The sequence below is a fragment of the Wolbachia endosymbiont (group B) of Sphaerophoria taeniata genome (assembly GCF_947179355.1).
In the GTDB taxonomy this organism is placed as follows: domain Bacteria; phylum Pseudomonadota; class Alphaproteobacteria; order Rickettsiales; family Anaplasmataceae; genus Wolbachia.
This window is the reverse complement of sequence record NZ_CAMXAW010000002.1, coordinates 1-461,373: the sequence shown is the minus strand read 5'-3', so window position 1 is coordinate 461,373 and position 461,373 is coordinate 1. Positions and strand designations below refer to the sequence as shown.

The 461,373-nt window shown below is 34.3% G+C and carries 389 protein-coding genes, 4 tRNA genes, 1 other RNA gene and 43 pseudogenes (1 of these 437 only partly in view); 182 read left to right on the top strand and 255 right to left on the bottom strand.

The window, feature by feature from the left end; translation table 11 throughout:
* Nucleotides 1–332 carry the 3' portion of an ankyrin repeat domain-containing protein gene (locus ONG75_RS03335; protein WP_264375773.1) on the top strand. It extends 1,627 nt beyond the left edge of the window, so the window shows 332 of its 1,959 coding nt (coding positions 1,628–1,959); the start codon falls outside the window, past its left edge; it ends in the stop codon at nucleotides 330–332.
* Nucleotides 333–654: 322 nt separating this feature from the next.
* Entirely contained in the window at nucleotides 655–1,479 is an 825-nt protein-coding gene (locus ONG75_RS03330) for a hypothetical protein (protein WP_264375772.1), read from the top strand.
* Nucleotides 1,480–1,540: 61 nt separating this feature from the next.
* On the opposite strand, the pseudogene ONG75_RS03325 reads toward ONG75_RS03330, so the two are convergent.
* Nucleotides 1,541–1,672, bottom strand: a pseudogene (locus ONG75_RS03325) (IS256 family transposase); the annotation flags it as partial.
* A gap of 105 nt (nucleotides 1,673–1,777) precedes the next feature.
* Here ONG75_RS03325 and ONG75_RS03320 point away from each other — a divergent pair.
* A pseudogene (locus tag ONG75_RS03320) lies at nucleotides 1,778–2,613 on the top strand (IS982 family transposase).
* Nucleotides 2,614–2,665: 52 nt separating this feature from the next.
* Here ONG75_RS03320 and ONG75_RS03315 read toward each other — a convergent pair.
* Both ONG75_RS03315 and ONG75_RS03310 read right to left on the bottom strand, forming a co-directional pair.
* Nucleotides 2,666–3,625 carry an IS5 family transposase gene (locus ONG75_RS03315; RefSeq protein ID WP_264375556.1) on the bottom strand — a complete coding sequence of 320 codons (960 nt, stop codon included), beginning with the start codon at nucleotides 3,623–3,625 and terminating at the stop codon, nucleotides 2,666–2,668.
* Between the two features lie 130 nt (nucleotides 3,626–3,755).
* A pseudogene (locus ONG75_RS03310) lies at nucleotides 3,756–4,743 on the bottom strand (IS256 family transposase); the annotation flags it as partial.
* A gap of 219 nt (nucleotides 4,744–4,962) precedes the next feature.
* Here ONG75_RS03310 and ONG75_RS03305 point away from each other — a divergent pair.
* Nucleotides 4,963–5,985 (top strand): IS110 family RNA-guided transposase, encoded by a 1,023-nt coding sequence (locus ONG75_RS03305; RefSeq protein WP_264375440.1) that lies wholly within the window; start codon nucleotides 4,963–4,965, stop codon nucleotides 5,983–5,985.
* A 123-nt stretch (nucleotides 5,986–6,108) separates the two neighbouring features.
* Here the strand turns inward: ONG75_RS03305 and ONG75_RS03300 are convergent, their stop codons facing one another.
* The 24 genes and pseudogenes from ONG75_RS03300 to ONG75_RS03185 all read right to left on the bottom strand — a co-directional run bounded on the left by ONG75_RS03300 (nucleotide 6,109) and on the right by ONG75_RS03185 (nucleotide 24,846).
* On the bottom strand, nucleotides 6,109–6,237 hold the full coding sequence (locus ONG75_RS03300) for a hypothetical protein (RefSeq protein WP_264375439.1): 129 nt from the start codon (nucleotides 6,235–6,237) through the stop codon (nucleotides 6,109–6,111).
* Between the two features lie 583 nt (nucleotides 6,238–6,820).
* A complete protein-coding gene (locus ONG75_RS03295; RefSeq protein WP_264375438.1) occupies nucleotides 6,821–8,314 on the bottom strand; it encodes a recombinase family protein in 1,494 nt (497 codons plus the stop codon).
* Nucleotides 8,308–8,742 (bottom strand): DUF2924 domain-containing protein, encoded by a 435-nt coding sequence (locus ONG75_RS03290; protein WP_264375437.1) that lies wholly within the window; start codon nucleotides 8,740–8,742, stop codon nucleotides 8,308–8,310. The genes ONG75_RS03295 and ONG75_RS03290 overlap by 7 nt, the downstream gene beginning before the upstream one ends.
* A 4-nt stretch (nucleotides 8,743–8,746) precedes the next feature.
* A complete protein-coding gene (locus ONG75_RS03285) occupies nucleotides 8,747–9,211 on the bottom strand; it encodes an ankyrin repeat domain-containing protein (RefSeq protein ID WP_264375436.1) in 465 nt (154 codons plus the stop codon).
* A 32-nt stretch (nucleotides 9,212–9,243) separates the two neighbouring features.
* The gene (locus ONG75_RS03280; RefSeq protein ID WP_264375435.1) at nucleotides 9,244–9,948 is read right to left on the bottom strand and encodes an ankyrin repeat domain-containing protein; all 705 of its coding nucleotides are present in this window, start codon (nucleotides 9,946–9,948) and stop codon (nucleotides 9,244–9,246) included.
* 167 nt (nucleotides 9,949–10,115) lie between these two features.
* Nucleotides 10,116–11,276, bottom strand: coding sequence for a phage tail protein (locus tag ONG75_RS03275; RefSeq protein WP_264375434.1), 1,161 nt, complete (start codon nucleotides 11,274–11,276; stop codon nucleotides 10,116–10,118).
* Nucleotides 11,261–12,052 carry a baseplate assembly protein gene (locus ONG75_RS03270; RefSeq protein WP_264375433.1) on the bottom strand — a complete coding sequence of 264 codons (792 nt, stop codon included), beginning with the start codon at nucleotides 12,050–12,052 and terminating at the stop codon, nucleotides 11,261–11,263. The genes ONG75_RS03275 and ONG75_RS03270 overlap by 16 nt, the downstream gene beginning before the upstream one ends.
* Before the next feature lie 2 nt (nucleotides 12,053–12,054).
* The gene (locus ONG75_RS03265) at nucleotides 12,055–12,390 is read right to left on the bottom strand and encodes a GPW/gp25 family protein (protein ID WP_264375432.1); all 336 of its coding nucleotides are present in this window, start codon (nucleotides 12,388–12,390) and stop codon (nucleotides 12,055–12,057) included.
* Nucleotides 12,391–12,392: 2 nt separating this feature from the next.
* On the bottom strand, nucleotides 12,393–12,647 hold the full coding sequence (locus ONG75_RS03260; RefSeq protein ID WP_264375431.1) for a PAAR domain-containing protein: 255 nt from the start codon (nucleotides 12,645–12,647) through the stop codon (nucleotides 12,393–12,395).
* Nucleotides 12,644–13,108 carry a phage baseplate assembly protein V gene (locus ONG75_RS03255; RefSeq protein WP_264375430.1) on the bottom strand — a complete coding sequence of 155 codons (465 nt, stop codon included), beginning with the start codon at nucleotides 13,106–13,108 and terminating at the stop codon, nucleotides 12,644–12,646. The genes ONG75_RS03260 and ONG75_RS03255 overlap by 4 nt, the downstream gene beginning before the upstream one ends.
* Nucleotides 13,095–13,571 (bottom strand): hypothetical protein, encoded by a 477-nt coding sequence (locus tag ONG75_RS03250; RefSeq protein WP_264375429.1) that lies wholly within the window; start codon nucleotides 13,569–13,571, stop codon nucleotides 13,095–13,097. Before ONG75_RS03250 ends, ONG75_RS03255 begins: the two co-directional genes overlap by 14 nt.
* Nucleotides 13,568–14,077: a phage tail protein gene (locus ONG75_RS03245; RefSeq protein WP_264375428.1), complete on the bottom strand. Its 510-nt coding sequence runs from the start codon at nucleotides 14,075–14,077 to the stop codon at nucleotides 13,568–13,570. The genes ONG75_RS03250 and ONG75_RS03245 overlap by 4 nt, the downstream gene beginning before the upstream one ends.
* Nucleotides 14,070–14,381 carry a head-tail joining protein gene (locus ONG75_RS03240; protein WP_226080688.1) on the bottom strand — a complete coding sequence of 104 codons (312 nt, stop codon included), beginning with the start codon at nucleotides 14,379–14,381 and terminating at the stop codon, nucleotides 14,070–14,072. Before ONG75_RS03240 ends, ONG75_RS03245 begins: the two co-directional genes overlap by 8 nt.
* Complete coding sequence (locus tag ONG75_RS03235) at nucleotides 14,381–15,385, bottom strand: major capsid protein (protein WP_264375427.1); 1,005 nt, start codon at nucleotides 15,383–15,385, stop codon at nucleotides 14,381–14,383. Before ONG75_RS03235 ends, ONG75_RS03240 begins: the two co-directional genes overlap by 1 nt.
* 37 nt (nucleotides 15,386–15,422) lie before the next feature.
* Nucleotides 15,423–15,797: a head decoration protein gene (locus tag ONG75_RS03230; RefSeq protein ID WP_264375771.1), complete on the bottom strand. Its 375-nt coding sequence runs from the start codon at nucleotides 15,795–15,797 to the stop codon at nucleotides 15,423–15,425.
* A 74-nt stretch (nucleotides 15,798–15,871) separates the two neighbouring features.
* The gene (locus ONG75_RS03225; protein WP_264375770.1) at nucleotides 15,872–16,915 is read right to left on the bottom strand and encodes a S49 family peptidase; all 1,044 of its coding nucleotides are present in this window, start codon (nucleotides 16,913–16,915) and stop codon (nucleotides 15,872–15,874) included.
* On the bottom strand, nucleotides 16,902–18,320 hold the full coding sequence (locus ONG75_RS03220; RefSeq protein WP_264375842.1) for a phage portal protein: 1,419 nt from the start codon (nucleotides 18,318–18,320) through the stop codon (nucleotides 16,902–16,904). The genes ONG75_RS03225 and ONG75_RS03220 overlap by 14 nt, the downstream gene beginning before the upstream one ends.
* Entirely contained in the window at nucleotides 18,317–19,021 is a 705-nt protein-coding gene (locus tag ONG75_RS03215; protein ID WP_236514948.1) for a glycoside hydrolase family 25 protein, read from the bottom strand. Before ONG75_RS03215 ends, ONG75_RS03220 begins: the two co-directional genes overlap by 4 nt.
* The gene (locus ONG75_RS03210) at nucleotides 19,018–19,242 is read right to left on the bottom strand and encodes a gpW family protein (RefSeq protein ID WP_264375769.1); all 225 of its coding nucleotides are present in this window, start codon (nucleotides 19,240–19,242) and stop codon (nucleotides 19,018–19,020) included. Before ONG75_RS03210 ends, ONG75_RS03215 begins: the two co-directional genes overlap by 4 nt.
* On the bottom strand, nucleotides 19,235–21,055 hold the full coding sequence (locus ONG75_RS03205) for a phage terminase large subunit family protein (protein ID WP_264375768.1): 1,821 nt from the start codon (nucleotides 21,053–21,055) through the stop codon (nucleotides 19,235–19,237). The genes ONG75_RS03210 and ONG75_RS03205 overlap by 8 nt, the downstream gene beginning before the upstream one ends.
* Nucleotides 21,052–22,545 (bottom strand): ankyrin repeat domain-containing protein, encoded by a 1,494-nt coding sequence (locus ONG75_RS03200; protein WP_264375421.1) that lies wholly within the window; start codon nucleotides 22,543–22,545, stop codon nucleotides 21,052–21,054. The genes ONG75_RS03205 and ONG75_RS03200 overlap by 4 nt, the downstream gene beginning before the upstream one ends.
* 24 nt (nucleotides 22,546–22,569) lie before the next feature.
* Nucleotides 22,570–23,037: a hypothetical protein gene (locus ONG75_RS03195; RefSeq protein WP_264375767.1), complete on the bottom strand. Its 468-nt coding sequence runs from the start codon at nucleotides 23,035–23,037 to the stop codon at nucleotides 22,570–22,572.
* A gap of 28 nt (nucleotides 23,038–23,065) precedes the next feature.
* Nucleotides 23,066–24,286, bottom strand: coding sequence for a DNA modification methylase (locus ONG75_RS03190; protein ID WP_264375766.1), 1,221 nt, complete (start codon nucleotides 24,284–24,286; stop codon nucleotides 23,066–23,068).
* A gap of 103 nt (nucleotides 24,287–24,389) precedes the next feature.
* Nucleotides 24,390–24,846 (bottom strand): annotated as a pseudogene (locus ONG75_RS03185) (crossover junction endodeoxyribonuclease RuvC).
* A 2,545-nt stretch (nucleotides 24,847–27,391) separates the two neighbouring features.
* Between ONG75_RS03185 and ONG75_RS03180 the strand changes: the two are divergent.
* The 10 genes from ONG75_RS03180 to ONG75_RS03135 all read left to right on the top strand — a co-directional run bounded on the left by ONG75_RS03180 (nucleotide 27,392) and on the right by ONG75_RS03135 (nucleotide 41,973).
* A complete protein-coding gene (locus ONG75_RS03180; RefSeq protein ID WP_264375765.1) occupies nucleotides 27,392–29,506 on the top strand; it encodes an AAA family ATPase in 2,115 nt (704 codons plus the stop codon).
* Nucleotides 29,507–30,076: 570 nt separating this feature from the next.
* The gene (locus tag ONG75_RS03175; protein ID WP_264375764.1) at nucleotides 30,077–30,826 is read left to right on the top strand and encodes an NTP transferase domain-containing protein; all 750 of its coding nucleotides are present in this window, start codon (nucleotides 30,077–30,079) and stop codon (nucleotides 30,824–30,826) included.
* Nucleotides 30,827–30,951: 125 nt separating this feature from the next.
* Nucleotides 30,952–31,905, top strand: coding sequence for an NAD-dependent epimerase/dehydratase family protein (locus tag ONG75_RS03170; RefSeq protein ID WP_264375763.1), 954 nt, complete (start codon nucleotides 30,952–30,954; stop codon nucleotides 31,903–31,905).
* Nucleotides 31,862–34,189 (top strand): glycosyltransferase, encoded by a 2,328-nt coding sequence (locus tag ONG75_RS03165; protein ID WP_264375762.1) that lies wholly within the window; start codon nucleotides 31,862–31,864, stop codon nucleotides 34,187–34,189. The genes ONG75_RS03170 and ONG75_RS03165 overlap by 44 nt, the downstream gene beginning before the upstream one ends.
* Complete coding sequence (locus ONG75_RS03160) at nucleotides 34,150–35,826, top strand: WG repeat-containing protein (RefSeq protein ID WP_264375761.1); 1,677 nt, start codon at nucleotides 34,150–34,152, stop codon at nucleotides 35,824–35,826. The genes ONG75_RS03165 and ONG75_RS03160 overlap by 40 nt, the downstream gene beginning before the upstream one ends.
* Before the next feature lie 4 nt (nucleotides 35,827–35,830).
* Nucleotides 35,831–36,820: a phytanoyl-CoA dioxygenase family protein gene (locus ONG75_RS03155; protein WP_264375760.1), complete on the top strand. Its 990-nt coding sequence runs from the start codon at nucleotides 35,831–35,833 to the stop codon at nucleotides 36,818–36,820.
* On the top strand, nucleotides 36,821–38,614 hold the full coding sequence (locus ONG75_RS03150) for an ABC transporter ATP-binding protein (RefSeq protein WP_264375759.1): 1,794 nt from the start codon (nucleotides 36,821–36,823) through the stop codon (nucleotides 38,612–38,614).
* Nucleotides 38,598–39,647 carry a threonine aldolase family protein gene (locus ONG75_RS03145; RefSeq protein WP_264375841.1) on the top strand — a complete coding sequence of 350 codons (1,050 nt, stop codon included), beginning with the start codon at nucleotides 38,598–38,600 and terminating at the stop codon, nucleotides 39,645–39,647. Before ONG75_RS03150 ends, ONG75_RS03145 begins: the two co-directional genes overlap by 17 nt.
* Nucleotides 39,644–40,687, top strand: coding sequence for a threonine aldolase family protein (locus ONG75_RS03140; protein ID WP_019236558.1), 1,044 nt, complete (start codon nucleotides 39,644–39,646; stop codon nucleotides 40,685–40,687). The genes ONG75_RS03145 and ONG75_RS03140 overlap by 4 nt, the downstream gene beginning before the upstream one ends.
* Before the next feature lie 140 nt (nucleotides 40,688–40,827).
* Complete coding sequence (locus ONG75_RS03135; RefSeq protein ID WP_019236557.1) at nucleotides 40,828–41,973, top strand: MFS transporter; 1,146 nt, start codon at nucleotides 40,828–40,830, stop codon at nucleotides 41,971–41,973.
* A gap of 17 nt (nucleotides 41,974–41,990) precedes the next feature.
* Here the strand turns inward: ONG75_RS03135 and ONG75_RS03130 are convergent, their stop codons facing one another.
* The 4 genes and pseudogenes from ONG75_RS03130 to ONG75_RS07810 form a co-directional block, all read right to left on the bottom strand.
* A complete protein-coding gene (locus tag ONG75_RS03130) occupies nucleotides 41,991–43,298 on the bottom strand; it encodes a UDP-glucose dehydrogenase family protein (protein WP_264375758.1) in 1,308 nt (435 codons plus the stop codon).
* A gap of 47 nt (nucleotides 43,299–43,345) precedes the next feature.
* Complete coding sequence (locus ONG75_RS03125) at nucleotides 43,346–44,245, bottom strand: DMT family transporter (RefSeq protein ID WP_264375757.1); 900 nt, start codon at nucleotides 44,243–44,245, stop codon at nucleotides 43,346–43,348.
* A 425-nt stretch (nucleotides 44,246–44,670) separates the two neighbouring features.
* Nucleotides 44,671–45,320: pseudogene (locus ONG75_RS07815) on the bottom strand (IS256 family transposase).
* A gap of 34 nt (nucleotides 45,321–45,354) precedes the next feature.
* Complete coding sequence (locus ONG75_RS07810) at nucleotides 45,355–45,822, bottom strand: transposase (RefSeq protein ID WP_405197623.1); 468 nt, start codon at nucleotides 45,820–45,822, stop codon at nucleotides 45,355–45,357.
* A 198-nt stretch (nucleotides 45,823–46,020) separates the two neighbouring features.
* Between ONG75_RS07810 and ONG75_RS03115 the strand changes: the two are divergent.
* The 3 genes and pseudogenes from ONG75_RS03115 to ONG75_RS03105 form a co-directional block, all read left to right on the top strand.
* Nucleotides 46,021–46,644: pseudogene (locus ONG75_RS03115) on the top strand (IS110 family transposase); the annotation flags it as partial.
* Nucleotides 46,645–46,760: 116 nt separating this feature from the next.
* Nucleotides 46,761–47,720 carry an IS5 family transposase gene (locus ONG75_RS03110; RefSeq protein ID WP_264375556.1) on the top strand — a complete coding sequence of 320 codons (960 nt, stop codon included), beginning with the start codon at nucleotides 46,761–46,763 and terminating at the stop codon, nucleotides 47,718–47,720.
* A 40-nt stretch (nucleotides 47,721–47,760) separates the two neighbouring features.
* Nucleotides 47,761–48,171, top strand: a pseudogene (locus ONG75_RS03105) (transposase); the annotation flags it as partial.
* A gap of 123 nt (nucleotides 48,172–48,294) precedes the next feature.
* Here the strand turns inward: ONG75_RS03105 and ONG75_RS03100 are convergent.
* The 9 genes and pseudogenes from ONG75_RS03100 to wmk (ONG75_RS03060) form a co-directional block, all read right to left on the bottom strand.
* Nucleotides 48,295–48,423, bottom strand: a complete 129-nt coding sequence (locus ONG75_RS03100; protein WP_264375441.1) for a hypothetical protein — start codon at nucleotides 48,421–48,423, stop codon at nucleotides 48,295–48,297.
* Between the two features lie 79 nt (nucleotides 48,424–48,502).
* Nucleotides 48,503–49,411 (bottom strand): WO male-killing family protein Wmk, encoded by a 909-nt coding sequence (wmk, locus tag ONG75_RS03095; RefSeq protein ID WP_405197639.1) that lies wholly within the window; start codon nucleotides 49,409–49,411, stop codon nucleotides 48,503–48,505.
* Nucleotides 49,412–49,448: 37 nt separating this feature from the next.
* Nucleotides 49,449–50,363, bottom strand: coding sequence for a WO male-killing family protein Wmk (gene wmk / locus ONG75_RS03090; RefSeq protein ID WP_264375755.1), 915 nt, complete (start codon nucleotides 50,361–50,363; stop codon nucleotides 49,449–49,451).
* A gap of 65 nt (nucleotides 50,364–50,428) precedes the next feature.
* Nucleotides 50,429–50,893 (bottom strand): annotated as a pseudogene (locus tag ONG75_RS03085) (hypothetical protein); the annotation flags it as partial.
* Between the two features lie 92 nt (nucleotides 50,894–50,985).
* Nucleotides 50,986–52,740, bottom strand: coding sequence for a reverse transcriptase domain-containing protein (locus ONG75_RS03080; RefSeq protein WP_214303292.1), 1,755 nt, complete (start codon nucleotides 52,738–52,740; stop codon nucleotides 50,986–50,988).
* 255 nt (nucleotides 52,741–52,995) lie between these two features.
* Nucleotides 52,996–53,127: a hypothetical protein gene (locus ONG75_RS03075; protein WP_255521118.1), complete on the bottom strand. Its 132-nt coding sequence runs from the start codon at nucleotides 53,125–53,127 to the stop codon at nucleotides 52,996–52,998.
* Between the two features lie 35 nt (nucleotides 53,128–53,162).
* Nucleotides 53,163–53,939 carry a hypothetical protein gene (locus ONG75_RS03070; RefSeq protein WP_264375737.1) on the bottom strand — a complete coding sequence of 259 codons (777 nt, stop codon included), beginning with the start codon at nucleotides 53,937–53,939 and terminating at the stop codon, nucleotides 53,163–53,165.
* A gap of 274 nt (nucleotides 53,940–54,213) precedes the next feature.
* On the bottom strand, nucleotides 54,214–54,882 hold the full coding sequence (locus ONG75_RS03065; protein WP_264375736.1) for a JAB domain-containing protein: 669 nt from the start codon (nucleotides 54,880–54,882) through the stop codon (nucleotides 54,214–54,216).
* 186 nt (nucleotides 54,883–55,068) lie between these two features.
* Nucleotides 55,069–55,983, bottom strand: a complete 915-nt coding sequence (gene wmk / locus ONG75_RS03060) for a WO male-killing family protein Wmk (protein WP_264375735.1) — start codon at nucleotides 55,981–55,983, stop codon at nucleotides 55,069–55,071.
* A gap of 227 nt (nucleotides 55,984–56,210) precedes the next feature.
* On the opposite strand from wmk (ONG75_RS03060), the gene ONG75_RS03055 reads away from it, so the two are divergent.
* Together ONG75_RS03055 and tnpC (ONG75_RS03050) are read left to right on the top strand one after the other, a co-directional pair.
* Nucleotides 56,211–57,137, top strand: a complete 927-nt coding sequence (locus tag ONG75_RS03055; protein WP_264375754.1) for a hypothetical protein — start codon at nucleotides 56,211–56,213, stop codon at nucleotides 57,135–57,137.
* 45 nt (nucleotides 57,138–57,182) lie between these two features.
* Nucleotides 57,183–58,565 (top strand): IS66 family transposase, encoded by a 1,383-nt coding sequence (gene tnpC, locus ONG75_RS03050; RefSeq protein WP_264375454.1) that lies wholly within the window; start codon nucleotides 57,183–57,185, stop codon nucleotides 58,563–58,565.
* A gap of 135 nt (nucleotides 58,566–58,700) precedes the next feature.
* Here the strand turns inward: tnpC (ONG75_RS03050) and ONG75_RS07885 are convergent.
* Together ONG75_RS07885 and mutL are read right to left on the bottom strand one after the other, a co-directional pair.
* Nucleotides 58,701–59,141 (bottom strand): annotated as a pseudogene (locus tag ONG75_RS07885) (helix-turn-helix domain-containing protein); the annotation flags it as partial.
* Nucleotides 59,142–59,209: 68 nt separating this feature from the next.
* Nucleotides 59,210–60,988, bottom strand: a pseudogene (gene mutL / locus ONG75_RS03040) (DNA mismatch repair endonuclease MutL).
* A 239-nt stretch (nucleotides 60,989–61,227) separates the two neighbouring features.
* Here mutL and ONG75_RS03035 point away from each other — a divergent pair.
* Nucleotides 61,228–62,121, top strand: coding sequence for an Rpn family recombination-promoting nuclease/putative transposase (locus ONG75_RS03035; protein ID WP_264375753.1), 894 nt, complete (start codon nucleotides 61,228–61,230; stop codon nucleotides 62,119–62,121).
* On the opposite strand, the gene ONG75_RS03030 is transcribed toward ONG75_RS03035, so the two are convergent.
* Nucleotides 62,105–70,810, bottom strand: coding sequence for an ankyrin repeat domain-containing protein (locus tag ONG75_RS03030; RefSeq protein ID WP_264375752.1), 8,706 nt, complete (start codon nucleotides 70,808–70,810; stop codon nucleotides 62,105–62,107). The two genes, ONG75_RS03035 and ONG75_RS03030, sit on opposite strands and share 17 nt — an antisense overlap.
* A gap of 790 nt (nucleotides 70,811–71,600) precedes the next feature.
* On the opposite strand from ONG75_RS03030, the gene ONG75_RS03025 reads away from it, so the two are divergent.
* From ONG75_RS03025 to ONG75_RS03015, 3 genes are all read left to right on the top strand, one after another.
* Nucleotides 71,601–72,788: an ATP-binding protein gene (locus ONG75_RS03025; RefSeq protein ID WP_264375751.1), complete on the top strand. Its 1,188-nt coding sequence runs from the start codon at nucleotides 71,601–71,603 to the stop codon at nucleotides 72,786–72,788.
* An 852-nt stretch (nucleotides 72,789–73,640) separates the two neighbouring features.
* Nucleotides 73,641–75,677, top strand: a complete 2,037-nt coding sequence (locus tag ONG75_RS03020; protein ID WP_264375750.1) for a coiled-coil domain-containing protein — start codon at nucleotides 73,641–73,643, stop codon at nucleotides 75,675–75,677.
* A 43-nt stretch (nucleotides 75,678–75,720) separates the two neighbouring features.
* Nucleotides 75,721–76,446, top strand: a complete 726-nt coding sequence (locus ONG75_RS03015; RefSeq protein ID WP_264375749.1) for a hypothetical protein — start codon at nucleotides 75,721–75,723, stop codon at nucleotides 76,444–76,446.
* Here the strand turns inward: ONG75_RS03015 and ONG75_RS03010 are convergent.
* From ONG75_RS03010 to ONG75_RS02935, 16 genes and pseudogenes are all read right to left on the bottom strand, one after another.
* A protein-coding gene (locus tag ONG75_RS03010; RefSeq protein WP_264375461.1) for an IS5 family transposase occupies nucleotides 76,441–77,233 on the bottom strand; the annotation gives its coding sequence in 2 pieces (ribosomal slippage) (nucleotides 76,441–76,968 and nucleotides 76,970–77,233; 792 coding nt in all). The genes ONG75_RS03015 and ONG75_RS03010 overlap by 6 nt on opposite strands.
* Before the next feature lie 59 nt (nucleotides 77,234–77,292).
* Nucleotides 77,293–77,454 (bottom strand): annotated as a pseudogene (locus ONG75_RS03005) (baseplate assembly protein); the annotation flags it as partial.
* Nucleotides 77,455–77,456: 2 nt separating this feature from the next.
* Complete coding sequence (locus tag ONG75_RS03000) at nucleotides 77,457–77,792, bottom strand: GPW/gp25 family protein (RefSeq protein ID WP_264375748.1); 336 nt, start codon at nucleotides 77,790–77,792, stop codon at nucleotides 77,457–77,459.
* A gap of 7 nt (nucleotides 77,793–77,799) precedes the next feature.
* Nucleotides 77,800–78,837 (bottom strand): PDDEXK nuclease domain-containing protein, encoded by a 1,038-nt coding sequence (locus ONG75_RS02995; protein WP_264375747.1) that lies wholly within the window; start codon nucleotides 78,835–78,837, stop codon nucleotides 77,800–77,802.
* Between the two features lie 37 nt (nucleotides 78,838–78,874).
* On the bottom strand, nucleotides 78,875–79,129 hold the full coding sequence (locus ONG75_RS02990; protein ID WP_264375746.1) for a PAAR domain-containing protein: 255 nt from the start codon (nucleotides 79,127–79,129) through the stop codon (nucleotides 78,875–78,877).
* Nucleotides 79,130–79,594, bottom strand: coding sequence for a phage baseplate assembly protein V (locus ONG75_RS02985; RefSeq protein WP_264375745.1), 465 nt, complete (start codon nucleotides 79,592–79,594; stop codon nucleotides 79,130–79,132).
* Entirely contained in the window at nucleotides 79,581–80,057 is a 477-nt protein-coding gene (locus ONG75_RS02980) for a hypothetical protein (RefSeq protein WP_264375744.1), read from the bottom strand. The genes ONG75_RS02985 and ONG75_RS02980 overlap by 14 nt, the downstream gene beginning before the upstream one ends.
* Complete coding sequence (locus ONG75_RS02975; RefSeq protein WP_264375839.1) at nucleotides 80,054–80,551, bottom strand: phage tail protein; 498 nt, start codon at nucleotides 80,549–80,551, stop codon at nucleotides 80,054–80,056. Before ONG75_RS02975 ends, ONG75_RS02980 begins: the two co-directional genes overlap by 4 nt.
* Nucleotides 80,551–80,862, bottom strand: coding sequence for a head-tail joining protein (locus ONG75_RS02970; protein WP_264375743.1), 312 nt, complete (start codon nucleotides 80,860–80,862; stop codon nucleotides 80,551–80,553). Before ONG75_RS02970 ends, ONG75_RS02975 begins: the two co-directional genes overlap by 1 nt.
* A complete protein-coding gene (locus ONG75_RS02965) occupies nucleotides 80,862–81,866 on the bottom strand; it encodes a major capsid protein (RefSeq protein ID WP_264375742.1) in 1,005 nt (334 codons plus the stop codon). The genes ONG75_RS02970 and ONG75_RS02965 overlap by 1 nt, the downstream gene beginning before the upstream one ends.
* 56 nt (nucleotides 81,867–81,922) lie before the next feature.
* Nucleotides 81,923–82,267: pseudogene (locus ONG75_RS02960) on the bottom strand (head decoration protein); the annotation flags it as partial.
* A 46-nt stretch (nucleotides 82,268–82,313) separates the two neighbouring features.
* Nucleotides 82,314–83,393 (bottom strand): S49 family peptidase, encoded by a 1,080-nt coding sequence (locus tag ONG75_RS02955; RefSeq protein WP_264375741.1) that lies wholly within the window; start codon nucleotides 83,391–83,393, stop codon nucleotides 82,314–82,316.
* A gap of 14 nt (nucleotides 83,394–83,407) precedes the next feature.
* On the bottom strand, nucleotides 83,408–84,820 hold the full coding sequence (locus tag ONG75_RS02950) for a phage portal protein (RefSeq protein ID WP_264375740.1): 1,413 nt from the start codon (nucleotides 84,818–84,820) through the stop codon (nucleotides 83,408–83,410).
* Entirely contained in the window at nucleotides 84,820–85,851 is a 1,032-nt protein-coding gene (locus ONG75_RS02945; RefSeq protein WP_264375739.1) for a PDDEXK nuclease domain-containing protein, read from the bottom strand. The genes ONG75_RS02950 and ONG75_RS02945 overlap by 1 nt, the downstream gene beginning before the upstream one ends.
* A 26-nt stretch (nucleotides 85,852–85,877) precedes the next feature.
* Nucleotides 85,878–86,093, bottom strand: a complete 216-nt coding sequence (gpW, locus tag ONG75_RS02940; RefSeq protein WP_264375738.1) for a gpW family protein — start codon at nucleotides 86,091–86,093, stop codon at nucleotides 85,878–85,880.
* 13 nt (nucleotides 86,094–86,106) lie between these two features.
* Nucleotides 86,107–87,450, bottom strand: a complete 1,344-nt coding sequence (locus ONG75_RS02935) for an IS110 family RNA-guided transposase (protein WP_264375423.1) — start codon at nucleotides 87,448–87,450, stop codon at nucleotides 86,107–86,109.
* A 352-nt stretch (nucleotides 87,451–87,802) separates the two neighbouring features.
* Between ONG75_RS02935 and ONG75_RS02930 the strand changes: the two genes are divergently transcribed.
* Nucleotides 87,803–88,595, top strand: a protein-coding gene (locus ONG75_RS02930) for an IS5 family transposase (RefSeq protein ID WP_264375461.1) whose coding sequence is annotated in 2 segments (ribosomal slippage) — nucleotides 87,803–88,066 and nucleotides 88,068–88,595 — 792 coding nt in all. Because the reading frame shifts where the segments join, the coding sequence is not laid out codon by codon here.
* A gap of 7 nt (nucleotides 88,596–88,602) precedes the next feature.
* Here the strand turns inward: ONG75_RS02930 and ONG75_RS02925 are convergent.
* The 10 genes and pseudogenes from ONG75_RS02925 to wmk (ONG75_RS02880) form a co-directional block, all read right to left on the bottom strand.
* On the bottom strand, nucleotides 88,603–89,946 hold the full coding sequence (locus tag ONG75_RS02925) for an IS110 family RNA-guided transposase (RefSeq protein WP_264375423.1): 1,344 nt from the start codon (nucleotides 89,944–89,946) through the stop codon (nucleotides 88,603–88,605).
* A 244-nt stretch (nucleotides 89,947–90,190) separates the two neighbouring features.
* Nucleotides 90,191–90,862: pseudogene (locus tag ONG75_RS02920) on the bottom strand (terminase gpA endonuclease subunit); the annotation flags it as partial.
* 223 nt (nucleotides 90,863–91,085) lie between these two features.
* Nucleotides 91,086–92,030, bottom strand: a complete 945-nt coding sequence (locus ONG75_RS02915; protein ID WP_264375534.1) for an IS110 family RNA-guided transposase — start codon at nucleotides 92,028–92,030, stop codon at nucleotides 91,086–91,088.
* Between the two features lie 91 nt (nucleotides 92,031–92,121).
* Nucleotides 92,122–93,504, bottom strand: a complete 1,383-nt coding sequence (gene tnpC, locus ONG75_RS02910) for an IS66 family transposase (protein WP_264375454.1) — start codon at nucleotides 93,502–93,504, stop codon at nucleotides 92,122–92,124.
* Between the two features lie 246 nt (nucleotides 93,505–93,750).
* Nucleotides 93,751–94,527: pseudogene (locus tag ONG75_RS02905) on the bottom strand (IS110 family transposase); the annotation flags it as partial.
* A 77-nt stretch (nucleotides 94,528–94,604) separates the two neighbouring features.
* The gene (locus ONG75_RS02900) at nucleotides 94,605–96,359 is read right to left on the bottom strand and encodes a reverse transcriptase domain-containing protein (RefSeq protein WP_214303292.1); all 1,755 of its coding nucleotides are present in this window, start codon (nucleotides 96,357–96,359) and stop codon (nucleotides 94,605–94,607) included.
* A 255-nt stretch (nucleotides 96,360–96,614) separates the two neighbouring features.
* Nucleotides 96,615–96,746: a hypothetical protein gene (locus ONG75_RS02895; protein ID WP_255521118.1), complete on the bottom strand. Its 132-nt coding sequence runs from the start codon at nucleotides 96,744–96,746 to the stop codon at nucleotides 96,615–96,617.
* A gap of 35 nt (nucleotides 96,747–96,781) precedes the next feature.
* Nucleotides 96,782–97,558 (bottom strand): hypothetical protein, encoded by a 777-nt coding sequence (locus ONG75_RS02890; protein WP_264375737.1) that lies wholly within the window; start codon nucleotides 97,556–97,558, stop codon nucleotides 96,782–96,784.
* 274 nt (nucleotides 97,559–97,832) lie between these two features.
* Complete coding sequence (locus ONG75_RS02885) at nucleotides 97,833–98,501, bottom strand: JAB domain-containing protein (protein ID WP_264375736.1); 669 nt, start codon at nucleotides 98,499–98,501, stop codon at nucleotides 97,833–97,835.
* Between the two features lie 186 nt (nucleotides 98,502–98,687).
* A complete protein-coding gene (wmk, locus tag ONG75_RS02880) occupies nucleotides 98,688–99,602 on the bottom strand; it encodes a WO male-killing family protein Wmk (RefSeq protein WP_264375735.1) in 915 nt (304 codons plus the stop codon).
* Between the two features lie 128 nt (nucleotides 99,603–99,730).
* Here wmk (ONG75_RS02880) and ONG75_RS02875 point away from each other — a divergent pair, with 128 nt between their 5' ends.
* The 3 genes from ONG75_RS02875 (at nucleotide 99,731) to tnpC (ONG75_RS02865) (ending at nucleotide 103,204) form a co-directional block, all read left to right on the top strand.
* Complete coding sequence (locus ONG75_RS02875) at nucleotides 99,731–100,630, top strand: Rpn family recombination-promoting nuclease/putative transposase (protein ID WP_264375734.1); 900 nt, start codon at nucleotides 99,731–99,733, stop codon at nucleotides 100,628–100,630.
* 583 nt (nucleotides 100,631–101,213) lie between these two features.
* Complete coding sequence (locus ONG75_RS02870) at nucleotides 101,214–101,771, top strand: OTU domain-containing protein (RefSeq protein ID WP_264375733.1); 558 nt, start codon at nucleotides 101,214–101,216, stop codon at nucleotides 101,769–101,771.
* A gap of 50 nt (nucleotides 101,772–101,821) precedes the next feature.
* Entirely contained in the window at nucleotides 101,822–103,204 is a 1,383-nt protein-coding gene (gene tnpC / locus ONG75_RS02865; protein ID WP_264375454.1) for an IS66 family transposase, read from the top strand.
* A 45-nt stretch (nucleotides 103,205–103,249) separates the two neighbouring features.
* Here tnpC (ONG75_RS02865) and ONG75_RS02860 read toward each other — a convergent pair whose 3' ends face one another.
* Entirely contained in the window at nucleotides 103,250–104,524 is a 1,275-nt protein-coding gene (locus tag ONG75_RS02860) for a M16 family metallopeptidase (RefSeq protein ID WP_264375732.1), read from the bottom strand.
* Nucleotide 104,525: 1 nt separating this feature from the next.
* Nucleotides 104,526–105,134 carry a superoxide dismutase gene (locus ONG75_RS02855; RefSeq protein ID WP_264375731.1) on the bottom strand — a complete coding sequence of 203 codons (609 nt, stop codon included), beginning with the start codon at nucleotides 105,132–105,134 and terminating at the stop codon, nucleotides 104,526–104,528.
* Between the two features lie 134 nt (nucleotides 105,135–105,268).
* On the opposite strand from ONG75_RS02855, the gene ONG75_RS02850 reads away from it, so the two are divergent.
* Together ONG75_RS02850 and tnpC (ONG75_RS02845) are read left to right on the top strand one after the other, a co-directional pair.
* Complete coding sequence (locus tag ONG75_RS02850) at nucleotides 105,269–105,802, top strand: hypothetical protein (RefSeq protein WP_264375730.1); 534 nt, start codon at nucleotides 105,269–105,271, stop codon at nucleotides 105,800–105,802.
* Nucleotides 105,803–105,965: 163 nt separating this feature from the next.
* Nucleotides 105,966–107,348 carry an IS66 family transposase gene (gene tnpC / locus ONG75_RS02845; protein WP_264375454.1) on the top strand — a complete coding sequence of 461 codons (1,383 nt, stop codon included), beginning with the start codon at nucleotides 105,966–105,968 and terminating at the stop codon, nucleotides 107,346–107,348.
* Nucleotides 107,349–107,534: 186 nt separating this feature from the next.
* Here the strand turns inward: tnpC (ONG75_RS02845) and dusB are convergent, their stop codons facing one another.
* Nucleotides 107,535–108,485, bottom strand: coding sequence for a tRNA dihydrouridine synthase DusB (dusB, locus tag ONG75_RS02840; protein ID WP_010402373.1), 951 nt, complete (start codon nucleotides 108,483–108,485; stop codon nucleotides 107,535–107,537).
* Between the two features lie 12 nt (nucleotides 108,486–108,497).
* Nucleotides 108,498–109,985, bottom strand: a complete 1,488-nt coding sequence (locus ONG75_RS02835; RefSeq protein ID WP_405197634.1) for a hypothetical protein — start codon at nucleotides 109,983–109,985, stop codon at nucleotides 108,498–108,500.
* A gap of 127 nt (nucleotides 109,986–110,112) precedes the next feature.
* On the opposite strand from ONG75_RS02835, the gene serS reads away from it, so the two are divergent.
* Nucleotides 110,113–111,393, top strand: a complete 1,281-nt coding sequence (gene serS, locus ONG75_RS02830) for a serine--tRNA ligase (RefSeq protein WP_264375838.1) — start codon at nucleotides 110,113–110,115, stop codon at nucleotides 111,391–111,393.
* Nucleotides 111,394–111,424: 31 nt separating this feature from the next.
* Nucleotides 111,425–112,696, top strand: coding sequence for a phosphoribosylamine--glycine ligase (purD, locus tag ONG75_RS02825; protein ID WP_264375728.1), 1,272 nt, complete (start codon nucleotides 111,425–111,427; stop codon nucleotides 112,694–112,696).
* A gap of 60 nt (nucleotides 112,697–112,756) precedes the next feature.
* Here purD and ONG75_RS02820 read toward each other — a convergent pair whose 3' ends face one another.
* Nucleotides 112,757–113,254, bottom strand: coding sequence for an RDD family protein (locus ONG75_RS02820; RefSeq protein ID WP_264375727.1), 498 nt, complete (start codon nucleotides 113,252–113,254; stop codon nucleotides 112,757–112,759).
* Between the two features lie 137 nt (nucleotides 113,255–113,391).
* On the opposite strand from ONG75_RS02820, the gene icd reads away from it, so the two are divergent.
* From icd to nth (ONG75_RS02805), 3 genes are all read left to right on the top strand, one after another.
* Entirely contained in the window at nucleotides 113,392–114,819 is a 1,428-nt protein-coding gene (gene icd, locus ONG75_RS02815) for an isocitrate dehydrogenase (protein ID WP_264375726.1), read from the top strand.
* Between the two features lie 66 nt (nucleotides 114,820–114,885).
* Complete coding sequence (locus ONG75_RS02810) at nucleotides 114,886–116,187, top strand: molecular chaperone DnaJ (protein WP_264375725.1); 1,302 nt, start codon at nucleotides 114,886–114,888, stop codon at nucleotides 116,185–116,187.
* 21 nt (nucleotides 116,188–116,208) lie between these two features.
* Nucleotides 116,209–116,847 (top strand): endonuclease III, encoded by a 639-nt coding sequence (nth, locus tag ONG75_RS02805; RefSeq protein WP_264375724.1) that lies wholly within the window; start codon nucleotides 116,209–116,211, stop codon nucleotides 116,845–116,847.
* Between the two features lie 289 nt (nucleotides 116,848–117,136).
* On the opposite strand, the gene alaS is transcribed toward nth (ONG75_RS02805), so the two are convergent.
* Complete coding sequence (alaS, locus tag ONG75_RS02800; protein WP_264375723.1) at nucleotides 117,137–119,710, bottom strand: alanine--tRNA ligase; 2,574 nt, start codon at nucleotides 119,708–119,710, stop codon at nucleotides 117,137–117,139.
* A 218-nt stretch (nucleotides 119,711–119,928) separates the two neighbouring features.
* Between alaS and ONG75_RS02795 the strand changes: the two genes are divergently transcribed.
* The 7 genes from ONG75_RS02795 (at nucleotide 119,929) to fmt (ending at nucleotide 125,581) form a co-directional block, all read left to right on the top strand.
* Nucleotides 119,929–120,885: a hypothetical protein gene (locus ONG75_RS02795; protein ID WP_264375722.1), complete on the top strand. Its 957-nt coding sequence runs from the start codon at nucleotides 119,929–119,931 to the stop codon at nucleotides 120,883–120,885.
* 528 nt (nucleotides 120,886–121,413) lie between these two features.
* The gene (locus ONG75_RS02790; protein ID WP_264375534.1) at nucleotides 121,414–122,358 is read left to right on the top strand and encodes an IS110 family RNA-guided transposase; all 945 of its coding nucleotides are present in this window, start codon (nucleotides 121,414–121,416) and stop codon (nucleotides 122,356–122,358) included.
* 337 nt (nucleotides 122,359–122,695) lie between these two features.
* Nucleotides 122,696–123,331 (top strand): hypothetical protein, encoded by a 636-nt coding sequence (locus ONG75_RS02785; protein ID WP_264375721.1) that lies wholly within the window; start codon nucleotides 122,696–122,698, stop codon nucleotides 123,329–123,331.
* A gap of 211 nt (nucleotides 123,332–123,542) precedes the next feature.
* The gene (locus ONG75_RS02780) at nucleotides 123,543–123,986 is read left to right on the top strand and encodes a PAS domain-containing protein (protein WP_264375720.1); all 444 of its coding nucleotides are present in this window, start codon (nucleotides 123,543–123,545) and stop codon (nucleotides 123,984–123,986) included.
* A gap of 98 nt (nucleotides 123,987–124,084) precedes the next feature.
* Nucleotides 124,085–124,291, top strand: a complete 207-nt coding sequence (gene rpmI, locus ONG75_RS02775; protein WP_010402777.1) for a 50S ribosomal protein L35 — start codon at nucleotides 124,085–124,087, stop codon at nucleotides 124,289–124,291.
* 21 nt (nucleotides 124,292–124,312) lie between these two features.
* The gene (gene rplT, locus ONG75_RS02770) at nucleotides 124,313–124,669 is read left to right on the top strand and encodes a 50S ribosomal protein L20 (RefSeq protein ID WP_063630562.1); all 357 of its coding nucleotides are present in this window, start codon (nucleotides 124,313–124,315) and stop codon (nucleotides 124,667–124,669) included.
* Nucleotides 124,670–124,681: 12 nt separating this feature from the next.
* Nucleotides 124,682–125,581, top strand: a complete 900-nt coding sequence (gene fmt, locus ONG75_RS02765; RefSeq protein ID WP_064085375.1) for a methionyl-tRNA formyltransferase — start codon at nucleotides 124,682–124,684, stop codon at nucleotides 125,579–125,581.
* 87 nt (nucleotides 125,582–125,668) lie between these two features.
* On the opposite strand, the pseudogene ONG75_RS07880 reads toward fmt, so the two are convergent.
* Nucleotides 125,669–125,798 (bottom strand): annotated as a pseudogene (locus tag ONG75_RS07880) (WPE palindromic element domain-containing protein); the annotation flags it as partial.
* Nucleotides 125,799–125,959: 161 nt separating this feature from the next.
* Between ONG75_RS07880 and purH the strand changes: the two are divergent.
* Both purH and ONG75_RS02750 read left to right on the top strand, forming a co-directional pair.
* Nucleotides 125,960–127,480, top strand: a complete 1,521-nt coding sequence (gene purH / locus ONG75_RS02755; RefSeq protein ID WP_264375719.1) for a bifunctional phosphoribosylaminoimidazolecarboxamide formyltransferase/IMP cyclohydrolase — start codon at nucleotides 125,960–125,962, stop codon at nucleotides 127,478–127,480.
* A 476-nt stretch (nucleotides 127,481–127,956) separates the two neighbouring features.
* Nucleotides 127,957–128,028: transfer RNA gene (locus ONG75_RS02750), tRNA-Asn, on the top strand.
* 54 nt (nucleotides 128,029–128,082) lie between these two features.
* Here the strand turns inward: ONG75_RS02750 and tnpC (ONG75_RS02745) are convergent.
* The 3 genes from tnpC (ONG75_RS02745) to rsmA form a co-directional block, all read right to left on the bottom strand.
* The gene (gene tnpC / locus ONG75_RS02745; protein ID WP_264375454.1) at nucleotides 128,083–129,465 is read right to left on the bottom strand and encodes an IS66 family transposase; all 1,383 of its coding nucleotides are present in this window, start codon (nucleotides 129,463–129,465) and stop codon (nucleotides 128,083–128,085) included.
* A gap of 122 nt (nucleotides 129,466–129,587) precedes the next feature.
* Nucleotides 129,588–131,075 carry an IMP dehydrogenase gene (gene guaB, locus ONG75_RS02740; RefSeq protein WP_012481851.1) on the bottom strand — a complete coding sequence of 496 codons (1,488 nt, stop codon included), beginning with the start codon at nucleotides 131,073–131,075 and terminating at the stop codon, nucleotides 129,588–129,590.
* Nucleotides 131,076–131,198: 123 nt separating this feature from the next.
* A complete protein-coding gene (gene rsmA, locus ONG75_RS02735; protein ID WP_264375718.1) occupies nucleotides 131,199–131,993 on the bottom strand; it encodes a 16S rRNA (adenine(1518)-N(6)/adenine(1519)-N(6))-dimethyltransferase RsmA in 795 nt (264 codons plus the stop codon).
* Between the two features lie 77 nt (nucleotides 131,994–132,070).
* Between rsmA and ONG75_RS02730 the strand changes: the two genes are divergently transcribed.
* From ONG75_RS02730 to ONG75_RS02705, 6 genes and pseudogenes are all read left to right on the top strand, one after another.
* A tRNA-Thr gene (locus ONG75_RS02730) sits at nucleotides 132,071–132,143 on the top strand.
* A gap of 24 nt (nucleotides 132,144–132,167) precedes the next feature.
* On the top strand, nucleotides 132,168–132,878 hold the full coding sequence (locus tag ONG75_RS02725; RefSeq protein WP_264375717.1) for a triosephosphate isomerase: 711 nt from the start codon (nucleotides 132,168–132,170) through the stop codon (nucleotides 132,876–132,878).
* 150 nt (nucleotides 132,879–133,028) lie between these two features.
* The gene (gene murD, locus ONG75_RS02720; protein WP_264375716.1) at nucleotides 133,029–134,561 is read left to right on the top strand and encodes a UDP-N-acetylmuramoyl-L-alanine--D-glutamate ligase; all 1,533 of its coding nucleotides are present in this window, start codon (nucleotides 133,029–133,031) and stop codon (nucleotides 134,559–134,561) included.
* An 18-nt stretch (nucleotides 134,562–134,579) separates the two neighbouring features.
* Nucleotides 134,580–135,170, top strand: a complete 591-nt coding sequence (locus ONG75_RS02715) for a COQ9 family protein (protein ID WP_264375715.1) — start codon at nucleotides 134,580–134,582, stop codon at nucleotides 135,168–135,170.
* 339 nt (nucleotides 135,171–135,509) lie between these two features.
* Nucleotides 135,510–135,959 (top strand): annotated as a pseudogene (locus ONG75_RS02710) (helix-turn-helix domain-containing protein); the annotation flags it as partial.
* A gap of 110 nt (nucleotides 135,960–136,069) precedes the next feature.
* On the top strand, nucleotides 136,070–137,410 hold the full coding sequence (locus ONG75_RS02705) for an ankyrin repeat domain-containing protein (protein WP_319606830.1): 1,341 nt from the start codon (nucleotides 136,070–136,072) through the stop codon (nucleotides 137,408–137,410).
* Between the two features lie 922 nt (nucleotides 137,411–138,332).
* On the opposite strand, the gene ONG75_RS02700 is transcribed toward ONG75_RS02705, so the two are convergent.
* A complete protein-coding gene (locus tag ONG75_RS02700) occupies nucleotides 138,333–139,361 on the bottom strand; it encodes a class I SAM-dependent methyltransferase (protein WP_264375713.1) in 1,029 nt (342 codons plus the stop codon).
* 95 nt (nucleotides 139,362–139,456) lie between these two features.
* Here ONG75_RS02700 and ONG75_RS02695 point away from each other — a divergent pair, with 95 nt between their 5' ends.
* Nucleotides 139,457–139,828, top strand: a complete 372-nt coding sequence (locus ONG75_RS02695) for a hypothetical protein (protein ID WP_264375712.1) — start codon at nucleotides 139,457–139,459, stop codon at nucleotides 139,826–139,828.
* Complete coding sequence (locus ONG75_RS02690; protein WP_007302102.1) at nucleotides 139,829–140,110, top strand: DUF2610 domain-containing protein; 282 nt, start codon at nucleotides 139,829–139,831, stop codon at nucleotides 140,108–140,110. It abuts the gene before it with no gap.
* Here ONG75_RS02690 and dapD read toward each other — a convergent pair whose 3' ends face one another.
* A complete protein-coding gene (dapD, locus tag ONG75_RS02685) occupies nucleotides 140,111–140,953 on the bottom strand; it encodes a 2,3,4,5-tetrahydropyridine-2,6-dicarboxylate N-succinyltransferase (RefSeq protein WP_264375711.1) in 843 nt (280 codons plus the stop codon).
* Between the two features lie 38 nt (nucleotides 140,954–140,991).
* Here dapD and ONG75_RS02680 point away from each other — a divergent pair, with 38 nt between their 5' ends.
* A complete protein-coding gene (locus tag ONG75_RS02680) occupies nucleotides 140,992–141,402 on the top strand; it encodes a zinc-ribbon domain-containing protein (RefSeq protein ID WP_007302100.1) in 411 nt (136 codons plus the stop codon).
* Nucleotides 141,403–141,610: 208 nt separating this feature from the next.
* Nucleotides 141,611–143,410: a succinate dehydrogenase flavoprotein subunit gene (gene sdhA / locus ONG75_RS02675; RefSeq protein ID WP_264375837.1), complete on the top strand. Its 1,800-nt coding sequence runs from the start codon at nucleotides 141,611–141,613 to the stop codon at nucleotides 143,408–143,410.
* Here the strand turns inward: sdhA and ONG75_RS02670 are convergent.
* From ONG75_RS02670 to ONG75_RS02645, 6 genes are all read right to left on the bottom strand, one after another.
* A complete protein-coding gene (locus tag ONG75_RS02670; RefSeq protein WP_264375710.1) occupies nucleotides 143,382–145,718 on the bottom strand; it encodes an ankyrin repeat domain-containing protein in 2,337 nt (778 codons plus the stop codon). The genes sdhA and ONG75_RS02670 overlap by 29 nt on opposite strands.
* 243 nt (nucleotides 145,719–145,961) lie before the next feature.
* Nucleotides 145,962–146,570 (bottom strand): guanylate kinase, encoded by a 609-nt coding sequence (gene gmk / locus ONG75_RS02665; protein WP_010406904.1) that lies wholly within the window; start codon nucleotides 146,568–146,570, stop codon nucleotides 145,962–145,964.
* 35 nt (nucleotides 146,571–146,605) lie between these two features.
* The gene (locus ONG75_RS02660; protein ID WP_264375836.1) at nucleotides 146,606–148,372 is read right to left on the bottom strand and encodes a pentapeptide repeat-containing protein; all 1,767 of its coding nucleotides are present in this window, start codon (nucleotides 148,370–148,372) and stop codon (nucleotides 146,606–146,608) included.
* Complete coding sequence (locus ONG75_RS02655) at nucleotides 148,356–149,330, bottom strand: ankyrin repeat domain-containing protein (protein WP_264375709.1); 975 nt, start codon at nucleotides 149,328–149,330, stop codon at nucleotides 148,356–148,358. The genes ONG75_RS02660 and ONG75_RS02655 overlap by 17 nt, the downstream gene beginning before the upstream one ends.
* 660 nt (nucleotides 149,331–149,990) lie before the next feature.
* Nucleotides 149,991–150,878, bottom strand: a complete 888-nt coding sequence (locus ONG75_RS02650) for an aspartate carbamoyltransferase catalytic subunit (RefSeq protein WP_264375708.1) — start codon at nucleotides 150,876–150,878, stop codon at nucleotides 149,991–149,993.
* Nucleotides 150,879–150,958: 80 nt separating this feature from the next.
* A complete protein-coding gene (locus tag ONG75_RS02645) occupies nucleotides 150,959–151,975 on the bottom strand; it encodes an extracellular solute-binding protein (RefSeq protein WP_264375707.1) in 1,017 nt (338 codons plus the stop codon).
* A gap of 276 nt (nucleotides 151,976–152,251) precedes the next feature.
* Here ONG75_RS02645 and ONG75_RS02640 point away from each other — a divergent pair.
* A protein-coding gene (locus ONG75_RS02640; protein WP_264375461.1) for an IS5 family transposase occupies nucleotides 152,252–153,044 on the top strand; the annotation gives its coding sequence in 2 pieces (ribosomal slippage) (nucleotides 152,252–152,515 and nucleotides 152,517–153,044; 792 coding nt in all).
* On the opposite strand, the gene ONG75_RS02635 is transcribed toward ONG75_RS02640, so the two are convergent.
* The 3 genes from ONG75_RS02635 to rpmE form a co-directional block, all read right to left on the bottom strand.
* Entirely contained in the window at nucleotides 153,039–154,208 is a 1,170-nt protein-coding gene (locus ONG75_RS02635; RefSeq protein WP_264375706.1) for a hypothetical protein, read from the bottom strand. The two genes, ONG75_RS02640 and ONG75_RS02635, sit on opposite strands and share 6 nt — an antisense overlap.
* 83 nt (nucleotides 154,209–154,291) lie before the next feature.
* Nucleotides 154,292–155,077 (bottom strand): NAD kinase, encoded by a 786-nt coding sequence (locus ONG75_RS02630; protein WP_264375705.1) that lies wholly within the window; start codon nucleotides 155,075–155,077, stop codon nucleotides 154,292–154,294.
* A gap of 21 nt (nucleotides 155,078–155,098) precedes the next feature.
* The gene (gene rpmE, locus ONG75_RS02625; protein WP_006013575.1) at nucleotides 155,099–155,311 is read right to left on the bottom strand and encodes a 50S ribosomal protein L31; all 213 of its coding nucleotides are present in this window, start codon (nucleotides 155,309–155,311) and stop codon (nucleotides 155,099–155,101) included.
* Nucleotides 155,312–155,436: 125 nt separating this feature from the next.
* Between rpmE and fabD the strand changes: the two genes are divergently transcribed.
* Nucleotides 155,437–156,402, top strand: a complete 966-nt coding sequence (gene fabD, locus ONG75_RS02620) for an ACP S-malonyltransferase (protein ID WP_179951429.1) — start codon at nucleotides 155,437–155,439, stop codon at nucleotides 156,400–156,402.
* A gap of 413 nt (nucleotides 156,403–156,815) precedes the next feature.
* Here fabD and gpmI read toward each other — a convergent pair whose 3' ends face one another.
* Nucleotides 156,816–158,312, bottom strand: a complete 1,497-nt coding sequence (gene gpmI, locus ONG75_RS02615; protein WP_264375704.1) for a 2,3-bisphosphoglycerate-independent phosphoglycerate mutase — start codon at nucleotides 158,310–158,312, stop codon at nucleotides 156,816–156,818.
* A 195-nt stretch (nucleotides 158,313–158,507) separates the two neighbouring features.
* Here gpmI and ONG75_RS02610 point away from each other — a divergent pair, with 195 nt between their 5' ends.
* Together ONG75_RS02610 and tnpC (ONG75_RS02605) are read left to right on the top strand one after the other, a co-directional pair.
* Nucleotides 158,508–159,242, top strand: coding sequence for a leucine-rich repeat domain-containing protein (locus ONG75_RS02610; RefSeq protein WP_264375703.1), 735 nt, complete (start codon nucleotides 158,508–158,510; stop codon nucleotides 159,240–159,242).
* A gap of 140 nt (nucleotides 159,243–159,382) precedes the next feature.
* Entirely contained in the window at nucleotides 159,383–160,765 is a 1,383-nt protein-coding gene (gene tnpC / locus ONG75_RS02605; protein ID WP_264375454.1) for an IS66 family transposase, read from the top strand.
* Nucleotides 160,766–161,010: 245 nt separating this feature from the next.
* Here the strand turns inward: tnpC (ONG75_RS02605) and rho are convergent, their stop codons facing one another.
* The 5 genes and pseudogenes from rho to ONG75_RS07875 all read right to left on the bottom strand — a co-directional run.
* Entirely contained in the window at nucleotides 161,011–162,423 is a 1,413-nt protein-coding gene (rho, locus tag ONG75_RS02600) for a transcription termination factor Rho (protein WP_264375702.1), read from the bottom strand.
* A 194-nt stretch (nucleotides 162,424–162,617) separates the two neighbouring features.
* On the bottom strand, nucleotides 162,618–163,223 hold the full coding sequence (locus ONG75_RS02595; RefSeq protein ID WP_010402270.1) for a cell cycle transcriptional regulator TrcR: 606 nt from the start codon (nucleotides 163,221–163,223) through the stop codon (nucleotides 162,618–162,620).
* Between the two features lie 114 nt (nucleotides 163,224–163,337).
* Nucleotides 163,338–163,452: pseudogene (locus tag ONG75_RS02590) on the bottom strand (IS5/IS1182 family transposase); the annotation flags it as partial.
* A 279-nt stretch (nucleotides 163,453–163,731) separates the two neighbouring features.
* Nucleotides 163,732–164,379: an endonuclease III gene (nth, locus tag ONG75_RS02585; RefSeq protein WP_264375701.1), complete on the bottom strand. Its 648-nt coding sequence runs from the start codon at nucleotides 164,377–164,379 to the stop codon at nucleotides 163,732–163,734.
* Between the two features lie 21 nt (nucleotides 164,380–164,400).
* Nucleotides 164,401–164,541 (bottom strand): annotated as a pseudogene (locus ONG75_RS07875) (molecular chaperone DnaJ); the annotation flags it as partial.
* Between the two features lie 57 nt (nucleotides 164,542–164,598).
* On the opposite strand from ONG75_RS07875, the pseudogene ONG75_RS02580 reads away from it, so the two are divergent.
* Nucleotides 164,599–165,295: pseudogene (locus ONG75_RS02580) on the top strand (IS5 family transposase); the annotation flags it as partial.
* Here ONG75_RS02580 and ONG75_RS02575 read toward each other — a convergent pair.
* Nucleotides 165,178–165,950 (bottom strand): annotated as a pseudogene (locus ONG75_RS02575) (IS5 family transposase). The pseudogenes ONG75_RS02580 and ONG75_RS02575 overlap by 118 nt on opposite strands.
* 189 nt (nucleotides 165,951–166,139) lie before the next feature.
* Between ONG75_RS02575 and ONG75_RS02570 the strand changes: the two are divergent.
* The 5 genes from ONG75_RS02570 to trpS all read left to right on the top strand — a co-directional run bounded on the left by ONG75_RS02570 (nucleotide 166,140) and on the right by trpS (nucleotide 171,022).
* Nucleotides 166,140–167,939, top strand: a complete 1,800-nt coding sequence (locus ONG75_RS02570) for a peptidylprolyl isomerase (protein ID WP_264375700.1) — start codon at nucleotides 166,140–166,142, stop codon at nucleotides 167,937–167,939.
* A 134-nt stretch (nucleotides 167,940–168,073) separates the two neighbouring features.
* Complete coding sequence (gene rpsP, locus ONG75_RS02565) at nucleotides 168,074–168,388, top strand: 30S ribosomal protein S16 (RefSeq protein WP_006015540.1); 315 nt, start codon at nucleotides 168,074–168,076, stop codon at nucleotides 168,386–168,388.
* Nucleotides 168,389–168,398: 10 nt separating this feature from the next.
* Nucleotides 168,399–169,385: a polyprenyl synthetase family protein gene (locus ONG75_RS02560; protein ID WP_264375699.1), complete on the top strand. Its 987-nt coding sequence runs from the start codon at nucleotides 168,399–168,401 to the stop codon at nucleotides 169,383–169,385.
* 62 nt (nucleotides 169,386–169,447) lie between these two features.
* Nucleotides 169,448–170,008, top strand: coding sequence for a nucleotide exchange factor GrpE (locus tag ONG75_RS02555; RefSeq protein ID WP_264375698.1), 561 nt, complete (start codon nucleotides 169,448–169,450; stop codon nucleotides 170,006–170,008).
* 15 nt (nucleotides 170,009–170,023) lie between these two features.
* Nucleotides 170,024–171,022: a tryptophan--tRNA ligase gene (trpS, locus tag ONG75_RS02550; RefSeq protein WP_264375697.1), complete on the top strand. Its 999-nt coding sequence runs from the start codon at nucleotides 170,024–170,026 to the stop codon at nucleotides 171,020–171,022.
* 60 nt (nucleotides 171,023–171,082) lie between these two features.
* On the opposite strand, the pseudogene ONG75_RS07795 reads toward trpS, so the two are convergent.
* Nucleotides 171,083–171,732, bottom strand: a pseudogene (locus tag ONG75_RS07795) (IS256 family transposase).
* Nucleotides 171,733–171,766: 34 nt separating this feature from the next.
* Nucleotides 171,767–172,234: a transposase gene (locus tag ONG75_RS07790; RefSeq protein ID WP_405197623.1), complete on the bottom strand. Its 468-nt coding sequence runs from the start codon at nucleotides 172,232–172,234 to the stop codon at nucleotides 171,767–171,769.
* Between the two features lie 198 nt (nucleotides 172,235–172,432).
* On the opposite strand from ONG75_RS07790, the gene ONG75_RS02540 reads away from it, so the two are divergent.
* Nucleotides 172,433–173,455, top strand: a complete 1,023-nt coding sequence (locus tag ONG75_RS02540) for an IS110 family RNA-guided transposase (protein ID WP_264375440.1) — start codon at nucleotides 172,433–172,435, stop codon at nucleotides 173,453–173,455.
* A 123-nt stretch (nucleotides 173,456–173,578) separates the two neighbouring features.
* Here ONG75_RS02540 and ONG75_RS02535 read toward each other — a convergent pair whose 3' ends face one another.
* Together ONG75_RS02535 and ONG75_RS02530 are read right to left on the bottom strand one after the other, a co-directional pair.
* Entirely contained in the window at nucleotides 173,579–173,707 is a 129-nt protein-coding gene (locus ONG75_RS02535) for a hypothetical protein (RefSeq protein WP_264375441.1), read from the bottom strand.
* 61 nt (nucleotides 173,708–173,768) lie between these two features.
* Nucleotides 173,769–175,136: a hypothetical protein gene (locus ONG75_RS02530; RefSeq protein WP_264375696.1), complete on the bottom strand. Its 1,368-nt coding sequence runs from the start codon at nucleotides 175,134–175,136 to the stop codon at nucleotides 173,769–173,771.
* 393 nt (nucleotides 175,137–175,529) lie between these two features.
* On the opposite strand from ONG75_RS02530, the gene ONG75_RS02525 reads away from it, so the two are divergent.
* Complete coding sequence (locus ONG75_RS02525; protein ID WP_264375695.1) at nucleotides 175,530–178,205, top strand: 2-oxoglutarate dehydrogenase E1 component; 2,676 nt, start codon at nucleotides 175,530–175,532, stop codon at nucleotides 178,203–178,205.
* A gap of 152 nt (nucleotides 178,206–178,357) precedes the next feature.
* Nucleotides 178,358–178,651 (top strand): hypothetical protein, encoded by a 294-nt coding sequence (locus ONG75_RS02520; RefSeq protein ID WP_264375694.1) that lies wholly within the window; start codon nucleotides 178,358–178,360, stop codon nucleotides 178,649–178,651.
* Between the two features lie 213 nt (nucleotides 178,652–178,864).
* Here the strand turns inward: ONG75_RS02520 and ONG75_RS02515 are convergent, their stop codons facing one another.
* The 3 genes from ONG75_RS02515 to ONG75_RS02505 all read right to left on the bottom strand — a co-directional run bounded on the left by ONG75_RS02515 (nucleotide 178,865) and on the right by ONG75_RS02505 (nucleotide 181,964).
* Nucleotides 178,865–179,458, bottom strand: coding sequence for a TIGR02217 family protein (locus tag ONG75_RS02515; protein WP_010405410.1), 594 nt, complete (start codon nucleotides 179,456–179,458; stop codon nucleotides 178,865–178,867).
* 53 nt (nucleotides 179,459–179,511) lie between these two features.
* Complete coding sequence (locus ONG75_RS02510; protein ID WP_264375693.1) at nucleotides 179,512–181,032, bottom strand: OTU family ubiquitin thioesterase; 1,521 nt, start codon at nucleotides 181,030–181,032, stop codon at nucleotides 179,512–179,514.
* 191 nt (nucleotides 181,033–181,223) lie between these two features.
* On the bottom strand, nucleotides 181,224–181,964 hold the full coding sequence (locus tag ONG75_RS02505; protein WP_264375692.1) for a DsbA family protein: 741 nt from the start codon (nucleotides 181,962–181,964) through the stop codon (nucleotides 181,224–181,226).
* 339 nt (nucleotides 181,965–182,303) lie between these two features.
* Here ONG75_RS02505 and ONG75_RS02500 point away from each other — a divergent pair, with 339 nt between their 5' ends.
* The 4 genes from ONG75_RS02500 (at nucleotide 182,304) to ONG75_RS02485 (ending at nucleotide 186,920) form a co-directional block, all read left to right on the top strand.
* Nucleotides 182,304–184,187 carry a DUF3857 domain-containing protein gene (locus tag ONG75_RS02500; RefSeq protein ID WP_264375691.1) on the top strand — a complete coding sequence of 628 codons (1,884 nt, stop codon included), beginning with the start codon at nucleotides 182,304–182,306 and terminating at the stop codon, nucleotides 184,185–184,187.
* Nucleotides 184,188–184,234: 47 nt separating this feature from the next.
* Nucleotides 184,235–185,725 (top strand): UbiD family decarboxylase, encoded by a 1,491-nt coding sequence (locus ONG75_RS02495; RefSeq protein ID WP_264375690.1) that lies wholly within the window; start codon nucleotides 184,235–184,237, stop codon nucleotides 185,723–185,725.
* A gap of 40 nt (nucleotides 185,726–185,765) precedes the next feature.
* A complete protein-coding gene (locus tag ONG75_RS02490) occupies nucleotides 185,766–186,293 on the top strand; it encodes a phospholipase D family nuclease (protein ID WP_007301949.1) in 528 nt (175 codons plus the stop codon).
* Between the two features lie 84 nt (nucleotides 186,294–186,377).
* A complete protein-coding gene (locus ONG75_RS02485; protein ID WP_064085547.1) occupies nucleotides 186,378–186,920 on the top strand; it encodes a hypothetical protein in 543 nt (180 codons plus the stop codon).
* A 214-nt stretch (nucleotides 186,921–187,134) separates the two neighbouring features.
* Here ONG75_RS02485 and lgt read toward each other — a convergent pair whose 3' ends face one another.
* The 3 genes from lgt to ONG75_RS02470 all read right to left on the bottom strand — a co-directional run bounded on the left by lgt (nucleotide 187,135) and on the right by ONG75_RS02470 (nucleotide 189,382).
* A complete protein-coding gene (gene lgt / locus ONG75_RS02480) occupies nucleotides 187,135–187,926 on the bottom strand; it encodes a prolipoprotein diacylglyceryl transferase (protein ID WP_010402205.1) in 792 nt (263 codons plus the stop codon).
* 6 nt (nucleotides 187,927–187,932) lie between these two features.
* Nucleotides 187,933–188,382 (bottom strand): SsrA-binding protein SmpB, encoded by a 450-nt coding sequence (smpB, locus tag ONG75_RS02475; RefSeq protein ID WP_015587785.1) that lies wholly within the window; start codon nucleotides 188,380–188,382, stop codon nucleotides 187,933–187,935.
* A gap of 88 nt (nucleotides 188,383–188,470) precedes the next feature.
* Complete coding sequence (locus tag ONG75_RS02470) at nucleotides 188,471–189,382, bottom strand: ankyrin repeat domain-containing protein (RefSeq protein WP_007301945.1); 912 nt, start codon at nucleotides 189,380–189,382, stop codon at nucleotides 188,471–188,473.
* Nucleotides 189,383–189,485: 103 nt separating this feature from the next.
* Between ONG75_RS02470 and ONG75_RS02465 the strand changes: the two genes are divergently transcribed.
* Nucleotides 189,486–190,007: a Na+/H+ antiporter subunit E gene (locus tag ONG75_RS02465; protein ID WP_006015458.1), complete on the top strand. Its 522-nt coding sequence runs from the start codon at nucleotides 189,486–189,488 to the stop codon at nucleotides 190,005–190,007.
* Here ONG75_RS02465 and ONG75_RS02460 read toward each other — a convergent pair.
* Complete coding sequence (locus ONG75_RS02460) at nucleotides 190,000–190,416, bottom strand: hypothetical protein (RefSeq protein WP_007301944.1); 417 nt, start codon at nucleotides 190,414–190,416, stop codon at nucleotides 190,000–190,002. The genes ONG75_RS02465 and ONG75_RS02460 overlap by 8 nt on opposite strands.
* Nucleotides 190,417–190,682: 266 nt before the next feature.
* Here ONG75_RS02460 and purN point away from each other — a divergent pair, with 266 nt between their 5' ends.
* Complete coding sequence (gene purN, locus ONG75_RS02455; protein WP_010402201.1) at nucleotides 190,683–191,249, top strand: phosphoribosylglycinamide formyltransferase; 567 nt, start codon at nucleotides 190,683–190,685, stop codon at nucleotides 191,247–191,249.
* On the opposite strand, the gene ONG75_RS02450 is transcribed toward purN, so the two are convergent.
* Genes ONG75_RS02450 through ribF form a run of 4 tightly spaced genes read right to left on the bottom strand, consistent with a single transcriptional unit; the run spans nucleotide 191,243 to nucleotide 195,293 of the window.
* Entirely contained in the window at nucleotides 191,243–192,565 is a 1,323-nt protein-coding gene (locus ONG75_RS02450) for a M16 family metallopeptidase (protein WP_264375835.1), read from the bottom strand. The genes purN and ONG75_RS02450 overlap by 7 nt on opposite strands.
* On the bottom strand, nucleotides 192,552–193,883 hold the full coding sequence (locus ONG75_RS02445; protein WP_264375689.1) for a M16 family metallopeptidase: 1,332 nt from the start codon (nucleotides 193,881–193,883) through the stop codon (nucleotides 192,552–192,554). Before ONG75_RS02445 ends, ONG75_RS02450 begins: the two co-directional genes overlap by 14 nt.
* Before the next feature lie 4 nt (nucleotides 193,884–193,887).
* A complete protein-coding gene (gene lspA / locus ONG75_RS02440; RefSeq protein WP_007301940.1) occupies nucleotides 193,888–194,364 on the bottom strand; it encodes a signal peptidase II in 477 nt (158 codons plus the stop codon).
* A complete protein-coding gene (gene ribF, locus ONG75_RS02435; protein WP_264375688.1) occupies nucleotides 194,361–195,293 on the bottom strand; it encodes a riboflavin biosynthesis protein RibF in 933 nt (310 codons plus the stop codon). Before ribF ends, lspA begins: the two co-directional genes overlap by 4 nt.
* 68 nt (nucleotides 195,294–195,361) lie before the next feature.
* On the opposite strand from ribF, the gene ONG75_RS02430 reads away from it, so the two are divergent.
* Both ONG75_RS02430 and ONG75_RS02425 read left to right on the top strand, forming a co-directional pair.
* Nucleotides 195,362–195,733 (top strand): glutaredoxin, encoded by a 372-nt coding sequence (locus ONG75_RS02430; RefSeq protein ID WP_006015443.1) that lies wholly within the window; start codon nucleotides 195,362–195,364, stop codon nucleotides 195,731–195,733.
* A gap of 95 nt (nucleotides 195,734–195,828) precedes the next feature.
* On the top strand, nucleotides 195,829–196,701 hold the full coding sequence (locus tag ONG75_RS02425; protein WP_007301937.1) for a hypothetical protein: 873 nt from the start codon (nucleotides 195,829–195,831) through the stop codon (nucleotides 196,699–196,701).
* 63 nt (nucleotides 196,702–196,764) lie between these two features.
* Here ONG75_RS02425 and tnpC (ONG75_RS02420) read toward each other — a convergent pair whose 3' ends face one another.
* The 20 genes and pseudogenes from tnpC (ONG75_RS02420) to ONG75_RS02325 all read right to left on the bottom strand — a co-directional run bounded on the left by tnpC (ONG75_RS02420) (nucleotide 196,765) and on the right by ONG75_RS02325 (nucleotide 217,432).
* On the bottom strand, nucleotides 196,765–198,147 hold the full coding sequence (gene tnpC, locus ONG75_RS02420) for an IS66 family transposase (RefSeq protein ID WP_264375454.1): 1,383 nt from the start codon (nucleotides 198,145–198,147) through the stop codon (nucleotides 196,765–196,767).
* Between the two features lie 51 nt (nucleotides 198,148–198,198).
* A pseudogene (locus ONG75_RS02415) lies at nucleotides 198,199–198,888 on the bottom strand (patatin-like phospholipase family protein); the annotation flags it as partial.
* 21 nt (nucleotides 198,889–198,909) lie between these two features.
* Complete coding sequence (locus ONG75_RS02410; RefSeq protein WP_264375687.1) at nucleotides 198,910–199,137, bottom strand: hypothetical protein; 228 nt, start codon at nucleotides 199,135–199,137, stop codon at nucleotides 198,910–198,912.
* Nucleotides 199,138–199,203: 66 nt separating this feature from the next.
* Complete coding sequence (locus ONG75_RS02405) at nucleotides 199,204–199,701, bottom strand: ankyrin repeat domain-containing protein (RefSeq protein ID WP_264375686.1); 498 nt, start codon at nucleotides 199,699–199,701, stop codon at nucleotides 199,204–199,206.
* Between the two features lie 37 nt (nucleotides 199,702–199,738).
* A complete protein-coding gene (locus ONG75_RS02400) occupies nucleotides 199,739–200,689 on the bottom strand; it encodes a contractile injection system protein, VgrG/Pvc8 family (RefSeq protein ID WP_264375685.1) in 951 nt (316 codons plus the stop codon).
* Nucleotide 200,690: 1 nt separating this feature from the next.
* Nucleotides 200,691–200,900 carry a tail protein X gene (locus ONG75_RS02395; RefSeq protein WP_063631168.1) on the bottom strand — a complete coding sequence of 70 codons (210 nt, stop codon included), beginning with the start codon at nucleotides 200,898–200,900 and terminating at the stop codon, nucleotides 200,691–200,693.
* On the bottom strand, nucleotides 200,897–201,235 hold the full coding sequence (locus ONG75_RS02390; protein WP_319606829.1) for a phage tail protein: 339 nt from the start codon (nucleotides 201,233–201,235) through the stop codon (nucleotides 200,897–200,899). The genes ONG75_RS02395 and ONG75_RS02390 overlap by 4 nt, the downstream gene beginning before the upstream one ends.
* An 8-nt stretch (nucleotides 201,236–201,243) precedes the next feature.
* Nucleotides 201,244–203,097, bottom strand: a complete 1,854-nt coding sequence (gene ltrA / locus ONG75_RS02385) for a group II intron reverse transcriptase/maturase (protein WP_264375516.1) — start codon at nucleotides 203,095–203,097, stop codon at nucleotides 201,244–201,246.
* Between the two features lie 425 nt (nucleotides 203,098–203,522).
* Entirely contained in the window at nucleotides 203,523–205,973 is a 2,451-nt protein-coding gene (locus ONG75_RS02380) for a phage tail tape measure protein (RefSeq protein ID WP_264375683.1), read from the bottom strand.
* Nucleotides 205,974–206,082: 109 nt separating this feature from the next.
* Nucleotides 206,083–206,340, bottom strand: coding sequence for a phage tail assembly protein (locus ONG75_RS02375; protein ID WP_264375682.1), 258 nt, complete (start codon nucleotides 206,338–206,340; stop codon nucleotides 206,083–206,085).
* 133 nt (nucleotides 206,341–206,473) lie between these two features.
* Complete coding sequence (locus ONG75_RS02370) at nucleotides 206,474–207,361, bottom strand: Rpn family recombination-promoting nuclease/putative transposase (RefSeq protein WP_264375681.1); 888 nt, start codon at nucleotides 207,359–207,361, stop codon at nucleotides 206,474–206,476.
* A gap of 95 nt (nucleotides 207,362–207,456) precedes the next feature.
* Nucleotides 207,457–207,963 (bottom strand): phage major tail tube protein, encoded by a 507-nt coding sequence (locus ONG75_RS02365; RefSeq protein WP_264375680.1) that lies wholly within the window; start codon nucleotides 207,961–207,963, stop codon nucleotides 207,457–207,459.
* A 15-nt stretch (nucleotides 207,964–207,978) separates the two neighbouring features.
* Nucleotides 207,979–209,163 carry a phage tail sheath subtilisin-like domain-containing protein gene (locus tag ONG75_RS02360; protein WP_264375679.1) on the bottom strand — a complete coding sequence of 395 codons (1,185 nt, stop codon included), beginning with the start codon at nucleotides 209,161–209,163 and terminating at the stop codon, nucleotides 207,979–207,981.
* A complete protein-coding gene (locus ONG75_RS02355) occupies nucleotides 209,156–209,707 on the bottom strand; it encodes a hypothetical protein (protein WP_264375678.1) in 552 nt (183 codons plus the stop codon). Before ONG75_RS02355 ends, ONG75_RS02360 begins: the two co-directional genes overlap by 8 nt.
* A gap of 29 nt (nucleotides 209,708–209,736) precedes the next feature.
* Nucleotides 209,737–211,581, bottom strand: a complete 1,845-nt coding sequence (gene ltrA / locus ONG75_RS02350; protein ID WP_264375677.1) for a group II intron reverse transcriptase/maturase — start codon at nucleotides 211,579–211,581, stop codon at nucleotides 209,737–209,739.
* A gap of 442 nt (nucleotides 211,582–212,023) precedes the next feature.
* Complete coding sequence (locus ONG75_RS02345) at nucleotides 212,024–213,409, bottom strand: hypothetical protein (RefSeq protein WP_264375676.1); 1,386 nt, start codon at nucleotides 213,407–213,409, stop codon at nucleotides 212,024–212,026.
* On the bottom strand, nucleotides 213,406–213,600 hold the full coding sequence (locus tag ONG75_RS02340; protein ID WP_264337301.1) for a hypothetical protein: 195 nt from the start codon (nucleotides 213,598–213,600) through the stop codon (nucleotides 213,406–213,408). The genes ONG75_RS02345 and ONG75_RS02340 overlap by 4 nt, the downstream gene beginning before the upstream one ends.
* Nucleotides 213,601–213,604: 4 nt before the next feature.
* Nucleotides 213,605–214,786, bottom strand: a complete 1,182-nt coding sequence (locus ONG75_RS02335) for a hypothetical protein (RefSeq protein WP_264375675.1) — start codon at nucleotides 214,784–214,786, stop codon at nucleotides 213,605–213,607.
* 11 nt (nucleotides 214,787–214,797) lie between these two features.
* Entirely contained in the window at nucleotides 214,798–216,732 is a 1,935-nt protein-coding gene (locus ONG75_RS02330; RefSeq protein WP_264375674.1) for a DUF4815 domain-containing protein, read from the bottom strand.
* A 16-nt stretch (nucleotides 216,733–216,748) separates the two neighbouring features.
* Nucleotides 216,749–217,432: a hypothetical protein gene (locus ONG75_RS02325; RefSeq protein WP_264375673.1), complete on the bottom strand. Its 684-nt coding sequence runs from the start codon at nucleotides 217,430–217,432 to the stop codon at nucleotides 216,749–216,751.
* Between the two features lie 146 nt (nucleotides 217,433–217,578).
* Between ONG75_RS02325 and ONG75_RS02320 the strand changes: the two genes are divergently transcribed.
* Genes ONG75_RS02320 through tnpC (ONG75_RS02310) form a run of 3 tightly spaced genes read left to right on the top strand, consistent with a single transcriptional unit; the run spans nucleotide 217,579 to nucleotide 221,184 of the window.
* The gene (locus ONG75_RS02320; RefSeq protein ID WP_264375672.1) at nucleotides 217,579–218,814 is read left to right on the top strand and encodes a hypothetical protein; all 1,236 of its coding nucleotides are present in this window, start codon (nucleotides 217,579–217,581) and stop codon (nucleotides 218,812–218,814) included.
* The gene (locus ONG75_RS02315) at nucleotides 218,774–219,751 is read left to right on the top strand and encodes a hypothetical protein (RefSeq protein WP_264375671.1); all 978 of its coding nucleotides are present in this window, start codon (nucleotides 218,774–218,776) and stop codon (nucleotides 219,749–219,751) included. The genes ONG75_RS02320 and ONG75_RS02315 overlap by 41 nt, the downstream gene beginning before the upstream one ends.
* Nucleotides 219,752–219,801: 50 nt before the next feature.
* On the top strand, nucleotides 219,802–221,184 hold the full coding sequence (gene tnpC, locus ONG75_RS02310; RefSeq protein ID WP_264375454.1) for an IS66 family transposase: 1,383 nt from the start codon (nucleotides 219,802–219,804) through the stop codon (nucleotides 221,182–221,184).
* 594 nt (nucleotides 221,185–221,778) lie between these two features.
* On the opposite strand, the gene ONG75_RS02305 is transcribed toward tnpC (ONG75_RS02310), so the two are convergent.
* The 4 genes and pseudogenes from ONG75_RS02305 to ONG75_RS02290 form a co-directional block, all read right to left on the bottom strand.
* The gene (locus ONG75_RS02305) at nucleotides 221,779–222,279 is read right to left on the bottom strand and encodes a hypothetical protein (protein WP_264375670.1); all 501 of its coding nucleotides are present in this window, start codon (nucleotides 222,277–222,279) and stop codon (nucleotides 221,779–221,781) included.
* Nucleotides 222,280–222,312: 33 nt separating this feature from the next.
* Nucleotides 222,313–222,675: pseudogene (locus tag ONG75_RS02300) on the bottom strand (AAA family ATPase); the annotation flags it as partial.
* Between the two features lie 65 nt (nucleotides 222,676–222,740).
* Nucleotides 222,741–224,210 carry a group II intron reverse transcriptase/maturase gene (gene ltrA, locus ONG75_RS02295; RefSeq protein ID WP_264375419.1) on the bottom strand — a complete coding sequence of 490 codons (1,470 nt, stop codon included), beginning with the start codon at nucleotides 224,208–224,210 and terminating at the stop codon, nucleotides 222,741–222,743.
* A gap of 450 nt (nucleotides 224,211–224,660) precedes the next feature.
* Nucleotides 224,661–225,944 (bottom strand): annotated as a pseudogene (locus ONG75_RS02290) (AAA family ATPase); the annotation flags it as partial.
* Between the two features lie 230 nt (nucleotides 225,945–226,174).
* Between ONG75_RS02290 and ONG75_RS02285 the strand changes: the two are divergent.
* The 15 genes and pseudogenes from ONG75_RS02285 to wmk (ONG75_RS07725) all read left to right on the top strand — a co-directional run bounded on the left by ONG75_RS02285 (nucleotide 226,175) and on the right by wmk (ONG75_RS07725) (nucleotide 240,878).
* Nucleotides 226,175–226,669, top strand: a complete 495-nt coding sequence (locus ONG75_RS02285; RefSeq protein ID WP_264375668.1) for an RNA polymerase sigma factor — start codon at nucleotides 226,175–226,177, stop codon at nucleotides 226,667–226,669.
* A gap of 52 nt (nucleotides 226,670–226,721) precedes the next feature.
* Nucleotides 226,722–227,531 carry an ATP-binding protein gene (locus ONG75_RS02280; protein ID WP_264375667.1) on the top strand — a complete coding sequence of 270 codons (810 nt, stop codon included), beginning with the start codon at nucleotides 226,722–226,724 and terminating at the stop codon, nucleotides 227,529–227,531.
* Nucleotides 227,532–227,554: 23 nt separating this feature from the next.
* Nucleotides 227,555–227,998, top strand: a pseudogene (locus ONG75_RS02275) (AAA family ATPase); the annotation flags it as partial.
* 450 nt (nucleotides 227,999–228,448) lie between these two features.
* On the top strand, nucleotides 228,449–229,918 hold the full coding sequence (gene ltrA / locus ONG75_RS02270; protein ID WP_264375419.1) for a group II intron reverse transcriptase/maturase: 1,470 nt from the start codon (nucleotides 228,449–228,451) through the stop codon (nucleotides 229,916–229,918).
* Nucleotides 229,919–229,926: 8 nt separating this feature from the next.
* Nucleotides 229,927–230,760 carry a helicase RepA family protein gene (locus ONG75_RS02265; protein WP_264375665.1) on the top strand — a complete coding sequence of 278 codons (834 nt, stop codon included), beginning with the start codon at nucleotides 229,927–229,929 and terminating at the stop codon, nucleotides 230,758–230,760.
* An 886-nt stretch (nucleotides 230,761–231,646) separates the two neighbouring features.
* Nucleotides 231,647–233,065, top strand: coding sequence for an AAA family ATPase (locus ONG75_RS02260; protein WP_047759169.1), 1,419 nt, complete (start codon nucleotides 231,647–231,649; stop codon nucleotides 233,063–233,065).
* Nucleotides 233,066–233,134: 69 nt separating this feature from the next.
* Nucleotides 233,135–233,986 carry a BRO family protein gene (locus ONG75_RS02255; protein WP_264375664.1) on the top strand — a complete coding sequence of 284 codons (852 nt, stop codon included), beginning with the start codon at nucleotides 233,135–233,137 and terminating at the stop codon, nucleotides 233,984–233,986.
* Between the two features lie 901 nt (nucleotides 233,987–234,887).
* Entirely contained in the window at nucleotides 234,888–235,364 is a 477-nt protein-coding gene (locus ONG75_RS02250) for a Holliday junction resolvase (RefSeq protein ID WP_264375663.1), read from the top strand.
* A gap of 102 nt (nucleotides 235,365–235,466) precedes the next feature.
* On the top strand, nucleotides 235,467–236,681 hold the full coding sequence (locus ONG75_RS02245; RefSeq protein WP_264375662.1) for a DNA modification methylase: 1,215 nt from the start codon (nucleotides 235,467–235,469) through the stop codon (nucleotides 236,679–236,681).
* Nucleotides 236,682–236,918: 237 nt separating this feature from the next.
* Nucleotides 236,919–237,026 (top strand): annotated as a pseudogene (locus ONG75_RS02240) (IS110 family transposase); the annotation flags it as partial.
* 62 nt (nucleotides 237,027–237,088) lie between these two features.
* Entirely contained in the window at nucleotides 237,089–237,220 is a 132-nt protein-coding gene (locus tag ONG75_RS02235; protein ID WP_255521118.1) for a hypothetical protein, read from the top strand.
* 255 nt (nucleotides 237,221–237,475) lie between these two features.
* On the top strand, nucleotides 237,476–239,230 hold the full coding sequence (locus ONG75_RS02230; RefSeq protein WP_214303292.1) for a reverse transcriptase domain-containing protein: 1,755 nt from the start codon (nucleotides 237,476–237,478) through the stop codon (nucleotides 239,228–239,230).
* Nucleotides 239,231–239,292: 62 nt separating this feature from the next.
* Complete coding sequence (locus tag ONG75_RS02225) at nucleotides 239,293–239,838, top strand: hypothetical protein (RefSeq protein WP_264375661.1); 546 nt, start codon at nucleotides 239,293–239,295, stop codon at nucleotides 239,836–239,838.
* Nucleotides 239,839–239,922: 84 nt separating this feature from the next.
* The gene (locus tag ONG75_RS02220) at nucleotides 239,923–240,216 is read left to right on the top strand and encodes a helix-turn-helix domain-containing protein (RefSeq protein ID WP_264375660.1); all 294 of its coding nucleotides are present in this window, start codon (nucleotides 239,923–239,925) and stop codon (nucleotides 240,214–240,216) included.
* Complete coding sequence (gene wmk, locus ONG75_RS07725) at nucleotides 240,213–240,878, top strand: WO male-killing family protein Wmk (RefSeq protein ID WP_319606833.1); 666 nt, start codon at nucleotides 240,213–240,215, stop codon at nucleotides 240,876–240,878. Before ONG75_RS02220 ends, wmk (ONG75_RS07725) begins: the two co-directional genes overlap by 4 nt.
* 66 nt (nucleotides 240,879–240,944) lie before the next feature.
* On the opposite strand, the gene ONG75_RS02210 is transcribed toward wmk (ONG75_RS07725), so the two are convergent.
* Nucleotides 240,945–241,880, bottom strand: coding sequence for a patatin-like phospholipase family protein (locus ONG75_RS02210; protein ID WP_264375659.1), 936 nt, complete (start codon nucleotides 241,878–241,880; stop codon nucleotides 240,945–240,947).
* On the opposite strand from ONG75_RS02210, the gene ONG75_RS02205 reads away from it, so the two are divergent.
* The 3 genes and pseudogenes from ONG75_RS02205 to ONG75_RS02195 all read left to right on the top strand — a co-directional run.
* Nucleotides 241,879–242,193 carry a phospholipase D-like domain-containing protein gene (locus tag ONG75_RS02205; RefSeq protein ID WP_405197630.1) on the top strand — a complete coding sequence of 105 codons (315 nt, stop codon included), beginning with the start codon at nucleotides 241,879–241,881 and terminating at the stop codon, nucleotides 242,191–242,193. The genes ONG75_RS02210 and ONG75_RS02205 overlap by 2 nt on opposite strands.
* Nucleotides 242,194–242,293: 100 nt before the next feature.
* Complete coding sequence (locus ONG75_RS02200; protein WP_264375556.1) at nucleotides 242,294–243,253, top strand: IS5 family transposase; 960 nt, start codon at nucleotides 242,294–242,296, stop codon at nucleotides 243,251–243,253.
* Between the two features lie 38 nt (nucleotides 243,254–243,291).
* Nucleotides 243,292–243,513 (top strand): annotated as a pseudogene (locus ONG75_RS02195) (phospholipase D-like domain-containing protein); the annotation flags it as partial.
* On the opposite strand, the gene ONG75_RS02190 reads toward ONG75_RS02195, so the two are convergent.
* From ONG75_RS02190 to ltrA (ONG75_RS02165), 6 genes are all read right to left on the bottom strand, one after another.
* Nucleotides 243,504–243,722 (bottom strand): hypothetical protein, encoded by a 219-nt coding sequence (locus ONG75_RS02190; protein WP_264375658.1) that lies wholly within the window; start codon nucleotides 243,720–243,722, stop codon nucleotides 243,504–243,506. The pseudogene ONG75_RS02195 and the gene ONG75_RS02190 sit on opposite strands and share 10 nt — an antisense overlap.
* Nucleotides 243,723–243,788: 66 nt before the next feature.
* Nucleotides 243,789–244,319: an ankyrin repeat domain-containing protein gene (locus tag ONG75_RS02185; RefSeq protein ID WP_264375657.1), complete on the bottom strand. Its 531-nt coding sequence runs from the start codon at nucleotides 244,317–244,319 to the stop codon at nucleotides 243,789–243,791.
* A 33-nt stretch (nucleotides 244,320–244,352) separates the two neighbouring features.
* Nucleotides 244,353–245,303, bottom strand: a complete 951-nt coding sequence (locus ONG75_RS02180) for a contractile injection system protein, VgrG/Pvc8 family (protein ID WP_264375656.1) — start codon at nucleotides 245,301–245,303, stop codon at nucleotides 244,353–244,355.
* Entirely contained in the window at nucleotides 245,304–245,513 is a 210-nt protein-coding gene (locus ONG75_RS02175) for a tail protein X (RefSeq protein ID WP_264375655.1), read from the bottom strand.
* The gene (locus ONG75_RS02170) at nucleotides 245,510–245,857 is read right to left on the bottom strand and encodes a phage tail protein (RefSeq protein WP_319606828.1); all 348 of its coding nucleotides are present in this window, start codon (nucleotides 245,855–245,857) and stop codon (nucleotides 245,510–245,512) included. The genes ONG75_RS02175 and ONG75_RS02170 overlap by 4 nt, the downstream gene beginning before the upstream one ends.
* A gap of 39 nt (nucleotides 245,858–245,896) precedes the next feature.
* Nucleotides 245,897–247,750: a group II intron reverse transcriptase/maturase gene (gene ltrA / locus ONG75_RS02165; protein WP_264375516.1), complete on the bottom strand. Its 1,854-nt coding sequence runs from the start codon at nucleotides 247,748–247,750 to the stop codon at nucleotides 245,897–245,899.
* Nucleotides 247,751–248,205: 455 nt separating this feature from the next.
* Between ltrA (ONG75_RS02165) and ONG75_RS02160 the strand changes: the two genes are divergently transcribed.
* From ONG75_RS02160 to ONG75_RS02100, 13 genes are all read left to right on the top strand, one after another.
* Nucleotides 248,206–248,889: a hypothetical protein gene (locus ONG75_RS02160; protein WP_264375653.1), complete on the top strand. Its 684-nt coding sequence runs from the start codon at nucleotides 248,206–248,208 to the stop codon at nucleotides 248,887–248,889.
* A gap of 16 nt (nucleotides 248,890–248,905) precedes the next feature.
* Nucleotides 248,906–250,840: a DUF4815 domain-containing protein gene (locus ONG75_RS02155; RefSeq protein WP_264375652.1), complete on the top strand. Its 1,935-nt coding sequence runs from the start codon at nucleotides 248,906–248,908 to the stop codon at nucleotides 250,838–250,840.
* Between the two features lie 11 nt (nucleotides 250,841–250,851).
* Nucleotides 250,852–252,033, top strand: a complete 1,182-nt coding sequence (locus ONG75_RS02150; RefSeq protein WP_264375651.1) for a hypothetical protein — start codon at nucleotides 250,852–250,854, stop codon at nucleotides 252,031–252,033.
* A gap of 4 nt (nucleotides 252,034–252,037) precedes the next feature.
* A complete protein-coding gene (locus tag ONG75_RS02145; RefSeq protein ID WP_264375650.1) occupies nucleotides 252,038–252,232 on the top strand; it encodes a hypothetical protein in 195 nt (64 codons plus the stop codon).
* Nucleotides 252,229–253,686 carry a hypothetical protein gene (locus ONG75_RS02140; RefSeq protein WP_264375649.1) on the top strand — a complete coding sequence of 486 codons (1,458 nt, stop codon included), beginning with the start codon at nucleotides 252,229–252,231 and terminating at the stop codon, nucleotides 253,684–253,686. The genes ONG75_RS02145 and ONG75_RS02140 overlap by 4 nt, the downstream gene beginning before the upstream one ends.
* A gap of 24 nt (nucleotides 253,687–253,710) precedes the next feature.
* Entirely contained in the window at nucleotides 253,711–254,271 is a 561-nt protein-coding gene (locus ONG75_RS02135) for a hypothetical protein (RefSeq protein ID WP_264375648.1), read from the top strand.
* Nucleotides 254,264–255,421: a phage tail sheath subtilisin-like domain-containing protein gene (locus ONG75_RS02130; protein WP_264375647.1), complete on the top strand. Its 1,158-nt coding sequence runs from the start codon at nucleotides 254,264–254,266 to the stop codon at nucleotides 255,419–255,421. Before ONG75_RS02135 ends, ONG75_RS02130 begins: the two co-directional genes overlap by 8 nt.
* Nucleotides 255,422–255,435: 14 nt before the next feature.
* Nucleotides 255,436–255,936 (top strand): phage major tail tube protein, encoded by a 501-nt coding sequence (locus ONG75_RS02125; protein WP_264375646.1) that lies wholly within the window; start codon nucleotides 255,436–255,438, stop codon nucleotides 255,934–255,936.
* Between the two features lie 16 nt (nucleotides 255,937–255,952).
* Entirely contained in the window at nucleotides 255,953–256,204 is a 252-nt protein-coding gene (locus ONG75_RS02120) for a phage tail assembly protein (RefSeq protein ID WP_015588509.1), read from the top strand.
* Between the two features lie 112 nt (nucleotides 256,205–256,316).
* Nucleotides 256,317–258,488 (top strand): phage tail tape measure protein, encoded by a 2,172-nt coding sequence (locus ONG75_RS02115; protein ID WP_264375645.1) that lies wholly within the window; start codon nucleotides 256,317–256,319, stop codon nucleotides 258,486–258,488.
* Between the two features lie 3 nt (nucleotides 258,489–258,491).
* Complete coding sequence (locus ONG75_RS02110; RefSeq protein ID WP_264375644.1) at nucleotides 258,492–258,917, top strand: phage tail protein; 426 nt, start codon at nucleotides 258,492–258,494, stop codon at nucleotides 258,915–258,917.
* On the top strand, nucleotides 258,898–259,101 hold the full coding sequence (locus tag ONG75_RS02105) for a tail protein X (RefSeq protein WP_264375643.1): 204 nt from the start codon (nucleotides 258,898–258,900) through the stop codon (nucleotides 259,099–259,101). The genes ONG75_RS02110 and ONG75_RS02105 overlap by 20 nt, the downstream gene beginning before the upstream one ends.
* Before the next feature lies 1 nt (nucleotide 259,102).
* On the top strand, nucleotides 259,103–260,092 hold the full coding sequence (locus ONG75_RS02100; RefSeq protein ID WP_264375642.1) for a phage late control D family protein: 990 nt from the start codon (nucleotides 259,103–259,105) through the stop codon (nucleotides 260,090–260,092).
* On the opposite strand, the gene ONG75_RS02095 is transcribed toward ONG75_RS02100, so the two are convergent.
* Nucleotides 260,058–260,594, bottom strand: coding sequence for an ankyrin repeat domain-containing protein (locus tag ONG75_RS02095; RefSeq protein WP_264375641.1), 537 nt, complete (start codon nucleotides 260,592–260,594; stop codon nucleotides 260,058–260,060). The two genes, ONG75_RS02100 and ONG75_RS02095, sit on opposite strands and share 35 nt — an antisense overlap.
* Nucleotides 260,595–260,716: 122 nt before the next feature.
* On the opposite strand from ONG75_RS02095, the gene ONG75_RS02090 reads away from it, so the two are divergent.
* Entirely contained in the window at nucleotides 260,717–260,935 is a 219-nt protein-coding gene (locus ONG75_RS02090; protein WP_264375640.1) for a hypothetical protein, read from the top strand.
* 4 nt (nucleotides 260,936–260,939) lie between these two features.
* Complete coding sequence (locus ONG75_RS02085) at nucleotides 260,940–261,860, top strand: patatin-like phospholipase family protein (RefSeq protein WP_264375833.1); 921 nt, start codon at nucleotides 260,940–260,942, stop codon at nucleotides 261,858–261,860.
* A gap of 201 nt (nucleotides 261,861–262,061) precedes the next feature.
* On the opposite strand, the gene ONG75_RS02080 is transcribed toward ONG75_RS02085, so the two are convergent.
* Complete coding sequence (locus ONG75_RS02080) at nucleotides 262,062–262,205, bottom strand: hypothetical protein (protein WP_226079608.1); 144 nt, start codon at nucleotides 262,203–262,205, stop codon at nucleotides 262,062–262,064.
* 528 nt (nucleotides 262,206–262,733) lie between these two features.
* Between ONG75_RS02080 and ONG75_RS02075 the strand changes: the two genes are divergently transcribed.
* The 7 genes from ONG75_RS02075 (at nucleotide 262,734) to ONG75_RS02045 (ending at nucleotide 279,735) form a co-directional block, all read left to right on the top strand.
* Nucleotides 262,734–265,334 (top strand): ankyrin repeat domain-containing protein, encoded by a 2,601-nt coding sequence (locus ONG75_RS02075; RefSeq protein ID WP_264375639.1) that lies wholly within the window; start codon nucleotides 262,734–262,736, stop codon nucleotides 265,332–265,334.
* Between the two features lie 95 nt (nucleotides 265,335–265,429).
* Nucleotides 265,430–266,509 (top strand): ankyrin repeat domain-containing protein, encoded by a 1,080-nt coding sequence (locus ONG75_RS02070; protein ID WP_264375638.1) that lies wholly within the window; start codon nucleotides 265,430–265,432, stop codon nucleotides 266,507–266,509.
* 372 nt (nucleotides 266,510–266,881) lie between these two features.
* Entirely contained in the window at nucleotides 266,882–274,306 is a 7,425-nt protein-coding gene (locus ONG75_RS02065) for an ankyrin repeat domain-containing protein (RefSeq protein WP_264375637.1), read from the top strand.
* Nucleotides 274,307–274,691: 385 nt separating this feature from the next.
* Nucleotides 274,692–275,792 carry an ankyrin repeat domain-containing protein gene (locus tag ONG75_RS02060; protein WP_264375636.1) on the top strand — a complete coding sequence of 367 codons (1,101 nt, stop codon included), beginning with the start codon at nucleotides 274,692–274,694 and terminating at the stop codon, nucleotides 275,790–275,792.
* A complete protein-coding gene (locus ONG75_RS02055) occupies nucleotides 275,744–277,537 on the top strand; it encodes an ankyrin repeat domain-containing protein (RefSeq protein ID WP_264375635.1) in 1,794 nt (597 codons plus the stop codon). Before ONG75_RS02060 ends, ONG75_RS02055 begins: the two co-directional genes overlap by 49 nt.
* A 442-nt stretch (nucleotides 277,538–277,979) precedes the next feature.
* Nucleotides 277,980–278,435: an Hsp20/alpha crystallin family protein gene (locus ONG75_RS02050; RefSeq protein ID WP_174516806.1), complete on the top strand. Its 456-nt coding sequence runs from the start codon at nucleotides 277,980–277,982 to the stop codon at nucleotides 278,433–278,435.
* 211 nt (nucleotides 278,436–278,646) lie between these two features.
* Nucleotides 278,647–279,735, top strand: coding sequence for a hypothetical protein (locus tag ONG75_RS02045; RefSeq protein WP_264375634.1), 1,089 nt, complete (start codon nucleotides 278,647–278,649; stop codon nucleotides 279,733–279,735).
* A gap of 188 nt (nucleotides 279,736–279,923) precedes the next feature.
* Here ONG75_RS02045 and tnpC (ONG75_RS02040) read toward each other — a convergent pair whose 3' ends face one another.
* The 6 genes and pseudogenes from tnpC (ONG75_RS02040) to ONG75_RS02015 form a co-directional block, all read right to left on the bottom strand.
* Nucleotides 279,924–281,306, bottom strand: a complete 1,383-nt coding sequence (gene tnpC / locus ONG75_RS02040; RefSeq protein WP_264375454.1) for an IS66 family transposase — start codon at nucleotides 281,304–281,306, stop codon at nucleotides 279,924–279,926.
* A 488-nt stretch (nucleotides 281,307–281,794) separates the two neighbouring features.
* Complete coding sequence (gene ubiA, locus ONG75_RS02035; protein WP_264375633.1) at nucleotides 281,795–282,682, bottom strand: 4-hydroxybenzoate octaprenyltransferase; 888 nt, start codon at nucleotides 282,680–282,682, stop codon at nucleotides 281,795–281,797.
* A gap of 3 nt (nucleotides 282,683–282,685) precedes the next feature.
* On the bottom strand, nucleotides 282,686–283,036 hold the full coding sequence (locus ONG75_RS02030; RefSeq protein WP_006015187.1) for a ribosome-binding factor A: 351 nt from the start codon (nucleotides 283,034–283,036) through the stop codon (nucleotides 282,686–282,688).
* A gap of 9 nt (nucleotides 283,037–283,045) precedes the next feature.
* The gene (gene infB, locus ONG75_RS02025; RefSeq protein WP_264375632.1) at nucleotides 283,046–285,367 is read right to left on the bottom strand and encodes a translation initiation factor IF-2; all 2,322 of its coding nucleotides are present in this window, start codon (nucleotides 285,365–285,367) and stop codon (nucleotides 283,046–283,048) included.
* 7 nt (nucleotides 285,368–285,374) lie between these two features.
* Nucleotides 285,375–286,928: a transcription termination factor NusA gene (gene nusA, locus ONG75_RS02020; RefSeq protein ID WP_010407241.1), complete on the bottom strand. Its 1,554-nt coding sequence runs from the start codon at nucleotides 286,926–286,928 to the stop codon at nucleotides 285,375–285,377.
* An 87-nt stretch (nucleotides 286,929–287,015) separates the two neighbouring features.
* A pseudogene (locus tag ONG75_RS02015) lies at nucleotides 287,016–290,090 on the bottom strand (efflux RND transporter permease subunit).
* Nucleotides 290,091–290,251: 161 nt separating this feature from the next.
* On the opposite strand from ONG75_RS02015, the gene ONG75_RS02010 reads away from it, so the two are divergent.
* The gene (locus ONG75_RS02010; protein ID WP_264375631.1) at nucleotides 290,252–290,902 is read left to right on the top strand and encodes a hypothetical protein; all 651 of its coding nucleotides are present in this window, start codon (nucleotides 290,252–290,254) and stop codon (nucleotides 290,900–290,902) included.
* Between the two features lie 3 nt (nucleotides 290,903–290,905).
* Here ONG75_RS02010 and ONG75_RS02005 read toward each other — a convergent pair whose 3' ends face one another.
* Entirely contained in the window at nucleotides 290,906–291,643 is a 738-nt protein-coding gene (locus tag ONG75_RS02005; RefSeq protein ID WP_264375630.1) for a type I glutamate--ammonia ligase, read from the bottom strand.
* A 326-nt stretch (nucleotides 291,644–291,969) separates the two neighbouring features.
* Between ONG75_RS02005 and dnaA the strand changes: the two genes are divergently transcribed.
* Complete coding sequence (dnaA, locus tag ONG75_RS02000; protein ID WP_012481713.1) at nucleotides 291,970–293,352, top strand: chromosomal replication initiator protein DnaA; 1,383 nt, start codon at nucleotides 291,970–291,972, stop codon at nucleotides 293,350–293,352.
* A gap of 157 nt (nucleotides 293,353–293,509) precedes the next feature.
* Entirely contained in the window at nucleotides 293,510–294,385 is an 876-nt protein-coding gene (gene secF / locus ONG75_RS01995) for a protein translocase subunit SecF (RefSeq protein ID WP_010401100.1), read from the top strand.
* 5 nt (nucleotides 294,386–294,390) lie between these two features.
* Here the strand turns inward: secF and ONG75_RS01990 are convergent, their stop codons facing one another.
* Nucleotides 294,391–294,915, bottom strand: coding sequence for a TIGR02281 family clan AA aspartic protease (locus tag ONG75_RS01990; RefSeq protein WP_010401102.1), 525 nt, complete (start codon nucleotides 294,913–294,915; stop codon nucleotides 294,391–294,393).
* Nucleotides 294,916–295,028: 113 nt separating this feature from the next.
* Between ONG75_RS01990 and yidC the strand changes: the two genes are divergently transcribed.
* From yidC to nusB, 3 genes are read left to right on the top strand one after another with little or no spacing between them, the layout of a single operon-like run.
* Nucleotides 295,029–296,738 carry a membrane protein insertase YidC gene (yidC, locus tag ONG75_RS01985; protein ID WP_007302796.1) on the top strand — a complete coding sequence of 570 codons (1,710 nt, stop codon included), beginning with the start codon at nucleotides 295,029–295,031 and terminating at the stop codon, nucleotides 296,736–296,738.
* On the top strand, nucleotides 296,716–297,144 hold the full coding sequence (locus ONG75_RS01980; protein ID WP_007302797.1) for a 6,7-dimethyl-8-ribityllumazine synthase: 429 nt from the start codon (nucleotides 296,716–296,718) through the stop codon (nucleotides 297,142–297,144). The genes yidC and ONG75_RS01980 overlap by 23 nt, the downstream gene beginning before the upstream one ends.
* Nucleotides 297,144–297,626: a transcription antitermination factor NusB gene (nusB, locus tag ONG75_RS01975; protein ID WP_064085381.1), complete on the top strand. Its 483-nt coding sequence runs from the start codon at nucleotides 297,144–297,146 to the stop codon at nucleotides 297,624–297,626. Before ONG75_RS01980 ends, nusB begins: the two co-directional genes overlap by 1 nt.
* A gap of 216 nt (nucleotides 297,627–297,842) precedes the next feature.
* Here nusB and ONG75_RS01970 read toward each other — a convergent pair whose 3' ends face one another.
* Complete coding sequence (locus ONG75_RS01970; RefSeq protein ID WP_264375556.1) at nucleotides 297,843–298,802, bottom strand: IS5 family transposase; 960 nt, start codon at nucleotides 298,800–298,802, stop codon at nucleotides 297,843–297,845.
* A gap of 323 nt (nucleotides 298,803–299,125) precedes the next feature.
* Nucleotides 299,126–299,716, bottom strand: coding sequence for a hypothetical protein (locus ONG75_RS01965; RefSeq protein WP_264375629.1), 591 nt, complete (start codon nucleotides 299,714–299,716; stop codon nucleotides 299,126–299,128).
* Nucleotides 299,717–299,728: 12 nt separating this feature from the next.
* Between ONG75_RS01965 and tnpC (ONG75_RS01960) the strand changes: the two genes are divergently transcribed.
* Nucleotides 299,729–301,111, top strand: a complete 1,383-nt coding sequence (gene tnpC / locus ONG75_RS01960; RefSeq protein WP_264375454.1) for an IS66 family transposase — start codon at nucleotides 299,729–299,731, stop codon at nucleotides 301,109–301,111.
* Nucleotides 301,112–301,365: 254 nt separating this feature from the next.
* Here tnpC (ONG75_RS01960) and ONG75_RS01955 read toward each other — a convergent pair whose 3' ends face one another.
* Both ONG75_RS01955 and dut read right to left on the bottom strand, forming a co-directional pair.
* Nucleotides 301,366–301,527, bottom strand: coding sequence for a hypothetical protein (locus tag ONG75_RS01955; protein WP_264375628.1), 162 nt, complete (start codon nucleotides 301,525–301,527; stop codon nucleotides 301,366–301,368).
* A 79-nt stretch (nucleotides 301,528–301,606) separates the two neighbouring features.
* Nucleotides 301,607–302,068 carry a dUTP diphosphatase gene (gene dut / locus ONG75_RS01950; protein WP_264375627.1) on the bottom strand — a complete coding sequence of 154 codons (462 nt, stop codon included), beginning with the start codon at nucleotides 302,066–302,068 and terminating at the stop codon, nucleotides 301,607–301,609.
* A 624-nt stretch (nucleotides 302,069–302,692) separates the two neighbouring features.
* Between dut and ONG75_RS01945 the strand changes: the two genes are divergently transcribed.
* The 3 genes and pseudogenes from ONG75_RS01945 to ONG75_RS07720 form a co-directional block, all read left to right on the top strand.
* Nucleotides 302,693–302,986, top strand: coding sequence for a hypothetical protein (locus ONG75_RS01945; RefSeq protein WP_139686435.1), 294 nt, complete (start codon nucleotides 302,693–302,695; stop codon nucleotides 302,984–302,986).
* A gap of 102 nt (nucleotides 302,987–303,088) precedes the next feature.
* Nucleotides 303,089–303,619, top strand: a complete 531-nt coding sequence (locus ONG75_RS01940) for a head-tail connector protein (RefSeq protein ID WP_264375626.1) — start codon at nucleotides 303,089–303,091, stop codon at nucleotides 303,617–303,619.
* A 394-nt stretch (nucleotides 303,620–304,013) separates the two neighbouring features.
* Nucleotides 304,014–304,169, top strand: a pseudogene (locus ONG75_RS07720) (DUF3168 domain-containing protein); the annotation flags it as partial.
* A 45-nt stretch (nucleotides 304,170–304,214) separates the two neighbouring features.
* On the opposite strand, the gene ONG75_RS01935 reads toward ONG75_RS07720, so the two are convergent.
* Complete coding sequence (locus ONG75_RS01935; RefSeq protein WP_264375556.1) at nucleotides 304,215–305,174, bottom strand: IS5 family transposase; 960 nt, start codon at nucleotides 305,172–305,174, stop codon at nucleotides 304,215–304,217.
* Between the two features lie 102 nt (nucleotides 305,175–305,276).
* Here ONG75_RS01935 and ONG75_RS07715 point away from each other — a divergent pair, with 102 nt between their 5' ends.
* Genes ONG75_RS07715 through ONG75_RS01920 form a run of 3 tightly spaced genes read left to right on the top strand, consistent with a single transcriptional unit; the run spans nucleotide 305,277 to nucleotide 306,787 of the window.
* A complete protein-coding gene (locus ONG75_RS07715; protein ID WP_319606827.1) occupies nucleotides 305,277–305,630 on the top strand; it encodes a DUF3168 domain-containing protein in 354 nt (117 codons plus the stop codon).
* Complete coding sequence (locus ONG75_RS01925) at nucleotides 305,605–305,994, top strand: phage tail tube protein (protein ID WP_007302803.1); 390 nt, start codon at nucleotides 305,605–305,607, stop codon at nucleotides 305,992–305,994. The genes ONG75_RS07715 and ONG75_RS01925 overlap by 26 nt, the downstream gene beginning before the upstream one ends.
* A 58-nt stretch (nucleotides 305,995–306,052) precedes the next feature.
* Complete coding sequence (locus ONG75_RS01920) at nucleotides 306,053–306,787, top strand: hypothetical protein (protein ID WP_264375624.1); 735 nt, start codon at nucleotides 306,053–306,055, stop codon at nucleotides 306,785–306,787.
* A 52-nt stretch (nucleotides 306,788–306,839) separates the two neighbouring features.
* Here ONG75_RS01920 and ONG75_RS01915 read toward each other — a convergent pair whose 3' ends face one another.
* The 3 genes from ONG75_RS01915 to ONG75_RS01905 all read right to left on the bottom strand — a co-directional run bounded on the left by ONG75_RS01915 (nucleotide 306,840) and on the right by ONG75_RS01905 (nucleotide 310,428).
* On the bottom strand, nucleotides 306,840–307,214 hold the full coding sequence (locus ONG75_RS01915; RefSeq protein ID WP_007302804.1) for a holo-[acyl-carrier-protein] synthase: 375 nt from the start codon (nucleotides 307,212–307,214) through the stop codon (nucleotides 306,840–306,842).
* Nucleotides 307,211–308,470 carry a proline--tRNA ligase gene (gene proS, locus ONG75_RS01910; RefSeq protein WP_264375623.1) on the bottom strand — a complete coding sequence of 420 codons (1,260 nt, stop codon included), beginning with the start codon at nucleotides 308,468–308,470 and terminating at the stop codon, nucleotides 307,211–307,213. Before proS ends, ONG75_RS01915 begins: the two co-directional genes overlap by 4 nt.
* Nucleotides 308,471–308,544: 74 nt before the next feature.
* Nucleotides 308,545–310,428, bottom strand: a complete 1,884-nt coding sequence (locus tag ONG75_RS01905; RefSeq protein WP_264375622.1) for a WH2 domain-containing protein — start codon at nucleotides 310,426–310,428, stop codon at nucleotides 308,545–308,547.
* Between the two features lie 319 nt (nucleotides 310,429–310,747).
* On the opposite strand from ONG75_RS01905, the gene ONG75_RS01900 reads away from it, so the two are divergent.
* The 3 genes from ONG75_RS01900 (at nucleotide 310,748) to tnpC (ONG75_RS01890) (ending at nucleotide 314,107) form a co-directional block, all read left to right on the top strand.
* Nucleotides 310,748–311,242 (top strand): hypothetical protein, encoded by a 495-nt coding sequence (locus tag ONG75_RS01900; protein WP_010406678.1) that lies wholly within the window; start codon nucleotides 310,748–310,750, stop codon nucleotides 311,240–311,242.
* A 27-nt stretch (nucleotides 311,243–311,269) separates the two neighbouring features.
* Nucleotides 311,270–312,445 (top strand): 1-deoxy-D-xylulose-5-phosphate reductoisomerase, encoded by a 1,176-nt coding sequence (dxr, locus tag ONG75_RS01895; protein ID WP_010406676.1) that lies wholly within the window; start codon nucleotides 311,270–311,272, stop codon nucleotides 312,443–312,445.
* A gap of 279 nt (nucleotides 312,446–312,724) precedes the next feature.
* Nucleotides 312,725–314,107: an IS66 family transposase gene (gene tnpC / locus ONG75_RS01890; protein WP_264375454.1), complete on the top strand. Its 1,383-nt coding sequence runs from the start codon at nucleotides 312,725–312,727 to the stop codon at nucleotides 314,105–314,107.
* On the opposite strand, the gene ONG75_RS01885 is transcribed toward tnpC (ONG75_RS01890), so the two are convergent.
* The 9 genes from ONG75_RS01885 to ONG75_RS01845 all read right to left on the bottom strand — a co-directional run bounded on the left by ONG75_RS01885 (nucleotide 314,090) and on the right by ONG75_RS01845 (nucleotide 322,172).
* Nucleotides 314,090–314,971 carry an ankyrin repeat domain-containing protein gene (locus ONG75_RS01885; protein WP_264375621.1) on the bottom strand — a complete coding sequence of 294 codons (882 nt, stop codon included), beginning with the start codon at nucleotides 314,969–314,971 and terminating at the stop codon, nucleotides 314,090–314,092. The two genes, tnpC (ONG75_RS01890) and ONG75_RS01885, sit on opposite strands and share 18 nt — an antisense overlap.
* Nucleotides 314,972–315,039: 68 nt before the next feature.
* On the bottom strand, nucleotides 315,040–315,798 hold the full coding sequence (gene pstB / locus ONG75_RS01880) for a phosphate ABC transporter ATP-binding protein PstB (RefSeq protein ID WP_010401422.1): 759 nt from the start codon (nucleotides 315,796–315,798) through the stop codon (nucleotides 315,040–315,042).
* A complete protein-coding gene (dapB, locus tag ONG75_RS01875) occupies nucleotides 315,795–316,589 on the bottom strand; it encodes a 4-hydroxy-tetrahydrodipicolinate reductase (protein WP_264375620.1) in 795 nt (264 codons plus the stop codon). Before dapB ends, pstB begins: the two co-directional genes overlap by 4 nt.
* Nucleotides 316,590–316,810: 221 nt before the next feature.
* Entirely contained in the window at nucleotides 316,811–316,936 is a 126-nt protein-coding gene (locus ONG75_RS01870; protein WP_264375619.1) for a hypothetical protein, read from the bottom strand.
* Nucleotides 316,937–317,071: 135 nt separating this feature from the next.
* Nucleotides 317,072–318,454 carry an IS66 family transposase gene (gene tnpC, locus ONG75_RS01865; protein ID WP_264375454.1) on the bottom strand — a complete coding sequence of 461 codons (1,383 nt, stop codon included), beginning with the start codon at nucleotides 318,452–318,454 and terminating at the stop codon, nucleotides 317,072–317,074.
* Between the two features lie 45 nt (nucleotides 318,455–318,499).
* Nucleotides 318,500–318,688: a hypothetical protein gene (locus tag ONG75_RS01860; RefSeq protein ID WP_264375618.1), complete on the bottom strand. Its 189-nt coding sequence runs from the start codon at nucleotides 318,686–318,688 to the stop codon at nucleotides 318,500–318,502.
* A gap of 125 nt (nucleotides 318,689–318,813) precedes the next feature.
* Nucleotides 318,814–320,214: a hypothetical protein gene (locus ONG75_RS01855; RefSeq protein ID WP_264375617.1), complete on the bottom strand. Its 1,401-nt coding sequence runs from the start codon at nucleotides 320,212–320,214 to the stop codon at nucleotides 318,814–318,816.
* Nucleotides 320,215–320,346: 132 nt separating this feature from the next.
* Complete coding sequence (locus ONG75_RS01850; RefSeq protein WP_264375616.1) at nucleotides 320,347–320,934, bottom strand: hypothetical protein; 588 nt, start codon at nucleotides 320,932–320,934, stop codon at nucleotides 320,347–320,349.
* Nucleotides 320,935–321,008: 74 nt separating this feature from the next.
* Nucleotides 321,009–322,172 carry a phage major capsid protein gene (locus ONG75_RS01845; RefSeq protein ID WP_264375615.1) on the bottom strand — a complete coding sequence of 388 codons (1,164 nt, stop codon included), beginning with the start codon at nucleotides 322,170–322,172 and terminating at the stop codon, nucleotides 321,009–321,011.
* Between the two features lie 176 nt (nucleotides 322,173–322,348).
* On the opposite strand from ONG75_RS01845, the gene ONG75_RS01840 reads away from it, so the two are divergent.
* Entirely contained in the window at nucleotides 322,349–322,492 is a 144-nt protein-coding gene (locus ONG75_RS01840; protein ID WP_264375614.1) for a hypothetical protein, read from the top strand.
* A 493-nt stretch (nucleotides 322,493–322,985) separates the two neighbouring features.
* On the opposite strand, the gene pyrF is transcribed toward ONG75_RS01840, so the two are convergent.
* Complete coding sequence (gene pyrF / locus ONG75_RS01835; protein ID WP_264375613.1) at nucleotides 322,986–323,666, bottom strand: orotidine-5'-phosphate decarboxylase; 681 nt, start codon at nucleotides 323,664–323,666, stop codon at nucleotides 322,986–322,988.
* 36 nt (nucleotides 323,667–323,702) lie between these two features.
* Nucleotides 323,703–324,863, bottom strand: coding sequence for a hypothetical protein (locus tag ONG75_RS01830; RefSeq protein ID WP_264375832.1), 1,161 nt, complete (start codon nucleotides 324,861–324,863; stop codon nucleotides 323,703–323,705).
* A gap of 157 nt (nucleotides 324,864–325,020) precedes the next feature.
* On the opposite strand from ONG75_RS01830, the gene tnpC (ONG75_RS01825) reads away from it, so the two are divergent.
* The gene (gene tnpC / locus ONG75_RS01825; RefSeq protein WP_264375454.1) at nucleotides 325,021–326,403 is read left to right on the top strand and encodes an IS66 family transposase; all 1,383 of its coding nucleotides are present in this window, start codon (nucleotides 325,021–325,023) and stop codon (nucleotides 326,401–326,403) included.
* A gap of 132 nt (nucleotides 326,404–326,535) precedes the next feature.
* Here tnpC (ONG75_RS01825) and ONG75_RS07785 read toward each other — a convergent pair.
* A pseudogene (locus ONG75_RS07785) lies at nucleotides 326,536–327,185 on the bottom strand (IS256 family transposase).
* A gap of 34 nt (nucleotides 327,186–327,219) precedes the next feature.
* Nucleotides 327,220–327,687, bottom strand: a complete 468-nt coding sequence (locus ONG75_RS07780) for a transposase (protein ID WP_405197623.1) — start codon at nucleotides 327,685–327,687, stop codon at nucleotides 327,220–327,222.
* 198 nt (nucleotides 327,688–327,885) lie between these two features.
* Between ONG75_RS07780 and ONG75_RS01815 the strand changes: the two genes are divergently transcribed.
* Entirely contained in the window at nucleotides 327,886–328,908 is a 1,023-nt protein-coding gene (locus ONG75_RS01815) for an IS110 family RNA-guided transposase (protein ID WP_264375440.1), read from the top strand.
* Nucleotides 328,909–329,031: 123 nt separating this feature from the next.
* Here ONG75_RS01815 and ONG75_RS01810 read toward each other — a convergent pair whose 3' ends face one another.
* Genes ONG75_RS01810 through ONG75_RS01800 form a run of 3 tightly spaced genes read right to left on the bottom strand, consistent with a single transcriptional unit; the run spans nucleotide 329,032 to nucleotide 333,920 of the window.
* Nucleotides 329,032–329,160 carry a hypothetical protein gene (locus ONG75_RS01810; RefSeq protein WP_264375441.1) on the bottom strand — a complete coding sequence of 43 codons (129 nt, stop codon included), beginning with the start codon at nucleotides 329,158–329,160 and terminating at the stop codon, nucleotides 329,032–329,034.
* A 57-nt stretch (nucleotides 329,161–329,217) separates the two neighbouring features.
* Complete coding sequence (locus ONG75_RS01805) at nucleotides 329,218–331,314, bottom strand: coiled-coil domain-containing protein (RefSeq protein WP_264375612.1); 2,097 nt, start codon at nucleotides 331,312–331,314, stop codon at nucleotides 329,218–329,220.
* 41 nt (nucleotides 331,315–331,355) lie between these two features.
* Nucleotides 331,356–333,920, bottom strand: coding sequence for a valine--tRNA ligase (locus ONG75_RS01800; RefSeq protein ID WP_264375611.1), 2,565 nt, complete (start codon nucleotides 333,918–333,920; stop codon nucleotides 331,356–331,358).
* Between the two features lie 132 nt (nucleotides 333,921–334,052).
* On the opposite strand from ONG75_RS01800, the pseudogene tnpA reads away from it, so the two are divergent.
* Both tnpA and ONG75_RS01790 read left to right on the top strand, forming a co-directional pair.
* A pseudogene (tnpA, locus tag ONG75_RS07870) lies at nucleotides 334,053–334,470 on the top strand (IS200/IS605 family transposase).
* Nucleotides 334,471–334,495: 25 nt separating this feature from the next.
* Nucleotides 334,496–335,233, top strand: coding sequence for a hypothetical protein (locus ONG75_RS01790; RefSeq protein WP_264375609.1), 738 nt, complete (start codon nucleotides 334,496–334,498; stop codon nucleotides 335,231–335,233).
* Between the two features lie 117 nt (nucleotides 335,234–335,350).
* On the opposite strand, the gene ONG75_RS01785 is transcribed toward ONG75_RS01790, so the two are convergent.
* A complete protein-coding gene (locus tag ONG75_RS01785; protein ID WP_007302752.1) occupies nucleotides 335,351–336,643 on the bottom strand; it encodes a cbb3-type cytochrome c oxidase subunit I in 1,293 nt (430 codons plus the stop codon).
* Nucleotides 336,644–336,966: 323 nt separating this feature from the next.
* Here ONG75_RS01785 and ONG75_RS01780 point away from each other — a divergent pair, with 323 nt between their 5' ends.
* The 3 genes from ONG75_RS01780 to ONG75_RS01770 are packed head-to-tail and all read left to right on the top strand — an operon-like array spanning nucleotide 336,967 to nucleotide 340,371.
* The gene (locus ONG75_RS01780) at nucleotides 336,967–338,076 is read left to right on the top strand and encodes a PQQ-like beta-propeller repeat protein (RefSeq protein WP_264375608.1); all 1,110 of its coding nucleotides are present in this window, start codon (nucleotides 336,967–336,969) and stop codon (nucleotides 338,074–338,076) included.
* Nucleotides 338,069–339,448, top strand: a complete 1,380-nt coding sequence (gene lpdA, locus ONG75_RS01775; RefSeq protein ID WP_010401379.1) for a dihydrolipoyl dehydrogenase — start codon at nucleotides 338,069–338,071, stop codon at nucleotides 339,446–339,448. Before ONG75_RS01780 ends, lpdA begins: the two co-directional genes overlap by 8 nt.
* Before the next feature lie 2 nt (nucleotides 339,449–339,450).
* Nucleotides 339,451–340,371, top strand: a complete 921-nt coding sequence (locus ONG75_RS01770; protein ID WP_010401376.1) for a tyrosine-type recombinase/integrase — start codon at nucleotides 339,451–339,453, stop codon at nucleotides 340,369–340,371.
* Nucleotides 340,372–340,584: 213 nt separating this feature from the next.
* Here ONG75_RS01770 and gatB read toward each other — a convergent pair whose 3' ends face one another.
* Nucleotides 340,585–342,015: an Asp-tRNA(Asn)/Glu-tRNA(Gln) amidotransferase subunit GatB gene (gene gatB, locus ONG75_RS01765; RefSeq protein WP_064085943.1), complete on the bottom strand. Its 1,431-nt coding sequence runs from the start codon at nucleotides 342,013–342,015 to the stop codon at nucleotides 340,585–340,587.
* Between the two features lie 205 nt (nucleotides 342,016–342,220).
* Nucleotides 342,221–343,201: a pyruvate dehydrogenase (acetyl-transferring) E1 component subunit alpha gene (gene pdhA, locus ONG75_RS01760; protein WP_264375607.1), complete on the bottom strand. Its 981-nt coding sequence runs from the start codon at nucleotides 343,199–343,201 to the stop codon at nucleotides 342,221–342,223.
* A 65-nt stretch (nucleotides 343,202–343,266) separates the two neighbouring features.
* On the opposite strand from pdhA, the gene hemJ reads away from it, so the two are divergent.
* From hemJ to ONG75_RS01725, 7 genes are all read left to right on the top strand, one after another.
* A complete protein-coding gene (hemJ, locus tag ONG75_RS01755; protein ID WP_226080371.1) occupies nucleotides 343,267–343,695 on the top strand; it encodes a protoporphyrinogen oxidase HemJ in 429 nt (142 codons plus the stop codon).
* Between the two features lie 154 nt (nucleotides 343,696–343,849).
* Nucleotides 343,850–345,361 (top strand): HlyD family type I secretion periplasmic adaptor subunit, encoded by a 1,512-nt coding sequence (locus tag ONG75_RS01750; RefSeq protein ID WP_264375606.1) that lies wholly within the window; start codon nucleotides 343,850–343,852, stop codon nucleotides 345,359–345,361.
* A gap of 556 nt (nucleotides 345,362–345,917) precedes the next feature.
* The gene (gene coxB, locus ONG75_RS01745) at nucleotides 345,918–346,682 is read left to right on the top strand and encodes a cytochrome c oxidase subunit II (RefSeq protein ID WP_264375831.1); all 765 of its coding nucleotides are present in this window, start codon (nucleotides 345,918–345,920) and stop codon (nucleotides 346,680–346,682) included.
* A gap of 15 nt (nucleotides 346,683–346,697) precedes the next feature.
* Nucleotides 346,698–348,248: a cytochrome c oxidase subunit I gene (gene ctaD / locus ONG75_RS01740; protein ID WP_139686463.1), complete on the top strand. Its 1,551-nt coding sequence runs from the start codon at nucleotides 346,698–346,700 to the stop codon at nucleotides 348,246–348,248.
* Between the two features lies 1 nt (nucleotide 348,249).
* Nucleotides 348,250–349,137 carry a heme o synthase gene (locus tag ONG75_RS01735; RefSeq protein WP_010401351.1) on the top strand — a complete coding sequence of 296 codons (888 nt, stop codon included), beginning with the start codon at nucleotides 348,250–348,252 and terminating at the stop codon, nucleotides 349,135–349,137.
* Nucleotides 349,138–349,312: 175 nt separating this feature from the next.
* Entirely contained in the window at nucleotides 349,313–349,750 is a 438-nt protein-coding gene (gene rnhA / locus ONG75_RS01730; protein WP_010401349.1) for a ribonuclease HI, read from the top strand.
* The gene (locus tag ONG75_RS01725; protein WP_264375605.1) at nucleotides 349,743–352,679 is read left to right on the top strand and encodes a DUF3971 domain-containing protein; all 2,937 of its coding nucleotides are present in this window, start codon (nucleotides 349,743–349,745) and stop codon (nucleotides 352,677–352,679) included. Before rnhA ends, ONG75_RS01725 begins: the two co-directional genes overlap by 8 nt.
* Before the next feature lie 30 nt (nucleotides 352,680–352,709).
* On the opposite strand, the gene ONG75_RS07775 is transcribed toward ONG75_RS01725, so the two are convergent.
* The 6 genes from ONG75_RS07775 to ONG75_RS01700 form a co-directional block, all read right to left on the bottom strand.
* Complete coding sequence (locus ONG75_RS07775; protein ID WP_012481730.1) at nucleotides 352,710–353,123, bottom strand: YqaA family protein; 414 nt, start codon at nucleotides 353,121–353,123, stop codon at nucleotides 352,710–352,712.
* The gene (gene cysS, locus ONG75_RS01720; RefSeq protein WP_064085935.1) at nucleotides 353,092–354,486 is read right to left on the bottom strand and encodes a cysteine--tRNA ligase; all 1,395 of its coding nucleotides are present in this window, start codon (nucleotides 354,484–354,486) and stop codon (nucleotides 353,092–353,094) included. The genes ONG75_RS07775 and cysS overlap by 32 nt, the downstream gene beginning before the upstream one ends.
* Nucleotides 354,479–355,135: an exopolysaccharide biosynthesis protein gene (locus ONG75_RS01715; RefSeq protein WP_007302767.1), complete on the bottom strand. Its 657-nt coding sequence runs from the start codon at nucleotides 355,133–355,135 to the stop codon at nucleotides 354,479–354,481. The genes cysS and ONG75_RS01715 overlap by 8 nt, the downstream gene beginning before the upstream one ends.
* Before the next feature lie 114 nt (nucleotides 355,136–355,249).
* The gene (locus tag ONG75_RS01710; protein WP_264375604.1) at nucleotides 355,250–355,903 is read right to left on the bottom strand and encodes an exopolysaccharide biosynthesis protein; all 654 of its coding nucleotides are present in this window, start codon (nucleotides 355,901–355,903) and stop codon (nucleotides 355,250–355,252) included.
* 126 nt (nucleotides 355,904–356,029) lie between these two features.
* On the bottom strand, nucleotides 356,030–356,197 hold the full coding sequence (tatA, locus tag ONG75_RS01705; RefSeq protein ID WP_006013840.1) for a twin-arginine translocase TatA: 168 nt from the start codon (nucleotides 356,195–356,197) through the stop codon (nucleotides 356,030–356,032).
* A gap of 140 nt (nucleotides 356,198–356,337) precedes the next feature.
* Nucleotides 356,338–357,075 carry an ABC transporter ATP-binding protein gene (locus ONG75_RS01700; protein WP_007302769.1) on the bottom strand — a complete coding sequence of 246 codons (738 nt, stop codon included), beginning with the start codon at nucleotides 357,073–357,075 and terminating at the stop codon, nucleotides 356,338–356,340.
* Nucleotides 357,076–357,226: 151 nt separating this feature from the next.
* On the opposite strand from ONG75_RS01700, the gene ONG75_RS01695 reads away from it, so the two are divergent.
* A tRNA-Arg gene (locus tag ONG75_RS01695) sits at nucleotides 357,227–357,300 on the top strand.
* 66 nt (nucleotides 357,301–357,366) lie between these two features.
* Here ONG75_RS01695 and ONG75_RS01690 read toward each other — a convergent pair.
* The gene (locus tag ONG75_RS01690) at nucleotides 357,367–359,208 is read right to left on the bottom strand and encodes an ankyrin repeat domain-containing protein (protein WP_264375603.1); all 1,842 of its coding nucleotides are present in this window, start codon (nucleotides 359,206–359,208) and stop codon (nucleotides 357,367–357,369) included.
* 119 nt (nucleotides 359,209–359,327) lie between these two features.
* Here ONG75_RS01690 and glpX point away from each other — a divergent pair, with 119 nt between their 5' ends.
* Nucleotides 359,328–360,251, top strand: a complete 924-nt coding sequence (gene glpX, locus ONG75_RS01685) for a class II fructose-bisphosphatase (protein ID WP_007302771.1) — start codon at nucleotides 359,328–359,330, stop codon at nucleotides 360,249–360,251.
* A 143-nt stretch (nucleotides 360,252–360,394) separates the two neighbouring features.
* The gene (locus ONG75_RS01680; RefSeq protein ID WP_264375602.1) at nucleotides 360,395–361,831 is read left to right on the top strand and encodes a hypothetical protein; all 1,437 of its coding nucleotides are present in this window, start codon (nucleotides 360,395–360,397) and stop codon (nucleotides 361,829–361,831) included.
* 7 nt (nucleotides 361,832–361,838) lie between these two features.
* Here the strand turns inward: ONG75_RS01680 and ychF are convergent, their stop codons facing one another.
* A complete protein-coding gene (ychF, locus tag ONG75_RS01675) occupies nucleotides 361,839–362,933 on the bottom strand; it encodes a redox-regulated ATPase YchF (RefSeq protein WP_010406370.1) in 1,095 nt (364 codons plus the stop codon).
* A gap of 118 nt (nucleotides 362,934–363,051) precedes the next feature.
* On the opposite strand from ychF, the gene ONG75_RS01670 reads away from it, so the two are divergent.
* Nucleotides 363,052–364,233, top strand: coding sequence for a hypothetical protein (locus ONG75_RS01670; protein ID WP_264375601.1), 1,182 nt, complete (start codon nucleotides 363,052–363,054; stop codon nucleotides 364,231–364,233).
* A gap of 394 nt (nucleotides 364,234–364,627) precedes the next feature.
* Here the strand turns inward: ONG75_RS01670 and ONG75_RS01665 are convergent, their stop codons facing one another.
* Entirely contained in the window at nucleotides 364,628–365,404 is a 777-nt protein-coding gene (locus tag ONG75_RS01665; protein WP_264375600.1) for an enoyl-ACP reductase FabI, read from the bottom strand.
* 285 nt (nucleotides 365,405–365,689) lie between these two features.
* Between ONG75_RS01665 and ONG75_RS01660 the strand changes: the two are divergent.
* Nucleotides 365,690–366,308: pseudogene (locus ONG75_RS01660) on the top strand (IS6 family transposase); the annotation flags it as partial.
* Nucleotides 366,309–366,515: 207 nt separating this feature from the next.
* Here the strand turns inward: ONG75_RS01660 and ONG75_RS01655 are convergent.
* The 11 genes and pseudogenes from ONG75_RS01655 to ONG75_RS01605 all read right to left on the bottom strand — a co-directional run.
* A complete protein-coding gene (locus ONG75_RS01655) occupies nucleotides 366,516–366,944 on the bottom strand; it encodes a ClpXP protease specificity-enhancing factor SspB (protein ID WP_264375599.1) in 429 nt (142 codons plus the stop codon).
* A gap of 16 nt (nucleotides 366,945–366,960) precedes the next feature.
* Nucleotides 366,961–367,298, bottom strand: a transfer-messenger RNA (tmRNA) gene (gene ssrA, locus ONG75_RS01650).
* Nucleotides 367,299–367,746: 448 nt separating this feature from the next.
* Complete coding sequence (gene cgtA / locus ONG75_RS01645) at nucleotides 367,747–368,760, bottom strand: Obg family GTPase CgtA (protein ID WP_264375598.1); 1,014 nt, start codon at nucleotides 368,758–368,760, stop codon at nucleotides 367,747–367,749.
* A complete protein-coding gene (eno, locus tag ONG75_RS01640; RefSeq protein ID WP_264375597.1) occupies nucleotides 368,748–370,022 on the bottom strand; it encodes a phosphopyruvate hydratase in 1,275 nt (424 codons plus the stop codon). The genes cgtA and eno overlap by 13 nt, the downstream gene beginning before the upstream one ends.
* Nucleotides 370,023–370,120: 98 nt before the next feature.
* A pseudogene (locus ONG75_RS07865) lies at nucleotides 370,121–370,237 on the bottom strand (WPE palindromic element domain-containing protein); the annotation flags it as partial.
* A 120-nt stretch (nucleotides 370,238–370,357) separates the two neighbouring features.
* Nucleotides 370,358–371,356: a recombinase zinc beta ribbon domain-containing protein gene (locus ONG75_RS01630; protein WP_264375595.1), complete on the bottom strand. Its 999-nt coding sequence runs from the start codon at nucleotides 371,354–371,356 to the stop codon at nucleotides 370,358–370,360.
* A 9-nt stretch (nucleotides 371,357–371,365) separates the two neighbouring features.
* Nucleotides 371,366–371,977, bottom strand: coding sequence for an SURF1 family protein (locus tag ONG75_RS01625; RefSeq protein ID WP_052264983.1), 612 nt, complete (start codon nucleotides 371,975–371,977; stop codon nucleotides 371,366–371,368).
* A 1-nt stretch (nucleotide 371,978) separates the two neighbouring features.
* Entirely contained in the window at nucleotides 371,979–372,455 is a 477-nt protein-coding gene (bfr, locus tag ONG75_RS01620; protein ID WP_007302660.1) for a bacterioferritin, read from the bottom strand.
* Between the two features lie 53 nt (nucleotides 372,456–372,508).
* The gene (locus tag ONG75_RS01615) at nucleotides 372,509–372,982 is read right to left on the bottom strand and encodes an RDD family protein (RefSeq protein WP_264375594.1); all 474 of its coding nucleotides are present in this window, start codon (nucleotides 372,980–372,982) and stop codon (nucleotides 372,509–372,511) included.
* Entirely contained in the window at nucleotides 372,982–373,623 is a 642-nt protein-coding gene (locus tag ONG75_RS01610) for an HAD family hydrolase (RefSeq protein WP_010401658.1), read from the bottom strand. Before ONG75_RS01610 ends, ONG75_RS01615 begins: the two co-directional genes overlap by 1 nt.
* Nucleotides 373,624–373,785: 162 nt before the next feature.
* Nucleotides 373,786–374,404 (bottom strand): annotated as a pseudogene (locus ONG75_RS01605) (IS6 family transposase); the annotation flags it as partial.
* Between the two features lie 53 nt (nucleotides 374,405–374,457).
* Between ONG75_RS01605 and ONG75_RS01600 the strand changes: the two are divergent.
* Entirely contained in the window at nucleotides 374,458–375,414 is a 957-nt protein-coding gene (locus tag ONG75_RS01600; protein ID WP_264375593.1) for a Mur ligase domain-containing protein, read from the top strand.
* Between the two features lie 401 nt (nucleotides 375,415–375,815).
* Nucleotides 375,816–375,944, top strand: a complete 129-nt coding sequence (locus tag ONG75_RS01595) for a hypothetical protein (protein WP_264375592.1) — start codon at nucleotides 375,816–375,818, stop codon at nucleotides 375,942–375,944.
* A 227-nt stretch (nucleotides 375,945–376,171) separates the two neighbouring features.
* On the opposite strand, the gene ONG75_RS01590 is transcribed toward ONG75_RS01595, so the two are convergent.
* Nucleotides 376,172–377,131, bottom strand: a complete 960-nt coding sequence (locus ONG75_RS01590) for an IS5 family transposase (RefSeq protein WP_264375556.1) — start codon at nucleotides 377,129–377,131, stop codon at nucleotides 376,172–376,174.
* Nucleotides 377,132–377,248: 117 nt separating this feature from the next.
* Nucleotides 377,249–377,959 (bottom strand): annotated as a pseudogene (locus ONG75_RS01585) (MFS transporter); the annotation flags it as partial.
* A gap of 16 nt (nucleotides 377,960–377,975) precedes the next feature.
* On the opposite strand from ONG75_RS01585, the gene ONG75_RS01580 reads away from it, so the two are divergent.
* Complete coding sequence (locus tag ONG75_RS01580) at nucleotides 377,976–378,533, top strand: acetyltransferase (protein ID WP_264375590.1); 558 nt, start codon at nucleotides 377,976–377,978, stop codon at nucleotides 378,531–378,533.
* A 254-nt stretch (nucleotides 378,534–378,787) separates the two neighbouring features.
* Nucleotides 378,788–379,717, top strand: a complete 930-nt coding sequence (locus ONG75_RS01575; protein WP_064125222.1) for an AEC family transporter — start codon at nucleotides 378,788–378,790, stop codon at nucleotides 379,715–379,717.
* 362 nt (nucleotides 379,718–380,079) lie between these two features.
* Here the strand turns inward: ONG75_RS01575 and ONG75_RS01570 are convergent, their stop codons facing one another.
* The 3 genes from ONG75_RS01570 to prfA form a co-directional block, all read right to left on the bottom strand.
* A complete protein-coding gene (locus ONG75_RS01570; protein WP_264375589.1) occupies nucleotides 380,080–380,265 on the bottom strand; it encodes a hypothetical protein in 186 nt (61 codons plus the stop codon).
* Nucleotides 380,259–380,522, bottom strand: a complete 264-nt coding sequence (locus ONG75_RS01565) for a hypothetical protein (protein WP_264375588.1) — start codon at nucleotides 380,520–380,522, stop codon at nucleotides 380,259–380,261. Before ONG75_RS01565 ends, ONG75_RS01570 begins: the two co-directional genes overlap by 7 nt.
* 118 nt (nucleotides 380,523–380,640) lie before the next feature.
* Nucleotides 380,641–381,732 (bottom strand): peptide chain release factor 1, encoded by a 1,092-nt coding sequence (gene prfA, locus ONG75_RS01560; RefSeq protein ID WP_264375587.1) that lies wholly within the window; start codon nucleotides 381,730–381,732, stop codon nucleotides 380,641–380,643.
* Between the two features lie 110 nt (nucleotides 381,733–381,842).
* On the opposite strand from prfA, the gene yihA reads away from it, so the two are divergent.
* Together yihA and argB are read left to right on the top strand one after the other, a co-directional pair.
* Nucleotides 381,843–382,439 carry a ribosome biogenesis GTP-binding protein YihA/YsxC gene (gene yihA / locus ONG75_RS01555; protein ID WP_369800778.1) on the top strand — a complete coding sequence of 199 codons (597 nt, stop codon included), beginning with the start codon at nucleotides 381,843–381,845 and terminating at the stop codon, nucleotides 382,437–382,439.
* Entirely contained in the window at nucleotides 382,414–383,352 is a 939-nt protein-coding gene (gene argB / locus ONG75_RS01550; RefSeq protein ID WP_017531630.1) for an acetylglutamate kinase, read from the top strand. Before yihA ends, argB begins: the two co-directional genes overlap by 26 nt.
* Nucleotides 383,353–383,723: 371 nt before the next feature.
* On the opposite strand, the gene ONG75_RS01545 is transcribed toward argB, so the two are convergent.
* The gene (locus tag ONG75_RS01545) at nucleotides 383,724–385,256 is read right to left on the bottom strand and encodes a hypothetical protein (RefSeq protein WP_264375586.1); all 1,533 of its coding nucleotides are present in this window, start codon (nucleotides 385,254–385,256) and stop codon (nucleotides 383,724–383,726) included.
* 179 nt (nucleotides 385,257–385,435) lie between these two features.
* Here ONG75_RS01545 and ONG75_RS01540 point away from each other — a divergent pair, with 179 nt between their 5' ends.
* The 4 genes from ONG75_RS01540 to ONG75_RS01525 all read left to right on the top strand — a co-directional run bounded on the left by ONG75_RS01540 (nucleotide 385,436) and on the right by ONG75_RS01525 (nucleotide 389,904).
* Complete coding sequence (locus tag ONG75_RS01540; RefSeq protein WP_010401253.1) at nucleotides 385,436–386,713, top strand: adenylosuccinate synthase; 1,278 nt, start codon at nucleotides 385,436–385,438, stop codon at nucleotides 386,711–386,713.
* 158 nt (nucleotides 386,714–386,871) lie between these two features.
* The gene (locus ONG75_RS01535) at nucleotides 386,872–389,001 is read left to right on the top strand and encodes a hypothetical protein (RefSeq protein WP_264375585.1); all 2,130 of its coding nucleotides are present in this window, start codon (nucleotides 386,872–386,874) and stop codon (nucleotides 388,999–389,001) included.
* A 71-nt stretch (nucleotides 389,002–389,072) separates the two neighbouring features.
* Nucleotides 389,073–389,336 carry a translation initiation factor IF-1 gene (gene infA, locus ONG75_RS01530; protein WP_052264695.1) on the top strand — a complete coding sequence of 88 codons (264 nt, stop codon included), beginning with the start codon at nucleotides 389,073–389,075 and terminating at the stop codon, nucleotides 389,334–389,336.
* A complete protein-coding gene (locus ONG75_RS01525) occupies nucleotides 389,314–389,904 on the top strand; it encodes a Maf family nucleotide pyrophosphatase (RefSeq protein WP_010401248.1) in 591 nt (196 codons plus the stop codon). The genes infA and ONG75_RS01525 overlap by 23 nt, the downstream gene beginning before the upstream one ends.
* On the opposite strand, the gene ONG75_RS01520 is transcribed toward ONG75_RS01525, so the two are convergent.
* Both ONG75_RS01520 and ONG75_RS01515 read right to left on the bottom strand, forming a co-directional pair.
* Entirely contained in the window at nucleotides 389,891–392,125 is a 2,235-nt protein-coding gene (locus tag ONG75_RS01520) for a hypothetical protein (protein ID WP_264375584.1), read from the bottom strand. The genes ONG75_RS01525 and ONG75_RS01520 overlap by 14 nt on opposite strands.
* Nucleotides 392,126–392,505: 380 nt before the next feature.
* Entirely contained in the window at nucleotides 392,506–393,843 is a 1,338-nt protein-coding gene (locus ONG75_RS01515) for an alanine:cation symporter family protein (RefSeq protein ID WP_029237595.1), read from the bottom strand.
* A gap of 387 nt (nucleotides 393,844–394,230) precedes the next feature.
* Between ONG75_RS01515 and ONG75_RS01510 the strand changes: the two genes are divergently transcribed.
* Both ONG75_RS01510 and ONG75_RS01505 read left to right on the top strand, forming a co-directional pair.
* Nucleotides 394,231–394,458, top strand: a complete 228-nt coding sequence (locus ONG75_RS01510; RefSeq protein ID WP_264375294.1) for a hypothetical protein — start codon at nucleotides 394,231–394,233, stop codon at nucleotides 394,456–394,458.
* A 77-nt stretch (nucleotides 394,459–394,535) separates the two neighbouring features.
* Nucleotides 394,536–395,426: a hypothetical protein gene (locus ONG75_RS01505; protein ID WP_264375583.1), complete on the top strand. Its 891-nt coding sequence runs from the start codon at nucleotides 394,536–394,538 to the stop codon at nucleotides 395,424–395,426.
* A gap of 144 nt (nucleotides 395,427–395,570) precedes the next feature.
* On the opposite strand, the gene ONG75_RS01500 is transcribed toward ONG75_RS01505, so the two are convergent.
* The gene (locus tag ONG75_RS01500; RefSeq protein WP_319606826.1) at nucleotides 395,571–396,074 is read right to left on the bottom strand and encodes a protein-disulfide reductase DsbD domain-containing protein; all 504 of its coding nucleotides are present in this window, start codon (nucleotides 396,072–396,074) and stop codon (nucleotides 395,571–395,573) included.
* A 150-nt stretch (nucleotides 396,075–396,224) separates the two neighbouring features.
* On the opposite strand from ONG75_RS01500, the gene tnpC (ONG75_RS01495) reads away from it, so the two are divergent.
* Entirely contained in the window at nucleotides 396,225–397,607 is a 1,383-nt protein-coding gene (tnpC, locus tag ONG75_RS01495) for an IS66 family transposase (RefSeq protein WP_264375454.1), read from the top strand.
* Between the two features lie 244 nt (nucleotides 397,608–397,851).
* On the opposite strand, the gene groL is transcribed toward tnpC (ONG75_RS01495), so the two are convergent.
* On the bottom strand, nucleotides 397,852–399,510 hold the full coding sequence (gene groL / locus ONG75_RS01490; protein WP_264375581.1) for a chaperonin GroEL: 1,659 nt from the start codon (nucleotides 399,508–399,510) through the stop codon (nucleotides 397,852–397,854).
* A gap of 89 nt (nucleotides 399,511–399,599) precedes the next feature.
* Nucleotides 399,600–399,890: a co-chaperone GroES gene (locus ONG75_RS01485; protein ID WP_007302813.1), complete on the bottom strand. Its 291-nt coding sequence runs from the start codon at nucleotides 399,888–399,890 to the stop codon at nucleotides 399,600–399,602.
* Between the two features lie 112 nt (nucleotides 399,891–400,002).
* Between ONG75_RS01485 and ygfZ the strand changes: the two genes are divergently transcribed.
* Together ygfZ and ONG75_RS01470 are read left to right on the top strand one after the other, a co-directional pair.
* Nucleotides 400,003–400,800, top strand: a complete 798-nt coding sequence (gene ygfZ, locus ONG75_RS01475; protein WP_006012580.1) for a CAF17-like 4Fe-4S cluster assembly/insertion protein YgfZ — start codon at nucleotides 400,003–400,005, stop codon at nucleotides 400,798–400,800.
* A gap of 122 nt (nucleotides 400,801–400,922) precedes the next feature.
* Complete coding sequence (locus ONG75_RS01470) at nucleotides 400,923–401,801, top strand: hypothetical protein (protein WP_264375580.1); 879 nt, start codon at nucleotides 400,923–400,925, stop codon at nucleotides 401,799–401,801.
* Nucleotides 401,802–402,515: 714 nt separating this feature from the next.
* Here ONG75_RS01470 and tnpC (ONG75_RS01465) read toward each other — a convergent pair.
* The 4 genes from tnpC (ONG75_RS01465) to ONG75_RS01450 all read right to left on the bottom strand — a co-directional run bounded on the left by tnpC (ONG75_RS01465) (nucleotide 402,516) and on the right by ONG75_RS01450 (nucleotide 405,939).
* Entirely contained in the window at nucleotides 402,516–403,898 is a 1,383-nt protein-coding gene (gene tnpC, locus ONG75_RS01465) for an IS66 family transposase (RefSeq protein ID WP_264375454.1), read from the bottom strand.
* 406 nt (nucleotides 403,899–404,304) lie between these two features.
* Complete coding sequence (locus ONG75_RS01460; RefSeq protein ID WP_264375579.1) at nucleotides 404,305–404,541, bottom strand: hypothetical protein; 237 nt, start codon at nucleotides 404,539–404,541, stop codon at nucleotides 404,305–404,307.
* A 4-nt stretch (nucleotides 404,542–404,545) separates the two neighbouring features.
* Nucleotides 404,546–404,818 (bottom strand): ankyrin repeat domain-containing protein, encoded by a 273-nt coding sequence (locus tag ONG75_RS01455; protein WP_264375578.1) that lies wholly within the window; start codon nucleotides 404,816–404,818, stop codon nucleotides 404,546–404,548.
* Between the two features lie 131 nt (nucleotides 404,819–404,949).
* Nucleotides 404,950–405,939 (bottom strand): ribonucleotide-diphosphate reductase subunit beta, encoded by a 990-nt coding sequence (locus ONG75_RS01450; protein ID WP_264375577.1) that lies wholly within the window; start codon nucleotides 405,937–405,939, stop codon nucleotides 404,950–404,952.
* 129 nt (nucleotides 405,940–406,068) lie between these two features.
* Here ONG75_RS01450 and ONG75_RS01445 point away from each other — a divergent pair, with 129 nt between their 5' ends.
* The gene (locus ONG75_RS01445; RefSeq protein ID WP_029237605.1) at nucleotides 406,069–406,407 is read left to right on the top strand and encodes an outer membrane protein assembly factor BamE; all 339 of its coding nucleotides are present in this window, start codon (nucleotides 406,069–406,071) and stop codon (nucleotides 406,405–406,407) included.
* A gap of 52 nt (nucleotides 406,408–406,459) precedes the next feature.
* Here the strand turns inward: ONG75_RS01445 and ONG75_RS01440 are convergent, their stop codons facing one another.
* Entirely contained in the window at nucleotides 406,460–406,987 is a 528-nt protein-coding gene (locus tag ONG75_RS01440) for a hypothetical protein (RefSeq protein ID WP_010401890.1), read from the bottom strand.
* Nucleotides 406,988–407,183: 196 nt separating this feature from the next.
* On the opposite strand from ONG75_RS01440, the gene recO reads away from it, so the two are divergent.
* Nucleotides 407,184–407,912, top strand: a complete 729-nt coding sequence (recO, locus tag ONG75_RS01435; RefSeq protein WP_007302913.1) for a DNA repair protein RecO — start codon at nucleotides 407,184–407,186, stop codon at nucleotides 407,910–407,912.
* A gap of 22 nt (nucleotides 407,913–407,934) precedes the next feature.
* Here recO and ONG75_RS01430 read toward each other — a convergent pair whose 3' ends face one another.
* The 7 genes and pseudogenes from ONG75_RS01430 to ONG75_RS01400 all read right to left on the bottom strand — a co-directional run bounded on the left by ONG75_RS01430 (nucleotide 407,935) and on the right by ONG75_RS01400 (nucleotide 419,188).
* Entirely contained in the window at nucleotides 407,935–409,311 is a 1,377-nt protein-coding gene (locus ONG75_RS01430; protein WP_264375576.1) for a PleD family two-component system response regulator, read from the bottom strand.
* Nucleotides 409,283–409,573 carry a Sec-independent protein translocase subunit TatB gene (gene tatB, locus ONG75_RS01425; RefSeq protein WP_010401887.1) on the bottom strand — a complete coding sequence of 97 codons (291 nt, stop codon included), beginning with the start codon at nucleotides 409,571–409,573 and terminating at the stop codon, nucleotides 409,283–409,285. The genes ONG75_RS01430 and tatB overlap by 29 nt, the downstream gene beginning before the upstream one ends.
* A gap of 5 nt (nucleotides 409,574–409,578) precedes the next feature.
* Nucleotides 409,579–414,249: an NAD-glutamate dehydrogenase gene (locus ONG75_RS01420; protein WP_264375575.1), complete on the bottom strand. Its 4,671-nt coding sequence runs from the start codon at nucleotides 414,247–414,249 to the stop codon at nucleotides 409,579–409,581.
* A 27-nt stretch (nucleotides 414,250–414,276) separates the two neighbouring features.
* Entirely contained in the window at nucleotides 414,277–416,838 is a 2,562-nt protein-coding gene (gene clpB, locus ONG75_RS01415; protein ID WP_264375574.1) for an ATP-dependent chaperone ClpB, read from the bottom strand.
* 397 nt (nucleotides 416,839–417,235) lie between these two features.
* Nucleotides 417,236–417,862 (bottom strand): annotated as a pseudogene (locus ONG75_RS01410) (IS6 family transposase).
* A gap of 142 nt (nucleotides 417,863–418,004) precedes the next feature.
* The gene (locus ONG75_RS01405; RefSeq protein ID WP_264375573.1) at nucleotides 418,005–418,646 is read right to left on the bottom strand and encodes a hypothetical protein; all 642 of its coding nucleotides are present in this window, start codon (nucleotides 418,644–418,646) and stop codon (nucleotides 418,005–418,007) included.
* Nucleotides 418,647–418,786: 140 nt separating this feature from the next.
* Nucleotides 418,787–419,188, bottom strand: a complete 402-nt coding sequence (locus tag ONG75_RS01400) for a hypothetical protein (protein ID WP_264375572.1) — start codon at nucleotides 419,186–419,188, stop codon at nucleotides 418,787–418,789.
* Nucleotides 419,189–419,424: 236 nt separating this feature from the next.
* On the opposite strand from ONG75_RS01400, the gene ONG75_RS01395 reads away from it, so the two are divergent.
* Nucleotides 419,425–419,598: a hypothetical protein gene (locus tag ONG75_RS01395; protein WP_264375571.1), complete on the top strand. Its 174-nt coding sequence runs from the start codon at nucleotides 419,425–419,427 to the stop codon at nucleotides 419,596–419,598.
* Between the two features lie 160 nt (nucleotides 419,599–419,758).
* On the opposite strand, the pseudogene ONG75_RS07765 reads toward ONG75_RS01395, so the two are convergent.
* The 5 genes and pseudogenes from ONG75_RS07765 to gap form a co-directional block, all read right to left on the bottom strand.
* Nucleotides 419,759–419,911 (bottom strand): annotated as a pseudogene (locus ONG75_RS07765) (IS630-like element ISWpi11 family transposase); the annotation flags it as partial.
* 320 nt (nucleotides 419,912–420,231) lie between these two features.
* The gene (locus ONG75_RS01385) at nucleotides 420,232–421,191 is read right to left on the bottom strand and encodes an IS5 family transposase (RefSeq protein WP_264375556.1); all 960 of its coding nucleotides are present in this window, start codon (nucleotides 421,189–421,191) and stop codon (nucleotides 420,232–420,234) included.
* Nucleotides 421,192–421,598: 407 nt separating this feature from the next.
* Complete coding sequence (locus tag ONG75_RS01380; protein ID WP_264375570.1) at nucleotides 421,599–422,384, bottom strand: nucleotide-binding protein; 786 nt, start codon at nucleotides 422,382–422,384, stop codon at nucleotides 421,599–421,601.
* A gap of 134 nt (nucleotides 422,385–422,518) precedes the next feature.
* Entirely contained in the window at nucleotides 422,519–423,277 is a 759-nt protein-coding gene (gene tatC, locus ONG75_RS01375) for a twin-arginine translocase subunit TatC (protein ID WP_010401503.1), read from the bottom strand.
* A gap of 3 nt (nucleotides 423,278–423,280) precedes the next feature.
* Complete coding sequence (gene gap / locus ONG75_RS01370; RefSeq protein ID WP_264375569.1) at nucleotides 423,281–424,252, bottom strand: type I glyceraldehyde-3-phosphate dehydrogenase; 972 nt, start codon at nucleotides 424,250–424,252, stop codon at nucleotides 423,281–423,283.
* Between the two features lie 151 nt (nucleotides 424,253–424,403).
* On the opposite strand from gap, the gene ONG75_RS01365 reads away from it, so the two are divergent.
* Entirely contained in the window at nucleotides 424,404–424,733 is a 330-nt protein-coding gene (locus tag ONG75_RS01365; protein ID WP_064085722.1) for a hypothetical protein, read from the top strand.
* A gap of 287 nt (nucleotides 424,734–425,020) precedes the next feature.
* Nucleotides 425,021–425,143, top strand: a complete 123-nt coding sequence (locus ONG75_RS01360) for a hypothetical protein (RefSeq protein ID WP_264375568.1) — start codon at nucleotides 425,021–425,023, stop codon at nucleotides 425,141–425,143.
* A gap of 123 nt (nucleotides 425,144–425,266) precedes the next feature.
* Here ONG75_RS01360 and ONG75_RS01355 read toward each other — a convergent pair whose 3' ends face one another.
* Complete coding sequence (locus ONG75_RS01355; RefSeq protein WP_264375440.1) at nucleotides 425,267–426,289, bottom strand: IS110 family RNA-guided transposase; 1,023 nt, start codon at nucleotides 426,287–426,289, stop codon at nucleotides 425,267–425,269.
* Between the two features lie 219 nt (nucleotides 426,290–426,508).
* Between ONG75_RS01355 and ONG75_RS01350 the strand changes: the two are divergent.
* Nucleotides 426,509–427,550 (top strand): annotated as a pseudogene (locus ONG75_RS01350) (IS256 family transposase); the annotation flags it as partial.
* Nucleotides 427,551–427,667: 117 nt separating this feature from the next.
* Here ONG75_RS01350 and tnpC (ONG75_RS01345) read toward each other — a convergent pair.
* The 3 genes and pseudogenes from tnpC (ONG75_RS01345) to ONG75_RS01335 all read right to left on the bottom strand — a co-directional run bounded on the left by tnpC (ONG75_RS01345) (nucleotide 427,668) and on the right by ONG75_RS01335 (nucleotide 430,458).
* Nucleotides 427,668–429,050, bottom strand: a complete 1,383-nt coding sequence (gene tnpC, locus ONG75_RS01345) for an IS66 family transposase (RefSeq protein WP_264375454.1) — start codon at nucleotides 429,048–429,050, stop codon at nucleotides 427,668–427,670.
* Between the two features lie 102 nt (nucleotides 429,051–429,152).
* Nucleotides 429,153–429,531, bottom strand: a pseudogene (locus tag ONG75_RS01340) (transposase); the annotation flags it as partial.
* A 27-nt stretch (nucleotides 429,532–429,558) separates the two neighbouring features.
* Entirely contained in the window at nucleotides 429,559–430,458 is a 900-nt protein-coding gene (locus ONG75_RS01335; protein ID WP_264375567.1) for an ankyrin repeat domain-containing protein, read from the bottom strand.
* A gap of 97 nt (nucleotides 430,459–430,555) precedes the next feature.
* Here ONG75_RS01335 and tnpC (ONG75_RS01330) point away from each other — a divergent pair, with 97 nt between their 5' ends.
* On the top strand, nucleotides 430,556–431,938 hold the full coding sequence (tnpC, locus tag ONG75_RS01330) for an IS66 family transposase (protein WP_264375454.1): 1,383 nt from the start codon (nucleotides 430,556–430,558) through the stop codon (nucleotides 431,936–431,938).
* Between the two features lie 340 nt (nucleotides 431,939–432,278).
* Here the strand turns inward: tnpC (ONG75_RS01330) and ONG75_RS01325 are convergent.
* The 10 genes and pseudogenes from ONG75_RS01325 to ONG75_RS01280 all read right to left on the bottom strand — a co-directional run.
* A pseudogene (locus ONG75_RS01325) lies at nucleotides 432,279–432,473 on the bottom strand (J domain-containing protein); the annotation flags it as partial.
* A gap of 222 nt (nucleotides 432,474–432,695) precedes the next feature.
* Nucleotides 432,696–434,165: a group II intron reverse transcriptase/maturase gene (gene ltrA / locus ONG75_RS01320; RefSeq protein WP_264375419.1), complete on the bottom strand. Its 1,470-nt coding sequence runs from the start codon at nucleotides 434,163–434,165 to the stop codon at nucleotides 432,696–432,698.
* A gap of 625 nt (nucleotides 434,166–434,790) precedes the next feature.
* Entirely contained in the window at nucleotides 434,791–436,071 is a 1,281-nt protein-coding gene (gene ispG / locus ONG75_RS01315; RefSeq protein WP_264375566.1) for a flavodoxin-dependent (E)-4-hydroxy-3-methylbut-2-enyl-diphosphate synthase, read from the bottom strand.
* A gap of 16 nt (nucleotides 436,072–436,087) precedes the next feature.
* On the bottom strand, nucleotides 436,088–436,723 hold the full coding sequence (locus ONG75_RS01310) for a TRP75-related protein (RefSeq protein ID WP_264337096.1): 636 nt from the start codon (nucleotides 436,721–436,723) through the stop codon (nucleotides 436,088–436,090).
* 179 nt (nucleotides 436,724–436,902) lie between these two features.
* The gene (locus ONG75_RS01305) at nucleotides 436,903–437,448 is read right to left on the bottom strand and encodes a hypothetical protein (protein ID WP_264375565.1); all 546 of its coding nucleotides are present in this window, start codon (nucleotides 437,446–437,448) and stop codon (nucleotides 436,903–436,905) included.
* Between the two features lie 119 nt (nucleotides 437,449–437,567).
* Nucleotides 437,568–439,679, bottom strand: coding sequence for a DNA translocase FtsK (locus ONG75_RS01300; RefSeq protein ID WP_264375564.1), 2,112 nt, complete (start codon nucleotides 439,677–439,679; stop codon nucleotides 437,568–437,570).
* Nucleotides 439,680–439,958, bottom strand: coding sequence for a YggT family protein (locus ONG75_RS01295; RefSeq protein ID WP_264375563.1), 279 nt, complete (start codon nucleotides 439,956–439,958; stop codon nucleotides 439,680–439,682). It lies immediately after the preceding gene.
* A gap of 178 nt (nucleotides 439,959–440,136) precedes the next feature.
* Nucleotides 440,137–440,755 (bottom strand): annotated as a pseudogene (locus ONG75_RS01290) (IS6 family transposase); the annotation flags it as partial.
* Nucleotides 440,756–440,821: 66 nt separating this feature from the next.
* On the bottom strand, nucleotides 440,822–441,439 hold the full coding sequence (locus ONG75_RS01285; RefSeq protein WP_264374840.1) for an RDD family protein: 618 nt from the start codon (nucleotides 441,437–441,439) through the stop codon (nucleotides 440,822–440,824).
* Between the two features lie 22 nt (nucleotides 441,440–441,461).
* Nucleotides 441,462–441,544: transfer RNA gene (locus tag ONG75_RS01280), tRNA-Leu, on the bottom strand.
* Between the two features lie 102 nt (nucleotides 441,545–441,646).
* On the opposite strand from ONG75_RS01280, the gene ONG75_RS01275 reads away from it, so the two are divergent.
* Together ONG75_RS01275 and ONG75_RS01270 are read left to right on the top strand one after the other, a co-directional pair.
* A complete protein-coding gene (locus ONG75_RS01275) occupies nucleotides 441,647–443,089 on the top strand; it encodes a replicative DNA helicase (RefSeq protein WP_264375562.1) in 1,443 nt (480 codons plus the stop codon).
* 347 nt (nucleotides 443,090–443,436) lie between these two features.
* Nucleotides 443,437–444,933, top strand: coding sequence for a proton-conducting transporter transmembrane domain-containing protein (locus tag ONG75_RS01270; RefSeq protein ID WP_264375561.1), 1,497 nt, complete (start codon nucleotides 443,437–443,439; stop codon nucleotides 444,931–444,933).
* A gap of 6 nt (nucleotides 444,934–444,939) precedes the next feature.
* On the opposite strand, the gene ONG75_RS01265 is transcribed toward ONG75_RS01270, so the two are convergent.
* Genes ONG75_RS01265 through ONG75_RS01245 form a run of 5 tightly spaced genes read right to left on the bottom strand, consistent with a single transcriptional unit; the run spans nucleotide 444,940 to nucleotide 449,659 of the window.
* Complete coding sequence (locus ONG75_RS01265) at nucleotides 444,940–445,599, bottom strand: VirB8/TrbF family protein (RefSeq protein WP_139686506.1); 660 nt, start codon at nucleotides 445,597–445,599, stop codon at nucleotides 444,940–444,942.
* A 44-nt stretch (nucleotides 445,600–445,643) separates the two neighbouring features.
* Nucleotides 445,644–446,438, bottom strand: a complete 795-nt coding sequence (locus tag ONG75_RS01260) for a hypothetical protein (protein ID WP_264375560.1) — start codon at nucleotides 446,436–446,438, stop codon at nucleotides 445,644–445,646.
* 36 nt (nucleotides 446,439–446,474) lie between these two features.
* Complete coding sequence (locus ONG75_RS01255) at nucleotides 446,475–447,326, bottom strand: DNA polymerase III subunit delta' (protein ID WP_211908312.1); 852 nt, start codon at nucleotides 447,324–447,326, stop codon at nucleotides 446,475–446,477.
* A 17-nt stretch (nucleotides 447,327–447,343) separates the two neighbouring features.
* A complete protein-coding gene (locus ONG75_RS01250) occupies nucleotides 447,344–447,931 on the bottom strand; it encodes an L-threonylcarbamoyladenylate synthase (protein ID WP_006013379.1) in 588 nt (195 codons plus the stop codon).
* Nucleotides 447,932–447,979: 48 nt separating this feature from the next.
* On the bottom strand, nucleotides 447,980–449,659 hold the full coding sequence (locus ONG75_RS01245; RefSeq protein WP_264375559.1) for a recombinase family protein: 1,680 nt from the start codon (nucleotides 449,657–449,659) through the stop codon (nucleotides 447,980–447,982).
* 304 nt (nucleotides 449,660–449,963) lie between these two features.
* Here ONG75_RS01245 and ONG75_RS01240 point away from each other — a divergent pair, with 304 nt between their 5' ends.
* Together ONG75_RS01240 and ONG75_RS01235 are read left to right on the top strand one after the other, a co-directional pair.
* A complete protein-coding gene (locus tag ONG75_RS01240; protein ID WP_264375558.1) occupies nucleotides 449,964–451,160 on the top strand; it encodes a hypothetical protein in 1,197 nt (398 codons plus the stop codon).
* Nucleotides 451,126–452,235, top strand: coding sequence for a hypothetical protein (locus ONG75_RS01235; protein ID WP_264375557.1), 1,110 nt, complete (start codon nucleotides 451,126–451,128; stop codon nucleotides 452,233–452,235). The genes ONG75_RS01240 and ONG75_RS01235 overlap by 35 nt, the downstream gene beginning before the upstream one ends.
* A 12-nt stretch (nucleotides 452,236–452,247) precedes the next feature.
* On the opposite strand, the pseudogene ONG75_RS01230 reads toward ONG75_RS01235, so the two are convergent.
* From ONG75_RS01230 to ONG75_RS01215, 4 genes and pseudogenes are all read right to left on the bottom strand, one after another.
* Nucleotides 452,248–452,601: pseudogene (locus ONG75_RS01230) on the bottom strand (AAA family ATPase); the annotation flags it as partial.
* 43 nt (nucleotides 452,602–452,644) lie between these two features.
* Nucleotides 452,645–453,604 (bottom strand): IS5 family transposase, encoded by a 960-nt coding sequence (locus ONG75_RS01225; protein ID WP_264375556.1) that lies wholly within the window; start codon nucleotides 453,602–453,604, stop codon nucleotides 452,645–452,647.
* A gap of 86 nt (nucleotides 453,605–453,690) precedes the next feature.
* The gene (locus tag ONG75_RS01220; protein ID WP_264375555.1) at nucleotides 453,691–455,391 is read right to left on the bottom strand and encodes an AAA family ATPase; all 1,701 of its coding nucleotides are present in this window, start codon (nucleotides 455,389–455,391) and stop codon (nucleotides 453,691–453,693) included.
* Between the two features lie 23 nt (nucleotides 455,392–455,414).
* Nucleotides 455,415–456,425: an AAA family ATPase gene (locus ONG75_RS01215; RefSeq protein WP_264375554.1), complete on the bottom strand. Its 1,011-nt coding sequence runs from the start codon at nucleotides 456,423–456,425 to the stop codon at nucleotides 455,415–455,417.
* 380 nt (nucleotides 456,426–456,805) lie between these two features.
* On the opposite strand from ONG75_RS01215, the gene ONG75_RS01210 reads away from it, so the two are divergent.
* Together ONG75_RS01210 and ltrA (ONG75_RS01205) are read left to right on the top strand one after the other, a co-directional pair.
* Nucleotides 456,806–456,955 (top strand): hypothetical protein, encoded by a 150-nt coding sequence (locus tag ONG75_RS01210; protein WP_264336130.1) that lies wholly within the window; start codon nucleotides 456,806–456,808, stop codon nucleotides 456,953–456,955.
* A gap of 43 nt (nucleotides 456,956–456,998) precedes the next feature.
* Nucleotides 456,999–458,246 carry a group II intron reverse transcriptase/maturase gene (ltrA, locus tag ONG75_RS01205; protein ID WP_264336129.1) on the top strand — a complete coding sequence of 416 codons (1,248 nt, stop codon included), beginning with the start codon at nucleotides 456,999–457,001 and terminating at the stop codon, nucleotides 458,244–458,246.
* A 72-nt stretch (nucleotides 458,247–458,318) separates the two neighbouring features.
* Here ltrA (ONG75_RS01205) and ONG75_RS01200 read toward each other — a convergent pair whose 3' ends face one another.
* From ONG75_RS01200 to ONG75_RS01185, 4 genes are read right to left on the bottom strand one after another with little or no spacing between them, the layout of a single operon-like run.
* Complete coding sequence (locus ONG75_RS01200) at nucleotides 458,319–458,516, bottom strand: hypothetical protein (RefSeq protein WP_264375553.1); 198 nt, start codon at nucleotides 458,514–458,516, stop codon at nucleotides 458,319–458,321.
* A complete protein-coding gene (locus tag ONG75_RS01195) occupies nucleotides 458,513–459,001 on the bottom strand; it encodes a hypothetical protein (protein WP_264375552.1) in 489 nt (162 codons plus the stop codon). The genes ONG75_RS01200 and ONG75_RS01195 overlap by 4 nt, the downstream gene beginning before the upstream one ends.
* A gap of 23 nt (nucleotides 459,002–459,024) precedes the next feature.
* Nucleotides 459,025–459,822 (bottom strand): ATP-binding protein, encoded by a 798-nt coding sequence (locus ONG75_RS01190; RefSeq protein ID WP_264375551.1) that lies wholly within the window; start codon nucleotides 459,820–459,822, stop codon nucleotides 459,025–459,027.
* Nucleotides 459,823–459,873: 51 nt separating this feature from the next.
* A complete protein-coding gene (locus ONG75_RS01185) occupies nucleotides 459,874–460,365 on the bottom strand; it encodes a sigma-70 family RNA polymerase sigma factor (RefSeq protein ID WP_264375550.1) in 492 nt (163 codons plus the stop codon).
* 870 nt (nucleotides 460,366–461,235) lie between these two features.
* On the opposite strand from ONG75_RS01185, the pseudogene ONG75_RS01180 reads away from it, so the two are divergent.
* Nucleotides 461,236–461,373, top strand: a pseudogene (locus tag ONG75_RS01180) (Holliday junction resolvase); the annotation flags it as partial.

The following is a 461,373-nucleotide window of genomic DNA, read 5'->3' as shown; positions in this document are numbered from 1 at the left end:
GCAGCGATATAGTATTAACTTTCTATACCAGTTTGGGAAATGTAGACGTTAGGCTGTATCCTGACGTACAGAATAAAAGCAAAATTATAGTAGAAGTGAGTAATAGAGAAGAAATATTAGAAAAATTCAAAGGTCGCGAAGAAGAGTTAGGCAATGATTGCGAGCTTGGTAATTACTGGGTCTACGATGCTATTGAACAGGGATATTTTGAAAGATCTGGTGGATTAATGCGTCCTGAAGTAATAAGCGAGTCTAACAACAAAAAGGTTTCATGGGCAGAACGTGAAGAATTAAGAAGGGTTTCTAATTCGAGGGAAGAAATTGCTAGGTAGAAGGTATTAAATATTAACTAAGATAATTAGCAATCTAAGAAACGAATTATCTTAAGCTCTACACAAATCACTCGCTCTTTTTTACAATTAATTTGGTTTATAGAACTACTCGTAGTAATCAAAATAAGATTTTTTCTTATAGTCAAGTTATAGTAAAATGAAATGCGATAAAGTTGCATTATTCTTTCTACAGCTAAATTTTTGCCTTAGCGTATTTATTATACAGGTAGTACAAAGCCATCGTTACACTTATATATCGTCAATAATCTATTAACAATTCCTATAGTATAATTAATTTTGAAGGCTTTAGTAAGGGGGAAGTATGACAGAAGCAAATCCAATAGTTACATTAAAGGCTAAAATTAAAGAATTTGGTTTTAATAAATTAAGAGCTAAAGATAATAAAAGCGCAAATTCTGGTGAGCAAGCATATAAAGACATTAATAGAATGGATTTCATCATTAACGGAGAGAATATAGATAGGGATTTTGTTGACCGATTATATAAAAAACATATTAGCTTGGTTAAAAATAATAAAGATGGAGAAAAGAATTATCGTTCATTTGCAAAAGAGGTTTTTAAGGAGATGTTTCAACATTCTAGAGCAGAAGCTCCAAATGATCATATTCTAGAAGAGTTAGCTACTAATTGCAATCAAGCAGGATATGAACATATATATGGACCATTTATGATGGAACTTTACGAGAAACATAAATTATTTATGAATGTCAATAGTGGTGTTGATAGAAAAGTGTACATTGACTGCAAAAATCCAAATTCTGTAAAAGTTGAGTGTAAAATCCCCAAAGCACCTGTAAAGCTTCTAGATTTTCCTGAGAAAAAAATATGTGATATATTATTTTCAATGGAATTTACACTTGAATCTCAGAATGGTAAAGAGGGTCTAATATATAGAGACGGTAAGTTATTACTTGATGTTCCTGAGGAGTTAAAAAACTATCAAGATGGCGATAAGAGTTTATTTGATATTATAAGAGAATATTTCGAAAAATTTTGCAAAATATTAGGATTTACGTTTGCAACAAAAATAGAGCACAACTTAGGAAATGAATTGAAAGTAGACAGTCATGGCTATCTGGAAAATGTGGAACCTCCTGTCCGGAGCAATAATCATGCTCATGGTTAAAAAAGTATGCTCTATAAGCTCAATGAGGGGGATGTTCAAAAAAGTGTGTCAAACCGAATTTTTAATTCAACTCAATCTTTAATCTACTAGGGAAAAAAATATCGAGTTGAGATATAGATAATGCCCAATCATGTACAGGCATCGTCCATTTCTCCTCCACCTTTCTTATAGCACAATATACCAGCTTGTACAACCCCAACTATGGATTAAATAAAGAGATAAAAGTGCAGCTAAGAAGAGGAAAACAGGGTAAGCTCGAGTATTTTAGCAATAATTAAGAGGTTACCCATGAAGAAAGATATTTTACTGTTGCGTCGAGGATTTTTGTCGCACAGTCGATGATAATTTTGCTAATATGCTCCTATCAAAAGGCAGAAAACCCACTAGAATACCAGACTTCGGAAATTCTCACCATAATTCTATTATATCATCAATCCCCTTGCAAAAATTTCAAAGCTTTTTACCTACTTTATCTGCCGCTTTATAAATCTGAATTTTCTAAGTTGCCAACATATGACCGATTTATCGCTCTTAAATCACGAGTTTTATGGTATTTAGCATTACTTTTGCAATGGTTCTGTAAACAAGCAAAAATGACCGGTATTTCCTACATAGACACTTCTACAATCGCTGTTTGCCACAAAAAAAGGATCTCCAAGAACAAAGTTTTTGATGGTTTGGCAGAAATTGGTAAGAGCACGTATGGTTGGTTTTTTGGCTTTAAATTGCACTTGGTGATTAACGAAATTGGAATCACTTACTCTAACTAAAGGTAACGTTGATGACAGAAAACCTTTGCCAATTCTTACTAAAAGACTGACCGGACTTTTGTTCGGAGATAAGGGCTATATAAAGAAAGAGCTCTTTGAGAAACTCTTCGATAGAGGCCTAAAACTCGTCACTAAAGTAAAAAAAGGCATGAAAAACGTACTCATTTCACTTAAAGAGAAGATTTTACTAAGGAAAAGATCGATTATTGAGACTGTTTTCGACTCCTTGAAAAACAAATTTGAGATTGAGCACACAAGACACAGATCGCCAACAAATTTCCTAATTCATGTTTTTTCTGTTCTGATTTCCTATTCCATGCAGTCGAAAAAGCCCTCTATTTCTATGCCTTTCTTTGCTGGCTAATCCATAGTGGCTTTGTTGCATAGCACTGATAGGCATGTAAATCACAGTGAATTTACGCAGCTAATTTAAATTTAGCCATACCTATATCAGTAAATTTGTTCAATAAGTAGCACTTAATTAACAGCTCTTTTTCACGATTTACCTCTGATTTATTTTTCAAGCCAAACCCAAATATTTGCTTCAACCTATAGAAAAAGACTTCAATATAAGACCGTGCTCCATACTTAACTTTTTTCTTCCATTCATTAATACCATCTTCATAATTCTCATATGACCTAATTCTACTAATATACTTGTTTCTTTCTGATAAGTAGTCAGCTAAACAAATTTTAGTATCCTTCCTAGGGCGAATAATAGGCACAATATTGTATTTTCTGCATTCTTTATACACACTTTTTATATCATAAGCCGCATCTGCTCGAATAGAACAAATGTTATATTTATCACTGACTTCTTCTAACATATCGCAGACCGGCAAATAGTCTACAGCAACACCACTAGTGTAGTTCATGCTTATTGCTTTCTTATCATTTATGTTTAAAACAACATGTAATTTTCTTACTTGACCATAACCACTGTATTTCCTTTTTCGAATATTAAGCTTACTATGCCCACCGTTATTATTGTAGATACTAACTCTAGTGCTATCTACGGCAATTTCAACATTTTCCAGATCATCTTTATTGCTTCTATGGTCATCAATCTTCAAATTAAGCTTTTTAAATCTTCTGGAAGCTTGTGTATAGCTGATAATCTTAAGTTTTTTGCCTATTTGTACCATATAACCTTTTACAAAACCTACAGCTTGTCTCAAGCCAATTCTAAAAAGATGAACTATTATGTGTATTAAAATTACAACTTTATCACTATAAGTGTTATTGCCACCTGCAACTTTTGGACTATTTTCATACCAATTTTCTATGGCTTGATTAACAAAATGAAAAACATTTCCTCTTTTTTTGAGAAACTCGTTATATTCTCTTTGGTTACTTACTCTCATTTTTTGTGGCATAAGTTGTACTTGTTTGAAAAATGCCTATTTTACAACAAAATGCGTTAGTAGCCATATATTAAAAAGCTTTTCTTCTTACAATAACCTCAACCAACACTAGCTATGCAACAAAGCCATCCATAGTTGGGGTGTACAAGGCATTTATGCTGGTGAATGCGCCTTTGGTCTTGGTAAATTTCCTAATTTGCCTGTGTAGCCCCTCGATGGGATTAGTGGTATAAACTAGCCTTCTAACAGGACCTGAATACTTGAAGTAACCAGATAAACTTTCCCAATTGTTCTGCCAAGATTTCACAACTAATGGATACTTTTCGCCCCATTTTTCCTCCAGCTCAAGCAAATAATTTTCTGCAATTTCTTTACTTGTAGCGCGGTATATTTTTTTCAAATCATTCATGAAAACTTTTGCTTGATACGTATTTCAGAGAGTTCCGTATTTGATGCACTACACATAGCTGTACTTCCACATTAGGAAATACGCTATTTATAGCTGCAGGAAAGCTTTTTAGGCCATCGACACAAGCTATCAAAATGTCTTCTATTCCTCTCTCTTTCAAGTCATTTAATACGCCTAACCAGAAGCTAGCTCCCTCACTTTCTGCTATATAAAAGCCTAAAACTTCTTTCCTTTCATTCTGCTAATATATTCTACATATATTTACTTACGCAATGCCCGTCTTCTTTGACCTTAAAAAACCATAAACACTATTGGATACACTGATTGCAGTGGACGACTACGCCACTCATTTATTACAGGCAATAATTTATCAGTAATACTTGATATCTCCGCTACAGATATTTTATATCTCTTCTACATGCGACTCTATATCTCTATATACCATGCCACTGGCATATGTACTTAAAACCTTTGCTTCAAGTTCGGTTGTTTGCCTTTTTCTGACTACTTGTGGCTCAAAGCTTCCTTCCCTATCTCTTGGTGTCAATAACTCAAATGAACCTGCACTTGTCCGTAAAGTCTTTGAATTTCTTCAATTTCTTCGATTATTTTCTTCGCTTTTAGCCGACAAGTGATTTTTTATTTCACCTTCCAGAATCGCTTCCAGTAGCCTTTTTACAAACGGTGTTAATGCACCATCTCTTTCCGTCAATGGTCTTGTATCTTGTAAAAAGCATCTAATGTTTTAAGCTTAAGCATTAGATGGAGAAGAGAAGAACTCTGTCAGTGGTCTTAGATATAAAATCTGTAAGGTAGATAAGAGTTCTCTTCTCAAGAGTACAGGCTGGACGGTATCGTAGAAAAACCTAAATGGTTCTAATTCTGTATTCACAAGACTAGCCTTACTTTTCATTTTTAATGGTAACGCATGGGGTTATATATGATCAACAACTTTTTAGGTATAGATGTATCGAAAGATCGCTTTGATGTTTTTCTCTCGTTCATAAGCAAAAAAGGAAGATGTGAAACTAGAAAAAGGAGTTTTAAAAACGAGGATTCTGGGTTTCAAGGTTTACTTAGCTTTCTACAAAAACATAATGTAGAAGAAGTAAAAGCCTGCATGGAGGCTACTGGTTGTTATAGCGAAGCTTTGGCTGAGTTTCTGCACAACGCTGGACATTCTGTTAGTGTTGTAAATCCTTATTGCATAAAATCTTATGCAAGGAGTAAGCTGATACGACAAAAGAATGATCAGACCGATGCAGAAGTTATTGCTGATTATTGCCAAAGACAGGAACCTTCTAGTTGGACACCACCTTCTCCTGAAATGAAAAAATTAAAACATCTTTATCGTTGCTCAGTTGCGTTAAAAGATGAGTTAACATTAGTAAATAACCACTTAGAAAAAAAAGAGAGACTGCTTAAAGAAGTTGCAAGTGCTTGGGAAGACCTTGCAATGAATATAGCTCAAAAAATAGAAACAATAAAAAACTCCGTACGTGAACTATTAAATCAACATAAAGAATTGTTGGAAAATTTTCAACTTCTATTGACTATTCCAGGAATAGGAGAAGAATCAGCAATAGCTATTTTAGCTGAAGTTCCTGACATAGAGGTTTTTAGAGATGCCAGGCAATTGGCAGCATATACAGGAGTTATACCACGAAATATGACGTCAGGTTCCTCTGTATATGCCAAACCCAGATTAAGTAAATCCGGTTCACAAACATTACGTAAAGCACTTTTCTTTCCTGCTATAGTAGCTAAGAATCACAATCCTATCATTATTAGTTTTTGCCAGAGATTAAAGGAAAAGGGTAAGCATAATATGGCTATCGTTGGTGCTGCAATGCGTAAGCTACTCCATATCATTTTCGGTGTTCTAAAATCCAAAAGTGCTTTTAATCCTGACCATATCAAGAATTACAGGGCAAAGCGGTTGGAGGAGAATTTAGTACTTTAAAATCAAAAAATGCGTACTTTCTATCTTATGTAAAATAGCATTTTACACAAATTTATTTAATGTAGTTGGTTAGTGTATATGTTGATAGAAAGTATTTTTTGATTTCGTAATACAGCTTAAGATTCAATTTCTATAATTTTCTTGTTGACTGACAAGACGGTATCTTCCTTCTCGTATAGATGACAGGATATTTGACTCTAACTCTTGATAATTTACTAACCCAACATAGTTATTTGCTATTTTTTCACTCATGTGTAAAACCTCCGTTTTTATATTAACTAAAATACATCATTTCTTGGTTTGACACAGTTTATTTAACACTCCCGTGCAGGATTCAAAGAAGGCTGGATAATAGACCTACTCAAGTTTAGTATTCGGCTTTGTAGCATTATACAACGCAAAACCCATACACCACATCTACTGCCACTGCGAAATAAAACATAAAACGCAACACAGCTCACCAATAATAACGCACCAACAACACCAGCCGCAATTGGTTGGTTTGATGATTTTTCGTATATAGGGATTTCCTTCACTATAAAAACATGGTTCTATTTCAGCAGAAAAGGGTTGTTCTGTGAGTTTGACTCTTGCTCAATAGTTTGCTCTGGTTTCATATGTAAATTGAAAATCTTTACTATTTATATTAATATACTCATATAATTTAATGTCAGTTTTTGTCACACTGGTTTACGTCAAGACTATTTTTAACCTCTTCAACATCTGTTGGTGCATTAGAAGTCCTTCATATTTTGCAATAGTGGTTTCCTTATAAATCCTTGAGTTTTTTTGCAACAGCTTTTCCTATTCTCTTCGATGTTTTCATCTCCTCTTGTTAAACAATGCAATCAAGACCATAAAATTTCTCCAATTGCTCACTCCACAGCATCGGTATTTCTCTCAAATCAACTAATTTCAAATCTCTTGGCTGTCTCCCATTTACTATGTCTTCTTTAATCTTTGGTGCTAAATAGTTCAACCTCAAAATTTGCTGTATACGTCTTGTACCTATATTAATTTTGGCACTCAGCTCCTTCACACTTTCGTATTTTCCCTCTTCTAGTTGCCGTTTCCAAGAATGGGCTCTTACCACTGCTTTCAGTAATGCATTGTTTGTTTTACCTTCTGGTTCTACTACCGTGCATTTATTTCCTTTCTTCTTTATTGGTATAAACTTTTCCTCTGATTCAGAACTCACTTCTATTCCATCTTCCTTAACCATTACTCCCTTTATTAACTTTTTCACTACTTCTTTCTGCTTTCCAAAACTTAAATTTTTCCATTTTTCTTCGGTCTTTTCTTTCCAATTTTCATATAGCTGTTCAGCTTTCTTCATCACTTCTTTTTCCACTTCTCCAGCAACTATTGTTCGGTTCACTGATCCACAATCCTTCCCCCTTAAATGGTTATTGCACACATAATATCGGTACCTTTTATTTTCTTTTTTTGAGTATGTCAGCGTCATATTTACATCACAGCTCTTGCACTTAATTATTCCCTTTAGTAGCGCTTCCTCGTATTTCGCCTTTCTATATGGTTGATTCTTTATCAATTCCTGTGCTTTTTGCCATTTTTCTTCTTCTATTATCGCTTCATGTTTTCCTTCATACTCTTTCTCATAATGCCGTATTTTTCCCATATATATTGGATTTGTTATTATTCTCCTTACCGTCGCTTTTTTAAAGATATCTGATTTTGTTCTGTAACCTTGACTATTTAGCTCCCTTGCCAATTCTGCCATTGATCTCAGCTCCATATACCTCTCAAATATATACCTTACCACTTTTGCTTCTTTCTCATTTATTATTAATTCTTTATCCTTTACATCATATCCAAGCGGCAAAGTTCCTCCCATCCATAATCCTTGTTCCTTTGATGTTGCTATTTTATTTTTTACCCTTTCTACTATCATCTCTCTTTCTAGTTGTGCTGCTCCTGATAACACTGTTTGTACAAACTTTCCCATTGGCGTATTATTGTCAAATATCTGCGTTACTGCTACAAAATTTACTCGGTGCCTTCTAAAAAATGATGTTACCTCTATGCTGTCTTTTGTTTCTCTTGAGAGCCTATCTAGCGTATATACCACTACACAATCTACCTCTCCTTTTTTTACATCTTCAAATAATTCCTTTATCGCTGGTCTTTCTAAATTCTTTCCTGAGAAACCTCCATCATCGTACCTTTTGGCCAATATTACCCAGCCTTCTCTGCTCTTTATGTACTTTTCACATGCTACCCGTTGTGCATCAAGACTATTAAACTTTTGTTCCAGACCATCTTCATTTGATTTTCTCGTATATATCGCACATCTTACCTCTTTCAGCATTCTTTCTCCTTATCTCTCATTCCAAATAGAAGCGGCCCATTGTAGCTCATTCCCATTATTTTTCCGGCTACTGCTGACAATGACGTGTAAAACTCTTCTCTGTAGATTAAACCCTGATCTGTTACCATTACTGCATGCGTCTCTTCTCCTCTCTCTAGTATTAATTCTGTCCCTTCTACTGGTAATTTATCGCTACTTATTCTTTTTCCCTTTTCTAGCCGATCTGCCAGATATTCTAGTCTTTTTGCTCCTTTTCTTGACATTTTTCCATACGCTTCCTCCTGCATTCTATATGCTAATCTAGGTATCAGATATTTCTTTGAATGTTTAGGTGCCTCTTCCCCAAATACCTTCTTCCACGTTTTTCTCAGCTCACTCAAAGGTTTTCTCTCTAAATTCATTACTTTCTTTTCCATTTCCTTCTCCATATTTTTAGCCCTTCATAAATAGCTTCTCAATTCTGTCTATTTCTTTCTTCAATATTTCAGTGATCTCCTTACTGTTTTTCGCATAATCCATTGCTGTCATTCCAAATTTATCCGCTTGTTCTATTTCTCCTCCAGCCTTCACTAATTCTTTCACTATCTCTTTTTCGCCTATCATGCATGCAAGGTGCAGCGGTGTGCATTTATTTCCATATTCTTCCGCATTTACATTCCCTCCTGATTTTATCAATTCCCTCACGATTTCTAGACGTTTCTCCGTTACCGCTAGATGCAGTGCTGTATATCCTTCTACATCTACTGCATTTACATTCGCTCCTTTTTCAACTAATAAACTCACTGTTTTTGCTTCTACTGCATAATGCAGTTCCTTCTCGTCTCTTGCATAAATATTTTCATGTGAGTTCTCTAATAATTCTTCTGCTGACTTATTAAATTTGCCAAACTTTAACATAATCCACCTCACCTTTTCTTTGACCTTTTTTTTTAAGCTTTCCTTCTCACCACCTCATCTATCATTTCATTCACTTTGCTTATTATCTTGCTTGCTAAATTTTGACATTCTTCCTTTATTAGTGATTTGTCTCTCTTCCTTATTTCTTCTATCTCTATTATTTTTAACTCTGGTAAATAACTCCCATTCAACATGTCTGCTATTTCTCCCACTAGCCTCTCTATTCCATAGCACGTCAGTTCTCTACTTTTTGTTACTCCACCTTTTTCTCTCAGAAATTTGCTCGCCTTTTCACTTTCTTTGCTATCACATAGGCAATACTTTTCACTTTCCCAAATGTAATACATTGGTGTTGCACCATATTTATTCAGTTGATTAACCTCAGCTCCTGCTTTTACTAGCTCTTTTATTATTTCAACTCCTCCTATTTTGCATGCAGAGTGGAGTGGCGTACATCCAGTGACATATTGAGTGGCATTTACTTCTGCTCCCGACCTTAGCAACACTTTTACATTTTCTAAGCTTTTCGCAAATACTGCACAGTGTAGAGGTGTATAACCATTTTTATCTCTTGCATTTACCTCTGCTCCTTTTTTTATTAATAATCTCACCGTTTTGTAATCAGAGATTTCTACTGCTTGATGCAAGATCGTCTCTCCTTCTTCATTTCTTTTATTAATATCGTTACTTGATACTTCTTTAAAAAACTTACTAAAAGATTCTTTGCTAAACTTCATACTTACCTCACAAAACTAGCTTTTCTAGCGCCAGACAAATTTCTTATATTTACCTGCCGCTATTCAAGTCATGTCCTTTTTGGCATGAGAAAGCAAGTCCTTTTCTTTTTATTTCATACATTTTAACCTATTATTAATATAATATATGAGGATCTAAATATAAGTACTTAACTTATTACAGATATCACTTGACTATTTTTCCAACTTCTGTGCAAATGTCGATGTTCGTGCCACTTCAGTACTCCTGGATAAAATACTAAAATATGATTTTCTAATTCGTGTATTGAGTCTTTTTGCTTTAAATCTAAATTGTTTTCAAAATGAACATAGTGTTCTGCCACACCAAATCTTATAACTTTCTGGTTGGTAAAATCTTCTACTTTGTAGTGGTGAGTAACGCTAAACCTTTCTAAAATTGGCTTGTATTTTAAATTCCACAGTTGTTCAGATAGTTTGCTACTTCCTAGTAAAAATTTACTTCCTTTTTCTTCCACACTACCAACTGGAAAACATGCGTTTATTTCCCCCAAGTTCCAGCTATCTGATAATACTATCTGCGCTTTCGCAAACTTAATCTCAGGTAATAAGCTCTGTGGTAGCGGATATAGCGCTTTGAAGTTATACCACACATGATTTCTTTCATAAATACCGTTATAATTCTTTGTGTGAGGCTCGGTTTCTCCAAGTATTGCTACATCTAATCGATATATGTCATTACTAAATGCTTGCTCATAATGAACACGAAAAGTACTAAACTTAAAACTTGGATTTAAGATTTTTAGCTCAAATGAGTTCTTCCGACCAAATGATAACACCGGTCCATCTTTTTCTATTTTTACCCCTGAATAATCAGAAAGAAGATCTCCAAATAAACTCTCATCCAATATAAATCTCTGCACATTATAATAATCGTTAAAAATCCTCATTAATCTGGATCTTACAGGCAGTGATAGTTTTGCCAGCTCTACTACTGCATCTACGAAGAAGTCATTTGGTACCTCTTTTATCCCTACTTGCAACTCAAAAAAGTGTTTACCGGGTGGCTCTTCAATAATTGTAATATCTTCTATATTTGCCCACTTTAGTGCTATTTTGAGTGATGCTGGGGTTCCACGTAGTCTTTGAAATTTTACTCCTTCTACTACGGCTTTTCTTCTATCTTTTACCCAACGCAGTATCTCTTCTAAACCATATTCTTCTATTATCCACGGCAATGTTTCTTCTTTAAGACTAAACTTAAATCCTCTGATACAGTTTGGATCTACTTTATAATCTATCGCATCTACCAATGCTTTTTCTTGTTTTGTTGCGTTTAGTGGCAATAGCATTTTAAATTTCGCAAATTTGCACACTCATTCCCCAGTACCACAACATCCTCTTTTGGCTCTATTAATTCCACATTTTCTACACCATCTACAAATAGATTCGCTATTATCCACGATCTTGTTACACTCCACCCTAATCTTTTTGCTAATTCAAACTTCTCAATAAACTGCTTCTTGATTTCCTCCTCTGATATTACAGGACTTATGCTCATTCTGCTGTGGATATCTATTTCCATAATATTGCAGCCAATTACTGTTACTGTATCGGTTAAAACCCTTATATCATCTCTAGTAACCTGCTTTTTTACAATTTCTAGTAACTCTTCTAACGCTATGCCAGTTTGTGTTGATAAGATTGAAATTTGTACTTTCCCTGGTATAGTTGATTCCACTAGTGCATCTTTTACTCTACTATCTGCTGACAGTGCATGATATTTATAATATTCCTTACTTCCTCCTGTTGACCAACCTGCTATCTTTGCTTTAATTCTTTTTCTAAATCGTTCATCATCTTCTTCTTTCTGCCTCTCTACTCCATAAAACTCAGCCAAATTATCAAGATCTTCTCCCGTTGCAAATTTCAGTAAATTACCCTTTACAGCTTCGTTTATCCTTTGTCTGAGCAAAAGTTCTCTCCATGCTGATACTTCTAAAATCTTCATCGCTGGGTCACTTTCAACTAATGCTGTAAAACTTTCATCTCTACGCACTAACTCTTCCTTCATTCTCGAAAATATTTCCTCGAAACTTAGCTTTTCTACAATATTTGGCAACTGCATACTTATATAACCATTCCATCAAAGCGAATGTTTTTCCCACTTGGTACGTATAATCCTTCTAGGTCAAGCGTTACTTTTCCTTCTTTCACCTCTGTCATTTTTACTTTTTCTAACTTAAATCTCTTCTCAAATTTCCCCAGTGCTTCTGCTGTTGCTGCATAGATTTCCAAAGTTAAATCTCTACTGATTGGTTTATCCACTAATTCAAATAGCCTAGACCCATAATCCCTTCTCATGATTCTACTGTTAATAGGAGTGGTCAGTATATCAATTATCGACTGCTTTAAGTGCTCTATTCCTTCTAACGTCTTTCCTGTTTTAGCATCCATACCCTTCATTTCTATTTTGCAAAGACGCTTTCACTGCCTTTTATTACTTTAAACCCACATGAAACTATATCTCCTACTCTTCCTACACTAAGACCATTTGCAAACACTATTTTTGATCCTTGAATCATTACTTTTCCTTCACTAAAACTGTCTCCTTGCCTACATATTGACTTGCCGTTTACAAAAACATTATTACTTCCGCTAATGCAGAAATGTGGTATAGCTTTTCCACAATAGTCTCCTAACCTTACTATTCCTTTGTTCAATTTAAGTCGATCCTTTCTGCTTTCAGTTTTATTCCACTTTTTGTCATTTCTATGCTCGATTCCCCAGCTTTCAGTGTTATTTTGTCTACTACTTCAATCTCTAAATGATGTTTATCTTTATCGTATGACAACTTTGTTCCATCTTGAAATGTTAAGCTACTCACCTCTTTTTTATTTTCTGGTGCAGAGTACTTTTGTTGATATATTCCAGGAAGTACTACTCCTAAAGATAATTCTCCCAGCGGGGAAAGTATAACTACTTGCTCATCAATATCTGGCGGAGACCAATTTCTATCTTTTCCTGCTTTGCTTGTTATCCATGGCAACCAATCTGTTAAAAATTCTCCTATTTTAATTCTTACTTTTGCTTTTTCATAATCTACTTCTTTTACAAGCCCTATTCGTACAATGTTTGCTAATTTTCTTTGCAGCTCTGAAATAGCAAAATTACTCTCTAACATTTTCTCCTATTGTAATCGTATGTGGCTTAATCTTATTTTCTGTCCATATCGATTTACCTAAATGAAGCTGATGATTCCAATCAACCATCCACACCAAATATGCATCTAATTCGGGTCTAAATCCATCAGGCTCTGCAGAAAGAAATTCAGCCGGAGATACATTCTTTTCCCAGGTATTCTTGTTCACTACTCTTACTACTTCTGCTGCTAATGACCTTACAACTAACGAGGAATCCTCGACTGTTCCATCAACTACAACCCTTGCTTCAAATCTTGCTTTTAGCGCTAATTCTTCTGTTCCAGGATCTTTTCCCGATTCTAAACTCACAAGCTCTACAAATAACGCTGGCGCTATCAATTCTTTTCTTATTGCTGGATAAATTTCACATGTCTGTATAGACGGTATTTCTTCCTTCAGTGTGCTGCAAATTGTTTGATGTAAATCTGTCCAGAACTTTGTCATATCTTTAAAATATAGTTTAGCTCATGCTTAAAGTATTTCTCAAACACTCTCTCACTCTCATAATTAACAAGGTCTTTTATTATTCTTGAGCCTTCTGGTTCCAGCGGTAGTTTTACTTCCTTTATTGGCAATGCTGCTCTTCCTTCACGTTTAAACATACCGCTATTTCCTTTTGGCATAACTGCTGCAAATCCTCCTATAAACTCATACTTTCCTACTTTCGATCCTCTTCTTGTTTTTTGTATTTTGCCAATTGCCGATGCTCTAATGTCATAGAGATTTGCTCTAATTAACACTTCTAATCTGCTAGTTTTCGCCTTAAAAATTCTTAATCTCTTTCTTATCAAACTTTTCTTTTCCTCACTGATTTCCTTAGCTGCTTTTGCTTTTAACCATAGTGCTGTTCTATTTAGTGCTTTTATAGCTGCCAGTTTTACTTTCTGCTCTTTTCCGTCAATATTGGAGATTATTTCATTAATATTGTTACTAGTTTTAATATTAAACACTTTCTATTGCCTCAATTTTCCATATTTTACCTGAAGAATCTTTCAATGGTGGTTCAAAAATCTTGTAGAACCTTTTTTCAATCTTGATATAATTACCTATGCTAAAGGAAGTAACGTCCTGATCACGTATTTCTATAGAAGCAATTTGCTGAGTTAATGCTCCATCTGCACCTAAAGAATACGTAGTATCGGGACGTTTAATTAGCACTTTCATTTTACGAATACTCTCCTTATTTTTATTACAATATATGGCTTCCACTCCTAGATGCTCAAAACAATCTTCCAATAATTTTCCTATATTCATCAACTAGAACTAATTTTTACCAAAACTGCCGGACGATGGCACATTGGCAGAGGATTTGACTGCGTATGTAAATCAGTTCCTCTATCAAATCTTCTTGGCTCTTGTTTTGCATATAATGGCTGACCAAGCGTATTCACCGTCTCATTAAAGTCTGCTGGTGCAAAATATGTCGTAAACGTACTTGCTGTTCCTACTGGAAAACAGTTTCCACTTTCTCTTTCTATAAACCTTCTCACGGTTCCTTCAGGATCAGTTGCTTGCCCTCTATATTCCTCAAACGTGATTCCACAGAATGTAAATCCTGACCTCATATCATTCCGAAGTGCTGCTCCTTCTTGCCATCTTTCGTATGCTTCTTTCACTTTACTATGCGAAGTTAATGCATCAAAAAACTCAGGGCTTACCAAAGCATGAATCCCGGTCATATATTCACCACTTAGATTATCTTCAATATGCCGCAATACTTCTAGACATTTACGCTTGACATCGGTTGTCGCTGTTCCTAGTGCAAAATTTACTACTTTTGGTGTTATTTCAAATTCGTTGTACAGATTTAGTAATTCTGACCCATCAGCATCTAAAATTATTCCTTTCAGCGCTCCCATCCGCAAATGCTCCAACGTTATTGCATGTTTATTTCTCATTAGCTGCAAATGGTCAGTTATTACATCTGCCAGCGCTTTCAGTTCACTTTCTGATCCAAATGCCCTTATTCCCTGTACCTCCTCTGGTAATACTACATCATCATGTGGAATATGTGGAATCGTAAATGTTCTTACCTTTCTTTTTCCTCTTTTTCCTACTGTTGCTGGTGCTCCGGGTAACTGCGTTGGTAATAAACTTAATACTCCATTTTGCTCTTCTATAGTAATATGTCTAAATCTTACTGACCTACTTGGAAATAAATTTAAATTTTCAACACGTCCATAATTTATCGGCAATATATTCATCGCATTTGTTAGTGCTGTCATGCTAAATGCTGTATTTGTAAATGGATTTTGCATTCTTTCTTTTCCCCCTTATATATGTTTTAATAGTTTTTTAAACTCCCTTGCGGATAATGATCCCTTGTGCTTCAAGTTGCTTTATTGCTGCAGCTTTCTGCTCTTCAGTGATATTTGCTGGCCATACAACTGCATGATCTGCTAGCATTGCACCGCGAGCAATAATTACTCCTTTACTATTACTATTTTCCTTTGCGTTTACATCGCTTGCTATCACTCCTATCGCCGTTTGTGTCCCATCTGTGGCAGTTGGATTGATTATCCTAATCATGTTGTCTTTATCACGACTAATAACTGTTCCTAGCTTCAGATTTTGCCCCTTGGCTACTGTTATCTGATCTCTTGAATATAGACTTGATGCCTCATACTTTAATAAGTCACCTAGATTATTTTGTTCGGTTATACATGTCATATTTCCTTTTCTCCTTTTTTTATTTTTTTACCGCCATATTTGTGGTTGTTATACACGGCGGTTATACACATACTTTAAATGTTTGATTGCGCACGACTTTTCGCTACCTGCATCATCAACTCTTCTCCTGAATTCTGTGGTATTGCACTTAGTATTTCTGTCTTCTTCGTTTGCTCTGCAAGTAACTCCATTAAAACTTCCCTGGCTTGCTCAATACTTACGCCTTGCTCAATAAATTCTCCTATCTTTTCTGGCATCTTCGATAAATTACATAAACGTATTAATTCAAGAACTTCAGTACGATACTTGGTTAAATTATCAGTTTCTAGGTCATTTGTAGTTTGTTCATTCATAGTAATACTCCTGTTTTTATTAATAGATGAAAGAATTGTCATTCCGTCTGCAAGGCCTATTTCTATTGCTCTCTCGCCAAAATATAGCCCTGCCTCCGTTGATCGAATCTTTTCAATTGAAAGACCTCTGTTCCTCGCTATTAGCTGCACAAACATTTCATATAGTCGGTCTACTTCTTTTTGTAAGCTTTCCAGACTTTCAGACGTCATTGGCTCATGTGGATTTAAATCATTTTTTCTACTTCCTGCAAATACTGTGGTATATTTTATTCCACATTTTTCATTAAATCCACTTTGATCTATATGACTTGCTATTACCCCTATGCTTCCTACTCCTGAAGTTCTGCTCACAAATACCTTTTCAGCACTTGACGCTATAGCATATGCAGCAGAGTAAGCATCATCATTTGCTAATGCCACAATTCTCTTTTTTGCTCTTGATTCGTAAATAAAATCAGCCAGGTCAAACACTCCATTGACCTCTCCTCCTGGACTATCTATATCCAAAAGAATTATTTCCACTTTTTCATCCTCTAAAGCTTCTTCTATTTCCTCTTGTATCTTCTCGTACGATGTCATACCTAGAAAATCATCAAAAGCTCCTGGTTTTTTAGTTAAAATGCCATGTATTGGTATAATTGCTGTCTTTTCTATATTGTTCTTTACATAGTGTTTTACGTTTTTAAAGATAGGTTGTTTTTGACTTTGGAGAGATAGTAGTTCAAAACTTTTTGGTTCAAGCATTAATGGTCTACTTAGAAACATTGTTTCCTCCAACATCAGAATCAAATATTAAATTGAGACTATTGGCACGTTTATTATCCTCTGCTATTTCTTGATCAATTTCTTCTACATCGTAACCCATTTCTGATACTACTTCTGATCGACTCTTAAATCCATTTCTTACTGCCATTTGCTGTGCTTGCTGATCTTTTAGTGGATCCACCCAATCAAATCCCTGTGGTATCCATTTTACTTCTTCTTTCGCTGCTTTTACTACTTTTTCATCTATACTCAGTTCTCCAGAAAGTACTGCTAACTCTAGCCATCTATTCCAAATAGGTCTACAAAACTGGAACACTATCACGTTATGCTGCAACATTGAACACCTTCTGCGAAACTCTATCAGCCCTGCTCGAATGGATGAATAATTAACACCGGTTAAATCTCCTGTTAGCTGCTCATATGTTATTCCTATGCCTATTGCTATTGCCCTGAGTTGCTGTCTCATGAATGCTTCATAGCTTCCCCCAACATCAGATGGTTCCGAAAATTTGATGTCTTCTCCTGGGTCTAAAAGCTGCATTGTTCCAGGCTCTAAACCAGATAGTGCTACTCCTTGCTCATTACTTTCACCTTCTCCTAAAATATTTGCTTCTGGATCGAGTCTCGTAATAAATCCTGCAAACATCGCCGCTGTCTTTTTTCTCACTAGCTCTGCATCATCGTATTGATCAAGCTCATAAAGCTTTAGCAGTATACTCGAAAGCCAAGGCTCACCTCTGATTTGCCCAGGTCTTAGTGGTCTATAAATATGTAAAACATCATTTGCTGGTACTCTTACTGATTCTCCAAATGAGCCTTCGCCTGGATGTTCTCTAAATAAGTAATATGCTTCTCTTTGCCCAAGCTTGTTAAACTCAATCCCGTTTCTTATTACATTACCATTTGCTAAAGTTTGATTTGTTTTATTGTCTAAATGTTCAGACTCAAGTACTTGCAGTTGTAGTGGTACAGAAAATCTATCTTCCAGCTTTCTCGTTCTTAAACGTACAAAACATTCTCCTCCCTCTATCATACTTCTGCATACTAGAGCCTGCAGACCATAAAAATCACTTACTCCGTTACTATCTGCTTCATCTGTCCATTTTAGCCATAATTCTTGCACTTTCTTTCTAAATTCTGCATTCTTTGCTTTTGATTGCGGCTTTATTCCTGTTCCAATAGAGTTACTTACTATTGTATCAATAATATTTGCTGCATATGGATTTTTTCTCACCATATCACGTGATCTACTACGTAAAGTTTCAAGGCTTTGAGACAGCAAATTGTTTATACTTCCTAACTCTGGTTGAAAGTGAAAAAATCTTCTTCCTGACCCTGCTGCATCCCATGCTGAACTTTTGATTTTTGGCTTGCTAAATAGTTGTTTGAAATTTTTCAGCATCATACTAACCAAAATTCTCTTAATTCTTTTAATGTGCCGTTAAATTTATTTCTGTCACATTTTCCGATTCCACTTACTTCATGTGGCTCTGGACCATTTTTACCGTCGGTGTATTGCCATAAAATCCACTTATTCCAGCCTTGCGGTAAAACAGGTTGATCTCCATATCTTGCTATCCATAATGGACATTTAGTCAAAATTGGTGTGGCAAAATCTTTCAAAAATTTAGCACCTCCATACACTAAAGGTGAACGCCCTGTTTCTTCTTGAACTTTTTTAATAAAATCTTCTGCTTGTCTTGGTTCTATATTTTTTCCACTTTCGTTCTCTTCAATATCAAGAGCAACAATTGTATTTTTAGCTTTACCCACTGTATTCAAAAAGTGATTTGCCTGATCCTTTCCATCTTCCCCTACACCGAAATGATATGAACCCCATAATAGACCCAAGTCTTCAGCTTCTTTTCTTCTTTCTTTGTATTTTGAATCTATGTACTCTGTTCCTTGCGTTGCCTTATGAATTACTCCAACTATACCACTCTCTTTAGCTAACTCAAAATCCACATTTTCTTGCCAATGTGACAAATCTATTATTCCATTTACTGAACTCTCTCTATTGTCCCATAGTTTTATGAAAGTTTTTAATTGCTCTAAAAATTCAGAATATTCCTCTTTTACAACTTTTCTCAGAAAATTTTCCCTCATATAACTCCTTTATTTGTTGCAAAAATAATCTTTCGTTTAGGCTTCATACCTGCAACTTTCAGTTCAGCCTTAATACGTTGCCGTAAATTCAGCAAGTCATTTATCTGAACTTCAGCATATCTCACCACATGGTCACCATATGCAATTGATACTACTCGCTCTCCGCTTTGCAGCTTCTTTATTGCTTGTTCAACTTGAAACAAATACTCTTCGTTATACATTTTTCAACCACTTACTCTGTCTTACTTTTTTAGGTTTTTTACTTTCTCCACTCAAACTATTCCATTTACTCTCTGGCCATCGATCGATTCCAAGCGCAATAGATGCAGCCCTAGCATAAATTCGGCAATCTAATACTTCATTTCTTTCTCTTACTTTTTGCCACTCTTGTTTGGTGTATCCTTTTACTACTTTGCTGACTAATTGCTCTGCCGTTAGCTGCTTAAAATATTCAGGTGCATACTCCGGAAAATGACAATATCCTGCTGGCACTTTCTCTTCTTCTTTCAAAATATTAAGTAATTGAAAAAGCTCTGACTTTAATATCGATACTCCTACTGGCCATAGCTTTATTCCTCTTTTTAGCTTTTGACCACCAACTGTTATATCTACTCTACTTGGGCTGCTAAGTGGTACTAGGGCTTTATTTACACCTTTCACTGCCATTACTCTTCCAGATCCTTGATGACCTCTTACCCAGTTGTATACTTCTTGTGTTGCATATCCTGCATCAACTGCCATCATGCTTATCATGTACTCAAGCCCATTTTCACCAATAAAATGATGATTTAAGAGCTCAGAGAGTTTTCCCCATACTTCTCCACCCCCAGTATCTCCTTCAAATACTCGGTAGTCTATTGACCAACTTTCACGGCTTTTTCCCCAGGCTACAACTTCTACTTCTAAGCGGTCTTTTTGGACATCAACACCTGCAGTAAGTACCACTTCTCCTTTTGGTACTGTGCCTATGGGAAAAAATTCTCTTCTGTTAAATAATTGCTTCCAGTCTGGTACTTCTCCTTTATCTACCCAAGTTTCTCCTAAAGTGGTATTTATCCAAACTTTTAGTAATTGTTCACTTTCTTTTGCATGGAGAAAGTCCTCTACTGCTTGTTGCCAACTATACCAGCCAACTGGACTATAAAGACTTGAAAGATGAAATCCTTTTTTCTCACCTTTTACTCTATTAGTAGGTCTCCATTCTCCACGGTCTAGCATCTCTGTCTTTTGATGATTTTCTATCTTTTCACCACATTCTATACATATATAGTGTGCTGTATTTGGATTTTTATCTTCCCATTTTATTTGTGACCATTTTAATATTTGGTAATAATTACAATACGGACAGGGAACAAAAAAGTACTGCTTATCTGTTGCTTCAAATTCTTTCTCAATTCTGCTTATTCCATGAATCGTTGGTGTTGATACTAAAAAAATCTTTCGCCGTGCAAATGTATTAGTACGGGCTATGCTGAGTAAAACTGGATCTCCTTCACCTCCTGAATCTCCTGGATAAGCATCTATTTCATCAAGAAAGAGGTATTTTACTGGCATAGACCTGAGACCCACACTACTGTTTGCTCCGGTTATTACTACTATTCCACCTGGAAATTCCTTACTTTGTACAGTATTTCCTGAATCTCTTGACCTTGGGTCTTTTACTTTACTTTTTAAACATGGTGTACTCTCTATTAACGGCGCAAATCTTCCTTTTGACCAACTTTTTCCCATTTCAACTGTTGGCTGTACTACCAGCATTGGACCTGGTGTTTGATCGATGATATAGCCTATCCAATTGTTACCAGCTTCTGTTCCCCCAATCTGCGCTCCCTTCATGAATACTACTTTTTCAGCCTGTGAAGAAGGAGATAGTGAATCCATGATTTCTTTTAAATAAGGAGTTCTTTCCGTTCTCCATTTTCCTGGCTCTGATGCTGCAGTTGCTGCTAAAACTCGATACTCATTCGCCCACTCTGATACTTTAAGCTCTGGATCTGGTTTTAAACCTTCAGAAAAAGATGTGGCGTATATCATTGTCTGCATCTACTCATAATTGGTTCTATCTCAATATTGTTAACAGTAGAGTTTATTCCTCCACACTCCTCCAATTCCATAAACATCTTTTTCTGAAATTCGTTTTCTATATATCTTTTGCTCATCTCACTTACCATTATTGCTATAACAAGCGCAAATACCCCTGTTATTGTTGCAAAAATGATTGCACTGCTTATTGTTGCTGCTGTTAAACCTATATATGCTGCCATTGCTACTGCGCTAACTGTAATACAGATGCAGATAATATTATTATGTTTTTTCATCCTTTTATCTGCTATTTCTCTCTGTGCTATATATTTATTATGAAGGGTTGGAAAATTGATAACGGTATCTCTGCAGAGCAATGCACCATTTTTTTCAGTAAATAAAACTTTAAGTAACTCCAAATTATTTGATTTGATTGCTAAGTGCAAAACAGGTGTATAATTTGCTCCTTTTTTCAGTAGTAATTTTACTACATGTAAATGTCCTTTTTCTGCAGCAAGGTAAATTGGTGATAGACTTTTATTGTTTGAAATATCAATATCGATTTCTTCTTTTAAGATAGACTCTACAAGCTCAATTTCTCCTCTTTGTGCAGCTAAATGTAGTAGACTATTCTTTTCAGAACCGTATTTATTACTCATCAAAGCCTTCTTTATCTCAGGTTTAGCGTAATCAAATGGTGTCTTACCATTATCATCCCTGATTAAAGGATCTATATCCTCTCGAGTTAGTAAAACCTCTATTGTTTTAAGTCTTTCAGCGTAATGTAGTGGCGTTTTATTTTCGTAGTCTTGCAAATTGACTTGAGCATTAGGCTCCCTTATTAAGCATTTCAGAATATCAAGACATAAGTCTCTTTCATCGTAATTAGTATTACTTACAGCTATATGAACAGGTGACAATTTCATCGAGTTTTGTCCTACACGTGCGCTATTTACATCTGCTCCTAGCTCCAGTAATAACTTTACTATCTCCAATTTTTTGTTGTTAACTGCATAGTGCATCGGTGTCTGATTTCGTGCATCAAAAACCTCGATTTCAGCATTTCCTTCTCTTATCAAAATCTTTACAACTTCTGCATGTCCTATGCCTGCTGCTAGATGTAATGGAGTATGGTGCAAAGCATTTCGTACATTAACGTCAATACCTTTTCCTATCAAATATCTAACTGCATTAACTTCACCTATCATTGCAGCTAAATGAAGTAAGCTATCTTGTTCTGACCCGTACTTGTTATTAATTAGCGCTTGTAATATTTCTGCTTTTTTCCCTTCTTTGGCGTAATCAAGAGATGTTTTACCATCATTATCTTCTACAAAAGGATTAATGTTCTTCTTCGTGAGTAACAAGTCCACCATGCTTAATTCGTCAAATTCTATAGCGCAGTGTAGTGGGGTTTTTCCGTTTAACCCTCTGACATTAACATCTAATCCAGGTTGATTGATTAAACACTTTATTAACTCTAAACTTAAGTTATCAGCCATTTTGTATTCAAAATCTTTTTATATTTAAAATTTAGCGTTAGATAATTCTTCAAGTGAGCTTGTAATCTCTTCAGTTAGCGCCATATGAATCTTTTCAGTGTCGCTCAGTGATGCAAGCAGTGCTGAAACTCTATTTGGAATATTAAGCAAATTATTACGAACAACTCTTGCTACGTTAAATGCTTCAGTTTTTACCTCTTCAATTGACACAAATTTGCCTATTTCAGCTTTCACTTTAGCTTCCAAAAGTTTACCACGTTCGGTTTCATTTTTTATTCGCGTTTTTAGCAATATCGTTGAAAGTGTTTCTCCGCGCTCTTTTCTCCTCAGTGGTTGACTTGGATCTCTGATTGTTTCTATAGCCCTGTTTGCTTGTTCTCGGTCAATGAGTCCATCCTCCAACTCAACTATTCCTTTTTTTACTAAATAACAGACATATTGCTTTGATACTCCTATCTCTCTTGCCCATTCTGTTTGTGTGATTTTTTCCACTCTTTTCCTCCTCTCTTTTCGCTCCTTTTTACGAATTTTCTTCTTGAATTTCCGCAAAAGTTTTACCAGTACTGGCTAAAATTGCCTCCCTACCTGTGTATACTTGCCAACGTTTTATCGTTACATCTACAAATTTTGAATCTAGCTCTATTGTCCTACAAATTCTTCCTGTTCTCTCACATGCAATCAGTGTACTTCCAGAACCGCTAAATGGATCAAGTACTATGTCTCCTGATCTGCTGCTGTTTACTATTGCTCTCTCCATTAGCTCTACTGGCTTCATTGTTGGGTGCAGTGAGTTATGTATTGGCTTATCATAAAACCACAGATCACTTTGATTTCTACCGCCATGCCACTCACGTTTATTGCCGCTTTTCCATCCATAAAGCATTGCTTCGTATTGTCTTTGATAATCTGATCTTCCTAGCGTAAAGTGATTCTTCGCCCAAATGATAAAAGTTGACCATTTTCCTCCCGCTTCCTCAAATGCTTTTTGCAACGTTGAAAACTCTGATGATGATGCACAGATGTAAATTGCACCTTTAGTATATGCTAAAATATGAGTACAAATATCATAGAGAAAAAGCTCATACTTTTCACCTTGATTATCGTTTAGTATCTTTTTATCCTCTCTTTCTTGACTGCTACCATAATCAACGTTATATGGAGGATCACAAACAGTAATGTCTGCCATTTTATCATCTAACAGCGCTTTATATGATTCAACTACAGAGCTATCACCACAATAGATTCGATGATCACCTAAAATCCATAGATCACCTGGTTTTGTTATTTCTACCTTTTTGTCATCAACAACTAAGTCAGAAAGGTCTTCTTTTTCACCATCAAAATCATCGAGAAACCGTTGAACTTTTTCCAATTCAAATCCTGTCATTTTAAGGTCAAATTGCAAATCTTCTAGCTCTTGAATTTCTACCTTTAAAAGATCATCATCCCACTTTGCCCAATTAGCTGATTGATTGGCAAGTAACCGAAAAGCTTTAGTTTGTGGTTCATTTAAATTATCACTTAAAACCACAGGAATACTTTCCATACCAAGTTTTCTTGCTGCTTTAAGTCTTAAATGACCATCAACCACAGTGCCATCGCTTTTTGCAACTATTGGTATACGAAAGCCAAATTCCCGAATAGAAGCACACATTCTGTTGACTACATCGTCATTTTTACGTGGATTACGCTCATATTCGACCAGATTTCGAGTAGGATAGTAGTGGATTGCTAAATTCATATCTTAATAATTAAAAAGTTAATATTCAAAATATCTCTGACGCTAAAGAAGGCCTGAGGTCAGCACCACCAAACCCTCCAATATGGCTGAAAGGACCCACTTTTTATGGATTTTTCATCTTATTAATATCTTTACTAAAATCCATAACATAGCACATCAAAGCTAAAGCATCTGCCTCATTATCATCTTTGGGTAAAAAACCTTTTTCCTTTACAGCTTCAATAACTTCACTCTTACTTGCATTGCCTTTACCTGCTATGAAGCGTTTTATAGTTTTAACATTAACACCTTGGTAGGGAATATTGTTCTCCTCACACCAAGCAGACAGAACTGCGAGAAACCCACCGTAGCAATGCGCTGCATCAGTTCCTAAATGTCTTCTTACTTCCTCAAAATACACTGCAGAAATGTCCTTCAAAGAATTAAGCCAATTACGAAAGTTTAAGAACACCTCCACTGAAACGGCTACCATGAAAACTTTTGCTTCCACTTTCAATTACTCCGTTGTGAAGAATAGACCATCCTGTTTGTTTGCCGAGATCTAGTGTTAGGATTGACATTTGCTATTATTTAAAAAATTACAAGTAGCACTTACTCCAAAATATCGTCTGGTTTCTGCAAAATACACTAGAAATTCATAGGTTTTTGTAGGCCAACAACGAGAATTATGTGCTACTGCAGAAAGTTGTTTTCTTATTATATATATTCACCAAAATTACGAAAACTGTTCAATTTTTTTTTATTTGCAAAGTACAAAAATCGTATTAGACTTATATACAGGTTTGTTCTATAGTAGTAAGGTTATTGACAATGCCATTTAATTAAGTTTTAAAGGGTGTTATATGCGTTCTTTGGTGAAGTGCTGTGTATGTATACCCATAGAATCACATCTAGCTTTAAAACGAAGTTTTTATCTCATCTAAAAAAATATAAATTCTCAAGCTTACCAAATTTCCTTTCTACTAAATGTTTGTTAGTGGTAGGATTGACATTTTCTTTGTACTTAAAGCGCATCTACCTCGTTCAAACAATGCCCTTCTATTATATATATACCGGATTTCTTACTACTTTTTCCGGAAATTTTTCAAAAAAGTTTAAATAAATTTCAAAATTGTCAAAATTAGCTAATTAAATTCATTAAAATAGTTGTTATAATAATAAGAGTTCTTTATATTTTAACTTTAAATAGAGATAAGCAAAAGAATTGAGAAAGGAAGGAGAAGAAACCTGCTAGAATATCTTTACAAGGACAGGTAGCTTCCTATTGCTTTAACTACAAACAACTCTATAAATAGCATTTAAACTCATTTAAAGGGTAGTGCTTTTTTGTCCCCTCCCTTTTTTTCTATCTTTTTAAGTAGCTCTTAATTTCTATGAACACCAACAGCACTCCTACCACGTGAAAAAAATCTTTGCAATAAATAAAAGATATGATAGAATTAAACGTGTATTTTTGCTAAGAAGAGATTTATTGTGGTAGGAGATACTTAGTAATACCATTTATTTCAATTCTAAGCTATGTTACAAGCGTTCTTTGACTAAAGGGTAATATTCTCCTTCATCTAAGTCATGAGTAGCTTTAAAAACGCGGTTAAAACGACTTTTATATTTCGGTTAAAAATTAAAATGGACGGTATATTAGCCTTTTTGAAAACCATTTCAGTTGAGCAACAGGTTAAAACTTATTACAGTTCATGTTTTTTTGCTTAACTTGTTATTTGAAAGTTAAAAAAGTAAACATTTAAGCACGTTAATAATATTTAGGTAGGTATTATGAAAGGTACATATCCTATATGTTCTATTATTATATATTATATATATAATATATATAATATATAAGGTTTTACCTGAAACTGTGATACACTCAAAAATCCGCTATAATCCTAGCTTTTAAAGCAATTAAGAAGTTTTTTTGAATTTCAAACTTAAATTACTCTTAATCCTTTAATATAGCCGGGTTTTTTCCTTTTAGGAGATTTCATTTCCCAATCTAAAATGGCTAAAACTGCCAAAAATCTATGTAATCTCGAATCTAAAGCGCTTAATTCACAAATAATTATTATGAATAACTTTACTAATACAGCGTTTTTGTGGCTACTTCTTATAGACGGAAAGTCTCTCCCCTGAGTATATTGTAAACACGTTAAGCTCTATTAAAGTTTAATAGAAAAATCGTAATGAAAAAAATTTTAGAGCAATTCATATTTCGGACTGCATTTCTAGTATATATCGTTTAGAAAAGAAGTCATTTAGTGGAGTATGAAAGCGGAGTTGTGCAAAATTTTTTTAAAAAGTGAACAGTTTTTGTAATTTTAGTGAACATATATAGTAAGGAAATAGTGTAAGTTTAAAGTTAGATATTTTTATAATAAGGAGTAACCGTGTTTTGGAAAAGTTTTCCTCACTTACGGAAAGATCGATAAGAGATCCGGTATACTATAGTAAATGGTACAGAAATATAAGCATCTATTGGGTTATACTAATAAGTAAACTTAGTTTATGCAGTAAGCAACTGTTATCAAATTTCTACCATATAGGTATATTTACTTAAGCTTCAAAATGCAAATCATTTGGCAAATCTACCAAATAACCAAATGAACCTACAAAGAGAAATGCACGAAAATCAATACTTTAAAAGAATTTCAAATGGCAAATAAGATTTCATTTGGCAAAATTACCAATTGGCTCAAAGCTGCGTATATGGGGAGGTTTAGCCAAAATGTTAAATGGTAAATTTCCTTATATATAATATATATTACATATTAGTAGTATGTAATATATCAATGTGACAAAATAGAAGCATTATGACTTTATGATTATTTTATAAGAAGTTGACATAGTAAGAAGAATGCTGTAGAATAGGCGTAGAGGTTTATCTCTTAATTAAAAAGAGCTTCAATACCCTCACATTTCATAAACCTATTGAATAGTTTTATTAGCCAATTAATGAAAAACTTTCTTAATACGCTTTTCACTTAGGCGTAAAACATATGCTAAGAGAACCCCCACCATAGCTTTTCCTCAACAACAACGAGTAAGACCCCCATCAAAACAGCCTTACTCAAAAACCTTTCAAACACTTAACTTTAAAAGGAGATTTAACTTATGATACAAGATTTTTTAACTGACGTCAAAGAAAAAAATACTTTAAATTATGATTTTAACAATACTGTCTCACATTTAGAACCATTAGAGCAATTTGATGTAGAAGAAATAAAAAGACAACTATTATTAAACATAAGATCATGCCTTTCTTATTTATTTCCAAGAGGAACTTTTCATGGTGACAAATTTCAGATAGGTGATGTACAAGGTAATAAAGGCAAAAGCCTCAAAGTTGAATTAGCGTATGGAAAGGTCGGATTATGGATTGATTTTGCAACTGGGGACGGTGGTGACATTATTGATCTTTGGGCAGCTGCACATGGGAAAAACGCTAAAATAGAATTTGTTGAAGTAATTTCTTCGATAAGTGAATGGATAGGATGTAACAAGCGACCTACTAAAGAGCAAAAGAGAATAACTCAATGGGACTATCTCGATCAGGATAATCAGTTGATTGCCAGCAAATATCGTTATGATACTGCTTCAGGAAAAAGTTATCAACCATTTGATGCTAAAAAATCTACCTTTACTGCACCTGAGATCAGGCCTCTGTATAACATTCCAGGCATCACTAAATCTGATAGAGTGATATTGGTAGAAGGGGAAAAATGTGCTGAGCTACTCATAGAACAAGGGATCACTGCAACAACAGCAATGTTTGGAGCAAAAGCACCTATTGAGAAAACTGATTGGACTCCACTTAAAGGTAAACACATTATTATATGGCCAGATAACGATGATCCTGGAAAAGATTATGCTCAAGAAGCCGCAAAAAAGCTTTCTGGTTTTGGAGTTGCATCACTTTCTATTCTCAAGATTCCTCAAGATAAGCCAAAATCTTGGGATGCTGCAGATAGTGTGCTAGAAGGAATGAACGTTGAAGAATTTATCCTTAACAACAAAAGCCCTTATTCTTCAAGAAAGTCAAAAAGAATTGATACTACAGTTTGGACCAATATCCCTCCAGAAAGAAAGTGGGTTATTAAGGATTGGCTCCCTTTAGGAAGTGTTACAGCTCTTTATGGTGATGGTGGTGTTGGAAAATCTCTCCTTGCTCAACAATTAATGACAGCCGCTGCTTTTGGTAAACCTTGGCTTGGAATAGATCTGGAAAAAATAAAGACATACGGTGTGTTCTGTGAAGATGATGAAGAAGAACTTTGGCGTCGGCAATGCGCAATAAATGAATTTTATCAATCAGGTATGGAATCTTCTGATTTTCAGGATAATGTTGGCTTATGGTCACGAGCAGGGCACAATAATCAACTTATGGTTTTTAATAACAAAGATACTGGTCAATTAACTACTTACTTTCAAGAGTTACTTGAGGATATTAAATCGTTTCAGCCGAAGCTTGTGGTATTAGATACAGCAGCAGACCTATTTGGAGGAAATGAAAACGACCGTTCTCATGTGAGACAATTTATTCAAGGTTGTTGTGGTCGAATAGCTCAAGAAATAAAAGGAGCTGTTTTATTACTTGCCCATCCTTCTGATGCGGGAATAATACGTAAAACTGGTACAGGTGGTTCAACAGCATGGAATAATACAGTAAGGTCTCGTTGGTATTTGACTAGACCAGATAAAGCCAATGCTTCTCCTGATGAGAGAATTTTATCGCGCAAAAAATCTAACTATTCGCAGTGCAATAACGGGCAAATGACACTTTACTGGAAAAATGGGGCATTTGTACATGACAATTCAGTTTTAAATTCAGAACCAATAATCAGAGATCAATATAGCAAAAAGTTGGATTTAGAACGGATGAGAAAACATGAGGTTATCTTGAGTTTAATTCGCAGTAGCGCATATCAAGGTAATATTTATACTGCTGGACAATTTGCAAAGCGTTTTGAAGGAGAAGAAGGGCTTGGCAGTGAGCGTAATATTAGAGAAAGAATAAATAATCTTGCAACTCTTGGACAGATTAAATTCTTTCGTAATGCTGCAGGATATGGAACCAATTCTAAATATGGATTTCTTTGTGTGCAGGATATGGAATTTAAAGTTTCAGTAGGAGATAAAGTAGAGCACAAGTTAATAAAGCCAACACATTACTATCTACAAGCAAATGGTGCGGTCTTGCCTATTAAAGATTTAGATGTTTTGTGGTAATTTTTCAAAAAGTTTCTGAAAATAGCAATTACTTTTTTGTTTACAAACAGCCTATGTTTTCACTTATTCAAATTTTCAGAATGTTCAGAACATTTAAGAGGGGTAAGTGAGTTTTCTAAAAAACTTTCATACAAAATTTTCTTTACAATGAATAAAAATGACGATAAAATCATGCACAGGTTTATTTTATACTAATAGAATTAACAAAAGTACCTTTTATTCAAATTTTAAAGGGCATTACAGACGCTAAAGAGGTACAATCGTGTGTGTTTTGGGCAAACTAGCTTTAAAACTTAATTACAGGCTTTTTGGTGAATTAAGCAGTAGTTACCTTATTTCAAACAGAGTGGTCTAAGAGGTTTCATCAATAAAAACCATACTTGAAAGTAGCACACACTCAATTATAACTATGGGGCGTCTCTTTCTAAAATTTTACTTAAGAATTACTACAGATGCTAATTTAACGAGTTTTGTCTGTTCGATGGTAGTTATCTTCTAGAAAATTACAGTGGACTTTACATCTTACTAATTATAAATTAACTTACTACCTAATCAATTCCTGGGTCATGTATGAGTAACATTTTGATAATATTAGCAGCAGGAAAGAGCAGTAGAATGAATTCTGAATATTCAAAAGCATTGCACCAAGTGGGAAATCTTACTCTTTTAGAACATATAATTTCTAATGCAAAATCGCTGAGTCTAAAAAGCTTATCAATTGTTGTTAACAACTCCCTTCTAAAAGATTTAGAAAACTTTGATACCCTAAAAAGTATAATCGATCAATACAATATAAAACTAATACTTCAAGAAGATATTACAGGTACTGGCACTGCAGTTAAAATTGCTCTAGAAAATCTGGAGGAGTTATCTGATCAAGACATAGTTTTAATACAGTATGGAGACACTCCCTTTATATCTAGTGATACAGTTATGAAAATGACTGATTGTTTAAAGTATAATAATTTAGTTCTTCTTGGATTCAATAGTCAAGATGAACAATATGGAAGATTAGTAATTGATAATTACGGAAATGTTCAAAAAATCCTAAAAAATGGAGATAAAATGCTTCTTGCAAACTCTGGAATAATAGTTTCATATGCTAAAGATCTTTTTACCTTAGTAAAAGAAATAAAATTTAATAATTCGACCAATGAATATTGTCTTAATGATATAGTACCCATTGCAGCAAACAATAACTTGAGTGTAGGTTATGTAGTTTCTGATGAAAGAGAAGCAATGGGAGTAAATAATAAAGAGGATTTGATTAAAGCCGAACACTATTTTCAAAAAAAAAGGCAGCCAACTTTTCTTTCATAACTACATTTTTTTATTCATTAATTTAAGTTGACATTTATTTTATACTTGTTTTATAATACCTTTTAATTCTTACTTGTAAGATAATTGGTACGACAAATTTTCCTAGTTGTAGTGAGAGGGTATACATGGGGATATTAATAACAGGTGCTGCAGGTTTGATAGGGTCAACCTTGGTGAAAAAGTTAGAAAACCAAGGCCATGAAGTAATAAGCTGCGATATTAGGTTTCGCGATAATCGACTCAGTTTTTTTTCAGAAGATATAGTACCACTACTTGCTCAGTGTACAGGAATCATTCATCTGGCTGCAATTTCTAGAGTTATACATGGTGAACTTTATCCTACACTGTGTCAAAAAATTAATGTTGATGGTACAATGCGGTTTTTAGGGTTATGTAAGTCACTTCCAAATAAACCGTGGTTTATATATGCAAGTAGTAGGGAAGTTTATGGAGAGCAGAAGGAACTGCCAGTTACAGAATCTGCTAGTATCGATCCAATAAATAATTATGCCAAAGGTAAAGCATTTATTGAGGAACAAATAACAAGTTCAAAAGATTTTAATGTAGCAATATTACGCTTTTCAAATGTATACGGTGGTTTACTAGATCATAACAGTAGAGTAATTCCTGCACTCTGTATTAATGCATTAAGAGGTGATCCAATTAAAATAGAAGGTAAAGAATGTGTTTTTGATTTTACCTACTTAGATGATGTTATAGAGGGTATATGCTTAACTGTTAAATATTTACAAAGTGAAAAATCTTCTCTTCCTGCTATTCATCTTACTACTAATAGCCCATGTACTTTAGAAAACTTAGCAAAAACAATATTAAAAGTCACGAAAAGTGATTCTAGAATTGATTTTTATCCTCCAAGAAATTTTGACGTAACTAAGTTCCATGGTGATTTTACTAGAGCTAAAGAGCTACTTGGTTGGTCTCCAAAGTATTCATTAGAAATAGGATTAAGTAAATTTATAAAAAGTCTGCAAAACAATACAAAAGAATATCCTAACAATATAGATATGGTAATATATGAAAATATTAAAAGTTATTCATGGTTACCCTCCTTATTATAGTGCTGGTTCAGAGGTTTATAGCCAAACTCTTGCTCATGAACTAGCAAATAACAATGAGGTACAAGTATTTACCAGGTATGAAAATAGCTTTTTACCTGATTTTTATTACACTACAGTCCTAGATCGTAGTGATTCCCGGATTTTACTGCATTTAATTAATATACCTACAGCTAAATATCGTTATAAATTTATCAATGAAGAAGTAAATATAAAATTTAAAAGAATAATAGATAACTTTCAGCCAGATCTTATACATTTTGGTCATCTTAATCATCTATCAATTACTTTACCAGAAATTGCTTTTAAAGAAAATATACCTACAATTTTTACGCTACATGACTTTTGGTTAATGTGTCCAAGAGGAAGGTTTATTCAACGTAATTCTGAAGATTTATTACAGCTTTGTGATGGACAAAAGGATCAAAAATGTGCAACCCAATGTTACAAGGGATATTTTACAGGAGATGAAGAATTCCTGAATTCAGACATAAATTATTGGGAACAATGGGTTGCAACTAGAATGAAGCACACAAGGAAAATAATAGACTATATAGATTACTTTATTTCCCCATCGAAATTCTTGATGGATAAATTTACTCAGGATTTTAATGTTCCGATAAACAAAATTTCTTATCTTGATTATGGTTTTGATCTCAATCGTCTTAAGAATAGAAATAGAGCACAAGAAAAAGAGTTTATTTTCGGTTATATTGGTACTCATACTTCCGAGAAAGGTGTTGATCTATTATTGAAAGCTTTTTCTCACTTATCATCTAAAGCAAAACTTAGAATTTGGGGAGCAGAAAGAGAAGAAACTAACGCTTTAAAAGCGATTACCGATCAATTTTTACCTATTGTTAAAGAAAGAATAGAATGGATGGGAAGTTATGATAACAAGAATATAGTTACTGACGTATTTAATAAAGTTGATGCAATAGTCGTTCCTTCAATTTGGGGTGAAAATTCACCGTTAGTAATACATGAAGCACAGCAACTTAGAATACCAGTTATAACAGCCGATTATGGTGGCATGGCAGAATATGTAAGAGATGGACTGTTGTTTAAGCACAGAGATGCAAGTAGTTTATCAGAAAAAATGCAAATCCTATCTACAGATCAGGAGTTATATAGTAAACTTACCCAAAAAGGCTATCCTTACACTAAAAATGGAAATATACCTTCTATAAGTGAGCATACTGAGAAACTTAACAAGGTTTACCGTAATGCTATTGAAAAGAAAGGCAAATCAGTAGCTATGAAACCCGGTCCTTGGAGAATTACTTTTGATACTAATCCAGATTACTGTAATTTTGCTTGTATAATGTGCGAATGTTTTTCACCATACAGCAAAGTTAAAGAAGAAAAGAAAGCTAAAGGAATAAAACCTAAGATACTGTCGATAGAAACTATCAGAAAAGTAATTAAGGAAGCAGCTGGCACACCTTTAAGGGAAATCATTCCTTCTACTATGGGTGAGCCTTTAATGTATAAAAGCTTTGATGAAATAATCAATTTGTGCCATGAGTTCGACCTGAAGCTTAACCTCACGACCAATGGTTCTTTTCCTATTAAAGGAGCTAGAAAATGGGCTGAACTACTGGTACCAATTTTATCTGATGTTAAGATTTCCTGGAATGGGGCAACTAAAGAAACTCATGAAAGAATCATGAAAGGTTCAAAATGGGAAGTAGTGACAGAAAATTTAAAAACTTTCCTTGAAGTTAGAGATAAATACTTTAGCGATACAGGTGAAAGGTGTACCGTTACTTTACAATTAACATTTTTGGAAAGTAATTTACATGAACTCTATGACATAGTTAAGATGGCCATAAAAAATGGCATAGATAGAGTTAAAGGACATCATCTTTGGGCACATTTTGAGGAAATTAAGGATCTATCTATGAGAAGAGATGAGTTAGCAATTAGTAGATGGAATACAGAGGTGAGAAGGTTATATGAGCTTAGAGATAATATGCTATTACCAAATGGTAAAAAGATAAAATTAGAAAATTTTACAATTCTTTCTCAAGAAGGTATTAAGGATTTGGCTCCAGGTGGTCAATGCCCATTTTTAGGTAAAGAAGCATGGATAAACAATGAAGGAAAGTTTAGTCCTTGCTGTGCTCCAGATGAACTCCGTAAGACATTAGGAAATTTTGGTAATGTTAATGAGGTTAAACTCGAGGAAATATGGCAGAGTAGTGAGTACCTAAGCTTACAAAAGAATTATTTAAATTACAAATTATGCAAAACATGCAACATGAGAAAACCTTTGATCAATTAATCAAAGATAATCTTAGATCTATTAAAATTTCACCGTGTGAGAGCTTTCACGAATTACTAGGAAATCCTTTGTATGAAAATAGGTTTATAAAGGTTGGTAAATTTCATGAGCCCGGTCTTGCACCGGTTTATGATCAGACAGGTGCTTATCATATCAATGTAAGAGGAGAAGCAGTTTATCATAATAGATTTCTAAAAACTTTTGGATTCTACTTTAATAGAGCAGCTGTAGAGGATGATACAGGGTGTTACCATATTGATTCATCTGGATGTAGAGTATACAAACAGTCTTATCAATGGATTGGAAATTATCAGGAAGATGCTTGTGTAGTTAGAAGACATGATAAATGTTTTCATATTAATTTAAATGGCAACAGGATTTATCAGGAGGAATATGATTATGTTGGAGATTTTAAGGATGGTATCGCTGTAGTCTATAAGGATGGTAAAGCTACACATATTAATCATCATGGAAAGTTAGTACATAATAAATGGTATAAAAAACTTAATGTTTTTCATAAAGGGTATTCTATTGCAGAAGATCAACATGGTTGGTTTCATATAGATATTAATGGTGATCCTGTTTACCAGCAGAGATTTAAAATGGTAGAAGCATTCTATAATGGGATGGCAAAAGTTGAAACTTTTGAAGGTGTGTTAGGACAAATCGATATTACCGGAAATGTAAAGTTTAGTATTTTTGATTTAGGTAAAGAATCTCAAGTGCATAGGATTTCTGCAGAACTTTCAGCCTTTTGGAAAACTTACCTAACAAGCGTTGCTATTGAACTTGATTTGTTAAATATTTTACCTGCAACTGTGCCGTTTTTATCTAAAAAGTTAAACATTATCGTACCAAATCTAGAAAGGCTGTTAAGGGCGTTGTGGGAAATAGGGTTTATTGATTATGATAAGGACGAGGACTTATGGAAACTATCATCAAAAGGTAAGTGTTTTAAGGAAATACCATTTTTGCCAAAAGCAGCAACAATGTGGGCAAGAGTTGCCGCTGAAAAGAATTGGTTAAATATTGCCGATATACTAAAACAGAAGTCAATCTCTTCATTTGAATCTTTTAAGGAAAGAGAATCATCAGAAGATAAGAAAATAGCGTTTTACCAAGCATTGCTAGGATATTCTAGGTTTGATACTAAAGAGTTTAATTCTAGGATCAATATAGATGGTGCTAAGAATATATTGCTATTTGGTGTACACTCCTTATTTCTTGCTTATTCTGATATACACAATAAAGGTTCTATAGGCCTATATAACGAACATAAAGTACCAAGACAGTTAGTAGAAAATTTAAAAGTCAAACTTATAACTCAGGAAGAACTATCAGCTACAAATTATGAATTAGGTGTCTTTTGCCGCTTTCTACAGCATTATGATGATGATAAAGTATTATCTTATTTAAAATTGGTCAAAGGAATATCTCGTATTTTATTGATAGAAACTATTTTAGATTACCGCTCTCCAGCTGGAGGCTCTGTAGATATTAATGTAATGGTTGAAACAGGAGGTAAACTAAGAACATTAAGCGATTGGGACAAAATATTAAAACAAGTAAAAGGATTCAAAATTTTTGCTGTTGTGCCTTTAACAGATTACTTATCAGTCATTGATGTCAGGTGTTAATCATATGGAAATACTACAAAAAAATGGTTTTTTTATTATCAAAAATCTGGTTCCTTTAGAACTAATAACTCAGTCTTTAAGTGATATAACAAATAAAATATCAAAGCTATCCCAAGAACTAAGTGTTTCAACTTCTGACTACTTAAACTGTACCGGCAGATGGGGCACGTCATCTCAAGTAACTAGAATTATCTCTCAAGCATTGAATAAAATTATTAAAAATTACCTTGAAAAGTCACTTCAGTGTCAGATACTGCAGAAAAAATCAAATGTTATATGTAAAACTGCTGATTTAATAGATGCAGTTCCCTTTCATCAAGATATCTCCTATAGTTTCGATGATCCTTACCACTTTTCTGTTTGGTTAGCTTTGAATAATGTAAGTGAAACTTCAGGTGCACTGCAAATTATAGAAAACAGTCATAAATGGGAAATACAGCCTTTAGTTGATTTTTGGTACCCATATTTTTTTGATCAGTACTCAAATAACCGGGAAAATTACAAAATTAAGTCACTACCTATTTCAGCAGGAGATGCGATAGTTTTTGATTCACGGTTATGGCATGGTAGTGATAAGAATACAGATGCTAAAGATAGATTTGCTTATGTAACAAGGTGGATTGTAAAAGATCAAGATCTTCCCTATGTTCCAAAACCTCAGCCTTCAGTTTTTGGTATACTCAATTGTGGTGAGTTAACAAAATCTATACTGAGAGAATGCTTGTCATTGTTTGGCTACCAGGAAAGTATAAAAGCAAAAAACATGGAAGAACTTATCAAGAGCTGGTTAGCCTTTATTACAGACACAACTACAAATATTTCTGAGATCGACACTACTGAGGCTAAGCGAGATTTATATAAGCTGCTTATTCTAAATAAAGCATCAGCACTACATGATGCTGGAGACATCTCAGGGAAAATATACAAAAATTTATGGTTTTCACTACTTGTATTTCTCAATAAAAAAGTCAACGTAGTGGAGCTAGCATTATAAATGAACAGAAGTAGAGTTGATAGCTTCAAATGTGTATTGATGTTCATCTTGAATATAGCATCTAAATTCAAACTTAATGTACTTATAATGTCTTTAGTTGCCATGGTGGTAGCTGTTGATTTGTCTTTTAGAAAGTATTTAGTAAAAAATATTCTAGATACAGCTGTAAAATATCATGAAGGTAACGTAATTGAAAATCTTTTATTACCTGTAAGCGCTTATCTTGGTATGGCATTACTTATCACTACTGCTTTTAGATTCTATGGCTATTTTGTTGACATTCAAATGTTTACCTTAATGCGTCAAAAGGTAGCTGATATATCTTTTTGTAGGCTACTCCAACAAGACCATTCCTATTATCAGAACAATTTATCTGGAAGCTTAGTACATAAGGTCAGTAGCTTAATGGATAGTGTGATAGAGTTAATAAGATTGCTTATAGATTGTTTTTTCGGTTACAGTATAGCATTAGTCTTAGCTATTTATACCTTATCATTAGTAAACATAAAGTTTGCAATCGCTACATTCACTTGGGTAAGCATTTTTATTTTAGTCTCGATTTTCAGCTTTCGTGTGCTTACTGAATTAGCTGATAATTACTCTAAACAAAATTCACAGGTAATAGCTAGTATAGCAGATAGTATTTTAAATGTTATATCAGTAAGGTTATTTTCTCAGCAAGCACATGAGAGAGACAAATTTTTTCAAATATGCAAGAAAAGAACTATTGCAGAGAGAAAATTACAATGGGCATACTTTTGGCTTTGGTTTATATACGGCTATTCATTTGATATACTCCAAGCAGTAAACTTGTATTTTTTAATTCATGATTATCAATTGAACAAAATCGCAATAGGAGATATTGTTCTTGTACTTGGAATTAATATATCGATTATAGAGTTTCTTAACCATCTAACTAGGAATCTTACCCAATTTTCTACTCATTTCGGCAAAGTTTCAGATGCATTGCCAATCTTGACTACCGTACCAGAAATTCAAGATAAGGAAAATGCTAAAGAATTAAATTTATTAAGTGGAAGAATAACGTTTAACAATGTTTCTTTTTCTTATGAAGGTCAGGAGCCATTATTTCAAGATTTCTCAGTTACCATTAATCCTTGCGAAAAGGTAGGTCTAGTTGGTTATTCTGGAGGTGGTAAATCTACTTTTATAAACTTAATTCTAAGGCTATTTGATGTTAAAAAAGGTAATATACAGATTGATAATCAAATAGTATCAGAAGTTACACAGAGTTCTTTGAGGCAACAAATATCTGTAATACCTCAAGACCCATTGTTATTTCATGATACTATTTTAGCAAACATCATATATGGTAAACTTCAATCTACTATCGAAGAAATAATGAGAGCTGCAAAGCTGGCTGGTATTCACGATTTCATTATGACTCTACCAGATCAATATGGAACTACAGTTGGAGAAAAAGGCATCAAGCTATCTGGAGGAGAAAGACAAAGAATAATAATAGCAAGGGCATTTTTAAAAAACGCTCCAATATTATTTCTCGATGAACCAACTAGTCAGTTAGATTCTATAACAGAAAAAACAATTCAAATGAGTTTATTCAAATTGATGAAAAATAAAACTACAATTACTATAGCACACCGTATTTCTACACTTTTACACATGGACCGAATTATAGTATTTAACAAAGGAAAAATTGTCCAAGATGGTAAACACGCTGAACTAGTTTCTAAACACGGTCTTTATAAAGAACTTTGGAATGCTCAAATTGGTTGTTTGAATGGCAAAAAAGAAGATGGAAAAAATTATTGATCTGAGAAGCGACACTACAACTCTGCAGAGCTCCAACGTTATACATGCAATAAGTGATGCAACTGTTGGAGATTTTGCTTATGGTGAAGACAAAAGCTGTAATGACTTATCAGAATATTGCAAACAATTATTCAAAGTAGAAGAAGCATTATTTGTAACCAGCGGTATGCTTGCAAATAGATTAGCCATTGCCAGTCAAACAAGTCCTGGTGATGAACTAATAACTCATTATAATTATCACGTTAATTTTTTCGATAGCGCAGGCAATGCAAAAGTAAATAATATCGTATTTAATTGTATTAGAAATAATAGCGGAATCTTAGATGTTGATGAAGTAGAATATGCTATTAATTCTAAGCCGAGGTATAAAATTTTTGCTCAGGTGAGTCTTGTTTCTATAGAAAATAGTATAAATGGGTTTAATGGTAAAATTTATCCTTTTGAAAAACAAGTCGAGTTATATCACTTTTTAAAAGCTCACAATGTAAATCTTCATTTAGACGGTGCAAGAATATTTAATGCTCATATCGAAACAAATATTGCTTTAGCAGATTATGCTAAATATGTGGATACAATGAGCTTTTCTTTTACTAAAGGACTTGGCGCTCCTTTTGGTTCAATGCTTATGGGTAAAAGAGAGATAATTGAAAGGGCTAAAAAGCTACAGGTTTGGCTAGGTAGTGGTTATCATCAGATAGGGTATTGTGCTAATGCAGCAAAATACGTACTACAGAATAATATCTCTAGGCTTAAAGAAGATAATAAGCTCGCTAAATTGTTTGCAGATAAGATTAAAGAAATTCCACACATAAAACTGGTACTACCTTATCCAGAAACTAATATAGTAAGCTTTAGTATAAAAGCACTAAATGTAACTAATGAGGTTTTCTTGAGTAAGTGCCAAGCTTATGGTTTATTGCTTTTTCCTTGGCTCGAGTCTCATATAAGAGCAGTTACCCATCTTGGCACAAAGGAAACAGACATCATGAAAGCTGCTGAAATTATAAAGGAAGTTGTGTTAAATTTAATATGAGAATAAAAATAGATTTCTTTAGCGATTCAAACACTGACCCTTCAGCTAAAATGAGGGAAGCGATGGCTAAAGCAAAAGTTGGAAACGAAGCTGCATGTGAAGATCCAACTGTGAACGAATTAGTGGCAACCGCATGTAAAATATTAGGTAAACCTGCAGGAATCTTTTTGATTTCAGGAACGATGTCCAATGTAATTGCTTATAAAGTACACATTCAAAGACCTGGTGATTACTTGCTGCTTGATGAAACTTCACATCCGCTCATAGTACAATCTGGCTTGATCGCAGCCCAGGCACATGCCACTCCTTTGCCCATCAAAGGTACGAGAGGAATATTTACTGGAGAACAAATTGTTGAGTTTATTACTCGTCCTAGTTTAAGAAATATTCCGAGAGTTGGGCTTGTTTCTATCGAACAAACGACAAATTTTGGTGGTGGAGCTGTGTGGCCTTTAGAATATATTCAAGAGATCTCAAGTCTCTGCAAAGAGAATGACGTATTCACTCATTTAGATGGAGCAAGACTGTTCAACGCTTGTGCTCATACTAAAATATCTCCAAAAGAGTATGCAAGTTATTTTGATTCGGTATTCATTGATTTTAGTAAAGGATTAGGTGCTCCAATGGGCGCAATATTGCTTGGAAGTGAAGAGTTTATTGAAAAAGCTTGGTACTATAAGTTTCAAATTGGCGGAGGTATGCACCAAGCTGGCATTATTTCAGCTGCATGTTTATATGCTTTACATAATAATATAAATTGTTTAGAGGAAGATCATAAAAAGATGCAGCACCTTATAGAAGGCCTAGACTCCATAGATCAAGTTATAATTGATATCGACCTATACAAAACTAATATAGCGTATTTTTCATTACGTACTAATTGTATATCTACTCAAGAATTAATAAACGTACTAGTTACAAATTATGGAATTAGAATGGCTAACATAAGAGGTAAAATCAGAGCTATAACACATAGAGATATAAGCTATGAAGATATTAATACTACTGTATCTGCTATAAGAAAGATACTAAGTAAGTAATTTTCTGCACTAATTGTTTGCAAACTTCTTGTCAAACAATATTATACCAATATAGTATTATGCTAGCATCTGCATAGAGCTATTTGGGAATAGGTGTGAACTTTGTCTTCTTTCAATATTTGCTATTCTTCTGTGGATATATGCTGCTTTATTTATCAAGACAAAGTATACCAATTGCTCTACCACTGTTAATAGATACTGACCATGTAAAATTAAGCTATTTTTTTGCCTGCTTTTCTTTTTTTTATGGAGTATCAAAATTCGTTAATGGAATAATCATGGACTCCAAAAATAATCCATTATTTATGTTTGGGCTATGCAATATTGCAACTGGATTATTAACCATTGGTATAACTTTATCATATAATAATCTAACTTTATTACTGTTAACATTAATATTATTAGCTTGGACACAAGGGTTAGGTTGGCCAGCTATTACCAAGTTTATGGTTACAAACTCTAGCATCTCTTCAATTGCATCATCATGGGGAGTTATGAGCGCATCTCAGCAACTTGGTTCTTGTATTACTTTAATTGTATTACCAAGTATAATTAAAATATATGATGCAAAAAGTGCATTTTTGTACTCTGGTCTCTTATGCTTACTTTTTGGAATTTATATAATATTAAAAGCATATTACAAAGAAAGTGCCAACTTTACTACCTATTATAAGGTGCAGAAATCTCAGATAGGTGTCAAAGTGAAAAGTTCCATATGGTTTCTATGTTGTGCTACTTTTTGTGCTTATATTATAAAAATGGGAATCTTCTTTTGGTTTCCTATAATTTTAAGGGATAAATTACAAATTTCTCTTGTACAATCCTCACTAATAACAGGCGTATATGATTTAGGTGGAATCCTTGGAACTTTAATCACAGGAAGAATTAGTGATATGTACTTTTTTCAAAATAGAAGCTTGCTGGCATTACTTTACATGTTGGGTATAGCACTCACTTTTATTGCAATGAACTTTGGCCAAAACATAATTCTTATGAACCTTGGTGCAATCTTATCAGGATTCTTTATATTTGGAGTTCAAGTACTGACAGGTGTTATAGCTGTAGAAATTGCTCCACAAAATAATGTATGTGCAATTGTAAGCTTAACAGGATTATTTGGGTATATTGCAAGTTCAATATTTTCATGTCTGCTCTTAGGAGTACTTGTTAAGCACTGTGGTAACAGTATTATGTTTTCATTTTTTTCCATTTGCTCTGTTGTTGCACTCGTTTGCTTTTCCATACTATCAAGCAAAGATCTTAAAAAACTAAGTAAAGCGGTGTAAAAAAAATTTCTCAACCGTTAAACTTTGTAGATAGATTTTTTACCCAAGGAATAAATATGGTAACCATATCTTAGTAATAGCTCGCTATCTAATAAATTACGGAAATCAAAAATATTAGGTGCAGCCATAATACTCTTTAAACTTGCAAAATCTTGATTTTTAAATTCTTTCCACTCCGTTAATAATAATAAGGCTTCCGCGTCTCTTGCAGCTCCTATAGCGCTGTCCGCGTACTCTATATCCTTTAGAACTTGCCTAGCATTATCCATCCCCATTGGATCATATGCAGTAATTTTAGCCTTGTTATTCACTAGCAATTTTGCAACGTCTATAGCTGAGCTATTTCTTACATCATCAGTACCAGACTTAAAAGTTAGCCCCCATATCGCTATTTTTTTATTTTGGACTCCATTTAATACATATTCTACCTTTTTAGCAATGTTTGTTATATGATTATAGTTAGATTCCTTAACTGAATTTAAAATTTGTAGCTTGACATTGTGATCTTCAGCAAGCCTTATTAAAGCTGACAAATCTTTAGGAAAACATGATCCTCCAAATCCTGGACCAGCTTTGAGAAATTCCTTACCTATTCTATGGTCCATTCCCATACTGTTAGCTAAAAGGTCAATGTCTGCTCCTAATAGCTCACATAAACCTGCCATCTCATTGATAAAAGCAACCTTTGTTGCTAGAAAAGCATTAGAAGCATATTTAATCATTTCAGCAGTAACTGTATCAGTGACTATTAACGGAATATTCTTATCTATAAATGATCTATATATAACTTCTAGTTTTGCCCTAGCTAGCTTAGTTTTTACTCCTATTATTATCCTATCTGGGTATAAAAAATCTGATACTGCAGAGCCTTGCTTGAGAAACTCTGGATTAACTCCCAAATCAAAGTTATAGCCCTTATTAGATAAATAATTATGTATATTTTCTGCAGTACCAGGAGGAATAGTTGACTTTATCACTATTAAGCAATCTTGATTAACCCTCTCAGAAACTTCACTTACTGCATTATATACATTCTTTAAATTTGCATTTCCTAGGGAGTCTGATGGAGTATCTACAGTTACAAATACTACTTCTGTATTGGGATTTATTTGAGAATACGAATCAAAAAATCTTATCCTTTGTGACTTTATATTATTCTCTAAATAATCTGCTAATCCAGGTTCATATAGAGGAATTTTCCCTGATTTCAAAAGTTCAATCTTCTCAGTATTTATGTCAATGCAATCAACTTTATGGCCCTGCTCCGATAACATTGTACCAGATACTAAGCCTACATACCCTACTCCTATAATAGTTATGTGCATTTTACTATCACCTTAAAAATGTAGCTTAGCATCTAAAATAAATACCATTAACAATTATAAACTTTTGTTGTTACATTATTTTTCTTAATTGCCTTACCTTCCGAATAAGCTATAAATAAGGTTGATGGTATTAATATCAAAGTACCATATAAAGCACTTTTATCAGGTAATTCATTAAATATAACGTATGTTACTATTGCAGAAATTATTAGCTCTATGTATCTATACGGTGCAAGTGCAGTAGCATCAGTAAGAGCAAAAGCTTTTAACATGAAGAACAGAATTAGGTTTGAACTTATTCCTAAAATCAGCAGTAATACTAACTCCAACAAGGAAGGCATATGCCAATAAAATAACAAAGGTGGAGTAGAAAAAATAGTTGTCGTTAGAGCTGAATAAAATAACATACTTATTACTGACTCTTTTATCACAAGTTTCTTATTAAGTATGTCTAATATAGCAAAGATTAACGCAGATACAATAAAAATAAGAATTTTAGGATTAAAATCTTCACTATGAGCTTTGGTAGTAATAGCAATACCAACAAAGCCAATAACAGTTACTATCCATCTTTGCCAAATTATATTTTCGTTTAGCAAAGGGATTGCAAGAAGTATAACAAATAATGGTATAGAAAAACTTATAATCGTTGCAGTTACTATGGGGAAAACAGTCAACCCGTAAGTCCATAAGGTCATTCCACAAAACAACAACCCACCCCTGGTTATTTGAGTAGATATTTGACTTGTTTTAAAAGTTTCTATTCCATAGTAAAACATAAAAGGTACAAGGGTAATAGTGGTAAACAGAAAGCGGAAAAAAATTATTTCAAAACTCTGAAGATGTAAACCAAGATATTTTGATATAGTATCATTAGCTACACTACTAAGTAAGCTAAGTATAAACCATCCAACTCCAAGTAAGTAAAACCTTAATTTGTGATTCATAAAGTTCTTACAAAAATTTCCACAACATAACTTGACTTTAAAAAGATTAACAATACAAAGGCTTTCTTCTACCTACTGTTTAACCATATTCATGAATATTTAGTAAAAAAAATATTATATAAAATTTGGCTTAATTGTATAGTTTTAATAGACTTGAAGGTAGAGATACTGACAGATTTGTTTTAATATATAATAATATTTGCAAATACAATCACAACTATCACCTTCACCTATGTGGATAATACCATAACTGAAAACATCCAATGCAAATTAGCAGCAAAACTTTACCTCAATTATGAAAATGCTTCAGTTGAATCAGCCAAACAATAAGTAAATTTTTAGAGATAAGTATATAACTACTTTCACTTATATATTATTTCTCAGCTGTTTTGGGAGTGTTAAATAAACTGTGTCAAACCGCATTTTTAGTTCAACTCAATTTTCAATCTGCCAGGAAAGAAAACATCAAGTTGAGAGATAGTTAAAGCCCAATCATGTACAGGCATCGTCCACTTTTCCTCTGCCTTCTTTATAGCACAATATACCTGCTTATACAAGGCATTTATGCTGGTAAATGAGCCTTTGGTCTTAGTGAATTTCCTAATTTGCCTATGTAGCCCCTCTATGGGATTGGTGGTGTAGATTATCCTCCTAACTGGACCAGAATACTTAAAATAACCAGACAAGTTTTCCCAATTATTCTGCCAAAACCATAGGATACTTTGTGCCCCATTTTTCATCCAATTCCAACAGATAATTCTCGGCAATTTCCTTGCTTGAAGCTTGATATACCTTCTTTAAATCGCTCAAAAAACTCTTCGCATCTTTACTGGCCACATACTTCAGTGAGTTGCGTATCTGATGCACTATACACATCTGCACTTCCGCATTAGGAAAGACACTGTTTATAGCTGCAGGAAAGCTTTTCAGCCCATCAACGCAGGCAATAAGGATATCTTCTACTCCTCTTTCTTTGAGGTCATTTAGCACTCCCAACCAGAACTTCACTTTCAGCCAAATAAAAACCTAATACTTCTTTTTTGCCATTTTGATCTATGCCTAATATATTATACATGCATTTACTTACGCAATGCCCGTCCTCTTTGACTTTAAAAAACCATGAAAACTATCGGATATACAGACTGCAGCGGGCGACTACGCCATTCGTTGATTACTGGTAGCAATTTGTCAGTAATACTTGATATCTCTGCCGCCGATATTTTGTGATCATAAATTTCCTCAACATGTGACACTATATCTCTATAGCCCATACCACTGGCAAATGTGCTCAAAATCTTCGTTTCAAGCTCTGGATGTAAGTTTGTTTGCCTTTTTTTGACTATTTGTGGTTCGAAACTTCCTTCCCTATCTCTTGGCGTCAAAAGCTCAAATGACCCTGCGCTTGTACGTAAAGTCTTTGCATTCCTCCCATTTCTTCGATTATTCTCTTCGCTTTCAGCCGACAAGTGGTTTTCTATTTCACCTTCCAGGCTTACCTCCAGCAACTTTTTTATAAACGGTGTTAATGCTCCATCTCTTCCTGTCAACGGTCTTGTATCTTGTAAAAAGCATCTAATGTTTTAAGCTTAAGCATTAGATGGAGAAGAGAAGAACTCTGTCAGTGGTCTTAGATATAAAATCTGTAAGGTAGATAAGAGTTCTCTTCTCAAGAGTACAGGCTGGACGGTATCGTAGAAAAACCTAAATGGTTCTAATTCTGTATTCACAAGACTAGCCTTACTTTTCATTTTTAATGGTAACGCATGGGGTTATATATGATCAACAACTTTTTAGGTATAGATGTATCGAAAGATCGCTTTGATGTTTTTCTCTCGTTCATAAGCAAAAAAGGAAGATGTGAAACTAGAAAAAGGAGTTTTAAAAACGAGGATTCTGGGTTTCAAGGTTTACTTAGCTTTCTACAAAAACATAATGTAGAAGAAGTAAAAGCCTGCATGGAGGCTACTGGTTGTTATAGCGAAGCTTTGGCTGAGTTTCTGCACAACGCTGGACATTCTGTTAGTGTTGTAAATCCTTATTGCATAAAATCTTATGCAAGGAGTAAGCTGATACGACAAAAGAATGATCAGACCGATGCAGAAGTTATTGCTGATTATTGCCAAAGACAGGAACCTTCTAGTTGGACACCACCTTCTCCTGAAATGAAAAAATTAAAACATCTTTATCGTTGCTCAGTTGCGTTAAAAGATGAGTTAACATTAGTAAATAACCACTTAGAAAAAAAAGAGAGACTGCTTAAAGAAGTTGCAAGTGCTTGGGAAGACCTTGCAATGAATATAGCTCAAAAAATAGAAACAATAAAAAACTCCGTACGTGAACTATTAAATCAACATAAAGAATTGTTGGAAAATTTTCAACTTCTATTGACTATTCCAGGAAGGCTTTGTTGCATAGCTAGTGTTGGTTGAGGTTATTGTAAGAAGAAAAGCTTTTTAATATATGGCTACTAACGCATTTTGTTGTAAAATAGGCATTTTTCAAACAAGTACAACTTATGCCACAAAAAATGAGAGTAAGTAACCAAAGAGAATATAACGAGTTTCTCAAAAAAAGAGGAAATGTTTTTCATTTTGTTAATCAAGCCATAGAAAATTGGTATGAAAATAGTCCAAAAGTTGCAGGTGGCAATAACACTTATAGTGATAAAGTTGTAATTTTAATACACATAATAGTTCATCTTTTTAGAATTGGCTTGAGACAAGCTGTAGGTTTTGTAAAAGGTTATATGGTACAAATAGGCAAAAAACTTAAGATTATCAGCTATACACAAGCTTCCAGAAGATTTAAAAAGCTTAATTTGAAGATTGATGACCATAGAAGCAATAAAGATGATCTGGAAAATGTTGAAATTGCCGTAGATAGCACTAGAGTTAGTATCTACAATAATAACGGTGGGCATAGTAAGCTTAATATTCGAAAAAGGAAATACAGTGGTTATGGTCAAGTAAGAAAATTACATGTTGTTTTAAACATAAATGATAAGAAAGCAATAAGCATGAACTACACTAGTGGTGTTGCTGTAGACTATTTGCCGGTCTGCGATATGTTAGAAGAAGTCAGTGATAAATATAACATTTGTTCTATTCGAGCAGATGCGGCTTATGATATAAAAAGTGTGTATAAAGAATGCAGAAAATACAATATTGTGCCTATTATTCGCCCTAGGAAGGATACTAAAATTTGTTTAGCTGACTACTTATCAGAAAGAAACAAGTATATTAGTAGAATTAGGTCATATGAGAATTATGAAGATGGTATTAATGAATGGAAGAAAAAAGTTAAGTATGGAGCACGGTCTTATATTGAAGTCTTTTTCTATAGGTTGAAGCAAATATTTGGGTTTGGCTTGAAAAATAAATCAGAGGTAAATCGTGAAAAAGAGCTGTTAATTAAGTGCTACTTATTGAACAAATTTACTGATATAGGTATGGCTAAATTTAAATTAGCTGCGTAAATTCACTGTGATTTACATGCCTATCAGTGCTATGCAACAAAGCCTTCCAGGAATAGGAGAAGAATCAGCAATAGCTATTTTAGCTGAAGTTCCTGACATAGAGGTTTTTAGAGATGCCAGGCAATTGGCAGCATATACAGGAGTTATACCACGAAATATGACGTCAGGTTCCTCTGTATATGCCAAACCCAGATTAAGTAAATCCGGTTCACAAACATTACGTAAAGCACTTTTCTTTCCTGCTATAGTAGCTAAGAATCACAATCCTATCATTATTAGTTTTTGCCAGAGATTAAAGGAAAAGGGTAAGCATAATATGGCTATCGTTGGTGCTGCAATGCGTAAGCTACTCCATATCATTTTCGGTGTTCTAAAATCCAAAAGTGCTTTTAATCCTGACCATATCAAGAATTACAGGGCAAAGCGGTTGGAGGAGAATTTAGTACTTTAAAATCAAAAAATGCGTACTTTCTATCTTATGTAAAATAGCATTTTACACAAATTTATTTAATGTAGTTGGTTAGTGTATATGTTGATAGAAAGTATTTTTTGATTTCGTAATACAGCTTAAGATTCAATTTCTATAATTTTCTTGTTGACTGACAAGACGGTATCTTCCTTCTCGTATAGACGACAGGATATTTGTTTCTAATTCTTTATAATCTACCAAACCGGTAGTTCTGTTTACTACTTTCTGACTCATTGTCAAACCTCCATTTTTTTATATCAATTTATTACTTTTTTTTCGGTTTGACACAGTTTATTTAACACTCCCGCTGTTTTTAACACATTTCCAACTCATCAGCAGTTAGGCCACTTGCTCGCACAATAATATCAAGAGCAACACCTGCCTTTGCTAGATTTTTCGCAACTTTGATCTTTTCTATTTTTTTAACTTTTTTCTTGCCATTTTTCATACTTTCAGATAGGGATTTGACTAGTGATTCTTGTTCTCTGTACTCATCCATTAAACTCAATAGCTTTTTGCTTTCTCTTGTTTTAGGTAGCAGAACTTTAATATTCACTGATAATCCTTCTGCTATTTGATATAATTTATCAAATGATATGGCAGTGTATCCTTTTTCATACTCGTGTATTTCCTTGAGTGTTACACCAACTTTATCCGCCAAATCTTTTTGAGTGTATCTCCTTATCAATCTCCATTCTCTTATTCTTTGTCCTATTCTGTAATATATAGAATCAGTGCAGATTTCTCTCTCTGTACTATCATACTCGTAAATAGATAAACCCGTTGCTTGGGAAATTATGTCAACTGAAACCCCTTCTTTCACTAGATTTTTTGCTATTTCCAACCTTGTCTCTTCTTGATTGATTTTTTCGCTGATATGAACAAACCTGATTAATGAAGGTACTATTTTACCTAACTTTTGATTCTCATATATTTTTGTTAGATAGAGTATTTCTTCGTCTTCATCTTCATACTCTCTTACTGTTATTGGTTTAGGTAATAGATCTACAACATTAACTGACAGTACTCTTGCTATTACATATAGTACTTCAATTGGAATAGAACTATACCCATTTTCATAGCTGTTCACTTCTTGGCATGTTAAACCTATTTGACCTGCTAATCCTATTTGAGTATGACCTCGCATTAACCTACAATCTTCTATTTTTTGCCCTATTCCATAGCTAACATTGCTTGCAGAAACAAACACATATACCTCCATTTAAGAAAAAAACTCTATTACTATAATTTTCCACGAGCTACCCATCTAAAACCATATCAATGGATAAACCTACTGCTTGCAAAATAATATCAATAGAAATTCCCCCTTTTACTAGATCTCTTGCAACTTTGATCCTTTCCGCTTTTCTCACTTTTTCTTCACAAATCCTTATACCTTCAAACAAAGATTTTATTAGTGCATTACGTAGTTCTTGGCTCTCAATTTCTTTGTATTCTTTAATCAAATCAGGTAGCTCATTTTTCGCTTTACTCCCTTCCTCTATTAGTAGATCCGTAATATTAATCGATAACGCTTCTGCCATTTCATATAATTTATCAAGTGGAACAGCAGTCCTTCCTTGTTCATAGTTGCTTATTTCGTGACGCGTTGTACTCATTTTCTCTCCTAAATCTTTTTGAGTATACTCTCTCACTAGCCTCCATTCTTTTATCTTTTTTCCTATTTGGTAGTAGATAGAACCAACTTTTTCTTCAACACATTCATCAGCAGACAGACCAATTGTTTTTGCAACAATATCAACAGAAACTCCTGCTTTAACCAGACTCTTTGCAATTTTTATTTTTTCCGATTTTCTACTACTTTTCTCACTAACTTGGACAAATTTGGTTAGCAAACAAAACATCTTACGTAACTCCTGATCATTAATCTTTTTATATTCTCTTACTAGATCTAATATTTCTTCTCCCTCATCTTCAAGACAGATTTTTGATACAGGAATAAGATCCGTAATACTGATTGATAGTGCCTCAGCTATAGCATATAACCTTTCAATTGGAACTCTACGATTCCCTTTCTCATATTGCAGTATTGCCCAGTACTTTACACCAACCTTCTCTGCTAAATCCTTCTGAGTATACCCTCTCTCTAACCTCCAACTTTTTACTTTTTGTCCTACTTCATAATCTAGACTTTTTTCCACGCAAAAAACCATATATATAATATTTTCTACTATAGCTCAAAGGCTCCAGTAAACTCTGGAACCTTAAAATAAATGAATTAAAGTTCCCTAAAGGTTTCTTTACTACCTCCACATACCCTATCTACCCATGAAGACAATACTTCATCATTGCCAATCTCTTTTATAGCATACTTTTCACTCCATATGCCACATCTAGTGAAATTACCTTTCTCTACTGCTTCTTGAAGTTTCACTCCTCCAAAAAGGCAATTTTTTCCTATTTCTTCGCCTCTTTTTTGTAACTCAGCCCACATTTCCTTGTTTTCTACTCTCACTTGCACCTGATTTGCATCTTGGTACAATATGATATTTAGCTTGCCAGCGCTTGTAGGAAATTCTAATACAATAGAGCTTCCATCTGACATATCGGTATAGTTTCTTATACCTCCCTTCTCACTTTTAACCTCAACTGCATTATTACCAATTTTTAAAATATTACTTCCTAACTCTCTCAGTATTTTTGCTACCTCTACCTTGCTATTATCAGAAAATTCTATATAGTTATCTAAGTGGGAAAAGTCGCCTCTCCCCACTCGACTTCAGAACCGTACGTGAGACTTTCGCCTCATACGGCTCCTCTATAATTTGGTGCTTGTCATGCACACTTTCTATGTAATTCATCGTGACAATGTCCATGTAACAAGGATAAATTCTTTTTCATATTATTACGTCTGTTTCGGTCAATATGATGTGTTTCTAAGATATCATCATTTTTAAACCAAAGTTGACAATGACCACATTTACCTTGTTGTAACTTCAACAATTTTATTACTCTTGGTAGTTTATCTGGTATCTTCCTTAAACGATTACCCCAATAAACCCAATCGCCATCATATGGAGACTTGGTTCCTTTCACTTTGACATGCCTTTTAATAGCATGATCTCCGTGCTTAATAAGAAGAACTTTGTTATTTGTCATAAATCGCCAATTATCGTTTTTATACTTTTTAAAGTATTTATTTTTAATCCAGTATTTTCCTTTGGTTGGGTGCCTGTAGACTGCCCACTTCCAGATGTTTCTAAACATTACACTGTCAATAAACCTAAAGGTCTTGTTTGACACAACCGAAGAATAATATTTGCTCCACCCTCTAGTAATTGGGTTAAGCTGTCTTATTACTGTTTCTTGTGTTGATCCTCTTAATCCTCTAATCTTATGTTTTATAGTGAGTGTATGCTGTTTTCTGGATTCACGACTTGGTTTGACTAATAATTTATAACCCCTCTTATTATTTTTCGTAGAGTAATGCCTTATTGAGAAACCAAGAAAATTAAATCCTGGCTTTTCTCCATTTTGAGTATGAGAAATCTTTGTTTTTGAAGGTTTCAATTCTAGTCCAATGGTTTTGAGCCATTCTTCAACTATCATTTTTGCCTTCAGAATGATTTCCTTACTCTCATGTATGATGATAAAGTCATCTGCGTAGAAAATTACACTTAATGAGCTTTTTGCTTCTCTACTGCTTGCAACACCACATTTCATCTTCCTATATTGAAGAAGTTCACTCCATAACGTTTCTTTGATATATTGTTCTAATCCATTTAATGCAACACAAGCAAGTAACGGTGAGATCGTCCCTCCTTGAATTGTACCACGTTTTGTGGATTCAAATTTTCTGTTTTCCATTACTCCAGCTCTTAACCATCCTTTTATAATTCTTCTAAAGGTTGGTGTAGTGTTAAGTTTTTCCAACAGAGCATTTTGATTAATATTATCAAAACATCCAGAAATATCAGCATCTAAACAGTACGCTGTTTTCCAATTCAGTGAATTAAATATGGCTTCAATAGCATCATGACATGACCTACCAGGTCTAAAACCATACATGTTCGGTTCAAATCCTACCTCCCACTCTGGCTCTAGTGCCATTTTCATAAGTGTTTCTTTTGCCCTATCTGAGATAGTAAGTATACCAAGAGGGCGATATTCTATTGGTTTTCCAGGTTTTGGAATCCAAACACGTTTTGATGGTTTCGCTTTTTCTCTAACATTTAAAGAATATGCTAATTGCAATCTTTCTTTATGATTAAGATTTGCTTTTCCATCAATACCTGCAGTTTTCTTCCCTCTGTTATCTTGAGTTACTTTTCTGACAGCAAGTAGTTTTGCACTTATTGAATTGAGTAATAATCTTTGAAGTTTATGTACCTTCTTCTTATCATTACATATTGCAGCTTGGTAAATTCGCTTTTGTAGCTTAAATACAAATTTCTCAACTTTACGCCAAGGAATTGTATTCCATTCATACCTAACAAATTGTTGGTCTATAACATATTTACTACTATTCACCACTTTACCTTCCAAATTATAGTGTCCACGTCTGCATATCCCAAATATTACTTTGGGCATTAGCTTCTTGGACAATCCCTCCAATGTAAGTGCTTATGGCTGGCTGCCTACTTACATTCAAATGAATATAAGAGCACCTATATGGTTATCCCGTTTCACGATTTTGTTTCGTGTTAGACTTAGGTTCTTACTTTTTACCGGAAGCTGAGAACATCTATAATCAAAGACATCTAACTTTAATTCCTCGTATGCTTCATACCATTTTGGTCTATGCGTAAAACAACCTTAATTTCGCATATTCAATATAACGACAATTCAATCATAAGTTTCTCTCGTAACCATATCTAACTCTGTTTGCAGGAGTTTGCTATAAGGTTTAGCATTACCTGCTTTTATCTCATGCTTGCATCCTAAAGGTTGCCATTCTTTAAAATGTGAGACATACATTATCCCTGATGTCTAGGGAAGATGGAATCTAACCATCACAAAATCGCAACTTCGGGTCGCACAAACGTCTGATTATCCATTTCCACGTCTTCTATGATTCCTTCATTTTCAATGGCACTTTCACCGATTTCTCTCAGTTCTTTAAGCCACTCATCTATCTGTGGACGAATCTCTTGATACAGTTTGTTATGCATTTCACTTATTCCCTTATCCTGCAATAGATCGTAACTAAATATTGCTCCATTTAGCATCAATTCACATATCATGTCTTCCTTTTCATTTTCTTTGCATTTAATCAAAGGCATTTTCGATATTACTGTATCAGCAAAACTCTTCTGTCCTTCGCTATACGCATTTATCCTGATTCCAGTACTTAGTGCTTGATCTATCACTTTGTTCAGTTCGTCTGCGCTCTTTGCCTTTACTACTGCATTTTTAAACCATCTTAATTTTGCATTTTCACTCGCACTTGGCTCTATCTTGCTTAAGGCTGGAATAAACGGATTTAGACTTTGACGATTTGAAGATTTTTTGTTATAAACTCCACGTCCTTCTCCAAGATTGATTGATTTTTCAGAAACATCGCTAGGGGAAGGCACACCTTCGGGCTTCTCAAACCAGCTTTTATCATCAAATATTTTCGGTTTATTATCGGTCTCATCTACAAATACAGACTGCTGGGTTTTCTTACCAGTACGCCTTATACCTTCAATAGCACTATATAGTCCTTTTGGTAGCTTTTTAGAATCAATGATTAACTCATAAGTATTTCCATCTGTATCATCAAATGATACTGTTTTTTTAGTATTCATATAACCTCTCATATTAAGCATATTATTCAAGTCTATAGAGCAATTTATTGCTTTATAATTAACTTAATACGCAAATTATAAAAAGATCTTGTATATCTTGCAACTATTTATAATAAAAGAATAGCTTTTCTATGGCTTTTATTCTTTAATTATGACTTAATATACAAGCTATACAAAGATCTTTTATATTATGCAGCTCTTGCTCTTCAGATTCTTGACTAAGTTTTTTTGCTACTGTGTGGTAGCTAAACTTCTCAAGTAATTGAAATTTGGTTTATAACAGCTCTCTTTCCTTAAAACTGCAATATCCTTTGTCTGTCATAATAATGTGATCCTCTAGTTCAATTCCCACTCCTTGACATGCTGACACTAATTCTCTAGTCATTACTTTATCATCTTCTGATGGTTCTAAACTCCCTCCTGGATGATTATGGGATAATATTATCGATGCTGCTTCCATTGATAATGCCTTTTTTACCACTTTCCTTTCAGACAGGTGTACTTCATCTATTGTACCAAAATACACTTCATCTCTTATCAGACGGTGCTGTTTATCCAAGTATATTATCTGGACAGCTTCTTTTGCTGAAAAGCCTATGTTTACCCTTACATACTCTATCAGCTTTTCTTGGCTATCCATTACCGGGCCTCTCTTTAATCCTTCTCTGAGTGCCCTCTTATAAGCTTCTTTAACACATTCAATTGCTGCAGCTGCATGTTCGGTCATCCCTTCTATCATTTTCAGATCATCGATTTCTCGTCCCAAAATTTCTCCTATTCCTGGGCAATTATCCATTAGAGTTTTAGTAACATCTTGTGCTTGCTTTCTGTCATGAACTGCTCCTAGAAGCACTGACACTATCTCACGATCAAATAGAGCACTTCCTCCTCCACTCTGTAATACTCTCTCTATTTCTTCTGTAAGTTTTTCACTATTATTCATAAAATATACTCCTCGTTAATAACAAATTGTTTTTAATTATTTACTGCTGTTTTTTATCAGCATTGGCATAAAGCCATAGCTTCCGAGTGAAGTCAAATCAATTTTTCAATCTTTTTTACTTATTTTTTCATCAATAAGTTAAGATGTTAATAGATACTTGTTTTTATCTAATTGAAAATTAATTCTTTATGTAAAAGAAGTTGTTACTATTTTAGAAATAACATCAGTAGAAAAACCTAACTGAAGTAAATTATTTGCAACTTTCATTCCCTCTATTTTATTAATCTTCTCTTTGTAAATTTGCTTTCTTTGCAATAAAAATTCTACCCATATATTTAGCTCATCTCGTGATTCTTGATTGTCAATTTTTCTATATTCTCTTGCCAAACTTAATAATTCATTTTCTCCTTCACCATCTTCATAATTATCTTCTTCTTTTATCAAATCTTCAGCGTCCACTGATAATTCCCTTGCTATTTCCCACAACCTTTCACTAAAAAGAGTACCGCTACCTTGTTCATAGTGATGTATCTGTGAGGGCCCTACATTAAGCTTTTTTGCTAATTCTTCTTGCGTATACCCCCTTATTATCCTCCACTTTTTTATCTCTTGTCTTCCGTTTGGCTCGTATCTCTCTTTATCAGCATATTCTTCGGTTGATAAGCCTGTTGCTCGGTAGATAATGTCATTATCAAACCCTGCTTTAACTAGATTCTTTGCAATTCTTATTCTTGCTGCTTTTATATTACTTTCTTCTTCAGCTCGGATAGATTTGGTTAATGCATAAATTGCTTTGTGTCCTCCTGTTTTTTCTATGAAATTATACATTTCCTCGGTCTTAGCTTTGTCAAAACAACTATCTTCTTTTAGTACTCTTCGCCCAGGAAAGAGATTTCTAATAGGAATTGATAACGCTTCTGCTATCACTTTTAGCCTTTCAATTGGAATGCCACATGTTCCTTGCTCATATCTTAGCAGTGTATGATAGTTTATGCCTGTTTTGCCTACTAAATCCTTCAGGGTATATTTTTGTTTTAACCTCCAGCTCCTTACTTTTTGTGCTATTTGGTATCTTAGAGAGATAGTAGTATACTTTGCCATACAGAAATAAATATTATACAGGGTAATATAAATTTGCTACCAATGCCCATTATATAGAACAATAACGAGTATACCAAAGCAAGAGAATAGCAAAGTAAAGTTACTCTCTGTACAATGATGGTATTGGAATTAGAATAGAAAAAGCTATTTAACATTTTATTTCTCTTTTATAAAAATTGACTTATTTATAAATATATGTAATAATTTAATTTTTATAGGAGTAAGATATGAACTATTCACAGTTTTCAGAAATATACAATAAATTAAAGGAAATATTGACTCAAGGCATCAAAGATACGGAGCAGATAAATGACAAAATTGAACAAAATATAAAAGGCACACCTGAATTTGAAGCATGGAAAAAAAGTGGTTTTAGTTTAGATTATGTGTTTAAAGTTGGAGAAGAACGCAAAACTGAAAACGCATTCTTGATACGTGCTTGTCAAAACTTCGATGTAGAAGTGGTAAAGCTTTTACTAGATACAGGGGCTAGTGTTAACGTAATAGCTGGAGAAGATAATCCTTTTACTATTATTATTGAGAAGTTATATGGTAAGGAAACGCCTAATAAGGAAAGGGCAGAATCGATACTGAATTTACTATTACCAAAATTAACATCTCATGTTCAGGAAGGAAAAGAAAGTGTAAATCTTACAATAAAAAAAGCCGTTGAGCGTGCCAATTTAAAGGTATTCAACGAGCTGAAAAATGCAGGAGCTAATTTTAATATAGAAGTGTGCGCAGGATGTCCTCTATTACAGTGGGCTGAAATGCATAAGGAAAGTACTAATTCAGAAGACATGGACAAGATAATAAATTATCTAACCACTCCTTCAAAAACAGCAGAAGAGGTTAAACCTTCTGTCAGAATAGATACTTCGGAAAAGAGCGATGCAACCTTCTGGAGTAAACACAAAGGAAAAATAGCTCTAAGCATTGTTACACTATTTGCAGCTGGTGCTGTTACAGCATTTATGTTCGATTTATCTATAATTGCATTGGTTTTAGTAGCTTCAGCAGTAGTTACATTAATGGCTATTGGTATTGACAAAATTTGTGAAAAGAGCCCAAATACAGAAATTGATAAACCATCTGCTACTTCAGACAGGGCACTAAATCAGGTATCCGTTCAGCGGAGTGGCAGAATAAGGTAGACAAGGTGATCTAAAAAGATAATCATAGAGCAAAAGTGAGGTAATGTGGTAAACCTTTTAGAGCTTTGCAAAAATTTACAGCAAAAAATAGAAAAGTTAGAAGCAAAAATAGAAAAGCTGGAAAGGGAGAATGAAAGTTTAAAAGCAGAGAACAAGGCTTTAAAGATAGAGAACGCTGAATTAAAGGAAAGGCTTGGTTTAAACTCGAAAAATTCATCTCTACCAAGCTCTAGAGAGTTGTACAAAATAAAAAAGGACAAGCCAAAGAGCGACAGAAACGTTGGTGGTCAGGTTGGTCATAAAGGAAGTTTTCGCGCCAAAATGGATGCAGATGAGGTGATAAAAGTAAAGTTGTCATCTACTTGTGAATGCGGAGGAGGGATTGCAATATGCAATGGACCGTACATTCATCAAAAAGTTGATCTTCCGGAAATTAGGCCTTATGTAGTGGAATATCAGATGGAGCATGGTCGTTGCCGGAGATGCGGAAAAAGAAGAAGCAGTAAGTTACCAGAAGGTGTTACGTCAGATACATTTGGTCCAAGGGTTAAGTCAATAATTGCAGCGTTCAGCGGATTCTACAAAAATTCAAAACGCGAAATAGCGAGTGTCGTAAATGATATCTTCAATTTGAACATAAGCGTCGTTAGCATATCAAATAGTGAACATAGAGTTGCTTCAAAATGCAAAAAAATGTATGAGCAGATCGAACAAGAGATAAGTAGGAGTAAAGTTCTACATATTGATGAAACGAGCCATTATAACAAAGGTAAACTCGCTTGGTGTTGGATGTTTGCAAGCAATACGGCAAGTTTTGTGAAGTTGACAGAGTCAAGAGGAATGAAAGTTTTAAAAAATAACGCATGCTGCAATCATAATAGCTTAGTGGTAACCGACAGGTACGCAGTATACAATTACTTTGCTGATGAAAAAAGGCAAATCTGCTGGGCACACTTAGCAAGGGATTTTGAAAGATTAGCGCATAGTTGGAATATTGAAGTCAAAGTTCTTGGCTGTTACTTAAGAAATGTAGCTACTGAATTATTTGCACTAAAAAAGGCTTTGCTAAAAAATGAGATAGATGTTTTTAGATTTGCCAGACGTGCCAGAAAGTTGCGAAAACGTACAAGGTATTACTTGAAGGAAATATCCTACTTACCTGAAGCAATTGGAGCCTCTCGAGTTGCGAAAAATATTTTGAAATCTGAAAGAATGATGTGGAATTTTTTAGATGACCCAAAAAACATTCCGCTGACAAACAACCATGCTGAACAGCAGATACGGCATTATGTCGTTTACCGCAAAAATTCGTATTTTACACAATCAAAGCGGGGAAATGCATTCCTTGAACGGATAATTTCGTTATACTTAACATGGAAACAAAGGGGTCTCAATCCTTTCCAAAACCTCTTATCTATTGTTTCTTAAACCACTCTCCTGAACGGATACTAAATCAGACTGTTAGTTAATAATTTATAATCACACCTCAGCAATGCTCTGCTGGGGTCTGACTATGGAAATTCTAGAGTAGAAATACCAAAATCATGTTATATCATAAGCTTTTGTTGTTCGAGAGATAACATGAGCAGAAACTCCTTCCTTAACTAAACCCTTTGCCACCTCTATTTTTACTGCCTTTCCACTTTCTTCCTCACTAATACGGATGAATTTAGTTAATAAATAAAACGTTTCACGTAATTCTTGATCCTTAATCTCTCTATGTCTTCTTACTAACCTCTTCTCCCTCATACCCTTTCTCATTTGATACTTCTTGTCCGCAAGCTAGATCTCTAGCAATTGTTAATAATGCTTCTGCTAATTCATATAACTTCTTAATTGAAATTCTGCGCGTTCCTTTTTCATATTGCAGTATTACCTGATAGGTTGTTCCGATTTTTTTGCTAAATCTTTTTGAGTATACCCCTTTGCTATCCTACAACTTCTTACTTTCTGTCCTACTACTTTATAATATAAAAAATTAGAGTAATTATTCTCTTTTTTCACATTTTACGCCTCATAATCAGAAGAGCCGTTACGTATACCTAATTGGTAACCTTTTTGACAAACTGAACTCATCTCCTTTCAAATAATTTTTCTATATCACTTAGTTTCATTTCTATGTAAGTTGGTCTTCCGTGGTTGCATTGCCCAGCATACGGTGTTTCTTCCATTCGTCTCAGTAGCTCATTCATTTCCTCTAACTTCATTTTTCTCCCTGCTCGAATCGATCCATAACATGCGACCGCGGCCAGCATTTTGTTCACCTTATCCTCTATTGGCAACATATCTTCCATTTCCGTTAATCTATCTACTACTTCAATTATCATCTCTTTTATATCTATTGTTCCCAAGATTGCAGGTATTTCTTTCACCCTTACTTTATCTTCTGATTCTATTTCAATACCAAAACCCATTTCAAAAATTTATACATTTCAACCATCTCCATTCCTGCTTGGTTTTTAATCTCAACTGTTTCAGGAAGAAGAAGTTTTTGTCTTTTTATGCCTGATTTTTGCTTTAAGCTCTCGTATATCAATCTCTCATGGGCTGCATGCTGGTCTACTATAATTAATTTGCCTTTAGCCTCAGCAATAATGTAAGTATTGTAGACCTGACAGCGTGCATATCCTAGAGCTCTATCAAATCAATTTGCTTCCTTTCTAAAACCATCGTTCCCTTTTGGGGTGGAGATTCTCCATATTTAAACGTTTTTGGTAAGCTTCGCCTTCTTTCATCTGGTGCATTGAATTCTTTCATTAGACGATTTTCTAAAAGACTTGGTCTCTTCTCATAAAACTCTTTTTGATTTTTTTTCTCTTTACTATTGACTTGCTCTTGACTTTTACTAGCATCAAACTCTTCAATACTTTGATCACTTGCTGCGAACGTGCCTATTCTCATCGATAATGCTTTTATTATCCCTCTTCTCACTATTTCATATACTAGTCTCTTGTTCTGAAACCTTACCTCTGATTTATTTGGATGCACATTTTGGTCGTATGGTATCTCTAAGTGCAACGCTGCAAAAGGATACCTCCCAACTGGAATAAAATCTTGATATGCATATCGAATTGCACCTATAAGTAGATTGTCTTTTATTGGCCTGCCATTAACAAACGTATAGATCTGAGTTGAATTGCCGCGATTGATAGTTGGTTTACAGATGTGTCCCGTAAGTTTGATGCCGTCTTCTTCCTCTTTAACTTCCAGCGAATTGCTCTGAATTTCTTCTTCTGTTTCACATAGTCTGTTAAAGAATGAAGTTTGTTTAGCATATTTTAAGAGCTTTTTATTACCGGAAGTGAGATTAAACCCAATACTATATTGCTAAGTTATTTACAATATCAACTATAGCCTGTGTTTCTGCCCTTTCGGTTTTTAGAAATTTTAGTCTATTTGGTGTGGCAAAAAATAAGTCACGAACTTCAATATATGTACCACGTAGCAAAGAACAAGGGGTAATCTCTCTTATTTTTTCTCCTCCTTCATAACTTATAGACCATGCTTCCTTTGCTCCACTTGCCTTAGACGATAAGTTCATTCTACTTACTGCTGCAATTGAATTCTCCTCTAAACCCAAGGTACTTGATTTCTATTAACTCACTATCGCTTAATTTTGAAGTAGCGTGGCGCATAAACGCAAGTTCCAAATCTTCCTTTTCTATTCCATTTCCATTATCTGTTACAGTTATAAGATTACGCCCACCACTTTCTATCTTGATCTCTATCTCTGAACTTCCAGCATCTATTGCATTTTCTACTAACTCTTTTACTACACTTGCCGGCCTCTCTACTACCTCTCCCGCTGCTATACGGTTTATAGTTTTTGTGTCTAAAAGAATTATTGCCATATTTTCAATTCTCAGTCTGATGAAGATATAGCTTTAATGTTAATAAAAATCAATCTCTATTAGGCATCTTCACTAATTTCAAAACAGAAATAATTGTAATAAAGATGTATAGAAACCCTATAAAGCCTAAAATGCTAGTCCTTCTGAGTAGATCATTTTCTGACTAACATGTTTGAATTTTAGTTGAATATTTCTTCACAATTGTGTACAATTGTTAATGTTTTTTAACTTATTTTCTCATGGCTCTTTCAAAGTTCCTTGATGCTCGCAATGATATAGCTTTTCGCCGTATCTTTGGTACCGAAAAAAATAAAGATATTCTTATTCACTTTCTTAATGATATACTAGGTCTTACCGATGACAACAAGATTAAAGATGTCTCCTTTCTCAGTCCCATTCAAGACCCTGTCATTGCCTCTCAAAAGCAAAGCATTGTTGATGTTCTCTGTGTTGATTCTACAGGGATAAAAACTATAATTGAGATGCAAGTCGCTAAAACTACTGGCTTTGAAAAACGTGCCCAATATTATGCCGCTAAGGCCTATTCAAGTCAAGCTGATGTAGGTGACCAGTATCATGATCTTAAAGGCGTTATCTTTATTGCCATTGCTGATTTCATCTTATTTCCTAATAAGCTGGCTTATAAGTCTGATCATATTACTTTTGATAAGATAACTTTTGAACATGATCTCAAAGACTTTAGTTTTACTTTTATAGAGTTACCTAAATTTAAAAAAAGAGAAGATCAATTAGAAAATATAATAGAGAAATGGTGTTATTTTTTTAAACACGCCGGTGAAACAAGTGAAGAGGATCTAAAAAAAATAATAGGAAGTGATTTAATTATTGGCAGGGCTTATGATGAGCTAAACCAATATAATTGGAGTAAAGAAGAACGTCTTGCTTATGATCAAGCTAAAAAACGTACCGATGATTATTTATCTAGTCTTGAAGAAAAACTTCATCAAGGCATTCTAATCGGCCATCAAAAAGGTAAAATTGAAGGTATAGCAGAGGGCGAAAAACAGGCTAAAATAGTAGTGGCAAAAAATTTACTTAAAGCTGGTGTATCTATTGACGTCGTATCGCAAACTACGGGCCTTTCTTTAGATGAGATTAAGAAATTAATTTAACCTTATTCCGAGTCAAATGGCCTTGAATGGAAGCATTACTTAAATAACTTTGAGGCTCTAAACTTATTTGTTGTTCTTTTACATCATTAACTTCTAATCTACCATTTCCGTTATGCTCTATTGATTGATTTAATGTTATATCTAGCCCCTTATTAAATTCAATCATAAACTTGTCAAACTTTTTCGGACTTAATTTACCAGCTTCTCCGTCAGGACATGCTTTCTCTACATATGAGCTTAAAATCCCTGAAATCTCATTAAATTTACCACTCATGACTTTTCTAGTAATCTCTTTTTGCATTCCCATATAATCAATACTTAACCGGTGCATTGATACACCACTTTTTAATCCAGCTTGCTCTACTACTTTCTCAAATCCCTTTGTAATATTGAGTGCATAGCCCTGTGCTTCTAGTGGAGATATAGACTGATCTGCTGTAGAAACATACTTTTGACCTGTAACTTTTCTAATGAGCATGTCAAGTAACATTATCGTACCATTTACATCCACTCTTGCATCTACTTGTGAGATTGGACTTTTAGTACTTTCAGGTTTAGAACTTAACAATCCACTCACAGAGCTTTTTACCCAACCAAATAAATCATTTATCCATCCAGTTGGTCTTGTGCTGCTACTTGTTGTACTCCGACGATGACGAGCTTGCTCTCTATGTCTACTATGCCTATGTCTGTGAGTTACAGGTTGGTCTGATAACATCATAACTTCTGGATTGAAAACATCATTATACACTTGATCCTTATACTCTCTTTTTACAATATTTATATCTCTTGCAGCACTTATTTCCTTTTCATGATCTTTTAACACTATCTCTTTATCAGCAAACTTTATGCATAACGTTTTCATTCTAGGTGTTTCGTAGAACTTACTAAGTGTAATACTACATAGATCATTCTTAGTAATAGTCGAGTCAAAAGCATTCGTGATCATTAGATCATTATCATTACTACGAACAAACTTATAATTTCCTCCTTTTCTCGGTGTAATAATTTCATTACCTTCCTCTACATCTTGACCCGTTACCACAATTACTTCTTTGTCCTTTTCAAACATTAAAGGCTGTGGTTTTAAACTCCATTCATCATTATCAACGCTGATTGTCATCGGAACATTTTCTAATATCACATGAGTTTTATTATACCTCTCTACTCCATCTTTTAACCTCACAGTACAATACTCAGCTTGCTCTTTCACCGTTGCTCTCAATAACAAATCATTTTCGAATCTAATTACTTTTAATTCATGATTACCTTTTCTTACTACATTTCTTAAGTCAATCGTATCTATTGAATTCTCCTCATCAACATCATGAATAATAACCTCCTTAGTTTCAGAATCAATTACATATACATTTTCACCACCATTGCCCACTAAATGACTCCTATACGCTGGATTGCTATGTATTACTTCATGATTTCCACTTCCTATTACCACTGTCTCATTACTTAAAACTGATTGTATAAAAAATGACATTTTACTTACTCTATTTGCTACAGGTAAATAGTTTCTTATCACCTCTTCACTAGACTTATCACTACTTTCTAGCATGTACAAATTACCTTTATTCCCTATTCTGATTTCACCACTCTTTCCTAGTCTGTAAGCAGGATTTTCTGAATAAGAGATTGTGACATTAAATTCTTTATTTGACTCAACAAAATTGAATTTTACTTCATGTTCAGTTCTGTTAAAAACATTTATATATTTTACATCGATACTTTTTATATCAACTGCCTGATATGCAAACCAAAACGTATTGTTTACATTAAATCTTTCAGGGCCATATATAAAACTAAGCTCTGCACTTCCACTACTATTTAATGGTACTAGATAATCAAAGCTTCCTTTCAATGCTCGATTGTATACTACTGTGTTAGGTCTTACTACTATTTGCATTTGATAATCACAGCTATCATCTATTATGTTTATTCTATCTTTAATTTCTTCATTACCACTTTGACCATCTATTAGTCTTACATTACTATTACAACCATCACAGGAAACTGTTATTGTCTCTGCTTTATTTGCTCTTCCTATTACCTTATTTATTTCACATATTTTTAGCCAATTGTCTCTGAAATAGTCTGCTATCTCTCCTATCTCTAATTGAATGTTTAATTGCTCTTCCTGTAAAGCAAACAATGTTGTATCTAAAGTATTGATTCCACCTTCTCCTAATAGATGTCCCTTGATGTAATTTGCCTGTAAAACAAATATGTCGTCTTTATTGCCTCCATAATATTCTTTAGAGCCATTATTCACCACAAAGATATTTGGACTATTTAAAAATCCTTTTGCGTAATCCTTACCTTCTCCGAGATTAATTAAAGTATGATTCCCTGTTTTATTTGCGAATATACCAATTGCATTTTCACATAGATATGATCCATAATCTGGTGCAGGCTCATCATTTCCCTGTGGTAAACAAAATACTCGACCTTCATTTAAATCATCGGGTCTTGCTCTGCTCCATCTTATACCCGTTCTTTTTCTATCAAGTAGTACTTTACTATCTAGTTTATCAGTAGTAGGAAAAACATAGCTTTGAATATCACTATGCTGTTTTAAATACCCAAGTCCTTGCTTAACTAACTGATTATAAAGTTGTTTTTTCTCCATGAGCTCTTCTATATACTGCTCAGGCTTAATACCTATAAACGCACGTAAACCTTCAACAAACCTTTCATCTCCCTTTAGGTGAATAATCTGATCAATCTTCTCAACTCTCTTTACTGCCATATAAATATCAGTGCCAACAAAGACTACAGCACCAATTGTAGCTCCAATAGGACCAGTAACACTTGATACTCCTTCAAGTACTCCAAAAGCTTCAGCAACTTCTACACCAATCTCTGCAGCGTCAACTCCCAAGTAAATACTATCTCCTACTACACCAACTAGCGCTTCTTCCGTACCATTTTTAAATGCTTTTATCTGATTAACTAGATCATAGACAACAAAAGCAGAAGTACCACGAGCAAGAAAAGGTGATGCTGCTTTTAAAGATTGACCAACTAATAATTTTCCCTCTTCAGCTAGTTTTAATCCTTTAAGAGATGCAGCTTCAGCAACTTTAGCAAATCCTTGACCACCGGCTATAAAACCAACATTCACTGCCACACCTTGATAATTACCATTTAAAAAGTCAGCGAGAACATTTTTAGCCATCATTCCGTGCATAGTCATTCCGGAGATTTTTCCCATTTTTCCCAAATGATTCATGACTTTTTGATTGCCAATTAGATTACTTACGAGACCTTGAGCACTACCTACAGTTTTAACCTCACTTGCTAGCTGAATTAGCTGACTCTGCTTTTCTTTCGGCAAATCTTTAATGTAATTAACAAACCTTTCACTATCTATCTTAATCTTACTTAAATCTCTTTTCTCATCCTTCTCCTCATTAAATTCATCTACGTCTTCCCAGGTGAATAAACATTCTCCTTCAGCGTTTCTTTTCTTTCTACCTTTTAAGCACTTCTCTGGTGAAGATGGACTTTGCTCAATTTTTTTTGATTTTAATGTATCAAGAAAAGATCTTGCCTTCTTATATTCTTCACTATTAACTTCTAAACGTAAGAGATTTGCTTGACAATGTGATATTGCTTCATCTATATTACCAACCTTATCATACAAACGAGAAAGTTGATGGTGTGTAAATGCAACATTCTTTATGGTCTTTAAAGTATATTCATGTTTTTCACCCAGGCTACCTTTTTGAAATTCATAGACTTGTTGATAGATTTCTAATGCTTTTTTGTGATGTTCTAATGCTTCCTCTGGATTATTTGATAAGCCAGGTAAATTGTGTGTATATGCAATATTATTTAGAATCTTCGTAATCTTTTCAGTGGTTTTTGATATAAGCCTATGGTTACCTAGCATTTCTTCTCTGGCATCGTAAACTTTGTTATATCTTATTAATGCACTTTGGTAATAAGACAGTGCATCTTGATATTGTCGATTCTTATTATATGCATCACCGATCTTCCCGTTCGTTTGGGCAATATAACCCGAAACCTGTATAGCCTCTCTACTATCAGGACCTAGTTCCTCTTTTGTAAACAAGTAAACTTTTTGATAAATCTTTAAAGCATTCCCATCATTGGACCCAGACTTCAGAATCATGTATGCTACATTCTTAAGTACATTCAAAATGTTAAGGTACTTTTCAGAGTGAAGTAATTCGGAATGGTATAACAGATTTTTATACTTTTTTGAATTTTTGACCTCGCTGTATAATTTCCAATCTATATTACTGTCTTCATTATTAATACCACTCCAAAGATTAAGAGAATATTTTACAATTTCATTATATAAAATACCGTATTTCTCCCGAGCCTTTTTATATTCGTTTTGTAAATGGTATGTATAAGCTATATCACTCAAAGTCATCAGGTAACTGGCTTTCAATTCATCATTAACTTTATTAGGTTTTAAGTCTTGTTCTAACTTAGTTAAAGTAGTTAACGAATCGCTAAATTCTCCACCCGCATCTCCATTTGGTTTTTTCTTAAATTTTCCCTCCCGATTCTTTATTCTTGCTTTGAGTATATTCATATCCGCGAAACCAGAAAAATCAGGATAACGTTCTCCAATTGCATCCTTTAGATCAGCTATTTTTTCTGCTGCTTCCAATACTTCACTTTCCTTAATATTAGTATTTTTATAGTAGTACTTGTCAGCTATTTCGTTATTAATCACTTCTAATAGGCTCTTTGCTAACTCGACTATTTTGTCTTTTTTCTTACCATCCTCACTATTACCAGATTCCTCAAACTCATTAATCAGCACTCCTATAAACCCTTTAATGTTTTCGGGCTCTTTAAATACTAGACTTATACTCTGAATATCAATGTTCTTTTCACAAACTCCACGATAAAATTCCTTATAAAAATTGAATTTCTCACCATACGGAACTTTTAGAAGATCTTTTAGATAATCAGCGTATTCCTTACTATCTAACATATTGTAGATTAACTTTTGTAAATTAGTATTATTGGTCACTTGAACTGGAGGAGGGGGTTTTGCAACTTTTACTATTAGTGCTGATACAAGAGGCATCATATAATGTATACCTATCAACCTTTCTATAATAATAGGTATATTATTATTCTCAATTCTCTCTATCAATTCGTTTAAAAAGCTTCTTGTGGCGAATATGTCCTTTGAATCAAAATCTACTTTGTACTCATTGTAAGCGTTATAGAGCATTTCAAAAACATTGATTATAGTCTTGGTTACATCTACTTTTTCCTTTTTGCCCAATATTTCAATATCTATAGGTATTTCCCTTAAATCTTTCTCTAGATTTATTAGCTGCCTGATCTTCTCACTAGTCTCTTTTTTTTTGTTCAGTTTATCTTTTACTTCATTTTTCAACAATAATTCATCCAATACAAGTTCATTCTTTGCATTCTCATCTTGCACCTTTAGAAAACGTCTAGCAAAAGAGACAATGTTACTTTTATCAGAAAGGATTGCTTTAACAATATGAGTAGCACCTATAAATTTTACGATCTTATCTATAATTTTATTTGTTTCCTCATCAAGTTTATTATTATCCTCAAAGTATTTTTTACAAATTTGATTAAAACTTAATGTGTTATAACCATACCCTTCTACCTCTTTTTTCAAATTTTCTTTTGCTTGATTATAGTAACCTGGAAAGATTAGTTTATTCCTTTTTAATTCTATAAATTTTTCAAATAGCTTTCTCCTACTTATACTATCCAGCTTTTTTAAATCACTTTCATCATCAAATTCATTGTTACTAAAGTCTTGTGTAATTCCAATATCTATAGGAAGCAGATATTGCCAATAATCTATTACCAATTCTTTTAAGAACGCTTCTGATCGCTCTTCTATTGGAGATAATGAAGGGTATAAGGATTTTACTACTCTATACCCAAATAACTGACCAGCTTCTTCAGATGAAAGTGCTTCAGTATCTGTAAACTTACTTTTAATATCCCATAAGTGTTTTTTTAATTCCTCTTCAATCTCATTAGGATTACTATAGATTGACAAACTAACAATACTTTCGCCTGCTTGTTTTGCATATACGTAACAAAACAATTTTTGCCTTAAATTAATAACTGCTTCTCTAAATTCATAGACGCCGTAACTATAAAATGAGTGGACTAAATTATTTCTTAAATGCTTAATTTCTCTTCTTAGAATAGAAGATTCTTTTTCTTTTATTTCTAATTTAGGATAGATATTCACAATGAAATCAAACCATTTTTGATATAAATCTACCCCTCCCTCAGAAACTTCATTCTCTAAATTTATCAATTTACCATATGGATCAGAATTATTCTCAGAATCTTTGCTATCTTTCATCAGTTTAGCTCTTTTTGCACTGAATTCTTTTTCTTCTTTCAGTAATTTTTCTACATTTATTTTTTTATTATTTATTTTTTTATTCAACAGCGATAATTCCTCTTTCAGGTCTTGTAAAAATTGATCAATATCAATAATATTATTAATATCATTAGATTCGAATTTTTTTTTCTTAGACTTAAGAAAGAGACTACGATACTCTTCTATTATACCCTTCTCATTATCTTGATTACTTTTCCCTTTTTGATTCTTTCCACCATTTTTGGGTTTTGTACTCTCTTTCTTAGTGCTTTCTTCTAAAAATTTTTTCTTCAATGTAGTCCGCAAAGCTTCATCTCTACTCCCTTGAAATGAAAATGTTTCTATAAATAAAATGAATATCATGGCTTTTTTATAATCTGGAATATTCTTAAGATCACTACCTAAGAGTTGTTTGAGAGCTTCTATCTTTTTGTTGACATTCTCTACCTCCCTTTCCATTATTTCCTCCTTTGAGTGTTTTGAAGAAGCTTGAGTGTTTTTACTTGCTACCTCTGATTTTATATTTTTTCCACCTTGGGAAGTAGTTTTTTCTGTATCTTTAAGTATTTCAGCAGACCTACCTATTATCTTTTTTCCAAATTCTTCAATAATTTTCTCATTATTCAAACGTATAGCAATATCAAATGGAGTTTCATTTTGATGATTTTCAGTATCGATTCTTGCTCCACATCCTATAAGTAGCTTAACTACATTCAATTTACTATTGTCATTACTACTCTGAACAGCATAATGCAAAGCTGTATTACCGTCTCTATCCACAAAATTAACATCTGCATTTCCAATAAGTTTGCTTACTTCTTCAGATTTACCTTGACCTGCTGCAATAAGCAATTCCCTATTATTAATACTTATCTTTCTAAGTCTAATAGTTTCTTCTAAACTTTTAGTAGAGTCAGGAGACTGATGATGCTGAGCAGAATTAATAGTATCTCGAACTGACTGACTATTATCAGAAGAAGATTGCTGAGAAGAACCTGCCTTATTAGGATCATTATCAGATCTCTTTAACCTATCACCTGACAAACCTGGTGACTGTTGTCTTGATACAGGCTGAGTATTATCTGGCTGACTTCCTTGATTAGCATTTGAGGGCCCTGGTTGAAGTTTACTATCTGATTCAGGATGAATTTTAATAATATAATCGAGCAACTTTGTCTTTTGGAAATCACTAATACCTTCAGTAGAAGCTCCTTTTTCCACAGCAACCGCTGCAATGTTAAAGTAATTTTTTTCAATAGCACTTTTTAATAAGAGCTTTAGATCGTTCATATCTAGATCTTGAACTAGAGCAAAATTCGATATAACAAACTGCTTCCTTTCATAATCATTAGATAATTTTCGCGAAAAATCTCTTCGTTTGTTTATTAAATCTTCTTGATTTGGTATATCCTGTGATAAGAGTATATTCATTTCATCAAAAGATTTACCTTCAATTAACATGTCAACAATTTTTTTGGTATTGTCTATGGCAAATATCCCACAGTTATGCGAATCTGTTTGCTGTTGAACTTGAAAGCTTTTTATATCATCACTTGTTACTCCTAAAGTTTCCATAAGTGCAGATGCTATGTAACCCGTACTCATACTCATTTTATTAATTATATCATCTTTTTTTTCCTCTCTTAATGCTTTTAATTTACTTTGTATATCATTTAGATTACCTGTGTAAGGTTGTCCATTTTTTACTGCTTCTTCTTTTCTCTCTATTTCAATAGTCTCATTTATACGCAAAGAATCAATTTTTTGATTAATATTATTAAGTTTCCTTATTAAATCTCTTTTATCTTGGCTATCATCTTGTCTAAGCTGTAAAGTTCTTCCAAATGAATCGCAATAATAAGCATAAAATTTTCCATCTCTTTTATTATTAACTAAGGTTACCAAATGGTTATCCCCTAAATTTATTATAGAAATTAAGATTAAATTACTGCGGCTTTGATTTCTAAATTTTATAAATTGGTTACTTAAATGATCGAGATCACCTACAATAGAAAACAACACGCCACCTGTTCCTTCTTCATCCTCTTTATAATTATATTCAATTCTTGCAATATGCGAAATATCATGTTGCTGCAACCAATATTGATAATTACCTTTCTCTGTTTCATCTTCAAGAGTTTGCCAACTATGCTCCTGGTCATAGTCATTAGAACGTTTTAAGCGGTTTAAGATGTATTTTCTTTTCCAGGCTTGTTGCTCTATGCGCTGTTCTTCCTTCAATAGATCAACAATTTCTGAATTAACCCCTTTTAGATAGTCTGTTGGATGTTCAACCTTCAGCATAAAACCCCCTGCCTATATTCAAATGAAAACGTAATGTTATACTAGATATGGATATATGCTAATAAATACAATTGGCAATGCAAGTAATTTTTATGTATATTATGATATTTTATTTTCACGCTGTTTTATTTTGCACTGAACTTGCGAAAGAGTTTTTTTTAAACTTCGTTTTGGCTGTAAATTACATCAACCTTTCTCAAAGAAATTACTATTAATCTAGCAATGTATTCTACTAATAATTTAAATAAAACAACCATTTCCAGCACTCAAAACCAAGGAACGTGAGAAGTGTTTTCTTTGGAATCGTATGGTCTACCAAGCGATACATACGAACTTTTTTATATGATAATTTCACTATACGCTAAAATCAGTTATATTGGCTTACTTTCACTAAATTTACATATGAACTGTTTTGTCTAACTTTGTTGCAACAATTTCATGCTTTTGTTTTCAGAACCATATTTTTATGCAACACATTCTCACAAATATACGATCTTTTTTGCAATTTTAGAAAGAGTCAATAATTGAATTTTTTGTGACGCTGATTGATATAGTATCTGCGAGAATACTTTTTAGTAGTTGACCTTACGAAAACTATATACTATAGTTAATATTTATTCTCTTACCATATTAGAGTGGGTATGCAAATACCGAGGACTATATAGCCTTCAATAGTAGTTGATGCTATCTCATATGTTTAAGATAAGCTAAAATGGTTATATTCATATTAGATGTGACCTGATTAGGAAATTTTTATAGTGCTGTTTTGGTTAGTTTGTGGGGTAATACGATGAAAAATACACATAATAGAGGTAATACACTTCCTTTTATAGCTGGTACTCTTGCTACTCTTACGTTACTTGCGTCTGGGGTTTTTGCTATAGCTCCCTATATTGCGTTCTTATCTCCAATTGCAGCTTTAGGTATCTCTCTCCCCATTACTTTGATTATATCTTTGCTTTCTATAGCAGTAATTGCATTTACGTACAAAATAATTAGTAAAAATAAAAAATTAGATGAAGCTTCAAAGCAAACTAATAGTCCTGTAATAAAAGACGAGGTAGAAAAGCGAATCAAAAACCTAGAAGAATCTAATATTCTATTCAATGAAAAGTTAGAAGTGCTTGCTAGTACTACAACAACAAGTCAAATGAAAGAAGAGCTGTACATGAAATTTTATGAAAAAGGTGAAGTAAGGGGAAATAAACCTTTTGAGGATTTTATTCTTGAAGAACATAAAAGAGAAGAGTTAAGTAGTATTTGCAAGTTAATAAAGGATAATATTAGTAAAATGTCCTTAGAAAAAACAGGTAATTCAGAAGAAAAAAGAAAAGTAGAAAGAGTAGGATGCATTTTGTACGGTCCACCAGGAACTGGTAAGAGTACAATTGTTGAAGCTATTGCAGATAAATTTAAATCTCTCACTATGTTTATAAAAGTTCCTGGATCTGATTTGCTTAGAAAATCAAGTATAAATGAGGTTTTTAATAAAGCAGAAGAAAACGCCCCTTGTATAGTTCTTATAGATGAAATTGACAGCATCGGTACAAAGCGCACTGATGATAATCAAGTATCTTTAAATTATTTTTTCACTAGGTTAGATGAAGCTAGAAGAGATGTGATAGTGCTTGCTACAACTAATGTCTGTATGGGAGATCTAGACACAGCACTTACTAGGGGAGGTCGGCTAAGCAAAAAAATTGAATTCCATGAACTAAAAGGAGACACGCTTAGGAAAGTACTGAAAGCGGGCCTAAAGAAAGAATTGAAAGGTACAGAATTTGATTCATATATTAAAAACATTTTAGAGGGTACTGCTAATATTACTTTTTCAGCAGCAAACTTGGATAGTTTTATAAACTATGCAGCTGAATGTGCACAAAGTAGCAAAAAGCCTAATGTTCGTACTATGGTCAAAAATTTTTGTGATAATTATGGTATTCCATTTAAAAATCCACTAATACAGAACATAAATTGAAAGTTACAACAGACGTACAAAATCAGGAGAATGATAGTGGTTATTCGAGTGGTACAAATACTCCAAGTACTTTGAAAGGACAATCTTTAATGACCCCCGTTATTATTAATAAGTTAGAAGAATGCAGAAAATCACTTAATCTGGTAGACTAGAATTAGCTGGCAGAAGAATTGAGGTAGTCATATCAAGTTCCAATTAATAGAAAAAGAGTATTTTTTGTTTATAATTTAATGTTTAAGCAAGCTTATCTATTTGCCTTTTTGATTTAAGTTTGTTTTTTGGATAAATTTGGCCATTTTATATTGGTACTAATATAAGAATATCTACCACGTTAAAGGTTTACGTAAACACTTAAACTTACTACAGAAACTAAAACATTGCAAAAAAAATATCATATTAAAATTGGTTTAACTTATCTTATATACATACGAACTTTTGTTTATAACAATTTTACTATGGGCTAAAACCAGCTATATTGGCTCACTTTTGCTAAATTCACATAGGAACTATTTTACCTAACTACTTTCCAAGGATTTCAAAATTCTATTTTTATAACCTTATTTTTACGCTGCTTGTTCTCACAAATATACGATCTTTTTTGCAATCTTAGGAAGAGTCAATAATTCAATTCCTTATAACACTAATTAGTATGGTCTTTTCATTAAATTTATCCTCTCAAAAAGACTGTGCTTTATCCATCTACTTTAATGGTATCATAATATTTTACACCTAAATCTATTCTATAAAAATTCACAATACGAATTAGTAAATAGATTATATTCAAACCGATTGTATTTATGATATATAGCGCATACAATATATTACTTGTTTATTTTAGTAGGGGGTATAGGTATGTTTAGTTCGAAGCAGGTAGTACAATATAATTTATTTGGTAGTAACGTCCTTGAAGGCATTTCATCTTGTAAATTTGCACATTTTCCTGAAGAGGTATTTGAGATTAGCAGTGAAGAAAATCAAGCAATAGATAGTTTAGAAAGCAAAATAGAAAATCTACAACAGGAAAATTTTGATCTTAAAAAAAATGTAGAGTTACAAAAACACTATAAGAAAAGAGTAGAAGAGTATTACGAAGAAGTAAGTGAACTTACAACAAAGGAGCAAACTCTAGCAGGGAAGGTAAAAGGACTTGAAGCTGAGTTACAAAAAAAGACGAAAAATTTAATTGAAAATAATCAAGATATTGAACAACTAAAACAGGAAGTAGAAATATTATTATTAGAAACGCAGAGCAAAAGTGATGTAATTAAGAACTTAAATAACCAATTAAAAGAGGCAAAGAATGAAATTCAGTTAACAAACAAAATAAATAAAGAGTTACAGCAAAAACTGGATTTGACTGAAGCTGAGTTAAACAGAGTAAGAAAAGAAAGTACAGTGCTGATAAACAGTATAGAGGATTTGAAAGGTAATTATGAAAATCAGATACTAGAAAAAAAGAAGGAACTTAATGATATAAGAGATCAATTGTGTATTTATTTATTAGAGTATAAAGAACTATTTGCAGAATTCAATAGACTGCAGAAGGAAAACGAAAGTTTAAAACAGAAAAATTTCTATATTAGTAATGAAGTGTCTCTTGCAGATGAAATAAACAAAGAAAACGTAAGAGAAGAAATAGCAAAGCTTCAGTTTGTACCTGAAGTGAAAATTAAACATATTATTGATAATAATGATTTCCCAATTGAAGTATGGAACGAAACGGATAGTGAAAGTGACAATGTTAGCCCTTGCCCTGATTATGATGAAAGTTTTGGTAGGCGTTACAGTCAACTATTCTATGATGAAGCCATAATTCATAAAGAAAAAGATACTTTTGTTTTAATTCGTCAAAAAGATTCTTTTTCTTTAGCGAAAGTAAAACTGAATACAAGAGAAGAAGAAAAGTATGAAAGTATTTGGCAAAAAATAGATAAGATCCTTGATGACCTAGATGTTTTAGGTAACTTTGGTAACGAAGAAGATTACAAGGAACAAGAAAAAAGATTTGATAAAGTTATAAGTGAAGCACTGGAGCAAGGAATAATGTTCACTTTTCCATATAAATCTGGTATGTCCTTGATAGATCGTATAGCTGACACATTTCAAAAGCTATATTTATCTGCTGACACTACTCGAATTCATGAGTTCTTACACAAGAGAAAAATATTTCAGGTAATATCAGAAGGTGCATATTTAAATAGATCGAGCGACGAAGAGCATGAAGATTTTGTGAACATAATTTGTTCAGATTTAGACACTTTGAGTAAACGATCCGAAAACCTTTCAAAGCTTAAGGGATTAGCACTTGAAAGTATTATGAATAAAAGTGAGCAAATTGATGAATATGACTTTGAACTAGAAATAGATAATGGATATTTTTGCATAGATTATCCACAAAATAGTATTGTTGAAGTTACAAGGATATTAAATAATCAAAAAGCTAAAGATTTAAATCTAAACATTGGTATACTTCAAATTGGAAACAGTATAATTAGAGTTGAAAATATAGGAGGAAGGAGAAATTATACAGAGTTCTCGGGAGATATCATTGAAATGTCTTTTACCACTGAAGTAGGAGAGATCAGTATTCATCTATGTCCTAGTGAGAAAGATAGTAATAAAATAGAAGTGAGGCTTGTCGATGAAGTAAGATTTAACAAGTTAGAGAATAAATCAAGTTTAGGGCAGAGTTGTCTGTTAGGTGGGAAAAGTGTTTTGACAGCTATAGAAAATGGGTATTTCGAAAGAAATAGTAGTGCTTTTAAAGAGTTAGGTAAGACTATTAGACAGTCAGATTGTACAATGGAAAATCCATCTAGCTTTTTAGAAGAAGTTAATAGAAATCAGCTACTAAAAGTAAATGCAAGAGCTTATGGTAGGGGATTATGATAGTTGCTGTACATTGTAGATATAAAAATAAGGGGGATTGAAGATGCGTTTTAATTTAGAGCCAGGAAGTACTTTTTGTGATCGTCAGAGTAAGCTTGTAACTGTCAAAATAAATGATGAAGAAAAGATTAATTTACCTTATACGTCATATATCTTTGATAAACATCACCATTTTATCATCTCTAATTTCAAGATGAACCCTACGAACAGCATACTAACTAATTTTTATCAACAAGAGCTATACTTAAAGCTAGAAAAAGTAGAAAGTGATTATAAGTTGGTTCTAGTTAATAATGAAGATCAATATTATTATTATGTTTACTATAATGATACAAATATTGTCAAAATAGCTACTTTTAATTCTATACCTAGCAATTTCATAAAATATCAAGGTCAGTATTATATTTTCTCTTATGATGGAGAGTGTTCAGTCAATTTTGTACCGCTAATAAATAGTAGGGTTCTAGTAGATCCAAAAGATATAATGAGTAATCAAGACATAGATTTTGTCTTAAAAGAGCTTGAAAAGCTGCCTGATAAGAGACTTAGAATAGGCGTTGGAAAGAATTTTTTAAGGGGACCAGAAGAAGTGCTATCAAGTACTTATAAAAGTGCTGAAGTATATGGTATACGTGGTAATAAAATTGGGATATTGAATAATATTGCTACTAGCTTTAGTAATAAAAAATTAGAGCTATTCTCTGGAAATGTTTCTATCGATACCATAGATCAATTTGGTGCTAATCTTAGTCTTAGAGCCTGTTCATAATCTTTTGAGGAGTAAAGCAGTAAAGGCTAGAACAACCATTTGCAGGCTAGTATTGAGTTTCCGCTCGCAATTTTTCCACAATCGCCTACATTTTTCCAACCAAGCAAAAGATCTCTCAACAACCCATCTTTTCGGCAATACAGCAAAGATGTGTAATTCGCTGCGCTTTATCACTTCAACAGTTGCTCCAATAATATCTTTTATTTGAGTTGCAAATTTTTCTCCCGTATAACCCGCATCAACTAGTATATTTTGGACTTCAGAGAGGTTTTCTCTTGCATTTTTGATCATTTTTACAGCACTGCTACGGTCAGTTATTTCTGCTGTTGTGATATAAATTGCGTGTGGTAGACCTTGAGTATCAACTGCAATATGGCGTTTTATTCCTGAAATCTTTTTACCAGCATCATAGCCTTTTTCTTCAGCAGTATCTGCATTTTTTACGCTTTGTGCATCAATTATGCAGAAGCTGGTTTTTTCTTTCCGACCATTGTTTTGTCGAACTACGCCAACTATTTTTTTTTAATACCAGCTCCAGAACACTTTCTTTATTTGCATCTGCTTTTTCACTCCACTTCTTAAAATAGTCGTAACAATTCCGCCATTTTGGAAACTCTTTTGGTAACATTCTCCACTGGCATCCACTTTTTAGGACGTATAATACTCCACAAAATACATCATATAAATCAAGTGTTCTCGGCTTTGTTCTCTTCCTGCAAGACTCCAGATCTGCTACAATAATCTCAAACTTTTCTCGACTTATATCACTTGGATATAAATTTCGCATATCCTACTTTATATACTTTATCCTCTCATTCTATCCCTTTTTTGAGATCACGTACAGGTTCTGAGCAAAAGTTCTCTCCACGCTGCTACTTCCAGAACCTTCATTGCTGGATCGGATTCTACTAATGCTGTAAAATTTGTGTCTCGATTTATTAACTCTTCCTTCATTCTCAAAAATATTTCCTCAAAGTTCAGTGGTTCGATAATATTTGGCTGCTGCATTTCTAAACAACTATTCCGCTAATATCTATGAATTTGCCTTCTGAAAGATACATACCTTCGAGTACAAGAGTCATTTTTCCTTCTTTAACTTCAGCAATCTTTACTTTTTCTAACTTAAATCTCTTTTCCCATTTTTCCAAAGCTTCTGCAGTTGCTGCGTAAATTTCTAGTGTTAAATCACGATTAACTGGCTTGTCCACTAATTCAAATAGTTTTGACCCATAATCTCTCCTCATTATTCTACTGTTAATAGGAGTGGTCAGTATATCAATTATCGATTGCTTTAAGTGCTCTATTCCTTCAAGAGCTTTTCCCGTTTTAGCATCCATTCCTCGCATATATTTTTCATGGCTCTGACTGAATACTTGCATGTTTTTCACGTGCTATAGAAATAGCCTTTCTTAACTTCTTTTCAAGAATTTCTTTAGAAGGAAGCTGTGTTAAATACTGTGCAACATGAATATTAGAGCCTTCGAGTTCAAGATATTCTATATCCTCTTGATCCTTATCAGCACATAAAATAATCCCTAACGGTTTTTCTTCACCTGCTTTTCGTTCATTTTTATCTAACCAATTTAAATACCATTCCATCTGTCCTTTATAAGCTGGTTCAAAACGACCTATTTTTAGCTCTATTGCTATAAGGCGTTTTAATCCTCTGTGAAAAAATAGCAGGTCCAAATACCTGTCAGTTGTTTTAGTACTCATCCTTTTTTGACGTGTTACAAAACAAAAATCATTCCCAAACTCTTGTAAAAACTTTGTCAATTCATCCAAGATTGTATTTTCTAGATCAGTCTCACTATAACTTGATGGCAATTCCATGAAGCTAAGGAAGTATGGGTCATGAAAAATGAATTCTGGTGCTAACATATTTTCTTCACGTAAATTTTTTATACTCCTTCTTATGAAATCTTCAGGTTTTTTTGCTAGTGCTGTACGTTCATACAACATAGTATCGATTTTACTACGTAGTGCCCTAACACTCCACCTTTCAATACGACACATTTCTATATAATAATTACGCTTCAGCTCATCAGAAATTGCAATAATTTCTACAAAATGTGACCAACTCAATTGTTGTGACAGTGTCGCGACAATCTCTTGATCAGGAAAGAATTTAGAAAATTGCACCATACGAAATAATGACGCTCTATCAAACCCACGTCCATATTTAATCTGAAGTTCTTTTGCAAGTTGGGAGATGATTTGCTTCCCATAATCTGCGCGTTTGTGCTTTAGAATATCTTGATCAATTCTGGAGCCAATTTCCCAGTTTAACAATACTAGAGTAGAGTTGAATTGAACAGAAAGATGATTCTTTGCTCTATCTATTAAATTACTAATGTCTCCTAATAGGCTAATAGTTATATCCATGTTCATAACTTTATTTTTGGTAAGTATAGCAGATGGTTTATTTTTATCCTGAAAAAACATTACTACTACCACTTATTACTTTAGAACCACAAGATATTGAATCTCCAACTCTTCCTATACTATAGCCATTTGTAAACACTGTTTTTGATCCTTCAGTTAATACTCTACCTTCTGTAAAATTATCTCCTTTTCGGCAAACTGGCTTACCATTTACAAAAACATTGTTACTGCCACTAACACAAAAATGTAGTGTTGCTTCTGCACAATGATCTCCTACTCGCACAACCGATTTATTCATTTAATTAAGGTTTATTCTATCTGCTTTCAGTTTTATTTCGCTCTTCGTCATCTCTATGCTCGATTCCCCAGCTTTCAGTGTTATTTTGTCTACTACTTCAATCTCTAAATGATGCTTTCCTTTATCATATGTAAACTTCGTCCCATCTTGAAATTTTATACTATTTATTTCTTTTTTATTCTCTGGTGCAGAGTATTTTTCCTGATATATTCCTCCTAATACCACTCCTAATGATAGTTCACCAAGAGGAGAAAATACCATAACCTGTCCATCAATATCTGGCGGAGACCAATCTCTATCTTTTCCTGCTTTACTCGTTATCCACGGCAACCAATCTGTTAAAAATTCTCCTATTTTAACTCTTACTTTTGCTTTTTCATAATCTATTTCTTTTACCACTCCTATACGAATAACGTTTGCTAGCTTCCTATTCAGCTCTGAAATCGCAAAACTATGATCCAACATATACGTTACCTATCTCTATAATATGCGGCTTAATTCCAGTTTCTGACCACACTGATTTACCAATATGTATCTCATGAACCCATTCAACCATCCACACTAAATATGCATCGAGCTCTGGTCTAAAGTCATCTCCTCCTCCTGATATAAATTCTCCTGGCGAAACATTTTCCACATTCCAAGTATTTTTATTTACTACTTTTGCAACTTCGCTAGCTAAAGATCTGACAATAATAGCTGCATTTTCTATTGTGCTATCAATCACAATTCGTGCTTCAAATCTTGCTTTCAGCGCTAATTCCTCTGTTCCAGGATCTTTTCCCGATTCTAAACTCACAAGCTCTACAAATAACGCTGGCGCTACTAATTCTTTCCTTATTGCTGGATAAATTTCACATGTCTGTATAGACGATATTTCTCTCTTCAGCGTAGTGCAGATTGCATTATGCAAATCTTTAAAATTCATACATTTCTTGTAATATAGTTCAATTCACGCTCAAAATATTTCTCAAATATCCCTTCTGTTTCATAATTAACTAGCTCCTTTATTATTTTTGATGCTTCTGGCTCCAGTCCTAATTTTACCTCTTGTATCGGCAAAGCTTTTCTTCCTTCACGCCTAAAAACACCACTATTTCCTCTTGGCATTTTTGCTGTAAACGCTCCTATAAACTCATGTTTTCCTACTTTCGCTCCTTTTCTTGTTTGTTTCATTTTGCCAACTTCTGATGCTCTAATATCATATAAATTTGCTCTCATTAATACGTCTAACCTACTTGTCTTAGCCTTAAAAATTCTTAATCTCTTTCTTATCAAACTTTTCTTTTCCTCACTGATTTCCTTAGCTGCTTTTGATTTTAGCCATATTGCTGTTTTGTTCAGCGCTTTTATAGCTGCAAGTTTTATTTTCTGCTCTTTTCTTTCAATATTGCAGATTATTTCATTAATATTGTTACTAATCAAACACTTTCTATTGCCTCAATTTTCCATATTTCACTCGAAGAATCTTTTAACGGTGGTTCAAAAATCTTGTAGAACCTTTTTTCAATCTTGATATAATTACCTATGCTAAAGGAAGTAACGTCCTGATCACGTATTTCTATAGAAGCAATTTGCTGAGTTAATGCTCCATCTGCACCTAAAGAATACGTAGTATCGGGACGTTTAATTAGCACTTTCATTTTACGAATACTCTCCTTATTTTTATTACAATATATGGCTTCCACTCCTAGATGCTCAAAACAATCTTCCAATAATTTTCCTATATTCATCAACTAGAACTAATTTTTACCAAAACTGCCGGACGATGGCACATTGGCAATGGATTTGACTGCGTATGTAAATCTGTTCCTCTATCAAATCTTCTTGGCTCTTGTTTTGCATATAATGGCTGACCAAGCGTATTCACCGTCTCATTAAAGTCTGCTGGTGCAAAATATGTCGTAAACGTACTTGCTGTTCCTAGTGGAAAACAGTGTCCTGTATCTCTTTCTATAAATCTTCTTACGGTTCCTTCAGGATCAGTTGCTTGTCCTCTATATTCCTCAAATGTTATTCCACAGAACGTAAATCCTGACCTCATATCATTTCTTAGCGCTGCTCCTTCTTGCCATCTCTCATATGCTTCTTTTACTTTAGCATGAGAAGTTAATGCATCAAAAAACTCAGGGCTTACCAAGGCATGAATTCCAGTCATATATTCACCACTTAGGTTATCTTCTATATGCCGGAGTACTTCCAGACACTTACGTTTTACATCAGTTGTTGCTGTTCCAAGGGCAAAATTTACTACTTTTGGTGTTATTTCAAATTCGTTGTACAGATTTAATAATTCTGACCCATCAGCATCTAAAATTATTCCCTTCAGCGCTCCCATTCGCAAATGCTCTAATGTTATTGCATGTTTGTTTCTCATTAGCTGTAAATGGTCAGTTATTACGTCTGCTAGAGCTTTAAGTTCACTCTCTGATCCAAATGCCCTTATTCCTTGCACTTCTTCTGGTAACACCACATCATCATGAGGAATATGAGGAATGGTAAATGTCCTTACCTTTCTTTTTCCTCTTTTTCCTACTGTTGCTGGCGCCCCTGGTACTTGCGTTGGTAATAAACTCAATACTCCGTTGTGTTCTTCTATGGTAATATGTCTAAATCTTACTGACCTACTTGGAAACAAATTTAGATTTTCAACGCGACCGTAATTTATCGGCAATATATTTATCGCATTTGTTAGCGCCGTCATGCTAAATGCTGTATTTGTAAATGGATTTTGCATTTTTTCTTTTCCCCCTTTTGTATTTTTAATAGTTTTTTTAAGCTCCCTTGCGGATCTCGTGCTTCAAGTTGCTTTATTGCTTCAGCTTTCTGTTCTTCAGTGATATTTGCTGGCCACACAACTGCATGATCTGCTAGTATTGCACCACGAGTAATAATTACTGCTTTGGCATTTTCTGTCGCATTTACATCACTTACTATTGCACCTATTGCTGTTTGTGTGCCATCTGTTCCAGCAGGATTAAGTACTCTAATAAAACCATCTTCCGTCTTTTTGGCAACTACTGCACCAAGCTTAAGATTTTGACCTTTAGCTACTGTTATTTGGTCTCTTGAATATAGGTTGGACACTTCATATTTCAGAAGATCCCCAAGGTTATTTTGTTCTGTTATAGTACTCATTTTGCTTTTCCCCTTTATTTTTTACTTTTGTTATACTACGAATATTCTAAATGCCAGATTGTGCACGACTTCTTGCTACCTGCATCATTAAATCTTCTGACGAATTCTGTGGTAATGTGCTTAAAATTTCAGTCTTCATTGTTCGTTCTGCAAGTATCGACATTAATATTTCTTGTGCTTGTTTGCTGCTAACATTCTGCTCTATAAATTCTCCTATTTTCTCTGGCATTCGTGATAAGTTGCATAAACGTATTAATTCAAGAACTTCAGCATGATAACTGTCATTTTTGATTTTATTAGTTAAATTATCAGTTTCTAGGTCAGTTGTAGTTTGTTCATTCATAGTAATACTCCTGTTTTTATTAATAGATGAAAGAATTGTAATTCCGTCTGCAAGGCCTATTTCTATTGCTCTCTCGCCAAAATATAGCCCTGCCTCTGTTGATCGAATCTTTTCAATTGAAAGACCTCTGTTCCTCGCTATTAGCTGCACAAACATTTCATATAGTCGGTCTACTTCTTTTTGTAAGCTTTCCAGACTTTCAGACGTCATTGGCTCATGTGGATTTAAATCATTTTTTCTACTTCCTGCAAATACTGTGGTATATTTTATTCCCTGTTTTTCATCAAACCCACTTTGATCTATATGACTTGCTATTACTCCAATACTGCCAACACCAGAAGTTCTGCTCACAAATACCTTCTCAGCGCTTGAAGCTATAGCATATGCAGCAGAGTATGCATCATCATTTGCTATCGCTATTATCCTCTTTTTTGCTCTTGATTCATAAATAAAGTCAGCTAGGTCAAATATACCGTTTACCTCTCCTCCGGGGCTATCTATATCAAGCAGAATAGTTTCTATATCTTTGTTTGATAATGCTTCTTCTATTTCTTCTTGAATTTTCTCATATGATGTCATTCCCAGAAAATCGTCAAAAGCCCCTGGTTTTTTGGTCAAAATTCCATGTATTGCTATTACTGCTGTTTTTTCTATATTCTGATTTACTGCATGTTTTATATTTTTCAAGATAGGTTGTTTTCCGTTATATAGTGACAACAGGTCAAAGCTTTTTTGCTCTATCATCATCGGCCTACATAGCCAGTTGGTTTGTAAAATTTCCATAAAGTAAACGAGACTTATTTTGTTTGTGTCCTGACATCAGAATCAAAGAAAAGGTTGAGAGAATCAGCACGCTTTTGATCTTCTGCTATTTCTTGGTCAATTTCTTCAACATCGTAACCCATTTCTGATACTACTTCCGATCGACTCTTAAATCCATTCCTTACTGCCATTTGCTGTGCTTGTTGATCTTTTAAAGGATCCACCCAATCAAATCCCTGTGGTATCCATTTTACTTCTTCTTTCGCTGCTTTTACTACTTTTTCATCTATACAGAGTTCTCCAGAAAGTACTGCTAACTCTAGCCATCTACTCCATACTGGTCTGCAAAACTGGAATACCATAATGTTATGTTGCAGCATAGCGCATCGACGACGAAACTCTATTAATCCCGCTCGAATGGATGAATAATTAACGCCTGTTAAATCTCCTGTTAGTTGCTCATATGTTATTCCTGTGCCTATTGCTATTGCCCTTAGCTGCTGTCTCATGAATGCTTCATAACTTCCTCCAACATCAGACGGCTCTGAAAATTTTATATCTTCTCCTGGGTCTAAAAGCTGCATTGTTCCTGGCTCTAAACCTGATAATGCTACTCCTTGCTCATTACTTTCACCTTCTCCTAAAATATTTGCCTCAGGATCAAGTCTTGTGATAAACCCTGCAAACATCGCTGCTGTTTTCTTTCTTACCAGCTCTGCATCATCGTATTGATCAAGTTCATAGAGCTTTAGCAGTATACTTGAAAGCCATGGCTCTCCTCTAATTTGCCCAGGTCTTAATGGTCTATAGATATGTAAAACATCGTTTGCTGGTACTCTCACTGATTCTCCAAATGAGCCTTCTCCTGGATGTTCTCTAAATAAGTAATATGCTTCTCTTTGCCCAAGTCTATTGAACTCAATCCCGTTTCTTATTACATTACCATTTGCTAAAGTTTGATTTGTTTTATTGTCTAAATGTTCAGACTCAAGTACTTGCAATTGCAACGGCACACAAAGACCATCTTCTCGTTTTCTTGTTCTTAATCTTACAAAACATTCTCCTCCCTCTATCATACTTCTGCATACTAAAGCTTGTAATCCATAAAAATCACTTACTCCGCTACTGTCTGCTTCATCTGTCCATTTTAGCCATAATTCTTGCACCTTCTTTCGAAATGCCCCATTCCTTGCTTTTGATTGCGGCTTTATTCCTGTTCCAATAGAGTTACTTACTATTGTATCAATAATATTTGCTGCATATGGATTTTTTCTCACCATATCACGTGATCTACTACGTAAAGTTTCAAGGTTTTGAGACAGCAAATTGTTTATACTTCCTGACTCTGGTTGAAAGTGAAAAAATCTTCTTCCTGAGCCTGCTCCATCCCACGCTGAGCTTTTTATCTTTGGCTTGTGGAATAATTGTTTAAATGACTTTAATAGCATTACTTTTCCTTATCTGAAATTTTCAATAATTCAGCCTCTAGCTCTTCTATTGTTGGTAGCGCTGTTTTTATCTCCTCTGGTAGGTTTTCAGTTATTCGATATTCAGCAAGGCCTATCGGTTTGGTCATATCTTGCAATGTATACTCAGCAAGCACGTTATTTTTCGATTTACATAGGATTAATCCTATAGACGGTTGATCTGTTGAGTGCTTGAGTAAATTATCTACTGCAGATAAGTAGAAATTCATTTTACCAGCGTATTCTGGTTTAAACTTATTATCTTTCAATTCAATTACTATAAAACAACGTAATTTCAGATGGTAAAACAATAAATCAACAAAGAAGTCTTCATCACCAACATCTAAGTGAAACTGCCTACCAACAAATGCAAATCCTTCCCCTAGCTCTAGCAAAAACTTCTCCATGTGCCCTACAAGCCCTTTTTCTACTTCTCTTTCATGAGCATCCTTTCCTATACTTAAAAAATCAAAAATATATGGATCCTTTAATGTGTAATGCGCTAAATCTGATTGAGGCAAAGGTAGCTTCTCTTTAAAATTAGTGATAGCTTTTCCCTGACGTTTATGTAACCCAAGTTCAATCTGCATTAACATGATGTTTCTTGACCAGCCATGTGCTATAGCTTCTTTTATGTAGAATAGCCTCGCTTCTTTGTCCCGAACTAAGTCCATCAGAAATACATTATGTCCCCATGGCAATTGGGCAACAAGTTGTTGCACAAATTCAATATCTTGATATTCCCTTGCAAATTGCTTCATGTATTTTAGATTCCTTGTGCTAAAACCTTTCATTTCTGGAAACTCAGCCCTTAAGTCTCTACTTAACTGCTCAATTACTTTGGATCCCCAACCTTGATTCTTTTGTTTTTCTAGAATCTGCGTTCCAATATAATGATAGAGTAGTAGCAGCTCTTTATTTACTGTCCTTGCTGCTTTATAACGACTAGTAGCAATCTGTTCTTTGAGCTGCTCTAAAAATTCTGTATATTCTTTTGCTACAATTTTTGTCATATGGTTCCTTTCAACGATTTTTATTATTATATGATCCCCTTACTCGTTGAAAAAACAATTTTCCTCTTTCCAGCAATCTTTAGCTCAGCTTTAATACGTTGTCTTAAGTTTAGTAAATCATTTATATCTACTTCAGCATATCTTACCACATGATCACCATATGCAATTGATACTACTCGCTCTCCGTTTTGCAGCTTCTTTATCGCTTCTTCGACTTGAATTAGATAATCTTCGTTATACATTTACTACTCGCTTCTAAGAAACTTCCCCTATCAGCTCATCTTTTTTTATCAGGATATAACCAAATTCATTGGCTTTTTTACCCAGATTCTTTACTACTCTTTCCTTATATAACTTTTCATAATAATCCATTCCTTTTTCTACATATTCTTGTCCACATTTCAGCATTTGATAAAAAATACATGCTAATTTTCTTGCTGTAGCAGTTATTGCTTTTGGTGCTCCCAATCGATTTTTCAATCTTCTACAGTACGCACCTAATGCACTTTTACTGTGCAACATAGAATAACCAGCAAGTCGAAAAGCATTTGCAGCACGGTTAATTACTTTACGAGTTCCACTTCTAATCACTCTTTCTCCTGTAATCCTATTAAATGGACATAATCCCAACCAAGAAGTAAAATGTTTTTCTGATGGCCATTTATTAGCATTAAGACCAACTTCTGAGAGGATGGTCTGTATATTTGATGTATTAAGCCCTGGAACTTTGGTGAAATCCATGCCAGTTATTCGATACAATTCTTCGTGTGCAGCAAAGTTTGGTTTGTTTCCTGCAGACCTCTTTACTTTACTGCATTGCTTATTTTCATTTGATCTTGTTTCAAGTGTTTTATAATAGTTTTCCATACTTTTATCACATTCTTTTATTTGCTCTTGAAAAAAAGTATATGCTTCGTATTCTTGCTTTAATGTAAACAAATGCTCTTCTCTATAGTTACCTGTTAGTGCTTTTGCTATGGTTGATCTGTCATTTTTTATTCGTCTATCACTCAATTCAGCCAATCTATTAGAGTTTCTTTCACCCGCAATTATTGCTTTAATGATTCGCATACCAGTTACACCTGTAATATCACTAATAACCTTGTGTAATTGAATGTTCATTTGAATTAATGCTTTTTGCATACGTTGAGTGTGTACAGCTGCACTTTTTATCAGGTTGTCATGTTGTCTATTATAACCACGTAGTACACAAATTTGGTTATCAGGCCTAAATGATCCTTGAAGTAACCCATAGCTATGTAATTGCTGTAACCACTGGCAATCTTGAACGTCTGATTTTCTTCCAGGTACATTTTTTACATGTCGTGCATTTACCAGTTTAACTTCGAATCCATATGATTCAAGTATTTGAAACAAAGGAATCCAATATACTCCTGTTGATTCCATGGCTATCGTTCTAACTTCACACTTTTTCAACCACTTTGCTAGGTTATGAAGATCTACTGTAAAGCACCCAAATTTTTGAACGCGTTGTTTATCTCTCCCTTCTGGTACGCATGCATAATGTACAGATGAACCAATATCAATCCCTGCTGCATTAGGATTCACTACTTCTAATTTACTTTTTGCTTTTGCCATATAAAATCCCTTATATATACCTTATAATGAAGAAGTGCTTTAGCTTGGGGCGGTTATATTACACAATCTTCTAAACGAGGTAGCTAAGAAGCTCCATCAATGGTTTGACCGTCCCTTCCAAAATCATACTGATCCACGGGCATTTATTGCACCATTGCGAACTCGATTATAACTGCAGAAGCACTTCTTCATAAAATTATATCCAAAAATTACTGCAATGTGCATTAGGACGTTTCTTTCTGGTTTAACAGATTTTGTCTGTTCCGGTGCTGATCCATTTGCTTCTTCTAAGAACCTGTACGTGATCTCAAAAAAGGGATAGAATGAGAGGATAAAGTATATAAAGTAGGATATGCGAAATTTATATCCAAGTGATATAAGTCGAGAAAAGTTTGAGATTATTGTAGCAGATCTGGAGTCTTGCAGGAAGAGAACAAAGCCGAGAACACTTGATTTATATGATGTATTTTGTGGAGTATTATACGTCCTAAAAAGTGGATGCCAGTGGAGAATGTTACCAAAAGAGTTTCCAAAATGGCGGAATTGTTACGACTATTTTAAGAAGTGGAGTGAAAAAGCAGATGCAAATAAAGAAAGTGTTCTGGAGCTGGTATTAAAAAAAAATAGTTGGCGTAGTTCGACAAAACAATGGTCGGAAAGAAAAAACCAGCTTCTGCATAATTGATGCACAAAGCGTAAAAAATGCAGATACTGCTGAAGAAAAAGGCTATGATGCTGGTAAAAAGATTTCAGGAATAAAACGCCATATTGCAGTTGATACTCAAGGTCTACCACACGCAATTTATATCACAACAGCAGAAATAACTGACCGTAGCAGTGCTGTAAAAATGATCAAAAATGCAAGAGAAAACCTCTCTGAAGTCCAAAATATACTAGTTGATGCGGGTTATACGGGAGAAAAATTTGCAACTCAAATAAAAGATATTATTGGAGCAACTGTTGAAGTGATAAAGCGCAGCGAATTACACATCTTTGCTGTATTGCCGAAAAGATGGGTTGTTGAGAGATCTTTTGCTTGGTTGGAAAAATGTAGGCGATTGTGGAAAAATTGCGAGCGGAAACTCAATACTAGCCTGCAAATGGTTGTTCTAGCCTTTACTGCTTTACTCCTCAAAAGATTATGAACAGGCTCTAAGAAACTTCCCCTATCAGCTCATCTTTTTTTATCAGGATATAACCAAATTCATTGGCTTTTTTACCCAGATTCTTTACTACTCTTTCCTTATATAACTTTTCATAATAATCCATTCCTTTTTCTACATATTCTTGTCCACATTTCAGCATTTGATAAAAAATACATGCTAATTTTCTTGCTGTAGCAGTTATTGCTTTTGGTGCTCCCAATCGATTTTTCAATCTTCTACAGTACGCACCTAATGCACTTTTACTGTGCAACATAGAATAACCAGCAAGTCGAAAAGCATTTGCAGCACGGTTAATTACTTTACGAGTTCCACTTCTAATCACTCTTTCTCCTGTAATCCTATTAAATGGACATAATCCCAACCAAGAAGTAAAATGTTTTTCTGATGGCCATTTATTAGCATTAAGACCAACTTCTGAGAGGATGGTCTGTATATTTGATGTATTAAGCCCTGGAACTTTGGTGAAATCCATGCCAGTTATTCGATACAATTCTTCGTGTGCAGCAAAGTTTGGTTTGTTTCCTGCAGACCTCTTTACTTTACTGCATTGCTTATTTTCATTTGATCTTGTTTCAAGTGTTTTATAATAGTTTTCCATACTTTTATCACATTCTTTTATTTGCTCTTGAAAAAAAGTATATGCTTCGTATTCTTGCTTTAATGTAAACAAATGCTCTTCTCTATAGTTACCTGTTAGTGCTTTTGCTATGGTTGATCTGTCATTTTTTATTCGTCTATCACTCAATTCAGCCAATCTATTAGAGTTTCTTTCACCCGCAATTATTGCTTTAATGATTCGCATACCAGTTACACCTGTAATATCACTAATAACCTTGTGTAATTGAATGTTCATTTGAATTAATGCTTTTTGCATACGTTGAGTGTGTACAGCTGCACTTTTTATCAGGTTGTCATGTTGTCTATTATAACCACGTAGTACACAAATTTGGTTATCAGGCCTAAATGATCCTTGAAGTAACCCATAGCTATGTAATTGCTGTAACCACTGGCAATCTTGAACGTCTGATTTTCTTCCAGGTACATTTTTTACATGTCGTGCATTTACCAGTTTAACTTCGAATCCATATGATTCAAGTATTTGAAACAAAGGAATCCAATATACTCCTGTTGATTCCATGGCTATCGTTCTAACTTCACACTTTTTCAACCACTTTGCTAGGTTATGAAGATCTACTGTAAAGCACCCAAATTTTTGAACGCGTTGTTTATCTCTCCCTTCTGGTACGCATGCATAATGTACAGATGAACCAATATCAATCCCTGCTGCATTAGGATTCACTACTTCTAATTTACTTTTTGCTTTTGCCATATAAAATCCCTTATATATACCTTATAATGAAGAAGTGCTTTAGCTTGGGGCGGTTATATTACACAATCTTCTAAACGAGGTAGCTAAGAAGCTCCATCAATGGTTTGACCGTCCCTTCCAAAATCATACTGATCCACGGGCATTTATTGCACCATTGCGAACTCGATTATAACTGCAGAAGCACTTCTTCATAAAATTATATCCAAAAATTACTGCAATGTGCATTAGGACGTTTCTTTCTGGTTTAACAGATTTTGTCTGTTCCGGTGCTGATCCACTTACTTTTCACTATTTTCTTTGATTTTTTACTTTCTGGTTTTTCACTTAAACTATTCCATTTACTCTCTGGCCATCTGTCTACTCCCAGTGCTATTGATGCTGCTCTTGCGTAAATTCGGCAATCTAATACTTCATTTCTTTCTCTTACTTTTTGCCACTCTTGTTTGGTGTATCCTTTTACTACTTTGCTGACTAATTGCTCTGCCGTTAGCTGCTTAAAATATTCAGGTGCATACTCCGGAAAATGACAATATCCTGCTGGCACTTTCTCTTCTTCTTTCAAAATATTAAGTAATTGAAAAAGCTCTGACTTTAATATCGATACTCCTACTGGCCATAGCTTTATTCCTCTTTTTAGCTTTTGACCACCAACTGTTATATCTACTCTACTTGGGCTGCTAAGTGGTACTAGGGCTTTATTTACACCTTTCACTGCCATTACTCTTCCAGATCCTTGATGACCTCTTACCCAGTTGTATACTTCTTGTGTTGCATATCCTGCATCAACTGCCATCATGCTTATCATGTACTCAAGCCCATTTTCACCAATAAAATGATGATTTAAGAGCTCAGAGAGTTTTCCCCATACTTCTCCACCCCCAGTATCTCCTTCAAATACTCGGTAGTCTATTGACCATCAACTATGTTTTTTAAAATTTTTTGAATTTAGTCTCATTTGTTGATAATTTTGTATTTTTATTCAATTGAAAAATGTATTTTGGCAACAAAAACCCTAGTTTATACAGAAAGAAATTTATATCAAACAGCAAGCACTGCTTAGATTTTATGGTTAACGAATATGTGCTTTAAATGTGTGTAGACGCACATATTCGTTAACCTATTTTCTATACAGATTTTTTTTATTTCATATTAATTGCTTCTTTAAGTCTTGCATTGGCAATTACTATGATTTTTCGCATTAGAGCTGTTATAGCTACCATCTTCTTTTTACCTCTACCAATAAGATCAGAATAAAAAGCACCAAGTGCAGATTTAGATCTTGCAGCAGCCATAGCAGCTGTGAAAAGCTTTGCACGAACATTGCTTCTACCACCTGTTATCCTTCGGTAACCAATAGTTTTACCGCTTTCTTTTGGATGTGGAGCAACTCCAGCAAGACTTGCAACTTCTTTTTTGTTTAGGTGGCCAAGTTCTGGCATTAGATACACAAAAACTTGTGATAACTTGAGACCTATTCCTGGCACTGTTCTCAAGATCTTTTGACGCTTTTGTAACTCTGGATTTTTATCAATAATTCTTTGTATGGCATCGTTGAACTCATTTATCTGACTGGTAAAAAAGTCTATTGTTTTTTGGCAACTTTCCTTTATATAGTCGTTTTCAGGTGCTGCAAGCCTACATTTCTCTTGAGTTCTCATTTGCGTAATGTCATCACGACGTTGACAGAGTGCAACTAAGGCGGTTTGTTCTTTTGACATAGGCACAAATAGAGATAGAGCACTATAGCGTTCAAAACCATATTGAGCAAGGGCTCTTGCATCTGATTGATCTGTCTTTGCTAAAGTTCCATGTGATATGATAAAACTTTTTACTTTACGAGTATTAGCTCGATGTACAGCAACATTCTTATCAACAAGAAAATGTGCTAAGCCAAGCTCATATTTTCCAGTGTTTTCTAAAGTTACTAGAGAATTAGGTAGGATATCTGAAAATTTTTGAAACAACTGTTGCCAACCAGTAGCATCATTGTCAAACTTGATAGCGCTCCTTTGGTTATAAGCTGCAGCAACATTTTTAAATTTTCCGATATCAATGCCAATGAAATTTTGATAAGATGTAATCATAATAAATAACCTCGATAGTTTAATTAATTTAAGATTGTAAACGGGTGCATACATATGTCCCATGCAACTAGTATCCGTTCAGGAGAGTGGTTTAAGAAACAATAGATAAGAGGTTTTGGAAAGGATTGAGACCCCTTTGTTTCCATGTTAAGTATAACGAAATTATCCGTTCAAGGAATGCATTTCCCCGCTTTGATTGTGTAAAATACGAATTTTTGCGGTAAACGACATAATGCCGTATCTGCTGTTCAGCATGGTTGTTTGTCAGCGGAATGTTTTTTGGGTCATCTAAAAAATTCCACATCATTCTTTCAGATTTCAAAATATTTTTCGCAACTCGAGAGGCTCCAATTGCTTCAGGTAAGTAGGATATTTCCTTCAAGTAATACCTTGTACGTTTTCGCAACTTTCTGGCACGTCTGGCAAATCTAAAAACATCTATCTCATTTTTTAGCAAAGCCTTTTTTAGTGCAAATAATTCAGTAGCTACATTTCTTAAGTAACAGCCAAGAACTTTGACTTCAATATTCCAACTATGCGCTAATCTTTCAAAATCCCTTGCTAAGTGTGCCCAGCAGATTTGCCTTTTTTCATCAGCAAAGTAATTGTATACTGCGTACCTGTCGGTTACCACTAAGCTATTATGATTGCAGCATGCGTTATTTTTTAAAACTTTCATTCCTCTTGACTCTGTCAACTTCACAAAACTTGCCGTATTGCTTGCAAACATCCAACACCAAGCGAGTTTACCTTTGTTATAATGGCTCGTTTCATCAATATGTAGAACTTTACTCCTACTTATCTCTTGTTCGATCTGCTCATACATTTTTTTGCATTTTGAAGCAACTCTATGTTCACTATTTGATATGCTAACGACGCTTATGTTCAAATTGAAGATATCATTTACGACACTCGCTATTTCGCGTTTTGAATTTTTGTAGAATCCGCTGAACGCTGCAATTATTGACTTAACCCTTGGACCAAATGTATCTGACGTAACACCTTCTGGTAACTTACTGCTTCTTCTTTTTCCGCATCTCCGGCAACGACCATGCTCCATCTGATATTCCACTACATAAGGCCTAATTTCCGGAAGATCAACTTTTTGATGAATGTACGGTCCATTGCATATTGCAATCCCTCCTCCGCATTCACAAGTAGATGACAACTTTACTTTTATCACCTCATCTGCATCCATTTTGGCGCGAAAACTTCCTTTATGACCAACCTGACCACCAACGTTTCTGTCGCTCTTTGGCTTGTCCTTTTTTATTTTGTACAACTCTCTAGAGCTTGGTAGAGATGAATTTTTCGAGTTTAAACCAAGCCTTTCCTTTAATTCAGCGTTCTCTATCTTTAAAGCCTTGTTCTCTGCTTTTAAACTTTCATTCTCCCTTTCCAGCTTTTCTATTTTTGCTTCTAACTTTTCTATTTTTTGCTGTAAATTTTTGCAAAGCTCTAAAAGGTTTACCACATTACCTCACTTTTGCTCTATGATTATCTTTTTAGATCACCTTGTCTACCTTATTCTGCCACTCCGCTGAACGGATACGGTGCATACATATGTCCCATGCAACTATTCAAACGTATCGAGAGATGGGGCTAGTTTACCTTGATGGCTACGGTTGTAATACCAACTTTCATTCGGTCGCACACGCCCGTGATAGCCCTATTCCTATAGTGAGTAGGGTTATCTTTCCCTCTTATCTCTTTTATATCACATTTTTAACTTACAACTTTCAACAAGCTTAGAATAAAAGGCACCAAGTACAGATTTGGACCTTGCAGCAGACATGGCAGCTGTAAAAAGCTTTTTACGGACATTACTTCTACCACCTATAATCCTTCGATAACCAACAGCTTTACCACTTTCCCTAGGATGAGGTGCAACTCCAGCAAGACTTGCTACTTCCCTTCTGTTTAAGTAACCAAGCTCCGGTATTAAACACAGAAAATCTTGTGATAACTTTTTACCTATTCCAGGAACTGTTTTAAGGATTTTTTGATGTTCTTGTAACTCATGACTTTCATCAATGATTCTTTGTATAGTATTATTTAGTTCATCTATTTGGCCATTAAAAAATTCAATAGTTTTTTGACAACTTTCTCTTATATGGTCGTTTTCAGGTGCTTCCAGTCTACATTTTTCCTGAGTTCTCATTTGCGTGATGTCATCACGACGTTGACAAAGTGCAACCAAGGTTGATTGTTTTTCAGAAGTAGGTACAAATAGAGAGAGAGTTCTATGGCGTTCAAATCCATATTGAGCAAGAGCTCTTGCATCTGATTTATCGGATTTTGCTAAAGTTCCGTGAGATAAAATAAAACTTTTTACTTTACGGGTATTAGCTCGATGTACGGTGATATTCTTGTCAATAAGAAAATGTGACAAACCAAGCTCATATTTTCCTGTATTTTCTAAAGTCACTAAAGAATTAGGTAAGATATCTGAGAACTTTTGACACAATTGTTGCCAACCGTTATCTAAGTGGGAAAAGTCGCCTCTCCCCACTCGACTTCAGAACCGTACGTGAGACTTTCGCCTCATACGGCTCCTCTATAATTTGGTGCTTGTCATGCACACTTTCTATGTAATTCATCGTGACAATGTCCATGTAACAAGGATAAATTCTTTTTCATATTATTACGTCTGTTTCGGTCAATATGATGTGTTTCTAAGATATCATCATTTTTAAACCAAAGTTGACAATGACCACATTTACCTTGTTGTAACTTCAACAATTTTATTACTCTTGGTAGTTTATCTGGTATCTTCCTTAAACGATTACCCCAATAAACCCAATCGCCATCATATGGAGACTTGGTTCCTTTCACTTTGACATGCCTTTTAATAGCATGATCTCCGTGCTTAATAAGAAGAACTTTGTTATTTGTCATAAATCGCCAATTATCGTTTTTATACTTTTTAAAGTATTTATTTTTAATCCAGTATTTTCCTTTAGTTGGGTGCCTGTAGACTGCCCACTTCCAGATGTTTCTAAACATTACACTGTCAATAAACCTAAAGGTCTTGTTTGACACAACCGAAGAATAATATTTGCTCCACCCTCTAGTAATTGGGTTAAGCTGTCTTATTACTGTTTCTTGTGTTGATCCTCTTAATCCTCTAATCTTATGTTTTATAGTGAGTGTATGCTGTTTTCTGGATTCACGACTTGGTTTGACTAATAATTTATAACCCCTCTTATTATTTTTCGTAGAGTAATGCCTTATTGAGAAACCAAGAAAATTAAATCCTGGCTTTTCTCCATTTTGAGTATGAGAAATCTTTGTTTTTGAAGGTTTCAATTCTAGTCCAATGGTTTTGAGCCATTCTTCAACTATCATTTTTGCCTTCAGAATGATTTCCTTACTCTCATGTATGATGATAAAGTCATCTGCGTAGAAAATTACACTTAATGAGCTTTTTGCTTCTCTACTGCTTGCAACACCACATTTCATCTTCCTATATTGAAGAAGTTCACTCCATAACGTTTCTTTGATATATTGTTCTAATCCATTTAATGCAACACAAGCAAGTAACGGTGAGATCGTCCCTCCTTGAATTGTACCACGTTTTGTGGATTCAAATTTTCTGTTTTCCATTACTCCAGCTCTTAACCATCCTTTTATAATTCTTCTAAAGGTTGGTGTAGTGTTAAGTTTTTCCAACAGAGCATTTTGATTAATATTATCAAAACATCCAGAAATATCAGCATCTAAACAGTACGCTGTTTTCCAATTCAGTGAATTAAATATGGCTTCAATAGCATCATGACATGACCTACCAGGTCTAAAACCATACATGTTCGGTTCAAATCCTACCTCCCACTCTGGCTCTAGTGCCATTTTCATAAGTGTTTCTTTTGCCCTATCTGAGATAGTAAGTATACCAAGAGGGCGATATTCTATTGGTTTTCCAGGTTTTGGAATCCAAACACGTTTTGATGGTTTCGCTTTTTCTCTAACATTTAAAGAATATGCTAATTGCAATCTTTCTTTATGATTAAGATTTGCTTTTCCATCAATACCTGCAGTTTTCTTCCCTCTGTTATCTTGAGTTACTTTTCTGACAGCAAGTAGTTTTGCACTTATTGAATTGAGTAATAATCTTTGAAGTTTATGTACCTTCTTCTTATCATTACATATTGCAGCTTGGTAAATTCGCTTTTGTAGCTTAAATACAAATTTCTCAACTTTACGCCAAGGAATTGTATTCCATTCATACCTAACAAATTGTTGGTCTATAACATATTTACTACTATTCACCACTTTACCTTCCAAATTATAGTGTCCACGTCTGCATATCCCAAATATTACTTTGGGCATTAGCTTCTTGGACAATCCCTCCAATGTAAGTGCTTATGGCTGGCTGCCTACTTACATTCAAATGAATATAAGAGCACCTATATGGTTATCCCGTTTCACGATTTTGTTTCGTGTTAGACTTAGGTTCTTACTTTTTACCGGAAGCTGAGAACATCTATAATCAAAGACATCTAACTTTAATTCCTCGTATGCTTCATACCATTTTGGTCTATGCGTAAAACAACCTTAATTTCGCATATTCAATATAACGACAATTCAATCATAAGTTTCTCTCGTAACCATATCTAACTCTGTTTGCAGGAGTTTGCTATAAGGTTTAGCATTACCTGCTTTTATCTCATGCTTGCATCCTAAAGGTTGCCATTCTTTAAAATGTGAGACATACATTATCCCTGATGTCTAGGGAAGATGGAATCTAACCATCACAAAATCGCAACTTCGGGTCGCACAAACGTCTGATTATCCATTTCCACGTCTTCTATGATTCCTTCATTTTCAATGGCACTTTCACCGATTTCTCTCAGTTCTTTAAGCCACTCATCTATCTGTGGACGAATCTCTTGATACAGTTTGTTATGCATTTCACTTATTCCCTTATCCTGCAATAGATCGTAACTAAATATTGCTCCATTTAGCATCAATTCACATATCATGTCTTCCTTTTCATTTTCTTTGCATTTAATCAAAGGCATTTTCGATATTACTGTATCAGCAAAACTCTTCTGTCCTTCGCTATACGCATTTATCCTGATTCCAGTACTTAGTGCTTGATCTATCACTTTGTTCAGTTCGTCTGCGCTCTTTGCCTTTACTACTGCATTTTTAAACCATCTTAATTTTGCATTTTCACTCGCACTTGGCTCTATCTTGCTTAAGGCTGGAATAAACGGATTTAGACTTTGACGATTTGAAGATTTTTTGTTATAAACTCCACGTCCTTCTCCAAGATTGATTGATTTTTCAGAAACATCGCTAGGGGAAGGCACACCTTCGGGCTTCTCAAACCAGCTTTTATCATCAAATATTTTCGGTTTATTATCGGTCTCATCTACAAATACAGACTGCTGGGTTTTCTTACCAGTACGCCTTATACCTTCAATAGCACTATATAGTCCTTTTGGTAGCTTTTTAGAATCAATGATTAACTCATAAGTATTTCCATCTGTATCATCAAATGATACTGTTTTTTTAGTATTCATATAACCTCTCATATTAAGCATATTATTCAAGTCTATAGAGCAATTTATTGCTTTATAATTAACTTAATACGCAAATTATAAAAAGATCTTGTATATCTTGCAACTATTTATAATAAAAGAATAGCTTTTCTATGGCTTTTATTCTTTAATTATGACTTAATATACAAGCTATACAAAGATCTTTTATATTATGCAGCTCTTGCTCTTCAGATTCTTGACTAAGTTTTTTTGCTACTGTGTGGTAGCTAAACTTCTCAAGTAATTGAAATTTGGTTTATAACAGCTCTCTTTCCTTAAAACTGCAATATCCTTTGTCTGTCATAATAATGTGATCCTCTAGTTCAATTCCCACTCCTTGACATGCTGACACTAATTCTCTAGTCATTACTTTATCATCTTCTGATGGTTCTAAACTCCCTCCTGGATGATTATGGGATAATATTATCGATGCTGCTTCCATTGATAATGCCTTTTTTACCACTTTCCTTTCAGACAGGTGTACTTCATCTATTGTACCAAAATACACTTCATCTCTTATCAGACGGTGCTGTTTATCCAAGTATATTATCTGGACAGCTTCTTTTGCTGAAAAGCCTATGTTTACCCTTACATACTCTATCAGCTTTTCTTGGCTATCCATTACCGGGCCTCTCTTTAATCCTTCTCTGAGTGCCCTCTTATAAGCTTCTTTAACACATTCAATTGCTGCAGCTGCATGTTCGGTCATCCCTTCTATCATTTTCAGATCATCGATTTCTCGTCCCAAAATTTCTCCTATTCCTGGGCAATTATCCATTAGAGTTTTAGTAACATCTTGTGCTTGCTTTCTGTCATGAACTGCTCCTAGAAGCACTGACACTATCTCACGATCAAATAGAGCACTTCCTCCTCCACTCTGTAATACTCTCTCTATTTCTTCTGTAAGTTTTTCACTATTATTCATAAAATATACTCCTCGTTAATAACAAATTGTTTTTAATTATTTACTGCTGTTTTTTATCAGCATTGGCATAAAGCCATAGCTTCCGAGTGAAGTCAAATCAATTTTTCAATCTTTTTTACTTATTTTTTCATCAATAAGTTAAGATGTTAATAGATACTTGTTTTTATCTAATTGAAAATTAATTCTTTATGTAAAAGAAGTTGTTACTATTTTAGAAATAACATCAGTAGAAAAACCTAACTGAAGTAAATTATTTGCAACTTTCATTCCCTCTATTTTATTAATCTTCTCTTTGTAAATTTGCTTTCTTTGCAATAAAAATTCTACCCATATATTTAGCTCATCTCGTGATTCTTGATTGTCAATTTTTCTATATTCTCTTGCCAAACTTAATAATTCATTTTCTCCTTCACCATCTTCATAATTATCTTCTTCTTTTATCAAATCTTCAGCGTCCACTGATAATTCCCTTGCTATTTCCCACAACCTTTCACTAAAAAGAGTACCGCTACCTTGTTCATAGTGATGTATCTGTGAGGGCCCTACATTAAGCTTTTTTGCTAATTCTTCTTGCGTATACCCCCTTATTATCCTCCACTTTTTTATCTCTTGTCTTCCGTTTGGCTCGTATCTCTCTTTATCAGCATATTCTTCGGTTGATAAGCCTGTTGCTCGGTAGATAATGTCATTATCAAACCCTGCTTTAACTAGATTCTTTGCAATTCTTATTCTTGCTGCTTTTATATTACTTTCTTCTTCAGCTCGGATAGATTTGGTTAATGCATAAATTGCTTTGTGTCCTCCTGTTTTTTCTATGAAATTATACATTTCCTCGGTCTTAGCTTTGTCAAAACAACTATCTTCTTTTAGTACTCTTCGCCCAGGAAAGAGATTTCTAATAGGAATTGATAACGCTTCTGCTATCACTTTTAGCCTTTCAATTGGAATGCCACATGTTCCTTGCTCATATCTTAGCAGTGTATGATAGTTTATGCCTGTTTTGCCTACTAAATCCTTCAGGGTATATTTTTGTTTTAACCTCCAGCTCCTTACTTTTTGTGCTATTTGGTATCTTAGAGAGATAGTAGTATACTTTGCCATACAGAAATAGATATTATATAGGTTAATACTACCAAATAAAGATATACAAAAACTTTTATGTTTGAATTTTAGTTGAATATTTCTTCAGAATTGTGTATAATTATTAATGCTTTCTAGGTTAATTTATCATGGCTCTTTCTAAGTTTCTCGATCCCAAGAATGATATATCGTTTAAGCGTATCTTTGGTACTGAAAAAAATAAAGATATCCTTATTCACTTTCTTAATGATATTCTTGGCTTCACTGGCAAAAGTACAATAAAGGATATAGAGTTTTTAAGTACTATTCAAGACCCTGATATTGCTTCTAAAAAACAAAGCATTGTTGATGTTCTCTGTAGAGATGAAAATGGGCTGCAAGTGATAGTCGAAATGCAGGTCGCTAAAACCAAAGGCTTTGAAAAACGTGCCCAATATTACGCAGCTAAAGCTTATTCAAGACAAGCTAGTAAGGGTGATCAATACCATGACCTTAAGGAAATTATCTTTATTGCTATAGCAGATTGTATTTTATTTCCTGATAAGTCTGAGTACAAATCAAAGCATACTATTCGTGATGAAGATACTAATGAACATGATCTAAAAGATTTTTACTTTATATTTATTGAGTTACCTAAATTTACAAAAACCAAGGAAGATCAGCTTTCAAGTATAGTCGAGAAATGGATCTACTTCTTTAGATATGCAGACGAAACTAGTGAAGAAGAGCTAGAGAGAATAATAGGAAGTGATCTAATAATTAAAAGAGCTTATGAAGAACTAAATAGATTCAACTGGTCAGAAAAAGAATTTATTGCCTATGAACAAGAGATCAAACGTATTCGTGATGAACAGGCTGTCCTTGCTCAAAAACTCGATGATGCTACTCATAAAGGTAGACAAGAAGGCATCCAAATCGGCCATGAAAAAGGTAAAATTGAAGGTAAAATCGAAGTAGCCAAAAACTCACTCAAGGCCGGTGTCTCTATAGATGTTATCGCTGAAATCACTGGCCTCTCTTTAGATGAGATCCGAAAATTAAAGGATTAATACGGAAATGTTCAAAAAAGCATATATATCAAGTTAAGGGAAAGTAGCATAAAGAAAAAATGGGATGGAAAAACTACGTTAGATAGTAATTAATAAGGTTAGTGGTTATATAGATTACTCTAGATAAAAATGCTCTAAAAAATAAATGTAACAAATAAAACACCCATTTTAAATTTTGCTATATTAGACAATCTTTCCTTAACTTAACGCAATTGCTTGAACGGATACCTTTTGATTGAATAAGATAATACGATGCTTTAGTAAATAAAAGGTTGTATTAGAGCTGAATTTTACATCAAAAAATATTTTTCATGATACAAAAAAATATTATTGATTTTCATGCAATTAGAGAACTTATCCACAGTTACACTTTTATAAAAGATATAAACCTAAATAAAATTTTTATCCTTGTTTGAGTCAAATAATTTTTGACAATAAAAGCATAGTTGATATCATGCTTTTATAAGTAAGTGGCTTACAGTATTAGAAGCAATTAATTAATCGTGGTGTTGACTGTATGATAGTGGTTTCGCTGTTGTATTGGTTGAAGTAAGTTTTTATATGTTTATTTGTGAGGGTGTTTATGCAAGAAAATGAGTCAAGTTTGCCTTCAGGCTTTCGTGCAGGAAAAGCAGCTGCTGGAGGGGATTGTTTCTTTGATTCATTCAGGCAAGGACTAGAAGAAACAAAGAGTATAGATGTAACTGTCAAAGCATTGCGTGGAATGTGTAAAGATTTTGCATCAAAAGCATTAGGTAATCCATCAGATGAAAGTTACAATTGGTTTCGCAATGCTATTAAAGGAAAACTTGTAGAGCATAATGATCCTGATAGAGGAAATTTTGAAGATATAGATCAATATGTAAGAGAGATTTGTGAGAGTAAAGTATGGGGTGATTCTGACATTGAAGGTAGGATACTTTGTGGACATTATAGTGTAAAATTATATGTTGCAGAAATGCAGAAAGGTGCAGACAAATATAATTATGTTCTAGTAGATAGTGAAGGAGTTCATGATCGTGGTTTGGATCCTTATGGTTACGATGCTAGTGATACTATACGTTTAGTCAATCAAGGCACTGGTCACTTTGAGCCAGTATTGAGAAAACAAAAGTATCCGTTCAGCGGAGTGGCAGAATAAGGTAGACAAGGTGATCTAAAAAGATAATCATAGAGCAAAAGTGAGGTAATGTGGTAAACCTTTTAGAGCTTTGCAAAAATTTACAGCAAAAAATAGAAAAGTTAGAAGCAAAAATAGAAAAGCTGGAAAGGGAGAATGAAAGTTTAAAAGCAGAGAACAAGGCTTTAAAGATAGAGAACGCTGAATTAAAGGAAAGGCTTGGTTTAAACTCGAAAAATTCATCTCTACCAAGCTCTAGAGAGTTGTACAAAATAAAAAAGGACAAGCCAAAGAGCGACAGAAACGTTGGTGGTCAGGTTGGTCATAAAGGAAGTTTTCGCGCCAAAATGGATGCAGATGAGGTGATAAAAGTAAAGTTGTCATCTACTTGTGAATGCGGAGGAGGGATTGCAATATGCAATGGACCGTACATTCATCAAAAAGTTGATCTTCCGGAAATTAGGCCTTATGTAGTGGAATATCAGATGGAGCATGGTCGTTGCCGGAGATGCGGAAAAAGAAGAAGCAGTAAGTTACCAGAAGGTGTTACGTCAGATACATTTGGTCCAAGGGTTAAGTCAATAATTGCAGCGTTCAGCGGATTCTACAAAAATTCAAAACGCGAAATAGCGAGTGTCGTAAATGATATCTTCAATTTGAACATAAGCGTCGTTAGCATATCAAATAGTGAACATAGAGTTGCTTCAAAATGCAAAAAAATGTATGAGCAGATCGAACAAGAGATAAGTAGGAGTAAAGTTCTACATATTGATGAAACGAGCCATTATAACAAAGGTAAACTCGCTTGGTGTTGGATGTTTGCAAGCAATACGGCAAGTTTTGTGAAGTTGACAGAGTCAAGAGGAATGAAAGTTTTAAAAAATAACGCATGCTGCAATCATAATAGCTTAGTGGTAACCGACAGGTACGCAGTATACAATTACTTTGCTGATGAAAAAAGGCAAATCTGCTGGGCACACTTAGCAAGGGATTTTGAAAGATTAGCGCATAGTTGGAATATTGAAGTCAAAGTTCTTGGCTGTTACTTAAGAAATGTAGCTACTGAATTATTTGCACTAAAAAAGGCTTTGCTAAAAAATGAGATAGATGTTTTTAGATTTGCCAGACGTGCCAGAAAGTTGCGAAAACGTACAAGGTATTACTTGAAGGAAATATCCTACTTACCTGAAGCAATTGGAGCCTCTCGAGTTGCGAAAAATATTTTGAAATCTGAAAGAATGATGTGGAATTTTTTAGATGACCCAAAAAACATTCCGCTGACAAACAACCATGCTGAACAGCAGATACGGCATTATGTCGTTTACCGCAAAAATTCGTATTTTACACAATCAAAGCGGGGAAATGCATTCCTTGAACGGATAATTTCGTTATACTTAACATGGAAACAAAGGGGTCTCAATCCTTTCCAAAACCTCTTATCTATTGTTTCTTAAACCACTCTCCTGAACGGATACTTTTAGTGAGCATAAGCAACATAATTAAAGTACACTAAGCATAGAAACCACTTTATCGTAACTTGGCAATGAATTAATTTCTCCAATCGCAGCTAAAGTAATTCTTTCATGCTGAGATAGCAATTCTTCTGCTGCTTTTTTTATATCGTAAATAGTAACAGCACTAATTTTTTCTATTAATTCGTTTTTACTGATGTATTTATTATAGTTACCGTAGTAGTGTCCTAACGTTTCAGCACGCGAGCTAACACTTTCGCGTGACATTAAAATTTGAGATTTTACTCGTTCTTTTACTCTATTTACTTCTTCTTCCTTTAAATCATCTGTAGACAATTTCTTCAACTCTGTCGTTATAGCTTTCAAAAGCTTATCTAGATTACTGCTATCTGTACCAGCAAAAATCGAAAGCATTCCTGTATCAGCATAGCTAGAGTTGAATGAGTAAATGGAATAAGCAAGCCCCTGCTTTTCTCTTACTTCCTGAAACAGGCGTGATGACATGCCACTTCCCAGTATGGCATCAAGAACTTTGAATGTGTGATATCTATTATCATCACGAGAAACACTAGGTAGACCAATTAATAAATGTACTTGATCTAATTTACGATGTTCTAAATACTCACCACCGGTATAACTTGCATTCTCGCTTTTTTTCAGCTCTTTTGAATGAATCTTTGAGAGAAAGTCTTTGATTAATTGAACAACCTCCTCATGTTCAACATTTCCTGCAACAGCAAATATAATGTTCTCGCCAAAGTAATGCTCATTTATGTAGTTATCTAGATTAGCTCGAGTAAAAGATTTGACAGTATCTTGCGTACCCAAGATTGACCTACCAAATGGTTGATCTTTATAAGCTGCTTCAAAATACTTATCAAAAATGATATCACTCGGTGAATCATTAGTTTGAAAAATCTCTTGTATTACAACACCCTTTTCGCGTTCCAATTCATCCTCTGGAAATGTAGAATTCATTAATATATCTATTAATATATCAATACCAGTCTTTATATCTTTTTTAAGAACCTTTGCGTAATAACTTGTACTTTCTCTACCGGTGCAAGCATTGAAAGCTCCACCTATGTCGTCAAAAGCTTTTGCAATTTCAAAAGCAGTTCTTGTCTTTGTTCCTTTGAAAGCCATGTGCTCTAGGAAATGAGATATTCCATTTTGGCTTGCACTTTCAGCTCTACTGCCAACACCAACTCGTATATTTAAAGCTACGGAATCAACTTCATGCACTCGCTCAGTTATTATGCACAGACCATTATCTAGTTTTGTTACTTGTGGTATATTCATCTTATATATTCTTCTTTAAATTCTCTTCTACAAAATCCCAATTGATCAAATGATCAAGAAAAACTTTTATGTAGTCAATTCTGCGATTTTGGCAATCCAAATAGTATGCATGCTCCCATACATCCATAGTAAGTAGTGGCACCTGGCCATAAATTAGCGGTAGATCCGCATTTGGAGTTTTAGTGATTTTGAGTTTTCCTTTTTCAAGCACTAACCACACCCATCCACTGCCAAATTGGCTTACTCCATAATTTGAAAATTCTTCACAAAATTTGTCAAAGCCACCAATATCATCTTGAATTTTTTTTGCTAGAAGACCATCATCTTTAGGCTCACCACCACCATTTTTTTTCATTGAATTCCAATAAAAAGTGTGATTCCAAACTTGTGCTGCATTGTTAAAAATAGGAACTGTATTATTATTTCCATGAACTTTCGTTACTAATTCCTCAATTTCCATATGTTGATAATCTGTGTTTTCAACCAGTTCGTTGAGTTTATTTAAATATCCCTTATGGTGCTTATCATAATGAAAATTCAATGTATTTGCAGATATGTAAGGTTCTAAAGCTGCTTTATCATATGGCAGCTCAGGTAAAGTAAAACTCATGCTGACCTCTTTATTTTCGATGGTATGGTAATATGTGCTTTTGCGCAACAGATAATTTAGTGATGTTTGTTGCAGTTATTCTAAAATAATCTATACTGATAAGGTAACTATTTTTTTATTTTTAGAGGGTTAATATGCCAAGTTCATATAGTAATTTTAAGAAATATGTTAAATTCGGAGATGTTCCTACCAAAAGTGTTGGATGTAACAAAATTCCACAAAATAGTTTCTATAAATCCGTTTACCTTATCAACAGTGTTGTTGGGCCAGTGAAAAATGTAGCTCTTGGTAGTTACAAAAAAAATCCTTCTATGATTGGGATTATTACTTTTGCGTTAGCTAGTGTAATTCTGCAACCTTTATATCTAGCATTGGCGTATTTGTCATACTGGCCGGCAAAAGGATTAGCGAAAGTAGTAGATAGTTTTGATCTTAAGCGTAACACAAAATCGTTAATAGATTATTCATTCATGTTGTCATGTAAGGCATGGGACCATAGTAGTGCATTATCTAAATTTGTTAACACAGTTTTGAGTTATGTTGTTAGTGCTGTTATTTGGGCTGCTGCGCTCGTTGTTACGCCACTCGTTTGGACTATTGATAAAGTAGCAAGTAAGTTTAGTGATGCAAACGCTGAAGGTGTTGGTAGTCCTTCTTTGTCAAAATAGATAGCCTACCAAGTACATGTGAAACCATTGTATCTGTGTGGCAAAATAAAGTAGACGAGATAAAGACACCTATAGAAACAAGAGGGTATCCGTTCAGCGGAGTGGCAGAATAAGGTAGACAAGGTGATCTAAAAAGATAATCATAGAGCAAAAGTGAGGTAATGTGGTAAACCTTTTAGAGCTTTGCAAAAATTTACAGCAAAAAATAGAAAAGTTAGAAGCAAAAATAGAAAAGCTGGAAAGGGAGAATGAAAGTTTAAAAGCAGAGAACAAGGCTTTAAAGATAGAGAACGCTGAATTAAAGGAAAGGCTTGGTTTAAACTCGAAAAATTCATCTCTACCAAGCTCTAGAGAGTTGTACAAAATAAAAAAGGACAAGCCAAAGAGCGACAGAAACGTTGGTGGTCAGGTTGGTCATAAAGGAAGTTTTCGCGCCAAAATGGATGCAGATGAGGTGATAAAAGTAAAGTTGTCATCTACTTGTGAATGCGGAGGAGGGATTGCAATATGCAATGGACCGTACATTCATCAAAAAGTTGATCTTCCGGAAATTAGGCCTTATGTAGTGGAATATCAGATGGAGCATGGTCGTTGCCGGAGATGCGGAAAAAGAAGAAGCAGTAAGTTACCAGAAGGTGTTACGTCAGATACATTTGGTCCAAGGGTTAAGTCAATAATTGCAGCGTTCAGCGGATTCTACAAAAATTCAAAACGCGAAATAGCGAGTGTCGTAAATGATATCTTCAATTTGAACATAAGCGTCGTTAGCATATCAAATAGTGAACATAGAGTTGCTTCAAAATGCAAAAAAATGTATGAGCAGATCGAACAAGAGATAAGTAGGAGTAAAGTTCTACATATTGATGAAACGAGCCATTATAACAAAGGTAAACTCGCTTGGTGTTGGATGTTTGCAAGCAATACGGCAAGTTTTGTGAAGTTGACAGAGTCAAGAGGAATGAAAGTTTTAAAAAATAACGCATGCTGCAATCATAATAGCTTAGTGGTAACCGACAGGTACGCAGTATACAATTACTTTGCTGATGAAAAAAGGCAAATCTGCTGGGCACACTTAGCAAGGGATTTTGAAAGATTAGCGCATAGTTGGAATATTGAAGTCAAAGTTCTTGGCTGTTACTTAAGAAATGTAGCTACTGAATTATTTGCACTAAAAAAGGCTTTGCTAAAAAATGAGATAGATGTTTTTAGATTTGCCAGACGTGCCAGAAAGTTGCGAAAACGTACAAGGTATTACTTGAAGGAAATATCCTACTTACCTGAAGCAATTGGAGCCTCTCGAGTTGCGAAAAATATTTTGAAATCTGAAAGAATGATGTGGAATTTTTTAGATGACCCAAAAAACATTCCGCTGACAAACAACCATGCTGAACAGCAGATACGGCATTATGTCGTTTACCGCAAAAATTCGTATTTTACACAATCAAAGCGGGGAAATGCATTCCTTGAACGGATAATTTCGTTATACTTAACATGGAAACAAAGGGGTCTCAATCCTTTCCAAAACCTCTTATCTATTGTTTCTTAAACCACTCTCCTGAACGGATACGTATTTTACACAATCAAAGCGGGGAAATGCATTCCTTGAACGGATAATTTCGTTATACTTAACATGGAAACAAAGGGGTCTCAATCCTTTCCAAAACCTCTTATCTATTGTTTCTTAAACCACTCTCCTGAACGGATACAATGAGGTAGTATGTTTAATCTGTTTTTAACTAAAAAAATCAATTATATTTTCTTTCACCTCTGTGCTGTCTATTATGTTATTTACTCTTACACGAAATTCAGATGAGTTTTGAAGCCCGCTACTGTACCATCCTATATGTTTGCGGGCCATCTTTATTCCTGTATCGCTTCCATAGTACTCAAGAATACTGTCATAATGCTTGAGTATTATGCTTAATCTCTCTGAGGCTGTTGGCTCAGAAACTTTATTTCCACTCAAAAAGTTTATTGCTTGATTAATCAGCCAAGGTTTGCCGTAAGCACCACGACCTATCATTACTCCATCTGCCCCAGATTCTTTAAGTGCACTTTGAACATCATTCAAACTCTTAATATCTCCATTTACTATAACTGGAATTTTTACCTGCTCTTTAACATTTCTAACGAATTTCCAATCTGCTTGACCATTATAAAGCTGTGCCCTTGTCCTTCCATGTACAGTAATCATCTTTGCTCCCAAATCTTCTGCAATTTTTGCCAAGCGCGGAGCATTACGATTTTCGTCATTCCATCCAGTACGCATTTTTACTGTAACTGGCACACTCACTGCCTTGACTACAGCTTCTATTATCTCAGCAGCCTTTTTTTCATCACGCATAAGTGCTGACCCTGCGTAACCGTTTACAACTTTTTTAACTGGACAACCAAAATTTATATCTATGATTTTTGCACCCATGCCCTCATTTAACTTTGCAGCTTCCGCCATAACATCAGGCTCACAACCAGCAAGTTGTACAGCGGTTAGTTCATCGACTTTTGCTTTTTGCATGCTCTGGCGAGTTTGCATGATCATAGCTCTGCTTGCAATCATTTCTGAGACTAGCAAACTTGCACCAAGTTTCTTTACAATACTCCTAAATGGATAGTCAGTCACTCCAGACATTGGCGCTAAAATAACTGGAGAATCAATCGTCAAACTTCCTATTTGTAGGGACATAGATTTTATAGATTAATTACTTAAGCCCAAACGTCTTGCACACGTTGTAGTAACATTTTGAATAATCGAACTTATGGTAGATTGTGCCTCCTCTTTCTTACTATCTTCAGAAATGAGCTGCTGTATAGTATCATGTAAAATTCCACCTTCAGCAATGGATTCTTTCCACTCTTCATCCTCCATAAGTGCTTTTGCGAACTCTCTTCTCTTCTCGTGCAATTGTCCTGGCCTAGGCTTGTACTTTGATAACTCTCTGTCAATTTCATCAAATGATTTATCCTCGTTGAGCATTTCCGTAATCCTATGAGCATTTTCTAAAGCAAATACTCCACAATTACAGCCATCTTTTTGCTGATCAACCGCAGAACTCTTTATGCTATCATTTCCTATCTCTAAGGTTTCCTGCAATATGCCCACTATATAACTAGTATCAATTGGCTTACTAACTAACTTATTTCTATATTCTCTTGCATGACCTAATGTTTTTTCAACATCATCTTTTTTCTCTTTAAGGCTAGCATTATCTGGATTATTTTCTCTTTTCCGTATTAAACTTCCCACCTCATTATTTAAGGGTACTAGACACTTCTCAGCAATCTCATTAGCAAGACTTATATCGTCTTTTACCTTTCCTTCAACCTCATTTGGTAATTTATTACCAAATGAGTCACAATAATAAGCTCTAAATTGTCTGTTACCATTACATGTGACTATCAGTGTTACCCAGTGATTTCCTCCTAAATTAATAATCGAGGCAAAGATTTTTTTTGTGTTCCCTTGTTCTATTTTATACTCTTTCAGTTTTGAGTTTAAAGTACTCACATCACCAGGAATACAAAAAACTACATTGCTACTTGAATTTTCTGAATAGTTATATACAGCTCTTGCAATATGAGAAATATCATGTTCTTGTAGCCAGTAATAGTAATTTTCTCTATTTGTCTGATGCATAAGAGTTTGTAAATCTTCATGAAACTCTTTGCCACCCAAACCACTATCTCCTGAAGCATTAGAATTTCTACGACTATTGTTACTTGAGGCAGGTTCACTTCCTGGTACAATACCACTATCTGTAGATGGAGAATAGGAATTTCTACGTACCCTCTTATCCGAATCATTTGTTTGTCTTGATATAGTATCTAGTCCACTATCCAGTGATTTACTTCTTGTGAATTTTTGCTCTTTTGGACTCTTTTCTTCCTTTACAGTTCCTTTTTCATCAACATAACCTTTTACCAAGTAAAATAAAGGTTCAATAACCATCTTGTATGTCGCTGCAAGCACTATTCCCATTAAGATCCAAGCTATAGGGTTGGAGATGAGCATAGCAAGTGGTAAGGTTAAGAGGAAAGATCCCATTATCAATCCCAAACAGCCAATGGTAAATGTAGTCGCCAAATATATACAAAAAGCGTAGACAGCAAATCTTCCACTAGACTTAAGTTTAGTGAAGTGAGTACTCTCTTTAGATTTATTGTATCTTTCTATGATGGCTAACATATTATATTTCACGTTTATCAATTCTAGCAAATTATGAAGGTAAAATCAATATTAGCATTTATATGTAAAAATATTGAGCATTCAAAGCTTTTGAAGTAGAGTAATGATGTTAGTAATAGCACAACATATGCATGATATAGAACATATACGCAAAAACCCTAAAGGATTTGAAAAAGCAATAAAAAGCAGAGGGGTGAAAGAATTTACTGCAAAAGAAATATTAGAGATAGACCATAAAAAAAGATCACTGACTACTAAATTGCAAGCTTTAAATAAGCAACGAAACGAGGTCACGGAAGAAATAAAGAGGCTTAAAATGAGCAAGAGCCCTTGTGAAGAGCAAATAGAGTTGTCAAAAGACATCACGAATGAGATAGAGGCAATTAGCTTAAAGGAACAAGCAGAAAAGGATAAGTTAGTGAATGTTTTATCTAACTTGCCGAATATTCCTGCGCAAGATGTGCCAATAGGCGCAGATGAGAACTCTAATTTAGAGGTGAGAAGATATGGAGGAAAAAGACAGTTTGATTTTGTACCGGAATCTCATTATGAACTCGGAGAAAAATTAGGTTTAATAGACTTCGAACAAGCGGCGAAAATTTCCGGATCAAGATTTGCGATATTAAAAGGACAGTTAGCTAAGCTTGGACGAGCGCTAATAAATTTTATGCTTGAAATGCATGTTAATGAATTTGGCTATACTGAAGTGTACCACCCAGCTTTGGTGAAAAACGAAGCTATGTATAATGTTGGTCAGCTACCGAAATTTTCTGACGATTCGTATTTAACTACCGACGAATTGAGATTAATTCCCACAAGTGAAGTGTTTTTAACGAATTTGGTTGCTGATAAAATAGTAGAGGAAAAAGAACTGCCTATTCGTTTTACTGCATATTCAGAATGTTTTCGTAAAGAAGCTGGCAGTGCAGGACGAGATACAAGAGGTATGATAAGGCAACACCAATTTGGTAAAGTGGAGTTGGTAAGCATCACAACTGAAGACCAGTCAAAAGACGAGCTTGAACGTATGACTAGTGTTGCTGAAGAGATATTAAAAAAACTAGAATTACCGTACAGAGTAATGCTACTTTGCAGTGGCGATATGGGTTTTGCTGCACAAAAGACTTATGACATAGAGGTATGGTTACCTGAGCAAAATAAATATAGAGAAATATCAAGCTGCTCAAATTGCGGTACGTTCCAGGCAAGAAGAATGAATACTAAATACTTCTTAGAAACTGACAGAAAAACAAAAAAATACGTTCACACTTTAAACGGCTCAGCTTTAGCCATAGGAAGAACAATTGTTGCCATAATGGAGAATTATCAAAATTCCGATGGGTCAGTTACAATACCAAACGTGTTGCAAAGATACATGAGTAATGATACTGTTATAAGCAAACAATAATTTTGACATATAGAAAAGCGAGGAAATAAAGATGAAGGTTCTGGTTATAGGTTCTGGTGGGCGTGAGCATGCTTTACTTTGGGCTTTAAAGAAGTCTCCTACCTTGACTAAGTTATATGTTACTCCTGGTCGCCCGGCCATGGAAAATTTTGGAGTTCTTGTGAATATAAATATTCAAGATTCAGTGGATGTTACACAATTTTGCAAGAAAGAAAATATAGAGCTAGTGATTATTGGTCCAGAGCAGCCGATAATTAATGGGCTTGCTGATGATTTAACTGCGGAGGGGATAAACGTTTTTGCTCCAAGTCAAGCAGCTGCAAAACTTGAGGCATCAAAGTCTTTTACGAAGGAACTATGTAAACAATATGGTATACCGACCGCCAAATATGAACGTTTTATTGATGAAAGGTTAGCTAAAAATTTTGTCCGTAGTAATAAAATAAAATTGCCGCTTGTAATTAAAGCAAATGGAATTGCAGCAGGGAAAGGTGTCATAATATGCCACACAGAAAATGAGGCTTTTTCAGCAATAGATTCAATGCTAGTGGAGAAAAATCTTGGTGAGTCAGGTGAAGAAATAATCATAGAAGAGTTTTTAATTGGAGAGGAAGTAAGTTTTTTTGCTCTTATTGATGGGTTGAAGGTAGTAACCTTTGGGTGTGCAAAAGATTACAAGAGAGTTGGTGAAAATAACGAGGGACAAAATACTGGAGGCATGGGGTCATACTCATCACCTTCGATTATAAGTAAGGAGATGGAGCAAAAAATTATCCAAAAAATAATATATCCTACAATTCAAGCACTGACTAACATGGGAACATCCTATAAAGGAGTACTCTTTGCTGGTTTAATGATTTGCAAAGATAGTCCAAAGCTTCTTGAGTATAATGTTAGGTTTGGGGATCCGGAAACACAATCCATGTTACCTAGGCTTGATTCAAGTTGTGATTTGTTAAAATTGATGTTGTCAGTTGCAGAAGGAAAGTTAAATACAAAAGTAGTGGAGTTTAATGACAAAGCTACAGTTTGTGTAGTTGTTGCAAGTAAAGGCTATCCTGGTGATTATCAAAAGGGAGAAGTAATTAAAGGATTGGATAAAATTGAAAACATTCCTGGTGTACTAGTGTTTCATGCTGGTACTAAGTTGGATGAAAGTGGTAATTGGATTTCCGATGGCGGAAGAGTGCTAAATATAGTAGGAGAAGGAAACACTGTGGAAGAAGCTAAAAGTAAAGTGTACTCAGCGTTAAATTTTCTAGAATGGTCAGGTGGGTTCTTCAGGTATGATATTGGTAGTTAATTTAGCTCATGCAGAAACAAAAAAAGTCACTTTGCAAGTAGTAATACACATAGAAAAATATCAACTAGGTTTATAGTCTATCACTACTGTTTTTGCAATTTTATCATGAAGAAACTGCTTACGTTGGTCAAATATTGCGAATATAAAAACTAGAATCGGTAAAATTGCAAACCACTGAGAAACATAATCAATTAAAAAAAGAAAAACAAATGATAAAGCTGCCTCAGAAATGCACCTTATTGTTGCTTGCATTAGAGTAACACTTTTAAATGTATTTGCATCTTTGACATACATACCACATAACAACTGTCCTGGAGTACCTCCCAGTCTTGTTATCATTAATATTTCTAATACTGTGTACAGCATTGATGTAAAGATTGTATAAGGAGATGTTAACTGTTTAATTTCGTCATGAAAGTTATCAACTTCGTGATTGCCAGATACTGCAATGTATAGAATGAATAAAGGAAAGAAAAATATGATATAGTCAAGTACTTCTGCTACAGTACGCCTTGTAAACCCTACATAATTTACTTTAACACTCGTTTCAGTATTCATATATACCCCACCTATATTTTATATTACCAACTAATATAAAGATACGTTATTAAACAATCGTAAATATGCCAATTTGGATAATATTGACCCACTCTATTATTTGAATTAACATTAAATTATTTATAGTTAGGAAAGTTATGTCAACACCAATCACAGTTGCGTATGGTGATGGTATCGGACCAGAAATTATGGAAGCGGTGCTGTCGATATTGCGTGAAGCGAAAGCGAAAATCTCAATAGATATTATTGAAATAGGAGAGTGTGTTTATAGTAAAGAATGGTCTCACGGCATTTCTCCAAGTGGTTGGGAATCTATTGAAAGGACAAAGATATTACTAAAATCTCCGACGACAACTCCTCAAGGCAAAGGGCACAAAAGCCTAAATGTGGCGCTCAGAAAGAACCTAGGGTTATATGCAAATATCAGATCATGCATTTCATATCATCCTGTTATAGAAAATAAATTCGGTAAGTTTGATATCGTAGTAATACGCGAAAATGAAGAAGATGTTTACACCGGAATAGAGCATAGGCTCACTGGTGACTCGTACCAATGCACTAAAATTATTACTAGATCTGGCTCAGAAAAAATATGCAGGTACGCTTTTGAATATGCGAAAAAACATAACAGAAAGAAAGTAACTTGCCTGACTAAAGACAACATAATGAAAATGACTGACGGCGCTTTTCATGCAGCGTTTGATCGTATTGCAAAAGAATATCCGGATATAAAGGCGGAACATTATATAGTTGATATTGGAATGGCACGTGTTGCCACAGAACCCGAGAATTTCGATGTTATAGTAACTGAAAATCTATATGGCGACATATTATCAGATATAGTGGCACAAACCTCAGGTTCTGTAGGGCTTGCAGGAAGTAGCAATATAGGTAATGAATATGCAATGTTTGAAGCGGTTCACGGCTCTGCTCCTGATATTGCAGGAAAAAACATAGCTAATCCTTCTGGTCTTTTAAATGCTGCAGTGCATATGTTGGTCTATATCGGTCAAGTGAGTACTGCAAGGCTAATTTACAATGCATGGTTAAAAACCTTAGAAGATGGAATACACACTGCTGATTTATATAAGGAGAAAAAGAGCAAGCAGAAAGTTGGGACAAAAGAATTTGCACAAGCTGTTATAGATAATCTAGGAAAGAAACCTGCAACATTACCTGAGCTTATAATTAGCAGTGATTTGGATAGTAAAATAAATAAAGTACAAGACCATTACGAACAAGATTACAAAGTTAAAAAGCTAGTGGGTAGTGATATAGCGCTTGCTTGGGACAAATCCAACAATTTTGATCAAATAGTAAGATTATTTGAATCGAGTAATCTGAAAATGATAGCAATATACTCAAAAGGACTTGCAATTTGGCCAGGAGGCTCAAAATCTTCAAGTGACCAAATAACCTGCAGGTTTATCGCAAATAATGAAAAGCAAGCTATTACAAATATTGATGTGAATAACTTGCTAATCAAACTTGAAGAAAATAGCTTTGACGTGGTGAGAATGGATAAATTGTATTTATATGATGGAAAAGAGGGTTTTTTCTCCTGATTATTGTTTAATGTTTTTGTGTTTGCGTAAAACACTAAATATGATATATTTATGTGAGGAATAGTAATGAGTCAACATTTTAAGTTAACTAATCAGGAGTTTCGTGATAATGCTAATCTGTTCGACATATTAGAAATAGAAGCTAAGCAAGTTGTAGACAAGAATTATGAAGAGCTTAGCGCAATTTTGAAGAAGCAGCATAAGAAGTTAATTCTTGTAAACCATCCTGACAAAGGTGGAGACAAAAATAGATTTGATCAGATTTATAAAGCTTATCAAGAGCTAAAAAAGTACATTGAACCTTTGGAGTCAGGAAATCCTTGTGTTAAAGTCAGTGTTGGTGCTGAAAGTAATGGACGTTTAACGGCAAGAGAGTTTCACTATAGGAGAAAGTTGTTTAACGAGCTAAAAATCAGTGAGGAAGAAGCTGTAGGTAAAGATTTTGATGGGTTGATTGCTATACTAAAAAGAAATGATTGTTCGTTTGGAGAAGACCTAAAAAGCTATAATGAACTTCAGGCTCAAATAGAGAGGATTTTGCTAAATCCAAATTTAGATAATTTTCAGAAGAGTGTACAAAGTGCAAAGTTAATGCAAGAGTTATATCAATATATAGCAAAGCCAAGCATACAATTATTCAATTATATTACTCCTCTAAAAGAAAAGAGAAGCCTAATTGAAGAAGATAAAAAGACATTAGCATTGAAATTTATAGAGCGCAAAAATGCTCTAATGTTAGTACCAAAAATAAGTTTTCTGCCTTTAGCTATATTAACTACAGTTACTATAGGTTGCTATTTTTCATGGTGGATCATAGCATTTAACATCGCTATTAGTAGAGCCTCTGGTTTATTAGTGAATTATTATATGGAAAAGTATAAAAATTCAGAAATTTCTACTGATGAATTCATAAGTAAGATGAGCTATATCGAGCTAAGCAGTAAACTTCTTATCAACTATCCTTTAGCTGCTTTTTCTGTTTATTTAGTTACAATAAATTTCATTGCTAATGGATTAACTGTTGGTGGAGCTGTACTTGGTCCACTATTGTTATTGGCAGTATTAATTGAAGCATTAGCTCCTATTTTCTCAAAAGGCTGTGAAATATATGCTGACAAGCACACAAAAGATTTACTAGAAGAGGATCCAAGAGATAGAGTGCAAAAGGAGACTGATCTGTTAGGACGGTATGATCCACGAAGGCTATTAATGCCGATAATTATGCCTCTTGTTAGAAAGTGTTTTGCAGAAGTGGCAAGCGAATTTGCTGAAAGGAATTTTGATGAGGTAAAAACTGATATGTCTGATGTTAATACTGAAGGACTACCTCATCCTCAAGCAATTGAATTTGCACAGCAAACAGTATAGTATAAGCTTTTAGCTCTATGCATGGACTCAAAAAAAGTAGAATTAATATTTGAAAAATTTCAACAGTCAAATCCTGCGCCAAAAATAGAGCTAAATTATACCAATCATTTTACGTTATTAGTTGCAATAGTTCTGTCAGTGCGGACGACCGATATAAGTGTTAATAAAATTACAAAGGAGCTATTTAGTATCGCTGATACGCCAGAAAAAATGTTGAATCTTGGGCAAAGTGAGCTGAGAAAATGCATAAGCAGTATTGGTTTATATAATTCTAAAGCAAAAAATATAATCGGGCTCAGTAAAATATTGATTGAGCGGTACAATAGCAAAGTGCCTACTAATTTCGATGATTTGGTATCTTTACCAGGGGTTGGGAGAAAGAGCGCTAATGTATTCTTAAATTCAGGGCTTGGTATTCCAACATTGGCAGTTGATACTCACGTTTTTAGAGTGAGCAATAGAGTTGGGCTTGTGAAAGAAAAAGATGTACTTAAAACAGAGCAGTCTCTTTTGAATGTAGTGCCAAAAAAATACCTACTTTATGCTCATCATTGGCTAGTTTTGCATGGTAGATATGTTTGCAAAGCGCAAAAACCTTCGTGTGAAACATGCATAATTCATGATTTATGTGAGTTTGAATGTAAGAGGTATAAAGTCTAGCACAACACTTCGATATTTCTTACTTTTATCATCCAAGTAGCTGATCTCTATGATGGTGTCATCCGAGTAGCTGACACTGGGATGACAATGAAGGGCTACTTGATGACGCCTCTGTGCACTGCCGTTATAAAGCTGCTACTTTGATGAATAAAATGATGTCATTCCAGAGCATGGAGCTGTAATCCAGTTCTTATTACCTGATATGCTCATTTGACAGTTAAGTCTTCTCTACCCCGATTTGCATAACACCTTCGCTCATGGTTAAAAGATACCGAGGCAGTAGAGTGTATTAGTTTTTGCAAGCTGTTATTTTGCTATGGATTGCTGTAATGGCATCATCTATTTTATTGTTATCACAGCCTGTTTGGGCAAGTTCGGCATTTCCACCGCAATCCCTTCTGGTTACAGTAGATACTAGCTCTTTTGCATTGATCTTATTAGTTAAATCTTTACTTACTTTGACAATCAAAACTGTTTTATCCTTTTCTGTTACCATGAAGGCTATTACAGTTTTCGGTTTTTGTTGCTGTAGAGCAAATTCCCTTATTATACTTCCTGGAACGTTATTGAAAGTGTGGCTTACGAAATTTATTCCATTTATTTCGGTACTTTTTACAGTTTCTACACTGATAAGCTTTTTATAAAGATTTTTTATTTTGACTTCAAATTCTTTGCGCTCCTGGCTTAAAATACTGAGTCGACTTATTATTTCATTTACTGGTGCTTTTACGCATTCTGCAACTTTTTTTAAGCTAATTTCGTTATTGCGTACATAATTAATTGCTTCTTGACCGGTTAAAGCTTCAATTCTTCTTACTCGAGATGCAACGGAACATTCTGCTGCTATCTTAAACAAACCAATTTCTCCGGTACGCTCCACGTGTGTACCACCACATAATTCTTTTGAATCTCCAATTTTTACAACCCTAACATTATCACCATATTTTTCACCAAATAAGGCCATCGCTCCTTCGTCTATTGCCTCATCCATACCTTGAACTTTTGTGGACGTAGAAAGATTTTCTCTGATTAGAGAGTTTACTATATCTTCTACTGAAGACAGCTGATCCTGAGTGACTGGCTTATTGTGACTAAAGTCAAATCTTAGTCTATTTGGTGCGACTAGAGAACCTTTTTGAGTAACGTGATCACCTAAGATTTTTCTGAGTGCAAAGTGTAGAAGATGTGTAGCTGAATGATTTCTTCTTAAGTCTTGTCTTCTTTTTTTATTAATACTAGCTGTAACTGTGTTACCTTTACAAATTGAGCCGACGCACCTGTGCAAATACAAGTCATTAATCTTGTTGGTATTTTCGACTGTTACCATACTTCCATCAGACTGTATAAGATTTCCAATATCTCCCACTTGTCCACCTGACTCTCCATAAAAAGGTGTTTTATCAAGTATAATAGTTATCTTTTCTCCTTCTTTTGCAGAATCAATTACTTCATTTTTAGAGGAAATTATTGCGAGTACTGTTGCATCCTTTACTTCATCACGTTCATAACCAACAAATTCCGTTTTGCCAAACTGATCGATTAAATTAAACCATACTTGTTCAACAGATTTTTCACCAGATCCAGTCCAATTAGCACGTGCTCTTTCTTTTTGCTCTTTCATTGCATTATCAAAACCTTTTTGGTCAAAATTTATTTTCCTTTCTTTCAAAATATCAAGTGTGATATCCAAAGGAAATCCATAAGTGTCATATAGTTTGAATGCTGATTCTCCAGATAGAGTGTCACCTGATTTTAAATCTGCAGTGAATTTGTCCAAGAGATTAATGCCTTTCATTAAAGTGTCTTTAAAGTTTTCTTCCTCTGATTTTAACGTTGTTTCTATTAAGCTTTTAGCTCTGATTAGCTCTGGATAAGCATCTCCCATATAAGCCAAACTTGTGCCATCTATGAGTGCAGGAAAAACAAGGTTCAATAGAGAATCATTATATCCAAGTAGGTGGATATAACGTACTGCTCTCCTGATCAATCTGCGTAGTACATAATTTCTTCCTTCATTTCCAGGAAGCACTCCTTCTGCGATGAGAAATGCAGCTGCACGAAGGTGATCTGCGATAATCTTATGAGCTACTTTATTTTCCGTATTTCCACAGTACTCTTGCGATTTACTTACCAGAGCAGAAAATAGGTCAATATCATAGTTATCATGAACGTTCTGCATAACAGCTGCTATTCTTTCAAGGCCCATTCCGGTATCGATGCATTTTTTTGGTAATTTTTGTAAATTACCTTCTTCATCTTTATTAAATTCCATGAACACCAGGTTCCAAATTTCAACAATTCTGTCGTCTTCATGTAAAGCGGAATTTCCATGATCGTAAAAGATTTCAGAACATGGGCCACATGGACCAGTATTGCCCATGCTCCAAAAGTTATCATCTGTTGTAATTCTTATGATTTTATCATCTGAAAAGCCACTTATCTTACGCCAAATTTCATATGCTTCATCATCAGTGTGGTAAACAGTTATGGATAGTCTGTTTTTATCAAGAGACAATTCTTCAGTAATAAATTTCCACGCAAATTCTATCGCAGTTTCTTTCAAGTAATCACCAAAGCTAAAATTTCCGAGCATTTCAAAAAATGTGTGATGCCGAGATGTATAGCCAACATTTTCAAGATCATTGTGTTTACCACCTGCTCTGAGACACTTTTGACTTGAGACGGCACGTTTCATTTCAGTTTTTTGCGTGCCGGTAAAGATGTTTTTGAACTGTACCATACCAGCATTTGTAAACATGAGTGTTGGATCATGCTCTGGAATCAAAGGAGAAGAAGGAACTTGCTCATGATTATTATTTACAAAAAATTTTATAAATCTTTCTCTAATTTCGTTTAGCTTCATCGTTTTTACTGAGGTTATCTATGCATAATAAGTTGTAACAGAAGTAAAATCAATTTATCAATCTAAATATTAATATATACATTACTTAGTATAACAAAGGTAACTTTTACATAAAAATTTTAATAAAAAGATATAGGTTTAAATATTTTATCCACTAACATAGAGAAGTATTTGTTAATTCAAATAATACTTTTATTAATTCATTTAAGGAGTGTGAAATGCCAAAAAAATTCCAAAACACTAAGAATAGCATGCGAAAGAGAGAAACAACAAATAAGCAGGAGATGGATGGTCCAACAATTAGAATTGTATCTGACTTGGAAAGTATAAAACAAAACAGAAGAGTAGAATTTTTAATTAAAGGAGAGAATTTAACAGTAAAAGACCTCTCTATATCTTCTAGAGCAGCTGAGATAGGCTTGGTTACAGGAATAGTAAATTCAATAGACATTCCTCAAGCAATTCGTGAATCGACAATAGATGGAATTATTTTAGGTCTTAAGAGTGGAGAAATAGAAAAAGGTAAAGAATATAATTATAGAGAATTTAAGAAAATATATCTAAAAAACCTTGTAGATGAATTGGGTAAGGATAGTTCAAAAAAGCTAAAAGAAAGAACTGATGAAAATAGCCAATTGAGAGAATCTACTACTGAAGAAATTGATTGTCAGATGCAGGAAGATGTAACTATCGAATCAGCTTCTTTAACAAAACAAGAATTCGATTTTGCATCAAGCAAAGTAACTACTAAAGAGATTAATGACGTAATAAATGAAATAGAAGAATCAAATGCTAGTTATGGAATTACTCCTGAAGATATAAGTAGTGTTTCCCGTTTTGATAGTAATTCACAAGAAGTGTTAGATCATTCTATATTTAATAGCACAGATGTGGAAGGGCCTAAATTACCCGAAATAAATGGAGGACAGTATATAGGAATAGCAGGGATTGCTGGTGGTATATTGGGTGGAGTGCTAGCAGTAGCTTTTGCAGGATTAGGATACTTTGTATGGCATAGAAAAAATAGGGAAGGTAGCTACGATGTTGAAAAAGCGATGAAAAACCTTCCTGAACAAGCTCAACTTGAGCATTCCGGATCTACATCAGAAATAGAATCTTTGCTCAGCAATGCTACATCGGTAGCACATCTATCTTCTCAGATTAGTGTCGAGTAAGATTCCAGAGTTTGATGGCACAACAGTGCCATCAACTTAGCTCTTACAGCACTTATATGCTCTGGAACCAAAGGAGAAGAAATTTTCCTGTCTTACAAAAAATTTTATAACTCTTTCTCTAATTTTATATCGTTTTTACTAAGGTATAATAAATTGCAATGAGAAATTCAGATATTAATATATGTATTATTTAGTATAATAAAAATATAAAAATCTTAGTGAAAAGATGTGGACTTAAATAATTTATCTTTTATACATAAGGAAATATTGGTCAGCTTGGGGGTCATATATGTCAAGAAGATTGTAAGTTAAAAATGTGATATAAAAGAGATAAGAGGGAAAGATAACCCTACTCACTATAGGAATAGGGCTATCACGGGCGTGTGCGACCGAATGAAAGTTGGTATTACAACCGTAGCCATCAAGGTAAACTAGCCCCATCTCTCGATACGTTTGAATAGTTGCATGGGACATATGTATGCACCCGTTTACAATCTTAAATTAATTAAACTATCGAGGTTATTTATTATGATTACATCTTATCAAAATTTCATTGGCATTGATATCGGAAAATTTAAAAATGTTGCTGCAGCTTATAACCAAAGGAGCGCTATCAAGTTTGACAATGATGCTACTGGTTGGCAACAGTTGTTTCAAAAATTTTCAGATATCCTACCTAATTCTCTAGTAACTTTAGAAAACACTGGAAAATATGAGCTTGGCTTAGCACATTTTCTTGTTGATAAGAATGTTGCTGTACATCGAGCTAATACTCGTAAAGTAAAAAGTTTTATCATATCACATGGAACTTTAGCAAAGACAGATCAATCAGATGCAAGAGCCCTTGCTCAATATGGTTTTGAACGCTATAGTGCTCTATCTCTATTTGTGCCTATGTCAAAAGAACAAACCGCCTTAGTTGCACTCTGTCAACGTCGTGATGACATTACGCAAATGAGAACTCAAGAGAAATGTAGGCTTGCAGCACCTGAAAACGACTATATAAAGGAAAGTTGCCAAAAAACAATAGACTTTTTTACCAGTCAGATAAATGAGTTCAACGATGCCATACAAAGAATTATTGATAAAAATCCAGAGTTACAAAAGCGTCAAAAGATCTTGAGAACAGTGCCAGGAATAGGTCTCAAGTTATCACAAGTTTTTGTGTATCTAATGCCAGAACTTGGCCACCTAAACAAAAAAGAAGTTGCAAGTCTTGCTGGAGTTGCTCCACATCCAAAAGAAAGCGGTAAAACTATTGGTTACCGAAGGATAACAGGTGGTAGAAGCAATGTTCGTGCAAAGCTTTTCACAGCTGCTATGGCTGCTGCAAGATCTAAATCTGCACTTGGTGCTTTTTATTCTGATCTTATTGGTAGAGGTAAAAAGAAGATGGTAGCTATAACAGCTCTAATGCGAAAAATCATAGTAATTGCCAATGCAAGACTTAAAGAAGCAATTAATATGAAATAAAAAAAATCTGTATAGAAAATAGGTTAACGAATATGTGCGTCTACACACATTTAAAGCACATATTCGTTAACCATAAAATCTAAGCAGTGCTTGCTGTTTGATATAAATTTCTTTCTGTATAAACTAGGGTTTTTGTTGCCAAAATACATTTTTCAATTGAATAAAAATACAAAATTATCAACAAATGAGACTAAATTCAAAAAATTTTAAAAAACATAGTTGATTTAAAAATACTGTAGGAAAAAAAAGATCAATCAATAAGGAAAAAAGGAATAGATGGATTAGTATTGAATCAGAATTGCGAGATGTAGAACAAAACAGAACAATATATTTTCTATTGGGAGGAGGTGATTTAAAACTTAAGTATGTATGTATGCTTGACGATACATCTTATCGTATTCTTGTTGCTGAAGGAGAAATAGTGCATGCAGAAAATCCAAAAGTGATGATTGATGATATTGTTTCTGATCTCAAGAGTGGAAAAATACGAAGTTATAAAAGATATAATGCCAAAGAGTTTTATGAAAAGTATCTCAAAGAGTTTTTGAGTAATGAGAATTTGCAAAAGCTGGAAGCTGGTGATATTGAAAGTACAACAACAGAACTACCAAACTTAAAACAAGTAATGGAAGAAATGAAAAAATCAAACGCTAGCAATGGAATTACAATGCGAAATATAGAAAGTGTTCAAAATACGACGAATATTTTGGGTAATCCTATGATTCATGATACAAACTTGAGAGAGTTTAAATTATTGGAAACACCTTCAAACGAGAAAAATAATATAGTGTTCACAGTAGGTATGTTAGCAGTAACAGTAGCTTTGGTAGCAGCTATCGCAGCAGCTGTACCATTTAAATGTTGGTTTTATAATAGAAAAAATAAAAGCCATAGTAGTGCTAAGGAAGAAACTCCATCTAGTTATTTATTAAGTGCAATAACTTTAGAAAGTGGAACTAATTCTATTCGTTAGCCAAAATATTGCAAAAATAGAATTTTTTTATTATTTTTTTACAGTTTCCTCATTTAATAATTTTTATGCTCTAATTATTATACTTAATTTATCATTACCTGTTGTGTAAACAAGATGAGAATTTTCAATAATCTACATCCTTTAGTAAGAAAAAATCAATACATTCACGATAAATTTACCTCATATCTGTGTTTTATATGTGGAATTTCGAATGGAAAATTATGCAGGCAAAGAAAGAAGAATAGTGAATATAGTTACTCAACATTGGAGTGATATAAAAGGATCAGATAGAGAATGGCCAGAAAGACATGAAATAGACACTGCAGAAATCATGGAGTCATGGCAGCATTGTTTTATCATTGAAGTTAAAGATCGAGGTTATATTTGTGAAAATGCAGGAGAAAAAGCTATTGAATTTTATGGTTTTGAAAAAAAGATGTACATCGATAATAAATATGCAATTGATGCACCATTTTTGCGGCTATATAAAATAGATGCAGTTATTGATAAACTTGAGACTATAATAGAAAGTAAATGCCCAATTAACGAAGAGGAAGAAAGTGAAAGTGTTAAAATGAGACAAGTATTGTTGCCAATTGGAGATAAAGAAGGTATAACACATATACTGGGTGTGATTACATTCAAGCTGCTTTAAAATACAATTTTAATTTGATTTTTTAATAAAGTTATCTATACTCATACTTAATTACTAATAAAGAACTAAATAGTGGTGTTTGTAAATTTGTTTAGAATATGACGAAAATAAAATTAAAAACCAAATCTTCTGTCAAAAAGCGCTTTCACCTTACAGCTAAGGGTAAAGTCATCTCTACTCAGTCAGGTAAAAGACATGGTATGGTAAAGAGAAGTAAATCTAATATTCGTAATCAGCGTGGTACAACGATTCTTAGTAAATCTGACTCGCGTATAGTTAAGCTTTATATGCCTTATGGTATTTAACAAAATGGAGGTAAAATAAAAATGGCTCGAGTAAAACGTGGAGTCACTACTCATGCTCGTCATAAAAAAATATTGAAACTAGCAAAGGGTTATAGAGGACGGGCAAAAAATTGTTATAGAATTGCATTACAAAGAGTTGAAAAAGCACTCCAATATGCTTACAGAGACAGAAGAACCTGTAAACGTGATTTTCGTGGTTTATGGATAATACGTATTAATGCAGCAGTAAGAGAACATGGACTTACTTACGGTAGATTTATGCATGGTCTTAAACTTGCTGAAATTGATTTAAATAGGAAAATTCTTGCTGAGATGGCTGTTAATCATAAGGATGATTTTGCTAAATTAATAGAAATTGTAAATAGTAAGTTAGCTTAAAGCAAAAACACCATGAGAATTATTTTCATGGGGTCACCGGAGTTTGCTGTTGGTGCGTTAAACTTACTACTGAAATTACAGAGTGAAATAGTAGCAGTATATACCAAAGCTCCAAAACCTTCTGGACGTGGGCAGAGGTTAACAAAATCCCCAGTACACATCGTTGCTGAAAAAAGTGACATAGAGGTATGTACTCCTGCCTCTTTAAAATCTTCGATAGAGCAAGAAAAGTTTGGAAATTTTAAGCCAGACGTTGCAGTTGTTGCTGCGTATGGATTGATACTTCCAAAAGAAATTTTAAATATTCCCAAATATGGTTGTATTAATATTCATCCATCATTGCTTCCTAGGTGGCGCGGTGCAGCTCCGATACAGCACACAATTTTAGCTGGAGATCAAGAAACCGGAGTTAGCATTATGCAGCTAGATGAAGGATTAGATTCTGGCCCTATTTTAAAACAGAAAAAATTTCTTATTGAAAAAAGCGATAATTATAAGACGTTGTATGATAAATTGTCTGAATTAGGTAGTGATTTACTGCTGAAAGTACTAAACGAAATTGAAAAGCAAGTTCCCTTAAAACAGAGCGATAACGATGCGTGTTATGCTGACAAAGTAAAAGACTATAAAATTTACGCAAGTGACGCCTGTGAAATTGCTTATAGAAAGGTTAAAGCATTTTATCCAAAAGCATTCATTAAGGTAGAGAATAAACGTATCAAGATACTTGATGCTGAATTTGAAGCCTTCACTTCAGGACAAGGTGAGATCATTAATGATAATATGCATATAAGTTTAAAAGGTGGTACTTTAATTCCTAAAGTTGTACAAATGGAAGGAAGAAATCCTTGCGATATTAAAGATTTTGTTCGTGGCTTAAAATCAAGTTTAACAAAAAAATTTATAGAATAGACTGCTTTGAAAGGAGGGTGAGGAGAGCTAAAGCAACTTCTACAATTTGGTATTCCGCTTCTTGTTAGCGGAATCTACAACAAGATACCGCGTTTTGGTGTACGAACATTGCAATTTGCAGGTAATTTGAGTAGTAGATGGTGTCATTCCAGTCTGGAATCCAGTTTCTATTGTACAGCCACCTGGTGTGCTCATTTAAAGTGAAGTTTTCTGGATCCCAGACTGGGATGACATCTTTCTTGGTCTCTTGTATCACAATGTTCGTACAGCTATGTGCTTGTTAGCGGAATCTACAACGAGATACCGCAGTGGTATGACGTAGTAGCTATATATAGACAAATTTTCTTTTCTTAGATATAATCTTAAGAAACCTTCCATATGAAAATTAAAAGAGCTTTAATATCAGTATACGATAAGACAAATATAATTGAACTTGCATCGTTTTTGATGCAGCAACAAATAGAAATTCTCTCAACAGGGAATACTTATAAAGTGCTATCAGGTGCGGGAATAAAAACGCAAGAAGTTTCAGATTACACACAATTTCCAGAAATACTAGATGGCAGAGTGAAAACTTTACATCCTAAAATTCATGGAGGAATACTCTGTGATCGAAAAAGGCACGAAAAGGAAATGCAGAATCTAGAAATTAAGCCGATAGATCTGCTTATAACTAACTTATATCCATTTTGGAAAACGGTTAATAGCAACTCAAGTGAGAAGCAAATCATAGAACAAATAGATATAGGTGGAGTAGCATTAATTAGAGCTACAGCAAAAAACTTTCATTTCACTTCAGTGATTTCTAGCATTCAAGATTACGAAACACTGAAAGCTGAGATGATCAAAAATAACAATCAGACAACATTAGAATATAGAAAACATCTAGCAACTAAAGCATTTGCTCTGACTGCACAGTATGATTCTAATATTTACAATTGGTTTTTATCACAGGGTAAAAGCAATGAGTTACCAGAGTTTTTTACTTTATATGGATGTAAAGCACAAGGACTCAGGTATGGTGAAAATCCTCATCAAAAAGCTGCATTTTATAGCAATCAATTTAGCAAGTATCCACTGGAGAAAATACATGGAAAAGAGTTGAGCTATAATAATATAGTCGACATAGAGTCTGCACTTAACATAATTTCTGAGTTTCAAGAACCTGCAGCAGTGATAATAAAGCACAATAATCCATGTGGCGCTGCTGTTAGTGATAGTGCTTTAAAAGCATATGAAAAAGCTCTATCATGTGATGAAATAAGCAGTTTTGGTGGAATAGTTGCTTTCAATCGGGAGATAGATTTAAAGCTAGCAGAGAAATTAAACGAGATATTTTTGGAAGTGGTGATAGCACCATCGGTAAACAATGAGGCACTAAAAATTTTACAAAAAAAGAAAAATTTAAGAGTGATTATTCATCAATCTCTTCAGCAAAATGCAAAATATCAAATCAAAAATGTTGTTGGCGGGTTCTTAGTGCAAGAAAATAATAACCATACAGTAAAAGTAGAAGAAATAAACCGAGTGACAGAATGCACTACAACAAAAAAAGAGAAAGAAGATCTTATTTTTGCTTGGAAAATATGTAAACATGTAAAATCCAATGCAATAGTGATAGCAAAAGACAGTTGTGCTATTGGCATCGGTGCAGGACAAACAAGCAGAATAGATAGTGTGAATATTGCAGTAAAAAAAGCAGGTGAAAAATGTAAAGGCGCAGCGCTTGCTTCGGATGCATTTTTTCCATTTCCAGATAGTATAGTAGAAAGTGCAAAGCATGGAATTACAGCTATAATTCAGCCAGGTGGCTCATTGAAAGATCAAGACGTGATAGCAGCTGCAAATGAGAATAAAATTGCCATGTTTTTCACTGATGTTCGTAACTTTCTCCATTAAGCTTTGTATCCTGTCAAAATTATACCCACACAGGGCTTTGTTGCATAGCAGCTTATAGGTATGAAAATTGTAGTAAATTTATGTAGTTACTTTAAACTCAACTATACCTATCTGTAATTGTAAGCTGTACTCTTGAGCTCCTGATGCGATTTATAGCAAATCCTAAAATGCCTTGCTGTTTTTCCTTATAGACATTCAGCTTACCTTGTACATTAGTCTATCTGGATGACATTTTACTTTTTCTAGAATATAATAATTCCCTAGAAATTACCCTACTCAATTCTATTGTACCTTGTTTAACATTGAAACATGAGTCTGGAATCTAGAAATTTTTTAAGAACAAAAGTTATTCTAAGTTTTTGTTGGTAAGAAAAACTGAATTACAGCTCCATGCACTGGAATGATATCTAGGTCTAAAGTCTACATAAAAATCGTTTACAATCGGCGTTCAATGTGATAAGTTGAAAGCAGTTTATTCCTCGGTAGCTCAGTGGTAGAGCAGTTGGCTGTTAACCAATTGGTCGCTGGTTCGAATCCGGCCCGGGGAGCACTATTTTATACAATCTGTACATTTCACTTTTGTATCCGTTCAGGAGAGTGGTTTAAGAAACAATAGATAAGAGGTTTTGGAAAGGATTGAGACCCCTTTGTTTCCATGTTAAGTATAACGAAATTATCCGTTCAAGGAATGCATTTCCCCGCTTTGATTGTGTAAAATACGAATTTTTGCGGTAAACGACATAATGCCGTATCTGCTGTTCAGCATGGTTGTTTGTCAGCGGAATGTTTTTTGGGTCATCTAAAAAATTCCACATCATTCTTTCAGATTTCAAAATATTTTTCGCAACTCGAGAGGCTCCAATTGCTTCAGGTAAGTAGGATATTTCCTTCAAGTAATACCTTGTACGTTTTCGCAACTTTCTGGCACGTCTGGCAAATCTAAAAACATCTATCTCATTTTTTAGCAAAGCCTTTTTTAGTGCAAATAATTCAGTAGCTACATTTCTTAAGTAACAGCCAAGAACTTTGACTTCAATATTCCAACTATGCGCTAATCTTTCAAAATCCCTTGCTAAGTGTGCCCAGCAGATTTGCCTTTTTTCATCAGCAAAGTAATTGTATACTGCGTACCTGTCGGTTACCACTAAGCTATTATGATTGCAGCATGCGTTATTTTTTAAAACTTTCATTCCTCTTGACTCTGTCAACTTCACAAAACTTGCCGTATTGCTTGCAAACATCCAACACCAAGCGAGTTTACCTTTGTTATAATGGCTCGTTTCATCAATATGTAGAACTTTACTCCTACTTATCTCTTGTTCGATCTGCTCATACATTTTTTTGCATTTTGAAGCAACTCTATGTTCACTATTTGATATGCTAACGACGCTTATGTTCAAATTGAAGATATCATTTACGACACTCGCTATTTCGCGTTTTGAATTTTTGTAGAATCCGCTGAACGCTGCAATTATTGACTTAACCCTTGGACCAAATGTATCTGACGTAACACCTTCTGGTAACTTACTGCTTCTTCTTTTTCCGCATCTCCGGCAACGACCATGCTCCATCTGATATTCCACTACATAAGGCCTAATTTCCGGAAGATCAACTTTTTGATGAATGTACGGTCCATTGCATATTGCAATCCCTCCTCCGCATTCACAAGTAGATGACAACTTTACTTTTATCACCTCATCTGCATCCATTTTGGCGCGAAAACTTCCTTTATGACCAACCTGACCACCAACGTTTCTGTCGCTCTTTGGCTTGTCCTTTTTTATTTTGTACAACTCTCTAGAGCTTGGTAGAGATGAATTTTTCGAGTTTAAACCAAGCCTTTCCTTTAATTCAGCGTTCTCTATCTTTAAAGCCTTGTTCTCTGCTTTTAAACTTTCATTCTCCCTTTCCAGCTTTTCTATTTTTGCTTCTAACTTTTCTATTTTTTGCTGTAAATTTTTGCAAAGCTCTAAAAGGTTTACCACATTACCTCACTTTTGCTCTATGATTATCTTTTTAGATCACCTTGTCTACCTTATTCTGCCACTCCGCTGAACGGATACTTGTGTACCAGTGTTGAAATGACCCACTCAAAAGGGGATTGTATTTACTCTGAATCAGATGATAAATTAGATGCTTGGTAAGCGTAATTTGGAGCTTCCTGTGTAATGATTATATCATGAGCATGACTTTCTCTTAACCCTGATGAAGTAATAGTGACAAATTTGCAGTTTTTTTTCATCTCTTCTATATTACGGTTGCCAGTGTAACCCATTGCAGCTTGCAACCCACCAATTAACTGACAGATCACTCCTGAAGCTGGACCTTTAAAAGGAACTCTTGCTTCTACTCCTTGTGGGACTAAATCAAGTTTTGAATCTTGAAAATAACGGCTAGCTGACCCTCGTTTCATTGCACTAATAGATCCCATTCCTCGATATTCCTTATATGCTCTACCCTTATACATGATAATCTCACCTGGGCTTTCCTCAGTACCAGCAAAGATTGAACCTATCATCACAGTATCAGCACCAGCTGCAATAGCTTTTGCAACATCTCCCGAATATTTTATTCCACCATCAGCAATTAGTCTGACGTTTTTTGTTTTACAAACCTCTGCAATATTCTTGATCGCAGAGAATTGTGGCATACCAACGCCTGTAACTATTCTGGTAGTACAAATTGATCCTGGCCCTATTCCAACTTTCACTGCATCAACACCAGCATCAATCAACGCTTCAGCAGCCTCCTTTGTTGTAATATTTCCGCCGATTAATTGCGTATTCGGATACATCTTTTTTATTTCCTTAATAGTGCTGATAACGTTCTCGGAATGACCGTGAGCGGTATCTACAATAACCACATCAACTTCTTCTTCGACCAAAGCTTCACATCTTTCTATACCGTCTTTTTTACCAGTACCAATTGCAGCGGCAACTCTGAGTCGACCTTTACTGTCTTTACATGAATTTGGATATCTATTGTATTTTTCGATGTCTTTAACTGTGATTAGACCTATGCAACAAGAATTTTCATCAACAACCAAAAGCTTCTCTATTCTATTTGCATGCAACAATTTCATTGCTGAGGCGCTGTTTACTGCCTGCTCTCGAACTGTTACTAACTTATCTTTTGTCATTACCTCGGAAACTTTTATATTCATGTTCTGGTCTTCAATAAACCTCACATCTCGATTAGTTAAAATTCCCACTAACTTGCGTTGATCAACTACAGGAATGCCGGAATAATTATACTCTCTCATTAATGAAACTGCTTCTGCAACCGTTTTATCTGGGGAAATTGTAATTGGGTTATACACGATCCAGCTTTCATATTTTTTCACCCTTCTTACTTCTAACACTTGTTCATCTATTGATAAATTCTTATGTATGCAACCTATTCCACCATGTTGGGCAATAGCTATTGCAAAGCCTGATTCAGTGACAGTGTCCATTGCAGAGGATATGAGAGGGATATTTAGTTCTATATTATTTGTTAGATAAGTTCTTGTGTCTGCATCACGAGGCAATACATCAGAATAGGCCGGTAAGAGAAGTACATCGTCAAACGAATAACAAGCTTCCATTTTTTTCATATGCTTTATTTAAAGCTTATACGCCAATTAATGAAATTGCAATAGAGCTTTTGCAAAATTAGCCTGGCTCCAGCTATTTTTAGATCAAAATAGGATAGAAGAGGTATGTAGCTCCTAATATATTTATCGCATAATTATATTATTTGCTAGCAAACAGAACTGCTCAATAGTTAAGCTTTCTGGACGTTCGTCTCCACTCAGTTTAGCATTCTCAAGAGTAGTTGAGACATCACTAGTTATACTTTGCAAGCTATTTCTCAGCATCTTTCTTCTTTGAGCGAACACAGCACGTGTTAGCTTTGTTAAGGTTTCTAAATTTACTGCAAATCTTGGAGTGGGTAAAGGTTTTACTGTAATTACTGAAGAATATACTTTTGGTCTTGGAAAAAATTCCTTAGGTTCAATATCAAATTCCTTTTTTATGTCGCATAGTAACTGGCTTAGCACTGATAGGGAACTATAATCTTTAGAATTAGGTTCTGCTGTAATACGCTCTGCTACCTCCTTTTGGAACATTAACGTCAAATTCGTAAAAAATTTTATATTATTTAACCACTTTAAAAATAACGCTACTGAGATATTGTAAGGCAAGTTAGCAATGACTTTGACTGGACATTCTACCAGCTCTTTTTCTACAACATTAAGTGCATCTGCTTCTATAATTCTATATTTTCCCTGATGCTCATTTAGCAATTGTTCGTGATGTTTCACTAAACTACTATCTTTTTCTATAGAAAGTAGAAACTTTGGATTATACGCCAATATTTCTCTTGTTAACGCACCATACCCAGGACCAATTTCAATAACATTAAAATCTTTCAGGCTACCAGCTAAGGCAACTATTCTTTTTGTTATCTCATTCGATAAAATAAAATTTTGCCCTAGACTCTTTTTTGGCTTCAGTAAAAATTTTCTCATATAATCTTATTATGCAGTATTTTAAAAATTAGTTGACGAAAATTCATCAATAATTGTATATTGTCAGTGTATTTAATGCCGGCTTAGCTCAATTGGTAGAGCAACTGACTTGTAATCAGTAGGTTGTCAGTTCAAGTCCGACAGCCGGCACTCTCATTCATATAAGAAAAATTGATGTCTTTTTTAATAGTAGCAAATTGGAAAATGAATGGAACACGTTCTTCATTTGTTGACTTTATAGGCAAACTTAACAACAAGAGCAACGAAATTACCTCTAAATTAGTAATTTGCCCTCCTTTTACATCATTTCCAAGCAGTATAGAGTTGAACAATAATATTAAAATAGGAGGACAGAATTGCCATCATAAAGAGTTCGGTTCTTACACAGGTGAAATTAGTGCAGGAATGTTGAAGGAACTAGGATGTAGTTACGTAATACTTGGACATTCTGAAAGGGCTCATGAAAAAGATAGTGAAATAAAACTTAAATCGAAAACAGCAATAGAATCAGGCTTACACCCAATCATCTGTGTAGGTGAAAACTCAGAAGATTATAAAAATAAAAAAACAAAAGAAGTAATAGAATATCAATGCAAAAACCGTTTGCCAACACATGGTGAATATACCATAGCATACGAACCGATATGGGCAATAGGAACAGGAAATGTGCCAAATAATGACGCAATTGCTGAGGTGATAGAGATAATAAAATTGTGTACTGGTAAAAAACACATTATATATGGTGGCTCAGTCAGCTCAGAAAATATAGGAAACTTGCTCAGTATTCCAAATCTATTGGGAGTTTTAATTGGTAGTGCAAGCTTAGATTTTGATCACTTTTATCAAATTATACAACAAGTCGAGAAAAAACTTTCTCTTAATTAATTCTAAAGGATAAATACTCTTATTGTAATGGTAAGGGAGTTGGCAAAATGTGTCAAGGAGTTTTCTATTGGCTAAGGTTGTGACAATAAAGTTAAGCACTGCCAAAAACTATGGAAGAAGTCATTATAATTTGTATTATATCTTTATAAAATGGTTCGCATAAGTTATCTAGAAGTGCAACTAAACAAATACAAAAATCAAAGTGTTGCGGTTTTCGGCCTTGGTAAAACTGGTTTGTCCGTTATTAATGCTCTAACAAAAAGCAGTGCAAAAATATATGCATGGGATGATAATAAAGAGCAAATAGCAAATGCAAAAAAGATATATAAAGAGTGTAACTTTACTCATCCCAATGAGTATAATTGGCATGAGATAAGCACACTAATTTTGAGCCCTGGAGTGCCAATACCAACGCATTGGGTAGTAAAACTTGCAAGAAGCTTTGACTGCAAAATAAAATCAGACATTGAGCTATTTCTTGAAACTAAAACTACAAGCCAGAAGGTTGTAGGCATCACCGGAACAAATGGCAAATCAACCACCACGTCACTAATAGGGCACATATTAAAATCCACAGGGAAAAAAGTAGCTATCGGTGGGAATTTAGGTATGCCTATTTTGGATTTAGAAAGAGATGCAGAAATTTATGTAATTGAATTCTCCTCTTTTCAATTGGAGCTAATGAATGAAATTAATGTGGATATTTCTGTATTGCTCAACATCACACCAGACCACATAGATAGACATGGAAGTATGAATAACTATATAGCAACTAAACTAAAATTGATAAACGGTAGCAAGATTGCCGTGATAGGATGTGATAACAAAATTACCGCTGATGTATTCAATAAATTCACTGGGAACAAAATTCCAATTTCAGTAACATATTCCCTGGTGTCATTCCAGCGCGTGACCAGAAAAGAAAAACCATTGCCAACTACTCAGATGACAGAGGGTAGTGCAAGAGATCTAATATCATTGGCAGATAACAATTTGCTTGATTATAGTGAACAGATTACTGGTATAGATCGAAATTATCTGGATCCCAGTGTCAGCTACTTGGATGACAAAAGGAGTGCTGAGATCCAGGATATCTCGCTAAAACTAGAGAATCACAACTTATCAATGAGTGATATGAAAGTAAACCTAGTATCCAATGTAGAAAATATAGTAGCTGCACACGCTGTGTGCAAGTTACTTGGAGTAGATAGCAGCACTATTGTCAATGAAATCAAATCCTTTCCAGGGCTAAGACACAGAAATGAATTTCTTGGCAAAATACATAATGTACTTTTTATCAACGATAGCAAAGCAACCAATTCAGAATCGACCGAAAAGGCAATTTTATCTTATAAAAACATATATTGGATTGTTGGCGGAAAAAGCAAAAAAGGCGGAATAGAATCATTAATCAAGCATTTCACCAAGATTAGAAAAGCTTTTCTTATTGGAGAATCAACTGAAGTTTTTGCAAACATTATGGAGAACAAAATAGATTATATGAAGTGCTATAATCTAGAAAACGCATTTAAACTGGCTTTTGAAGAGGCCATAAATAGCAAAGAAGAAGTAGCGATATTACTTTCTCCTGCATGTTCTTCTTTTGATCAGTGGAAAAATTTTGAAGAGCGCGGTGAAGCATTTTGCAGAATGTTTGAAAATCTCAGGTACAATTATATGTGATGTTTAGTATAGTATTGTATGGAACAAAAGTTAATAGTAGATGAGCTGGTTAAGGTTATTCCATTTGAAGGAATAAGTGATGCAACCTTATTGAAAGTGTGCACGAACCTTAACCTAGCCAATAGTTTTTGTAAATTTCAAAATGGAATATATAGTGCTTTGGAGTACATAGCAGAGGACTTAAATAGCTCAATGGAAACTGAACTTTGGAATTCCAATTTAGAAGATATGAAGGTAAGAAAGCGGATAAAGTTAGCTGTCCAAATACGCCTTTCAAACTATGCTAAGTTACAAAATTACAGAGAGTTTTTAAAAAATGTTTTATCATTCTCTATATTACCCCAAAATACATATTTTTCTAGTAAACTCTTGTACAGAACTGTTAGCGCGATTTGGTATGGCATTCATGATCAATCAACAGATTTTAACTACTATACAAAAAGAGCAATATTAGCTGGAGTGTACTTAAGTACGATACTTTTTTTTATCAATGATTATTCAGAAGATTTTGCAGATACCCTGTCGTTTCTTGACAAACGTATCAACAATGTCATGACATTTCAAAAGTTTAAAACCCGTTTGAATAGAATGGTAAGAAACTTCTTATAGCCTCTTTACTTATACGAGTTACTCGTATTTATACCTAAAGCTGCCTTAATTTTTATGTTAAGATAATTGAACATCCACTAACAGTGAGCTTAACAAAGAACTTGATTGAAAGCAATACATTAGAAAGTAGTTTTGCTGGAAACTTGAAGTAGACAGAATTGATACACATAAAGCTGATCCATGTACAAAAGTATCTGTTCAGATACATGACTAATGCTGTGTGATCCATAGAGGTTATTACAATAAGAATGTAAGATCAAATAGAAATTTGGATTTGCAGTAGTTTATAGACCTTATTACAATTGCAAAGGATAAATTAGTTAATCTAGGGTTAAACTACGTCTGAGTTGGATAAAACTATACAAAGAGTTGGGTCATGCAGGAAAGGTATGTCAGCATTATGGTATTTCACGTTTTACCTTACGTAAATGGTACAAACGTTATGAAGAGTTAGGTGAAAAAGGATTAGTAGATCTCAGTAGTAAGCCTAAAACTTCACCTTTGCAAAAGATCAATGAATCAGATGAGCAGCTTATTCTTCATCTAAGACAAACTAGAAAGCTAGGGGCAAGGCGTATTCAAACCGAGTTAAGACGTCTATATGATTTATCCTTGTCATTGGCTACTATACACAAAATTTTCAAAAAACATGATGTAAGTCTTCTGCATGTTAAACGTCATTATCGCAAACAGGTCAAGCGTTATAACTGTAAAGTACCTGGAGAGCGTGTGCAGATGGATGTGTGCAAAATATCGTCAGGGCTTTATTCAGGAAATTGTGGACTTTAATATATCGGAATTTAGTAACTTCAATAAATTGTGATATATCTCTTACAGATTCATTCAAACTTAATTAAGTGGGAGTATTGTGAATGCGAAAAGGGTTTAATTAAAATGGTATGGCGTGTGAGGAAGACATACATCAATTGGTAGAAAGTGGATTTGATATTAACTCAAAAGATGTAAGCGGAGTCACTCTCTTGCATAAGTTTACAAAAGAAGGCGATTTAGTTGGAGTAAAATCATTATTAGAGCACGAAGCTGACTTTAATGTTGTGGACAATGAAAATAGAAATCCACTGCATTATGCTATTATGCATGGACACAAAAAAATTGCTAAACTTCTTGTTAATCAACTGACAATTAATTCTAGAGATAAAAATGGATTTACTCCACTTCACCTTGCTACACTACAAGATGACACAGAATTAATGGATTTTTTAATAACAAAAGGCGCAAAAGTTAATGAAAAAGATGCTGAGGAAGGCTATACTCCTCTTCACATAGCTTCATTATACGGTTCTAAAAAGAGCGTCCAGATTTTAATTGATAGCGGAGCAAATCTTGAATGTGAAGATAATAACTTTCGTACTCCTTTATTTTTGACCATTTATCAATGTACTACACATTATGAAAGTAGAGCAGAGATTATAGAATATCTGATAAAGAAAGGTGCAAACATAGAAGCAAAAGATGCAGAAAATAATACTACGCTTTTTCTAGCAGCATATAACAACAAAATGCAACTGGTAAAGCTTATTGTAAAGCAAGCAAAAGCTAAGTTAAAAGAGTTTATTTGCACAAAAAATAAACATGGTTTTGATGCACTGGATTGCGCTATTAAGCATAATAATAGGCAAATGGTAACATTTCTTGTTTCAAAGGGAATAGAAGCAGATGACCAAGATTGTAGCGGTAACACCAGGTTACATAAAGCTAGCTATAATGGTGATACTAAAGCAGTTAAGTTCTTATTGGAGCTTAAGGTAAACGTTAATGCCGTCACTAGATGCAACAGAACTCCTCTGCTACTTGCAGCTAAAAAAGGCCATGTAGAAATTGTAAGAATGTTGTTAGCAGTAAAAGCCAATATGAATATTTGTGATCAACAAGGTTTTACACCTCTGCATCTTACTATTCAAAAGGATTATTTTGATATAGCTCAGCTATTAATGGAAAAAGGGGCAATTAATTGTAGTAATGATTATACTGCAATAGATATGTTTATTGACAAGGCTCATAGCAAAAAAAATATTGAAGAAAATTACAAAAAATTTTGTAGGTTTTTGATGCTTTACTTGAAAGAGCTACATAGTAAACACAAAGCCTTTTGTGTACTTTCAATCCTAGCTCTAAGCTTAACAATTATAGGTTTACCATTTATTTTCAAGCCTATTATTAAATATAGAGAAAGAAGTAAAATATATAAAAAAATTAGGGCTATGCTGATTTATATTTAAGTATAACAGGAGAACTAAGCTAATATATGACAATTATCTGCTCGATAAAAATGGAATTAAATGTATCCGTTTAGCAGAGTGGCAAAATAAAATAGACAAAACCATAAAAATAAATGGTGTCATGCAATTTGAGCTTCGGCATAGATCCCACATAAATTTTTTGGTACATATTTTTTCAATATTAATTTCGTATTCCATTCAAAGAATATTAATATTGGCATATAAGTATGAATATTATGCTAATATAATTACTTTTTAGGTATACATGGCAAATTTATGCCTGGAAACAGTTTTTCCTACACTTTCTTTATAAAAATCACAGGCGCCTGTTATTAGCTAAAGTAAAGGTCAAGTATCTGGAATTCTGGACATAAAATCCTCCTGTATAAAAAGATTAGAAAAAAATGCAGCGCACATATGACAGACCGCTGAAAAAGATACGCTACGTTTTTTATTGAAAAGTTAACTGAAAGTCTGCAGACAAAGATAGATTTTGAGCTCTTAAAATATCTCTAATTGTCATTATAATCAGATTCAAAATATGCGGAAGTAATTTTTTTTGACAATAGATTTCTTGCATAACCAAGTGTCATTCCAGCTGGGATCCAACTAAGTTGGTAAACACTTTACAACGTTTTTTGCGCGAAAAGGCTGGATGCCAGTGTCAGCTACTTGCATGACATCGTCTTGGATGAAAATCAGTACGTGATGCACCAAAAATTGTGCATCAAAAGGGTGTCATTTGAGTAACTTTTTTGTTGTCATGCCAGTGTCAGCTACTTGCATGACACCTATTTGTTCCTATGATAGTCTTATCTGTCTATCTTATTTTGCTACTCTGCTGAACAGATACGTTTCTTTTACCTTTTTTATTCTGTAAATTTTTTAGTATTTGTATGTTTAACATAAGAACTACACAAGACTACAAATGGTGAATCAGCATTACCTTAAAGAGAGTACCCATATTTTCAGTTAACCTTAAAAATTCACTGAAGATCTTATTCTTCTGTTCATTACTTGCATTTTCCATTAAAGCTTGCGCTCTTTCCTTTATACCAAACAAATATAAAAATTCTCTTTGAGTTAAAATCTCACAATGTAAGTATTTTAATGAATCTTTTAATGATTGAAAGTTCACAAGTGCAGTGATGTCACTATTACCGACGTTTTCAAGAAAATTAGTATATTTATGCTGCCTTATCGATTGCAAAGTGCTCTTATATTCAGGATATACATAACCATAATCTATAATCAGGGCAGCTCCTCCGTTATTGACTATCTTATTCTCAAGTTTCTTTAATATTTCGATTCCGGCTAGGCATACTTCCACTACTGCACCATTGAAACCCCCTGTCATTCCAGTCTGGAATCCAGTTTTTGGTCTGGTTAAGCACTGGAGTGACAATGAAAGACTGCCATCATCTTGTTTTATTACTCTATTTTCATACCACTGCTCATCACGATAAATAAATTGGTCAATTGGAAGGGCGTCAAATAACTCATTTGCAAAAAAAATAGTTGGCTGATTTGGTAAGTTGTCGACATCTGTGTGCCAATTAATATCTAATCCCTTTAATTTTTCCTTTTGTATTTTCTGTAAAATAGGGCTTATCTCAACTAGATGAATGTCCATTGAGCTAAAAAAACAGCTATATTTTTTGGTGACTCTTATTACATCATGAATGAGTGTTCCTTTACCTGGCCCAAGTTCAACTAGAGAAAATTTTGATGGCTTTCCTAATTTTTCCCATGTATTCATTATCCACACTGCAATTGTTTCACCAAATAGCTGACTAATTTCAGGTGCAGTAATGAAGTCACCATCTTTGCCAAGTGGTAATTTATTCATGTAATAGCCGTACTCTTTATGATATAGAGCAGCATTCATAAAATTACTGATGGATATTGATCCTTGGCTTTTATCAATTAATTCGTGTATATAAGTAAGCATATTATTAATAAATGTTTAACTATAGCGTGCCATACTATAAAATAGTGGAGTATTTATATATATAATATAAGTTTAAAGGCGATAGTGCTTTGGTTATGAATAGTCAAGATACGGATTATGTTACCCTTATACCTCAAGATGATGGTGTTGAATATAAATTTGAAGAAGTTGTCAATTTTGTAGAAAATAAGGTTGTAGGTGCTGATGAATTAACTTTAGCGGAGGTATTTCAAGCATTAGTTAAAATGCTGAATGGTGACCTAGAGTTAGTAAAAAAAGTGTTAGCATATGCTAATATTATGGTAAAGCATGGAATGAGGTTAGCAAAAGAGTCACAGCTAAGCAGAGCCGATGTTCGTCGAGCTTTAGAAGGCAAAGAAAGTGTGTTTAATAGGCAAGATTTTATCAAAAAACCACCTCTTGTATCTTCTATAAAATCGGTTAAAAAGAAAAGTAGAGGTCTTTAAATGGCTGAGTCTATAAAAAAATTTACTGTACAGTGTGATTTCAAAGGACAGAATGCACCTTTTGCAGTATATATAGGAAATCCAAAGGGTGATACTCATCCAATTCACCATCAAGATTCATGGCTTGCAAAGGAGCGTGGAGGAAACATTCCTAATAAAGTTAAAGAAAGTTTGCAAAAATTATACAAACTGTCTCAAGAAAACGGGATCTCTTTTCCAGAATTATGCGCATATGCCATTACTATAGTTAGTAATAATGATAAAAAAAGTGACGGTAAGTAGTTAGATTCTCAATATTTCATTTATAGAAGTTTTTGATCTCGTCTTCTCGTCCACTTTTTTTACTATAACTGCACAATAGGTTGAGACATTATTTCTAGATCGAGTAGATCCTGGCACGACTACAGAATAAGGTGGCACTTCACCGTAAAATACTTTGTTCGTTTCCCTATCAATGATTTTTGTTGATGCTCCAATAAACACCCCCATACTAAGGACTGATCCTTCTCTTATTATAACACCTTCGGCTACCTCACTGCGCGCTCCAATAAAGCAATTATCCTCTATAATGACTGGAGAAGCTTGAATAGGCTCGAGAACTCCGCCTATTCCCACTCCACCGGAAATATGACAGTTTTTTCCTATTTGTACACAACTACCAACTGTTGACCAAGTGTCTATCATTGTGCCAGAATCAATGTATGCACCAACGTTGATAAAGCTTGGCATTAGAACAACATTTTTACCTATGTAAGCAGATTGGCGGACAAAACACCCAGGAACTGCTCTAATTTTTGAATGGTAAAATTTTTCTTCATTCCATTCACTAAACTTACTACCGATTTTGTCAAACCAGCAATTGGTGTTGTCTATTATTTTGCTTTCCTCAGTGAGGAAATGTAATAATATTGACTGCTTTATCCACTTATGTACTATCCATTCTCCACTTGATAGCTTTTCTGCTACTCTAATTTTACCACTGTCAAGTAACTCAATTACCTCTTTGATTATTAATCTTGCTTCGTGTTTTAGATTATAGTCGTTAAGTTTTTCTTTATCTTTCCAAATATTTTCTATCTCATCTTGTAATTTTTTAGTTGCAAATTTTTCATTTATTATATACATATTGATATCAAATTTATATTATTTTATACGTAAGCACTATGAAAATACAATGTCATAATTGTACTAAAACTTACTTAGTATCTCGTGGGCAAATAGGTGAATCTGGAAGAAAAGTGAAATGTACAAACTGCAATCACATGTGGCATGAGTATCTAAAAGAAATGTCAAGTGAATTGTGCCCTGCTGGTATACAAGAAAAAAAAGCTAACTGGAGGCAAAGTTTAACTCTAGCTTTTGCAACAGTTGCAGGGTTATGCGTTATAATTGTTGGTGGTATCTTTCCAGGAGAGGTAAGTAAGATATATAAAGCAGTTAGTTCATATAAAGATTCAATAAGCCATAAATTAGGATACAAAAAAGTGCAAACGGAAAATTCAAGTGCGAGAGAACTTGTTGTAAATGAGTTTTATCAAGATTACCTTTTTCTATCTAATTTTAGATCTAATTAAATAGGCATAAGTCATCAATGTTATGCAAATAACTACACTTATTCCTTTATGATAGTGTCATTCCAATTTCAGCTACTTTCATGACGCCCTATGATTGTTATTACATCGTTTACTATAGATTTGTTTCAGAAGCTTACATCCAGAAAACTTGTATAGATTTTTTCTACTTCTGTGATATTATAAGCCTGTGATGATAAAATAAGTGGATATGGATAAGTCAGCGTATGAAATCATAGAGCATGAGTATGATGTGGTGATAGTAGGTGCAGGTGGAGCAGGGCTTAGAGCAACACTTGGAATGGCTGCAACTAATTTTTCAGTTGCCTGCATTTCTAAAATTTTCCCTACACGAAGTCATACAGTTGCAGCGCAAGGAGGAATTAGTGCAGCTTTGAGTAATATTGCTGAAGATGACTGGCGCTGGCATGCATATGATACAATAAAAGGTTCAGACTGGCTTGGCGATCAAGATGCAATAGAGTATATGTGTAAAAATGCTGCCAAAGCTGTGATTGAACTTGAAAATTTTGGTGTACCCTTTTCTCGTACGGAAGATGGAAAAATATATCAGCGTGCCTTTGGTGGAATGACAACTCACTTTGGTAAAGGAAAATCGGCTCAGCGTACTTGTGCAGCAGCAGATAAAACTGGGCATGCAATTCTTCATACTCTATATCAGCAATGTCTTAAATTTAACGCTGAATTTTTTGTTGAATATTTTGTAATCGATTTGATTATGGACAAAGGGACATGCTGTGGGGTGATAGCTTGGTCGCTGTGTGATGGTACGTTGCATAGATTTCGTGCACATTCTGTGGTAATAGCAACAGGTGGTTATGGACGTGTTTATTTTTCTGCAACAAGTGCACACACCTGCACAGGTGATGGTAATGGCATGGTGGTGAGAGCTGGGTTGCCACTTGAAGATATGGAATTTGTGCAATTTCATCCAACAGGAATATATGGCTCAGGGTGCTTGATGACGGAAGGATGCCGCGGTGAAGGTGGTTACCTCGTTAATTCTCAGGGTGAGAAGTTTATGGAACGTTATGCGCCAAAGGCAAAAGATTTGGCTTCTCGTGATGTAGTAAGTCGAGCAATGACAATTGAAATTAGAGAGGGAAGGGGAGTTGGGCCAAAGAAAGATCACATGTACTTGAATATAGCTCATCTTGATCCGGAAGTAATAAAGCTCAGATTGCCAGGTATTAGTGAAACAGCAAAGACCTTTGCAGGAGTTGATGTTACTAAAGATCCGATACCTGTTATTCCAACTGTTCACTACAACATGGGCGGTATTCCAACCAACTATCATGGAGAAGTGATAACACTGAAGGAAGGTAAGGAAGAAGTAGTGGATGGATTGTTTGCAATTGGAGAAGCGGCATGTGTTTCTGTACATGGTGCAAATCGACTTGGCTCTAACTCGCTTCTTGATCTTGTGGTTTTTGGTAGAGCTGCCGCGCTTAGGGCAAAAGAAAAATTGAAACCTGATACACCACATAAAAAATTGCATTCAGACTGCACAGACTTGATAGTAGATAGATTTAATAAAATGCGATTTGCTTCTGGAGAGTTCAAAGTAGCAAAAATACGAAGTGAAATGCAGCACACTATGCAGAAATATGCATCGGTATTCCGTGTTGCTGAAGTTTTAGAGGAAGGTAAAAAAGCTATAAAAGAAGTAGCAAAAATGATGCCTAACATTGCAGTTGAAGATCGCAGTATGATATGGAATAGTGATTTGGTTGAAGCGCTGGAGCTTGCCAATATGATTCCACAAGCAGTTATTACCATGGAATGCGCAGCTAATCGCGAGGAAAGCAGGGGTGCTCATGCTCGTGAAGATTTCCCTGAACGTGATGATAAAAACTGGATGAAGCATACTATAGCATGGCTTAAAGAAGAGAAAAGCCAAGTTAGTGTAGAAATTGACTATAAAAAAGTTGCTGAAAAAACTCTGAGCGATGAGATTGATTTCATCGCCCCGGAAAAGAGAATTTATTAGTTAACCCATCTGGTTTATTTATAAATTGACGTAGTATTGATACATAGCTCATTTGAGTAGCTGGGCTTTCTGTATGCTCCGATTGATTTGACGATCTTTGTACTTCTTGCTCTGCTGAGTTGTTAGCTAAATTTTGTTGTTCAGTAATATTTTCAGGTTGTTTTGCAGCTAGGTGATCATCTTTACGGCTTTGCTTATCGTTGGTTAATTCCTTAACAGACTTCCTAATGCCGCTAAGTTCCAAAGTGAATATCAGACACACCACTCCTGTTATAGCTATGATGGGTAACGCTGCTCCAATTGCAATTTGTCCTTGGAAGCAAGAAAGTGTTACCATTGTAATAATAGTAGTTGCTACTGTGATTGCTAACAATACACTAGCTCTCCTGCCCGGATCAATGCATTTCCATGCAGCTTTTAGGCCATCTCCTGTTTTGTGTAGAATATGCTGACATTTTTTTGAAAAAGTTCTAACGTTATATTTTTTTTCAAGTTTTTTCCTTAGTTCTTTAGCTTTTACCTTTCCTTCTTGTGGAGTTTTTGAGTAATTTTCTAAATTACGTAAAGTGCAATAATATTTTTCAGTATGAAATTCTCGATCTTTTAGTTTCAGAGAACGGGAATCAGCACCTATTTCTAGCAGCTTTGCACAAAACTTTGTTGTATTGTCGTACTTTTTCCCTAGATCAAAAATTGTTTTCATTTGCGAAAGGTGGTTGCCTTTTTCTGCTTTTTTTGTTAATGATACTTGTAGCGGTGTTCTTCCTTCTTCGTTAATGGCCTTTATGGCCTTACCTAACTGATCTTCAGATATTTCTTTTTCTTTTACTAAACTGGAAATCAACTCCAAGCATGCAACCTTTTGTTCTCCTTTTAGCGAAGCAATATAGTGCAAAGCATTATTACCCTCTTTGTCTTGAGCAGTAATGTCTGCACTATTTTGGAGAAATAACTCTAAGGCTTTATATCTATTTGTTTTTTCAAATTTTTTATCTGTACATGATCGATCCTCATTTTTTTCTTTTATATGCTGGAATAAATAATAAAGAGGTGTTTGTTTTGCTGTATTTTCAGCATTTATAGCTTTTTTAAACTGTGCTTTAAGATACTCTTTTTCTTCCTCCTTACTTACATTTAATATTATATTTGAAAATTCAAACTTTCGTTTTTGCTTTAATTCTAAAACTATTAGATGTAAAGCATTATTACCATCTGTATCTTTCAGGCTAATATCTGCTCCTTTTTGCAATAACTCCTTAAAGGATTTCTCATCTTTATTTTTAATTGCTAAATGTAATTGATAATTATCATTACTATCTGGAGTATTTATGGTATGGGCTATAACTTCTTCAACTTTTGTTTTTATTTCTGGTTTTCGCTCAGCCAATTTCTCTAAAAATTTAAGATAGTATTCATTTTGCTTTTTAGATAATTTTTCTAAATCCTCTGTAGGTAAGCTTAGCTTGGCTCCATACTTTAACAATTTTGCAAGAAACTTAAGTGTATTATCGCTACTTCTAACTGTATTAGACTCATGTTTCCCTTTTGTTATCTTGTTAATTAGTGCTACCTGAAAAGGAGTCTTTCCTTCTTGATTTTCACTATCAACAAGTTGTACTAAATTTTTCTCGTTAGCTATTTTTATCAAGGTATCTAGAAACTTAAGCTTTTGTTTCTTTTTGAGCGATGCAATAAGGTGTAAAATATTATTTCCTTTTTCATCTGTTATGCCACTGACATTTGTGCAATCTTTTAGGTATTTTCTAAATTTCCTGTTGTTTCCATTTTGGATTGCATTTAGTAATTGAACGTCATTATCAGAATCCGATATTCCGTTTATTCCATCTTCAAAATCGCTATCAGAATCTGATATTCCGTTTATTTCATCTTCAAAATCGCTACCGTAGCCACTGTCTTGTTCGCTGTGCCTACTAAAACAACTTTTAGTGACTTCAGAAATTACTTGTTTTTTTGTTTCATTTGATATTCTTTTCGATCGTTCTATTACTTCACCTAGCACTGGAAGGAAACATTGGACATAATATCTGTGATATTTTTCCTGTTCTCTAAGCGATTCTTCTAATTTAGTTAATACTTCAGGACTAGCGCCTTCCTTAAATAACCTTTTACATTCCTTGAGTGTTCCATCTCGACTTCCTGGTTTTTTATGCTGATGTTTTTCTTTTTTTACCTTTCTCTCTATAATATTATACAATTGCTTGTCTTTTTTATCTTGTTTTTCATTTTTGTTTATATGTTTATCTAGTTTGTTTGCATTAGTAACTGATACACTTAGATCTATACTCATATTAAAACCTCAATATTAAAAGCTATTTGGCGTTAACGAATTGTATTAAACTTTTAAATTGAGCTAGATGTTATCGAAATATAGGTGAAAAGGCAGAAAACTAGTTTCTATTAGAAAATCTATTGTCATAGTCAAATCCCCACTTTAGCACTTGTCTACTATTTTAACTATTTTATCTTAAAAAATAATAAATGTGGCTAAACTGTGAAGCATGAGTGCTCTGAAAGAGACAAACCAATGTTTTTATAGATCTTTCAAACTTGATTTTTCTTCTAATTTTTTAAGCATTCCTTTACTTAGTATTGATTTTATCTCTTCTACGCTTTTATCAAGATCATCATTAATTATTACGTAATCATATTTATTACTTTTACTTATCTCTTTTTGCGCTTCGGCTAATCTACGCTCTATTTCAATTTCATCATCACTATTACGCCTTTGTAGACGCAGTCTAAGCTCTTCCATTGAGGGAGGTAGTATAAAAACACTTACAACTTTTTCTCTTAAGATTTCAAATAAATGAAATGCTCCTTGCCAATCTATATTCAGTAAAACACTTATTCCACTACTCAGGTTTTGTTCTATAAAATCTTTTGGTATACCGTAAAAATTCTCAAAAACTTTGGCATATTCAAGCATTTGACCAGCCTTACATAGTTCGTGAAACTTTTCTTCAGTAACGAAAAAATAGTCTTTTCCGTTTACTTCACCGGGACGAGGTTTGCGTGTAGTCATAGAAACAGACATAACTAAATCAGTTGATTGCTCAAGTAATTTTTCTGATATAGTAGTTTTTCCAGCTCCAGAAGGAGAGGATAGAATCAGTAGTATGCCCTCATTTTTTACGGTCATTTTTCTTTATTTAACAAGTACATTATAGAGCTTTTTTAAGACTTTGTATTTTTTGAATCAAAGTTTAAAAGACTAGAGCCCTCTAAATTAGAATTTGATAAATTGGCATCAATAAGAGAGGAATTATCAAAGACAGTATAACGTAAATCGGCTTTTTCAAGATTTGCCTTATTCAAATTAACGTTTACAAACTTTGCTCTACTTAATATTGAATTAGAAAAATTAGCATTTTCTAAATTCATATCCTTAAACTCAAAGTAAGAATAATTTACATCAAATTTTTTGCCCTGCGATATTTTCTCTTGCAGATCTTTAATTGAAGTTATGGCATTCTCTAGATTTGTAATTTTTGTCTGTCCTTGATTGTCAATCAAAATTGAATTATCAAATTTGCAATCTGTTAAATGAATATCAGCAATTGAACTTTTATATATGCTTGAAGAGAGGAAAGAGACATCACTCACTGTTGAATTACTCAAATTGCTAAGAAAAAAACTAGTCTTTCTAAAGGCATTATCATAAAACACGGAGGATTTGAAATCACTTTCAATAAAGTTTGAATTAGTGACTTTTGACTTAGACCAGCTCGAATTATCAGCTAATAATTTGAAGAATATTGAATTTTCTATCTCACTCGAATCCATATTATGGTGGGAAAGAGTACTATTATAAATTTGAGAGTCTTGAATTTTTGTCTTATACATTGAAGTTGTGGAAAGATCTGAATCTTCTATTTTTGCAGAGGTAAACAATGAATGGTCAAAGAACGAACCATTCATGTCAGAATTCACAACTTTAGTATTATGAAACTTTCCGTGACAAATGTTAGCATCATAGGCGTTAACTTTATACAATTCACTAAAACTAAAATCAATATTAGATAAGTCAGCATCCTGAAGGTCTGCTTCGAAAACATATGCATGTTTTATCTTGGAACCATTTAGTATAGATTTAATGAAGTTTGAATTATCCCCTTTCACATAGGAAATTTGTGAATTGCTTAAATTGGCTTTTTCGAAATTACTGTTGACTATAATGGAAGAATTAAAATAGGCGTTTGAAAGATTGCTACCTGTAAAATCCGATTTTTTTATTTCTGCACCATATATGTTAGCATTTTTTAATGAAGAAAATTGTACCTTGAGCTTATGTGCATCCACTCCAAAGAAACTTGCGTTGTCGAAATTATTTTTCTGCATAACAGTGTCATTTATTTCACTATCACTAAAATTGATGTAGCTTGCACTTGAGTTTGATAAATTGGAGAAATTCATTTTTACATTCAAAAACTTGGTATGCAAACCAATTATATTACGCATACTTACTTTGTTGAGATTAGAATTGATAAAATCAGCATAACTGATATTAGACTGATCAAATATGATATCTGTTAAATTTGTAGAAGCAAATTTTGAAAAACTTAAATTTGTGCCTTTTATTTTAACGCCATGTAAATTAGCATTGGAAAAATTGGCACCACGTAAATCAACATCGATAAAAGACACATCTGATAAATCGGTGTTAGAAAAATCGGCACCAATTAAACTTACTCCATCAAAAATAGATTTGCTTAAATACAATTGACTAAAATTAGCACCATTTAAATTAGGACCAAAACCTTTCTTAAAATCTTGTGGTATGCTGGCTTTATTACACTGTACTAAAAATTTAGCAAAATCTTTTGTATTGTAAGATACGTATTTTACATCATGCAGAGCGCTTAAAAAATCATTGATTGCATCATCTCCATAGCATAAATGACCAACTAAAATTAATATCAAAAGTCTAATTATCTTTTGCATCACACGTGTTTTCTTTTGTTTTTATAGCAAAGTTATACATCTCTGAGTTTTCTTGATTGTTTATTTCTTTATCCTCTAAAAGGTATGGCATCATTTCGGCAATTGCGTTTATTATGTTGATCTGATTCCTTTCGATTGCTATTTCAATAGGGGACTTAAAATTATTATCAACTACTCTAGGATCAGCACCTTGTAATAAGAGAAAGCGAACTGTGTCTATTTGACCTTGTTTCACTGCATAAATTAGAGGAGTATCACCCAATTTATTTCTAAATCTTAGTATTTCTTGAATTGTTAATCCAATTTTTTCTAGCTTATTTATTACTCCTCTTAGACAAATTAAGTTGCCCTTCTTGATGCAGTAAAAAAATTGCTTACTGTAATCATCAGTAAATATAGTTTTAGGAAGGTGCTCATTTAGGCTATCATATTGTCTTTTATATATAGACTTGCTTTTATGTTTTTTTATTTCTTTGTTTAGCTTTGTCCATTTTTCGCTTTCTTCATTTTTTTTGTTCACAGGTGTTATATTGTCAGGCTGTTCTTCTTTCTTTTTCTCTGTTAATTGGCTTGTTGAAAGTTCGGTGTCTTTTTTGCTAATCTCCTCTTCAGGCTGTAGGTTTGTTTGATTATTGTGACTGATTTTCTTCTCTTCAGGTTCTTCTTTTTTTTCTTCTGATAAAGGACTTGTTAGAGCTTTGGTATCTTTTATATTAGTCTCCTCTTCAGACTGTAGGTTTGTTTGATTACTTGAAGGTACTTCTTTATTGATTACATTTGTTGGGTCTGTGATTTCTTTGAGTTCGCTCAGAAGCGGAGAAGTTTTTTCAGCATCAGTGTTGCTTTTCGATACGTCTTCTTGATTTATACTGCTTTCATTTTTATTTTCTTCAGGCTGTTCTGCAGCAAGCAGGTTAGATATAACAATTAATAGTATGAAGAATGCTTTATATTTCATAAACATTGCAAATATAGGCTTAATTAAAATGATACTATAATCAAATGATTAATCTACAGTAAAAAGTGCTTTAGTTATTGTACAAGTATGATTATGTAAAAATTTATTTTTCTCTTTTATCTAGGTTTTATCTGAAATTGCCATTCGAGTAGCTGACATACAACTGTACGGACATTAAAGAAATCAGTATACAGCTGTATGAACATTGTGGTAATTTGCGTACTAAACGGTGTCATCTAAGTAGCTGACACTGGGATCCATTTTCCATCATCATTAGAAACGTTATATTTTAGCATAACTTTTAACTCACAAATTTAACTGGATGCCAGTACTGGCTACTTTTATGACATCTATCATTTTATGTTTATAGTATTTTTTGCAAATAAACGTTCGTAGTTGTAAATTAAATGCAAAAAAATACTTGACACATTTGGTAGCTTAATTATTATCAGTAAAAATGAGGGTATTTTAGAGCTCGAAATCCACCTTATTCAAGTCTGCAGACTTTTCAATTAATTTTTCAATAAAAAATATAGCACAGCCTACTTCAGTGCGTACACGTACGCTTAATTTCTGTCATAAGGTGTGTTATATTTTTCTAAATCTTTTCTTTATAGGAGGGTCATTATGTCTAAAATTCCTTAAACATTAATTTTTAACTTAAACATTTATTAAATAGTGCAGTACTGCCTTACGCGTTGCTAATCCAAACTTTACTTGCTGTAAAATAACACAATCTGCTATATCATTGCTAATTTCGATACCTCTATTTATTGGTCCTGGGTGCATAACAATTGCATCTGGTTTTGCGTGCGATAGTTTTTGTGCATCAAGTCCATACAAGTGAAAATATTCTTTTTCTGAATAATTATTATTCATGCGCTCTTTTTGCAACCTTAAAAGCATAATTACGTCAGCATCCTTTATACCTTCAGTTAGTGAGTAGTGAAGTGAATCTACTTCAGAAAAATGTTTACACATCAAAGCTGGTGGTGCAACTAAGCTTATTTTTGCTCCAAACATTTTTAGCAATCTTATATTTGATCTTGCAACTCTACTGTGCAAAATATCTCCACATATCACAATTTTGAGGTTTTTTATTTGCTTTTTATGACTGATAATTACGAGATAATCTGCAAGAGCTTGAGTTGGGTGTTCACTGCTTCCATCGCCTGCGTTGATTAGCGAGCAGTTGACATGCTTTGCCAATGTATTAATAATACCACTACTTTTATGCCTGATTATCATATAGTCAGGATTCATTGCATTTAGTGTTTTTATCATATCTTTTAGATCTTCCCCTTTGTTAATAGAAGAAGATTTTATTGGTAAAGTTATAACATTTGCTCCAAGGCTCTTTGCTGCTATTTCAAAAGATGCGAGCGTACGTGTTGAATCTTCAAAGAATAGGTTTATGACTATTTTATTTTTCAGAACATGACTATTTTCAACTTTTTCTTCAAGGTATTGGTTGGCTAATTTAGTTATATTTTCTACATCACCGATTGTGAGGTCTGAGATATTTAATAAATTCCTTCTCTTGTCCATAGCTCCTTTTTTGAGCTTATTCTACTTTCTTAATTTCAATTACACAACTCTAAAGTAAAGTAGAAGGAAGCTATAAAATTTTATTTCCACTTACATTCATCTGCTATCATAACAGCCTCAAAGAGATGCTTCTCAAGCTCACTTATAGGCAGAGTACTTTGTAGGTAATTTCCCCAAGATTTTAACACATCAGAAGTTTCAATACCTTCAACAATAGGATATTCTTGATTTTTTTTAGCATATAGCTCTTGAGCCTGTTTGCTTACAAAAAACTCCAATAAAGCTATGGCATTTTCTCTGTGTTTTGCGTTTTTTGTTACTGCTGCACCACTAATATTCACCATTACACCATCACTCGGGAAGAAAGCTCCTAACTTTTCTGTGATATTCTTTTTATTTTCTGATGAAAGGATTCTTGCAAAGTAGTAGCTATTTACTATTGCAACATTGCCTTCACCAGCGGCTACAGCATAAATTTGATCTGTGTCACCACCGCTTGGTTTTCTTGCCATGTTGCTTACAATTCCACTCACCCATTCTTTTGTTTTTTCAAAACCATTTTTTGCAATCATAAAAGCGATCAATGATCGGTTATATGGACTTGTGGAAGAGCGTACTAATATTTTCCCTTTCCATTTTTCATTCGCTAAATCTTCATAGGTACTTAATTCCTTAGGATCTACTGATTCTTTATTGTAAACCAATATTCTAGCTCTTTTTGTGAGACCAAACCAATAATCTTCATTATCTCTAAATTTTGCAGGTATGGCATTTTTTAGAGTCTCTGAATCCACTTGAGATAAGAGCCCTCTTTTTTTGGCTAAAATCAAATTCACTGCATCTGCAGTTAAAAAAAAATCAGCTTCACCGCCATTTTCCATACGTGAAAGCAATTGGGAATAATCGTCAATGATATAACGTACCTTGATGCCAGTGGTTTTTGTAAAATCATCAAACAAACTATGTACTAATTCTTCTTTACGAGATGAATAAACGTTTACTACTTGTGAATCATCAATTCCGCTATTTTTATATAAAAAATTAACGACTATCAATAAAGCCGCTACTAAAGATATAAATATTAAACCTTTTTTCATAAACAAACCCCTTCCTTTTCATCATCTCAAGCTATCAAAATAGCAAGGTCTTAGCAAGTGTAAATCTTCAAAACGTTGCAGTTACAGTACTGGAATAGCGATAAAAAGAAGTACGAGCCAGATTTAATTAATAATATAAGTAATATCTGGATGGCCACATCGTTCAGCAACTACTTGTAACAATTTTGAACTAATCTTTTCTTGACTGCTTTTTAGAACCTGTACGTGATCTCAAAAAAGGGATAGAATGAGAGGATAAAGTATATAAAGTAGGATATGCGAAATTTATATCCAAGTGATATAAGTCGAGAAAAGTTTGAGATTATTGTAGCAGATCTGGAGTCTTGCAGGAAGAGAACAAAGCCGAGAACACTTGATTTATATGATGTATTTTGTGGAGTATTATACGTCCTAAAAAGTGGATGCCAGTGGAGAATGTTACCAAAAGAGTTTCCAAAATGGCGGAATTGTTACGACTATTTTAAGAAGTGGAGTGAAAAAGCAGATGCAAATAAAGAAAGTGTTCTGGAGCTGGTATTAAAAAAAAATAGTTGGCGTAGTTCGACAAAACAATGGTCGGAAAGAAAAAACCAGCTTCTGCATAATTGATGCACAAAGCGTAAAAAATGCAGATACTGCTGAAGAAAAAGGCTATGATGCTGGTAAAAAGATTTCAGGAATAAAACGCCATATTGCAGTTGATACTCAAGGTCTACCACACGCAATTTATATCACAACAGCAGAAATAACTGACCGTAGCAGTGCTGTAAAAATGATCAAAAATGCAAGAGAAAACCTCTCTGAAGTCCAAAATATACTAGTTGATGCGGGTTATACGGGAGAAAAATTTGCAACTCAAATAAAAGATATTATTGGAGCAACTGTTGAAGTGATAAAGCGCAGCGAATTACACATCTTTGCTGTATTGCCGAAAAGATGGGTTGTTGAGAGATCTTTTGCTTGGTTGGAAAAATGTAGGCGATTGTGGAAAAATTGCGAGCGGAAACTCAATACTAGCCTGCAAATGGTTGTTCTAGCCTTTACTGCTTTACTCCTCAAAAGATTATGAACAGGCTCTTACAGTTTCAATAGCTGTTTCATTAGGATTTTCACTATTAGCATTTTGTTTATGTAATAACAAATAATCTTTAAAATCAGTTTTGCTCCAATGATGAATTGTGCAAGCTAAAGTGAAAAGCAGTAGAGTGCCTGAAATTGCAACGATTGGCCAGTAAATAGTAGGATTTGTGTATGAACTTACTATATTGCTCAAACCACCTGTTGAATAAAGTGCTAAAGGGAAGGTTATGTTTCCAGTAATAAGAACTGTTCCTAAGATAGGAAGCCATATTCTATCATTGATTAATGAATTTACTTTACTCTTGTAATAGATTGGCTGGCCTGTAAGTTCTACGATGTTTGAATTACTTTTTGCTTTTTCTGGAAGAGAGTGAAACGTAAAGTAAACACGATTACCGTTGCTATATTTTAATACCAAAGACTTGATGCATTTCTCATCTTGCTTAAGTGTATCTAATATCTCACCTAAAACTTCTTGAGTGTCTCTTTTTGTAATCTTGTGCTCCTTAGTACGGACTGCTTGCATAAGTTCCCACGTAATTCCCAAGACTAAACAAGACGCTAATACTCCGCCAAATATAGTAACAGGATTTATGCTGCCGATGAATCCAATGAATTCTCTTTGCTTCACAGCTAAAACGATTGACGTAATACAACATGCCGTAATAAGACCTACGAAAGGCATTGTAACTTTCTTCTTTTGCATCGTATATTTTACTTTCTGTAAAAATCTGTTTGTTTTTTTATTATCTCCAAGCAAAGATTTTTCAGAGCCATCTGTTTGATATGATGGTGTAGGAGTTGGATGTGCCTTCATTAATTTTTCTAAAGTTTCTGATGTTTTTTGACTATTCCAAGGTTCGCTATATACTGTTTCTTGAGAAGGTGATCTGCTTAGGCTTGGATTACCTTCTCGACTATCTGAACTCTTTTTTGGAGATTTTGTATTTGGACCTATGGATGCATAAATATGTTCTGTATTTGCACCATTCGATTCTTCTTGCCTTTCTTCATCAGAACTTGATTCGCTAGCCGAATTTGTTTGTAACGCTGTCTTTCTAGGTGCTGGTGTTGGTGGAGTTGCTGCACTATTTTCACCTTCCGTTGTATGAGAAACCAGTGTGACTTTATCTTTATTTCCTGATCCAGGCATATTCGCTCCAAAATTAATTACAATGTTATGTTGATTACGCTATAGTTATTAAGATATAGTGAATACTAATTTAAGAATAAATATTAGTATAAGAACTGCTGATCAAAGATCCTTTCATTCAAAGGGCAATCTTTGTCAAAAAGTAGAGTGACTGTATTTTCGTGATCTTTCTGTATTTTTACCTGCGATATGTCGTGAAATTCCTTGTAATCTGATACTACAAGTGCTGGACGATTTTTCAAATCATTGATATCAATTTGCACTATTGTATCATTTGAGATTAGCGCTCCATTCCAACGCCTTGGGTAGTAGCTATTGATGGAAGTCAGTGCAAGTAAATTTGAATTAAGTGGTAAGATTGGCCCACCGGCAGAGAAGTTATATGCAGTGCTGCCTGTTGGGGTAGACAATATAATTCCATCTCCTCTGAATTTTTCTACTTTTAGCTTATCATTAATGGTAATATTCATCTCCACTATTTGATTTGCATTTCTAAAGACATACACTTCATTTACTGCGATGTAATGGTGTTTTTTGCCACTTATGTCTGTGGCTTCCATTTTTAGTAAAGTTAGCTGAGTAGGAACTGCATGTTCTATATGATCAATTAGATCTTCAAAGCATTTATTCATCAAAAATCCGACGTTACCGGTATTTATTCCATACACATGTATATCTTTATTTCCTATGACGTAGTTGTGTAGGGTGCGTAGCATAAAACCATCGCCACCAACAACTATCAGCAGATCAACTTCATGCTTACCTGCTTCTGCTATATTGATAAAATTGAGTTTCTGTAGTAGTTTAGATACTTCCTGAGACTTGGGTAGCGAAGAAGCAATATAGCCTACATTTTTATACTTATACATGTTAAATAAAGAGGGGAGGAACTAAAAAAGACTCCCGTATTTATCATTAAACTTAGCTATTTTACTATCCTTCTCCCCTGAACCGCTTGTCAAACTTCCAGTCCATGCAGGATGAGTAAGAGGATCTCTATCAAGCTTTATTCTTTGACCTTCTTTTCCATAAGTGGAATAAGTTTCAAACTCTTGACCATCTGTCATAACTATAGTAACTTTGTGATAGTCGATTTCTGCCATTGTTCTTACAAATTTCTTACCAGCTAAGATTTTAGTGAATCTGGTTCATTTGGTCAATCATTATTGTGAAATATTGACAAAAAATAAATAAAGTAGTATTCTCAATGAAGAATGAAAAACTTTTTATGATTTTTGCTTTTCCTGGTCAGGGCTCCCAATTTGTAGGAATGGGAAAGAGCTTATATGATGAATTTTCAGTTGCAAGGAACGTATTTGATGAAGTAGATGACATATTGGGTAGAAAGCTGTCTCATTTGATTTTCAATGGCCCTATTGAGAAATTAACCATCACGGAAAACGCTCAGCCAGCTATAATGGCAGTGTCAATTGCAACGCTACGTGTTATGAAGCACGTATTTGGTGAATCTCTTTACAGCGTTCAGTATGTTTGTGGGCATTCAGTTGGCGAGTATACAGCGCTGTGTGCTGCAGGGGCATTGACGCTTGAGTCTGCAGTCAAGTTGCTAAAAGTTCGTAGCGAAGCAATGCATGAAGCTTCACTAAAATGCAAAGGTGGAATGTTTGCTCTACTTGGAGCAGAAATAAGTGAAGTAGAAGGTATATTAAAATCAGCTCAAATTGATTGTGAAATTGCAAACGATAATGGTGGTGGGCAGGTAGTGGTGAGTGGTACTGCAGAGGCTCTTGAGGTCTTACCTGATTTATTCAAAAACTCAAGTGTCAAGAAAATGATAAAATTACAAGTTAGTGGGCCTTTTCATTCATCTTTTATGAAACCTGCTGATGAAAAACTTCTGGAATTTTTAAAAAGCATCAACATAACTCGCCCTTCGATTCCTTTTGTATCAAACGTTACAGCTAAGGAAGAAAGTGATCCAGAGATCATAAGAGCTTTGCTCGCTAAGCAAGTTGTAAGTAGAGTAAGATGGAGAGAGATGGTTTTATATATGACAAGCCATGGCACTAATAAGTTTGTTGAAGTTGGCCCTAACAAAGTTTTATCTAATCTAGTTAAAAGAATTGATCAGTCTATCAGTGTGAAAAATATAGATAGTATTGGTGATATTAATAGCTTTTTTGATGAATCATTAGTACTAACAGCGAAAAATTTAAAAGTTGGGTTAAGTTAAAGCATATCTATGTAATATCATTCAAGTAGCTAACACTAGTTCCTTTATGATGGTGTCATCCCAGTGCTTGGCACTGGGATCCAGATTGGGCATTAAGTTGGTAAACACTTTACAACGTTTTTTGTATAAAAGGACTGGATGCCAGTGTCAAGCACTGGGATGACACCGAATAGGCTACTTGAATAATACCGAAAGAGCTACTGGAACGACAAGGTGCTACTGAATGACACCTCTGGGCACTGCCGTCATAAATCTGCTACTTTCTCGTGACGCTGGAATCCAGGAATCAAGAAGCCAGTGTTAAGCACTGAGATGACACCGAATGGGCTACCTAAACGACAAGGGGCTGTTTGAATAGCACCCTTCCGGTGTCTCAAACTACAACAGTTGTGAATAGAGAGTAATACGAAAAATTATACAATCAACGAACTACCTGTCATTTCATTTGGCTTTTTGAGTCCAAGTAGCTGTAAAATAGTAGGAGCAATATCAGATAATTTTCCATCTCTCAGTTTTAAATTTTCACAAGATATAATAAATGGAACTTTATTTAGAGTGTGCGCTGTGTGAGGTGTGTTATTTTCTTCATCGAACATACATTCCACATTACCATGGTCTGCTGTAACAATGAGTGCAGTATTACCCACTTCTTTGACAACGCTGAGTACTTTTGCAAGGCAATCATCTACAGCGAGCACAGCTTGCTCGGCTGCTTTTATATTACCTGTGTGTCCCACCATATCAGGGTTAGCGTAGTTTACAACTATCAGCGCAAATTCTTGAGAATGAATTTTTTTTACAAGCTCTTCTGTGAGCTCAAAGGCTGACATTTCAGGCTGCAGGTCATAAGTTTTAACTTTTGGTGAAGGAATGAGTATTCTTTCTTCACCAGAAAAAGGTTCTTCTCTTCCACAATTAAAAAAGAAAGTCACATGCGCATATTTCTCAGTTTCTGCAATGCGCAGTTGCCGTAATTTATTGTCTTCTATTATCTGTCCCAAAGTGTTGGCAAAAGATTCAGGAGGAAAGAGATAAGGGATTTTTAAGTCCGCTTTATATTGCATCATACTTAAAATTGAAGAGAATTTTGCCACTTCAGTATAGCCTGCTTTACCAAGACAAATACTTGCCAATTGTATCATTCGATCAGCACGAAAGTTAGCCAATAGCAATCCATCTTCTGGTTTTATACCTTGATAATCGCCTATTACTGCGGGCCTGATAAATTCATCGGTTATATTATTTTGATAATTTTCATCAATAAGCGATACTGCATCATCATAACGAGGCGCCTTTGCAAATGCGATGGCTTCATAAGCTTCAATTGTTCTTTCCCACCTATTATCACGGTCCATAGCATAATAACGCCCAGAGACAGTGGCGATTCTTATATCATTTTCCTTTATGCTTTCTGTAAATTCTTGAATGCATCTTTTCCCTGAATTTAGCAGTGTGTCTCTGCCATCTAAAAATGCGTGTATTACAACTTTAATTCCGCGCTGTGATATCTTGTTTGCTAAAGCTGAAATGTGCTTTTGATGCGAATGAACACCGCCATCTGATATCAATCCCATTATATGGCATATGCCATTCTTACTTTTTAGATCATTAATAAAATTCTGTAGATTTGCATTATTTTCTATCGTTTCGATTGCTTGATTAATACGCTGAAGGCTTTGCATTACCACTCTACCGCTACCAATATTCATGTGACCAACTTCTGAATTGCCTATTTGGCCTTCTGGTAATCCAACATCAGTTCCACAGGCAGATAAACTGCACTTTGGATAATTAGAGCTAATATGTTGCCAACAAGGTGGATTTGAATTGCTAATAGCATTGTATTTACTATTTTCTATTCCATTACCCCAGCCATCTAGTATACATAAAACGACTGATTTAAAGTTCATATAAAAGTTAACATCGAAACCCTCAATGGTACCAAAAACAAACTCTTCTCACAACTTTTGTGTTAAAATAAGAGATAGAAAAAGCTGCTTGGAGGCAATGGTATATGAAGTTTTTCATAAAATATTTTATTAAAGTGATTGACAGTTGCTGAAGTGTTTACTAAAACACTTGCATAGCTTTAATAGTGAGGTCAAATGAGTTATAGTCAATATGTAAAGGATAATACTTTAGCAACATCAGGTGCTATAATTAATGTTGATAGATTAGTAAACTTTTTAAAAAGCAATACAAACATTACAAGACTTATTTTACGATGTTCAAAAATTAATTATGAGGTTATAAAAGAATTAGCTCAGCTTTCTCATCTTACTTCACTTGATCTAAGTTGCAGTTATGTTGGTACAGAAGGTGCAAAGATTTTAGCAAGCGGGAATCTTATAAATCTTACTTCGCTTGATTTAGGAGGAAACGAAATTGGTGATGAAGGTGTAGAGGCTTTAGCCAGTGGAAATCTTACAAGTCTTACTGAGCTTAAATTATATGATAATAAAATTGGCGATAGGGGGGCAAAAGCTTTAGCAAGTGGAAACCTTAAAAAGCTTACTTTACTGAGTTTAGGATGGAATGAAATCAGTAATGAAGGTGCAGAGGCTTTAGCAAGTGGAAATCTTAAAAATCTTATTACACTTAAAGTATATGATAACAGCATTAATTACAGAGATGTACAGACTTTGGCGAGTGGAAATTTGGTGCGTCTTACTTCGCTCATTTACAATTATTGCAGTATTGATGAAACATTGCCAAAAAATGTCCTTCCTCAATTAAAAAGGAAATGTAATAAAAGAAAAATAGGAGAGGAGCCAGATAGCAAGCTAAGTGAAGCGCAGACATCTTTGCATTTTGACAGTAAAGGCCTTAAAACTATATAACTTCACACGTTTTGTCTGTTTAAGAGACAAAAAAAAGGTAGTGAATTTTGTGCTAAAAGTGAGTATCCGTTCAGCGGAGTGGCAGAATAAGGTAGACAAGGTGATCTAAAAAGATAATCATAGAGCAAAAGTGAGGTAATGTGGTAAACCTTTTAGAGCTTTGCAAAAATTTACAGCAAAAAATAGAAAAGTTAGAAGCAAAAATAGAAAAGCTGGAAAGGGAGAATGAAAGTTTAAAAGCAGAGAACAAGGCTTTAAAGATAGAGAACGCTGAATTAAAGGAAAGGCTTGGTTTAAACTCGAAAAATTCATCTCTACCAAGCTCTAGAGAGTTGTACAAAATAAAAAAGGACAAGCCAAAGAGCGACAGAAACGTTGGTGGTCAGGTTGGTCATAAAGGAAGTTTTCGCGCCAAAATGGATGCAGATGAGGTGATAAAAGTAAAGTTGTCATCTACTTGTGAATGCGGAGGAGGGATTGCAATATGCAATGGACCGTACATTCATCAAAAAGTTGATCTTCCGGAAATTAGGCCTTATGTAGTGGAATATCAGATGGAGCATGGTCGTTGCCGGAGATGCGGAAAAAGAAGAAGCAGTAAGTTACCAGAAGGTGTTACGTCAGATACATTTGGTCCAAGGGTTAAGTCAATAATTGCAGCGTTCAGCGGATTCTACAAAAATTCAAAACGCGAAATAGCGAGTGTCGTAAATGATATCTTCAATTTGAACATAAGCGTCGTTAGCATATCAAATAGTGAACATAGAGTTGCTTCAAAATGCAAAAAAATGTATGAGCAGATCGAACAAGAGATAAGTAGGAGTAAAGTTCTACATATTGATGAAACGAGCCATTATAACAAAGGTAAACTCGCTTGGTGTTGGATGTTTGCAAGCAATACGGCAAGTTTTGTGAAGTTGACAGAGTCAAGAGGAATGAAAGTTTTAAAAAATAACGCATGCTGCAATCATAATAGCTTAGTGGTAACCGACAGGTACGCAGTATACAATTACTTTGCTGATGAAAAAAGGCAAATCTGCTGGGCACACTTAGCAAGGGATTTTGAAAGATTAGCGCATAGTTGGAATATTGAAGTCAAAGTTCTTGGCTGTTACTTAAGAAATGTAGCTACTGAATTATTTGCACTAAAAAAGGCTTTGCTAAAAAATGAGATAGATGTTTTTAGATTTGCCAGACGTGCCAGAAAGTTGCGAAAACGTACAAGGTATTACTTGAAGGAAATATCCTACTTACCTGAAGCAATTGGAGCCTCTCGAGTTGCGAAAAATATTTTGAAATCTGAAAGAATGATGTGGAATTTTTTAGATGACCCAAAAAACATTCCGCTGACAAACAACCATGCTGAACAGCAGATACGGCATTATGTCGTTTACCGCAAAAATTCGTATTTTACACAATCAAAGCGGGGAAATGCATTCCTTGAACGGATAATTTCGTTATACTTAACATGGAAACAAAGGGGTCTCAATCCTTTCCAAAACCTCTTATCTATTGTTTCTTAAACCACTCTCCTGAACGGATACGGTACACAATTGATATTAATATTAAGAGTCAAAAAGATGTCATCTAAGTGGCTGACACTGGAAAATCGATTGTAAATAAACTGACTACATAAAATTTTTGATCAAAATCAGTGCTATAAGTTGGAATAGCAACTTAAGGTAGATTGCCAGCTTAATATATTTTGATAAATCCAAATTATTTTAGCTATAAGAGAGCTTTGCTTTTTTGCTCCATCAGAATTGGCTTACTTTTGGTGATTCATGGAGTTAAAAAAGTCAGCATTGCTCTTTGTTAAAAGTAATTTGTCACGTAAAAACTCCATTGCTTCAACAGATCCCATAGGGTTAAGTATCCTACGCAATACCCATATTTTATTTAGTATGGCCTTATCAACTAATAGCTCTTCCTTCCTTGTTCCGGATTTTGTAATATCAATAGCAGGGAATATACGTTTATCAGCAAGTTTTCTATCTAGTATAATTTCAGCATTACCTGTGCCTTTAAACTCTTCAAAAATAACATCATCCATTTTTGAACCAGTTTCTATAAGGGCTGTAGCGATGATTGTCAAAGAACCACCATTTTCAATATTACGAGCTGCTCCAAAAAAGCGTTTTGGTCTTTGCAGCGCATTTGAATCTACACCACCGGTTAGAACCTTTCCAGACGAAGGAATGACTGCATTATAAGCACGTGCAAGGCGAGTTATAGAATCAAGCAAAATCACTACATCTTTTTTGTGTTCAACCATTCTTTTAGCTTTTTCTATTACTATTTCAGCAAGTTGGACATGACGGTAGGCAGGTTCATCAAATGTAGAGCTTACCACTTCACCCTTTACAGAGCGTATCATATCTGTCACCTCTTCGGGTCTTTCATCTATAAGTAATACTATTAGTTCTATTTCAGGATGATTTGTAGCTATAGAGTGAGCCATTTGCTGAAGCAATATCGTTTTTCCTGTACGAGGTGGAGCAACTATCAATGCTCTTTGTCCTTTTCCAAGAGGTGTAACTATATCTACAGCACGCATGTTTATATCTTTTTTATTATCTCCGCTACTGTTGTTTTCAAGGATGAGGCTTTTTTCAGGATAAAGCGGAAGCAAATTATCAAAATGGACGTACTTTCTTAATTCACTGATTTCAGTAGAGTTTATACTGTGAACCTTAGTTAAAGTAAAATATCTTTCCTTATCACCAGGTGGCCTTATTTCTCCACATGCCATATCTCCTGTACGTAAATTAAACTTCTTTATTTGGCCATTGGAAATATAAACATCATCGGTACTTGGAGCATAATTTGCACTTGATGAACGTAAGAAACCAAAACCATCAGGCAATATTTCCACTACTCCACTTCCTGTGGTTATGCCTCCTTCTTCACTCATTTTCTTCATTAAACTGAATATCATTTCCTGTTTTAGCATCCTGCCATTGCCTTTACCACTAGTTGAAATTTTTCTTTCTTCAGCTAGCTCTAACAATTCTTCTGCTGTTTTCTCTTTCAATTCGCTCAGGTCCAACGTTTTCTTGTTTTTTTCAGCACCTTCACTGGTCATTTGTTTTACTGCGTCAGCATTATGAATTTGTTCGCTTTTTTCAGGTTGACCTACAACCTCTCCTTTTGCTAAGACATCTTCATTGATTGTTGTCATAATCCTCCAAAAATTTTAATTGATGCTTACTAACCTAAAATGTGAGTATAAAACAATAAATTAGGCTGAGCTAGTTTTTAGTGCGTATTTAGACTTAATTATTATTAAACTAGATACTTTACTTACATTATACTGATAAAAACTAACAAGTCAAGTCAATTTAATATTAACAAAGTACAAGAATTTGAGAATCATCAATAGCTATTATTTATATTTTTTAATCTTTGTTTCTTCTCTTCTTCTACTTTCGCTTTTTCTACTTCCGCTTCTAAATTTTCCTGGCTACATAAACCAAGTAGTACAGGATCTTGAGGTTTGATATTGAGTATGTTATGATGAGATCCATCTCTTACCTGCTCAACTGTGTAATTTGTTGTACTAACTAGCTTAGCTATCACATTATTGTTCAAGATAGGAAATTTTTTTACCAAATAATAAATCGCATTAGGTTTATCTCTACGCCTTGCTGTGGAAGCAAAGGCAAGAAAGCTAATCGTCTTTGCCCTTTTTTTTATATTTTTTATAATCAAATTTGGTACACGATTTGGATTTTTTTTGCAATTATCGATTTCTTTTTCAGTAATTATTTCAGAAATAATAGGGTCATACTTTTCAACTTCTATTTCCTCATCAGCTATGTCTTGTACTTTTTCAAGGGATAACTTGCAACATTGTGCTATTTGATCAAAAGTTAAGCTAGTGTTATCAACCAACCAAGCAGCTACCTGCATGAGAAATTGTTCATTTCTATCTTTATTGTCTTTAGAAGATTCCATTGACATCGAAAAAACATCTCCCATTTTAATATTCCTTTACTGTTATAGAAATAAAATATAAACCATTAAAACTAAAAAAGCATTAACTTTGTCATCCAATGGCTTTTTGGTTTATATTTCTTATCTCTTAGAACCTGTTCATAATCTTTTAAGGAGGAAAGAAGTAAAAGCAAATTTGTAGGCTAGTATTAAGTTTACGCTCGCAATTTTTCCAAAGTCGCCTACATTTTTCCAACCAGGCAAGAGATCTCTCACGTTAGCTAGTTGTTACTCTCTAATCCTGAAAATTGGCGTTCTATACTGTCTTAAACGTTTTATAAGCTCGTTTCAGCTTATGTAGGTAAAAACCTAGAAATATTGTGAAGACATAAGGTGCACATAGTGCAAAAAATTAAAAATAAGACGCTAACTGTATAATACTTTTGTCGTTTAATCTGCACAGATTGAAGATAATAAAATACCTTCAGTCTTATGATAAGGAAAATGGAAAAATGTGTAAAGTAATCTTTTTCACCTCTGTGAGCTACTTGAATTAAAAAAGAAGAGATACTAACCTCTTGCATTCAAACTCACATAAATCATGAATTATGCATGTTTCACACGAAGGTTTTTGCGCTTTGCAAACATATCTACCATGCAAAACTAGCCAATGATGAGCATAAAGTAGGTATTTTTTTGGCACTACATTCAAAAGAGACTGCTCTGTTTTAAGTACATCTTTTTCTTTCACAAGCCCAACTCTATTGCTCACTCTAAAAACGTGAGTATCAACTGCCAATGTTGGAATACCAAGCCCTGAATTTAAGAATACATTAGCGCTCTTTCTCCCAACCCCTGGTAAAGATACCAAATCATCGAAATTAGTAGGCACTTTGCTATTGTACCGCTCAATCAATATTTTACTGAGCCCGATTATATTTTTTGCTTTAGAATTATATAAACCAATACTGCTTATGCATTTTCTCAGCTCACTTTGCCCAAGATTCAACATTTTTTCTGGCGTATCAGCGATACTAAATAGCTCCTTTGTAATTTTATTAACACTTATATCGGTCGTCCGCACTGACAGAACTATTGCAACTAATAACGTAAAATGATTGGTATAATTTAGCTCTATTTTTGGCGCAGGATTTGACTGTTGAAATTTTTCAAATATTAATTCTACTTTTTTTGAGTCCATGCATAGAGCTAAAAGCTTATACTATACTGTTTGCTGTGCAAATTCAATTGCTTGAGGATGAGGTAGTCCTTCAGTATTAACATCAGACATATCAGTTTTTACCTCATCAAAATTCCTTTCAGCAAATTCGCTTGCCACTTCTGCAAAACACTTTCTAAGAACCTGTACGTGATCTCAAAAAAGGGATAGAATGAGAGGATAAAGTATATAAAGTAGGATATGCGAAATTTATATCCAAGTGATATAAGTCGAGAAAAGTTTGAGATTATTGTAGCAGATCTGGAGTCTTGCAGGAAGAGAACAAAGCCGAGAACACTTGATTTATATGATGTATTTTGTGGAGTATTATACGTCCTAAAAAGTGGATGCCAGTGGAGAATGTTACCAAAAGAGTTTCCAAAATGGCGGAATTGTTACGACTATTTTAAGAAGTGGAGTGAAAAAGCAGATGCAAATAAAGAAAGTGTTCTGGAGCTGGTATTAAAAAAAAATAGTTGGCGTAGTTCGACAAAACAATGGTCGGAAAGAAAAAACCAGCTTCTGCATAATTGATGCACAAAGCGTAAAAAATGCAGATACTGCTGAAGAAAAAGGCTATGATGCTGGTAAAAAGATTTCAGGAATAAAACGCCATATTGCAGTTGATACTCAAGGTCTACCACACGCAATTTATATCACAACAGCAGAAATAACTGACCGTAGCAGTGCTGTAAAAATGATCAAAAATGCAAGAGAAAACCTCTCTGAAGTCCAAAATATACTAGTTGATGCGGGTTATACGGGAGAAAAATTTGCAACTCAAATAAAAGATATTATTGGAGCAACTGTTGAAGTGATAAAGCGCAGCGAATTACACATCTTTGCTGTATTGCCGAAAAGATGGGTTGTTGAGAGATCTTTTGCTTGGTTGGAAAAAGAAGATCTCTCAACAACCCATCTTTTTGGCAATACAGCAAAGGTGCTTCACCTCAACAGTTGCACCAATAGTTACTTTCATCTGTGTTGCAAAATTTTCTCCAGTGTAGCCTGCATCAACCAGTATGTTTTTAACTTCAGAGAGACTTTCTTTAGCATTTTTAACCATTGTCAAAGCACTGCTACGATCAGTTATTTCTGCCGTTGTTATATGAATTGCGTGTGTCAAACCTTGTGTATCAACTGCGATATGACGCTTTATTACTGAAATTTTCTTGCCAGCATCATAACCTTTTTCTTCAGCAGTATCGTTATTTTTTACACTTTGGGCATCAATGATGCAGAAGCTTGTTTTGGTATTCCGACCACTGTTCTCTCCAACCAATTTTTTTTAAGACAATTTCTAGAACATTTTCTCTATCTTCATTCGTTTTTTTACTCCATTTCTTGAAGTAATCGTAAAAATTTCGCCATCTTGGAAACTCTTTTGGAAGCATTCGCCATTGACAGCCACTTTTTAGTACATAAAGCACACCACAAAATAACTCATATAAACCTAATCTTCTTGGCTTTGTTTTCTTTCGCACGCTTTCTAAAATTAGTCTAATCTTTTCGAATTTTTCACAACTTATGTCACTTGGATATGTATTCCTCATACTTTACCTCATGTCAACTATACCTCATCTTAACATATTCAGAGATCACTTACAGGCTCTTAGGTTAATATAAGCTTCCATTCAATTTAATACACTACAATATTACATATATTAGCTAATTTGTTAATAGATTTACAAATATTAAATTATTGCTATTCTAAATTTAAGTGTTAGTTAACTGAGTTTACAATGAGTATTAGAAATTTTTTTACCAAGGCAATCGTTCTCCTTTTAGTTTGCTTATTAATCTTTATGGGGATTGGCAATCTTTTATCAAATGATGATGAAAGGAAAGAATTAGCTAAAGTAGGAAAGGAAGTTATAACATCAGATGAATATAAATTACTATATCAAAATTATGAAAAGCAAATTTCTGGATCTGATGTAAGTAAAGAACAAGTAAAAAAGCTGAAATATGATTTACTTAACGCACTTATAGAGCAAAAACTATTGTTTAACCTAATTAGCGAACTTGGATTAAAAGTTGGAGAAGAATCTATCAAAAGCCATATAAAAAATACCAAGTATTTTCAGGACGATAAAGGAGAATTTGACCATAATAAATTCCATCAAACTCTAAATAGCCTGCATATAACAGAAAAGGAATATATAGAAAAACTAGAGAAAATCCTGCCTGCAATGATGTTCATGACTTCGTTATTTAAAGATAATTATCCGGTAACTTTTGGTGAGGGTGTTGATGAGCAGATATACAAAAATCGCTACCAAACTAGAGTAGTTGATATTGTTAAAATAACTGAGGATGCAATTACAGACGTTCCTGAACCAGATGATCAAGCCTTACTTGATTTGTATGAAAGAAATAAGTCCAATTTTTATTACCCTGAGTATCGAACTGCGCAATACATTTCTCTGGATCAAAAATATTTTGAAGATCAAATCAGAATTTCAGATGAAGAGGTTGATAGTATAATAGAACATCAGGAACTTAAAAATCAAAGAGACATATTCAATGTGATATTTCCTACCAAAGAAAAAGCTGAAATAGCAAGAAGAGCACTTGAAGAAAGTAAAGCAAGCTTTGAACAAATAATAGAAGAGTTTAATAAAGTGAAACTCGATGAAACCAGAGTAAATAATATAACTAAGGATTTCTTACCTGAAAATATGAGAGAAAAGGTATTTGCTCTCAAAACAGGTGAAGTAAGTGAAGTTTTAACAAGCAATTTTGGATGGCACGTAATAAAGGTAGAAAGCATACATCAAATCTCTGATGAAGACTTGGTTGATTTAAAAAAAGACATAAGGTCAGTTTTAACCAATCAAAAGTCTTTTGAAAAAGTCAATGATTTCATAAATCAAGTGAATTATAAGATATACAATGGTGCAACGATTGAAGAAATCTCCAATAATTACAATTTACCTATACAAACCATTGGTCCAGTAGATGCTAGTGGGAAAGACCAAAGTGGTAATGAAGTAGGAAATTCCAGTGATTTCATTTCTTTCATTTTTTCACGCGAGAAAGATCAGAAGAATTATTTTAAGGGTGTTGGAGATACTGTTGTTGGTGTAAAAATCAGTGATATCGTTCCTCCTAAATTACAAAATTTTGAAGAAAGTAGGGAATCAGCCATAAAGCTTTGGCGTAGTGAATTTATAAAAGAAAGAATGTTTAAAATGGGACAAGAAGTAGCAGTTCAACTAAGAGAAAAGACAGATTTGGAAGAAATGCAAGGTATAAAATTGGTTAAAGGCCAGCAAATACAACGCAATGAACAAAACTACCCTTTTTCTTTCATAGAAGAGATTTTCAATATGAAAACAACTAATTCGGTAACAGATCCTATTCAATACAATAATGAAATTATAATAGGCGTTCTAAAAGAAATGCATTCATCAAATGGTAAATTAAACATGCTTGATACCGGAAAACGTGTGATGATATCGCTAAAGGAACAGTTAATTAGCTATCTAAAATCAAAATATAGAGTAGAAGTTAATCATGCTATGATTGATGATATATAAAAAAGTTTATTATCTTCCTTTTATGAGTGATTGGAGGGGGCTATATTGTATTTTTAGGTAAAAGAGGTACAATTAGTTTGACTTGAGCTGTTTATTGTATTTAAATTGTAATTAATATATGAATAAAGGTTGACATGGCAGTTAAAATAAGGTTAGCAAGGTTTGGGGCAAAGAAACGTCCTTTTTATAGGATAGTTGTAGCCGATTCACGAGCACCAAGAGATGGGCGCTTTATTGAGAGAATAGGACAATATGATCCAATGTTGCCAAAAGACAATAAAAATCGTGTTGTGGTAAAAGCTGATAGATTAAAACATTGGCTAAGTGTAGGAGCGCAAGCAACTGAAAGGGTAATGTGGTTCATTAAAAAAGGCATAGTAGATTTAGAAACAGAATCGAAAAAAATAGAAAAGAAAAAAGTTGAGAAAGTACAAGGGCAAGAAGCATAAGTCCTCTTAAATGCTAAACACTGATTTAACAAAAAGTAGTAAATTAGATGATATTGTATCTTCTGATTTATTGGCTATGAATGACTTTATCTTCAAAAATGTCAATGATGAAGGTACTAAGCTTGCTACCGATATTACATCTCATCTTATTAATTCAGGAGGAAAAAAGATAAGGCCTAAGCTCATTTTTATTATGTGTAAAATGCTGAATTACTCTGGAGAGAGTAGGGTCAACATTGCTGCATCGGTAGAATTTATACACAACGCTACTTTACTTCATGATGATGTGCTTGATGAAAGTAAGGCACGCCATGGAGTTGCAACAGCAAATAAAATTTGGGGGAATAAATCAAGCATTTTAGTTGGTGATCTATTATTGACCTTAGCATTTAGATGGCTTATAGAATGTGGGAATTTAAGTGTTCTCTCTATTTTATCTAAGGCATCTAATTTGCTTGTCAAGGGTGAGATAAAGCAGATGACAACGCGTTTTGACCCTAACACAATTAGGAAAAATTATTTTAATATCATTGGAGAAAAAACAGCATCTTTATTTTCTGCATGCTGCGAGGCTGCATCAGTAGTATCTGGAGCCACAAGTGACGAAACAGAGAGGCTAAGGAATTTCGGGTTTAATTTTGGTATGGCATTCCAAATAATTGATGACGTGCTAGATTATACTGCTAATCAAGGCACTTTAGGAAAGCAACTTGGAAAAGATTTCTTTGAAGGTAAAGTTACTTTACCTTCTATTATAGCATATGAAAAAGGCAGCCCATCAGAACAAAAATTCTGGGAGAAATCTTTTTCTTCAGCTAGACACAATTTTGACCAAGCATTACAATATATTAATCATCATAATGCCATTCATGTTTCTATGGAAGAAGCTAAACACTATATTAATATGGCGCAAAGTAATATTGATACTTTTTCTGATTCTCTTTATAAAACTGCTTTGATTGACTTTTTAAATGCAAGCATAGAAAGACAAGGATAGCTAACGCTTGATATTTTTAGATTGATTGTTATATATTTATTAAGTTTGTAAGGGTGAATGATATGTCAGATAGTAATAAAGAGAAAAAAAAGAAATTTGACGATATGGTCAGTAAACGAAAAGGGGATGATCAAGAAGATCAGCAAACAGGTGATTTAAGTGAAGAGCTTAATATATTAAAAGAACGTGCAGTTCAGCTTGAAGATCATTTACGTCGCGCTGTTGCGGATAATGAAAACGTTAAACGTATAATGCAAAAGCAAATTAGCGATGCAAGTGATTATGCAGTCACAAAATTTGCACGTGATATGATCGACTCTTGTGACAATTTAAAAAAAGCAATGGAAAACTTGAAAGATGATGATCCTATTCATGAAGGAATAAAAGTGGCGCACCAAAAGATTGTGAGTGATCTAAAAAAACATGGAATAGAAGAAATAGATCCAATAGGTAACTCTTTTGACAGCAATTTACATCAAGCTGTTGTGGAAAGAGAAGATAATGAAAAAGAGCCTGGCACTATTGTAGAAGTACTACAAACTGGTTATACAATTAAAAATAGGTTGCTTCGTCCTGCAATGGTTATTCTTTCTAAAAAATCTGCTGATTGCGAAAGTAACTAATAACACACTCAAGGTATGGAAGAAGTTGTCTTCTCAGGTATTCAGCCAAGTGGAGTATTACACTTGGGCAATTATCTTGGTGCAATTAAGCAGTGGATAGGCTTGCAGGATAAATATAAATCTCTTTTTTGTGTTGTTGATCTGCATGCAATCACAGCAAATAAGCTTCCCGCAAATGAATTAAAAAATAATATTTTTAAAGCAGCAGCAACTTATATTGCATGTGGAATAGATCCGGAAAAGTCGATTATTTTCAATCAATCCGCAGTTAGTGGTCATGCAGAATTGGGCTGGCTGCTTGGGTGCTATACACCAATTGGTTGGCTTAATCGTATGACTCAATTTAAAGATAAGGCTGGTAGCGATAAGCAAAAAGCTTCTCTTGGGTTATACAGCTACCCAGTACTTATGGCTGCGGATATATTGCTGTATCAAACTAAATATGTTCCTGTTGGCGATGATCAAAAACAGCATTTAGAACTTGCACGTGATATTGCATCAGCTTTTAACAATCATTATAAATGTAGTCATTTCATCATACCTGAAATCTTAACTTTGGATTGCACATCAAGAATAATGAGCTTAAGAGATGGAGCAAGCAAGATGAGCAAATCTGATTCTTCAGAATACTCATGCATTAACCTTGACGATACAGATGACTTGATTGTCAAGAAAATAGAAAAAGCAAAAACAGATTCAATTCTAGGCTTTGATTTTGCTACTTTAAAGTGCCGTCCAGAAGTAAACAATTTGGTAAACATTTATTCAGTGCTTAGTGATTTAAATGTGGAAAAAGTGTGTGAAGAAGTGAATAAACATGATATGAAACACTTTAAAAAAGAGTTAGCTGACTTAATCATCAGTGTTATATCACCCATACGTGAGAAGTTGAACGGTCTTTTGAAGGATCAGCTCCATTTACATAAAATATTAAAAGAAGGTACAGAAAAAGCAGCAGAGATTGCAAATAACAATATAAAAAAGATCAAGGATATTATAGGGTTTGTTCAATAGGTTACAACTATTTCTTCCCATGGCTTGGGAGTGTTAAATAAACTGTGTCAAACCGCATTTTTAGTTCAACTCAATTTTCAATCTGCCAGGAAAGAAAACATCAAGTTGAGAGATAGTTAAAGCCCAATCATGTACAGGCATCGTCCACTTTTCCTCTGCCTTCTTTATAGCACAATATACCTGCTTATACAAGGCATTTATGCTGGTAAATGAGCCTTTGGTCTTAGTGAATTTCCTAATTTGCCTATGTAGCCCCTCTATGGGATTGGTGGTGTAGATTATCCTCCTAACTGGACCAGAATACTTAAAATAACCAGACAAGTTTTCCCAATTATTCTGCCAAAACCATAGGATACTTTGTGCCCCATTTTTCATCCAATTCCAACAGATAATTCTCGGCAATTTCCTTGCTTGAAGCTTGATATACCTTCTTTAAATCGCTCAAAAAACTCTTCGCATCTTTACTGGCCACATACTTCAGTGAGTTGCGTATCTGATGCACTATACACATCTGCACTTCCGCATTAGGAAAGACACTGTTTATAGCTGCAGGAAAGCTTTTCAGCCCATCAACGCAGGCAATAAGGATATCTTCTACTCCTCTTTCTTTGAGGTCATTTAGCACTCCCAACCAGAACTTCACTTTCAGCCAAATAAAAACCTAATACTTCTTTTTTGCCATTTTGATCTATGCCTAATATATTATACATGCATTTACTTACGCAATGCCCGTCCTCTTTGACTTTAAAAAACCATGAAAACTATCGGATATACAGACTGCAGCGGGCGACTACGCCATTCGTTGATTACTGGTAGCAATTTGTCAGTAATACTTGATATCTCTGCCGCCGATATTTTGTGATCATAAATTTCCTCAACATGTGACACTATATCTCTATAGCCCATACCACTGGCAAATGTGCTCAAAATCTTCGTTTCAAGCTCTGGATGTAAGTTTGTTTGCCTTTTTTTGACTATTTGTGGTTCGAAACTTCCTTCCCTATCTCTTGGCGTCAAAAGCTCAAATGACCCTGCGCTTGTACGTAAAGTCTTTGCATTCCTCCCATTTCTTCGATTATTCTCTTCGCTTTCAGCCGACAAGTGGTTTTCTATTTCACCTTCCAGGCTTACCTCCAGCAACTTTTTTATAAACGGTGTTAATGCTCCATCTCTTCCTGTCAACGGTCTTGTATCTTGTAAAAAGCATCTAATGTTTTAAGCTTAAGCATTAGATGGAGAAGAGAAGAACTCTGTCAGTGGTCTTAGATATAAAATCTGTAAGGTAGATAAGAGTTCTCTTCTCAAGAGTACAGGCTGGACGGTATCGTAGAAAAACCTAAATGGTTCTAATTCTGTATTCACAAGACTAGCCTTACTTTTCATTTTTAATGGTAACGCATGGGGTTATATATGATCAACAACTTTTTAGGTATAGATGTATCGAAAGATCGCTTTGATGTTTTTCTCTCGTTCATAAGCAAAAAAGGAAGATGTGAAACTAGAAAAAGGAGTTTTAAAAACGAGGATTCTGGGTTTCAAGGTTTACTTAGCTTTCTACAAAAACATAATGTAGAAGAAGTAAAAGCCTGCATGGAGGCTACTGGTTGTTATAGCGAAGCTTTGGCTGAGTTTCTGCACAACGCTGGACATTCTGTTAGTGTTGTAAATCCTTATTGCATAAAATCTTATGCAAGGAGTAAGCTGATACGACAAAAGAATGATCAGACCGATGCAGAAGTTATTGCTGATTATTGCCAAAGACAGGAACCTTCTAGTTGGACACCACCTTCTCCTGAAATGAAAAAATTAAAACATCTTTATCGTTGCTCAGTTGCGTTAAAAGATGAGTTAACATTAGTAAATAACCACTTAGAAAAAAAAGAGAGACTGCTTAAAGAAGTTGCAAGTGCTTGGGAAGACCTTGCAATGAATATAGCTCAAAAAATAGAAACAATAAAAAACTCCGTACGTGAACTATTAAATCAACATAAAGAATTGTTGGAAAATTTTCAACTTCTATTGACTATTCCAGGAATAGGAGAAGAATCAGCAATAGCTATTTTAGCTGAAGTTCCTGACATAGAGGTTTTTAGAGATGCCAGGCAATTGGCAGCATATACAGGAGTTATACCACGAAATATGACGTCAGGTTCCTCTGTATATGCCAAACCCAGATTAAGTAAATCCGGTTCACAAACATTACGTAAAGCACTTTTCTTTCCTGCTATAGTAGCTAAGAATCACAATCCTATCATTATTAGTTTTTGCCAGAGATTAAAGGAAAAGGGTAAGCATAATATGGCTATCGTTGGTGCTGCAATGCGTAAGCTACTCCATATCATTTTCGGTGTTCTAAAATCCAAAAGTGCTTTTAATCCTGACCATATCAAGAATTACAGGGCAAAGCGGTTGGAGGAGAATTTAGTACTTTAAAATCAAAAAATGCGTACTTTCTATCTTATGTAAAATAGCATTTTACACAAATTTATTTAATGTAGTTGGTTAGTGTATATGTTGATAGAAAGTATTTTTTGATTTCGTAATACAGCTTAAGATTCAATTTCTATAATTTTCTTGTTGACTGACAAGACGGTATCTTCCTTCTCGTATAGACGACAGGATATTTGTTTCTAATTCTTTATAATCTACCAAACCGGTAGTTCTGTTTACTACTTTCTGACTCATTGTCAAACCTCCATTTTTTTATATCAATTTATTACTTTTTTTTCGGTTTGACACAGTTTATTTAACACTCCCCATGGCTTTCAAATCGTGCAGCTATTTTCTTTACACTAACATGAGTGAGAAGAGGTTTTTTACTAACCGGAAGTTTAGAATCGGACTTTGCTGTTATGGGGTTCATTTTAGATCTTTTATTTCCTACCGGAAATGAGTGAGATTGGGAGGCAGTTTTTTGCGATGGTGCAGGATCTTTCTTCATACCGATATCTGCTTGTGTTGCAGGGGTGGCTTTGCTCTTAGCAACTTGATTTTGCTCAAATTTTCCTACTATTGACTTTACTCTACCGTCCTTCTTGCTATTTACTTTTTCTTTTATAATAACCGCTTTTACTTCTGATGCTGCTTTATCAGCAGATTTTTTCAGGATTGGTTTACTTTCAGCTGATTTTTGCGAAGTCACTTCTACTATTATTGGTTTCGTGCTCACTTGTTGATCAACAATATCTAGCCTTTTAGGATTTGACAGTATTTCAGATTTATCTTCTTTAGTTTCTTGCCTAATTTCTTGATTGGTAGCGTTTAGCGCTGGTGGCTCTGGAGCCTGTCTCTTTTTATATCCTCTTCTTGTTCCTGCATTTTTCTTAGGTTTCGTTTTGTGAGTTGGCTCCTTTTTAGCTAACTTTGAGTCTTCCGAATCTTTTGTTGAAGATTTACTACTTTTCTCTTGATAATTTGATATTTCCTCATGTCCAGACTCTTCACTTAATGAACTTTCATAGCCTGAATCTTCAGGAGATACATTCTCTATTTCTGGTTTAAAGTGTACCTTTTTTGAGGCAGTAGGAGGTGGCGGAGGTGCTGTTGTTGGCCGTTTTATTCTCTTCATAACTAATTTTCCTACCGGCTGTTTTCCTTCTTGCAGCTTAGGAGTATCTTCCTTCTGCTTTGATGTCGTTTTATTTTCCGTGCTTACTTCGTATGATTTATGTGCTTTATTGCCTTTTCCACTCTGTTTCGAATCTAAAATTTCTTTAAGTCCTTTCTTGAATAGATTAATTGTACTTAAAATATTTGTGTATTCGGCTGCTTTTTCTATAGTGAAACCTGATAATTCATCACCAACAAAATTTTTTATGTCATTATCATTAGTTGGAATATCTTTTCCCAAGACTCTATCTAATATCCCTTTTAATGTTCCAATAAAACCGAGTGGCTTTGTGCTCAAAGGTTCTACATAATTATTCAAGTCGCTATATATAACAAATTTGGCTACATCTTTTGCGTTGTTTGTAAAATTCTTCAGAGCTTGAGATAAATCTTTCAGTGTTTCATCATATTGTTCATTAATTTTTTTTGTATCCTTCAGCTTTATGACTCTTATCAAAGAATTGAGATTTTTATCATAATTGTCACTTTTAAATAGATCACTCATACCAATTACTGTTTATCGTTTACTTAAATATAAATTCAAAGTATTAAGACCGAGTAAATGTTATATGACTTATCCTCTGACTCATAAACGCTTGCGTTCCTTAATGTGCAAAAAAATTTCAATAATCTTCAATCAGCAATAGTATAGAAATCCAAAAAACAAGTAGCTAACACTGGAATCTAGGAATTATGATTGGGCACAAGTTGATGAGTATAGTTGTTTTATGTTGAAATACAGCATTTATGGAAAGATTAGATGTCAGTCTAGAATGACACCCTTTCTGGAAAACTCGGATTACAGTGTTTGTATAACTTAATAATTAGAAACTAAAGGAGTTCTTTTTTAAAAAACTTAAGTTATACTTATAAGTATTTGATATCTTTTGTAGTGATTATGCTAAGTCTAAGCTGCCTTTATGGTGATAATGCAGAATTTGTAGAAGAAATGTATAGCCGTTATCTGCAGGGCGATAAATCAATCGGGGAGGATTGGAATAGGATTTTTTCAAGCAATTTAGAAATGAATAAAACGGAAGCCTGCAATGCACAGCACGCAGTCAAGTCGGATGATTCAATTTCTAGCTTAGCAAATTTCTTCAGATCTTACGGTCATTTTTTTGCGGACTTAAATCCATTATCACCGCATGTAAATAAAGAAATAGATTATCAGAAATATTTGAATATCTCTCCAGCGTATGATGCTGAAATATATAGAGATATTTACTGCAAGAACATCGGGTTTGAATTTATGCATATTTCCTCTTATGAGGAAAGAGTGTGGCTGCAGGAGAAAATTGAAAATCAGGTCTATACGCTAAGCCCTCAGGATAAAAAAGAAATACTAAGGCACTTGATTGAATCTGAGATGTTCGAGCAATTTCTCCATATGAAATTTCCTGGATATAAGCGTTTTTCTATCGAAGGTGGGGAGTCAGCCATTGTTGCAATTGAAAGAGTTATTAGTGATTCTGCAGCTTTTGGTATTGAAGAAATAGTTCTTGGTATGGCCCACCGAGGACGGCTTAATGTTCTAACCAAAGTTATGGGGAAAGAATATGCGGCAATGCTGTCTGAATTTCAAGGCAATCTTGCATACCCAAGTGGTCTTGAGGTATCTGGTGATGTCAAATATCACCTTGGTTACTCTTCTGATCGAGCACTTGCTGGTGGTAAAAAAATACACTTAAGTTTATGTCCTAACCCATCTCACCTTGAGGCGGTAAATCCAGTTCTAGCTGGAAGAGTAAGAGCGAAGCAAAATATAAGATCTGTGCTTGGAGTGTCAATTCATGGTGATGCAGCTTTCATCGGGCAGGGAGTGGTTGCTGAAACCCTGACTTTGAGCAACATTGAAGGTTATACAGTAGGTGGTATCGTGCATATTGTTATTAATAACCAAGTTGGTTTTACCGCCAACCCATCCTGCGCACGCTCATCTTTTTATTGCACTGATGTAGCAAAATCAATAGAAGCTCCAATATTTCATGTTAATGGAGATAATCCAGAAGCTGTGAGTTTTGTTGCGAATTTGGCAATGGAGTATGTGCAGAAATTTAAAAAGGATGTGGTGATTGACATAATATGCTACCGCAAATATGGCCATAATGAAGGCGATGAGCCAAATTTTACTCAGCCACTTATGTATAAAGCAATATCAAAGCATAAAACTCCAGGCACGCTGTACGAAGAGAAGCTGACTGCAGAGAAAGTGCTAGGTAGCGATGAAGTAAGTAAATTACGCAGCGAATTTAGAACAAGATTAGATAAAAGCCTTACTGAGTCAACGACTTATACTCCGAAGAAAGCTGACTGGTTTGATGGAGTGTGGTTAAAACTCAGGAGAGCAAAGTTGAACGATTTGAGTGAATATTATACGGACTCTGGTGTTTCACCAGATGAGCTAAAAAAATTAGGTGTACACATAAATAGCAATATTCCAAGTAGTTTTAATCTCAATAATAAAGTCAGAAGAATACTTGATGGCAGAATAGACAGTATAAATTCCGGTAGCAACATAGACTGGGCAACTGCTGAAAGTCTTGCATTCGCGTCATTGCTTAAAGAAGGAATAGGAGTGCGCTTGTCAGGACAAGATTCTGGTCGCGGTACCTTCTCGCACCGTCATTCAAGACTTGTTGATCAAGTAACAGAAGAAACGTTTATTCCACTGAACAACATAAGTGAGAAGCAAGCTCGCTTTGAAGTTATAGATAGCGCACTATCTGAGTATGCTGTGATGGGTTTTGAATATGGATATAGCCTTGATTCTCCTTATTCACTTGTGCTCTGGGAAGGGCAGTTCGGTGATTTTGCAAATGGCGCGCAAATTATGATCGACCAATTTATCTCATCTGCAGAAACAAAGTGGTTGCGGTCAAGTGGTCTAGTTTTACTTTTGCCTCATGGTTATGAAGGGCAGGGGCCTGAGCATAGTTCTGCTCGTATAGAGAGGTTTTTGCAGCTCTGTGCAGAGGATAATATGCAGGTGGTTAATTGCTCTACTCCTGCGAATTATTTTCATGCTTTACGCCGACAAATTAATCGAGATTTTCGTAAGCCTTTAGTGGTGTTTACACCTAAATCACTATTGCGTCATAAAAGCGCAGTTTCTAACCTTTCTGACTTTGAAGGAAAATTTCTTACGGTAATTCCAGAGTGTAGAAAAGGTTTAGTTGCAAGTGATAAAATACGTAAAGTTGTAATATGTAGTGGTAAAGTTTATTACGACATAATTGAAATGCTTGAAGCACAAAAAATAAACGATATAGCAGTAGTGCGTTTAGAACAATTTTATCCATTCCCGGCCGATAAACTAGGCAGTGAACTTGAAAAATATAAGAACGCTGAAATTACATGGTGTCAAGAGGAACCAAAAAATATGGGAGGATGGTTCTTTGTCAACCCATTGATAGAAGAGGTATTGTCTGGCCTCAATGCTCAAGCAAAAAGACCTAAGTGCATTGCAAGACCTGCTGCTGCATCTCCTGCATGTGGTTATGCTAATGTCCATGCTCAACAACAAGCAGAAATTTTGAAGCAAGTTGTGCATGTACAATTGTGCAAACACTAAATGGCAATTGGTCAGGCTCATTAATTGTACCTAGATAACTTATAGCAATAAAAAAATTTCCATATCACAAAGAAGATTTTGGCAAGCAAAACTAGTTTACAGATTCTTAAACTTTATATTCTATAACTAGAATAAATTTTAAGGAGTATTTTATGAGTAATAATAACACTTTTCCATTACAATCCCATGCTATTACAAAAAAAGAAGAGAGACCAAATTCTCGAATAGAACTTAAGGTTGAAAATGACGAGCTTATTGATGTCAAAACAGGTGAATCTACTGGCAAAAATTATGAAGAATGCTTTAAAGTTATGCTAAAGAATAAAGATAATATTACACTTAACCAATACGATAGGCTTGAAGGAGAGTGCAATGATAGTGAATGCCAAGCTTGTATGGATGCATTTAATGCTGCTATAATAACAGTTACCTGGATTGAAACTTAAGACGTAAAGGTAGAGAGGCACTTTTAAGAATAAAATAAATGGAGTCAGAAAAATCAGCGTTGAATATTGTGCTTAATCTGAAATCAATAGTGCTCAATAGAATTTAGACATAGGCTCGTTGAGCCTATGTACACCCAGATAACTTACAGCAACCCTCGATAAATATATGGTTGATTACTGAGGCTTAGCATTGCTTATGGTAGCCCACTTAATTTATTTCACTTCCACCAAGGGAATATTGTTCCAGCTATTGCTGCCATAGTTATCAATAGAAGCGTTTAGGTAATCTGTATCAAATCGTACTGGTACATCAAATTCGAAGCTTGCGGTGATTATTGTACCTTTTGCTGGTGGTTTCATAAATGCTATTTCTCCAGTTGAATAATTCACTGAATATTTTTCTGTCTTTTCACCATCTAGGTAAATTTTTATTGTATCATGCACTGGCTTTTTAATAGTTCGTGTATGCTTGTCTTTTCCACTTATGTAAGTTTTCATCAGTTGAAAGATCGTTTTTTTATCGTCTCCTATGCCAATTTCTTGATTGATAACTGTAAAGTCTGACCAATCCTTAAAACGAAACCCTATTGCTTTACCTTTTCGTGCCTGAAAAAATGTTATGAGTTCTGTTAGCTGCTCGTTTGACCTAACTCCATAAGCTATGTTATACCTGGCACGTGCACGAGACCAATTAATATTGCGCTGCTCACAACCATTATGAGTTGTTACAACGTCAGTGGAAAATTCAGGTCCTCCAGTAGAGCCATAAGATATATTTTCTGGAAATCTAATTTCTGTAAATGACATATGCCCTCCTGTAAAAATAAAATTGAGTTGATATAGATGAAGTAGGAAAGATCTTAAATTTTTGAAGCTGCTTTATCAATCAGGCTATAAATTTTAAATCCCGTTTCTTCTAGAAAAGTAAAGGTGTTGTTTTCTCCTACCTTACCTTTCAGTTCGTTAATGTCTTGATGACTCTGCGTTAACTGATATACACAAACACATGCAATGGCTAAAGCAACTCCAGCAAGACATGCTAAAGGAATTGGTTGAGTAAAAACAGCAGCTATAGCAGATGCTGTGAATGCTATAGCTGTTATTACAGTAGTTATGCTATAAATAGCTTCGCCTCTGTAACTATTGATTAATTTCTTTTCTATTGCCTCTTGTTGTGTTTTTTGCTCGTGTGGATGAGAAATAGTAATTACTGTATCCGTATGAATTGGCTCACTAGCGCTGGTATCAATTCTCTCTTTTTGTGTTTTTTGTTCTTTATGATCTTGCGCAATTGCTGCTTTGCTAGTTCTGATATTATATTGTTCTTCTTGCTCTGATTGATCAGAAGCAGGAACTCTTTTACCTATTTCAAGAATTTCTTCACTGGAATTTTTTTTCATATCCTTAGAAGTTTCACTCAAGATCTTTGCTGTATTTTCACAAATTTTATTGTGTGTTTTTTCTAACATTGCTTCATGATTTTGTGAATTTGTTTCATCAATACTTCTATCAGCAGCTCTTTCTTTTAGTGGTTTCTGCTCTGATTGATTAGAAATAGGAGTTCTTCTATTCGAAAAAATCGTCTCACCAGCGCTGCTTTTTTGTTGTACTGGTTTCTCATAAGCAGAAGCTTCTGTAACCTCGCCAAAGATTTCTTCATTAGAAACTGGTTGACTTTCTGTTATATCTTCAGAAATTTCACTTAGAAGTGGCACAAAATGCCTCATGTAATTCACTACTCCTACAGTTTTTTTGCTACTATCTATCTCTAGTTGATTGAGATCTATATCTTGTATAAAAACTGCTGGATCATCATCATGTGCTGTAATTTTAGTTCCCGTAACTTTTTGACTACCTTCCTCTATTGAATAAATATAAAGTTCCACTTTGTACTTGTCGCATATCATTCTCCCTTCAATCTCTGGACGACCCCATATAGGTGCAGAACCAGCTCCTGTGGCCATATTCTTAATATTTTTTAAGTACTCATGAAAAGTCTTTTTCTCATCTATCATATTTATTTTAGTTTTTGGATCTTGTATAGGACCATATGGACCTTCTAGCGCAGCAAAGTAGCCACCAATAGCAGCGTCTTTTATTACTGCTTTATAGGTCCAACTATCTTGTTCACCATGTTGCTCAACATAATCTGCGCAGTCTTTTCTTAATGATTTTGCAGTAAAATAATGACCAGGTTTTATATTTAGCTCATTCAACCCTTGAGCCACAGAGTCAAAAAAGCAATCCCCTGTCTTTATAGCAGCCCCGATTTTTAGTTCTCTAGGATAAGTACTCTTTAAATTATCCAATAAATTACTTGGTTTTTTCTTTTCTTCGATTTGTTGAAAAAGAGCAATTGGTTCTCTGTTGAAATTTTTCATGTTATAACTCCAAAATAATAATTGTATTTTAATAGATTAATCAGCCTAGGAAGGCTAATTACTTAAGGTCGTGCTATGTTGCAAGCAAACATCACCTATTCTTCTTGAACTAATATGTAGCATATACATATTGTTACTTAGTATATCTTAACTATACTTAAACTCTCTTATGCTGTCAAGCAGGAAATTTATTAATCTTTTAACCCATTCACTTTTTTGCGTAATATATTCAAATCAGTTTTTCCTACAAAAAGACTATCTCCTATTATCAAAAAAGGTGTACCGCCTACTCCCAACTCCCTTACTAAAAGTTTACTATTGTTTATCATGTGCTCAATTTTGTCTGCATTATTTTTCATAGAGTTATTAAAATCTTCCTCGTTAATCCCTATACTTTTTACTATATCCAATATAGTTTCGTCTGAAAATTCTCCTCTGTGATCTAGTGCAGCATAGTGAAAATCTAAGTACTTTTCTTTATCGATAAAATAAGTTGCTAAAGCACCTTTTGCTGCCTTTAAGGAGTTGTTACCAAGTATTGGAGCATCCCTAAAGATATATTTAATTTTGCCATCATTGATCAACTGTTTTATGTCATTCTTTATTGCCTTACAATAGCCACAAGAATAGTCAAAGAACCCTACAGCTATGACATTGCTATTTTCATTTCCTGAGTAAGGATAAGTGGAGTCGAATATTTCATTTTTATGCTGAGAAATTTTATTTTTGGTTGCATTAGCATAACTATTTTTAGCTGACTCTTCCTGGAGAGCTTTTAGAACTCTATCAAAATTTTTACTGATGTAATTATCCAATCTCTCACCTATATAATCATCATTTAAGTTCTGACTGCGGTGCGAAAGCCAATTGTTTATTACTGGTAAACTTGCTACTGCAAGTATAAAAATCAATAAAAATGGTATTTTAGACATACACTTACTTAAAGAATACAAATATTAAAGAAATGCTCAATGTTAAAACATTTTTATCAAGAAATGCAAACTTTATAAAATGAAATTTAAGATATTTTTGTAAAGTTCATCATAAGATTTGGTGATGAAAAATTTTGCAGAGTAAGGCATTTATAAAGATTTAGATAGTCTTTACCGCTATTTCTAGTAAATTGTAAGCAAAAAAGTTGATTATCTTGTAATCGCTGCATATAATATCGGTAAGCGCGTCGCTAAGTAATATGAACACACTAAGTCTTACATTTCCGATAGTGTTGTTCGGATATAATAGAATGATTTTTCAATAAATGTAAGTAAAAAATGAGGTTTTTAAAAGCTGTCTTTAACTTAGCAATGTTAGCATTTTTTGTAGCTTCGACAGCTGAAGCAAGGTGGAGTAAGTACGAAGATGCTTCTGTCGAGGTTAAGTTTTCTAATGTTAACATTAATGTTAATAGAGATGGTACCTACGAAACGGAAGTAGAGCTTCAAGCAAAAATACTCAAGGAGTCTGGGCGTGATAGATTTTCTCTGTATAGTTTAATCTACAATGATGATAGTGCAGATTTGACTGTTTTAGAAGCTAAAACAGCTTATAACGGAGAGGAATATATAGTTACTGAAGATATGATGGAGGATAAGCCACTGGCTAGTCCTGGCAAAGGCTTTGATCAGCTAAGGCAAGTAACCATACCATTTCCCAAAATAGAAATTGGCACAGAAGTATATTTAAGATATAAAAAAGTTAACAAAAAGGTTCCTGTTGATAATTTTTATGGCTTGAGCTTCTCTTATTATGGAGATTATTTACAAGCAGAAAATACTAAAATCAACTCTGAATTGCCTCTAGAGATTAAAGTGAATGATCCAAGAAAAGTATTAGAGATTGCTGAGGAAAAAAAGGATGGTGTACATTATATAAACATTACCTTAAAGAAAGCAATTTATGAAAACACAATAAATGAACCACATAATGGAATATTGAATATTAAACATAACACTTGGGTATCACTGTCGAGCCTATCTAAATGGGATGATTTAGCTAAAAAATTAGCTCCTGGATATCATAGCGTCATTAATCAGCCACTTCCTGCAACTTTTATAGCTATAGCAGAATCTGCTGCCAATAAAAATACTGATGAGGAGAAAATTAATGCAGTCACTTCTTTATTGAATGAAAAAGTTCAATATATGGGAGATTGGCGCACAGTCTCAGGAAAATATTTTCCACGAGATTTAGAGAAAATTGCTGATTCTCAAGTCGGGGATTGCAAAGACTTTTCTGCTAGCACGGCTGCTATTCTGCAAAAACTTGGTTATAAAGTTCAACCTATTTTAGTTATGAGAGGAACTACTAGCACTTCTAATCCTGAAGCATTACCTAATATGGGTAATTTTAATCATGTGATGCTCAAAGTAACAAATAGAGGTGGGAAAATATATTGGATCGATCCAACTAATACCGTCAGTATGGCACAGGGTATTTTTCCAGACATTGCTGATAGGAACGCTCTAGTACTCAATTCTGAGGAAGCAGATTACATAAAGATTCCTGCTGTACAAGGTGAAAATTCAAAAGTGATATCCCATAGTGAATTAACTATAGAAGATAATGTTGTAAATGAATATGGCCAGCTTACCGTGCAAGGGGAAGCAGCCTTAGGCTTAACAGGTGTTGGATTATATTATTCAGATGAGCAATTAAGAGATTCTGTTTTTCGTATGATTAGTGGAGTATATCTTGATGAAGAAGAAAAGAAGTTCTTAGAATTGCCTGACCTTACCTTGCGTAATGTAGAGGATCTGACAATTAAATATGAGTTCCAGCAAAAAAATAAGATTTTCAAGACAAATCTAGGGCCGGCTTTGAATTTAGGAGATAATTGGCTTAATGATGTTGTGAATACAGCTTCTGACCAAGTGTCAGATCTTTTTATTGGTGTTCCTAAAACTAAGGAAAGCCATATGATAATAAAAGATATCAAAATTAAAAATTGTGAAAATTTGAATTTTGAAATAAATTCTCCTTGGTTATATGTAAATAGGTCGTGTAAATATCAAAATGATGGAACCGAATTTAGCAATTTAATAACCATAAAGAAAAGTTTTATTACCAATGAAGAGTTAAAGACTGCTGAATATAAAAACTTAAAAAGCGAATTGGAGAATAATTTTTCTAGAGCCTCTATAATAATAAGTGAATGAGTTGTGCTGGGAAAAGCACTTCTTAAAAGGCTTAAAATTTTTAAAATATGTACAATAACTTACGCGACTTCATCAGAGCATTAGAAGAAAAAAAAGATCTAATTAGAATTAAAAAAGAAGTTTCAACTATTCTTGAAATGACAGAAATTCATCGTAGGGTTTTGTCAAACAAGGGACCAGCTATCATCTTTGAAAATGTTGTCACAGAAAATGGCAAAAATTCAATTCCCGTTTTAGTGAATTTATTTGGTACTATTGAGAGAATTGCATTCGGACTTGGTATAAATTCTGATGAATTAAGGGATCTGGGTAAACTTCTAGCATTTTTGCGATCACCTGAGCCGCCAAAAACCTTCAAAGATGCTGTGAAAATGTTTCCTCTACTAAAAGTTGTATTGTCGATGCGGAGCAAAGTTGTGAGCAAAGCCCCATGTCAAGAGCTGGTGCTAACTGGGGATAAGGTGGATCTTAGTTTGCTACCTATTCAGACATGCTGGCCAAACGAGCCTGCACCGCTTATCACTTGGCCACTTGTGGTAACAAAAGGACCAACAGCAGACAAGCAAGATAATTTCAATCTTGGAATATATCGTATGCAGGTTGTGAATAAAAAAACGACTCTCATGCGCTGGCTTGCACATCGTGGTGGTGCAGGTCACCATAAACGGTGGAAGGAGGAGAGGGGGCAAAATATGAAGTTTCCTGCGGCTGCTGTGATTGGTAGCGATCCTGCAACGATTATTGCTGCGGTAACTCCGGTGCCGGAGACTTTATCAGAATACCAATTTGCCGGGCTGCTGCGAAAAAAACCACTTGAGCTTGTAAATTGTAAAACTATTCCTCTTCAGGTTCCAGCTCATGCTGAGATCGTTCTGGAAGGATATGTAAGTTTAGATAAGTATAGAGATGAAGGGCCATACGGAGACCATACCGGTTACTATAATGCTGTTGAACAGTTTCCTGAGTTTAACATTACTGCAATTACAATGCGCAAAGATCCAATTTATCTCAGCACTTTCACTGGCAAGCCACCAGATGAACCATCAATTCTTGGTGAAGCACTCAACGAAATTTTTGTGCCGATTCTCATCAATCAGTTTCCGGAGATAGTAGATTTTTATCTGCCTCCAGAAGGTTGTTCATATAGAATAGCGGTAGTGTCGATAAAAAAGGCTTATCCAGGGCATGCAAAAAGAATTGTTATGGGCACACTATCTTTTCTCAAACAGTTCTTATACACGAAATTTATTATAGTTGTTGATTATGATATAAATATACGTGATTGGAAAGAGGTAATGTGGGCAATGTCAACAAGAATGGACCCTGTGCGTGATACAATTACGATAGAGAATGCCCCAATTGATTATTTAGATTTTGCTTCCCCTGAAAGCGGTCTCGGAGGTAAAATAGGGTTTGATGCAACAAACAAACTTCCACCTGAAACCAAACGAGAATGGGGAAGAAAAATTGAAATGAGCGAGGAAATAATAAAGAAAGTTACAGAGAAGTGGAAGGAATATGGGTTGACAGATGATTGAGATATGATGTAGACTACCGCCGTGTATTTAGGTGTGGTTTGTGAGGCTTTTATATCTTTTATTTTTGTCGGCATGTTTTTCTCTGTATTACTATGTGGGTCCTACATTCTCGCCTTGCCCAAAAGCAACAGTTTGCTTCTCACCTGAAGAAGACTGTGCTGTACCGATAATCAGCGAGATAGACCAATCTAAAGAATCTATCTTAGTTCAAGAATATACATTTACTCTTGGAACAGTTGCAAAATCTTTGATTAACGCCAAAGAGCGTGGTGTTGATGTTAAAGTCGTCTTAGATAAATCACAACTCCATTCAAAATATAGTGTCATAAGCGAATTGTTTTCAAATGGAATACCGATTTGGATCGATAATAAGCCAAAAATTGCTCATAATAAGGTAATAATTGTTGATAATCAAAAAGTCATCACAGGATCGTTTAACCTCAGTAAGACAGCTGAAAAGGGAAACGCTGAAAATTTATTAATTATTGAAAATTATCCTGAATTAGTCCAGCAGTATGTGAAGAACTGGGAAATACGAATGTCACAATCCTATCAATATGCTCCCTAGATACTTGATATCAAAAAAAGTCTTTTTATTGATAGATTTAATTTCTTGTGATATAATAAATTAAAAGGTTTTAAGGGGTAGGTAATGGATTACATAAATGATGCTGCTGATAGTTACGCTGCCATTCATGATTTTTTTCAAAATAATGGTGTTGGAGATTACAAAGTTCAATGCAATTATGGTGGTGTACCGTATGCTACTGACGAATATGTACATTCTGGAGACAAATTTTGGAGCAATAATTTTATAGACTCACATTTTGGAAGGGAAATAAAAATGTATCCTCAAAGTGAGCTTTTAGCTAAAGAGTATGCTGGTAATACACTACCGGTTTCAATATCACTAGACAAGGATCTAATAAAAATAAAAGAATGTCAGAAAAAAACTAAATTTGTAGAACTAGAAGGGGAATCAGGTGATATAGTATATGATAAGCAAAAGCATATAAAGTGCTACACGACAAAGTTATCATATGACGATGTTTCTGTTCATAATAAAAACGAAGTTTCAATACTGAATATTAGATATGATATGCCAAATGATCTGAGATACAGTTTAAACATAGCCTTCACAAAGGTTAATGATAATCAACCAGGTTTTTGGCAAAAATTTAAAAATATGTTTTAATAAAGTAGCTTCTCAATCAGGAATATTCTGGTGGAAAATGAATATCTACTTAGTAATGAATTTGGTCAGTAGCTACTAAGTTTTTCTTATAGCTATACAACGAAGGTTTGCTGGTCTTACATTTATTCTCTGCAAGACAAAAAATTCACATAATTGTACATAGTATGGAATAAATAAACTTCCACTATATTTTTCGATTAAACTTACCTTTTCTCTATTGAACAGATTTCGTATTAAATCTTAAGCTCAACGCACCTAAATATATAAGCATTCCCAGCAAAATCATAGGTATAGAAAGAAATTGTCCCATAGTTAAATTGAACCATAAATAGCCAATTTGATAGTCTGGCTCGCGGAAAAATTCAACCACAAAACGTGCTATTCCATACCACATAACTGCAATACCAGTTGTTGCACCGTAATACAGTTTCACTCTAGTCAAGAAAAACAGTGAATTTGCAACTACAAAAAGTAGCGCTCCTTCAAAAAATGCCTCATAAAGTTGGCTTGGATGGCGCAATAAATTATCACCATTTTCTGGAAATACCATACCCCACGGCATATTTGTAACCCTGCCAAATAACTCTCCATTTATAAAATTACCTATGCGGCCTAGAAGTAAACCTATCGGAACTCCACAAGAAATTAGATCCAGTGTGTAAAATATAGGAATGTTATGTCTTCTACAGGAGATTATTACTGCAAGCAAAACTCCTATAGCACCGCCATGAAATGACATACCTCCTTCCCAGGTCTTTAGTATTTCGATAGGATTGCTTATATAGAGAACTGGATCATATATCAATACGTACCCAAGCCTACCTCCAAGGATAATGCCTATAATAACGGCTGTTAATAACGAATCGTAAAAATTCTTAGTAAATATTTTTTGATTGTCTAGCTTATGTAAATACCAATATGCAAAAACTATACCCAAAACATATGCTAAAGAGTACCAATATATAGAAACAGGACCGATGCTAAAAATAACTGGACTTAAAGACATATTTTACTACAAATTATTCTTAGACAATCTACTTTTCTCACGGTCCCACTCTCTCTGTTTTATAGTTGCTCTCTTATCGTAGAGTTTTTTTCCTTTAACAATAGCAATTTTAGTTTTTGCCAACCCTTTATCATTAAAATAGATAGAAAGTGGCACAACAGTTATTCCAGAGGTTTTGATTTGACCAATTAGCTTATTTATCTCTTTTTTATGCAAAAGCAATTTTCGTTCTCTTTTTGGCTTGTGATTCTTTTGGTTTGCAGCTTTATACTCTGCGATATGCATATTGTTTAGCCATATTTCACCTTTTTTTTCAGTAACGTAAGCATCAGAAATGTTTGCTTTTCTTTCCCTTAGTGATTTCACTTCACTACTTAAGAGGATCATACCTGCTTCAAATTCTTCTAAGATAAAGTATTCAAACCTTGCTTTTCTATTTTCTGCAATAACTTCCATATCTAAAGATATCTTTAAGCTTCAATATATTACAGAACTTTTGGTTTAATTCATAACAAAACAATTATCTCAGTAAATGCAAGTTTGGTTAAAAAAGCTCCAATCTTCCTGCAAGTGTAATTTGTTCCACTCTTCCTACTGCCATTTCAGCCCTAGGACTAGCATTACCTGACAAAGAACTTATCACATCTTTGCAGCCCCATTCAATAGCAAAGTGTAAAGGAGCATATCTATTATTGTTCTGTTTACTAACATATGCCCCACTTTCAATTAAAATATCTCTTATACTTTCATGATCGCTAGCAAAATGCAAAGGAGTGCGTCCACAACTATCCCACACATTAACACATGCTCCATGTTCAATCAGAGTTCTTACTATGTTTTCATTATCACTTTCAGCAGCAAAATGCAAGGGAGTGCTTCTATAATTATCCCACGCATCGACATATGCTCCGTGTTCAATTAGAGCTATTACTATGTTCTCATAGCCACTCTTAGTAGCAAAATGTAGAGGAGTGTGTCCATCATTGTTCTGCGCGTTAACATCTGCTCCACATGCAATTAGAGCTCTTACTACACTTTCATTCCCACCTTCGGCAGCAAGATGTAAAGGTGTACATACATCATTGTCCCACGCATTAACATTTGCTCCACTTTCAATTAAAATATCTAATATGCCTTTGTGGTTCCATTCAGCAGCAAAATGTAAAGGAGTGCATCCATCGCTGTCCCATGCATCAACATATGCTCCATATTCAATTAGAGCTATTACTATGTTCTCATAGCCACTCTTAGCAGCAAAATGCAACAATGTAGTTTCTACAGGATCTAGATCACTATGTGTAGTGAATATATGATTGATATTAAATCCACTATCTTCCCACCTCCGTAAATCAATTCTTTCTAATTTTATTTTTATTCGTTCAACTATGTTGTTCTTGCTTAAACCTGAAGTATCATTTATTTCTTCAAGCATTTTTAGAAAATCATCAAGCGTCATAATCTCCACTACTTATTAAAATAACTTGGTTATTATGTTCTTTGACACAAAAATCAAGAACTTTTTATTTTCCTAAAAAATCATTTAAGTTATACTCCAAATCATGAAAGTCAGGCAAAATATTAAGTTTTTTTCTCTATCATTTGTGATTTTGTCTTCTCTATGGATTACATTGTCTGGTTATTTTGAGCCTTTTTTTATTCTCTGTGGAGTATTTTCTTCTGTGTTCACATTGATTATCTTTAAAAGGTTAATTGATGCTGAAAGTGCCCTTAGTCAAATTCTAAATGATAGTGGTAGGCTGTCACTTTATCAGCTTATAAGTTATATACCTTGGCTAATTTACCAAATTATTTTTTCAAGTATTTATGTAACAAAAAAGGTGCTACGATTCAAATCTACAGTTGAGCCAATTGTTATTGTAAGAGAATGCATAGGACATAATGATAAGACCATTGCATTATTTGCTAACTCGGTTACGATTACTCCTGGAACTTTAACTATCAATGTTGAAAAGAAGCAGAAAACATATTTATCTACCATATGTTTGATAGATAAAGATCTTGAAAGTGGCATTTCTGAAATAGAAGGTAAAGTCTTAAAAATGCTACACCTAGTTAAGTAATTGCTTTAAATAAGTTAACAGCGTCTCTGTATTCTCTTCTTAGGCTTTCAAGCATTTCTTTTGGAAGGCTATCAATAACAGTAGAACATAAATAATTGTACAAATCTTCTAGCCTTGATATGTTATTTTTCTTCTTGCTGTTGAATTTGTACGGAAAAATGCCCTCCATAATTTCAATATCAACAACCTTATTTAAAAATGCATTTTCACTTGTTATGCTTATTCTTGTAAGTATAGTATTAATTTCAGGTTCATTACTCGTATAAATATCTGATAATTCTGCCATTTTAATGACGTATAAAGTTACTACTTTTGATAAACAATTATCAGAATATTCACAATTTTTTATTACCTCCCACTGAGTAACCTGAGACTTGCTTGTTTTTGCATTGCTTGGTAATTTATTCATTGAATTTTCTCCATTTAATTCAGTGTAGTAAATTATACTAATACTTTGTTAAATAAATAATAACGCAGCCATAAAAATATGCATTTATTTACCATAAATTGTATAATATTCCTAAAATTAAATGTTAAAGTTACTTCAAACTGAATGATTTCTTTAATTCCATGTTATCCAGCAGTGTAAAATATTGCTACACAATAGTATTTATTCTAAAATAAACTTTCCTTTTGAGCTATTTTATTAATATCCATTCTTACGGCTGCACTAAAATGAAAAAGATAAAACTCGGAATACTAATTTCAGGTAGAGGATCAAACATGCAGGCTTTAATAGAAGCATGTCAAGATCAGAATTTCCCTGCTGAAACTGTGTGTGTTATCACAAATAATAGTGAAGCTGGAGGCCTTAAAATAGCAAAGCAAGCAGGAGTTTCAGCGTTTGTTGTTGAAGATAAGCCACTTGATACTGATAAAATTCATGAAATACTTGTTCAACATAAGGTTGATTTAATTTGCCTTGCAGGGTTTATGAGAATTATAAAGGCCAATTTCCTGAATAAATGGCATAACAAAGTTATAAATATTCATCCCTCTTTACTTCCGTCATTTAAGGGCCTAAATGCTCAGGAGCAAGCTCTGAAAGCGGGTGTAAAAATTACAGGATGTACTGTGCATTATGTTACTCCTGAAATTGATGCTGGAGCCATAATCGCTCAAGCTACTGTTCCAGTGTTACCAAATGATGATGTTCACAGTCTCTCAGAGCGCATTCTAGCTGAAGAGCATAAGTGTTATGTAAAAGCAGTAAGATCAATAGCAGAAGGTATTAACTATTGACCTTGAGCGTTTCTTCCAACTTCAACAAAAAATAAATTTTCAGGATTCAGTAAAGAACTTGCCAGCTTGTTTACTTTTTCCAATTGAACATCATTAATGATATTTGCATAATTATTTATATGGTTAATATCACGATCATCTATCTGCATACTATCCAGTAACGTTGCTGTATTCGCATTATTGGATAGAAAAGAGAAGATAAGGTTATTTACTAAACTGGTTTTTGCATCCTTGAATAATTGTTCGTCAATTCCTTCCTTTTTTATTCTGCTAAATGTATCTTTTACTGCTGAGATAGCTCTGCTAGCAGTAGAGCTATCTGTGCTCATAAACCCAAGTATAACATTTCCATGTTTATTGGTAACATTACTTGCACTAATACCATAAGTAATACCTAGATTTTGTCTCAACTCTTTCATTAGTATTGAGTTTAGACTCATGCCACCAAGCGCATTAATCAAAACACTGGCATTATAGTAATTAGGGTCTTCATATGCTATGCCTTTTTGAGCAAAAAGTATTACACTCTGTGGTATATTCATAAAAACGCTCTTACTTTCTGCAGGCCCAAATTCATTTTTTACAGATATCTTCCTAACTTTCGATCTTTTTGATGGTAACTTAGATAAATATTTATCGAGCAGCATATTAACTTCTTCTTTTGTTGCACAACCAACAACACTAATGACGATATTATCCTTAGTAAAACTACGCTTTATGTATGTTAAAACATCGTCTCTAGTAATGCTCATTATAGTGTCTAGAGTTCCATATGGATCTCTTGAGTAAGGATGTTTTTTGAACAACAACGTATCCAACTCTTTTGCAGCAATAAAATAAGGATCTTTTTCAAAATTATTAAAGTTTACTTTGGCTTTTTCAAAAACTCTGTTCAATCCTTCTGAATCAACTTTAGGTCGCATTATAGCATCGCTCAATAGTGAAATTGCATCCTCTAGATTCTCAGACAAAGTATTTAATGAAACCCTAAATGCTTCTAAACCAGCAATAAAATTTAAACTAATTCCTTTATCCTCAAGCTTTTTTACAAAATCTTTGGCATCATTTTTTCCTGCTCCTTCTTGAATTACAAGAGAAGTAAACCAAGCAAGCCCCTGCTTTTCTGCACTTTCATACACGCAACCTGCATCTTTGAATGATATATTGAGTGAAACTTTTGGTAGATCACGGTTTTCAACAAACAAAAACTTAAGTCCTTTATTAGTTGTAACCTCCTCTATATTTAGGTGACCGCTTGCTTGCAAATTAAAGCCTAGACAGAAAAAAAATAGAAATACAAATTTACTTATTCTTATCATTATTAACTCCTTTTGGTAGTAAACGACCGACTAATTTATTAGTAGAAAAAATAGTACGAATTTTGTGATTTACATCTTCCAGATTGACATCATTAATTTTGCTATATGAAATGTCTATTTCATCAAGTGGAATACCTAGTGCTAGACGTGGTATATAAAACATTGCTATATTAGTTAAATCAGATAGATTATCAAGCTGTGCTGCTTTGTATTTAGACTTTGTACTTTGCAACTCTTCACTTGTTATTCCTTCAGAGTTAAAGTGATTAATAGAATTTTCTAACTCTCTTGCAACAGCATCCAAATTCACCCCGCTTTTTGGAGTTACCCGAATCTCAATGTAACCATTACTAAAAGCTAAGCTATTATAATAAGCAAACACTTCTACTGCTACATTCTTATCTAGAACTAAATCTTTATATAGCTTACTAGACTTGCCATTCCCCAAAACATCAACTGCCAAATCAACAGGAAAAGTTTCACTTATTTGCTCAAATAAAGGAACACTATAGCGAAAGTATAAAACTGGCTCTTTTACTTCAGTGCTTTCTAAAATTACCGATATATCTGCATTATGTATTGAATCTTGGTTCGGATAATGCTTAACTACAGGCTCAGCTTTAATTGCACCATATTTTTCCTTTGCTAATCCCGCTACTTCTTCAAATTCTACATCACCAACAACGAGCAGTATAGCATTACCTGGATGATAATAGTTATCATGAAACCTTGTTATGTCATCTTGATTGTAAGTTTTAATATCGCTCTCCCAACCAATAACAGACCTACCATAGCCATTACGATAAAATGCACTGTTCATTTCCTCCCATAGTAAAGCTTCAGGATTATTATCAAATCTCATCTTTCTTTCTTCTAATACGATATTTTTTTCTCTATCTATTTTGTCTTGAGTAACATCAAAATTGCCCATTCTATCTGCTTCAATTTCCATTGCTAGTGGTAAATCTTTTTTGAGAACTAATTCGTAGTAGCAGGTGTATTCTTTAGTGGTAAAAGCATTAAATTGGGCCCCAATGCTGCCCAAAGTGGATTCTATGTCTTTAAATTTTCCTGTAGTTTCAAACATTAAGTGTTCAAAGTAGTGAGCCAAGCCTGCTTTGCCAATTGGGTCATCCATTCCCCCAACTTTATATATTATTGCATGAAAAACAGCTGGAATTCGGTGATTAGGTACTACATAAACATCCAATCCGTTACTGAGCTTAGCATGCTTTATGATTTCAGCTTCCAAAGAAATCGGACAAATGAAAAAAAACACAGATAGTATAAAAAAACTAAAGAATTTGCGAAGCATTATTTCATTCCTCATTTTGCTTAGAGATAGACCTATCATATATATACCACTTATATAACAATGTACACATTCCACAAACTATAGATAGATCTGCTAAATTAAAGGCTGGCCAATACCAATCATTGATATGAAAATATATGAAGTCATATACAGCTCCCCAATAGATTCTATCAATTACATTTCCGATCGCTCCACCAATCATCAGAGAAAAACTAAGGTAAATTGACTTATCATTAGATTTATATATCAAGTATGCAAGTATACCAATTATTAATATTGAACATGCTGAAAAAAAGAAGCTGCCATGCGGCAGAGTACTACACATTCCAAAGCTAATTCCTGAATTCCAAACTTCAACTAATTTCATAAAACTAGTAATCTCGATTGACTCCCCCTCATCAATCAAAGAGTTTATATACAATTTACTTGTTTGATCGAATGATACTATAATCAATATAATAACTAAACATATCCTTTTCATAAATTTATCTTTAACTGGTAAGCCTTCATTATATCACGATCTATCTGTTTTGTTAACTCGTTAATACTATGGAATTTTTTTTCTGCCCTAATAAATTTTAAAAGTTGTATATCAACCTTAAAATTGTATACATTTTCGTTGAAGTCAAATATATGCATTTCTACTATAGGTTTTTTTAAGTCCTTAAATGTAGGTCTCATACCAATGTTGACTACTCCATATAGCCAACTTGAACTATTTTCAGAAAATGCAACTTTGGCGTAATATGTACCAAACTTAGGTTTTATCATGTAATCTTCTATCGGAATGTTTATGGTTGGAAACCCTATTTCTCTACCTCTACATGCACCTTTTGTTACAATACCAGAAACTTGATAAGACCTACCAAGCAATTTATTAGCAATTTCTATTTCTCCTTTTTGTAAACACTCCCTGATTGAGGAAGAAGAGCAAATTTTTCTATCGATTATCAATGGCTCTAATTTAGTTAAAGAATATTCATACATCTGAGAATATTTTTCTAGAGTTAATATGTTACCCAATCGTTTGTGACCAAAAGTACAACTTTCTCCAACAGTTATATGTTTAGCACCATACTTCTTTACCAAAATCTTACCAATAAAGTCATCGCAGCTAACCTCAGAAAAACCTCTACTAAAATTAATAATATACAAGTAATCTATACCATAGCTGCTGATTAGTTCCTTTTTTTGTTCTTGATCTATTAACCTAAAATTGTTCCTACTAAATAAAACAGTTGATGGGTGAGGCTCAAAAGTTAAAACTGCAGAGGGTAATCCTCTTTCTTGTGCTACCTTCTTTAGATTGGAAATTGCAAACTTATGTCCTAAATGAACGCCATCGAAATTTCCGAAAGTTAGTGCCACATTATCTTTTATCCCTTGCTCACAGTTGTAAATAATTTTCATACAATTTGATATTTTATATATATTTTTTATATATAATAGTTGTATTTTATAAACTATGGAGATAAATCGTGAAAAACACTAAAGGAAAAGTTGTAATATATGTGAAGAAGTACTGCCCATTCTGCAAGAAAGCAAAAGAGTTATTGGATGAAAAAGGTGTGAAATACGAAGAAATTGATGTACTTAGAAACTCGGATTTGTTTGACGGTATAAAATCAAAATATAACGTCAGGACAGTTCCACAAATTTTTATTACTGATGAAAATGGTGATTATGTACATCATATTGCTGGATGTGACAAATTGATGGATCTTGAAAAAGAAGGAAAGTTGGATAATATGTTAAATAACAATGAAGATAGCATTAATGCAACAGCTTACACAAGCGGCAGTGATGAACACGAGGGATGTAATATAATACATAATGAAGATTTTATGTGATTTTTTTGTCTTACTGTTGCTGGCATACCCACTTTAAACAATTTTTAATGAATTAAAAATACAATTCATCTAGTGAGTTTTTTTAGTGGGAAAAAATGATAAAAAATATTATAATTGTTAGCAAAAACTTAATTAGTATTGAATTAATTAACAAACAAGATTTAGAGAGTTTCATCAAGATTTTCACAGTGCTTGATAAGCATATAGCAGCTAAAACTCTTTTTACAGAAGAAGTGACAATAGAGTATAAACAACACAATTGCATAGAAGTTGTTGAATTGATAAAAGATACAGGTTTTACATATCATGATGTTGAGAATGTGTTAAATCACCTAAGTAATCATGGAATGAAAGTACCAAGTAGCGTTATAGCAAGCACCCTTTCTTCTTCATACAATCACGCACTTGAGTCTAAGGATGTAGCATTTGCCTGTTCTAAAGGGTTGCCACAATTTTACATCAGGGTAAATAAGAATACCTTTATAATGACTCCTATAAGTGAAGAGAATCTGGAATTGAATTCGCAAAATAGCAAAATGCTTATAGAGTCATTAAAGAGCGAAAAAAGCACTTATGATTGCATAGTGGAAGAAAATATCATCAAAGTTATAGTGCATTCTGAAATACATCAGGCTATAAACTCGATTATAAAATCACTGATAAAGTCTTGCCTTTTAGCAAGAGATGAAGAAGAAAAATTCAAAGAGAAATTGAGACAACTTGCTTTTAAAGATCAAGCTTTCGTTGAGTATTCTAGCATCAAAACCATTCATAGATATCCGAATAACCATCCTCTGAGAAAGCATGAAAGTGTTATTAAAGATATAGAAAATATTTTATGTGATTTCATAATAAATGAGAACAGCGGGTTTGCTATAGAGCGGTTAAATAGACTGGGCTCAGAAGTCTCTCCAAATACTCCAAGAATCATCACTAAAACTATAGATAAGCTTGTTAAGTTTCACTAAAATGTTGTTGGAATGGTTTTAGCCAATGTCTACATATATCTGGTATCCGTTCAGGAGAGTGGTTTAAGAAACAATAGATAAGAGGTTTTGGAAAGGATTGAGACCCCTTTGTTTCCATGTTAAGTATAACGAAATTATCCGTTCAAGGAATGCATTTCCCCGCTTTGATTGTGTAAAATACGAATTTTTGCGGTAAACGACATAATGCCGTATCTGCTGTTCAGCATGGTTGTTTGTCAGCGGAATGTTTTTTGGGTCATCTAAAAAATTCCACATCATTCTTTCAGATTTCAAAATATTTTTCGCAACTCGAGAGGCTCCAATTGCTTCAGGTAAGTAGGATATTTCCTTCAAGTAATACCTTGTACGTTTTCGCAACTTTCTGGCACGTCTGGCAAATCTAAAAACATCTATCTCATTTTTTAGCAAAGCCTTTTTTAGTGCAAATAATTCAGTAGCTACATTTCTTAAGTAACAGCCAAGAACTTTGACTTCAATATTCCAACTATGCGCTAATCTTTCAAAATCCCTTGCTAAGTGTGCCCAGCAGATTTGCCTTTTTTCATCAGCAAAGTAATTGTATACTGCGTACCTGTCGGTTACCACTAAGCTATTATGATTGCAGCATGCGTTATTTTTTAAAACTTTCATTCCTCTTGACTCTGTCAACTTCACAAAACTTGCCGTATTGCTTGCAAACATCCAACACCAAGCGAGTTTACCTTTGTTATAATGGCTCGTTTCATCAATATGTAGAACTTTACTCCTACTTATCTCTTGTTCGATCTGCTCATACATTTTTTTGCATTTTGAAGCAACTCTATGTTCACTATTTGATATGCTAACGACGCTTATGTTCAAATTGAAGATATCATTTACGACACTCGCTATTTCGCGTTTTGAATTTTTGTAGAATCCGCTGAACGCTGCAATTATTGACTTAACCCTTGGACCAAATGTATCTGACGTAACACCTTCTGGTAACTTACTGCTTCTTCTTTTTCCGCATCTCCGGCAACGACCATGCTCCATCTGATATTCCACTACATAAGGCCTAATTTCCGGAAGATCAACTTTTTGATGAATGTACGGTCCATTGCATATTGCAATCCCTCCTCCGCATTCACAAGTAGATGACAACTTTACTTTTATCACCTCATCTGCATCCATTTTGGCGCGAAAACTTCCTTTATGACCAACCTGACCACCAACGTTTCTGTCGCTCTTTGGCTTGTCCTTTTTTATTTTGTACAACTCTCTAGAGCTTGGTAGAGATGAATTTTTCGAGTTTAAACCAAGCCTTTCCTTTAATTCAGCGTTCTCTATCTTTAAAGCCTTGTTCTCTGCTTTTAAACTTTCATTCTCCCTTTCCAGCTTTTCTATTTTTGCTTCTAACTTTTCTATTTTTTGCTGTAAATTTTTGCAAAGCTCTAAAAGGTTTACCACATTACCTCACTTTTGCTCTATGATTATCTTTTTAGATCACCTTGTCTACCTTATTCTGCCACTCCGCTGAACGGATACCCTTATACTTCTATCTGTTCTGCCAGTACCAATTGATAGAATTATAATATCATCATTAGGAAATAACCTCTTACCACTTGCATATGCGCAAGCCGCAGGATTATTGGCAAAAACCCCGCCATCCACTAATACCATTTCCTTTTGGTTAATTTTAAGATATTTAGGTGCAAAGTAAGTAGGTGCTGCAGTTGCTGCTCTTAATACATCCCTTAATTTAATAAAATTTCTATCCTCTTTCCAGCTTTTGAAGAAAAATGGGCAGTTATTGTGAATATCGTAACTCGTAATCAACACATTACTTAAAGTGTTTTTAAGGATATCATCGCCAAAATATTTATCCAGTACAAATTCAATATTTTTATGTGGGTATTGTGCGCAATTAAGCCAAGAAAATATTGATCTTCTCAAAAATGAAGATTTAAAAATATATGACCCGTATTTTTGGTAAAGCTCGACTAAATCACTAGCTGAATATTGGGGATTTCCTTGTTTATCTTTTTTACATAATCCTGCTATAACAATTCCACCGGTTGAGGTTCCTGCCATTAAGTGAAAGATTTCAGCTATAGTTCTTCTTGTTCTTTTTTCTATTTCTGCTAATATTATGGCTGGTATTATGCCCCTTATGCCTCCGCCGTCAACGGATAAAATGTATTTAATCAATTGTAAATTTAGGTAAAGATATTAAGATTTAATTTTTCCGCTTAAAACCTGCAATTTAAACTCATCCAGTTCCTCAGAAAGATTTTTTACCCTTTCCTCAAGTACTAACACTTTTTCCATTAAACCATATTCAATGAGCTTATTGTGAAGTTGTACCCTTGAGTCTAGCTTGGATAACCACCATATGAATGCTATGGTTTGTATTAATAACGTGATAATTACTGTAATTGGGATTTTTTGGTTCTGCATAACGATTTAATTTATTATGAAAACTATTGAAAGCTTTTGTTTCAAACTGTAGAAATGAATTAGTCGTTACTTTTCTGTTTTATAATTTTTTTCTGCCTCAGCAAGTAGGTCTACGATTTCTCTATAAGACTTCTTATTTCCACTATAAGATGACCTCTTCATTGCTATAGTTTTTGCAGTTCTTCCTTTCCAGTCTACAACATGAGGGTTAGCTCCTCTCTCCAACAAAAGTTTTACAATCTCTAACTGACCACCTTCAGCAGCATCAAGTAATGCTAAACTAATAGTATTTATATCCATCCCCTCGTCTAACAAAAATGTAACAATTTCTAAGCATCCTTTCTCTGAAGCATAATATAATGCCTTTTTGCTAATACTTGAATCATCTCTACTTTTTTTTACTAATGATTTCACAGTTTCTAAGTCACAGTTCTTAGCTGACATTTCTAACATTTTCTGATACTCTTCAGCGGCCTTGGATTTTTGATAGTAATATGTAATAACAACACATACTATTACCAGTATAAACCACAATGTAGCTTGTTTCTTGCTCATGTTCAGCATTTTTTTTGAATTAAATCAGCAATTTACTTATTTTCTCTTAAACATAATTACTAAAAGATGCCGATAATGCAGTACGATATCCTGAACTATTTAAAGTATGTTCTGCTCTATCAATTACCCATTCACGATCTATATCCTGATTGAACCCTACAAGATTAAGTTTTGCCTCTGCACATAATTCTGGATTACCTGGTATTGTCATTTCTAAAGTCTCATTATTACGCTTCAATTGTTTCAACTTGGCATTTGCTGCACTCAGTGCTGACTCTGCATTTGGATAAATTGTTTGTATAGCGTAACTTGGTTCGCCGCTACCTACTCTTTCCGATATGGTCTCTCCCTTTTCATAGCTATGCCATTTCGCTATCACTGAGTTGTACTTATTACGCACAGTAAAATGCACTTTCCAATTGATTGTATCTTGAGGTCTAATAGTTGTCGTTCCTAAAGCTTTTCCCGTTGCTGACTTTGCTGCACCTTTTGGAATAAACAATATATACCCTCCTGCCAGTTTTGCCATAGCTTCGCGCTCTATAGCTATTCTAGTCAACAAACTTATATCGCTCTCTTCAGTTTGGTCAATATGTAGTATTAATATGTCTTTAAATTCCTCAGCAACTTTGTATCCATATCCATGTTTATTTGCTATTTCCTTGACTAAATTACCTAATGTAATCTGGTGCCATTCTCTGGATACTTTTTCCTTTAGCGATATCATCAAATTTGTTGCATGAGCTTTGATTATTAAGGTTTTTGGTGGACTTTGTACTGTAATTTCATTGACTCTATATATACCTATGGGTAGTACCTCTGTTTCTCTATATCCCAAAGCAATCTTTAGCTCTTTTGGAACTTTTATGTTATCATCCCTGTAATCGACACATATTTCAGCTATATCTTCTATAGTCCCTGATTCATCAGTAACATGCATTGACACCAAGCGGTCTTTTGCTAATTCATACCCTTCAATGATAAACTCTGGTTGCATCTTACCCCCAAATCTTCAAGGTTGATTTCTGTAGAGGTTTCTCAATTATAGGCAGCTTAATTTTCAGTCCTGCCGGTAAAAAACTTCCATATTCCGCAAGTCCAGGGTTTTCTTCTAATACTATTTCTACTGCTCCTGAAGTAAATCCATAGTGCTTCCAGCAAATATAGTCTAACATATCATTTTCTTTTGCTAAGTAATATATAGTCATGAATAACGCTTCAAACTTAAACTGAATTCAACTTTTTTTGGCAATCCACAAGAGAAAAATGATGTTTGCTTTTCTTCAAAGCGAGTAATTACAAATTGCCCCAAAACATTTCCCATGCTATCAACTAAAGTGTGAGGTTCTTCTGCCTCTTTTACATTCTTTAACTGATCTAATCCATTATGAAGATAAATTACTCCTTCTAAATCTATATTTTCTGCTCCCTGGCCAATATTCTGTAGTAATTGCTTACCAATACACTCAACCACACTCCAATGCTTCTCTTTGCTATATTTCAAACTTATCGGAGTAAATTTATATGGACCAAGGGATAGCATCAGTAAAGTTATCTAAGTGAAGAAGGTTGCCCCTCCTCACTCGACTTCAAAACCGTACGTGAAACTTTCGCTTCATACGGCTTCTCTCTAGCTTGGCGCTTTTCATGCATACTTCTGTGTAAACTATCGTGACAATGTCCATGTAGCATAGATAAGTTTGTGATTGTATTATTTTGCTTATTATGGTCCTTATGATGTATTTCTAAGATATCACCATTCTTAAACCAAAGTTGACAACAATCACACTTACCTTGTTGCATCTTCAGAAGTTTTATTGTTTGTGGTGATTTATCAAGTATTTTACTCATACGCTTTCCCCAATAAGTCCAGTCTCCATCATATGGAGATTTGGCTCCAATCACTTTGACATGTCGTTTAATGTCATGATCTCCGTGTTTAATAAGACGCATTCCGTTACTTGTCATATATCGCCATTTATCGTTACCATACTTCTTGAAGTATTTTCTTTTGATCCAACATCTTCCTTTGTTTGGGTGTTTAAACATTGCCCATTTCCAAAGTTTTCTAAACATTGTATTATCCATTGCACCAAAGGCTTTAGATGATACCACCGAAGCGTAGTATTGACACCATCCTCGAATAATTGGATTAAGGTGACTTATTACTGCTTCTTGTGATTCACCACGCATTTTCTTTAGCTTACTTTTAATGACTAATGAGTGTTGTTCTATAGAGTTACGACTTGGTTTGATGATAGACTTGTATGACATCTTATTGTGTTTTGTTGGATATTGCCGTATTGTAAAACCAAGAAAATTGAAACCTGGTTTTATTTCTTTCAGGAATTTTTGAGTATGAGAAATTCTTGTTTTTGAAGGGTTCAACTCCAATCCAATAGTTTTTAACCATTCTTCAATCAGAGTTTTTGCTTTCAAAACAATTTCCTCACTTTCATGAAGTACTACAAAATCATCTGCATAAGTGATTACGCTGAGTGATCTTTTCGCATTTTCCCTACATGTTCTGCCAGGTTTCGTTTTCCTGTAGCTAATTAGCTCCTCTGCCATTATTTCTTTCAGATAATTTTCTAACCCATGTAAAGCAATACATGCCAGTAATGGAGAAATTGTCCCTCCTTGGATTGTACCGCTTCTAGATGGTTGAAATATCCTATTTTCCATCACACCTGCTTTCAACCATCCTTTTACTATCCTCCTTAAAGTTGGTGTGGTATTGAGTTTTTCTAACAGTATATGATGATTTATATTATCGAAACACCCAGAAATATCAGCATCTAAAACAAATACTGTTTTCTTGATGAGTGCTTGAAATATAGCTTCAATGGCATCATGACATGATCTACCAGGTCTAAAACCATAAATGTTGGGCTCAAACTTTGCTTCCCATTCTGGTTCTAGCATCATCTTAACAAGTGTTTGTTTTGCTCGATCTGTTATTGTTGGTATCCCTAATGGACGTTTTTCACTTTTTCCAAGCTTTGGAATCCAAATGCGCCTTGATGGCTTTGCTCTCTCCCTTATATCTAAGGATTTTGCCAATTGCAATCTTTCTTTTTGATTAAGGTTAGCTTTTCCATCAATACCTGCAGTTCTTTTTCCTCTATTGTCCTGAGTTACCTTTCTCACAGCGATCATCCTAGCACTTGTCGATTTTTGTAATAATCTCTGAAGGTCATGCATCTTTTTGATATCATTACATTTAGAAGCTCGGTAAATTCGTTTTTGTAGCTTAAATGAAGACTTTTCTAGCTTGCGCCAAGGAACTTCATTCCATTCATACCTAACTTTTTGTTGGCTCATAACATATTCACTACTATTCATAACTTTACCCTCCAAGTTACAGTGTCCACGTCTGCGTATCCTAAGCATTACTTTAGGCATTAGCTTTTTAGACAATCCTTCCAACATAGAAGCTTGCAGTTGGCTACTTGCTTATTACAAAGTATAATAAGAGCTTCTATGTGGTTACTCCGTTCCATGAAACCGTTTCGCGTCAGATTTAGGTTCTTATTTTTTGCCGGGAGATCGGAAACATCTTGATTAAACGAACCGATTCTAATCATCCTTATTCTCCATACCTTTTGGTCTATGTGTACCAACCTTATTTCACATATTCACAGTAACGACAATTCAAACATAAGTTTCTTTCGTAACCTTACCTGACTCTTCTTGGGAGAATTTATTATAAGGTTTAACATTACTCCCTTTTAGCCCATGCTCGCACCTTAGGTGTTTGCCAATTTCCTAAAATGTGGACTACAATTTCAGCCAGATGTTATGGCGGATGGAATTTAACCATCACAATTTCATGACTTCCGGGTCACACTGGGATCTACCGTATCGAACATAACATCACGTGATTTTTCTCTTATTCTTTTTATTACTTCATCTGCAAGATTACGAATATCTTGATTTGGCTCTGCTTTAATGCTGATAGTGTAATTATTAGTGATGTTCTGAGTTTGATTCATAGTTTTCTGTTCTTTGTTTTCAAATTTACTCGTTGCAAAATCTGCAAATATCTTATCATTTTCTGTGGATTTTTTTTCCTCAATAAGGCTTTTGATTCTGAAGCTATTCTGATTTCTCTTGGAAAATTCTTTAATTATACTGTTACCTAGCAAAGGATTTCCACTGTTGAGAATATTACTCTTTAGGGGAGTATGTACTGCTTTTATTTCAGTAACAATACTTTTTCTTTTTTCAAATTCTTTCAATGGACTATTCTCAGAGATTTTTCCAAACACACTGCTAATAGTATTTCCTACCCATGAAAAAGCTTCTTCTATGGGTTTTATTATCGATTTTATATACTTCCAAAAGCTAGAGAAAAAGTCTTTCACCTTTTGCCAGTTAGTTATAACAAGAGCTGCACCAGTAACAAGACTTGCTATCAAAAATCCAATTGGGTTACTCATTACAGCAAGTGTTATTGCTCTCAGTCCTGTTATTACTGCTGGTAGAGCTGATGACAGTAGAGGAAAAGCTTTCATTGCTAAGCTCAGAGTTGCAGCTTTTAAAAAACTTAGTCCGGTAATTACTGCTGGAATAGCATACGTTGATAATGATATTAATGCTGGCTTCAGTATTCCATGCAAAAAAACCGAGAAAGCAAGTATTCCACCTCTAATTAAATTCCAGGCATAACCACTGCTTACTACTAGAACTTTAAGACCTATTAGTGCTGCTATGGTACTCATTATTCCTGTAGTAATAACTGAAAATTTTTCTGCAAATCGAGCTATGGGGTTAGTTATCTCTCTTAAAAGACTACTTATCGATTTTAAAGGAGGTAGCATTACTGAGCCCAAATTCATTCCTACCTCTGCTATTGCATTTCTCAGTAATCGTAAATTATTTGCTGTAGTTGCTGCACGATTGTTAAACTCTTCTTGCATGGACTTTTCGAATTTTTTCTCGTCAGCTAAATGATTTATGGCGTCTTTATAATTCTTTAAGCTTCCAATCAGTAATGCAATATCATCTTGATATTCTTGACCAAAGAGGTTGAGAAGAATTTGAGAACGTTCCTGTTTATCTACTTTCTCCAGAGTTTCAAAAAAATAAAGTAGTGCGTCTTGGCTATTTTCACCAATCCTTTGTACCATTTCTTCTGCAGCTATTCCCATGTCTTCTAATGCTGCCTTGAACTCTTTTCCTTGCCCTTCAGCAGTTTGGAGCTTAGAAAGTAGAGCATTTATAGCAGTTGCTGCTTTTGCTGGTTGTTTGCCTAAACTAATAAAGGCATTTACTAAACTACTTGTTTCCTTAATATCAAGACCAAACTGTTTTGCACTACCACCAACTATAGCTAATGCTTTAACCATATCTTCTGCTTTAGCAGCACTATTATCTGAAAGGTGATTTATAATATTACCTGCTCTTTCCATATCTGCTACTTTAATCCCATAAACGTTGGCAAGCTTAGCTATAGAATCACCTGCTTCTTCTGCAGACATATCAAACGCTGTAGACATTTTAGCTACTGTTGTTGTGAATCCTATTAAATCTTCTTTTGGAACACCAAGTTGCCCACCACTTGCAGCAATTTGAGCTAACTCAGCAGCTGACAGTGGTATCGTACGGGACAGTTCCTTTAATATCTGACCAAATTCTACGGCTCCTTGATTGTGAGCTGCCTCATCCTTAGCAAATCTCACTACTTTCTTAACATCAGCCATAGCACTTTCAAAATCAATCGCAACTTTAATTGGAGCTGCAAACCCAAGTGCAAGTGCAGCCGTTTCTACCATTTGTGATTTAAAGTATGCTTTTCTCCCCAAAAACATGTCCCGATCTTTGATGGCAGTACTCAACTTGCTGTATCTACTTTTTAGTATATTCACAGAAGCACCAAGTTTATGCTGATCCTTTATCAAAGACTGAACATTTCTTCCACTTTTTCTTGCTTCTTCATTGAATAAATGTAAAGCATCTCTCTTTTTCAAATATGCTTCTTTTGCTTTTGTTGCAGAAAACTTAGCTTTATCAAACTCAGCTTTTAAAGTTTTGCTTGGTTTCTCTACCTCTTTCATTTGTTTAGCTAAAGATTTTACTTGATCTTCAAAGCCCTTCCATGATCTCCTGCTAGTTAAAACATCACTACCCAATTGCTTAAACTTTGATACTGATTTTAAAGATGAGTCAAGCTTTCTTATATTCTCACCAAGACGAGTAAGTTGACTACTACTTCCTTTTATTACAGTACTGAAACTGCCATCTAAGACTGCTCCGATTTTTATAGATAACGTTGACATTGTACCTTCCTTACTGCTTCATTCCATAGGATAAATTCATTCATTTCCATTTCAAGTATTTGCTCAACCCCGCCTCCTACAACAGAGCTGAACATTAATACTTCTGACCTCAAGTCCTTTGAATAACTGGTGAAAAAAAATCCTTTAATACCTCTTGCACTTTTACATAATCAGCAATATCTAATTCTTCAATTGCTTCTTTTGCAACTGATGTCAGATTGGCAGTCAAAGTTACTTCCTTATTTAGGTCACTACCACTAATGCGTTCTATTGCCAAATAGTCTCTAACTTTTGGACGTCTAATGGTAAGTTCTGAAACAGAAATTCCATCAATTGTTATTGGGTTATTAAGTGTTATAGCTTGCATGTTCCTCCTTAAAAAGTTAATTAAATAAAAGTCTATATCGGCTTTTACATAACTAATTTTTTTTACTATAGTTTTTGTGTTTGATTAACGATCCTTCATACTAAATTTCTCAATATAAAGATGATAGTAGGGGTTATTTTTCCTCAACTTGAATTAATTCTTGAACTTCATCGACAGAAAGACCTGTACACTTGACAATAGTGCTAATATCAACATTATTAGTCAACATCGCTTTTGCAACTTCAATCTTTCCTTCAATCTTTCCTTCAATCTTTCCTTCTTTTTTGGCATCATCAAGTTTTTGAGCAAGGACAGCCTGTTCATCACGAATACGCTTGGTCTCCTGTTCATATGCTATAAACTCTTTTTCTGACCAGTTAAACCTGTTTAGCTCTTCGTACGCTTTTTTGATTATTACGTCACTTCCTGTTATTCTTTCCAATTCTTCTTCACTTGTTTCATCAGCGTACTTAAAAAAATACACCCACTTCTCAACTATATTTGAAAGCTGATCTTCTTTAGTTTTGGAAAATTTAGGCAGTTCAATAAATACAAAGTAAAAATCTTTTAGATCATGTTCATTAGTATCTTCATCCCGAATGGTGTGTTTTGATTTATACTCAGACTTATCCGGAAATAGTATACAGTCTGCTATAGCAATAAAGATAATTTCCTTAAGGTCATGGTATTGATCACCTTTATCTGCTTGTCTTGAATAGGCTTTAGCAGCGTAATATTGGGCACGTTTTTCAAAGCCTTTGGTTTTAGCAACCTGCATCTCAATTATCCATTGTACTCCTGTTGAATCTTTACATAGCACATCAACAATACTTTGTTTTTTAGCGGCAATTTCAGGATCTTGAATAGTACTTAAAAACTCTATATCCTGTATTGCATTTTTGCCAGTAAAGCTCAAAATATCATTGAGGAAGTGAATGAGGATGTCTTTATTCTTTTCAGTACCAAAGATACGGCGAAATGCTATATCATTTTTAGGGTCGAGAAATTTAGATAAAGCCATAGCACAAATGCTTAAAAAACATTGATAATTATACAGTATTATCAGTAATTTTTCAATAAAAAAGTGGTTATATGAAAAGGCATCCATCTATTCCATTAAATCCCTAAAATCGTTTGCAGCAAGGCCATCTGATCAACACCATTTATCTTTCTAATCATATTTTCAGCATCGATCTCTATCAATTCATTACCACCTATCGTAAGTTTATAATAATGGGCAGCTACAGTACACTTCAGCGTTGCTTTTTCAGCAGGTTTCCAGTTACCAAAATCAAATTCTTTGAATATGCCTCTAAGGTTGATAATTACTCCTTCAACCTCATTGCTACCACTACCTTGCATTCCTCCACGGAGCGTTAAAGATACCGAATTTCCATTTATCAACCCAAATAGCCGAAAGAGTTCTATATCGTATTCAGAAAAAGTGAAATCTGCTTCAAGCTTTTCCATGCCCATGTCAATATTTATTGGGATATCCATACCACCAGCTCTGTACTCTTCGGTTTTTATGGTAAGCTTCGGCAAGGTTATTTCATCTATTTTTCCTGCGTAACCACGACCATCAACAAATATGTTAAAATTCTTTAAAATCTTTGGTAGCATTTCTCTTTCTCCTTTTTACAATATTGCGCCACTCACCAGGTGTGACCTAAAAGTAATCTGTTCTGCTGGATATGGTGGTGTAAACTCGAAGTCAAAATATACTTTTCCGCTTGCGATGTTTGCTGGTGTGTTTAATTCTGAAGTTGCGTAACATTTCCCGCTGATAATCGCTCCTTGGGCTTTAAAATTGGCTAAATAAGAATTCACCCCCTCAATTACATCATCTATATAAGTTTTGGTGATATTGCGATCAACTGCCCATAAATGAGCTCGAAGTAAACTATCATTGATTAAATCTGCAGTCCTTCTCACTGACAAAAAAGCCCATTTTGAGTCATTTGAACATGTTCTATTTCCCCAAAGCCTGTAGCCGTTTTGATGAATTATCGTTGTTACTTCATTTTCATTTAAGTGGTTTGCTCGAGAGCTTTTATCGCCAAGTGTAAAATCAATAGGCCTGTTTGTTCCAACAATACCATTTATCTCTTTATTTGAAGGTGAGTGCCAGAAGCCTTGCTCGCTATCTATCTTAGCTATTAAACCAGCTACAAATGGACTCGATGGCAAGATTTCTTCTTTTCCTTCAATAAGTACCTTCACCCATGGATCAACTACGTAAACTCTTGAGCTGCCTACACTTTTTCTCCATTTTATTGCTTCTTCATCATTAGTATTTGGTCCATCTGCAACAATAATTGCTCTTAATTTTTCTGCTATGGAAATTAAAGCACTCACTACTGAATTTACTCCATCTATTTCAGGTAACTGATGAGTAAACTGAGGTGCAATTAATATTCTTGGAGCAACATGAACTATACTTTCACTACTGAGGAATGCCTCTATCCCTTGATACTCTCCAGTCTCTTTATCAACACCGCCAATTATATTTTTCAGCGTCTCTTCTTCTTTTAATTTTGGATTGATGTTTTCACTCTCTTCAACTCTAATTACTATAACTGTTGCACCAATTTGGGTAAATACTCCAGTTATTGCTGAAAAAAGAGTTCCCTTTTTGCCAAGTTTTGCCGCTTCTTTAAAGCTTCCTGCAACTAACACTGGTTTATTTAGCGGAAATTTTTGCTCATCTGCTTCAGGTGCAGTACCAATTATACCTATCACTGATGATTTAGCTGTGCGTACTGTTCTTGCTCCTGAGGTTACCTCAATAACATTTACTCCGTGTAAAAATTCTTCAGCCATTTCTTTGTATCTTTTGTTTAAAATCGTTTAGTAAGTTCTCTAGCTCATTTTTACTTTTGTCTTCTGCAATTTTCTTCTTGGTAATGTCTTCCAACTCTTCACATTTAATTATTTCTTTTACTGCTTTTTTTACTTTTTCTTCAATTATTCTTGCCATTTCAATAACTGTAATACCACGGACTTTTGCTAAAGGTTCTATAATTTCTTTATCCTTTTCATCTATAGATTCTGGTGCTGCTAGAATGCTTTTTGCTGCTTTTTCTTGTATTTGATACGATTTAGCTTTTTGGTGAGAATTTCCAGCGTATTCGTTAGTATAGTTATTAAAATAAAAACGAAGTGCAGAAAGTTTCGCATTTTCCAATAATTCCAGCTCAATATCTTCCTTATTCCTTTCAACAATTTTCTCTCCTTCTGTTAAACAATAACTTTTTTGCCAGTCAAAATTCTTTGGCGCTTCATACCAATCATTTCCAATTGGCTTACTTTCAAGCGTTGTTGTTTCTACTTGTTTGTTATGTTCAAATCTAATATAAATTGGCATTGGTTTTCTCCGTTTTCTAGTATCAATTGTTATCTGAGTGAAAAAGGTCGCCCTTCCTCACTCGACTTCAAAACCGGACTTGATAGTTTCCCATCATCCGGCTTCTCTCTAATTTGGTGCTTGTCATGCCCACTCCTGTGTAAAACATCATGACAATGTCCATGCAACAGGGATAAGTTTTTGATCATATTATTACGTCTGTTTTGGTCTTTATGATGTATTTCTAAGATATCATCATCTTTGAACCAAAGTTGACAATTATCACACTTACCACGTTGCAACTTCAATAGTCTTATTACTCTTGGTGATTTATCTGGTATTTTACCTAAACGATTACCCCAGTAAACCCAATCGCCATCGTATAGAGATTTAGTTCCTTTCACTTTGATATGTCGTTTAATAACATGATCTCCATGCCTAACAAGATGTGGCTTATTACTTGTCATAAAACACCAATTATCGTTGCCATACTTTTTAAAGTATCTTCTCTTAATCCAGCATTTCCCTTTTTTTGGGTGTCTAAATTCTGCCCATTTCCAGAGTTTTCTAAACATTACACTATCCATAAGTTTAAAGGTTTTGCTTGAAACCACTGAAGAGTAATATTGACTCCATCCTCTAGTAATTGGATTAAGTTCTTTTATTACTGCTTCTTGTGTTGCTCCACGTAATCCTCTAAGTTTACGTTTGATAATGGATGCATGCTGTTTTATAGATTCACGACCTGGCTTAATTAATAACTTGTAACCTTTCTTGCTGCTTCTTGTTGGGTATTGTCTTATTGAAAATCCAAGAAAATCAAAACCTGGTTTTTTTCCATCTAGAGTATGAGAGATCCTTGTCTTTGAAGGTTTTAATTCTAACCCAATGGTTTTTAACCATTCTTCGGTTAGCCTTTTTGCCTTAAGAATGATTTCCATACTCTCATGTACAATGATAAAATCATCAGCGTAGAAAATTACACTCATTGAGCTTTTTGCTTCTCTGCGCCCTGCTATGCCATATTTCTTTTTCGCATGTTGCAGAAGTTCACTTATTAATGTTTCTTTAATATATTGTTCCAGACCATGTAATGCTATACAAGCCAATAATGGAGAGATCGTCCCTCCTTGAATTGTGCCACGTTTTGTTGGTTTGAACTTTCTACCTTCCATAACGCCTGCTCTTAACCATCCTCTTATTATCCTTCTTAACGTTGGTGTGGTATTGAGTTTTTTTAATAGTGCTTTATGGTCGATGTTATCAAAACATCCAGAAATATCAGCGTCTAAACAATACGCTGTTTTTCCTTTAAGTGAAATAAATATAGCTCCAATAGCATCATGACATGATCTACCAGGTCTAAAACCATATGTGTTTGGCTCAAATTTTGCTTCCCACTCTGGTTCTATTGCCATTTTCATAAGTGTTTCTTTTGCTCTCTCTGAAATAGTAGGTATGCCTAACGGCCTTTTCTCAGTTTTTCCAGGTTTTGGAATCCAAATACGTCTTGATGGTTTAGCTTTCTCTCTTATATTCAAGGAGTATGCTAATTGCAGTCTCTCTTCTTTATTAAGATTAGCTTTTCCATCAATACCTGCTGTCTTCTTTCCCCTGTTATCTTGAGTTACCTTTCTAACAGCTAGCAATTTTGCACTTATTGAATTAAGTAATAATCTTTGAAGTTTATGTACTTTCTTGATATTATTACACATTTCAGCTTGGTAAATTCGTTTTTGTAACTTGAATGCAAACCTCTCTAACTTTCGCCAAGGAACTGTATTCCATTTATACCTAACATTTCGTTGGTCTATAACATATTCATTACTATTCACAACTTTACCTTCCAAATTACAGTGTTTACGTCTGCATATCCCAAATATTACTTTGGGCATTAGCTTCTTAAACAATCCTTCCAACATAAATGCTTGCGGCTGGCTACCTTCTTATACTTAAATAAATATAAGATCATCTATGTGGTTACCCCGTTCCACGATTTTGTTTCACGTTGGACTTAGATCCCTACTCTTTGCCGGAAGCTGAGAACATCAATAACTAAGGATTTGGAGCCCTAGTTCCTCTTTTGCTTCATACCATTTTGGTTTATGCGTAACTCAACCTTCTTTCGCATATTACACATCACGACAATTCAAACATAGGTTCCTCTCGTAATCATATCCAACTCCGTTTGCAGGGATTTACCATAAGGTTTAGTATTACCTGCTTTTATCTCATGCTTGCACCCCAGAGGTTGCCACGCTCTGAAATGTGAGACATACATTATCCCCGATGTCTAGGGAAGATGGAATTTAACCATCACAAAATCGTGACTTCGGGTCACACCCAAATTTTATGAGTGGCATCTAATCCTGGGCATTGCCAAGCTCTTAGCGTTCTCTCTACGTCCACCTCAAGTCCTGTGGTTAGAAAATTGCTGCGAAAATTATATATTCCCCACTGAATAAATTGACCATAGATTGTGCTATACGTGTGCTCACTTGCAAAGAACTCAGGTGTCTCACCAACTCTTTCACCTTCTGAGTGAAGATTAGATGACGTATAAAGTAACACTGTAACGGTTTTTCCTGCTGGAATGAGTATGTTACCTGATGCAATAAATTCAGGACTGTTAATTTCATGCTGGTAAATACGTGTCCAAGTAATTCTCGAAATCTCTGACTTCCTTGTATTAGTTTTATCAGGTGTACCTATAAATAATCCTGCTCCTCCATAATTAACTTCATCTTTATACCACATTGCAGATCCAACAAAGTTTAGAGTTTTACTTATATCTACATTGCTTGTGTTTTTTACGAATATTACTCCCAATGCAGCATAAGGGTATTTCAGCATATTGAATTGCTCAGAAAATCCATCATACATAAATCTTGGGTATGATTCTCCATAGATAAATGTACCTTTGCTTCCCTCTAAAAAACTGAGTTGTCTTGGCCGATAAAAACTAACATAGCTTGTATCATATGTGTGAGTACCTGCTAGTAGTTGTAGCATATAGTCTGTTTTTGTTACATCACTACTCCACTGACCAAGCTCAGTTGTAAAAGTTCCGTGACCAAAGTAATTATTTTTTCTACTTAGTACACCAAATAAAAAAGGTAATGCTCCAGGTTCAATCATATGACGATTTCTTACTTCTTTCATGATTGATGAGCCACTTGGTACATCATTAACAGTACGGAAGTTATTCACTAAACCTTTAAGACCATCTTTATGACTATTACTAATGCTATTTATTGCTGCAATATTGGCATTCTTTCTCGTATCAAGTAGCGATAAATTTGTTGTTCCTTTTTCATCAATTCTCTTTAATAACTGCTTCTCTGATTCAGAGATCACTGCTAAAGAACTAGCTTTTTTATTATCCAGATCAGTTAAGTGTTTTTTTGCACTATCAAGAAGTTCTTTTAGCTTACCATCTGTCATCTGCACAATTTCAGAAACTGCACTTTTGTCGACTATTGATTCCAATGCTTTAGCAAGATATGCTAATTGATCTGGTGTACTGTTTTCTGCTAAATCCTTAAGTCTTTTTTGTAGTGCATCAATTATTCCTTTTACTTCAGTCATCTGCACAACGTTGGAAATAGCTTTTTTATCTGCTATCAATTCCAGAGATTTTGCAAGATATGCCAGTTGATCAGGTGTGCTGTTTGCTGCTAAATCCTTTATCCTTTGATGTAACGCTTCTATTGCTTCTTTCATTCCCAAAAATTTAAAAAAGTTTCAAATCTAAATCGTTTAAAATTATTTTTTAGTTGATTATGCTCATCTTCTCTTTCGGTAATATCTTCATCTATTTTTTCTATCGCTTTGCGAATACGTACTACATCTTCTACCGCAATATTCTCTGGGTGTGGCAAAGGATATCCTCGTTTGCTTTGGTCATTTGGCATTGATTCAAGTAATAATCACTCGCAAATTTTTGACTTTAGGACGATAGACAACCGTTCCACTTAAAACCAATTTTATCCTTGTCTCATTGCCATTAAAGTTTGTCAGTATGTGGACTCTCTCTACCCAATTTTCTCCAATTGGTTTTCCTGATGTTAAATTTACTAATTGCCAATCTACATTTTTTTGCACATATGCTTTTACATCTGCAGTGCCAGGTATCAGCGCATCATACGTTATGGTAATTTTAGTGTTAGCTCCTGCTGTAATGCTTCTTGTAACATAATCTCCTTTTTCCCCTATATTACCTATAACTAGCTGTAACCCAGGATATAGCACTGGACTTTTTTCTCGCCCTCCTTTTAGGCTTGCTTTTACCGTTAGCTCTCCAGATAATCTTTCACGCAGTGCGAGCGGCAAATTATCAGACAAAAAGTTTTCTCTTCCCTCTTCATCTGTTAAGATAAATTCTACATTGGTATCAAATGCTACTTTTTCGACGTTCGTCAAAACAATTAAATCTGATACATTATTTACAGTAACTTTGCCCAGATCAATAACGTGAGAACTTTCGCTAAATTTTGCAGCTAGTAATCGAAACGTTAAATCTAAATTCTGATGCGGTGTCCAGGTACTTGCATTGCTCGATGATAATAATACTCCTACTTGATATGGCTGACTTGTTACCCAACGGCTATTTACTGCATCATATTTGCCAAGTTCTGCTATCTTTACTGCAGTACCAGGATCATCAGTAAGCAGTACTATTGCATGCTCCTCTCCTGCATGGCAAAACACTGGTGACCAAGTTATACGTGTTGCCGTGCCATCTATCTTTATATCTTTTGGCTCAATATAACTTTCAGCAATGACAGTCTGCGAGGGCATTCCCACTGCTGTTTCTCTAATCTGCACAGCAACACGTTTTTTGCCGTTATTTACAAACCATAACTCTAGACCTCCTATGTGTCTGCTCTCATTTAAAGTAAATGTTTGCGCTAAAGGATCAACTCTTCTTGCTGCGATCACTCTTCTTCTTTCTTCTATAGTAATAGTTTTTTTACCAGTATAAGTTGCCTCTCCATAGCTTCCTTTATCCCCATAAAACTGTACTAATTTAGTACCTGCTGGAATGTTTGCTGGTACTTTCACCTTTCCCTTTAATTTTCCCTGGTTGTTAGCTTCCACTTTTTTTTCCTCTATGCCATAGGTATAATAGAAATGCCATCAAATTTTATTTCCTTAAGCTTTTCATCTGGCTCAAAACCTTCAATTTCAAAATTCTGTACTGCTTCTCTCATAAATTCAGTTTCGTATGAAGTACTTGACAGCAGCTCTGTCGTTTCTTTAGCATTAAATACTCTGGTTACTGGACTTTTCCAATTTGTTTTTACCTCCGTCCAGTGATCAATGTTTTTATTTAGAGTAACTTTTGCGGTTACTTTATCAAAAGCTTGATATGGATTAATTTTTTCACTTTTAGTCTGTAAAAGCTGTTCCAATACCGGCTCAAGTTCATACGGCAAAAGATATCTTTCCCCACCTTTTTCAATATCTGCAACTTCTACATCTATTGGCAGAACTAGCTCTCTATTTACTATTGCTGCAGACTGCGAAATTCCTTGATCACGCATATCATCATCAAAGAATGGGTCAACAAATACTCCTTTTTTGGTAGTAGGTTCTCTTGAATTTGCATCATTGCGTAGACGTTCCTCTGCAACCAGCGCATAAAGATCATTTATTCCTTTTTTCATTGCTTCAAGCTCATTCATCGGTACAGCATGAATAGCATTATTCACTATTTTTACCCCTTCTTTTTCTCCGTTTTTCCATGTCTGATGAATGTAGCAGAGCAAAAGTTGTCCAGAGGGCGCTTTAGGCATCGATGGTCTCCAAGGGTGAGCTATGCCTTTTATTCTTCTTACCACCCCTTTGCTATCGATAGTAATTAAATCATAGCGGGGCATTTTCCAGGTGTAATCAACCAGAACCAAGCTGTTATCAACTGCTCCTTTTACTTTACACCCCTCTTCACTTATATCTTCAGGGCTCACCTGAGTACGACAGCGATAAGTTATTTGATAACTACTCCCAGGTGCTGGTTCTTTGCCAGGTAATGACCAATCAACATTTCCTGCATTTAACTTATAGTCTATACTATTTTCATAAATAACATTGCCTTGTTTAATTTGAATAATTTCAAGTACCGCAGAGTCAGGTATTGGATCAACAGCTCCTGAGTATGAACCATGAGTAACAGTAATGGTTTTTTGAATAGTGATATCTACTTTTTTGATTTCACTTATTGGAAAATCATTAACTTTAAGTTCCATTACTCCTTGGCTATTTGGCTGAAAAGTATGTGGTTCTGATTCAACTGATTTTATATCCGGATCTTCATCAAAAGAAACACGAATACTGTGAGGAAGTTCAATCTCATAGCCATCAACATGAGCTTTGCCCTCATTAATTACAAAAACTTGTTTTCCTCCTTCTCCCTCTTCCTTTTGCAGGAACATTACTTCAAGACCATTTACGACGTAGGAACCATTTGCCTCTTTGTCATAACGAGCAAGCGCAGTAGTTACTATGTTTGCTTGTGGAGGTGGTGAATGTTCTATTAATACTCCATTTTCAATGTTATAGATTAGATAAAACTCTCCTTCAGAAAAACGTGGAGAAAGACCTTCTGCTTGATAACCCCAAATGGTGGAAACTTTAAGTCTTGCAGCTCCTACTTCCTGATAGTTTCTTGTACCAACAGCAGGATCACGAAGGTTTTCATCCTCAAGTTCTGTAATGGTAGATTCTACATAATAAACACCTATGCGAACTATAGTACTCAGTGGAATAACAAACTCTTCTTTTTCGACTTTTCTAACCGCTCCACGAAGATAGATTTTTCCTGATTCAAGCGTAACTTTACCAGTTTCTCTATCTATAATACAATTGCTTCCTGTTATAACATCACCATCACGAAATATTGCATCGCCTATGCCTTTAAGCTTAGAGAGAGCATATTCCTGAGTCTCGTTTAGTTCTGCAGACTGTAGACCTCTTCCTGCAAGGAACAAACTTTTTTCGTACTCTTTGTCAGGATTAAAGCGGTTATAATAGGCGTTTAAAGTCATTTTATGCTAGAAAAATTCAAAAAGTTACAACAAATGAAAAAGTTTCCCGAGTTGCTGCAGTTCTAATAAGTGGTACTGTATGTTCTAAAACTAACAAAATTCCAGGATTTTCCACGTCTTTTGGTTCAAAATATCTCTGTCCTTCAGGTAATCCTTCTTTTATTTTAGTACCAACCATAACCCCTAATTCCCGTATAACTTGATTTGCTGCGTCCGTGAAATCGAAAGTAAATTTAAGATAGAGATTATTAGTTGGTACATTTGAGGGCCTAAACCTTCCAGAAGGGGTCAAAAGCTCTCCATTCTCATCACCTGTGCAGAAGAGCACTTCGTTCGCAGTACGTCTGCCAAGCTCATTGAGCAGTTTTTCAGAAGTTATCAGCTCTGGTGGTGTGCTTTCACTATATTCTACAGTAACTGCACTATTTGCCCTGATAGAGCTATTTTCCGTACGTTTTATTACACCACTACTGCTATCAACTATATAGTCAATACTGGATTTATACACTGTTTGTCCTGTAAAAACCCTTACGTCTTTAATAGTGTGGTGATCTAGAGCTATTTCACCCTCAATAAAAACTTTTTCGACCTGATGGCTACTTTCCCAGCTCGTATCACCTGTTCCCCAAGCAAGGTGGATAGACTGCTCTTTTATACTTGCTGCTATTGCTGCTCTTCCTGATTGTGTGAGTATTGACATTTTAAAGTTTGACCCCTGTATATATATTCACCAAAATTACAAAAACTGTTCAGTTTTTTTAGGAAAATTCTTCTTTTATTTCATAATAAATTTTTGTTGACTAATCTTTAATCTATTTTAGACATAATATATTTACTTTTAGATATATGATAGCTAGTGAGGAATTTTGGGAAAATAATTTAGAAATGCCAGTATCCTTTTTGCTTAAGGACTTTCAAAATCCAAGTTTACGTGAAAGTTGGCTTAATTCTCTTTCTGGTAGACAATTAAGTGTGATTTTTAACCACTATTTTCAGAATAAGCAAAATAGGCAATTATTTAAAGACTACGAAAAATCCGATGATATTTCAACTCAGCAAAAGCGTAAGATGCTTATTAAAATTTCTGAATCTCTGTTTGATTATTACTTAGTCAATCGTTTTAGTCGTGCAAAATCAGAAACAACTATAGCTGAAGTAGCACAGTCTGTATTAAGCCAAGATCTTCTGAAATCATTTCTGTTGCAAAATAACAAATATGACAAAAAGTCCTTGTTGTTTACTCTCTTTATAATTAATCATAACTTACTGAAACAAATTTTCTGCTTTAATCAAGTGCAGAAAAAAGGTTTTTTACCTTTCGTATTAAAAAATCCTCCAAGACAAAAGTCCACTTCATTTAAGGATTTTTTATCAAAAAGTACGATACAGGAAATATTAAAACAGCATGATCTATTCGAAAATGATAGTTTTGAAAGTCAGTTTCAAGAACTCTTTTACTACCAAAATAGTATTTACTTATTTATACGACGTGCTAGTAAAGATGAAGATTTGGTAATGAGTTCAAATAAGGTAATACACGGTTATAAACCTAGTAGAATTATTATTGACTTTGCTTTAAATGCTAACCAAGTAAATCTATCTATTCAAAGTTTTGATCAAGGATTAAAAATAGCAAATAGAATAGCAAGCTGTTATTTTCAACGAGAATGTTCATTTACTAACATGCGCCACCAAAATACAACAGCACAAGTGAGTACTTTTTTGAATGACTGTGTAAAACAACATGTACCTGATATTCGCCTATTTGAATTGAAATTTGGTCCATCTAAATCTAAAACTAATCTTACGTTAAACACGGATAATATTGAAGAGTGGTTGCAGAAGATAGAGCCTTCGGTTGGTAGTGTACTGCATGATGTTTCGCTTGTTCAGCATATCAAAGTATTGTTCAAAAGTAAAAAAGTTACTTTATCCTTTCAGACAGACACGCAATACGCAAATTATATAGAAATTGATTACTCAGAATATGTTCTCAATAGAAAAGAACGAGATGATTTTAAGTCTTTAATTAGAGATAGCTATGGAATTACCGTTTTGTCGAAAACACTCTCAAGATATTGATACTATGTTAGTAAATAGGTCCTGGGTAGATCCTGATGAGAACTATATAGATGCTGCAGAGTATCTCAACCAGATTGATTTTGTTAAACTTGAGAAGCATTACTTCGTTATTTGCGCTAATGATTTAGATCTTGATTTTCCAAATATACAAAATCCTTATTGCAAAAACGAGGTTATCATTTCTCATGATTTTGATGAAGAGTGTGATGATCTAGCTTGCGAGGATTGTGGTCGTGATATTTTTCCTAATACTTATAAAAAACAGCGTTATCTTGTGCTTTCAATTAAACTTAATACGGAAAAAATTATAAATTGGTTTGAAAAATTATTGACAGGGCTCATATGGGAAAAGGCAGCAAATGGGATATATCATATAAGCTTTAAAAGTAAAATAGTAAGCATTATCATACCAACTTTATGTACTGATAAGTCATATTTAACTGTAGATAGGTTAAGAACTAATGTTGCCGTTCTTATAACTTTTGGAAAGGAAGACTTAAAAATATTGTTAAGCCTATACACTGTTTCCATGGCTGATTTAATTTGTAAACATCAAACTCTAAATCAAATACTAAGCGAAGCAGTTGAAAAAGGAGTACCAGAGCTATTACCTAATGTTTCTTTTCAAGCATTCCCTTATGTTCCACTGCAAGAAACAACTCTTCCAGAAAAAAAGATACTGCGATTAAAAGTTGAAGATAATACTATTTATGTTAATGACATTGAAATTATAGGCAAACAAGCAATTTCGAGCATCCGCATCTTTAGAGTATTACTTAAACAATTTTTGCGTGACTTGGAAGCAGTTAAAGAATATAAATTTCTTAGTATCATTCAAATAGCAGATAGTTTAGGTATTGAAGACCCAGAACAGCAAGTACGCAGACCTCTTAACAGAATGCAAAAAACGTATCCGTTCAGCGGAGTGGCAGAATAAGGTAGACAAGGTGATCTAAAAAGATAATCATAGAGCAAAAGTGAGGTAATGTGGTAAACCTTTTAGAGCTTTGCAAAAATTTACAGCAAAAAATAGAAAAGTTAGAAGCAAAAATAGAAAAGCTGGAAAGGGAGAATGAAAGTTTAAAAGCAGAGAACAAGGCTTTAAAGATAGAGAACGCTGAATTAAAGGAAAGGCTTGGTTTAAACTCGAAAAATTCATCTCTACCAAGCTCTAGAGAGTTGTACAAAATAAAAAAGGACAAGCCAAAGAGCGACAGAAACGTTGGTGGTCAGGTTGGTCATAAAGGAAGTTTTCGCGCCAAAATGGATGCAGATGAGGTGATAAAAGTAAAGTTGTCATCTACTTGTGAATGCGGAGGAGGGATTGCAATATGCAATGGACCGTACATTCATCAAAAAGTTGATCTTCCGGAAATTAGGCCTTATGTAGTGGAATATCAGATGGAGCATGGTCGTTGCCGGAGATGCGGAAAAAGAAGAAGCAGTAAGTTACCAGAAGGTGTTACGTCAGATACATTTGGTCCAAGGGTTAAGTCAATAATTGCAGCGTTCAGCGGATTCTACAAAAATTCAAAACGCGAAATAGCGAGTGTCGTAAATGATATCTTCAATTTGAACATAAGCGTCGTTAGCATATCAAATAGTGAACATAGAGTTGCTTCAAAATGCAAAAAAATGTATGAGCAGATCGAACAAGAGATAAGTAGGAGTAAAGTTCTACATATTGATGAAACGAGCCATTATAACAAAGGTAAACTCGCTTGGTGTTGGATGTTTGCAAGCAATACGGCAAGTTTTGTGAAGTTGACAGAGTCAAGAGGAATGAAAGTTTTAAAAAATAACGCATGCTGCAATCATAATAGCTTAGTGGTAACCGACAGGTACGCAGTATACAATTACTTTGCTGATGAAAAAAGGCAAATCTGCTGGGCACACTTAGCAAGGGATTTTGAAAGATTAGCGCATAGTTGGAATATTGAAGTCAAAGTTCTTGGCTGTTACTTAAGAAATGTAGCTACTGAATTATTTGCACTAAAAAAGGCTTTGCTAAAAAATGAGATAGATGTTTTTAGATTTGCCAGACGTGCCAGAAAGTTGCGAAAACGTACAAGGTATTACTTGAAGGAAATATCCTACTTACCTGAAGCAATTGGAGCCTCTCGAGTTGCGAAAAATATTTTGAAATCTGAAAGAATGATGTGGAATTTTTTAGATGACCCAAAAAACATTCCGCTGACAAACAACCATGCTGAACAGCAGATACGGCATTATGTCGTTTACCGCAAAAATTCGTATTTTACACAATCAAAGCGGGGAAATGCATTCCTTGAACGGATAATTTCGTTATACTTAACATGGAAACAAAGGGGTCTCAATCCTTTCCAAAACCTCTTATCTATTGTTTCTTAAACCACTCTCCTGAACGGATACCAAAAAACAATAGCAGAAAAGCTAGCTAGCACCTTGGGACTAAATATAAAACGCGATGATGTGATACAAGCGTGTAACTGGTCAGGCTATCGGCTTAATCCATCTACCATTAACTTAAGTGCTAACTAGCCCTATTGCTAAAAACAGTCTAATGGTAACATAACTTTAACGCGTCTGTTATTTCTTGTTTTTCACGAAATTTTATATAACCTTCAGTAACTAAGGCATTAATATATCTAAGAATAGAATGATGACTCTTAAGACCATTCAAAAAAATAGCAAAATTGGGTTTTAGTAAAAAAGCGTCCCTTCCTCATTAATTAACTGTAAAACAGTATCATATTCTCTCTTCCAGCGTATGGTTCCTTTATGTTTAGTAATTTAACAAAGTTTATGTCACTCATAATTGAACTCAAAAATTCAGCTATATCACCGTTTTTATCTTTAGAAACCTGTTGTTCAGCATTCATATCACTAATACCAGGCGATAAATAAGACAGACATTCTTTAAATCAATAGTGTTTTTTGGGATTTATTCATCTATAAAAATTGTTTCAAATAAACACAGCAGCTTTAGAAAGGTATCCAATCACGCTCAGTATTTTGATGTTGCTCTTGAGTAATAACCGTAGCAATCTTGTTTTTCTCTCCATATCGATCAGCCTCAATACCAACTTTTGCAGTAAACTCTAACCCATTAAAATCAGCTATAGAGTTGACTTTTCTAGCAATAACTGCTTTTTCTGAAGTGTCATTTGAATGAATGTTCCGTGCTGACTCTAAAATACTTCTAAGCATAGAACGACCCATTTCTCCCCAAGTATCTTCTCCTTCAACGCTTGCTTTGCCACTTTTAATACCAATTACTTGATAAATCTTACGTTTTGTATATGGACCTTCAGTGACCGTAAATTCAGCGTTTAAATAGATGCTACCAGTAGTGTAGCTTTTAGTGAACCAATTTTCATAACCTCCTGGTTTAATTGCCATTTTTACCTTGACTATTGTACCTTTTGGTATTAAATTACTTTGTAATTTTGCAGTATTAAAATCAGTTAAAAAATCTGATAACATATTGTCTCCTATAAATTAAGTGAAAAAAAGGAATCAACTCCATTGGTCTGCAAGCTTCCAACGACTATCTATCTTATCAACAAGCTTACTTGCTACACGTTCACCATTACGAAGCTCAAATACTATTTGACGGACAGTGCTTTCCTCATCATGAGCAAACATCACCATGCCAGTGCTATAAAATCCACGTAAAGATCCAGCACCGCTTAGGCCTTGAAATGGATCTTCTTCCAGCATCTTTTTCGATAATTTTTTTGTGTGGTGAGTGAGTATTATGCCCGAATCTGGATTGATAACATTTCTCAGTCTTTCAAGTGTTTTTTGCAAGAAGAATAACATAGCGCTATTGTCGTTTTCATTGCCATATTCACTTGAGTTAAAAATGTTACGAAGAGGTAGGGTCGAGAACTGGCGCGCCTCTTTAGGGCTTGGTGGCTGATCCATTATTTTCATGTTGGGCCTCAATCCAAAATTCCCATGTTTACGTTTCCAGCTCCCGCCTCGTCAAACGCAGCATGCAGTTTTCCCGCACTACGCTTTCCTAGCAGATTCTTACCAAAGTTTATAACATCTTGTACTGGGGCTGCTTTCGGAACGTAATATCTTAATCTATAGTCTTTATATAGACCTAGTGTTTCGTATATCCATTCGCTACTCCACCTCTCCCAGCCAAATCCTTTTGCTTTTCTAGCTTTCATTAATTTGCGTCTTACTTTCTTCTCTACCCATAGTTTCACGTAGTTAAAGTTTCGACCTGAGTTTCCTATCCTAAAGTAGTTTGTCCACCCTCTCAGTATTGGATTAATGATATTTATCACTTTCCATATTGGTTGCGATTTGTGGTCGCGAAATACCTCCTTCAATTTTTGAAGTAAGTTTGTCCGCGCTTTCATCTGTGGTGTTGTTTGTACCCTCCACTTTCCTTGTTTTGTGATCTTCTCTCGAAAATCAAATCCTAGAAAGCTGAATGTCTCTCTTTCCTTTAGGTTAATTACTTTTGTCTTTTCTTTATTTACTTCTACCTTTAGTTTTGCTAATTCTTCTTGTACTCTTCTATACACTAATTTTTCTAGCCATTCCCATCTCTGGTGCCCATCTATCAGTATCACTAAATCGTCTGCCCATCTGGCGTATTCTATATGTCGATATTTTCCCTCTTTTGTCACCTCTTTTGCCTTCTCTAGCATTTTATCTACCTCATTTAGGTATATATTGCTTATTAGTGGTGAAAGTGGTGATCCTTGCGCTATTCCTCGTTTCCCTCCTACTTTGAGGATTAGCTTGATCAAGTGCATGATTTCTTTATCATTTACTCTTTTGGAAATCTTTTCCATAAGAATATGGTGTCGCACATTGTCGAAGTAGGATTTCAGATCTATGTCAATAACTTTTGTATTGCCTTTGATTGCTGCTTTCGATACTTTATCAATTGCTTCATGCGCTTTTCTCCTAGGTCTATATCCATATGATCCGTCCTGAAAGTCAGATTCAAATATTGGTTCAAGTATTAGCTTCAGTGCTGTTTGCACTATTCTGTCCCGGATGCAGGGTATGTTCAACGTTCTGAGTTTTCCCCCAACTTTTGGTATTTCCTTCCTCCGGTTCCTATTTGGGCTATAGGTTTTGGTTATTAGTTCGTGTCTTATTTGTTGAAGATACTTTTCTAAGCCTTCTGCCTCTATCGATTCAAATGTCACCCCGTCTATTCCTGGTGCCCCTTTGCTCTTCTTTGTCAGCTTATATGCTTCTTCTAGTGTCTCCATCTTGCAGACGTGAACATAGATTCCCCAGAATCGCCATTCCGGTTCTGTTTTCGCTTTGGTATATATCTTTCTTCTCAGGTCTTGTAATTTTATTGGCATTTTTATCATTTTTACCTTTACCTTCCTTTTTGTTAAAAGATTTCTACTAGTAGGGTGCCTTTGCTCCATGAGAGTTACCTCACTTCTTTACTACTACGCACCCATCCGCCACCCTCTCATCTTCGGTTCTTTTCCTGTTTTCCAGTTATAGAACCTACCACTCCAAGGTATTTCTCCTTGGGATGAGGAGGGCTTCTCCAGTTGCTTTGTATGTCCTCATTACCATGCTATCACTACCACCCCGCTGAAGTAGAACAATTGTATCAGTCGTTTTTCAACTGCCTATTCTGCTTTCGCCCATTGACCGCTGGCTCAGCCTTCAGTTCTTATCGTTTTCGAGGCCACCTATATGTTTGCTTTCGCTACGGCCTGGTAATTCGCCATTATCCTATGATAACGTTGTCGGTAGGCTTCAACATTTTGCTTTCCCTCCACATTGCTACCCTAGCTACAGGACTTCGACTTTTATCCTGGTGGGTCTACCTCCCACTGAACATACTTGCCTTCTCTGGACACACGATCGATTGCAATAATATCAGGTTTAAAACGCTCTTTAATAACATTTTTAATTTCATCTATTTCTTCACTGGTGAAAGATAATTGTACTCTTGGTGTAATGATTAAGTTATTGGCAGCTATATTCAAAAGTTCGTTATCCAGTTGAAGTTGTTGCAAACGTTCTTTCATATATTCATATTCAATTTCAGTTTGCAGATAGAAAATTTTCATAGGTTTGCTTGGAGTCATACCCAAAAATGAAACTCCTGCTGCCATGTAAATTAGCCAAGAAATTAAAAAGTCACTTTTTCCTACTTTAGGTGCTCCAGCAAACACTAAAAGTCCACTTGGAGTTAAAATTCGAGGAGCAACTATATCTTCTGGCATCGGTGATTTATCGTTAAAGTATTGCCTTGCAGAAAATGAAATCAAACTTTTTGTACTTAGAGTATTAGTAGTAAGTGCAGTTGAAGCTAAAAATTCTTTAACATTTATTCCTTCCTCTACACAATCAGCAGCATCCCAGCCTTTTGTTTTATTTTGTGGAATATTAAGAACAACAAGTGATTCAACTCCGATTTCTAAAAGCTTTTCTTCAGCATTTTTTGCGTATTTATTACCTGCTTCATCATTGTCTGGCCATATAATAATGTGTTTACCTTTTAGCGGAGTCCAATCAGTTTTCTCAATAGGTGCATTTGCTCCAGACATCGCTGTTGTTGCAGTTATTCCTTTCTCTATCAGCACTTCTGCACATTTTTCCCCTTCCACCAGAACAATTTTATCAGACTTTAAGATTCCTGGAATGTTGTAGATTGGCCTTATTCCTGGTGAACCATATCTGCCTCGCTTAACATCAAAAGGCTTGTATACTTTTTTCTTTCCGGGAGGGTCAGAACGGTAAACTTTTACAATCACCTGACCATTTTCATCATAATAATTCCAACTTTGGGTAATAAATTTCTCGAAGTCTTCATCAACATATTCTCTGTATTTTTTATTATTTCCGAGCCATTCACTTATTGAAGCCATTACCTCAGGAAACTCTGTCCTTGCATTCTTTCTATGCACAGCTGCCCAAAGGTCGATAATGTCACCACCTTCTCCAGTTGCAAAATCATTCCATAATCCTGCTCTACTGCCACTTAGTTCTACTCTTAAACTTTGTCCTTTGTTACCATGCACATCACCTATTCGAAATTCATCACCATGGAAGGTACCATTGGGGAAAAGGTAAGAAAGGCATGATCTTAAATTCAACAATAGTTGTGCTTTAATCTCTGGAACATTGTATGAAACACTCATAATTAACCTTTAAATTCGGAGTCTTGTTCTATATATTCACCGGATTTACAAAAACTGTTCAGTTCGTAAGTGCATTGTCTGATCAAAGTTTTGAGTGTCTGAGGTTTGAAAAAAGATTCCAGGTTTTCAGAGGGTAAAAAACTCACGATTGTCTGAGGTATTTTTTTCATGTCCTACAATATTTACTAAGAAAGTTTCATCCTTAAGTCTTTCATTTAAGGATACATCTTATGAAATCTCGAAACTCTTATTCAGGTATTGATCCTAAAGTTGTTAATTTAATAAAATTTTACGCAAAACATTATAAGTCGCTTACTGATCAAGATATTGAAGACATAGAACAGGACCTCTTCTGTGAGTTTCTTTCATGCATAGATCAGTATGATAAGACTAAGGGCAGTCTTTCAACTTTTGCTAAGCAAGTTGTTAAAAATCGTATTAATAATCTAGTCCGTAAACACTCACGTACTACTCCTAAACTTGAAAATAATGTGCAACAGGAAAGTTACTGTTTTGAAGATGAATCGATACTACGTATTGATGTTGAGCAAATTATTTCAAAGTTACCAAAGAAGTGGCAGGTTTTATGTGAACAACTAAAACACCACAGCATTGCTGAAGTTGCAGATATGAACAATATATCACGGACTACTTTGTACAACATTCTCAAGAAAATGCGATCTAAATTTGCATCTCTTTATGAAAAAAAATACAAAAAAAAGTGAACAGTTTTTTGAAATTTGGTGAATTTATATATAAGTCCATACAGGTAAAAATATGAAAATAGTAAATAGTGAAGAAAGAGCAAAAATGGTCACAGGTGTGAAGGTAGTAATCTTCGGACCTTATGGAATTGGCAAGACCAGTCTGCTCAAAACCATCGATGAATCAACAACACTCTGTCTTGATTTTGAAGCAGGACTTCTAGCTGTACAAGACTGGAAAGGAGATTCAACTGAGATTCGCACTTGGAATGAGGCCAGAGACATTGCTTGCCTAATTGGTGGTCCTAATCCTGCGCTGAAATCTGATCAAGCGTATAGTCAAAAACACTATGAACATGTATCTGGCAAGTATAAAGATCTTCTTTCTGAAGTTTCTAAATACCAATGCATCTTTGTAGATAGTATAACCGTTGCTTCACGTTTATGTCTTTTATGGGCAAGGATGCAACCTGAGTGTTTTTCTGATAGATCGGGAAAAGAAGACAAAAGAGCTGCTTATGGGTTACTTGCTCAAGAGATGATGGCTTGGCTCAATCAGTTTCAACATATCAGAGATAAAGACATCATCATAGTTGGCACACTAGGTCAATATCTCGATGACTGTAATCGTTCAATTTGGCTACCTCAATGTGAAGGGGCTAAAACTGCTAGTGAGATTCCAGGGATAGTTGATGAGGTAATCAGCATGGTTGGAATCAAGAAAGATGATGGCACAGAAAAACGTTCATTTGTCTGTCAGACTATTAATACTTGGGGATACCCTGCTAAAGATCGAAGTGGATGCCTGAATATGGTTGAAGAACCGCATCTTGGTAAATTACTTGCGAAAATTAAAGCCAAAACTTTTGCGCCTATTGCTTAATTAAAAATTGGAGAATAGTTATTATGGAACAAAGCTTTTTCAATATCGGTCAAAAAATTCCCTTTTTCAGCGTAAAAGAGTATTTAAACGACAAAGCACCGATACCAGAAGATATAATCTCACCAAGGATTTTAACAAAAAGAGGTCTATTGGTACTAGGTGGCCCACCTAAAATTGGCAAAAGCGATTTTCTAATTTCATGGCTTGTCCACATGGCAGCAGGAGTTTCATTTTTGGGTATGACTCCAAGCAAACCTATGAAAATTTTCTATCTGCAAACTGAAATTGAATATGAATATATGAAAGAACGTTTGCAACAACTTCAACTGGATAACGAACTTTTGAATATAGCTGCCAATAACTTAATCATTACACCAAGAGTACAATTATCTTTCACCAGTGAAGAAATAGATGAAATTAAAAATGTTATTAAAGAGCGTTTTAAACCTGATATTATTGCAATCGATCGTGTGTCCAGAGAAGGCAAGTATGTTCAGTGGGAGGTAGACCCACCAGGATAAAAGTCGAAGTCCTGTAGCTAGGGTAGCAATGTGGAGGGAAAGCAAAATGTTGAAGCCTACCGACAACGTTATCATAGGATAATGGCGAATTACCAGGCCGTAGCGAAAGCAAACATATAGGTGGCCTCGAAAACGATAAGAACTGAAGGCTGAGCCAGCGGTCAATGGGCGAAAGCAGAATAGGCAGTTGAAAAACGACTGATACAATTGTTCTACTTCAGCGGGGTGGTAGTGATAGCATGGTAATGAGGACATACAAAGCAACTGGAGAAGCCCTCCTCATCCCAAGGAGAAATACCTTGGAGTGGTAGGTTCTATAACTGGAAAACAGGAAAAGAACCGAAGATGAGAGGGTGGCGGATGGGTGCGTAGTAGTAAAGAAGTGAGGTAACTCTCATGGAGCAAAGGCACCCTACTAGTAGAAATCTTTTAACAAAAAGGAAGGTAAAGGTAAAAATGATAAAAATGCCAATAAAATTACAAGACCTGAGAAGAAAGATATATACCAAAGCGAAAACAGAACCGGAATGGCGATTCTGGGGAATCTATGTTCACGTCTGCAAGATGGAGACACTAGAAGAAGCATATAAGCTGACAAAGAAGAGCAAAGGGGCACCAGGAATAGACGGGGTGACATTTGAATCGATAGAGGCAGAAGGCTTAGAAAAGTATCTTCAACAAATAAGACACGAACTAATAACCAAAACCTATAGCCCAAATAGGAACCGGAGGAAGGAAATACCAAAAGTTGGGGGAAAACTCAGAACGTTGAACATACCCTGCATCCGGGACAGAATAGTGCAAACAGCACTGAAGCTAATACTTGAACCAATATTTGAATCTGACTTTCAGGACGGATCATATGGATATAGACCTAGGAGAAAAGCGCATGAAGCAATTGATAAAGTATCGAAAGCAGCAATCAAAGGCAATACAAAAGTTATTGACATAGATCTGAAATCCTACTTCGACAATGTGCGACACCATATTCTTATGGAAAAGATTTCCAAAAGAGTAAATGATAAAGAAATCATGCACTTGATCAAGCTAATCCTCAAAGTAGGAGGGAAACGAGGAATAGCGCAAGGATCACCACTTTCACCACTAATAAGCAATATATACCTAAATGAGGTAGATAAAATGCTAGAGAAGGCAAAAGAGGTGACAAAAGAGGGAAAATATCGACATATAGAATACGCCAGATGGGCAGACGATTTAGTGATACTGATAGATGGGCACCAGAGATGGGAATGGCTAGAAAAATTAGTGTATAGAAGAGTACAAGAAGAATTAGCAAAACTAAAGGTAGAAGTAAATAAAGAAAAGACAAAAGTAATTAACCTAAAGGAAAGAGAGACATTCAGCTTTCTAGGATTTGATTTTCGAGAGAAGATCACAAAACAAGGAAAGTGGAGGGTACAAACAACACCACAGATGAAAGCGCGGACAAACTTACTTCAAAAATTGAAGGAGGTATTTCGCGACCACAAATCGCAACCAATATGGAAAGTGATAAATATCATTAATCCAATACTGAGAGGGTGGACAAACTACTTTAGGATAGGAAACTCAGGTCGAAACTTTAACTACGTGAAACTATGGGTAGAGAAGAAAGTAAGACGCAAATTAATGAAAGCTAGAAAAGCAAAAGGATTTGGCTGGGAGAGGTGGAGTAGCGAATGGATATACGAAACACTAGGTCTATATAAAGACTATAGATTAAGATATTACGTTCCGAAAGCAGCCCCAGTACAAGATGTTATAAACTTTGGTAAGAATCTGCTAGGAAAGCGTAGTGCGGGAAAACTGCATGCTGCGTTTGACGAGGCGGGAGCTGGAAACGTAAACATGGGAATTTTGGATTGAGGCCCAACATGAAAATAATGGATCAGCCACCAAGCCCTAAAGAGGCGCGCCAGTTCTCGACCCTACCACTACGTAACGTTTTTGATGCTGGCGAGAACAGTAGTGAAAATGATAACAATGCTATGCTATTTTTCCTGCAAGAAAGAGTTGAAAAATTGAGAGCGTTAGTTAATCCGAATGCAGGAGTCATTTTAGTACATCACACGAAGAAGATGCAAAAGAAATCATTAGAAGAAGATCCTTTTCAGAGTTTCAGTGGTGCTGGTTCGTTAAGAAGCTTTTATACTACAGGAATGATAATGTTTAAGCCAGATGAACGGCAAAGTAGTCGTCAACTGATGTTTGAATTACGTAATGGTCATGCTATTCCATCAAAATGTGTTGATAAAATCGATAACTGCTGGCAAATACTTGATTATGAGTCACAGAGACTGATACATAAAGATTATGGACAAAAATTAGATGCAGAGCGTTCTCGTAGATATGATATTATACTGCAATTAATTTACGACGAGGCGAGAAATAGAGGGAAAGTATATACAATCAATACATTCTGTGAGGTATTTGAAAATAAAGCAGGTCTTGGTAGTAAAAACTCCATTCGTGAACGCATTGATGTTCTTGCTGCAAAAGGTTACATTAAGTTTAACAGGAATGATAAAAATGCTGAAAGAAGTAAGTATGGGATACTTTGTGTTGAAGATATGGAAAAGAAAGTTACAAACCAACTAAATAAGGATATTACAGTATATGAGAAGATTTTACCAACCGATTATAAATCGCCAGAATATGGCAGTATTATGCCAGTTGAAGATTCAAACATTTGGCTTTACTATAATTAGATCTCTTCTATATCATTTACAGTAATAAGGTTACTTACGAAGTATATTGATTATTTCAGACTCCAGAACTCTTCAGTCTTGGCAGAATCTGGTGCAGTTTATGAGATCTGGTACTTTCTGGTAGTAAAAAAATGCTAGATTTTCAATGGTTTAATGGTTGACAGATTTCTGAGCTGTAATCTGGTTTAGGTGGCAAAAAGCTTAGGAGTATTGAGGAGTTTTGACCAGTCTCCAGTTTCCAAAATTTCCTATTATTATATAATAATAATATAGTAGTATGACTTTAAAACATACTACTCTGTTCGGTTACTAACCAGTCTACAATAATAAGCTATGGATACGTATAAAGCTCTCTTTCAAAATTATCTGATAAAAGAAATGAAAGACAATGCTCAGAAAAAACAAATGAACCGTAATTGGATTTTAAAGCGATTCTACAACCTCAGGGTACAATTATACCACCAAGACCTAAGTTACTCACGTAGGGTAGCTTAAAACTCGATTATGAGGCATTTCTAAATTATTTCTTGCTTTAAAGTTTTACTTGTTATAAAAAAACCCTTATTGTACCCTATCACGCTTTTTATTCGTTGTAAAACATTTTTTTCAAAAAAGTGAAAAGTTTTTGTAATTTAGGTGAAACAAGAGCTGGTTTTGGAGGTCTTATTGAGATATAACGACTTTTATCTAAAATTCTTAAGTTGAGTCTTTAGGTAATCTCTATAAATAATTTGTAAATGAAGCTAAAGGAAAAAAGTTGCTGCCATAAACATAAGCTACAAAACCCTCTCAATAGTTCAAGATGGAGACAAAGATCTAAATTTATTTATTTACGTCTCCAATTTTATCTAGTATAACGGAGACAAAGATTTATATTTCGTATTTTATGTCTCCATCATTTATTGGTAGGCAAACTGAGTTAAAACAACTACTGGAGCTTACAGAAAAAAATACTGCATCTTTTGTAGTAGTCAAAGGAAGGCGTCGTATAGGAAAAAGTCGTTTAATTCAAGAGTTTGGTAAGTATTTTGAACAATATTACTCCTTTATAGGTTTGCCACCAGAAAAGCATACTACAATGTCCTACCAACTTAATGAATTTTCTAGACAAGTTGCTAGACAATTTAATACATCTTTTGCTAGGTATGATGACTGGAGCGATTTACTATGGGCAGTTGGTGAACGTTTGCTATCAGGAAAAACATTATTGCTGTTTGATGAAATTTCTTGGATGGGTTCAAAAGATCCAACGTTTTTAGGAAAAATAAAGAATTTTTGGGATACGCAGCTAAAAAATAATAACAAGCTGATTTTTGTTGTTTGTGGATCAGCTTCATCCTGGATCGAGAAAAATATACTTAGTAGTACTGGTTTCGTAGGAAGAATATCGTTAACTTTAACACTCGGAGAATTATCACTTTCTGATTGCAACGAATTTTGGCCAAAAAATATTTCAGCATATGAAAAGTTCAAGGTGCTTGCAGTAACTGGCGGAATTCCAAAGTATTTAGAAGAGGTAAATTTTAAGCATAGCGCTGAAGAAAATATTAAAAGGCTTTGTTTTACAAAAGGTGGGTTTTTAGTTGAAGAATTTAATCAAATATTCTCAGATTTATTCATGCGAAAAACGGCTTTTTATAAGCAAATAGTCAGAGCTCTTTCTACTGGAGCTAAAGAACAAGAAGAAATTTGTGCTACTTTAAATATCGTAAGACATGGACGCATTTCTGAGTATCTACATGAGCTTGAGCTTGCTGGTTTTATTGCAAAAGATCATACTTGGAGTATAAAAACTGGTACTGATTCACGACTCAGGAGATACAGACTTCAAGATAATTATTTAAGGTTTTATCTAAAATATATCGAAAAAGATCTAGGGAAAATTAGTCGTGACACCTATTCTATAGGGTTCTTACCAGAGTGGTATACAATTATTGGGCTTCAATTTGAAAATTTGGTGCTGAACAATAGAAAGAGTATACATAATATCTTAGGAATTGATGGAATAATAAGCGAAAATCCATTTTTTCAGAAAAGAACGCGTAATAGCGCAGGCTGTCAAATTGATTATATGATTCAAACAAAGTTTAATACTCTCTACATTTGCGAAATCAAATTTTCAAAAGATAAAATTGGTCATTCAATAATACAAGAGGTACAAAAGAAAATAGATGCACTAAATCGTCCAAAAGGCTTTTCATGTCGTCCAGTCCTTATCCACGTCAATGATGTAAGTGATGATGTTATAGATAGTGGTTACTTTTCACACATCATTGATTTTGGAAAATTATTGAATTGTAAGTAATGTTTTTTCTGACTTAAAAATAATGTCTTTTTAGTTTTTACGTTTATTCTTAACTTATAGAGGTTGCTTATGACTGATACTTTAACTTTAAAAGAAGGAGATATTGAAACTACTGCTTTTGATAATAGCAGTTTTACTAGAGTACTACATGATGGAGAGTGGTGGTATGTAATAACAGAAGTAATAGCTTTTCTGACAGGTAGTAAGAACCCATCTGACTATCTAAAAAAGATAAAAAGCAGAGATATAGGGCTTTCTGAAGGATGGGGACAATTTGTCACCCCCCTTGAAATTAAAACAAAAGGTGGTAAACAGAATGTTAATTGTACAAATGTTGAGGGGTTGTTTCGTATTTTGCAGTCTATTCCTTCCAAAAGAGTTGAGCAATTTAAACGTTGGCTTGCAAAAGTTGGGTATGAAAGACTACAAGAATATGAAAACCCTGAACTTGCACTCAAACGAATCTATGCCGATTATGCTGCAAAAGGGTACCCTCAAGAATGGATACAAAAGAGAATAGAATCAATAGCTGTCAGAAATCAACTAACAAAAGAATGGGGTAATAGAAATATATCTGACCACAATAACAAGTATATTGAAGGTAGGGAATACGCAATATTGACAGACGTAATTTCTGAGGGAACATTTGGAGTAAAAACAAAGCATCATAAGGAAATAAAAGGCTTGAAGAAACAGCCTTTAAGAGATCATATGACGCCGATTGAGCTAATTTTCAATATGCTAGGAGAACAGGCTACAATTGATGAGATAAAGGATAAAGATGCGCAGGGTTATAATAAAAATTTAGAGGCGGCAAAGGAAGGAGGTAAGAACGCAGGCACAGCAAGAGAGGCATTTGAAAAAGCGAGAGGTGTGAAAGTCGTTTCTTCAGATAACTTTTTAAAGAGGATTAAAGATTAAAGTTCTCACTATGAGAAATCTCTGAATTTTATGGTTTAAAACGTTTTAGAAGGCTATTATAGTGTTATTGATGATTTAGGTAGGTATTTGTGTATGTTTTTACCAAAAATTCATGTAATTTCTTCTCAGCTCAAATAGAAAGTTATTTCCAAAATGGAAACAACTCAAATAGTAAGGTGTCTAGGAGTTCTGTTTAGCGGGTTCTTAAAGCTCTTTAATTTCTTAGCTGTCTTAAAATTATTTTAACTTTTTTTGAGAAAATCCCGGAAAAAGTAGTAAGAAATCCGATATATATATAATAGAAGGGCATTGTTTGAACGAGGTAGATACGCTTTAAGTACAAAGAAAATGTCAATCCTACCACTAACAAACATTTAGTAGAAAGGAAATTTGGTAAGCTTGAGAATTTATATTTTTTTAGATGAGATAAAAACTTCGTTTTAAAGCTAGATGTGATTCTATGGGTATACGTACACAGCACTTCACCAAAGAATGCATATAACACCCTTTAAAACTTAATTAAATGGCATTGTCAATAACCTTACTACTATAGAACAAACCTGTATATAAGTCTAATACGATTTTTGTACTTTGCAAATAAAAAAAAATTGAACAGTTTTCGTAATTTTGGTGAATATATATAATAAGAAAACAACTTTCTGCAGTAGCACATAATTCTCATTGTTGGACTACAAAAACCTATGAATTTCTAGTGTATTTTGCAGGAACCAAACGATATTTTGGAATCAGTGCTACTTATAGTCAATGTTTTGGTGATTTTATGATAAAAGCAATAGATTTTTCAACTTTAAAGAACTCATTTTCATATAAAGAATTTATACCGCAAAAGACTTTATTTGTCGCAAGCTATAGATAAGTCCTTTTAATTTTAGAAAGTAGTATGTCAATCCTAACACTAGACCTTGGCAAGCAAACAGGCTGGGCAATTCTAACAGATGGAGTAATTGAAAGTGGAAGCGAAAGTTTTCATGGTAGTCGTTTCAGTGGAGGCGGAATGTGCTTCTTAAATTTTCGTAAGTGGTTGAATGAAATGAAAGAAAAATTTCCAAGTATTGAAACAGTGTATTTTGAGGAAGTGAGAAGACACCTTGGAACTGATGCAGCGCATTGCTACGGAGGTTTCTTAGCGCATTTGTCTGCTTGGTGTGAAGAAAATCATATTCCCTATCAGAGCGTTCCTGTTAAGACTATAAAACGCTTTATCACAGGCAAAGGCAATGCAAGTAAGAGTGAAGTTATTGAAGCGATACGTGAAAAAGGGTTTTTTCCTAAAGATGATAATGAGGGGGATGCTTTGGCATTAATGTTCTACGTTATGAATCTTAGTAAAGATTTTAACACATTAAAAATACCGTAAAAGTGGGTCCTTTTGGCCATATTGGCGGGTTTGGTGGTGCTGACCCCAGGCCTTCTTTAGCGTCAGAGATATTTTTAATATTAACTTTTTAATTATTAAGATATGAATTTAGCAATCCACTACTATCCTGTTGAAAACCTCGTCGAATATAAGCGTAATCCTCGTAAAAATGATGATGTAGTAAATAGAATGTGTGCTTCAATCAGGGAATTCGGCTTTCGTATACCAATAGTTGCAAAAAGCGATGGCACTGTGGTTGATGGTCATTTAAGACTTAAAGCAGCAAGAAAACTTGGTATGGAGAGTATTCCAGTGGTTTTAAGTGATAATCTAAATGAACCACAAACCAAAGCTTTTCGATTACTGGCAAATCAATCAGCTAATTGGGCAAAGTGGGATGATGAGCTTTTAAAAGTGGAAATTCAAGAATTAGAAAATCTGCAGTTTGATCTTAAAATGACAGGATTTGAATTGGAAAAAGTTCAAAATTTTCTTGATGATTTAGATAGAGAAGAAGAAGATTTTTCTGACTTGGTTGGTGATGAAAAAAGGGTAGAAATAACAAAACCAGGTGATTTATGGATTTTAGGTGATCATCGAATCTATTGTGGTGATAGCTCTGTAGTTGAATCATATAAAGCGCTGTTAGATGATAAAATGGCAGACATTACGGTTTGTGATCCTCCGTATAACGTTGATTATGGTAATAGTCAAGATAAAAAGATATTAAATGATAATCAAGGTGAAAAGTATGAGCTTTTTCTCTATGACATCTGTTCCCACATTTTAGCATATACGAAAGGTGCAATTTACATCTGCATATCATCATCAGAGTTTTCAACGTTGCAAAAAGCATTTGAGGAGGCAGGAGGAAAATGGTCAACATTTATCATTTGGGCAAAGAATCATTTTACACTAGGCAGATCTGATTATCAGAGGCAATATGAAGCAATGCTCTATGGATGGAAAAGCGGCAATAAACGTGAGTGGCATGGAGGTAGAAATCAAAGTGATCTATGGTTTTATGATAAGCCAACACATAACTCACTACATCCAACGATGAAGCCAGTAGAATTAATGGAAAGAGCAATAGTTAATAGCAGTAGACCAGGAGATATAGTACTTGATCCATTTAGTGGTTCTGGTAGCACACTAATTGCATGTGAAAGAACAGGAAGAATTTGTAGGACAATAGAGTTAGATTCAAAATTTGTAGATGTAACCATAAAACGTTGGCAAATATACACAGGTAGGAAGGCAATTTTAGTTGGTACTGGAAAGACTTTTGCACAAATTCAAGAAGAAAAACAGCAATAAAGGGGCAAAAAAAGTTGTAAGTTAAAAATGTGATATAAAAGAGATAAGAGGGAAAGATAGCCCTACTCACTATAGGAATAGAGCTATCACGGGCGTGTGCGACCGAAAAAAAGTTGGTATTACAACCGTTTCCATCAAGGTACACTAGCCCTATCCCTCGATACGTTTGAATAGTTGTGTGGGACAGATATATGCACCCGTTTACAATCTTAAATTAATAAAACTATCGAGGTTATAATGGTTAGATCTTATCAAAATTTTATTGGTATTGACATCGGAAAATTCAAGAATGTTGTTGCAGTTCACAAGCAGAAGAATGCTGTTGAATTTGACAATAATACTTCTGTGCGACCCGAAGTTGCGATTTTGTGATGGTTAGATTCCATCTTCCCTAGACATCAGGGATAATGTATGTCTCACATTTTAAAGAATGGCAACCTTTAGGATGCAAGCATGAGATAAAAGCAGGTAATGCTAAACCTTATAGCAAACTCCTGCAAACAGAGTTAGATATGGTTACGAGAGAAACTTATGATTGAATTGTCGTTATATTGAATATGCGAAATTAAGGTTGTTTTACGCATAGACCAAAATGGTATGAAGCATACGAGGAATTAAAGTTAGATGTCTTTGATTATAGATGTTCTCAGCTTCCGGTAAAAAGTAAGAACCTAAGTCTAACACGAAACAAAATCGTGAAACGGGATAACCATATAGGTGCTCTTATATTCATTTGAATGTAAGTAGGCAGCCAGCCATAAGCACTTACATTGGAGGGATTGTCCAAGAAGCTAATGCCCAAAGTAATATTTGGGATATGCAGACGTGGACACTATAATTTGGAAGGTAAAGTGGTGAATAGTAGTAAATATGTTATAGACCAACAATTTGTTAGGTATGAATGGAATACAATTCCTTGGCGTAAAGTTGAGAAATTTGTATTTAAGCTACAAAAGCGAATTTACCAAGCTGCAATATGTAATGATAAGAAGAAGGTACATAAACTTCAAAGATTATTACTCAATTCAATAAGTGCAAAACTACTTGCTGTCAGAAAAGTAACTCAAGATAACAGAGGGAAGAAAACTGCAGGTATTGATGGAAAAGCAAATCTTAATCATAAAGAAAGATTGCAATTAGCATATTCTTTAAATGTTAGAGAAAAAGCGAAACCATCAAAACGTGTTTGGATTCCAAAACCTGGAAAACCAATAGAATATCGCCCTCTTGGTATACTTACTATCTCAGATAGGGCAAAAGAAACACTTATGAAAATGGCACTAGAGCCAGAGTGGGAGGTAGGATTTGAACCGAACATGTATGGTTTTAGACCTGGTAGGTCATGTCATGATGCTATTGAAGCCATATTTAATTCACTGAATTGGAAAACAGCGTACTGTTTAGATGCTGATATTTCTGGATGTTTTGATAATATTAATCAAAATGCTCTGTTGGAAAAACTTAACACTACACCAACCTTTAGAAGAATTATAAAAGGATGGTTAAGAGCTGGAGTAATGGAAAACAGAAAATTTGAATCCACAAAACGTGGTACAATTCAAGGAGGGACGATCTCACCGTTACTTGCTTGTGTTGCATTAAATGGATTAGAACAATATATCAAAGAAACGTTATGGAGTGAACTTCTTCAATATAGGAAGATGAAATGTGGTGTTGCAAGCAGTAGAGAAGCAAAAAGCTCATTAAGTGTAATTTTCTACGCAGATGACTTTATCATCATACATGAGAGTAAGGAAATCATTCTGAAGGCAAAAATGATAGTTGAAGAATGGCTCAAAACCATTGGACTAGAATTGAAACCTTCAAAAACAAAGATTTCTCATACTCAAAATGGAGAAAAGCCAGGATTTAATTTTCTTGGTTTCTCAATAAGGCATTACTCTACGAAAAATAATAAGAGGGGTTATAAATTATTAGTCAAACCAAGTCGTGAATCCAGAAAACAGCATACACTCACTATAAAACATAAGATTAGAGGATTAAGAGGATCAACACAAGAAACAGTAATAAGACAGCTTAACCCAATTACTAGAGGGTGGAGCAAATATTATTCTTCGGTTGTGTCAAACAAGACCTTTAGGTTTATTGACAGTGTAATGTTTAGAAACATCTGGAAGTGGGCAGTCTACAGGCACCCAACCAAAGGAAAATACTGGATTAAAAATAAATACTTTAAAAAGTATAAAAACGATAATTGGCGATTTATGACAAATAACAAAGTTCTTCTTATTAAGCACGGAGATCATGCTATTAAAAGGCATGTCAAAGTGAAAGGAACCAAGTCTCCATATGATGGCGATTGGGTTTATTGGGGTAATCGTTTAAGGAAGATACCAGATAAACTACCAAGAGTAATAAAATTGTTGAAGTTACAACAAGGTAAATGTGGTCATTGTCAACTTTGGTTTAAAAATGATGATATCTTAGAAACACATCATATTGACCGAAACAGACGTAATAATATGAAAAAGAATTTATCCTTGTTACATGGACATTGTCACGATGAATTACATAGAAAGTGTGCATGACAAGCACCAAATTATAGAGGAGCCGTATGAGGCGAAAGTCTCACGTACGGTTCTGAAGTCGAGTGGGGAGAGGCGACTTTTCCCACTTAGATAACTTTATGAAATTTTCTGAAAATAGTAAGGTAAATATTGCAAGGGTATTGGAAGGTACAAAAAATTTAGGATTAACCACAGGAGAGGTAAAATTAGGAGGTGATGTTATAGAAATAGGAGATAGTAAGGTTGAAGTTAGAAGTGAAAAAGAAGGTGAGAGGAATTACGTTGATGTGTCTGACAATAGTGCTTTTGAGATAACATTTCCTACAAGTATTGGTAGCCTAAAAATTGTAGTATACCATAATGCGGAAAATGACAGTCAAGTAGAGGTCAGAGTAGCAGATAAAGAAATGTGGTCTGAACTACAAAAGAAAGGGGAAAATATAGGAAAAGGGTGTTTTTTTGGAGGAATGACGGTCACAGAAGCGGTAGAAAAAGGAAGTTTCCCTAGGAGTGGTAAGTGGAGTAAAGAAAAGGTAAAAGAAGAAATAAAGGCGATTAGTAATAATGAAGCATTATCATGGGTTGATAGGGTGTGTGGAGGTAGTAAAGAAACCTCTCGAAAGCTTTAAACAATCGGAAACTTTTCCTCAATAAAGTTAAGCTATAGCAAAAAATTTTCTAGCAGGGTATATATGTTTATTTCCGTAAAAATAGTGAACAATAATACAAAGAACATTAGCCCTGCAAGATACAAAATAGCGCAGAATGTAAGAAGCTGGAGGTTAAAACAAAAATATGCTCTGAAAGACTTAGTAGATAAGACAGGGATAAAATATCATACATTGCTAAGGTATGAGCAAGGAGCATGTGGCATTCCAATTGAAAAGTTAAAAGTGATAGCAGAGGGATTATCAATCCATGTTAGAAATCTATTTCCTAGGCGAAAAGCGCTAAGAGAAAGTGGTTGTTTTGACGAAAGTAAGATCGAATGGATGTATAATTTATAGCAAAAACAAGAGGACGCAAGGCAATTTATGCATTAACTAAATCTATTGGAGCTGAAGAGGAAAATAATGTAAAAGCTGCAAGAATAAAAATAGCAAAAAATATTTTAAAGGCAGGGTTTACTAATGATATAATTTACCGAGCAGTAGGTTTATCAACTGAAGAATATTCTGATAAAGAGAGTATACATTATACAAGCCAAAACGGAGGACAAGAGATAAAAAAGTGGAGAATAATAAGAGGATATACGCAGGAAGAGTTAGCAAAAAAGCTTAATGTGGGACCCTCGCAGATACATCATTATGAACAGGGGAGTGTGACAATTTTAAGTGAAAGGCTATGGGAAATAGCAGAAAAATTATCGGTGAATGCTGAAGATTTGATAAGGGAAAAAGATTGTTATGAGGATGATGAAGGAGAAAAAGAGCTATTAAGCTTGGCAAGAGAGTTAAAAAAAATTAACAATCAAGAATCACGAGATGAACTGGACATATGGGTAGAATTTTTATCGCAAAGAAAGCAAGTTTACAAAGAAAAGATTTACAAAGCAGAGGCAATAAAAGTTGCGAATAATCTACGTATGTTGGACGTTTCTATTGATGCTATTTCTAAAATAACAGATTTATCTATTGAGGAGCTTGAAAATTATGCTTTCAAAACTTAATCTGGGTTAAAAACAGCAGTAGTTTACTGACTCATAAATAATATATTAAAATATTAGAGAGAATAGTTATATATTTAATATATCTATACAGAATTTCTCTATCACTTTCTGATTATCCTCTATCATTTCATTTGCCTCTTGCTGAAGAGATTTGATATTTTTTGATGTAATATTATCCATGTCAGCTGATGCTATTTTCAATTGTGATTGTATACGTATATATTTATCAGCTATAACTTGATCAAGTTGGTAATTTACTGCATCTAAACTTGAGGCAAACATTACGTTCAACAGCGGTTTTATCCAACCTATCTTTCCAAATTTCCTCGAGTTAGAATACCTTATACTTCTATCTGTTCTTCCAGTACCTATCGATAACAGTACAATATCATCATTTGGAAATAACCTCTTACCACTTGCATATGCACAAGCCGCTGGATTATTCGCAAATACCCCGCCATCCACTAATACTCTGTCTATCTGATCAATTTTTAGATGTTTTGGTATGAAATAAGTAGGTGCAGCCGTTGCAGCTCTGAGTGCATCTTTTAGCCTGATAAAATTTCTGTCTTCTCTCCAGCTCTTAAAAAAGAAAGGATAGTTGTTGTTAATATCATAACTTGTTATCAGTACCTTACTTAATGTATTTTTTAGAATATCCTCTCCAAAATATTTATCCAGTACAAATTCAATATTTTTATGTGGGTATTGTGTACAGTTAAACCAAGATAATATTGATCGCCTGAAGAATGAAGATTTAAAAATATATGACCCGTATTCTTGGTAAAATTCAACTAAATCATTGGCTGAGTATTGGGGATTTCCTTGTTCATCTTTCCTGCATAACCCTGCTACAACAATCCCACCAGTTGAAGTACCAGCCATAAGATCAAAAATCTGGGAAATTGTCTTCCTTGCTCTCTTTTCTATTTCTGCTAATATTATGGCTGGTATGATGCCTCTTATGCCTCCGCCGTCAATTGAAAGGATGTATTTAGTCATGAGTAGATATTTATTAGTTTTATTAACTTGCTTGCTTCTATCAGGATTTTCTAGTTGTCCAAAAACTACAGTATGTTTTACTCCTGGAGAAAATTGCACCAACCTAATAATTGATTCCGTGGATCATGCTAAAAAATCCGTGTTGGTTCAGGCATACCAATTTACCTCAAAGCCTATTGCTGAGTCCTTGGTTCAAGCTAAAAAGCGTGGAGTTGATATTAAGGTTATTCTAGATGAATCACAAACTAGTTCAAAACATAGTGTAATTAACGAATTATTTGAGCACAAAATTCCGATAGGCTTTGTTGCATAGCTAGTGTTGGTTGAGGTTATTGTAAGAAGAAAAGCTTTTTAATATATGGCTACTAACGCATTTTGTTGTAAAATAGGCATTTTTCAAACAAGTACAACTTATGCCACAAAAAATGAGAGTAAGTAACCAAAGAGAATATAACGAGTTTCTCAAAAAAAGAGGAAATGTTTTTCATTTTGTTAATCAAGCCATAGAAAATTGGTATGAAAATAGTCCAAAAGTTGCAGGTGGCAATAACACTTATAGTGATAAAGTTGTAATTTTAATACACATAATAGTTCATCTTTTTAGAATTGGCTTGAGACAAGCTGTAGGTTTTGTAAAAGGTTATATGGTACAAATAGGCAAAAAACTTAAGATTATCAGCTATACACAAGCTTCCAGAAGATTTAAAAAGCTTAATTTGAAGATTGATGACCATAGAAGCAATAAAGATGATCTGGAAAATGTTGAAATTGCCGTAGATAGCACTAGAGTTAGTATCTACAATAATAACGGTGGGCATAGTAAGCTTAATATTCGAAAAAGGAAATACAGTGGTTATGGTCAAGTAAGAAAATTACATGTTGTTTTAAACATAAATGATAAGAAAGCAATAAGCATGAACTACACTAGTGGTGTTGCTGTAGACTATTTGCCGGTCTGCGATATGTTAGAAGAAGTCAGTGATAAATATAACATTTGTTCTATTCGAGCAGATGCGGCTTATGATATAAAAAGTGTGTATAAAGAATGCAGAAAATACAATATTGTGCCTATTATTCGCCCTAGGAAGGATACTAAAATTTGTTTAGCTGACTACTTATCAGAAAGAAACAAGTATATTAGTAGAATTAGGTCATATGAGAATTATGAAGATGGTATTAATGAATGGAAGAAAAAAGTTAAGTATGGAGCACGGTCTTATATTGAAGTCTTTTTCTATAGGTTGAAGCAAATATTTGGGTTTGGCTTGAAAAATAAATCAGAGGTAAATCGTGAAAAAGAGCTGTTAATTAAGTGCTACTTATTGAACAAATTTACTGATATAGGTATGGCTAAATTTAAATTAGCTGCGTAAATTCACTGTGATTTACATGCCTATCAGTGCTATGCAACAAAGCCATTCCGATATGGATTGACTTTAAACCCGCTATTGCTCATAGCAAGGTAATTATTATTGATGAGCAAAAAATCATAACCGGATCATTTAACTTTTCAGATGCCGCTCAGCAAAGAAATGCTGAAAACCTACTGATCATAACAGGAGATTCTCCACTAGTTGAACAATACGTCAAAAATTGGAAAAATCGCCAATCGCAGTCTAAGCATTATACACCAGACTTTAAGTTATCTTTGAATTCATCTAATTCCTCAGAAAGATTTTTCACCCTTTCCTCAAGTACTAACACTTTTTCCATTAAACCATATTCAATAAGTTTATCGTGAAATTGTACCCTTGAGTCTAGCTTGGATAACCACCATATGAATCCTACAGTCTGTAGAACTATTGTTATTATTACCGCTATTGGGATTTTTTGCTTTTTCATGTGAAAGTATTAATCTATTATGGATAGTTTGAGGATTTATATAGAGATCATAGAAAACTTACAGCTTTAGTGATTACTTTTTGTTGATTCGTATTGATCCTCTGCTTTAGCAAGTAGCTTTATGATTTTATCGTAATGTTTGTTATTTTTATTGTGTCGCGATTCCACTACAGCCATATTTCTAGGTCTTCTTCCGTCTTGGGCTGTAGCTGTAGGATTTGCTCCTTTACTTAGTAAAAACTCAACGATTTCCAAATGTCCCTTATCTGCTGCATGGTGCAAAGCTGTCCATCCCATATACCCACCTGTAGCATTTATATTTGCTTTTTCTTTCACTAAAAACTCAACAATTCTTAGACACCCAGAATCAGATGCATGATGTAATGCTGTTAACTTATTAATCTGTACGCTAGTATCTAACAAATTTTCTACTGAGAATTTAACAATCTCTAAGTTACAATTTTCAGATGCAACTTGTAATATTGTTTTATAATTATCTGTAGCTTTTGCTTTCATATAGTAATAAGTAATAATAACACATACTACTGTTACTATAAACCACCAAAAATGTAGCTTATTTCTTGAGTCTCTATTCATATTCAATACCTTTTTCAATATTAAACATTTGTTTTACTGATTTTTCTTTAACGTTGATGCTGATAACACAGTGCGATAACCTGAACTATCTAACACATGTTCTGCTCTGTCGATTACCCATTCACCATCTATGTCTTGATGAAATCCTAACAAGCTAAGTTTTGCCTCTGCAAATAGTTCTGGATTACCAGGCATAGTGACATCCAATACTGCATTATTTCGCTTTAATTGTTTTAACTTAGCATTTGCTGCACTTAATGCTGATTCTACATTAGAGTAAAGCGTTTGTATAGTATAACTTGGACTACCAGAACCAGCTATTTCTGATATAGTTTCACCTTTTTCATAGCTATGCCATTTTGCAATTACTGAGTTGTACCTACTCACGGTAAAGTGAACCTTCCAATTTATTGTGTCTTGAGGTCTAATAGCTGTTGTTCCTAAAGCTTTTCCAGTTGCCGACTTTGCTTTGCTTTTGGGAATAAAAAGTATGTATCCGCCAGCTAACTTTGCCATTGCCTCGCGTTCTATTGCTATTTTTGTTAGTAAACTTATATCACTTTCTTCTGTTTGGTTAATATGTGGAATCAACACATTTTCAAATTCTTCTGCAACTCTGCACCCATATCCGTGCTTTTCTGCTATTTCCTTAACCAAGCTACCTAGAGTAATTTGATGCCATTCTTTAGATGCTTTCTCCTTTAATGATAGTCTTAAATTTGTTGCATGAGCTTTGATTAGTAGAGTCTTAGGTGGACTTTGTATTGTAACTTCGTTGACTGTATATATGCCCATTGGTAAGACTCCAGTTTCTCTGTAACCTAGAGCGATATTTAATTCATTCGGAACATCTGTGTTTTCATCCCTATAATCAACATGTACTTCAACTACATCATCTATAGTTCCAGATTCATCTGTAAGGCGCAATGATATAACTCTATCTTTAATTGATTCACATTTATCTATTATAAAATCTGGCTGCATTTATTCCCACACCTTTAATTTTGACTTTTGTACTGGTTTCTGAATAACAGGAAGCTTTATCTTTAATCCTGCCGGTAAAAAGCTTCCGTATTCTGCCAAACCTAAGTTCTCTGCTAGTACTAATTCCACTACTCCATTCGTAAATCCGTAATGTTTCCAGCAAATCAGATCTAACATTTCACTTTCTTTACTCACATAATATGTAGTCATCTGTAGCTCTTCAAACTCAAACTAAATTCAACTTTTCTCGGTAGTCCATTAGGTAAAAAATATATCTGCTTTTCTTCTAATCTAGTAATTACGAATTGTCCTAAAATATTACCTAGACTATCTACTAAAACATGCGGTTTTTCAGCTTCTTTCATATTCTTTAATTGATTTACTCTATTGAGAATATTAAGGTAAATAACTCCTTCTATATCTACATTTTCCACTCCTCGACCAATATTTTGTAGTGACGGCATTTTATCGATACATTCAATTACACTCCAACGATTTTCTTTACTATACTTCAAACTTATCGGAGTAAATTTATATGGACCAAGAGATAACACAAATAAAAAATTTTAAAAAACATAGTTGATCAATAAAAGTTATCTAAGTGAAGAAGGTTGCCCCTCCTCACTCGACTTCAAAACCGTACGTGAAACTTTCGCTTCATACGGCTTCTCTCTAGCTTGGCGCTTTTCATGCATACTTCTGTGTAAACTATCGTGACAATGTCCATGTAGCATAGATAAGTTTGTGATTGTATTATTTTGCTTATTATGGTCCTTATGATGTATTTCTAAGATATCACCATTCTTAAACCAAAGTTGACAACAATCACACTTACCTTGTTGCATCTTCAGAAGTTTTATTGTTTGTGGTGATTTATCAAGTATTTTACTCATACGCTTTCCCCAATAAGTCCAGTCTCCATCATATGGAGATTTGGCTCCAATCACTTTGACATGTCGTTTAATGTCATGATCTCCGTGTTTAATAAGACGCATTCCGTTACTTGTCATATATCGCCATTTATCGTTACCATACTTCTTGAAGTATTTTCTTTTGATCCAACATCTTCCTTTGTTTGGGTGTTTAAACATTGCCCATTTCCAAAGTTTTCTAAACATTGTATTATCCATTGCACCAAAGGCTTTAGATGATACCACCGAAGCGTAGTATTGACACCATCCTCGAATAATTGGATTAAGGTGACTTATTACTGCTTCTTGTGATTCACCACGCATTTTCTTTAGCTTACTTTTAATGACTAATGAGTGTTGTTCTATAGAGTTACGACTTGGTTTGATGATAGACTTGTATGACATCTTATTGTGTTTTGTTGGATATTGCCGTATTGTAAAACCAAGAAAATTGAAACCTGGTTTTATTTCTTTCAGGAATTTTTGAGTATGAGAAATTCTTGTTTTTGAAGGGTTCAACTCCAATCCAATAGTTTTTAACCATTCTTCAATCAGAGTTTTTGCTTTCAAAACAATTTCCTCACTTTCATGAAGTACTACAAAATCATCTGCATAAGTGATTACGCTGAGTGATCTTTTCGCATTTTCCCTACATGTTCTGCCAGGTTTCGTTTTCCTGTAGCTAATTAGCTCCTCTGCCATTATTTCTTTCAGATAATTTTCTAACCCATGTAAAGCAATACATGCCAGTAATGGAGAAATTGTCCCTCCTTGGATTGTACCGCTTCTAGATGGTTGAAATATCCTATTTTCCATCACACCTGCTTTCAACCATCCTTTTACTATCCTCCTTAAAGTTGGTGTGGTATTGAGTTTTTCTAACAGTATATGATGATTTATATTATCGAAACACCCAGAAATATCAGCATCTAAAACAAATACTGTTTTCTTGATGAGTGCTTGAAATATAGCTTCAATGGCATCATGACATGATCTACCAGGTCTAAAACCATAAATGTTGGGCTCAAACTTTGCTTCCCATTCTGGTTCTAGCATCATCTTAACAAGTGTTTGTTTTGCTCGATCTGTTATTGTTGGTATCCCTAATGGACGTTTTTCACTTTTTCCAAGCTTTGGAATCCAAATGCGCCTTGATGGCTTTGCTCTCTCCCTTATATCTAAGGATTTTGCCAATTGCAATCTTTCTTTTTGATTAAGGTTAGCTTTTCCATCAATACCTGCAGTTCTTTTTCCTCTATTGTCCTGAGTTACCTTTCTCACAGCGATCATCCTAGCACTTGTCGATTTTTGTAATAATCTCTGAAGGTCATGCATCTTTTTGATATCATTACATTTAGAAGCTCGGTAAATTCGTTTTTGTAGCTTAAATGAAGACTTTTCTAGCTTGCGCCAAGGAACTTCATTCCATTCATACCTAACTTTTTGTTGGCTCATAACATATTCACTACTATTCATAACTTTACCCTCCAAGTTACAGTGTCCACGTCTGCGTATCCTAAGCATTACTTTAGGCATTAGCTTTTTAGACAATCCTTCCAACATAGAAGCTTGCAGTTGGCTACTTGCTTATTACAAAGTATAATAAGAGCTTCTATGTGGTTACTCCGTTCCATGAAACCGTTTCGCGTCAGATTTAGGTTCTTATTTTTTGCCGGGAGATCGGAAACATCTTGATTAAACGAACCGATTCTAATCATCCTTATTCTCCATACCTTTTGGTCTATGTGTACCAACCTTATTTCACATATTCACAGTAACGACAATTCAAACATAAGTTTCTTTCGTAACCTTACCTGACTCTTCTTGGGAGAATTTATTATAAGGTTTAACATTACTCCCTTTTAGCCCATGCTCGCACCTTAGGTGTTTGCCAATTTCCTAAAATGTGGACTACAATTTCAGCCAGATGTTATGGCGGATGGAATTTAACCATCACAATTTCATGACTTCCGGGTCACACCAAATCAACTATGTCAGTACTCACACAATCAGGCAGAGCAGCTATTGCTGCGAGCATAAGAGAGCAACCGATACATCTTGCTTGGGGAAAAGGTGATTCAAGCTCTGGAAGTAGCCATCAGGTCGAAAAAGTTTTTGTTGAGGGTGAAATAGCTCTAGATCACCACACTATTAAAGATGTAAGGGTTTTTACAGGACAAACAACTTATCAGCCAAGTATAGATTATATAGTTGATAGCAGTAGTGGCGTAATAAAACGTACGGAAAATAGCTCTATCAGGGCAAATAGTGCAGTTACTGTAGAATATAGTGAAAGCACACCACCAGAGCTGATAACTTCTGAAAAACTGCTCAATGAGCTTGGCAGACGTACTGCGAACGAAGTGCTCTTCTGCACAGGTGATGAGAATGGAGAGCTTTTGACCCCTTCTGGAAGGTTTAGGCCCTCAAATGTACCAACTAATAATCTCTATCTTAAATTTACTTTCGATTTCACGGACGCAGCAAATCAAGTTATACGGGAATTAGGGGTTATGGTTGGTACTAAAATAAAAGAAGGATTACCTGAAGGACAGAGATATTTTGAACCAAAAGACGTGGAAAATCCTGGAATTTTGTTAGTTTTAGAACATACAGTACCACTTATTAGAACTGCAGCAACTCGGGAAACTTTTTCATTTGTTGTAACTTTTTGAATTTTTCTAGCATAAAATGACTTTAAACGCCTATTATAACCGCTTTAATCCTGACAAAGAGTACGAAAAAAGTTTGTTCCTTGCAGGAAGAGGTCTACAGTCTGCAGAATTAAATGAGACTCAGGAGTATGCTCTTTCTAAGCTTAAAGGCATAGGTGATGCAATATTTCGTGATGGTGATGTTATAACGGGAAGCAATTGTATTATAGATGCAAAAACTGGTAAAGCTACACTTGAGGGAGGAAAAATCTATCTGCGCGGTGCAGTTAGAAAAGTTGAAAAAGAAGAATTTGTTATTCCACTGAGTACCACAGTTCGCATAGGTGTTTATTATGTAGAATCTACGATTACAGAACTTGAGGATGAAAACCTTCGTGATCCTGCTATTGGTACAAGAAACTATCAGGAAGTAGGAGCTGCAAGGCTTAAAGTTTCCACCATTTGGGGTTATCAAGCAGAAGGTCTTTCTCCACAGTTCTCTGAAGGAGAATTTTACCCAATTTACAATATTGAAAATGGAGTATTGATAGAACATTCACCGCCACCACAAGCAAACATAGTAACTACAGCTCTTGCTCGTTATGACAAAGAAGCAAATGGTTCCTACGTCGTAAATGGTCTTGAAGTAATGTTCCTGCAAAAGGAAGAGGGAGAAGGAGGAAAAAAAATATTTGTGATTAATGAGGGCAAAGCTCATGTTGATGGCTATGAGATTGAACTTCCTCACAGTATTCGTGTTTCTTTTGATGAAGATCCGGATATAAAATCAGTTGAATCAGAACCACATACTTTTCAGCCAAATAGCCAAGGAGTAATGGAACTTAAAGTTAATGATTTTCCAATAAGTGAAATTAAAAAAGTAGATATAACTGTTCAAAAAACCATTACCATTACTCATGGTTCATATTCTGGAGCTATTGATCCTATACCTGATTCTGCAGTACTTGAGATTATTCAAGTTAAACAAGGTAATGTTATTTATGAAATTAGTATAGACTATAAGTTAAATGCAGGAAACGTTGATTGGTCATTACCCGGGAAAGAACCAGCTCCTGGAAGTAGTTATCAAATAACTTACCGCTGTCGCACTCATGTAAGCCCTGAAGATATAAGTGAGCAGGGGTGTAAAGTAAAAGGAGCAGTTGATAACAGCTTGGTTTTGATAGATTATACCTGGAAAATGCCCCGCTTTGATTTAATTACTATCGATAGCAAAGGGGTGGTAAGGAGAATAAAAGGAATTTCCCATTCTTGGCGACCACCGATGCCTAAAGCGCCCTCTGGACAACTTTTGCTCTGCTACATTCATCAGACGTGGAAAAACGGAGAAAAAGAAGGGGTAAAAATAGTGAATAATGCTATTCATGCTGTACCGATGAATGAGCTTGAAGCAATGAAAAAAGGAATAAATGATCTTTATGCGCTGGTTGCACAGGAACGTCTACGCAATGATGCAAATTCAAGAGAACCTACCACCAAAAAAGGAGTATTTGTTGATTCGTTTTTTGACGATGATATGCGTGATCAAGGAATTTTGCAGACTGCAGCGATAGTAAATAGGGAGCTAGTTCTGCCAATAGATGTAGAAGTTGCAGATATTGAAAAAGGTGGGGAAAGATATCTTTTGCCATATGAACTTGAACCGGTACTGGAGCAGCTTTTACAGACTAAAGGAGAAAAGATTAATCCATATCAAGCTTTTGATCCAGTCCCGGCACAAATTACTCTAAATAAAAACATTGACCACTGGACCGAGGTTACCACTAATTGGAAAAGTCCAGTAACAAGAGTATTTAATGTTAAAGAAACAACAGAGCTGCTGTCAAGTACTTCATACGAAGCTGAATTTATGAGAGAAGCAGTACAGAATTTTGAAATTGAAGGTTTTGAGCCAAATGAAAAACTTAAAGAAGTAAAATTTGATGGCATTTCTATTACACCTATGGCATAGAGGAAAAAAAAGTGGAAGCTAACAATCAGGGAAAATTAAAAGGAAAGGTGAAAGTGCCGGCAAATATTCCAGCAGGTACTAAGTTAGTACAGTTTTATGGGGATAAAGGAAGCTATGGAGAGGCAACTTATACTGGTAAAAAAACTATTACCATAGAAGAAAGAAGAAGAGTTATCGCAGCAAGAAGAGTTGATCCTTTAGCCCAAACATTTACTCTAAATGAAAGCAGACACATAGGAGGTCTAGACTTATGGTTCACAAATAGCGGCAAAAAACGTGTTGTTGTGCAGATTAGAGAAACAGCAGTGGGAATGCCCTCGCAGACTGTCATTGCTGAAAGTTATATTGAGCCAAAAGATATAAAGATAGATGGCACAGCAACACGTATAACTTGGTCACCAGTGTTTTGCCATGCAGAACGAGAGTATGCAATAGTACTGCTTACTGATGATCCGAGTACTGCAGTAAAAATAGCAGAACTTGGCAAATATGATGCAGTAAATAGCCGCTGGGTAACGAGTCAGCCATATCAAGTAGGAGTATTACTGTCATCAAGCAATGCAAGCACCTGGACACCACATCAAAATTTAGATTTAACGTTTCGACTACTAGCTGCAAAATTTAGCGAAAATTCTCACGTTGTTGATCTGGGCAAAGTTACAGCAAACAATGTATCAGATTTAATAGTTTTGACGAATGTGGAAAAAGTAGGCTTTGATACGAATGTAGAATTTATCTTAACAGATGAGGAGGGCAAAGAAAACTTTTTATCTGATAATTTGCCGCTCGCACTGCGTGAAAGATTATCTGGAGAGCTAACGGTAAAAGCAAGCCTAAAAGGAGGGCGAGAAAAAAGTCCTGTGCTATATCCTGGGTTACAGCTAGTTCTGGGAAATATAGGGGAAGAAGGAGATTATGTCACGAGGAGCATTACCGCAGGAGCTAACACTAAAATTACCATAACGTATGATGCGCTGATACCTGGCACTGCAGATGTAAAAGCATATGTGCAAAAAAATGTAGATTGGCAATTAGTAAATTTAACATCAGGAAAACCAATTGGAGAAAGCTGGGTGGAGAGAACTCATGTACTGACGAACTTTAATGGCAATGAGACAAGGATAAAATTAGTTTTAAGTGGAACAGTTGTCTATCGTCCTAAAGTAAAAAATTTGAGAATTATTGTCACATAAACCAATGCCAAATGACCAAAGCAAACGAGGATATCCTTTGCCACATCCAGAGAATATTGCAGTGGAAGATGTAGTACGTATTCGAAAAGCTATAGAAAAAATAGATGAAGATATGAGTGAGAAAGAAAATAAACACAATCAACTTAAAAATAAATTTGAACGATTTAGATTTGAAACTTTTTTAAATTTTTGGGAATGAAGGAAGCAATATACCAAAGGATAAAGGATTTAGCAGCAAACAGCACACCTGATCAACTGGCATATCTTGCAAAATCGCTGGAGTTGATAGCAGATAAAAAAGCTATTGCTGACATTGTGCAGATGACTGAGGTAAAAGAGATAATTGATGCACTACAAAAGAGGCTTAAGGATTTAGCAGTAAACAGTACTCCAGATCAATTAGCATATCTTGCTAAAGCATTGGAATCAATAGTCGACAAAAGTGCTGTCTCTGAAATTGTACAGATGACAGATGGTAAGCTAAAAGAACTTCTTGATAGTGCAAAAAAACACTTAACTGATCTGGATAATAAAAAAGCTAGTTCTTTAGCAGTGATCTCTGAATCAGAGAAGCAGTCATTAAAGAGAATTGATGAAAAAGGAACAACAAATTTATCACTACTTGATACGAGAAAGAATGCCAATATTGCAGCAATAAACAGTGTTGGCAATGATCATAAAGATGGTCTAAAAGGTTTAGTGAATAACTTCCGTACTGTTAATGATGTGCCAAGCGGTTCATCGATTATGAGGGAGATAAGGAGCAGAGAAAATCAACTAACAACTAAGCTTAACTCTATAAATGATGTACCAAGCGGCTCATCAATCATGAAAGAAGTAAGAAATCGTCACATGATTGAACCTGGAGCATTACCTTTTTTATTTGGTGTACTAAGTAGAAAAAATAATTACTTTGGTCACGGAACTTTTACAACTGAGCTTGGTCAGTGGAGTAGTGATGTAACAAAAACAGACTATATGCTACAACTACTAGCAGGTACTCACACATATGATACAAGCTATGTTAGTTTTTATCGGCCAAGACAACTCAGTTTTTTAGAGGGAAGCAAAGGTACATTTATCTATGGAGAATCATACCCAAGATTTATGTATGATGGATTTTCTGAGCAATTCAATATGCTGAAATACCCTTATGCTGCATTGGGAGTAATATTCGTAAAAAACACAAGCAATGTAGATATAAGTAAAACTCTAAACTTTGTTGGATCTGCAATGTGGTATAAAGATGAAGTTAATTATGGAGGAGCAGGATTATTTATAGGTACACCTGATAAAACTAATACAAGGAAGTCAGAGATTTCGAGAATTACTTGGACACGTATTTACCAGCATGAAATTAACAGTCCTGAATTTATTGCATCAGGTAACATACTCATTCCAGCAGGAAAAACCGTTACAGTGTTACTTTATACGTCATCTAATCTTCACTCAGAAGGTGAAAGAGTTGGTGAGACACCTGAGTTCTTTGCAAGTGAGCACACGTATAGCACAATCTATGGTCAATTTATTCAGTGGGGAATATATAATTTTCGCAGCAATTTTCTAACCACGGGACTTGAAATAGATGTAGAAAGGACATTAAGAGCGTGGCAATGTCCTGGGTTATCTAGTACATGTGAGATTTGGCAGTAAATTAAATAGGGAGGGAGAAAAACTGTGAGCATTTACATACGTTTTGAAAATCACAAACAAGTAGAAACAACAACACTTGAAAGCAAGCCAACCGGAAATGATTGGTATGAAGCACCAGAAGATTTTGATTGGCAAAAAAGTTATTGTTTAACAGAGGGAGGAGAAATTGCTCAGCGTACTAAAGAAGATATACAAAAGGAGTTACTGGATAATGCGAAGCTTTGTGCATTTGATAGTATGCGTTTCTATTATGATAATCATACTCACCAATATGCAGGTCATTCTCACCAAAAAGCTAAATCTTATGAGATTCAAGCGGAAGCCGCAAAAAGCATTCTAGCAGCACCAGAATCTATGAATGAAAAGGATAAAGAAATTATAGAACCTTTAGCAAAAGTCCGTGGTATTACGGTTATTGAAATGGCAAGAATAATTGAGGAAAAAGTGAAAAAAGCAGTAAAAGCAATAATTAAATGTGAAGAGCTTGAAGATTTAGCCAAAAGAAAGATTGAAGAAGTCAAAAGTGAAGAAGAGCTACAGACTTTGCTAGATGATTTCAGGAAAAAAATACAAAGAAATGGCTGAAGAATTTTTACATGGCGTAAATGTTATTGAGGTAACCTCAGGAGCAAAGACAGTACGTACAGCTAAATCATCAGTGATAGGTGTAATTGGTACTGCCCCTGAAGCTGATGAGCAAAAATTTCCACTCAATAGTCCAGTATTAATAGCAGGAAACTTAAAGGAAGCAGCAAAGCTTGGGAAAAGTGGAACACTACCTTCTGCAATAAACGGAATATTTTCCCAAATTGGTGCAACAGTAGTAGTTATTCGAGTTGAAGAAAGTGAAGCTATTCAAAATATAATTGGTGGAGTTGATGAAGAGACTGGAAAATATCAGGGAATTCAAGCATTCCTCAGCAGTGAAAGCATAATACATGTTGCCCCAAGAATACTAATTGCACCTCAGTTTACTCATCAATTGCCTGAATCTGAAAATCCTAAAAACCCAGTAGTAGCAGCTTTGATAGGAGTAGCAGAAAAGCTAAGGGCAATAATAGTTGCAGATGGACCAAATACCAATGATGAAGAAGCCATAAAATGGAGAAAAAGTGTAGGTAGCTCAAGAATTTACGTTGTTGACCCATGGGTTAAGGTGTTTATTGAAGGAAAAGAAGAAATTTTCCCGTCTAGCCCATTTGTAGCAGGTTTAATAGCCAAAGTAGATAGTGAGCAAGGATTTTGGCATTCGCCTTCAAATAAAGAAATAAACGGTATTGTTGGAACAAGCAGGCCTATTGATTTTACGCTCGGTAATACAAATTGTAGAGCAAACCATTTAAATGAAAATGAAGTAACAACGATAATTCATCAAAATGGCTATAGGCTTTGGGGAAATAGAACATGTTCAAATGACTCAAAATGGGCTTTTCTGTCAGTGAGAAGGACTGCAGATTTAATCAACGATAGTCTACTTCGAGCTCATTTATGGGCAGTTGATCGCAATATCACCAAAACTTATATAGATGATGTGATTGAGGGGGTGAATTTTTATTTGGCCAATTTAAAAGCACAAGGAGCTATTATCAGTGGAAAATGTTATGCAACACCAGAACTCAATACACCGGCAAATATTGCAAACGGGAAAGTGTATTTTGACTTTGAGTTTACACCACCATATCCAGCAGAACAGATTACTTTCAGGTCACACCTTGTGAGTGGCGCAGTATTGTAAAAGGAGAAAGAGAGATGTTACCAAAGATCTTAAAGAATTTTACTGCCTTTGTTGATGGTCGAGGCTATGCAGGGCGTATCGATGAAATTAGCTTGCCAAAACTTACCATAAAAACAGAAGAATACAGAGCTGGTGGTATGGATGTTCCAATAAATATTGACATGGGAATGGAGAAACTTGAAGCAGAGCTCACTTTTGCTGAATATGACTCTGAGCTCTTTAGACTTTTCGGATTGATAAACAATAATGCAGTCTCTCTTACTTTAAGAGGAGGTTTGCAGGGAAGTAGTGATGCCGAATCAGTAGTAATTAACTTAAGAGGGCTCTTTAAGGAACTTGATTTTGGTAACTGGAAGGCTGCTGAAAAAGCAACACTAAAATGCACTGTAGCTGCCAACTATTATAAGCTTACCATTGATGGCAGAGAATTGATTGAAATTGACGCTGAGAATATGATTCGCAAGATCGATGGTGTTGATCAAATGACTTCTATGCGCACAGCTTTAGGAATTTAACTAAAAGGGTAAAACAATGCAAAAAATTAAATTAACTGAACCAATAAAAATCGATGGAATTTTAGTTTCAGAGCTAACTCTACGCCGTCCAAAAGTTCGAGATCGTTTAGCTGTTGAACGTATGGGTAATAGCGATGCAGAGAAAGAAGTAGCACTGATTGCAAATCTTGCAAGTATTTCAAGAGAAGCAGTAGAAGAATTTGATTTAGCAGACTACAATAAGATTCAAGAAACGTTACAAGGTTTTTTGTCTCAGCAGAAGAATTGAGGTTGAGCATATTATCACTTAGCTCAATGGTTGGTGGTGGAATCAATCAGTGGCTTGATATGGATATTGAAGAATTTATTGCTTGGTTTGAAAGTAGCGGAAAATTATACAAATGAAAGCAATTTCTATAGTAATTGGAGCAACACTGCAAAGCAGTTTTAATAGTACGATAGCAGGTAGTACGAAGCAGCTTTCTCGTATTGGTAGTACGATAAAACAACTTGAATCATCAAGTAAATCAATATCCAAGTTTAAAGAGCTCAGCCACGATGCTCTGCTTGCTAGGCGTTCTTGGAATGAACTAGAAATAAAGACAAAATCTCTTGCTCAGCAGATAAAAAACGCAGAAGAACCAAGTAAGAGTCTGCAAAATGAGTTTACAAGGTCTAAAACTGCAGCACTGAAAGCTAAAACAGCTTATTTACAAAAAAGAAGTGCTCTCCACCATTTACGCACGGAGTTCAGTAAAAGTGGTAGAGATATAAAATCTCTTATTGGAGACCAAGCTAAACTTGGCTCTTCTATTGAAAAGCTTAAAAATAACTATACGGCTTTAAATTCCGTAATGCAAAAACGTAAAGGAGTTTTAGCGCAAAGAGCAAATTTTAGAGCTCAAATCATGGATACCGTGGCACTTGGCCTCACCCTTGCAGCACCACTTAAGGCTGCAATTAGTTTTGAGAGTGCTATGGCTGATGTAAAGAAAGTTGTAAAGTTTGAAGATACAGATGTAAATGGTTTAACAAAGCTTGGTGAAACATTAAAGGAAATGTCACGGACAATTCCGCTATCTGCAGCAGAACTTGCACAAATTACTGCAAGTGGTGGTCAGCTTGGTATTGCAGCTAAAGATCTTACAATCTTTACAGACACTGTGGCCAAAATGGCAACTGCATTTGATATGTCAGCAGAAGAAGCAGGCGACGCTATTGCTAAACTTTCTAATATTTATCAAATTAAAATTGGTGAAATGAAAAGCGTTGGCGATGCGATAAACCATATCTCTGATAACACTGCGGCAAAGGCTCAGGACATTGTTCCAACGCTAAACAGGATTGGTGGTACAGCAAGGCAATTTGGCTTAACTGCAGTGGAAGCAGGAGCTTTAGCAAGTAGCTTCATTAGTCTTGGCAAAACTCCTGAAAAAACAGGTACGGCGATTAATGCAATGCTCAGCAAGTTGCAAACAGCGAGTAAACAAGGTGGCAATTTTCAAAAAGCGTTTCAAGTGCTAAAAATAAATGCTCAGGAGTTTGAGAAAGCAATCGGTAAGAATGCACAAGGTACATTACTTAAGTTTTTAGAAACAGTTGCAAAATTAGATAAGCAAGAACGTTCTAGCGTTCTCTTTGACCTCTTTGGTCTTGAATATCAGGATGATATAGCGCTACTTACTGGTAGTCTAGATGAATATAGAAAATCTTTGCGATTAATAAACGAAGAATATCATGGCTCAATGCAAAGAGAGTTTGAAAATAGAGCAAATACTACAGCAAATAATCTTCAGTTACTTAAGAACTCAATAGCAGAATTGGGTATGAATCTTGGTACGGTATTATTACCACCTTTAAATTTTACTGTTAATCTTTTCAAGTCAGCAACTACACAAGTAGCGCTGTATGCAAAAGAATATCCAATACTGACTACAGTAATCATGAGCACAATTACTGCTTTGATTAGCATTAAAATAGCAGCCATATCTCTTGGATATGCTTGGACTTTTGTAAAAGGTTCCTTATTCGCTCTTTTATCTACTTGGAAAGTGTTTGGATCTGTTATTACTTTGGTAAAAATAGGTCTTTCTGCAGTTTTTCCAGCAATAATTGCTGGATTTAAAGCATTGACAATTGCCTTAATGAGTAACCCTATGGGACTCGTTATTGGCGGTCTTGCTGTTGCTGCAACTTTGATAATTACCAAATGGCAAGTGGTAAAGAACTTTTTTGTTACTATCTGGGAATCAGTGAAAATTGTATGGAAATCTTTTTCTGATTGGGTAGGAAAATTTTGGAATAATATTACTCAGCCCTTTAGAACAATCAGTAATCTGTGGAATAAAAGAAATGAGTCTAAACTAGAAGTTAAGTCTGTAAATAACGTTATAAGTGATTCTCTTAAGTACCCCATTGCGGCACACAGTAAAGCTGTAGAGAATAAAACTCAAAATAATCACTTCAGTATTAATATTCATTCAACCCCTGGGCAAGATACACGTAGCATTGCTGATGAAGTAATGGAGCGAATTAGAGAGCAATTTAGTGGCGCACTTTACGATATAAATTAAATTATGTTATCTCTTGGTCCATATAGATTTTCATTAATTGAGCAAGGCTTTACACGCAGAAGTGAATATCGCTGGCCTGCACTTGAGCGTATTGGGGAAAAGCCATTGCTTCAAAGTATTGGTCCTGGAGAGGACATTGTTGAGCTTGCAGGAGTAATCTATTCAGGAGGGCTGAAGCAAATAAATAATATGCGAAATTCATCGAAACCTCTTTTACTTATTGATGGCCAAGGTAACATTTTAGGCCATTTTGTTATTGTGAAAATAGAAGAAACGCAGAAATATTTTTTTCCAAATGGTGAACCAAGAAAGATTGAGTTTCATTTAAGTTTAAAACGTTATGATAACGTATTACTAGATAGCAATTTATCATCACGAAATAGCACTACTGACTTTACTGTAACTGACAATGATGTACTACAAGACTAAAGAAAATGACATGTTGGATTTTATTTGTTGGAAACACTATGGATTCAGCTCTGGAGCAATTGAGGTTGTGTTAAAAGCTAACTCTGGGCTTGCAGAGTACGAGCTTCTTCCTGCAGGATTAATTATTAAACTTCCTGTTATTCAAAAAGAAACACAAAAGCAAGTAGTGAAACTATGGGATTGAAATGACACCAGATTTTAGCATTTCAGTAGAAGGGATTTTAATCACTGAACTAGTAAAGAGTCGGCTAATATCAATGCACATTACTGATGAAGCTGGAATAATAAGTGATACTGCTGTAATTCACCTTGACGACCGTGATTCATTATTTGAGATTCCTAGAACTGGGGCAAAGCTAAATATTTTACTCGGGTATAAGGAAACTGGCATTGTGCCAATGGGAGATTATATAGTAAATGAAATTACGCTACAAGGCCCGCCACAATCACTAAAGATTAAAAGTCATGCAGCGGATCTAAAAGAGTCATTAAAGGAACAAGTGTTTAATGAGTGGCATCAAATTACCTTAAATGATTTGGTAAAAAAGATTGCAGACAAACATGGCTATCAAGCTAAAGTTGCTGCAGAGTTTGTAAATATCATGATATCACATATTGATCAAACTGCAGAGAGCGATATGCATTTTTTAACCAGGCTTGCTCAAATTTATGGAGCAATAGCAAAACCTGCAGGAGGATATTTACTGTTTGTTTCAAAAGGAAAAGCAAAATCAGTTACCGGAAAAACTTTAAGCACTATTACTTTAACACCTAGAGATATTACAAATTGGAAAGTAAAATTTAATGAGCGTAATCAATATGGCTCGGTTATTGCTTACTGGTATGATTATGAAAAAGCAGAGACAATAACGGAAAAAGTAGGTAATCAAGAACCAAGCTATATTTTGCGAGATATTTATGCAAGTAGTGATTTGGCACAAAGTGCAGCATCTGCGAAGTTGAATCAGCTGATGAGTAATGCAGCAACACTCAATGTCACAATGCCAGGAAATCCTGAATTATTTGCTGAAGCAAAGATCAACCTTTCTGGGTTTCGCAAGGAAATTTATGGCGAGTGGATAATAAATAAGGCTGAGCATGTAGTTGATAATCTTGGCTATCGTACTATATTAACAGCAGTTATGGGAACAATTGATAGTGGGAAAGTAATTTGATAATTTCCTCATAAATATCTTCTTTATTATTGTTTAATTCCTCTACAGCAAGATCTAAAGGAGTTTTTTTATCTTTATTTTTAGCAAGAGGATGTGCTCCATTTTCCAGTAGAAATTTAGTAATTTCCAAACGTCCTTCCTGTGCAGCATAGTGCAAAGCTGTCCAGCCAAAAGCATCAGTAGTATTTATATCAATGCCCTCTTCAATTAGAAATTTTACGACTTCTAAACAGCCTCCGCTTGTAGCATAGTGTAATGATGTTGCACCAAAATGATGAGTAGCATTGATATCTACTACATTTTTTATTAAGGATCTTACAGTATCTAAATTACATTTTTCAGCTGCAGTAGATAATGTTTCCAGATCATTGCCACTTGCCTTACTTTTTATTGGCACATCTTTTGATAATTGGTCTGTACTAAAGTGCTGATACAGAACAATAACGCATATTATTGGTATTATTGAACTTGTTACCAATTTCCAAAAAAGGCTAGATTTCATGTTGATTATATTATTTACATCGCTTGTTTAGTGCAACTAATTAACTTTATTTTAGAAAAGATTTTTTGGACGTATTTTTGATGAATCTTGTATATATCTATATACAGCTTTTCCTTAAAAAAATGACAAACACAGGAAAGATTCCTATAGCAGTAATTGCTACTATGGTAATACAAACAATAGCATTGATCTGGTGGCTGGCCAAACTCGATTTAAGAGTGCATATGCATGATAAATTTATAGAGCAAAATCAAAGGACTACAGAAATCATCTATCGCCTTGAAGAAAGGGTCAAAAACCTTGCTGAGGAAGTTAATGAACTTGAGCAGAGACAAAAATAAAAAAGTGGCAAAGTATATTTTATCTGTTGATGGAGGTGGAATCAGAGGAATAATTCCTGCCATTATTCTAGCAGAAATTGAATCTAGGACAAAAAAGCCAATTTCCCAGATTTTTGATTTAATGGCAGGCACCTCAACCGGTGGAATTATTGTTGCTGGACTTTGTAAAAGCAATAAACTTCAATACTCTGCCAATGATTTGGTTGAACTTTATCAAGAGTATGGAGCATATATCTTTCAATCATCATTTTGGAGAAAATCAATTGCTTCTTGGCTGAGTGGTTCTCAGTACTCGTATAGAAATATGGAATTTATTCTCAACAAATACTTTGGTGAAAGTACTATGGCCGATGTTGCAAGTAATCTACTACTCACCAGTTATGACATTCACAATAGTTGTGAATTTTTCTTTAAAAGTTGGAAAGAAGAAAACATTAAGTTGAAAGATGCACTCAGAGCTACAACAGCTGCTCCAACGTACTTTACACCAAAACGTCTGAAAATTAGCCAAACAGAGAGAGTGTTGATAGATGGCGGAGTGTTTGCTAATAATCCAGCAGCTTGTGCATATGCAAGTGGCAAGAGATTATTTCCAAATGATGAGATTATACTGCTATCAATAGGCACTGGTGGAACAGATAGAAGTATAAAGTATGCTAACTCAAGGAAATTTGGCAAAATAGGGTGGGTCAAGCCACTACTGAATGTGATGTTTGCTTCTGGATTGGATTGCGTTGATTATCAACTAGAACAAGTAATAGATGATAAATACATAAGAATACAATCGCAATTGAAAGTAGCATCGACTGAGATGGACAATATTACACTCAAAAATATCAAATTTCTTCAGCAAGAGGCAAGTAAAATGATAGAGGATAACCAGAAAGTGATAGACAAATTCTGCAAGCAAAATCCAAAACTATAACTGAGCTAGAAAAACGAAATAAGCGAGTTTCTAGTATCTACTTTAATAAATTTACTAAAATATTTTTTTAATATTATATATTGAATACAGAAGCACAAGAATTTCATTCAGCAACGCAGATAATTAATTATGTAATCACCTTTGTTGATATTTTAATATATTGTATAGAAATCAGCAAACTAATGTTGCTTTTAATTCAGGTTAAGTTTTGGAAGCGTGATTTTCAAGTTCCTCAATAGATAAATCTGTTATTTTAGAAATAGCATCAACAGAAACGTCCAACATACGTAGATTATTTGCAACCTTTATTGACTCTGCTTTGTAAATCGGGAATGTTGCTACCAAATGTTGACATTAAACTTTATGATATGAGGTATCTTTGATGTTTTTACGCTACTAAATTCATGATATCCATCTCTTGGCGATTTAAGCCTATTTTTAGAGTATTTATAAAAAGACGATAAGACCCCTTCTACATCTAAAGCCTAAAATGCAATTCTCAGATGATCTCTGACAGACGTTTTTTTCATCAACACATTCAAAACAATAAAAAGATTGAATATTTCTTCACAATTGTGTATAATTATTAATGCTTTGGTGCACGTAACGATTATTCTTTAAAAAGAATATTGGCTACTGAGAAGAATGAAGACATCTTCATCAGAAAAAAAAGGGGCAAAAACAGAGAAAATTGATGTAACTACTTAAGGAAGGTGTCTCTATTGCAGATGAGACACCTAATCTATCCATGATCAAATAAAAAAGTTATAAGCATACAGGTTGGATTACAGTATCTTTTTTAAGAAGAAGATTTATCTTGCTTAAAAACTTGTAGATACTATATTTTACATAAATTCTTCATGCGAGGCCTTTATGTTTACTAATAGAATATCTAATAATCTGGATCAGCTGCAATTTTTTGTAGAGTTTTTAAATGAAAATTATGAAATTCAGAAACATCTTAGTCTTACACCGCTACATTTAGCAGCAGGAAATGGTCAGTTGGATTTAGTCAACACTTTATTAGGAGAGGGTTTAGATATTAACTCAGAGATTAAGTACGATGCCTTTACGCCACTGTATTTTTCAATTGCAAAAAATCGCTTAGAGATGGTTAACTTTCTTATTGCTCATGGAGCAGATGTAAACCATAAGACCATTCTAGGCTTTACACCTTTAAGTTTTGCATCCCAGCAAGGATATTTAGATATAGTCAACACCTTGATTGCAAATGGAGCAGATCTTAGTACTAAAACAGATAAACTTAATACACCTTTACACCTAGCAGCAGAGAATGGTCATCTAGATATAGTAAATGTTTTTATTGAAAAGGGATTAGATGTTAATGCTGTAAATAATGATCGAGCAAGACCTTTGCATTCTGCAGTACAAAATGGTAACCTCGAAGTAGTTAAAGCTCTTATTTCACAAGGGTCTAATATTAACGCTGGATCTTCAGGCATAGGTAATCATAAAGTTGATGCAAACATTACACCCTTACATCTGGGAACACAAACTGGTAGGTTAGATATAGTTAAAGTTCTGCTTGAAGCGGGAGCAAACGTTAATGCAAAAACAGATGATAAGATTACACCTCTACATTTAGCGTCTCAAAATGGCTTTTTAGAGTTAGTAGACATTTTACTAAAAGCAAAATCTAATGTTAATGCTAAGGATTATGGGAATCTTACACCGCTACATTTAGCAGCAGAACGTAATCACTTTGGAGTGGTTAAGTCTCTTCTTCTCGTAAGGGGAATTGATGTTAATGCTAAGGACCACGATAATTCCATAGCTTTACATATAGGATCTCAGAATGGTCACTTAGAAGTAGTGAAGCTACTAATAGAGAAAAAAGCCAATGTTAATGCTAAAAAAAACGAAGGTTTTACACCTTTGCATCTAGCAATTCAGCAAAGTCATTTCGAGGTGAGTGATTTTTTAATTAAAAATGGAGCAAACATTAACACCGTGGATGATCAGAATTGGACTCCTTTACATAATGCAGCATATAATGGTTTTTCTTTAAAAATAGTAGAGAGCTTAATTGCAAAAGGAGCAAATATAAATGCAAAGATGGATGATGGTAGAAGAGCTCTACATTTGGCAGCAGAACATAATCGCTTGGAAATAATGAATTTCTTGATTGAAAATGGAGCAGATATTAATGCTCTAGATAACAGAAGTTGGACTCCTCTACATTGTGCAGCATATGATGGTAATTTAGAAGTTGCTAAATCTTTGCTTGATAAAGGAGCAGACATTAATGCTAAAACAGTTAAAAGTACTACACCTCTACACTTTGCAGTAGACCATGATCATTTAGAGGTGGTTGAATTGCTCTTAGAAAAGGAAGCAGATATTAATGCTTTAGATCACACAAATTGGACTCCTTTACATTTTGCAGCAGAAAAAGGTTATGATCAGATAGCAACCGTTCTATTGAAACATGGTGCTGATGTAAATGTAAAAGAAAATCAAAATAAAGGCACAGCCCTACATCTTGCAGCTCAATATGGTCATCCTAAGGTAGTTAAAACTCTTATTATAAATGGAGCGGATGTTAATGCAAAAATGGATAAAAATGCTACGCCTTTACACTTAGGGGCACAAATTGGTAATTTAGATATAGTTAGGTCTCTACTTATGAGCGGAGCATACTTTAATGCTAGAGCTGAAGGAGGTAGATATGTTTTACCATTACACTTTGCGGAAAGAAGAGGAAACCCAGAAGTAATAAAATTACTAAAATTGGTTGAGAAGTTATTTAAGGCTATAGAAGATAATAATTATTTAGGAATTGAGAGTTCCATTAGAGATGGAGCAATCATTGATTCGAAGAACGTGGATGGAAGAACGCCATTACATTATGCTGTTAATAATGGGCACATAAAAGTTGTAAATATCTTGCTAGCAAATGGAGCTGATGCTACTAAAGTTACTAACAAGGGTAATACACCATTACACACTGCTGCTTCCAAAGGTCATAAAGAAATTATTGAAGCTTTGTTACAACGTGTAAGCCACAATAAATTGAGTGATTTTATTAATGCTAAAACAATAGTTAAAGGCACTACATCGTTGCATGTTGCTACTGAAAATAGCTTTTTCGAAGCTGTAAAATCTTTGTTGAAACATGGTGCAATTTATAACATCAAGAATAAAGAAGGTAAAACACCACTTGATCTTTCTCGAGACCAGAATATTACTAACCTATTGAAATTAGTAGAAGAGCTATTTGAAAATGCAAAAAATGGTAATGTTGAAATTATCAGTAAGCTGAGAGCAATAAAACCCGATGAGCGCGTAGCGGTAACAAATGCTCGTGATGATCAAGGCAAGTCATTAGTCCAGGTTGCAGTAATCAATAAACACTCAAACCTTGCAAGTAGATTATTAGAAATATTAAAAAGTCCAGATCAGAGTTTACAAGATGTCAGCGTAGAAAATCGAGTAAAGAGTTTAAAGTTATAGCTCTCTTAAATGAAACTCTAATGAGGGTGCCAAGATCTAGAAAATATACAAAAATTTTGTTACAAAATAGTGAAATTTAGGAGGATTTTAAAAATATGCTAAATAATAATATTAACAAAGAATTAGAAAAAGCAGTCTATGAACGAAACTTAGAAAAAGTTAAAGCTCTTTTGTCTGCAGGTGCTAATGCTAACCTTAGAGTAGAAAGGAATAGAGATACGTTACTTCATACTACTAGTAGTGTAGAAATTACTAAAGAGCTTTTGTTAGGTGGTGCCGAAGTCAATTCAAGAAACATGTATAGTGAAACTCCACTACATTCTGCTATAACACTGGGGAAGGAATTAGAATTAGTTAGAGAACTTCTGAAACATGGTGCTGATGTAAATGCAACAAACCGTAAAGGCAATACTGCACTGAACCATGCTGTAAAAAAAAGTGGTAAAAATCTGGAAGTAGTTAAAGAACTATTAGAATATGGAGCTGATATTAATATAAGAAATCGTGAACGACGGCTTTATGATAATTGTTCCACATCTTTAGATAACGCTGTAAGTGATCTAGCATGCGCTAAATTGTTGATTAAATTTACTTTAGTAAGGAACTTCAATAAGGATTACGGAAAAATTATTGACTTATCTCCTTATAAAGGATGCAGTAATTACAGTAAATTATCAAGTTATCTAGATGACTGTGTTTGTGAAATTCTTCAAATGAAAACAGATGAAATAAAAGATAGCCTTCCACTATATGAATTTGTTACAAATAACTTCAACATACATGTACTATATAATAATCAATTATCTGTAAGACTAGCAAAAATTGATTATTCCATACGCTATCCTATATATAATGATATCATATTAGATAAGGTAAAACCTTTTTTAGAAAGAGCAGATTTGTTAAATAAGTTAAGTAAGATACAATTTTATACTAAATTAGATATGGCAGATCAAGATGCCAAAGAAAAGAAAATTATTCTGGATCATGATTCTACATATAATATAACTGAATATCTATCTAATGATAACTTGTTAAACTTTATAGTAGCGTTTGATGATTCCAATAAACGTACTTTTCAATCTTTAAGTTCCTTAAATAATCTCGTAGAGCCTGGTACAAGACTTTATGAAACTTCTATAAGTAATGATACCAAACGTGCAAGATTAGAATAAATACATTTTTTGTCAGTACTAGAGTTTTTTATGAACAACAATTAGTCGTATGGTTCCAGAGAGGTGATACATAAGAGATTGCTATAATGCCAAAACACTAAACTCAGTGCTTTTTTATGTAAGTTGATCATCATTTCTCTTTGTTGTTTTCAAACGGATTATTATTAGTAGGTGTTACTAAAAATTTAAACAACCAACACATTTCCCACACCCAAAACCAAATGTTGTGAAGGCTTTTCGTCCTGAAATTGCAGGATTAGTAGATATTCTCTCAAAAATATTTTATTAACAAAAGATGCTATTTTAATTTTTGCCATATTAAGTAAACTTTGCTATTCTAATACTGGTGTAAATATATCTCAGAGAGGGTTTATGCATGTACCTAAACAACAAACCAGTTTTTATCAAGAAGATAAACAGTTTTTATCACGTTCTTACACATCAAAAGAGGAGTTTATTAGAGAATATAAAAAGCTCTACCGCAGAAAAGCAAAAGCTGAAGAACTTTATCTCCTGGTTTTAACTGAACTCGAAGAGGCAATATCAGATGGTAATGTCGACAGCTTAAAAAAATTAAGCAATTTTATTGATTACATAAGTGATGCAGAAGATCAAGTAACTTTGAGAGACTATTATGATAATGCTAACAATCCTGTTAAGAGTACTAACTTAGTTATCTTAGCTTGTAAACACAATAAGGTAAAGATTTTAGAATACCTACTTGGCAATAATAGTAAAATTCTCAGTAATTTATCTGTTGGCATCAGAGAAACTACTATATTACCAGATGATGAGGATGAAACATGCCATAATGCGTTTTATTATGCTATACGTTCAGGTAATGTTGAACTTCTTGATACACTCATTAATAAATGGCCAGGTAATTATTTTGCTGTTCATTTCAGGGAATTAGATGAAATTCTTTCACGAGCTTATGAGGAATTAAAACTAAAGAACGTATTCTTGTCAGAAGAGATAGAAATTTTTGTTGAAAATAAGTTGATAAACCTCCGTTTTTTCTCTAGTGCTTCTGGACAAGATCAGAATGTGAAGAGTTATCTTAATAACATAAGAGAGCGGATTGAGTTAGTACTTCAAAATATTAGCCTGTTAAAGGCAGAGTATTCAAACACAGAAAAAGTAGATGAAAAGTTTTTATTCATAGCAAAATTTATTGCACAAAATATTCATATATTAAAGCGGCAGTTGAAATCAACCTACGATAGACTACCTTGGGAAGAAATGGAATTTTGTTTGATCAGTTTTGTTTCTTCTCACATAAAACGACAGGAAATGAATCTATTCTATAATGCCACATTGAATAAAAGTAAAATACTAGACCACTTGGAAAATTTTGCAAAGAAACTTAAAGAAGAAAAAGATATTATAGAAGGTGTGGACATTGGTAAATTTGCTGATCTCCCGAAGTTAAAACGTGAGAGGGTTGTTGCAGAGATCGTTAGCAATTATCCTCAATTTGGAGAGTTGTATAGCGATTATCAACAAATTAGGGATATTCATTCTTTAGAGAAAATAAGTGATTATATAAAGTTGGCATTATCAGCTAATCCTAAAGAAAGGGAAGGACAGTTAATTATTACAAGGGTTTTACAGGTTATTGGTGAATATTTAAAAAACACTCTAGAATCTCCCAAGTTATCTAGCACTACAAGCGAGCTTCTTCTACTATCATTACCAAAGAACACAAGAGAAGTCATTATAGATTTACGTAATTCACTATCACATGCTTACTCGCTCTCTAAAAGAACAGAGATTGAGGAAAATACAGATGTTAACTTTTTTATTGGTGTTCAAAATGATACTAAAAGAATCGATAATGTAATTACTGATATTCTTTACAATAACAAGATTAAAATAGTCATAATGTTGCTAAAGAAAATTACCAGTAGTGAAAACTTAGACGAGATAAAAGAAGTTGCTGGAATATTTAGTAACGTTGAATTAGATGAAATGATTACAGAGAGTTTTAAAGTGATGGAACATGATAAGCTTGAAAAACTCATAAAAGAATTAAGCAATAATATAACTGAAAAGACGAATTATGAAAAGGAGCTGTTTAATAAAATTGATAACATAATCAATTTTGCAAAAACTAAATCAAAAAATATCAGAACTGATTATGTTACGGCGTTTATATCATTAAAGAGCTTAGATGTTGGTTTGAATGACAATAAGATTGACCATAATGTTATTAGAGGAATAAAATTCTTTGCTAATAAAACACTAGAGAATATTCCTTCCCAAATAGAGTCTCACAATCTTAAAGAAATAGCCGAACTATCAATGGAAATTTCTCATAGTGTTAGGTCAAGAATACAGGATGACAACCTTGATAAAGTAAATAGATTAACTTGTGAGATTTTTTACATTGCTGAACTTGGAACAGGTGACCTTAAATGGATTGAGGAATTAAGAAACAAGTTGAATGAGAAAGGTTCGTTTATTCCTATACATAAACAAAGGAAGGCTTACAACATAACAGAAGAAAAATACAATAACCAGCTTGAACTGAAGTTATCTGAACTGAAAAGTATTTTGAGGAATAACGCATTAAGTGGCAAGTTAACTGAAAAGCTTCCTTCCTACAAGAGGAATAAAAAGTTGCAAGCAGTAGTAGAAATGCTTGTTCTGGATATAATGTCAATTTTAGGTAGATCAGAGAAGCATCTAGAAAACAATCTACTTTTTTTAGATGATAACACTCCTTTATTAACTGGAAAATGTTTGCGTAATCATTTAGCACATGATAATACCTTAGTTGATGTATTGTTATCTGATCCCTCAATAGCAGTTATCTTGAATGCTAAAAAACTTATTTCAGAAAATGTAATAAAAAGTAAGAAGAAAATTGGCAAGTCGGTAAGAGATGATCCTTCCAAGCTGAAAGATAAATACGATCAAAACCTTATCACTATTACTAATCAGGAAAAAATGTTTGCTGCGTTGGAAGAAGGAAATCTTGAAGACTTAAAGAGTTATCTCAAAAAAGGAGCAGACATCAATGCTAGAAGTATTAACTCATGGACTACATTACATTTTGCTGCTAAGGGACCTAGTCTTGAAATTATAAAATTTGTTCTTAATCAAAATTTAGACGTTAATGTTAAAGATATTAATGGTCAAAGCCCACTACATATTGCTGCTGCATATGGAAGGAAAAATATTGTGGAATTTTTTATAGGAAAAACAGGTGTATATGTTGATGATCTAGATAATAGTGGCAAAACATCACTACATATTGCAGCTAAAAATGGTCACAAAGATGCTGTTGAAATTCTACTAAAAAATAATGCTAATACTAATACCAAAGATATAGCTGGTTTTTCACCTTTACACTATGCAATAAAAAACAATCATATTGATGTTGCTAAGATTATGCTGGAAAAAGAAGCGAATGTTGACATCAACGAAACTATGGGTGGCTTTACTTCACTACATATAGCTGCAGAAAGTGGTTATCTAGGGCTAGTTAATTTTTTACTGAAAAATGAGGCAAATGTTAATGCAAGAAACGATAAGGAGGGAATACCATTACATACAGCAGCACTAAATGGCCACCTAGAAGTAGTGAATGCTTTAATTCTCAAAGGAGCCGATGTTAACTCCAGAGTTATAGATGGTTGTACACCATTACACTATGCAATAGAAAACGGTCATGAAAAGATAGCTAATATTTTATTGAAGCATGGAGCTAATGTTAATGTTGTTGACAAAACCTATAATAACACACCTTTGCACTACGCAGCAAAAGATGGACATGAGAAAATTGTTAAGGCTTTACTGACAAATAAGGCAAATGCTAGTATTGCCACTGTGGAAGGTATAACCCCACTACATTTTGCAGTGCAGAGTGGCCACTTGAAGATAGTTGTTGCTCTTCTCGAGCATGGGGTTAACATTCGCGCTAAAGATAAAAATAATGCTACGCCATTACACTATGCAGCAGAGAGTGGTCATAAGGCAGTTGCTGAGCTTTTAATAAAAAATGGAGTAGAAATCAATGATAAAGCCAATAATAATCTAGCACCATTACATGTAGCTGCTCTGAAAGGTCACAAAGATATTATTGAACTCCTAATAAGAAATAAAGCTGAAGTTAGAGCTCAAGACATTAAGGGTAGTACACCATTACATGCAGCTGCGATGAATGGTAGCAAAGATATTATTGATCTTCTAATAAAAAATAAAGCTGAAGTTGATGCTAGAACTAATGATGGCATGACGCCATTGCATGTAGCTGCTCTAAGTGGACATAAAGACGCTATTGCTTTTCTAATCAAAAGTAAAGCTGAAGTCAATACTAGTGCTAATTATGGTCTTACACCTTTACATGCAGCTATTGTGGGAGGTCACAAAGATATTGTGAATCTTTTAATAAAAAATAAAGCTAAAGTTAACACAGAAGGTATTGCAGGTAGTACACCATTACATGTAGCTGTGGAAGGAGGTCATAAGGAAATCGTTGGAATTTTGGTAGCAAATAGAGCCAGTGTTAATGTTAAGAGTAACAACCTAACACCATTGCTTTCTGCTATTAAGCATAATCATAAGGAGATCGTTGAAGTTCTTGTAGAAAATGGAGCTAGTGTTAATGCAGAAGGTGGTGAACCTTTATCATTAGCAGTACTCGCTGGTTATAGGGATATTGTAGAGATTTTGCTAAAAAACAAGGCCCATATTGATATAAAAGGTCCTGAAGATGCTACACTATTACATTTGGCTGCTAAAAGAGGACATAAGGGGATAGTAAATGCTCTGATAGAAAGGGGAGCCAATGTTGATGCTATGACTATTAATAGTATAACACCATTATATCTTGCGGCACAAGAAGGCCATGAAGAAGTTGCTGAAGTTTTGATAGCAAACAAGGCTAATGTTAACTTTGTAAATGTTGAAGGTACTCCACTACATATAGCTGCAGGACACGGCCATGTTAATGTTGTTGAAGTCCTATTAAGTAATGGAGCAAAAGTTAATGTTAAGGATAATAAGAGCAGAACACCTTTAGAATTAGCAGTTGCACATGGTCATTTGCAAGTGGTTAAAATGTTACTGCAGTATAAAAAAGTAGATATGAATGCTAAAGGCAATGATGATTGGACTATACTGCACATTGCTTCACAGGAAAGTAACTTGGAAATGGTAAAATGTCTAGTAGATGAAGGGTCTAATATTAATGCTAAAAATGCCTCTGGATCAAAGCCTATACACATTGCAGCTAGAGAAGGTTATAAAGATACCGTAGAGTTTTTCCTTAGCAAGGGGTTGAGTATTAATGAGCTTGGTACAGCTAACCAGACATTACTACACTATGCTGCAATGAAAGGTCGGTTAGAAGTTGTAAAGTATTTGATAGCACAAGGTGCTGACGTTAATGCTAAAGATACTAATGGCTTAACCCCTATGCATATTGCTGCTAATTTTGGTTATAAAGACGTTATTGAAGTTTTATTAAAAAATGGTGCAGTTTATAACGCTGTTGACAAGCTTTGTAGAAGACCATTAGAAATGACTAACGATAAAGACGTTATCAATCTATTAGCATCAACTGAGAAATTATTTGAGGCTGTAAAACGTAATAGCTCTTCAGAGGTTGAGAATTACATTCAAGCAGGAGCGTTTGTTAATGCCAAAAATGCTGATAGTGTAACACCATTATATTATGCTGCATGGAAGGGCTATGATGGAGTTGTCAATATTCTATTACAAAATAAAGCTAATCCTAATGTGGTTGGTAACAAGGGGTTTACTCCTCTGCATTATGCTGCTAAGTTCTCTCACTTAAAAGTTGTAAAGGCCCTATTGTCTAATGGTGCAGTATACAATGCTGTCTCTGACAGTGGGAAAACACCATCAGATTTTACTGTGGATAAAAGTATAACTAGCTTATTTAAACTAGTCAGTGAATCATTTAAAAAGGTTAAAGATGGTAATGCTCAAGTTATTAATGACCTAAATAAGATAAAGGATATTGATACAGTAAAAGCAGTGATGAGTGCTCGTAATAGAGAGAACAAAACGTTAGTAGTTGCTGCAGTACATAGTAACTTTTCAAAAGTCGAGCAGTTGAAGCAGATATCGCAAAGTGACGTATCCGCTCAGATTGATACAGCTTTAGTGCTCTTGAATCAAGGCAATTACCAAAAAGCCTTAAGTATTTTCAGAAGCGCATTTGAAAGAAGAAAAGAAATACTAGGACCAGACAATCCTGGTACTTTAGATATTCAGACATATATAGCCAAAGTGCTATATAAGCAAGGAATTTACCAAGAAGCTTTAAATATGCTTAAAGAGATTTTTCAGAAACAAAAAGAAATGCTGGATTTAAACGATAAGGATACTTTAAGTACAAGAAGTACAATCGCTTTAGTGCTGCATAGACAGGGGAAAGATGAAGAAGCTTTTAATATTTATCAAGAAGTCTATCAGAGACAAAAGGAAATACTAGGGTCAAATCATTCAGATACCTTAAATACTCAGTTTCACATGGCATTAGTATTAGATAAACAGGGAAAATATGAAGAAGCGTTAAATATCAATAGGGCAGTTTTTGAAAAGAGGAAAGAAACACTAGGTACACATGATCTAGCCACTGTGAGTGCCAAAAATAATATAGCAATGGTACTAGCTAACCAAGGTAAATACGAAGAGTCCTTAAAAATCTATAAAGAGGTTTTTGAAAAGAAGAAAATAATTTTAGGTATTAATCATGCTGATACCTTGAGAACGTTACATAACATTGCTGGGGTACTCTTCAATCAAAATAAATATCATGAAGCCTTGAAAGCTTTTCAAGAGGTTTTAAATATCCAGAAAAAAGCTTTACAACAAAATCACCCAGAAACCTTGAATACTCAATACAACATAGCAAATGTACTTTTTGCTCAAGGGAAATGGATCAGCGCACTTAAAGTCTACAGAGAAAGTTTTGATCAAAGAAAAGCTGTTTTTGGACCAAGTCATCCGAGTGTTTTAGATATTTTAAAAAAGATAGAGATGATTAATTTTAGATTTAAGCTTGAGGGTAGCGAAGCATCAGAGGTTCTCCAGCATCTGCAGAAAGATATCAACATTGCTGCTAGTAAAGGTGATATACGAACTGTTCAGCGTCTGTTAAAAGATGGAGCTGATGCCAACGATAAAGATATTGATGGAAGAACACCGTTGCATTACGCTGTTAGCAATGGACACATAGATATTGTAAACATCTTACTAACAAATGGAGCTAATGTTAGTCAAGTTACTAATAAAGGTAATACACCATTACACACTGCTACTTCCAAATGTTACAAAGAAATTGTTGAGGTTCTGTTACAACATATCAGTCGTGATAAATTAAATGACTTTGTTAATGCTAGAACAACTTCTGGTGGTACTACATCACTTCATGTTGCTGCTAAAAATGGCTTCTTAGAAGTTGTAAAATCTTTATTAAAACATGGTGCAACTTACAACATTGAGAATAAAGAAGGCAAAACACCTATTAATCTTTCCAAAGATCAGAAAATTGCTAACTTCCTGAAATTAGTTGAAGAATTGTTTGAAGATACAAAAAAAGGTAATGTTGGAATTATCAACAAGTTAAGGGTAGTAAAGCAAGATGAATTTTTAGCTGTAACGAGCGCCCGTAATAATCAAGGGAATACATTATTGCAAGTTGCTATAGCTAATGGACATAAGAATGTTGCGAGTAAATTGTTAGAAATGCTAAAAAAGCCAGATCAAAATTTACAAGACGTCAATATAGAAAGTGGAGTTAAAAGTTTGAAACTTTGAATAATACTATTGAAATATTTATATATAACCTAAGTTAATGTTATATTATACTTAGATCAGTTACAATATCTGAGTTTCAGCAAGCCATAGAGTCAAATTAAGAGAAAGTAGATTGTAGAAAAAAGTACAAGTTTTTGGTACATGGGCTACTTTATACTCCGCATCACAGCTACAAGTTTACCATTTGATTCTATTAGACATATTTATTGCGTTAAAGGAGTGTATGTAAACACCTGAATTCATTACAGAAACTAAAACATTGCAAGATAGTAAAAATATTATGTTTAAACTAGTTTGACTTATATTATATACTGTGGATAATATATCATCTATTTATAATTATATTAATATAAGTAAAATGTTATAATCTGGAGGGCAAGTAGTTATGCTAGGTAATCAGGATATAAACTACAGTTTAATTTCTGCGGTTCGTGAAGGAAGACTAGAAAGAGCAAGGGAGTTAATCAATTCTTTTGGGCTGTCTTACTCACAAGCATGGTCAGAAGGATATGTTTTACTTTGTGATGCTGTTAAGAACAAACATGCAGCAGTTGCTAAGCTACTTTTAACAAGCGGTTCTAAAGTTAACAGCAAAAATAAAAAGCCTTCTAATACTCCTCTTCATTTTGCTGTTATAAATGGTGACATAGAAATTGTTAAGATGATTCTAGACAAAGGTGCTAATATTAATGCTAAAAATCAATATGGTAGAACTCCACTTCACAATGCAATTGAAAATAAGAAAATGGAAGTTACTGAATTACTTTTAAAGCATAGAGCTGATGTTAATGCCAGAGACAATAATGGTACAAGTCTACTTCATGTTGCAGCTGAGATAGGATGTTTACAAATTGTTGAGCATCTTTTAAAATATGGAGCTTATGTTAATTGTGTGTGTACTTCAACATGGAAAAAAGGTTATGCACCACTGCACTTTGCTGTTGAAAAAGGTAGTAAAGAAGTTATCACGTTGCTTTTAAGTAGAGGTGCTAATGTTGATGTTAAAGGGGAAGATAGTATAACCCCTCTTCATATTGCTGCTAAGAAAGGATATATGCATATTGCCGAAGATCTTCTAAACCATGGTGCTTGTACTCATTCTTTCACATTGAAGGAAGGATATACGCCACTACATTTTGCTTCTGAACTAGGCAATGAAGAAGCTGTGAAATTATTCTTGAATAAAGGTGCTGATATTAATGCTAGCACAAATGGTAATTTAACGCCGCTTCATATTGCTACCAAAACAGGACGTAAAATAGTTGTAAAACTGCTCTTACAACATGGAGCTAAAGTTGATAATCAGGATAAAGATGGCAAAACCACACTACACCTCGCTGTTGAAAAAGGATATTTAACAATTGTTGAGGATGTTTTAAGGTACTGTCCTGATATTAATTTAATGATCAAAGTAACAGAAGCTCTCTTAAAATCGCAGTGCACGGCTATGGAGAAGAGTATAAAAAGATTGTTGAGGCTCTTCTAGAATATGGCCTTATTGTTAACCCAGAAGATGCAAATAATCCTAAGTTATTACATGCTGCTGTTGAAAAAGGATATTTGAAAATTATTGAAGACCTATTAAAGTATGGTGCTGATGTTAATACGTTATACAATTCAACATTTAAAGAAGGTTTTACACCTTTACATAGTGCAGCCAAAAACAAACAGGAAGAAGTAGCTAAATTGTTGATAAGCTATGAAGCTGATATAAATGCTCAAGATAAAACCGGAAAAACTCCAATATTTTATGCTATTGAGAATGCCGATTTAAAAGTTACCAAGCTACTTTTAACTAATAGAGCTAATATAAAAGATAGTCCTGATCTATTGAATATTGCTGTTAAGAAGGAATGCATAGAAATCGTTGAAGCTCTTTTGCAACATGATGCTGATATTAACGCTAGTGACAAATATGGAAGAACAGCATTGCATTTTACTGCTTTAAGTGAAAGTGAAGGTTTTTTTGGATTTCTCACTAATGAAGATCCTGATATTAATATTAAGGGAGAAATTGCTAAACTGCTTCTGAGTAAAGGTGTTAATGTAGATGCTCAAACTAAAAATGGTGTAACAACACTTCATGCTGCTATTCAAAAAGGATATGTAAAAGTTGTTGAAGCTCTTTTGAAATACAATGCAAATGTTAACTCTGGAGTAAAAAGTGACATTACACCGCTCCATCTTTCTGCTCAAAGAGGAAATGAAGAAATTAGCACGATGCTTTTGAATAAAGGAGCGAATGTAAATGCTAAGCAAAAGGATGGAATCACTGCACTGCACATTGCAACTCAAAAGGGTCATAAAGAGGTTGTAAAAGTATTGCTAGAATGCGGTGCCAAAGTTGATTCTAAAATTAAAAGTGACATTACACCACTGCACTTAGGTGCTAAAAAAGGTTATCAGGAAATTATTGAGACTATCTTGAAATTTGGTGCTAATATTGACTCTAGAGATGAGTATGGCAGAACAGCACTTCACATTGCTTCTCAAGAAGGACACGTAGAAGTTGTTGTCACTCTTCTGGAGTATGGCTCTGATATTAATATTACAAGTAGAAATAATCATACACCTCTTGATCATGCTATAGCTGGAATAAGGTCGTTCTATAGTCAACTCAACAACTATAGCTCTGATGATGATGGTTATTACGATCCTGATCGTGGTGTCTGTTCGTGTGAAGTAACTGCTGAAGCTCTGAAACGCCACATAGTTAAAATGAAAACCGCAAATTTATATGTAAGTGAAAAAAATTTACTATCAATGAGTATCAGTGGTGAAATAAGTGGTTTTCAGGATGAATGTGAGGAAGAAATAGCAAGCATGAAGAGTGAGAAGATTAATAATCCTAACATTTCATTTTATGATATCTTGGCAAAAGGTACAAGCTCATTAGCAATATATATGAGGAATGAAAATATAGTGCAGGTTTTAAAATCAGACGACTATAAAACAAAATTTCCAATATATGCTAGTATGATCGAAAGTCATTTCAGAAAGGGTATGGAAAGAAAAGAGTTACTTGAACAAGGCAATAAAATTTTCCATTTTCTCTTTAACAATTTTCCTGAGTTACCATATGACTGTACTGAAAAAATATTTAGTTACCTGAGTAACGAAGACTTAAGAATTTTGATGGATGTTTGTAAACCTCTTAGCATCAGTAATCCTAATACTAATATTAACGATGTAGTGATTACCTCAAGTACATCTCAAGTACAGTACGTTTAAGTTAAGGAAAAATAGCAGAACAAGCTACTTTCAACATTAAGTAATGGCTTTAGTAATTTAAAGATTATTTTAAAGGTTTTATGGGAATATTCAAAAAAGTATACGTGTCAAGTTAAGGGAAAATGAGCAAATTTAGTGCACTCAAAGTTGGGGAATATTAAATAAATCATTGGAGGTAAGTTTGAAAAGTAAAATACTTATCAAATGAAGATGAAGAAAATAATCGCAGAAATGGGAGGAATGTAATAACTCTACGTACTACAATTAATCTAGTTTATAGCATTACCCATGGTAATCCAAATAAGATTTTTTTCTCATAATCAAGTCATAGTAAATTGGAACAACTTTTCACATCTAACAAAAGCTCTGACTTTAGATTTAGGGTTGAAATTAGTAAGTAGAATGATTACGTAATGCATATATTAGTGAAAGGAGGTACAACATGAGTAATATAGTTCATTCAAATAAAAACAATAACCGTGATAACTTTAGTGTAAGAGGACTACAAAGAGCCGTTGATAACATATTTGATAGCTTCTTTACAGGATGGGACTCAGAGCTTTCCAGAAGAGGTAGTAGTCTATTACCAGCTTGCGATTTTTATGAAACAAAAGAAAGCTATTGTCTCTCGCTAGAGCTACCAGGTATTTCCAAAGAAAGCATAGACATTAGTATATCTGGCGACAGCTTAATAGTGAAGGGTGAAAAGACGTGTAATAACGAGTCAAAAGATAAGCAGTTTTACCATCGAGAAAGATACTATGGATCTTTCTATAGGTCTATTCAGCTTCCAGTAAATGTAGAGCAAGATAAAGTGTCTGCTAATTTTTCAGATGGAGTATTGCACGTAACCATACCTAAGTCGGAGAAACATATCAAGAGAATTGATGTAAAGTAACCAGTAAGTAATAGCAGGGTTCTAGTTTGAGGCTTGCTACTTTAAATTATTTAGATGGAATGTAATAAAGTTCAATTATCTTTTCTAGATCTAAATTTTTGTCTTAGCGTATTTATTATACAGATAGTGTAAAGCCTTTGTTAAGCTTACATATTGTCAATAATCTATTAATAACTCTTATGGTATAATTGACTTTGAAGAAAGAGGGAGTATGAGTGAGGCAAATCCAATAGTTACATTGAAGGCTAAAATTAAAGAATTTGGTTTTAGTGAATTAAAGGCTGGTGAGAGCAATAAATCAGCAAACTCTGGTGAAACAATGTATTTCGATTTTCCAAGAATGAACTTTGTTATTAATGGAAAAATTATAGATACAGTTTTAACCTCTGCGTTAATGGAAGGAGCTCAATATCGCAAAAGCAACCTTTTTAATAGTTATGATATATACAGTACTGAAACCGCAAGAGAAAAACAAAGAGAAATAGATACAGATTATGGTAGAGCTTTTGTTGATTCAGTCCTCAAGGATCTTGAAAAGGAACTTGCACATAATGCGTTATGTGAATTATGGAAAAGTCACTGCAAAAATTCTGAAATTCCTGATTATCAGAAAACCACCTCATATGGGAAAGATTTTGAGAGATTTTACAATGCTGGAAGAGAGCATCTGCATCTATTACTAAAAGTAGGAGATGAGAATAAGAACTATCGCCCATTTGTAAAAGAAGTTTTTAAGGAAATGTTCCAATACGCAGAAGCAAGTGTTCCAAATGACTCTATTTTAGAAGAAATAATCACTAATTGTAACCAAGCGGGGTATGAATTTGCTGTAAGCATCCCTATTCTTGAAAGTTCACTCTTGGAATATGGATTAAAAGGGGAATATAGCAAGAATAAAACAATGTGTATTGATTGTGCTGACCCAATCAGTACAAAAGTAAAATCTGATATGTTAGTGTCCATAACGAAGTTTGATAACCCAGGAGAAAAAATATGCGATCTATCGACTTCACTTGAATTTGTACTTGAGTCTCAAGATGGTAAAGATGGTGTAACCTATAAAGATGGCAAATTATTACTTACTATTCCTAAGGAACTAAAAAATTATAAAGGGGAAAGTAGAAACTTGTTTGATATTATTAAAGAATATTTTCAAAAATTCTGCGAAAAATTAGGATTTAAATTCGAGATAAAAACACAAAAAATAGAGCATGATTTGGACGATTCGCTGAAAGTAAATAGTCATCTTGAAAGCCTAAGACCACCTATTTGTAGTAATAATTATGCTCTTGGTCATTAAGTACTTTAAACCATAAGCTCAAGTTAGAGAGAATGGCACAAATGTTATTAAACAATAAAGTATCCGTTCAGGAGAGTGGTTTAAGAAACAATAGATAAGAGGTTTTGGAAAGGATTGAGACCCCTTTGTTTCCATGTTAAGTATAACGAAATTATCCGTTCAAGGAAGTATCCGTTCAGGAGAGTGGTTTAAGAAACAATAGATAAGAGGTTTTGGAAAGGATTGAGACCCCTTTGTTTCCATGTTAAGTATAACGAAATTATCCGTTCAAGGAATGCATTTCCCCGCTTTGATTGTGTAAAATACGAATTTTTGCGGTAAACGACATAATGCCGTATCTGCTGTTCAGCATGGTTGTTTGTCAGCGGAATGTTTTTTGGGTCATCTAAAAAATTCCACATCATTCTTTCAGATTTCAAAATATTTTTCGCAACTCGAGAGGCTCCAATTGCTTCAGGTAAGTAGGATATTTCCTTCAAGTAATACCTTGTACGTTTTCGCAACTTTCTGGCACGTCTGGCAAATCTAAAAACATCTATCTCATTTTTTAGCAAAGCCTTTTTTAGTGCAAATAATTCAGTAGCTACATTTCTTAAGTAACAGCCAAGAACTTTGACTTCAATATTCCAACTATGCGCTAATCTTTCAAAATCCCTTGCTAAGTGTGCCCAGCAGATTTGCCTTTTTTCATCAGCAAAGTAATTGTATACTGCGTACCTGTCGGTTACCACTAAGCTATTATGATTGCAGCATGCGTTATTTTTTAAAACTTTCATTCCTCTTGACTCTGTCAACTTCACAAAACTTGCCGTATTGCTTGCAAACATCCAACACCAAGCGAGTTTACCTTTGTTATAATGGCTCGTTTCATCAATATGTAGAACTTTACTCCTACTTATCTCTTGTTCGATCTGCTCATACATTTTTTTGCATTTTGAAGCAACTCTATGTTCACTATTTGATATGCTAACGACGCTTATGTTCAAATTGAAGATATCATTTACGACACTCGCTATTTCGCGTTTTGAATTTTTGTAGAATCCGCTGAACGCTGCAATTATTGACTTAACCCTTGGACCAAATGTATCTGACGTAACACCTTCTGGTAACTTACTGCTTCTTCTTTTTCCGCATCTCCGGCAACGACCATGCTCCATCTGATATTCCACTACATAAGGCCTAATTTCCGGAAGATCAACTTTTTGATGAATGTACGGTCCATTGCATATTGCAATCCCTCCTCCGCATTCACAAGTAGATGACAACTTTACTTTTATCACCTCATCTGCATCCATTTTGGCGCGAAAACTTCCTTTATGACCAACCTGACCACCAACGTTTCTGTCGCTCTTTGGCTTGTCCTTTTTTATTTTGTACAACTCTCTAGAGCTTGGTAGAGATGAATTTTTCGAGTTTAAACCAAGCCTTTCCTTTAATTCAGCGTTCTCTATCTTTAAAGCCTTGTTCTCTGCTTTTAAACTTTCATTCTCCCTTTCCAGCTTTTCTATTTTTGCTTCTAACTTTTCTATTTTTTGCTGTAAATTTTTGCAAAGCTCTAAAAGGTTTACCACATTACCTCACTTTTGCTCTATGATTATCTTTTTAGATCACCTTGTCTACCTTATTCTGCCACTCCGCTGAACGGATACCAAGCAATGTGTGACTATTACGCCACCTAAAAAAATAATCATACACTGTCTTCCATAGAGGAAAATCTTTTGCTCTACTGGCAAATACCTTTCATTATGTATTGTATAACATTAATAATTGTTCTTATTTTGTGCTTTCTTGGCCACACCTTGTGCAACTCTTGGCTCAAGAAATTTCCATTCTTTGTCACTTACATCACCTGGATATATTTTTTACTGATCCTATCATATTATCTTCCTGATTTCCTTTCAAGATATGTTCTAAAAAGTAGAATCCGTTCAGCAGGGTGACAAAATAAGATAGAAAAGACAGCCATAGAAATAAATGGTGTCATCCCAATATGATGCTTTCTCTGTCATCCCAGTACTTGACACTGGAATGACACCATTTTTGCTTCGATATTTACACATTAGCCATGCATCTGAACGGATACAAAAGTAGAATTTAGAATTCTATCTAAAAGGATACCGAAAAAGAGCAGGAGTCCTATCTGGGAATTATTTTTAAATATGGACATGCATTGATTAGAATCGTCTGGATTGAAATTTTTGTGTTGGTGGTGAAATATGAATCCTATGGCAAGTAAAGCAATATAAAAGATGTTATTTAATGATGATAGTATACCAGCGTACAACCATGCCATTAAGGATATTAAATAAAATCTTTTCAACCAAGATTTTGTTGTATTGCCAAAATATAATGCAGTAGATTTCATTCCTAATTTCTCATCATCTTTTTTATCTTGATGAGCGTATATAGTATCATAACTAAGCGTCCAAAAGACGCATCCTATATAAAATAGCAAGGATTCTATGCTAATCTGGTTTGTTATTGCTGCTGAACCCATGAGTGATCCCATGTTGAAAGTAAACCCTAAAAACAATTGTGGCCACCAAACGTAACGCTTTAGCAAGGGGTAGATAACTATCATGCACATTGAAATTATTCCAAGTATAAGAGTAGTTTTATTGGTTAATAATAAGATTACCAGGGCAATAGACAGTAACAGTGAAAGTAAAGCCAAAGCCTGCTTTATGTTTAATGCACCACTTGCAAGTGGCCTATATTTTGTTCGTTCAACGTGCGCATCTATTTCTCTATCGAAGATATCATTGATTATGCACCCTGCGGGTCTCATTAAAAATGCACCTATAGTAAACAAAACAAGGAGAAAAAGAGCCTGATACGATAGAGAAGTTGAGGCTAAAAGAATGCTGCTTAAGCTAGAAAATAGCACAAGCCATAAACCTGTTAAACTGTGTATTCTCATTAATGAGAAATAATGGTTGAAATACATTAATTAAGTGTGATTATGTAATATTTTGCTTACATTGACAAAATTATCGAATGCTAAATCAGGCTTAAAAACTAACTCAGGTATAAATCGCAAATCAACATAACACAATATAGATTTACGTATTGACCATGCAGATTGGTTCATTTCATTAACAACAGTGCTGATATCATCATTATCATTTTGGATGTTTAATGAAGATAACACAATATATACATCTGCTTTCTTCAAATCTTTGCTTAGCTTTACATCAGATACTACTACTTTTTCATTAAGAACATTACCTTCCATTAAGACTTTTGATATTGCCCTATGTAATACCGATGCTACTTTTAGATTTCTAATTTCCTTTTTCATATTCAACTACTATAACGTCCTTTCTTCTTGCACTAATTGATAAGCTTCCAAAATGTCTCCAACTTTAATATCGATATTACCCTCTAGCGATATTCCGCATTCAAAATTTACACCCACTTCTTTAACATCATCTTTAAATCTACGTAGTGCTTTTAACTTTCCTTCATGCACCAATTTGCTGCCACGTACTACCTTAATTAAAGAATCTTTTTTTATAACTCCATCAGTGACATAACATCCGATTATATTACCGGCTTTGGATGCATTAAATATTTGCCTTACAGATGCAGAACCAACACGAACCTCTCGTGTAACAGGCTTTAACATTTTAGTTAGATACATCCTCATGTCTTCAATAAGCTCATATATTATATTGTAAGTATGTATTTCTATACCTTTTTGTTTTGCTAATTCTCTTATTTTTGAATCCACTTTTACATTAAAAGCTAAAATTACTGCGCTTGATGCTTCTGCAAGCAGCACATCTGAATCTGTTACTCCTCCTACTGCTTTGTGTAGAATATTTAATTTCACTTGCTCTTTACCAAGCTTATCAATTGAGCTTGATATTGCTTCAATAGAACCAGTGACATCGCACTTTAAAACTACAGATAGTTCTTCTGTTTCACTATCATTACGACTGAATATATCTAAATTACTGTCGTCTAAATCTTCTTGCTTTTTCTTGATTAATTCTAACCTGTATTCAACAATTTCACGAGCCTGCCTTTCAGAGTTTACAACAACAAATTTATCTCCAGCATTTGGTACACCATTTAAACCAGTAACTTCAACTGGAGTAGAAGGTAGTGACGCTTTTTCTCTTTGACCAAGGTGATTAACCATACTGCGTACTTTGCTGTATGTTGTACCAACTACCAATATGTCACCAATCTTTAATGTCCCTTCTTCAACTATTAATGTAGCTGATATTCCTTTAGCTTTATCTATTTTGGACTCTATTACCCATCCAAGTGCTCGACAATCCTCTATTCCTTCTAGCGTCATTAATTCAGCAATTAATAAAATTGCCTCTTCTAGTTTATCTAAGTTGATTTTCTTTTTTGCTGATACTGGCACAATTATAACATCACCACCAAGTTCTTCGGGGATGAGGTCATACTGAGGCAAACTATTAATTATTCTTTCTACATCGCCAGGTTGTGATTTATCAATTTTATTAATGGCAACTATAATAGAGACATTTGCTGCTTTTGCATGGTTTATTGCTTCAACTGTTTGTTTCATGATTCCATCATCAGCTGCAACTACTATCACAACTATATTAGTAATATTGGCACCACGTGCACGCATTGCAGTAAACGCCTCATGCCCTGGTGTATCAATGAAAGTAATTTTTTGCTTATTTTTTGTCGTTAATTGATAAGCACCTATATGTTGAGTGATGCCACCTGACTCTCTTTCTGCAACATTGGATTCACGAAATGCATCAAGCAATGATGTTTTACCATGATCCACATGTCCCATAAAAGTAACGATAGGTGGTTTTGGTCTTTTAGGTAAGTTTTCTCTGTTGCTTATGAAGAGTAAATTCTTTTCTTTATCAGCATCACTTACTCGTTTAGCCGTATGATTAAATTTTTTTGCTATTTCGCATGCTATATCTGGATCTACTAGATCATCTACTCTATAGCTCTCCCCAACTTCTTCTTTGAGCATTTTTAGCACACTCTTGCTATCTTCTGCCATACGAATAGATAACTCCCTGATAGTTATTTTGTCTGGTATAATAACTTCTCTTGCTATATTTTTACCCTTAGTAAACTTTGATTGTTTACTTCTTATACCAAATTTTTGCTTAAATACAGGGAGGTGTTCATTTCTTTCATCTATTGCCTGTGTAATTACTAGCTTAGAATGCTTAGAGTATATATCTTTGCTAGCTTTAAAAGACTTTTTATCATTGTTCTCATATTCAATACTATCTTCTTTTTGTTCAACTGAGTTAGTATTACTTAAAACTTCCTTATTTATTTCTTTAGGTACAGAGTGTGATTCATTTTTATCTTCAGCTTCTTGATTGCTTTCTTCTTTTTTTATTTTCTCTTCTTGTTCTCTCTGATTCCTTTCTTTCAGCAAAGTAGCATTCTGTACAGCATTAATGCGGGAAATTTGTTCTTTTTCAGTTAAAGAGCCTAATTTACTCTCGTCAAATAAACTATATTCTTCTGCAGAATGAATTTTTCTTCTTTTTTTTACTATTGTAGTACCAGTACTTTGACTATCTAAAGAGTTTAAATTAATGTCTAATTTAAGCTTGCTTAAGCCTTGTAGGGTTAATTTTTTATTACTGATATCTTCATTATTCATATTGTTTTTATATTAATCCAAGCTTTTTACGTGCTTCTATGATTATTAAATCTGCTGTATCTTTTAGATTGTCTTTATTATTAGTTGAGGAAGAGAGTATGCTACAAAACTCATAATTTGATAAATCTGCTATGTCCTCTAAAGTTTTAATATTATGTTTACTAAGAGCAATTTTATTATCTATTGATAAGGCTAAGTTGATTACATCGTCTTCCATACCTAAATTTTTTAGCTCTTCTATTTTTCTATCATTCTCTGCTTTCAGGTAATTATTTGCTCTATTATGAAGTTCATTTGCAATATCTTCATTGAAGCCCTCTATTGAAGCAAGTTCCTTAATTGAAGTGTTAGATATATCTTCTACACTTGAAAAACCTTCTGTTACCAATAATTGGCCCATAATCTCTTCTAAGTTTAAAGCTTCAGCAAATAAAACTGAACATTGACTAAATTCTTTGTTTCTTCTTTCTGATTCTTGCTGAGTGCTTAATATCTCAATTTTCCATCCAACAAGCTCTGAAGCTAATCTTACATTCTGACCCTTTTTTCCTATAGCTAAACTCAATTGATCTTCAGCAACTATTAACTCTATACAATTTTCATTTTCGTCAATAATGACCTTTGATACTTCTGCAGGAGTAATGGCTTTAATAACAAATTGACCCAAATCTGATGAGTAATGTATGACGTCGATTTTTTCACCGTTTAATTCGTGTATAATAGTTTTTATTCTATCTCCTTTAACTCCAACGCAAGCACCTACTGGATCGATATTCTTATCAGATGAAAAAACAGCAACTTTAGATCTTGAACCAGCGTCTCTAGCTATACCTTTAATTGTTATCAATCCGTCAGCAACTTCTGGTACTTCTTGATTCAACAATGCCTCTAAAAAGCCTTCATGAGTCCTAGAAAGAATGATTTGACGTCCGTCGTCAGAGCGCTTAACAGCCTGTATGTAAGCTTTAACCTTATCGCCTTCACGAAATGACTCACCACCAATTAAGTTTCGTAAAGGGAGGTATGCTCCAATTCCGTTTATGTCTATAATAAGATCTGAATATTCTACTTGTTTAACGATGCCATACCTCATTTCTCCTACCTTATCTTTAAATTCCTCATATTGCTTTTTTAACTCTTCATTTTTGATTATTTCAGAAATCTTTTGCTGGGCAATTCTTGCTGAAACAAGATCAGTGTTAAGAGAAATCAACTCACTAATAGTATCTCCAACTTTTGCATCTTCTTTTATTAACTTAGCTTGTGTCAACTTAATTAAGTCACACTCATTTTCATTTGATTCATCATTAATGACTTTTAGTTGTCTATATGAGGTAACTTTGCCTGTGTTTCTATCTATATTAACTACAATTTTACTTTTGCTACCATACTTTTGTTGAGCTACTGCTTCGATAGCACTTTTAAGTGCATTTATTATAATATTAAAATCCAAACCTTTTTGAAGTGAGAGCTCTCCCGCTGTTTTTATTACATCAAGGCTTCCAACTATGTTATTCTTGTTGCTTTTCTGCTTAACACTGCTTTTACGATTAGCAATCATATAAATAAATCCAATTTAATTAGTTATAATTATAGCTTCAACAGGTAAAGAACGCTATCTTAAATGTTAAATGATTGCTAATTTAAGTCAAGTTTTTTCATGTCTTTGTATGACAAGCAACGCCGGAGTAAAGAGTAAAGTTAAGACCGTTGCAGCCAATATTCCACTTGCTATGGTTGCTGAAATATCAACCCACCACTGGCTTGATGGAGCATCATATGTGATTTGTAGCGTAAAAAAACTGATATTTAACCTAGTAATCATAGGTATTAAACCAAGAACTGTAGTTGCAACGGTAAGTAGTATTGGCCTGATGCGAGAAATTGAAGCGTTTATTATACATTGCTTAATGTTATTTTTGCGCACCTTAATTTGCTGATGAAAGGCATCAAGCAATAGTATATTATTATTCACTATAATTCCTGCTAAAGCAATTATCCCCACTCCACACATGACAACTACAAAAACTTTCTGAATAAGAAAGAAAATGAAAAATACACATGTTGTTGATAAAAACACTGCTGTCATTACGATAAATGTATAGTATATGTTGTTAAACTGTGCCACTAGCACCAATATCATCAATGTAATTGCTAATATAAAAGCCTTTAATAAAAATGCTCCTGATTTTTGTTGATCTTCCTTATCACCTTTGAAATCAATCTTTACTCCTTTACTACAGTCTTGAGTAATCGAATTTTGAATGAACTTAACTCTTTCATCAACAAGATAGCCAGTATCAACGTCAGCAGAGATTGTTACTGTGCGTGATCCATCAATCCTACTTAGTTTATTTGCCTTTTTTTCGGGAACGTATTTCACTATGCTACTCATAGAATATGGTCCATTTGCTGTATTAATAAAAAGGTTATCTATAGTTTTCATGTTGCGATTCTTTCTGGGAAAGCGTAGTACAATATCAATTTCTTCATCTGCGTTATTTGGTCTATATTTTCCAATTAATACTCCATTTGTAACCATCTTTATAAAATCACCGATGGTTGCAACACTTACTCCAGAGCTTGTAGCCTTACTCTTATCAATACTCATATTCCACTCTATTTCAGGTGCTGATCTACTATCTTGAATATTTATAAATCCAGATGAAGGTTGGTCCATAATTTTTAGGATTTTCTCTGCTACTGAATTCAAGTTGGATGCACTTCCGCTTAAGTTAATTTGTATTGGCTTGTCAGCTGATGGTCCTGACTTTTGTTCCTGTACATCAATTATTACTCCTTTTATGTTTTGTACACTACTCCTTATATCATTTAGTATTTGCGTAGCTTTGCGCCTGCAGCGCCAATCTACAAGTTCCAATTGAATTTTGGCAATAACGTTGTCTGAAAATTTTCCTGATCGAGCATAAAAAACATAAATTTCCTTTTCAACACCCAAAATACGTTCTTCTACTTTCTTAAGTATCAAATCTCGTTCTTTGGCTGATAAGCTTTCTTTTACTTTAACGCTGATTAAAATGTTATCTGAATCTACATTCGGAAAGAACTTTAATCCAGGACCAAAAGTAAAATATAATATACTAGACAAAAATAAAACAAACACAACAACACATACAAATTTTTTGGGGTGATCTAAGACTTTCTCTAACATACGTACATAAGTTCTTATTATAAGCCCAGTATTTTTTATCTCACCACTTTCTATAGCACTCATTCTTATTATTTCTTTTTTTGAAGTTATGGAAGGTTTACCAAATATTGCACCAAGTGTTGGTATAAAAACCAAAGCCATAATTAGCGATCCAGTTAAAGTTAGAATTATTGTAATTGGTATGTACTGCATAAATTTACCGACTGTATCGGGCCAGAGTAACAGAGGGAAAAACACTGCTAATTTAGTCAATGTTGATGATAAAACTGGATAAAACATATCATGAACTGAGGTGCAAAAGGCTTCTACTTTATCCATGCCACAAATCATCTTTCTATCAGCATATTCGCTGATTACAATTGCATCATCAACCAGCATGCCAACTGCCATAATTAAACTGAAGAGCACAACTATATTTAGAGTAATACCCATGAGGTAAAGAGCCATTATTCCTATTAGAAAGGAGCCAGGTATTGATAGTGCAACAAGAATAGCAGCCCTTGTTCCCATAAAGAGCATTATTATGGTTAATATTAGTAATACGGCAAATATTATACCATTTTCCAAGTCGTCAAGCACATCACGTACATTTTTTGACTGGTCATTCAAATAAACTACTTTTAAATTTTCAGGTAATTGATCTTTTGCTTTGTCCATTAAGTATTTTACTTGATTTACCGTGTCTATTATGTTTTTTCCATTACGTTTTGAAATTTCTAGTACAATGCTAGGTAGTCCATTAATACGAGCAAATCCTTGGTGATCCTCAAACCCAAGTTATACTTTTGCTATATCTTTGATTCTCAAAACTGCATCACTTTGAGATCTAATAGGAATATTCATAATATCTTCTATGTCTTTTAATAACCCTGATATTTTAATCGAATATTTACCGGTATCATTTTCTAGTGATCCGGCTCCTACCAATCTGTTGTTGTTTGATATAGCTTGAAATATCTCATTTGATTGAATGTTATATTTTGTTAGAACTGTGGGCTCAATTATAATTTCCACTGTTTCTTTACGCATACCTGCTACTTCAACTTTAAGAACATTTGGCAGAGATTCTATTTCTTTCTTTAGTTTGCGTGCTATTTCAGTTAAAGTTCTTTCCGGCAAATTACCAATCAAGCCAACGTTTAGTATCGGAAATAAGCTCAAGTCTATTTCATTGATTATCGGAGATTCTGCTTCAATAGGTAATTTTGATTTTATGTTTAAAAGCTTTGAACGGACATTATCGAGCACTTCTTTATTATTATACTCTGTTCTAAATTCGATTATCATGTGAGCACCATCATTAGTTGCAAAAGCTCTCAATTCTTTTACACCTTCGATGGATCTTAGTTCATTTTCTATAGGAAGCACTAATAGCTTTTCACTATCCTCGACAGAAATACCAGGAAACCCGACAAATACACTAATTATAGGAATCTGTATATCAGGATTGCTTTCTCTTGGCATCTTTATATAAGTGTATGAGCCGAAGGTAAAAATCACGATAAGCAATAATATTACTGTTCTATTCCTCTCTACAAGTAAGCTTTTCATGCCAAACATTATACGTATTTATATCATATTATAGCTAAGATAAATTATATATTAATTAATCCTCATATAGCTTTATGTAAATGATTAAAATTTTTACAGTTTTGCAAGCGTAAGAAAATTTCTATATAATATGACTTTAGTATGGTATTTGAGGGATTATTATGGTAGCAGTTTTAAGTGTGATAGAAGGCAAGAATAAAGTGATCATATCTGGGTTGGTTGGTGTTTCATCAACTTTAGTATTTTTAACAGTGATTCACATTGCTGCAAAGATAGCCATTATAGTTACTGCTGCTGCAGTTACTTACGCATTACTTTCATTGCTTAATAAAGCAGGAGCTAAGTCTGTTAAAACTGATGATATGTCAGAAGATGAAGGGTATAGCAGTGTTGATGAAGGTGAAGAAAAAGATACCGTAAAAGAACCAAAAAGAACTGAAACTGAGCTAGAAGAAGAATTAAAAAATAAAAGAGCAGAAGAAGAAATGAAAAATGGACTACCTAAACATATGGATTTCAAAGGTAATTCACTTTCTAAAAGTGCTGATACTACAGATAGTCATTTCGTTTCTAGTGCTACAAATATTGTTATGGAACCTTTACCTAAACACATGGATGCACTTGGTAATCCACTTCCTGAGCAGCCACCGAGCAACCTTACCAATATAGGGCTTGGATCATCTAAAAGTACGCAGAAACTATCTGCTGCAGACTTGCTATTACAGTATGGGAATGTAAATAATGATGTGAGGAAAGTGCTAGAATGGCCAATTACCTCAAAGGAGTTTAATGGGTTAGGGTTTAACAGGTAGTTGCTATATCAAACTCTCCATCTTATATTGAGGATCAGATGCAATGCCATACACTCTATTTGGCGGAGCAATTTTGTTCTCTATACCAAAAACTATACCTTCAATTATTGCTGTGAGTACTTTTTCAAGGTTACAATCTGCTCCAGGAACACGGTGCTCTAGGCGGCATCTTTTGGAATCGTTGCCAAAATAGGGAATTCTTATCGCAGCAGTTCTGTTATTCACTCCCCAACTAATCGTAGTTGGAGTATGAATATCTGGGTACTGAAATCTTAAATATGAATCATCATTTGGAGCAAAAAACAACATATGTTTTTTCATCATTGCACATAATCCACCTATGCTGTGAATCAGGTGGTCACTATATTTTTGCTTATTGCCATAAAATAAGTTATTATTATTTGAATCCATGAGGCTAACATGTACATTTAGTGCGCTGCCTGCTCTATCCAAATAAGGTTTTGCTTTAAAAGAAACATTACCATCGAACTCTTTTGCTGTTCCAATCAGTAATTTTTTTACTAACTCAAAATGCATAATTAAATTATCAGGACTCGTATAACAATCACTTTTTATCTCGTATTGGTTTAAAGAACTCTCTTTCTCACAAAAAAATCCAAGAGAAGCTATTTTATTTTTGATGCTATTCAGAAATAAATATTCTTTTTTTATTCCCTCAGTGTAAAACTCCAGTTCAATACCGAATACAGTATTATGACTCAAATTACTTAATATAATCACAAATTTACTTCAATAAATTTATACTAAATCAACTATATTTATACAAGTACTTTACTTATTTATCAGTAAATTTAATATCTTATTTATACATAATATATTACTATTTTTTAATAACATACTTCTAATCCTCGGTACAAGAGACATTTACAAATTGATTGTTTTTATTTCAAAAAAATGATCAATTTTAGTGCTTTTATACTCTTTACAACTCGTCAAAAAATCCTCATAATTTTAGATATGTATTAAGTAGTGTTAGCTTTTTATCTTACAGTAAGCTATTGATTATCTTGCATCTTTCTGATTATTGTTCTTTCTTGGTGTGGTATATGAACTTAACTAACCCTAAGGTTTCTACTATGTTTTTTGATCAGATTATTACAGTAACGGACCACAATGTTACTTGGGAAAAAATCCAAAATTATCTCCATAATCTCTATGGAGAAGCAACGTATAACAGCTGGCTGAGTTCACTAAGATTTATCAGCAACAGAAATGGAGAAGTTTTGTTGTCTGTACCAACAAGATTTATAAAGGAGTGGATTACAGTTCACTACATGGAAAAAATATTGTCATTATGGCAAAGCGAAGATCAAAGTGTATGTTCTATTGATATTCAATTAATTGAAGAAAGAAATTCAAATTCTAATACGATACTAAAAAATAGAGAGGAAAATAATCATAATCTTGGTTCACCACTAGATACCAGATTCACTTTTGATAATTTTGTGGTAGGAAAGTCAAATGAGTTAGCATTTACAGCGGCAAAGCGTGTAGCGGAATCTATAGATCCAATATCAGGAAGCAACCCTTTATTTCTATATGGTGGAGTGGGACTTGGTAAAACACATTTAATGCATGCTATAGCTTGGGACATAGTTAATTCTCCGTCAGCAAAAAGAAAAGTGGTATATTTATCAGCAGAGAAATTTATGTATCAATATATTACGGCGCTGCGGAGCAAAGATATTATGTTATTTAAAGAGCAATTTAGATCAGTAGATGTATTGATGGTAGATGATGTGCAATTTATCAGTGGTAAAGATAGTACACAAGAAGAATTTTTTCACACTTTCAATGCATTGATAGACCAAAATAAACAATTGGTTATATCAGCTGATAGGTCTCCTAGTGATCTTGATGGAGTAGAAGAAAGAATAAAATCACGACTTGGTTGGGGATTAGTTGCAGATATTAATGAAACGACTTTTGAATTAAGACTTGGTATATTGCAGGCGAAAGTGGAACGAATGAATATGTATGTTCCAAAGGATGTCCTAGAATTTTTGGCAAGGAATATAAAATCCAATATAAGAGAACTAGAAGGAGCATTAAATAAGGTTGCTCATACCTCTTTAATTGGAAGAAGCATGACAGTAGAATCAGCTAGTGAGACCCTAATTGATCTTCTTAGGTCAAATCATAGGTCAATCACAATAGAAGAAATACAGAAAAAAATAGCTGAATTTTTCAATATAAAGATTGCAGATATGCAATCTAATAGAAGGCTCCGCAGTCTTGCGAGGCCGAGACAAATAGCTATGTATTTCGCAAAGAAGTTTACGCAAAAAAGTTTACCAGATATTGGAAGAAATTTTGGTGGTAGAGATCATGCTACTGTTATACACGCAGTCAAACAAGTGGAAAATTTCATAAGAACTGACCCAAAATTTGCTGATGAAATCAATCGATTAAAAAAGATGTTTAAGTAGCACTTTATTAATGACAACCAGGCTGTTTTCATTTTTTTGATCAAATATCTTTTTCAAGTAGATTAAGTAAATCAAAGATCATTATTAGTATAAGCTAAGAGAAAATAGCTAGTAGATTGCTTAAAAAGTATATAAAATCACAATTTAAGTAGGAAATATGGCAATTAGACTTATTCCAGATAATCTTGATATAAAATTTAGTAAATATAGAAATTTGACAGCACTTGTTAGCGTTATTCTTATCATTTTTTCAATGCTTACTTTTATGCTGCGAGGAATGAATTTGGGTATAGACTTTACAGGTGGAATTTTGATAGAGATAAAATCTTCAAGCAAGGATGATGCTATTCTCGGTATATTAAAAGAGAGTGGATTTACGATACAGAGTTCAAAAGCTGGTGATAACTTAGTTGTGCGGTTTAAAGATGAGGGAGATGAAGATAAAATTAAAAAGGTTAAAAGTATATTAGAGAGCAAATTAGGTAATTTAGTAACTTATCGCAAAATAGATTATGTTGGTCCACAAATAGGCTCAACGCAGATATTTGAAGGGATATCAGCCATGTTAATTGCAATTATTGGAATATTTTTTTATGTTTGGCTTAGATTTAACTGGCAGTGTGGACTTGGTGGAATAATGGCACTGATCCATGATGTGATTTTAACTCTTGGCTTTATCAGTTTAACGAGTATTGAGTTTAATATTTCATCAGTTGCAGCTCTCCTTACCGTAATTGGCTACTCAATCAATAACTCAGTGGTTATATATGATCGGATTCGAGAGTATCAAAAAAGTGGAAAAAATGCAAAAATAGGTGAAGTAGTTGATGCCAGCATTAATTCGACGCTATTTCGCACTATGTTAACTTCAGGTACTACTCTTCTTGCCGCTCTTCCTTTAGTGCTGATTTGTACAGGTGTGGTCAGAGACTTCTGCTTAATCATTTCTTTTGGCATTGCAATCGGCACCTGTTCCGCAATATTTATCTCTGCTCCTATATTGACCTGCAGAGCGTTGATAAGTAGAGTATAGAACGTTTAACTACGATATAATATTAGCTTGTTATCCCTAATAGTGAAATGAAAATATCTCAAAAAGCTCATACCAAGTAATGAATGGGACATAGAGTGAGTATTAACACTAGCGTGCACATCATTAATTAAAAAATTTCCTATTTTAACTTGAGGTATTTGAACCACTCCAGCTTTTATTTGACCTTTTGCAGTTTCATATATTTTAAAGTCTTGAATGTTTTGTAAGTTAATACCAGCATGTAACGCATCTTTTTGCGATAGAACAATATCAGTTGCTCCGGTATCAAGCAAAAACGTTATATTACGATCATTGACTTGAGCTTGAATATAAAAATGTCCATCGTATGACTTTGTAAATTCGATACTTCCGCCATTTTGAACCCTTCCTTTGTACGGTAGAAAAGTGCTCAGAAACCTATTGCTTAGTTTATCCCCTTGTGAATCAATAAACATTGCAGTAATGACTATTATCAGTAGCCAAATAACTAGATTTTTTGCTGCATTCATATTATTAAAATTTGAAGCCATAAGAGTAAATTTTTAAGATTAGCGTTAAAAGCTATTATTAAAAATAAGTAAATTTTATTGTTTTAGTACAATATTTAATATATACTTTAAGGAGGTATGTTCGATTTAATTTCATGTCAGAAGCAAAAAATTTAATTTTAGCAACAATTCTTTCTATATTGATTATAGTATTATGGCATATTATTTATGATAATTTTCTTAACACGAGCCAAAGCCAACCATCGATTGAAAATATTGAACATATCGAATCTTCTAACGACCTTGCTCCTATGATATACCAAAATCGTTCTGAAATTATTAATTCTACTAGAGAACAGAGAGTTAATTTAACCAATAACATGCTTGAAGGATCAATTTCTCTGAAAGGTGCAAGGTTTGATGACTTAATCTTAACTAACTACCACTTAGAACCGAGTTCTTCTTCTCCACAAGTGGTGTTACTGTCACCTGCAGAATCAAAAGATGTATATTTCGCAGAATTTGGGTGGCTCGATCCGAATGAAAAGATTAAAGTTCCAGATTCTAAAACAGTATGGCAAGCAGATAAACTCAATCAAAAAGAGGTCAATTTATTTTGGGATAATGAAAATGGCATTTTATTTAGAATGAAAATTAGCCTTGACGATAACTACATGTTTAAAGTTGAGCAAATTATTGAAAACAATACAAAAGATAATGTAGTTTTGGTTCCCTATGGTAAAATCAATCGTAAACGTGATAATATTAACGAATCCTATTGGATATCACATGAAGGAGTACTAGGTGCATTTAACAATAAACTAGAGGAGTGGACATATAAGGATATTTCCAAGAAACGTTTAATAAAGGCCAGCACAAGTGAAAAAAGTTGGTTTGGTTTTGCTGATAAATATTGGTTTACAGCTATCATACCTGAAAAATCTGATCAAATAAATGTAAGTATTAAGCATACGAATGTTAATAACATTGATAAGTTTCAAGTAGATTTTGTTAAACCTTACAAACACATACTCCCTGGTGCAAGTGTTTCTACTCTGAACTACTTTTTTGCTGGGGCAAAGAAGTTGAATTTACTTGATTCTTATAAAGACACTCTTAATATACCTTTATTTGATAAGGCTGTAGATTTTGGTGTACTTTATTTTATAACCAAGCCAGTGTTTTTACTGCTTGAATATTTTAACTTTGTTTTGAAAAATTTTGGCTTAGCAATATTATTGCTAACTTTAGTAATCAAACTTTTGATGCTTCCCTTATCTAATAGATCATATATTTCGATGTTCAAGGTGAAAAGCCTGCAGCCTGAATTAACTCGTATAAAAGAGTTGTACAAAAATGACAGCTTAAAGCAGCACAAAGAGACAATTGCGTTGTTCAAGAGAAACAATGTAAATCCAATGTCGAGCATTTTCCCTATGCTCATACAAATACCAGTATTTTTTGCTCTGTATAAAGTATTATTTGTTACTATAGAGATGAGACACGCCCCTTTTTATTTATGGATTAAGGATCTTTCAGCTTCTGATCCAACAAACATTTTTACATTATTTGGGTTGTTTAATTATAACTTTCCTATTTCTATAGGCATTTTACCTATAATTTTCGGCGCTACCATGATAATTCAGCAGAAGCTAAGTGAGAAAGATCAAACCAGTAAAGATGATATTCAAGTAAATGTTATGAAGTTTTTACCTTACATTTCTGTCTTTATTTTTTCTTCTTTTCCTGCCGGCCTGGTAATATATTGGATATTTAGTAATATTATAACTCTGGTTCAACAATCATTAATAAAGTTGCTTTTAACAAGAAAAGTAGGAATGAATGTCGAAAATACTAATAGTTAATTCAGTTTATTATACTGAAATAGCAAACCTTTTGCTTGAGGGTGCAACTGATAAATTCAAAGGAAATAATATTGGTTACGAGATAATTAAAGCGCCTGGTACGTTTGAGATACCAGCTGCAATTCTTTTTGCGGTCAAAGGCAAGAATACTAATTATGATGGTTATTTAGCTCTTGGATGTGTAATTCGTGGTGAAACTGATCATTATAAATACGTTTGTAAAGGAGTAATCGAAGGCTTAAATGCAATTGTTATGCATCATGCAATACCTCTTGGTATGGGAATAATCACAGCAGATAGTAAAGATAAAGCACTAATTAGAGCTGACAAAAATAAAAAGAACGTTGGTGGCCATGCAGCCTCAACTGTTTTGCATATGATAGATCTACACAATAAATTAAAATAATGGAGGAAAAACCAGTAGATAAAAAGTGGCGCATAAAAAGAAGTACGGCAAGATTTTTTGTTGTACAAGTTGCTTACTCAAATATTTTCGTAGGTTACAACAAAAGCACTTTTAAATTGGAAAATTGTGAACTTAAGGACTACATAAGTACGTTGAAAGATATATTTGAATGTGAAGAATTTGAACATCAGTTCTTAGAAAACTTGTTATGTAAGGTTATAAAAAGCAGTGAAGAATATGATAAAATAATAGAGTCTTATTTACACCCAAGCTGGTCACTTTCACGATTAAATCTTATAAGCTTATCTATTTTGCGTGTTGCAGTATGTGAGTTAATTGATTTTGATACACCAGCACCAATTGTTATTAATGAATATACTAACATTGCATCTGATTTACTTGATGCTCCAAACAAAATTGGCTTTATTAATGGGTTGTTAGATAAGGTAAAGGATGCAGTCAGACTAAATAAAAACCCTTAGTAACTTCTCGTAAGGTATTCGTTCAGTAGGGTGGCAAAATAAGATAGAAAAGACAGCTATAGAAATAAATGGTGTTATCCAATATGATGGCAGTGCTCCTTTTTCTGTCATCCCAGTGCTTGACATTGGGATCGAGATTGCAAGTAATGCATTCGGTTTGGTAAGTATGGATGGCTTTGTTGCATAGCACTGATAGGCATGTAAATCACAGTGAATTTACGCAGCTAATTTAAATTTAGCCATACCTATATCAGTAAATTTGTTCAATAAGTAGCACTTAATTAACAGCTCTTTTTCACGATTTACCTCTGATTTATTTTTCAAGCCAAACCCAAATATTTGCTTCAACCTATAGAAAAAGACTTCAATATAAGACCGTGCTCCATACTTAACTTTTTTCTTCCATTCATTAATACCATCTTCATAATTCTCATATGACCTAATTCTACTAATATACTTGTTTCTTTCTGATAAGTAGTCAGCTAAACAAATTTTAGTATCCTTCCTAGGGCGAATAATAGGCACAATATTGTATTTTCTGCATTCTTTATACACACTTTTTATATCATAAGCCGCATCTGCTCGAATAGAACAAATGTTATATTTATCACTGACTTCTTCTAACATATCGCAGACCGGCAAATAGTCTACAGCAACACCACTAGTGTAGTTCATGCTTATTGCTTTCTTATCATTTATGTTTAAAACAACATGTAATTTTCTTACTTGACCATAACCACTGTATTTCCTTTTTCGAATATTAAGCTTACTATGCCCACCGTTATTATTGTAGATACTAACTCTAGTGCTATCTACGGCAATTTCAACATTTTCCAGATCATCTTTATTGCTTCTATGGTCATCAATCTTCAAATTAAGCTTTTTAAATCTTCTGGAAGCTTGTGTATAGCTGATAATCTTAAGTTTTTTGCCTATTTGTACCATATAACCTTTTACAAAACCTACAGCTTGTCTCAAGCCAATTCTAAAAAGATGAACTATTATGTGTATTAAAATTACAACTTTATCACTATAAGTGTTATTGCCACCTGCAACTTTTGGACTATTTTCATACCAATTTTCTATGGCTTGATTAACAAAATGAAAAACATTTCCTCTTTTTTTGAGAAACTCGTTATATTCTCTTTGGTTACTTACTCTCATTTTTTGTGGCATAAGTTGTACTTGTTTGAAAAATGCCTATTTTACAACAAAATGCGTTAGTAGCCATATATTAAAAAGCTTTTCTTCTTACAATAACCTCAACCAACACTAGCTATGCAACAAAGCCAGTATGGATTTTGCGTTATAGAATGAAACACTTTTGGTAAAGAAAACTGGATCCCAGCGTCAAGCACTGGGATGACACCACTTTTGCTTCGATATTTACACATTAGTCATGCATCTGAACGGATACTTTGAGACAGCTTCTATAATAAGCTTAAATAACTAACACTAAAAAATGAAGGGCAGACTTATTTAGTCTGCCTCTTTTATACTTAATTTTTTAATGATTTTCCTCCCTCTTGTTGTTCAGCTTTTGATGATTTAACAATTGAGCTTGGCACAAGTGTAATGATTAGTTTAGTATCATTTTCTTTAGAGTATAAACCTAACGTTTTTAACTCTTGTTTATCTTCATGTATTAAGTCATAGTCATCTTTATCATTTTTTCTTCCTAATGAATTTATCTTTAATAATCCATCATTTTTATCCATTTCCTTACTTGTAGCAGTAATGTAGTAACTTTTACTTTCTAAGCTAAAATATATAAGATACTCATCGGTGATAATATCGCCATTTTGATGCTTATTTTTGTTGTGTTTTTTGATATACTCAAAATCTTCATCTTTTAATTGCGCAAATAGACCTCTTTCCTTACTTATAATAACAATGTTCGGAGTTTTAGACTCAGATATTTTATTGTTTTTGATGATGGAATATATTGCTAAACTAACCAGTGCAACAGCAGCAAATGCTAAAACACTTATTCCAAGTGGTGTAGCTGCAAAAACTGCAATTGGGTATCCGTTCAGCGGAGTGGCAGAATAAGGTAGACAAGGTGATCTAAAAAGATAATCATAGAGCAAAAGTGAGGTAATGTGGTAAACCTTTTAGAGCTTTGCAAAAATTTACAGCAAAAAATAGAAAAGTTAGAAGCAAAAATAGAAAAGCTGGAAAGGGAGAATGAAAGTTTAAAAGCAGAGAACAAGGCTTTAAAGATAGAGAACGCTGAATTAAAGGAAAGGCTTGGTTTAAACTCGAAAAATTCATCTCTACCAAGCTCTAGAGAGTTGTACAAAATAAAAAAGGACAAGCCAAAGAGCGACAGAAACGTTGGTGGTCAGGTTGGTCATAAAGGAAGTTTTCGCGCCAAAATGGATGCAGATGAGGTGATAAAAGTAAAGTTGTCATCTACTTGTGAATGCGGAGGAGGGATTGCAATATGCAATGGACCGTACATTCATCAAAAAGTTGATCTTCCGGAAATTAGGCCTTATGTAGTGGAATATCAGATGGAGCATGGTCGTTGCCGGAGATGCGGAAAAAGAAGAAGCAGTAAGTTACCAGAAGGTGTTACGTCAGATACATTTGGTCCAAGGGTTAAGTCAATAATTGCAGCGTTCAGCGGATTCTACAAAAATTCAAAACGCGAAATAGCGAGTGTCGTAAATGATATCTTCAATTTGAACATAAGCGTCGTTAGCATATCAAATAGTGAACATAGAGTTGCTTCAAAATGCAAAAAAATGTATGAGCAGATCGAACAAGAGATAAGTAGGAGTAAAGTTCTACATATTGATGAAACGAGCCATTATAACAAAGGTAAACTCGCTTGGTGTTGGATGTTTGCAAGCAATACGGCAAGTTTTGTGAAGTTGACAGAGTCAAGAGGAATGAAAGTTTTAAAAAATAACGCATGCTGCAATCATAATAGCTTAGTGGTAACCGACAGGTACGCAGTATACAATTACTTTGCTGATGAAAAAAGGCAAATCTGCTGGGCACACTTAGCAAGGGATTTTGAAAGATTAGCGCATAGTTGGAATATTGAAGTCAAAGTTCTTGGCTGTTACTTAAGAAATGTAGCTACTGAATTATTTGCACTAAAAAAGGCTTTGCTAAAAAATGAGATAGATGTTTTTAGATTTGCCAGACGTGCCAGAAAGTTGCGAAAACGTACAAGGTATTACTTGAAGGAAATATCCTACTTACCTGAAGCAATTGGAGCCTCTCGAGTTGCGAAAAATATTTTGAAATCTGAAAGAATGATGTGGAATTTTTTAGATGACCCAAAAAACATTCCGCTGACAAACAACCATGCTGAACAGCAGATACGGCATTATGTCGTTTACCGCAAAAATTCGTATTTTACACAATCAAAGCGGGGAAATGCATTCCTTGAACGGATAATTTCGTTATACTTAACATGGAAACAAAGGGGTCTCAATCCTTTCCAAAACCTCTTATCTATTGTTTCTTAAACCACTCTCCTGAACGGATACGAAAAGTCTGCAGACGAAGATAGATTTCGAGCTCTAGAATATCTTCACTATCAAAATAACAAAGCTGTCAAAATTTGTCAAGTAATTTTTATCGCAACTGTACAAACATTGCACAGGACAAATTTAAAATGCTGTAAAATGGTGTCTGTTCAGACGCATGTGAAACCAGTGCTTCTTTTCATCCCACTTCCATACGGCTAAAACCCTTTTCATAATCTCCTATCTATCATTTCTTAAACCACTCCCCTGAACGGATACGCAATTGGCGCTAAAATCGAAGTTGAAGACACCCAATACGGTGTTGAAAGTGCTACTGCTGTGCCTATAACATACAGAGAAGTAAGCGCTACAAGTGCAATGTTTGCTTTGTGACGGTGGTTTTTAAAAATTGACATAATTTCCTCTTAAAATAAGTTAATAATATATTAATATTATATATAAAAAAATCAATACAGTCAACTTACATATAAAAAACTACCTACCGCTTGATCCAAAGCCCCCTTCATTGCGGACGGTTTCTTCTGTGCAGAATTCTTCTCTGTCATCCCAAATTACTTGAGATACAGGAGTGATGAGGATTTGTGCGATTCTATCTCCTCTTTTTATTTCATATGGCTGATTACTTAGATTGATTAGGCAAACTTTAACTTCACCTCGATAATCGGAGTCTATAGTGCCCGGAGAATTTAAGACAGTGATTCCATGTTTTGCAGCAAGTCCAGAACGTGGGCGAACTTGCCCTTCAAAACCGTTTGGTATTGCAATTACAATGCCAGTTGGAATAAGTAACCTTTCAAGTGGATTTAAAATAACAGAGTCGTCCAATGCAGCATAAAGATCCATGCCAGCACTCTGCATAGTTGCATAACAGGGAAGAGGCAAGCTTTTGCCATGTGATAACTTTTTTATTTCTACTTTAATTTTATCTCTTTGCATTTTTATTCACCAGTTATGAAAATTTGATTGTAGCATGTAAATTATGCCTGTAAAAGATAAGAAAACTACTTGACAAATCTTTCAGCTTCCTTACTATAAAATTCAAAGTGTTTTATTACCTTCAATCTGTTCAGATTAAACGACAAAAGTATTATACAGTTGGCGTCTTATAAATCTTTCCGCTATGTGCACTTTATGTCTTCACAATAATTTCTACCTAATATAAGCTGAAGCGGGCTTATAAAATGTTTAAATACAGTATAGAACGCCAATTTTTAGGATGAGAGAGTAACAACTAGCTAACGCTTTTGCCTTTTTTTATTAGTAAATTTCTTAACGTTTATATAGAGGGTGTCATTCCAGCACTTGATGCTGGAATCCAGCCTTTCTGCAATCTCATCGAAAACGTTGTACCACCTTTCTATGCTAGTTTGCTTGTGAGCAACTTAGATCCCAGTACTGGGATGACAAAAAAGGGCTACTTGAATGACATACTTGAATTTACGCTATAAAGTGAACCGGTTTGGTGTGCTGCTGTTGTTTGCATTATTGTAGTGCTAATTTTTTACTTCGGTAGTCTTTTTATTGTCATTATAATTACAAGAATAGTTGAGGCCAATTAATATGAAAACTTTTGCAAAAAATTTTAAAGGTAAGGAAAGAAAGCTAGAAGAGTTCAATGAGAAAGTTGAAGACATATCAGCTGTAGCTCAAGATAAGTTTGCACATGAACTTGAAAATATCGCATATGAAAGTGTGCAGAAATTTCGCAGTCTACTTGCTAAAGAAATAAACTCCACTTTCAATAACATTCATTCTCAGAATGTCAATCTACTAAAATCTGGCTTAGTAAACTTGATCAATAAAAAAGGAGAAACAGCGTTAATACGTTCTCTTCTCAATATACTTGTACGATAGAGTTGCTGCTGCAATTTAATATTAAGTGATAACTAAAATAAGTAAGATTTTTTATGGATAAGTCTTACTTATTTTAGCTATATATAGAAAAGGAGGGTTGTTATGTCAACAAGACTAAAGTATCCAATTATAAATATACAACGTAAGTCTAAGCCTAAATCTTTTCCAGTAACTTTAGGAGAGGTTAAATCTTTTTTACGAATTGAGAATGATCAAGATGATAAGTTGATTTCAAGTTTTATTTTTATGGCAACTGATTATGCTCAGTGGCATATGGAAAAGTCTCTAGTAAAGCAAATGTGGCAAGTTTCATATGAAGGTTATATACCTCGTAGAATCTATTTAAGCTATGGTCCTGTGAATAAAATAATATTGGCTACTGATAAGAATAGAAAACTTAGTTATTATTTTAGTGATATAGGAAGCTATATTGAATTTTTCAATTATTTGAACATAATAAGGGCTGATGTTGTATACGAAGCTGGCTATGACAGCGTTCCTGAGCAAATAAAGCTAGGTATTATGCAGCATGTTTCTGCTCTCTATAAAAATCGTGAATCAGAAGTAAGTAGCCATTTATCTGAGGTAAAGAAGGTGTATTCTCCATTTCGCGAACCAAAGGTTGTTTTGTAGTTCCTGTTTGTCATTCAATAGCAGATACAACAGATGGTGTCATACCAGTACTTGGATCAAGATTGCGAGTAATGAATTGGGTTTTGTGAGTATGGGTTTTGCATTATAGAATGAAGTGTTTTTGGTTAAGAAAACTGGATTCCAGTGCTTACTGTACAAAAATTGTAACTTAATTCCATAAGGGAAGGTGCCATTCCAGCGCTTACTGTAAAAACATTGTAACTTAATTCCATAAAGGAAGGTGTCATCCCAGTACTGGGATCCAGCTTTACCTAACTATTTTTCTTGTTGGTCATTTTATTGAAAATGTTTGCTCATTTAGAATCAATTTTCCTGGATCCCAGTACTGGGATGACACCAAAAGAACTATTGGAATAACACCTTCTTAGTGGAAATTGATCACAATGTTCGTACAGTAAGCACTGACCATTTATTACGTAAATTATCTACAAATTGCAATGTTCTTAGCCGTATCTGTGAGATGGAAAAAATTCAAATTATAAATGAGTTGTATAATAGTATTTATGCAGCATTAAAAGCAAACTCTGATTGGCTTTGTTGCATAGCACTGATAGGCATGTAAATCACAGTGAATTTACGCAGCTAATTTAAATTTAGCCATACCTATATCAGTAAATTTGTTCAATAAGTAGCACTTAATTAACAGCTCTTTTTCACGATTTACCTCTGATTTATTTTTCAAGCCAAACCCAAATATTTGCTTCAACCTATAGAAAAAGACTTCAATATAAGACCGTGCTCCATACTTAACTTTTTTCTTCCATTCATTAATACCATCTTCATAATTCTCATATGACCTAATTCTACTAATATACTTGTTTCTTTCTGATAAGTAGTCAGCTAAACAAATTTTAGTATCCTTCCTAGGGCGAATAATAGGCACAATATTGTATTTTCTGCATTCTTTATACACACTTTTTATATCATAAGCCGCATCTGCTCGAATAGAACAAATGTTATATTTATCACTGACTTCTTCTAACATATCGCAGACCGGCAAATAGTCTACAGCAACACCACTAGTGTAGTTCATGCTTATTGCTTTCTTATCATTTATGTTTAAAACAACATGTAATTTTCTTACTTGACCATAACCACTGTATTTCCTTTTTCGAATATTAAGCTTACTATGCCCACCGTTATTATTGTAGATACTAACTCTAGTGCTATCTACGGCAATTTCAACATTTTCCAGATCATCTTTATTGCTTCTATGGTCATCAATCTTCAAATTAAGCTTTTTAAATCTTCTGGAAGCTTGTGTATAGCTGATAATCTTAAGTTTTTTGCCTATTTGTACCATATAACCTTTTACAAAACCTACAGCTTGTCTCAAGCCAATTCTAAAAAGATGAACTATTATGTGTATTAAAATTACAACTTTATCACTATAAGTGTTATTGCCACCTGCAACTTTTGGACTATTTTCATACCAATTTTCTATGGCTTGATTAACAAAATGAAAAACATTTCCTCTTTTTTTGAGAAACTCGTTATATTCTCTTTGGTTACTTACTCTCATTTTTTGTGGCATAAGTTGTACTTGTTTGAAAAATGCCTATTTTACAACAAAATGCGTTAGTAGCCATATATTAAAAAGCTTTTCTTCTTACAATAACCTCAACCAACACTAGCTATGCAACAAAGCCACTCTGATTTAAAGAAATATGTTACTAACATCTATGATTACCTGCCTAAGCAGGTTACTATTCCTTATCTGAGATTGCGCATAGTAAATTATGTTAACCTGCATATGCTATCTAATTTTGCTACAAAAGTAAGATTTTCATGCGACATATATACTTATCATATAAGCAGCATGCTTGCTGCTATAAAGCATGTTAGCTTGGTGGTAAAGAGCATTAGTAGTGAGACCATTTTTGAAAGTAATTGTGCTATAAATCAGCATGATGAAGTTTTACATTCAACAATTAATTTTGATATTTTAATACAAGGAGGTAGCGATGAGCAAATTACAGCTGAAAATTAAAGGTCATGACAATAATTTTGTTGTGCTGAATAATATACGAAACTTAAGGTTTACTTTGCGTAATAACAAAGAGGAGATGAAAGATATTTCCTCTTTTGGCTGGAGAAAAGTGCTTGATTGTGCTGGAAGTAGAAAGATTACAATAAAAATTAATGGCATTTTAAATTCAGTATTGGCTGATGAATTATTGCGTAATTCTGCAATGTTAAACTCTAATAATGATTATGAGATTAGTTTTAATGCTAAGGAGAAGATAAAACTCAGGTGTTCGGTTGAATTGTATGAGAGATATTATGATCCTGCCACTTTTGACAGCTTCACTGTAGTTTTAGCCAGTGCTGAAGTTGTGAACACTTTTCATTAGTGTTAATTTAATTTTTTCATATACAATAATAATAAGTGGGAATAAATTAAAAAAAATTATGAACGATGAGGATCTTTTCGAAGAAGGTGATGATAATGTTGAAGAGAATAGCGATGACAGAAGAGAAAGGAATTTGAAGAATGAAAATCAGCTTGAAGAGCAGTGCAAAGAGTATTTAAAACCTTTCGAGGATATTTTAAGTCAAATTGATGAAGGAGTTGATAATTTAGATAGTTACGAAAGGACTATGCAAGTAAAGCGAAGTATAGATAGGCTCATAGAAACCTTATATAGCCAAGCAGCATCTGAGGATATTGATGTAGAACTTGAAACCACAAAGCACACTCGCGATAAATCAGAATCCAAGAAAAGAGTTCTGGAAAAGAGAAAGAAACAACTGATGGAAGAGATCTTAAGTTTTCAACAACAAAAGGAGCTAATGAATAGTAGGGAAAAACATGAAGTAGCAAGTGATGAAGATGTTCAGAAGGCAAAAGCACGAGTGAAGTCTTCAATTAGGGGGGTGTTGTTTTCAGTTATTGCTCATAGAATGGATCCAAGAAGGAGGGCAGGGGAAACTGCTGATGACAATGAAAAGCAAGCTCGTATGTACGGTAGAGAAGCAGTTGGTGGAGTTTTAGGTGGATTATTCAAGGCGTTTTTAACTGCAGTTGCTGCTGTTGTGCGCGAAATTGCTAAACCACTTCAACATATGAATACACAAGAGACGTCTTTTGCAAAACAAGTTGAAGAAAGCAGAAACCAGGATTCACAGAAAGGTCGATCTGTGTAGGTCAAAGTATAATTTCAAAAAAATTTTTGAAATCGTATGTACTAAACAATATCTACTCAACGCAAATTACAACAAACGCAGTAGCATAATCTTGATCATCACTTAGAGAAAGGTGTATCTTGTAGTCTTTCGAGATGAAATCCTTTGTGATAGCAAGATGTGGTTTTCCCCTGATATTACTGTATATTTCTATATCTTTCATTATAATTCCTTGGCTGAATCCAGTGCCTAGCGCTTTAACAAAAGCTTCCTTTGCAGCAAAGCGTTTAGCAAAATATTTTGCCCTTACTTCTTGGCTATTATATTTTTTGCTTATCTCTATCTCCTTCTTAGTATAGACTTTATTGAGAAATTTTTCCCCGTATTTTTGTGATATTCTCAATATTCTGGGTATATATACTATGTCAGTGCCAATACCGTATATCATTTTGCGCTAAAACGATTTATTGCTTCTTCAACTTGTATTTCCTCTACCTCTCCAGTTGCCCTATTTTTTACTTCAACTATATTTTCACTTACTGCTTTCTTTCCAATAATTATTTGCCATGGCAAGCCTATCAGATCCATTCTGGCAAATTTCACTCCTACACTTTCGTCTGTATCATCATAAAGCACTTCATCGCTTTTCAAAGCTTTGTATATTTTATCTGCAGCCTCCGTTACTTTTGTTTGTAAATTGATCAAACCAACTTTAAAAGGAGCTACTGCCTCTGGCCAGATAATTCCTTTATCATCATGGAAAGCTTCTATTATTGCGCCAACAAGCCTTGAAACTCCAATACCATACGAACCCATATGCATGTTAACATTTTTTCCATCTTGAGAAGTAACACTTGCCTTCATAGGTTTCGAATATTTATCACCAAAATAAAAAATATGCCCTATTTCAATACCCTTGCTAACATTTAACTGTTCTTGCGGTATAGGACAACTTTCAGGATCATGCATATCGTCTGCAACTGCATATATGCTCTTCAGGCTTTCAATATCTTCGCTTTCTAGTAATTCAAAAAGTTTATTGTCATAATATAGAGTGCTCTCACCGGTGTTTGCCAATATATGAAATTCATGACTTAAATTTCCTCCAATTGGTCCTGTATCTGCCCTCACTCCAATTGGAGTAAGTCCCATGCGTTTGAAGATTTTTATGTAAGTTTTATACATCAAATTATATGAATTCAGTGCACCTTCGTAATCTACATCAAAACTGTATGCATCCTTCATCAGAAATTCCCTGCCTCTCATAACGCCATAACGAGGTCTTACTTCGTCACGAAACTTCCACTGAATTTGATATAAACAAAGTGGTAAATCTTTGTAACTTTTTACCGTATTTCTAATCAAATCAGTTACCACCTCCTCATGTGTTGGACCAAAAAGCATATCGCTTTCATGCCTATCTTTAATACGTAGCATTTCTTTGCCGTAATCATCGTAACGTCCTGACTCTCGCCAAAGACTTGCTGGCTGCACACAAGGCATCAACACTTCAATTGCACCAATTTCATCTCTGATAATATTTTCAATATTTTTAAGTACCAAAAGACCAAGCGGCAGCCAAGAATAAATTCCAGATGCTGTCTGCTTGATTAAGCCCGCACGTAACAAATATTGATGAGAAATAATTTCAGCACCAGCCGGGGTTTCTTTTAAAGTTGGCAGGTAATATTGAGATAAACGCATTTGATAAATCTGATTGTACTAAGTAATCTTAATACAATCAGGCCTGTAGGTAAACTTATTTTAAGAAGAGTGTACTACTTTCTCTTACCTCGATCTACGACACTTTGAACTTGAAATGGTTTTTGCACCTCACTATTCACTGAGTCAACATTATTTGCTTGTGCTGCAGGAGAAGCTTCAGATTTCGTTTGTAAACCAGCAGTCTTAGGCGGTACCAGTGGCTTACCTGCTTTTGGCACAGAATGTAACGGAGATGTAGGTTTAGATTTTTCATTATCATCAGATTCATGACCACTGTCAGGACTCTTGCTTCCTCTTTCATCTTCTGGTTGGGAGTTTGAAGGCGTAGGTTTTTTCCTGGATTTTGTCAGCTTTTTCTCTTTCGGTTTTTTCGATTTATCATTGCTCCAATCATCACTGTCACTGTGGTCAGAAACTTCACTTTCACTACTAGAAAGTTCTATTGCTAGTCTCCTCTTCAGGATATTAGCTATCTCATAATCATGACATTGAGCATTCCTCATTGTATGTTGCTTATTCTCTTGTATCGACTTCTCAATTCTTGCAGCGAGCTCTTCTCCTGTCTCTTGCTCAGCATTGCTCTTACTACTTTTAAACTCTTCCTTCAATTCATCTGAAAAATCTTGTGATTTCCCATCATTGTTATTACCTGGTGTCTTAGCATTTTTAAACTCATTGTTAACACGTTTCAACTTAACACCTCCTCCTCTTATCTGCGCAAACAGAGCAGAACGATCATGCTCAGATTCATTAGCCTTTTTCGGTGCACCATTCTTAGGTTTCTCCGTATACTTGGAAGCTGTAGGAGGAGGTGGTAGTGGTGCAGCATTTTGTGGCAATGGAGGAGGTGGTGGTGGCGGTGCACTGGGTGTTCCAGACATTACTGGAAATGATGGTGTAGGAGTATTGCTATGTTCAAGTTCTTTTGCTTTCTGTAAACTACTATCTTGTGATTGATTTTGACATACTTCGTTGTTTTGCTGTTGTACGTCGTCCTCTCCATCAATTGCTTTCCTTCGGCTTTTGAGCGTTTTGTTCAAATCAGCCATCAAATCTCCACTTCCTTGTTGCTTGCCACCTCCTGAGGGTATGGATTTATTAGTAGTATTATTCTTTAGAGTAGGTGGTGTCGGTACACTGGATGTTCTAAGCGCTACTGGAGGTGATGATGTATGAGTATTGCTGTGTTCAAGTCCTTTTGCTTTCTGTAAATCTTGTGATTGTTTTCTACCAGGATCAACTCCTTTCTCGCTGTTTATTGCAGAAAGGTGTGAATTGATAAGATATGCAGCTAAGCTCAACATAACCGATGCAGAAACAAAAGCAATAACTGTGAAAAGTACTGGATCACTTAGTGTTACTGAAATCGAAAGATATGTATATATACCAGCTGTAACACTAGATATACATAGCAACAAAGTAGCAATTGAATATTTTAAGGCAGCTGTCTTACTTATTCCAACTAAAGTATTAATCAAAATGGGAGTATCGATTTTTTGTTCTGTTGCAAGTTGAATAGGATTCTCAGATAGCCCTTTTTCTGATTGAGTACTATTGTTAGTTCCTGAAGGTTTGTTACTATTACCATTATCTTGTTGAGGACTCAAAACTCTAGGTGATACAGGCTTGGTAGTTGATATTCTATTTGGCTCACTCTGTCTAATATTGCTTCCTTTATCTGCAGTTTCGCCATTCGCATTGTTTGCTTCCTTGAATTTTGAATTATTTTTCAACTCTTCAAAAAGATTTGGATTAGAAACCTCAGATAGACCTCTTTTTAATTGAGTGCTATTGCTGGTTTTTGATGGAGTACTACCAAGAGTGTTTTCATTTTTATCGTTATTTTTCGCTGGCTTCCAATTTTTTCCCCAATCTGCAGGTGGTAGAGGTGGGGGTGGTGGCGGAGCTGATGATGGTGTGTTATTATTAGTAAGCATTTTTCTTCCTCATTATTAATATTATATTAATGATGATTAAATTATTAGTACTTGTCAATAATTTATGAGTAAGTTAGTATTAAGATAATAAAATAAAAAGGAAAGAGAGAGGAGCAGTCTTCTAAGAAGAAATAGAAGCTATCTTAAACCTCAAGTCATCACTTTGTTACCACAGCACATCATCGATGTTTTGGTATAGAGTAATCAGAATCATAAAAATAGCTTAGTGTTAGCTATTTTTATGATAACCTCTCTTAAACAATTGATATTTTAAAGTGTTTTTGGTAAAATAATAGCTTAAGGCTTAGAATAAAAGTTTATGAGTGAAGCACAAGGTCCAAATATTGCAGAATGGCAGGCACAGCAGCAACACCAGGAAGCCGCTAGTGAGAAAAGTGGTTTCGGTCTTGGTCATAGCGACTCTGTTGCAACAATTGTGGATGGAATGAAGTGGATGTTCAACTTTCATGAAGGAGCAATTGCTGCTTATAATAATGTATTCGAAGGTTTGGTCAGTGGTAGCAGTCTAGTGACGTTATTTGGGAAATCAGGTAATATGTTTGGCATAAAATTTCTTGAAAGTCTTGCTGAATATTTTTCAGGTGGTGGTGGAGAAGATATGCCATCAGAAGGAATGGGTATGGACTACGGTGATGAGGGGCATCATCCGGATGATTATCCCCACTCTAACAATGAAATAGCTCAAAGTGCCGATGGTTTGCATGATATGCATGATGCAGGTGATCATCATGGCCAATCTTTTTCACCTGGTCCTTCACCATCTGTTGGTGATGATCATGAGCTTGGTTACTAAATAACTAAGAAGATTTTATTGTAATTAGTGAAAAAAGTTTCAGTTTTAGGATCAACAGGAAGCATTGGAAAAAAGACTGTAGATTTGCTCTTAAAGAGAAAGGAAGAATATCAGGTGGAAGCACTAAGTGCCAATTCTAACTTTGCTCTGCTAGCACAACAGGCAAATCTACTTAATGCAAAATATGCTGCCATTTCTGATGAAAGGTTCTACAAAGATTTAAAAGAAGATCTACTTGGTACAAACGTCAAAGTAGAAGTTGGTGCTCCAGGTCTAGCAAATGTTGCTTCTCTACCCGTTGATCTCTCAGTTATTGCAATAGTTGGCATCGCAGGCCTTGAGCCAGTTATAAAGGTTATAGAAAGCGGTACTAAAGTTATTGCTCTAGCAAACAAAGAGAGTATTGTTTGCGGTGGTAAGTTACTACTTAAAAAAGCTAAAGAAAGGAGCGTACAAATAATTCCCATCGACTCTGAACACAACGCAATTTTTCAAGTTTTGCAAAATGATGATAAATGTGTAGAAAAGATTATACTCACTGCCTCTGGTGGACCATTTTTAAATTATAGCCTTGAACAATTAAGAAATATCACAGTAAATCAGGCACTAAGTCACCCTACTTGGAAAATGGGAAAGAAAATCTCAGTTGATAGTGCAACAATGATGAATAAAGCACTAGAAATAATAGAAGCACATCATTTGTTTAATATTAGTCCAAATAGAATTGAAGCAGTAGTGCACCCTGAATCGATAGTACATGGAATTGTCGTTTATCACGATGGATTCAGCTTTGCTGTGCTTGCAGAAACTGATATGGAAATTCCCATTGCATATGCTTTGTCTTGGCCAGAAAGATCAACTTTGAACTACAAGTTAGACTTAACAAAACAAAAAAAATTGACCTTTCAAGAACCAGACCACAAATGTTTTTCTTCACTAAAGCTAAGCATGGAAGTGTTAAATTCTTCTTCTCCACATACAAATAGTATTGTTTTGAACGCTGCAAATGAGATAGCTGTTAACGAATTTTTGAAGTCACGAATCGGCTTTTTAGAAGTAGTAGAGGTAGTAAAATCAACAATAGAAAACTTTGACAAGTACTCTGATATTAACTCACTATCCGACATAATAAGTGTCGATTTTGAAAGCCGTATTCTTGCCAATGAAATCATAAAAAGTAAAGGTATCTGTTCAGCAGAGTGATAAAATAAGGTAGACGAGAAAAGACAACTAAATGGTCAAGTAGCCCCATTTCATACTCCTGTCATCCTAGTAGCTGACACTGGGATCTAGAAAAATTTACAAAGCTTATGCTAAATTCAATGAGATTAAATGAAAACCAGCATCAAGTGCTGGAATGATACCTTACCTGAACAGATACATCACTAGCACGTTCGTTCACAAGTATCCGTTCAGCGGAGTGGCAGAATAAGGTAGACAAGGTGATCTAAAAAGATAATCATAGAGCAAAAGTGAGGTAATGTGGTAAACCTTTTAGAGCTTTGCAAAAATTTACAGCAAAAAATAGAAAAGTTAGAAGCAAAAATAGAAAAGCTGGAAAGGGAGAATGAAAGTTTAAAAGCAGAGAACAAGGCTTTAAAGATAGAGAACGCTGAATTAAAGGAAAGGCTTGGTTTAAACTCGAAAAATTCATCTCTACCAAGCTCTAGAGAGTTGTACAAAATAAAAAAGGACAAGCCAAAGAGCGACAGAAACGTTGGTGGTCAGGTTGGTCATAAAGGAAGTTTTCGCGCCAAAATGGATGCAGATGAGGTGATAAAAGTAAAGTTGTCATCTACTTGTGAATGCGGAGGAGGGATTGCAATATGCAATGGACCGTACATTCATCAAAAAGTTGATCTTCCGGAAATTAGGCCTTATGTAGTGGAATATCAGATGGAGCATGGTCGTTGCCGGAGATGCGGAAAAAGAAGAAGCAGTAAGTTACCAGAAGGTGTTACGTCAGATACATTTGGTCCAAGGGTTAAGTCAATAATTGCAGCGTTCAGCGGATTCTACAAAAATTCAAAACGCGAAATAGCGAGTGTCGTAAATGATATCTTCAATTTGAACATAAGCGTCGTTAGCATATCAAATAGTGAACATAGAGTTGCTTCAAAATGCAAAAAAATGTATGAGCAGATCGAACAAGAGATAAGTAGGAGTAAAGTTCTACATATTGATGAAACGAGCCATTATAACAAAGGTAAACTCGCTTGGTGTTGGATGTTTGCAAGCAATACGGCAAGTTTTGTGAAGTTGACAGAGTCAAGAGGAATGAAAGTTTTAAAAAATAACGCATGCTGCAATCATAATAGCTTAGTGGTAACCGACAGGTACGCAGTATACAATTACTTTGCTGATGAAAAAAGGCAAATCTGCTGGGCACACTTAGCAAGGGATTTTGAAAGATTAGCGCATAGTTGGAATATTGAAGTCAAAGTTCTTGGCTGTTACTTAAGAAATGTAGCTACTGAATTATTTGCACTAAAAAAGGCTTTGCTAAAAAATGAGATAGATGTTTTTAGATTTGCCAGACGTGCCAGAAAGTTGCGAAAACGTACAAGGTATTACTTGAAGGAAATATCCTACTTACCTGAAGCAATTGGAGCCTCTCGAGTTGCGAAAAATATTTTGAAATCTGAAAGAATGATGTGGAATTTTTTAGATGACCCAAAAAACATTCCGCTGACAAACAACCATGCTGAACAGCAGATACGGCATTATGTCGTTTACCGCAAAAATTCGTATTTTACACAATCAAAGCGGGGAAATGCATTCCTTGAACGGATAATTTCGTTATACTTAACATGGAAACAAAGGGGTCTCAATCCTTTCCAAAACCTCTTATCTATTGTTTCTTAAACCACTCTCCTGAACGGATACGTTCACAATAACTTGAGAGAAGCTTACATCATTAATAACTGTATTTGCTCTATACAGATAACCGCATCCTATTGCAAGAAAAAGCAACGAAGTTACAACAAGCGGAGTTGGGTTATCAACTGCGAAACATATACCAGCAGCAAGTACTCCAGATAACAAAAAAGCACAAGCATAATTAGTTTGTTTCCTTTTTTGAGCGACTGCTTCTATCTTTAGGAATTCTGGTTCTATTGCTTTCTTGACATGTCCTGCAATACAATTTCTTGGACTTTTGTTTTCATAGTTTTTAATATTAGGTTTGATATTTGGATGTGTAAGTAATATTTCTATCATGTTTACATTTCCCAACTTGCAAGCAATGTGTAGAGCTGTATTTTTTTCCTTCTTGCCGGTCTTAATTTCCTCCTCTGCACGAGCATAATTTTGAGGTATAAATCCTTCATTAACAGGTTGTAAATTGTCAAGGTATACACAACCCCTTATACCCTTATCTACTACTTCTCTCCCCTCAAATTCGTACACTGGATAACCATCATGTTTCTTTGGTTTTCTCTCAATAACAGCTTGCTTGCTTTTAATATTTAAATCGATTTTTTTATGTTCTACAAGCAACTTAGCCATAAGCTCTAAATATTGATGTTCCTCGTTATTACTAGTAACAAAAGCTGAAATAATGCACATCAAAGGTGTCATCCCATCCTCAAAAGCGTTAACATTCGCTCCTTCTTTCAATGCTTGTTGAAAATGATTCCAAGCTTCCTCAGGTGTTATTCTTTCACCACTAGCATTTTGAAATTCAATAGCTTTAAACAACTTTTTTGTTGCTTCACTTGTACTAAACATTTTAACCCCCTATCACAACAAACTTGATAAAATTATACATAGAAAAAATTAAAATATCAACTATTAAGCTAATGATCCAGAATATACTCCTTCGTTAAAGGAGACTGAGCATTTTCAAAGATTTCTTGAGTACTTCCGAATTCAACAATCTTGCCATTGCAAAAGAAAACTATGCTGTCAGATAATTTTTTAGCTTGCTTCATCGAATGAGTTACCATAATTATGGTGAACCTCAATTTCAATTCTTGTATAAGATTTTCGATTGCATTGGTTGCCATTGGATCAAGAGCAGAGCATGGTTCATCCATTAATAAAATAGTTGGCTTTACTGCAATTGCACGAGCAATGCATAATCTTTGTTGCTGGCCACCAGATAAATTTAGTGCACTATCTTGCAATCTATCTTTCAACTCTTCCCATAAACCAACCTTAGTTAAACTACTTTCTACTATTTCATCTAATTTTTGCTTATTTTTCACCATGCCATGCAATTTAGGCCCATAAGCAACATTATCATATATTGACTTTGGAAAAGGATTGGGTTTTTGAAATACCATACCAACTTTTGCTCTGAGCAATACAACATCCATATCACGTGAATATATATTACCCAGCCCATCGATTACCAGTTCACCAGTCGCTCTACATCCAGGTACGTAATCATTCATACGATTGAAACAACGCAAAAATGTCGATTTACCGCACCCAGAAGGTCCGATAAAAGTTGTGACTTTCTTTTTGCAAATATTCAAATTTATATCGAATAAAACTTGTTTAGAGCCATACCAAAGATTTAAATTTTTAACGAAAGCGTATTTATCGCTCATACTAAATCCTGCATTGAATAAAGTCCTGGTATTTCCTGTTTATTCTCGCACAACCATATTGCTGCTTGAACCGCCCCTCTAGCAAACGTTGTGCGGTCAATTGCCTTGTGATTTAATTCTACTCGTTCATCGGAATTGACAAACATGACACTGTGATCTCCTATTACTCCACCTCCACGAGATACTGCAAAGCCTATTCCTCCTTTCCCTCTTATATTTGAATTATTATGTGAATATTGATTGAGCTCAAAATCCACTTTTGCAGCGTTAGCAACTGCTTTACCAAACTCTATAGCTGTTCCAGATGGTGAATCCTTTTTTAAATTGTGATGCATTTCCCAAATTTCAACGTCATACTCATTACCTAAAAGCTTGGCAGCTTCTTTTACCAATTTCAGCAACACATTAACTCCAACACTCATATTTGCTGACCATAATATTGGAACTTTAGCAGCATATTCTTTTAAATTTAGACCTTCTATTCCAGTTGTGCCACTAACTAGCGGTTTTTTAAATTTCACGGCCGCCTTAAGGCATTCTAGCATACATTCTTTAGTTGTAAAATCTATTACAACATCGGACGATTCAAATACCTCATTAATGGAACTTGTAATTTTGATTCCTAAATTGCAATTATTGCCTACAATAGGCCCAATATCTAAGCCTATATACTCACTGCCCAAGCGAGCAACAGCACCTGCTATTTCCACTTTGGTATTCGTAATTAATTCATTGAGTATTTTCTTACCCATTCTGCCTAAGCAGCCTATTACTCCAACTTTGATTTTCATAAAGCTTTTTCCACTATGTTAGGCTTTTTTTGAAGCTTTGTCATCTTTATAAGCTTAGCATATTTAGCCTTACACTGATAAAACTATAGCTATACATCGATGAATCTATTGAAAATTGATACGAAAAATTGTAATTAGTCAAATTTCTCCTATGGAGAAAACTTATAAAGAAAAAAAGAGCACCAAAGGAGGTGCTCTTTTGTGAAGGATTTGTTTACTAATTAATAATAACCGCTTCCTACTTTGCTCGGATTAGAGACACAATGTCTTTCTGTTGCTAGTGCTCGAGTTGTTGAACTTGGTTGTGTAACTTCTGCATCATAAAACTCCTCTGATTCAGTAGTCACTTCCTCAGAGTAAGATCAGATAAATCTTCTCTAAACTTAGAAAGAGATGCAGTAAAAGCATTTATTAACTCTTGTTTTTTTCTTCAATAGTAGTTTTACCTGAAGATTGTCCTTGTATCCGTTCAGGAGAGTGGTTTAAGAAACAATAGATAAGAGGTTTTGGAAAGGATTGAGACCCCTTTGTTTCCATGTTAAGTATAACGAAATTATCCGTTCAAGGAATGCATTTCCCCGCTTTGATTGTGTAAAATACGAATTTTTGCGGTAAACGACATAATGCCGTATCTGCTGTTCAGCATGGTTGTTTGTCAGCGGAATGTTTTTTGGGTCATCTAAAAAATTCCACATCATTCTTTCAGATTTCAAAATATTTTTCGCAACTCGAGAGGCTCCAATTGCTTCAGGTAAGTAGGATATTTCCTTCAAGTAATACCTTGTACGTTTTCGCAACTTTCTGGCACGTCTGGCAAATCTAAAAACATCTATCTCATTTTTTAGCAAAGCCTTTTTTAGTGCAAATAATTCAGTAGCTACATTTCTTAAGTAACAGCCAAGAACTTTGACTTCAATATTCCAACTATGCGCTAATCTTTCAAAATCCCTTGCTAAGTGTGCCCAGCAGATTTGCCTTTTTTCATCAGCAAAGTAATTGTATACTGCGTACCTGTCGGTTACCACTAAGCTATTATGATTGCAGCATGCGTTATTTTTTAAAACTTTCATTCCTCTTGACTCTGTCAACTTCACAAAACTTGCCGTATTGCTTGCAAACATCCAACACCAAGCGAGTTTACCTTTGTTATAATGGCTCGTTTCATCAATATGTAGAACTTTACTCCTACTTATCTCTTGTTCGATCTGCTCATACATTTTTTTGCATTTTGAAGCAACTCTATGTTCACTATTTGATATGCTAACGACGCTTATGTTCAAATTGAAGATATCATTTACGACACTCGCTATTTCGCGTTTTGAATTTTTGTAGAATCCGCTGAACGCTGCAATTATTGACTTAACCCTTGGACCAAATGTATCTGACGTAACACCTTCTGGTAACTTACTGCTTCTTCTTTTTCCGCATCTCCGGCAACGACCATGCTCCATCTGATATTCCACTACATAAGGCCTAATTTCCGGAAGATCAACTTTTTGATGAATGTACGGTCCATTGCATATTGCAATCCCTCCTCCGCATTCACAAGTAGATGACAACTTTACTTTTATCACCTCATCTGCATCCATTTTGGCGCGAAAACTTCCTTTATGACCAACCTGACCACCAACGTTTCTGTCGCTCTTTGGCTTGTCCTTTTTTATTTTGTACAACTCTCTAGAGCTTGGTAGAGATGAATTTTTCGAGTTTAAACCAAGCCTTTCCTTTAATTCAGCGTTCTCTATCTTTAAAGCCTTGTTCTCTGCTTTTAAACTTTCATTCTCCCTTTCCAGCTTTTCTATTTTTGCTTCTAACTTTTCTATTTTTTGCTGTAAATTTTTGCAAAGCTCTAAAAGGTTTACCACATTACCTCACTTTTGCTCTATGATTATCTTTTTAGATCACCTTGTCTACCTTATTCTGCCACTCCGCTGAACGGATACTTGTCCTTGCTGTGATATGCTTTGTTTCGCAACACTTGTTTCACTTTTTTTACCACCAAACAGCCGCTTACAGCCTGATGAAATTTTTCTTGCAATCCATGAAATTCCTCTACGATCAGCAATCCACTTAAAAAAGTTTTTTATACTTTCCCACATACTTTACTCCTTAAATTAATAATTTAATTATTATATATAAAGTTTAATTTGTCAACTTTTTCTATAGAGAACGTATAAAGAAAAAAAGAGCACCAAAGGAGGTGCTCTTTTGTGAAGGGTTTGTTTTAATAAGAACCGTTTCCTACTTTGCTCGGATTAGAGATATAATGTATTTGTGCTTCTGGTTCTCCAGTTATTGAGCGAGGTTGTGCCTTTAACACATTACAAGAGTCCTCCTCTCGTGCATCATGAAAATCATCATCTAATTCCTCTTCTGCATCATAAAACTTTTCTGATTCAGTAGTCACTTCCTTATTGTTAACCATTTGTTGTGACGTAGTAGGATTAAGATTATGCTGCTCCAACGCTGTACCTTCAAACGGCTGATTAGATATACTATCTACTTTAACCTTTGTTACACCATTTTCCAATCCTAACATTTTTTTCACATGCTCAATATTGCCTTGAACTAATATTTTATCGTCATCGATATAATTACCATCTTCTTTCTTCTTTAGTACTGATTTTACAATTACATATTCAGAAGTGCCATGGAGATTACAAATACCAGTAATGCGATATTCTCCTTTACCACACCTTAGATATACAAGAAGCTGAACAAAAATTTTGTCCCGGTTTAAACTATATTTATAATCCTCAACTTTTATACCCTTTTCCAAATTTAAAAATAAGTCATTATTTTGATCAAGTTCAATATAAACTACTCCTTTAGGCTCATTAGCAACAACTTCTTGGCTCAATGCCCTTTGCTGATCAGTGGTTGTTGTTTCAGAATCATTGTTAACTGTTCGTTGTATCGTAGTAGCATTAAGATTAGGTGTTGTAATTTCAAATGGCTTTTTGGACATTCTAGTTATTTCAGCAAGATTTTTGTTCTCATCCAAGCCTACTTTATACATCATTTCTGATGGGTCTTTTGAAATAGTTCCCTTGTCATGCTGTTTCTTCACTGAAGTTATGGATACAGATTTCTTTCCATCATCTACATCTTGACATGAACTATAAGGGCCAGTAATACAAAACTTGTTACTTTCACACTCTACAAATATACGAAATTCTCCAGGTATAACTTTACCATTTTTGTCTTCATTTTTACATTTTTCTTCAAGACGTTTATAATTCTCGTTTATTGTAACAAATAGTAATTTTTTATCGATAAATTCAAAATAACTCCCTGGCTTTGTGCTTTGTTGAATAACATTAGGTTTATTAGGATTTACGTGCCTTCTTGGTTGTTCTGATTTTTCTGGAAAATTTTCTGCTGGCTCGACATTTGTACCTGTTTTAGATACAGGTTCTTCAGTCTCATTTTGCATAGGGGTGCTAACAGTTGGACTTTTATTTACATTCTCATCTGAAGGTCTCTTTGGTGATATATTTTCTTGAGCAGTATTTGCTTTACTGCTAAATAACCAATTCCAACCTGATGAAATTTTTCTTGCAATCCATGAAATTCCTCTACGATCAGCAATCCACTTAAAAAAGTTTTTTATACTTTCCCACATACTTTACTCCTTAAATTAATAATTTAACTATTATATATAAAGTTTAATTTGTCAATTTTCTCCTATGGAGAAAACTTATAAAGAAAAAAAGAGCACCAAAGGAGGTGCTCTTTTGTGAAGAAAAGATACTCTTTAGAAAGGTGATATAATAGGTATTGATGAATTTATAGCTGGCTTATCTAGCACCTTACTAGGTTTACCAGCTTCTGAGCTTAGTACCTTGCTATCACTTGCAGGCACTTTAGATGTAGAACTTACAACTTCAGGTTTCTGAGATATTTTATCTATAGTACCAACTGTACGCTTACTATTTAAACCCAACATCTTTTTCATTCCTTCTAACTCACAAGACAAAGTTTTACCATCATCTACCGAGTCCACTATAAAGGATACCGAATTATCGTTCGTGGCAATAAGTTTGCCGCAAGTAATTCTTAATGTATCTTTATCAGATTTGACATATACACAATATTTTGATGGATCTTCACAATTAATATTTCTCCAATCCATAATTTCTGGTATATCCTTTTTGTTTGTATGCAGTACTAACTGCTTATTACCATTTTCTTTAATAACACCCCAATGATTGGATTCACCCTTCACTAGTTCAATTACACTATTTTTTTGCGGTTTACTAGACCACAAGTTTTTAATGCTGTTCCAGCCTGATGCAATTTTTCCTGCAATCGACTGAAAAAAGTTTTTTATTTTTTTTAACATATTTTACTCCTTAAGTTAATAATAATTTAATTATTACATAAAAAGTATAATATGTCAATTATTTCATAAAAATTTTAGTACTTGCTCGCAATTTTCAACAATTTAATAGCACTGGTGTTGACAACCTCCCCACCAACACGCTTAGTGACAAAAAATCTAACATAAGGTTTGTTTGTATAAGGGTCTCTAAGTATTCTCATTCCTCTGTTATCTACGATCTTATAAGCTTGTTTGAAATCCGCTACTGCAATCATTGTAGGTGGCATATCAGCAGATTGATATACTGGTATTCCCATTAAAGTATCTGGTGTTTCAAGCGATAAACTCGGCTGCCAAAGATACTGACCTGTTTCAGATTTTAGTAGCCTAACGTCCTTTAACGTACTCCTGTTCATCAAAAATGATGCATTTTTAGAGTAATGTTCATTTAGAGAGTAGTACAATATCATTATGGCGTCGCTGTCTAGCTTATCAGCTTTAATTTGCTCTATCTTATTATGACCATTTCCATTTTCGTAAGTTAAAATTCCTTTAGGTTGAAAAGTGCCATCACCTTTAATGAAGGCTTCATTCTCCTTCTTACTGAAAGTTTCGGCAACCTTTTCTACAAGCCAATTTTCAACATTGACAAATGCATCATCGAGCAATTTTTGTGATATTTGCGGCTGAGCATAGAGCTCATAAGTTGTGATGGAAATCTTTTGAATTTTAGGTGTACTTGTTTCTTTTGCAAAATCATACTTGGATTTATAGCCACCATCTTCGTCCTCTACGACTTCACCACTCCAACCTGCACTAGCACGGTCACAATCTTCTATAATATAATCCAATGTTTCAGTAGAGATTCTTTGACTAGAACATATTTGCCGCATTGGAGATGAATCAGCTATACGCTTGTTTATCCGTTTTACAATGTGAGGAGTAACTAAATACCCTCCAATATCATTGTCATCTCCACTTAGGGTTTTATGTGATAACCTACTTTCCATTCCTTTGCGGATATAATCAGAAAAATATTTATCACCCATGTTAAAATCTGTGCTAATTTCTGGACGTTGAGCTGAAGTTTCAATAAAATCTAAGCGCTCTTTGCAATTATCAATATTACTATTTATCTTGCATAGCTGCTCAGGTCCTTTGCTTTCGATTTCTTTTAGTTTGCGATCATTTATTAATTTAAATTGCTCCCATGATGAAGCGAGTTCATTAACACGGTGAGCGATATCAGTAAGTGACATAATAGCCTCCTTTAAAAATAAAATTAGAATAGTATTGTAATTTGAAGGTAATCTTTAATCTCAGTACCTTTTCGTTGTTATGCAAACTGCATTCAGAAAAAAGACCGGTGAATGGCAGCTTAGTATAACTCAAACGCTTGTTTACAATATGGATCCCAGTGCTGGGAGGCGCCCTCATGGTAAACAACGTTCATACAACTGTATATGTATACTGCCATTCACCGGTCTTTTTTCTGGATTCCAGCATTGGCTTCATGGTAGATACAAATAAACGTAAGCCGCTTGGTAACGAGAGAAAAATGATACTGATTACTTGTTGAAGTAAAAAAAGCAGTGTAGTATTACACCACCCTAAATATTATACTTAATTGTCAGTACTATACAGCATCCATTTTTTTGTGTCAAGCATTTTTTTTCGCTGCGTATCTGTTCAGAAGAATGTGCAAATAAAGTACGTAGCTGTACAAATTTGCCAAAACAATAAATGGTATCCTGTGCTGGGATCCATTTTTCTATCATCACCAGAAACGTTGATTACTTTTATACCTGTAAATTTAACTGGATCCCAGTGTCAGGGCACTGGGATGACAGAAGAAAAAGGCCTGTATCGGCTACTTCGATGACACTCACAGCCCTGTCATTCCAGCGCGTGACGCTGGAATCCAGAAAAAAAAGAAAAATGGTCAAGCACTAGGATGACACCCATTTAGTTATCTTTTCTCGTCTACCTTGTTTTGCCACCCTGCTGAACGGATACATACCGTTTGTTGCTTTTATTCTATGGTACCTTATCTACCTTGCCGCTCTCCTGCTTCAATCAGTAAGGGATTTCAATATTAATTCTGCACTACTTGCGGGATTGCCGCTTTTTGTAATTGGTCTGCCAATTACGATATAATCAGCTCCTGAATTTATTGCTTCTTTTGGTGTTGCTGTCCTTTTTTGATCATCATGACCTCGATTTATACGGATTCCTGGAGTAATAATTTTAAAGTCTTTACCACATTCTTGGCGCACTTCTTGAGCTTCTAGTGCAGAGCAAACTACTCCATGTAGTCCAATCTTTTTTGCAAGCTTTGCTAGCAAAATTACCTGTGATTTTGCTTCCCTTGCTACTCCGAGTTCACTCAGATCTTCATTGCCCATACTAGTTAGTACTGTTACTCCAATTAGCTTTATTTTCTTTCCTTGCACTATACTTAGTGCTTCTTTAAGCATTTTTGTTCCACCACTGATATGCAATGTTAGCATTTCAACATCTAGAGCTTTTATTGCTTCAACTGTTCTAGCTACAGTGTTTGGAATATCATACAATTTTAGATCTAAAAAAATTGGTACATTGCATTTTGCAACTTCTCTCACTCCAGAAGGACCATGTGCAGCAAAAAATTCTAACCCAAGTTTTACCATGCCAACCTTATCACGCAGACCATTAGCCCAAGATATGGCTTCATTCAAATCTTGTGTATCCAGTGCGCATATTATTGGGTTCATTATCTTGTATAATTTTTTTTATAATAAAGCTAGTTATTATGTTTTGTAAATACCTTCACTCTGATTAAGTTCATAAGATTCTGTTAATAGTGAATTTGGCGATTTGGTTGGGGTTGCAGGTAGTGATTCATATCCAAGATCTCCCATTGAAGCTTCTTCTAATGGTCTATAATCTTCACCTGGCGTGAATTGAACAAGTTGCCCTAATATAAATTTTATTTTCTGAGTCTCCCCTAATATTATTTTTTTGCTATAATCTTTAATTGTTTCATTTTCTCTTATCGATTCTTCTATCTTATCTATCACATATTGAAGTTGTTTTATTTGACTGTCTCGCTCTAAAAGTGAATTTCTTAAATTTTTCACTTCGTTATTACAATCTTGTCTTATTCTGTCTAACTCCAAAGATTGATTTTTAATTAAACCATCTGTTTTATCTAGCTCTTCAAATTTCCTTTTTAATTCTTGAGATAAGTTTTTATTTTTCTGATCAATTTCTTTAAATTTACATTGTAATTCATCTAATTCCACACAAAGTTCTTCTTGTCTTTTATGTAATTCTTCTTTTTTCATATATAGTATATGTTTCTCTTTACGTAATTTGTCTATTTCCTTAGATAACTCCTCTTTTTCTTTAGATAATTTCTCTACTTCCTTATATAATTCTTCATATTTATCATTGTCTATTTTTCTTTTCAATTCGATTATAAGTTTTTTCCTCTCAGTTAGATTAGCTTCTTTTTCCTGTAACTGTTTACACAAATATGAGATTTTATGGAGTAGTTCTTTTTCTTGTGCAGCAAGCTCATCTTTCTCCTTCGTTACTTTTTCTAATTCTTCTGTTATTCCAATTATATGGATCATTTTTGCTTCTAATTTCTCCTCCAAAGATTTTTTTTCTTTAAGAAAATATTTCCTCTCAGCTTCTATTTTTTGACAAAATTTTCTTCCTTCCTCGTATAAATTGTGCTTTTCTTGAGTCAACTCACGCTCTTTGTGAGCAAATTCCTTTCCCACTTTCCTAGTGTCAATAATTATTTTATACAAAATCATAAAAGCCAAAACAGATAATACAGCTAAAGCGAGAATTAAAGAACTAGGTACATTAATAAGCGCTAAAGATGTAAGTAATGTAAGAGTAGCCAGAGAACTAGCTATAAAATAAAATGTATTATATTTATTAAGTAAATTGCTCATCACCCATATACAAAACTTCAGCAGTCTTGTATATATTGATTAAAATTATCTTACCTGTAGAGGAGAACACTTATCACAAGTATCCGTTCAGCGGAGTGGCAGAATAAGGTAGACAAGGTGATCTAAAAAGATAATCATAGAGCAAAAGTGAGGTAATGTGGTAAACCTTTTAGAGCTTTGCAAAAATTTACAGCAAAAAATAGAAAAGTTAGAAGCAAAAATAGAAAAGCTGGAAAGGGAGAATGAAAGTTTAAAAGCAGAGAACAAGGCTTTAAAGATAGAGAACGCTGAATTAAAGGAAAGGCTTGGTTTAAACTCGAAAAATTCATCTCTACCAAGCTCTAGAGAGTTGTACAAAATAAAAAAGGACAAGCCAAAGAGCGACAGAAACGTTGGTGGTCAGGTTGGTCATAAAGGAAGTTTTCGCGCCAAAATGGATGCAGATGAGGTGATAAAAGTAAAGTTGTCATCTACTTGTGAATGCGGAGGAGGGATTGCAATATGCAATGGACCGTACATTCATCAAAAAGTTGATCTTCCGGAAATTAGGCCTTATGTAGTGGAATATCAGATGGAGCATGGTCGTTGCCGGAGATGCGGAAAAAGAAGAAGCAGTAAGTTACCAGAAGGTGTTACGTCAGATACATTTGGTCCAAGGGTTAAGTCAATAATTGCAGCGTTCAGCGGATTCTACAAAAATTCAAAACGCGAAATAGCGAGTGTCGTAAATGATATCTTCAATTTGAACATAAGCGTCGTTAGCATATCAAATAGTGAACATAGAGTTGCTTCAAAATGCAAAAAAATGTATGAGCAGATCGAACAAGAGATAAGTAGGAGTAAAGTTCTACATATTGATGAAACGAGCCATTATAACAAAGGTAAACTCGCTTGGTGTTGGATGTTTGCAAGCAATACGGCAAGTTTTGTGAAGTTGACAGAGTCAAGAGGAATGAAAGTTTTAAAAAATAACGCATGCTGCAATCATAATAGCTTAGTGGTAACCGACAGGTACGCAGTATACAATTACTTTGCTGATGAAAAAAGGCAAATCTGCTGGGCACACTTAGCAAGGGATTTTGAAAGATTAGCGCATAGTTGGAATATTGAAGTCAAAGTTCTTGGCTGTTACTTAAGAAATGTAGCTACTGAATTATTTGCACTAAAAAAGGCTTTGCTAAAAAATGAGATAGATGTTTTTAGATTTGCCAGACGTGCCAGAAAGTTGCGAAAACGTACAAGGTATTACTTGAAGGAAATATCCTACTTACCTGAAGCAATTGGAGCCTCTCGAGTTGCGAAAAATATTTTGAAATCTGAAAGAATGATGTGGAATTTTTTAGATGACCCAAAAAACATTCCGCTGACAAACAACCATGCTGAACAGCAGATACGGCATTATGTCGTTTACCGCAAAAATTCGTATTTTACACAATCAAAGCGGGGAAATGCATTCCTTGAACGGATAATTTCGTTATACTTAACATGGAAACAAAGGGGTCTCAATCCTTTCCAAAACCTCTTATCTATTGTTTCTTAAACCACTCTCCTGAACGGATACTATCACAATTGTACCAGTGATAAACTTTAGTTGATATTCTAACTAAACTCAAAATGCAAGGTGGCATCAGACAGGAGGGGAGTGTTAAATAAACTGTGTCAAACCGCATTTTTAGTTCAACTCAATTTTCAATCTGCCAGGAAAGAAAACATCAAGTTGAGAGATAGTTAAAGCCCAATCATGTACAGGCATCGTCCACTTTTCCTCTGCCTTCTTTATAGCACAATATACCTGCTTATACAAGGCATTTATGCTGGTAAATGAGCCTTTGGTCTTAGTGAATTTCCTAATTTGCCTATGTAGCCCCTCTATGGGATTGGTGGTGTAGATTATCCTCCTAACTGGACCAGAATACTTAAAATAACCAGACAAGTTTTCCCAATTATTCTGCCAAAACCATAGGATACTTTGTGCCCCATTTTTCATCCAATTCCAACAGATAATTCTCGGCAATTTCCTTGCTTGAAGCTTGATATACCTTCTTTAAATCGCTCAAAAAACTCTTCGCATCTTTACTGGCCACATACTTCAGTGAGTTGCGTATCTGATGCACTATACACATCTGCACTTCCGCATTAGGAAAGACACTGTTTATAGCTGCAGGAAAGCTTTTCAGCCCATCAACGCAGGCAATAAGGATATCTTCTACTCCTCTTTCTTTGAGGTCATTTAGCACTCCCAACCAGAACTTCACTTTCAGCCAAATAAAAACCTAATACTTCTTTTTTGCCATTTTGATCTATGCCTAATATATTATACATGCATTTACTTACGCAATGCCCGTCCTCTTTGACTTTAAAAAACCATGAAAACTATCGGATATACAGACTGCAGCGGGCGACTACGCCATTCGTTGATTACTGGTAGCAATTTGTCAGTAATACTTGATATCTCTGCCGCCGATATTTTGTGATCATAAATTTCCTCAACATGTGACACTATATCTCTATAGCCCATACCACTGGCAAATGTGCTCAAAATCTTCGTTTCAAGCTCTGGATGTAAGTTTGTTTGCCTTTTTTTGACTATTTGTGGTTCGAAACTTCCTTCCCTATCTCTTGGCGTCAAAAGCTCAAATGACCCTGCGCTTGTACGTAAAGTCTTTGCATTCCTCCCATTTCTTCGATTATTCTCTTCGCTTTCAGCCGACAAGTGGTTTTCTATTTCACCTTCCAGGCTTACCTCCAGCAACTTTTTTATAAACGGTGTTAATGCTCCATCTCTTCCTGTCAACGGTCTTGTATCTTGTAAAAAGCATCTAATGTTTTAAGCTTAAGCATTAGATGGAGAAGAGAAGAACTCTGTCAGTGGTCTTAGATATAAAATCTGTAAGGTAGATAAGAGTTCTCTTCTCAAGAGTACAGGCTGGACGGTATCGTAGAAAAACCTAAATGGTTCTAATTCTGTATTCACAAGACTAGCCTTACTTTTCATTTTTAATGGTAACGCATGGGGTTATATATGATCAACAACTTTTTAGGTATAGATGTATCGAAAGATCGCTTTGATGTTTTTCTCTCGTTCATAAGCAAAAAAGGAAGATGTGAAACTAGAAAAAGGAGTTTTAAAAACGAGGATTCTGGGTTTCAAGGTTTACTTAGCTTTCTACAAAAACATAATGTAGAAGAAGTAAAAGCCTGCATGGAGGCTACTGGTTGTTATAGCGAAGCTTTGGCTGAGTTTCTGCACAACGCTGGACATTCTGTTAGTGTTGTAAATCCTTATTGCATAAAATCTTATGCAAGGAGTAAGCTGATACGACAAAAGAATGATCAGACCGATGCAGAAGTTATTGCTGATTATTGCCAAAGACAGGAACCTTCTAGTTGGACACCACCTTCTCCTGAAATGAAAAAATTAAAACATCTTTATCGTTGCTCAGTTGCGTTAAAAGATGAGTTAACATTAGTAAATAACCACTTAGAAAAAAAAGAGAGACTGCTTAAAGAAGTTGCAAGTGCTTGGGAAGACCTTGCAATGAATATAGCTCAAAAAATAGAAACAATAAAAAACTCCGTACGTGAACTATTAAATCAACATAAAGAATTGTTGGAAAATTTTCAACTTCTATTGACTATTCCAGGAATAGGAGAAGAATCAGCAATAGCTATTTTAGCTGAAGTTCCTGACATAGAGGTTTTTAGAGATGCCAGGCAATTGGCAGCATATACAGGAGTTATACCACGAAATATGACGTCAGGTTCCTCTGTATATGCCAAACCCAGATTAAGTAAATCCGGTTCACAAACATTACGTAAAGCACTTTTCTTTCCTGCTATAGTAGCTAAGAATCACAATCCTATCATTATTAGTTTTTGCCAGAGATTAAAGGAAAAGGGTAAGCATAATATGGCTATCGTTGGTGCTGCAATGCGTAAGCTACTCCATATCATTTTCGGTGTTCTAAAATCCAAAAGTGCTTTTAATCCTGACCATATCAAGAATTACAGGGCAAAGCGGTTGGAGGAGAATTTAGTACTTTAAAATCAAAAAATGCGTACTTTCTATCTTATGTAAAATAGCATTTTACACAAATTTATTTAATGTAGTTGGTTAGTGTATATGTTGATAGAAAGTATTTTTTGATTTCGTAATACAGCTTAAGATTCAATTTCTATAATTTTCTTGTTGACTGACAAGACGGTATCTTCCTTCTCGTATAGACGACAGGATATTTGTTTCTAATTCTTTATAATCTACCAAACCGGTAGTTCTGTTTACTACTTTCTGACTCATTGTCAAACCTCCATTTTTTTATATCAATTTATTACTTTTTTTTCGGTTTGACACAGTTTATTTAACACTCCCGACAGGAGTAGAACATCTACTAGAATATCCAAAATCTTCTGAATATGAAGTTTCATCCAGCTCTTTATTTGGTAGTGCTGATAAATCCCCATTACTCATATTTGAAGAAGCAGGGCTATCATTAATTTGTTCAAATACTTCTTCAAGCATCTTTTGTATTTCTTGATCACTTTCTACACAATGCTTAATCAATTCATCAAATCTTCCGCAAATCTCTAGCATAGTACTCCTTGGCATAGTCACATTGTCTTTTTCTCCTATACTCTCTTGAAACAAACTTACCATCTCTGTTATCAAACCCGTACAATCCTTTACAAAGCTGACATAATTTTGATGAGATAATGAAGATTGATCATCTAAACGTGAAATTCCCCTTTTCATAGTAATTTTCTCAGATAGTAACTTTTCGTACTCTTCAGAACAATTTTGATCTTCTTCTTCTAGATCACTTCGCAATTTTTCAAATTCTTTTCTTCCTTGATCAAGATTTCTTTCTAATTCTTTGATCCTATTGAGATACTCAGCTTCTTTCTCTTCCAATTTCTTACATAGTTCTTCTAGATTAATCTCTTCTTGAGTTTTTTCATTTAACTTTTCTTGTAATCGTCTTTTTTCTTCTTCTGAATTACATAATCTAGATTCTAAACTAAAAACTTCCCCCTTTTCTTCTTCCAACAGCACCTCTAACTCTGCTATTTTTTTCTTTTTCTCTTCTAAGTATATTTCCAATTCTGTTATTTTTTGACTTTCTAATTCGTGTGATTGACTTTCTAATCTCTGGATTTCACCATACTTACCATCCAACTCTTTTTGAGTATCATTCAATTTTTGTTTTAATCTTTTATTTTCATTCACTGCTACAGCCACACTGTACTCTAATTGCCTTATTTGATCCTTTAGTCTTTGTACTTCAACATCTAGACCTTTAGCAAATTCTTTTAAATCTTGCTTTTCTTGCACTAATTCAGCTTTTTCTTTACTTAACTTTTGTATCTCTTTTTGCGCTTTCCTTAACTTCTCCTCTAACTTTTCCTTCTCTACTTTTCTCCTTTCAAATTCACTCTCTACCGAATCACTTAGCTGCTTGAGTTTTTGTGTTACTTCAGCCAAAACTTCATCTTTTTCCCTTACCTTTCCATTTAATTCCTCCACCTCTCTCATTTTTTGCTGTAATTGTTCTAATATAGTTTGATTATTTCCAGTTAATCTTGTATTTTCTTTTTCCAATTTATTAATTCTTTCGTTTAAGCTGTCATCTACAACTTGTGCAATTTTGTCTTGCATTTTAGTACTGCCTATTTGAGCTTCTTTGCTGCCAAGCTCAATTTCTTGAGTTGTTTGAATGTTAATATTTCTATTACTATTTTCTATCACAATCTCAGATGATTTATGATTGCCTTTCTCCTTATTTCTAAATTTTATTTGATACAAGAATAAGTTACCTATTTTTACATCTTTATTTGCTTTCAATTGATCATCAGTAACACGATTACGCTCGATAAGTTCTATACCATTAGCATCAATATTAATTATAATAGTGCACTTTTTTCCGTCCTCATCACACCAATTCAGAGTCATTTCGTATGCACCATCAGTTACAACATAGTGCCTTATTCCTTCTTCAGAAACAAAACCGTGCATTCCATTTTTTCCATTGCTATGCAGAGTTGAAAATCCTGAAATTCCATTATCTTGACAGAAATTACTATTCAAAAACTCACTGACTTTGAATTTGTTTTTATTAGCTCCCAATTTAACTTCTGCACAACTACCATATATTGACACTGTTTCAACACCACTTTCAATATACCCATTCAATACTTTTTTAGCCTTATCTTGAAGCTCTAGTCTCTCCTCCTTTACATTATTGAAATCTTGGATAACGGCTTTATACACTTCATCTTCATTAAAATTGGCATTGTATTTTATTAAAAAAGATAATATGTGAAAACTAGCTACAGCAGTGTGAATTGATTTATTCTTTTCTTTTATCTTACCGAGCAAAAACAAAAACCTTTGAATGAAGTCATGATAATCATCTTTTTGCTCTTCAATTTTATTATTATATGAATTACCAATCATTATTACCTCACAACTAAATAATTAGTATAGTAATACGAATGCTAAGTTACATCAATCAATAAACTTACAGTAAATTTTCCATTCTCAGTTATAAGCTCTGCTTCTGTACTCTCAACCCATTCTATCACTTCAGCATTGCAAACTGACTGCAAATCATGCTGAGCAGAATAATTTAACTCATCCTCTTTTACACTCGCTTTTATCATCAACTTTTGTATAAGATGCTTAACTGATACGTTATTATCTGCTTTTATTTTTCTCACAAGGTTTAATATCTGCACGAAATTATCTCCCATTTCCTCAGAATACTTATCATAGGTAAGTTCTTCCTTGTTAGGCCAATTACTTTTATTGTGAACGGAGTTATAACTATACAACTGATGATATATTTCCTCTGTAATGTATGGCAAAAATGGTGCAAATAACCGCAAAATAATATTGAGTACATATGCCAAACTCTGTTTCGCACTCATGTTTGCCTCGCTGTCCAATGCATCTCCATATGCACGTTTTTTAACTAACTCTAAGTAATTATCACAAAAATCTTTCCAAAAAAATTCTTCTATTGCGCTCAAAGCTTCGCAGTATTCAAACTGTAATAGGTTGTTCGTCGTTTTTTCTATCACTTTATATAATTTGGACAATATCCACTTATCCATCGTCTCACTGATGGAATTTATGCTCAATGCTTGATGTTTTTCCATAAACATGGAAACAAATTTGCTAGCATTCCAAAGTTTCGTAACAAGTCGTTTGCCAATTTTGAAGATATTTTCAGAGTAGACTGTGTCAACTCCAAGTCTTGAGTTTGCTGCCCAATAGCGTACTACGTCAGCTCCATAGGTTTCAAGCATTACATGAGGAGTGATGATATTACCTTTTGATTTACTCATCTTTTTTTTATCATCAGCCAAACACCAACCACTAATCATGATATTTGTCCACGGCAGTGAATCTGCATGATAATGTGCCTTCAAAATCGTATAAAAAGCCCAAGTTCTTATTATCTCATGGCTTTGGCTGCGCAGATCTGCAGGAAATATCTTATCATACCGATGGCTTGGTAAACCGAGCTCACTGTTTACTGCCAGTGCACTTAATTGAGGAGTGATCGCACTTGTTGCCCAAGTATCCATCACATCTTGATCTGGAGTAACTTCTTCTTTAATATACCCTTTCGGCAAATCTTTGAGTGGATCTACAGGTAAATCCTTTACTTCAGCTAGAATGATTTTGCCTTCTTCTCCCTTACGTTTTGAATACCAAACTGGAAATGGTACACCAAAATAACGCTGTCTTGAGATGCACCAATCCCAACTTAGCCCTTCTATCCACACCTCCATACGTTTACGCATAGATTCTGGATGCCAATTACATTTACTCACTTTATCTAATACTTGAGTTTTTTGCTCTAAAGTCTTGACAAACCATTGATAAGTAGGTAATATTTCAAGCGGCGCACCAGATCTTTCAGCACATTTAACAGAATGAGAAATGCTAGTGCTTTCTATTAAAAGTCCTTTTCCACTGAGGATTTCAATGATCCTCTTTCTTGCTTCTTTAACTTTTAGTCCATGGATCCCAGTGTCAGCTACTCGGATGACACCGGCATGTGTCTCCTCTGTCACCTGAGTAGCTTGATACTGGGCATCTTTCTCCCCTGTCATCCCAGTGCGTGACACTGGGATCCATTTTTGATCACACACTGCATGCAAGTTTATCCTTCCATCCTGATCAATTATAATTGTCACCGGCAGATTATGCTTTTGCTGCCAATATATGTCGAGCTCATCACCGAATGTACAGCACATAACAAGCCCAGTGCCTTTATCTATTTTGACCTTATCATCAGCTATTATTGGAACTTTTGCCTCTGTAATTGGCACTACGGCTATTTTTCCAATCAGATGGGCATATCGTGCATCTTCTGGATGACAAAAAACTGCAACACATGCAGGAAGTAACTCAGGTCGCGTAGTTGCAATATGAATCTGCTCATTTTTTTCAGTGGAAAAAACTATCGTGTTCAAAGATGACTCAAAGACTTTATCCTCTATTTCCGCTTGCGCAATTGCGGTTTTATCAACTGGGTCCCAAAGAATAGGTTGCATTTTCCTATATATATACCCTTTGTTATATAGATCAACAAACGACGTTTGAGAAAGTGCCACAGCTTCCTTGCTGATCGTGTGATATTCCAAACTCCAATCATAACTAATGCCGACCGATTTAAATAACTCCTTGAATTCTTGCTTTGACTTCTCAATAACTTCATGGCACATCTCTATAAATTTTTCTCTGCCAACTTCTTTTGCACTAACTTTATAGGTTTGCTCAACTAACCTTTCAGTCGGAAGGCCATTATCATCAAAACCAATTGGATAAAACACATCTTTCCCCAGCATACGTTGGAACCTTGCAATAAAATCCGTATGGCAATAGCTAAATATGTGACCGATGTGCAACTTTCCTGATATAGTTGGTGGAGGAGTGTCTATAGTAAAAGTGTTATTCTCTTCACCATTCCATTTATAAACTTTACTTCCTTCCCATAATATGTTGTATTTATTTTCAATTTCTCTAAAGCTGTACTTTTCTTCTAACATAAATATTTTTCAGTTTTAAGCTTTAAGTTAGCACAATTGAGCAAATACAGCAATTTTAATGTCTGACATTTTAGTGTCCCCCTTCGGGGATTGTCTCGCTTTGAGGCGAAGGACAAGTTACAATAGTCGCGTATGCGACGTTATGGGTATAATGCACACTCTAAGTACGATATGAAAGTACACTTGGTATGATATCGCAAAAGGGTGCTAATAGGCCAAATTGCTGTTAGAGTTAGGGAGCTGCTAAGGCAGGTTACTATGGAAAATGAGATCCAAATTATCTCAGGCAAAGTTGCAGTAGATCATATTCATATGTTTATATCATATAAACCACAGCAAAGTGTTAGTAAAATTGTACAACTTTTGAAAGGAACAAGTTCAAGGTTGCTGATGCAAGATTTTGCAAGTCTAAGTAAGCAATTTTGGGGCAGGCACCTTTGGGCACGTGGATATTGAGCCGTAAGTTCTGACAGACGAGGTTATACAAGAGTACATATCTATCCAGGAAGGCGAGCCACTTCATGACAATGATCAATTTCAAATTGATTAAAATTTAACCCTTCACCTTGTAGGTGATGGTTGTTGAGTTTATAATACAAAATTTCTTGATTTTAGTTTTTTATGTATTACACGATAAATTTTTAGTATTGAGGTTTATTATGCCTGATTTTAAATTTTCTGATTTACAAGATCTTGTTAATGCTCTATATGATCCATACTATCTGCCCTCCAACGAAAAAATAAAACTAGCAGAATTGCTTGAGGACGTGTTGGAACTAGAAGTTAAAAAAAGCCCGAAAGAGGCAATAGCTATATTAAAAAGCAAAATAAAAAATGGACTAAAAAGTGAAATGTCGAATGAACTGAAACAAAAAATAGGTAAGCTTGAGCAACTAAAGGCGGAAAATAAAGACTTACAAACTAAAAAGGATAGAGCTGAACGGTTAAATAGATCCTTAGAATATGCAAGGAAGACAGCTCAGAACGAAAATATAGAATTAAAAGCTGAAAAAAATAAACTAAATACTCAAATCCAGCATTCACAGCAAGAAAAGAAAATATTAGAAGTCAAAAATGAAGCAAATAAACAACTAAAAGAAAAAGCAACATACATCGCTACTGCTAGTACTGGTCTTGCTGTTGGGTTAGTAGTGTATATTACACTTGAACATACAACTAAATTGGACATGTGGTTAATCGTTGTTATAGCAACAGTATCTGCATTCTTAGCTGGTGGTTTAATAATGAAACCTAGCTCTCAAGTAAATGGAACACAAGAACCACAAGGAGTAGCAAATAAGAATTCAGTCTAGCTTGATATAGTTTTTTTCATTTCACTGCCTTTCCAAATTTGAAGCAGGTTGTTTGAGCCATAGTACAAAGTAAATATAGTAATTTTACACTAAAATTTTTAGTTTTGTTTCTGTGGGTTAGTTGGTACGAGCCTTGCCTTTAAGAAGATGTAAAATCACAATTATTACGAATAACATTCCACCAATAACTGATATAGCTCCACCCGTAATAAAACAAGCACGTGCCAACATTGATGAAATACTTGGCAGATCTGCAACTTTTCTTAATGCACCATATCCACCAAGCCAAACAAGTCCAGTAATGTGGAGAAAATGTCCCAAGCTATATGCATAAATCTGTAATCTTACTATGGAGCTTTTTATTTCTTTACAGCCCAATTTTGGTAACAGCCAGTAGACAAAATTCATAAAAGCTATAGTAATACCAACCACAGAACCGTGATAATGCGCAGGGATAGTGACATTTCCTTCAATAGTTAGCACTCCAAGCACACCTCCATAAATGAACAATACAAACGAGTGGAGAAGATAATTGCCCTTATCATTGAGCAGAGTTTTTATGTTGCAATATACTAATATTGTTAAAAAGCACGGCAGAACTGCTCCAGCAATTCTCATATGCCAGGTAAAAAACTGTATCAATTCAGCACTATCCGCCGAATAAATAAAGTATATAAACGGCGCACCTACGGTCAAAACTGTGTTTATAAATAGTGGTAAAATGGTAATTTTATTTAGACTAATATAGCGAGCATTCAGTATGATCAAATAAACTAAAAACATTGCTTGAGCAAAGGCAAACTGCAGTAAATGTCCGCCTCCCCAAAAGAGATATTCATAAAATAAATTCTTGTCTGAGTGATATAGACCTGGAGGCATATTTTTATGTGCTAAAACAACACAAAGAAATGATGACACAAGTATAATGACCAGGCCAATTTGTCCGATTGAAAGATATGAGTCTTGTTTATTTGATATGTAGGCTAGAGCTGTATTGATCAATATGCTGGTAATGAAAAGACTGAGTCCAAGTAAAAATAATTTGTTTTGTAATACAGGTATATAGTTACTTTTGATAACTTCAGTATTTGGAACAAATGCAGATATAAACATTAGCAGCATGGAAAGGATTGAGAGAATCCATGAGAAGTTAAACCAATGATTGGTGTTTTTTAAGTTTATGATGAAGAGCAGAGATATTATAGAGCACATCCATACCAAAATTGACAAATTTACGTGTATCACCAGTGCATTATCAAAGATATATTGTGCAGAAGGAATGAGAGAAGAAATAAAAGGCAATCGTAGAAAAATAACAATTATTGACAGCAGTCCAGAACAAGCAAGAGCAAGTACTGCCAAGAATATCCATTGCCTGCAAAGTGAAGCGTTATTTTGTATGTTGAGCATTTATTTTTAGGTACTATAGCATAAGACAATGTACATTTTTCAAATTGATATGCATAGTTTAAATGAATGACATTACAACAATATCTTTCATCGTGAAAATGCTGCGTACATTTCCATTTCATATTATGGTAATATTACTGACAGCGTTAGTCTGAGCTATCGAAATGTGTTTTAATCAATACTTGATAAAAATTATTACAGTAAGAGAATCTTTACATAATGGCATGACATTACGTTAATGCTTTTGATCCACAATTAAGAACATTTTCGTTGTGATTTACGTTTCTAGTATGTATATTAATGAATCTTGTTTTCACTAAATAATGAAAATAATAATTGTCATGATAATGTTATTGTATAGTAACTATACAATGGCAAGCGAACGAATAAGTTTAGTAGATAAAAAATTATCTCAAGGATATGTAGCTCCAATACTTACAGAAAATAGCGTTATTTTACCAGACAAGCACGGTACCTTATATTCCTTTGATATCGATAACCCAAGAGTTATAAATTGGAAATTATACCTCTCAAGTAGGAAAAAAATTGGTAATATGAGTTTATCGAGCTACAAAGAAAATGTTTTCTTTGTAGTGGATAACATTCTACACACAATAGATGCAAAAACAGGGGAGATTCAATGGGAAAAAGAATTAAGAGCTCCGGCAAGAGGGAAAGCAATAGTAATAAACAATAAGTTGGTAGTATTGACTATTGATAACTATCTACATGCATTTGATATAAAAGATGGCAGCCCTATTTGGGCTTATCAAAATGGTATAAATGAGGTTCGAGGTTTATATTCCATCTCACCAACAATCTCTAATGATAAAATAATAGCACCATTTTCAAATGGTGAGTTAATAGCTTTTAATGAAGAAGGTAAAAAACTATGGAGCCAAAAATTAGCTACAAATCTTTTAGATACACAGCTTACAGATGTAACTACTACGCCTAGAGTACACGATAATATCTTAATAGCTACGAGCAACTCTTATATTTATAGCATTGACGTAAACTCAGGAAATATTTTATGGTCAAGGCCACTACAAGTAAAAAGTATATCAAACATTGAGTCATATTATAGCCCTCTTATTCCTGCAGAGAAACAAAAAGAAGGCGGAAGAATTTTCATGGTGACTAAAGATAATAAGGTAATTGGCATCGACATACAAAGTGGAAAAACAGTTTGGACATCTGATTTTATAGAGAATGTGCAATTGTTTGTTCCAATTATGTATGCCCATACGCTTTGGGTAACAAGTAATAAAGGTTCAATATTTGTTTTTCCTGGATCTGAAAGTACAGGAAGGGTAATTAAAATACCCGGTAATGTGTTTCATGCTCCAGTATTTACCCATGGTAAGATGTATATAACGACTGAAGGAAATGGTGTTTATTCTTTAGAAAATAGGTTTGTTTTTTATGACTGATTATGATTTGATTATTATAGGTGGTGGTCCAGGTGGTTACAAATGCGCTATTGCTGCTGCAAAACTTGGACTCAAAGTTGCTTGTATAGACAAAAATAGCATTTTTGGTGGCACGTGTTTGCGAGTTGGGTGTATACCATCAAAAGCATTACTCCATTCCTCTTATCAGTATGCTAGCGCGAAAAATAATCTATCAAAACTTGGCATAAAAGTTAAGGATGTAAGTCTCGATTTGAGAGAAATGATAGGCTATAAAGACGCTAGAGTTCAGGAACTTGGAAAAGGCATAGAATATCTGTTTAACCTTTACAAAATTACTAAGATCAATGGACTTGGAAAAATTACTTCTTTTGATCAAGGCAACCTTGAAGTTTCAGTTGAAGGTAAGGTGCTGAAGACAAAAAATATAGTAATTGCAACCGGTTCTGACGTTATTTCTTTGCCAGGAATTAATATCGATGAGAAAAGTATTATTTCATCAACTGGTGCATTGTCTTTAACTGAAGTACCAAAAAAACTTGTCGTAATCGGAGCCGGGGCAATAGGGCTTGAAATGTCTTCTGTATGGAGGAGGCTAGGGTCTGAAGTCACTGTAGTAGAATTTTTTGACAGAATCGCTGCAGCAATGGATGGAGAATTAAGTAAGTCTCTACTTTCTAGTCTACAAAAACAAGGAATAAAATTTTTACTTAGCACTAAAGTTGAGGGAATAAAACAAAGTAGTAACTCTTTGAGTGTGAAAGTTTGCTCTGTAAAAGATAATCAAACAAATACTATAGAGGCGGATAAGGTATTGGTGGCAGCAGGACGCAAACCATGCTCTGAGGGTCTTGAAAAAATAGAAAAAGACAGTCGTGGCTTTATTAAAGTCAACAATAGTTATGAAACCAACGTAAAAGGAATATTTGCTATTGGTGATGTGATTGGTGGAGCAATGCTTGCTCACAAAGCTGAGGAAGAAGGGGTGGCAGTTGCAGAGATACTAGCAAGGCAATTGCCTCACGTTGATTATGAAATCATACCGTCAGTCATTTACACCCACCCTGCAGTTTCTTCAATCGGTAAAACTGAAGAAGAACTAAAAAGTGCTGGTCGAAAGTATAAAGTTGGTAAATGTCAATTTGCTGCAAACGGTAGAGCAAAAGTCACTGACGATGCTGAGGGATTCGTGAAAGTTCTGACTTGTAGCAAAGCAGATACAATACTCGGTGTACATATCATAGGAGCATACGCTGATACGCTAATCAATGAAGCAGCGGTTGCAATGGCATATGGTGCAGCAGCAGAGGATATATACAGAATTTGTCACTCTCATCCTGATATAAATGAAGCCTTTAGGGATGCGTGCATCGATGCTTTCTTTAAAAAGTAACTGTGGACCTCGGTTCAATCATTGAAAAATGGTATGATTGGCTAAAGTACAACAGGTCTTACTCACCAAACACTTTGGAGTCATACATGAGGGACCTCAAAGATCTTATAAGTTTCCTAAATACTCACATTGGTGAAGAAGTAAATGTTGGCTCTTTAGAAAAATTAAGCATACCTGAACTGAGAAGTTGGTTTACCTCTCGTTATGCAAGAGGTGTAAATGCGAGATCTAACACTCGCGCATTGTCAGTAATCAGAAATTTTTTCAAATATATAAAAAACAATTATGAAATAAATAATGAAGCGGTATTTTCTTTATCAAGGCCAATTCAGAGAAGAACTCTACCTAAAGCACTTTCAATATCTAACATAGAAACTCTATTGAAAGAAATGAAATTGCCTGATCTAGGCGAGCCTTGGGTGGTAAAAAGAGAAATTGCAATTGTCGTTCTGCTATATGGTACGGGCTTAAGAATCACTGAAGCACTGAATCTTAAGGTTAGTGATATTAGCAATGAAAGTTTAATAGTAACAGGTAAGGGAGATAAACAAAGGCAGGTATTTATTCTTCCAGTAGTAAAAAAGTGTATACAAAAATATATAAAAGCTTGTCCCCACTTTGACGAAGCGGGACATCTTTTTGTCGGGGTAAGAGGAAAAAAATTGGGAAGAACTTATGTTGCTAATCGTTTGCAAAAAATAAGAAGATTTTTAAACTTACCAGAAATTTTATCTCCACATGCATTTCGCCATAGTTTTGCTACTCATTTGCTTCAGGAAGATATTGACATAAGATCAATACAACAGCTGCTTGGCCACTCAAGCCTTGAAACTACTCAAGTTTACACTCACCTAAATTATCAAGATGTCTTCAATATGTATAAAAACTTTCAGAAGAGTTTGAATAAAAAATCGAAATCTTAACTTCGTCTTAAATCGATAATATTGCCGAACTGAGTGCTTGCAACATCATTCAGTACTGTACTTGCTTTATATAAGCAATAGTGACCAGCAGAGAAGAAAGCAAAAACGTTTTGCAAAAGGTTATGAATGAAAGAGAATAGACAGCAGAATTTAAATTAGAAGCTATGTAAAGAAACAAGTCAAGCAAATAGCAAAAGATCTGGGACCGTACACCTAGGCACTCAATTTTAATTTTTCACTCAAAACCAAGTTTACGACATCAGGGCTGGCTTTTCCTTTGGTGGATTTCATGACTTCACCAACAAAGAACCCATACAATCTTGTTTTACCACCCTTATATTCTTGAACTTTATCTTGGTTGTCATTGATGATTTTATCTATTACCTCTGAGATTTGACATGTGTCAGTTATTTGCTTGAGATTCTGCTCTTCTATAATAAGGGATGCAGGCTTTCCAGTTTCAAACATAATATCAAAAACTTGTTTACCAAGTTTAGCAGAGATCGTTCCATCGACGATAAAGTCGAGGAGTTCGGATAAAGCATCTGCTTTGATTGGAGAGCTAACAATATCAATATTTGTTTTATTTAAACGACCGAAAAGCTCGACGGTTAACCAGGTAACTGCAATCTTTGAATCATGCTTTTTTGCTAATTTTTCAAAATAATCGGCAATTTCTTTATCAGAAGTGATAACGTCTGCATCATATTCATTGATACCTAATTCCTCTATGTATCGAAGTTTTTTTTGATCTGGCAGCTCGGGTAAAGATGATTTAATAGAATCAATTTTGTCTTGGCTTATTTCAACAGGTAGCAAATCAGGTTCAGGGAAATATCTATAGTCACTTGAATCTTCTTTGCTTCTCATCACTTTTGTTTTTCCTAAAGTGACATCAAACAATAAGGTATCTTGACTTATTTCTCCTCCGCTTTCCAAAATTTTGATCTGCCTTTGTGCTTCATAATCTATAGCTTGTACAATATAACGTATTGAATTTAAGTTTTTTATTTCACAACGAGTGCCAAATGTGCTACTACCCTTTGGGCGAACAGAAACATTTGCATCACAGCGAAGTGACCCCTTTTCCATATCACCATCACATGAACCGATGTAACGCAAAATCTGCCTCAATTTTTTCATGAATTCTGCAGCTTCTGCAGATGAACGAAGATCTGGCTCTGAAACAATTTCCATTAAAGCAACACCTGCACGATTTAAATCTACGTAAGTTTTGCTTTCTTCATGAATACTCTTTCCTGCATCTTGCTCTAAGTGAATTCTTGCGATTCTTATTTCTTTTTCATTATTATTGATAAACACTTTACCATTTTTAACTATCGGCTCAAAGAACTGGGTTATTTGGTAACCTTGTGGTAAATCGGGATAAAAATAATTTTTACGATCAAAGTAAGAGCACTTATTAATTTCTGCAGAAAGTGCAAGACCGGTACATATTGCTTGCTCTATGCAGAAATAATTTAATATTGGCAATGTACCTGGCATTGCTGCATCAACTAGAGAAACTTGAGTATTGTGCTCAGTGCCAAATTCCGTTAGTGAACTAGAAAATAGCTTTGTCTTAGAAGAAACCTGAGCGTGTACCTCAAGTCCAATTACTGTCTCCCAGTTTTCTTTTGTCATGTATTTTATTCAATTAATAACTTTATATTCTGCAAACTAGCACAAAAAGTCAAATAAAACTCATTTAACCTATGATCCAAGAGCGGTGTATATCAATAATATAAGAGTTACTACAGTTTCTATTGACTAGGCTGTTATATAATAAAGTTAAGTGCTGCCAAAAAATATCTATAGTAGGCCAAAACATAATTTTGATGGCAACTGATTAGCTAACAAATTTATAAACATCAGTATATAGTTCATCAATGCCTGGCTCTTTACTATTTTTAGCAAAATCTTCTGACTTTTTTACTAAATCTCGTATTTCCTTATCAATAGTTTTGCATTCTTCATCAGAAGCGATTTTATTGTCTGTTATATACTGCTTTAGGGTGCTTATAGGATCATGATTTTGCTTCATATCTTCAACTTCTTCTTTTGAGCGATAAGTAGCAGGATCTGACATTGAATGTCCACGATATCGATATGTCTTCATTTCAAGCAAGATAGGTCCTTTTCCCCCACGTACGTGCTCAGCTATTTCACTTGTTAACTCATAGACAGAGAAAAAATCCATTCCATCAACTTGTTTTCCAGGAATACCAAAATTCTCTCCTCTTTTATATAGTTCAGTTACTAAAGTTGATCTTTGTACAGAAGTTCCCATTGCGTATTCGTTATTTTCTATGATATAAACCACAGGTAACTTCCACAAAGATGCCATATTAAATGATTCATATACTTGTCCTTGATTTGCAGCACCGTCACCAAAATATGTGAATACAACGTTATCTTTTTTCTTGTATTTATTAGCAAATGCTATTCCTGTGCCAATTGGGACTTGTGCACCTACTATTCCATGTCCACCAAAGAAATTTTTTTCAACATCAAATATGTGCATGGAGCCACCTTTGCCTTTTGAACACCCTGTTTCTTTGCCGGTTAGTTCTGCCATCACAACATTCGGATCAGAATTACATGCAAGCATTAAGCCATGGTCTCTATAGCTTGTGATAAAAGCATCACCAGATTTTGATGCAGCTTGAGTCCCAACTGCAACTGCTTCTTGCCCTATTGATAAGTGACAGAATCCGCCTATTAATCCCATTCCGTATAATTGTCCTGCTTTTTCCTCAAATCTGCGTATGAGAAGCATTTTTCTGTAGAATCCAATCACCTGTTCTTTAGTGAAATTTTCTGCTTTCATATTGACTTTCTTTTATTAAATTGAGATCATACCAGAAATTTTTAACATTTTATAATACTATCTATATGGACTACTATCACTGGTTTGAAGCTTTTCACGTTATCTCTGTAATTATGTGGGTGGCAGGTATGCTCTATTTGCCAAGGCTTTATGTTTACCATGCATCTGTAAAACCAGGGTCAGAAAATGACAGCTTACTTCAAATAATGGAGAAGAGACTCCTTAGATATATCATAAACCCTGCAATGCTTTTCTCCCTTAGTTTTGGAATTATGCTAATGATTATTAGGGAACCATATCACGAAGGGTGGTTTCATGTAAAAGCGCTAGCATTATTCTTAATGTTTGCTATTCATGTCCTACTTGCAAAGCATAGGAAAAATTTTGTAGTGGGCTTGAATAAGAAAACTCACGTTTATTTTCGTGTTTTAAACGAAGCAGTAACAGTGTTAATAATAATTATAGTTATTATGGTTATTGTAAAACCTTTTTGATTTTCTAGCCTAATGCTGAACCATTCAATAGAGTATAAGAATTGTTACTAAATAGTTTATTCTGATGTTCCATAGTCTAAGTAGAGTACTTAAGATATAGATTCTTTGTTTTTGTGTGTTATCCTGATTAACAAGAATTCGCAGTAGTATTATAATGAGTAAGTTAAAAAAGCTTAGTGCTGGACTTTCTTTGACAGGCCTGATTGGTAGTGATGATATAGATATGCAAAGGGCAGGAAATAGAAAGAAGAAATATCAATTTTTGGATAAGACGTTCGCATGGATTGATGCGATGATAAATTTTATTTTTAAACGTGAGAGTAATAACGCAAATGAAGTCCTAAAAGTCACATGGGGACCACTATTTTTTGGTTTAGTGGTGATATTCATCTTTTTTGGAATAGGTGGTATTTGGTCGGCTATAGCTCCAATTGACGGAGCAGTGCATGCAAGTGGAGAAGTTATTGTCTCTTCAAATAGAAAAATAGTGCAACACTTGGGTGGGGGAATAATAAGCAAAATTTTAGTAAAAGAAGGTCAAACAGTTAAAAAAGATGAGCCTTTAGTTTTATTAAGTGATGTTAACGAAAAGGCAAATTTGAGTATAATTAAAGAAAAACTCTTATCACTTTTGGCAACTGAAGCAAGACTTATTGCAATTAGGGGAGACTTAGATACGCTAGAATTTTCTGATGAGGTTAAAAGATTATCTAACGATGAACTTGTAAATAAAGCGATAAAGAATCAGGTAAAGTTGTTCAACTCTCAGAGAAAGAGTATATTAGGAAAAACTGACATACTGCAACAACGTATAAAGCAGTTAAATGATGAATTAGCAGGGCTAAATTTTCAACTAAATGCAGCCCATAAGCAATATGACTTGATAACTGAGGAGTTAGAAACAAAAAGACAATTACTTGATAGTGGCCATATAAGCAAACCACACATTTTAGCTTTAGAAAAACAGTTTGCTGAAATTGAGGGTAGAGTTGGACATTACCGTTCTGCAATATCTCAAGTACAGCAAAAGATTGGAGAAAATGAGTTAGAGATTATAAATGTGAAGAATGATGCTCAAGAAAGAGCAAATGCTGAGCTTAAGGAAGTCAATACATCTATTGCAGACTTAAAAGAGAGGCTGATGGTTGCTGAAGATTCGTTAGCACGTACAATAATTAAATCACCTCAAGATGGTATAGTTACAGATATAAGATACCACACTGAAGGTGGTGTTATACAATCTGGAGTTCCAATCATGAGTATAGTACCATCAGATGATGATCTAATAATAGATGCTAAAGTTCTAACCAGAAACATAGAAGAGATACTGTCAGCAAAAAAGAAAGATAGCAATATAGTCTCTGTCGACGGACTAGAAGGGCTAAAAGTTAAAGTAAGGCTGAGCGCTTATAGTGCACGTCGCTTAAGTTTAATTAACGGTATAGTAAACCATATTTCCCCTGATGCTCTTGATGATCCAAGGATGGGGCGTTATTATTCAGTGCGAGTGGTGATACCAAAATCAGAACTTGCTCAATTTAAAAACGTATACCTATATCCTGGTATGCCAGCAGAAGTATATATAGTTACTCAATCCCGCACTCTTTTATCGTTCTTGTTTACACCTATAATTGCAACATTCGATAGATCTTTCATAGAGAGATAATTTATTTTGCTTTTCTAAAAAATTTGTTTACAGAGTTTGATATGCAAAAAAATTTACACACAAGTAGTGTATTATTTTATAATTATTTTCTATAATATGTAAATCTTTGATTTAAGATGCAAATGCTAACGTAAACATTAAAGGTTAATTAGTAAACTCAGCTGTATAATAGAATTAAAGGAATTAGTAAGATTTTTACCTCAATGAATTATAAATAGGCAAACTTACCTAAAGTTTAATAGTGTCTGTTACTGCTTTTAGGTGTGAGGCTAGAGGGTTATTAGCAATAACAGACACTATTAAACTTATTATAGAACTTCCTTAAAGTAAATACTTAACTTAAAATATTATAATATTTTAACTTAAAATAGATTCATGTAAATGCTTTTTCCTCAAGTTAGTATCGTATTAGTATATTTATTAAATGCTAAAAAAACATTAATCATCATTTACTTTTGATTCAATATTTAGCAAAACACTTGTGTACATTCTATAATCTCTGTTTGCATAGTAAGTGTATATATATTATTATACAGTTAGTTTTACAGCAAAAAATATGGTGAAGTTATTTGCATTATTGATAATGTTTTACTCAAACATATCAATTGCTTCTGCTCCTACTTCTTGGCAATTTGGGTTTCCTGCGCCTGCAACTGAGATAATGGAGGCTGTAGTTAAGTCACATTCGTTTGTGATGAGTGTAATGATTGCAATTATGCTTTTTGTATGGGCCCTGCTTGCTTATGTAGTATTTCGCTTTCGTAAGGGCAAAGTGAAAAATGTCAGTAAAATAACTCATAATATCTTTGTAGAAATTATCTGGTTTGTTATACCAACGATTATTGTTGGGGTATTGGCTTTTAAAAATGCTGAATTAATTAAACTACAGGAGAAAGTGCCAAAAGCTGACATAACACTAAAAGTTATTGGTCATCAATGGTATTGGAGTTACCAGTACCCAGAATATCAAGGTATTTCATTTGACAGCTATATAAAAGGAAAAGAAGACTTTACCGAAAGAGATTTAAAACTATTCTCTGTTGATAATAACGTTATTTTACCTATCAATACTAATATTCGTTTACAAGTGACAGCAGGAGATGTAATACATAGCTGGGGAATACCGGCTTTTGGTATAAAAATTGATGCAATACCAGGTAGGCTGAATGAAGCATGGTTTAACGTTACAAAGCCCGGTATTTATTATGGGCAATGTTATGAACTATGTGGTCAAGGTCATGGATTTATGCCAATTGTTGTTGAAGCAGTGAGTAAAGAAGATTTTAATAAGTGGATTGAAGATAAAAAATTAGTAAGTTAAGTTTGGAGTATAGATATGAGTGATGTACCAAAAGGTATAAGACGTTGGCTGTTTTCTACTAATCACAAAGATATAGGGACACTATACATTATTTTTTCCATATTAGCTGGAATTATTGGTGGATTATTATCGGTAATTATTCGTACTCAGCTAATGCACATTAATATACTTAACAATAATTACCAGCTATATAACGTAATGATTACAGGGCATGCGGTAATAATGGTGTTTTTTATGATAATGCCAGCCTTAATGGGAGGATTTGGTAATTGGTTCGTACCTCTCATGATTGGTGCACCAGATATGGCATTTCCTCGTATGAATAATTTAAGTTTTTGGTTGTTAGTTTCATCTTTTATTTTGCTTATCCTCTCGGTATTTGCTGGCGAAGGTCCTGGAACAGGATGGACTTTATACCCACCTTTGTCGCAAATTATGTCCCACCCAAGTGCAGGAGTTGATCTTGCTATACTTGCACTTCATATTGCTGGTATGTCATCAATTGTTGGGGCGATCAACTTTATAGTTACCATATTCAATATGCGTGCAAAAGGTATGTCACTAACTAAGATACCACTATTTGTTTGGTCTATTTTACTCACGTCATTTATGTTAATTGTTGCCTTACCGGTACTTGCTGGTGCTATAACTATGCTGCTCACTGATCGTAATATAGGTACCTCCTTTTTTGATCCTGCTGGTGGTGGTGATCCTGTGTTATTTCAACATCTGTTTTGGTTTTTTGGTCATCCAGAAGTTTACATAATTATTTTTCCTGCATTTGGTATCATCAGTCAGATTGTGTCAACTTTTTCTCATAGGCCAGTATTTGGTTATATGGGAATGGTTTATGCCATGATAGGAATAGCAACGTTTGGCTTCATGGTTTGGGCTCACCATATGTTTACTGTTGGGCTTAGCGAGGATGCTGCTATATTTTTTAGCACTAGCACAATTTTCATTGGTGTTATAACTGGTGTAAAAGTCTTTAGTTGGATTGCAACTATGTGGGGTGGAGCGATTGAATTGAAGACACCAATGCTGTTTGCATTAGGTTTTATTTTCATGTTTGTTGGAGGTGGTATAACCGGAATAATTCTTTCTCACGGTGGAATAGATAAGCTTTTGCACGATACCTATTATGTCGTTGCTCACTTTCACTATGTCATGTCGCTTGCTGCATTATTTGGAGCTTTCGCCGGTTTTTATTATTGGATAGGCAAAATGTCAGGTAAGCAATATAACGAGTGTTTAGGAAAGATACACTTTTGGCTCACTTTTATTAGCACCAATGTCACTTTCTTACCCCAGCATTTCCTGGGATTAGCAGGTATGCCAAGGCGTATACCTGATTATCCCGACGCGTTTATCCCTTGGAATTATATATCCTCAATTGGCTCATATATGTCCTTTCTTTCAGTTATGTTTTTTGTATTTATAGTTATACATCTCTTTAAGTGGGGCAAAAAAACTGGAGATAATCCTTGGGAAGGTGACACTTTAGAATGGACGGTATCTTCACCACCGCCTTTTCATACTTTTGAAAAACCACCAGTGATAAAATAGAATGTACACAAGTGTTTTGCTAAATGTTGAATCAACAATACTGGATTTTTGGCATTTGCTGAAGCCAAGGATAATGTACCTTGTAGTGTTTACTGCAATTGCTGGAATGGTTGCTGCACCAGGTAGCATTCATCCTTTCCTTGCACTAATATCTCTTATGTGCATTGCTCTTGGTTCAGGATCTGCAGGTGCAATAAATATGTGGTATGACAGAGATATAGACTTGCTTATGGAGAGAACAAAAAACCGCCCTATACCTTCAGGTAGAGTTTCTGCAGAAAGCGCGCTTGAATTTGGCATAACTCTTGGAATATTGTCAGTATTTATCATGGCAATAGCAGTGAACTATGTTTCTGCTGCTTTGCTTGCAATTAGCATATTATTTTATGTTTTTGTGTATACAATTTGGCTCAAAAGGCGTACTCCGCAGAATATTGTTATTGGTGGTGCAGCAGGTGCTTTTCCTCCAATGATTGGCTGGGCGGTTGTAACTGACTCTGTAAGCTGGGAAAGTTGTATTCTATTTTTAATAATTTTTATGTGGACTCCACCACATTTTTGGGCTCTATCCTTAAATAGATCTGAAGATTATACAAAAGCATCGATTCCAATGTTCAATATCGTTTATGGTCCAGAAAAAACGAGGAAATATATATTAATCTATAGCGTGTTACTCGTATTAACTAGCTTACTTCCAGCACTATTTTTGAAAAAGGCTCTATTTTACCTCAGTATGGCAATTATTGAAGGGTGTGTTTTTATTTGGTTTGCTGCATCCGTTATAAGGCTTAAGAGTCATAGCTCGCAGAAAAAAATGTTTTCTTATTCGATTTCTTATCTATTTTCTCTGTTTGCCAGCGTTATTTACTGCTCTATTGATTTGTTTTAACCATGAAAGAACATAAAAACTATCTTTTACTTTCTCTTCTAATAATGCTCGTTGTAGCACTTTTTTTTATTTCCATAATAAAATTTAAAGGTGCGGCTTAAATTGCCTCTATATCTATAAAAATTGTGATTTTATAGAAGCAACGATATACTTTATTAATTCACTACAGTTAAAGATGAAGAAAAAGGAAGTGACAATATACACAGATGGAGCATGCTCTGGTAACCCAGGGACAGGAGGGTGGGCAGCAATCATATTATTTCAAAATCATAGAAAGAACATCTGTGGTAGAGAAGAAAATACTACAAATAATAAAATGGAGTTAACAGCAGTGATCAATGGACTGAAGGTATTAAAATTTCCTTGTAATATCAGTTTGTATACGGATAGCCTCTATATTAAATACGGTATAACAGAATGGATAAATAAGTGGAAAATGAACGGCTGGAAGACAAGTAATAAGAAGTCAGTAAAAAATATAGAATTATGGAAAGAATTAGACGATGTTGCTTTGCAACATGAGATTAACTGGAAGTGGGTGAAAGCGCATAATGGTGATAAATACAATGAAGAAGCCGACAGCTTAGCAAGAAAAGCAATAATCGATGCTTAAAAAAATAGCTCTATCATTTTCTATAATTTTATTATTTATATTCTGCTTCTTTATCCCTTTTAAAGGGGAAGGTCCTTTAGAAATCAATATTAGTTATATTAATTTTTATATAAAGAAAAAAATATTAAAGATATTTACCAATTCGGATGTCAGCATGGAGAGTACCTCGGTTATTTGGCAGAAAGATGGCAAGCTAGTCATTACAGATTTAAAAATAACAAATCCTGACTTTACCATAGAAGTTCCTGAGCTTTTCGTACACTTTAAGTTAAGTTCCAAAAAGTTCTCTCAGGTTTTAGCTGGTAATGTACACATATATATCAAGAAGGAAGAGACCAGAGGAATAACAACATCTGTAATGACAGATAAGATGAGTAGTACAAAAAATCTGCTGAAGACAATAAGAAAAATTTTTTTCTACTTAAATGCAGACTCAAGGATTGAAATTACTAACATTGCTGTCAATAAAAGCACGGAAGGTGAATTCTTCATTGATAAAGTATATGTAGGAAAGGAGGAAAATTTTAATGTTTTGGATATTCGTGTTCATACAAAAGATAAAAAGGGGATTCTAGATGATTTATCTATTATGATAAAAAATCGCAATAATTTGTTAAATTTGTATGGAACATTTTATAACCTAAAGTTGGGGCTATTTAACGAGTTTTCCACACTAGTTAAAAGTTACAATTTGGACAAAGAAATAGGGTTCAAAGGGAACTTCTCAATGAGAATTAATGGAAAGGATGAAGTTATGGATGGAAACATATACGTGTTAAATACAGAGAGTCACTCAGGTAAAAACTTAGCCTTGACTAATGTAAATGTAAATTTGACATATAGTGATGAAATCATTAGCGTAAAAAACTTTCATTTTAAGTTAAATGATACTTACCTTTCTTTGATTGGCAAAATGAACTTTGGCACAAATCATGCTTTGCTTAGAGTTAATATTAGTAAACTTGTTGCAAAAGATTTATGTACTTATGTACCAGATGGTCTAGTGAACAATGAATTTAGAAAGTGGTATTGTAATAATATTGATGGGAATATTATAAATACAATTATAAGTTTTAACGGTAAAATCGATAGTTTAATAAATGATGATCTGTCAGGTATTGTAATCGTTGCTGATATAGAAAATGGCAGCGTTCAATTTGATGAGGATTTTGAACGAGTGGAGAAGTTGAACGGTGAGTTAACTCTCAAGGATAACAATCTCAAAATTATTGTAAATAGAGCTAAGTTTCAGAATTTTACTATCAATAGTGGTCATATTGAAATGAACTCTCTCAATAAAGAAGATTCTGTTCTTACCATTAATGGTCAGGCTGTAAGTGATGCTTATGGGTTATATGAGCCTATAAGATTTAAGCTGGATGATGTGGTAAAACTTGAAAGAGATAAAGTAGGTGGAATAGCAAAGTCTGTATTCAATTTTCGCATTTTTAATCTAAACTCTAGTGATAAAAAAGTAGATTTTTCGGCCAAATTTCATTCTGAAATTGATAATTTGGTGGTGTATAATGGAAGTTTTGGTAAGTATGATATTAAGCTCGATTTTGGGAGTGACTTTATAGAGTTAAATGGCAGTGGTATGGTGAATAATACACAGCTTCTATTTGACCTCAAAAGTAGCAATAAAAATGAAAATTTTGCCTGGAGTTTGACTGGAGATTTACCTGCTCAAATACTTAATTTCGGTGATGGTTATATCAATGCAAATATAGAGTCAGTAATGTATCAAGACAAAACAGGGTACGTTAATGGTAATATAGATTTATCAGAGCTCGAGTTGCGTTCAAGCTACTTAGGGTGGAAAAACCATTTTGAAGATCACAATGAAGTTTTATTTTCTACAAGGCTAAAAGGAGCAGGTAAGTTGCTAATAGACAAACTAGACGTTGTAGGAAATGATCTAGACATAAAATTCAGCGGAAGAGTAGAAAATGGAAATCTATATTTAAATTCTAGCAACTTTAAATTACCTGATAATAATTTTAGTATAGAAATTGAATCAGGTAAGGAGAAAAATGCCATAACTATTCACGGTGAGAAAATCAACTTAAGTGATGTGTTAGGTTTACTTGGCAAAGATAGTAATCGATTAAATAACAAAATAGAAGTTACTATGAATGTTGATAATATAATTATGAAAGAAGGAATTATCATAAAAGATGCTAAGCTAAATGTAACTTGTGCTAAAGGTGATTGTAGTGGAAGTCAATTCACAGGACAGTTTTTAGAAGATAACAGTAATATACTAGTAGAACATAGTGAAATAGGGCTTGAAATATATTCGGATAATTCAGGTATGCTTTTGCGTTCTTTAGGTATTGGTAAATCAGTTAAAAATGGCAAATTATCTCTTTATCTATCTTCTAAGAGAGAAAATGGAGAACATTATGGTATGTTATCTATCAGCAATTTCTATATCAAAGATGCTCCACTGCTTACCACTTTATTATCAATGTCTTCACTGCCTGGTATTGTAAATGCTATAAAGAACGAAGGTGTACATTTTTATAAGTGTAATGCACCTTTTTCATATAAAGATGGCACTGTTGAAATTGAAGAATTTTGGCTTGAAGGAGCGGAACTAGGCATTAGCACTAGTGGTACGCTCGATATTAAGGGTTATAAATTCCAGGTTGAAGGACAAGTAATACCGGCATACTCAATTAACAAATCTTTGTTGAAAATCCCTATAATCGGAAAACTTCTGACTGGTGGGAAGAGTAGGGGGATTATTTCAATAGACTACAAAGCAAATGGTGATGATAAAAACAACAACGTATCTGTTAATCCTATCTCTTCGCTAACCCCAAGCTTACTTAAGAGGTTATTAGGAGTATTTGATCGTATTATGACAAAAACTAATAAAAGCATTTTAAAAGGTAGTTTGAAGAAGAAATTTAGCTCAATATGACCAGAAGAAAAGTTGTTTATTGATGTTTAGTTAGATGGTAAACGTTAGATACAACAAACAGAGGAAGTTAGATAAAATAATTAAGGGAACAAGAATATAAAGGTTTAACTTGAAGTAACCGGATAAAATCTGAGTCACACTTCCAAGTGCTGGTACCCACGAAAGCAATGCAACTGCACAAATCAGTAGGTGCCTTACAATTTTTGGTGTTTTGTCTTCATTCTCTAATTTGTGATGTGATCTTCTGATAAAAATTGTTATTCTACCTAAATACCAGTTAGCTATTCCACCAAGACTGGATCCTAATACTCCAAAAAGTAATATAAGTAGTTGATCGTAGTTTGACCTAAAGCATAACATAGTGTAAAGTACAAAACCTTGATGTATGGGTAAGATAAGCGATGATACTAGGCTATCTATAAACAATAGGAGATAATTTTCCATACCAAGTTGTTGTACCATCTTCGTTGTCAGAAATTGTAACCCCCATTTGTTTCAATTGCTCTCTTATTTTGTCTGCAGTATCATAATCTTTATTTTGTTTTGCTACTTTTCTTAAGTCTATCAACCTTTCTATTTCTTGATGACTCACACCACTTGCAAACCACTCTTGATAACTTGACTCAAGAATACCAATGAACCTTGCGCTTTTAACAAACTTCTTAGTTAATTTGAGCCTCTCACATTCATTACTTGTCTTATTGATTTCTGTAGCCATTTCATGCAATATGGCTACAGCTTCAGGAATGTTTAAATCGTTTTTCAAAGCCTCTATAAAATCTTTAGAGACTTCTGCATCACTTTCCTCAATACATGTACTACGTAATAACCGATAAAACTTGTTTAAAGTTTCTTGCGACTCAGAGATAACATTTTCTGTCCAATCAAGTGGTTTTCTGTAGTGAGTTTTAAGCAGCGCATAACGTATTACTTCACCCTTTATTCCACTATCTAACAAATCCCTTACTTTGACTATATTAAATAAGGATTTGCTCATTTTCTCTTCATTTACCGTAAGAAACCCGTTGTGTACCCAATATTTTGCAAACGTTGACTCAGCAAATGCAGATTTACTCTGTGCAATTTCATTCTCATGATGAGGAAATTGCAAGTCTATACCCCCACCGTGAATGTCAAAATCTTTGCCAAGGTAAGCATATGACATTGCTGAACATTCTATATGCCACCCTGGTCTTCCCTCTCCCCATGGACTATTCCAGTGACTTGAAAGTTTATAGTCAGTTTCGTTTGCAGGTTTCCAAAGTACGAAGTCTCCTGGGTGTTTTTTATTTTCACCAACTTCAACTCTACTACCGTAGTTTAATTCATCAATTTTTTTTCCTGATAAAACGCCGTATTCAGGGTAAGATTCTACACTAAAATATACATGTTTATTGGATTCATAAGCATGACCAGCTTGCAGCAAAGACTCAATTAACTTGATAATGTTATCTATGTTTTCCGTTGCTTTTGGTTCATATGTTGGTTCTGCACAATTTATGCTTTCCATGTCTTCATGAAAAGTTTTAGTGTAATATTTGCTAATGCTTTCTATATTACTATTTTTCTCATTTGCTGCATTGATTATCTTGTCATCGATGTCGGTTATATTACGCACATAAGTAACTTTTCCATAACAAAATTTAAGCAGTCGAAATAATACATCGTAAACAACAATAGAACGTGCATTACCTATATGTGCTGTATCATATACTGTTGGCCCACAAACGTACATTTTTATATGATCTTTATCGATTGGTGTAAAGGGCTCTTTTTTTTTTGTTAAAGTGTTGTAAAGCTTAACCATATACAAAGCTTTTTAGAAAAGAAAATGCTCCAAATATAAGCTGTGGTCCTTTAACTATTACGACAAGAGTAAGTAATAACCCACACAATGATACTAATACTCCCATTATAGAGAGAAATCCATCTTTGCTCATGATACCCAGTGAAATGAGAGTTGTACCAATTGCAGGAATGAAGTTAGTTAAAGGAAGTGGGATTGCTATCGATAATGCACAAAGCAGCATTATAAATGCTAAAATATTTTCACCAGGACCACGAAAAATGAAAGACATTCTTGGTTTCATGAACTTTTCTATTTTTTTTAATGTAGGTGAAGTTTTCTCTACCACGAGAGCTAGTGTTGAACGTTGAAAAGATTTCCTTTCTAGCCAATTAGGCATCCAAGGGGAATCAAACCCAAATAGAAGCTGCAGTGAAAATAAGATTAAAGGTATAGAAAGAATGGTTGTATAGCCAGGTGGAACAGGTATAGGTACTGATAGCGGTAAAGAGAAGATGATTATTAAAATACCAAAACCGCGCTCATGTAAAGCTGTTTTAATATCAAATAATGTTACTTTATCATTATCGTTATTATTAGTATCTGCAACCTCTTTTAGAATATCAGAGGCCAATTTTTTATCTTCAGTCAATTTCACACTTTTTTCCACAGTTACCCTTTAATAACAATATAACTTCTAACTAACACAGTTATTGCTATATTTCAATATCGATTATTCATTTCATGCTGTACTTCATTCTTTTATTAAAGTGTTGTAAAGCTTTTAAGTTATAAGGCTTTTAAGAAGAGAAAGTGTTCCGGCTATAAGTTTTGGTCCTTTAACTATTACAATAAGGGTAACCAATAACGCACAGAATGAAACTAACACTCCTAACGTAGATAAAAATCCATCTTTACCCATAATGCCGAGTGAAATAAGAGTTATACCAATTGCAGGAAGGAAGTGAGTAAAAGGTAATGGAAGAGCTATTATTATTGCACAAAGCAACATCATAAAAGCTAGAATCTTTTCACCCGGACCAAGAAAAATAAAAGACATTCTTGGTTTCATGAACTTTTCTATTTTTTTTAATATAGGTGAAGTTTTCTCTACCACGAGAGCTAGTGTTGAACGTTGAAAAGATTTCCTTTCTAGCCAATTAGGCATCCAAGGAGAACCAAACCCAAATAGAAGCTGCAGTGAAAATAAGATTAAAGGTATAGAAAGAATGGTTGTATAGCCAGGTGGAACAGGTATAGGTACTGATAGCGGTAAAGAGAAGATGATTATTAAAATACCAAAACCGCGCTCATGTAAAGCTGTTTTGATGTCGAACAATGTTACTTTATCACTATCGTTGTTATTGGTATCTGCAACCTCTTTTAGAATATCAGAGGCCAATTTTTTATCTTCAGTCAATTTCTCACTTTCTTCCACGATTAACCTTTAATAACATTCTAACTAACATAATTATTACTGTACTTCAATCATACCTCTTCAATTCTTTAGCCTTGTTTAAACAAATGACACGCACTTTAGTGCGTGTCACGAAACATAAGGAAGCTAACGATCTGGTTCATTAGATGATAGTTTCTCTGAATCCTTAAGTTCTTGTTTAAGGTTTTTAATGCCTTTGCCTAAATCACCCATAACTTGTGGTAACCTACCTGCACCAAACAGAACTAAGATTATTATTAAGACTAGAAACAGCTGCCATGGACCTAAACTCATTTGTACCTCCGTTGAAAATATTAACTTTTAGGTATTAAAACTTGACTGAAGCCAAGTGATACATAAATTATATCACTTTTATTGAATTATAAATCAAGAGTTTTTAATTATCTTATAATAGTTTTAGCCTAACATTAAGTTTAGTTTAGCTGTAGAGTAAAAGGAAGCTCACTAAAAAATTTTGCTAACGTATCATCTTTAGGTCTGTGGTATATGTAGCTAGGAACTCCTGATTGAATAATTTTACCATTTTTCATCACGTAAATAAAATCTGCAACTTTCAACGCTTCTTGCGGATCATGAGTTACCATGAGTACAGGAATATTTTTGCTTCTAAAAAGTGACAATATATGGTGCCTTATTCGATATTTGAGCAGTATATCTAAATTAGAAAATGGTTCATCGAGCAAAACAACATCAGGATTTTGCGCCATTACTCTTGCTATTGCAACTAATTGTTGCTGTCCTCCTGATAAAGCATGAGGGTACATGTTTTCATATTTTTCTATATTAAATAGCTTTAAGATTTCCAATGCAGTAAGGTATTTTTCTTTCTTAGAAGTACTGCAAATAGCAAAAGTTATATTTTCTATTACTGTTTTATGAGGAAATAATGCAGAATGCTGAAAAATCAATCCGATATTTCTACGCTCTATAGCAATTGACACTTTGTTACTTGCAACTAATTTATCATTTATAACAATGGTTCCAGATTTTGGATTTTCTATTCCTGCGATTAATTTTAGAATTGTTGACTTGCCACAGCCAGAATGACCTAGTAAACAGGCAACACTTCCTTTCTTCACTTGAATGTTGATGTTGCTTAAAGCAAAGCCATCTTGATTACTATAAAAGTAACTAATATTGTTAACTAGCATTAATCTTTCAATTGGAATCGTATTATTAAATATAACAGTATTACATTCAAGAAATACAGAAATATTTTTTATTATTGTGAATTAATTGTACAGGGTGCCTAGAAAAATGCGAGACTTTTTGCTATAATTTTGCATAAATAGCAGAAGACATGGGACTATAGCTCAGTAGGATAGAGCGTTGGATTCCTAATCCGAAGGCCGTGCGTTCGAATCGCACTAGTCCCACTTAATTTTGATAAAGTGGTTTAACAATCAAGAAATTATAATTGGTTTGAAAAGTGATTCTAGGAGCTAGATTGCATGGTTTCTCAAACTTGAATTTACAGGTTCAACCTTATTTTCTCTCATTTCGCTGTAACTTGGAAGTGTAAAATTTTTTACATGTAATCCAGTTACCATTACAACTAAAATAGCTAGGACACTGCAAACTAATGCACCAGCTAAAGATGGAACCGTCACAGCAGCAGCAACAAACAATCCTGCAATAACAACTCCAACAACATCACTCCTTAATGAGGCGTAAAAACTCTCCTTACTTTTTTTGTATTTAGTTTCTTTTTCATTTGGTGGAGAAAATTGAGCCTCTACAAAGCCGTTAGCTTTCTTATCATTATTTGGTGTGACAGTTGGGCCAGTCCTTGTTGATACAGGTGCTTCATTTTTGTTATTATTACCATTAGTACTAACTGGAGGCGCTGTTGCCGTAGGTTTATTACTAATATTTTTGTTAGGTTCTGTTCTATTTTCTTCTACGCTTGGCGTAGTAACAACCTGGTCAGTCCCTGTTACTACAGGTGTTTCATCCTTGTTTACTGCTGATGCGCGTGTTTCTTGATCGTTCTGTATTAGCACTGTCGCTGCTACAGAATTATTTTCTGCAATAGCAGTGCAGAATGCATCATCCTTTAACTGTTGATATAATCTGTACAATTCACTTTCAGGATCTAGTTTTGATTGCTCTGCATTAACACTTTGCAGTAACGTGCTCAGAATCTCAGCATTGTCATCATCAGTGTAAGAGACAACAAAGCATAATATAGATTTTTCTCCTTCAATTTTGCTAACGTAATACCTTCCTTCTTGACCGATTGCATTGATGATGGTCATTCCATTTTGTAAGAGAAATTTTATAACGTTCAAATTTTGATCTTTAATTGCATATTCTAGTACAGCATTTTTTTCACATTTGCTCTGAAGATTAATTCCCTTCCTTTTTAACCTTTTTTGCAAATCTTCAAAACTAGTAACTGTGCTATCCTGTTTTGTAACCCTATCTATATCAAGACACAGATTCCTAATGTCATCATTATTTAGCGTGAGACCAGTGCTTGTATTACTGACATTGGACTCCGCTCCATCAGGTGTGTTTTGCTTCTTGTTTATTGCTGATCTAAGCAGTGCAATTATTACACAGCTTGAGAGATATTTATTGTGATCAGAATTGCTGAAATCGACTTTAAATTCAGAATCTATTTTAAGTTCTTTTCTAAGTGATAATTTTTTCTCTTCAATTATTCCTAAAAGATTTCTTATGCCATCTTCTGGTATACCTGTCATATACTTTAAAAGTAACTTAACTTTTGGTAGGTCGCCATCTACAGAGGCATTACTCAAAGCCTGAACTTTCTCTTCTCCAGTAAATCTTTTGTTATTCAAGAGTACCTTCATAATGTCAGTGTCCTCATTGCAAGTAGCTGTGTTGAGAGCCTCCAGTATTTTCGTATGATCTATGTAATCTAAAAATATCTCAAACTCTTGAACTTTACCTTCATTAACGGCGGTCAACAAAGCATTCGATTTTCTTTCTTGATCAAATTTATCGCTATCCAAAAATATCTTTATAACGTTAGGTTTTTCACCTGACACAGCGTAATCTAATACAGTTTTAGAAGTAGTATCTCCAATATCAATTTTAATATTTGACTTTGCGAGCAATTCAACAATTTTTAGAAATGTATCATAATCATTTAAAATACTGCTTGTCCCTGAGCGGAGAATATCCATAAACAAATCACAAATCTTTGCATCTGTTGGCCCACTTTGTTTTAGCTTCTCACCAAATTCCTGAGCAGCTATATTAGGATTATCAGTTACAAATTTCTTTACATCTTCATAAGTTAAATTACCGATCATATTCAAATCTTACTATTATTGCTATACGCTTATTATATCAACTTTTTCATTATTCCGTCAAGTAATCTTGCAGTATCAAATGGCATGATATATATTGATTTATGATTCTCGAGCAAATGATAGAAGATTTAGCCTATAAGTTAGTGAAAGTAACCGAAGCTGCAGCACTTGCTGCATATAAATTGGCAGGCCTTGGTAATGAAAAAAAGGCCGATCAGGTTGCAGTTGATGCAATGCGTACGGTGCTAAACTCAATGGAAATAAATGGTACAATTGTGATTGGGGAAGGGGAGAGGGACGAAGCACCGATGCTATATATCGGAGAAAAAGTTGGCACAGGAAGTGGCCCTGAGATTGACATTGCTGTTGATCCACTTGAAGGCACTACGATTTGCGCTCATTATAAACAAGGGGCAATGTCTGTTCTTGCTGCAACAAAAAAAGGTAATTTTTTACATGCACCTGATGTTTATATGGAAAAGATAGCAGTGGGAAAAAATCTCCCAGAGGGTGTAGTCTCACTAAAAAATAGGATTGAGAAGAATCTGGACAATTTAGCCAAGGCAAAAGGATGTAAAGCAAGTGATCTTATAGTAACTGTACTTAAACGTGAAAGACATGATGAATTAATAGCAAAAATTAGGAAGCTAGGAGCAAAAGTGAAATTAATAGATGATGGTGATGTTGCAGCCATAGTTTCGCTAATAAATGGCAATCACGATATGTATATCGGCACAGGAGGAGCTCCAGAAGGAGTGCTTGCAGCAGCAGCGCTAAGCTCAATCGGTGGGCAGATAGAAGGAAGATTAATATTTGACACGGATCAATTAAAAGAAAGAGCAAAAAATTTGAATATCACTGACCCAGAAAAAATCTACACCGTGAAAGACATGGCAAGAAGTGAATCAGTGTTCATTGCAACTGGAGTAACAAATGGAGAGTTTGTGGATGGAGTAAAGTTTGGCCAAGATATTTGTCTGACTAATTCATTAATAATATTGCCTGGTAAAGTAATAAAAATACAAACAAAATCAATATCTTAAACATTTGTCATATGCTGATTATAAAATTTTTATAGAAGGAAGATACTTATAATTGTCTTAAAAAAATGAATTTACATATTAATTTTAGCTTTACAACATTTGGCATTAAGTTATAGTTAAATAGTAATACTAAGAGGTGCTTAATGTTTAGTTCACTAACTAATTTTTTTACTAATACGTCTAAAAAGAAAAGTTCTCAATCTGAAGAAAATAATCATTCTTTCTCTAACAGCACAGAAAGTTTATTAGTCCAATCTACTAAAAAAAATCCTCAACTTGATGATCAAAGTAGAACTGACGTGTCTCCTCAAACAAATCTTCAATTTAGTGAGGATGATGTAAAAAACGTGCTCCAAGACTTCGAAAAATTGGATTTTAAGAACAGTAATGAGTGTTTTAACGAAATAGCAGAAGATTATGAAAGGAGGAAAAAAAGTGACCTTTTTAACTACGTAATATTGAATAAGCGAAAATACATAACAGATATATTAGATCAGAGGCTTGCCCACAAAGATCAAGAAAATTTTAGGAAGAAATTTAGTGAATATCTTCTTAAAATAAATGAGAAAATGAATTATGGGAAAGAATTTCAAAATAAACTTCAATTTTTTGAAGATAGGGTAGAAGAAGTATTATCAGATTTTAGAAAATTGAATTTTGGCCTTAAGGATAATTTGTGTAAAGATGATAAGGATAACGTAAATTATAATAAAGGCTGGCCTGCAGATCCATTTGACAAAATAGCGAATTATTATCGATGGAATAAGAACATTTTCCTTTTTAATTATGTAGTATTAAGTAAGCAAAAAGAAATAATAAGTATATTGAATGAAAAGTCTATTCCTGAAGACAAGAGAAAGAATTTTAAAAAGAGGTTGGGTAGATATCTTCTTCGAGTCGAAGAAGGGATGAGTAACGGACAGGAATTTCTCAAAACTGATAGTGCAGTTGCCTTTTTTGATGGATGTTATGTGCCATGCGCATATGCAAAACGTTCTCTTAATCATTATGATCATCTTAGTATTAATATTTCTAAGCCTGGGTGTAGCTTAGAAATCAGCCGTCTTTTCACTGACAAAATTGAAGGGATGGAAAGAAATAAAAATGAGGTAAAGATAGTAGAAATATACAGTAACGATAAAAGAATAGCAACGGTTGAGAAGAATGATAATGGAAAAAGAAATTACTATTTTGCAAAAGATGCAACATGCGATATGAAAATTAGGTGGAGTGCAGAAGATGGGAAAGGTAATTCTGTTAACTGCTTTATTAGTTTAAATGTAAATCTTAGTGAAATTGAGATTGGTCAGGCAACTATTAATGGTAAAGATGTTAAACTAGACGAAATTTTGAAATTAGCTGAGCAAAGCGAAGATGTGCTTATAGAAGGTAAAGCTTTACATGAATTTTTAGAAGAACGTCTGGAGTACGTACTATGTGAGGAGGAGAAGAATATACAACCACAGGGGAAAGAAGTTGTTACAACACCTAGCTCCATTCTCCATGACGTGGAACTAGATGAGATCAGCGAAGAGGAAGCCATAAAGAAAGGCTGGACTCCCGGGTACTTTGGTAGTTAGATGTATACTACACATTAAACCTAAAGTGCATTATATCACCATCTTGCACTATATAGTCTCTGCCTTCGAAGCGAATTTTCCCTGCATCTTTGCAAGCTAATTCGCTTCCATATTTTATATAGTCTTCAAAGCTTATGGTTTCTGCTTTTATAAAGCCCTTTTCAAAATCAGTGTGAATTACACCTGCTGCTTTGTCAGCTGTTGATCCTATCTTTATTGGCCATGCACGTGCTTCTTTGGGTCCCACAGTAAAAAAAGTTATCATACTTAGCACTTCATACATAATACGTGCTACTCCATCAAGTCCTGATTCTTGTAAGCCAAATTCTGATAAAAAATTCTGTTTTTCCTCTTCACTATCAAGATTTGCAATATCTGCTTCAAGTTTCGCTGAAATACAATAAAATTTGCTTTTATTTTCTTCCGCCATTTTTTCCACCCTTTTAGATAGTTCATTACCAGTTATGATATTCGTATCTTCAACATTGCATACATACATAACAGGCTTTGTTGTTAGCAATTGAAGCAACTTCATCTCATCTTCATCGATATTCTCCAAGCTTCTTGCCGGTTTACCTAATTTTAAAGTAGCTAATACCTCTTGCATTAATTCAAGTTGTCTCTTTAGCTCTTTATCACCTTGCTTTGCTTTCTTTTCCAATTGAGGAAGCCTTTTTTCTATGCTATCAATATCAGCTAGAATTAACTCCATTTCCACTATTTCAGCATCTGATATTGGATCTATTTTACTGTTTACATGGCTGATATCGTCATCCGTAAAGCACCTGAGCAGATGAACAATGGCATCAACTTCTCTGATATGACTCAAAAATTTATTTCCTAGTCCTTCACCCTTGCTCGCACCCTTAACCAAGCCGGCAATATCGACAACTTCCAGTTGATTGTAGATTATTTTCCCCGAGTGAGCAATCGAGGCAATTTGTTTCAAACGCTGATCTCGTATTGGCACTTTGCCAACATTTGGCTCGATTGTGCAAAAAGGATAATTTGCAGCTTCAGCTGCACTTGACTCTGTAAGTGCATTAAATAAAGTTGATTTTCCTATATTTGGTAACCCAACTATACCACAGTTAAAGCTCATATTTGCTATTTAAAGCCTTAATTATTGCATAATTAAAAAATTTTTGCTATACCTAATTAGTTACTTATTAATAAGTTAGTTAATATAATAACATATAGCTTGAATTAAGGTAGAAATTATGGTCGGGCTTAGAAAACGGAAATTACCAAATGGTTTTGACAGTATTGAAAATGCTAAAGGACGCAAGACTTCAGAGAGTAATGTAGAAAAAGAACCTTCTAATAACCAAGTAGTTAAATATGATACTGCAGGTGATGGCAATTGCTTTTTTCATGCAGTGTTTGGTGATAACAGTTCTGGTACATATAAAGCTGAAAGAGCGCAAGATATGAGAATGGAATGGCACAAATTTTTAAGTCGATTTACGTCTTTAGATGATCCAAGTATGCCAGCTCCTTTAAAGGATCAGCTAGAAAAGGTTTTTAATATGTTTTTTAATAAGCCAGGGGATTTAACTGGCAAGTCTGATAAAATAAAGGGTCTGGTTAAGCAAACAAATAGGAAAATTGAAAATGCTGAAGGTAATGTGAAGAGGTTAGTAAGTAGAGCTGTTAGCAAATTTAATATATCGCATAATCAAGCTGTGCTTAATCTAAGTGAATATGCAGAGGCTCTTGATGGCATTGGTGAGAGTGACTATAATGCCGAATATAACAGTGATTTTATTACACGCTCATTTCTTGACAAACCTGAACTCTATCAATCCTATCTAGAAGCAATAGAAAGTAAAAGTTATTTTCCTTTTATTGAAGAAATTCAATTATTAGCTTCTTTAGCTAACATTGAAATTAATGTCCATTGTAAAGTTAGCGGCAGAGAGAAACAACAAAAGTTTGAACCAAATCCTGAAATGATAAACAATGATCAACTAAATCAGATGTTTAATCGTGAGAGTTATAAATTAAATGACGAGTTATGGGGTAGTAAAAAGAGAGAAACAATATATCTTGAAGGAAATCATTACTCTAGGGCTAAAATTGTAACTCAAGAGTTAATAAAACAGCAGCAGGAGCAAGAAGACTTTCTATTAGCAAAACAACTTCAGATAGATGAAATTTTGGAATATTGTGATCTTTCAAAGGATATCTCTGAGAGAGTAGAGATTGAGAGGGAGTTTGATGAGTTATTGGCAAAAAATGCTGATGGAAAAATTGGTGATGTTATAGGGCAGTGCATTAATGATGTACAGCAACGTATAAAATGCCTTGAGGAGCCAGTCTTATCAAGAAGGTGCAGTGTGGAAGAAGCACGTGTAGAAAAAACATTTTATCAACAACAAGTACCACAACCTGTAAGATAAGTCTTCATAGTCTATATACTTCTATAGGGGGGCATTCTATAATAAAAGCCATGCTCATTTTAACCACTGCTTAATAAGAATAAAGTCTTAGCAAAACAAACACAAGAACAATAGGATTTCTTGCTTGCAAAGCAACTCCAAGATCGGGAGGAAAAAGACTTTTTCCTTGCAAGGCAACTTCAAGAGCAACCCTCACGCACAATCCCTTAACCAAAATGGAGGAAGTAAAAATAGAAGATCAGCAGCAACAAATACTTATAAAATAATAACTCTATGGTTAATGTGCGAGATTTAATTAAAAAATGTTGTCATTCGAGTAGCTGACACTGGGCTCCAATGTCAATTACTCGGATAACAAAAAAACACAGGCTTCACATGCATCTGCAGTACTGTATTAGTCTACTATCTTCATTCCCACAACATTATACCCTGAATCAACATGTAAAATTTCTCCAGTTGTACCACTACTCAGGTTGCTTAATAAGTATAGTGCTGCCTTGCCAACATCTTCTATTGTAACATTGCGTCTAAGTGGAGAATTACTTCTATTCCATTCCGATATGGAGTGAAAGTCACTTATTCCAGAAGATGCCAAAGTTCTGATTGGACCAGCAGAAATTGCATTTACTCTGATGTTCTGTGGTCCGAGATCACATGCTATATATTTTACACTTGCTTCAAGTGCTGCTTTACATAAACCCATCACATTATAATTTGGCATAACTTTTTCAGCACCATAGTAGGATAAAGTAAGTAAACTACCGCCATTTAACATCATTTTTTCCGCTCTTTGCGCTAAAGCAGTAAAAGAATAGCACGATATATGCATTGCATTAATAAAGTTGTTTAGTGAAGTATTGACATATTTACCATTTAGCTCATTTTTATCGGAGAATGCTATTGCATGTACCAAAAAATCAATAGCACCCCACTTCTCCTTTATTTCCTTAAAAGCATTATCTATAGTTTCCTCATTTGAAACATTACAGTGCAATATTAACTCTACATTTAATTCACTTGCTATTGGTAATAATTTCTCTTTTATTGTTTCATTTTGATAAGTGATTGCAAGCTCAGCTCCATGTTCTGAGAGGGTCTGTGCTATACCATATGCTATTGACCTTTTATTTATTATTCCGGTTATTAACCCTTTTTTGCCCTGCAATATCATAGAATTATTTGCCTTTTTTATAATTTGAAATATTAACTAGGCAAAGTCAATTATGTTTTAACTGTAGCTAACGTATAAAAAAGGTTCTGTCGCATCTATAAACCATAGGAAAGAAGATCATTAAAGGTGGGATTATAGGAGTTATTAACATAGCAAAATTCTCAAAAGTAGAAACATTATTTTAATAATTTGTCTTTTTTGAATCATACGAATATTTTCGGTTCTGTCGCATTTGTAGGGAAGTAGAAAGAAGAATGATATAATTGTCTAAAAAAAAAAGCAAAGATGTTTCGTATCAATCAAAAATTGTTGCCATATTTCAAAGGATTTAGCTTTTCAGCGGATGTTATCTGTATACATGAAATGTCGATTCTCTTTGAGCTATCGAGATTTGGAAGAAATGATGAGTATAAGGGGAGCAAAATGCTACGTTACAAAGGTGGGTTATCACCACTGATAGATGAGGCAGTAAGGAAAAGAAAGAAGCAGGTTGGTAGTAGTTGGAGAGACTTACATTAAATTAAACGGTAAATGGGTTTATTTATATACTGTAGACTTGTGTGTTAGTAGAGACAAGTCTGCAGCACTTGCATTCTTTCGTAAAGCCTTCAGGAGTAACTATCTTCCTGAGAAAATTGTAATTGATAAAAGCGGCAGTAATACTGCTGCTCTTGATGATTTGAATGCAGAAATTTCTGAAGATTACAGTTCTTCAAATAAAATATCTAAATAATATTGTTGATAGATTTATCAAAAAACTAATAAAGCCAATGCTTGGGTTTAAAAGCTTCCATTCCGCAAAGATTACCATCACAGGCATAGAAAATATTCGTATGATTCAAAAAAGACAAATTATTAAAATAATGTTTCTACTTTTGAGAATTTTGCTATGTTAATAACTCCTATAATCCCACCTTTAATGATCTTCTTTCCTATGGTTTATAGATGCGACAGAACCGTTGGTAAACATGAAAGCGCTTTACAACGTTTTTTATGTGAAAGCCAATGTCAGCTACTCAAATGATACCATTTGTTATAAACTCACTTTTACTCTATGGTCTTGTCGATATCCTGAACAGATACAATATTTTTTATTTATAAAATGAAGTAACTACTTATCGTAAAGTTGATCTATAGATATAATACTACCATTTGATGACTTTTCAGCACATTTCTCACTTTCATATTCTTTATCAGAATCAACGCTAAATACTAAAGTATCTCCTGAAATTTTATCATGAAACTCACTAATAGCAAAAAACGGTACAGTGACTTGTTCTTGTTTTCCACGAAAGCTCAAACTGACGCTAAACTTATCTTCAAGAACTTTTAGACCAAAAAATTGATGCTGTAATATAATAAGCATTTGAGTAGGGTATGATTCTTTCAAGTAGTCTGGTATGACAACACCATTAAAGCGCGTAAAAAACAGTATCTCTAAGTGAGGAGTAAAAACATTATCTAATATAGTATTCAAAGCCTTTTTGATAACTTGAAATTTAGCATAACTAATCGACTTCTGATAATCTGTTTTATCCATATAACCCTTACATGTTTGGGGGAACTTCTGTTACCCGGCGTTCCCTAAACCGTGCTTATAGCAATGAAGTTATAGTGCCTAAATTAAGCAGCTAATGCAACATTGTCTTCAGCAGCAAAGTTATCGTTTGCATCTAAATTGTGAACTCTTAGCGGTGGTATCTAACCGAGCAAAGCTACCATCTTTACTATGCATGTCGATCCTTACTCGCCCCCGTATCAATCAAAAAATATGGTGGAGGCGCCGAGTACTGCCCTCGGGTCCAATACACCTATTACAAGGTAATTTTATTGCCATAGTGTATAAAAAATACACATGCTTATTATACAGTAGTATTGAATAAATGTCAAGTTATTGAACTCCAAATTGATTGGCAACTAAAAAACTAATATAAAAATTACTTCGCCTATTTATCTAATCTTAGTATACTCACAGTAGAGGTATTTTTAGAGCTCAAAATCTATCTTCGTCTGCAGACTTTTCTATCAAATAATCAAACTAAGTAAAGAATGTAGCGTATCTTCTTCAGCGCACATGGGTGCACACATATGCTTAATCTCTGTCGTATGTGCGTTACATTTTTTCTGTTCTTTATTAATAAATATGGGGGATTCTATGCCTAATTCTTAACAAAAAACTACTCAAATGCTTTTGTAGCTATTGAATTTCTGAGTTCAAGAAAGCAAGAGACAGTGTGAGAAATGGCACAAGCCGAAAAAAAGATAAGTTGTGGAACAAAAAATGCAGACAACTGTGGAAAATTACCCACTGGAATCCAGACTTTGATTGTCAAATAAAAAATTCACATCTTAAAAGGATCATATACATTAATTTCGTTAATTTTCACTTTTTCATTTAATAATCTTAAGATGGGCTGTAAATCATCGTCGATTGATAAGCACAGTACTTCTCTATCAAGATAATTGGCTAAATGATTCTTCTTCTCAAGAATTTCTGTTTCTTCCAATAAGTCACATTTATTTAACACTACAATTTCCTCTTTTTCAACAAGATCGCTATTGTAAAGCTTCAGTTCATTATGCGTACAATTATAAGCTGAAATAATGTCATCGTGAGTTACATCAATTAAATGCAGTAAAATTTTGCACCTTTCTATGTGCTTTAAAAATTTGTGTCCGAGCCCAACTCCAAGATGAGCATCAGCGATTATTCCAGGAATATCTGCTATTACAATTTCGCTATAATCCACTTTTGCTACACCTAAATGTGGTCTTATAGTAGTAAATTCATAATCGCCTACTTTCGTATCAGAATTCGAGCAGCGGGTTAAAAATTTAGATTTACCTACATTTGGCATACCAATAATGCCAACATCAGATAAAACTTTTAGCTTCAATATTATATTTCTTTCTTCGCCAGGCTGACCATGGGTAAAATGTCTTGGTGCCCTATTGGTAGCAGATTTAAAATTGGTATTCCCAAGTCCACCTTTTCCACCTTGCACTACTTGAAATTCGATGTCGGGTTTATCAAGATCTACTATCACTTCCTCACTTTCTTCATCGATTATTTGTGTACCAACTGGAACTTTAAGTATAATATCTTTTCCTGCTGTGCCAGATCTATCTCTACTCGTACCACTTTTTCCATTACTCGCTTTAATGTGTCTTCGACAACGAAAATTAAGCAAAGTGTTGAGATTTGCATCACTGATGAAAATTATGTCTCCTCCCCTGCCACCATTACCACCGTTTGGACCACCAAATTCAACGAATTTTTCTCGACGAAAACTCGCGCAACCATCGCCACCATCACCTGCTTTTAAATATAATTTAACTTCGTCTATGAAATCCATGCCAACTCACGATAATATTTAGCATTTTCTCCTAATGAACTTTCTATTCTCATCAATTCATTATACTTTGCAAGCCTATCAGAACGCGACAGCGAGCCAGTCTTTATTTGCCCACAATTCGACGCAACTGATATGTGGGATATCGTTGTGTCTTCTGTTTCACCTGAGCGGTGAGAAATAATAGCCCTGTAGCCATTTAATTTTGCCATTTCAATAGCAGCAAAAGTTTCCGTAAGTGTTCCTATCTGGTTTGGCTTGATTAGTACAGCATTTGCCATTTTCTCCTCTATTCCTTTACTTATTAGTTCACAATTTGTAACAAATAAATCATCTCCAACCAATTGAACTTTATTCCCAAGTTTTACAGTAAGTAATTTCCAACCTTCATAGTCGTCTTCATTCATTGCATCTTCTATAGAAATTATTGGATATTTGCCTACAAGGTCAAAATAATACTGAACCAATTCCTCTGAAGTGAGTTCTCTGTTTTCAAATTTATAAACTCCATCTTCATAAAAAGTAGATGCAGCAACATCAAGACCCAGTGCAAAGTGATTTTTCATCGAATAACCGGCAGATTCAACAGCCTGAATTATCAAATTAAGAGCTTCTTCAGTGCTTCCAATGTTTGGTGCAAAACCACCTTCATCTCCTACGTTTGTACTATAACCTTTTTTCTTAAGAATGCTGCGCAAGTTATGAAATACCTCTGCAGATATTCTTATTGCTTCACTGAAAGTTTCAGCACCAACAGGAAGAATCATAAATTCTTGAAAATCGAGTTTATTATCCGCATGTACTCCACCATTAATGACGTTAATTAGCGGAACTGGCATCTGCTTCTCCCCTACGCCCAAATATTTATATAACGGTGTTTTGAAACTGTTTGCTGCTGCTTTTGCAACAGCAAGAGACACACCCAAAGTTGCATTTGCTCCAAGTTTAGATTTATTTTTTGTTCCATCTAGTTCAATTAAAACTTTATCAATTGCACTCTGGTTTGCTGCATCCATGCCAATGATTTTATTTGCTATCACTTCACTCACAGATTGAACAGCTTTCAGCACTCCTTTACCACAATACCTTTTTTCATCTTGATCTCTCAGCTCCAATGCTTCTAGTTTACCGGTCGAAGCCCCAGAAGGGACAGCCGCTCTACCTGTTGCTCCATCACATAGTTCTATTTCTACCTCAATTGTTGGGTAACCCCTGCTATCTAAAATTTCTCTTGCAAATACACTGCTAATTGTCTTTTTCATCATGCTAAACCTCTACTAGATTCACAATTGTGTGCACGTTCGGGAAATGTCACCCCAGCGCTGTAACATTCCAGTGTACGAACATTGCAACCTACAGATAAACAGATAATTTGAGTAGCAGATGTTGTCATTCCAGTGCTTGACACTGGAATCCAGTTTTTATTATACAGCCACTTATTTAAAGTTAAGTCTTCTGGATCCCAGTGTCTGGGCACTGGGATGACACCATTCTTAATGGAAGCTATCCCCATATCGCAATGTCTGTACAGTTGTTTGCCTAGACACTGGGATCCAGTTTTACTACACAATTTTATCATATAAATCACCAATGCTTAAGTTTATTTTACTAGCAGCAGCTTTGCAGTTTCTTTCGCTAGTTTAGCTATATTACTACCAGCACCAATAAATAATACTACATCTCCTGAACTTGTCGAATTACTAATAAAATGTGAAATGAGTAAAGCATCATTCATAATCTTCACATCATTAAACCCATTACTGATCAAGGCTTTTTGTATATCATCAATTCCACAGCCAGGAATAGGCTTATCTTCTGGAGGATGGACAGGAGTGAGAATTACATAATCAAACATCATGAAAATTCGTACGAACTCATCAAAAAAATTACGAACACGAGCAAAACGAAGCGGCTCGATAATTCCTGTTACCTTTCCTTTAGTGGTCAAACGTGCTGCTGCCAGGGTTGCCTGTATTTCATTTGGGTGGTGAGCATAATCCTCAATTAACTTAACACCTTTAATATCGGCAATTAAAGAAAATCTCCTTGCTACTCCTTTAAATTCTAAAAGACCTTTTTTAATCTCTTCATCACTAATTCCAAGTTTCACTGCAACTGATATTGCAGCCAGGGCGTTGCTAACTTTATGCATTCCTATTGCATTTGATAGCACTACATTCTTTATAATTCTGGTACAAGGTTGAATATCTTCTTTTTGTCTTTCGAGAGCGAGTTCTTTTAATTGAAACACTATATGTACATTATCATCATCAATTTCAATGCGTTGAACTAATTTTCTAATTATATTAAGTTTAGTCTCCCAATCTGCCTCTGATAAATCACACTTTTCCTTCGTTATGTGCTCTCTTACCATCTTAACTTCTTCCCATACTACCTCTTCTAGTATATCCGCGCGTATTGATTTGCTGTTACATTCACCAAAACGTTTTCTAGAACAACGATAGTAACTTTTTCCTCCCTTAGCATTACTCATTCCATAATAAACGGATTTGCAACACTGACATATCACTAACCCTTGTAATAAGTATTTTCTTCCACTTTGTTGCATTTTTTCTATTTGTAGCTTTTCTTTTTCCACACTGTATCTCTACGACTTATATATATTTTGCCTATAGTAAAATACGCACATAATGAGCCAAATCAAGGAAAGTGCAAACCAAGTAATTGCGTATTCAAGATGCTTTATTGGCTGTATAGTCAATTTGCCACCAAAATTATCTTGCCACAATATACATTTCTCTAGCTTAATACCTAGATCATTGGAGATTTCTTCTGTACTTAAGGTAAACCACGTATTTGAAGCAATATCATTTTTGATAAACCAATTTTTGCTACCATCACAATACAAAACGCCATCAGCAGCTACTTTTTCAATTTTTGCTTTTTCTTCTTTTTTTTCTCTGACTATTCCTTTATTTATTAACATGTAATGTCCATTGATAAGCAACATAGGAGACAGCACATGATAGCCACGTTGACCTGCGAAAACATATAGTTCTATATCACTTAAAATTCCGTCGATTTTAACGTTTCTGTAGTTAAACTTTGAAAGATTATCACTAGGCAGTAGATGAATAACTGGAAGATCCATATTTTTGATAATATTATTCTTCCAGCTCAATCTAAATAACTGCCATAACCCGAGTGAAAAAAGAAGTAAAAAAGGTATAATGAAAATAAATACTGTTTTTCTTAACACTCTATATTTGTGTTCTCAAGTAATTTTCAATACCCATAAGCTCAATAAGGTCAATCTGTTCTTTGATCCAATGTAAGTGCTCTTCCTCATTTTTCAGTAGTCCTTCTAATAACATTACACTCACGAAATCCTTTTCTTTTTCAGCAACGGAAATTGCCTCTTTGATGCCCTTGATACCTTCTTCTTCTAAGTTAGAATTATCTTCTAAGATTTTCTGCATTGTATCTTTTGTGAACTTTCCTTCATACTTTGAGATTTTATTTGTATCTTGAAAATTTGGCATGCCCTTAAGCAGTAAAATTCTTTCTGCTAGCCTATTTGCATGCTCAAGTTCTTCATTAAGCTCGTTTTTCATCTTTTCTGCAAGTTTATTAATTCCGCTATCTTTAAGAATCGCAAAATGCAAAAGATACTGGCGTACAGAAGTCAGCTCATTTGTAAGTAATTTATTTAAATGTTCTACTATTTCTTTATTCATAACCTTTCTTTAGCTAATATACCAATGTAATCTACATAACAATCAAGGCAACATCAATTCATTTTTCTCACAACAATCGTATCAAATAGCACATCATGAAATGCCTGTTTCCTCTGAGAGAAGCAAGCAACTAAATACCAACTGAAGGTAAGCATCACTATAATCACTTCTAGTGTACTTAAAGCATTTACTGATGTTTGAAAAAGTTTGATAAAGGTGATAATTGAATTATTTAGCATAGGAAGGAAAAACTGAGAGATAGTGCGATCAAATGCTAAGCTCAAACCTATTTTAGAACTATCTAAAGTGATAGTATATATATTCATTAACTGTTGACCAGGAGTTGCTTGAGCTGTTGAAGATATAAAATATGTAAAGTAGCCACAATGTATACACATGTATGACAGGTGTAAAATTAATGGAAAATCCCCTAATGACAACACAATTAGTAAGGTTGGAATTAATAAAATTGCTACATCTATTAAATATGCGCAAAAGCGCCTGTGTACACTAGCGATCTCTGTCATTACCACCTATCTTTCAAATACTTTACTATGAATTCTGTAAGTTTATTAAAATGTTGAAAATATAACAAATCTTCATAACCTCTTATTGATTGTCCGTATACAATAGGTAAGCAATTTGCATTTTGTGCACATAGAATGTCTGTGATGCTGTCACCAACAAAAAACACATTTTCTCTATTTACAGGTAGCGTACTCTCCTCTAGTGCAAATAGCAGTGGAGTTGCAGATGGCTTATCTTCTGCAGTATCACATGATCCAACTATTCTTTCAAAGTAAGAATCTAGTTTAAAGTAGGCAACTTCTTGACGTAAATTAGTATTTTTCTTATTGCTAACTATCGCTAGGTAAATATTGTGGCTTTTCAGTGTCTGCAGCATTTTCTCTACTCCTTCATTCAGAGTAATATTTTGTAACAATGCATTATCTAGGTATTTTTGATATATCTGATTCGCTTTTTTCCACTGATCACCAAACAAATTGACCATGTAGCTCTTTCTTGATTCATGAGAATTTCTATCAACAACTTTACTGCCAGATCCCATCAAATCTAAAGTATGCTTAATGGCATTAGAAATATTATCTTGAGTATCAACTAAGGTATTATCCCAATCGAATACTACCGCTAATCGGCTATTTTTCATTTTTATATTGTGACGTATTTTAAACTAATAAGTAAATAATATTTTGATGATAAAGCTTCTATGTTAATCATTTTTACATAGTAACCTAATACACTGGTTATATTATATGGTTCTGTCGCATCTATAAACCATAGGAAAGAAGATCATTAAAGGTGGGATTATAGGAGTTATTAACATAGCAAAATTCTCAAAAGTAGAAACATTATTTTAATAATTTGTCTTTTTTGAATCATACGAATATTTTCTATGCCTGTGATGGTAATCTTTGCGGAATGGAAGCTTTTAAACCCAAGCATTGGCTTTATTAGTTTTTTGATAAATCTATCAACAATATTATTTAGATATTTTATTTGAAGAACTGTAATCTTCAGAAATTTCTGCATTCAAATCATCAAGAGCAGCAGTATTACTGCCGCTTTTATCAATTACAATTTTCTCAGGAAGATAGTTACTCCTGAAGGCTTTACGAAAGAATGCAAGTGCTGCAGACTTGTCTCTACTAACACACAAGTCTACAGTATATAAATAAACCCATTTACCGTTTAATTTAATGTAAGTCTCTCCAACTACTACCAACCTGCTTCTTTCTTTTCCTTACTGCCTCATCTATCAGTGGTGATAACCCACCTTTGTAACGTAGCATTTTGCTCCCCTTATACTCATCATTTCTTCCAAATCTCGATAGCTCAAAGAGAATCGACATTTCATGTATACAGATAACATCCGCTGAAAAGCTAAATCCTTTGAAATATGGCAACAATTTTTGATTGATACGAAACATCTTTGCTTTTTTTTTTAGACAATTATATCATTCTTCTTTCTACTTCCCTACAAATGCGACAGAACCCTAAAAAAGAAGTAATACATATAATCGGTATAGGTGGAATTGGAATGAGCGCAATTGCTGAAATTCTTCATAATTCCAGTTATAAAATTCAAGGCAGTGATACGCGATCAAACGACAATATAGATAGGTTACAAAAATTAGGTATAGAGGTCTATATTGGTCACGATGCAAGTAGTATTAGACAAGCTCAAATAGTTGTACATTCTTCCGCAATAAAACCTGATAATGTGGAGCTAGTTGCAGCAAGAAATAACAATAAAACAGTTTTGCATAGGTCAGACATGCTGGCTAAAATTATGAAAGGTAAATATGTGATAGCGGTTTCTGGTTCAAGTGGCAAGACAACAACAACAGCTATGATTGCTTCCATTTTTGATCATTCTGGTACTGATGCTACTGTAATTGTGGGAGGAGTATTAAACTCCTATCAGAGTAATGCAAAACTTGGCAAGAGTGACATTTTTTTAATCGAGGCTGATGAGTCTGATGGAACTATGTTAAAAATTCCTGCAAATATTGCTGTTGTAACAAGTATTAATGACGACCATATAGACCATTACGGTACATTTAACGAAATCAAAAATGCATTTTCTCGATTTGTAAACAACGCGGATTTTGCGGTTTTACCTGATTCTGCAAGCGTCAATTATGATGAGAATAATTCTATAACGTTTGGGTTTGGGAATGATAAGATTAGAGCCAGCAACGTCAAACAACACAATAATAGCATAGAATTTGATGTATTGATTAGTATAAACGAAAATAACTGGATTCCATTGTCAACTACTCAAATAGTTGATAGGGATGGGATAAAAGCAGCTCTTGATTCGTCACTTCAATGCTTGAAACGGGACTCTCGTTTCAATGTTGAACAAAATACTATAGAACTCAAGAAGACAATCCCTAGAAAATCTCTACATCCCAAAAAAAGTAAATCGTACTAATGCTATTTGAACGAACTAGGGCAAAAGTAAGCTAAATTTTTTAGGGTATAAAAACAGCAAGAAACAGTATTTTAAAGAAAGTTAGAATTTGATTGGATTGTTGAAAGTTGGCTCTCAAATTTTAGACGCATGAGCAAGCTCATACTTGTTAACTAATATAGACTAGGTGATGTGGAAGAGATACATTTAGAGCAGCCGGCAAAATTGCAATACATATTACCGCAATAACTAGAAATGAGAAGGATCTATATGGTAATTATAGATTTTTCCAGACCTTGAAAACAATAAATAGACAGTAAATTAGAGCTACTGCAGAAAAAACAAGAATAGCTGCACTGATTGCTTGACCATTGTAAACGTAGCTTGTTAAGCCGATAAAAATAGCCATAATAAAAGCTCTAATGAATGAGAGTGCAGAAGAAGCCGTACCTTTAATTTCAGGAAAAACGTTTATTGATGAGTTAAAAACCACTGGCTGGCATATTGCACAACCAATAGAAAAAATAATCATAGATAGTGTTACCAAGTAAAAAGAATGGGGCATGATTACACTGAGTATTACAAGCAATAGAGATCCGATAGCACCCACGCTCGTACCAGAAATTACACACCATGCTGCTCCAAATTTTTTTAGGATCTTAATGGCAAATAGGCTAATTAGTGAGAAGGACCCAACTATTGCACCTTGATGTAGTGCATAAATAGTGCTGGATGGCTTTGTTGCATAGCACTGATAGGCATGTAAATCACAGTGAATTTACGCAGCTAATTTAAATTTAGCCATACCTATATCAGTAAATTTGTTCAATAAGTAGCACTTAATTAACAGCTCTTTTTCACGATTTACCTCTGATTTATTTTTCAAGCCAAACCCAAATATTTGCTTCAACCTATAGAAAAAGACTTCAATATAAGACCGTGCTCCATACTTAACTTTTTTCTTCCATTCATTAATACCATCTTCATAATTCTCATATGACCTAATTCTACTAATATACTTGTTTCTTTCTGATAAGTAGTCAGCTAAACAAATTTTAGTATCCTTCCTAGGGCGAATAATAGGCACAATATTGTATTTTCTGCATTCTTTATACACACTTTTTATATCATAAGCCGCATCTGCTCGAATAGAACAAATGTTATATTTATCACTGACTTCTTCTAACATATCGCAGACCGGCAAATAGTCTACAGCAACACCACTAGTGTAGTTCATGCTTATTGCTTTCTTATCATTTATGTTTAAAACAACATGTAATTTTCTTACTTGACCATAACCACTGTATTTCCTTTTTCGAATATTAAGCTTACTATGCCCACCGTTATTATTGTAGATACTAACTCTAGTGCTATCTACGGCAATTTCAACATTTTCCAGATCATCTTTATTGCTTCTATGGTCATCAATCTTCAAATTAAGCTTTTTAAATCTTCTGGAAGCTTGTGTATAGCTGATAATCTTAAGTTTTTTGCCTATTTGTACCATATAACCTTTTACAAAACCTACAGCTTGTCTCAAGCCAATTCTAAAAAGATGAACTATTATGTGTATTAAAATTACAACTTTATCACTATAAGTGTTATTGCCACCTGCAACTTTTGGACTATTTTCATACCAATTTTCTATGGCTTGATTAACAAAATGAAAAACATTTCCTCTTTTTTTGAGAAACTCGTTATATTCTCTTTGGTTACTTACTCTCATTTTTTGTGGCATAAGTTGTACTTGTTTGAAAAATGCCTATTTTACAACAAAATGCGTTAGTAGCCATATATTAAAAAGCTTTTCTTCTTACAATAACCTCAACCAACACTAGCTATGCAACAAAGCCTTGCTGGATAAGCCAAAAGTTTCCATATACAAAAAAGGTCCGCAAGTAATGAATGACATATAAGCAGCAGAGAAGAGGCTCTGCTGCAAAGACAGAACCATAAATTTTGAACTCGATAATAATTTTCTGTAATCTTTCATCATTTTTTTCAAACTGAAAATATCGCGGTCCTTTTTTGTTTCTGGTAACAGAAAAAGCAGTAAAATCCAAGAGATCAAACAAAGTATTGCAACAGTTGCATAATTACCACGCCACCCTACAGCACCATTGATAAAACTTCCTAAAACAGGTGCAATTGCCATGACAACTGTAAGAACAGAATTCATGATTCCAATAAATTTTACTGCTTTGTCGCCTTGATAGCTATCTGCAATTATGGCAAACACAACTACAGACGTGCTGACACCAATACCCTGAACAAAGCGAGAAATTAAAAGCCAAAAAATCGACGGTGCAAAAACACAACCAACAGCGCCGACGAGTAGCAAAGTATTACCTATGATCATCATTCTCCTTCTACCATAACACTCGGATAATGGACCAAAAAACAACCCTCCTATGCAAAAGCCTAAAAAATTATAAGCAATAGTTAATTGAATTGTGCCTTCTGATACGTTAAAATAGTGCACCATATCAGGAAAACTGGGTACGGAAATGTCAATTTCAATGAACTTAGCAATTAGAGACAGGATTAACAGAAATGGTAGTAACATTTGAGATTTTCAATTAATGAATAAGAATATCACATTTAAAGCGTTGAAAGAAGGACATTTTTTACTGTTATTAAAATGGTTAGAAACACCTCACGTAAAGCTATGGTGGGATGCGGATATAAATTGGACACCAGAGTTAATTGAGAAAAAATATAGCAATTATGTCAAAGGATTCAAACGTTTAAAACTTAAGACACAAATTATTGAAAAACCAATGCATGCATTCATTATTAATTGTGACGGAGTTGATATTGGTTATATTCAATACTATAACAAACATGATTTTCCACCTGAGCAGGGCTACGATACTTCTGAGCTTCCAGAAAGCTGTGCTGCTATAGACTGGTATATCGGAGAGCTGGATTATGTGGGCAAAGGCATTGGTTTACAAGCTTTGAATATATTTTTAAACGAATTTGTCTTTAAAGTTTATGAGAATGCCTTTGTCGACCCAGGTATAGCAAATGTTTGTGCAATCCGTGTTTACGAAAAAGTTGGCTTTAAAAAAATTATGGAAAGTAATAGTGCGATTTTAATGATTAAGGCAAGAATTCCTGAGAACCATTCAAGATGAGTGTTTTTTCAACAATCTACCTAAATTACTACAAGTGGTTTATAAAAATATACAAGGAGCTTTATACAAACTTAACATAATTTAATCATAAAAATATCATTATTAAGTCCTATATAAGAACAAATTTTGGCACTCAGTGAATCTTTTTTTAACTAACTATGAACTTGATTAATTGGAAAATAAATTTTACTTACTTTTACAATACCTTAAAATCTAATATCACTTTATCAGCAAAGATATCACAATAGGCTAGTATGTTCTTTACTCTTTTCCTCAAAATATTACCTATTTACATTACAATACTTATTGGTTACTTAGCAGGAAGATATCTTAAAATTGATAGAAATACTATATCTCAAATACTCTTTTATATAGCTAATCCAATAGTGATTTTATACGGAGTATCTCATACAGAAGTTAATTTAAAAGTAATTTCTCTGCCGATTTTGATATGGTTTATAGGTAGTACTATGTCCTTATCAGTGTATTATCTTTCTTCTTTTTTATTTAAGGACAACACGAGAAACATATTAGCGTTTAGCTCGGGCAGCACAAGTATGGGTTATTTTGGTCTACCGATTGCCATGGCTTTATTTGATGAAGATTCAGTGTCTGTGTATGTTGTCTGTTACATAGGAATGGCACTATTTGAAAATAGTTTGGGATTTTATATAGCTGCAAATGGTATCTATACTGCAAAAGAATGCGTATTAAAGTTACTCAAACTTCCCTCATTATATGCAATGATTCTAGGTTTCTTTTTAAGTATATATGATATACAAATACCCACTTTTTTGACAGATGTTATGATAAATATCAGAAGTACATTTATCACATTAGGAATGGTGCTGCTTGGAGTAAGTATTGCACAAATTACAAATTTTAAAGTAGATTGGAAGCTTGCCTTGACCACTATTGTAGCAAAGTACATATTCTGGCCGTCATTTGTTTTGGGAATTGTCTTGCTAGACAAGCATGTTACAGGTATATACGATGAAAGCATCTATAAAGCACTGATGTTACTGGCTATTATTCCGATTTCTGGATCCAGTATAATACTTGCTAATATTTTAAATTACCAACCAGATAAAGCTACTTTATTGCTCCTAATTAGTACTGCAGTGGGACTATTTTATGTTCCACTTATAATATCATTATTTTTTACTAAACTTGTCCCTTTTTGATCAAAAATTTAAGCGCTAGCCTATTCACAAAACTTGAATTTAGACTAGACTTCTTGGATAATCATAAAAGAAACTAATCCTTTTTTCCTCTCCTTTCTTATTTTTTTACACAGAATAGGAAGTTATCAATTGATGGAATTTTCGCAATAATGTCAATAGCAGTAAGATTTCCTACACCTTTTAGCAGGTCTATAGTTGAATTTGGATGTTCTATGAGCAGCAACAAATAAATGTAACTTGCCTTTTTCTATATGATGCTATTAACCGAATAGGTATTCGCTTGACATTTCCATATCTTTGTTATCATTAGTAATACTAAAGGGAAAACTAAACTTAATAAGATTTGGAAGCATATTGTTGTTCTATGATTCACGTAATGCTGCTATGCCTTCGTTGCAGACGTTGTCATAAAGTAAATTAAATTCTTTAATATTTGAAAAACTACCACCCCTTAGCGCACTCATTAATATTATTTCACTTTCAACATCAATATCATTAGAAATTAAATCAAGTTTAATAAGATTTGGAAAGTTACCATTCTTTAACATTTAGTGATTGCTATTGAGCCTTCTGCGCCAATAATGCTAGAAGTTAATTTACACTCAGTAATATTTGGAAGATTAATATTCTCTAATGCTTCATTTAAAACTTCTCCGCACTGAGCATCAATATAACAATTAGATAAAGTCAAGCTTGTAATATTTTGCTTTTTCTGTAAAAAGTTTACTAGCTTTTCCATATATACATATAGATTATTTAACTCTAAGGTGTTACTATTAACATATTGATTAAAGTCAACTTCCATGGTTTCTGTAAGTTATAGAGCTGCTAATTATAGCATAAATTTAAATAATTGTCAACCTTATGAACAACTAACTTTACTTCTTTTTAACCTGATACCTATGCTTTGTTTCAAATTTCCATCAAAAAGTAACATTACCCCCTCCAGTCAACCTTTCTGCTTCATTTCGTGAAATCAATGCCTCAATAAATTCATCTAGTTCACCTTCTTTTATAATCTGTTCTAGTCGATGTGAAGTGAGATTAATTCTATGATCTGTTATTCTTGATTGTGGAAAGTTATAAGTTCTTATACGTTCAGAGCGATCTCCAGAACCAATTTGGCTTTTCCTCATTGTTGACCTTTCCATTTCTTTTTTTTGTCTTTCAATTTCGTATAGCCTTGCTCTCAACACTTTGAGCGCTTTAGCCTTATTTTTGTGCTGCGATTTTTCATCTTGCTGTATTACAACTATCCCTGTTGGCAAGTGGGTGACCCTTACTGCGCTGTCAGTTGTATTCACTGATTGCCCTCCAGGACCACTGGATCTATAAACATCTATGCGTAAATCTTTTTCTTCTATTTCAAAGTCAACCTCTTCTACTTCAGGTAATATTGCAACAGTAGCTGCGGAAGTGTGCAATCTTCCTGAGGATTCAGTTTCTGGCACTCTTTGTACTCTGTGCACCCCTGACTCAAATTTCAGTCTTGCAAAAACTTCTGTTCCATTAATGAGTGCAGAAGCTTCCTTATAGCCACCTATACCTGTATTAGAAATACTTATTGGCTCAAACTTCCAATTTCTTCTTTCTGCATATTTTTGATACATACGAAATAACATCGCTGCAAATAATGCTGCTTCTTCTCCGCCTGTGCCTGCTCTAATTTCTAATATTGCATTTCTTGAGTCATCTTCATCTTTGGGTAATAATGCCAACTTTAGTTTTGCTTTTACTTTCGGTAATAGTATCTTTTGCTTCTCAAGAAGTTCTTCTTTTGCTAACTCTTTTATATCACCATCGCTGTTCTCATCTTTCATGATTTCTTCTAAATCTGAAATTTCCTCTTTTAATATATTATATTCATCGATTATCTCGATAATTGGTCTGAGTTCAGAGTATTCCTTTGAAAAACTAACGAATTCTTTTTGATTCAAATTGGTAGGGTTTTCCAGATTTCTCTCTACATCAGAAAACTTTTTTTTTAAGTCTTGTAAATTATTCTCTATATCCATATAGTACAGGTCTAGTTTTCAGCTGTTTAAGTAAGTAATATATACTGAAATAAAAAATTTCTTATATCAAGCAATAACACTATAATTATCTCGAATATTTCTACCTAAGTATAATGGCAAAACAGATAACATCAATCTGCAGCTTCATATTTGGAGCTTCAGACAAAAAATCATTACCAGATGAGTCGGCTCCAGAGATTGCATTTGCTGGTAGATCAAACGTAGGAAAATCAAGTTTAATCAACTTGCTGATAAACAGCAAAAAAGCTGCAAGAGTTTCTTCTAAACCTGGATGCACTAGACAAATAAATTTTTACTCTATGTACAATGATAAGTTTAGGATTGTCGACCTACCGGGTTATGGCTATTCTTGTGCAAGCAAGGAAGAAGCAGTACAATACTTAAACCTAATTGAGTACTATCTAATTCACAGGAGAAATCTAAAAAGAGTGTTTGTGCTTATAGATAGCAAGGTAGGATTAAAAGAAATAGACAAAGACTTTGTTTATTGGTTAATATGTAATAATATTAACTTTAATATTGTGCTAACAAAAATAGATAAAGTGAATCAGGAAAGTCTAGATGCTATTCTAGAAAATACTCAAAAGTGGGTTAATAATGAACATGTATCAATTCATCAAATAAGCATTCGTGTTAAGCATAAAATCACCAAGGTAAGAGATGAGTTTTTCAAATTTACAAGATAAAAAAATGAAAAGTGATGAATCTTTAAATGGTAAGATGCCATTGAAGGAAAAAACAGAAATATTATTTGAAGTTCTGTCTAACATACCTAAATTTGTAGGCGAAACTTTTATCATCAAATGCAGCAGTGTAATAATCTCAGATGAAACGCTGCTTAGTGCTTTTGCGCATAATGTTGTTCTGTTGAAACAGCTTGGTATAAATCCGGTGGTAGTTCATGACGGAGAATATGAAATTAACTTAGTGTTAAAAATGCTAGGTATGAATGATAAGTTTATAAATGGTGTCAGACTTACAGACAAAAGCACTATGAAAATCATTGAAATGGCACTGTGTGGTTCAATTAATAAAAAAATTGTTCAGCATATAAATTCTGCTGGTGGTTCAGCTATTGGACTATGTGGAAAAGATGGCAACCTCATAAAAGCTGAAAAGATAAGCACTACGCTTAGGGAAAATAGATTAAATAATATTGAAAAAATACTAGACATGGGATTTATCGGTAGACCAACTGAAATCAATCCTGATATATTATTCTTTATTGAAGAATCAGATTCTATACCAGTTATTGCACCTATCGGTTATGGAAAAAATGGAGAAACATATCATATTGATACTGATAGCACTGCAAGTGCAATTGCACTTGCAGTTTACGCATCTAAAATGATAATCTTGAGTGATACAGATGAAGAAATAAACAAAGTTGGCAATGGAAGAGTCTTGATTAAAAATTTAAAAGAATCGATTGATTGTGGAAAAATTAAAGGAGAAAAATTTGTTGAAAGGCTTATGTCATATACTAAAATGGTAGAAGAATGTGCAGGGGTTGTTCACATAGTTGATGGTAGAGTACCTAACATTATACTTGATTTATTTACTGAGAATAATTCAGGTATATCAATAATGGATGATTAATAGCTGTACTGCTTATAACCATATGAACATTGAAAATTTGGGAATAGCTTATGTCAAATTCCTATTCTCTTTTCCAGTTTTTTAGGTTTTTTTTTCTTGCAAGCATAATAGTTTCGTATACATAATGAAAGCAAATGGTATTTTTAGCTTGATAACAGAGGAAAATAAAGAGGGCTTGGGTGTAACACTCAAATAATGATTTACCTTATGGATACCGCTAGAAAAGTTGACTAAGGTATACAATTCTCTCTGCGTCAAGTTACTCAAGATATCGAATCTACAAACGCTTTGGATTGAGTGTGTTTGATCAATTTGAGTGCTTTAAATGAAAGGCGAAAATTGAGCATACTACGCCTCTGTACACAGTATCTTTAATGCAAATGCCCATGTGATTCCATAGATAATCTCTGTTTTTTTATTTTATCTGTCCATTTATCATTCTCTATATCTTGTTTGTTGGTTGCTCTTTTTTCTTGCTCAACAATTGCCTTATCTATCTTCTGATGAATTGCATCAATTGCATTAATTGCATTTTTTTCTTTGTATACTTCGCTTTTTCCTTCAACAATTAAATTGGTAAAAATATTTACAACAAACTGCACTTGATTATGATTAACCTGACCTTTTATCGAAGAAGGTAAAGAGTTTAATTCCATCAATACTTCTGATGCTGTTTTATCTTGAGTGGAAAGCCCTAAATTATCTGCTACTTCACTTATTAATAACTCTCTGTTTTCTTTATTATCTTCCAATTTAGTATAATCACGCAGTAGATCCATAACTGCAGATACTCTGACTTCAATAATATCATCAACATCTTCACCTCCTAGAGCAACTCCTGATTCCAATAACTTCTCTCTGAGGTTTTTGCTTAAAAGATTAATAAATTCTTCATTTGCATCTGATCCTATGGTTGATATCGTACCATCTAAATAGTTATTTACTTTGATTTGAGTACCTAAGTCATGCTCTATTTGTATTTTTGTCTCATATTTAAATCCTAGTTCTGCACAGAATTTCTGAAAATATTCTTTAATAATGTCAAACAAGCTCTTGCCATTATCTTTATAGTTTTTTAGCTCTTCAGGAATAGTAAGTGATAACTTACCTTCTTTATATATTATACCATTTTTGCTATCTTGAGATTCAAGTGTGAATTCTAATGAGCTGGATAGGTCACATATTTTCTCTTTCGGATTGTTAAGCGTGGTTATAGGCATTGCCATATCAGACTTCACTTTTATGTGGTTGTGATCAGTGCAGTAAATGTTTAGCGCTTTTTTAGGACTATGTGGAATCAAGCTACAACTACTGAGTGCTGCATGAGATTCATTAAATATACCAGCTTCATACCCTGCTTGATTACAATTGGTGACTAGCTCTTCTAAAATAGCATTACTTGGAACTTCTGCCCCAGCGTACCTGAACATTTCCTTGAAAATTTCCTTTGCTAATGCACGGTAATCTTTTTTGGAGAATAGATGATAAGAGCTTCTCCCTGCGTTATAAAATCTCTCAAATTCCTTTCTATATTCATCAATTTTTTTTTCATCAGCAACTGTAGGGCTATTACAATGATTTTCCCAAACTTCAGATAGTCTATCTTGATCAAGCTCCTTAAGTGCTGGTTCCATAAAAGCTTTACCTTCTTCAGAGAGGTTATCAAAATTATCACGGTTAAAAATCTCATTTTTATAATCTTTAGCTCCTTCCTTAAATGCAATAATAAAATTTTTATCTATTTCTTTTTCATTAATAATAAAATTCATTCTTTGAAAATCTAAGAACATTGTTTCACCGGAATTCGCTAATTTATTATCTTGATCTGCTCTTAATTTACTAAAATTGAATTCTTTAGCTGTGGCCTTTAATCTAACTACCGGACTCTTCTTTGCCTCTTTCATAATTAACACCTTACTATAAATATGCTGTAAGTTGTACCATATAATGATGAATAATTTTATAATATATAAAAAAGTCGATAGTCTATTTCTTTATTTTAGGGATATAGGAAAGGCGTAGATTTCTCTTTTCATTTGTAGCATGCTGCATTAATATTTACGTATTAATCTAGAAAATAGTGATGAATAATATTGTAATTGTTGGTCTGCAATGGGGTGACGAAGGCAAGGGTAAAATAGTAGATTATCTTTCTGAGAATGCAGATGTAGTTGTGAGATTTCAGGGAGGAAATAATGCAGGGCACACTATAGTAATAGATGATGAGGTTTATAAATTAAATTTACTGCCCTCTGCTGTTTTGAGAGCGGACAAAATATCTATTATAGGAAACGGTGTTGCTCTTGATTCACATGCTCTAGTCTCAGAAATAGAGTCATTGAAAGTTAAAGGAGTGGACGTAAACTATAACAACTTGATGGTATCCGAGAGCTGTCCATTAATACTTAGCGTACATAAGGACAAGGAAAAGCTATTTGAAGATTTAAACGGAAATCACAAAATTGGTACAACAAACAAAGGGATAGGGCCATGTTATGAAGATAAAGTTGGCAGGAGAGCTATACGCCTTTGTGACTTAGAAAACACAGATGAGCTGAATCAAAGAGTGGATGCTCTCCTGAGTTACCATAATGCTATCAGAAAAGGACTTAACTACCAGGTAGTTAAAAAAGAAGAAATATTAAAGGAAATTCAAGAGATTTCAGAAAAAATTCTTTTATATAAAAAACCTGTGTGGAAGATATTAAATGATTTTATGAAAGAAGGTAAGAAAATAATATTTGAAGGCGCTCAAGGCGCATTTTTAGATATCGACCACGGAACTTACCCTTTTGTTACTTCAAGTAATACCGTAGCATCGCAAGCGATAACAGGCTCAGGATTATCCTACAATGCTCACATTATTGGTGTAGCAAAAGCGTATACAACAAGAGTGGGTAATGGTCCATTTCCTACTGAACAAAATAACGAGATTGGAGACAGCTTATTTTCTATAGGTAAGGAACTTGGAACAGTAAGCAATAGAAGAAGGCGCTGCGGATGGTTTGACGCAGTTTTAGTGCGCCAGGCCGTACAACTCTCTGGAGTTTCAAGCATTGTATTAACCAAATTAGATATTCTTGATTCTTTTGATACTATTAAAATAGGCACTGGTTATAAGTATGGCGGAAAAATGTATGATTATTTACCCGCATCACATTCAATACAAAAAGAATTAGAGCCAATATATGAAGAATTTCCTGGTTGGAAAGAGAAAACTCAAGGCAAAAGGTCAGTTAAGGAATTACCTGCAAATTTGATGAAATATGTGAGAAAAATAGAAGAATTAATAGGTGTACCAATTCATCTAATTTCAACTAGTCCCAATAGAGAGGATGTTATTAAGCTTAAAAATCTATGAAAACGTCTTGTTAACTTTTATCTAATAAAAAACGATACTTGTGTGACTTCAAGCAATCTATTATGCAAAGTAGCAGCGTAAACGTACAGTGAGCAGTGTGATTTTTCTTAAATACATGTTGATTGTTATAATATAAACATAGTTAAAGGAGGCGTATTATGATTGCAGGTTTGACTAAGGGAGACAAAGCAGTAAAAGCGGAAAAAACAAGTGATCAGCTGAGAGAATTGTCAGTTGCAGAATATGTAGTTAAGTCAATACATGACTTGCAAAAATTGCATAATAGATTATGTTCATCACAGGGCAACAATTGTGTTAATGATAGAGAGAAGTTTGTCCAAGATAGTGATGGGCTTGGTATATTTCAATTTCTCAAAAGCTATATTAATGATGCAGAAAAAAATGAGCCTTCCATTAAGAACCTTACTATAATGAAATTTCTTCGCTCAATTATAGAAGATAGGGAACTGTATAAAAAGTTATGCAGTTTCGATGATTTTCTCGATTGTGAGTTAGAAAATTTGAGAGATAAGATAAGCTTATTAGCGCTTTTGAGAGAAAAGATGGACTTTACTGATATACAAAAAGCTTATGGTAATTGGCGTTTTAGTAATCTAGTAGGTGATAATGATTTTAAGCGAATGTATGTGGATGAAGCAGTAAAAGAAAGAGAAAAGCCTGTTAATGAGGACTTTGAGAAAAATATAGGTAAATACATAGAGTTAGTAAAGGAAGGAAAAGAAGTTGCAAGTAGGTATTTTGGAAAATGGAAAGAGGACTTTCAAGTTTACTGTGAAGAAATTGACAATAATAATAAAGTTTTGAATATTAACCTTACTCATTACGACAATAGTGAGCCAACAAAGATTAGTGACGTTTTACAGCAAGAGAAAGATATTAAAGAACTGAATATCTATTGCAATAAAAAACATGAAATACACGCTCATAAAAAAGATAAGAAAAGATATTATGAATTTAAAGAAGGTGCATATTATGAAATGACAAGCACTTGGGCTGCAAAAGATGGATCAGGAATGTGTACCATGATTATGAATGTGAGTAGCGATGGCATAACTGAAATACTAAAATTTAATGGTGAAGATTTTGTTTCATCGAAGGAGATTCTAGAATTAATAAAGCAAAACGATGAATTATATATTCAAGGTCTCTCCTTATATGATGCTGTAATGGAATCACTAGAAGAGAATAGGGCTACTCCTATTAATCTTTACAATGAATCTATGGTGGCTTATCAAGGTAAGGAACCAGAGGGGAAGTTAGATCATAAAGTTGATGCTGATAATAGCCTTCCTTCTTCTCCTTCTATTAATAGTAATGCATTGGAAGCCAATTTACAGCATACTGAAACTCAACCAGAAATTGCTTCACAACAAATAACTGATTTACAAAACAGTTTTGGAAAAGAAGAGCGAAAAAACACGGAATTGCAAACTGAACTGGCACAAAAAGATGAAAAGTTAGCAAGTGTGTTAGCAGAGTTACAAGAGAAAGCACAAGAACTTAAAAATGTATGTGAAGCAAAAGGAAAGCTAGAGGGTAAGCTAAAAGGTGTTAATACAGAAAAGAAGGAGTTAGAAGACAAATTAAAAGAAGCAGCACACATAATGAAGGAAAAGGAGCAGTATGTAAGCAATTTAAAACTTCAAGTGCAAGAGTTGAAAGATGAGCATAAAGCACAACTGGAATCTTATGAACAAGGGATATGCAAACTAGCATGGGAAGTTGAAGAGTTAAGAAGCAAGCTAGAGTGTGAGAATGAATGGGATGATAAAGTTGTAGAAATAGCTGATGGACTGGGAGAAAAAATTCATGCTGATGAACAAAGAAGCCTCAATAATCAATTTTATACTCCAACAAGAAATATTTTTAATGAGACTAATAATGAGTCTTGTGTTCCACTGGAAGAAAAGATGACGTTACTCAGATCTTCAAGCTCTGATGGCGGGTATGGTAGTGATAATGGTTTATCTTCTAACATGAGTTCTATTGAACAAAGAAGCTTCAATCATCAATTTTATACTCTAGCAGGAAACGTTTTTAGTGAGCCTGATAGTGCCTCACAAAAGAAGACAGAGTTATCCAGATCTTCAAGTTTTGATAGTGGACTTGATAGCGATGAGGAAAATTGTGATAATGATTTATCTTCTAACATAACTTCTATTGAGAAGGTAGTAGAGAGTAGAAGCGTAGGTAGCTCGCTTTCCTCTTGCATTGTTAAGGAGATGATTGGAGTTAAGTTGCAAGAGCAATACTCAAGTAGAGTATAAAAATCTCCTGTATTGATAATAATTTAAAATCTATAGTAGACTGAAAAAGATTATTAAATTATAATACGACAATGATAAAAGAAGACAAATCAAAAACAATTTTTGAAGTGGAAGGGGCAGTAACTGCTTTACTACCTGCAGCAGAATTTAGAGTGAAGCTGGACAATGAACATGAGATTATCTGTCATGTATCAGGGAAAGTGAGAAGAAGTAAAATACGCATAATTATAGGCGATAGGGTGTTGGTTGAGATGAGTGTTTATGATAGGAATGCAAAAAAGGGTAGGATAATTAGAAGGCTTAAAGGTACAAGTGACAGAACGATCTCTAAATAATCTTATTCTTGCTTCATCATCGAAAAGGCGTATAGCTTTACTAAAACAAATAAATATTGAGCCAGGTTTAATTTTGCCAGCAGACATAGATGAAGTTCCTTTAAAAAAGGAACTTCCAAGAGATTACTCAATCCGTATGGCAAAAAGTAAAGCTGAGAAAACACAAAGTTCAAATCCAAATTACTTTGTGCTTGGTGTTGATACAGTTGTTGCTTGTGGTAGAAGGATACTGCTCAAAGCTGAAAACGTTGAGCAAGCAGAAAAATGCGTTCGCTTGTTATCAGGAAGAAGGCATAGAGTATACACCAGTGTGTGTTTATTAACTCCTGATCAATCTAAACAGCATATTAGGACTGTAGTTACAATAGTGAAATTTAAGCGTCTCAGCGAACAAGAAATTAAATACTATTTAGCATCAGAAGAGTGGAAAAACAGGGCAGGGGGGTGCAACATACAAGGTCTTGCAGGAATGTTTGTATTATTTTTACGTGGCTCATACTCTTCTGTAATAGGGTTACCATTACATGAAACCCATTGCTTGCTAAGTAATTACTTTAACCTATACTAATACCACTGTCCTTTTTTTGTTTTTCTTCAGCAATAAGTTTAGCCCAGATTCTATTTCTATTTGCTAATGCAATTCTATTGCGATCAGGACTATCATTGCGTTCTGTTAAAGTATCTTTTCTTTCCTCTTCTACTATTCCAGCTTTCAGTTGTGCTGCATCTTTTTCTAGCAATTTATATAGTTCGCTATTTTTGTCTATAGTCAGATTAGTATTATCATTTTCTTGTTCTGCTTCTTGTTCTGCCACTTTTCTTTCTAATAACTTACGTACAGGGTCATATTTTTTACCTTCTTTTATTTCTTTCAACATACTTTCTGAGAATAAATCTTTAGTAGCCTGGTGTGAAGGTTCTCTCAATCCTTTATTCAATTTTTCCAATGTATCTTTTGGTTCAATGGTTTCTAATTTCTTCTCTAATTGCTCAGAATTGACCTGAAAATTATAGTTACTAGTGTAAGTTGGAGATGAGTAACCTGAGTCGTTTATTTCTTTCTCCTCTGCATTGTCTTTTAGCAATCCAGCTGCTAATAAATGTTCTTTTGTTTGCCCACTCATTTTCTTTTGATTTACTGGTTTTAGCAGGAATTTCTGAGTTTCTTTATCCAACTTACTGGTAAATTCCGTAAGTAGGTTATCATCTCTTTGTTCAACATTCATTAAGCTCGCTTTTAACTGTCCAGAATTTACTTGAGATTGTTCATGATTAGAGTGAGTTGGAGATGAATAGCCCGAATCGTTTGTTTTTATGTCTGTTGAGCTGTATTCTAGCGACTCATTTTCTTGTTCGGTTTCTTTTTGTTCATCGTTTCCTCTTTCTTCGTTTTCCTTAGTGCTAAGATAATCTTTTTCTTGTTTATAATCTGATTGAGGCTTTGAAAGCGTTATATACTCATCTTCGTTATCGCTCCAACCATCTTCGAAGTCAGAAAATTCTCCATCATACTCACTTGCACTACGTAATAACTCATTTTTTGCTTTCCATGCAAGAATCGAAGCTACATCATTTAGTGGTTGCTTATTTCCAGTATTGCTTGATTCTTTAGCGTTTTCATACTTAAATGCACCTTTAACTTTTTTGAATGCAACGTCTTGTGCTGCTGCAGTGCTTTCAGTAGTTGTAGGATCAAAAATTGCACCTTTTTGCCGATTATTAGATATTTGCTCACTTTCATCTGATCTTCGGCTTCCAGATGCAGTATATCCAAACGTAGTAAATGTAGACTGCCTATCGTTTTGATTTTGGCTTACAGATTTGGTGAAAGCAGTACTGTTTGAATGATCAGAATATGGAGAATTGTAGTTATTTCTACTATTAATCCGTATTGGCTGATACTCACCTTTTTGCTGATTATTAGGTAATGAACTAGTTCTAGGTGGAAGTGACGGTGGAATCTTTTTAGCAGATGCGTTATTAGAATTTGTAGTGCTAGTCGTTACATGCTTAAACTCAACTTCTTGATCTTGATTAGCTTGAACGCCAATACCTTTACTAATATCACTTTCTATGAAAGTTTCAGATGATTGTTGTTTCTCTTGTTCTTGTCCTTTCTCCTTGAATTGTATTTGATATAGGAATAAGCCACCTATTTTTACATCTGTGTTTGCTTTTAATTGTTCCTCAGTAACACCATTACGTTCAGTTAGATCTACACCATCTTTATCAATCTTGATTTTGATAGTACATTTTTTTCCATTTTTGTCATGCCAATTCAAAGTCATTTCATATGAACCATCGGTTACAACATAATGCCTTATTCTTTTCTCTCCTTCTTCGGCAACAAAACCGTGCATTCCGCTCTTTCCATCACTATGCAGCGTTGAAAATCCCGAAATTCCTTTCTTCTGACAAAAGTCACTATTTAAAAACTCGCTGATTTTAAACTCTTTTTTGTCATCTCCCAGTGTAATACTTGCGTGATCGCCATATATTGAAACTCCTGCGATATCATCAACATACTCTTTTAACCTTGCTTTAACTTCACTTTCAAGCTTTTGTTCGGCTTTCTTTATCTTGTTATGCTCTGGAAGAATAACTTCATAAGCTTTATTTTTGTCTTCATCTATCTCCAAATTCCAGATGGGGTGCTTTATTAGAAACTTTACTGCATTAAAACCAACTCTGGAATTATAAATTGGGTCGTCTTCCTTTTTTATTTCATCGAATAAAGTAAAAAATCCTCGAATGAATTCATGATATTGTTGTGTGCTTTGAGTATTCATATTTTCCCTCACTAATAACCCTCTGCCTTTTAGCCTTAGCTAGTACAATTATTACGGGAATTGATTTAGTTTTTATTAAAGAAGTTGTATTGCTAACGTGATGACATGAGCTATTTTATGTTCACATCAAGCAATTTAAGTTGTCATTCCAGTCTGGAATCTAGATTTTTCTAGACTTGATCCTATAGTCAAATTCATAACTACAAACGTTATAATATAAGAGTAATTTTCACCAAAAAGTATGTCATTCTAGTAGCTGACACTGGGATCCAGTCGCACTCAGTTAGTGAGCATAAAATTATTATGTTAAAACATAACATTTTTGATGAAGTTCATGAAAGGCTGGATTCCAGACTGGGATGACAACTTAAAATATTGCTTTAGCTCTGTTTTTGCAACTTCAAGTATTTGCTACTCATAGTAAATACTTCTGGATCTTGAGAAGTGAGCTTGAGTATAGCAAGTATGTTAATAAAAAGCAAAGCAGCAATCGAGATATCAGCTATATCCCAGAGTAACTTAACTCCACCAATTGCACCAAATGGAATGATTAAGGTAAAAACTACAGTCCAGATTTTGGTGTATTTATTATCCATAGATACATAGCGTATTGTTTGTTTTGAACAAAAAAACCAAGTAAAAATAGTAGTAAATGCAAAGCAAAACATTATGGTCATAATAAAATAGTCAATATAGGGCCAATTCATAGCTTTTCTAAAAGCAAATATGCACATGTTAGTGCTCTCTAAATCAGTAATCCAAGAATCTGTGACAAGCAGTACCATTGTTGTAATGAATACTATGAGTGCAACTATAAAAGGAGATATTATTGTGATTAGACTCTGTTCAATGATAAATTTATTGTTATTTTTTTTAGGAGTAATCGAGGAGTGTACAATTCCTTCGAGGCCAAGTCCTATATCTGTTGCAAAAATACCTCGCAAAGTTCCAACTTGAATAATAGTCAACATTTCTAAAATTAAACCTAAAGATAAACCAGAGTTAAAGCTACTAGTTGTAAAAAAACTGCTTGTTATTAATTTTAGAGAAGGAAGGATATTTTCACTAAACTTAAATAATATTATACCGCAAAGTGTAAGGTAACTCACCGTCATTATCGGTATCATAGCCGATATAAAAATTTTAATTTTTTTTAAGCTGAGAGCTGCAACAACAAAAAATATTATGGCCATTACAATGCCGCCAATAACTACAGGTACATCTACCATGCTGAGTGGTATTGATAGAGAATTTACCTGAACAAGATTACCAACTGTTATTGAAACTATTACCATAACAATTAGAAACACAATTGTAGCTTTGCTAGAGTTAAATGAGTCATTCATGTAGGCTACAGGTCCACCTATAAACCGTCCATTTTTTTCTTTTCTGGTTTTTATACTTAGGTAACAAGTAACATATTTTATCACAGAAGTAACAACAATAATGATTGCCATCCATAAAATGGATCCTGGTCCTCCGGTTTTTAGCGCAACAGCAGTTCCTGAAATATTTCCTACTCCTAAATTTCCCCCTAAGATTGTAAACAGAGCAGCTATAGAAGAAAATTTATTTTCTCCTCTTTTAGCTCCAATAAGTGAAAGGGCATACGGTAGTCTAAATATCTGCAACCATTTTAGTTTAACCGATAGGTAAACACCAGCAACTAGTATGAGTAGTATTGTTGGCAGTAATAAAACAAACTTTACTGTATCCATCTGTAAAAGAGAGATTTTTACTTGAGTATATAGCAAAAGTTGAAAAATACCTAACCTATTTTCTATGTATGACTTCGGTTCCATTATTCTAGCACCTCTTATCTTGTCATACCAATCACAACTGTATGAACATTGTAATATGGTACAATGTTAAAACAATGTCATTCCAGACTGGAATCCAGAAAATGAACAATGGATCATAGTTTTAGCTACTCGGATGATAAGAAAAGGATACTTGAATGACAAGAAAGGGGACACTAGAAAGAAATGGGTGTCATTCCAGTGCTTGACACTGGGATGGCTTTGTTGCATCACTCAAGAGAAAAGAACTGGCAGTTACTGACAAAATTCATTATAGAATAGCCATTTAACCATTGAAGAAAAAATATGCCACAGCAAATGAAAGTCAGTAACTGCAATGAATATAACAAATTTCTCCAAGAAAGAGGAAATATTTTTCATTTAGGCAAGGTGTTGATAAGAAGTTTAAGCTACAAGAGCATTAAATACACTGATGAAGTACGAGAATATCTAAATCACATATTGAAGCAACCTTCAACAAGTGTAGATGGAGCACAAGCACAATCTTTAGCAGGTGAAAAGAAACAACTATAGTTTTCGTTATTGTTTAGTGTTGACCTAGAAGGTCAACACTGATATATACCTCTATATAGTTAATGTGTGGAGGTAATGTGGTGATAGATAATCCAAAAGCAGCTAATAATCAGGATTATTTTGATAAAAGTAATCGTTTTTATTTGCGCTTAAAAGATAATTTTTTTAAAAATCTGAGCCCAGATAGTAAAGTATCTATAGATTCTGAAGATAAGAACGAAGAAGTTAGTATTGGTGATGATGAAGCGTGGTTTAAACACTTTTCTACTGAGGTTCCTAGTGAAGAAGGACAGGAAAAGTATAGATATGAAGTTAATGGCAGGTATGAATACAAGTATTCCAATAAGTACGATAGCAAAAATGTCGTAGGTGCAATTGCTCAGAAAATTGCAAAAGATGTAAAGGAAAGTATAAAAGACAATACTTTAGAATATATAGGAATTAAAGAAAGTAGAAAGAAAGGTAAGATTAAGCCTGCACTCAGAATTATGCTTGGCGATCCTACAAAATCAATAAATGTGGTTGATGTTTTAAATAGTGATCTATGCAGAAAATATGGTGTAGATGGAATTACATTATTACTGCCTAGTAAAAGCAAGTGTGAAACAAGGGGAATACGCTGCAGAGTTGATGAGAATGGAGTAAGAATTTATGAAGTAGCTAATGGCTCATATTATATGAATTTAAATTGGTATGTTGAGGGGAAAGAGTGTAAAATGAAAATTAGCATTAGCGATAATGGTTCTGTAGAGTTTATTGAAAGCAATGGTGTTACTTGGGATCAATTAGCTGCACATAAAGAAGTAAAAGTAGGAAGACAATATGAAGCGAAGACTTTATATGAAGCATTGTCATATTTAAAGCGAGAAGGCTCTGAAGTAATAAAAGGATTTTATCCTCCAACAAGTGTGGAAAGCATACAAATTACTACAGGGGTTAATAAGCAAGCAGCTCTTTCAAAGTCATAATTTTCGTTATTGATTGAAATGAAGCCTTTTGGGGACCAAAAGGCTTCATGATCGAAATTTTTGGAAAGATCTTTATTGGAAAATTCAGGGACAGGAATAACATTTTTAAGCTATCGTATAACTATCACTTGCTCGCTGGGAGCTCTATTTTTCATACCACTCATTTATGAGTTTATTGATATCAGAATCTATAAAATCCTTTAGTGGTTGACTGGTTTTTATCTCGGCATTTTTAGGGATACACCTATCTTTACATATTGCGTACTTTATATGAAAGTTAATATCAGCGTATTCCTGATTTGGAATGATATTGTTTTTAAAGGGAAATAACACCATATCTTCATATATGTTACTAACAAATGTAACTTCCCCAACTTTATCTTCATGTTCCTTGGGAGTAGGCCAATGAATATCTATATTTGATATGTTACCCTGACAGTCAAAGGAAGTAGGAAGGCCGAAATCTCCAGGGTCTTTGTAATATATATGCCAACCTGGTTTTATTGTAACCTTTATTGCGCCTTCAATGGTAAGGTTTGCTTTATTTATCTTACCAATGAGCAGATCAAATTTTGCAACTTCTTCTTCAGCGCACAATTGAGTGCAAGAAAAAAGTAAAAGTAGGATTGAGTATATACGTATTTTCATAAATACTCTATTTATGAAGAAAATAATTTAAGTTCTATCTATTATAATAAAAATATTATATAAATCATTTGTGTATCCGTTCAGCGGAGTGGCAGAATAAGGTAGACAAGGTGATCTAAAAAGATAATCATAGAGCAAAAGTGAGGTAATGTGGTAAACCTTTTAGAGCTTTGCAAAAATTTACAGCAAAAAATAGAAAAGTTAGAAGCAAAAATAGAAAAGCTGGAAAGGGAGAATGAAAGTTTAAAAGCAGAGAACAAGGCTTTAAAGATAGAGAACGCTGAATTAAAGGAAAGGCTTGGTTTAAACTCGAAAAATTCATCTCTACCAAGCTCTAGAGAGTTGTACAAAATAAAAAAGGACAAGCCAAAGAGCGACAGAAACGTTGGTGGTCAGGTTGGTCATAAAGGAAGTTTTCGCGCCAAAATGGATGCAGATGAGGTGATAAAAGTAAAGTTGTCATCTACTTGTGAATGCGGAGGAGGGATTGCAATATGCAATGGACCGTACATTCATCAAAAAGTTGATCTTCCGGAAATTAGGCCTTATGTAGTGGAATATCAGATGGAGCATGGTCGTTGCCGGAGATGCGGAAAAAGAAGAAGCAGTAAGTTACCAGAAGGTGTTACGTCAGATACATTTGGTCCAAGGGTTAAGTCAATAATTGCAGCGTTCAGCGGATTCTACAAAAATTCAAAACGCGAAATAGCGAGTGTCGTAAATGATATCTTCAATTTGAACATAAGCGTCGTTAGCATATCAAATAGTGAACATAGAGTTGCTTCAAAATGCAAAAAAATGTATGAGCAGATCGAACAAGAGATAAGTAGGAGTAAAGTTCTACATATTGATGAAACGAGCCATTATAACAAAGGTAAACTCGCTTGGTGTTGGATGTTTGCAAGCAATACGGCAAGTTTTGTGAAGTTGACAGAGTCAAGAGGAATGAAAGTTTTAAAAAATAACGCATGCTGCAATCATAATAGCTTAGTGGTAACCGACAGGTACGCAGTATACAATTACTTTGCTGATGAAAAAAGGCAAATCTGCTGGGCACACTTAGCAAGGGATTTTGAAAGATTAGCGCATAGTTGGAATATTGAAGTCAAAGTTCTTGGCTGTTACTTAAGAAATGTAGCTACTGAATTATTTGCACTAAAAAAGGCTTTGCTAAAAAATGAGATAGATGTTTTTAGATTTGCCAGACGTGCCAGAAAGTTGCGAAAACGTACAAGGTATTACTTGAAGGAAATATCCTACTTACCTGAAGCAATTGGAGCCTCTCGAGTTGCGAAAAATATTTTGAAATCTGAAAGAATGATGTGGAATTTTTTAGATGACCCAAAAAACATTCCGCTGACAAACAACCATGCTGAACAGCAGATACGGCATTATGTCGTTTACCGCAAAAATTCGTATTTTACACAATCAAAGCGGGGAAATGCATTCCTTGAACGGATAATTTCGTTATACTTAACATGGAAACAAAGGGGTCTCAATCCTTTCCAAAACCTCTTATCTATTGTTTCTTAAACCACTCTCCTGAACGGATACTCATTTGTTAATATAATATTATGCTAATACAAATATAGTAGCAATTATAACTTTCATATATTATTTTTTTATTTTTAAGCAGTTATAATATTAAAGAGACGTAACAAATATAAATAGTAGTGGCTTTGCATAGAAAGTCACAAATTTATTTCCTTTATAAATGTAAGACTTTTTAGAACTAGAAAGATACCTTGGAGCAAGTTGCTCCAAGGCTCTTGTTTACTTAGAATCCACCCATTCCGCCCATTGCTCCTGCACCCATAGGTGATGAAGCATTTTCTTCTTTGTTTGGTAGATCAACTATCATAGATTCAGTAGTAATAAGTGCGCTTGCTACAGACACTGCCGTTTCAAAAGCAATACGAACTACTTTTGCCGGATCAATTACACCAGCTGTTGATGCATTAGCGTAGTTCATAGCCTCAACGTTGTATATAAGCTCTTTATCATTCTGATTAATCAAATAGTCAATTATAACAGCAGATTCAAGACCAGCATTTTTAACCAATCTTTTGATTGGAGCACTGAGAACTTTTTTGACAATGTTGATACCTATTTGCTCTTCATCGCTTGAAGCTTTTAGCTTATCAAGAGCAGATGCAGCGTAAAGAAGTGCAACTCCACCACCGGGAACTATACCTTCTTCAATTGCAGCTCTTGTTGCGTGAAGTGCATCTTCAACTCTATCTCTGCGTTCTTTTACTTCTACTTCGGTTGCTCCACCAACTTTGAGCACAGCAACTCCGCCTGATAATTTCGCTAAACGCTCTCTCAGCTTTTCTTTATCATAATCAGAGGTTGAAGTTTCAATCTGAGATTTAATCTGGTTAACTCTAGCATCTACTCTGTTTTTTTTATCAGAGTCGCTGTCTTCACTAACAATTGTGGTATTGTCTTTAGTGATTTTAACATTTTTAGCAGTACCAAGATCTTCAAGAGTCAAATCTTCCATCTTGATTCCAAGCTCATCTTTTATGACATACTTAGCACCTGTTAAAGCTGCTATATCTTCGAGCATCTCCTTTCTCCTATCACCAAAACCTGGAGCTTTTACTGCAGCAACTTTTAGACCACGTAATTTGTTGATCACTAAAGTGCTTAATGCTTCACCTTCAACATCTTCTGCAATGATAAACAAAGGTTTACCAGACTTAAAAATAGCCTCAAGAATAGGAAGTAAAGGTTGAATAATATTAAGTTTTTTTTCTGTAATCAGCAAATATGGATCATCAAGTTCCACGCTCATCTTTTCATTATTTGTAACAAAGTATGGAGAGAGATAACCACGGTCAAACTGCATACCAGTTGTAAGTTCAACTTCTAATTCTTTTGAACCCTTACTCTCTTCAACAGTGATGACGCCTTCTTTTCCAACCTTTTTAACAGCATCAGCAATGCTATTACCAATATCTTTATCACCATTTGCAGAAATTATTGCAACTTGTGCAACTTCATCCATTTCCTCTAAAGAAATTGTGCGAGACATTGATGTAATCTCCTTTAATATCACATCTTTTGCCTTCTGTATTCCATTTTTGATACAAATACGATCATTTCCAGCTGCAATTGACTTTGAAGCTTCCATTATCATATTGCTAGTCAGTATTGAGCATGTTGTGGTACCATCACCAACTTTGTCATTACACTGAGAAGCACTTTGAGCAATGGTGCTTACTATCGCAGAGTGTAATGGTTTTTCAGGCTTTATACCTTTCATTACCTTATAGCCATCCTTTGTGACCTCTGGTCCACCATATGGCTTGCTAATTCCTACTGTATTTCCCCTAGGCCCTGCAGTTGCTCCCACCGTTGAGTCAACCATTGCTGCAACTTCACGAAAGGCTTCTTGCAACTGTTCGCCTGATACTACTATGTTAGCCATTTTTATCACTCCTTAAATTAATAAAAAATTTAGAATATTAAAATACATAATGCACTATATAGCGCATTAGTTTAGTAAAATAGGAATACCTACTTGATAACAGCAAGTAGGTCTGACTCCTTCATCACGACATACTTTTCATTATCATGCTCTACTTCTGTCCCAGCCCACTGCCTGTAGAAAACCTTATCACCAGTTTTTACAGTTAAAGCTATACGCTCTCCGCTTGAGTTGCGTGAACCACTACCAATTGCTATAACTTCACCTTTAGTAGGCTTCTTTTCAGCACTTGATGGTAGTACAATTCCACCTTGTTTTTCTTCAGTAATAGGCTTTATTAGCACGTTATCATCTAATACATTCAAATTTACACTTGACATTTATGTTTCCTCATTAATAGATTAACCTACAATTCTATGTAGTCATCTAAAGGTTACATTTCAAGGGTTGGAGTTAGTAAAAGTGTATAATTAAGGTTTGAACAGAAGTTTTATGGGTTACATACCGCTAGCAAACCGTAGTCTAATATCTTTATACGGACCAGATACGAGAGATTTTCTTCAGGGTGTTATAACAAATGATATTAATAAACTAAGTAGCCAGCAGGCAATTTACTCTTTATTACTCAACCCTCAGGGAAAATATCTGTACGATTTTTTCCTCATTGAGCATGATAAATATATTTATTTGGAGTGTGAAAATGCCCATCTACAGCAAATAATTGAAAAATTAGACTTGCTCAAAACTTACCTTAGAGTGAGGATTAAAGACATTAGTTCACTATATAAGGTTGGAGTTTTATTTGATGCTAAGTTGGCGAAGTGTAGTAGTAAGTCACAAGTTATTTTTCAAGATCCAAGGCACAAGCTGCTAGGAATGAGGATCATACATGAAGATGAAATAAAAGAACCGGTTGGAGATTTTATTCAGTATGAAAAAGTTAGAATTAAAAACCTTGTCCCAGATGGAGCAAAAGATATGGTGCAAAATTCATCATTTCCGCTGCAATATTTAATCGATAAGATAAATGGTATAAGCTTTAATAAAGGGTGCTATATAGGTCAGGAAGTTGTAAATCGAATGAGCAGACAAGAAAAATTCAGAAGGAAACTTTACCTTGTTGAGGGAAAAAATGCACTTCCAAATATTGGCACTAAAGTAATCAGTGAACATAATGAAGAAGTAGGAGAACTACGCTCTAGTGTCGACAATATTGGACTTGCATTGCTTAATACTGGAAAAAGCCACGCAAATTTATATGTCGGTGGAGTTAGCATTAAGACGTTATAAAATATCTATTCGGGTAAAAGCACCTTTTTCTTGTTTGAATGTTTGTGATACTAGTTAAATTCTTGACTTTCTTGCTTAAATGTATAATAATTAAAGTATATTATTAATTAGGAGAGTTTATTATGCAGTTAACAGAAGAACAAGAGAAATTATATCTTGATTTACAGACTTCAATAGACAAGAAAGAGGATATTACTGATCTTCTTAAACAAGTTAACATGTATAATTTTATTAGGGTTTTTAAGACTAATGGTACAAAGATAAAATACATCAATGAAGAAGAAAAGACTGAATCTATAGATCTAATCAAATATGCGGCTGTTATTGATAATGCTGAAGCCTTGAAAGCTATTTTTAATTATTGCAAAAAGAACAATATATTAGTTGTGGATGTATTCAATGATCAGAAAACCAATGTAGATTTATCAAGTGGTATAGAATTGTGTGAGGTACAGTTTGACGAAAGGAAGATGCTACTAGCGATTTTAAATCAGTTAAAAGAAGTTGGTGTTCTTGAAGAATTTCTCTCTGTTAATTACGATCTTCCTGAATCTTTACCTACTGCATATTATGAATCTTACCTTGAATGTTTGAATGAATCTGAGAGTGAAGAAATCAATATGGGACTTTTAGTCAATAAACTTTCTGATAAAGGTATATTGAAAGAGGTTATTTCAATTGAAGGATTGAAAAATAGATTAAAATCCAGTGATAATTACGATGCGTTGGAAAAAATTTATCGAGCTGAAAAGGAAATAGCAGCTAATAAAGCAATGAAATTTGGCGCTATTGGTGGTGTTGTAACTGCATTAGCAGTTGGTGGTGGACTTTTTGCTGCTGGTGTTGCATTGCCGATATTGGCGATAATTGGCATAGCTGTAGCTGCTGCTCTAGTAACAGGACTTATTGCTGGTGGTATTACATATGCAGTATCTACTAAGATAGAAAATCCTGACACATCAAGGTCGGCAACAGAACAAGGTTTGTCTCAGCCAAATTAAGTAAAAGGAAGAAAAGACTTCTTCCTTTTCTCCAAGTTTTTTACTTCGTTAGGTACCCTTAATCCTATTCAGGGTACCTAGATCTGATAATAGGTGTAACCATTGCTCGAACAGAAACAATGTTTTTAGCGTTGTTCTTTAAAGAATGACACTATTTTCCATTTGATTAGAAGCCCCTTTTTCTTGTTTTAGTTATTCACAAAATTGTTAATAACTAAGTTGATAACCTAGTAGAGTATATAATTTTACATTTCTGAGTACTTTGGAGATCTATAATAAATATGATCTCCAAATACTAATATATATATAATTGAGAATAAAAAAACTGTGGATAACTCTGAAAAAGATCAAAAAAGACATCAAAAAGAGTATGATTAGATTGAAATATTTACAGAAAAACTTACTCAATTGATAAATATCTTAACACTTTTTTGATAAAAGACAATATAGAGGGTCGTATTGGAGCTAAAAGATAAAATTTTTAAGTGCTTTTGAAGTGATACTTTAGGTATTTTTAAAGTAATACTTTTAAAGTATCAATTGAACATTTTTGAGCATTAATCTGGAGGTTCAACAGGCACTTTTTTATGCTGTTTGAGAAGAGCAAAAATTGAATTTCTCTTGTTGAAAGCTTGTGTTTCTTATATTTTCCATAATATACATTATGTAATTTTCGATACTAATAAAAATATCGTATCCGTTCAGGAGAGTGGTTTAAGAAACAATAGATAAGAGGTTTTGGAAAGGATTGAGACCCCTTTGTTTCCATGTTAAGTATAACGAAATTATCCGTTCAAGGAATGCATTTCCCCGCTTTGATTGTGTAAAATACGAATTTTTGCGGTAAACGACATAATGCCGTATCTGCTGTTCAGCATGGTTGTTTGTCAGCGGAATGTTTTTTGGGTCATCTAAAAAATTCCACATCATTCTTTCAGATTTCAAAATATTTTTCGCAACTCGAGAGGCTCCAATTGCTTCAGGTAAGTAGGATATTTCCTTCAAGTAATACCTTGTACGTTTTCGCAACTTTCTGGCACGTCTGGCAAATCTAAAAACATCTATCTCATTTTTTAGCAAAGCCTTTTTTAGTGCAAATAATTCAGTAGCTACATTTCTTAAGTAACAGCCAAGAACTTTGACTTCAATATTCCAACTATGCGCTAATCTTTCAAAATCCCTTGCTAAGTGTGCCCAGCAGATTTGCCTTTTTTCATCAGCAAAGTAATTGTATACTGCGTACCTGTCGGTTACCACTAAGCTATTATGATTGCAGCATGCGTTATTTTTTAAAACTTTCATTCCTCTTGACTCTGTCAACTTCACAAAACTTGCCGTATTGCTTGCAAACATCCAACACCAAGCGAGTTTACCTTTGTTATAATGGCTCGTTTCATCAATATGTAGAACTTTACTCCTACTTATCTCTTGTTCGATCTGCTCATACATTTTTTTGCATTTTGAAGCAACTCTATGTTCACTATTTGATATGCTAACGACGCTTATGTTCAAATTGAAGATATCATTTACGACACTCGCTATTTCGCGTTTTGAATTTTTGTAGAATCCGCTGAACGCTGCAATTATTGACTTAACCCTTGGACCAAATGTATCTGACGTAACACCTTCTGGTAACTTACTGCTTCTTCTTTTTCCGCATCTCCGGCAACGACCATGCTCCATCTGATATTCCACTACATAAGGCCTAATTTCCGGAAGATCAACTTTTTGATGAATGTACGGTCCATTGCATATTGCAATCCCTCCTCCGCATTCACAAGTAGATGACAACTTTACTTTTATCACCTCATCTGCATCCATTTTGGCGCGAAAACTTCCTTTATGACCAACCTGACCACCAACGTTTCTGTCGCTCTTTGGCTTGTCCTTTTTTATTTTGTACAACTCTCTAGAGCTTGGTAGAGATGAATTTTTCGAGTTTAAACCAAGCCTTTCCTTTAATTCAGCGTTCTCTATCTTTAAAGCCTTGTTCTCTGCTTTTAAACTTTCATTCTCCCTTTCCAGCTTTTCTATTTTTGCTTCTAACTTTTCTATTTTTTGCTGTAAATTTTTGCAAAGCTCTAAAAGGTTTACCACATTACCTCACTTTTGCTCTATGATTATCTTTTTAGATCACCTTGTCTACCTTATTCTGCCACTCCGCTGAACGGATACAAAATATCTGCCAATCTTTTAAACAACAACCTATCGAACCTCCGGATTAGTACTTAAAAGGAACTATTAAAGTACCTCTTTAAGTATTAAGAAGCACTTAAAATTTCAACCTTTAGCTCCAATACGACCCTCTATTTGTCTTTTCTTAAAAAGCGTTAAGATATTTATCAATTGAGTAAGTTTTTCTGTAAATATTTCAATCTAATCATACTCTTTTTGATGTCTTTTTTGATCTTTTTCAGAGTTATCAACAGTTTTTTTATTCTCAATTATATATAAAAAATTTGGAGAAAAGAGGAAGAAGTCTCTTCTTCCTTTTTTTACTTAACTACACTACCATACTTGCCGCTGTACTAGCTTTTTGTTCTGCATCAACGCTATCTAGCTTCTCACTAGGAACCTGCTTTGACATTGCATATGTAATACCAAAAACAACAAACCCTGTTGCTATAGCAACAGCTGCGCCAATAAAAGCCGATATTAGTAATGAAAGACCAGCAGCAGCAAAAAGTCCATTACCAACTCCCACTCCAGCCGTAATACCAACAATAGCACCAAATTTCATTGCTTTATTGCTTGTATTTATCTTCTGCCTTTTTTAAAAGCTGCTTTGATTCATCACGGGCATGTTTTCTTGCAGTCATTCCATAATGATCCTTTATAAAAAGATTAGCACCTGCATCTAGTAAAATTTGTGTTACCTCTTTGTCATGACTATTGTGCAAAGGAGTTTTTCCAAAAGAATCTCGTGCATTAACATTAGCACCTTTGTCTAATAGATATCGTATTAACTTCTTCTCCTCCTCCTCTAAGCAATCAAAATCTCCAACTATTACATGCAATAATGTAACTTTATATCTATACTCTCTTTTCTCTAAGCTAAATAGATGATTTATATCAAATTCTTCCTCCTTCCACCTTTGATATGTATCGCAAGCTTCCGTTGAAACGATAAAAAAGGGTGAAGTTACTGCTATTCACTTTTTGTATCTTTTTTAGCAAAAGCTTCCTCCCAAGTGCCTTGAGTTGCTGCACGGCTATACTCTGTTACTCTATTTTCAAAGAAATTTGTATGTTCCACGCCATTTAGTATTTCATCAAGCCACGGAATAGGGTTATCTTTAACATTATATATAGATTTAAGACCTAATTGCGTTAACCTTCTGTTTGCTATGTAACGTATATAATTGCGCACTTCCTCTGCAGATAGCCCTTCAACATCTCCTAAATCAAAAGCAAGACTTATAAATTCATCTTCAAGTTCAACAATAGTGCGACATGCAGAATATAATTCTTCTTTGAACTCGTCATTCCAAATTTCATTATTCTCTTTAATAAACGTATTGAACAAATTGATAATTGAATTGGTATGCAAGGTTTCGTCACGTGCTGACCAAGCAATTATTTGCCCCATACCTTTCATTTTTCCAAACCGTTGAAAATTGAGCAAAATTGCAAATGATGCAAATAACTGCAATCCTTCAGTGAAGGCACCAAATACTGCTAAAGTTTTAGCAACATGTTTTTTATCGTGCTTTTTACTTTCCTCAAATTCTAACATGTATTCATACTTCTTTCTCATAGCATCATATTTTAAGAATGCTTGATATTCACTTTCTGGTATGCCAATCGTATCTAGAAGGTATGAATAGGCTGCAATGTGTATAGTCTCCATATTGGAAAAGCTTGCAAGCATCATACATATTTCTGTTGGCTTAAATATATTTGAATAATGCCTCATATAGCAATTATTTACTTCAATATCTGCTTGAGTAAAAAACCTAAAAATCTGGGTCAATAAATTTTTCTCTACATTAGAAAGTTTAGTTTTCCAATCTTTCACATCATCAGCAAGCGGAACTTCTTCAGGTATCCAGTGTATCCTTTGTTGCTGCAACCATGCATCATATGCCCAAGGATAATTAAAAGGCTTGTATATTGGATCTGCTTCTAGCAACGACATAAGGTACCTAATTATTTTGAAGTAAATATTATATTAAATGATATTGAGAATCAGTCAATTTAACTTTTTTGAAATTTGACGACAGATAGTTTATCAGTGTATTATGATTTCAAATAACTAATTGACAAAATGCGAGTATTAATATTTTCTGTTTTGCTGTTTTCAGTAGGCTGCATGCACACTATCTATAATCACGGAGTTCCTGGCATTAATGTTGAACTGTGGAGCAAAATAAAAGTAGGTGATGATAGAGAAAAAGTGGTTCATACTTTAGGATTGCCAACATTAGTATCAAAGTTCGACGAAAATGTTTGGTACTATGTCTCATATAAAATTAAACAAGCTAACTTCTTGGGAAAAAGGAAGTACAGTAGTAAGTCTCTGCAAATTTCGTTTAATCAGAATGACGAAGTTACAGATATAAGAGAAATCAACGTTGCAGAAAGGTCTTTAGCTGTTGTTGATTGAAAATTTGCTGATCTATTTTTCATCACAAGTAACTAATTCAGGTAACGTAAATTCACCTATTTAGAATAAAATCTAACGTGACTTCGCGCCAAATGTGATGATGCTCAGCAGGTAAGCCAATTAACGGGCTACATTTATACACTGCACGCATTGCATTATCTGCTGCTGATCTAAAAAGAGGATTATTTTGATAAGAACTACTATCTGCTACGTTGGCTACAACGATCTCGCCTTTACTGGATAATAATAAGTTAATTTTTATACTAAAATTTTCTTTATAAACTATGCCCTCAGGAATGCTCCAACACTCTGTCAGTTTATCCCTTATAGAATTAATAATTTCTGTTACAGCCAATTCATCATCTTTGTTCTCAATATTTTTCTTATCTCTTATTTCATTTTTCACCTCTTTGATGTCTTCTCTTAGTTTTCTTTCTACACCCTTTTTTCTTTTGGGAATTGGAATACCCTCATCAATTTCCTGTATTTCAATAATTTGCCTCGGTTGTACTAACTCAACTAATTCTTTTTTTCTTTGTGGTATAGGAATAACTGATGAATCATTCGTTTGGGCTTTCATTGAAAAAAGCAAAAAACAACATAGAGACAAAAGAAGAATATAATTAAAATAGAGAGGGCGCATATGTTAAGCAGCTTGTTTTACTGGTTTAAAGCTAATATTGCACATAAAGTCAATATATTTCAGTTGACTTAAACTCAAATTTGCTACACTAATTTTATTATCTCTATAATATCATATGGTCAATATACTCTAAATGAGATGGAAAGATGAAGGTGTTATTATAGCTGTTAAAAAATACGGTGATAAAAATTTAATTCTTTCTCTATTTACAAAAAATCATGGAAAGTGCAGAGGATTAACTAGGTTAACAAACAATAGCAATTATAAGTTTCAAATAAGTAATCTATTACATGCAGAATGGAGTGCTAAGCTACCTGAAAATCTAGGTTTTTTAAAGTGCGAATTGATTGAATCTCCATTTCATCATTTCTTTCAAGATAGGTTAAAAAGCATTGCTATTGTTTCTTTCTCGTCTATATTAGAAAAAGTGCTTCCAGAAAGTGAATCCTGCATCAAGTTGTATGATAATTTTAGACACTTCATCGATGTAATAAAACATAATAGCCAGTTTTGGCAAAGTCATTACCTTAACTTAGAGCTTCTGCTTCTTACGCAACTTGGATTTAAGTTAGACCTATCAAAATGTGCTGTAACAGGTGTGAAAGAAAATCTACAATTTATTTCTCCAAAAACTGGTAGAGCAGTGTCAAAAAAAGTAGGTGACTGTTATGCAGATAAATTACTACCTTTTCCACAGATGTTGCATGATGTATACAATAACAACCTACAAAATAGCTACTCATATCAAGAATTCAGACTAGGGTTAAAAATTACAGGGTATTTTTTAAATAAATATCTATTTCTGCAGTTAAATGCGAAATTTCCGGAGTTGAGAAATTTTATGCTATCATTTGAATCTTAGTTACTACTTATTTAAAAGAACTTCAACCAGTAACCACTCTATTTCTACCACTGTTTTTTGCTTTATATAAATATTTGTCAGCACGTACTATAAATTTTTTAACATCATCAAGGTCAGATCTTTGCATTGCTGAAATTCCAATGCTCACAGTTAAATTATGGGTTGTATTTTTATCCACAAGTATAAAAGGTTCTTTGGCAATAATTTTCCTTATTCTCTCTGCAATAGTATACGCATCTGATACATTGGTATCTGGCATTACAACAACAAATTCCTCACCACCAAACCTAGCTAATAAATCTGTCACTCTGATATTTTCAGAAATTCTTTTCTGTATTTCCTTTAAAAGTTTATCTCCAGCATTATGCCCAAAGTTATCATTCACCATCTTAAAATAATCTATATCAAGTATCATAAGAGATAAACTTCTATCTTTTTCCACAGAATCCTTAACAATATTTCTTAAGTGTGCATCAAAATATCTTCTATTATAACAGTTAGTTAATGGATCCTTTATAGACATTTCCACATTATTAAATAAATTCATTCTCAAGGCATCTTGATACCTTTTGCGTTTCACTTGCAAATTAACCCTAGCTATTAATTCACTCTCATCTAAAGGTACTGTTAAATAATCATTAGCACCTACATCAAGTGCCTTTACTAAATTGCTTTTATCATAATCTTCAGAAAGGATCAGAATTGGTGTATAACGTGTTTCTACTTTACTACGAAACTTAGAACACAACCGTAGGCCGTCAGTTTTTGAAAACTGCATGTCAGAAATAATCAGGTCGTAATTATCCTTAATACCAACCTTTAATGCTTCTTTTGGATCGTGCAGTATTTTAATTGATCTGAAGCGTTGCTTTAGAACATTGTGTATCTGCTCTGCTTGAAAGGTGTCCTCATCTACAACAAGTATGTTAGCATCAAAAATCTGATTAGAATAATCCATAATACTGCTTTCTGCTACTCCACCAATCTCAGCATTAGTTTCTCCTCTCAAGCACAACTCATCTATTATCATTTTTAAGCGCACAAGAGACTTAATTCTTGCAGATAAAGCAGTTTCATCTATCGGCTTAGTTAGAAAGTCATCCGCACCAGCATTAATTCCTTCCACTCTATCATGAGTGTCATGCAGCGCAGTTACCATAATTATTGGAATATAAGTCGTTAAGGGATCATTCTTTAGCTTCTTACAAACCTCAAAACCACTCATTTTTGGCATCATGACATCAAGTAAGATAATATCTGGCTGCTGTTCCGCTACTAAATCTATCGCCTCCTCGCCATCATAAGCTACAATAACTGTATAGTACTCTGCTTTTAGCTGAGCCTCCAAAAGCTTAACATTAGATGGTATATCATCTACTACTAGGATTTTTGCTGTCATTTTTTGTACTATCTACATTGTAAGTAGGATAAAGCTTGCCATCTTCACCAATTATGTAATTGACTTTTTCAACGTTATGCTCTTCATATAATTCTTTAATTCCGGTATCCTTCAACAATTTCCTAACTCTTGATTTTACAACCCAGAAATACCTATATATATTTTTAATAAGATTAAGAAATACAGGTACTTTACTTTTATCAAGAACAATTATACTCACTAAAGCTACAACTAAAACTTCTGACAGACCTATATTAAACATTTTTCCTATGAAGCAAGTATTTTAACTCTTCTGATTATGAGTATTAATTTACTTAAATCAAGTTTATAAGCGACCATCTCATCTAAAAAGCTATTGTAGCGCTCTATATAATCCTTATCATTAATAGCCCAAGTTTGAACCTTGTCTACATGATTATCAGTAGCTTTTATAACTTTAACAGCTAGCTTATGTTGATAATTGCTTAAATCATCTAATAAATCATTAATTAAGCTGCGATCCCAATAGGAAGAATGGCTTTTCATCTTGCCAGCAACTGTTCTAATCATATCAAATCTTAGCAGCGACTTTAATTCAAAGTATATTCTACCAGCCTCAAGGATGGACAAAGATGTCTGCTCAGCAACAGATATAACGTCCAGCGCATAAATAAGAATACGTAGATCAGCAACCCTTTTTGCTAGATCTTTATTTATGTTAAGCTCTAACAAAGAAGCTAATCCATGATTATAGACCTCTAATAGGTGCTCATCTAAAATATCATGGCCTAAAGTTTCAATTGCACCCCTAAATTTTGTAACACCATCTAGTTCTACAAGATTAAGCTTACCAAGATTTTTTACTAACCAAAATGATACCCTACCAATAAATTTTTGCACACTTCTCACTACTTGCAAATATGAATCAACATCAATTTTTCCATCCAATTCATCAATTTTCTGCCAAAGGCTAGTTAAATTATATAGGTGATTAACAACGATATATATGTTAACTGCTTCATGTACTTTAATTCCAGTACTCTCAACCAAATTATTAATAAATATACAGCCCATCCTATTTACTACATCGTTTGTAATGCAAGTAGAAATAATTTCCCTACAAAGTTGGTGTTTCAATATGGAATCCTTGAACTCTGTTACCATCCTTTGTGGAAAGTAATTTAGTAAGTAATCACGGCACAAAAAATCTTTTTCAGGTAGCTCAGAGTGTATAACTTCATTTTTTATTGCTGTTCTTGCATAAGACATCAGAACAGAAAGCTGAGGAGAACAGAAACCTTCTCCATCAGTTAACATTCTTGCTACCTCTTCTTCAGCTGGAAGAAATTCTACATCTCGGTTTAGCAGCCCAAATTTCTCTAAACTGAGTAATAATTTATGGTGCTGCTCCAACTTTTCTTTAGCTTGCAAGCACTCAAGAAGCAATGCTTTTGTTTCAATCCTGTTATGGTTTTCAAGTACCTTAGATGCAACTTCATCTATCATGCTAGCCAGTATTTCATTCCTTTTTTCCAAGGAAATTCCCCCTTCTTTCATAATTGCAACAAAAGCAATCTTGATGTTAACTTCAAGATCAGAACATATTACTCCTGCTGAATTATCAATAAAATCTGCATTGATATACCCACCTATTTTAGCGTATTCTACCCTTCCAAGCTGCGTGCAACCAAGGTTGCCACCCTCTATAAACATAGAAGCTCTAATATCATGACCGTTTACTCTTAATTCATCATTTGCTTTATCGCCAACCATGCCATGGCTTTCACTTTTTGCCTTAACAAAGGTGCCAATTCCTCCATTCCATATGAAATCCACTTTTGCCTTGAGCAAATATCGAATCAAATCATTTGGAGATAATGTATCTTCCGTTATATCAAAGCACTTTTTCATTTCTTGAGAAATTTCTACTTGTTTGCTACTACGTTCAAATACCCCGCCACCATGAGAAATCAAATCTCTATTGTAATCCATCCAAGTGGAAAACGGTAATTCAAAGAGCCGTTTACGCTCCACGAAACTCTTTTCCGCATCAGGATTTGGATCAACAAAAATATGCATATGATTAAATGCTCCAATTAAACTCATATTTCTTGAAAGCAGCATGCCGTTCCCAAATAGATCGCCAGCCATATCTCCAATTCCAATAACAGTTGTATCCTGGTAAATATCCTTATTCATTCTCCAAAAATGGCGTTGTGCTGCAATCCATGCACCTCTTGCTGTAATACCCATCTTTTTGTGGTCATAACCTGCTGATCCACCAGATGCAAATGCATCTTCGAGCCAAAAGTTACATTCAGAGGATATTTCGTTTGCATAATCAGAAAATGAAGCAGTGCCTTTATCTGCTGCAACTACCAAATATGGATCATCTTCGTCATACCTAATCACATTTTCTGGTGGAGTTATTTTGCCATCAACTACATTATCAGTAATATCAAGCATTCCTCTGATGAAATTCTTATAGCATTCAACACCTTTCTCCCTTAAAATGTTTTTGTCTTTATAAACTTGCTTTATTACAAACCCACCCTTTGCGCCAACAGGTACAATGACCGCATTTTTTGTCATCTGGGCTTTCATGAGTCCCAAAACTTCAGTGCGAAAATCTTCCGTTCTATCCGACCATCTCAAACCACCACGAGCCAACTTCCCTCCTCTTAGATGTATTCCCTCAAAAAGGTTTGAATAAACATACAATTCACGGTATGGGCGCGGGTCAGGTAAACCATTTATTTTACTTGAATCAAATTTGATAGATAAGTATGGCTTATCATCTTGATAATAACTGGTTCTCAAAATTGCCATTATCAAGTTAAATATCGAACGCAAAACGTAATCATGTGAAACGTTGCTGATCTCTTTTAGTAGTTCTTCAATTTTTTCTATCAAAATGCTAGTAGTTTCTGCCCTATCAATATCTATTTTAGTATCAAATCTTGAATGAAATAATTCTACTAAATACCTTACTACTTTTGGATACTCTGATACTACTTTCTGGATATATTCTGGGTTATAGCTAAATGATGTCTGCTTTAGGTAGGCGCTTAGCGCTCTAATCAGAAGCACTTCCTTCCACTCGAGCCCAGCAATAATGATCAAGCTGTTAAAATAGTCATTTTTTATTTCCTTGCTGAACACTTTTACAAGTGTTACCTCAAACTGCTCTTTTAAAGTAATGTTGTCTATTAATTCATCAACTCTTGACAACACAAAATGATGTATCCATATTCCACCGTTGATTTCTATATAATAACCATTATGAGATAGAATCTTAGCCCCTAAATTCTTAGTAACCTTTAATATCTTTGACAATTCAAGGCCTCCGTTGCTTGGAGTATAAACCTTCAATTGATAGTTGAGATTGTCACGAGTAAGCCTCAAATCAACTTCACTGACTTTTTTCTTTCTCACTATCTCCAATTTTTTCATATCATAATACGCATCATGAGGTTCAAAATTCTCTTGATAACTTATCGGAAATGCCTTGCAATAGCGGATAAATATATCCTCAACAGTGCTAAAAGTATTATATAAATCGTCTATAAAACGATCTTCCCACTTTTCTGTAATGTTTCTTAACTTGTTTTCGATACGCAAAACTTCATCATCAAAAACGCTAGCGCTTTTGGTTCTTAGCACCACGTGTAATTTCATCAAATCATATTCATTGATAATGTGATTGTTATAAATATCTGAACTTTCTGCATTCGTTTCATCTTTCAATATATCGCGTATCTTAAACATTAGTCTTGCACTAGCATAACGCATCGGTATCAATACTATGCAACTAATAAAGTTCCCTACCTTTCTCAAAAATAATTTGACTCTTGGTCTAATCGCAAGAGACATGATCGAGGTGCAAATTTCAAATAACTCGTCTTCATTTGATTGGAATAATTCGTCACAAGAAAATGCCTGTAAAATGGAAATTAAAGCTTTATTGTTATGGCCACCAGGAACAAATCCTGCCTTTTTTTCTATTGTTGTAACCTTATCCTTTATTAACGGAATAGTTCGAATATCTTGAACTTCTGCTATAGAAGTAAATAGCCCAAAAAAATGCTGTTCCCTTATTACATCACCCTGATCATTAAATTCTTTCACTCCTATACAATTCATATAGGTACGCCGATGAACTATTGAGATTAGGTCTGATCTTAGTATGTATAAAGAATTCAAGCTTTCAGAAAAAATTGATGAATTTTGGTACTCTTCACTTGCTCTCATTAACCCGAGGCTCTCCTTACCACTTAGAGCAAGCTTTCCTTCTTTATTAGTAATGTATTCTTGATAACCTAAAAATACAAAATTGTTATTTTTCAACCAAGCTAGAAAATCTCTGCCTCCAGCATCCAATGCCGGATGCTCAAGAAGCTTCTTGAGCATCAATTGCCAGTCCTTTACAACGCAGTTAACTGCTTTTAGCGTCTTTCGTAGAGATTCTTCTAGTGTATCAACAAAGCTACCACTTATGCCTTTAATAATTACATATATTACTGACTCTTTGATTCCATTACTTTCTTCCAAAAGATGAATTTTATCTATTAGGCTATTTTTTCTTTGAACATTAATTATGCTGTTACTATAATAGCATATAGTTAAACCGTGTGACTTAATAGTGGAAATGACAGAATCCACTAAAAAGGGCATGTCATAATTTGTGATTTTAATTATAGTGAAATTGCCTTCTATTCCTGAAATATCATTTACATTACTTACTGCCAATTTACTTTCTTCTTTTTCTTTTTTAAGAATGAAGTTGTATGCATCTTCTGCAATGTATAAAAGAAATTTATCGTTGACTTTTAGGTCACTATTATAAACAAAATTATAAAAGTACTGTATAAACTCTTTAATTTTTGCTTTCTCTTTTTTATTCCCTTGATCAACTAGCTTAAATAAAGACTCAACATTAACATTATGATTTATACACATTTTTCAAAACAAAAATACACAGCGAATCTAGATCTTTTTAACTAAGATTTCGTTACCAGAAGTATACACTATTAGCTCATCTCCTTCTACTATTTCCCCCGATAAAACTAACTTAGCTAGATTATTTTGAATGCATTCTTGTATTACCCTTTTCAGAGGCCGCGCTCCATATTCAGGGTCATATCCAGTTTGTGCTATTAGTTCTTTAGCTTCTTGCGATAAACTAATACTCAGTTTACGCTTAGCAAGCATCTTTTGTAAATAAGAGAATTGAACATCTATAATTTTATCAATGTCATCTTTGGTTAAGCTGTGGAATATAATAATTTCATCCAGTCTATTTAAAAATTCTGGACGAAACGCTGACTTAACTATTTTCATCACCTCATCTTTCACAGATTCGGTAGCTCCTCTTAGCATCACCTCAGCACCAAGGTTAGAAGTTAGAATCAGTATGGTATTGCGAAAATCAATCAATTTACCGTGGCTATCGGTGAGCCTGCCTTCATCCAAGATCTGCAGCAATATATTAAATATATCTGGATTTGCCTTTTCTATCTCATCAAACAAAATTACCTGATATGGTCTTCTCCTTACTGCCTCAGTTAACCTGCCACCTTGTTCATAGCCAACATATCCTGGAGGCGCACCAATTAACTTTGAAACGGAGTGTTTTTCCATATATTCTGACATATCAAAGCGTAGAAGTGCTGATTGATCATCAAACAAAAATTCGGCAAGGGATTTTGCCAACTCTGTTTTTCCAACTCCGGTTGGACCTAAGAATAAAAATGAACCAAAAGGTCGATTAGTATCCTGAACACCAGAGCGGGAGCGCCTTACTGCATTACTTATCGCTTCAATTGCATCTCTCTGCCCTATTACTCTTTTTCCTATTTCATTTTCCATGTTAAGGAGCTTTTCCTTTTCACTATGTATCATGTTATCAACTGGAATGCCTGTCCATTTTGAAACAATATTTGCAATATCACTCTCAGTAACTTCTTTCTTTAGGAAACTATCAGTAACTTTTTCCTGATTTTTTAACTCATTTTCAAGTTGAGGAATCACACCATACATCAATTCCCCTGCCCTTCCTAAATTTCCATTACGCTGAGCCAGTTCCAACTCTTTTCTCGAGTTATCCAATTTTTCAGCTGTTTCTTGTATTTTAGCTATCTTATTCTTTTCCATCTGCCATTTACTGCTTAAGTCAGCAAATTTACTGTTTAGACTCTCAATTTCCTCATTTATCTTTTTTAAACGTTGCTTAGAGTTTTCATCACTTTCTTTTTTCAAAGCCTCTGATTCAATTTTTAGTTGTATAATCTTTCTCTCAAGTTCGTCAATAACCTCAGGTTTGCTATCCATCTCAATTCTTACTCTGCTTGCTGCCTCATCAATTAAATCAATCGCTTTATCAGGTAAAAATCTATCTGTTATATATCTATTAGAAAGCGTTGCAGCAGCAATTATTGCACCATCTGTGATTCTAATACCATGATGCACCTCATATCTCTCCTTCAAACCTCTCAGTATTGAAATAGTATCAGTTTCAGTTGGTTGAGAAATAAACACAGGCTGAAAACGCCTTGCAAGCGCAGGATCTTTCTCTATATGTTGACGATACTCATCTAAAGTTGTAGCTCCTATACAGCGAATTTCTCCACGTGCAAGAGCAGGCTTTAGCAAATTTGAAGCGTCCATTGCACCACTTGTTGCTCCTGCTCCAACTAAAGTATGAAGCTCATCTATAAATAAGATAACTTTCCCCTCTGCTTTTGAAATATCATTGATTACTGCTTTTAATCTTTCTTCGAATTCTCCTCTGAATTTTGTTCCAGCAATTAACGCACCTAGATCCAAAGCTAAAACTTTTGCATCACGCAAACCAAGTGGTACATCATTTGCAACAATTCTGTTTGCTAAACCTTCAACTATTGCAGTTTTTCCAACACCAGGTTCACCTATCAGTACTGGATTATTTTTTGTTCGCCTCAACGATACCTGCATAGTTCTTCTGATTTCCTCATCACGACCAATTACAGGATCAAGCTTACCTTGCATAGCAAGCTCTGTAATATCTTTTGTATACCTCTTTGCCGCATTTAATTTTTCCTCGCTATTTGGAGAGTCTGCACTGCCACCTTTTCTCATTTCTGCAATAACTGAATTTAATTTTTGCGGTGTTACACCACCTTCTGCTAAAATTTTACCTACAATTTCATCTTTTTGTGCAGCAAGGCCCTGCAGTAACCGCTCAACAGTAACAAATGTGTCTTTATTTCTCCTCGCAATACCAATTGAATCATCAAAAACTTTTGCTACCTCTCTTGAAAGCTGAAGTCCACCACTACCTGGTCCTCCAACCACTGGAAACTTTTTAATTGCACTACTCACAGCATCAGAAATATTCTGAACATTTCCACCACAAGCGCCTATCAAATCCTGAACTAAACCTGACTCATCTTCAAGCATTACTTTAAGTAAATGTTCAGGCATAAAAATCTGATGCCCAGCTCCCAATGCTTTCATTTGAGCGCTCTGGATTAGGCTTTTTGCTTTTTCGGTAAATTTATTCAAGTCCATAATACAAATTTAACTCATACTTGCTGGTATATATAACAACTACTTTCTCAATTTTAAACTTAAAGTCATTCATCAATAAAAATTTTCTAAGTTCATACAAAACAAGAAAAAGCAGATTCTCTACAAAAGAGAAAACTTATATTAAAATATTAATTTGTTTTAAAACTAAACTAATATTAAGATATAAAGCATATAGCTTAATTTTTTTATAAAAGAGCAATGAATATCAATGATTTTAACATAAAGAACTTAACAACAATTTCTATAGTACAAGAAATAAAGAATGGCGTTAGGCTTGTTCCAGACATAATCAAACCTGGAATACAGGGTATATTTTAGGTTCTGTCGCATCTATAAACCATAGGAAAGAAGATCATTAAAGGTGGGATTATAGGAGTTATGAAGCCATTAACATAGCAAAATTCTCAAAAGTAGAAACATTATTTAATAATTTGTCTTTTTTGAATCATACGAATATTTTCTATGCCTGTGATGGTAATCTTTGCGGAATGGAAGCTTTTAAACCCAAGCATTGGCTTTATTAGTTTTTTGATAAATCTATCAACAATATTATTTAGATATTTTATTTGAAGAACTGTAATCTTCAGAAATTTCTGCATTCAAATCATCAAGAGCAGCAGTATTACTGCCGCTTTTATCAATTACAATTTTCTCAGGAAGATAGTTACTCCTGAAGGCTTTACGAAAGAATGCAAGTGCTGCAGACTTGTCTCTACTAACACACAAGAGGAAGTCTACAGTATATAAATAAACCCATTTACCGTTTAATTTAATGTAAGTCTCTCCAACTACTACCAACCTGCTTCTTTCTTTTCCTTACTGCCTCATCTATCAGTGGTGATAACCCACCTTTGTAACGTAGCATTTTGCTCCCCTTATACTCATCATTTCTTCCAAATCTCGATAGCTCAAAGAGAATCGACATTTCATGTATACAGATAACATCCGCTGAAAAGCTAAATCCTTTGAAATATGGCAACAATTTTTGATTGATACGAAACATCTTTGCTTTTTTTTTAGACAATTATATCATTCTTCTTTCGACTTCCCTACAAATGCGACAGAACCGAAAAACTTCCTCTTATGGCTGTAAAAATGTTATGATAAGAGCTAATGTTCATGAGTAGGGAAATACCAAAATATTACTATCTTCCATCTTTTCTCTTTTCAATTCGTGCAACCATTTCTTTTACACTTACATTCGTGGAAGGTAAATTTTTGCTGGCAAGATGGTTGATCGAAGATTTTTTATTCCCTACTGGAAATGAACGAGATTGTTTTCTCTTCACACTGATATCCGTTTGTGTTACTGAAGTAGTTTTGTTTTCAGCAGGCAACACGTTCTTTACTTGATTTCGCTCAAATCTTTCTTTTAATGCCTTTACTTTACTACTCTCGCGAGTCACTTCTTTTTTCATAGCAACTACTAGTACTTTTGGTCCATCAGCTTTTTTTGCTGATTCTTTACCATCTTGATTTTCAGATTTTAGTGGTAGTATAGGGTTACTCTCAGCTGATTTTTCCACTACTATTTTTTGCTCTGTGCTTACTTTTTCGCCTAAATCTTTAGGCTTTGGTGGTACTGCAGGTTTATCTTTTTTCGGTTCTTGTCTAATTTTTTGATTGGCAGTAAACATTTTCTCTGGTACTGGTGGTACTCTTGGTGGTTTTGGTGATGCAAGAGATTGAAGTTGTTGTTTCTTCCTATGTGCTCTTTTTGCTTCTATATGTTCTTTAGGAATTGTTGCATAAATCGGCTCCTCTTTAATTGATTGTAGATTACGCAAATCTTTTGTTAAAGATTTACTTTTTTCCTCTTGATAATTTGATATTTCTTCATACTCAGGATCTTCGTTTAATGAACCTCCATAACCTGAATCTTCTCGCTCATATAAGAGATTTTTCTTTTGCTGTCTATTTTCTAAATTTATTCCATATGACCATATTTATCTTGACTTCTTTCTATTCGCTCTAAATCTGAAATTTTTTGAATAACATCTGTATATTCGATTACTGTTCTAGCAGTTGAAGGAGGCAATTTATCTTTTATAAAATTACTTATATTCCTAATCGAAACATCTCTTCCTAATATTCTATTGAATATCCTAAGAATTAATGGCTTTTTATTTACCTTCTTTACACAATTATTCAAGTCATCACGTATAACAAGCTTAGCTACATCTTCTGCCTTATCTGTAAAACCCTCTAAAGCATGAGATAAATCTGTTACTGTTTTACCATATTGTTTCTCTGAATTTCCTAGCTTTATAGCTTTGATCAGAGAATCGAGATTTTTTTTATAATCCTCACTTTTAAATGGATCATTCATACTAATTGTAATATTTTATTGAAATATAGATCTAAAATATTAAGATCTAGTGAATATTACTTTTTTAGTTCATATATAGCTATAGTTATACGGCGATAATGCGTAGCAGAATAACGATTTCGTCATTCTAGTATCTGCTGTTACCCCTTATCTAGGTGTGTAAAAGTGAAATCTAGTTTCGCTATATAACACAAGTCTCATACAAGTAGCTTCTCGATTGAGAGTTGTCTTCTGCATTGAGCTCAACATTATTTACTACTTTTTCAGTAATAATTTCGGCAAACTCAGGAGAAAGTTCTTTTGCAGAAAATGCAGCATGTACAGCATTTTTAACAAAGAAACACGTAGCAAGTGCAAATACTGCTGTTGGTACACAGCACCAAGGAGAAGCTATACTAAAAAAGTTGTAGAAGCTACTAAAGTAAATATTGCTTGAAGCATAATATACTGTTTATCAATGCCAACATATTCAGCCATCAATTTTCTAACTTTGTTATTGCTGCCGTATGGCAAAAAAATATCTTAATAAAAGCTGTTACACTATTACTAGCAAGATATCAATCACGCTCTATTGGATCTACATTTTGATTTAAAATCGCCTATTTTCTTGCACCTTTTTGCCATTCATAGAATGTTAACTTTAAACCTCTTGGCTACACATGCTCTACTTTCCCCTACATCCAATGCTTTTTTCCTTAAATCATAACTATATGCTGCTGGCATTCACATCTCCTCACTACTTTACCTATTCCATCATGTTCCGACTATTAGGAAAAGAGCTGTAATTTTCAACACTAACAAAACTACTTCCTAATCTTTTACACAGCAACCTATAGAACCTCCAACTTCAGGAAAATAGTTGAAAGACAATCAAGGAAACAAACCTTTCTTCTTCATTTTGATTGGTTTCTTATTTCTCTAAAGTTTTAATGTATTCCGTTAAAGCCCTGAATCCAATGTTAGAAACTGTATCTTTTGTTATAAAACGCTAATTCTGGATGGCTTTGTTGCATAGCACTGATAGGCATGTAAATCACAGTGAATTACGCAGCTAATTTAAATTTAGCCATACCTATATCAGTAAATTTGTTCAATAAGTAGCACTTAATTAACAGCTCTTTTTCACGATTTACCTCTGATTTATTTTTCAAGCCAAACCCAAATATTTGCTTCAACCTATAGAAAAAGACTTCAATATAAGACCGTGCTCCATACTTAACTTTTTTCTTCCATTCATTAATACCATCTTCATAATTCTCATATGACCTAATTCTACTAATATACTTGTTTCTTTCTGATAAGTAGTCAGCTAAACAAATTTTAGTATCCTTCCTAGGGCGAATAATAGGCACAATATTGTATTTTCTGCATTCTTTATACACACTTTTTATATCATAAGCCGCATCTGCTCGAATAGAACAAATGTTATATTTATCACTGACTTCTTCTAACATATCGCAGACCGGCAAATAGTCTACAGCAACACCACTAGTGTAGTTCATGCTTATTGCTTTCTTATCATTTATGTTTAAAACAACATGTAATTTTCTTACTTGACCATAACCACTGTATTTCCTTTTTCGAATATTAAGCTTACTATGCCCACCGTTATTATTGTAGATACTAACTCTAGTGCTATCTACGGCAATTTCAACATTTTCCAGATCATCTTTATTGCTTCTATGGTCATCAATCTTCAAATTAAGCTTTTTAAATCTTCTGGAAGCTTGTGTATAGCTGATAATCTTAAGTTTTTTGCCTATTTGTACCATATAACCTTTTACAAAACCTACAGCTTGTCTCAAGCCAATTCTAAAAAGATGAACTATTATGTGTATTAAAATTACAACTTTATCACTATAAGTGTTATTGCCACCTGCAACTTTTGGACTATTTTCATACCAATTTTCTATGGCTTGATTAACAAAATGAAAAACATTTCCTCTTTTTTTGAGAAACTCGTTATATTCTCTTTGGTTACTTACTCTCATTTTTTGTGGCATAAGTTGTACTTGTTTGAAAAATGCCTATTTTACAACAAAATGCGTTAGTAGCCATATATTAAAAAGCTTTTCTTCTTACAATAACCTCAACCAACACTAGCTATGCAACAAAGCCATCCAGAATGGCTTTGTTGCATCGCTACCTATGAAAGGCTAACTATACAAGCAACTTATTGAAAATCTTATTTTTTTGCAGTCAATCTGATCAAATTTAAGAATAGTAATTTATTGTTTGTATTAGTAAATTTAATTCTACTTAAAATAGCTAAAGCATTGAAATTATTGAATTTTAGCTAGATTAGTGAATGGTAGTAAAATTTCTTTTACTCAAATTTAGATATTCACTGACCGTCCTTACTATAAATGCTAGAATAATAAGCTACTGATATTCTTCATCTTTTTTATCTTTAATCCGCCGTAGATAGCGATGCAACAAAGCCATCCAGAATTAGCGTTATAAAGGCTATTTCCTTCAATTTTTGATGTAAACTAGGTGGCAACCTTAACACTGACTGTGCTGGCCCTGGTTTTCTAACAGTAGATAAGGCTTCCTCATAAACAGATTCAAATTCTCTAATTGCTTTTAAATCGTCTGATTCAACAATACCCATACCTTTGCGAGAGGCACGTGAAATTGCAATTCGCTGACTCAAAAAACTATCGAACCTTGTTAAGTTGTCAAAACAGCTTAAAAAAGCATCACATTCTTCAATTCCTGTTTTAGTTACAACTGGATTAGTATTCATTCGATTAAGTAAGATTCTTGCTTGAAAGTTTTTGTTACAACTCTGAGCACCGGCAACTAAGTTGCTCAGAGTGTTAAACGTCCACATATCAGGTGCAGATGGAAGAATCGGAAATATAGCTAGATTAGCTAATGATAAGGCAGCCCTTAAAGTTTCATCTGCTCTTCTTGCGTCAACAATAATATCTTGATATTTGGACTGTAAAGCTTGTAGCTCATTTCTGATTATTACACCAATGTTAATTTGGCCTAACACCTTGTGAATACTGTTAATTTTCGGTAAACTTTTGTCCTTGTCTCGCTGGGATGCCCACAAGGTAGCTAGCATTAATGGGTCAAGATCATAGAGAAGGACATTTCTACCTTCCCTAGCACGCATCACCGCTATATTTGTGGCTATGGTCGTTTTACCAGTACCACCTTTTTGACCACCAACAACTATTATCATAACACACCTCATAATATTTTAATTCACTTGGCGTCTACTAAAAAATCAATAAGGGCAGTTTACATAATCCCATTTCAATGTTCAAGAAAAAGTGCTCCGGTGCTCATTCTTTGTTTATAAATAATATTCTTAATTCAATCCTTTGCTTTCTTCTCAATATATCTACATATCAGAATAGACAGCTCATATAATACCAACATTGGAATTGCAAGCCCTACTTGGCTTAGTACATCAGGTGGAGTTAAGATTGCAGCAATAATGAAAATTACTACTATCGCAATTCTACGTTTATTTGACAAACTTTGTGCAGTGATTAGCCCTACTCTCACCATTAAGGTTAGTATGACTGGAATTTGAAATGCAGTACCAAACGCAAACATGAATTGAAGAACAAGGTCTAAATATTCACTAACTGATGGCATAAACTCTATTGGTATACCGAAAGATTTACCGCTATGTTCAAAAGCAATAAAAAATTTCCAGGCTAGGGGAAATATGTAGTAGTAAACTACAGCGGCTCCCGTTACAAACAAAACCGGTGTTGCAATTAAGTATGGCAATAACACTGCCCTTTCTCTTTTATATAAGCCAGGTGCTAGAAACATATAGAATTGCCATGCAAACACAGGAAAAGAAAACAACAGTGCACTCATTATTGCAACCCTGAGATATACAAAAAACGCTTCTGTTAAGTCTGTATAGATTAGAGAAAAATCATTGCTATCTTTTGTAACTTCTATTAAAGGTGCAAGTAAAAAGCGGTATATATTTTCTTTAAAGTAGTAACAAAACCCGAAGGTAACACAAAAAAATAGAAAGCAAAAAATAACCCTTTTTCTAAGTTCCGCAAAGTGCTCATAAAATGAAGCATATTTTTGTGAGTTTTCGTTCATACTTTACAATAAAGATATATCTAACATTCTCAGTGAAAAAGCCCATTCATTATCGTACCACGCTGCAACTCTACAGATATCACCTGTGACATATGTACCAGCTAAATCCACAATTGCACTATAAGGGTTATGGACAAAGTCTATTGAAACTAAAGGCTCGTTACATATGGAAAGCACATGATTTGCTGAATTCTTAAACATTTCATTTATTTCTCCAGCTGTTACCTTCTTATCAGTCGTAAATTTAAAATCAACCATAGAAACGTTGCTAACCGGAACTCTAATAGCAGTACCATCTAGCTTACCCTTTAACTGAGGAATGACAGAACCAATTGTTTTTGCTGCTCCAGTTGTAGTTGGCACCATAGAAAGGCCACAAGCTCTTGCCCTACGTAAGTCTCTATGGTTGCCATCAAGAATATTTTGATCATTCGTATAGGCATGTATAGTGGTCATAAAACCGCTTTTTATACCTAAATTGGAGTGTAAAACGTGTACAATCGGAGCCAGACAGTTTGTAGTACAAGAACCTGCTGAGATCACTTTATGCTCCTTTTTTAGCATATCGTTATTTACGCCGTAAACTACAGTTACATCAGCATCTGAAACTGGAGCAGAGACAATTACTCTCTCTGCATTATGCTTTGCTGCTTCCGCACGCTTGTTGAATGCACCAGTGCATTCAAGCACTACATCAACATTCCAAGGAATATTTTCAGGGCTACGTTCTCTATATAAAGAAAATTTCCTGCCATTTATAGATAGCCAATTTTCAGACTCGTTAAAATCAATATCGCCGTTAAATTTGCCATGAACAGAGTCATATTTAATCAAATGTGCATGCTGCTCAGCACTGAGCGACCCATTTACCGCCACAACTTCTATTTGCTCGCTATAGTTTTCTACTTCAAAAATAGCACGCAATACACTTCTGCCTATTCTACCAAGACCATTAATTCCTACACGAATTGTCATTTTTCCATCTTAAAAGTTTAATTATAGAGGATATTGCCTGATATTTCATTCTATTCTTTTAGCTGTTAATCCTAATGTTATAATATATTGATTGACTAAAGAAACTGTATCACTTAATTAATAATATCTAAATTTTAACTTGGAGTAGGTTATGCATGGATTACCAATGACAAATTCAGATAATCAGTATCAGCAAAGAAAAATAGAAGCATTGCAAAAAGAAAATAAAGGACTGTCAGAAAAAGTGAAAACACTACAGAAAATGTCAGTGCTGCACAATGAAATGCTAGTAATGCTACAGTGGAAATCAATACCAGAGAAACTGCGCACAGAAATATTAAAAAAACTGCTAGAAACACCTCAAGAAGCAGCAGCATTTCAATTAGAAGAAAGAGATGAAGATCAGCAAGTAATAGAAGACATACTGGATATGCAAGAAGAATTTGAATCTTCACAAAATTTGGAAATGCGGGAGTGTTAAATAAACCATACGCGTCAAGTTAAGGAAAAGTGGTATAAGGAAGAAAGGAAACGAAAAAAAACTATTTTATATATTAAGTAATAAAGTTATTAATTTATAGATTCTTCTGAAAAAATCATCTTCTTCTAGATAAGAACTCCCTAAAAAAATAAATGTAACAAATAAAATGCCCATCTCAAATGTTGCTATATTTCACGATATTTCCTTAACTTGACGCGTATGGTTAAATAAACTGTGTCAAACCGAGAAGTAAAGTAATAAATTGATAAAAAAATGGAGGTTTGACAATGAGTCAAGCAAACACAACTACCGGTTTGGTAGACTATAAAGAATTAGAAACAAATATCTTATTATCTATACGAGAAGGAAGATACCGTCTTGTCAGTCAACAAGAAAATTATAGAAATTGAATCTTAAGCTGTATTACGAAATCAAAAAATACTTTCTATCAACATATACACTAACCAACTACATTAAATAAATTTGTGTAAAATGCTATTTTACATAAGATAGAAAGTACGCATTTTTTGATTTTAAAGTACTAAATTCTCCTCCAACCGCTTTGCCCTGTAATTCTTGATATGGTCAGGATTAAAAGCACTTTTGGATTTTAGAACACCGAAAATGATATGGAGTAGCTTACGCATTGCAGCACCAACGATAGCCATATTATGCTTACCCTTTTCCTTTAATCTCTGGCAAAAACTAATAATGATAGGATTGTGATTCTTAGCTACTATAGCAGGAAAGAAAAGTGCTTTACGTAATGTTTGTGAACCGGATTTACTTAATCTGGGTTTGGCATATACAGAGGAACCTGACGTCATATTTCGTGGTATAACTCCTGTATATGCTGCCAATTGCCTGGCATCTCTAAAAACCTCTATGTCAGGAACTTCAGCTAAAATAGCTATTGCTGATTCTTCTCCTATTCCTGGAATAGTCAATAGAAGTTGAAAATTTTCCAACAATTCTTTATGTTGATTTAATAGTTCACGTACGGAGTTTTTTATTGTTTCTATTTTTTGAGCTATATTCATTGCAAGGTCTTCCCAAGCACTTGCAACTTCTTTAAGCAGTCTCTCTTTTTTTTCTAAGTGGTTATTTACTAATGTTAACTCATCTTTTAACGCAACTGAGCAACGATAAAGATGTTTTAATTTTTTCATTTCAGGAGAAGGTGGTGTCCAACTAGAAGGTTCCTGTCTTTGGCAATAATCAGCAATAACTTCTGCATCGGTCTGATCATTCTTTTGTCGTATCAGCTTACTCCTTGCATAAGATTTTATGCAATAAGGATTTACAACACTAACAGAATGTCCAGCGTTGTGCAGAAACTCAGCCAAAGCTTCGCTATAACAACCAGTAGCCTCCATGCAGGCTTTTACTTCTTCTACATTATGTTTTTGTAGAAAGCTAAGTAAACCTTGAAACCCAGAATCCTCGTTTTTAAAACTCCTTTTTCTAGTTTCACATCTTCCTTTTTTGCTTATGAACGAGAGAAAAACATCAAAGCGATCTTTCGATACATCTATACCTAAAAAGTTGTTGATCATATATAACCCCATGCGTTACCATTAAAAATGAAAAGTAAGGCTAGTCTTGTGAATACAGAATTAGAACCATTTAGGTTTTTCTACGATACCGTCCAGCCTGTACTCTTGAGAAGAGAACTCTTATCTACCTTACAGATTTTATATCTAAGACCACTGACAGAGTTCTTCTCTTCTCCATCTAATGCTTAAGCTTAAAACATTAGATGCTTTTTACAAGATACAAGACCATTGACAGGAAGAGATGGAGCATTAACACCATTTATAAAAAAACTGCTAGAGGGAAGGCGAGATAGAAAACCATTTGTCGGCTGAAAGCGAAGAAAACAACCGAAGAAATTCAAAGACTTTACGGACAAGTATTTGAACTATTGACACCAAGAGATAGAGAAGGAAGTTTCGAGCCACAAGTAGTCAGAAAAAGGCAAACAAACGAACTTGAAGCAAAGGTTTTAAGTACATATGCCAGTGGCATGGGATATAGCATCGCATGTAGAAGAAATATAAAATATCTGCAGCAGAGATATCAAGTATTACTGACAAATTGTTACCAGTAATCAACGAATGGCGCAGTCGTCCGCTGCAATCTGTATATCCAATAGTGTTCATGGTTTTTTAAGGTCAAGGAGGACGGGCATTGTGTAAGCAAATGTATGTATAACATATTAGCAAAATGGCAGAAAAGAAGTTTTGGGTTTTTATTTGGCTGAAAGTGAAGTTCTGGTTGGGAGTACTAAATGACCTAAAGGAGAGAGGAGTAGATGATATTCTGATAGCTTGTGTTAAAAAGCTTTCCTACAGCTATAAATAGCGTATTTCCTAAAGCAGAAATGTATAGTACATCAGATAAGAAATTCACTGAAATATGTATCGAGCAAAAGTTTTCATGAATGATTTGAAAAAAACATATCAAGTAGAGAAATAGCCGAGAATTATTTGCTTGAGCTAGAGGAAAAATGGGGAGAAAAATATACTTTAGTTTTGGGAGAATAATTGGGAAAATCTGTCTAGTTATTTTAAATATTCCGGCCCTGTAAGAAAGTTAATTTATACCACAAATCCTATTGAAGGGTTACATAGACAGATCAGAAAATTTACTAAAACTAAGGGCTCATTTACTAGCACAAATGCCTTGTATGAATAGGTATATTGTGCTATAAAGAAGGCAGGAGAGAAATGGACTATGCCTATACATGATTGGGCTTTTACTATTTCTCAACTTGATATCTTTTTTCCTGGTAGGTTAAAAATCGAGTTGAACTAAAAATGCGATTTGACACAGTTTGTTTAACACTCCCGGAATTCAAGCATATTTCTCCCCTTAACATAACTCTACTCATAGCCAGATATATGAAATTTTGTATCCGTTCAGGAGAGTGGTTTAAGAAACAATAGATAAGAGGTTTTGGAAAGGATTGAGACCCCTTTGTTTCCATGTTAAGTATAACGAAATTATCCGTTCAAGGAATGCATTTCCCCGCTTTGATTGTGTAAAATACGAATTTTTGCGGTAAACGACATAATGCCGTATCTGCTGTTCAGCATGGTTGTTTGTCAGCGGAATGTTTTTTGGGTCATCTAAAAAATTCCACATCATTCTTTCAGATTTCAAAATATTTTTCGCAACTCGAGAGGCTCCAATTGCTTCAGGTAAGTAGGATATTTCCTTCAAGTAATACCTTGTACGTTTTCGCAACTTTCTGGCACGTCTGGCAAATCTAAAAACATCTATCTCATTTTTTAGCAAAGCCTTTTTTAGTGCAAATAATTCAGTAGCTACATTTCTTAAGTAACAGCCAAGAACTTTGACTTCAATATTCCAACTATGCGCTAATCTTTCAAAATCCCTTGCTAAGTGTGCCCAGCAGATTTGCCTTTTTTCATCAGCAAAGTAATTGTATACTGCGTACCTGTCGGTTACCACTAAGCTATTATGATTGCAGCATGCGTTATTTTTTAAAACTTTCATTCCTCTTGACTCTGTCAACTTCACAAAACTTGCCGTATTGCTTGCAAACATCCAACACCAAGCGAGTTTACCTTTGTTATAATGGCTCGTTTCATCAATATGTAGAACTTTACTCCTACTTATCTCTTGTTCGATCTGCTCATACATTTTTTTGCATTTTGAAGCAACTCTATGTTCACTATTTGATATGCTAACGACGCTTATGTTCAAATTGAAGATATCATTTACGACACTCGCTATTTCGCGTTTTGAATTTTTGTAGAATCCGCTGAACGCTGCAATTATTGACTTAACCCTTGGACCAAATGTATCTGACGTAACACCTTCTGGTAACTTACTGCTTCTTCTTTTTCCGCATCTCCGGCAACGACCATGCTCCATCTGATATTCCACTACATAAGGCCTAATTTCCGGAAGATCAACTTTTTGATGAATGTACGGTCCATTGCATATTGCAATCCCTCCTCCGCATTCACAAGTAGATGACAACTTTACTTTTATCACCTCATCTGCATCCATTTTGGCGCGAAAACTTCCTTTATGACCAACCTGACCACCAACGTTTCTGTCGCTCTTTGGCTTGTCCTTTTTTATTTTGTACAACTCTCTAGAGCTTGGTAGAGATGAATTTTTCGAGTTTAAACCAAGCCTTTCCTTTAATTCAGCGTTCTCTATCTTTAAAGCCTTGTTCTCTGCTTTTAAACTTTCATTCTCCCTTTCCAGCTTTTCTATTTTTGCTTCTAACTTTTCTATTTTTTGCTGTAAATTTTTGCAAAGCTCTAAAAGGTTTACCACATTACCTCACTTTTGCTCTATGATTATCTTTTTAGATCACCTTGTCTACCTTATTCTGCCACTCCGCTGAACGGATACGAAATTTTCAGTGAGTAAATCTTATTCTTTCGATAGTCTTCTATTCCTAAAGCAAGAGTCCTTTCTACAACCCACCTTCTTGGCTGCACTTTAAACCCCTCATTGGTAGTAGCTAAGGCGGTGTGTCTTTGTTGACTTAGAACCTACATGAAGGCCTTTTGACAATCTCAATATCCATACCATATTCTTCCTTTATATGATTTTTTAAATTTTCTCCTTGGTATCCCATCACATAGTAAATACCGCCATTTACACCTATACACAATACATAGAAAATTGCTTCTAATATTTCTCTTTTGCTATACTTTGACGACCTTCCTCCTTTCCTGTATGATACTCTGGAGTAGCTTTCTATTCTTGTCCATTCCCTTTGACTTAGGTCTGCTGGATGCTTTTTTCTCATCTTTACCCAGCACTAAAACTTTAGATATTATAGCCTTTTACTAATCTCTGGACAAGCTCTAGCTTCGGTAAACTCAGTAGAAGGTTCTTTTGCAAAAAATGCAGCATGTACAGCATTTTTAATAAAAAAACACGCAGCAAGTGCAAATATTGCTGTCGGTACATAGCGCAAAGGAGAAGCTATACTAAAAAAAGTAGCAGAAGCGACGATTAAGCAACAACAAGTCAGTATCGTTTGATCACGTAGATAACGTCTATCAACTCCACCGTATTCAGCCATCAACCCTTTAACTTTATCATTGCTACCGTATGGCAGAGTAAGCGTTTTAATCAAATTCATTACACCATTATTAGTGAAATATGGAGCACACTCTATAACTCTGGAGCCATTAACCTCCTGATTAGGATCTGCACCATACTTTAGAAGCAACTCTAAATATTTTTCGCGTTTATCGTTGTCACAATTGATTGCTTGATATAATGGACCTCGACCATTTTTATCTACCATATTAGGGTCAGCACCATATTTCAAAAGTATTTCCATAGTATGATCATCATCACACAAAAGCGCTTCAAACAAAGGATTTTTACCATTTTTATCTACCATATTAGGGTCAGCACCATATTGTAACAATAACTCTACAATTCTGCTGTCATCGAGAACCATATAATAGTGTAACGAAGCTTCATTATGTAATAGCTTTATATTAGGATCAGCACCATTTTCTAAAAGAAGTTTCAAAATACTATAATCTCTTGAATTTTTGGCTTGCATTAAAGCAAGAGATAATGGAAAGTAAATACAAATAAGTTCTTCATTGATGTAATCACCAAATCTTCCATCTTTACTGCTTTTAAATTTGGAAAAAAGCTTTTCAAGAAACTTTATATCCTGATTATATAGAGACCTACTTAAGTAAAACCTCAAATCTCCAGGCGAATTAATTGTATCCGTTCAGCGGAGTGGCAGAATAAGGTAGACAAGGTGATCTAAAAAGATAATCATAGAGCAAAAGTGAGGTAATGTGGTAAACCTTTTAGAGCTTTGCAAAAATTTACAGCAAAAAATAGAAAAGTTAGAAGCAAAAATAGAAAAGCTGGAAAGGGAGAATGAAAGTTTAAAAGCAGAGAACAAGGCTTTAAAGATAGAGAACGCTGAATTAAAGGAAAGGCTTGGTTTAAACTCGAAAAATTCATCTCTACCAAGCTCTAGAGAGTTGTACAAAATAAAAAAGGACAAGCCAAAGAGCGACAGAAACGTTGGTGGTCAGGTTGGTCATAAAGGAAGTTTTCGCGCCAAAATGGATGCAGATGAGGTGATAAAAGTAAAGTTGTCATCTACTTGTGAATGCGGAGGAGGGATTGCAATATGCAATGGACCGTACATTCATCAAAAAGTTGATCTTCCGGAAATTAGGCCTTATGTAGTGGAATATCAGATGGAGCATGGTCGTTGCCGGAGATGCGGAAAAAGAAGAAGCAGTAAGTTACCAGAAGGTGTTACGTCAGATACATTTGGTCCAAGGGTTAAGTCAATAATTGCAGCGTTCAGCGGATTCTACAAAAATTCAAAACGCGAAATAGCGAGTGTCGTAAATGATATCTTCAATTTGAACATAAGCGTCGTTAGCATATCAAATAGTGAACATAGAGTTGCTTCAAAATGCAAAAAAATGTATGAGCAGATCGAACAAGAGATAAGTAGGAGTAAAGTTCTACATATTGATGAAACGAGCCATTATAACAAAGGTAAACTCGCTTGGTGTTGGATGTTTGCAAGCAATACGGCAAGTTTTGTGAAGTTGACAGAGTCAAGAGGAATGAAAGTTTTAAAAAATAACGCATGCTGCAATCATAATAGCTTAGTGGTAACCGACAGGTACGCAGTATACAATTACTTTGCTGATGAAAAAAGGCAAATCTGCTGGGCACACTTAGCAAGGGATTTTGAAAGATTAGCGCATAGTTGGAATATTGAAGTCAAAGTTCTTGGCTGTTACTTAAGAAATGTAGCTACTGAATTATTTGCACTAAAAAAGGCTTTGCTAAAAAATGAGATAGATGTTTTTAGATTTGCCAGACGTGCCAGAAAGTTGCGAAAACGTACAAGGTATTACTTGAAGGAAATATCCTACTTACCTGAAGCAATTGGAGCCTCTCGAGTTGCGAAAAATATTTTGAAATCTGAAAGAATGATGTGGAATTTTTTAGATGACCCAAAAAACATTCCGCTGACAAACAACCATGCTGAACAGCAGATACGGCATTATGTCGTTTACCGCAAAAATTCGTATTTTACACAATCAAAGCGGGGAAATGCATTCCTTGAACGGATAATTTCGTTATACTTAACATGGAAACAAAGGGGTCTCAATCCTTTCCAAAACCTCTTATCTATTGTTTCTTAAACCACTCTCCTGAACGGATACGAAAAGTCTGCAGACGAAGATAGATTTCGAGCTCTAGAATATCTTCACTATCAAAATAACAAAGCTGTCAAAATTTGTCAAGTAATTTTTATCGCAACTGTACAAACATTGCACAGGACAAATTTAAAATGCTGTAAAATGGTGTCTGTTCAGACGCATGTGAAACCAGTGCTTCTTTTCATCCCACTTCCATACGGCTAAAACCCTTTTCATAATCTCCTATCTATCATTTCTTAAACCACTCCCCTGAACGGATACAATTAATTTCATTTAAATTTTCGTCAGTTAGATTTGTAACCTCTTCTATGCTTTCCTTAGTAAGAAATTCATATGCAGAACCTAGCTGCTTAAATTTTTCTTCATTTTGTTTCTTCACAACCTCATTTTTACCTGAATGTTTATCAGGATGATATTTCAAGGCTAATTTTCTATACGCTGATTTAATTTCTTGTTCACTGGGCGCATCGCTTGATTCAAAACCTAATATTTTTAAAGCTTCCTTTCTACCTACAATAAATTTCCCACTGAAATATGTTAAATTAAACGTAACCCAAAATTTCAAAAAGTAAAGCTTTTTATGTCAAATTACGTCTATTTCATAACTGTACAAATATTGTAGATCAGGAAACTTCAGTCCTTGATACTGGAATAACATCTCTATACTACTTAGGTAGGGTCGAGAACTGGCGCGCCTCTTTAGGGCTTGGTGGCTGATCCATTATTTTCATGTTGGGCCTCAATCCAAAATTCCCATGTTTACGTTTCCAGCTCCCGCCTCGTCAAACGCAGCATGCAGTTTTCCCGCACTACGCTTTCCTAGCAGATTCTTACCAAAGTTTATAACATCTTGTACTGGGGCTGCTTTCGGAACGTAATATCTTAATCTATAGTCTTTATATAGACCTAGTGTTTCGTATATCCATTCGCTACTCCACCTCTCCCAGCCAAATCCTTTTGCTTTTCTAGCTTTCATTAATTTGCGTCTTACTTTCTTCTCTACCCATAGTTTCACGTAGTTAAAGTTTCGACCTGAGTTTCCTATCCTAAAGTAGTTTGTCCACCCTCTCAGTATTGGATTAATGATATTTATCACTTTCCATATTGGTTGCGATTTGTGGTCGCGAAATACCTCCTTCAATTTTTGAAGTAAGTTTGTCCGCGCTTTCATCTGTGGTGTTGTTTGTACCCTCCACTTTCCTTGTTTTGTGATCTTCTCTCGAAAATCAAATCCTAGAAAGCTGAATGTCTCTCTTTCCTTTAGGTTAATTACTTTTGTCTTTTCTTTATTTACTTCTACCTTTAGTTTTGCTAATTCTTCTTGTACTCTTCTATACACTAATTTTTCTAGCCATTCCCATCTCTGGTGCCCATCTATCAGTATCACTAAATCGTCTGCCCATCTGGCGTATTCTATATGTCGATATTTTCCCTCTTTTGTCACCTCTTTTGCCTTCTCTAGCATTTTATCTACCTCATTTAGGTATATATTGCTTATTAGTGGTGAAAGTGGTGATCCTTGCGCTATTCCTCGTTTCCCTCCTACTTTGAGGATTAGCTTGATCAAGTGCATGATTTCTTTATCATTTACTCTTTTGGAAATCTTTTCCATAAGAATATGGTGTCGCACATTGTCGAAGTAGGATTTCAGATCTATGTCAATAACTTTTGTATTGCCTTTGATTGCTGCTTTCGATACTTTATCAATTGCTTCATGCGCTTTTCTCCTAGGTCTATATCCATATGATCCGTCCTGAAAGTCAGATTCAAATATTGGTTCAAGTATTAGCTTCAGTGCTGTTTGCACTATTCTGTCCCGGATGCAGGGTATGTTCAACGTTCTGAGTTTTCCCCCAACTTTTGGTATTTCCTTCCTCCGGTTCCTATTTGGGCTATAGGTTTTGGTTATTAGTTCGTGTCTTATTTGTTGAAGATACTTTTCTAAGCCTTCTGCCTCTATCGATTCAAATGTCACCCCGTCTATTCCTGGTGCCCCTTTGCTCTTCTTTGTCAGCTTATATGCTTCTTCTAGTGTCTCCATCTTGCAGACGTGAACATAGATTCCCCAGAATCGCCATTCCGGTTCTGTTTTCGCTTTGGTATATATCTTTCTTCTCAGGTCTTGTAATTTTATTGGCATTTTTATCATTTTTACCTTTACCTTCCTTTTTGTTAAAAGATTTCTACTAGTAGGGTGCCTTTGCTCCATGAGAGTTACCTCACTTCTTTACTACTACGCACCCATCCGCCACCCTCTCATCTTCGGTTCTTTTCCTGTTTTCCAGTTATAGAACCTACCACTCCAAGGTATTTCTCCTTGGGATGAGGAGGGCTTCTCCAGTTGCTTTGTATGTCCTCATTACCATGCTATCACTACCACCCCGCTGAAGTAGAACAATTGTATCAGTCGTTTTTCAACTGCCTATTCTGCTTTCGCCCATTGACCGCTGGCTCAGCCTTCAGTTCTTATCGTTTTCGAGGCCACCTATATGTTTGCTTTCGCTACGGCCTGGTAATTCGCCATTATCCTATGATAACGTTGTCGGTAGGCTTCAACATTTTGCTTTCCCTCCACATTGCTACCCTAGCTACAGGACTTCGACTTTTATCCTGGTGGGTCTACCTCCCACTGAACATACTTGCCTTCTCTGGACACACAGTCAATCTCAATATTAAAAAATTTCTCAAATAGAAAAAAGGCAAAAGGAACCCTGTCAGATACTATCTAGTTTTTAAATTGGCGTTCTTTATTGTCTAATTTGACATCCACTCAATAGATACCATTTTTGCATTTAATTTACAGAATGTAGTCTAAGTACAAACTTGTGAAAGGCTTATGTGTAATGCTTCTCCACATAATCACTAATAATTTCCTTAAATTCTTCAAAAATATTATCACCTTGTAAAGTTTTGAAATATTTGCCGTCTTTGTAGACTGCTGAAACAGGTTTTTCTCCGTATCCAGGCAGGCTGATCCCCAGATTTGCATGTTTGCTCTCTCCAGGACCATTTACTATGCATCCCATAACAGCAACGTTCATATACTCTACACCAGGATTCTTTTTCTTCCATACCGGCATATGAGTTTTTATGTAGCCATTTACTTCCTTAGTTAATATACGAAAACGATCGCTACTTGTGCGTCCACAACCAGGACATGAACTCACCTGAGGGTTAAAGTAGCGCAAACCTATAGACTGCAGTATTTCCTGACATACTACCACCTCATTAGTGCGTGATTCACCAGGGCGCTGAGTTAAAGAAGCCCGGATAGTGTCTCCAATACCATTTTGCAATAAATAAGTAAGCCCTGCTGTGGTATTTACTACGCCTTTGTTACCCATACCAGCTTCGGTTAAACCCAAATGCAGCGCATAATTGGAAGATTGTGCAAGTGCCGTATAAACTAAAATTAAATCTTGCACTCTACTGACTTTACATGAAATGATTATTTTCTCTGCATTAAGGCCAATCTTTTCAGCTTTTTTTGCACTACCAAGAGCAGACATTACAAGCGTCTTACGTAATATAACATCAGAAGTTTTTGGATTACTAGACAAGGAGTTTTCATCCATTAATTTTTGTGAAAGGTACTTATCAAGACTACCCCAATTTACTCCAATTCTGACAGGAAGATCATGCGTTATTGCATACTCTATAATTTTTTCAAATTTTTCATCACGTTTATCACCAAAGCCTATATTACCTGGATTTATCCTAATTTTACCCAGAATTTTAATGTTGTCTGGATAATCCTGAATCAGCCTGTAGAGCTCATATTGTCCACAGCCTACTAATATCTTACCATCAAAGCCTTCTTTATTTATTTCCTCTACTATATAAGGTATTGCTTTTGCTACTTCCTCTGAGTTCAAAGCAATTCGCACCAATTCTGAACCTGCATGCGCTAGTTCTATTACTTCTTTTGCATATTTCTGAGCACTACTTTTTATGTTGTCAGAATCTATATGTGCACCAAGTGCCATGGATTGAACAACTATAGGATTATTTCCACCTATCTTCACTTGTCCAACTTTTACAGTATGAGTTTTATGCCTGGAAACCGGCGATGACTCATATGCATCATCACTCAATGTCAGGTCTCTATCTAGCATATTATTAATCGTGACACTATTTTACTGTGTCAACTACACTGCCAAATGAACTTGAACCATTTAAACTATGCTGTGGTGTTCTATTTAGATCAGTAATAGAATCATGAGAGCACGTTCTTCTTGATGGACTTTCTTTTATAGTAACATTTATAGGGGAAACTTTTTTTTCTCGTGTTGAAGTAACTTTTTTCCCTTTTTGTTGTTCACTTTTATGCTGCTTACTTTCATACTGAGAAACTGGCTCTTGATCTATAAATACAGCACCCTTTAAACGTGCAAGATTAATACCATGCTGATTGATCATAGCATCCTCCCCATCTTCAACTATGCAAGCTCCCACGTTGTTTGGCTCGTTATCAAGGCTAGCAATTTTTTTTTCTTTTAATTTTTTGATTAGATCTTCTTTATTTATGTTAGCATTAGATTGCACTTGTAACTTTTTTTTCTTGAGAATCTCCCTACGCTTTTCATATAATTTATATGAATCAGCAAATTCCTCATCTTCATGAAAGTTTGCACCACCAGGATTACCAGGAGGTATGTATCTCTTACTGAGCTTTACTTTAGACTTAGCTTCAACATTATGTACAGTTAAGAAACTAGAAACCAAAAGTATTAATGTAAATAAAACTTTAGAAAAGATCTTAAGCATGCTATAGTGAATATTGTACTTTAAAAGATACCAATTAACGAACTTTAAGTAAATCAGAATCTCTACTAACTTTATAATACAAACATCTTTCTAAAAAATTTACTACCAAAACCTGCAAAATCTAAAGAAAGTTTAAGGTGTTACAAATTTTACGTAACACCTTTTCAAGAAGAGCATTATCAACTCAAAAAGTCAATCAGTGGTGTTTCATGACTAACAACATTGCTTGCGTCAACTTTTCCATTTGGTGTACCTTGAGACAAGTCATTTTTCTTCTCTTTATCAAGTTTAACTCCCTGATAGATACAGAATGCAACAAAACTAGTTACAGCTATTGCAGCAACAGCACTGACTATGGCACAAGTTAGTATTGCTTGTTCTTGTCCCCCTACCATGTCTGCAAATGTTTCTACTTTTTCTTCTAAGCCTGTAAATTTTTCTTGCAAGCCGCTTAAGTGCTCTTGCATAGCTTGAAACTGCTCAGTACCAATCTTGTCTTCTAATGCACCAAAAACTCTTTCAAATTGCTCAGCATCTATCTTTTGAGCTTCTTGCCATTCTTTTAATGCACTAAATACCTCTTCAAACTGTTTAGCATCAATATTTTGAGCTTCTTGCCATTTTTTTAATTCACCAAAAACTTTTTCAAACTTCTCAGCATCTATCTTTTGACTTTCTTGCAATTCTGTTATACCTAACCAATTGCGGAAAATTCCTTTTACCATTTTAACCCCCTAGCTAATTAATATATTATAATTTTACATTCCCAATGTTTAAATTATTATTAAATTAACTATCACTATACATTGATCTTAAAATAACTTTCCTTGGTTTAAGTTAAGGGTTATTCTACCAATATCTCTCTCTTTCCTGAGTAACTCGGAGCGCTGACAATGCCTTCTTTCTCCATTCTTTCAACAATATTTGCAGCTCTGTTATAGCCTATTCTAAGCTGTCTTTGAATATAACTAGTTGAAACCTTTTGATCCCTCTGAATGATGGCTACTGCTTGCTTGTATAGATCGTTCTCTTCATCTTCTGTTTCACCTTCTGATTCCGCGAAAGAATTTTCATCTTCTTGAGTGATTTCCTCCATGTAGTTTGGCTCACCTTGCGTTTTTAGATGATCAACTATATTTTGCACCTCATCATCACTTACAAATGGACCGTGAACTCGAATAATCTTACCACCAGAGGCCATATAAAGCATATCACCCATACCGAGCAATTGTTCAGCCCCTTGTTCACCAAGTATTGTACGGCTATCTATCTTAGAAGTAACAGCAAAACTAATTCTCGTTGGAAAGTTTGCTTTTATCACACCTGTTATCACATCTACAGATGGGCGTTGTGTTGCCATTATGATGTGTATTCCTGCAGCACGAGCCATCTGAGCTAAACGTTGAATAGAGCATTCTATATCTTTGCCAGCAACAAGCATTAAATCTGCCATTTCATCTACAATCACCACAATATACGGAAATGTCTCCATTTTAATCGGTATTTTTTCAAACAAAGGTTTACCAGTTGTTGAGTTAAAGCCAATCTGTACAACACGTTCCAATTCTATTCCGCTATTCATCGCTTCTGTAATTTTTTGATTATAGTTTATTACATTCCGCACATTTAAATATGACATCATACGATAGCGATTTTCCATCTCTTTCACGATCCACTTAAGAGCAATAACAGCTTTTTTTGGCTCTGTTACCACTGGTGTTATTAGATGCGGTATTGCATCATATATTGAAAGCTCAAGCATTTTTGGATCGATCATTATCATCTTGCATTCATCAGGACTTAGTCGATAAACAAGCGACAGAATCATCGTGTTAATTGCAACCGACTTACCTGACCCTGTAGTTCCGGCAACAAGCAAGTGGGGCATTTTAGTCAGATCTGCAATAACTGGTTTTCCGCTTATTTCCTTGCCAAGCGCAATTGGAAGATTTAAGTTTGCATTTTGGTATTCTGGCGATTCAAGTAAATCACGCAGCATCACAATCTCTCGCTCCTTGTTTGGCAATTCTATTCCCATGGCATTTTGTCCACGAATTATTGAAATACGTGCAGAGAGTGCACTCATTGAACGTGCAATATCATCTGCAAGACCAATTACTCTTGCAGATTTTGTACCTGCTTGTGGTTCAAGTTTGTATAAAGTCACAACCGGTCCATAACATACACTTATAATTTTTCCTTGCACGCCAAAATCACTCAGCACCTGTTCGAGCAGAGATAAATTCTTATTGCTCTCTAATGCATTCAACTGTTTTCTCTGCATAGATTCTTCTACTTTAGAAAGTAAGTGAATGCTTGGAAACTCAAACTCGCTAGAAGGTGGTTTAAAAATCTCTTCGGTAGCTTTTTTCTGTCTTTCTTTTGATTGTTGTCTAGTGGTTCTATATTTTCCCTCTATTACTAATGGTGCTATTGAATAATCAGTAGTTTTACGTAACCTGAAAAACAGAAACTTTGCAAAAAAGGAAGCTATTTTTTTGCATAGGAAAAGTAAAGAATAAACTGTTCTCTTCCAACCAACCAACCCTACAACACCTATTGATGCTACTACTGTGAATATGTAAAATGGGCAGTGGTCAATTAGAGCATTACCGACTATTCCACCGTGCATGTATCTAGCAGTAATGCCAAGCGAAAGTTGCGACAATATAGCATATATTGCTACATTGATTAACGTTAGGTAGATAATTTTCAGCAATGATGCTCTGAAAATTAAAAAGTAAACTATGGTTGTAGCTATTGTAATACTAGCGAGTCCAAAAAATTGAACTAATATATCAGCTAAATATGAACCTACTATTCCACCTAAATTTGTTACTTTCTCATCTGTAGCTGTATTTAAGGATGGATCTTGATAATTATAGCTAAAAACCGATATATATATATACATTAAGAGTAACAGGTATATCGCTGATTTTAGCTGTTTTTTTAACATCTACTTAAAGTAATAAGTAATTGTATATTTTACAAAGTGAATTGCTATTATCAATATCATCACGGATAAATCTAATCCATTGAACGGTTGTATATACCTTCTGATAACCTTTAGTGGAGGATGGGTAAGTCGGTTTAAAGTTTGCATTATGTTTCTTACAACTTCATTATACATGTTCACTACATTCAATTTAATCAACAAATCGAGAACAACTGAGCATATTAGAATGAAGCTGTAAAGATCAAGTAGCAGGTTAAGTAAGTATATGATTGGATGCATATTACTAATTTATACTAAAGTCTATTATGTGTAGTGATATATATAAAATCAAGCCTCACAATAATTTTCATGCTGAAATAGGTATAAACAATAACTGATTAGTCTGTTTATCAACTGATATGTCGGTTCTGTCGCATCTATAAACCATAGGAAAGAAGATCATTAAAGGTGGGATTATAGGAGTTATTAACATAGCAAAATTCTCAAAAGTAGAAACATTATTTTAATAATTTGTCTTTTTTGAATCATACGAATATTTTCTATGCCTGTGATGGTAATCTTTGCGGAATGGAAGCTTTTAAACCCAAGCATTGGCTTTATTAGTTTTTTGATAAATCTATCAACAATATTATTTAGATATTTTATTTGAAGAACTGTAATCTTCAGAAATTTCTGCATTCAAATCATCAAGAGCAGCAGTATTACTGCCGCTTTTATCAATTACAATTTTCTCAGGAAGATAGTTACTCCTGAAGGCTTTACGAAAGAATGCAAGTGCTGCAGACTTGTCTCTACTAACACACAAGTCTACAGTATATAAATAAACCCATTTACCGTTTAATTTAATGTAAGTCTCTCCAACTACTACCAACCTGCTTCTTTCTTTTCCTTACTGCCTCATCTATCAGTGGTGATAACCCACCTTTGTAACGTAGCATTTTGCTCCCCTTATACTCATCATTTCTTCCAAATCTCGATAGCTCAAAGAGAATCGACATTTCATGTATACAGATAACATCCGCTGAAAAGCTAAATCCTTTGAAATATGGCAACAATTTTTGATTGATACGAAACATCTTTGCTTTTTTTTTAGACAATTATATCATTCTTCTTTCTACTTCCCTACAAATGCGACAGAACCCTTAATCCACTCTATTATGTTCTGAGACCATACATCTAAGACTTTTACTTGTTACAACTACTGTGCCTGCAATCTTATCGTGCCAAGTTTGGCAACGTTTGTCGAAGCTTGCCCATATGAAACCTAAGAATAGTGGTGAAGTTGACAATATAAAGGAAAAAAACCTCTTTATTGCTTGTTTTAGAGTCAATTTTTCAAAAGTTTGTGCATTTACAACTCTGAGTCCAAGTAATAACTTTCCAGGTGTAGCGCCAAATCTTATCCACATATATGCTACATAACTAAAAAGCATAATAAATTGAACTATCTGATTTAGAACTAGTAACTTGATTAGTTTACTCTGCATTGCTGTTTCCTCTGCAGATAATGGTGTTTGCATCTGATATTTCGCAGCAATTTGGCCTAATATTTTACTGCTCTCTGAGTTCATGAAGAGTTGGCTTAAGGCTTGGCCGCAAAGCTGCAAGAACAAAACGATGATAATTAAATCAAGCAGCACTGACAAATAGCGTCTAAGTCCTGTTACGTAACATATTCCATTTTCATCTTTCTTTACCCTTTGAATAGCATTTATCGAAGAAAGAATGGAAAATAAACGATTAAAAAACTTGTGTAACATAAAGCATTTTCCAATATTTGAGTGCCCCTGGCCGGACTTGAACCAGCATGCTTTTGCAAGCAACAGATTTTGAGTCTGCCGTGTCTACCATTCCACCACAGGGGCCTACTTTAATGCTATAAGCAACACAGGATTAGTCAAATTTTTTCTCTTTCAAGTAAGGACTGAATATTCTACAATAATCAATCATTACTCTGAAAAATTAAAATGAATGAATTAGCCAATCTTATTGATTCAAGAGAAGAAATATGTAAATTGCCACACAATTTAGAAGCAGAGCAAATGCTCATTGGTGCAATGGTTCGTGATAATAGAATTTGTGATGCAGTCGAAGATATAATTGCAGCAGATAATTTCTATGATCCACTACATCAAAGCATTTTTACCCAGATATCTAAAACCAGAAAACACGGTATAGTTGCTAATGAAATGAGCCTCAAGATGTTTTTCGAGAATGATAAAGCATTTGCCGAATGTGGTGGAGTTGAGTACCTAGCAAAACTTGCAGCAAAGGCAAGCATTGCGCTTGACATCTATAGCTTGACCAGAATAATCCGTGATACTTATTTAAGGAGATGCTTAATCAAGCTCGGACAGGAGATAGTTGACGATAGTTACAACTACGACATTGAAAATCCTGCACAGGTACAAATTGAGCAGGCAATGACAAAGTTGTTCAACTTAGCAGTAAAAAAGCAAGGTGATAAGACATATATAAAGCTTGCAAGTTCAATTAAAGATGTGGTTGAGAAGATCAGCAAGCTGAAGAATAACCCAGAGGCTCTAGGTATTACAACCGGACTTCAAGACCTAAACCAGCTTCTTGGTGGTTTGCAGAAATCTGATCTGTTAATTATAGCTGCAAGGCCCTCAATGGGAAAGACAGCATTGGCGCTGAACATCGCACTTAATGCTTGTAAGATTTTGCAAAAAAGAACAGATAAACAACATTATGTAGCATTCTTTTCACTTGAAATGTCAGCAGAGCAATTGACCGCAAGATTGATTACTATAGATTCAGGCATTGGTTATTATAAGGCACTGACTGGGAGAATTAGTGATTTTGAATTACACGAATTCATTAATGCTAGTACAGATCTATCCGAATTACCTTTCATCATAGATGACACTCCTGCGTTATCAATTAGTGCTCTTCGTACCAGAATACGTCTTCTCTATCAACTATATAATGTAGAGTTGGTCTTTATCGATTATCTGCAGTTAATTCGAGGAACAACAAAAAGGAGTAGTGAAAATAGAGTGCAAGAAATCTCAGAAGTGACGCAGGGTTTAAAAGCAATTGCAAAAGAACTAAATATTCCCATTGTTGCACTATCACAGCTCTCTCGTTCTGTTGAGCAAAGGGATGATAAAAAACCACAACTTTCTGATTTACGTGATTCAGGAAGCATAGAGCAGGATGCGGATATAGTAATGTTCCTTTATAGAGAAGAATATTATGAATTAAGAAAGCAACCAAATGAAGGAAGTAATAAACATCGAGAGTGGCAAGAGAAAATGGAGAAAATTAGAAATATTGCAGAACTGATCATTGCAAAACAAAGAAACGGGCCAATTGGTAGTGTGAAACTACATTTTGACTCCAATAGAGGTGCATTTAAAGATTATACAGAAAGATATAGTCTGTAGCGGTTTTGAGTAATTCTGGAAGTGTTTAACAAACCATACGTGCCAAATTAAGTAGCTATCGTGAAATATAGCAATATTTAAGATTGGCATTTTATTTGTTACATTTATTTTTTTAGGAAATTCTTATCTAGGATAAGATATTTTTTTAGAAAAATCTATAAATTACTAACTTTATTACTTAATATATAAAATAGTTTTTTCTTATTTCCTTTCTTCCTTACGCCACTTTTTCTTAACTTGATGCGTATGGTTTATTTAACACTTCCGATATAGAACTAAAAAATAGCAAATTCTCTATAACTTGAATATAATTTTAGCTTTACCTAAACAGAAAGATGAATTACTTAATGGATTTTGTTTTAATATCTCTTTCCTTGCCACTTTTTATTACTGAGAATTATTTGTTAATTACTGCGTTGATCCCACTTTTAAGTGCATTAGCTATTTCTTTTACTAGTAAATGGCCCAGAGTGAACAGTAGCGTTACTGTTGCTTCTTCTATGCTTCTGTTTGCGTATACATCTCTATGCACTTTATATTTGGTGTATGGTGATCATTCTCAATTTATTCTCATGGATTTTGGTAATAATTTGCATATTAGTTTAAAGCTAGAGTCTAGTGGAGCAATATTCAGTTTATTAATATCATTTTTGTGGGTACTAACCAGTATATATGCAATATGTTATATGAGAAATAACTATGCTGATAGCAATCACTCAAGTTTTCTATGCTTTTTTTCAACATCAATCAGTTGTGCAATGTTTATTGCTTTTTCTGGAGATTTGCTCACTACATTTGTCTTTTATGAGCTTCTAACTATTAGTACATACCCTCTGATTACTTACAACTCAACAAATGAATCAGTAATTGCAGGACGCTATTACTTTGGTTTACTATTTCTCTCTTCTTTAGTATTATTTTTTCCTGCAATAGGCCTATTATATAATGAATTCCATACTTTAGATTTTGTAAGTGGTGGAATATTCAAGTTTGATACTTCACTCATCACTTTTATTGCAGTGTGTTTTGCTATGCTGATTTATGGAATAGGAAAAGCTGCATTAATGCCAATGCATTTTTGGTTACCAAAAGCAATGGTTGCACCAACTCCTGTGAGTGCACTATTACATGCTGTTGCTGTTGTGAAATCCGGAGTTTTCATCATCATCAAAGTTATATTATACACTTTTGGCGTCGATAATATGCAACGTTTTGTGCAGCAAAATTGGTTTGCTGGAGGGTGGCTTCCGTACGCTGCTGGATTTACTATCATTACTGCATCGTTGATTGCATTAAAGCAAAAGGAATTAAAGAAATTGCTTGCTTACTCTACCATCTCCCAATTGTCGTATATTATATTGTTCGCTTCAATTTTTAGTGAATTCAGCATGAAGATTGCAATCTTTCAATTAGTTTGCCATGCATTTGCAAAAATTACTTTATTTTTTTTTGCAGGTATCATAATAACGAAAACGGGTGAAAAATATATAGATAGAATTCACGGTATAGGACGTAGTATGCCAATTAGCATGATAGCATTCACTATAGGTGCATTGTCCATGATAGGAGTACCTCCTGCTCCGACTTTTTGGAGCAAATTTCTCATCTTTCAAGCTGTTTTCAACTCTAGTAATGTAACACTTTCTGTGTTTGTAACTCTAGTGTTAATTGTTAGTACTATACTCAATGCTCTATACTTTTTACCAATAATTTACAACGCCTTTTTCTCAAAACCTTCTAGAAATTATTTTATTAAAAAGACACCAATGCTTCTAGTTTTACCCCCAGTTATTACTGCTATATGCACTTTAGTTATTTTTTTTAGCTACCAAATAATGTTATAAATATAATCATCTATATTTATAGCTATTAACAATAAATTTAAATGGCACTATTCCAGCTAGAGTTGCTTTTATATTTGACAAAGTGAAGCTGACCTCCACAGCATAATCTTTCATCTTCTTATTTTGCTCAGCTGTAAAAACTACAGTAGCGTTTCCAGCAAATGTAACTAAGTTCTTGGTCAACCGGTCAATAGATAATGTTGTTACGTTTATGTTGGTAATTTTTCTTGTGGATGAAACAGCTTCATTGTTCACTTTTTCCTGAAAGTTTTGGTAGATTTTGTATACAGAATTGTTTTTTATAAAATTTTCTTGATACTTTGGCTCAACAGTCCGAGAGGACTCATATGTTTCAATATATTTACTTATTAAATACCTTGCTATGGAAATGTACTCATCTTCTTTTTTACTAAAACTAAGTTTATGTATTGCAGAGAACTCATCTTCTGTGTGGTTCATATACTTCACAAAATTTAAATCTTTTTTAACAGGAAGTAATAGGTATATGTTTAGTAGTGATAAAAATAAACATACTAAGAGAAGTAACGCTATTAACGCCATCCAAGATCTTTCTACAACGCAGAACAGGTATCTGTGGCAATACCATTCAACTGCTTTCCTGAAGTAACTTTTGTTTTTTACTGATTCAAGTAATTTATCTTCCATAATACAAACCCAATTATATAATATACTGGATACTCTAAAAAACTTTAAAATATGTCTAAATTTTCCAAAATAGGATGAATTATTATATCACCTTGTTCTGCAATAAGGTGAAATTTATCAATTTTGCTCACATCTAAATTTATCATTTTTACACTAAAGCTTTCAGGATCATAAGTATTACTTTCTGCACTTTTGTGATAATTATAATAGTGTAATGTGTTTTGATCATCGAAATAACCAAACTCATCAGCAAGGGTTCCCACTTTTTTGCCTTTACCATCTCTGGCTAGCTCAAAAAGATCAATTACATGATTTTCAGATCCAGGCTCAATAAGACCTTCTACAGCAAAAAATTTAGGTGCATGACCAACATACTCCTTAAATTTTAGATTATTAGTCTTTTTTACACTACCAAAATCCACGAATTTATATTCATCTGAAAGATTAGAATATTGTGGATCATACTTTTTATATTCAAAAAACTCATTACCTAAAAAATTACAAAACGTTAGTTTATAGTCATCATGATTGAGTTTAATAACTTTAAGATAATGAAAATCTCTAGGAATCTTTACTTCTTCTTTCGTAATATGATTAAGTATGACTAACTCGCCACTGAGCATGCGATAGCCAATTTTTGGCAAAGTAGCTATATTGATTGCCTTGTTTAGCTTAAAATTTGCCTCATAGATGCCACTTGATAGCTCCTTCCCTTTTTCTAAAGTGACGTCTTGATCTAAAGATGTATTCTTGATTAAACTCAATTCTTTCTGCATGTTCAGTATAGTGTTTGTTAAAACTTCTATTGATTGCCATACAGTTAATTTATTATCATTCAAGTTATATACTTTCAGTATTAAATTAGCAGAATTTTATCATAAATTTATGTTAAAAGTATTACATTTTTGTGTCATGATGTTAACTACATTAGCTAAAACATGCTTTTTATCTAAGCGAAATTGCTTTGCAGCAACGAAAAGTTCATCTATTTCTTTCCATTGACTTAGTAGAATTTCAACATTATTTACTTCTTTCTTTATACTTTCTAAAATGGAGGTTTGAATTATATGTGATGCTAGTTCTAGCTCAATCTCACTATTAATTATTTTATTAACTATATCAGAATTATTTAGATTACGGAAAAATGTATAAAAATGCTTATGTGACTCATAAGCACCACTGTTTATTGCATTTATTATTACTCCCGGAGTTCCAGGAAACAAAGTAATGATCTCACTAAATATTTTATCGTCGAATTTACACTGAGATGAAACAACCTGCTTTGTTTCATCGTAAGTTAATGGAAGTAAATTCAGCTGAAAACACCTACACCGGATGGTGGTTTGTACATCATATGGCTTATGGCTAATTACAAATATTTTAGAATTTTGTGGCGGCTCCTCTAATATTTTTAATATTGCATTTTTAGCATTATTAGTCATTGACTCTAAGCTATCTATTATAGCTATTTTATATTCTGATTGAATGGGGCTTAAGTGCAAAAAGTTTTTCATTTCTCTCACCTTTTCCACTCCTATTGTATCACCTTCAACAATGTGTAAGTCTAATGCTACTTCATCGTAATTTTTTATAAGAAACCAATTAGAAAAGGATTTTGCGAATGTTGCTTTTCCTATACCTTTTTTACCACAGATCAGCCAAGATTGAACAGACAAGTTGTTCATTATCTTTTTTTTTGCTTGGTTGTGGCCTATCACCTTTTTCATTCTTTCTCCTATAGATCTTAGTTTGAAAATTCGTTATTTATTGTTTGTAATGAAATTTTACCTTTTCTTAAAACCTTAATCTTGTCTCCAGTTAAATCAATAATAGTAGATTCTATACCAGAAACTAATTCATCATCTTCAATTACTGCAGATAAGTGTTGCTTAATAGACTGAGGTATATCTCTTGCTTTGCATATACTTTTTTCTCCTGAAATGTTAATACTAGTTGCAACTACTGGAGTTTTCAGTTCATTTAATATTGAAATCGCAATAGGATGATCAGGAATTCTTATGCCTATACTATCTTTAAAGAACTCATTTGGTAATATACTGTTATCTTGAAGTGGTAAAATATAGGTCATTGGTCCAGGAGAAAAATAGTTTATTAAATCGATATACTCTTCCTTTACCTTTGCTATATTTATCAAACTATCAATATTACTAACAAATACAGAGAGCGGCTTGTTTTGAGAACGCTTTTTTATTCGATATATTTTTTCTATAGATTCGTTACCTAGCGCATTACAAGAAAGAGCATATACTGTCTCTGTTGGAAAGCATGCTAACAAATTATTTTTTATTGCATTTATTACTTCAAATACCATATAGCTAAAACTTATGTCTACAATAGCTCTGGGTTTACAGTTATCTCGCTATATGGTAGCAATTAAGATACCGAAATGGCTAGCACGCATCTGTTGTATACTTACAGTAAATTTTATTAGCAACTGCTCGTTTTGACTGCTAGTACAACATTGCATAATTCTATTATGGCTATTTTGATCAAAATTTGCAAGACTTTTTATGCGAAATACTATATACAAGTGATTGTGATTGATTTCAATTTGATGAATTAACATTCTAATAATATTTTGTTTAGTCTGCCAATCTACCAGATCAAGTTTTGATTCAACACTTGAGGAAAAGTTTTTCAAGCTATCTGTAACAAGGCTCAATTCTTGTTGTAATTTCTTTTGATCAAGTACTTTTTCTTTTTCCTCCTCAATTTCTTTCAAATTCTGTTTCATTGTTGTAATTCTTGGTTCAAATTCTTCTTGGCTTATAAACCCTTTAGAATAGCTATCAATAAATTTTTTGATACTTAATCTTAGCTTACTTTCTTGCTTTTCACGTGTTTGATTATGCAAAGGTTTTTTGTTCTCTGACAATCTACGTTGATATTCATTTGCAATCCTATCTGGCTCTTTTAATATACTCTTAACTTCTTCCCATATAACTGTATCAAGTACATCAGTACGTATTGCTTTATTGTCACATACTCTGTTACCATTAAACCTGCAGCCAGAGCAACGGTAGTAAGAATACCGCTTATTTCTACTATATGCACCACAATAAGTATATTGGCAACGTTGACATACCATTAAACCTTGCAATAAATATGTTTCTCTTCTTTGTCGTACTCTTGCTCTTTGCCTATTTTCAGTTAGTTGTGCCTGCACTGAATCAAATAAATGCTCATTGATTATTTTTGGTACTGGAATATAAGTCCAATTCTCTTTATCACTATTAAAGCGACCACTTTTAAGTTTACCACAAGTTCCTTTTTTTGATTTTTTTACTTGTGGTTTTGAGCATGTCCTAGTTTTACCATAAGCTGCTTGTCCTATATAAGCAGGATTTTTTAACATGTTCCAAATAGTGCTCCTTTTCCAATACCTTTTTCCTGTTCGTGTTATTACCGGTATCTTATTCAGTTCATGTACAACTTCTCCTATACTTGCTCTTTCTTGGCCAACCCGACTAAATATTTTACGCACTATATTTGCCTCTTCTTCATCAACCTCAAATTGAGCACTTCCTTCACCTACATGTTTTGCTATGTAGCGATAACCGTAAGGCGCCCTACCCATCACACTTATACACCCAGCTTTGGCCGCATGAAGTTTACCTCTACGGTTTCGTTCCATAATCTTTGCACGTTCATACTCTGCTATTGCTCCCTGAATCTGTAGAAATAAATGGGAATCCGGATTATCATCAAACTTATGATTCAAAAATACTATTTCAGATCCAGCCTTTTTAAACTCTTCGAGTAAGATCATTTGATATGAAAATTTACGTGATAGCCGATCAGGTGAATGAATGTATATCTTATCAATCTTACCTTCTGCTACTCTATCACGTAAACTCTCTAAGCCAGGACGTTCTAAATTTGATCCACTGTAACCATTATCGATGAACCTATGCTCATCTAACAATTCATGTCCATCACTACTAATGCGACGCTCCAATTCTACAATCTGACTCTCTATTGTATTCTCCTGTGCCTGTTGTCTTGATGAAACTCTTGCATACAAGATTACCGTTGTCATTTTCTTCTACCTCCTTTGTTTTACATTTCAATAATTGTTCATAAGCATTTGCCAAATATGTACTCGCCAATCTGTGAGGTTCATAACGGCAATAAATAGTTAAATCCCCTTTTTGCATGTTTTTCTTCCTGTGAGTTTTTTTATAAGGTTAGGAGACTTCTATTAAACTAAACACCTTATTTAAGAAAGCTATCTAGTTCACACAAATTCTCCCTAATAAATATACAAGATTTGAAGAAATTATGTCCAAAAAATCTTTGCCTAAATCATCATATTACGTATAATATGGCTTATTTAATATGTTATGGAGATTTATCCAAGTCATAAATTCTGGGAGAGCGACTTAGAAGTTCCTGTTAACCTTTTATTAGATCGTTTTCAGGATTCTAATATACGTCAGTCTTGGTTAGATTCCCTTTCTGGTAAACAACTGAGCATTATTTTTCAGCATTGCTTTAAAAATCATTTAAATGGACAACTTTTTCAAGACGGAGACTACGATGATAGATCCACTCAACAAAAACGTAAGATACTTGCCAGTTACTCTGACTCTCTTTTTAACTATTATCTCATTAGCTACTTTGATCGTACGAAACTTGAAGCTACAGTCAGTGAAGTAGCAAGATTTGCTCTGACTGAGAAGTTAATGAGATCGTATCTGATAAAAAATAATACTAAGTACGATAAAAGATCCTTGTTATTTTTACTATTTCACATAAATTGTGAACTTTTAAAATCTGTTTATCATTTTGATAAAGTGCAGAAGAAAGGTTTCGTATCATTTGCTCTACAGAAATCACCAAGACAAATAAACACTTCATTTAAAGAGTTTATGTCACAAGAAGCTGTAGAGCAGATACTGAAGTTTGAAAACCAATTGCAGGGTTTTTTCCATCACCAAGATCGGATATATATGTTTGTACGTCGAGGAAGTGATATGGATTTACTGCTTAACTCAAATAAAGTTGTTCATGGTCATAAACCTGAGTGGATGATTTTAGATTTCTCTCTTGATGGCACTCAGGTTAATCTCTGTGCTAAAAATACTAATAAAGCTGTGGAAATAGCAAATAGTATTGCAAGTGGGTATTTTGACTGCGAATGTACTTTTGTAAATATACAAGATAAGAACTTTCCACTACAAGTGCACAAATTTCTTCAAGCATGTATAGAGGGTTCTGATCCTAATATTTGTATATTTGAGTTAAATTTTAAGTCAGATTATTTTAAGAATAGTAATACATATCTTACTTTAAGTGTAAAGCCGTATGATTCTATTGCACCAGAGTTACATATTTTAAAGCCATCTATTGGCAATATACTACAATCTATTCAATCAGCTAAAGTAATGTTCCAAAACAAAAAGGTAACATTTTCTTTCAAAATAAGTGGGGAAGTTTATTATTCAGAGCATCCACTCAATAAAAAAGAAAGAGAGGACCTGAAGAAACATATGGAACAATCTTATGGTCTTAAAATTCTTTCACGAGCAAATTGCTGATCTTTTAAGTTCAAATAGTTCTTGGGTTAATCCAAGTCAAAATCACATTAAAGCAGCAAGATACTTATTTGATCTTGGATGGATACAAATGCAAGAAAGGTATTATATTGTTTGCTCTTGTGAAGAAGATTATCTTGATTGGCCAAATGTAATTGATCCAAGTTGTAGCAATGAGATTTTCATTGATCCAGACTTTGATGAAGCATGTGATGACGCTATTTGTGAAAACTGTTCTCGTCATATTTTGCCTAACACTTATCAAAAACAGAGATTTCATCTCTTATCCATATACTTAAATACAGAGAAAATCATAGACTGGTTTGAAACAAAGTTGAATGATTCAAGACTTATGTGGGAAAAAGTAGAAAAAGGAGTTTATTATGTTTGTAATCAAGGTCGTACTGTAAATCTAATAATCCTTGATTTTTGTACTGATGCAATATTTCTAACTATAGATAAACTTAGAGTCCATCCAACAGTTCTCATTACTCTAAAAAAAGATATACCGAATCTATTATTGAGCCTATATGTAGTGCGAATGGTAGAACTGTTTTGTCAGCTTAAGACTTTAACTGAGATATTTCAAGAAGCAGCTAAAAGAGGAGTACCAGAGGTAGTAGAAAATACTTCTTTGCAAGTTTTACCAGCTTCATATATTTCGCTTAAACGTGTTGAACCAATTATACCAACAAAGCTTTTGGAGTTACAGGTAGTTAAAGGTATGGTATATGTTAATAGCGTTGAAGTTATAAATAAAAAAGCTGTGTCATGTCTTAATATTTTTCGAATATTGTTCAAGCAATTTTTACATGACTGTGAAAAAGAATTACCACCTGAAAAACATACACTTCTCAATATTAATCAGTTAGAAAAACTCTTGGGACTTAGTTTAGAAGCAGATTTAGAACATCAAATCAGAAAACCATTAAATAAAATGCAAAGAACAATCAAAACTACACTTGCTGAGAGATTAGGATTAAGTATTGAACGTGATGATGTGATACAAACCCTTGGTTGGCAAAGATCATCACATGGTTATCGTATTAACCCTTTTACTTTGACTATAAAAAAATAGAATTTCCTGATTTTAAAAATTTTCAGCTCCATGAGTAAATTTTCCAACTCCACGTGCAAATGGTCCTGTTTTTACATCAAGCCATTTATCTTCTTTTGAACCATTAGCCATTCCTTTAACTATTTGCTTTGCTTGTAAAAGCTCTTGAACTATACGCTCTAGTCTATCCCTTCCCATACTATGAAAAACTTCAGGCAGTCTATGTCGTTGTTTATGTATTCCTGCACTTCCTGTGTGAGTAAATGGATGTCCTGAAATAGCAGCTCGCGCAATTGAATCAATAAGATATATTTTAAGATCCTTATCACTAGTATTTTGAGCTTTTAATTGTTCAGTGATGTCTTCTAATAGCCCTGTTTCTTCATGGCTTTGTTGCATAGCACTGATAGGCATGTAAATCACAGTGAATTTACGCAGCTAATTTAAATTTAGCCATACCTATATCAGTAAATTTGTTCAATAAGTAGCACTTAATTAACAGCTCTTTTTCACGATTTACCTCTGATTTATTTTTCAAGCCAAACCCAAATATTTGCTTCAACCTATAGAAAAAGACTTCAATATAAGACCGTGCTCCATACTTAACTTTTTTCTTCCATTCATTAATACCATCTTCATAATTCTCATATGACCTAATTCTACTAATATACTTGTTTCTTTCTGATAAGTAGTCAGCTAAACAAATTTTAGTATCCTTCCTAGGGCGAATAATAGGCACAATATTGTATTTTCTGCATTCTTTATACACACTTTTTATATCATAAGCCGCATCTGCTCGAATAGAACAAATGTTATATTTATCACTGACTTCTTCTAACATATCGCAGACCGGCAAATAGTCTACAGCAACACCACTAGTGTAGTTCATGCTTATTGCTTTCTTATCATTTATGTTTAAAACAACATGTAATTTTCTTACTTGACCATAACCACTGTATTTCCTTTTTCGAATATTAAGCTTACTATGCCCACCGTTATTATTGTAGATACTAACTCTAGTGCTATCTACGGCAATTTCAACATTTTCCAGATCATCTTTATTGCTTCTATGGTCATCAATCTTCAAATTAAGCTTTTTAAATCTTCTGGAAGCTTGTGTATAGCTGATAATCTTAAGTTTTTTGCCTATTTGTACCATATAACCTTTTACAAAACCTACAGCTTGTCTCAAGCCAATTCTAAAAAGATGAACTATTATGTGTATTAAAATTACAACTTTATCACTATAAGTGTTATTGCCACCTGCAACTTTTGGACTATTTTCATACCAATTTTCTATGGCTTGATTAACAAAATGAAAAACATTTCCTCTTTTTTTGAGAAACTCGTTATATTCTCTTTGGTTACTTACTCTCATTTTTTGTGGCATAAGTTGTACTTGTTTGAAAAATGCCTATTTTACAACAAAATGCGTTAGTAGCCATATATTAAAAAGCTTTTCTTCTTACAATAACCTCAACCAACACTAGCTATGCAACAAAGCCTTTCTTCATTTCTCAGATAAGTACGTACAGTACGATCAGCCAGGCCATTTGCCTTAACAACAGCTCCATAAAATAAAGCATTTTGTCTTGGGATTTTTCCAATTGACCTAAAAATCATTGGTTTAGTCATATCTTCAACAGGCCAAAAAGCAAAAGAACACCTGACTCCATTTACGAGAGCAGAAGTGCCTCGAATAGCATCTCGTGCTTGCTCTACTGTTGATATAGGCTTTTCTCCCTTCAGCTTTCTCATATGATGTGCAGTAATTATTGAAGCTCCAGTGCTACATGCTAAATCAGATAATAAACACATGAGATAATCCCCTACTGCTGGATCAGCATTTAAATCTGCATGAATGAAAGAAGCAAGGGGATCAAATATAATGAGCTTTAAATCCTTTATCCTGCTCAGCTGCTTCATTACCAACTCAAATTCTGGAGATATTTCTACAACTTTACCGCGAACGTTCTTAAGTATGGTAAGAGATCCTCCGATGTTTGGTAATGGTACAATAAATAGCCTACCTTTATATTTCAATCTCTCGCATTTTGGATCAAGTCGTTCTAAGCGACGATGTATTTCATTTGTATCATCCTCCGCAGAAAATACCACCACAGATCCATGTTCAGTAACAAGTGGACCAAATCCGCATACCTGATCTATGCTACCTGCAACCTTGAGGGCTAGGTCAAGAAGTAGCATACCTTTGCCTGTATCTCCCATTGCAGCCAAAATGGAGGTTACACCCAAAGGAAATAATCCTTCAACCAAGAATCTTTGCTTTGGTACTGGGCCTACAAAACGCTCTACGCTCCAGCTAAAAATATCAAGTGGTGGTTTAATAATTATTTTTCTTGAGTTTTTTTCGATAAATTCTTCAATATTTATTCCCTCTAACACACAATCAGCAGCATCCCAACTCTTTGGTTTATTCGGTGGAATCTTAAGCGTAGCAAGTGATGCAACACCAAGTTCTAAAAGTCTCTTTTCAGCGTTTTTGGTATATTTATTACCTGCTTCATCGTTGTCTGGCCAAATAATAATATGCTTGCCCTTAAGCGGAGTCCAATCTGTTTTATCAATAGGCGCATTTGCTCCAAACATTGCTGTTGTTGCAGTTATTCCTTTCTCTATAAGTGCTTCTGCGCATTTTTCTCCTTCAACCAGAACAACCTTATCAGATTTTAAAATACCTGGAATGTTGTAGAGTGGCCTTATTTCTGGCTCTTTGAATCTTTGTTTTTTAACATCAAATGGTTTAAACTGTTTTTTCTCTAAAGGAGGATCATAACGGTAGACTATTACAATCAATTGGTTACTTTCATCGTAGTAGTTCCAACTACAAGTCAGGTATTGTTCTAGATTTCTAATATTATTTTTTTCTTTGATGCCAAGCCATTCACTTATTGAGAGCATTACTTCAGGAAACTCTGTTTTTGCATTCTTCCCGTGTACTGTTGCCCAAAGGTCAATAATGTCACCACCTTCTCCTGTTGCAAAATCTTTCCATAATCCAGCTCTTTCACCTGTTAACTCTATTACAGTGCTTTTGCCTTTGTTACCCTGTACATCACCTACATAAAACTTATCACCACGAAATGTCCCTCTTGGTAGTAGATGAAAAAGACAAGATCTGATATTTTGCAAAAGCTGAGTCTTTAGCTCTACCATAGTATCCGTTTTTTGCGGACAAGTTAAGCCGTAGCTATAATTTTAGAATTCTGCCAACGCCCATTTACCCTGCTAATGAATTTTGCTGGTATTGATTTACCGTTTCTTAGCTCATATACTACTTGCAAGACATTTGCACATTTATTTGGTTGAAACATTACCATACCAGATGTATAAAAACTTCTTAAAGCATTAGCACCAATTAAAGCTTGAAAAGGACTTTTTGCGAGTGTAGCTGTGGATACTTTTCTGGTATGACGTGTAATAATGATTCCAGCCATAGGATTAATTACAGAACGTAGTTTTTCTACTCTGCTTTGCAGGCCAGAAAACATATTTTCATAGTCAAGAGAATCCAAAACGATAAGATCTATCGTTTTAAATTTTTCTCCTATGATATCTTTTATTCTCTCTATACCTTCATCATTTAAAGTTAATCTCATCTTTGTAGTAACAATCAAGTTTTCCTCTGCTAGATTTGGCAGCCTTTGATTAGTTATGATTTGTTGTATGCGTTCCCTGATATAATTGTACTCCATCTCATTTTGCAGATAGATTATTTTTAGTGGCCTTGCTGACTTCATCTTAAGAAACGACACTCCTGCTGCAAGATGTGCAAGCAAAGAGAGAAGAAAATAACTTTTGCCAACCTTTGGCGTACCACCAATGACTAAAAGACCACCTGGAGTGAGAATTCGTGGAGCTATTATATCTTCTGGTATTGGTGATTGATCACTTAAGTACTGCTTTACAGAAAATATTTTTTCTTCTCTTTTCCGCCCTTTTTTTTCTCCACTCTTTGATTTTTTATTGAGCCACTTTCTAGCAGAATATATATCACCCTTAATTAAAATCCAAAGATCAATAATATCACCACCAGTTCCTTCAGTAAAATTACGCCAATCACCAGCTTCCTTACCTACTATTTTAACTGTAATTGTATTGCCATTTAAGTCTCCAATATAAGTTTTTTCTCGGTAAAACTCACCATTTGGAAGTAGGTAAGAAACACACTCCTTGATATTATCAATCAATAACATCTTTAACTCTTTTTGCTTTTTGTGTGCCGTAGAGACACAAGGAATGTTCAGGAAAGAGCAAACTAAGTGCGAAAGCTGCACAATAGATGAGGGTGGGCCCCTCGGAGCCGGTTTACAAGAGCAGGCTTCAAACAACCATAAGCTGCTTTGGTAAAGAGCCAAGGTAGTGAGCGTTATGGAAAAGGCGTAATTATGCGTCATGTGTGAAATAGAGAGATGAACGCAAGTGAACCACTGATTACACGTCGAAAGGTAATGCGATGATGTCAAAACCAGGGGAGAAAAAGTAACTTGGGATAAGCCTATCGGGAACTTGTCTACTGGGTAGGTGGCATCCGGCATATAGGTGGCATGAACCTATTTCAGGCTATTGTGTGGAACTATGGGAACCTGTCGTTTCGATGATAAGGGAGAAGTCCAAGGAGCTGAACTCTAAGGAAGAGAGTACTGATGCGAAAAACAGGGGCGGATTAGCTCGTAGTAGTGAAGAAGTTTTTGTAATGGAAATGGAGCGAAGGGGCTGAGTTATTTAGTTTTAATTATTTATCAACCGAAAGGGAAGAGTTAATGAATAAAACAAAATCTTTTGACATACCAAAGCAACTGATTTGGAAAGCTTATAAACAAGTATCCAAAAACAGAGGTGCGGCAGGTGTAGATGAGGTCTCGATAACAAAGTTTGAAGAAAATCTAAAAGATAATCTATACAAACTGTGGAATCGGATGTCATCCGGAAGTTATTTTCCAGAACCAGTAAAAGCTGTTGCGATACCAAAAGATACAGGAGGACAAAGAACTTTATGTGTTCCTTCAGTATTCGACAGGATAGGGCAAACAGCAGCTACTATGTATCTCGAACCGTTAGTAGAGCCGGAATTTCACGAAGATTCGTATGGTTATAGACCAAACAAGTCTGCACTGGATGCGGTAAGTACAGCGTGTAAGAGATGTTGGAGAAGTGATTGGACGATAGATCTTGATATTTCTGGATTTTTCGACAATCTGGATCATGTGTTAGCACTGCAAACTATCAAGAAGCATACAGATTGCAAGTGGGTCATACTGTACGTGGAAAGGTGGATGAAAGCCCCGATTCAACTAGCAGATGGCAGTAAGGTAGTTAGGAATAAGGGAGTTCCACAAGGAGGTTCTGTAAGCCCAATCATTTCTAACATATTTATGCATCATGCATTTGATATGTGGATGAGGCAAAACTACCCAACAATACCATTTGAGAGATATGTAGATGATGCAATGGTGCACTGTAAAACCCAGAAACAGGCAAAATTCATAAAAGACAAGATCGAAGAAAGATTGGCTGAGTTTAAGCTAAAATTACATCCTGAAAAGACACAAATAGTGTACTGTAAGGATGACAATAGGAGAGATGTGTTTCCAATACAGAGCTTTGACTTTCTGGGTTACACGTTCAGACCTAGACTGGCAAAGAACAATAAAATAGGAAACTATTTTGTCTCATTTCTACCTGCAATTAGCAACAAAGCCAAGAAGAAGATCAACCAAACCATAAGGTCATGGAAAATACGTAGGCAAACATATACAACACTAGAGAAAATATCAAAGAAAATAAATCCTATAGTCCGAGGCTGGTATCAGTACTATGGCAGGTTTTATAAATCAGAGATGTATCCATCTCTTAGAAATGTAGAGTGGCACCTAGTAGGATGGGTCAGAGCCAAATATAAGAAACTTCGAAATCATGGAAGACTAGCAAAGCAATTTCTAGCAAAAGTGAGAAAGAGGTCTCCAAATATTTTCTATCACTGGACACTAGGATTGGGATCAAAAGGCTGAATAACGGGAGCTGTATAAATTGAGAGGTTTACGTACAGTTCTGCGAGAGACTGGTGGGGAAGCTCCGCCGGTCTACTCTCCAGACATAAAATTCCCATACATATTTTTCATACGTGTAAAGTTGAGATTAGCTAGCTCACAAACAGTTTCAAAAGATTTTGAATTCAGCCAATGAATTGCTTCTTTTCTTAGCTTTGGGTTTTTTCCTACTGAATCCTGAATACCTCTAGTAACGACAGCAGACCAAAGCTTTTCCTCGTCGTACTTCAAAATGGAATCCTGTCAATCTCGTAATTTTTACGATATTCTGGAGTAATTACCGAGGCAATTTTGTTCTTCTCTCCATATTCATCAGTTATAACACCTACCTTTACTGTAAACTCCAACCCATTTAATTCTGCAATTGAATTTAGCTTACGAGCAAGGATTGCACTTTCTGAATTGTCATGTGGATGAATGTCGCGTGCCGATTCCAAGATACTGCGAAGCATAGAGCGACCCATTTCTCCCCAAGTATCTTCTGCTTTATTACTTTTAATACCAATTATTTGGTAAATCTTGTGCTTTTCATATAGACCTTCAATAACGGTAAATTCTGTATTTAAATAAATGCTACCGGTAGTGGGGCTTTTAGTAAACCAATGCTCATAACCTCCAGGCTTGATTGTCATTTTTACCTTTACTATTGTACCTTTTGGTATCAATCTACTTTGCGGTTTTACAGTGTTAAAATCAGTTAATAGGTTTTGTAACATATATCACTCTCCATGTTTAAATTTTAAAACTTGCTTTTAATCTTTGTAAGCAGCTTGCCTAAATGCGGTTCTTCAACCATACTCAGGCGTCCGCTGCGGTCTTTAGCTGGGTATCCCCAAGGGTTTAAAGTGTGGCAAACAAAAGAGCGCTTCTCCGTTCCATCATCTTTCTTGATTCCAACCATACTGATTACTTCGTCAACTATCCCAGGAATTTCACTGGCAGTTTTAGTTCCTTCGCATTGAGGTAGCCAAATTGGACGATTGAAATCATCGAGATATTGACCTAAAGTGCCAACTATGATGATGTCTTTGTCTCTGATGTGTTGAAATTGATTGAGCCAAGCCATCATTTCCTGAGCAAGTAATCCATATGCAGCTCTCATGTCCTGTTTTCCCGATCTCTCAGAAAAAGCCTCAGGTTGCATTTTTGCCCATAATAGACATAAACGTGAAGCAACGGTTATACTATCTACAAAGATGCATCGGTATTTAGAAAACTCAGGGAAAAGATCTTTGTACTTACCAGATACATGTTCATGGTGTCTTTGGCTATATGCTTGATCATACTTCAGCGCAGGATTAGGCCCCCCTATAAGACAAGCAATATCTCTAGCTTCATTCCAAGTGCGAAGACTAATTGAATCTCCTTGCCAATCTTGAACAGCAAGAAGCCCTGCTTCAAAATCAAGGCAAAGTGTTGGTTCATCTACGGTCTTTAGGAGACTTGTTTTACCAATACCATAAGGACCAAAGATGACCATTTTTACAGTTGATATTGTTTGCAATCTTTCATTATTATTCAAAATTTTAAGAACCATTATTTATCCATGCTACGATGTATATATATACAAGAAAGGCAAAAATTTTGTTCAATTTTTCTTTTTGCCTTCGTAGTAAATAGGAGAAAGTTTGGCACGTATCTTCTTGATAATATTGTTTAAAGTGGTTCTTGAAACGTTGTTCATTTTGGCAACTTCATGTAAGTTAAAAAATTTAAGTTGCTCACATATATTTTGCCATTCCTTTGGTAAAACCGAGATCATATAGTCTACATCAATGCGTTTTGTTATTTCATCCTCAAGTAGCTCTGTTACATCGATACTAATATAGTTATTGATATCGCGTTTTGCACATCGCTGTTTCTTTAACAGGTTAATAGCTTTATTTTCAGTTAATCTTGCTACAAAGGTGTTAAAGCTACTTTTATCTTCATCATACTGATCAAGGCATGGCCAAATTTCACAGAAGAGTTCTTGTTCAAGGTCTTCGTTATTCTCATCAATAAAGCACTTAGCAAGTTTTAGTCTATAGGCTTGGTATTTTACGTTTTTAACAATTATAGCTATATTTTTTAATTTCATGGTTTTCCCTAAAACAAATTAATGCTTTAAGGATGGAAGTTATTAATGCCCTTATGTAGGACAGGAGCAAAAATAAATAATACTGATGCAATTTTTAATCTATTGATATTCTATTGTTTTTTTTTGAGAATAATACTGATGCAATTTAAAATAATACAGTTCAGGTTTTTGGAACCTATTTTGAATGGATTTCAATATTTTTAAGAATGGGTAGCTCAGGCTTCCTAAAGTTATATTAAAAACATATAAGAATTTCATATTTTGAAATTCAATATCACCTAAAGAGCTAAAAATGTGGATTTCGCTATTAAAAGAATAGCTTAAATTTTTAAGAGGAAAATAGTTGAAAAGTATGCTCTCTATAACCTTAAGTTCCGTTCCTAATTACTGGCTTCCTAAATCAGGAATTAGGAATCAGGAATCTAGAACTAGCCTATATGGCGAGTTTTCACCATGCGTTCCTAAAACCGTTCCTAGGAACGGCATATCTGAAGTCCGCCAATATGGGGGATTCTAGCTTCCTGAAACCCTTATATATAATATATATATATAATACATATATAAAAATATACACATATATAAAAACATATAAAATATAAAAGTAGAATAATAAAAAAACCTCTAAAAGTAAAAAAATCATGTTTAGAAGGTTTTCAAATTCGAGAAAAATTTTTCAAAAATTGAAGATTTTTTGGACGAAAATTTTTCCAATCTTGTATATATATACGTAACCAACAATTGAAAGGCTTGGCAAGCAAACTGACTGTAAAAGAGTTTTCATATTAGTTGTTAAATTTCGAAAATTAAAGATTTTTTGGACGTAATTTTTTCAAATCTTGTATATATATGTACTCGGCAATTGAAAGGGGAATGCTTACACTAGATCTTGGTAAACAAACTGGTTGGACTATTTTACATGATGGAATAGTACAAAGTGGAAGTAAGAGTTTTCATGTTAGCAGGTTTAGTGGTGGTGGAATGCAGTTTTTAAATTTTCGTAATTGGCTT

Excerpts from the sequence above, each read along its gene's own strand:
- ONG75_RS03330 (WP_264375772.1), top strand. The coding sequence starts at position 655 with ATGACAGAAGCAAATCCAATAGTTACATTAAAGGCTAAAATTAAAGAA.
- ONG75_RS03315 (WP_264375556.1), bottom strand. The coding sequence starts at position 3,625 with ATGCCACAAAAAATGAGAGTAAGTAACCAAAGAGAATATAACGAGTTT.
- ONG75_RS03305 (WP_264375440.1), top strand. The coding sequence starts at position 4,963 with ATGATCAACAACTTTTTAGGTATAGATGTATCGAAAGATCGCTTTGAT.
- ONG75_RS03300 (WP_264375439.1), bottom strand. The coding sequence starts at position 6,237 with ATGAGTGAAAAAATAGCAAATAACTATGTTGGGTTAGTAAATTATCAA.
- ONG75_RS03295 (WP_264375438.1), bottom strand. The coding sequence starts at position 8,314 with ATGCTGAAAGAGGTAAGATGTGCGATATATACGAGAAAATCAAATGAA.
- ONG75_RS03290 (WP_264375437.1), bottom strand. The coding sequence starts at position 8,742 with ATGGAGAAGGAAATGGAAAAGAAAGTAATGAATTTAGAGAGAAAACCT.
- ONG75_RS03285 (WP_264375436.1), bottom strand. The coding sequence starts at position 9,211 with ATGTTAAAGTTTGGCAAATTTAATAAGTCAGCAGAAGAATTATTAGAG.
- ONG75_RS03280 (WP_264375435.1), bottom strand. The coding sequence starts at position 9,948 with ATGAAGTTTAGCAAAGAATCTTTTAGTAAGTTTTTTAAAGAAGTATCA.
- ONG75_RS03275 (WP_264375434.1), bottom strand. The coding sequence starts at position 11,276 with ATGCTATTGCCACTAAACGCAACAAAACAAGAAAAAGCATTGGTAGAT.
- ONG75_RS03270 (WP_264375433.1), bottom strand. The coding sequence starts at position 12,052 with ATGCAGTTGCCAAATATTGTAGAAAAGCTAAGTTTCGAGGAAATATTT.
- ONG75_RS03265 (WP_264375432.1), bottom strand. The coding sequence starts at position 12,390 with ATGAAGGGTATGGATGCTAAAACAGGAAAGACGTTAGAAGGAATAGAG.
- ONG75_RS03255 (WP_264375430.1), bottom strand. The coding sequence starts at position 13,108 with ATGTTAGAGAGTAATTTTGCTATTTCAGAGCTGCAAAGAAAATTAGCA.
- ONG75_RS03250 (WP_264375429.1), bottom strand. The coding sequence starts at position 13,571 with ATGACAAAGTTCTGGACAGATTTACATCAAACAATTTGCAGCACACTG.
- ONG75_RS03240 (WP_226080688.1), bottom strand. The coding sequence starts at position 14,381 with ATGAATATAGGAAAATTATTGGAAGATTGTTTTGAGCATCTAGGAGTG.
- ONG75_RS03235 (WP_264375427.1), bottom strand. The coding sequence starts at position 15,385 with ATGCAAAATCCATTTACAAATACAGCATTTAGCATGACAGCACTAACA.
- ONG75_RS03230 (WP_264375771.1), bottom strand. The coding sequence starts at position 15,797 with ATGACATGTATAACCGAACAAAATAATCTAGGTGACTTATTAAAGTAT.
- ONG75_RS03225 (WP_264375770.1), bottom strand. The coding sequence starts at position 16,915 with ATGTTTCTAAGTAGACCATTAATGCTTGAACCAAAAAGTTTTGAACTA.
- ONG75_RS03220 (WP_264375842.1), bottom strand. The coding sequence starts at position 18,320 with ATGATGCTGAAAAATTTCAAACAACTATTTAGCAAGCCAAAAATCAAA.
- ONG75_RS03215 (WP_236514948.1), bottom strand. The coding sequence starts at position 19,021 with ATGAGGGAAAATTTTCTGAGAAAAGTTGTAAAAGAGGAATATTCTGAA.
- ONG75_RS03210 (WP_264375769.1), bottom strand. The coding sequence starts at position 19,242 with ATGTATAACGAAGAGTATTTGTTTCAAGTTGAACAAGCAATAAAGAAG.
- ONG75_RS03205 (WP_264375768.1), bottom strand. The coding sequence starts at position 21,055 with ATGATATACGCCACATCTTTTTCTGAAGGTTTAAAACCAGATCCAGAG.
- ONG75_RS03200 (WP_264375421.1), bottom strand. The coding sequence starts at position 22,545 with ATGGCTGATAACTTAAGTTTAGAGTTAATAAAGTGTTTAATCAATCAA.
- ONG75_RS03190 (WP_264375766.1), bottom strand. The coding sequence starts at position 24,286 with ATGAATTTAGCAATCCACTACTATCCTACTCGAAATCTGGTCGAATAT.
- ONG75_RS03180 (WP_264375765.1), top strand. The coding sequence starts at position 27,392 with ATGATACAAGATTTTTTAACTGACGTCAAAGAAAAAAATACTTTAAAT.
- ONG75_RS03175 (WP_264375764.1), top strand. The coding sequence starts at position 30,077 with ATGAGTAACATTTTGATAATATTAGCAGCAGGAAAGAGCAGTAGAATG.
- ONG75_RS03170 (WP_264375763.1), top strand. The coding sequence starts at position 30,952 with ATGGGGATATTAATAACAGGTGCTGCAGGTTTGATAGGGTCAACCTTG.
- ONG75_RS03165 (WP_264375762.1), top strand. The coding sequence starts at position 31,862 with ATGAAAATATTAAAAGTTATTCATGGTTACCCTCCTTATTATAGTGCT.
- ONG75_RS03160 (WP_264375761.1), top strand. The coding sequence starts at position 34,150 with ATGCAAAACATGCAACATGAGAAAACCTTTGATCAATTAATCAAAGAT.
- ONG75_RS03155 (WP_264375760.1), top strand. The coding sequence starts at position 35,831 with ATGGAAATACTACAAAAAAATGGTTTTTTTATTATCAAAAATCTGGTT.
- ONG75_RS03150 (WP_264375759.1), top strand. The coding sequence starts at position 36,821 with ATGAACAGAAGTAGAGTTGATAGCTTCAAATGTGTATTGATGTTCATC.
- ONG75_RS03145 (WP_264375841.1), top strand. The coding sequence starts at position 38,598 with ATGGAAAAAATTATTGATCTGAGAAGCGACACTACAACTCTGCAGAGC.
- ONG75_RS03140 (WP_019236558.1), top strand. The coding sequence starts at position 39,644 with ATGAGAATAAAAATAGATTTCTTTAGCGATTCAAACACTGACCCTTCA.
- ONG75_RS03135 (WP_019236557.1), top strand. The coding sequence starts at position 40,828 with ATGCTGCTTTATTTATCAAGACAAAGTATACCAATTGCTCTACCACTG.
- ONG75_RS03130 (WP_264375758.1), bottom strand. The coding sequence starts at position 43,298 with ATGCACATAACTATTATAGGAGTAGGGTATGTAGGCTTAGTATCTGGT.
- ONG75_RS03125 (WP_264375757.1), bottom strand. The coding sequence starts at position 44,245 with ATGAATCACAAATTAAGGTTTTACTTACTTGGAGTTGGATGGTTTATA.
- ONG75_RS03110 (WP_264375556.1), top strand. The coding sequence starts at position 46,761 with ATGCCACAAAAAATGAGAGTAAGTAACCAAAGAGAATATAACGAGTTT.
- ONG75_RS03100 (WP_264375441.1), bottom strand. The coding sequence starts at position 48,423 with ATGAGTCAGAAAGTAGTAAACAGAACTACCGGTTTGGTAGATTATAAA.
- wmk (WP_405197639.1), bottom strand. The coding sequence starts at position 49,411 with ATGGAGGTATATGTGTTTGTTTCTGCAAGCAATGTTAGCTATGGAATA.
- wmk (WP_264375755.1), bottom strand. The coding sequence starts at position 50,363 with ATGGTTTTTTGCGTGGAAAAAAGTCTAGATTATGAAGTAGGACAAAAA.
- ONG75_RS03080 (WP_214303292.1), bottom strand. The coding sequence starts at position 52,740 with ATGCCCAAAGTAATATTTGGGATATGCAGACGTGGACACTATAATTTG.
- ONG75_RS03075 (WP_255521118.1), bottom strand. The coding sequence starts at position 53,127 with ATGTATGTCTCACATTTTAAAGAATGGCAACCTTTAGGATGCAAGCAT.
- ONG75_RS03070 (WP_264375737.1), bottom strand. The coding sequence starts at position 53,939 with ATGAATACTAAAAAAACAGTATCATTTGATGATACAGATGGAAATACT.
- ONG75_RS03065 (WP_264375736.1), bottom strand. The coding sequence starts at position 54,882 with ATGAATAATAGTGAAAAACTTACAGAAGAAATAGAGAGAGTATTACAG.
- wmk (WP_264375735.1), bottom strand. The coding sequence starts at position 55,983 with ATGGCAAAGTATACTACTATCTCTCTAAGATACCAAATAGCACAAAAA.
- ONG75_RS03055 (WP_264375754.1), top strand. The coding sequence starts at position 56,211 with ATGAACTATTCACAGTTTTCAGAAATATACAATAAATTAAAGGAAATA.
- ONG75_RS03035 (WP_264375753.1), top strand. The coding sequence starts at position 61,228 with ATGGCTCTTTCAAAGTTCCTTGATGCTCGCAATGATATAGCTTTTCGC.
- ONG75_RS03030 (WP_264375752.1), bottom strand. The coding sequence starts at position 70,810 with ATGCTGAAGGTTGAACATCCAACAGACTATCTAAAAGGGGTTAATTCA.
- ONG75_RS03025 (WP_264375751.1), top strand. The coding sequence starts at position 71,601 with ATGAAAAATACACATAATAGAGGTAATACACTTCCTTTTATAGCTGGT.
- ONG75_RS03020 (WP_264375750.1), top strand. The coding sequence starts at position 73,641 with ATGTTTAGTTCGAAGCAGGTAGTACAATATAATTTATTTGGTAGTAAC.
- ONG75_RS03015 (WP_264375749.1), top strand. The coding sequence starts at position 75,721 with ATGCGTTTTAATTTAGAGCCAGGAAGTACTTTTTGTGATCGTCAGAGT.
- ONG75_RS03000 (WP_264375748.1), bottom strand. The coding sequence starts at position 77,792 with ATGCGAGGAATGGATGCTAAAACGGGAAAAGCTCTTGAAGGAATAGAG.
- ONG75_RS02995 (WP_264375747.1), bottom strand. The coding sequence starts at position 78,837 with ATGAACATGGATATAACTATTAGCCTATTAGGAGACATTAGTAATTTA.
- ONG75_RS02990 (WP_264375746.1), bottom strand. The coding sequence starts at position 79,129 with ATGAATAAATCGGTTGTGCGAGTAGGAGATCATTGTGCAGAAGCAACA.
- ONG75_RS02985 (WP_264375745.1), bottom strand. The coding sequence starts at position 79,594 with ATGTTGGATCATAGTTTTGCGATTTCAGAGCTGAATAGGAAGCTAGCA.
- ONG75_RS02980 (WP_264375744.1), bottom strand. The coding sequence starts at position 80,057 with ATGAATTTTAAAGATTTGCATAATGCAATCTGCACTACGCTGAAGAGA.
- ONG75_RS02970 (WP_264375743.1), bottom strand. The coding sequence starts at position 80,862 with ATGAATATAGGAAAATTATTGGAAGATTGTTTTGAGCATCTAGGAGTG.
- ONG75_RS02965 (WP_264375742.1), bottom strand. The coding sequence starts at position 81,866 with ATGCAAAATCCATTTACAAATACAGCATTTAGCATGACGGCGCTAACA.
- ONG75_RS02955 (WP_264375741.1), bottom strand. The coding sequence starts at position 83,393 with ATGGAAATTTTACAAACCAACTGGCTATGTAGGCCGATGATGATAGAG.
- ONG75_RS02950 (WP_264375740.1), bottom strand. The coding sequence starts at position 84,820 with ATGCTATTAAAGTCATTTAAACAATTATTCCACAAGCCAAAGATAAAA.
- ONG75_RS02945 (WP_264375739.1), bottom strand. The coding sequence starts at position 85,851 with ATGACAAAAATTGTAGCAAAAGAATATACAGAATTTTTAGAGCAGCTC.
- gpW (WP_264375738.1), bottom strand. The coding sequence starts at position 86,093 with ATGTATAACGAAGATTATCTAATTCAAGTCGAAGAAGCGATAAAGAAG.
- ONG75_RS02935 (WP_264375423.1), bottom strand. The coding sequence starts at position 87,450 with ATGGCAAAAGCAAAAAGTAAATTAGAAGTAGTGAATCCTAATGCAGCA.
- ONG75_RS02925 (WP_264375423.1), bottom strand. The coding sequence starts at position 89,946 with ATGGCAAAAGCAAAAAGTAAATTAGAAGTAGTGAATCCTAATGCAGCA.
- ONG75_RS02915 (WP_264375534.1), bottom strand. The coding sequence starts at position 92,030 with ATGATTACATCTTATCAAAATTTCATTGGCATTGATATCGGAAAATTT.
- ONG75_RS02900 (WP_214303292.1), bottom strand. The coding sequence starts at position 96,359 with ATGCCCAAAGTAATATTTGGGATATGCAGACGTGGACACTATAATTTG.
- ONG75_RS02895 (WP_255521118.1), bottom strand. The coding sequence starts at position 96,746 with ATGTATGTCTCACATTTTAAAGAATGGCAACCTTTAGGATGCAAGCAT.
- ONG75_RS02890 (WP_264375737.1), bottom strand. The coding sequence starts at position 97,558 with ATGAATACTAAAAAAACAGTATCATTTGATGATACAGATGGAAATACT.
- ONG75_RS02885 (WP_264375736.1), bottom strand. The coding sequence starts at position 98,501 with ATGAATAATAGTGAAAAACTTACAGAAGAAATAGAGAGAGTATTACAG.
- wmk (WP_264375735.1), bottom strand. The coding sequence starts at position 99,602 with ATGGCAAAGTATACTACTATCTCTCTAAGATACCAAATAGCACAAAAA.
- ONG75_RS02875 (WP_264375734.1), top strand. The coding sequence starts at position 99,731 with ATGGCTCTTTCTAAGTTTCTCGATCCCAAGAATGATATATCGTTTAAG.
- ONG75_RS02870 (WP_264375733.1), top strand. The coding sequence starts at position 101,214 with ATGCAAGAAAATGAGTCAAGTTTGCCTTCAGGCTTTCGTGCAGGAAAA.
- ONG75_RS02860 (WP_264375732.1), bottom strand. The coding sequence starts at position 104,524 with ATGAATATACCACAAGTAACAAAACTAGATAATGGTCTGTGCATAATA.
- ONG75_RS02855 (WP_264375731.1), bottom strand. The coding sequence starts at position 105,134 with ATGAGTTTTACTTTACCTGAGCTGCCATATGATAAAGCAGCTTTAGAA.
- ONG75_RS02850 (WP_264375730.1), top strand. The coding sequence starts at position 105,269 with ATGCCAAGTTCATATAGTAATTTTAAGAAATATGTTAAATTCGGAGAT.
- dusB (WP_010402373.1), bottom strand. The coding sequence starts at position 108,485 with ATGTCCCTACAAATAGGAAGTTTGACGATTGATTCTCCAGTTATTTTA.
- ONG75_RS02835 (WP_405197634.1), bottom strand. The coding sequence starts at position 109,985 with ATGTTAGCCATCATAGAAAGATACAATAAATCTAAAGAGAGTACTCAC.
- serS (WP_264375838.1), top strand. The coding sequence starts at position 110,113 with ATGCATGATATAGAACATATACGCAAAAACCCTAAAGGATTTGAAAAA.
- purD (WP_264375728.1), top strand. The coding sequence starts at position 111,425 with ATGAAGGTTCTGGTTATAGGTTCTGGTGGGCGTGAGCATGCTTTACTT.
- ONG75_RS02820 (WP_264375727.1), bottom strand. The coding sequence starts at position 113,254 with ATGAATACTGAAACGAGTGTTAAAGTAAATTATGTAGGGTTTACAAGG.
- icd (WP_264375726.1), top strand. The coding sequence starts at position 113,392 with ATGTCAACACCAATCACAGTTGCGTATGGTGATGGTATCGGACCAGAA.
- ONG75_RS02810 (WP_264375725.1), top strand. The coding sequence starts at position 114,886 with ATGAGTCAACATTTTAAGTTAACTAATCAGGAGTTTCGTGATAATGCT.
- nth (WP_264375724.1), top strand. The coding sequence starts at position 116,209 with ATGGACTCAAAAAAAGTAGAATTAATATTTGAAAAATTTCAACAGTCA.
- alaS (WP_264375723.1), bottom strand. The coding sequence starts at position 119,710 with ATGAAGCTAAACGAAATTAGAGAAAGATTTATAAAATTTTTTGTAAAT.
- ONG75_RS02795 (WP_264375722.1), top strand. The coding sequence starts at position 119,929 with ATGCCAAAAAAATTCCAAAACACTAAGAATAGCATGCGAAAGAGAGAA.
- ONG75_RS02790 (WP_264375534.1), top strand. The coding sequence starts at position 121,414 with ATGATTACATCTTATCAAAATTTCATTGGCATTGATATCGGAAAATTT.
- ONG75_RS02780 (WP_264375720.1), top strand. The coding sequence starts at position 123,543 with ATGGAAAATTATGCAGGCAAAGAAAGAAGAATAGTGAATATAGTTACT.
- rpmI (WP_010402777.1), top strand. The coding sequence starts at position 124,085 with ATGACGAAAATAAAATTAAAAACCAAATCTTCTGTCAAAAAGCGCTTT.
- rplT (WP_063630562.1), top strand. The coding sequence starts at position 124,313 with ATGGCTCGAGTAAAACGTGGAGTCACTACTCATGCTCGTCATAAAAAA.
- fmt (WP_064085375.1), top strand. The coding sequence starts at position 124,682 with ATGAGAATTATTTTCATGGGGTCACCGGAGTTTGCTGTTGGTGCGTTA.
- purH (WP_264375719.1), top strand. The coding sequence starts at position 125,960 with ATGAAAATTAAAAGAGCTTTAATATCAGTATACGATAAGACAAATATA.
- guaB (WP_012481851.1), bottom strand. The coding sequence starts at position 131,075 with ATGAAAAAAATGGAAGCTTGTTATTCGTTTGACGATGTACTTCTCTTA.
- rsmA (WP_264375718.1), bottom strand. The coding sequence starts at position 131,993 with ATGAGAAAATTTTTACTGAAGCCAAAAAAGAGTCTAGGGCAAAATTTT.
- ONG75_RS02725 (WP_264375717.1), top strand. The coding sequence starts at position 132,168 with ATGTCTTTTTTAATAGTAGCAAATTGGAAAATGAATGGAACACGTTCT.
- murD (WP_264375716.1), top strand. The coding sequence starts at position 133,029 with ATGGTTCGCATAAGTTATCTAGAAGTGCAACTAAACAAATACAAAAAT.
- ONG75_RS02715 (WP_264375715.1), top strand. The coding sequence starts at position 134,580 with ATGGAACAAAAGTTAATAGTAGATGAGCTGGTTAAGGTTATTCCATTT.
- ONG75_RS02705 (WP_319606830.1), top strand. The coding sequence starts at position 136,070 with ATGGCGTGTGAGGAAGACATACATCAATTGGTAGAAAGTGGATTTGAT.
- ONG75_RS02700 (WP_264375713.1), bottom strand. The coding sequence starts at position 139,361 with ATGCTTACTTATATACACGAATTAATTGATAAAAGCCAAGGATCAATA.
- ONG75_RS02695 (WP_264375712.1), top strand. The coding sequence starts at position 139,457 with ATGAATAGTCAAGATACGGATTATGTTACCCTTATACCTCAAGATGAT.
- ONG75_RS02690 (WP_007302102.1), top strand. The coding sequence starts at position 139,829 with ATGGCTGAGTCTATAAAAAAATTTACTGTACAGTGTGATTTCAAAGGA.
- dapD (WP_264375711.1), bottom strand. The coding sequence starts at position 140,953 with ATGTATATAATAAATGAAAAATTTGCAACTAAAAAATTACAAGATGAG.
- ONG75_RS02680 (WP_007302100.1), top strand. The coding sequence starts at position 140,992 with ATGAAAATACAATGTCATAATTGTACTAAAACTTACTTAGTATCTCGT.
- sdhA (WP_264375837.1), top strand. The coding sequence starts at position 141,611 with ATGGATAAGTCAGCGTATGAAATCATAGAGCATGAGTATGATGTGGTG.
- ONG75_RS02670 (WP_264375710.1), bottom strand. The coding sequence starts at position 145,718 with ATGAGTATAGATCTAAGTGTATCAGTTACTAATGCAAACAAACTAGAT.
- gmk (WP_010406904.1), bottom strand. The coding sequence starts at position 146,570 with ATGACCGTAAAAAATGAGGGCATACTACTGATTCTATCCTCTCCTTCT.
- ONG75_RS02660 (WP_264375836.1), bottom strand. The coding sequence starts at position 148,372 with ATGCAAAAGATAATTAGACTTTTGATATTAATTTTAGTTGGTCATTTA.
- ONG75_RS02655 (WP_264375709.1), bottom strand. The coding sequence starts at position 149,330 with ATGAAATATAAAGCATTCTTCATACTATTAATTGTTATATCTAACCTG.
- ONG75_RS02650 (WP_264375708.1), bottom strand. The coding sequence starts at position 150,878 with ATGGACAAGAGAAGGAATTTATTAAATATCTCAGACCTCACAATCGGT.
- ONG75_RS02645 (WP_264375707.1), bottom strand. The coding sequence starts at position 151,975 with ATGAAAAAAGGTTTAATATTTATATCTTTAGTAGCGGCTTTATTGATA.
- ONG75_RS02635 (WP_264375706.1), bottom strand. The coding sequence starts at position 154,208 with ATGCCTGGATCAGGAAATAAAGATAAAGTCACACTGGTTTCTCATACA.
- ONG75_RS02630 (WP_264375705.1), bottom strand. The coding sequence starts at position 155,077 with ATGTATAAGTATAAAAATGTAGGCTATATTGCTTCTTCGCTACCCAAG.
- rpmE (WP_006013575.1), bottom strand. The coding sequence starts at position 155,311 with ATGGCAGAAATCGACTATCACAAAGTTACTATAGTTATGACAGATGGT.
- fabD (WP_179951429.1), top strand. The coding sequence starts at position 155,437 with ATGATTTTTGCTTTTCCTGGTCAGGGCTCCCAATTTGTAGGAATGGGA.
- gpmI (WP_264375704.1), bottom strand. The coding sequence starts at position 158,312 with ATGAACTTTAAATCAGTCGTTTTATGTATACTAGATGGCTGGGGTAAT.
- ONG75_RS02610 (WP_264375703.1), top strand. The coding sequence starts at position 158,508 with ATGAGTTATAGTCAATATGTAAAGGATAATACTTTAGCAACATCAGGT.
- rho (WP_264375702.1), bottom strand. The coding sequence starts at position 162,423 with ATGACAACAATCAATGAAGATGTCTTAGCAAAAGGAGAGGTTGTAGGT.
- ONG75_RS02595 (WP_010402270.1), bottom strand. The coding sequence starts at position 163,223 with ATGGGAGATGTTTTTTCGATGTCAATGGAATCTTCTAAAGACAATAAA.
- nth (WP_264375701.1), bottom strand. The coding sequence starts at position 164,379 with ATGGACTCAAAAAAAGTAGAATTAATATTTGAAAAATTTCAACAGTCA.
- ONG75_RS02570 (WP_264375700.1), top strand. The coding sequence starts at position 166,140 with ATGAGTATTAGAAATTTTTTTACCAAGGCAATCGTTCTCCTTTTAGTT.
- rpsP (WP_006015540.1), top strand. The coding sequence starts at position 168,074 with ATGGCAGTTAAAATAAGGTTAGCAAGGTTTGGGGCAAAGAAACGTCCT.
- ONG75_RS02560 (WP_264375699.1), top strand. The coding sequence starts at position 168,399 with ATGCTAAACACTGATTTAACAAAAAGTAGTAAATTAGATGATATTGTA.
- ONG75_RS02555 (WP_264375698.1), top strand. The coding sequence starts at position 169,448 with ATGTCAGATAGTAATAAAGAGAAAAAAAAGAAATTTGACGATATGGTC.
- trpS (WP_264375697.1), top strand. The coding sequence starts at position 170,024 with ATGGAAGAAGTTGTCTTCTCAGGTATTCAGCCAAGTGGAGTATTACAC.
- ONG75_RS02540 (WP_264375440.1), top strand. The coding sequence starts at position 172,433 with ATGATCAACAACTTTTTAGGTATAGATGTATCGAAAGATCGCTTTGAT.
- ONG75_RS02535 (WP_264375441.1), bottom strand. The coding sequence starts at position 173,707 with ATGAGTCAGAAAGTAGTAAACAGAACTACCGGTTTGGTAGATTATAAA.
- ONG75_RS02530 (WP_264375696.1), bottom strand. The coding sequence starts at position 175,136 with ATGAGTGATCTATTTAAAAGTGACAATTATGATAAAAATCTCAATTCT.
- ONG75_RS02525 (WP_264375695.1), top strand. The coding sequence starts at position 175,530 with ATGCTAAGTCTAAGCTGCCTTTATGGTGATAATGCAGAATTTGTAGAA.
- ONG75_RS02520 (WP_264375694.1), top strand. The coding sequence starts at position 178,358 with ATGAGTAATAATAACACTTTTCCATTACAATCCCATGCTATTACAAAA.
- ONG75_RS02515 (WP_010405410.1), bottom strand. The coding sequence starts at position 179,458 with ATGTCATTTACAGAAATTAGATTTCCAGAAAATATATCTTATGGCTCT.
- ONG75_RS02510 (WP_264375693.1), bottom strand. The coding sequence starts at position 181,032 with ATGAAAAATTTCAACAGAGAACCAATTGCTCTTTTTCAACAAATCGAA.
- ONG75_RS02505 (WP_264375692.1), bottom strand. The coding sequence starts at position 181,964 with ATGTCTAAAATACCATTTTTATTGATTTTTATACTTGCAGTAGCAAGT.
- ONG75_RS02500 (WP_264375691.1), top strand. The coding sequence starts at position 182,304 with ATGAGGTTTTTAAAAGCTGTCTTTAACTTAGCAATGTTAGCATTTTTT.
- ONG75_RS02495 (WP_264375690.1), top strand. The coding sequence starts at position 184,235 with ATGTACAATAACTTACGCGACTTCATCAGAGCATTAGAAGAAAAAAAA.
- ONG75_RS02485 (WP_064085547.1), top strand. The coding sequence starts at position 186,378 with ATGGATTACATAAATGATGCTGCTGATAGTTACGCTGCCATTCATGAT.
- lgt (WP_010402205.1), bottom strand. The coding sequence starts at position 187,926 with ATGTCTTTAAGTCCAGTTATTTTTAGCATCGGTCCTGTTTCTATATAT.
- smpB (WP_015587785.1), bottom strand. The coding sequence starts at position 188,382 with ATGGAAGTTATTGCAGAAAATAGAAAAGCAAGGTTTGAATACTTTATC.
- ONG75_RS02470 (WP_007301945.1), bottom strand. The coding sequence starts at position 189,382 with ATGACGCTTGATGATTTTCTAAAAATGCTTGAAGAAATAAATGATACT.
- ONG75_RS02465 (WP_006015458.1), top strand. The coding sequence starts at position 189,486 with ATGAAAGTCAGGCAAAATATTAAGTTTTTTTCTCTATCATTTGTGATT.
- ONG75_RS02460 (WP_007301944.1), bottom strand. The coding sequence starts at position 190,416 with ATGAATAAATTACCAAGCAATGCAAAAACAAGCAAGTCTCAGGTTACT.
- purN (WP_010402201.1), top strand. The coding sequence starts at position 190,683 with ATGAAAAAGATAAAACTCGGAATACTAATTTCAGGTAGAGGATCAAAC.
- ONG75_RS02445 (WP_264375689.1), bottom strand. The coding sequence starts at position 193,883 with ATGCTTCGCAAATTCTTTAGTTTTTTTATACTATCTGTGTTTTTTTTC.
- lspA (WP_007301940.1), bottom strand. The coding sequence starts at position 194,364 with ATGAAAAGGATATGTTTAGTTATTATATTGATTATAGTATCATTCGAT.
- ribF (WP_264375688.1), bottom strand. The coding sequence starts at position 195,293 with ATGAAAATTATTTACAACTGTGAGCAAGGGATAAAAGATAATGTGGCA.
- ONG75_RS02425 (WP_007301937.1), top strand. The coding sequence starts at position 195,829 with ATGATAAAAAATATTATAATTGTTAGCAAAAACTTAATTAGTATTGAA.
- ONG75_RS02410 (WP_264375687.1), bottom strand. The coding sequence starts at position 199,137 with ATGCAGAACCAAAAAATCCCAATTACAGTAATTATCACGTTATTAATA.
- ONG75_RS02405 (WP_264375686.1), bottom strand. The coding sequence starts at position 199,701 with ATGCTGAACATGAGCAAGAAACAAGCTACATTGTGGTTTATACTGGTA.
- ONG75_RS02400 (WP_264375685.1), bottom strand. The coding sequence starts at position 200,689 with ATGCAACCAGAGTTTATCATTGAAGGGTATGAATTAGCAAAAGACCGC.
- ONG75_RS02395 (WP_063631168.1), bottom strand. The coding sequence starts at position 200,900 with ATGACTATATATTACTTAGCAAAAGAAAATGATATGTTAGACTATATT.
- ONG75_RS02390 (WP_319606829.1), bottom strand. The coding sequence starts at position 201,235 with ATGCTATCCCTTGGTCCATATAAATTTACTCCGATAAGTTTGAAATAT.
- ltrA (WP_264375516.1), bottom strand. The coding sequence starts at position 203,097 with ATGCCTAAAGTAATGCTTAGGATACGCAGACGTGGACACTGTAACTTG.
- ONG75_RS02380 (WP_264375683.1), bottom strand. The coding sequence starts at position 205,973 with ATGTCAACGTTATCTATAAAAATCGGAGCAGTCTTAGATGGCAGTTTC.
- ONG75_RS02375 (WP_264375682.1), bottom strand. The coding sequence starts at position 206,340 with ATGCAAGCTATAACACTTAATAACCCAATAACAATTGATGGAATTTCT.
- ONG75_RS02370 (WP_264375681.1), bottom strand. The coding sequence starts at position 207,361 with ATGGCTTTATCTAAATTTCTCGACCCTAAAAATGATATAGCATTTCGC.
- ONG75_RS02365 (WP_264375680.1), bottom strand. The coding sequence starts at position 207,963 with ATGCTACCAAAGATTTTAAAGAATTTTAACATATTTGTTGATGGTCGT.
- ONG75_RS02360 (WP_264375679.1), bottom strand. The coding sequence starts at position 209,163 with ATGGCTGAAGAATTTTTACACGGAGTAAATGTTATTGAGGTAACCTCA.
- ONG75_RS02355 (WP_264375678.1), bottom strand. The coding sequence starts at position 209,707 with ATGCCAATTTATATTAGATTTGAACATAACAAACAAGTAGAAACAACA.
- ltrA (WP_264375677.1), bottom strand. The coding sequence starts at position 211,581 with ATGCCCAAAGTAATATTTGGGATATGCAGACGTAAACACTGTAATTTG.
- ONG75_RS02345 (WP_264375676.1), bottom strand. The coding sequence starts at position 213,409 with ATGAAAGAAGCAATAGAAGCGTTACATCAAAGGATAAAGGATTTAGCA.
- ONG75_RS02340 (WP_264337301.1), bottom strand. The coding sequence starts at position 213,600 with ATGCCAAATGACCAAAGCAAACGAGGATATCCTTTGCCACACCCAGAG.
- ONG75_RS02330 (WP_264375674.1), bottom strand. The coding sequence starts at position 216,732 with ATGACTTTAAACGCCTATTATAACCGCTTTAATCCTGACAAAGAGTAC.
- ONG75_RS02325 (WP_264375673.1), bottom strand. The coding sequence starts at position 217,432 with ATGTCAATACTCACACAATCAGGAAGAGCAGCAATAGCAGCAAGTATA.
- ONG75_RS02320 (WP_264375672.1), top strand. The coding sequence starts at position 217,579 with ATGATAGCTAGTGAGGAATTTTGGGAAAATAATTTAGAAATGCCAGTA.
- ONG75_RS02315 (WP_264375671.1), top strand. The coding sequence starts at position 218,774 with ATGGAATTACCGTTTTGTCGAAAACACTCTCAAGATATTGATACTATG.
- ONG75_RS02305 (WP_264375670.1), bottom strand. The coding sequence starts at position 222,279 with ATGTTATCAGATTTTTTAACTGATTTTAATACTGCAAAATTACAAAGT.
- ltrA (WP_264375419.1), bottom strand. The coding sequence starts at position 224,210 with ATGGAGCAAAGGCACCCTACTAGTAGAAATCTTTTAACAAAAAGGAAG.
- ONG75_RS02285 (WP_264375668.1), top strand. The coding sequence starts at position 226,175 with ATGAAATCTCGAAACTCTTATTCAGGTATTGATCCTAAAGTTGTTAAT.
- ONG75_RS02280 (WP_264375667.1), top strand. The coding sequence starts at position 226,722 with ATGAAAATAGTAAATAGTGAAGAAAGAGCAAAAATGGTCACAGGTGTG.
- ltrA (WP_264375419.1), top strand. The coding sequence starts at position 228,449 with ATGGAGCAAAGGCACCCTACTAGTAGAAATCTTTTAACAAAAAGGAAG.
- ONG75_RS02265 (WP_264375665.1), top strand. The coding sequence starts at position 229,927 with ATGAAAATAATGGATCAGCCACCAAGCCCTAAAGAGGCGCGCCAGTTC.
- ONG75_RS02260 (WP_047759169.1), top strand. The coding sequence starts at position 231,647 with ATGTCTCCATCATTTATTGGTAGGCAAACTGAGTTAAAACAACTACTG.
- ONG75_RS02255 (WP_264375664.1), top strand. The coding sequence starts at position 233,135 with ATGACTGATACTTTAACTTTAAAAGAAGGAGATATTGAAACTACTGCT.
- ONG75_RS02250 (WP_264375663.1), top strand. The coding sequence starts at position 234,888 with ATGTCAATCCTAACACTAGACCTTGGCAAGCAAACAGGCTGGGCAATT.
- ONG75_RS02245 (WP_264375662.1), top strand. The coding sequence starts at position 235,467 with ATGAATTTAGCAATCCACTACTATCCTGTTGAAAACCTCGTCGAATAT.
- ONG75_RS02235 (WP_255521118.1), top strand. The coding sequence starts at position 237,089 with ATGTATGTCTCACATTTTAAAGAATGGCAACCTTTAGGATGCAAGCAT.
- ONG75_RS02230 (WP_214303292.1), top strand. The coding sequence starts at position 237,476 with ATGCCCAAAGTAATATTTGGGATATGCAGACGTGGACACTATAATTTG.
- ONG75_RS02205 (WP_405197630.1), top strand. The coding sequence starts at position 241,879 with ATGAGTAGATATTTATTAGTTTTATTAACTTGCTTGCTTCTATCAGGA.
- ONG75_RS02210 (WP_264375659.1), bottom strand. The coding sequence starts at position 241,880 with ATGACTAAATACATCCTTTCAATTGACGGCGGAGGCATAAGAGGCATC.
- ONG75_RS02200 (WP_264375556.1), top strand. The coding sequence starts at position 242,294 with ATGCCACAAAAAATGAGAGTAAGTAACCAAAGAGAATATAACGAGTTT.
- ONG75_RS02190 (WP_264375658.1), bottom strand. The coding sequence starts at position 243,722 with ATGAAAAAGCAAAAAATCCCAATAGCGGTAATAATAACAATAGTTCTA.
- ONG75_RS02185 (WP_264375657.1), bottom strand. The coding sequence starts at position 244,319 with ATGAATAGAGACTCAAGAAATAAGCTACATTTTTGGTGGTTTATAGTA.
- ONG75_RS02180 (WP_264375656.1), bottom strand. The coding sequence starts at position 245,303 with ATGCAGCCAGATTTTATAATAGATAAATGTGAATCAATTAAAGATAGA.
- ONG75_RS02175 (WP_264375655.1), bottom strand. The coding sequence starts at position 245,513 with ATGACTACATATTATGTGAGTAAAGAAAGTGAAATGTTAGATCTGATT.
- ltrA (WP_264375516.1), bottom strand. The coding sequence starts at position 247,750 with ATGCCTAAAGTAATGCTTAGGATACGCAGACGTGGACACTGTAACTTG.
- ONG75_RS02160 (WP_264375653.1), top strand. The coding sequence starts at position 248,206 with ATGTCAGTACTCACACAATCAGGCAGAGCAGCTATTGCTGCGAGCATA.
- ONG75_RS02155 (WP_264375652.1), top strand. The coding sequence starts at position 248,906 with ATGACTTTAAACGCCTATTATAACCGCTTTAATCCTGACAAAGAGTAC.
- ONG75_RS02145 (WP_264375650.1), top strand. The coding sequence starts at position 252,038 with ATGCCAAATGACCAAAGCAAACGAGGATATCCTTTGCCACATCCAGAG.
- ONG75_RS02140 (WP_264375649.1), top strand. The coding sequence starts at position 252,229 with ATGAAGGAAGCAATATACCAAAGGATAAAGGATTTAGCAGCAAACAGC.
- ONG75_RS02130 (WP_264375647.1), top strand. The coding sequence starts at position 254,264 with ATGGCTGAAGAATTTTTACATGGCGTAAATGTTATTGAGGTAACCTCA.
- ONG75_RS02125 (WP_264375646.1), top strand. The coding sequence starts at position 255,436 with ATGTTACCAAAGATCTTAAAGAATTTTACTGCCTTTGTTGATGGTCGA.
- ONG75_RS02120 (WP_015588509.1), top strand. The coding sequence starts at position 255,953 with ATGCAAAAAATTAAATTAACTGAACCAATAAAAATCGATGGAATTTTA.
- ONG75_RS02115 (WP_264375645.1), top strand. The coding sequence starts at position 256,317 with ATGAAAGCAATTTCTATAGTAATTGGAGCAACACTGCAAAGCAGTTTT.
- ONG75_RS02110 (WP_264375644.1), top strand. The coding sequence starts at position 258,492 with ATGTTATCTCTTGGTCCATATAGATTTTCATTAATTGAGCAAGGCTTT.
- ONG75_RS02105 (WP_264375643.1), top strand. The coding sequence starts at position 258,898 with ATGATGTACTACAAGACTAAAGAAAATGACATGTTGGATTTTATTTGT.
- ONG75_RS02100 (WP_264375642.1), top strand. The coding sequence starts at position 259,103 with ATGACACCAGATTTTAGCATTTCAGTAGAAGGGATTTTAATCACTGAA.
- ONG75_RS02095 (WP_264375641.1), bottom strand. The coding sequence starts at position 260,594 with ATGAAATCTAGCCTTTTTTGGAAATTGGTAACAAGTTCAATAATACCA.
- ONG75_RS02090 (WP_264375640.1), top strand. The coding sequence starts at position 260,717 with ATGACAAACACAGGAAAGATTCCTATAGCAGTAATTGCTACTATGGTA.
- ONG75_RS02075 (WP_264375639.1), top strand. The coding sequence starts at position 262,734 with ATGTTTACTAATAGAATATCTAATAATCTGGATCAGCTGCAATTTTTT.
- ONG75_RS02070 (WP_264375638.1), top strand. The coding sequence starts at position 265,430 with ATGCTAAATAATAATATTAACAAAGAATTAGAAAAAGCAGTCTATGAA.
- ONG75_RS02065 (WP_264375637.1), top strand. The coding sequence starts at position 266,882 with ATGCATGTACCTAAACAACAAACCAGTTTTTATCAAGAAGATAAACAG.
- ONG75_RS02060 (WP_264375636.1), top strand. The coding sequence starts at position 274,692 with ATGCTAGGTAATCAGGATATAAACTACAGTTTAATTTCTGCGGTTCGT.
- ONG75_RS02050 (WP_174516806.1), top strand. The coding sequence starts at position 277,980 with ATGAGTAATATAGTTCATTCAAATAAAAACAATAACCGTGATAACTTT.
- ONG75_RS02045 (WP_264375634.1), top strand. The coding sequence starts at position 278,647 with ATGAGTGAGGCAAATCCAATAGTTACATTGAAGGCTAAAATTAAAGAA.
- ubiA (WP_264375633.1), bottom strand. The coding sequence starts at position 282,682 with ATGTATTTCAACCATTATTTCTCATTAATGAGAATACACAGTTTAACA.
- ONG75_RS02030 (WP_006015187.1), bottom strand. The coding sequence starts at position 283,036 with ATGAAAAAGGAAATTAGAAATCTAAAAGTAGCATCGGTATTACATAGG.
- infB (WP_264375632.1), bottom strand. The coding sequence starts at position 285,367 with ATGAATAATGAAGATATCAGTAATAAAAAATTAACCCTACAAGGCTTA.
- nusA (WP_010407241.1), bottom strand. The coding sequence starts at position 286,928 with ATGATTGCTAATCGTAAAAGCAGTGTTAAGCAGAAAAGCAACAAGAAT.
- ONG75_RS02010 (WP_264375631.1), top strand. The coding sequence starts at position 290,252 with ATGGTAGCAGTTTTAAGTGTGATAGAAGGCAAGAATAAAGTGATCATA.
- dnaA (WP_012481713.1), top strand. The coding sequence starts at position 291,970 with ATGAACTTAACTAACCCTAAGGTTTCTACTATGTTTTTTGATCAGATT.
- secF (WP_010401100.1), top strand. The coding sequence starts at position 293,510 with ATGGCAATTAGACTTATTCCAGATAATCTTGATATAAAATTTAGTAAA.
- ONG75_RS01990 (WP_010401102.1), bottom strand. The coding sequence starts at position 294,915 with ATGGCTTCAAATTTTAATAATATGAATGCAGCAAAAAATCTAGTTATT.
- yidC (WP_007302796.1), top strand. The coding sequence starts at position 295,029 with ATGTCAGAAGCAAAAAATTTAATTTTAGCAACAATTCTTTCTATATTG.
- ONG75_RS01980 (WP_007302797.1), top strand. The coding sequence starts at position 296,716 with ATGTCGAAAATACTAATAGTTAATTCAGTTTATTATACTGAAATAGCA.
- nusB (WP_064085381.1), top strand. The coding sequence starts at position 297,144 with ATGGAGGAAAAACCAGTAGATAAAAAGTGGCGCATAAAAAGAAGTACG.
- ONG75_RS01970 (WP_264375556.1), bottom strand. The coding sequence starts at position 298,802 with ATGCCACAAAAAATGAGAGTAAGTAACCAAAGAGAATATAACGAGTTT.
- ONG75_RS01955 (WP_264375628.1), bottom strand. The coding sequence starts at position 301,527 with ATGTCAATTTTTAAAAACCACCGTCACAAAGCAAACATTGCACTTGTA.
- dut (WP_264375627.1), bottom strand. The coding sequence starts at position 302,068 with ATGCAAAGAGATAAAATTAAAGTAGAAATAAAAAAGTTATCACATGGC.
- ONG75_RS01945 (WP_139686435.1), top strand. The coding sequence starts at position 302,693 with ATGAAAACTTTTGCAAAAAATTTTAAAGGTAAGGAAAGAAAGCTAGAA.
- ONG75_RS01940 (WP_264375626.1), top strand. The coding sequence starts at position 303,089 with ATGTCAACAAGACTAAAGTATCCAATTATAAATATACAACGTAAGTCT.
- ONG75_RS01935 (WP_264375556.1), bottom strand. The coding sequence starts at position 305,174 with ATGCCACAAAAAATGAGAGTAAGTAACCAAAGAGAATATAACGAGTTT.
- ONG75_RS07715 (WP_319606827.1), top strand. The coding sequence starts at position 305,277 with ATGCAACAAAGCCACTCTGATTTAAAGAAATATGTTACTAACATCTAT.
- ONG75_RS01925 (WP_007302803.1), top strand. The coding sequence starts at position 305,605 with ATGAGCAAATTACAGCTGAAAATTAAAGGTCATGACAATAATTTTGTT.
- ONG75_RS01920 (WP_264375624.1), top strand. The coding sequence starts at position 306,053 with ATGAACGATGAGGATCTTTTCGAAGAAGGTGATGATAATGTTGAAGAG.
- ONG75_RS01915 (WP_007302804.1), bottom strand. The coding sequence starts at position 307,214 with ATGATATACGGTATTGGCACTGACATAGTATATATACCCAGAATATTG.
- proS (WP_264375623.1), bottom strand. The coding sequence starts at position 308,470 with ATGCGTTTATCTCAATATTACCTGCCAACTTTAAAAGAAACCCCGGCT.
- ONG75_RS01905 (WP_264375622.1), bottom strand. The coding sequence starts at position 310,428 with ATGCTTACTAATAATAACACACCATCATCAGCTCCGCCACCACCCCCA.
- ONG75_RS01900 (WP_010406678.1), top strand. The coding sequence starts at position 310,748 with ATGAGTGAAGCACAAGGTCCAAATATTGCAGAATGGCAGGCACAGCAG.
- ONG75_RS01885 (WP_264375621.1), bottom strand. The coding sequence starts at position 314,971 with ATGTTTAGTACAAGTGAAGCAACAAAAAAGTTGTTTAAAGCTATTGAA.
- pstB (WP_010401422.1), bottom strand. The coding sequence starts at position 315,798 with ATGAGCGATAAATACGCTTTCGTTAAAAATTTAAATCTTTGGTATGGC.
- dapB (WP_264375620.1), bottom strand. The coding sequence starts at position 316,589 with ATGAAAATCAAAGTTGGAGTAATAGGCTGCTTAGGCAGAATGGGTAAG.
- ONG75_RS01860 (WP_264375618.1), bottom strand. The coding sequence starts at position 318,688 with ATGTGGGAAAGTATAAAAAACTTTTTTAAGTGGATTGCTGATCGTAGA.
- ONG75_RS01855 (WP_264375617.1), bottom strand. The coding sequence starts at position 320,214 with ATGTGGGAAAGTATAAAAAACTTTTTTAAGTGGATTGCTGATCGTAGA.
- ONG75_RS01850 (WP_264375616.1), bottom strand. The coding sequence starts at position 320,934 with ATGTTAAAAAAAATAAAAAACTTTTTTCAGTCGATTGCAGGAAAAATT.
- ONG75_RS01845 (WP_264375615.1), bottom strand. The coding sequence starts at position 322,172 with ATGTCACTTACTGATATCGCTCACCGTGTTAATGAACTCGCTTCATCA.
- ONG75_RS01840 (WP_264375614.1), top strand. The coding sequence starts at position 322,349 with ATGGTAAACAACGTTCATACAACTGTATATGTATACTGCCATTCACCG.
- pyrF (WP_264375613.1), bottom strand. The coding sequence starts at position 323,666 with ATGAACCCAATAATATGCGCACTGGATACACAAGATTTGAATGAAGCC.
- ONG75_RS01830 (WP_264375832.1), bottom strand. The coding sequence starts at position 324,863 with ATGAGCAATTTACTTAATAAATATAATACATTTTATTTTATAGCTAGT.
- ONG75_RS01815 (WP_264375440.1), top strand. The coding sequence starts at position 327,886 with ATGATCAACAACTTTTTAGGTATAGATGTATCGAAAGATCGCTTTGAT.
- ONG75_RS01810 (WP_264375441.1), bottom strand. The coding sequence starts at position 329,160 with ATGAGTCAGAAAGTAGTAAACAGAACTACCGGTTTGGTAGATTATAAA.
- ONG75_RS01805 (WP_264375612.1), bottom strand. The coding sequence starts at position 331,314 with ATGATTGGTAATTCATATAATAATAAAATTGAAGAGCAAAAAGATGAT.
- ONG75_RS01800 (WP_264375611.1), bottom strand. The coding sequence starts at position 333,920 with ATGTTAGAAGAAAAGTACAGCTTTAGAGAAATTGAAAATAAATACAAC.
- ONG75_RS01790 (WP_264375609.1), top strand. The coding sequence starts at position 334,496 with ATGGTTGTTGAGTTTATAATACAAAATTTCTTGATTTTAGTTTTTTAT.
- ONG75_RS01785 (WP_007302752.1), bottom strand. The coding sequence starts at position 336,643 with ATGCTCAACATACAAAATAACGCTTCACTTTGCAGGCAATGGATATTC.
- ONG75_RS01780 (WP_264375608.1), top strand. The coding sequence starts at position 336,967 with ATGAAAATAATAATTGTCATGATAATGTTATTGTATAGTAACTATACA.
- lpdA (WP_010401379.1), top strand. The coding sequence starts at position 338,069 with ATGACTGATTATGATTTGATTATTATAGGTGGTGGTCCAGGTGGTTAC.
- gatB (WP_064085943.1), bottom strand. The coding sequence starts at position 342,015 with ATGACAAAAGAAAACTGGGAGACAGTAATTGGACTTGAGGTACACGCT.
- pdhA (WP_264375607.1), bottom strand. The coding sequence starts at position 343,201 with ATGAAAGCAGAAAATTTCACTAAAGAACAGGTGATTGGATTCTACAGA.
- hemJ (WP_226080371.1), top strand. The coding sequence starts at position 343,267 with ATGGACTACTATCACTGGTTTGAAGCTTTTCACGTTATCTCTGTAATT.
- ONG75_RS01750 (WP_264375606.1), top strand. The coding sequence starts at position 343,850 with ATGAGTAAGTTAAAAAAGCTTAGTGCTGGACTTTCTTTGACAGGCCTG.
- coxB (WP_264375831.1), top strand. The coding sequence starts at position 345,918 with ATGGTGAAGTTATTTGCATTATTGATAATGTTTTACTCAAACATATCA.
- ctaD (WP_139686463.1), top strand. The coding sequence starts at position 346,698 with ATGAGTGATGTACCAAAAGGTATAAGACGTTGGCTGTTTTCTACTAAT.
- ONG75_RS01735 (WP_010401351.1), top strand. The coding sequence starts at position 348,250 with ATGTACACAAGTGTTTTGCTAAATGTTGAATCAACAATACTGGATTTT.
- rnhA (WP_010401349.1), top strand. The coding sequence starts at position 349,313 with ATGAAGAAAAAGGAAGTGACAATATACACAGATGGAGCATGCTCTGGT.
- ONG75_RS01725 (WP_264375605.1), top strand. The coding sequence starts at position 349,743 with ATGCTTAAAAAAATAGCTCTATCATTTTCTATAATTTTATTATTTATA.
- ONG75_RS07775 (WP_012481730.1), bottom strand. The coding sequence starts at position 353,123 with ATGGAAAATTATCTCCTATTGTTTATAGATAGCCTAGTATCATCGCTT.
- cysS (WP_064085935.1), bottom strand. The coding sequence starts at position 354,486 with ATGGTTAAGCTTTACAACACTTTAACAAAAAAAAAAGAGCCCTTTACA.
- tatA (WP_006013840.1), bottom strand. The coding sequence starts at position 356,197 with ATGAGTTTAGGTCCATGGCAGCTGTTTCTAGTCTTAATAATAATCTTA.
- ONG75_RS01700 (WP_007302769.1), bottom strand. The coding sequence starts at position 357,075 with ATGCTAGTTAACAATATTAGTTACTTTTATAGTAATCAAGATGGCTTT.
- ONG75_RS01690 (WP_264375603.1), bottom strand. The coding sequence starts at position 359,208 with ATGATCGGTAATTTAACTTATGAAGATGTAAAGAAATTTGTAACTGAT.
- ONG75_RS01680 (WP_264375602.1), top strand. The coding sequence starts at position 360,395 with ATGTTTAGTTCACTAACTAATTTTTTTACTAATACGTCTAAAAAGAAA.
- ychF (WP_010406370.1), bottom strand. The coding sequence starts at position 362,933 with ATGAGCTTTAACTGTGGTATAGTTGGGTTACCAAATATAGGAAAATCA.
- ONG75_RS01670 (WP_264375601.1), top strand. The coding sequence starts at position 363,052 with ATGGTCGGGCTTAGAAAACGGAAATTACCAAATGGTTTTGACAGTATT.
- ONG75_RS01665 (WP_264375600.1), bottom strand. The coding sequence starts at position 365,404 with ATGATATTGCAGGGCAAAAAAGGGTTAATAACCGGAATAATAAATAAA.
- ONG75_RS01655 (WP_264375599.1), bottom strand. The coding sequence starts at position 366,944 with ATGGATAAAACAGATTATCAGAAGTCGATTAGTTATGCTAAATTTCAA.
- cgtA (WP_264375598.1), bottom strand. The coding sequence starts at position 368,760 with ATGGATTTCATAGACGAAGTTAAATTATATTTAAAAGCAGGTGATGGT.
- eno (WP_264375597.1), bottom strand. The coding sequence starts at position 370,022 with ATGATGAAAAAGACAATTAGCAGTGTATTTGCAAGAGAAATTTTAGAT.
- bfr (WP_007302660.1), bottom strand. The coding sequence starts at position 372,455 with ATGAATAAAGAAATAGTAGAACATTTAAATAAATTACTTACAAATGAG.
- ONG75_RS01615 (WP_264375594.1), bottom strand. The coding sequence starts at position 372,982 with ATGACAGAGATCGCTAGTGTACACAGGCGCTTTTGCGCATATTTAATA.
- ONG75_RS01610 (WP_010401658.1), bottom strand. The coding sequence starts at position 373,623 with ATGAAAAATAGCCGATTAGCGGTAGTATTCGATTGGGATAATACCTTA.
- ONG75_RS01600 (WP_264375593.1), top strand. The coding sequence starts at position 374,458 with ATGCGACAGAACCCTAAAAAAGAAGTAATACATATAATCGGTATAGGT.
- ONG75_RS01595 (WP_264375592.1), top strand. The coding sequence starts at position 375,816 with ATGAATGAGAGTGCAGAAGAAGCCGTACCTTTAATTTCAGGAAAAACG.
- ONG75_RS01590 (WP_264375556.1), bottom strand. The coding sequence starts at position 377,131 with ATGCCACAAAAAATGAGAGTAAGTAACCAAAGAGAATATAACGAGTTT.
- ONG75_RS01580 (WP_264375590.1), top strand. The coding sequence starts at position 377,976 with ATGAATAAGAATATCACATTTAAAGCGTTGAAAGAAGGACATTTTTTA.
- ONG75_RS01575 (WP_064125222.1), top strand. The coding sequence starts at position 378,788 with ATGTTCTTTACTCTTTTCCTCAAAATATTACCTATTTACATTACAATA.
- ONG75_RS01570 (WP_264375589.1), bottom strand. The coding sequence starts at position 380,265 with ATGTTAAAGAATGGTAACTTTCCAAATCTTATTAAACTTGATTTAATT.
- ONG75_RS01565 (WP_264375588.1), bottom strand. The coding sequence starts at position 380,522 with ATGGAAGTTGACTTTAATCAATATGTTAATAGTAACACCTTAGAGTTA.
- prfA (WP_264375587.1), bottom strand. The coding sequence starts at position 381,732 with ATGGATATAGAGAATAATTTACAAGACTTAAAAAAAAAGTTTTCTGAT.
- argB (WP_017531630.1), top strand. The coding sequence starts at position 382,414 with ATGAGTTTTTCAAATTTACAAGATAAAAAAATGAAAAGTGATGAATCT.
- ONG75_RS01545 (WP_264375586.1), bottom strand. The coding sequence starts at position 385,256 with ATGAAAGAGGCAAAGAAGAGTCCGGTAGTTAGATTAAAGGCCACAGCT.
- ONG75_RS01540 (WP_010401253.1), top strand. The coding sequence starts at position 385,436 with ATGAATAATATTGTAATTGTTGGTCTGCAATGGGGTGACGAAGGCAAG.
- ONG75_RS01535 (WP_264375585.1), top strand. The coding sequence starts at position 386,872 with ATGATTGCAGGTTTGACTAAGGGAGACAAAGCAGTAAAAGCGGAAAAA.
- infA (WP_052264695.1), top strand. The coding sequence starts at position 389,073 with ATGATAAAAGAAGACAAATCAAAAACAATTTTTGAAGTGGAAGGGGCA.
- ONG75_RS01520 (WP_264375584.1), bottom strand. The coding sequence starts at position 392,125 with ATGAATACTCAAAGCACACAACAATATCATGAATTCATTCGAGGATTT.
- ONG75_RS01515 (WP_029237595.1), bottom strand. The coding sequence starts at position 393,843 with ATGGATACAGTAAAGTTTGTTTTATTACTGCCAACAATACTACTCATA.
- ONG75_RS01510 (WP_264375294.1), top strand. The coding sequence starts at position 394,231 with ATGCCACAGCAAATGAAAGTCAGTAACTGCAATGAATATAACAAATTT.
- ONG75_RS01500 (WP_319606826.1), bottom strand. The coding sequence starts at position 396,074 with ATGAAAATACGTATATACTCAATCCTACTTTTACTTTTTTCTTGCACT.
- groL (WP_264375581.1), bottom strand. The coding sequence starts at position 399,510 with ATGGCTAACATAGTAGTATCAGGCGAACAGTTGCAAGAAGCCTTTCGT.
- ONG75_RS01485 (WP_007302813.1), bottom strand. The coding sequence starts at position 399,890 with ATGTCAAGTGTAAATTTGAATGTATTAGATGATAACGTGCTAATAAAG.
- ygfZ (WP_006012580.1), top strand. The coding sequence starts at position 400,003 with ATGGGTTACATACCGCTAGCAAACCGTAGTCTAATATCTTTATACGGA.
- ONG75_RS01470 (WP_264375580.1), top strand. The coding sequence starts at position 400,923 with ATGCAGTTAACAGAAGAACAAGAGAAATTATATCTTGATTTACAGACT.
- ONG75_RS01460 (WP_264375579.1), bottom strand. The coding sequence starts at position 404,541 with ATGAAATTTGGTGCTATTGTTGGTATTACGGCTGGAGTGGGAGTTGGT.
- ONG75_RS01450 (WP_264375577.1), bottom strand. The coding sequence starts at position 405,939 with ATGTCGTTGCTAGAAGCAGATCCAATATACAAGCCTTTTAATTATCCT.
- ONG75_RS01445 (WP_029237605.1), top strand. The coding sequence starts at position 406,069 with ATGCGAGTATTAATATTTTCTGTTTTGCTGTTTTCAGTAGGCTGCATG.
- ONG75_RS01440 (WP_010401890.1), bottom strand. The coding sequence starts at position 406,987 with ATGAAAGCCCAAACGAATGATTCATCAGTTATTCCTATACCACAAAGA.
- recO (WP_007302913.1), top strand. The coding sequence starts at position 407,184 with ATGAGATGGAAAGATGAAGGTGTTATTATAGCTGTTAAAAAATACGGT.
- ONG75_RS01430 (WP_264375576.1), bottom strand. The coding sequence starts at position 409,311 with ATGACAGCAAAAATCCTAGTAGTAGATGATATACCATCTAATGTTAAG.
- tatB (WP_010401887.1), bottom strand. The coding sequence starts at position 409,573 with ATGTTTAATATAGGTCTGTCAGAAGTTTTAGTTGTAGCTTTAGTGAGT.
- ONG75_RS01420 (WP_264375575.1), bottom strand. The coding sequence starts at position 414,249 with ATGTGTATAAATCATAATGTTAATGTTGAGTCTTTATTTAAGCTAGTT.
- clpB (WP_264375574.1), bottom strand. The coding sequence starts at position 416,838 with ATGGACTTGAATAAATTTACCGAAAAAGCAAAAAGCCTAATCCAGAGC.
- ONG75_RS01400 (WP_264375572.1), bottom strand. The coding sequence starts at position 419,188 with ATGAATGATCCATTTAAAAGTGAGGATTATAAAAAAAATCTCGATTCT.
- ONG75_RS01385 (WP_264375556.1), bottom strand. The coding sequence starts at position 421,191 with ATGCCACAAAAAATGAGAGTAAGTAACCAAAGAGAATATAACGAGTTT.
- ONG75_RS01380 (WP_264375570.1), bottom strand. The coding sequence starts at position 422,384 with ATGATAATAGTTGTTGGTGGTCAAAAAGGTGGTACTGGTAAAACGACC.
- tatC (WP_010401503.1), bottom strand. The coding sequence starts at position 423,277 with ATGAACGAAAACTCACAAAAATATGCTTCATTTTATGAGCACTTTGCG.
- gap (WP_264375569.1), bottom strand. The coding sequence starts at position 424,252 with ATGACAATTCGTGTAGGAATTAATGGTCTTGGTAGAATAGGCAGAAGT.
- ONG75_RS01365 (WP_064085722.1), top strand. The coding sequence starts at position 424,404 with ATGCATGGATTACCAATGACAAATTCAGATAATCAGTATCAGCAAAGA.
- ONG75_RS01360 (WP_264375568.1), top strand. The coding sequence starts at position 425,021 with ATGAGTCAAGCAAACACAACTACCGGTTTGGTAGACTATAAAGAATTA.
- ONG75_RS01355 (WP_264375440.1), bottom strand. The coding sequence starts at position 426,289 with ATGATCAACAACTTTTTAGGTATAGATGTATCGAAAGATCGCTTTGAT.
- ltrA (WP_264375419.1), bottom strand. The coding sequence starts at position 434,165 with ATGGAGCAAAGGCACCCTACTAGTAGAAATCTTTTAACAAAAAGGAAG.
- ispG (WP_264375566.1), bottom strand. The coding sequence starts at position 436,071 with ATGCTAGATAGAGACCTGACATTGAGTGATGATGCATATGAGTCATCG.
- ONG75_RS01310 (WP_264337096.1), bottom strand. The coding sequence starts at position 436,723 with ATGCTTAAGATCTTTTCTAAAGTTTTATTTACATTAATACTTTTGGTT.
- ONG75_RS01305 (WP_264375565.1), bottom strand. The coding sequence starts at position 437,448 with ATGGTAAAAGGAATTTTCCGCAATTGGTTAGGTATAACAGAATTGCAA.
- ONG75_RS01300 (WP_264375564.1), bottom strand. The coding sequence starts at position 439,679 with ATGTTAAAAAAACAGCTAAAATCAGCGATATACCTGTTACTCTTAATG.
- ONG75_RS01295 (WP_264375563.1), bottom strand. The coding sequence starts at position 439,958 with ATGCATCCAATCATATACTTACTTAACCTGCTACTTGATCTTTACAGC.
- ONG75_RS01285 (WP_264374840.1), bottom strand. The coding sequence starts at position 441,439 with ATGTTACACAAGTTTTTTAATCGTTTATTTTCCATTCTTTCTTCGATA.
- ONG75_RS01275 (WP_264375562.1), top strand. The coding sequence starts at position 441,647 with ATGAATGAATTAGCCAATCTTATTGATTCAAGAGAAGAAATATGTAAA.
- ONG75_RS01270 (WP_264375561.1), top strand. The coding sequence starts at position 443,437 with ATGGATTTTGTTTTAATATCTCTTTCCTTGCCACTTTTTATTACTGAG.
- ONG75_RS01265 (WP_139686506.1), bottom strand. The coding sequence starts at position 445,599 with ATGGAAGATAAATTACTTGAATCAGTAAAAAACAAAAGTTACTTCAGG.
- ONG75_RS01255 (WP_211908312.1), bottom strand. The coding sequence starts at position 447,326 with ATGAAAAAGGTGATAGGCCACAACCAAGCAAAAAAAAAGATAATGAAC.
- ONG75_RS01250 (WP_006013379.1), bottom strand. The coding sequence starts at position 447,931 with ATGGTATTTGAAGTAATAAATGCAATAAAAAATAATTTGTTAGCATGC.
- ONG75_RS01245 (WP_264375559.1), bottom strand. The coding sequence starts at position 449,659 with ATGACAACGGTAATCTTGTATGCAAGAGTTTCATCAAGACAACAGGCA.
- ONG75_RS01240 (WP_264375558.1), top strand. The coding sequence starts at position 449,964 with ATGGAGATTTATCCAAGTCATAAATTCTGGGAGAGCGACTTAGAAGTT.
- ONG75_RS01235 (WP_264375557.1), top strand. The coding sequence starts at position 451,126 with ATGGTCTTAAAATTCTTTCACGAGCAAATTGCTGATCTTTTAAGTTCA.
- ONG75_RS01225 (WP_264375556.1), bottom strand. The coding sequence starts at position 453,604 with ATGCCACAAAAAATGAGAGTAAGTAACCAAAGAGAATATAACGAGTTT.
- ONG75_RS01220 (WP_264375555.1), bottom strand. The coding sequence starts at position 455,391 with ATGGTAGAGCTAAAGACTCAGCTTTTGCAAAATATCAGATCTTGTCTT.
- ltrA (WP_264336129.1), top strand. The coding sequence starts at position 456,999 with ATGAATAAAACAAAATCTTTTGACATACCAAAGCAACTGATTTGGAAA.
- ONG75_RS01195 (WP_264375552.1), bottom strand. The coding sequence starts at position 459,001 with ATGTTACAAAACCTATTAACTGATTTTAACACTGTAAAACCGCAAAGT.
- ONG75_RS01190 (WP_264375551.1), bottom strand. The coding sequence starts at position 459,822 with ATGGTTCTTAAAATTTTGAATAATAATGAAAGATTGCAAACAATATCA.
- ONG75_RS01185 (WP_264375550.1), bottom strand. The coding sequence starts at position 460,365 with ATGAAATTAAAAAATATAGCTATAATTGTTAAAAACGTAAAATACCAA.